The organism is Vibrio sinaloensis (assembly GCF_023195835.1).
GTDB lineage: Bacteria > Pseudomonadota > Gammaproteobacteria > Enterobacterales > Vibrionaceae > Vibrio > Vibrio sinaloensis_C.
The window spans coordinates 980115-1441487 of the sequence record NZ_CP096199.1 but is presented as its reverse complement, the minus strand read 5'-3'; the positions used below and the strand labels follow the sequence as shown (position 1 = coordinate 1441487).

The 461373-nt window shown below is 46.6% G+C and carries 368 protein-coding genes, 1 tRNA gene, 1 other RNA gene, 5 pseudogenes, 1 riboswitch and 1 other annotated feature (2 of these 377 running past the window's edge); of the genes and pseudogenes, 147 read left to right on the top strand and 228 right to left on the bottom strand.

What is annotated here, in order from left to right:
* Both MTO69_RS06585 and iadA read right to left on the bottom strand, forming a co-directional pair.
* Positions 1 to 124, bottom strand: the beginning of a protein-coding gene (locus tag MTO69_RS06585) for a YfcC family protein (protein ID WP_248333867.1). Its footprint begins 1355 nt before the window's first position; only the first 124 of its 1479 coding nucleotides appear in the window; its start codon is at positions 122 to 124; its stop codon lies off the left edge, out of view.
* A 32-nt stretch (positions 125 to 156) separates the two neighbouring features.
* Positions 157 to 1299, bottom strand: a complete 1143-nt coding sequence (gene iadA, locus MTO69_RS06580) for a beta-aspartyl-peptidase (RefSeq protein WP_248333860.1) — start codon at positions 1297 to 1299, stop codon at positions 157 to 159.
* Between the two features lie 1206 nt (positions 1300 to 2505).
* On the opposite strand from iadA, the gene MTO69_RS06575 reads away from it, so the two are divergent.
* On the top strand, positions 2506 to 5193 hold the full coding sequence (locus MTO69_RS06575) for a methyl-accepting chemotaxis protein (RefSeq protein ID WP_248333856.1): 2688 nt from the start codon (positions 2506 to 2508) through the stop codon (positions 5191 to 5193).
* A 464-nt stretch (positions 5194 to 5657) separates the two neighbouring features.
* Here the strand turns inward: MTO69_RS06575 and MTO69_RS06570 are convergent, their stop codons facing one another.
* Together MTO69_RS06570 and MTO69_RS06565 are read right to left on the bottom strand one after the other, a co-directional pair.
* Positions 5658 to 7028 carry a sensor domain-containing diguanylate cyclase gene (locus tag MTO69_RS06570; RefSeq protein WP_248333845.1) on the bottom strand — a complete coding sequence of 457 codons (1371 nt, stop codon included), beginning with the start codon at positions 7026 to 7028 and terminating at the stop codon, positions 5658 to 5660.
* A gap of 315 nt (positions 7029 to 7343) precedes the next feature.
* The gene (locus MTO69_RS06565; RefSeq protein ID WP_248333840.1) at positions 7344 to 9251 is read right to left on the bottom strand and encodes a methyl-accepting chemotaxis protein; all 1908 of its coding nucleotides are present in this window, start codon (positions 9249 to 9251) and stop codon (positions 7344 to 7346) included.
* Between the two features lie 458 nt (positions 9252 to 9709).
* Here MTO69_RS06565 and MTO69_RS06560 point away from each other — a divergent pair, with 458 nt between their 5' ends.
* The gene (locus tag MTO69_RS06560; protein WP_248333837.1) at positions 9710 to 10912 is read left to right on the top strand and encodes a GGDEF domain-containing protein; all 1203 of its coding nucleotides are present in this window, start codon (positions 9710 to 9712) and stop codon (positions 10910 to 10912) included.
* Between the two features lie 866 nt (positions 10913 to 11778).
* Here MTO69_RS06560 and MTO69_RS06555 read toward each other — a convergent pair.
* The 5 genes from MTO69_RS06555 to MTO69_RS06535 all read right to left on the bottom strand — a co-directional run bounded on the left by MTO69_RS06555 (position 11779) and on the right by MTO69_RS06535 (position 18598).
* Positions 11779 to 13440, bottom strand: coding sequence for a methyl-accepting chemotaxis protein (locus MTO69_RS06555; RefSeq protein ID WP_248333828.1), 1662 nt, complete (start codon positions 13438 to 13440; stop codon positions 11779 to 11781).
* A 67-nt stretch (positions 13441 to 13507) separates the two neighbouring features.
* Positions 13508 to 13813 carry a DUF2913 family protein gene (locus MTO69_RS06550; RefSeq protein ID WP_248333824.1) on the bottom strand — a complete coding sequence of 102 codons (306 nt, stop codon included), beginning with the start codon at positions 13811 to 13813 and terminating at the stop codon, positions 13508 to 13510.
* Complete coding sequence (locus MTO69_RS06545; protein WP_248333816.1) at positions 13810 to 15453, bottom strand: EAL domain-containing protein; 1644 nt, start codon at positions 15451 to 15453, stop codon at positions 13810 to 13812. The genes MTO69_RS06550 and MTO69_RS06545 overlap by 4 nt, the downstream gene beginning before the upstream one ends.
* Before the next feature lie 164 nt (positions 15454 to 15617).
* On the bottom strand, positions 15618 to 16535 hold the full coding sequence (locus MTO69_RS06540) for a chemotaxis protein (protein WP_248333801.1): 918 nt from the start codon (positions 16533 to 16535) through the stop codon (positions 15618 to 15620).
* 26 nt (positions 16536 to 16561) lie between these two features.
* Entirely contained in the window at positions 16562 to 18598 is a 2037-nt protein-coding gene (locus tag MTO69_RS06535; RefSeq protein ID WP_248333784.1) for a methyl-accepting chemotaxis protein, read from the bottom strand.
* 436 nt (positions 18599 to 19034) lie between these two features.
* Here MTO69_RS06535 and MTO69_RS06530 point away from each other — a divergent pair, with 436 nt between their 5' ends.
* Both MTO69_RS06530 and MTO69_RS06525 read left to right on the top strand, forming a co-directional pair.
* Positions 19035 to 21032, top strand: coding sequence for a putative bifunctional diguanylate cyclase/phosphodiesterase (locus MTO69_RS06530; protein WP_248333773.1), 1998 nt, complete (start codon positions 19035 to 19037; stop codon positions 21030 to 21032).
* Between the two features lie 15 nt (positions 21033 to 21047).
* Positions 21048 to 21854, top strand: coding sequence for a substrate-binding periplasmic protein (locus tag MTO69_RS06525; protein ID WP_348983340.1), 807 nt, complete (start codon positions 21048 to 21050; stop codon positions 21852 to 21854).
* A 232-nt stretch (positions 21855 to 22086) separates the two neighbouring features.
* On the opposite strand, the gene MTO69_RS06520 is transcribed toward MTO69_RS06525, so the two are convergent.
* The 5 genes from MTO69_RS06520 to MTO69_RS06500 form a co-directional block, all read right to left on the bottom strand.
* A complete protein-coding gene (locus MTO69_RS06520) occupies positions 22087 to 24096 on the bottom strand; it encodes a GGDEF domain-containing phosphodiesterase (RefSeq protein ID WP_248333763.1) in 2010 nt (669 codons plus the stop codon).
* A 59-nt stretch (positions 24097 to 24155) separates the two neighbouring features.
* Positions 24156 to 25649 carry a methyl-accepting chemotaxis protein gene (locus MTO69_RS06515; RefSeq protein ID WP_248333750.1) on the bottom strand — a complete coding sequence of 498 codons (1494 nt, stop codon included), beginning with the start codon at positions 25647 to 25649 and terminating at the stop codon, positions 24156 to 24158.
* 18 nt (positions 25650 to 25667) lie between these two features.
* Positions 25668 to 26522 carry a diguanylate cyclase gene (locus tag MTO69_RS06510; RefSeq protein WP_248333740.1) on the bottom strand — a complete coding sequence of 285 codons (855 nt, stop codon included), beginning with the start codon at positions 26520 to 26522 and terminating at the stop codon, positions 25668 to 25670.
* Between the two features lie 169 nt (positions 26523 to 26691).
* Positions 26692 to 28242 (bottom strand): alpha-glucoside-specific PTS transporter subunit IIBC, encoded by a 1551-nt coding sequence (locus MTO69_RS06505; RefSeq protein ID WP_248333738.1) that lies wholly within the window; start codon positions 28240 to 28242, stop codon positions 26692 to 26694.
* Positions 28243 to 28297: 55 nt separating this feature from the next.
* Positions 28298 to 29626, bottom strand: coding sequence for a 6-phospho-alpha-glucosidase (locus MTO69_RS06500; protein ID WP_248333730.1), 1329 nt, complete (start codon positions 29624 to 29626; stop codon positions 28298 to 28300).
* A gap of 185 nt (positions 29627 to 29811) precedes the next feature.
* Between MTO69_RS06500 and MTO69_RS06495 the strand changes: the two genes are divergently transcribed.
* Positions 29812 to 30522 (top strand): GntR family transcriptional regulator, encoded by a 711-nt coding sequence (locus MTO69_RS06495; RefSeq protein WP_248333725.1) that lies wholly within the window; start codon positions 29812 to 29814, stop codon positions 30520 to 30522.
* Positions 30523 to 30602: 80 nt separating this feature from the next.
* Here the strand turns inward: MTO69_RS06495 and MTO69_RS06490 are convergent, their stop codons facing one another.
* From MTO69_RS06490 to MTO69_RS06470, 4 genes and pseudogenes are all read right to left on the bottom strand, one after another.
* The gene (locus MTO69_RS06490) at positions 30603 to 31115 is read right to left on the bottom strand and encodes a hypothetical protein (RefSeq protein ID WP_248333718.1); all 513 of its coding nucleotides are present in this window, start codon (positions 31113 to 31115) and stop codon (positions 30603 to 30605) included.
* Between the two features lie 12 nt (positions 31116 to 31127).
* A complete protein-coding gene (locus MTO69_RS06485; protein WP_248333714.1) occupies positions 31128 to 32234 on the bottom strand; it encodes an XRE family transcriptional regulator in 1107 nt (368 codons plus the stop codon).
* 516 nt (positions 32235 to 32750) lie between these two features.
* Positions 32751 to 33494 (bottom strand): IS21-like element helper ATPase IstB, encoded by a 744-nt coding sequence (gene istB, locus MTO69_RS06475; RefSeq protein ID WP_248333700.1) that lies wholly within the window; start codon positions 33492 to 33494, stop codon positions 32751 to 32753.
* Positions 33491 to 34402: pseudogene (locus tag MTO69_RS06470) on the bottom strand (IS3 family transposase); the annotation flags it as partial. The pseudogene MTO69_RS06470 and the gene istB, both read right to left, overlap by 4 nt.
* A 73-nt stretch (positions 34403 to 34475) precedes the next feature.
* Between MTO69_RS06470 and MTO69_RS06465 the strand changes: the two are divergent.
* Complete coding sequence (locus tag MTO69_RS06465; protein ID WP_248333697.1) at positions 34476 to 35516, top strand: IS110 family transposase; 1041 nt, start codon at positions 34476 to 34478, stop codon at positions 35514 to 35516.
* Positions 35517 to 35762: 246 nt separating this feature from the next.
* Here MTO69_RS06465 and MTO69_RS06460 read toward each other — a convergent pair.
* The 10 genes and pseudogenes from MTO69_RS06460 to MTO69_RS06415 all read right to left on the bottom strand — a co-directional run.
* Positions 35763 to 36026 (bottom strand): annotated as a pseudogene (locus MTO69_RS06460) (transposase); the annotation flags it as partial.
* Between the two features lie 343 nt (positions 36027 to 36369).
* Positions 36370 to 36966 carry a hypothetical protein gene (locus tag MTO69_RS06455; RefSeq protein WP_248333695.1) on the bottom strand — a complete coding sequence of 199 codons (597 nt, stop codon included), beginning with the start codon at positions 36964 to 36966 and terminating at the stop codon, positions 36370 to 36372.
* A 176-nt stretch (positions 36967 to 37142) separates the two neighbouring features.
* Positions 37143 to 37739, bottom strand: a complete 597-nt coding sequence (locus tag MTO69_RS06450) for a tyrosine-type recombinase/integrase (protein ID WP_248333694.1) — start codon at positions 37737 to 37739, stop codon at positions 37143 to 37145.
* 175 nt (positions 37740 to 37914) lie between these two features.
* Entirely contained in the window at positions 37915 to 40329 is a 2415-nt protein-coding gene (locus MTO69_RS06445; RefSeq protein WP_248333691.1) for an AAA family ATPase, read from the bottom strand.
* Positions 40330 to 40729: 400 nt separating this feature from the next.
* On the bottom strand, positions 40730 to 40927 hold the full coding sequence (locus MTO69_RS06440; RefSeq protein WP_248333688.1) for a phage protease: 198 nt from the start codon (positions 40925 to 40927) through the stop codon (positions 40730 to 40732).
* A 155-nt stretch (positions 40928 to 41082) separates the two neighbouring features.
* Complete coding sequence (locus MTO69_RS06435) at positions 41083 to 42429, bottom strand: hypothetical protein (RefSeq protein WP_248333686.1); 1347 nt, start codon at positions 42427 to 42429, stop codon at positions 41083 to 41085.
* Between the two features lie 167 nt (positions 42430 to 42596).
* Positions 42597 to 42947, bottom strand: a complete 351-nt coding sequence (locus MTO69_RS06430) for a hypothetical protein (RefSeq protein WP_248333684.1) — start codon at positions 42945 to 42947, stop codon at positions 42597 to 42599.
* A 175-nt stretch (positions 42948 to 43122) separates the two neighbouring features.
* Positions 43123 to 43668, bottom strand: a complete 546-nt coding sequence (locus tag MTO69_RS06425; RefSeq protein ID WP_248333681.1) for a GNAT family N-acetyltransferase — start codon at positions 43666 to 43668, stop codon at positions 43123 to 43125.
* Between the two features lie 185 nt (positions 43669 to 43853).
* On the bottom strand, positions 43854 to 44831 hold the full coding sequence (locus MTO69_RS06420) for a DUF2860 family protein (protein ID WP_248333679.1): 978 nt from the start codon (positions 44829 to 44831) through the stop codon (positions 43854 to 43856).
* 208 nt (positions 44832 to 45039) lie between these two features.
* On the bottom strand, positions 45040 to 45699 hold the full coding sequence (locus MTO69_RS06415) for a CatB-related O-acetyltransferase (RefSeq protein ID WP_248333677.1): 660 nt from the start codon (positions 45697 to 45699) through the stop codon (positions 45040 to 45042).
* A 474-nt stretch (positions 45700 to 46173) separates the two neighbouring features.
* Here MTO69_RS06415 and MTO69_RS06410 point away from each other — a divergent pair, with 474 nt between their 5' ends.
* Positions 46174 to 47142: a GlxA family transcriptional regulator gene (locus MTO69_RS06410; RefSeq protein ID WP_248333673.1), complete on the top strand. Its 969-nt coding sequence runs from the start codon at positions 46174 to 46176 to the stop codon at positions 47140 to 47142.
* A gap of 288 nt (positions 47143 to 47430) precedes the next feature.
* Here the strand turns inward: MTO69_RS06410 and MTO69_RS06405 are convergent, their stop codons facing one another.
* The 7 genes from MTO69_RS06405 to MTO69_RS06375 form a co-directional block, all read right to left on the bottom strand.
* Positions 47431 to 48576: a serine hydrolase domain-containing protein gene (locus tag MTO69_RS06405; protein WP_248333672.1), complete on the bottom strand. Its 1146-nt coding sequence runs from the start codon at positions 48574 to 48576 to the stop codon at positions 47431 to 47433.
* A 184-nt stretch (positions 48577 to 48760) separates the two neighbouring features.
* A complete protein-coding gene (locus MTO69_RS06400) occupies positions 48761 to 49765 on the bottom strand; it encodes an alpha/beta fold hydrolase (RefSeq protein ID WP_248333670.1) in 1005 nt (334 codons plus the stop codon).
* Between the two features lie 411 nt (positions 49766 to 50176).
* Positions 50177 to 50533 carry a hypothetical protein gene (locus tag MTO69_RS06395; protein WP_248333668.1) on the bottom strand — a complete coding sequence of 119 codons (357 nt, stop codon included), beginning with the start codon at positions 50531 to 50533 and terminating at the stop codon, positions 50177 to 50179.
* A gap of 18 nt (positions 50534 to 50551) precedes the next feature.
* The gene (locus tag MTO69_RS06390) at positions 50552 to 52192 is read right to left on the bottom strand and encodes a GGDEF domain-containing phosphodiesterase (RefSeq protein ID WP_248333667.1); all 1641 of its coding nucleotides are present in this window, start codon (positions 52190 to 52192) and stop codon (positions 50552 to 50554) included.
* A 48-nt stretch (positions 52193 to 52240) separates the two neighbouring features.
* The gene (locus MTO69_RS06385; RefSeq protein ID WP_248333664.1) at positions 52241 to 53515 is read right to left on the bottom strand and encodes a hypothetical protein; all 1275 of its coding nucleotides are present in this window, start codon (positions 53513 to 53515) and stop codon (positions 52241 to 52243) included.
* A gap of 22 nt (positions 53516 to 53537) precedes the next feature.
* Positions 53538 to 54461 carry a chemotaxis protein gene (locus MTO69_RS06380; protein ID WP_248333662.1) on the bottom strand — a complete coding sequence of 308 codons (924 nt, stop codon included), beginning with the start codon at positions 54459 to 54461 and terminating at the stop codon, positions 53538 to 53540.
* Positions 54462 to 54576: 115 nt separating this feature from the next.
* Positions 54577 to 56322, bottom strand: a complete 1746-nt coding sequence (locus tag MTO69_RS06375; protein WP_248333660.1) for a methyl-accepting chemotaxis protein — start codon at positions 56320 to 56322, stop codon at positions 54577 to 54579.
* 947 nt (positions 56323 to 57269) lie between these two features.
* Between MTO69_RS06375 and MTO69_RS06370 the strand changes: the two genes are divergently transcribed.
* Both MTO69_RS06370 and MTO69_RS06365 read left to right on the top strand, forming a co-directional pair.
* Positions 57270 to 58109, top strand: a complete 840-nt coding sequence (locus MTO69_RS06370) for a helix-turn-helix domain-containing protein (protein ID WP_248333658.1) — start codon at positions 57270 to 57272, stop codon at positions 58107 to 58109.
* A 217-nt stretch (positions 58110 to 58326) separates the two neighbouring features.
* Entirely contained in the window at positions 58327 to 59784 is a 1458-nt protein-coding gene (locus tag MTO69_RS06365; RefSeq protein WP_248333656.1) for a methyl-accepting chemotaxis protein, read from the top strand.
* A gap of 1370 nt (positions 59785 to 61154) precedes the next feature.
* On the opposite strand, the gene MTO69_RS06355 is transcribed toward MTO69_RS06365, so the two are convergent.
* From MTO69_RS06355 to MTO69_RS06345, 3 genes are all read right to left on the bottom strand, one after another.
* The gene (locus tag MTO69_RS06355; protein ID WP_248333655.1) at positions 61155 to 61724 is read right to left on the bottom strand and encodes an outer membrane protein; all 570 of its coding nucleotides are present in this window, start codon (positions 61722 to 61724) and stop codon (positions 61155 to 61157) included.
* A gap of 101 nt (positions 61725 to 61825) precedes the next feature.
* Entirely contained in the window at positions 61826 to 64387 is a 2562-nt protein-coding gene (locus tag MTO69_RS06350; RefSeq protein ID WP_248333653.1) for a LuxR C-terminal-related transcriptional regulator, read from the bottom strand.
* An 18-nt stretch (positions 64388 to 64405) separates the two neighbouring features.
* A complete protein-coding gene (locus MTO69_RS06345) occupies positions 64406 to 65071 on the bottom strand; it encodes a hypothetical protein (RefSeq protein ID WP_248333651.1) in 666 nt (221 codons plus the stop codon).
* A gap of 1040 nt (positions 65072 to 66111) precedes the next feature.
* Here MTO69_RS06345 and MTO69_RS06335 point away from each other — a divergent pair.
* The 3 genes and pseudogenes from MTO69_RS06335 to MTO69_RS06325 all read left to right on the top strand — a co-directional run.
* The gene (locus tag MTO69_RS06335) at positions 66112 to 66897 is read left to right on the top strand and encodes a class I SAM-dependent methyltransferase (protein WP_248333649.1); all 786 of its coding nucleotides are present in this window, start codon (positions 66112 to 66114) and stop codon (positions 66895 to 66897) included.
* 845 nt (positions 66898 to 67742) lie between these two features.
* Positions 67743 to 69524 (top strand): putative bifunctional diguanylate cyclase/phosphodiesterase, encoded by a 1782-nt coding sequence (locus tag MTO69_RS06330; protein WP_432715654.1) that lies wholly within the window; start codon positions 67743 to 67745, stop codon positions 69522 to 69524.
* A 156-nt stretch (positions 69525 to 69680) separates the two neighbouring features.
* Positions 69681 to 69878 (top strand): annotated as a pseudogene (locus MTO69_RS06325) (helix-turn-helix domain-containing protein); the annotation flags it as partial.
* A 60-nt stretch (positions 69879 to 69938) separates the two neighbouring features.
* Here MTO69_RS06325 and MTO69_RS06320 read toward each other — a convergent pair.
* The 4 genes from MTO69_RS06320 to MTO69_RS06305 form a co-directional block, all read right to left on the bottom strand.
* Positions 69939 to 70346: a GFA family protein gene (locus MTO69_RS06320; protein WP_248333644.1), complete on the bottom strand. Its 408-nt coding sequence runs from the start codon at positions 70344 to 70346 to the stop codon at positions 69939 to 69941.
* Between the two features lie 342 nt (positions 70347 to 70688).
* Positions 70689 to 72350, bottom strand: a complete 1662-nt coding sequence (locus MTO69_RS06315; protein WP_248333643.1) for an EAL domain-containing protein — start codon at positions 72348 to 72350, stop codon at positions 70689 to 70691.
* A gap of 128 nt (positions 72351 to 72478) precedes the next feature.
* Positions 72479 to 73561 (bottom strand): AarF/UbiB family protein, encoded by a 1083-nt coding sequence (locus MTO69_RS06310; protein WP_248333639.1) that lies wholly within the window; start codon positions 73559 to 73561, stop codon positions 72479 to 72481.
* A 108-nt stretch (positions 73562 to 73669) separates the two neighbouring features.
* On the bottom strand, positions 73670 to 74125 hold the full coding sequence (locus tag MTO69_RS06305; protein ID WP_248333637.1) for a GNAT family N-acetyltransferase: 456 nt from the start codon (positions 74123 to 74125) through the stop codon (positions 73670 to 73672).
* 465 nt (positions 74126 to 74590) lie between these two features.
* Here MTO69_RS06305 and MTO69_RS06300 point away from each other — a divergent pair, with 465 nt between their 5' ends.
* Positions 74591 to 75418 (top strand): NmrA family NAD(P)-binding protein, encoded by an 828-nt coding sequence (locus MTO69_RS06300; protein ID WP_248333633.1) that lies wholly within the window; start codon positions 74591 to 74593, stop codon positions 75416 to 75418.
* Between the two features lie 93 nt (positions 75419 to 75511).
* On the opposite strand, the gene MTO69_RS06295 is transcribed toward MTO69_RS06300, so the two are convergent.
* Entirely contained in the window at positions 75512 to 76480 is a 969-nt protein-coding gene (locus tag MTO69_RS06295) for an AraC family transcriptional regulator (protein WP_248333632.1), read from the bottom strand.
* Positions 76481 to 76632: 152 nt separating this feature from the next.
* Here MTO69_RS06295 and MTO69_RS06290 point away from each other — a divergent pair, with 152 nt between their 5' ends.
* Entirely contained in the window at positions 76633 to 77028 is a 396-nt protein-coding gene (locus MTO69_RS06290; RefSeq protein WP_248333629.1) for a DUF4345 domain-containing protein, read from the top strand.
* Between the two features lie 66 nt (positions 77029 to 77094).
* A complete protein-coding gene (locus tag MTO69_RS06285) occupies positions 77095 to 77625 on the top strand; it encodes a flavodoxin domain-containing protein (RefSeq protein WP_248333627.1) in 531 nt (176 codons plus the stop codon).
* 150 nt (positions 77626 to 77775) lie between these two features.
* Here MTO69_RS06285 and MTO69_RS06280 read toward each other — a convergent pair whose 3' ends face one another.
* On the bottom strand, positions 77776 to 78240 hold the full coding sequence (locus tag MTO69_RS06280; RefSeq protein ID WP_248333626.1) for a methyl-accepting chemotaxis protein: 465 nt from the start codon (positions 78238 to 78240) through the stop codon (positions 77776 to 77778).
* Positions 78241 to 78862: 622 nt separating this feature from the next.
* Positions 78863 to 80071: an Arm DNA-binding domain-containing protein gene (locus MTO69_RS06275; RefSeq protein ID WP_248333623.1), complete on the bottom strand. Its 1209-nt coding sequence runs from the start codon at positions 80069 to 80071 to the stop codon at positions 78863 to 78865.
* Between the two features lie 315 nt (positions 80072 to 80386).
* Here MTO69_RS06275 and MTO69_RS06270 point away from each other — a divergent pair, with 315 nt between their 5' ends.
* On the top strand, positions 80387 to 80611 hold the full coding sequence (locus MTO69_RS06270; RefSeq protein ID WP_248333620.1) for a helix-turn-helix domain-containing protein: 225 nt from the start codon (positions 80387 to 80389) through the stop codon (positions 80609 to 80611).
* Positions 80612 to 81156: 545 nt separating this feature from the next.
* Here MTO69_RS06270 and MTO69_RS06265 read toward each other — a convergent pair.
* From MTO69_RS06265 to MTO69_RS06245, 5 genes and pseudogenes are all read right to left on the bottom strand, one after another.
* On the bottom strand, positions 81157 to 81714 hold the full coding sequence (locus MTO69_RS06265) for a hypothetical protein (protein ID WP_248333619.1): 558 nt from the start codon (positions 81712 to 81714) through the stop codon (positions 81157 to 81159).
* Between the two features lie 122 nt (positions 81715 to 81836).
* Positions 81837 to 82220, bottom strand: a pseudogene (locus MTO69_RS06260) (transposase).
* Positions 82213 to 85401, bottom strand: coding sequence for a tyrosine-type recombinase/integrase (locus tag MTO69_RS06255; RefSeq protein ID WP_248333618.1), 3189 nt, complete (start codon positions 85399 to 85401; stop codon positions 82213 to 82215). The pseudogene MTO69_RS06260 and the gene MTO69_RS06255 overlap by 8 nt, the downstream one beginning before the upstream one ends.
* A complete protein-coding gene (locus tag MTO69_RS06250; protein ID WP_248333617.1) occupies positions 85398 to 87887 on the bottom strand; it encodes a hypothetical protein in 2490 nt (829 codons plus the stop codon). The genes MTO69_RS06255 and MTO69_RS06250 overlap by 4 nt, the downstream gene beginning before the upstream one ends.
* Positions 87888 to 87897: 10 nt before the next feature.
* The gene (locus MTO69_RS06245; protein WP_248333615.1) at positions 87898 to 88464 is read right to left on the bottom strand and encodes a hypothetical protein; all 567 of its coding nucleotides are present in this window, start codon (positions 88462 to 88464) and stop codon (positions 87898 to 87900) included.
* Positions 88465 to 88735: 271 nt separating this feature from the next.
* On the opposite strand from MTO69_RS06245, the gene MTO69_RS06240 reads away from it, so the two are divergent.
* Positions 88736 to 88812, top strand: a tRNA-Val gene (locus MTO69_RS06240).
* Between the two features lie 101 nt (positions 88813 to 88913).
* Here the strand turns inward: MTO69_RS06240 and MTO69_RS06235 are convergent.
* Positions 88914 to 90023 carry a Fic family protein gene (locus MTO69_RS06235; protein WP_248333612.1) on the bottom strand — a complete coding sequence of 370 codons (1110 nt, stop codon included), beginning with the start codon at positions 90021 to 90023 and terminating at the stop codon, positions 88914 to 88916.
* A gap of 362 nt (positions 90024 to 90385) precedes the next feature.
* Here MTO69_RS06235 and MTO69_RS06230 point away from each other — a divergent pair, with 362 nt between their 5' ends.
* Complete coding sequence (locus MTO69_RS06230) at positions 90386 to 92152, top strand: Na/Pi cotransporter family protein (RefSeq protein WP_248333611.1); 1767 nt, start codon at positions 90386 to 90388, stop codon at positions 92150 to 92152.
* Here the strand turns inward: MTO69_RS06230 and MTO69_RS06225 are convergent.
* From MTO69_RS06225 to MTO69_RS06210, 4 genes are all read right to left on the bottom strand, one after another.
* Positions 92149 to 92343 carry a hypothetical protein gene (locus tag MTO69_RS06225; protein WP_248333608.1) on the bottom strand — a complete coding sequence of 65 codons (195 nt, stop codon included), beginning with the start codon at positions 92341 to 92343 and terminating at the stop codon, positions 92149 to 92151. The two genes, MTO69_RS06230 and MTO69_RS06225, sit on opposite strands and share 4 nt — an antisense overlap.
* Before the next feature lie 172 nt (positions 92344 to 92515).
* Entirely contained in the window at positions 92516 to 93298 is a 783-nt protein-coding gene (ompV, locus tag MTO69_RS06220) for an outer membrane protein OmpV (protein WP_248333607.1), read from the bottom strand.
* A gap of 73 nt (positions 93299 to 93371) precedes the next feature.
* Positions 93372 to 94664, bottom strand: a complete 1293-nt coding sequence (locus tag MTO69_RS06215; protein ID WP_248333605.1) for a sensor histidine kinase — start codon at positions 94662 to 94664, stop codon at positions 93372 to 93374.
* A 20-nt stretch (positions 94665 to 94684) separates the two neighbouring features.
* Positions 94685 to 95410 (bottom strand): response regulator, encoded by a 726-nt coding sequence (locus MTO69_RS06210; RefSeq protein WP_248333604.1) that lies wholly within the window; start codon positions 95408 to 95410, stop codon positions 94685 to 94687.
* Positions 95411 to 95559: 149 nt separating this feature from the next.
* Here MTO69_RS06210 and MTO69_RS06205 point away from each other — a divergent pair, with 149 nt between their 5' ends.
* On the top strand, positions 95560 to 95754 hold the full coding sequence (locus MTO69_RS06205; protein ID WP_248333602.1) for a DUF2986 domain-containing protein: 195 nt from the start codon (positions 95560 to 95562) through the stop codon (positions 95752 to 95754).
* Here the strand turns inward: MTO69_RS06205 and MTO69_RS06200 are convergent.
* From MTO69_RS06200 to nirB, 5 genes are all read right to left on the bottom strand, one after another.
* Complete coding sequence (locus tag MTO69_RS06200; protein WP_248333599.1) at positions 95737 to 96216, bottom strand: NYN domain-containing protein; 480 nt, start codon at positions 96214 to 96216, stop codon at positions 95737 to 95739. The genes MTO69_RS06205 and MTO69_RS06200 overlap by 18 nt on opposite strands.
* A 303-nt stretch (positions 96217 to 96519) precedes the next feature.
* The gene (cobA, locus tag MTO69_RS06195; RefSeq protein WP_248333597.1) at positions 96520 to 97293 is read right to left on the bottom strand and encodes a uroporphyrinogen-III C-methyltransferase; all 774 of its coding nucleotides are present in this window, start codon (positions 97291 to 97293) and stop codon (positions 96520 to 96522) included.
* Positions 97294 to 97422: 129 nt separating this feature from the next.
* Complete coding sequence (locus MTO69_RS06190) at positions 97423 to 98271, bottom strand: formate/nitrite transporter family protein (RefSeq protein WP_248333595.1); 849 nt, start codon at positions 98269 to 98271, stop codon at positions 97423 to 97425.
* A gap of 127 nt (positions 98272 to 98398) precedes the next feature.
* Positions 98399 to 98722, bottom strand: a complete 324-nt coding sequence (gene nirD, locus MTO69_RS06185) for a nitrite reductase small subunit NirD (protein ID WP_248333594.1) — start codon at positions 98720 to 98722, stop codon at positions 98399 to 98401.
* 14 nt (positions 98723 to 98736) lie between these two features.
* The gene (gene nirB / locus MTO69_RS06180; protein WP_248333590.1) at positions 98737 to 101292 is read right to left on the bottom strand and encodes a nitrite reductase large subunit NirB; all 2556 of its coding nucleotides are present in this window, start codon (positions 101290 to 101292) and stop codon (positions 98737 to 98739) included.
* A gap of 433 nt (positions 101293 to 101725) precedes the next feature.
* Between nirB and MTO69_RS06175 the strand changes: the two genes are divergently transcribed.
* Entirely contained in the window at positions 101726 to 102760 is a 1035-nt protein-coding gene (locus MTO69_RS06175) for a GGDEF domain-containing protein (RefSeq protein WP_248333588.1), read from the top strand.
* 1 nt (position 102761) lies between these two features.
* Here the strand turns inward: MTO69_RS06175 and MTO69_RS06170 are convergent, their stop codons facing one another.
* The 4 genes from MTO69_RS06170 to MTO69_RS06155 form a co-directional block, all read right to left on the bottom strand.
* The gene (locus tag MTO69_RS06170) at positions 102762 to 103418 is read right to left on the bottom strand and encodes a DUF2726 domain-containing protein (protein WP_248333585.1); all 657 of its coding nucleotides are present in this window, start codon (positions 103416 to 103418) and stop codon (positions 102762 to 102764) included.
* Positions 103419 to 103490: 72 nt separating this feature from the next.
* Complete coding sequence (locus MTO69_RS06165; RefSeq protein WP_432715653.1) at positions 103491 to 104300, bottom strand: hypothetical protein; 810 nt, start codon at positions 104298 to 104300, stop codon at positions 103491 to 103493.
* A 150-nt stretch (positions 104301 to 104450) separates the two neighbouring features.
* On the bottom strand, positions 104451 to 105134 hold the full coding sequence (locus MTO69_RS06160) for a response regulator (RefSeq protein WP_248333584.1): 684 nt from the start codon (positions 105132 to 105134) through the stop codon (positions 104451 to 104453).
* Positions 105131 to 106750 carry an ATP-binding protein gene (locus MTO69_RS06155; protein WP_248333583.1) on the bottom strand — a complete coding sequence of 540 codons (1620 nt, stop codon included), beginning with the start codon at positions 106748 to 106750 and terminating at the stop codon, positions 105131 to 105133. The genes MTO69_RS06160 and MTO69_RS06155 overlap by 4 nt, the downstream gene beginning before the upstream one ends.
* Positions 106751 to 107096: 346 nt before the next feature.
* Here MTO69_RS06155 and MTO69_RS06150 point away from each other — a divergent pair, with 346 nt between their 5' ends.
* A complete protein-coding gene (locus tag MTO69_RS06150; protein WP_248333558.1) occupies positions 107097 to 107321 on the top strand; it encodes a hypothetical protein in 225 nt (74 codons plus the stop codon).
* 2 nt (positions 107322 to 107323) lie between these two features.
* Here MTO69_RS06150 and MTO69_RS06145 read toward each other — a convergent pair whose 3' ends face one another.
* The 8 genes from MTO69_RS06145 to MTO69_RS06110 all read right to left on the bottom strand — a co-directional run bounded on the left by MTO69_RS06145 (position 107324) and on the right by MTO69_RS06110 (position 114233).
* Entirely contained in the window at positions 107324 to 108502 is a 1179-nt protein-coding gene (locus MTO69_RS06145; RefSeq protein ID WP_248333538.1) for a tetratricopeptide repeat protein, read from the bottom strand.
* On the bottom strand, positions 108499 to 109116 hold the full coding sequence (locus MTO69_RS06140) for an energy transducer TonB (RefSeq protein ID WP_248333524.1): 618 nt from the start codon (positions 109114 to 109116) through the stop codon (positions 108499 to 108501). Before MTO69_RS06140 ends, MTO69_RS06145 begins: the two co-directional genes overlap by 4 nt.
* Positions 109116 to 109520, bottom strand: a complete 405-nt coding sequence (locus MTO69_RS06135; RefSeq protein WP_248333466.1) for an ExbD/TolR family protein — start codon at positions 109518 to 109520, stop codon at positions 109116 to 109118. The genes MTO69_RS06140 and MTO69_RS06135 overlap by 1 nt, the downstream gene beginning before the upstream one ends.
* Positions 109517 to 110074 carry a MotA/TolQ/ExbB proton channel family protein gene (locus tag MTO69_RS06130; protein ID WP_248333450.1) on the bottom strand — a complete coding sequence of 186 codons (558 nt, stop codon included), beginning with the start codon at positions 110072 to 110074 and terminating at the stop codon, positions 109517 to 109519. The genes MTO69_RS06135 and MTO69_RS06130 overlap by 4 nt, the downstream gene beginning before the upstream one ends.
* On the bottom strand, positions 110074 to 111432 hold the full coding sequence (locus MTO69_RS06125; RefSeq protein WP_248333423.1) for a MotA/TolQ/ExbB proton channel family protein: 1359 nt from the start codon (positions 111430 to 111432) through the stop codon (positions 110074 to 110076). The genes MTO69_RS06130 and MTO69_RS06125 overlap by 1 nt, the downstream gene beginning before the upstream one ends.
* Positions 111429 to 112196: a DUF3450 domain-containing protein gene (locus MTO69_RS06120; RefSeq protein WP_248333407.1), complete on the bottom strand. Its 768-nt coding sequence runs from the start codon at positions 112194 to 112196 to the stop codon at positions 111429 to 111431. The genes MTO69_RS06125 and MTO69_RS06120 overlap by 4 nt, the downstream gene beginning before the upstream one ends.
* Before the next feature lie 123 nt (positions 112197 to 112319).
* Positions 112320 to 113096 (bottom strand): MBL fold metallo-hydrolase, encoded by a 777-nt coding sequence (locus tag MTO69_RS06115; protein ID WP_248333390.1) that lies wholly within the window; start codon positions 113094 to 113096, stop codon positions 112320 to 112322.
* Between the two features lie 174 nt (positions 113097 to 113270).
* Positions 113271 to 114233, bottom strand: coding sequence for a lactate/malate family dehydrogenase (locus MTO69_RS06110; protein WP_248333373.1), 963 nt, complete (start codon positions 114231 to 114233; stop codon positions 113271 to 113273).
* A gap of 325 nt (positions 114234 to 114558) precedes the next feature.
* Here MTO69_RS06110 and MTO69_RS06105 point away from each other — a divergent pair, with 325 nt between their 5' ends.
* From MTO69_RS06105 to MTO69_RS06095, 3 genes are all read left to right on the top strand, one after another.
* Positions 114559 to 115260, top strand: a complete 702-nt coding sequence (locus MTO69_RS06105) for a glycerophosphodiester phosphodiesterase family protein (protein ID WP_248333359.1) — start codon at positions 114559 to 114561, stop codon at positions 115258 to 115260.
* Between the two features lie 269 nt (positions 115261 to 115529).
* Positions 115530 to 115925: a SulA-like leucine-rich domain-containing protein gene (locus tag MTO69_RS06100; RefSeq protein ID WP_248333357.1), complete on the top strand. Its 396-nt coding sequence runs from the start codon at positions 115530 to 115532 to the stop codon at positions 115923 to 115925.
* A gap of 215 nt (positions 115926 to 116140) precedes the next feature.
* Positions 116141 to 117244: a phosphoribosylaminoimidazolesuccinocarboxamide synthase gene (locus tag MTO69_RS06095; protein ID WP_248333329.1), complete on the top strand. Its 1104-nt coding sequence runs from the start codon at positions 116141 to 116143 to the stop codon at positions 117242 to 117244.
* A gap of 39 nt (positions 117245 to 117283) precedes the next feature.
* Here MTO69_RS06095 and MTO69_RS06090 read toward each other — a convergent pair whose 3' ends face one another.
* The gene (locus MTO69_RS06090) at positions 117284 to 117805 is read right to left on the bottom strand and encodes a hypothetical protein (RefSeq protein ID WP_248333287.1); all 522 of its coding nucleotides are present in this window, start codon (positions 117803 to 117805) and stop codon (positions 117284 to 117286) included.
* A gap of 132 nt (positions 117806 to 117937) precedes the next feature.
* On the opposite strand from MTO69_RS06090, the gene MTO69_RS06085 reads away from it, so the two are divergent.
* Complete coding sequence (locus MTO69_RS06085; RefSeq protein ID WP_248333245.1) at positions 117938 to 118849, top strand: LysR family transcriptional regulator; 912 nt, start codon at positions 117938 to 117940, stop codon at positions 118847 to 118849.
* Here MTO69_RS06085 and MTO69_RS06080 read toward each other — a convergent pair.
* The 11 genes from MTO69_RS06080 to gyrA all read right to left on the bottom strand — a co-directional run bounded on the left by MTO69_RS06080 (position 118840) and on the right by gyrA (position 137094).
* The gene (locus MTO69_RS06080; RefSeq protein ID WP_248333224.1) at positions 118840 to 119706 is read right to left on the bottom strand and encodes a YjjW family glycine radical enzyme activase; all 867 of its coding nucleotides are present in this window, start codon (positions 119704 to 119706) and stop codon (positions 118840 to 118842) included. The two genes, MTO69_RS06085 and MTO69_RS06080, sit on opposite strands and share 10 nt — an antisense overlap.
* Positions 119707 to 119714: 8 nt before the next feature.
* On the bottom strand, positions 119715 to 121259 hold the full coding sequence (locus MTO69_RS06075) for a YjjI family glycine radical enzyme (RefSeq protein ID WP_248333170.1): 1545 nt from the start codon (positions 121257 to 121259) through the stop codon (positions 119715 to 119717).
* Positions 121260 to 121405: 146 nt separating this feature from the next.
* Complete coding sequence (locus tag MTO69_RS06070) at positions 121406 to 123289, bottom strand: methyl-accepting chemotaxis protein (RefSeq protein ID WP_248333132.1); 1884 nt, start codon at positions 123287 to 123289, stop codon at positions 121406 to 121408.
* A gap of 205 nt (positions 123290 to 123494) precedes the next feature.
* Complete coding sequence (locus tag MTO69_RS06065; RefSeq protein WP_248333101.1) at positions 123495 to 124043, bottom strand: sugar O-acetyltransferase; 549 nt, start codon at positions 124041 to 124043, stop codon at positions 123495 to 123497.
* A 138-nt stretch (positions 124044 to 124181) separates the two neighbouring features.
* Positions 124182 to 124538 (bottom strand): PilZ domain-containing protein, encoded by a 357-nt coding sequence (locus MTO69_RS06060; protein WP_248333088.1) that lies wholly within the window; start codon positions 124536 to 124538, stop codon positions 124182 to 124184.
* Between the two features lie 199 nt (positions 124539 to 124737).
* Positions 124738 to 125829, bottom strand: a complete 1092-nt coding sequence (locus tag MTO69_RS06055; RefSeq protein WP_248333064.1) for a hypothetical protein — start codon at positions 125827 to 125829, stop codon at positions 124738 to 124740.
* The gene (locus tag MTO69_RS06050; protein WP_248333038.1) at positions 125819 to 129286 is read right to left on the bottom strand and encodes a toxin VasX; all 3468 of its coding nucleotides are present in this window, start codon (positions 129284 to 129286) and stop codon (positions 125819 to 125821) included. Before MTO69_RS06050 ends, MTO69_RS06055 begins: the two co-directional genes overlap by 11 nt.
* A complete protein-coding gene (locus tag MTO69_RS06045; protein ID WP_248333011.1) occupies positions 129283 to 130158 on the bottom strand; it encodes a DUF4123 domain-containing protein in 876 nt (291 codons plus the stop codon). The genes MTO69_RS06050 and MTO69_RS06045 overlap by 4 nt, the downstream gene beginning before the upstream one ends.
* Positions 130151 to 132244 (bottom strand): type VI secretion system Vgr family protein, encoded by a 2094-nt coding sequence (locus MTO69_RS06040; RefSeq protein WP_248332992.1) that lies wholly within the window; start codon positions 132242 to 132244, stop codon positions 130151 to 130153. Before MTO69_RS06040 ends, MTO69_RS06045 begins: the two co-directional genes overlap by 8 nt.
* 196 nt (positions 132245 to 132440) lie before the next feature.
* A complete protein-coding gene (locus MTO69_RS06035) occupies positions 132441 to 133859 on the bottom strand; it encodes a basic amino acid/polyamine antiporter (protein WP_248332963.1) in 1419 nt (472 codons plus the stop codon).
* 613 nt (positions 133860 to 134472) lie between these two features.
* Positions 134473 to 137094, bottom strand: a complete 2622-nt coding sequence (gene gyrA, locus MTO69_RS06030) for a DNA gyrase subunit A (protein WP_248332948.1) — start codon at positions 137092 to 137094, stop codon at positions 134473 to 134475.
* A 284-nt stretch (positions 137095 to 137378) separates the two neighbouring features.
* On the opposite strand from gyrA, the gene ubiG reads away from it, so the two are divergent.
* The 4 genes from ubiG to yfaE all read left to right on the top strand — a co-directional run bounded on the left by ubiG (position 137379) and on the right by yfaE (position 142332).
* Complete coding sequence (gene ubiG / locus MTO69_RS06025; protein ID WP_248332931.1) at positions 137379 to 138086, top strand: bifunctional 2-polyprenyl-6-hydroxyphenol methylase/3-demethylubiquinol 3-O-methyltransferase UbiG; 708 nt, start codon at positions 137379 to 137381, stop codon at positions 138084 to 138086.
* A 469-nt stretch (positions 138087 to 138555) separates the two neighbouring features.
* Complete coding sequence (gene nrdA, locus MTO69_RS06020; protein WP_248332891.1) at positions 138556 to 140838, top strand: class 1a ribonucleoside-diphosphate reductase subunit alpha; 2283 nt, start codon at positions 138556 to 138558, stop codon at positions 140836 to 140838.
* Positions 140839 to 140920: 82 nt separating this feature from the next.
* On the top strand, positions 140921 to 142054 hold the full coding sequence (gene nrdB, locus MTO69_RS06015; protein ID WP_248332864.1) for a class Ia ribonucleoside-diphosphate reductase subunit beta: 1134 nt from the start codon (positions 140921 to 140923) through the stop codon (positions 142052 to 142054).
* Positions 142054 to 142332 carry a class I ribonucleotide reductase maintenance protein YfaE gene (gene yfaE / locus MTO69_RS06010; protein WP_248332848.1) on the top strand — a complete coding sequence of 93 codons (279 nt, stop codon included), beginning with the start codon at positions 142054 to 142056 and terminating at the stop codon, positions 142330 to 142332. Before nrdB ends, yfaE begins: the two co-directional genes overlap by 1 nt.
* A gap of 41 nt (positions 142333 to 142373) precedes the next feature.
* Here yfaE and MTO69_RS06005 read toward each other — a convergent pair whose 3' ends face one another.
* Positions 142374 to 142625, bottom strand: coding sequence for a hypothetical protein (locus tag MTO69_RS06005; protein WP_248332819.1), 252 nt, complete (start codon positions 142623 to 142625; stop codon positions 142374 to 142376).
* Positions 142626 to 142867: 242 nt separating this feature from the next.
* The gene (locus tag MTO69_RS06000) at positions 142868 to 144109 is read right to left on the bottom strand and encodes a CinA family nicotinamide mononucleotide deamidase-related protein (protein WP_248332747.1); all 1242 of its coding nucleotides are present in this window, start codon (positions 144107 to 144109) and stop codon (positions 142868 to 142870) included.
* 441 nt (positions 144110 to 144550) lie between these two features.
* On the opposite strand from MTO69_RS06000, the gene MTO69_RS05995 reads away from it, so the two are divergent.
* Positions 144551 to 145063, top strand: coding sequence for a glycine cleavage system protein R (locus tag MTO69_RS05995; RefSeq protein ID WP_248332707.1), 513 nt, complete (start codon positions 144551 to 144553; stop codon positions 145061 to 145063).
* A 38-nt stretch (positions 145064 to 145101) separates the two neighbouring features.
* On the opposite strand, the gene nspC is transcribed toward MTO69_RS05995, so the two are convergent.
* The 4 genes from nspC to MTO69_RS05975 all read right to left on the bottom strand — a co-directional run bounded on the left by nspC (position 145102) and on the right by MTO69_RS05975 (position 156417).
* The gene (nspC, locus tag MTO69_RS05990; protein ID WP_248332694.1) at positions 145102 to 146241 is read right to left on the bottom strand and encodes a carboxynorspermidine decarboxylase; all 1140 of its coding nucleotides are present in this window, start codon (positions 146239 to 146241) and stop codon (positions 145102 to 145104) included.
* 192 nt (positions 146242 to 146433) lie between these two features.
* Entirely contained in the window at positions 146434 to 147687 is a 1254-nt protein-coding gene (locus MTO69_RS05985) for a carboxynorspermidine synthase (protein WP_248332644.1), read from the bottom strand.
* A gap of 14 nt (positions 147688 to 147701) precedes the next feature.
* Positions 147702 to 150587, bottom strand: a complete 2886-nt coding sequence (locus MTO69_RS05980; protein ID WP_248332630.1) for a pyridoxal phosphate-dependent class III aminotransferase — start codon at positions 150585 to 150587, stop codon at positions 147702 to 147704.
* Positions 150588 to 151101: 514 nt separating this feature from the next.
* Entirely contained in the window at positions 151102 to 156417 is a 5316-nt protein-coding gene (locus MTO69_RS05975) for a VCBS domain-containing protein (protein ID WP_248332618.1), read from the bottom strand.
* 268 nt (positions 156418 to 156685) lie between these two features.
* Here MTO69_RS05975 and MTO69_RS05970 point away from each other — a divergent pair, with 268 nt between their 5' ends.
* Together MTO69_RS05970 and MTO69_RS05965 are read left to right on the top strand one after the other, a co-directional pair.
* Positions 156686 to 158026: a TolC family outer membrane protein gene (locus tag MTO69_RS05970; RefSeq protein ID WP_248332584.1), complete on the top strand. Its 1341-nt coding sequence runs from the start codon at positions 156686 to 156688 to the stop codon at positions 158024 to 158026.
* Between the two features lies 1 nt (position 158027).
* Entirely contained in the window at positions 158028 to 158642 is a 615-nt protein-coding gene (locus tag MTO69_RS05965) for an OmpA family protein (protein WP_432715647.1), read from the top strand.
* Positions 158643 to 158706: 64 nt separating this feature from the next.
* Here the strand turns inward: MTO69_RS05965 and nhaA are convergent, their stop codons facing one another.
* From nhaA to MTO69_RS05940, 5 genes are all read right to left on the bottom strand, one after another.
* Positions 158707 to 159891: a Na+/H+ antiporter NhaA gene (gene nhaA / locus MTO69_RS05960; RefSeq protein ID WP_248332517.1), complete on the bottom strand. Its 1185-nt coding sequence runs from the start codon at positions 159889 to 159891 to the stop codon at positions 158707 to 158709.
* Positions 159892 to 160130: 239 nt separating this feature from the next.
* The gene (locus tag MTO69_RS05955) at positions 160131 to 161243 is read right to left on the bottom strand and encodes a lipocalin-like domain-containing protein (RefSeq protein ID WP_432715646.1); all 1113 of its coding nucleotides are present in this window, start codon (positions 161241 to 161243) and stop codon (positions 160131 to 160133) included.
* Positions 161244 to 161255: 12 nt separating this feature from the next.
* Complete coding sequence (locus MTO69_RS05950; protein WP_248332499.1) at positions 161256 to 163709, bottom strand: ABC transporter permease; 2454 nt, start codon at positions 163707 to 163709, stop codon at positions 161256 to 161258.
* Positions 163690 to 164361 carry an ABC transporter ATP-binding protein gene (locus tag MTO69_RS05945; RefSeq protein ID WP_248332472.1) on the bottom strand — a complete coding sequence of 224 codons (672 nt, stop codon included), beginning with the start codon at positions 164359 to 164361 and terminating at the stop codon, positions 163690 to 163692. Before MTO69_RS05945 ends, MTO69_RS05950 begins: the two co-directional genes overlap by 20 nt.
* Before the next feature lie 122 nt (positions 164362 to 164483).
* On the bottom strand, positions 164484 to 165854 hold the full coding sequence (locus MTO69_RS05940; protein WP_248332442.1) for an MATE family efflux transporter: 1371 nt from the start codon (positions 165852 to 165854) through the stop codon (positions 164484 to 164486).
* Positions 165855 to 165962: 108 nt separating this feature from the next.
* Between MTO69_RS05940 and MTO69_RS05935 the strand changes: the two genes are divergently transcribed.
* Positions 165963 to 167396, top strand: coding sequence for a DUF2867 domain-containing protein (locus MTO69_RS05935; RefSeq protein WP_248332387.1), 1434 nt, complete (start codon positions 165963 to 165965; stop codon positions 167394 to 167396).
* A gap of 21 nt (positions 167397 to 167417) precedes the next feature.
* Here the strand turns inward: MTO69_RS05935 and MTO69_RS05930 are convergent, their stop codons facing one another.
* The 3 genes from MTO69_RS05930 to rsuA form a co-directional block, all read right to left on the bottom strand.
* Positions 167418 to 168077, bottom strand: a complete 660-nt coding sequence (locus MTO69_RS05930) for a DUF2913 family protein (RefSeq protein ID WP_248332371.1) — start codon at positions 168075 to 168077, stop codon at positions 167418 to 167420.
* A complete protein-coding gene (locus MTO69_RS05925; protein ID WP_248332353.1) occupies positions 168077 to 169276 on the bottom strand; it encodes a Bcr/CflA family multidrug efflux MFS transporter in 1200 nt (399 codons plus the stop codon). Before MTO69_RS05925 ends, MTO69_RS05930 begins: the two co-directional genes overlap by 1 nt.
* A 193-nt stretch (positions 169277 to 169469) precedes the next feature.
* Positions 169470 to 170171, bottom strand: a complete 702-nt coding sequence (gene rsuA, locus MTO69_RS05920; RefSeq protein WP_248332335.1) for a 16S rRNA pseudouridine(516) synthase RsuA — start codon at positions 170169 to 170171, stop codon at positions 169470 to 169472.
* Positions 170172 to 170244: 73 nt separating this feature from the next.
* On the opposite strand from rsuA, the gene MTO69_RS05915 reads away from it, so the two are divergent.
* From MTO69_RS05915 to MTO69_RS05900, 4 genes are all read left to right on the top strand, one after another.
* Positions 170245 to 171984: a DEAD/DEAH box helicase gene (locus MTO69_RS05915; protein WP_248332289.1), complete on the top strand. Its 1740-nt coding sequence runs from the start codon at positions 170245 to 170247 to the stop codon at positions 171982 to 171984.
* A 112-nt stretch (positions 171985 to 172096) separates the two neighbouring features.
* A complete protein-coding gene (locus MTO69_RS05910) occupies positions 172097 to 172465 on the top strand; it encodes a PepSY domain-containing protein (protein ID WP_248334425.1) in 369 nt (122 codons plus the stop codon).
* A gap of 5 nt (positions 172466 to 172470) precedes the next feature.
* Positions 172471 to 173130 (top strand): response regulator transcription factor, encoded by a 660-nt coding sequence (locus MTO69_RS05905; protein ID WP_248332264.1) that lies wholly within the window; start codon positions 172471 to 172473, stop codon positions 173128 to 173130.
* On the top strand, positions 173120 to 174460 hold the full coding sequence (locus MTO69_RS05900) for an ATP-binding protein (protein WP_248332232.1): 1341 nt from the start codon (positions 173120 to 173122) through the stop codon (positions 174458 to 174460). The genes MTO69_RS05905 and MTO69_RS05900 overlap by 11 nt, the downstream gene beginning before the upstream one ends.
* Before the next feature lie 127 nt (positions 174461 to 174587).
* Here MTO69_RS05900 and MTO69_RS05895 read toward each other — a convergent pair whose 3' ends face one another.
* Genes MTO69_RS05895 through MTO69_RS05880 form a run of 4 tightly spaced genes read right to left on the bottom strand, consistent with a single transcriptional unit; the run spans position 174588 to position 180283 of the window.
* Positions 174588 to 175340: a DUF2931 family protein gene (locus MTO69_RS05895; protein ID WP_248332213.1), complete on the bottom strand. Its 753-nt coding sequence runs from the start codon at positions 175338 to 175340 to the stop codon at positions 174588 to 174590.
* On the bottom strand, positions 175315 to 177456 hold the full coding sequence (locus MTO69_RS05890; protein ID WP_248332197.1) for a T6SS phospholipase effector Tle1-like catalytic domain-containing protein: 2142 nt from the start codon (positions 177454 to 177456) through the stop codon (positions 175315 to 175317). Before MTO69_RS05890 ends, MTO69_RS05895 begins: the two co-directional genes overlap by 26 nt.
* Positions 177453 to 178229 carry a DUF4123 domain-containing protein gene (locus MTO69_RS05885; protein WP_248332178.1) on the bottom strand — a complete coding sequence of 259 codons (777 nt, stop codon included), beginning with the start codon at positions 178227 to 178229 and terminating at the stop codon, positions 177453 to 177455. Before MTO69_RS05885 ends, MTO69_RS05890 begins: the two co-directional genes overlap by 4 nt.
* Positions 178229 to 180283: a type VI secretion system Vgr family protein gene (locus MTO69_RS05880; RefSeq protein WP_248332149.1), complete on the bottom strand. Its 2055-nt coding sequence runs from the start codon at positions 180281 to 180283 to the stop codon at positions 178229 to 178231. Before MTO69_RS05880 ends, MTO69_RS05885 begins: the two co-directional genes overlap by 1 nt.
* A gap of 397 nt (positions 180284 to 180680) precedes the next feature.
* Between MTO69_RS05880 and rplY the strand changes: the two genes are divergently transcribed.
* The 3 genes from rplY to MTO69_RS05865 all read left to right on the top strand — a co-directional run bounded on the left by rplY (position 180681) and on the right by MTO69_RS05865 (position 181923).
* Entirely contained in the window at positions 180681 to 180959 is a 279-nt protein-coding gene (gene rplY / locus MTO69_RS05875; RefSeq protein WP_176287941.1) for a 50S ribosomal protein L25, read from the top strand.
* 436 nt (positions 180960 to 181395) lie between these two features.
* Positions 181396 to 181533 (top strand): hypothetical protein, encoded by a 138-nt coding sequence (locus MTO69_RS05870; protein WP_248332026.1) that lies wholly within the window; start codon positions 181396 to 181398, stop codon positions 181531 to 181533.
* A gap of 231 nt (positions 181534 to 181764) precedes the next feature.
* The gene (locus tag MTO69_RS05865) at positions 181765 to 181923 is read left to right on the top strand and encodes a hypothetical protein (RefSeq protein WP_248332024.1); all 159 of its coding nucleotides are present in this window, start codon (positions 181765 to 181767) and stop codon (positions 181921 to 181923) included.
* Between the two features lie 34 nt (positions 181924 to 181957).
* Here the strand turns inward: MTO69_RS05865 and MTO69_RS05860 are convergent, their stop codons facing one another.
* Positions 181958 to 183229, bottom strand: coding sequence for a serine hydrolase domain-containing protein (locus MTO69_RS05860; RefSeq protein ID WP_248332014.1), 1272 nt, complete (start codon positions 183227 to 183229; stop codon positions 181958 to 181960).
* Positions 183230 to 183345: 116 nt separating this feature from the next.
* Here MTO69_RS05860 and MTO69_RS05855 point away from each other — a divergent pair, with 116 nt between their 5' ends.
* From MTO69_RS05855 to MTO69_RS05845, 3 genes and pseudogenes are all read left to right on the top strand, one after another.
* A complete protein-coding gene (locus tag MTO69_RS05855; RefSeq protein WP_248332012.1) occupies positions 183346 to 183753 on the top strand; it encodes an XRE family transcriptional regulator in 408 nt (135 codons plus the stop codon).
* A 215-nt stretch (positions 183754 to 183968) separates the two neighbouring features.
* Positions 183969 to 185176: pseudogene (locus tag MTO69_RS05850) on the top strand (IS256 family transposase).
* 158 nt (positions 185177 to 185334) lie between these two features.
* The gene (locus tag MTO69_RS05845; protein WP_248331988.1) at positions 185335 to 185805 is read left to right on the top strand and encodes a hypothetical protein; all 471 of its coding nucleotides are present in this window, start codon (positions 185335 to 185337) and stop codon (positions 185803 to 185805) included.
* 177 nt (positions 185806 to 185982) lie between these two features.
* Here MTO69_RS05845 and MTO69_RS05840 read toward each other — a convergent pair whose 3' ends face one another.
* Positions 185983 to 187368 carry a PLP-dependent aminotransferase family protein gene (locus MTO69_RS05840; RefSeq protein ID WP_248331986.1) on the bottom strand — a complete coding sequence of 462 codons (1386 nt, stop codon included), beginning with the start codon at positions 187366 to 187368 and terminating at the stop codon, positions 185983 to 185985.
* Between the two features lie 96 nt (positions 187369 to 187464).
* Between MTO69_RS05840 and MTO69_RS05835 the strand changes: the two genes are divergently transcribed.
* Positions 187465 to 188358 (top strand): EamA family transporter, encoded by an 894-nt coding sequence (locus MTO69_RS05835; protein ID WP_248331984.1) that lies wholly within the window; start codon positions 187465 to 187467, stop codon positions 188356 to 188358.
* A gap of 137 nt (positions 188359 to 188495) precedes the next feature.
* Here MTO69_RS05835 and MTO69_RS05830 read toward each other — a convergent pair whose 3' ends face one another.
* Positions 188496 to 189215 (bottom strand): helix-turn-helix transcriptional regulator, encoded by a 720-nt coding sequence (locus tag MTO69_RS05830; RefSeq protein ID WP_248331982.1) that lies wholly within the window; start codon positions 189213 to 189215, stop codon positions 188496 to 188498.
* A 157-nt stretch (positions 189216 to 189372) separates the two neighbouring features.
* On the opposite strand from MTO69_RS05830, the gene MTO69_RS05825 reads away from it, so the two are divergent.
* Positions 189373 to 190311, top strand: a complete 939-nt coding sequence (locus tag MTO69_RS05825) for an alpha/beta fold hydrolase (protein ID WP_248331980.1) — start codon at positions 189373 to 189375, stop codon at positions 190309 to 190311.
* Between the two features lie 117 nt (positions 190312 to 190428).
* On the opposite strand, the gene MTO69_RS05820 is transcribed toward MTO69_RS05825, so the two are convergent.
* A complete protein-coding gene (locus tag MTO69_RS05820; RefSeq protein ID WP_248331978.1) occupies positions 190429 to 192321 on the bottom strand; it encodes a methyl-accepting chemotaxis protein in 1893 nt (630 codons plus the stop codon).
* A gap of 401 nt (positions 192322 to 192722) precedes the next feature.
* On the opposite strand from MTO69_RS05820, the gene MTO69_RS05815 reads away from it, so the two are divergent.
* Positions 192723 to 194606, top strand: coding sequence for a pyridoxal-dependent decarboxylase (locus MTO69_RS05815; protein WP_248331976.1), 1884 nt, complete (start codon positions 192723 to 192725; stop codon positions 194604 to 194606).
* Positions 194607 to 194805: 199 nt separating this feature from the next.
* Complete coding sequence (locus tag MTO69_RS05810) at positions 194806 to 196089, top strand: HD-GYP domain-containing protein (protein WP_248331974.1); 1284 nt, start codon at positions 194806 to 194808, stop codon at positions 196087 to 196089.
* 69 nt (positions 196090 to 196158) lie between these two features.
* On the opposite strand, the gene MTO69_RS05805 is transcribed toward MTO69_RS05810, so the two are convergent.
* Complete coding sequence (locus MTO69_RS05805) at positions 196159 to 196380, bottom strand: hypothetical protein (protein ID WP_248331972.1); 222 nt, start codon at positions 196378 to 196380, stop codon at positions 196159 to 196161.
* A 272-nt stretch (positions 196381 to 196652) separates the two neighbouring features.
* Between MTO69_RS05805 and MTO69_RS05800 the strand changes: the two genes are divergently transcribed.
* Positions 196653 to 197519, top strand: coding sequence for a patatin-like phospholipase family protein (locus tag MTO69_RS05800; protein ID WP_248331970.1), 867 nt, complete (start codon positions 196653 to 196655; stop codon positions 197517 to 197519).
* Here MTO69_RS05800 and MTO69_RS05795 read toward each other — a convergent pair.
* The 7 genes from MTO69_RS05795 to MTO69_RS05765 all read right to left on the bottom strand — a co-directional run bounded on the left by MTO69_RS05795 (position 197516) and on the right by MTO69_RS05765 (position 204093).
* Positions 197516 to 198118: a 2OG-Fe(II) oxygenase gene (locus tag MTO69_RS05795; RefSeq protein WP_248331968.1), complete on the bottom strand. Its 603-nt coding sequence runs from the start codon at positions 198116 to 198118 to the stop codon at positions 197516 to 197518. The two genes, MTO69_RS05800 and MTO69_RS05795, sit on opposite strands and share 4 nt — an antisense overlap.
* Positions 198119 to 198221: 103 nt before the next feature.
* The gene (locus tag MTO69_RS05790; protein WP_248331967.1) at positions 198222 to 198860 is read right to left on the bottom strand and encodes a response regulator; all 639 of its coding nucleotides are present in this window, start codon (positions 198858 to 198860) and stop codon (positions 198222 to 198224) included.
* Positions 198853 to 200217, bottom strand: coding sequence for a cache domain-containing protein (locus MTO69_RS05785; RefSeq protein WP_248331965.1), 1365 nt, complete (start codon positions 200215 to 200217; stop codon positions 198853 to 198855). Before MTO69_RS05785 ends, MTO69_RS05790 begins: the two co-directional genes overlap by 8 nt.
* Positions 200218 to 200306: 89 nt before the next feature.
* Positions 200307 to 201590, bottom strand: coding sequence for a TRAP transporter large permease (locus MTO69_RS05780; RefSeq protein ID WP_248331963.1), 1284 nt, complete (start codon positions 201588 to 201590; stop codon positions 200307 to 200309).
* An 11-nt stretch (positions 201591 to 201601) separates the two neighbouring features.
* Positions 201602 to 202135 (bottom strand): TRAP transporter small permease subunit, encoded by a 534-nt coding sequence (locus MTO69_RS05775; RefSeq protein WP_248331961.1) that lies wholly within the window; start codon positions 202133 to 202135, stop codon positions 201602 to 201604.
* Between the two features lie 104 nt (positions 202136 to 202239).
* Positions 202240 to 203331, bottom strand: coding sequence for a TRAP transporter substrate-binding protein (locus tag MTO69_RS05770; protein ID WP_248331959.1), 1092 nt, complete (start codon positions 203329 to 203331; stop codon positions 202240 to 202242).
* Between the two features lie 387 nt (positions 203332 to 203718).
* Positions 203719 to 204093: a MarR family transcriptional regulator gene (locus MTO69_RS05765; protein WP_248331957.1), complete on the bottom strand. Its 375-nt coding sequence runs from the start codon at positions 204091 to 204093 to the stop codon at positions 203719 to 203721.
* Between the two features lie 219 nt (positions 204094 to 204312).
* Between MTO69_RS05765 and MTO69_RS05760 the strand changes: the two genes are divergently transcribed.
* Positions 204313 to 204999: a DUF2982 domain-containing protein gene (locus tag MTO69_RS05760; RefSeq protein ID WP_248331955.1), complete on the top strand. Its 687-nt coding sequence runs from the start codon at positions 204313 to 204315 to the stop codon at positions 204997 to 204999.
* Positions 205000 to 205037: 38 nt separating this feature from the next.
* On the opposite strand, the gene MTO69_RS05755 is transcribed toward MTO69_RS05760, so the two are convergent.
* From MTO69_RS05755 to punC, 8 genes are all read right to left on the bottom strand, one after another.
* On the bottom strand, positions 205038 to 205694 hold the full coding sequence (locus tag MTO69_RS05755) for an MBL fold metallo-hydrolase (RefSeq protein ID WP_248331953.1): 657 nt from the start codon (positions 205692 to 205694) through the stop codon (positions 205038 to 205040).
* A gap of 79 nt (positions 205695 to 205773) precedes the next feature.
* Positions 205774 to 206316, bottom strand: a complete 543-nt coding sequence (locus MTO69_RS05750; RefSeq protein ID WP_248331951.1) for a YcbK family protein — start codon at positions 206314 to 206316, stop codon at positions 205774 to 205776.
* Positions 206317 to 206498: 182 nt separating this feature from the next.
* Positions 206499 to 208049: a L,D-transpeptidase family protein gene (locus tag MTO69_RS05745; protein ID WP_248331949.1), complete on the bottom strand. Its 1551-nt coding sequence runs from the start codon at positions 208047 to 208049 to the stop codon at positions 206499 to 206501.
* A gap of 105 nt (positions 208050 to 208154) precedes the next feature.
* Entirely contained in the window at positions 208155 to 209231 is a 1077-nt protein-coding gene (locus tag MTO69_RS05740; RefSeq protein WP_248331947.1) for a DUF1513 domain-containing protein, read from the bottom strand.
* A complete protein-coding gene (locus MTO69_RS05735) occupies positions 209221 to 210252 on the bottom strand; it encodes an imelysin family protein (RefSeq protein WP_248331945.1) in 1032 nt (343 codons plus the stop codon). Before MTO69_RS05735 ends, MTO69_RS05740 begins: the two co-directional genes overlap by 11 nt.
* An 8-nt stretch (positions 210253 to 210260) precedes the next feature.
* Complete coding sequence (locus tag MTO69_RS05730) at positions 210261 to 211655, bottom strand: di-heme oxidoredictase family protein (protein WP_248331943.1); 1395 nt, start codon at positions 211653 to 211655, stop codon at positions 210261 to 210263.
* Between the two features lie 121 nt (positions 211656 to 211776).
* A complete protein-coding gene (locus MTO69_RS05725) occupies positions 211777 to 213039 on the bottom strand; it encodes an imelysin family protein (protein ID WP_248331941.1) in 1263 nt (420 codons plus the stop codon).
* A 287-nt stretch (positions 213040 to 213326) separates the two neighbouring features.
* Positions 213327 to 214526, bottom strand: a complete 1200-nt coding sequence (gene punC, locus MTO69_RS05720) for a purine nucleoside transporter PunC (RefSeq protein WP_248331939.1) — start codon at positions 214524 to 214526, stop codon at positions 213327 to 213329.
* A gap of 146 nt (positions 214527 to 214672) precedes the next feature.
* Between punC and punR the strand changes: the two genes are divergently transcribed.
* On the top strand, positions 214673 to 215581 hold the full coding sequence (gene punR, locus MTO69_RS05715) for a DNA-binding transcriptional activator PunR (RefSeq protein ID WP_248331937.1): 909 nt from the start codon (positions 214673 to 214675) through the stop codon (positions 215579 to 215581).
* A 79-nt stretch (positions 215582 to 215660) separates the two neighbouring features.
* On the opposite strand, the gene MTO69_RS05710 is transcribed toward punR, so the two are convergent.
* The 10 genes from MTO69_RS05710 to MTO69_RS05665 all read right to left on the bottom strand — a co-directional run bounded on the left by MTO69_RS05710 (position 215661) and on the right by MTO69_RS05665 (position 224573).
* A complete protein-coding gene (locus MTO69_RS05710; protein WP_248331935.1) occupies positions 215661 to 216308 on the bottom strand; it encodes a GTP cyclohydrolase II in 648 nt (215 codons plus the stop codon).
* Positions 216309 to 216462: 154 nt separating this feature from the next.
* On the bottom strand, positions 216463 to 216630 hold the full coding sequence (locus tag MTO69_RS05705) for a hypothetical protein (RefSeq protein WP_248331933.1): 168 nt from the start codon (positions 216628 to 216630) through the stop codon (positions 216463 to 216465).
* A gap of 276 nt (positions 216631 to 216906) precedes the next feature.
* Positions 216907 to 217380: a DUF2947 domain-containing protein gene (locus tag MTO69_RS05700; protein WP_248331931.1), complete on the bottom strand. Its 474-nt coding sequence runs from the start codon at positions 217378 to 217380 to the stop codon at positions 216907 to 216909.
* A gap of 19 nt (positions 217381 to 217399) precedes the next feature.
* On the bottom strand, positions 217400 to 217987 hold the full coding sequence (locus MTO69_RS05695; RefSeq protein ID WP_248331929.1) for an HD domain-containing protein: 588 nt from the start codon (positions 217985 to 217987) through the stop codon (positions 217400 to 217402).
* A 2-nt stretch (positions 217988 to 217989) separates the two neighbouring features.
* The gene (rimJ, locus tag MTO69_RS05690; RefSeq protein ID WP_248331927.1) at positions 217990 to 218568 is read right to left on the bottom strand and encodes a ribosomal protein S5-alanine N-acetyltransferase; all 579 of its coding nucleotides are present in this window, start codon (positions 218566 to 218568) and stop codon (positions 217990 to 217992) included.
* Positions 218568 to 220112, bottom strand: coding sequence for a transcriptional regulator TyrR (gene tyrR, locus MTO69_RS05685; protein ID WP_248331925.1), 1545 nt, complete (start codon positions 220110 to 220112; stop codon positions 218568 to 218570). The genes rimJ and tyrR overlap by 1 nt, the downstream gene beginning before the upstream one ends.
* Before the next feature lie 100 nt (positions 220113 to 220212).
* Entirely contained in the window at positions 220213 to 221262 is a 1050-nt protein-coding gene (locus MTO69_RS05680) for a YcjF family protein (protein ID WP_248331923.1), read from the bottom strand.
* The gene (locus MTO69_RS05675; RefSeq protein ID WP_248331921.1) at positions 221259 to 222635 is read right to left on the bottom strand and encodes a YcjX family protein; all 1377 of its coding nucleotides are present in this window, start codon (positions 222633 to 222635) and stop codon (positions 221259 to 221261) included. The genes MTO69_RS05680 and MTO69_RS05675 overlap by 4 nt, the downstream gene beginning before the upstream one ends.
* 121 nt (positions 222636 to 222756) lie before the next feature.
* Entirely contained in the window at positions 222757 to 222942 is a 186-nt protein-coding gene (locus MTO69_RS05670) for a hypothetical protein (protein WP_248331919.1), read from the bottom strand.
* 107 nt (positions 222943 to 223049) lie between these two features.
* Positions 223050 to 224573 (bottom strand): fumarate hydratase, encoded by a 1524-nt coding sequence (locus MTO69_RS05665; RefSeq protein ID WP_248331917.1) that lies wholly within the window; start codon positions 224571 to 224573, stop codon positions 223050 to 223052.
* Between the two features lie 168 nt (positions 224574 to 224741).
* Here MTO69_RS05665 and pabB point away from each other — a divergent pair, with 168 nt between their 5' ends.
* The gene (pabB, locus tag MTO69_RS05660) at positions 224742 to 226118 is read left to right on the top strand and encodes an aminodeoxychorismate synthase component 1 (protein WP_248331916.1); all 1377 of its coding nucleotides are present in this window, start codon (positions 224742 to 224744) and stop codon (positions 226116 to 226118) included.
* 14 nt (positions 226119 to 226132) lie between these two features.
* On the opposite strand, the gene MTO69_RS05655 is transcribed toward pabB, so the two are convergent.
* Together MTO69_RS05655 and MTO69_RS05650 are read right to left on the bottom strand one after the other, a co-directional pair.
* On the bottom strand, positions 226133 to 227833 hold the full coding sequence (locus tag MTO69_RS05655) for an ATP-binding protein (protein WP_248331915.1): 1701 nt from the start codon (positions 227831 to 227833) through the stop codon (positions 226133 to 226135).
* A 4-nt stretch (positions 227834 to 227837) separates the two neighbouring features.
* A complete protein-coding gene (locus tag MTO69_RS05650; protein WP_248331914.1) occupies positions 227838 to 228380 on the bottom strand; it encodes a heme NO-binding domain-containing protein in 543 nt (180 codons plus the stop codon).
* An 82-nt stretch (positions 228381 to 228462) separates the two neighbouring features.
* Between MTO69_RS05650 and MTO69_RS05645 the strand changes: the two genes are divergently transcribed.
* The 3 genes from MTO69_RS05645 (at position 228463) to MTO69_RS05635 (ending at position 232067) form a co-directional block, all read left to right on the top strand.
* Positions 228463 to 229074, top strand: a complete 612-nt coding sequence (locus MTO69_RS05645) for a CoA pyrophosphatase (protein WP_248334424.1) — start codon at positions 228463 to 228465, stop codon at positions 229072 to 229074.
* 286 nt (positions 229075 to 229360) lie between these two features.
* Entirely contained in the window at positions 229361 to 230614 is a 1254-nt protein-coding gene (locus MTO69_RS05640) for an aromatic amino acid transport family protein (protein ID WP_248331913.1), read from the top strand.
* 91 nt (positions 230615 to 230705) lie between these two features.
* Complete coding sequence (locus MTO69_RS05635; RefSeq protein WP_248331912.1) at positions 230706 to 232067, top strand: L-serine ammonia-lyase; 1362 nt, start codon at positions 230706 to 230708, stop codon at positions 232065 to 232067.
* Positions 232068 to 232140: 73 nt separating this feature from the next.
* On the opposite strand, the gene queD is transcribed toward MTO69_RS05635, so the two are convergent.
* On the bottom strand, positions 232141 to 232503 hold the full coding sequence (queD, locus tag MTO69_RS05630) for a 6-carboxytetrahydropterin synthase QueD (protein ID WP_248331910.1): 363 nt from the start codon (positions 232501 to 232503) through the stop codon (positions 232141 to 232143).
* A 292-nt stretch (positions 232504 to 232795) separates the two neighbouring features.
* On the opposite strand from queD, the gene MTO69_RS05625 reads away from it, so the two are divergent.
* From MTO69_RS05625 to MTO69_RS05615, 3 genes are all read left to right on the top strand, one after another.
* The gene (locus MTO69_RS05625; RefSeq protein WP_248331908.1) at positions 232796 to 234409 is read left to right on the top strand and encodes a methyl-accepting chemotaxis protein; all 1614 of its coding nucleotides are present in this window, start codon (positions 232796 to 232798) and stop codon (positions 234407 to 234409) included.
* Between the two features lie 180 nt (positions 234410 to 234589).
* Positions 234590 to 235990 carry an asparagine--tRNA ligase gene (gene asnS, locus MTO69_RS05620; protein WP_248331906.1) on the top strand — a complete coding sequence of 467 codons (1401 nt, stop codon included), beginning with the start codon at positions 234590 to 234592 and terminating at the stop codon, positions 235988 to 235990.
* Between the two features lie 118 nt (positions 235991 to 236108).
* Positions 236109 to 236342, top strand: a complete 234-nt coding sequence (locus tag MTO69_RS05615) for a hypothetical protein (RefSeq protein WP_248331904.1) — start codon at positions 236109 to 236111, stop codon at positions 236340 to 236342.
* 68 nt (positions 236343 to 236410) lie between these two features.
* On the opposite strand, the gene MTO69_RS05610 is transcribed toward MTO69_RS05615, so the two are convergent.
* Together MTO69_RS05610 and MTO69_RS05605 are read right to left on the bottom strand one after the other, a co-directional pair.
* Positions 236411 to 236620 (bottom strand): hypothetical protein, encoded by a 210-nt coding sequence (locus tag MTO69_RS05610; RefSeq protein WP_248331902.1) that lies wholly within the window; start codon positions 236618 to 236620, stop codon positions 236411 to 236413.
* Between the two features lie 81 nt (positions 236621 to 236701).
* Entirely contained in the window at positions 236702 to 238099 is a 1398-nt protein-coding gene (locus tag MTO69_RS05605; RefSeq protein ID WP_248331900.1) for a PLP-dependent aminotransferase family protein, read from the bottom strand.
* A gap of 190 nt (positions 238100 to 238289) precedes the next feature.
* On the opposite strand from MTO69_RS05605, the gene MTO69_RS05600 reads away from it, so the two are divergent.
* From MTO69_RS05600 to MTO69_RS05590, 3 genes are all read left to right on the top strand, one after another.
* Positions 238290 to 238589 (top strand): hypothetical protein, encoded by a 300-nt coding sequence (locus MTO69_RS05600; protein WP_248331898.1) that lies wholly within the window; start codon positions 238290 to 238292, stop codon positions 238587 to 238589.
* 343 nt (positions 238590 to 238932) lie between these two features.
* A complete protein-coding gene (locus MTO69_RS05595) occupies positions 238933 to 240426 on the top strand; it encodes an HD-GYP domain-containing protein (protein WP_248331897.1) in 1494 nt (497 codons plus the stop codon).
* Between the two features lie 220 nt (positions 240427 to 240646).
* Positions 240647 to 241837: an amino acid aminotransferase gene (locus MTO69_RS05590; RefSeq protein ID WP_248331895.1), complete on the top strand. Its 1191-nt coding sequence runs from the start codon at positions 240647 to 240649 to the stop codon at positions 241835 to 241837.
* A gap of 84 nt (positions 241838 to 241921) precedes the next feature.
* Here the strand turns inward: MTO69_RS05590 and MTO69_RS05585 are convergent, their stop codons facing one another.
* Both MTO69_RS05585 and MTO69_RS05580 read right to left on the bottom strand, forming a co-directional pair.
* Positions 241922 to 242299: a transporter gene (locus tag MTO69_RS05585; protein ID WP_248331893.1), complete on the bottom strand. Its 378-nt coding sequence runs from the start codon at positions 242297 to 242299 to the stop codon at positions 241922 to 241924.
* 209 nt (positions 242300 to 242508) lie between these two features.
* Positions 242509 to 244854: a helicase-related protein gene (locus tag MTO69_RS05580; protein WP_248331891.1), complete on the bottom strand. Its 2346-nt coding sequence runs from the start codon at positions 244852 to 244854 to the stop codon at positions 242509 to 242511.
* 156 nt (positions 244855 to 245010) lie between these two features.
* On the opposite strand from MTO69_RS05580, the gene MTO69_RS05575 reads away from it, so the two are divergent.
* From MTO69_RS05575 to MTO69_RS05565, 3 genes are all read left to right on the top strand, one after another.
* A complete protein-coding gene (locus MTO69_RS05575; protein WP_248331889.1) occupies positions 245011 to 246699 on the top strand; it encodes an NAD-dependent malic enzyme in 1689 nt (562 codons plus the stop codon).
* 110 nt (positions 246700 to 246809) lie between these two features.
* A complete protein-coding gene (locus MTO69_RS05570; RefSeq protein ID WP_248331888.1) occupies positions 246810 to 247130 on the top strand; it encodes a DUF3392 domain-containing protein in 321 nt (106 codons plus the stop codon).
* Complete coding sequence (locus tag MTO69_RS05565) at positions 247103 to 247876, top strand: SanA/YdcF family protein (RefSeq protein ID WP_248331886.1); 774 nt, start codon at positions 247103 to 247105, stop codon at positions 247874 to 247876. The genes MTO69_RS05570 and MTO69_RS05565 overlap by 28 nt, the downstream gene beginning before the upstream one ends.
* On the opposite strand, the gene MTO69_RS05560 is transcribed toward MTO69_RS05565, so the two are convergent.
* Complete coding sequence (locus MTO69_RS05560) at positions 247857 to 249164, bottom strand: GGDEF domain-containing protein (RefSeq protein WP_248331884.1); 1308 nt, start codon at positions 249162 to 249164, stop codon at positions 247857 to 247859. The two genes, MTO69_RS05565 and MTO69_RS05560, sit on opposite strands and share 20 nt — an antisense overlap.
* Positions 249165 to 249452: 288 nt before the next feature.
* On the opposite strand from MTO69_RS05560, the gene MTO69_RS05555 reads away from it, so the two are divergent.
* Positions 249453 to 250277, top strand: a complete 825-nt coding sequence (locus MTO69_RS05555; RefSeq protein WP_248331882.1) for a DUF2797 domain-containing protein — start codon at positions 249453 to 249455, stop codon at positions 250275 to 250277.
* 49 nt (positions 250278 to 250326) lie between these two features.
* On the opposite strand, the gene MTO69_RS05550 is transcribed toward MTO69_RS05555, so the two are convergent.
* Both MTO69_RS05550 and MTO69_RS05545 read right to left on the bottom strand, forming a co-directional pair.
* On the bottom strand, positions 250327 to 251562 hold the full coding sequence (locus tag MTO69_RS05550) for a cysteine desulfurase-like protein (protein WP_248331880.1): 1236 nt from the start codon (positions 251560 to 251562) through the stop codon (positions 250327 to 250329).
* Positions 251546 to 252202, bottom strand: a complete 657-nt coding sequence (locus tag MTO69_RS05545) for a 2OG-Fe dioxygenase family protein (protein WP_248334423.1) — start codon at positions 252200 to 252202, stop codon at positions 251546 to 251548. Before MTO69_RS05545 ends, MTO69_RS05550 begins: the two co-directional genes overlap by 17 nt.
* 402 nt (positions 252203 to 252604) lie before the next feature.
* Between MTO69_RS05545 and trxB the strand changes: the two genes are divergently transcribed.
* From trxB to cydC, 3 genes are all read left to right on the top strand, one after another.
* Positions 252605 to 253567 carry a thioredoxin-disulfide reductase gene (gene trxB, locus MTO69_RS05540; RefSeq protein ID WP_248331878.1) on the top strand — a complete coding sequence of 321 codons (963 nt, stop codon included), beginning with the start codon at positions 252605 to 252607 and terminating at the stop codon, positions 253565 to 253567.
* A 112-nt stretch (positions 253568 to 253679) separates the two neighbouring features.
* A complete protein-coding gene (cydD, locus tag MTO69_RS05535; RefSeq protein WP_248331876.1) occupies positions 253680 to 255467 on the top strand; it encodes a heme ABC transporter permease/ATP-binding protein CydD in 1788 nt (595 codons plus the stop codon).
* Positions 255460 to 257181, top strand: a complete 1722-nt coding sequence (gene cydC, locus MTO69_RS05530; RefSeq protein WP_248331874.1) for a heme ABC transporter ATP-binding protein/permease CydC — start codon at positions 255460 to 255462, stop codon at positions 257179 to 257181. The genes cydD and cydC overlap by 8 nt, the downstream gene beginning before the upstream one ends.
* Positions 257182 to 257229: 48 nt before the next feature.
* Here cydC and MTO69_RS05525 read toward each other — a convergent pair whose 3' ends face one another.
* The 4 genes from MTO69_RS05525 to rnm all read right to left on the bottom strand — a co-directional run bounded on the left by MTO69_RS05525 (position 257230) and on the right by rnm (position 262313).
* Positions 257230 to 259509 carry a bifunctional diguanylate cyclase/phosphodiesterase gene (locus MTO69_RS05525; protein WP_248331872.1) on the bottom strand — a complete coding sequence of 760 codons (2280 nt, stop codon included), beginning with the start codon at positions 259507 to 259509 and terminating at the stop codon, positions 257230 to 257232.
* A gap of 238 nt (positions 259510 to 259747) precedes the next feature.
* Entirely contained in the window at positions 259748 to 260683 is a 936-nt protein-coding gene (rluB, locus tag MTO69_RS05520; protein WP_248331870.1) for a 23S rRNA pseudouridine(2605) synthase RluB, read from the bottom strand.
* A 106-nt stretch (positions 260684 to 260789) separates the two neighbouring features.
* Positions 260790 to 261410 carry an L-threonylcarbamoyladenylate synthase gene (locus MTO69_RS05515; RefSeq protein ID WP_248331868.1) on the bottom strand — a complete coding sequence of 207 codons (621 nt, stop codon included), beginning with the start codon at positions 261408 to 261410 and terminating at the stop codon, positions 260790 to 260792.
* Between the two features lie 36 nt (positions 261411 to 261446).
* Positions 261447 to 262313 (bottom strand): RNase RNM, encoded by an 867-nt coding sequence (gene rnm, locus MTO69_RS05510; protein ID WP_248331866.1) that lies wholly within the window; start codon positions 262311 to 262313, stop codon positions 261447 to 261449.
* 84 nt (positions 262314 to 262397) lie between these two features.
* On the opposite strand from rnm, the gene MTO69_RS05505 reads away from it, so the two are divergent.
* From MTO69_RS05505 to MTO69_RS05455, 11 genes are all read left to right on the top strand, one after another.
* On the top strand, positions 262398 to 262523 hold the full coding sequence (locus MTO69_RS05505) for a Trp operon leader peptide (RefSeq protein WP_248331864.1): 126 nt from the start codon (positions 262398 to 262400) through the stop codon (positions 262521 to 262523).
* Positions 262470 to 262572: a sequence feature (Trp leader region), on the top strand. It overlaps the preceding gene by 54 nt.
* A 129-nt stretch (positions 262573 to 262701) precedes the next feature.
* A complete protein-coding gene (locus MTO69_RS05500; RefSeq protein ID WP_248331862.1) occupies positions 262702 to 264264 on the top strand; it encodes an anthranilate synthase component 1 in 1563 nt (520 codons plus the stop codon).
* A gap of 7 nt (positions 264265 to 264271) precedes the next feature.
* Positions 264272 to 264862: an aminodeoxychorismate/anthranilate synthase component II gene (locus MTO69_RS05495; RefSeq protein WP_248331860.1), complete on the top strand. Its 591-nt coding sequence runs from the start codon at positions 264272 to 264274 to the stop codon at positions 264860 to 264862.
* An 11-nt stretch (positions 264863 to 264873) separates the two neighbouring features.
* Positions 264874 to 265872: an anthranilate phosphoribosyltransferase gene (gene trpD / locus MTO69_RS05490; protein ID WP_248331858.1), complete on the top strand. Its 999-nt coding sequence runs from the start codon at positions 264874 to 264876 to the stop codon at positions 265870 to 265872.
* A gap of 25 nt (positions 265873 to 265897) precedes the next feature.
* Positions 265898 to 267325, top strand: a complete 1428-nt coding sequence (gene trpCF, locus MTO69_RS05485) for a bifunctional indole-3-glycerol-phosphate synthase TrpC/phosphoribosylanthranilate isomerase TrpF (RefSeq protein WP_248331856.1) — start codon at positions 265898 to 265900, stop codon at positions 267323 to 267325.
* A gap of 56 nt (positions 267326 to 267381) precedes the next feature.
* On the top strand, positions 267382 to 268572 hold the full coding sequence (trpB, locus tag MTO69_RS05480; RefSeq protein ID WP_248331854.1) for a tryptophan synthase subunit beta: 1191 nt from the start codon (positions 267382 to 267384) through the stop codon (positions 268570 to 268572).
* Positions 268572 to 269378 (top strand): tryptophan synthase subunit alpha, encoded by an 807-nt coding sequence (gene trpA / locus MTO69_RS05475; protein WP_248331852.1) that lies wholly within the window; start codon positions 268572 to 268574, stop codon positions 269376 to 269378. The genes trpB and trpA overlap by 1 nt, the downstream gene beginning before the upstream one ends.
* A 338-nt stretch (positions 269379 to 269716) precedes the next feature.
* Positions 269717 to 270976: a dicarboxylate/amino acid:cation symporter gene (locus MTO69_RS05470; protein ID WP_248331850.1), complete on the top strand. Its 1260-nt coding sequence runs from the start codon at positions 269717 to 269719 to the stop codon at positions 270974 to 270976.
* Between the two features lie 306 nt (positions 270977 to 271282).
* The gene (locus MTO69_RS05465; RefSeq protein WP_248331848.1) at positions 271283 to 272182 is read left to right on the top strand and encodes a LysR family transcriptional regulator; all 900 of its coding nucleotides are present in this window, start codon (positions 271283 to 271285) and stop codon (positions 272180 to 272182) included.
* Between the two features lie 97 nt (positions 272183 to 272279).
* Positions 272280 to 273656 (top strand): DUF1254 domain-containing protein, encoded by a 1377-nt coding sequence (locus MTO69_RS05460; RefSeq protein WP_248331846.1) that lies wholly within the window; start codon positions 272280 to 272282, stop codon positions 273654 to 273656.
* A 72-nt stretch (positions 273657 to 273728) separates the two neighbouring features.
* The gene (locus MTO69_RS05455; RefSeq protein ID WP_248331844.1) at positions 273729 to 274892 is read left to right on the top strand and encodes an OmpP1/FadL family transporter; all 1164 of its coding nucleotides are present in this window, start codon (positions 273729 to 273731) and stop codon (positions 274890 to 274892) included.
* 104 nt (positions 274893 to 274996) lie between these two features.
* On the opposite strand, the gene MTO69_RS05450 is transcribed toward MTO69_RS05455, so the two are convergent.
* The 9 genes from MTO69_RS05450 to MTO69_RS05410 form a co-directional block, all read right to left on the bottom strand.
* A complete protein-coding gene (locus MTO69_RS05450; protein ID WP_248331842.1) occupies positions 274997 to 276028 on the bottom strand; it encodes an HlyD family secretion protein in 1032 nt (343 codons plus the stop codon).
* Positions 276028 to 276336 (bottom strand): Mg2+ and Co2+ transporter, encoded by a 309-nt coding sequence (locus tag MTO69_RS05445; protein WP_248331840.1) that lies wholly within the window; start codon positions 276334 to 276336, stop codon positions 276028 to 276030. The genes MTO69_RS05450 and MTO69_RS05445 overlap by 1 nt, the downstream gene beginning before the upstream one ends.
* Before the next feature lie 61 nt (positions 276337 to 276397).
* On the bottom strand, positions 276398 to 277177 hold the full coding sequence (locus MTO69_RS05440) for a hypothetical protein (RefSeq protein ID WP_248331838.1): 780 nt from the start codon (positions 277175 to 277177) through the stop codon (positions 276398 to 276400).
* Between the two features lie 57 nt (positions 277178 to 277234).
* Positions 277235 to 278656, bottom strand: coding sequence for a DUF1254 domain-containing protein (locus tag MTO69_RS05435; RefSeq protein ID WP_248331836.1), 1422 nt, complete (start codon positions 278654 to 278656; stop codon positions 277235 to 277237).
* A gap of 385 nt (positions 278657 to 279041) precedes the next feature.
* Entirely contained in the window at positions 279042 to 280835 is a 1794-nt protein-coding gene (locus MTO69_RS05430; RefSeq protein ID WP_432715652.1) for an ABC transporter ATP-binding protein/permease, read from the bottom strand.
* 149 nt (positions 280836 to 280984) lie between these two features.
* Positions 280985 to 283153 (bottom strand): catalase/peroxidase HPI, encoded by a 2169-nt coding sequence (gene katG / locus MTO69_RS05425; RefSeq protein WP_248331832.1) that lies wholly within the window; start codon positions 283151 to 283153, stop codon positions 280985 to 280987.
* 162 nt (positions 283154 to 283315) lie between these two features.
* Positions 283316 to 283807, bottom strand: coding sequence for a porin family protein (locus MTO69_RS05420; protein ID WP_248331830.1), 492 nt, complete (start codon positions 283805 to 283807; stop codon positions 283316 to 283318).
* Positions 283808 to 283910: 103 nt separating this feature from the next.
* On the bottom strand, positions 283911 to 287840 hold the full coding sequence (gene hrpA / locus MTO69_RS05415; protein ID WP_432715645.1) for an ATP-dependent RNA helicase HrpA: 3930 nt from the start codon (positions 287838 to 287840) through the stop codon (positions 283911 to 283913).
* A gap of 108 nt (positions 287841 to 287948) precedes the next feature.
* Positions 287949 to 289268, bottom strand: a complete 1320-nt coding sequence (locus tag MTO69_RS05410; protein WP_248331828.1) for a MipA/OmpV family protein — start codon at positions 289266 to 289268, stop codon at positions 287949 to 287951.
* A 118-nt stretch (positions 289269 to 289386) separates the two neighbouring features.
* Between MTO69_RS05410 and MTO69_RS05405 the strand changes: the two genes are divergently transcribed.
* The 3 genes from MTO69_RS05405 to MTO69_RS05395 all read left to right on the top strand — a co-directional run bounded on the left by MTO69_RS05405 (position 289387) and on the right by MTO69_RS05395 (position 292178).
* Positions 289387 to 289743: a hypothetical protein gene (locus MTO69_RS05405; protein ID WP_248331826.1), complete on the top strand. Its 357-nt coding sequence runs from the start codon at positions 289387 to 289389 to the stop codon at positions 289741 to 289743.
* 3 nt (positions 289744 to 289746) lie between these two features.
* A complete protein-coding gene (locus MTO69_RS05400; protein WP_248331824.1) occupies positions 289747 to 291642 on the top strand; it encodes an alkaline phosphatase D family protein in 1896 nt (631 codons plus the stop codon).
* A 77-nt stretch (positions 291643 to 291719) separates the two neighbouring features.
* A complete protein-coding gene (locus MTO69_RS05395; protein WP_248331822.1) occupies positions 291720 to 292178 on the top strand; it encodes a TerB family tellurite resistance protein in 459 nt (152 codons plus the stop codon).
* Here the strand turns inward: MTO69_RS05395 and MTO69_RS05390 are convergent.
* Positions 292175 to 293566, bottom strand: a complete 1392-nt coding sequence (locus tag MTO69_RS05390; RefSeq protein ID WP_248331820.1) for a sigma-54-dependent transcriptional regulator — start codon at positions 293564 to 293566, stop codon at positions 292175 to 292177. The genes MTO69_RS05395 and MTO69_RS05390 overlap by 4 nt on opposite strands.
* Positions 293556 to 295391 (bottom strand): sensor histidine kinase, encoded by a 1836-nt coding sequence (locus MTO69_RS05385; protein ID WP_248331818.1) that lies wholly within the window; start codon positions 295389 to 295391, stop codon positions 293556 to 293558. The genes MTO69_RS05390 and MTO69_RS05385 overlap by 11 nt, the downstream gene beginning before the upstream one ends.
* 402 nt (positions 295392 to 295793) lie before the next feature.
* Between MTO69_RS05385 and MTO69_RS05380 the strand changes: the two genes are divergently transcribed.
* From MTO69_RS05380 to MTO69_RS05370, 3 genes are all read left to right on the top strand, one after another.
* A complete protein-coding gene (locus tag MTO69_RS05380) occupies positions 295794 to 296798 on the top strand; it encodes a C4-dicarboxylate TRAP transporter substrate-binding protein (RefSeq protein WP_248331816.1) in 1005 nt (334 codons plus the stop codon).
* Positions 296799 to 296867: 69 nt separating this feature from the next.
* Positions 296868 to 297479 (top strand): TRAP transporter small permease subunit, encoded by a 612-nt coding sequence (locus tag MTO69_RS05375; RefSeq protein WP_248331815.1) that lies wholly within the window; start codon positions 296868 to 296870, stop codon positions 297477 to 297479.
* Positions 297480 to 297497: 18 nt separating this feature from the next.
* On the top strand, positions 297498 to 298907 hold the full coding sequence (locus MTO69_RS05370) for a TRAP transporter large permease (RefSeq protein ID WP_248331814.1): 1410 nt from the start codon (positions 297498 to 297500) through the stop codon (positions 298905 to 298907).
* 44 nt (positions 298908 to 298951) lie between these two features.
* On the opposite strand, the gene MTO69_RS05365 is transcribed toward MTO69_RS05370, so the two are convergent.
* Positions 298952 to 299482 (bottom strand): 3'-5' exonuclease, encoded by a 531-nt coding sequence (locus MTO69_RS05365; protein ID WP_248331812.1) that lies wholly within the window; start codon positions 299480 to 299482, stop codon positions 298952 to 298954.
* A gap of 363 nt (positions 299483 to 299845) precedes the next feature.
* On the opposite strand from MTO69_RS05365, the gene MTO69_RS05360 reads away from it, so the two are divergent.
* From MTO69_RS05360 to MTO69_RS05335, 6 genes are all read left to right on the top strand, one after another.
* Positions 299846 to 300478 (top strand): DUF2760 domain-containing protein, encoded by a 633-nt coding sequence (locus MTO69_RS05360; RefSeq protein ID WP_248331810.1) that lies wholly within the window; start codon positions 299846 to 299848, stop codon positions 300476 to 300478.
* Entirely contained in the window at positions 300478 to 302409 is a 1932-nt protein-coding gene (locus MTO69_RS05355; RefSeq protein WP_248331808.1) for an Hsp70 family protein, read from the top strand. Before MTO69_RS05360 ends, MTO69_RS05355 begins: the two co-directional genes overlap by 1 nt.
* A gap of 103 nt (positions 302410 to 302512) precedes the next feature.
* Entirely contained in the window at positions 302513 to 305320 is a 2808-nt protein-coding gene (locus MTO69_RS05350; RefSeq protein ID WP_248331806.1) for an Hsp70 family protein, read from the top strand.
* Between the two features lie 44 nt (positions 305321 to 305364).
* The gene (locus MTO69_RS05345) at positions 305365 to 305877 is read left to right on the top strand and encodes a lipocalin family protein (protein WP_248331804.1); all 513 of its coding nucleotides are present in this window, start codon (positions 305365 to 305367) and stop codon (positions 305875 to 305877) included.
* Positions 305878 to 306193: 316 nt separating this feature from the next.
* The gene (locus MTO69_RS05340) at positions 306194 to 307288 is read left to right on the top strand and encodes a NapC/NirT family cytochrome c (protein ID WP_248331802.1); all 1095 of its coding nucleotides are present in this window, start codon (positions 306194 to 306196) and stop codon (positions 307286 to 307288) included.
* A gap of 19 nt (positions 307289 to 307307) precedes the next feature.
* Positions 307308 to 309755 (top strand): molybdopterin guanine dinucleotide-containing S/N-oxide reductase, encoded by a 2448-nt coding sequence (locus MTO69_RS05335; protein WP_248331800.1) that lies wholly within the window; start codon positions 307308 to 307310, stop codon positions 309753 to 309755.
* 47 nt (positions 309756 to 309802) lie between these two features.
* Here MTO69_RS05335 and MTO69_RS05330 read toward each other — a convergent pair whose 3' ends face one another.
* A complete protein-coding gene (locus MTO69_RS05330; RefSeq protein WP_248331798.1) occupies positions 309803 to 309973 on the bottom strand; it encodes a hypothetical protein in 171 nt (56 codons plus the stop codon).
* A 115-nt stretch (positions 309974 to 310088) separates the two neighbouring features.
* On the opposite strand from MTO69_RS05330, the gene MTO69_RS05325 reads away from it, so the two are divergent.
* Positions 310089 to 310778 (top strand): DNA-3-methyladenine glycosylase I, encoded by a 690-nt coding sequence (locus MTO69_RS05325; protein WP_248331796.1) that lies wholly within the window; start codon positions 310089 to 310091, stop codon positions 310776 to 310778.
* Here the strand turns inward: MTO69_RS05325 and MTO69_RS05320 are convergent.
* Positions 310771 to 311334: a GNAT family N-acetyltransferase gene (locus MTO69_RS05320; protein WP_248331794.1), complete on the bottom strand. Its 564-nt coding sequence runs from the start codon at positions 311332 to 311334 to the stop codon at positions 310771 to 310773. The genes MTO69_RS05325 and MTO69_RS05320 overlap by 8 nt on opposite strands.
* An 88-nt stretch (positions 311335 to 311422) precedes the next feature.
* Between MTO69_RS05320 and MTO69_RS05315 the strand changes: the two genes are divergently transcribed.
* A complete protein-coding gene (locus tag MTO69_RS05315) occupies positions 311423 to 311845 on the top strand; it encodes a BLUF domain-containing protein (RefSeq protein WP_248331792.1) in 423 nt (140 codons plus the stop codon).
* A 12-nt stretch (positions 311846 to 311857) separates the two neighbouring features.
* Here MTO69_RS05315 and MTO69_RS05310 read toward each other — a convergent pair whose 3' ends face one another.
* A complete protein-coding gene (locus MTO69_RS05310; RefSeq protein ID WP_248331790.1) occupies positions 311858 to 312325 on the bottom strand; it encodes a MarR family winged helix-turn-helix transcriptional regulator in 468 nt (155 codons plus the stop codon).
* Between the two features lie 110 nt (positions 312326 to 312435).
* Between MTO69_RS05310 and MTO69_RS05305 the strand changes: the two genes are divergently transcribed.
* Positions 312436 to 312858, top strand: coding sequence for an organic hydroperoxide resistance protein (locus MTO69_RS05305; protein ID WP_248331788.1), 423 nt, complete (start codon positions 312436 to 312438; stop codon positions 312856 to 312858).
* A gap of 81 nt (positions 312859 to 312939) precedes the next feature.
* On the opposite strand, the gene metE is transcribed toward MTO69_RS05305, so the two are convergent.
* Complete coding sequence (metE, locus tag MTO69_RS05300; RefSeq protein ID WP_248331786.1) at positions 312940 to 315225, bottom strand: 5-methyltetrahydropteroyltriglutamate--homocysteine S-methyltransferase; 2286 nt, start codon at positions 315223 to 315225, stop codon at positions 312940 to 312942.
* A gap of 266 nt (positions 315226 to 315491) precedes the next feature.
* On the opposite strand from metE, the gene MTO69_RS05295 reads away from it, so the two are divergent.
* Positions 315492 to 316403, top strand: coding sequence for a LysR substrate-binding domain-containing protein (locus tag MTO69_RS05295; protein ID WP_248331784.1), 912 nt, complete (start codon positions 315492 to 315494; stop codon positions 316401 to 316403).
* Between the two features lie 170 nt (positions 316404 to 316573).
* The gene (locus tag MTO69_RS05290) at positions 316574 to 317374 is read left to right on the top strand and encodes a hypothetical protein (RefSeq protein WP_248331782.1); all 801 of its coding nucleotides are present in this window, start codon (positions 316574 to 316576) and stop codon (positions 317372 to 317374) included.
* A gap of 51 nt (positions 317375 to 317425) precedes the next feature.
* Here the strand turns inward: MTO69_RS05290 and MTO69_RS05285 are convergent, their stop codons facing one another.
* The 4 genes from MTO69_RS05285 to MTO69_RS05270 all read right to left on the bottom strand — a co-directional run bounded on the left by MTO69_RS05285 (position 317426) and on the right by MTO69_RS05270 (position 323440).
* The gene (locus MTO69_RS05285) at positions 317426 to 317626 is read right to left on the bottom strand and encodes a DUF4250 domain-containing protein (protein ID WP_248331780.1); all 201 of its coding nucleotides are present in this window, start codon (positions 317624 to 317626) and stop codon (positions 317426 to 317428) included.
* 83 nt (positions 317627 to 317709) lie between these two features.
* Positions 317710 to 318390 carry a hypothetical protein gene (locus MTO69_RS05280; RefSeq protein ID WP_248331778.1) on the bottom strand — a complete coding sequence of 227 codons (681 nt, stop codon included), beginning with the start codon at positions 318388 to 318390 and terminating at the stop codon, positions 317710 to 317712.
* A gap of 54 nt (positions 318391 to 318444) precedes the next feature.
* Entirely contained in the window at positions 318445 to 320925 is a 2481-nt protein-coding gene (locus MTO69_RS05275; protein WP_248331776.1) for an EAL domain-containing protein, read from the bottom strand.
* A 52-nt stretch (positions 320926 to 320977) separates the two neighbouring features.
* Positions 320978 to 323440, bottom strand: coding sequence for a sensor domain-containing protein (locus MTO69_RS05270; RefSeq protein WP_248331774.1), 2463 nt, complete (start codon positions 323438 to 323440; stop codon positions 320978 to 320980).
* Between the two features lie 203 nt (positions 323441 to 323643).
* On the opposite strand from MTO69_RS05270, the gene MTO69_RS05265 reads away from it, so the two are divergent.
* A complete protein-coding gene (locus tag MTO69_RS05265; RefSeq protein ID WP_248331772.1) occupies positions 323644 to 325935 on the top strand; it encodes a YgiQ family radical SAM protein in 2292 nt (763 codons plus the stop codon).
* 66 nt (positions 325936 to 326001) lie between these two features.
* On the opposite strand, the gene serC is transcribed toward MTO69_RS05265, so the two are convergent.
* On the bottom strand, positions 326002 to 327084 hold the full coding sequence (serC, locus tag MTO69_RS05260) for a 3-phosphoserine/phosphohydroxythreonine transaminase (protein WP_248331770.1): 1083 nt from the start codon (positions 327082 to 327084) through the stop codon (positions 326002 to 326004).
* Between the two features lie 124 nt (positions 327085 to 327208).
* Positions 327209 to 328474: a DUF945 family protein gene (locus tag MTO69_RS05255; RefSeq protein ID WP_248331768.1), complete on the bottom strand. Its 1266-nt coding sequence runs from the start codon at positions 328472 to 328474 to the stop codon at positions 327209 to 327211.
* 174 nt (positions 328475 to 328648) lie between these two features.
* Here MTO69_RS05255 and MTO69_RS05250 point away from each other — a divergent pair, with 174 nt between their 5' ends.
* From MTO69_RS05250 to MTO69_RS05240, 3 genes are all read left to right on the top strand, one after another.
* On the top strand, positions 328649 to 330601 hold the full coding sequence (locus MTO69_RS05250; RefSeq protein WP_248331766.1) for an ATP-binding protein: 1953 nt from the start codon (positions 328649 to 328651) through the stop codon (positions 330599 to 330601).
* A complete protein-coding gene (locus MTO69_RS05245) occupies positions 330598 to 331095 on the top strand; it encodes a response regulator (protein ID WP_248331764.1) in 498 nt (165 codons plus the stop codon). The genes MTO69_RS05250 and MTO69_RS05245 overlap by 4 nt, the downstream gene beginning before the upstream one ends.
* A 166-nt stretch (positions 331096 to 331261) precedes the next feature.
* Positions 331262 to 331828, top strand: a complete 567-nt coding sequence (locus MTO69_RS05240) for a hypothetical protein (protein ID WP_248331762.1) — start codon at positions 331262 to 331264, stop codon at positions 331826 to 331828.
* Between the two features lie 104 nt (positions 331829 to 331932).
* Here MTO69_RS05240 and MTO69_RS05235 read toward each other — a convergent pair whose 3' ends face one another.
* Complete coding sequence (locus tag MTO69_RS05235; protein ID WP_248331760.1) at positions 331933 to 332520, bottom strand: TfoX/Sxy family DNA transformation protein; 588 nt, start codon at positions 332518 to 332520, stop codon at positions 331933 to 331935.
* Between the two features lie 353 nt (positions 332521 to 332873).
* Between MTO69_RS05235 and MTO69_RS05230 the strand changes: the two genes are divergently transcribed.
* The 5 genes from MTO69_RS05230 (at position 332874) to MTO69_RS05210 (ending at position 338274) form a co-directional block, all read left to right on the top strand.
* Positions 332874 to 333794, top strand: a complete 921-nt coding sequence (locus tag MTO69_RS05230; RefSeq protein ID WP_248334412.1) for an HDOD domain-containing protein — start codon at positions 332874 to 332876, stop codon at positions 333792 to 333794.
* Between the two features lie 19 nt (positions 333795 to 333813).
* Positions 333814 to 334719 (top strand): lysine exporter LysO family protein, encoded by a 906-nt coding sequence (locus tag MTO69_RS05225; RefSeq protein WP_248331758.1) that lies wholly within the window; start codon positions 333814 to 333816, stop codon positions 334717 to 334719.
* 108 nt (positions 334720 to 334827) lie between these two features.
* Positions 334828 to 335343 carry a hypothetical protein gene (locus tag MTO69_RS05220; RefSeq protein WP_248331756.1) on the top strand — a complete coding sequence of 172 codons (516 nt, stop codon included), beginning with the start codon at positions 334828 to 334830 and terminating at the stop codon, positions 335341 to 335343.
* Positions 335344 to 335481: 138 nt separating this feature from the next.
* Positions 335482 to 337134: a pyridoxal-dependent aspartate 1-decarboxylase PanP gene (gene panP / locus MTO69_RS05215; RefSeq protein ID WP_248331754.1), complete on the top strand. Its 1653-nt coding sequence runs from the start codon at positions 335482 to 335484 to the stop codon at positions 337132 to 337134.
* 285 nt (positions 337135 to 337419) lie between these two features.
* Positions 337420 to 338274: a MurR/RpiR family transcriptional regulator gene (locus tag MTO69_RS05210; RefSeq protein ID WP_038172669.1), complete on the top strand. Its 855-nt coding sequence runs from the start codon at positions 337420 to 337422 to the stop codon at positions 338272 to 338274.
* Positions 338275 to 338303: 29 nt separating this feature from the next.
* On the opposite strand, the gene MTO69_RS05205 is transcribed toward MTO69_RS05210, so the two are convergent.
* Positions 338304 to 339557 carry an iron-containing alcohol dehydrogenase gene (locus MTO69_RS05205; RefSeq protein WP_248331752.1) on the bottom strand — a complete coding sequence of 418 codons (1254 nt, stop codon included), beginning with the start codon at positions 339555 to 339557 and terminating at the stop codon, positions 338304 to 338306.
* 266 nt (positions 339558 to 339823) lie between these two features.
* Between MTO69_RS05205 and MTO69_RS05200 the strand changes: the two genes are divergently transcribed.
* Both MTO69_RS05200 and MTO69_RS05195 read left to right on the top strand, forming a co-directional pair.
* Positions 339824 to 340090 (top strand): GrxA family glutaredoxin, encoded by a 267-nt coding sequence (locus MTO69_RS05200; RefSeq protein ID WP_006959039.1) that lies wholly within the window; start codon positions 339824 to 339826, stop codon positions 340088 to 340090.
* A 196-nt stretch (positions 340091 to 340286) separates the two neighbouring features.
* Entirely contained in the window at positions 340287 to 341969 is a 1683-nt protein-coding gene (locus MTO69_RS05195) for an aspartate:alanine antiporter (RefSeq protein ID WP_248331750.1), read from the top strand.
* 51 nt (positions 341970 to 342020) lie between these two features.
* Here the strand turns inward: MTO69_RS05195 and MTO69_RS05190 are convergent, their stop codons facing one another.
* The 4 genes from MTO69_RS05190 to MTO69_RS05175 form a co-directional block, all read right to left on the bottom strand.
* On the bottom strand, positions 342021 to 342698 hold the full coding sequence (locus MTO69_RS05190) for an ABC transporter permease (protein WP_248331748.1): 678 nt from the start codon (positions 342696 to 342698) through the stop codon (positions 342021 to 342023).
* A gap of 4 nt (positions 342699 to 342702) precedes the next feature.
* Complete coding sequence (locus MTO69_RS05185; protein WP_248331746.1) at positions 342703 to 343443, bottom strand: ABC transporter permease; 741 nt, start codon at positions 343441 to 343443, stop codon at positions 342703 to 342705.
* An 87-nt stretch (positions 343444 to 343530) separates the two neighbouring features.
* Positions 343531 to 344301 (bottom strand): ABC transporter substrate-binding protein, encoded by a 771-nt coding sequence (locus MTO69_RS05180; RefSeq protein ID WP_348983339.1) that lies wholly within the window; start codon positions 344299 to 344301, stop codon positions 343531 to 343533.
* Positions 344302 to 344370: 69 nt separating this feature from the next.
* The gene (locus MTO69_RS05175) at positions 344371 to 345141 is read right to left on the bottom strand and encodes an ABC transporter ATP-binding protein (RefSeq protein WP_248331743.1); all 771 of its coding nucleotides are present in this window, start codon (positions 345139 to 345141) and stop codon (positions 344371 to 344373) included.
* 681 nt (positions 345142 to 345822) lie between these two features.
* On the opposite strand from MTO69_RS05175, the gene MTO69_RS05170 reads away from it, so the two are divergent.
* The 3 genes from MTO69_RS05170 (at position 345823) to MTO69_RS05160 (ending at position 351159) form a co-directional block, all read left to right on the top strand.
* Positions 345823 to 347370: a DUF3360 family protein gene (locus MTO69_RS05170; protein WP_248331741.1), complete on the top strand. Its 1548-nt coding sequence runs from the start codon at positions 345823 to 345825 to the stop codon at positions 347368 to 347370.
* 328 nt (positions 347371 to 347698) lie between these two features.
* A complete protein-coding gene (gene pflB / locus MTO69_RS05165; protein WP_248331739.1) occupies positions 347699 to 349975 on the top strand; it encodes a formate C-acetyltransferase in 2277 nt (758 codons plus the stop codon).
* 167 nt (positions 349976 to 350142) lie between these two features.
* On the top strand, positions 350143 to 351159 hold the full coding sequence (locus MTO69_RS05160) for a lipid A deacylase LpxR family protein (protein ID WP_248331737.1): 1017 nt from the start codon (positions 350143 to 350145) through the stop codon (positions 351157 to 351159).
* Here the strand turns inward: MTO69_RS05160 and MTO69_RS05155 are convergent.
* Entirely contained in the window at positions 351156 to 353036 is a 1881-nt protein-coding gene (locus MTO69_RS05155; protein ID WP_248331734.1) for a methyl-accepting chemotaxis protein, read from the bottom strand. The two genes, MTO69_RS05160 and MTO69_RS05155, sit on opposite strands and share 4 nt — an antisense overlap.
* Before the next feature lie 226 nt (positions 353037 to 353262).
* Here MTO69_RS05155 and pflA point away from each other — a divergent pair, with 226 nt between their 5' ends.
* The 3 genes from pflA to MTO69_RS05140 all read left to right on the top strand — a co-directional run bounded on the left by pflA (position 353263) and on the right by MTO69_RS05140 (position 355360).
* Complete coding sequence (pflA, locus tag MTO69_RS05150; RefSeq protein ID WP_248331732.1) at positions 353263 to 354003, top strand: pyruvate formate lyase 1-activating protein; 741 nt, start codon at positions 353263 to 353265, stop codon at positions 354001 to 354003.
* Positions 354004 to 354107: 104 nt separating this feature from the next.
* On the top strand, positions 354108 to 354740 hold the full coding sequence (locus tag MTO69_RS05145; protein ID WP_248331730.1) for an energy-coupling factor ABC transporter permease: 633 nt from the start codon (positions 354108 to 354110) through the stop codon (positions 354738 to 354740).
* Positions 354741 to 354859: 119 nt separating this feature from the next.
* Positions 354860 to 355360, top strand: coding sequence for a YfbU family protein (locus MTO69_RS05140; RefSeq protein ID WP_248331728.1), 501 nt, complete (start codon positions 354860 to 354862; stop codon positions 355358 to 355360).
* Positions 355361 to 355455: 95 nt separating this feature from the next.
* On the opposite strand, the gene MTO69_RS05135 is transcribed toward MTO69_RS05140, so the two are convergent.
* The gene (locus MTO69_RS05135; protein WP_248331726.1) at positions 355456 to 357342 is read right to left on the bottom strand and encodes a methyl-accepting chemotaxis protein; all 1887 of its coding nucleotides are present in this window, start codon (positions 357340 to 357342) and stop codon (positions 355456 to 355458) included.
* A 497-nt stretch (positions 357343 to 357839) separates the two neighbouring features.
* Here MTO69_RS05135 and MTO69_RS05130 point away from each other — a divergent pair, with 497 nt between their 5' ends.
* From MTO69_RS05130 to MTO69_RS05120, 3 genes are all read left to right on the top strand, one after another.
* A complete protein-coding gene (locus MTO69_RS05130) occupies positions 357840 to 359774 on the top strand; it encodes a PrkA family serine protein kinase (protein WP_248331724.1) in 1935 nt (644 codons plus the stop codon).
* 106 nt (positions 359775 to 359880) lie between these two features.
* Positions 359881 to 361152 carry a YeaH/YhbH family protein gene (locus MTO69_RS05125; RefSeq protein ID WP_248331722.1) on the top strand — a complete coding sequence of 424 codons (1272 nt, stop codon included), beginning with the start codon at positions 359881 to 359883 and terminating at the stop codon, positions 361150 to 361152.
* Positions 361153 to 361161: 9 nt separating this feature from the next.
* Positions 361162 to 362706 carry a SpoVR family protein gene (locus MTO69_RS05120; RefSeq protein ID WP_248331720.1) on the top strand — a complete coding sequence of 515 codons (1545 nt, stop codon included), beginning with the start codon at positions 361162 to 361164 and terminating at the stop codon, positions 362704 to 362706.
* Between the two features lie 115 nt (positions 362707 to 362821).
* On the opposite strand, the gene kdsB is transcribed toward MTO69_RS05120, so the two are convergent.
* From kdsB to MTO69_RS05095, 5 genes are read right to left on the bottom strand one after another with little or no spacing between them, the layout of a single operon-like run.
* Complete coding sequence (kdsB, locus tag MTO69_RS05115; RefSeq protein ID WP_248331718.1) at positions 362822 to 363574, bottom strand: 3-deoxy-manno-octulosonate cytidylyltransferase; 753 nt, start codon at positions 363572 to 363574, stop codon at positions 362822 to 362824.
* Positions 363574 to 363753 (bottom strand): Trm112 family protein, encoded by a 180-nt coding sequence (locus tag MTO69_RS05110; RefSeq protein ID WP_176288089.1) that lies wholly within the window; start codon positions 363751 to 363753, stop codon positions 363574 to 363576. Before MTO69_RS05110 ends, kdsB begins: the two co-directional genes overlap by 1 nt.
* On the bottom strand, positions 363734 to 364744 hold the full coding sequence (lpxK, locus tag MTO69_RS05105) for a tetraacyldisaccharide 4'-kinase (RefSeq protein ID WP_248331716.1): 1011 nt from the start codon (positions 364742 to 364744) through the stop codon (positions 363734 to 363736). The genes MTO69_RS05110 and lpxK overlap by 20 nt, the downstream gene beginning before the upstream one ends.
* Positions 364745 to 364746: 2 nt before the next feature.
* The gene (msbA, locus tag MTO69_RS05100; RefSeq protein ID WP_248331714.1) at positions 364747 to 366495 is read right to left on the bottom strand and encodes a lipid A ABC transporter ATP-binding protein/permease MsbA; all 1749 of its coding nucleotides are present in this window, start codon (positions 366493 to 366495) and stop codon (positions 364747 to 364749) included.
* A gap of 33 nt (positions 366496 to 366528) precedes the next feature.
* Positions 366529 to 368403, bottom strand: a complete 1875-nt coding sequence (locus MTO69_RS05095; RefSeq protein ID WP_248331712.1) for a DNA internalization-related competence protein ComEC/Rec2 — start codon at positions 368401 to 368403, stop codon at positions 366529 to 366531.
* Positions 368404 to 368777: 374 nt separating this feature from the next.
* Here MTO69_RS05095 and MTO69_RS05090 point away from each other — a divergent pair, with 374 nt between their 5' ends.
* Positions 368778 to 369308, top strand: coding sequence for a DUF2062 domain-containing protein (locus tag MTO69_RS05090; RefSeq protein ID WP_248331710.1), 531 nt, complete (start codon positions 368778 to 368780; stop codon positions 369306 to 369308).
* 105 nt (positions 369309 to 369413) lie between these two features.
* Here MTO69_RS05090 and lolE read toward each other — a convergent pair whose 3' ends face one another.
* Genes lolE through lolC form a run of 3 tightly spaced genes read right to left on the bottom strand, consistent with a single transcriptional unit; the run spans position 369414 to position 372546 of the window.
* Positions 369414 to 370658 (bottom strand): lipoprotein-releasing ABC transporter permease subunit LolE, encoded by a 1245-nt coding sequence (gene lolE / locus MTO69_RS05085; RefSeq protein WP_248331708.1) that lies wholly within the window; start codon positions 370656 to 370658, stop codon positions 369414 to 369416.
* Positions 370659 to 371345, bottom strand: coding sequence for a lipoprotein-releasing ABC transporter ATP-binding protein LolD (gene lolD / locus MTO69_RS05080; RefSeq protein ID WP_248331706.1), 687 nt, complete (start codon positions 371343 to 371345; stop codon positions 370659 to 370661).
* Entirely contained in the window at positions 371338 to 372546 is a 1209-nt protein-coding gene (lolC, locus tag MTO69_RS05075) for a lipoprotein-releasing ABC transporter permease subunit LolC (protein ID WP_248331704.1), read from the bottom strand. Before lolC ends, lolD begins: the two co-directional genes overlap by 8 nt.
* Positions 372547 to 372725: 179 nt before the next feature.
* Between lolC and MTO69_RS05070 the strand changes: the two genes are divergently transcribed.
* From MTO69_RS05070 to MTO69_RS05055, 4 genes are read left to right on the top strand one after another with little or no spacing between them, the layout of a single operon-like run.
* On the top strand, positions 372726 to 373292 hold the full coding sequence (locus MTO69_RS05070; RefSeq protein ID WP_248331702.1) for a PilZ domain-containing protein: 567 nt from the start codon (positions 372726 to 372728) through the stop codon (positions 373290 to 373292).
* Between the two features lie 7 nt (positions 373293 to 373299).
* Entirely contained in the window at positions 373300 to 376761 is a 3462-nt protein-coding gene (gene mfd, locus MTO69_RS05065) for a transcription-repair coupling factor (RefSeq protein WP_248331700.1), read from the top strand.
* A 51-nt stretch (positions 376762 to 376812) separates the two neighbouring features.
* On the top strand, positions 376813 to 377598 hold the full coding sequence (locus tag MTO69_RS05060; protein ID WP_248331698.1) for a peptidoglycan binding protein CsiV: 786 nt from the start codon (positions 376813 to 376815) through the stop codon (positions 377596 to 377598).
* Between the two features lie 33 nt (positions 377599 to 377631).
* On the top strand, positions 377632 to 378168 hold the full coding sequence (locus MTO69_RS05055) for a GNAT family N-acetyltransferase (protein WP_248331696.1): 537 nt from the start codon (positions 377632 to 377634) through the stop codon (positions 378166 to 378168).
* Positions 378169 to 378215: 47 nt separating this feature from the next.
* Here the strand turns inward: MTO69_RS05055 and MTO69_RS05050 are convergent, their stop codons facing one another.
* From MTO69_RS05050 to hinT, 7 genes are all read right to left on the bottom strand, one after another.
* Complete coding sequence (locus MTO69_RS05050; RefSeq protein ID WP_248331695.1) at positions 378216 to 379505, bottom strand: NAD(P)/FAD-dependent oxidoreductase; 1290 nt, start codon at positions 379503 to 379505, stop codon at positions 378216 to 378218.
* 384 nt (positions 379506 to 379889) lie between these two features.
* Positions 379890 to 380429, bottom strand: a complete 540-nt coding sequence (ycfP, locus tag MTO69_RS05045; RefSeq protein ID WP_248331693.1) for an alpha/beta hydrolase YcfP — start codon at positions 380427 to 380429, stop codon at positions 379890 to 379892.
* 100 nt (positions 380430 to 380529) lie between these two features.
* Entirely contained in the window at positions 380530 to 381384 is an 855-nt protein-coding gene (locus MTO69_RS05040) for a phosphotransferase (RefSeq protein ID WP_248331691.1), read from the bottom strand.
* 25 nt (positions 381385 to 381409) lie between these two features.
* Positions 381410 to 382000, bottom strand: a complete 591-nt coding sequence (gene lpoB, locus MTO69_RS05035) for a penicillin-binding protein activator LpoB (protein ID WP_248331689.1) — start codon at positions 381998 to 382000, stop codon at positions 381410 to 381412.
* A gap of 29 nt (positions 382001 to 382029) precedes the next feature.
* Positions 382030 to 382419, bottom strand: coding sequence for a YcfL family protein (locus MTO69_RS05030; RefSeq protein WP_248331687.1), 390 nt, complete (start codon positions 382417 to 382419; stop codon positions 382030 to 382032).
* Entirely contained in the window at positions 382416 to 383810 is a 1395-nt protein-coding gene (locus MTO69_RS05025; RefSeq protein WP_248331685.1) for a COG3014 family protein, read from the bottom strand. Before MTO69_RS05025 ends, MTO69_RS05030 begins: the two co-directional genes overlap by 4 nt.
* A gap of 104 nt (positions 383811 to 383914) precedes the next feature.
* Positions 383915 to 384265 carry a purine nucleoside phosphoramidase gene (hinT, locus tag MTO69_RS05020; protein WP_248331683.1) on the bottom strand — a complete coding sequence of 117 codons (351 nt, stop codon included), beginning with the start codon at positions 384263 to 384265 and terminating at the stop codon, positions 383915 to 383917.
* A 226-nt stretch (positions 384266 to 384491) separates the two neighbouring features.
* Between hinT and MTO69_RS05015 the strand changes: the two genes are divergently transcribed.
* Entirely contained in the window at positions 384492 to 386483 is a 1992-nt protein-coding gene (locus tag MTO69_RS05015) for a methyl-accepting chemotaxis protein (protein ID WP_248331681.1), read from the top strand.
* A gap of 143 nt (positions 386484 to 386626) precedes the next feature.
* The gene (locus MTO69_RS05010; protein WP_248331679.1) at positions 386627 to 387799 is read left to right on the top strand and encodes a DUF1887 family protein; all 1173 of its coding nucleotides are present in this window, start codon (positions 386627 to 386629) and stop codon (positions 387797 to 387799) included.
* 48 nt (positions 387800 to 387847) lie between these two features.
* Here MTO69_RS05010 and fadR read toward each other — a convergent pair whose 3' ends face one another.
* A complete protein-coding gene (gene fadR / locus MTO69_RS05005; RefSeq protein WP_248331677.1) occupies positions 387848 to 388687 on the bottom strand; it encodes a fatty acid metabolism transcriptional regulator FadR in 840 nt (279 codons plus the stop codon).
* A 669-nt stretch (positions 388688 to 389356) separates the two neighbouring features.
* Between fadR and nhaB the strand changes: the two genes are divergently transcribed.
* The 3 genes from nhaB to MTO69_RS04990 all read left to right on the top strand — a co-directional run bounded on the left by nhaB (position 389357) and on the right by MTO69_RS04990 (position 391714).
* Positions 389357 to 390946 (top strand): Na(+)/H(+) antiporter NhaB, encoded by a 1590-nt coding sequence (nhaB, locus tag MTO69_RS05000; RefSeq protein WP_248331675.1) that lies wholly within the window; start codon positions 389357 to 389359, stop codon positions 390944 to 390946.
* A gap of 95 nt (positions 390947 to 391041) precedes the next feature.
* On the top strand, positions 391042 to 391563 hold the full coding sequence (gene dsbB, locus MTO69_RS04995) for a disulfide bond formation protein DsbB (RefSeq protein ID WP_248331672.1): 522 nt from the start codon (positions 391042 to 391044) through the stop codon (positions 391561 to 391563).
* Positions 391544 to 391714 (top strand): hypothetical protein, encoded by a 171-nt coding sequence (locus tag MTO69_RS04990; protein WP_248331671.1) that lies wholly within the window; start codon positions 391544 to 391546, stop codon positions 391712 to 391714. Before dsbB ends, MTO69_RS04990 begins: the two co-directional genes overlap by 20 nt.
* Positions 391715 to 391900: 186 nt before the next feature.
* Here MTO69_RS04990 and MTO69_RS04985 read toward each other — a convergent pair whose 3' ends face one another.
* Complete coding sequence (locus MTO69_RS04985) at positions 391901 to 394729, bottom strand: DNA translocase FtsK (RefSeq protein WP_248331669.1); 2829 nt, start codon at positions 394727 to 394729, stop codon at positions 391901 to 391903.
* Positions 394730 to 394927: 198 nt separating this feature from the next.
* Complete coding sequence (gene lrp / locus MTO69_RS04980) at positions 394928 to 395422, bottom strand: leucine-responsive transcriptional regulator Lrp (RefSeq protein ID WP_004414493.1); 495 nt, start codon at positions 395420 to 395422, stop codon at positions 394928 to 394930.
* Positions 395423 to 395596: 174 nt separating this feature from the next.
* Between lrp and ald the strand changes: the two genes are divergently transcribed.
* Positions 395597 to 396721 carry an alanine dehydrogenase gene (ald, locus tag MTO69_RS04975; RefSeq protein ID WP_248331667.1) on the top strand — a complete coding sequence of 375 codons (1125 nt, stop codon included), beginning with the start codon at positions 395597 to 395599 and terminating at the stop codon, positions 396719 to 396721.
* A 303-nt stretch (positions 396722 to 397024) separates the two neighbouring features.
* Here the strand turns inward: ald and yfbV are convergent, their stop codons facing one another.
* Positions 397025 to 397477, bottom strand: a complete 453-nt coding sequence (yfbV, locus tag MTO69_RS04970) for a terminus macrodomain insulation protein YfbV (protein ID WP_248331665.1) — start codon at positions 397475 to 397477, stop codon at positions 397025 to 397027.
* A gap of 349 nt (positions 397478 to 397826) precedes the next feature.
* Between yfbV and MTO69_RS04965 the strand changes: the two genes are divergently transcribed.
* A complete protein-coding gene (locus MTO69_RS04965) occupies positions 397827 to 399023 on the top strand; it encodes an acetate kinase (protein ID WP_248331663.1) in 1197 nt (398 codons plus the stop codon).
* Between the two features lie 117 nt (positions 399024 to 399140).
* Positions 399141 to 401285, top strand: coding sequence for a phosphate acetyltransferase (pta, locus tag MTO69_RS04960; protein WP_248331661.1), 2145 nt, complete (start codon positions 399141 to 399143; stop codon positions 401283 to 401285).
* Positions 401286 to 401350: 65 nt separating this feature from the next.
* On the opposite strand, the gene MTO69_RS04955 is transcribed toward pta, so the two are convergent.
* The 8 genes from MTO69_RS04955 to MTO69_RS04920 all read right to left on the bottom strand — a co-directional run bounded on the left by MTO69_RS04955 (position 401351) and on the right by MTO69_RS04920 (position 411194).
* Positions 401351 to 402625: an MgtC/SapB family protein gene (locus MTO69_RS04955; protein ID WP_248331659.1), complete on the bottom strand. Its 1275-nt coding sequence runs from the start codon at positions 402623 to 402625 to the stop codon at positions 401351 to 401353.
* 201 nt (positions 402626 to 402826) lie between these two features.
* Positions 402827 to 403771 carry a glutathione S-transferase family protein gene (locus MTO69_RS04950; RefSeq protein ID WP_248331657.1) on the bottom strand — a complete coding sequence of 315 codons (945 nt, stop codon included), beginning with the start codon at positions 403769 to 403771 and terminating at the stop codon, positions 402827 to 402829.
* Positions 403772 to 403965: 194 nt separating this feature from the next.
* The gene (gene oppF, locus MTO69_RS04945; protein ID WP_282567526.1) at positions 403966 to 404958 is read right to left on the bottom strand and encodes a murein tripeptide/oligopeptide ABC transporter ATP binding protein OppF; all 993 of its coding nucleotides are present in this window, start codon (positions 404956 to 404958) and stop codon (positions 403966 to 403968) included.
* The gene (locus MTO69_RS04940; RefSeq protein WP_248331653.1) at positions 404955 to 405926 is read right to left on the bottom strand and encodes an ABC transporter ATP-binding protein; all 972 of its coding nucleotides are present in this window, start codon (positions 405924 to 405926) and stop codon (positions 404955 to 404957) included. The genes oppF and MTO69_RS04940 overlap by 4 nt, the downstream gene beginning before the upstream one ends.
* A gap of 29 nt (positions 405927 to 405955) precedes the next feature.
* Positions 405956 to 406858: an oligopeptide ABC transporter permease OppC gene (gene oppC, locus MTO69_RS04935; RefSeq protein ID WP_248331651.1), complete on the bottom strand. Its 903-nt coding sequence runs from the start codon at positions 406856 to 406858 to the stop codon at positions 405956 to 405958.
* A gap of 15 nt (positions 406859 to 406873) precedes the next feature.
* Positions 406874 to 407794, bottom strand: coding sequence for an oligopeptide ABC transporter permease OppB (oppB, locus tag MTO69_RS04930; RefSeq protein ID WP_248331649.1), 921 nt, complete (start codon positions 407792 to 407794; stop codon positions 406874 to 406876).
* Between the two features lie 74 nt (positions 407795 to 407868).
* A complete protein-coding gene (locus MTO69_RS04925) occupies positions 407869 to 409503 on the bottom strand; it encodes an ABC transporter substrate-binding protein (protein ID WP_248331647.1) in 1635 nt (544 codons plus the stop codon).
* A gap of 590 nt (positions 409504 to 410093) precedes the next feature.
* Complete coding sequence (locus MTO69_RS04920) at positions 410094 to 411194, bottom strand: linear amide C-N hydrolase (protein ID WP_248331645.1); 1101 nt, start codon at positions 411192 to 411194, stop codon at positions 410094 to 410096.
* 135 nt (positions 411195 to 411329) lie between these two features.
* Between MTO69_RS04920 and MTO69_RS04915 the strand changes: the two genes are divergently transcribed.
* Entirely contained in the window at positions 411330 to 412316 is a 987-nt protein-coding gene (locus MTO69_RS04915; RefSeq protein WP_248331643.1) for a GGDEF domain-containing protein, read from the top strand.
* Positions 412317 to 412324: 8 nt separating this feature from the next.
* Here the strand turns inward: MTO69_RS04915 and MTO69_RS04910 are convergent, their stop codons facing one another.
* The gene (locus MTO69_RS04910) at positions 412325 to 413224 is read right to left on the bottom strand and encodes an SDR family oxidoreductase (RefSeq protein ID WP_248331641.1); all 900 of its coding nucleotides are present in this window, start codon (positions 413222 to 413224) and stop codon (positions 412325 to 412327) included.
* Positions 413225 to 413426: 202 nt separating this feature from the next.
* On the opposite strand from MTO69_RS04910, the gene MTO69_RS04905 reads away from it, so the two are divergent.
* The gene (locus MTO69_RS04905) at positions 413427 to 413978 is read left to right on the top strand and encodes a TetR/AcrR family transcriptional regulator (protein ID WP_248331639.1); all 552 of its coding nucleotides are present in this window, start codon (positions 413427 to 413429) and stop codon (positions 413976 to 413978) included.
* A gap of 110 nt (positions 413979 to 414088) precedes the next feature.
* Entirely contained in the window at positions 414089 to 417226 is a 3138-nt protein-coding gene (locus MTO69_RS04900; RefSeq protein WP_248331637.1) for a nitrate- and nitrite sensing domain-containing protein, read from the top strand.
* Between the two features lie 220 nt (positions 417227 to 417446).
* On the opposite strand, the gene MTO69_RS04895 is transcribed toward MTO69_RS04900, so the two are convergent.
* The 5 genes from MTO69_RS04895 to MTO69_RS04875 form a co-directional block, all read right to left on the bottom strand.
* Positions 417447 to 418319, bottom strand: a complete 873-nt coding sequence (locus tag MTO69_RS04895) for a LysR family transcriptional regulator (RefSeq protein WP_248331635.1) — start codon at positions 418317 to 418319, stop codon at positions 417447 to 417449.
* A gap of 175 nt (positions 418320 to 418494) precedes the next feature.
* Entirely contained in the window at positions 418495 to 419412 is a 918-nt protein-coding gene (locus tag MTO69_RS04890) for a cation transporter (RefSeq protein ID WP_248331634.1), read from the bottom strand.
* Between the two features lie 216 nt (positions 419413 to 419628).
* Positions 419629 to 419725: signal recognition particle sRNA small type (gene ffs / locus MTO69_RS04885), an RNA gene on the bottom strand.
* A 127-nt stretch (positions 419726 to 419852) separates the two neighbouring features.
* Positions 419853 to 421865 (bottom strand): GGDEF domain-containing protein, encoded by a 2013-nt coding sequence (locus tag MTO69_RS04880; protein ID WP_248331632.1) that lies wholly within the window; start codon positions 421863 to 421865, stop codon positions 419853 to 419855.
* A gap of 152 nt (positions 421866 to 422017) precedes the next feature.
* Positions 422018 to 422758 (bottom strand): hypothetical protein, encoded by a 741-nt coding sequence (locus MTO69_RS04875; protein WP_248331630.1) that lies wholly within the window; start codon positions 422756 to 422758, stop codon positions 422018 to 422020.
* 49 nt (positions 422759 to 422807) lie between these two features.
* Between MTO69_RS04875 and MTO69_RS04870 the strand changes: the two genes are divergently transcribed.
* Positions 422808 to 423110: an MGMT family protein gene (locus tag MTO69_RS04870; RefSeq protein WP_248331628.1), complete on the top strand. Its 303-nt coding sequence runs from the start codon at positions 422808 to 422810 to the stop codon at positions 423108 to 423110.
* 20 nt (positions 423111 to 423130) lie between these two features.
* On the opposite strand, the gene MTO69_RS04865 is transcribed toward MTO69_RS04870, so the two are convergent.
* On the bottom strand, positions 423131 to 423559 hold the full coding sequence (locus tag MTO69_RS04865; protein WP_248331626.1) for a YbaY family lipoprotein: 429 nt from the start codon (positions 423557 to 423559) through the stop codon (positions 423131 to 423133).
* A 190-nt stretch (positions 423560 to 423749) separates the two neighbouring features.
* Here MTO69_RS04865 and tesB point away from each other — a divergent pair, with 190 nt between their 5' ends.
* Complete coding sequence (tesB, locus tag MTO69_RS04860) at positions 423750 to 424610, top strand: acyl-CoA thioesterase II (protein ID WP_248331624.1); 861 nt, start codon at positions 423750 to 423752, stop codon at positions 424608 to 424610.
* A 34-nt stretch (positions 424611 to 424644) separates the two neighbouring features.
* Here the strand turns inward: tesB and MTO69_RS04855 are convergent, their stop codons facing one another.
* Positions 424645 to 425814: an iron-containing alcohol dehydrogenase gene (locus MTO69_RS04855; protein ID WP_248331622.1), complete on the bottom strand. Its 1170-nt coding sequence runs from the start codon at positions 425812 to 425814 to the stop codon at positions 424645 to 424647.
* A gap of 75 nt (positions 425815 to 425889) precedes the next feature.
* A complete protein-coding gene (locus MTO69_RS04850; RefSeq protein ID WP_248331620.1) occupies positions 425890 to 426375 on the bottom strand; it encodes an Lrp/AsnC family transcriptional regulator in 486 nt (161 codons plus the stop codon).
* A 117-nt stretch (positions 426376 to 426492) separates the two neighbouring features.
* Here MTO69_RS04850 and MTO69_RS04845 point away from each other — a divergent pair, with 117 nt between their 5' ends.
* Positions 426493 to 427560, top strand: a complete 1068-nt coding sequence (locus MTO69_RS04845; protein WP_248331618.1) for a PLP-dependent cysteine synthase family protein — start codon at positions 426493 to 426495, stop codon at positions 427558 to 427560.
* Between the two features lie 59 nt (positions 427561 to 427619).
* On the opposite strand, the gene MTO69_RS04840 is transcribed toward MTO69_RS04845, so the two are convergent.
* Both MTO69_RS04840 and MTO69_RS04835 read right to left on the bottom strand, forming a co-directional pair.
* The gene (locus tag MTO69_RS04840; RefSeq protein WP_248331616.1) at positions 427620 to 427940 is read right to left on the bottom strand and encodes a DUF1244 domain-containing protein; all 321 of its coding nucleotides are present in this window, start codon (positions 427938 to 427940) and stop codon (positions 427620 to 427622) included.
* Between the two features lie 134 nt (positions 427941 to 428074).
* Entirely contained in the window at positions 428075 to 428953 is an 879-nt protein-coding gene (locus tag MTO69_RS04835) for a Tim44 domain-containing protein (RefSeq protein WP_248331614.1), read from the bottom strand.
* 189 nt (positions 428954 to 429142) lie between these two features.
* On the opposite strand from MTO69_RS04835, the gene MTO69_RS04830 reads away from it, so the two are divergent.
* The 3 genes from MTO69_RS04830 to MTO69_RS04820 all read left to right on the top strand — a co-directional run bounded on the left by MTO69_RS04830 (position 429143) and on the right by MTO69_RS04820 (position 432664).
* Positions 429143 to 429733 (top strand): TetR/AcrR family transcriptional regulator, encoded by a 591-nt coding sequence (locus MTO69_RS04830; protein WP_248331612.1) that lies wholly within the window; start codon positions 429143 to 429145, stop codon positions 429731 to 429733.
* Between the two features lie 20 nt (positions 429734 to 429753).
* Positions 429754 to 431625, top strand: coding sequence for an MFS transporter (locus tag MTO69_RS04825; protein WP_248331610.1), 1872 nt, complete (start codon positions 429754 to 429756; stop codon positions 431623 to 431625).
* Positions 431626 to 431740: 115 nt separating this feature from the next.
* Positions 431741 to 432664, top strand: a complete 924-nt coding sequence (locus MTO69_RS04820) for a YeiH family protein (RefSeq protein WP_248334402.1) — start codon at positions 431741 to 431743, stop codon at positions 432662 to 432664.
* Here MTO69_RS04820 and MTO69_RS04815 read toward each other — a convergent pair.
* The 8 genes from MTO69_RS04815 to MTO69_RS04780 form a co-directional block, all read right to left on the bottom strand.
* Entirely contained in the window at positions 432661 to 432837 is a 177-nt protein-coding gene (locus MTO69_RS04815; RefSeq protein ID WP_248331608.1) for a hypothetical protein, read from the bottom strand. The genes MTO69_RS04820 and MTO69_RS04815 overlap by 4 nt on opposite strands.
* A gap of 94 nt (positions 432838 to 432931) precedes the next feature.
* Positions 432932 to 435406 (bottom strand): bifunctional diguanylate cyclase/phosphodiesterase, encoded by a 2475-nt coding sequence (locus MTO69_RS04810; RefSeq protein ID WP_248331607.1) that lies wholly within the window; start codon positions 435404 to 435406, stop codon positions 432932 to 432934.
* Between the two features lie 146 nt (positions 435407 to 435552).
* A complete protein-coding gene (gene menE / locus MTO69_RS04805; protein WP_432715644.1) occupies positions 435553 to 436872 on the bottom strand; it encodes an o-succinylbenzoate--CoA ligase in 1320 nt (439 codons plus the stop codon).
* A 38-nt stretch (positions 436873 to 436910) separates the two neighbouring features.
* Entirely contained in the window at positions 436911 to 437897 is a 987-nt protein-coding gene (menC, locus tag MTO69_RS04800) for an o-succinylbenzoate synthase (protein WP_248331603.1), read from the bottom strand.
* 153 nt (positions 437898 to 438050) lie between these two features.
* Positions 438051 to 438917 carry a 1,4-dihydroxy-2-naphthoyl-CoA synthase gene (gene menB / locus MTO69_RS04795; RefSeq protein WP_248331601.1) on the bottom strand — a complete coding sequence of 289 codons (867 nt, stop codon included), beginning with the start codon at positions 438915 to 438917 and terminating at the stop codon, positions 438051 to 438053.
* Between the two features lie 28 nt (positions 438918 to 438945).
* Positions 438946 to 439734 carry a 2-succinyl-6-hydroxy-2,4-cyclohexadiene-1-carboxylate synthase gene (gene menH, locus MTO69_RS04790; protein WP_248331599.1) on the bottom strand — a complete coding sequence of 263 codons (789 nt, stop codon included), beginning with the start codon at positions 439732 to 439734 and terminating at the stop codon, positions 438946 to 438948.
* On the bottom strand, positions 439724 to 441439 hold the full coding sequence (gene menD / locus MTO69_RS04785; RefSeq protein ID WP_248334391.1) for a 2-succinyl-5-enolpyruvyl-6-hydroxy-3-cyclohexene-1-carboxylic-acid synthase: 1716 nt from the start codon (positions 441437 to 441439) through the stop codon (positions 439724 to 439726). The genes menH and menD overlap by 11 nt, the downstream gene beginning before the upstream one ends.
* A 9-nt stretch (positions 441440 to 441448) precedes the next feature.
* Positions 441449 to 442756, bottom strand: coding sequence for an isochorismate synthase (locus MTO69_RS04780; RefSeq protein WP_248331597.1), 1308 nt, complete (start codon positions 442754 to 442756; stop codon positions 441449 to 441451).
* 219 nt (positions 442757 to 442975) lie between these two features.
* Here MTO69_RS04780 and MTO69_RS04775 point away from each other — a divergent pair, with 219 nt between their 5' ends.
* From MTO69_RS04775 to MTO69_RS04765, 3 genes are all read left to right on the top strand, one after another.
* A complete protein-coding gene (locus MTO69_RS04775) occupies positions 442976 to 444190 on the top strand; it encodes a pyridoxal phosphate-dependent aminotransferase (RefSeq protein WP_248331595.1) in 1215 nt (404 codons plus the stop codon).
* Positions 444191 to 444267: 77 nt separating this feature from the next.
* Positions 444268 to 444867 carry a 5'-deoxynucleotidase gene (yfbR, locus tag MTO69_RS04770; RefSeq protein ID WP_248331593.1) on the top strand — a complete coding sequence of 200 codons (600 nt, stop codon included), beginning with the start codon at positions 444268 to 444270 and terminating at the stop codon, positions 444865 to 444867.
* Between the two features lie 46 nt (positions 444868 to 444913).
* Positions 444914 to 446230 (top strand): anti-phage deoxyguanosine triphosphatase, encoded by a 1317-nt coding sequence (locus MTO69_RS04765; protein WP_248331591.1) that lies wholly within the window; start codon positions 444914 to 444916, stop codon positions 446228 to 446230.
* Here MTO69_RS04765 and MTO69_RS04760 read toward each other — a convergent pair.
* The 3 genes from MTO69_RS04760 to MTO69_RS04750 form a co-directional block, all read right to left on the bottom strand.
* Positions 446227 to 447603, bottom strand: coding sequence for an HD-GYP domain-containing protein (locus MTO69_RS04760; protein ID WP_248331589.1), 1377 nt, complete (start codon positions 447601 to 447603; stop codon positions 446227 to 446229). The genes MTO69_RS04765 and MTO69_RS04760 overlap by 4 nt on opposite strands.
* A gap of 84 nt (positions 447604 to 447687) precedes the next feature.
* A complete protein-coding gene (locus tag MTO69_RS04755) occupies positions 447688 to 448710 on the bottom strand; it encodes an adenosine deaminase (RefSeq protein ID WP_248331587.1) in 1023 nt (340 codons plus the stop codon).
* A 76-nt stretch (positions 448711 to 448786) separates the two neighbouring features.
* Positions 448787 to 448886, bottom strand: a riboswitch (purine riboswitch).
* A gap of 74 nt (positions 448887 to 448960) precedes the next feature.
* Positions 448961 to 449566 (bottom strand): tRNA-uridine aminocarboxypropyltransferase, encoded by a 606-nt coding sequence (locus MTO69_RS04750; RefSeq protein ID WP_248331585.1) that lies wholly within the window; start codon positions 449564 to 449566, stop codon positions 448961 to 448963.
* 3 nt (positions 449567 to 449569) lie between these two features.
* On the opposite strand from MTO69_RS04750, the gene rrtA reads away from it, so the two are divergent.
* Positions 449570 to 450130 (top strand): rhombosortase, encoded by a 561-nt coding sequence (gene rrtA, locus MTO69_RS04745; protein WP_248331583.1) that lies wholly within the window; start codon positions 449570 to 449572, stop codon positions 450128 to 450130.
* Between the two features lie 105 nt (positions 450131 to 450235).
* Positions 450236 to 451654: a DEAD/DEAH box helicase gene (locus MTO69_RS04740; RefSeq protein ID WP_248331581.1), complete on the top strand. Its 1419-nt coding sequence runs from the start codon at positions 450236 to 450238 to the stop codon at positions 451652 to 451654.
* 55 nt (positions 451655 to 451709) lie between these two features.
* On the opposite strand, the gene MTO69_RS04735 is transcribed toward MTO69_RS04740, so the two are convergent.
* Positions 451710 to 452654 (bottom strand): NAD(P)H-dependent oxidoreductase, encoded by a 945-nt coding sequence (locus tag MTO69_RS04735; RefSeq protein WP_248331579.1) that lies wholly within the window; start codon positions 452652 to 452654, stop codon positions 451710 to 451712.
* A 130-nt stretch (positions 452655 to 452784) separates the two neighbouring features.
* Between MTO69_RS04735 and MTO69_RS04730 the strand changes: the two genes are divergently transcribed.
* A complete protein-coding gene (locus tag MTO69_RS04730; protein WP_248331577.1) occupies positions 452785 to 453681 on the top strand; it encodes a LysR family transcriptional regulator in 897 nt (298 codons plus the stop codon).
* 51 nt (positions 453682 to 453732) lie between these two features.
* Here the strand turns inward: MTO69_RS04730 and sohB are convergent, their stop codons facing one another.
* Entirely contained in the window at positions 453733 to 454794 is a 1062-nt protein-coding gene (gene sohB, locus MTO69_RS04725) for a protease SohB (protein ID WP_248331575.1), read from the bottom strand.
* 88 nt (positions 454795 to 454882) lie between these two features.
* On the opposite strand from sohB, the gene MTO69_RS04720 reads away from it, so the two are divergent.
* From MTO69_RS04720 to MTO69_RS04705, 4 genes are all read left to right on the top strand, one after another.
* Positions 454883 to 455626 (top strand): YciK family oxidoreductase, encoded by a 744-nt coding sequence (locus MTO69_RS04720; protein ID WP_248331574.1) that lies wholly within the window; start codon positions 454883 to 454885, stop codon positions 455624 to 455626.
* Positions 455627 to 455767: 141 nt separating this feature from the next.
* Positions 455768 to 456448, top strand: coding sequence for a translesion DNA synthesis-associated protein ImuA (imuA, locus tag MTO69_RS04715; protein ID WP_248331572.1), 681 nt, complete (start codon positions 455768 to 455770; stop codon positions 456446 to 456448).
* 2 nt (positions 456449 to 456450) lie between these two features.
* Entirely contained in the window at positions 456451 to 457851 is a 1401-nt protein-coding gene (locus tag MTO69_RS04710) for a Y-family DNA polymerase (protein ID WP_248331570.1), read from the top strand.
* A gap of 13 nt (positions 457852 to 457864) precedes the next feature.
* On the top strand, positions 457865 to 460936 hold the full coding sequence (locus MTO69_RS04705; RefSeq protein ID WP_248331568.1) for an error-prone DNA polymerase: 3072 nt from the start codon (positions 457865 to 457867) through the stop codon (positions 460934 to 460936).
* A 34-nt stretch (positions 460937 to 460970) separates the two neighbouring features.
* Here MTO69_RS04705 and MTO69_RS04700 read toward each other — a convergent pair whose 3' ends face one another.
* On the bottom strand, positions 460971 to 461373 hold the 3' end of the coding sequence (locus MTO69_RS04700; RefSeq protein ID WP_248331566.1) for a chemotaxis protein CheV. 542 nt of this gene lie beyond the right edge of the window; only the last 403 of its 945 coding nucleotides appear in the window; its start codon lies off the right edge, out of view — the gene reads right to left on this strand; the stop codon is at positions 460971 to 460973.

Sequence of the window (461373 nt, the reverse complement as noted above, 5' to 3'; positions counted from 1 at the left end):
ATTTCCCTGCTGGAATGACCCATGTTAAAGCCGCTATCATTGCGATAATGGCAAATAATATGGTGTATACCGTCGGCATCTTGAACGTCTTTCTAGACGAGCTATCCATTATTTTTGTTTCCATAACTCAACCTCTTTATATACATAATTTGATCTTTAGCGGGTGTAGACTTTATGACCCAGAGCCCAAACTGCTTCTATGTCTAGAGTGTCGCTCGCGAGCATAACCATATCGGCATCAGCCCCAACGCGAATATGACCTTTTTGGACCAACCCTAGTGCTTTAGCCGGGTTTTTGGTGATACAAGCCAGTGCTTTATCGAAAGACACATCAAACTCGAAATGCGCTTGTTTCACTGATTCGAAAAGGCTGGAAATACGACCAACATCAACACCGATGGTATGCCCATTCTCATCAAACCTAGGAAGGCTCGCGTTCGCGTCAGAGCTCAAAGTGATAAGTGATGGATCAACGCCAGCCTCCATTGCAAGCTTTATGGCCTTTGCACTTATGACTTCACCATCCTGAATAAGTCCCTCATTAGTGCTGGTTGTAAAATCGATATACCCGCCTTCTTGGCCGTAGCGTATAGCGTCTTCGAAAAGGTGGGGGTTCCGATTACAATGAGTGGGGATGAAGTGTTCATGTGAGATGTCGGATTGTTCTACAACATTTCGTATCAAAGACAGTTGTTCAGGGCTATCCCCCATATGACAGAAGACCACACCTTTCTTCCCTGCTAGTGACGCGGCGGTTTTCGTTTTTCGGGCGATATCTAGCAAGTCGTTAAAGGTGATTACCGATGCTCTATGATCGGCCAATGCCACTTCACCAACACCGATAATTTCTGGGATATAAAGCAAATCGCTTTCTACTGATGTGGTCAGCGTTTTTAGTGGGATATGATATGAACCAGAATAAAAGTATGCTGAGAGCCCATGCTCTTGCAATTCGCGGGCTTTTCCTAACAAGTTGGAAACGGTCCGCGTGAGCGAGTCGGTACCTAGAGCGCCTACAAGCGTGGTTACACCGCACTCCTTAGCCTCATGTGCGAAGAGCTCTGGTGTTCTATTTTTAAATCCACCTTCCCCACCACCACCACAGTAATGAACTAAGCCATCAACAAAACCTGGAACAATGCACTTTCCCTTTGCGTCGAAGACTTCAACAAATGCTGGGGTTTGAAGACAGTGATCTTGGTCATAGATTGCCTCAATTTGATTGCCGGCGATCAATATGTGTTTAATGCCTACATACTCAGGCGTGTAGAGACTTGCATTCGTGATTAGACGAATCATAAGGATATAACTCCTATATCGTTACTAAAATCTAAATCACCCTAAGATCATTAGAGCGATTAAAAACACGACGCACACACAGCCAACATCAGTTATATCAACTGATTACAGGAGGCCAATACACGAAGAATCACACGAACTAGAAAGCTCGATAAAGTGACATTGAGTACGTCGAAAAGACTTTGAAAACGAAAAAGAGTGTTACTCGTTGCACCATTCACTTAAAGCATGGCGACTGAGTTTGTAGAAACCGATAAAAGTGCAAGCGGTAATAGTAGAAAATACGCAACGCAAAGCATGTTTATAGTCAAATGTAATCTGGACTATCAGACTCATACTATTTTTACTCCGCGTGTTGTATGGGGTTAATATGGAACATACTCCTTTTTTTCTTAATTTCAATCAGTCCTCACTCACTCATCATGGATTAAATAGTGAATTGATATTCATCGAGTTAACAAGAAAGCGAGACTAAAACCTTTCTAGGTCAATAATCATCCATAATTAGTGAAGCCATATTTACTAATGCACATTCATAATGTTTGCATTTGGTCACATTTAGATTGTTCATTATGGCTTCACATGAGCTTTTCACTAATCAAATAGCTCAATAGCGAAATGTGGCTGGGGTGAAAGGCAAGCTTGGTGACTAGGTTAATATCCTCAGAAAAGCAAGTTTAGAACGAAGACGTCATAGAGCTGTCTGTCAGAGATGGTTATGCAGTTGTTTCATTTTTTTGATAAACACAGTCAAGACTAATCCTGTTCAACTTTAGCTTCCAAGGCGGTTCAAAAAAGTGCGTCACGAATTTTCCCGCCCGAAAACAGTAACGCTCGTCAACAATACCTAGTCTGTGTATTTTGAAAGAGTAGATAGCTCGACCACATCAGAGTCGATTAATTATTCTAGGATTTACTACTTAATTGTTACACACAAATGAAATGTGAAATTAGTCACAACTTTTTTGTATATTTTATATAATTATCATTGATAATACTTATATAAAAACCAATTCTGTTCATCTCTTTATACTGTTCACAATAAAAAACATGAAACGCTTACAAGATGTTAAACAATTTCAAAACAATGTGTAAACGTTTACAAGGCTAGGTTTAAGATGGCATTAACACTTCAAAAAAAAAATCCCCCTTTCCCAACTAATTAAAGGCTCATTGTTACTGATTGGTATCGTCCCTTTGGTCTCAATGTCATTATTGCTCACATCTTTGACAAAGTCAGCTCTTGAGGACAGCGCCTATAGCCAGCTGAATGCAACTCGTTCTATTAAATCTAAGCAGGTCGAAACCTACTTTGAAGAAAGGGAAGCTGACCTTACCGTACTATCCAATGCAATCAATGCCTACTACCAACAGTCTCAAGCGCAATTGACACAAGTGGCGACAATAAAGGCAAAATCATTAAGATCGCTCTTTCAACAAATAGAACGTGAACTCACACTTTTCTCAAAAAGCTACGACACATTAGAAGCCTTGAAGGCGTTCAATGGCAGTTTCTCACCAGCTCAGGAGACTGAAAATAATGCTCGTTGGAGAATTCATAGAGATATTTTTGGTCCCCATGTAAACTCATTCAAAGAAGCTTTTGATTGGTATGACGCATACCTCATATCGCCTAATGGCGAAATAATTTACTCAGCCTTGCAAGACAAAGATTTAGGTTTGAGTATTCTAAGTGACAACATGAAGGACACCGCCCTCCAAAAAGCTTTCAAGCAAGTCCAACACACCGACGGCAATGTTTTCAGCGATTTAGAGCAACACCAACCCACAGGGCTGTATGCGGCTTTCATGCTCAGAAAAGTAGTTGACTCAGAGCAAAGGGTTCTAGGATATGTCGCTCTTCAGTTACCCTTGAGCCGAGTCAACCAGATAATGTCTAGAGACACTATGTCTGAAACGAGCACACACAGCTACCTCGTTGGACATGATTCTAGACTTCGTTCTGATACTCCATTCACATCTTTGCTAGAGTCTCCAAACTACCAAGTTTCCTACGATCTGCTCAGCTTAAGCAAAGTCGGACAACCAACAATAGTCCGCAATCAACAAGGAAGTTTATCAGTGATCCTTGCGGAGGTTGTCCCTGTTTCACATTCAGTCAATTGGACCTTAGTAACCGAAATGCCTGTCGATGCAGCCTTAGTCCCGACAATGAGTCAAAATGAGTCATATTACGACCATTATCTCAAAGAGTATGGTTATTACGATTTGTTTCTAATCCACCCTGAGGGCGATATTTTCTATACGGTAGCAAAAGAGTCTGACTACCAGACCAATATTTTATTTGGTCGATACTCAAGCTCAAACCTAGGCAAACTTATACAGAAAGTATCCAGAACATTGCAGTTTGAGATCGTGGACTTCGAACCTTATGCTCCATCCTTTGATGCACCTGCTTCGTTTATTGCAACCCCGGTACTAGACAGCAACAAGGAGCCGATCATCTTTGTTGCACTGCAACTGTCATTAGATTCCATCAATACAATGATGCAATTGCGTGAAGGAATGGGCGAGACAGGAGAGACTTATCTAGTCGGAGAAGATTTCAAAATGCGTTCCGACTCGTTTTTAGACCCTTCAGGTCATTCTGTTTCTGCTTCATTTGCAGGCAACGTTGATCAAAATGGCGTTCAAACAAAAGCTTCTCAATCTGCATTAAACGGTGGAGTAGGAACCGAACAAATAACCGACTACAACGGCAATCAAGTCCTTTCGTCTTATTCCCCCATACAAGTAGGTGACACTCGCTGGGCTGTTATAGCAGAGATTGATGTTGCCGAAGCGTTCCGTGCCATTGATAAAATAAATTACTGGTTGGTCATTGGTGTGTTCTTCACTCTACTTATCACCGTGGCGTTGGCGTTATTTATATCCAGGCTAATTTTCAAACCCTTAGGTGGCGAGCCAAGAGATATGATGGAGTTGGCTAACCGAATTGCATCGGGAGACCTCTCTTACCAGTTCAAACATAGGGGACATGAAGGAAGCGTTTATGCATCCTTGCAGTCAATGTCGACCAACTTATCATCACTTATTGGTCATATCACACAGTCTAGCCAAGAGTTGGCTTCAACAGCAGAACAAGCCTCTGTAGCTTCTGAACAAACAACTACGGCGGTCACCAATCAACAAGCTGATACAGAAATGATCGCGGCTGCCGTGAATCAAATGTCTAGCACCGTCGCTGAGGTGGCGTCTAACACCGAATCTGTCGCTTTGATTACAAAGGAAGCACATCAGAAGAGCCTTGATGGTGTAACACTGCTTGAAAAAAGTGTTCTCGCGAACAAAGGACTGATGAGTGAAATGACAAAAACTTCTTCAAACATGAAGAACTTGTTGGATGAAACTCAGCACATTGATCAAGTACTCAGTGTGATACAAACAATCGCTGAACAAACCAATTTGCTAGCACTGAATGCCGCAATTGAAGCCGCACGTGCCGGTGAAAATGGTCGAGGCTTTGCCGTTGTTGCCGACGAAGTTAGACAATTAGCGTCTAAAACTCAGCAATCAACAACTGACATTCAAAAAATCATTACTTCGGTTAAACAAGCAACCCAAGAATCATCGGACAACATGAATACAAGTGTTTCACAAGCGGAAACTGCAAATCGGCTGTCGCAAGAAACGGTTAGTGCCTTCAAAGCCATCAATGAAGCCGTTGAACGAATTGATGAGATGATGTCTCAAATCTCAACAGCGGCCGAAGAGCAAGCACACGTTAGTGATGATATTAACCGCCGAATTAGTCACATTAGTGCGGTTTCTACCGAAACCTCAGTAAGCGCTCAAGAGCTTTCCGCTGCGAGTCAAGAGGTGGCTCGCGCTGCTGAGGGTTTGCTGGCACAAACAAAACGCTTCTCTCTCTAACAATGTGCCATCTTACGAATGCGCTAAAGACGTAGTACACCGCTACATATTTGTTATTTTTTACTAGGAAAGTACATTACTACATGGTTATGGATGTTCAAAAAACACAACACATTAAGTCGTGCAAACTTTGCACAGAGGCTTTTAATGCCAAATCTATTTCAGCAGACTTGGCCAAGATAGACAACGAGGTGTGCGAGTCTTGCTTCTTTGATATCAACGAATGCATGGAATCAAACTACCCATTGCATAAACATGATCTCGTTTTACGTATAAGCTTAAGAAAGCTAAGGACAAACCTCGTTCATCTAGGACATCAAAATGAGGTTGTAGTAGATCTTGTTAACATAATAAACCGAGAGATCAACTCGATCGAAGAAGAGTTATTTGTGAACAAGCTAGACAACCCTTTATTGAGAAACACAATCTCTGAGTATCGATCGCTTACCAACGTTTACCTGTAGCTAACTTTGAAAGGCCGTCACTACCCTGTTTCGGCCTTGCCTTTTAGCCTGATAAAGAGCCTTATCTGAACGACGGATAAATGTATCATAGTCCTCACCGTTCAGTCTTTGTGCACACCCAATCGATAGAGTGACTTCGATACCTTGCTCCCCAATGCGCTTAGTGCTGACTTTGTGTCGGATTTGCTCTGCCAGGTTCCTGGCGCGTTGCACGTCAGCATAAGGCAAGACAATAAGAAACTCTTCTCCTCCGATTCGACCGATAAGTTCACCATCTTGGCAGTTGCTCGATAGAGCATCAGCGACACTTTTGATCACTCTATCTCCCACATAATGACCATAGATATCATTGACACGCTTGAAATGGTCAATATCGATCATAAGACATGAAACCAACGTACTTTGTGTTTTCATTAAATTCTGACTCAGCTTCTCAATTGTTCTTCTGTTTAATAGACTAGTTAAAGAGTCTTTTTCAGCCAGTTCTTTCAGTTGATTTACCGTAATTTTCAAGGAAACCAGCAAATAAATAACGAGCAGTGAAAAGCTGTATAGACTCATGTAAAGTGCCATTTGTCTCACTACCATCATGATATTGTCCCAGCAGCGCGACATCCGATGTACTAAATAGACCTCCCCAGGTACAATTGGAATCGTATATCTGACATGGTCTTTTTCTTCGTAATAGGCATCGACACCAAACCCAGTGCTCCAGTCAAACACCTTCTCTCCTAATATAAAAGGGGACGTTTTTGCCAAATATTGCCCGTGCTCGTCTACCAACACGCTTTCTCCTGGTACATTGCCCAGACCTAGTGTTTCATTAAGTCGGTTTAGCCCGATGTCGAGAGAGACCACGCCTCGAAATGTGTTGTTCTCGTATACTGGCGAAGAAATGGAGATCATCAAGCCTTGACCAGCAGCATCTTCATATAGCTCCGATATGACTGTTTCTTTGTCAGGATTATTTTGCGGAACGGCGGCAAGCCAAAATGGTTTTTGTAACAAGTCATCGGTGAAATGAAAAGTGTCTAACGAAACAAATGGTGAGATGTGTATAAATTTTTGTGAAGAGGTATAGTATGCCCAAATATATTCCAAGTCTTCCCTAGCAGTTGCAACATCAACCACTAAAGACAAAGCGGCATGCAGCTCGTGTTTGAGTTGCTCCGAGTGCTCTCCAATGGAGCCGAAGCCTGACGTGATGGCTACAGGATTGGCATCGCTAGTTGATTGCAAAGGCGCCCTCTTTGAGCCTTTTTCCAAATACCACACACCGTACTCCACGTGGTCTTTGGCATTGCCGTAATAAGGATGAATAAGTCTTTGAGCGTATGACAGATGAATATTCATTTCCATCTGCTTGCGCATCAGTTCTACCAGATGTATCGTGACCTCAAGGTACTGTTCAACAAGTTCAACTCTCTCGTTCAGCGATCGCTTTACTTCAAGCCTAACGCCTTCCTTCTAGGTACCGTACAACAACATCACGCCAATAAACCAACAAACAGCAAGAAGCCCTGCGATTAGCGGTTTGAATACTTTTGCATCATAAAAAAAACCGTTCGTCATAAGTCAGGACTCCTTTCCAATGTCACTTTTGCATCCAACAGCGCTTCTGTTGAGCGTGCCATCAAGCAAAACTAGGCCCTAACCAAATGACTACCTAGACAAACCGATTCATACTTACTGCTCGACTTTAAAGCGCTCCATTAACACGTTTAAGCGTCGGTTCGCGTCAACTAAATGGTGTGTTTCATCACTCATCTCGGTACCTGACTTTTTCAACTCACCCACGATCTCGTTGATTTGGGAGATGTTACGTCCGATCTCCTGAGTAACACTGCTTTGCTCTTCTGCGGATGTAGCAATCTGCATACTGGCATCATTAATATCAGTGACCAACTCTGACACATTTGAAACACTTACCTCTAAAGCCTGCGCACTCACTTCTGTCTGATCACAACACGACCGTGTTTCATTCATCGCTGTAACCATCGACTGACTACTCGAAAGTAGATGTTTAAGGGCAACTTCGATCTCTTCAGTGCTCGATTTAGTTCGCCCTGCCAAACTCCTGACCTCATCCGCAACCACAGCAAACCCTCGACCTTGCTCCCCCGCCCTGGCGGCCTCTATTGCGGCATTCAAAGCGAGTAAGTTAGTCTGCTCTGCAATTTCACCGATAACAGTCAGGATTGAGGAAATGCCTTGAGACTGTTTGTTCATTGTCACAACTCGCTCGTCAGCAACACTCACTTCATGCTTCAAGGATGCTATCGCTTGCTTTGATTTCTCTATAGTTAGCTGAGATTCTGAACCTAACTCTTCAGCCTTTTGAGTTAACTGAGCTGTCTTGGCTGCACTTTGTGCTACGGTCTCTGCGGTGGCATTCATCTCGTCTATTGCAGCCGCTATTTGCTCCGTCTCTGACGCATGATCGCAGAGTCTCTTAGAGCTTTGTATGGACTGCCTCGAAAGGGACTCTATTCGAGATTCCAACTCGTTAGAAAGTTGTTTTACCTCTAAAATCATTGTTTGCAACTGACTAATAAAGCCATTAACCCCTTCGGCTACACGTCCCAAGTCGTCCCGAGATCGCACTGGTAGACGTTTCGTCAGATCACCATTCCCTTCAGCTAAACCTTCAACAACATCACGAAGTGCTAACACCGGTTCATAAACGCGTCGGAAGACTAGGAACAAAACAAGAAGAGAGAGCACTATACTAAGTATCACACCGAGTGTTAGATCAAACTCCAGTTGCTTTAATTGTGAATAAGCCACGTCTTCATCAACCCCTATCCCCAGATACCATGTTTTGTCAGCAACTTGAAAAGACTGAGAAAAAAACAGTTTTTTGCTACCATTGAGCTCGTAAGACTGTACACCAGACTTCATAGACACTGACTTTCGAGCAGTCTCTTCAAATCCCTCTAAATCAATCGCTTTCTCACCATTTTTTATCGCAGGGGAAGATGATGCTAGTATAGTTGTTTCACTGTCCATCATGATCGCGACAGCGCCAGGTATGTCCGTAACTTGATTTACTATTTCATTGAGAAACTCAAGTGTTAAATCGGATGAAACGCTGCCATCAAAAGTTTTTTCGACGAAACTAATCCATATTACTCCATCTGATGCGACATATGGCTTGGTTACTGCTACACCATTTTTTTGCTGTGCAAGTTGGTACCATTCTCGTGTTGTTACATCACCTTTATACTTATGATCAGGCCAAGTATCTGCGGTTTGATTCCAGTAAGCGTCTCCATTGTCAAGAGAAATGACGACACTTCCAATGTCCATTGCATTGGCAAGAACTTTTGTTTGCTCAACATAGTTTGTTGGGAAAGGTTTTGTCTTGTAATGTGCGGCTACTTTACTAATACTGCTTGTCTTCTGCCCAAAATAGCTTTCCGCCGCGAGAGCTTGCTGGCGAGCGTAGTCTGAAAAATATTGCTCAACCTTACCCGAGACAATGCTCTGAGTTTGTCGATAGCCATACCAAGCACTGGCGACAAGTGCCGCAGTTAAGAGGCCCACCATTGCCCCAAGCAAAGCGCCTTTAAACCCAATACTCTGTTTAATCATCTACTCTCATCCATAATCAAAATGTTTTGCTCCATGGTTCGTTCGCTTTATCAGAACATCCAAGTACTATCTACAAATTTATAGATTTAGGTTATTGTTAGTTCAAGATTTATTTTGTGACACTTTTGTTACATAAACACATGAGCTTATGATCCTTTTCGATGATTACACCGATTTATAAAACACAATGAATAATCATCTTACATCCACGCATCACAAGTTGTTGTGTTTACTGATCAGTAAATAAAAGTATCCAGTATTTTCCAATGTTGGATCCAACTTTTTGCCTCATGCGCAGATTGCTTGCAATTAAGAGCTTTATAAATGCTGCTCGAAACCATCCAGGGCTGTCATTAACCTATGAGTACATTAATAGCCTTGGTTGTTAGTGGTTTTTTGATTGACTCGTTGGTTTATAGCCGATTAAATTAAATATGGACAAACGACCTAGGCAACAAATGAAACACATCCTTTGGCAAAGAATGTTAAAACCCGTACAAGGAGAAATACTAATCATCTGCCTTGTGTTAGGCAGTCTTGTTGTGGTTAATGTGCCTCGCTCAGTTTTTGTTGAGAAGCGACTAGAGTATGAGGCTGCTCAGCTTGAAACCGTAAAAGCGCTTTATCAAAGCCACATGCATTATCTCTATTTGTTGATAAACTCAACTGAGTTCATCAATGCCTCTAACCCTATTCTTGGTCGATTTGAAGCTCACCGCTGTAATTATGCCCCGAAGTCTACGGCTCCTTGTCCTGCGGATATTCGATCTGAAGTCAAGTCTCATCCTAATCAACATTTCTTTGTGTTACCCGAGAAAACATTTCTTGTCTTCAAGCAAGGCCCTTACCCTCGTATTATCTGGTTCAATAGTAACGACTTCTGGAACACGTCAAACTCCAATATCAGCACTGCATTGGTTACGCATACTCGAGTCGTTTTTCTGACAGATAAAGTCCCCCCGCATTCATTAGAAATGAGTGGTCTGGTTATTGACACTGATGAGCGCTTAAGAAACGTGAGTTATAAAGGCTCTGACATGAGTTTCCTTGCATGGCAGTTTGGTCCATACAAGTTTGCAACTTTTTATCACGATGATGACCCTTTAGTTGATTCCTTGTATCAAGCCTTGACTGCTTGCATTGTCCTCATTGCCTTTTTAGCGTTTTTGATCTTAAGGGTTAACTCTAATCGGAAACGAATGAAAGTCCGTTCCTATAAAGATAATCTAACTCAATTGCACAATCGCCATTACCTAGATGTCGTGAAGTCTGATTTTGAAAGCAATACGGATGCTCATTTAGCACTAATTGACATCGACCATTTTAAGGCGATCAATGATAAATATGGTCACAATGCAGGTGACAGAGTACTCAGAGAGGTAGGGTATTTACTTAAGCAAAGCCTACGTGAAAATGATGTCCTAATTCGATATGGCGGTGAAGAGTTCCTTTTGCTCTTCAACTCGAAGTCGACATACGCTGCACATCAAGTACTTGATCGCCTGAGGGATAATATAGTCAACAGGCAGACTAGTATTAGAACCAGCGTTTCCATAGGCTTTACTCGCATTAATAGGAGTTTAGACAACAGCATTGTTCGTGCTGATGAGCTCTTATACTCAGCTAAACGTTCTGGTAGAAATCGAGTTCATGGACCATAACTGGTGTTGTCTATACCCCTTCAAGCAAGCTTCTGCTGTTTGGAGTAATATTGAACCTCTGCGCTTTCTAATACTCACTTCGACCAAAGATAGATTGCAGTTTTCTTAAACCTAAGCTCTATTGAACAAACAACAGATTAAAGCGACTATTTTATCGGTCGTCTAAAGCTTTCGTCTTTCAAAGACTCGCATTAAACCGCCCATGACTTTGACATTTATCTCGAATGAGTTCCAATAGTTCTAACTGCGTTTGTTTAACGTCTGGCATGATGTTCGAAATCACACAATGAAGATAAGTTAAAGACGCTAGGAATGAACTAATCTTCATAGAGTATGCTATTAAGTTCCTCTATCGATGGCATCGTTTCATACTGTTGAGCATTGCTCGATATATCATCCCATGATGCTTTTGAAGACACAAAAATGAGGGTTTGTACTTTACAATTACCGACTAAATCGAGGAGTCCAGCGGGGACCCAGAACTGCTTACCATTATCCATTTCATGAGGGACTGTGCTTCCACACCTGGAGCAAAAGTCTGAACGATAGCCAGAACTAAGGCGATAAGTGGATATGAGTTCAAGTCTTTCTCCCGATAGAACTAGGACTTATCGATAAACTTAGCCGTATCCGATACAGAAGCGGATAATTTTCTGCACAAAGAGTAGTGGCACAGATAGAAAGGAGGCACATGCCCTGTGATAAAAAATTTCACTGACGAACATAGACATTCACCATAGGTGTTATTTTTCGTGCGCTGAACTCCGATTTCAATTTCAATACGGCATGCTGTTGGAACCCAGACCCGAACCCTATCAACAACAGACAGATAAGCACGTCACATTCGGTCCAACAAACCAACTTTCCTACACCTTAAATCGCCCTACCAAATCATACAACTCGTTTGCGCGTCCTGTTAAGGTCTCACTTCCTGAGCGGTTTTCATTGGCCAGCTCCGCTGACTGCAAACTCTGCTCTGAAATCACCACAACGCGTTGTGATATCTCCTGCCCGACCAGGCTTTGTTCTTCTGTTGCCGTGGCGATAAGCGTGTTCATATCCATGATGGTACCAATGAAGCTTTGTATTTCTATCAACGCCTTTGCCGCAGCCTTTGCCTCACTGACCGTCGACTCACCTCTCGCCTGACTCGAAGACATGGCACTGACCGCATCATCGGACGCCGCTTTTAGTCGCTCTATCATTTGATGAATGTCGCCGGTACTCTCTTGTGTGCGACTGGCCAGTTTTCTGACTTCATCTGCCACCACAGCGAACCCTCGACCTTGCTCTCCCGCTCTCGCCGCTTCAATCGCGGCATTTAAAGCAAGTAAGTTGGTTTGCTCAGCAATATCTTGAATGACCCCTAGCGCTGCCGAAATATTCTGCACATCACCTTCCAATCTCGTAATGACGCCACTGGCGTGCGAGACTTCTTTGGCCAACACCTCCACAGACTCCGCCGCCGTATCGACAATAGATTGCGCTTGCTTGGCGTTATCATCCGCCTGCTTTGCCGACTCCGCAGCTTGACTTGCATTGCTCGAGATTTCTGTCGCGGTCGTGGTCATTTCCGTCATGGCAGTCGCCACTTGTTCGGTTTCCTCTCGTTGACCGGCAGCCAATGCGTCCACTTGCGTCGCCCGCTGCGCCATACTTTGTGTTTCGGTGACCACTTGTTGTCCCACCTCACTCACGTTTTTGATGATGGTTTGCAGGTTTGCCACAAATGCATTGAAATGATGACTCAACCTCGCGAACTCTGGCACCGTAAACGCCTCCATACGAGCGGTTAAATCCCCTTCACCATGGGCAAACGCGCGAATGGAATCATCAAATAGGGTTAGAGGCTTCATGATTGAGCGGTTAATCACCACTGCCAAGACAGCGACAAGACCAGAGAGTAGCAAACAGACGACCACAATCGTGGTTAACGTATCAGTGAGCGCCTGCCCTGTTGCCTCTTCTAAGTCCGCAATGACCGCATCGATATCATCGGTATAAAACCCCGTGCCGAGTATCAGGTCCCACTGCGGAATGTATATCGAATAGCTGAGTTTAGGGAGAGCTTGAGTTTGTCCTGGTTTAGGAAAATAGTACGTAGTAAACGTCCCAGACTTCGCGTTGCGTACCAGCGACTGAATAAACAGATTGCCTTGCTTATCTTTTAACGTCCAAAAACTCTCGCCGAGCCCTTTATCACTCTCGCCTAGTAACAACCGAACCCCTTGCGAGTCGTAACCGAAGACATACCCATCATCACCGTACTTGAGTGCTTTAAGGGTTGGCAGCGCCTCGTCCAACGTCGCACCTTCATTCAACAAAGGCGCTACAGCGCTTTGCGCCATTTTGATGTAGTTTTTCAACTCTTCCTTTTTCATCGCCATCATCCGCTCACGGGTCACCTCAACTTGGTGCTCATTGAGTTCCGTGGTTTTGACATACGTGACGACTAACATGCCGAGCATGATGCTCAGCAAAGGAAGAAGCGCCAGCACGTAGAGCCGGCTGCGAATAGAAAGATTCATAGTGGTGTCCTTACCCGGTCGAAGAAAGTCTCTTGTGACAACTACCTATATAACCATCAATAAAAGTCTAGTTCACGGCCGAGGGATTATCGATGGTATCAAGTTTAAAAGCATCATCATTAAGCTGTTTGAGAATGGCGTATACATCCACTCTCTCATCACGACTCGCGGCCAGTAACTTTCGGATGTCTTGACGAACCGATTTATAGTTTGGGTTGGTCAGGGCGCGTTTATAGAACTTGACCAACACTTGACGACGCTGTGATTCGGTCACGCGCCCCTGTGTCAGCGTCGCTGACATAAGCAAAGCCAGTAAACTATGACAAATCAAGTCATACAGCGCTTGTTCACTGGTGAGAGGGGACTGCCTCATGCTGCTACCCCACTGGCTAACCAAACGCTTGGTTCACAAGGACGATACAAGCAGAAACCTTGAAGGTACGGGACGCCTGCTGACATCAACTGGTCAAACATCTCGGTGGTCTCCACGCCTTCAGCGACTATCGTAATACCGTGACTTCTGCCATAGTCGCACAAGTATGACACGAGCTTTAAGCAAGCCGGGAGTTGCATAGCTTCTGTCACCAGTGCCCTATCCAACTTGACCTGATAGAGCGGTAAATTGAACAACCCCGTAATCGCGGTCATACCCGCACCAAAATCATCAATGGATAATTTGAAACCGAGCCGGTTAAGAGTGTTTAAGGTGCTCATCATTGACTGGGTACTCTCAAGTAAGTACGACTCGGTAATTTCCAATACTACCCGAGACGGAGAAAGCGCAGTCTCGGCTACGACCGCCATCACATCATCGACAAAGGAAGGTCTAAGCAGTTGCTGCGCCGACACATTGACATTAATGTTGGGTCTCGACTGATGCACCTTGTCAAACGCTTGCAAAAACTGGCACGCTTTTTCTAGCACAACCAATCCAAGTGCGTGTATGTAACCCAGCTTTTCCGCCATAGGGATAAACTCCCCCGGAGTGATATCCCCTAGGATAGGGTGGGTCCAACGAGCCAGAGCTTCGTAGCTCACCAAATCGCCTGTGGCAGCCGCCACGATGGGTTGCAGCGCAATGTCTATATGCGAATGAGCTATCGCGGTCTCTAACGCATCTTCTATGTCAAAATAGCGCTGTATTGCTGCTTTCGACGGCCCTGCATACGCCACTGGCGACTCAACTAATCGAGCGTACTCTGACACATTGAATACTTGCGACAGCAATCGCTTCGAGTCTTTATCTTCACGGCGCAGTGCACCGATACTGAGTTGTGAAGCCAAAGACACGTCATGGGTTCGCTGTTGTTTGAGAAAGCGAGTTTCAACTTTCGTCATTAAGTTCATCGCCTGTCGAACGCTAAGCGGTGCCTCGACCGTAAAAACTAACGTATCGGCGCCAATGCGATAGAGCCCGTATTGAAGCGACAATACGTCATCCAACACTGCCACCAGCGCAGAGACTAGACGAGAAGTGGCGTCCTGTCCCACTCGGCGTTGAGCTTCATGAAGTTGAGTAAAACAGCAAGTAAACAACCACCCTCTTTCATCAAACCCTACCATGTCTTTAAAAAACTGATGCCGGTTATACAGCCCCGTTTCACTGTCATGATTGGCGATGTGGGAAAGGTATTGGTTGAGAAATACTTCCTCCGACACATTCTTATGTGTTCCAACCATCATCACGTCGCCTTCTTGTTCCACCAAGGTTCCGGTTGCCTCAATCCACAAATAGTGCCCGAATCGGTTTTTAACCCGGTAGCGGGTTTTGACGTGCGTGGATGGTGCTTCATTTTTATGACCATCAACTTTGCCTTGCAAGCTTTCTCGGTCCTTGGGATGCACCAGAGTCAACCAGTCGTCGAAGGTCGAACCCTCGAGGGGCATATCAAACTGCTCGTAAAACGGAGTGTTATAAAATTCCACGACGTTATCACGCGTCATGAACCAAAGACCTTCACTGGTAGTGTCAAAGAGTTGCAATACCGACGTCGGGAAAACATGTTTTTTCATTGCGTTACAAATCAATCCTTGTCGTTCGTCCTATGATGAGTTTGACTCAAAAACTCAAATCGTAACGGCCTACGGAACTTTCGCTCGCGAGGGCTACTTGGGCATGGAGAGCGACACTTGACTGCACTCCATCACTAATTGCTTCAAAGACACAGACGCCCCAATCACCGCCACGCGATTTCGCCAGTATCGGCGAGCGCCACTTCTGCCCCTCGCAACATAGCCTTCATCAAATCTTTCGCATTGAATTTTGACAACGCCTCATTGGCTCCAACCTGAAGTGCTCGATCTTGACTTATGTCACTGGAGAGTGAGGTATGTAAAATGGTGTATGTCGCTCGTGTGCTTGGGTTATCGTTCAGTGCAAAGACCAGCTCATAACCATCCAGTCCTGGCATTTCGATATCACTAATGACCATGTCAAACTTCGTTCCCATATCCTCGCTCTCCAGAAGCAGTGCCAACGCTTCATCCCCACTACGACACAATTGATACCTCAAACCAAAACGGTCCAATAGCTCCGACATCAATCGACGGGCAATAATGGAGTCATCAACAACCAACACATTGAGTTTTTGCAATAACGCCAATTCTTCTTGTGATAACTGTACACCCGCCTCCTCAATGTCTACCGGAAAAATTTCAGTCAACACCCTTTCAACATCCAGCAACTGCACCAATTGCTCATTATAGCGCGTACTCCCCAACACAAACGTGTCTTGCCCCACTGCCTTAGGCAGAGGCGTCACCGATGTCCAATCACACGAGACAATGTGTTCGACCTTGTCTACCATTAACGCCACTTGCATGCGCATACAATCGGCCACGATTAGGGTTTGCGTGTCTCGTTTGGACAAAGGCACGCCGCGACCACCCATGGCCAATGACAAGTCAATCACAGGCAGGCTGATATCACGAATGGTCACAGCCCCAATGACGTAAGCATGACAAGCGGGCAAAGCGGTAGGTCTCTGAAAAGGGACGATTTCCTTAATCTTCATCGTGCCTAATGCGTAGAGTGTTGTTTGTTGGTGCAGACGAAACATCAGGACGCTTTGAGACTGGTCTGAAAAATGAGGCATGTGATTCATTCCTTAACTTAACACTATTACGTTCTAAACAGCGCCAAAGCTTGAGTGAGTTTAGTGATGTCTGCCACCAAAGTGTGCGCATGACGCGTTGAGGCTTTGGCTGCGTGATTAACTTGCTCGCTGAGTTCATCAATGACTCTCGCTTGCTCGGATAAACTGGCCGTTGCTTGCGCTTGCTCTTCGGTGGTCGCCGCAATGCTCTGCGCTTGAGCCGACGAAGCACTCATGTACTCACCAATATGGCTCATATCTTTCTGAGTATTTGACAACTGCGCCATCATGGCCTCACTTTGCTCGGTGACCAAGCGCATCGTACCAGAGGTGTCCGCCACCTCTTGGACCAATGCAGACACGATACCTTCGATATCCGCAATAGAGCCTTGGGTTTTGGCCGCAAGGGAGCGAACTTCATCCGCGACAACAGCAAAACCGCGCCCAGCTTCGCCTGCTCGAGCGGCTTCAATAGCTGCATTCAACGCCAGCAAATTGGTTTGCTCAGCGACCTCACCAATAATGTGAATAACAGAACGAATGTGATCTGCTTGCTGATTGAGCCCCTGTACTTTGTCATTGAGTTTTTGCTGCTCATCTACGACCCGGTGCACCGTCTCGATGCCTTGGCCTAAATGACCGATGCCCGTTTGGGTTAAACTATCGACTTCGATAATACTGCCAGAGAGGTGCTCAATCTGTGTGGCAATTTCCTGTGATGATGTTGACAACTGCGCGACAGCGCTAACCATCTGAGTCAGTTCAGTCTTCACATCCGATACATGACCCGTTACATCGTTTGCGATAATATCAATGTCATTTGCACTTTTGACACCTTGTTGTGCGGTCACTTGTGCGGACGTCACCATACCTCGAACTGACTCAGTCATGGCTTCAGCCGCCTGAGACAGCAAACGCAGTTCGTTGCGTCCAACCTCCGTGTCATTGTTAAAACGCTTTGTCCAGTCTCCTTTCCCGAGTTCTGACAGAGTCGAAGTCAACGTTGATAACGGAGTAAAGGTTTTGTTGATGTACCAAGTCAGCACAACGAACAACACGACGCCACCGATTGAAAACTGCCACGCCAAAGAGGTCAAAAACACCGCACTTTCTTTACCCAACTCCGACTCAAAAGCCCCGCCCATGACCATCCAGTTCCAATTTGGTACGCGAGTAAATGCCATGTGTTTAACATCAACCTCTCCATTGGACATTTCAAATGGGTATGAAATGACACCACTGTCTTTATTAAACATATGGGAAAAGGGCCGACTGCCATCAGGTAGGACTAGCTCTTTAATGTTTTCATCACTGTCAAACTTCGGATGCAATAGATATTGACCTTCATTACCAATAGAGGCGTCAAGAACAATGGTGTACCCTGTTTCCCCCCAGACTACATCCCTAAGGCCCGAAAAGACCTCATTCATTACTTCATCAAGCGGAAGGCCTACAAAGCTCAAGGCAATGACCTGATTGTTTTTGACAATCGGGAAGTAGTAAGTGAGATATCGAGAGCCAAAGAGAGACACCAAGGATTGATAGGGTTGCTTAGACTGCAATGATTGAAATGCTGGATGCTCACGCCCCAACTGCGTTGCAAACGCCCTGTCATTACGTTCGTTTCTCAGAGAAGTCGTAATACGAACAAAGTCGCCATCTCGGGTAGGCGCAAATATGGTGGCAACGGCGCCCGTTACCGCCGTAAATTGGTCAAGCGGCTCAAAAAAAGAGGTGATAGAGCGACCATCTGTCATTAGCTCATGATAATGACTCTGACCTAACTGCTTGCTCATAGCGCTGACAGAGATATTGGGGAGATACCGGTCGAGTAAAACGTCGTTCAATCGCTTTGCTTGGAGTAGATACCCCTGGTACTGATCACCCAGTTGAGTGGATAACATTGACAACTGACGCTGGGCATCAAAGACACTTTGCCCAACTAAGGTGTGCGCAGCTTGTTGGTATATTGCCCCACCCATGGTGAGACTTGTTAATCCCAAGACACAAAACACAACGATTTTCAGTTGTGTTCCCAACGCTTTCTGACGTAGCCATTCCATTTTTGTTTATTCCATTAACAGGTAAGGCAGTGCAATTTAGTGCAATGAAACACAAAAATAATTGACCTTGGTCAACATTACAATTCATTTGGTAAACATAAATGTTCGATAATATTTGCCTAACTTATTATTTCAATGTTGTGCATCCCACACGCACTCAACAGAAAGATATGCCAGACTTGGTCACTTTTTAGGAACAATGTTTTACCTTGGTTTGTATGAATTTTTTATGACAAAACTTCCATATCTCTTTGTTGCAAAACAAGCATTACGCCTTCTGAGAAGAAAATGACAACCTAATCAATAGTGCCACTCTTATATTTGTGCTATACAATTAACCAGAAAGTACGAGCGTTTAAACAATTGAACACAAAATTGGAAACGTTTACATTTGTGGCATGATGTTTATCGCTACTCACTAGTTGGCTATGATACTATGAAGGCAAATAAAGAATCTAACCTGCTCCAAGCTATAGAAAACACGACAACAGTTGGCACATGGAGTTTAGACTTCCATTCGCAAACCCTTCATTGGAGCGCCAATACTAAGCGTATCCATGATGTACCCTCTTACTACGAGCCTAAGCTCGAGAGCGCCATCAACTTTTATCCGCTTGAGTTTAGAGCGGAACTGCATTCTCAAATCAGCTCCGCTGTACATAACCAGACTCCCCTTGTTTTTACCGCAAAAATCGTATCAGCCACAGGGCGAGAAAAATGGGTGAAAGTGTTTGGTCAAACAGAGCCTCATCAAGGCATGCTATACGGGGCGATTCAAGATATCACTGAAGAGCTGGCCTTAAATGAACGACTTACTGATTTAATGGCAAATAGGGATCGGGCACTAAACAATGTGATTGAGGCAATCGTACATTACCAATGTGATGGGCGAATCGTCAGTGTTAATAACGCGGCTACAGACCTCTTTCTTTATAATGAAGGCAAACTCCTCAGCCTGAACATAGCGTCACTTTTTGAACAGGGCCACATTGCTAACCTTACTTGTTGTCAGGGGGATGAACAACAACACGAGATTCTGGGACGTAAGTCCGACGGCTCGACTTTCCCTGCCATGCTCATTACCTCTGCCACGGACAACTCAGATGTCTGCATGGCCATCTTTCGAGACCTTTCTGGAGAACTTGAGACACTCAAGCGCATCGAGCGTTTAACATTCTTTGATGAACTCTCTGGGTTACCCAACCGGCACTATCTAATCGCTCAATTGGAAAACGAACATGCAAGCGAACGTAACCTGATCGCTATCAATATTAACAACTTTAGTAAGATAAACTTAGCCTGTGGGCATGATGAGGGTGATAAGGTACTGCTTGAAGTTGCAAGACAGCTGAATCAACGCGCTGGAAAACATGCTCTTGTAGTAAGGGATCTTGCAGATCGCTTTTTTGTTCTCCAATCCTCTACCGAGTCACTGAAGGATAGAGAGGGTCTTCAGTTGGCTGCAAGGCTACTCGAAATTCAGGATTCACCATTAGCTGGTGGAAAGTTGCATTACCTCTCTCTTTCACTGGGTATTGCGCCGATTAATTCCGACGACCGAGCATCTGAAGCCATTGCCCGCGCGGAGAGTGCCTTGTTAACCTCGCGAGCTTCTCCAATTGAACCTCTGCACATTTACGAGCCTTCAGATATTGACACGCAGAAGCAACAATATTTTATTGAACAAGCACTTCGACATGCAATTGAAAGCGATAGCATTACATTCTACTTGCAACCAAAAGTTGATCACCATACACACGTGACATCTGCTGAGCTACTTATACGTTGGTTTGATTCGGATGGCCATAGTCCATTTACCCCAGATGAGTTCATTCCCGTCGCAGAAGAAAGCGGCCTTATCACTATTTTGGGTCACAAAGCCATCACCTTCGCCGCCCGCTGCCTTTCAGATCTGAAGTTCACTCATCCAGCTCTTACTCTCTCTGTCAATGTCAGTCCCACTCAATTCATGAGTCATCAATTTGTTGACCAACTACAAGATGTTTTCAACAAGTACAATGTCAATTTGAGCAAGCTCGTTATTGAAGTAACAGAGAACCTCCTACTTCATGATGAAGCAGATGTAACTAACACCATCGCCCGTCTGAAATCTTTAGGCGTAAAGATCTCTTTGGACGATTTTGGTACAGGATACTCAAACCTCAAACGTATCTTGGACTTGAACATTGATGAAATCAAAATTGATAAATCTCTAGTAATCGATCTTGAAAGGTCTAGCAGATCTAGAGCTTTAGTAGATTCGATTGTTCTAATGGCGAACAGTTTATCACTCCCTTTGACCGCTGAAGGTGTCGAAACTCAGGATGTTGTTGAGTATTGTCAGACTGCAGGAATCCAGCAAATGCAAGGTTATTATTTTGCTAAGCCAATGTCATTTGAAGTTTTCCTGACGTGGTTGAGAAGGACACACTAGGGGAAGGGTAATCGCATGTCCGTAAGATTTCAAACTTGTTCAGTTTTTTTCCTAATGCTCGCTAGCTTTAATTGTGTTGCTCAATCGATAAAGCTCAATCTATACACCCAAGATTTCCCGCCGCTCCAGTTTACCCTAGAAGGCGAACCACGTGGGTATGTGGTTGACTATGTGAAAAAGGCGATTGAACGTGCTAATGAGTCGGTCCCGATGAAGGTTGAAGGTGTACATTTTGCTCCTTGGAAACGCGCATTGAAAACCGTCAGAGAAAAAGAGAATACGCTACTTTTTTCCATTTCAAGAACACAAGCACGCGAGAACGACTACCTATGGGTCGCTAAAGTTTCCCCTTATAAAGTAGGACTTTTTAAGCTTAATGGAAGGAATAAAATAGCAATCACCGACATTAAGCATCTCTCCCATTCTCGAGTTAGTGCGCCTCCAGGCAGCTCTTTCCAGCAGCTGTTTCAACGCTACAACTTCATCAGTGTCATTCCCGTAAGTGAAAGCAAAGAAGCAATCAGACTGCTTCATAGTCAACGGATAGATTATGCTCCCATGGTTGAAGCTAGCGCCTACTATCGACTCAAAGAGTATGGTTACAATCCCGAGGAGTTTGTAAAAGTCACCGATATTGCAGAACTGTGCGACGATTTATGGTTGGTAACGAGCAAATCAACTGCACCTGAAGTGGTAAAAGCTCTACAGCGTAGTTTTGACGACCTAGAGCAAATGAGCTATCTCGAGCACCTCATCCAAACATATCCGAAAAACAGTGAAATAATGAACCGCTATTTGCATCAAAAACTGTCAAGCGAATAAGTTTTAGGATACAGCTCTTAACTCTTCAAAAAAAAAAAGGCAGGCTCCTTTGAGGGGTAGAACTGCCTTACCTCAACAGAGGTGGAAAACTAGCTTAGGCTAGTGTAGTGACTAAACCGTCGTTTATGTGACTATCGAAATGGATATAAGCTTTTTTGGTTAAGTTTATCTAGGTTAATCATACTGAATTTGAGTAAGTACTCGCTCACAATGTCACTACTGACAAAAGACTCTATTTTCCTCTATTACTCTCAATGAGCATATAGAATTCTGGATAGGGGACTGCTGGGGAAAAGTGGAAACCTTGCAACACATCTAATCCCATAGTCTTGCATAGTTCTGCATGTTCATTTGATTCGACCCCCTCTGCTACCGTCTTAAATCCTAGCTTATGTGACATCTCAACGATAGAAGAGACGACTGCCTTGCACTGTTTGGATATCGGTAGAGGTATAATTAATGATTTGTCAATCTTGAGTTCAGTGACATCCAAATCCACAAGCCTTCTTATATTGGAATACCCTGTTCCATAGTCATCAATCGATACCGAAACACCTCGCGCGCGTAAAGCTCTAATTGATTTTTCTACTTGATTAACATCGCTCACAAGTAGTTCTTCTGTGACTTCAACATTTAAGTTAGCTAGACTCGCTCCATACGCAGAAAAGATGTCCTCAATACTTGGAACGAATGACGACGAGAGCATCTGCGAAGGGCTAACATTAATAGACAGTGAAAAGTCTGGATAACTCTCGTTGATTTCATTTAAAAATATCGCTGCGTACTCAATCGCAAGCAGCCCGATGCCATGTACTAATCCCGTTTCTTCGGCTATGTCCATATAAACTGCCGGACTGTGCTTTATCATACCATCTTTGCCGACCCAACGAGACAATAGCTCACCTCCAATAACCGTTTTAGTGGGAGAGTATTGTGGCTGAATCCAAAAAACAATCTGGTTGTTTTCCAGCGCTTCCCGCAACTCATACTCCAAATTGTAATTCGCTTTGACGTTTTCTAACTGACTATTTTTAAATACAGAGTAGTGTTTCCCTACTCTTGATTTCGCATTCATTAAAGCACTTTGAGCATTAGCTAGTACTTCTAATGGAGAACAATCATCAACTATCGCAATCCCAACATAAGCGGTGACATAATGGTCAGCATGGTACCCGTTAATTTTCTTCTCGAATCGCTCTAAAAAAGATTTTACTTGACACTTTACATCTTCTAAGTGGTCGTAGCCAAAACCGTTCATAACGACAAAGAAGCGGTCTGCGTAGTCTCTTACCACAACACCACAGTGCCCAAAGTGCTCTACTAGTATCTTAGAAACTTCAATAAGAACCAAGTCACCTTCATGGTCACCAAAGACGAAGTTTACCTTGGCAAATTCCTTCAAGTTGATTGCCAAAACCGTTCGGTTGTCGACAGTATCGGTGCTCAGTTGCTCAACAAGAGCATGCCGACTCTTAAGTCCCGTCAAAACATCATCATGAAGATTGGTATTCGAGCGGACTTTTGGTCTGATTATCGCGATCCTTGGGGCGGACTTATCAATAGAAAAACGGGTAAGTAGAACCTCGACAGGTGTATCTTCACCATTCAAAAATGTAATACTGGTATCAAAATATATCTGGTTGTCTATAGGTGGCTGCCGCCAATTCTTATCAAAAATCAGTGACGGTAACATAGCTTCAAGTGTAACGGCGTGGCTGCCCGAAAATGCGAAATTCGATCTAGCGGACTCATTCATGCTGACAACCACTCCGTCCTTATCATAGAGAATGACAGACTCTTCAATCAGATGGAGTAGTTGAGAAGAAAGCGTCGACATCGAACTATCTAACCCAAGCAATGTTGGTAACCTGTCATTACTTTCTGATGCTTTCACCTCCTTTATCAAGCCGACATACTCATTACTTTGCTCTATATATGCGACGTAGAGTCTCACTCGGCATAGTTTGCCCGTCTGAGTTTTCACTTCAGCATCAAATTGAAACCGACCGCCGAAGCGACTTATGTTGCGCAGTCTATAGACCAAGTCAGCTTGATAGCGAGGCAAAAATAACTCTAAGACCTCAACAAGGCTAGGTGTAGCGTCCGCGCGAATACCGAATATTTGCTTCGTGACTTTACTCCACGTGAAAAGCTCATGATCTATACTCAGACTCCAAGTTCCTATAAATAGATCACGTTCCAACAGATCTAGTATCAGAGATGTTGTATCTACGGTTCCCATTAAAATGCACCACATATTCCATATGAAGCTTACTGATACTTCACAGAGTTCCTAAGTTCTCAGTCTGTTTTGAATTTCTTAAGACCCGACCTAATATCCCCACTGAGTCTATCTAGCATCTCAGTCTGCTCACCTACATGAAGCGCATTCTGCGTAACTTCTTGAGTAGTCGTATTGATGTTCTCTACTTTTTCACTTACATCAGATGCTACCGCGTTTTGCTCCTCGGTTGCCGTTGCGACTTGCGCATTCATATCAGCAATAATCGAAATGTTTTCCAAAATATCAGATAACGCTTCGAGCGCTTTGTCTGACTCCTCCAACGTACCTGACAAACGATCACTCGTTTTGTTCATCTGCTCGCCAGCTTGCATGGATGCTGTTTGTAACTCTCGAATAATTTCTTCAATTTCCTCTGTTGAATTTTGAGTGCGTTGAGCAAGTCCTCGAACCTCATCAGCAACAACAGCAAAGCCTCGACCTTGCTCACCGGCTCTCGCAGCCTCAATCGCTGCGTTCAGCGCCAAAAGATTGGTTTGTTCAGCTATTTCTTTAATCACTTCTAGTACAGTATTAATGTGAGCACTTTTTTCTCTCAGCTCACCAATCGTCAATGACGTTTGCTCTATCTGAACACCAAGTTCCTTAACATCAGACACTGTTTTGCTCACAACGTCACTTCCTGACTTCGCTAAGTCGCTACATTGGGCCGTTTTTTCAGACGTTTGCACTGCGTTGCCAGAGACTTCTTCTGTCGCACTGCTCATTTCGCTGAGCGCCGTTGCTACTTGCTCCACATCAGCAGACTGACGCTGCATCGATTGGGCGTTGACATGTGCACTCTGCTTGATATCGCTTGAACATACCACTAGAGCTTCTGTAGATGTCGCAATATTTTGAACAAGTGATTGCAAATTAGCGACAAAACTATCGAAGCTTGCTGCCAGTCGACCGATTTCATCATTTGTTGTGATATTTAATCGCTTAGTCAAATCACCACCACCTTGAGCGATCTCATGAAGTGCCAGCGCGACCTTTTCGACGGGTTTCACAACAATCTGTGATAAAACGATCCAACTCGTTGCAAGAATTGAAACGAGTAACGCGCCACCCAATAGCAGCAATACCATCCTCAATGCCTGCAACAATGTATCATTCGCATCTAGGCGATACTCTATCTCCAACGAACCGACCTTTTTATCCCCTCCCCAGAAAACATCGACCGTTTGGGTTTCAAGTACAGACTTCGAAGCTGACTCTTCAGCGCTTGCCTCTGCCAATGCTTTACTACGATGATCAGAGACTTGGATACTTTGGACATGTGGGAATGCCACAAAAGAATCGATAATGTTGGTGATGAGCGCTTGATCATATGCAAAAACTGGCTCTTGCAGTACGATACTCAACGTCTGGTTAGTGTCTGTTATGTCGCTTTGTAAAGACTTATCAAGATAACCCTTCGCGACATAGTATGTAGCTATAAAAGCGACTATCATGACGACGAGTGTTACCAGTGACAAAAATGTCATCGACTTTTGTTTAATAGAGTTCATTATTCTTCCCTGTGATGATTACAATTTGGAAACGTCAAGCCAGAATTCTTTTCGGTCAAAAGGGGTCTCCTCATGCATATATGGGTTAGGAATACGAAATACCATTCTTTCTTTTAAGTTCGCTTTTGCTAACACTTCCTTAATCATTGGATGGTTGAAGAAGAGATCATCAAAGCTACCATCTTGAATTGCCATCTCGAATCCATTGTAAATATCGTCATGCAGCGTTTGATTGTTCGGGCTGACGAAAAAGTACATAGCGAACGGATAAACCAACATGACATTTTTGTCTATGGTAAGGTTCAACTCTGGACGAGAGTCAACTTCACTCCAAGGCTCATGGACTGCTCTCGGGAAATAGTCAAAGCGTCCACCTTCCAACATGGGGAATAGATTGGCGTACTTAATGGTAGTAATCGTTGGTATCTGTGCAGCTTTTAATACTTTTGTATCACCCCAAAAAGTGCCTTGTCCTGCATCAAAAGCTTTAAGTTGATTCAACGTTTGAATAGAAGCAAACCTTGCTTGGTCTTCCTTACGAATGATAAAGATACGGTGCCCCAGCAGCCCTTTTAAGATAGGAATTCTAACGGTGAGCATTTTTTCTTCCTTATCAGGCGCGGCACCAGCCCACATAACATCTATATTCCCGGAAATTACCTCCTCCATTAAGCGCGCTTCATTATACTCTTCAGTAGCGGTGGAGAACTGAACATTCGGACGTGTTTTACTGAGTGCCAACTTGAGTATATCGAAGACAATCTCCTCTTTAAGGCCTTCTACTTTTCGGACAGTTACTGTATCGGCGTGCGCCAAAGGATTCAGTGATACACTGATCACCAATATGAATAGAAACGATAATTTCTTAATCATGATGACATTCCATTGTCTAGCTAGGTTTATAAAACTGTAACATACTACTAAGGTAGTACATATTGACATTTTTGTTACAAAGACGTTTATGTGATATGGCAGATTAAAATAGGTGAGGCAGTTTCTGCCTCACCTATGAGTCAAACTTCAGGAGCAAATTGGGGGGATGTTATGCCTTTATAAGTTGACTCATATCTTCACGAACTTGGGGAACCGTTAGGCCCACAATAATTTGGAGGCTTTCTTTATTACGCACCACATTTACTGCTCCGTGCGAAGTAAAGAAGGCGTTATCTTTGACCAAGCTTACGTCTTTAACCTTAACTCGCAGTCGAGTAGCACAGTTAGTCAAAAGCTCGATGTTCTCTTTGCCACCAAGACCTTCGATAAACGCACTCGCCTTTGACGTCTCCGTACCTAGTGAATCTGATTGTTTACCTTCTTTGTAGTCCGCTTTTGAATACAACTTGGTCTCAGCGCCTTCACGACCAGGCGTTAGAATGTTGTACTTCAAAATAAGCGTTCGGAAGGTAACAAAGTAGATCGCAGTGAACAGCAAACCGACTAAAATTTGCAGCGCATAAGTTCCAGCATGATTACCCGCCAGTGGCAGCCAATTTTGAAACACAAAATCAATCAGACCTGTCTGAAAGTTTCCAGATACCCCAAGCATAAAGGCAATGGTCGCCATGGTTGCAGATAGAACAGCATGCAATGCAAATAGTGCAGGAGCAATAAACAAAAAAGTAAACTCAATTGGTTCGGTGATCCCTGTGAGAATAGCGGTAATTGCAGCGCCTAACACCAAGCCCATAACCATCTTTTTGTTTTCTTGTTTGGCTACTGAATACAATGCTAAAGCAATCCCAGTACAACCAAATACCTTGCCCATACCTGTGAGCATCAGCCCACCTTGTGGGAACTGAGTGGTCAGGCTTTCCGAGCTCTGAGCAAAGCTTTGCATGTTCTCAATCCAATAGGCGACCGTACCACCATCAACAGCGACTGGACCATAAAACACCGGGCCATACACAAAATGATGTAAACCTGTTGGAATCATGATGCGTTCGAGGAACGTAAACAACCATACCCCCAATGAGCCCGCATCGACCAAGAATGTCTGTAAGTTATTAATACCATGTTGAATACTTGGCCAAGTAAAACAGGTGATAACAGCCATGGCAATCATCATTGGAAAACTGATAATAACCACTAGTGGTGTACCCGCAAACACAGCAGCCCAATCGGGAAGTTTCTTGTCAAAGAATCGGTTGTGTACCCAAACAGAGATACTCGCGATTAAAATTGCACCGAGTAAATTGGTATCTAACGTGAGAATGCCGCCCACTTCAGTAAGACCACGTTCTCCAGCTGCGTAAGTCACCCCTAGTTCTGGCCCCCAGAACTGGAGAATACCGCCAATCACGTAATTAAAAGTGATATAGGAAACGAGCGTAGCTAATACTGCTCGACCTGAAGCTTTTTTTGCTAGGGCTATAGGTAAGCCGACAGCAAATATCAGCGCCATGTTCTTAAATACAGCCAGTGATGCCTGTAGGATAATGGTCGATACTTTTACCCAGGCACTACCTTCTTGCGCCCAGGGAAACACGTCCTGATTGAGTAATACTACAGATAGCCCAAGTAACATACCTGCGGCAGGAAATAAGAGTACGGGGACAAACATCGCTGCCCCAAAACGTTGGATAATATCTTTCATGTCAACCTCTTGTTGCGACTAGGAGCCCACTTACTGAGCTCCAGTCATCCATGTGTTATTGAAAAAATTGTGGAAGGTAGGCTTTATTTTCTTCTAGTAATTGTTCTGTGATAGCTTTGGCTTTCGGTACATTGACCACGGTACGATTAAGGGTCAACGCGTTAATCAGCTTTTGCTTGCTTCCTTCGTACCAGGCATCAACGACTAACTTTTCATAGCCGAGCTGACTCTCAATCATCGCTTTTTGGAAAGTAGGTATTGTTCCGACACTAAACGATTTTGGGCCTTCATTCGTCAATGCTGCGGGTACCTCAACCATGGCGTCGTTTTGTAAGTTAGAAATAGCGCCATTATTGGGAACAATGACCAAGTAAACATCATTGAGGTTGTAAGCAAGTGACGAGGCCACTCGGACCATGTAACGACCATGAATGTCTGCATGCAGAGTTTCATGTGCAGTTGTCCCTGCATCGATGATACGTTGATTCAACTCAAAAACTCGTTTTTCTCGTCCGTTGATCACCTGACGCGCGCGTGTATTATTGATGTCTTCTTTCGCGACCATTTTTTCAGGATAGAGATAATATTGAAGGTAAGTGTTGGGTAGATACTCTGGATTATCCTCAAGCATCACCTGCATATTTTTAAAGGTCGCCTGCCAAGATGGATCATCAGCAATCTCTGAATCGACCGCACTAATCCCCTGCTCTAAAATGATTTTTTTGATTCGTCCAGTTAAGTCTTCGCCTTGTTTATTGCGAATTTTGGTAAACCATCCATAGTGATTGAGACCAAAATACTCAGGAACAAAGTCCCATATCTCACAGCCAAGCAATTGCGCATAGCTGACCATGATCGCCGCAGGCATGTCACAAATATTGAGGATTTTCTTATCGTGGGGAAACTCGCGATTTAGGGCTTCAGCTACGATTGCAGCAGGGTTCGTATAGTTTAGAATCCAAGCTTCAGGGCAATACTGACGAATGTCGTTAACCAGTTCAATCATGTCGCCTATTGAGCGTAATCCGTAAGCCATGCCACCCGCTCCGCAGGTTTCTTGACCAACGCAAGAGTTTGAGAGTGGAATTTGCTCATCGCGTTCACGCATGGCCAACCCGCCAGTTCGAATCTGTATAAAGAAGAAATCAGAATCAGCAAAGGCGACTGATTTATCAGTGGTGTAAACAAACTCTTCGACTTCTGGATACTGTTCACGCAACAAGATTTCAGTCGCCAGTGCATTTGACTGTTGACGCTCTGCGTCGATGTCGTAGAACACCACCTTCCTAAGAGGAAAGTTTTCCTTCTCGGCAATCAAGCTGTTTATCATTCCAAGTGTGTAAGTACTACCGGCACCGACAATAGTAAGATTTTGGCGTTTCATTGAAAGACCTCTGGTAAATGACTCTAGTTATTAAGTTTGACTTAAGTATTAATACTTTTAAGATACTTTTAAAGAAAAAAGTCACACAAAAAGATCATCGGTCACAAAATCAATCTCATAAAAGACTTAAATTTGTGCTGCGATCACAGAACCCTGATAAGATACACGGGTAATTGAGAGGAACTATGAAACCAAAATACATTGAAATCGCCGAGTATCTTGAGAATCAGATTAAACAAGGTGTTTTAGCACCTAAGTCAATGCTTCCTAAAGAGAGTGTTCTGCAAGAGCAGTTCTCGGTCAGCCGTGTAACGATAAGAAAAAGTTTACAAATCTTGGTCGACAATGGACTTATTTCTCGCTCGCGTGGGAGTGGCACTTATATCAATGACCTCAAAGCGCAGCATGACGCGCTGCACCTATTAGGCTTTATCGAAGAGGTGAGTCGACAAGGAAAAACACCGAGTTCTAGAGTGGTAAAGTTTGAACTGAAAAAGCCGACGTCAATCGTAGCAGACAGGCTGGAGCTTGAATTCGAGGATGATACTTTTGAGATACATAGGCTTCGGTTAATTAATGACGAACCAGAAATATATGAAATCACTCATATGCCTGCCAGCCTTTTCCCGGACCTAAGTATAGCCGTTATGTGTGGCTCTAAATATGACTATATCGAAGCTGAGAAGGGACTGACTATTTCCAAAAGCAGGCAATCAGTCAAACCCTACTTACTTGACAAAGATATGGCAAATCATCTTAACGAGAAGGTCAATTCAGCCATTTTGAAAGTCGAGTCAACAGGCTACCTCAAGTGCGGAACGCCTTTTGAGTACACTATCAACTATTTTAGACTAAACCAGTATAGTTTTGACTTTACATCGACACGCGATAAATAAGTAAACCGTACCAACGTTGACAATTAAACAGAATTCGGGAGACTCTCTATGTAGACTTCCTATTGGAAATCTATATAACGTCAGAGAGCACCCAGCTTTATCGAAGTTTTGGTTCTTGAATTCCAGCTCTCAGTGTAATTCTCCTTTAACTTCGATTTAAGCTGCAACGAAGTAACGCTTAGCATTGTTTCAAGAGAAACCACAGAATCTAAATAGCCAAGAGCGTGAGTCGTCCTCATTGCAGCTTTATCTGGGCTACACAATAACCAACACTCTTTATCTAATGAGGTTGCATACGTGATTAGGTCCCTTTCTCCAGGATCCAAATCCATAATTTTCGCCTTAGGGTACTTCATACTACATAAAAGCACATCTTGTTTTGTTACATCGTGTACATTATGAAAACTACCTTTTAAAGGTCCGTAAGCAATTGTTGATCCGTAACGATTACAGTAACCATTTTGCGTCTCTTCTAAAACTTTGGTTACAGTATGAAGCTCAAATTCTTGCGTTAAGTGTCTCCAACACGCCAATCTATGGGATTCTAAAATTACGTTAGTATCTATCAGAACAATATCGCTAGACTTAATCATCACCAACACCCCTCATAGATCAAATGGGGAATCTTTCCCATAATCTCTAAAGAGCGAACTTAAATCATCAATAGACACTTTCAAGGTTGATGAAACTTTGCGCACCGATAGGTATCCGGTATCTATGGCTTTGTATAGATAGTCCACAAATTGAGAATTATAAAGCTTCGGAGTCTCTAAACTGACAAGATCTCCGTTATTAGTTAGTAAGCTATCATCCAACCTACCGACTTCTTTGTTCGTTAGCTTTTTAAGGCTTTTCAGACGCCATTTCATCGCTTGAGATGAAACGCCAAACTTTGTAGCAAGTACATTTATAGAATCTTCATTAATAGATTCTAATGAGTTAGAGAAATGCTTTTCTATATTGTTTTTAGGCATCAATAATGCGCTTGCAAATGTATCTGCCAACTTTTCTTCATGGGGCTTACTTGTAGAAGAGTATGCTTTTTCAATATACGCTGGAGGTATAGCATCCCATGTCAAGCAGTGAAATGTTTCATGAGCGATATCAAAATTTCTACGGCCAATAACTTCATTTCTGTTGGCTAAAATTACAAACATATCATTCAGCTTAGTCGCAGCACCTGACACAGAGCTTGGCATATCCAAGTAAAGTGTAGCAATATTAAACTTATCGAATAACTGACTTTCAAGTCTCTCAGCAGGGTAATCACCAAGTTCTAGTTCATCAGCTAACGATTGGCCAATGTTTTCTGCATCTACAAAGCTGCTAGTTTTTTTGATTCCAATCTTAGGTAGTAGAACACTTGATTTCTTTGTTGAAAACTCTTTGTGTAAATCTCGATATAAAGCTACGACCCGGTTGGTGTCTACTTCGAAAGACTCTAAAGTATCTAGCGAAGAATCAGTCTGTCGCCAAGAGTATACAGCCTCACCAACTAATGAATAAGGGTCAACAAACTCCTCAAAGTCGACATTTAAGTAGTCTAACGCCTTTAATAACTCTTCAGGCTTTAAGGCTCTTTCATACTTCTCAATCGAAGAGAGCGTTTGACGAGCGTTAAAGCCCATAGCTTTTGCTAGCTCTTCTTGATTTACGTCCTTGAGAACTCTATACGCTACAAGTCTTTCGACCATTGAATCTACACTAAACATGATACTGACCTATGTTGATTAGGTTGCACACTTTAATCTTGCATTACTAAGAATGCAAGATTTAATTAAGTTTATATGACTTCCTTTAAAAATCAATTTAGCTAAATTGCTTTCTTATAACATACGCATTGCTGAGAAACACTTAAGCATACGTTGTTTTGACGGTTCATATACACAATACAGAAAGCCTGAATTTTGGTGGGTAAAGAACGCTCAGAATCTATGTTGCGACGCTGATGCCCAGCTAAATACCAACCAATAATTCATGATTACGCACACACTAAATCGTATTGAGAGAACGTGAACAAGCAAAGAACATCTCTACGGCTACACATTAACCAAAGAATCCCTTTGTAGCCCTATCCCGCACCTGAACGCGCCACTCCAACCACTCGTTGATATCGCTTTCGAGCCAAGCGACTGTCCTTAAACCAATGGGAACACGTGTCAACGCCAGTTTAAAACTGACCCACTTATCGACGTTATCGCCGAAGTAAAATTGACCCACCCATGTAATTAACCTTTACCTTTAGATAGACTTTCTAGAACCGCTGGTATGGTTCCAGCCGCCTTCTTTCCTTTTAATCGATAGCTTTCACCGCTGATCTGTACGATGTGTGAGTGATGAAGAAGCCTATCGAGTAATGCGGCCATTAATGTCGTATCGTCAGCGAACGCATTTGACCATTGAGAGAACGGCAAGTTACTGGTCACGATAATACTGCCTTGCTCATAACGTTTGGCGATGACGTTGAAGAACAAGTTGGCCTCTTCTCTGCCGAACGGTAGATACCCGATTTCATCGACGATAAGCAGTCTGGGAGCAAGTACACTGCGCCTCAAGTAACTGTCTAGTTTACCTTGAGCTTTCGCAGTAGAGAGTTGGAGCATCAAGTCTGCTGCCGTGATGAACCGCGTTTTTAGCCCTTTTTGGACAGCGAGTTGACCAAGACTCACAGCAAGGTGACTCTTGCCGACGCCACTAGGTCCAAGTAACACCACGTTTTCCTTTTGCTCTATGAACGCCAGCCCTGTTAGTTCCTTGAGCTGTTTTCTCGGGGCTCCCGTTGCGAACTTGAAGTCATAATCATCGAACGTTTTATCCATCGGGAAGCTGGCGAACTTAGTCAGTGTGACTCTCGTGCGTTCTGCTCTTACTTCCAGCTCTGCGTTCAGAAGTGACTCTAAGTAATCGGCTAGGCTCAGTTCACGACTGTTGGCGACTTCTGCCAGTCTCGGCCATTCCTGTGTAGTGGTCAACTAAAATTGGCCACGGTTTTAGAGTTTTCCCAATACAGTCGTTCAGACTCATTGGGTGTTAGGCCACCATTATATTGATGTGGCCTGAGTTGGCTGTAATAACCTGTGATGTATCGAGTTATATGTTCTCTCGCTTCGCTAAAACTCCGATAACCCGACACTGGTATCCATTCTGTCTTTAGGCTTCTGAAGAATCGCTCCATAGGACTATTATCCCAGCAATTTCCTCGCCGAGATAAGCTTTGCTTGATTTGGTAGCGCCACAACAGTTGCCGATAAGAACGACTGGTGTAATGACTTCCTTGGTCGCTGTGGAACATCACGCCTTTGGGCTTACCTCGTGATTCAAACGCCATAGAGAGGGCTTTTCCCGTCAACTTGCTATCGGGTGATACTGACATCGCCCAACCAACTGGCTTTCTCGCGAACAGGTCGATGACAACAGCAAGATACATCCAGCGCTGTCCCGTCCAGACATATGTCACATCACCGACCCAGACTTGGTTGGGAGCGGTAACGGCAAATTGTCGAGACAAATGGTTAGGGATCTCTACGTGCTCTTGTGATGCCTTTCGATAACGGTGCTTCGGTGTTTGGCAACTTACCAACCCTAATAATTTCATCATCTTAGATGCTCGATAACGTGTCAGTCTTATACCTTGAGCCGTTACCATATCGGCAATGCTTCTCGCACCCGCAGAGCCGTTGCTTGCCGTATGAACTTCTTTAATAAGACTTTTTAGCTTCACCAACTCTGGAGAAACACGCTTAGGGCGACGACGCCAGTATTTGTAACTGCTGCGGTGGACACTGAACACATGACACAGGGTGGTTACGCTAAAGCTCTGCCTGAGTTTCTCGATTATCGAGAGTTGTTCAGTGAGTCCGACATCAAGAGAGCTGTAGCCTAATGGGATGGTCTGCTCCTCCCTTAGATATCTATACTCAGCAAGGGAGAGCGCAAAAACAAGGAGACCGACCATGTCTAGTTCAAATGTGCATATCTACGGTATCGACCTAGGAAAAAACTGGTTTCACATCGTAGCAATGGATCGTCAAGGGCATATTCTTTGGCGAAAAAAGCTTAATCGAAATCAGCTTAAAACCTTTGTGATTAACACTCCACCTGCCATTGTAGCGGTTGAAGCTTGTCCGGGTTCCCAATACTGGGGAAGATTGTTTAATGATGCAGGGTTCTCAGTAAAAATTATTCCCGCTCAGTTTGTTAAGCCGTACTTAAAATCAAACAAGAATGACTTCAATGATGCTGCCGCAATCGCTGAAGCAGGCAGTCGTGGCACTATGCGCTGTGTTTCTCTAAAGACGCACGAACAACTTGCCTTACAAGCGACTCATCGAGTAAGGCAGCGTTTTATTGTTGAGCGCACAGCTACTGTGAACCAAATGCGGGCTCTACTACTTGAATACGGCATTACCGTTCCTGTAGGGCGTAAAGTTTTTGAACGTAACTTACCTAACATCTTAGAGGATGCGGAAAATGGACTTCCCGACTTTATTCGTGCTTTAGTGTTTCGCTTGCGAGAGCGTTGGCAACATCTAGATGTTCAAATTGATGAGATGAGTGTGCAATTACAACAGGCCTCAATTGCGTCAGAGAAGTGCCAACTTATATCCAGCGTTCCAGGTATTGGCCCAATTGTCGCCACTGGGTTAATTGCAGCGGTTGGTTCAGGCACTCAATTTAAGCGAGGCCGAGATATGTCGGCATGGTTGGGCTTGGTTCCCCGACAGTATTCCACAGGCGGCAAAAGCAACCTTGGTGGTATAAGTAAAAGAGGTAACGTTTATCTACGCCGTCAGGTGATACAAGGGGCTAAAGCCTTAAAGATACACATGAAGCGAGACAAATCCGCACTCGGGCAGTGGATAGCCAAGTTAGAGGCGACACACCATCACCATGTTGTTTTAATTGCCTTGGCTAACAAGATAATGAGAATTTGTTGGAAGGTATTGACCTCAGGTCAGGAGTATCAACCTTATCCAGCTTCGGCTGCGAATTAGTATATAACGAATTATATTTGCCATAGATTTTGCGAGATACAAGCTGATGACAGAAGCGTTAAACCCACGATGTTGAAGCCTGGCTAAAAAAGCAGTCTTTTATGACTGAGCGCTTTATTAGGACAACGACGTGCGGATCCCATCAAGGCCAGAACACTAGATGGTTCACAAACAGGCCGGATACATTGACGCAAACGTATTCTGACAGCGAGCTTATACTTGCAAAAACGGAGCAGACCATACATTTTTTAATATTTCATTGTGCTCTTCAAGGCGAGCAAGTTTCTTCTTCAGCTCCCGTATCTCAATTTGCTCTGGCGTCATTGGTGAGGCTTGAGGAGTTACCCCCTTTCTTTCTTGCTTAAGCTGCCTCACCCACTTATCCATTGTCGATTTACCCACCCCCATGGCTTTGGCGGCTTCAACAACGGTGTAGTTTTGGTCGAGAACAAGTTGAGCTGCTTCGAGTTTGAATTCTGCACTGAAAGTACGTCTGGTACGCTTGGTCATAGTTTCACCCATCATGCTATGAGGTGTATCTTAACACCTCTAATCAGGTGGCCAAATTCACTATGCCACTACATAACGAGGCTTCGGCATGAAATCAAAGTCTAGAAACCTTGGTTCAAACCTCTTACGTGCGAGAGAAATAATCTCAATTCCTGCATCTAAAAACGCCCCCCACAACAAAATAAAGGGCGTTTTGCTGTCTATTTTGAGCAACAGGAATCAGATCTTGTATTTTGCCTCTTTCATTAATTTATGTATTGAAAAGCTCTCTGATTGTCTAGCTAACAATACTAGATGGTAACTCATTTGGGGGCACAATCGTCTTACGTTTCAGCCGCTATCTTCAGCCGCAATCAATTGTGTTCTCAGTAACAATCCACCGCCTTTTGGGGCTAATAATGTTAATTACCCCTAAAGCAGCATCGATATTAACTTCCCTAAAATGAACATTCTCAGGCGCATTTTTAAAGAATGATCTAACGTCAGATTCTGCTTGAATGAACCCCAAAATAACAGGAGTCGGAATACTAAGATTCCGCAACTTTGCCGTATCTCTCAAACACGATTGTAGTCCAATGTTATCCCCCAATTTTCGGAACTTAATTTCTATTCCAACAAATACAGGGCAGTCGTATAGATGGACATCAAAGCCTTTGTGATTACGCACAGGATGAAACGGAGCCTTTTCAACATCAAGGAGAGCAATATCTAGCCGACTTAGGTACTCAGAATTAACGATAGAAATATCATATTCATTCAGAGGGTTACCGCCTCCAGCGATCCTTAAGACGTCTGGAATAGCATGACGAAGTCGAGTAAAAAGCTCGCCTTGTATGTCTGATTCAAACAAATATCGAAAAGGATTACTTTGAAACTGCCGCAGGAAGCTCAAAACCTCGGAGTTCAGTGTTTGTAGGTTATTAGCATTTGAATGAAACATATGCGACCCTGTATGAAAATAGGTAGTTTTGGCTAATTCAATGACTATCTAGCTACTCTACTGGCATAAGAAAAAATAAGTCAATTAACACGAGGATGAAGTGTGGTGTTAGCTTGATATAACACGAAAAGGGGTACAGGCTTTTCAGAAGAAAAGCCTGTGGCAGCTCCTGTCTGTCAGTAGTCTGTTTTCTCAGACAACCTCAGAGCGTCTTCTAGCTCAACGTCAAGGTATCGAATAGTGTTATCTAGCTTCGAATGACCAAGTAAGATCTGTACGGCCCTGATGTTTTTCGTTCTGGCATAGATTAAAGTGGCTTTGGTGCGGCGCATGGAATGAGTGCCGTAATAGTCAGCATTCAGTCCCAGTTTTGCAGCCCAATTCCTGATAATTGAACGATAGAATGAGTAGCTGATAGGTTGCCCAGTGCGTCGGCTACTCGGGAATAGAAAACTGCTTGCCTCTAGAGATGCTGCAAAAATCCATCGGCTAATACTTTGCTGTGTTCTCGGAGTAATCTCATAGTGGACATCGGTGCCAGTTTTTTGCTGGATGCACTGAACCCTTTCATAGATAACTCCTTGCGAAGAAACATCGTAAACGTGTAGTTTTAGCAAATCACTCGCTCTTAACTTGCTATCTATAGCTAGGTTCAGTAGTGCGAGCTGCATCAGATCATTTTCAATCTCTAGCCTAGTTCTGATCCGCCAGCTCTCTTCAAGCTTAAATGGCCTTTTGATGCCACTGCATTTTCCAGATGATAACTTTCTCATGATGACCTCCTCTCAGTGTTTTTGGTCAACATGAAGTTTGGCAGTAACATTTAGTAGGGTTCAGGAAGATCTGAAACGTCGGTGGACATAAATGAGTTATGGGAGCGGGGAGTAATGCCCGCATTTGCGGCTGGTTTAGAGCGAAGCGGAAAACCCGTCAGACAATATGAGCTTGTTAGGCATCTTCTACCCCAACACTTTGAAGTAGCGCCGAATACTGGTCTGGATCTTTTTCTTCAATTTTCCGCAATATAAAACTTGCCGTTGTCTTCATCTCAGGCACATCAATAGGCGAAACACTTCTCTCAAATACCCCCTCTAAATGGGAATACTCATTGTTTATGCGATCCGTTAGTGATGATGCCAATACATCATCTCCGAAAAAACGCGACAACTTATCATCTTTTCCTGAGGCATTGGGGTATTTGTAGTACAAGAATGCTTCAAGAAACTTGCGGGCATTGTTTCCAAAGTTGTAGTAGCAATCATGATTTTCATCACACTCGACCTCGGCATGAGCGCATTTATAAATTTGATGAAACAGAAAGTTGAATTCTGTGACGTAGTCTTTGAGGTAGCGGGGCATCAATGTAATGTTGCTGACTTGATTCGTTCGGGTAATGATAAAATATTGAGACTTTTTTTTATTCAAAGCGCCGGGTAGCCGCTTCAGATACTTCAAAAAATCCAAATTGTGAGTCGAAATAAATAGCTGCTTAAAACGGTCACGTTCCTTGGTCTCTCCTCCATCTTCATATTTCTCTGGCGTTACAATCTCTGCATTAATAAGGCTGTAAACAAAAAAGATATGGTTTGCATCCAAGCTGGAAATGGGATCATCGATCCAAATGATTGGCTGGTTACCTTTAGTCTCTATGTCTTCAAGCTTGGCCATGAAGTAACAGAAAGCTATCAGGCTGCATTCACCTTCGCTGAGATGGAATGCTTTTTTGTCGTTTCGAGTTACCTCAAATCGATATCCAGATGACGCGTCCCCTGGATTTTCTTCAATGGCTTTTAGTGAGAGAGACTGGTGGCCGAAAAAATTGTTCAGATAATCGTTTACCCTATCAGCACCCTTGCTTTCATCTTTTAACTGAGCCTTCAGTTGAGCGATCTTTTCTCGTTTTACATCAACTTTCTCTTTTACAGTGTTTTTTGCTTCCTTCGCTTCACCCTTAGCCATATCCAATGCCTGAATGGCCGTACACTCGTCTTCATACTTAATGTCGTTTATGAATGTATAGACCTCATGGAGGCGAAGAGCCGCACGAGCTTCAGATTGGTCAGCGCTTAGTGAAGCTGTAAGCTGGTTAGATTCGTTTCTGAGCTCCTCATACGAATCCCTGACCGCATTCAAAGCATCTTCAATAGTCTCAGATGTTTTAAACTCAAGAGGCGTAAAAATGTCATCTCTTCGTTTTTCGACCTGTTCTTTTATCGAGTCCAGACTCTTACTGTAAGACTCTGATAAGGTCGACAACTGTTCTGCCAATGAATCCAAGTCTGCTGTAAAGCTAGAGTAGAAATCCGAGTTTTTGATTTTCAGTAGATTAGGAACTCGGGAGCGCTCACGTTCAATCGATCCAAGCAGGGTTTCCAATGCTTGACGAAGCTCTTCAGACTCCTGATTAAAATGCTTGTCCAGTTTCTCCCACAAATCTTCAGGAAGGTCGCTGCCACAAAATGCGCACTTATCTCTTTTCTCTTGATGGTGACCCCGACCACTCCTCACCCACGAGGCCAAAGCCGCATCGTTTAGTAATTCCTGAATTGGGTCAGAAGCCTGAATCTTTTTTTCAATGAGCTCTTTAGCCTTTGAAGAGATAGCAGAGTATTGAAGATTGAAAGTTGATGATTCAAGGATTTCCGATTTGGGCTCTTCTCTTAGGAGGTCGTGAAACTTGCCCACCTGCTCATCAGTAAGCGGAGAGTAAGTGTCTTTAGTAACAGTCGAGATGTCTGCCTTTATTTTAGGAACATTGTAGTTGGCGTCACCAAACGTTTTATTGTGCTTGATTCCAGTGCCTGCCTTGTTGGCTTTATCACGTAACTTGCCCTCCAATTCTGACGACTTTTCGCCATAGTCTTTTTGGGCTCCGTTGAATTTTTCTTCAGCCCCAAGGAGTTCTCCCAGCAGTCCAGACTTGTCCTCTTCGCTCCCAAGTTCGGCTTCATGGTTCTCGATTTCTTCCTCAAGCTTTGTGTTGTCTTCCCCCAAGATGGCGAATGAATTGATCGTCTGCTCGTCATCAACAATGAACCGAAGGTTGTCCCGAACAAAGTCCTCATTGAAAACCCGTACGATTTGACCATGATTACTTAATGAGCTTTGCGTGGCAGTGCTGCCGCCATCAAAAGACAACTGAAACTCAGGTGAACTATATTTGTCTGATATCGTGCCGGTTTCGAGAGCTCTGAATATCCGCGAGAGTGTTGTTTTGCCAGAGTAGTTGCGGCCATATAGTATATTTAAGTTCTTAAATTCTTCGATGTTATTACCAGCATCACGCACAGATGATGACCACTGAAAATCATCATAGACCGCCATATTTTTAATTGAGTCTATTTTTTTTATATGTCCGCTCATGTATGTCCTTTTTGATGATGCCTAACATCTTATTCCATATATTCCCTAATGACTCTAAAGCTAACATCTCCAATAGTGGGGTTCAATCAGATAGTTAACAGATCCAGAGCCTCACATACTGGCGCGAAAGATGGAACACACTTGCGGATACATAGAAACGGCAAAGGCTGGGTTTGTAACCAGTAGTTTTTGCTTGCTCCCTAACTAGGAATGGGGCATTTCTGAGTTACGAAGTGCCAACTGTAACGGTTCTGGACAAAACCGCGTCAGTTATATTATTAAATTAGTAATTAATGGATGACTTCAAGTATAGGAAACTTTGCCAAGCAAAAGGCAAGACTTGCCCTGATAGTAAATGGTAAGGCCGACACTACTAATGCCTATGATCTGTCCGTGCTTGTTAATGCAGGAACGCAGGGCTGATGTATTTGTAGTTTTCGCTGCACCAGTCTTGTTCCGGCGCAGGCTCGCCTTTCGGGCCTTTGAGTTCAGTGGCGTGTTCGATATCGAGAGGGATTTGGCGCTTTTTGTTTTTGAAGTGCTCTAGAACGGCAGTGGGGTTGTCGTTGTTAAATTGGCGGCCATCGTTCCCCGTCATTGGGCCAGCTGGCAAAGCTTGAGTTTTTCAGACAGTTTTCCTGCAGGCAGTTCAAACCAAAGTGATAGGTAAGTTTTGATGGTCATATCTGGCATCCAAGTGGTGGTTTGAATGCCAGATTACGGTTTTGAGAGTTGAGGTGAGATTAACGTTGGTTATTGGATTGCTTTAGTTTCTTCGTTGTTACGCGCTAAATCTTTTTGCATATGCAGTCTGAGGAGTTTCATCTTTGTTTCTAGTCGGGTTTTTACTAACTCGTCTCGACTAACTTCAACACTCTCGTACGACACATCTGTAATATCTCGTGCAGCTATCGAGATTCTATAAAAGGAAAGCCGTTGGTCGTGGATATCAATAAGTCTGTTTACACACCTCCTTAAACCTTCACCACACAGGGTTAAAATCGCCAGAACAGCCAAGGTAAAGGGGATGCGACTCAATATTACATCTATGACACTTTCAATTTTTCCTTTGTCGAATAAACTAATCAACTCCGTTGAACGGCTGAGTACAGAGACAGTAACAACTACGATAATACAGATCATTGAAAATGCTAAGCCACCATAAAAGAAAGTTTGCAATCGCGTCTCTTTGGTATAGTCCTTCAGATCCTCACTAAAAACATCAATGTCTTTTTCTAACTCTCTTAGAGTCGCTTTTTGATCAGCATATTGCATTTTCAAGTTCTTTATCTCATTCTCATAATCGGCTTTGCTTTGGGATAAAGTGTCAGTCTCTTCTCTGGCAGCAAGTAGTGCCGCCTTTGAGTCTTTTAGCTCCTCAGTAATCGATTGTGTTTCTGCTTCAGCTTTTTCATATGCGATTTCCTCAGCACGACAGTCTTTTTCAAGCTGTTTAATCCTTTCTTTAAGGATTTTTTCATCTTCGGTTAAATCGGCCAGAGTTGTTTTCCAATCTTCTTGCGCCTGATCTAAATCGGTCGATTTTTGTTCCAACTGGGTCAAATTGCGTGAGATGGCTGAACCTAAATTCTTAATTCGAGCACTAGCGACTTGTAGTGATTTAATTTGATTAGTTAACTTGTATCTATGCTTTTGTGGGAGGTTCAAATCTTTGAAGGAATATATCTGTATTCCTTTAATGATGAGTTCGCCATCTGGCGATGAAAAGCTGATAGATTTAATGAAGTTGTTGACAACAATCGTTGTTGAACCAGCATCGGTGCTAACTTTTTGTTCAACAGACTTAACTTCTCCTGACACCGTTTCATACGTTACAACCAGCTTCTTACTCAAGAAAACTTTTAGCTGTATCTCGACCGTAGATACGAAACTAGAGTGTTCAAGTCTTAAAGGGATTGGTTTTGCTTTTAGTTGATAAGAGTTTTCAAGAGAAGAGCTGGAGTTTGAACTAATTAAGTTAAGTAATTTTGAGTTCCCCAAAAAATTGGCCTTACTTAAGCTCGTTGTCCAAGATAACCCATACTGAATCCTATTTGTAGTTTTCAGTAAAGCTTCATACTCATCAAAAATTTCGTTCATCGTGCGTTTCCACCATATAGGTTTGCCTATTTTGCATATCCAACCATACACTTAGGATATGTATTCTAGTGACGTTTATAACTGTATGAAAACGTTTAAGTTCAAAAGAAAGCCCTAGCTCACGACATGAGCTAGGGCCGTATATAATTATCCATACATAAAGTCGATTACGCTGCGCTTTCTTTAGACTTATCTGATTGGGTGTTTCGTTTTTTACTGAACCAACTGAACAAGCCCGAGTTAGCGGCGGTACTTAAACCCTCATGTACAGGACTATTGTGTTCAGCACCATCAATCAATCGTAGAGGCGGAGCACCAAAAGCTAATATGGTGCGCTCAAAAACAGCTTGACTCACTTCATCTTCATAGAGTTTAGATTCTTCTTGAAAGCCTGTGTATGCACGGGCGACTGAAGCTTTATACGAGTAATCTTCAGATAATTTAAAGCATTTATTGATTTGGGAGGTTGCTACCCATGCAAACCACAACGGGCCACCCAGCGAAAGTGCTGATAGCATGGTTTTTATAAACCTCCAAGAACATAACACTTGTTAGACAACAAACTGACGTCTTTGATCCTCCAATGCTCTCGCATTTTCATACTTGCTCAACTGATAACCAATCAGCCAAGCCACATGAGGATGAACTAAGCAACAAGATTTTGCCGAATAGCGGGAATACTCTGTTATAAACTCACTCGGATGATTTTTGATGGGACCAACCCTCGTTACAGCCTGGGCTTTGCCACTCACGACGAACTAGCGAAAATAGTTTTAAATCAGTAAGTTTTCCACTGATGTAACGAGCTTCTTTCATCGTGCCCTCGTATCTAAAACACTGTTTCTTTATCAAATATTCAGACACTTCATTGCCGTCAACAATAACGGCTTGAAGACGATTCATAGAACTTGATTCAAAAAACAGTCTAATAAAAAGCCTAAGAGCTTCAGATGCATAACCCTTGTTTCTATAACCACTAAAAATTCGATAATAGACTTCTCTTCCATCTACATAGTGTGTGGTTTTAAAACAACCTATTTCGCCAACAACTTCCCCTGAGCTATCCTCGATAATCAACTTACCACAATTGTCTTTCCAAAAACCTGTTTGTCTAAATTCTTTTATATAATCCGTTTCAGAAATAAAATTAAGCGGTAGAAAATCACCAGGATCTTCATAATCAAACGACAAGCTGTAAAGCTTATCTAGATCTCTTTCCTTAACAATTCTGATACTCACCAAACTTCCTCTAATCAACATAACCACCTTCATTGTTCGCTAATATGCATGTGTTCGAATTTCGCCAAATCAATTGGATAGCCCAAAGGTCGCATATAAAAAAGCCTCTAGTGAAGACTTACTCAGAGGCTTGCAGGAACAAAAAACTAACCAGAGGAACCTATGGGATAGCAGTACTAGCAAAATTAAAACCTTAAGCTAACTCCACCTGACACTAAAAGCTGCGCGCTATCGTAAAACTGAATATTCGAGTCAGTCTCTCCATAACCTGCGAAAGAAACAAAGGATAGATTATTCCATCCCATAAACCGCTGATACTCGTGAGCAACAAAAAACCTAAGGTCAGTATCATTACGCACCAAACTGTAAACCGGATGTACCGCATCATAACTTCTATCCGTGTAGCCCATTGTTAGGGCAAGCTTATGACGACCATACAATTGGAATAAAGAAAGCTCGCCTGCTACAGAGCTATTGCTATTTGCCACTCCTTGAGCATCCGAGTCGGTGTAAATTACAGACGGACTCAAATACGCCCCTCGATTAAAATATATGCGGAAGCTGCTTTTTATGTATAAGCTATCAGAGTTGCGGTTTAGGAGAGCAGGGTCATACCCAGAATCTATACCGGAACGCTCATCATCGAGCTCTTGTTCCGAAATTGCTGTATCTATGGAAAAGCTGGATCCAGCAATATTAGATATCTTGAGTCTATATGCTACTCCTTTTTGTTCGGTAACCGTACGTGACGAATGCAGCAAAAAAGGATCCGCCCAGGTTTCACTAGGCACCGTAGTTGGGAGATAAGAAATGTCAATTACAGTAGAGTTGCTAAGTTGCTTTTTAAAGCCAAATTCCATGGCCAAGTTCCCTACAGCTACATCATCACGAGATGTCCCGAGGTAGACTTGTTTATCCAATCCCGCTCCAAAAGTAACGGCTACCAGCCCTAAAGGAAAAGCTTGAAAACTACTTTCACTTTTAGCCTTTTGATTAATATTGCTTAGAGTAGCATCATTATCAGTGTGCAGATTGGAGCTTGAAGAGATATAAGCGCTACTTATCGACAGCTCACCACTTAGCCCCCCAGAACCTGACAAACCGGCGTGAGTAAATGAGCTAGATAGCACAGCAAGTGCCACCCCTATGTTTCTTTTTGACATGTCAGAGTTCTCCTCGATTCCACTTTCCTCGTATCTGTCAACACGCTCAAGAAGCCTTTTAAAACATACGCGTGGACCTGATAACGAACTAATTAAACACTGCTTGCCAAATTAAATCATGACAGAAAGTACGCAAATCCAGCCAACTACAACTTTCAGGATCATTTTTAAGTATGTTTAATAGATAAGAATCACTCTGAAGCTTAAGCTATTTTAATAAGCCTTTTTGCTTTGCAAAGGCTAGAAGTCCAGAGATATCGCCTTCGACTAGAGTTGGAATTGCTTGTTCAATTATACTCACTTCCCAGTCCCACCACGAAAGTTTAAGAAGTGCATCTCGTTCTTTTTCGTCAAACCTTCTTTTGACCACTTTTGCAGGATTGCCGACAGCGACACTATATGGCGGAATGTCTATTGCTACTACAGACTTTGAGCCAACAATAGAACCATCCCCGATAGTTACGCCTGGCATAACTGTGACGTCATAACCCAACCACACATCATTCCCGATCACTGTGTCTTTGTATTGCTTAAAAGGGTAACATGACAAAGGAAGAGCATTTCGCCACTTTTGTCCGAAGATTGCAAAAGGAAAAGTAGTAACTCCTGAAATCGAATGATTTGCGTCAGGCATGATGAAACGAACTCCACTGGCTAACGCACAAAATTTGCCAATAAATAAAGAACTACCAGAAAGCCCAAAATTATATAGCACATTCTTGTTTAGAAAATCTGTCGGGTCTTCAAAGTCACTGAAATAACTATAATCACCAGCATGTACATTCTTCACATTGCTTCTTGCTATGAGAGGCTTGAGAAAAACTGTATTTTTAATGCCATCTATTGGAAAAATAACTTGTGATTCCATAAAAGTAGCCCTAAGTTTATTTATATCAATATTATTAATGGTTCTATTTCATTCAGCATGAGAAGTACACGCTGCGATGAAAAGTCATTTATTCGTCTAAACAAATGTATAACTAAACGCAGTTATATATTCACAACGTAGTTTCTCTGTATAGTCCCTTTCGCGCTGCAGATTCATAATCTGCTAGTCACAAATGACTCGAAGTTCAAGAAAAGTCTGCTTAAAACACAGGCAAGCCCTGAAAGTAAGATTGGTCAATTAGCTAAAGTACGGCCTAATAATTTCATGCGTTTGATAATTGAACATGCTTCGAATTAACACACTATCTTCGCCGCTGAACGTTAAAAGCTCAATGTGAAACATTTATGTTGTCCTTTTTAGCTGCAAAACTGTCTAAACTAGAATTTTCGTGCAAAGTCATAATGATAAAGTTATTATTAATGTTAATCAAAAAGTTCAAACGTGTGACCGACTATGAGATTAATTTTCTATTGCTCATATAACTTTCAGTTAATGGACTTATCCGGACCGGCGGATGTTTTTTCGATCGCAAATATTATTGAAGACAAAGCCTTGTTCGAACTAGTGTACGTTAGTGAACACGGAGGCTTAGTAAAATCGAACTCAGGTGTATATGTTCAATCTACTGCCATTAGTGAAATCAAACTTGAACCTGACGATTTTGTCTTTTTAATCAATAGCTTAGACATCAGAAAACCTAATAGCTCACGAGTTTCCAAGTTCATTCAACAAGCTTACCATCAGGTAGAAAGTATCTGTACTGTTTGTACTGGGTTGTTCACTCTCGGAAATGCACTACCCCGTGAGAGCTTTTCAGCAACAACACACTGGTTCTATCTTGATGACATACGTCGTATGTATCCAAACATTACCCTCAATCAGAAAGCACCGTATGTTCAAGACAACAAAATTTGGTCCTCTGCCGGCATAAGTACAGCTATCGATATGGCGCTAGACATTCTAGAAATAAAAACCTGTAGAGAACTCACGCAACACGTAGCAATGGCGATGGTGTTACCCAATAGGCGTAAACAATCCGATTCTCAACTCTCATTCTATCTAAAGATGCAGTTTGAATGCAGCAACTCAAAGTGGGAAGATCTGCTACAGTGGATACAGGAAAATATTGACAAAGAACTGAGTACAGACCACCTGTCTTCGTTCATGGCTATGAGTTCTCGCAATTTCACTAGACGATGTAAAGCTGAGTTTTCACTCACGCCTAAAAAACTTGTAGATAAAGTTCGTATAGAGACCGCCGCCGCGCTCATTCGTGATTCCAAACAAACTATTTCATATATCGCTTACCGTTGCGGGTATAAGCGAGAAGAAAACATGCAAAGAGCCTTTGTTCGTTATTTTGGCCAGTCTCCGAGTGAGTTTCGAAAAAAAAATATTAACCGCTCCCTCACAGGTGAATAAACACTACTAGCCTCTCAACGTATTTTTCGTGAGTTAGAATTATACTAAATGGTCAATTGTACTTTTACGCTTGTAAGCCATTTGACTGAGCCATATATGATAGTTAAAAAGTCCAAGCTCACTTGCTTAAAGAGATTAAACTAAATCAAGAAGCTATGGATTGCACCTAGTGACATCAGCCCATCACCGGAAGCCGTCGCAATTTAGTGGAACGTTACCAGAAACAAACCAGAAATGGAAAAACTGCTGCTCGATGTCTGAGAACATAGTAAATCCAATGAGACTTAATCAATGCGGCACAGCTTTGATATCTAAGTCTGAAAATAGATCATGAATAATTTGCTTTTCAATATTGGAGAAACTGCCTTCTGGACCAATCATGTCGACATCCGTATTCACCTGTATTGCTAACGTTAGGTCAATATCAGGGAAGTAGCGTAGGGATGATACATAACCTGGAATCCAGCCTAAATGGTGTAGGCTCTTTCCATAACGCGAAGATGCCTCTATATTAACTCCTAAACCATACAGAGTATCCATACCCTCAGAAACTCTAACGCCCATAAGCATTTCTTTCATACAACTCTTCGAGAGCAATCTACCAGACCATAGATCACGCCCCCAACGTACAAGATCTGTCGGTGTTGTAACCCAACCTCCGCCAGCCCCTTCGATTGCAGGATTCCAGACCAAATAACCTGAAAGGTCCATAGTTCTATCAGGTAAGCCAAAAGAATTAGCTGACGAAGTATAACCAACAGCCAAGCCGGACAGAAATCGCTTGTTTGAAGGTTCGGTCATGTGCAGTTTTTGAGGAAAGATAAAAAAGTCTTGGATAGTTTCTGTCCAAGGTTTGTTAAACTCCATTTCTAGTATCAGACCAGCAAGTAAATATCCTGTATCAGAGTAGGACCACCCCTCACCAGGTGAAAAAACTGGCTCCTTGTTAAGCACAAAAGCAACAAGCTCTTCTGTATTCATGGATGAACCCGTTTTCGACAGTTCGGTAAAACGCTGTCTAAATTCAGGCAAGTGAACATGATCAGCTAAACCAGATGTGTGATTAAGAATATTTCTTAACGTAATCATTGCACCGTTTGGTAGTTGAGAAAACCATTTTAAATGGCCCAACCATTGACTAACAGGTGTATCTAGCGAGATATCATTTTCACAAAACGCTTTCAATAAGGCAGCTGAAATAAAAGTTTTCCCAATACTAGCTGATAACATTCGGCTATCAGCCTTTATTGTAATATTCCGTTCAATATCTGCCATTCCTGAAACACGAGTTTCAATGTGGTGACCGTATTGAGCCCATGCCACAGAGACCCCCGGAACCAACTGCTCATTGTAAAAAGAGTCAATAGTTTCCTGTATAGAATCAGACAGCACAGTAAATGGAACAAAAAGCAGAAAAGTAGCTAGAGTACGCACATCAATTATCTCGAGATAATATTTATTTAGAGACCAAACTCATCTTTACAGACTAAGTACTATATATTTCTACATAGCACCATCATCAAAGAACATTGAAAGCTTGACTAAGTAATTGTTCCCATTGCTAATTGGTTCCAGCAATAGAAATGAGTTGCCTCACTAAATACCTAAAACACTAGTTCTACTGAACTTTGTGTAAGATCCATGAACCAATGACATCTGCAGATCTGAGAATTATAGAAAAATGCGTTTCCCCATCAAGAACATTAATTTCCGCATCTGCATGCTTTTGTCTATTGTTTTCAGCAAATTCCATGACTTTTTCAGAGTCAAAGGCTTCGTCTTTGGAGCCAATCCAAAGCCCAAATCGTTTCAACTGATGCAGTTGGAGGCTAGGTGAACTTGGAGTTATGGCGTTGGACATAGTCACTGTATTAAAAGTTACTATTTCTGGGTTTTTCTCGAGTATGTCTTTTGGGAAGTTAAACTCCACAGCCTTTGAATGGCTAAAGAATAGACCTTTAGTTATTGAGTTAACTACAAATTTTGCTACATTCACCTCTGAAAAACGATAGTCTTCATCGTCAGGTTCTAGGCTTGTTTTTGAGCGAAAGCCTAAATATGGTGCGACAAGAACATAACCAGCGACGGTGTGCCGCTGCTCCCAGTTCGAGTAGTTCAATATCAGTCCCGCACCGGCTGAATGACCACCTAAGAAAATAGGTGTAGTCGGATGAAAAGTCCTAATATAATCAATCATCATTGTAATATCATGCCAAACTTGGTTTTCACTGGGTGCATCCCCTCTCGCGCCACCAGAGCTGCCATGCCCCCTAATATCGGGCATGTATACCGTCATTTGAAACTCGTCTCTCAACCCTACCCCTAGATGATTATATAGAAGCCCACTATGTGCACCTGCGCCGTGATAGAAAATCAGGATAGCTTTAGGATTTACCGAGTGGTAATTTCGAAAAGCCAGTGGCACTCCATCGCTTGAAGATATAAAACCCAACGGAGCCAATTCCTTGCTCCTAGAAAGCTGAACCTCTTTGAGGGAGAAAAAGCGGCTTTCAGAATCGTTTAATTGAGTAGCAAACGCATTATTAGTAAATGTAACACTATGTACCAGCAGCAAAGTAAAAACAAATGCCTGTAATCTGGTAGCTACTATTTTAGCAAACATGTACTCTCTCCAAACAAGATTTATTGCTAAAGATGGACCTCACTATTGTTGGTGTTCACTTTTAAGGTAACATCTATAGAATTGCAGATCGATTTGTGTAGTAAGAATTATTTACCGAGAATTAGACTATTCGCAGTTTCAAACCATTACTTAGCATGACTGAACAGTCACCCAGCTCATAACGCTCTTTCAATTCCATCAAAGTAGCGTCAACCTTTTCACTCACACTTCTATACGCAAACTCTCCGAGTAAAAGCACAACCAACAACAAAAACAGCTCTTGGCGTCTCCCCTGGTTTATATGCTCTTGTATTCTTCTGATTAAATTTTGGTCGCTCACACTCAATGAGCCTGAATAGCCACAATGAATAAAATTAAACTCCGCAATGACCATGTGTTGCTACCTGCTCTCTATTTATACACGCATAATAAACTTCGATATTCCGATAACACTTCAGCTATCGAAGGATAGTCTGACATCAACTCTCCCAACTCATGCTCAATGGCGCTCACCTCTGATTGAACGATATCAAGCACCGAACTCACTTCTTTGTCATAGCGTGTCACTCGCTGTAAGTTGTACCTGAGCTTACGCAAATTGATTCTCAAATGAAGCTCAACTTTGTTGAACTGATGACTCGCTTTTAACGTGTGATGGACATCATCCACACAAAACTCGCATACTCCATGCTCAATCTGAAACGGAACCGTTTCTTGTACATCAACCGTTGATTCAAAAGTACATAACTTGCAGGTGTAATTTAACATTCGTATTCTCCCTAAATCTTAAACCAGCGCGCGCTTTTCCAACCACACTTCAGGCGAGCAAGGTTTGTAAAGACAATACCCCTGAAGGTACGGTACACCTACCCCGGTTAATGTCTTGAACATCGCCGAGGTCTCTACGCCTTCCGCAACCAGACTGATATTGTGTGTACGACCAAACTCACACAAGTGAGTGATGAGCTTTAGGCAGGCATCACGTCGCATCGCTTCGTGAATCAATGCTCTATCCAATTTAACCTGATACAACGGAAGCCTAAACAAGCTTGTAATCGCACTCATTCCTGCCCCAAAATCATCGATGGACAACTTGAAGTCGTGGATATGCAGCTCATTAAGTGTTGTTGTGATGGTAGGGTCTTCATCAAGTAGGTAAGACTCGGTCACTTCCAGCACAATACGACTAGGGGAAACACCAAATCGAGCGACAATCTCACACACATCATCAACAAAACTCGCCTTCAATAATTGATGCGCCGACACATTTACATTGACTAAAGGTCTCGCATTGTGTGTGGAGTCAAACATCACCAAATATTGGCAGGCATACTCTAGAACTAACAAACCCAATGCATGTATATGTCCTAACCGCTCGGCGATGGGAATGAACTCTGCGGGTGAAATCGAACCCAACTCAGGGTGCTCCCACCGAGCTAACGCCTCAAAACTTATCAGATTTCCTGTCGACGCTTCGACTATTGGCTGCAACGCAATCATGATTTGGTGTGTATCAATGGCCGCTTCTAAGGCGTCTTGTATGGCAAAGTGTCGGTCAATGTCACGTTGTGACTCCCCCGTATAGGTGACCGGGGAGCAGACTAATCGCGTGTACTCAGAAAGATTAAAGATTTGCTCTAAAGGGTGGGTGGTATCCAAATCACTGACGGGGAGCGCCCCAAGACCGAGTCGACTGGTGAGTGTTGCACTACACATTCGACCCTGCTGAAACACCGCTTCGATTTGACTCATCAATGAACACGCCATCTCATCATCCAACTCTTGCTCCATCGTCACCACAAAGACATCTGCACTGATTCGATACAGCCCGTATCTTAAGTTCAAGACATCATCTAGGGTCGACACCAACGTTGAGGAGAGCTGGCCTGTAGCGTCATACCCTACGCGTCGTTGAAACTGCTGCAATTGAGTTAGGCAGCACACAAGAATCCAACCATTTTTGTTCAGCTTTGACGCATTTTGTAAAAACTGATGCCGATTCAGTAGTCCCGTCTCACTGTCATGGTTAGCCATATGCGTGAGATACTGATTCAGGAACACTTCTTCTGACACATTTTTGTGAGAGCCGACCATGGCAAAGCCACCTTGATACTCCACTCTCACCCCCGTGGCTTCAATCCATAGATAACGGCCTGAGGTGTTTTTTACCCGGTAGCGGGTTTTGACACGTGTCGAGCTTTGCTCTTTTTGGTGGCCATCCACTTCTTGCGCTAATCGCTCTCGGTCTTCAGGGTGAACAAGTGCGAGCCAATCATCCAACGTTGAATATTCTGCTGAAAGCGCAAACTGGCGGTAAAACGAACGGTTGTAAAACTGAACGACATTGTCATCACTCATAAACCACAAGCCTTCACTTGATGTATCGAAAAGGCTGAGCAAGACTTCGGGCAAAACCTGTTTGTCCATGTTATTTCCCTTTAATAAGAAGGGGCTACCCTTCATTTCTCCATGTCGTCATGACAACAATTCAAGTCGCCCAAGATGGGCATTGGTCAATGTTGATAGGTCATTGGCTGACAACTGCACATTGGCAAACCAAAAGGGTTTATGTTTTTCAATAAACACGCCACTACTTTCTAATGCTTCATAGATAGAAAACGCATGACCTTGCGCCAGAGCGGCACCTAATAAGCTGCGTTCGAGCACTGGCACCTGATTTAACTCTTCTTCCAAAGCGACTTTGAGAGGTTTCGTGGCCATCGTCCAGTGCAGCGTTTTGACAATATGTTTTGTCAATGGGATGGCTAAGGACGCCAATACATGAGGGAGCCGGCTGACATCGAGAGCGACATCCGCACACGCGTAATACTTATCTCGCGCATTCGACTCACGGTATTGTTGCATTTTGGTCATCAGTGCTTCTTCAAAAAAACGAGGGTATTGGTTGACCACCGAAAATGCGCCCAGTGATAACAAGACGCCCAGAAAAAGGCCTTGCTCAGGGGTACGCCACCCCGCGGCTCGAAGCCGCTGACAGGTGGCGTTGGCAGTAACCATCATATATTGCCAAAGCTTTGGAGCGATATTTTTTGTCACGGGCTCTTGCCACTTTAAAAGAGGCTTACTCATCAATATGGGGAAAAGACGAATACAGTTATCCAGCCCTAAGGCGCCGATAGCGACTTTTGCATCTTGCAGGGGCATCGGACGACGCTTAATCCGCTCAAGAAACTTTGCATTCTCCATCAGAGACAATACTTCACTATTTAATGAGGCATCATTCGTCGTCAGCACAGACAGCTTACTCACACTTAAAGAAGGGGAGTATGCCGTAGATGCGAAATAGGCAAAGTCGGGAAAGCGACCAAATAGCTGAACAGGCGACATGCCTAACAGCTGCGTACTCATCAAGCTTTCGGTTTCGGCTAGTATGTCATCCACTACACCGGCATGAATACGTTGCCTAGCCTCTTGCTGGCGTAACTTGTCTTTCACTCTATCGCGCTCACATTGAAGTAGCAGACGTTGATTGCGCGTCACCCTCTCACGCTCATCGTTTATGACACTCTCGCAATACCGTGCTTGCTCACTCAGTGAGGCATCGACTTTACTCTGGTCTAGTACAAACTGACGATTCACTAGCCACTTGGCGTGTCTCATCCTGGTCGCTTGTGCCACCTTTTCTGCTATTGTGTTTGCTTCGTCACTATAACGACGCCCGGCCACTATGGCCGCTGGGCCTTTAAGTGAGCAAGGCCCGTTATATGGCGATTTATTGATTGTCTGCATTGTCAAGCGTCCACATCTCGCATCACTTTAAAGGGTCTTTTAGTGTTGATAATAAGCCAGCGCTTTCTTTCGCTCCTCGTAGCAAAGCGTTCATCAAATCTCTCGCATTGAACTTTGACAACGCTTCGTTAGCACCGACTTGCTTCGCACGCTCTTGGCTCATCTCACTGGACAAAGACGTGTGTAAAATGGTGTACAGTGCCCGAGTGTTGGGGTCATCGTTGACCGCAAACACCAACTCATACCCATCCATTTTCGGCATTTCTATGTCACTCACTAACACATGGAATGCAGAACGAGAGGTAGAGCTCTCCCTCAGCACAGACAAAGCTTCATCGGCACTTTCAAAGGTTTGATAAGAGATACCAAAACGGTCTAACAATTCGGAAATAAGCTTGCGAGCAATACTGGAGTCATCAACCACCATGACCGACACTTGTTGCAGGAGAGCGATTTCTTCTTGAGAAAGTCTTACCCCTGCTTCGTCGATCTGTGCCGGAAAAATGTCCACCAACACCTGCTCGATATCAAGCAACTGCACCAGTTGCTCCTCATAACGCGTCGTGCCCAATATAAAAGTTTCTTTTCCTAGCGTGTCTGGCAATGGTGTGACAGATTTCCAATCGCATGACACGATATGCTCAACCTGATGGACCATGAGCGCCACTAACATACGCATGCAATCGGCCACAATCAGTGTCTGAGAGTCTCTCTCCTCCTCCGGAACCGCCTGCCCTCCCATGACGGCGGACAAATCAATGATGGGCATACTCGTATCTCGAATCGTGACCGCACCCACTACGTGCTGGTGGCAGGCTGGAAGTACCGTGGGTCTTTGATAAGGCACGATTTCTTTGATTTTAATCGTACCAAGCGCAAACCGTGTAGAGCGCGCGTGCAAGCGAAACATCAGCGCGCCTTGGGGCTGTTCTGATAAGATGTCCAAGATAACTTCATCCTTGACTATAGTGATTGAGAGTTGACTCACCACAGCGCAGAGCGCAGAGCGCAAAAAGATAATCCCTTAGCTCTGCGTGGCGCCTCCAAAGGTCCAGCCTTAATTAGAACTTAAATTGATTGACTTGCTGCTCCAAACGCTCAGCATTACCTTTCAGTTGACTTGCTAACTCTCTATTTTCAGAAGAGCCTTTCTGCGTTTGTCCAGCTAACACATTGAGGTCTGATACAGATTTATTAATTTGGGAAGCCACGACCGATTGCTCTTCTGCTGCTGTCGCAATTTGGCTGTTCATATCTTGTATCTCTGACACTGAGGACTGTATCGTTTCAAGTGACGATGTCGCTTGCTTAGAAAAAGCTAAGATATCGTTCGACTCTTTCTCGTTCTTTTGCATCACTTCAACCGAGCGAGCGGCTTCCTCTTGCAACTTGCTAATCAATTCCTGAATCTGAGCGGTACTGGTTTGAGTTCGACTGGCTAAATTACGCACCTCATCCGCCACAACAGCGAAACCTCGACCTTGCTCTCCCGCTCTCGCGGCTTCAATCGCGGCATTTAAAGCGAGTAAGTTGGTTTGCTCAGCAATATCTTCTATCACGTCCACTATTTGACCGACACTTTGAGATTCACTATTAACCGCCGAAATTGCTTGTTGTGCGGATGCAATCCCGCGGGTTAAAGCATCAATACCTTTATCGACTTCTAACACCAAATTCATACCTTCACTTGCGTTCAAGTAAGCTTGCTCTGCCGCTTGAGAGGCGTTGCCGGCACTTCTCGCCACTTCATCAACGGTAGAAGACATTTCGTTCATTGCTGTGGCTGTCTGCTCAAGGTTTTGCATTTGGTCATTTGCATTCAAACTGACACCTGAAGCCGTAGCGTCAACTTGCCCGGAGATATTACCCACTTGCTGCGACACATCTTTTACCTCTTGAAGCATCACTTTTAACTTATTGGCCATTCCAATTGCCGAGGCATAAATACCCGTCTCACCGCCGGTGAGCTGTCCTACATTCAAATGACCGCTCGCTACCTGCCCCATCAGTGCAGTGATGTTCTGTGGTTCACCGCCTAAGGGTTCATACACAAACTTTTTCAGGCAGTGATAAAGTATGACGAGGGCCGTGAGGATAAGCACTAGGGAAATCATTAGGCTGCTCATCAAGTTACCTTCAGAAGCGTCGGTAATGTTTTCCCACGGCTCCCATCCCCATACTGTCCAACCATTGCTGCTCAATTTCTGTGATGCCACGTAATACTCACGGTTGTTAAACTGGTAAGAGTGGGAGCTTGATGATTCATTACGAAATGCAGCATAACTCGGACGCTCTTGATACAGGTCTTTCCCTAACAACTCCGGATATTTTGCAGCCAAAATGTAGCCATCTTCGCGCGCCACCCAAACTTGGTTCTCTGGAGTTAAACGCGAGATAAAGGACGTCAGTGTGTTCACTTTTATGTTGGTGACTAACGCTGCCACCACTCGGCCGTCTCTATTGACGGGGACGGCGACCGCCATCACCGCATCTCCTTCTGCGCTTTGGTACGGCGCTGTCACAACGCGCCCTTCACCGGAAAAGACTCGGACAAACCACTCACGTCGCTTTTCTTTTGCGTTAAAGTTGGGAACCAATCCTTTGGTCGATGTGGAGAATGTTGAACCATCCGAAAGGGCCACATAAGCATTGATTACATTATTGTGCTCTACGATTGAGTTCAGTTGTGCCATTAGAGAGTCTAAGTCTAAAATCCCATCACTCGAAATTGAGATAACACTCGACACCGTCTTCAGCACATCAAAGTTCCGTTCAATTCGCTGCTCAAGAGCACGACCTATTAGCATGCTTTCTCTTTCTAAACGTTCTTGATAGTTCTTCGTGGATTCAGCTTTAAAAGAATGGTATCCCCAACCACTAATCGCAGTTACAACCGCCAAAAACATCACCCCAAAAATCAACAATAGCTTTCTGTCTAGCCCCACAGTTACTCTCCTTTATAAACACTAATTGTCAACCAGAGTGCTAAAAAGCCACGGTACGTAGCAATAACAAGAAGATTATGTATTTCCTTGTAGCTATCAATGCTTCACAGAAATATTGACGTTTTTAGCGACCAAGTTGTCCTTAATCACCTCTATGCGTCTATAAATGGCATATGCAACAATTTTTCGAAAGCTCACTTGTTCGTAATAGCTTGGCCGGGTGTCCGGGGGGGAGAAGTGATTAGAGCGATGCTTTTCATTGCAAAGCCGGATTAAGAGTTTTGATGTTTGATATCAGAAAGTAACATTTATCCATCTGTGCCCAAAATAACAACTATTTACAGACATATAGTAGTCAAATAAATCATGTAGATTTTTACTTGACTATCATTGAACTGATTAAGCTGCCCTACCTTAATTTTGGTTTATACTACGTTAATGCAACAAATAGGACCATCGTCGTCGATAGTTACTCTAATTTCTTATGTGATTCGTGCTCATGAACACAAAAACCAATTTCACTAAGCTGTTTTGTTCTCAAACGGTTTACTGCAACTTTCAAGTGAGTTTATCCAAATCCGGTATAAAAAACTTATCTATAGATATGTAACTTTGTCATGTTTACATCATGATTCTTGTGCCAGGATTGAAAAATCACATCATTTGGTGATTATCTAACTATCAAGGTTAGATATGGTTTACGCACCTAATGACATTACTATTAATAAACCATGAAAATTGTTGTTTTCTATTGCGAACATGGATTCAATTTCTCGGAGCTTTCAACCTACCTCGACGTGTTTTCCAGAATGAATGACATTACTAACAGCTACCGATTAATTATTTGCAGCGACAGTTCTGGCCAGGTTCAGTCAGACTTGGGAATTTCAGTATACGCAAAGGCTATATCAAAGATTAATTTACATACTGTAGATATATTCAGTATCGTGAGCTTTCATCCGAAAGAGAAAACCACTGAGTTTGGGCTATCAATTACTTCTCTACAACGAGCTTTAAATACGGGATGCACAATAGTGGTAACGGATAAGGGACTATCTCAAGTAACCAGCACATTTTCAGAGATGAGATTTGAAGCATCAAAGAGCATCAGACGTTCATTAACAATTGAGAACGATTCATTTTCCACAGGCGTACAAATTTTGTCTGCCAAAGGACCATTGGCAGCCCTTACACTTAGCTTTCAGTTAATACAAAAATACGAGGGCACAAACACTCTCAAAGAGGTACTACGCTTGCTGTGTGCATCAAATACCTACATCAACAACAAGTACCAAATTGTAAGCACATACTTTGATTTAACTCCACAAGAAAGAAAATGGGAAGAGTTGGAGCACTGGATTCAACGAAACATCACTAGCAAATTAACAGTTGAAGTGTTGGCAGATCACATGGCGATGAGTTCGCGCACTTTTACACGCCACTGTAAAGATCGCTTTAAAATGTCTCCTAAAAAACTTGTTGAAAAGATTCGCTTGGAAATGGCTTTGGATATGGTCGTAAATACACAACTGGCTTTAGGTTCAATAGCTGTTTCATGCGGATACTTAAGAGCTGAAAACATGCAACGCTCATTTGTGCGAGAACTTGGTAATCCTCCCAATGAATATAGACGAAGAAACGTCGCTTAGATGTAGATGTTTGATCCTCCTAAATATATACCATCTTCTCTCTTAGAATCCCGAGTTCTAACAAGACTTCGGAAGCGAGCGAACTTTAAAAAGAGCTCTAATTCCAACTTGTCCGAAATTGCGTGCAAATTGACAACTCACCGGCAACAAAATTTGATATTAGTAGACTAAGGTACTTTAGTCCCAAGCATCATACCTAATTACAGGAGCAGACTAAATGAAGTCTCTAAATTTCACTAAGACAACCTACATACTAGTAGGTCTTTTTTCTTCCTTAACCTTCGTCTATATGTTTCGTTACGGATTTTCTTACACTGATTTCGTAATCAATATCGTGTTAGTTATAATGACACTACTATTTAATCGTGAATCACTGAAGACCGTGGTTCCATATTTGCTATATAGTTTCGTTGCCTTACATATACATCAAGCATACGGTGACGTAATGCTGCACTTTGAAGTGTTTATATTGCTTGCATGTACAACAATTTATAATGATTGGAAGATGGTTTTCCACTGTTTGGTTGCAGCCGCAGTCCATCATTTACTTTTTTATTACCTTCAGTTTAGCACTACTTCAGGTTTATTTATTTTTCCTCCAGGAAGTCCGTTCACAATGGTGATAGAACATTGTCTATACGCTATTTTCCAAGCGAGTATATGTATTTATGGCAGCCTTTCACTCAGCCAAAGCTTACAAAAACTCGAGTATGTGGAAAACACGGTAGACAGTATGGTTCAAAACGACCGACTACTTCTTGATGTAGGGCTAAGTAATGAGAGCGATTTCGAGAAAAAATTCAATCAAATAGTTTTACGTTTAAGAGAACTGTCTGACACACAATCAACTACAATGCATTCTTTGTCCGAAGTCTCCAGTGCCTTGATGAAAGATATTGATAGTATTAACCACGAGCTTTCCTCGCATGCGGTTAATACAGAACTAGTTGCTACTGCTGTTGAAGAGCTAGGAACGTCGTTTGATACTGTTACGTCTTCAACTTCAGAGTGCAGTATTAACGCAGAAAAAGCTAATCAAGTCAGTCAAAATAGTCTTGCAGAAGTAGAAAAGTGTCACGCAGGTTTAGATCAGCTAACGCACCTCGCTAGAGATACGCAATCTATTATTAATAGAGTAACAGAAGATACTCGACAGATATCGAGTGTTCTAGAGACCATCTCTAACCTATCTGAACAAACCAACCTTTTAGCACTTAATGCTTCTATTGAATCAGCACGAGCAGGTGAAGCAGGGCGTGGTTTTGCTGTAGTTGCAGATGAAGTCCGCCAACTTGCCCAAAGGACAGACGCAAGCTTGGATCACATTAAAGGTTCACTTAGCAAATTATCCACAAGTGTTGACACATCAACAACACAGGTGACAGAAATGCTTAAGTCAGCATCGCAAGTTACCGAGCTTCTAGACACACTACTCGATGGCTATAAACACATATCAACTAGTGTCACTAGTGTTAACGATGAAATGTATCATGTTTCTTCTGCAGTCACTCAACAAAACACCGCGTTAAACCAAATAAGTAGTAACATGGCTGATCTCAACACTAGTTCACAAAGTGTTACTGCTAGAATGGAATCACAACGACAGTCTATCAACCTTTTACTCAGTGAAATGAAAATATTGGAGGAAGTAAGCAGCAAACTCGTATGGAAATGAGAACTTGGCTAAAAGTCGTAGTAATATCGTCGGTTATTACAGCCGGCTATATTCTACCTTTTATAACTCCAACTAAGGTAACATTTACGCAGTACCCGTTACCAAAAGTGATAGAAAGTTGTACCTGGAACAAGAAAATCTGCTCCTCTAATCATCTACAAATTACTATTTATTCCGGAGACTTCTCCCCTCTTCGTGAGACAGTATTTGGCTTGTATAAAAGCAATGTAGCAATCAAAGACGATAGGGTATTCGTAACATCAGATGATCATCGTTTTGGAGTAATTGAGGCAAATAGGATCAGCGATAATAAGTTCAGTGTATCAATTCCTTTTTGTTCGAATGAGCAAATGCGAATAATCATATTTTCTGAAGATACGCCAGCTGTGCTACTGCCAATCAAATACGCACTGTACTAGTTCAGATCACGTCTGCCAGTTCTCCATTTTGCGACTCAGTAACTGAGAGACTATATCTGGGCTAAATTCTTTCGGCCCAGATTAATCTCCCATCTTCAATCGTTTCTATTGGTGCTCTAGCGCTGCACATTTTTCCTTGATTAGTACGTTTTATTGATCGCTAAGTAGAGCTAATAATCGTGCTGATCGACTCGAACGTAGTATATAGAACCTCGATAAGTTAAGGTTCTAAGCATTGTTAACTCATAAGCCTTGAAGGGGGTAGAATTTCTTCAGCTCTCGTATCTCTACTTACTCTGGCGTCGTTTGTGAGGCTTGATTCGCTATTACACTTTTCGGTTTGGATTTCTGCACAGCTTGCTCCTTTGGTAGTGAGTCACTGTGACAAGACCACCTGAATTTAACGTTCCTGTCATGAATCGTCGATATTGACTTGCATAGAAAGTGTAAAGACTCAGCCAGTAAAGACAACATAAAACAAGTTGTAATAACAAGCTGAGTTCAAAAATTGAGCATTATTTGTGCGAGGGGGGCGGAGGGTCACTCTTTCTTTTTCCGGACGGTGGGTCACTTAGCCATAAGATCAAACTATCTTTCGATGAGAAATTTGATCTTATGACTGCCTCTACATCATATGGATGTTGCGATTATCATGTGGCATCTTAGTTAAATGTTACAAAATACACATACTCGAGCCTAATTGTCTATTGAAAAACCTTGATTGATAATTGCTTGTAAGTTTAACCCCATATTAAATATCAAATGTATTACGCCGTGAAGCTCGGACATATCCTTACAATAAACTTCTATGCACGTACCACTTTTAACACTTTTAACGGATATGTTCGAAAAAGTCTGTTGCCAATTTTCTGATAGCTCTTCTGCCACATATATTTTGAATAGTTCTAAGTCGTTGTGTAAGCTGCACATATGCTTCCCCTATTCAAGTGACTAAAACCGATATCCTATGGTTGCAGCCCAACTAACCCCTCCAGCGTCTCGCTTTTCTCCATTTAGCTCAACATCAACATTTGAGTAATGTATATCGGCTCCTATGGACCAATGTTCCGTAAATAAGTACTCTATGCCCCCACCAATCCAGTACCCTACTCCCTTATCTTCGTATTTTGTTTTTGCACCATTTCTCATCTGCTCCAACTCTGCTGAGGCATAACTTAAACCACCACCTAGGTATGGAGAGACAACGCCACCTATAGTGGTTGGGCTATATCTTAAGCCGAGGTTAAGCTCCCCAACAGTTGTTTCAATTTTAACACCGTTGATCTTATCTTCATTACCACTACCGTAAAAATCCAATGCAATACCAAGAGGTAGCGAGGCAGGATAGTACGTGGATTGAAGTCCTATCGTTTCCATCGAATCATCTTTATTCCAATCACTATCTAATGACTTACTACCAAGCAATACTTTTACAGACGTGTATCCCCCGGCAGCATTTACGACAGAATTAGGAATAAATAATAAACCAGAAATGGTTAGCAAAGTGAGTTTCATATTCATAGTAGGCCCTTTCAGCACTGTAGTTAAGCTTAATTGCTTTCTACTAAATTACATATAGAGCTCTTCATACTCATCACCCGATGATGTGATTTATCACTTACTCAAGGGATCAATTTGAGTGAGCGCGATTTATTTACCGCAGCCCTGCGGTTATTGACTCCAAGTTTTGAGTAAATATTCTTTGTATGAGTTCTTAGTGTATTTAGGCTAACGAATAGTTTCGAGGCGATCTGTGGCCCACTTAGCTCAGTATCAAGCCAAAGCAACACTTGTTCTTCTTTGGGACTTAAAGACTCGATTAGGGCTTCTGATGAGGCTACGGCAGGTGTTTGTTTTTGATTTATAATTTTATACTTGATGAAGAGATCAGATACAACTTTTATCTCTCTCAACCACATCAAGCTATTATTTTCCGTAACTAACAGGGCAACTTGCTTTAAGATATCTTCGACCAACTTTTTGTCTCCGCTGGATTCTGCCTTAATTGCCGAAACGAGTTTTGACGCAAACTGTATTACTGGGGGTGTATGGTGTGTACTCACTTTACCTATGCTGTCCAATACTCTATCCGTTTCGTTAGGCTGCACAAGAGCATAGACTAGATAGTTGAAAGGGTTTGAGTAAAACGAGTTCGAAAAATGTACTTGCTGCCTTACCAACTCATCATTACCTTGACTAAGCAGAACAATAGCTTTCCAGAACAGGGGAGGCTTGTGACATGGATTTGGTGGCTCAGCATATAGAGTATCTGCATCGCTTAAACTCTTTAATGCATCTTTGATACGATTCTCTGCTAACGCAATCCTACCCTCGATTAATGGATAACGGTATTTTGTCTCTGGCATCGAACCTAGCGTGCCGAACTGCCGCGCAGTATCAAGTAGATTTAGAGCTTCCTCTATATTGCCTTGCTCAAACTCTATCTCTGAACACAGGAGGTATAAATCAGCACTTCCCTCGATAGTGTAGCTTCTGCTTTGATCGATTATTTCTAGCGCAGACTTTACAACAGTTTTTGATCGGTTCAGCCAACCGAATTGATAGTAAAAATCACCCAGCAAAAAGCGACTCGTAATTTTAGCGCTGATATCTTGTGAACGATCCATATCAGCTAATGCCGCTTTAAGACTATACTCTGCTCCCGAAGTATCTCCATCCCTCCATAATGCTATACCTTCCAAAGCTCTTGACGAACCACGCCAAACATGTTCCTGCATCGGCAACACATTCAAAGCACTCCGGACACAGCCCAAAACTTCTTTTGTATTATTCTGAGCAGCATGAACATAAGCTTGACCAATATTGACTACGCCAAGAGTAGTGTTTTCATTCTCAGATAATGGTTTGTCACTTTGTTCAAAAAACAGTCTCGTAGCGTTAATTAAGTAAAGCCCTTGTTCAGGGTTCCGAGGTAACAACGCTAAGCCGTAATAACCTGCCAAAACACGAAATCTTTTGATACTTTCAATATCAAATGAAGCCAACCATTCCAACAGCAGTGAATCATGAGAGGTTGCTCGTGCTGTTGGCCAGTGGTGTTCAATCAACCCTAACAGTTTATTCGCACCGCAGTCGCGCGCATATTGTACTGCATCAGCGAGACGCCCGCGGTCAGCCAACCATACCGCAGCACGCCATTTTAGTTGTTGTAATCTGTTCTCGGTCAGTGGGGTATGGATACGTAAAACATCTGAAAAAAGATGGTGGTAGCGAAACCACCCTCTCTCATTATCTAAGGGGATTAGAAAAACATTATTAGAATCCAAGTAAGCGATGCACTCCTCACTGCTTTCAGTGTCAAGTATAAAATCACAAAGATCTACAGAGAACTCTTTTAAGAAATAAGTCTCACGTAGAAAATGTCGGATGCTCTTGTTTACACCCGTAAGTACTTGTTCTGTCAAGTAATCGATAACGTAGCTATGGGCACCGGAGAGAGCAGAAATAACCTTATTGGGATGCTTATTATTATTGAGCGCAAGAGAAAAAAGCTGTAAACCGACTGCCCAACCTTCAGTTTTGCTATTTACTGTAGTTACTTCCTTCTCCGTAATTTTCGTAGAACATGTCTTCTTCAGAAGTTCCATCGCTTCTTCATCGGTAAATCTCAAATCTGCCGCACGAAATTCAGTTAAATCTCCATTCGCTCTTAGGCGTGCCAGTGAAATTGAAGGATCTGAACGAGTAATAAGAACTGTGTGAACATTGGGAGGTGTCAGACAAATAAAGTTGTCTATGATTTTATCTATTTCAGGTGAACTTGCCAGATGGTAATCGTCTAATATCAAAGTGACATCATTTTCATAGTAGGTTAACTCATTTAGTAAACTCCTAATTACACTTTCTTTACTTACCCCCTGACTGAGTTGGACCAAGTCCCAAGCCTCTTGAGCAAGAGTGCAATCAACCTCTCTAAACGCAGCAACTAAGTAATAGAAAAAGGTATCCGTATTTTTATCGTTTACATCCAATGACAACCAAGTGAATTTACCTTTGTAGATAGAGCACCAGCCTGCGATTAAGTGTGATTTTCCAAAACCAGCGGGTGCTGATACAAGAGTTAGTTTAGTATGATTTATCTGCTCAAGCTTGTTGCCTAGCCCTTCCCTGAAAACAAAGTTCAGTTTGGGCTTAGGTGCGTATAGTTTCGTTTTTATAATCATCAACTTAACTCGGGGTCATCATTTCTTGTCTTCCCATGAGGTAAACGTCTTAGGAAGTGCGGCAAATAGCGATAGAAACCAGAATATCAAGAGTGCCCCAAACAGGCTAGCAAAGGTTTCAGAAGAGTCAAACAAGGTACTTAAACCCAACGCGCTAGCTACATATCCTGTAATTTTAGTACTAGTAGTCATCCATTTACGAGCAGGCATAGCGTAAGAAATTAGCCCAACCCAAATCGCACCAATGAACTCATTCCCTCCTCCAACGCTTTCAAGCAAAAGACTTCCTAACACCCAAACGTTTACTGCAAGATCTGGATTTTGTGTGTAAACGTCCACAACATTATTGATCAGCTCAATGGAAAGTCCACCACTAAGCAACATAAATCCGGACCAAATCCCCCCGATAGTCAAAATACCGTTGGCCAACTGTGGTCTATGTTTATTAATATAAAAAAAGATAGCAACCGTTAAGTAGAGCAAAGACACTCCAAATACAGCGTATACAAACAAGTTCCAAATTATAAAATGATATCTATCTAACAGCAGCATTTCTATAACTTGTTCAGGGAAGAGGCTTTTGTCATGTAAGTAATGAAACTTACTGACTAGTAGCCAAAACCCAAACATAAAACATAAGATATTGATAAGTAGTGCAGCTCTTGCTTTGTTCAATGAAGTCATACTATAGCTTCCAGTGAAAACAATAATGGCCCAACAAATTACCATTAGTTATTAGCTGCTCAATCACCACATATGGTGATTAATAAATTGAATATTTGGTGTAGGTTTTTATCGTTATTCTTAAGAAATGAGGTGTAATCTGGACAATGTTAAGACGATTCTTGTAGCTGGAGCTGGTGGTTACCTTATTCGACATCTCATCGATGTTTTAAAAACCTCTAATACAGAGTTTTTTGCTTTAGCACGGCACACCGAGTAACTCAACAGATGTGGAGTTACTGACACACAAATCAGAGTTGCGGCGGTTACTAACCCTAGTAGCCTATTTGGATGCTGTGATGATATAGATATTGTTGTTTCCTGTGTTTGTATTAGAAGACAGAAAGATGGTCTGAAATATATGGATGTAGACTTTCAGGCTAACTGCAATTTATTAGAGGAAGCTATAAGAGCAGGTGTCAAGAAGTTTAGATACATCTCTGCTTTTAATGCCCCGAAATATAACCATGTCCGACTGCTTAATGCTAAAGAAAATTTTGTTGGCAGATTAATCAAAACCGAGCAACTAACTCAGTGTGTAATCAGGCCAAGTAGGTTTTTCTCGGCTCTAGATGAGTACTACAAAATGGCACAATCCGGACGAGCAAATGTATTCGGAGATGGAAGAAAAGTTAAACCCTATTCACGATACAGATTTGGCCCATTTTTGCTTAGAAGCTATCCATATGAGCGAGCGTAAACTTAGTGTCGGAGGACCAGAAGAGCGATGTTTATCTCAAATAGCTATGCTTGCATTCGAAGCTCAAGGACGAGCCGATTGAGCTAAGATAATCAACTTACTAAACTGGGTGAGAAGAACTGCGTTATCTATCGCAAAATCTATACCTAAGCGTTTTAGAGGCCCCGCTGAGTTTTTCCTTACCGTTAACGCAGGGGATATGGTCGCTCTGTTGCATGGGGAAAGGGCCTTATCAGAATACTTTCGAAATCTTTACCACACGAATAAATGATATCAGTAATTCAACAAAGCAGGTATGAAAATGAACTATCTAGAAGTAAACAAAGATGCGTGGGATTCCAGAACAGACACCCATATCAAGTCAGAGTTTTATGATGTCGAATCGTTTAAGAAAGGCAGATCCTCTCTAAATCCTCCCGAACTTAAATTGCTGGGAGATGTGAAAGGTAAATCTATTTTACACCTTCAGTGTCACTTTGGACAGGACACTCTATCACTAGCGCGCATGGGTGCAAATGTAACGGGGGTTGATCTATCAAGCAAAGCCATCGAACAAGCTAACTTACTAAAAGAATCGCTAGGAATAGATGCAACATTTGTAGAAAGCGATGTTTGTCAGTTTGATCAGATTAACCAAAAGCAGTTCGATATCGTATTTACTTCATATGGCGTACTTTGCTGGCTATCGGACTTGTCTGCATGGGCAAATACCGTCGCAAACTCACTAAAATGTGGTGGTAAGTTTCATCTTGTAGAGTTTCATTCGGTCAACGATTTGTTAAGCGGTTATTCCTATTTCCCAAAAAGTGAACCTGATATTGATGAAGAAGGTACATATACCGAGAACTGCGATGGTACAACTTCGACGATGGCAACGTGGTCTCATTCAATTAGTGAAGTTATCAGTGCCTTACTAGCAGCTGGCTTAAAAATTGAAGTATTCTCTGAGTCGCCCTACAGTCCATACAACTGTTTTGATGGATTGGAATACATACCTGGTTATGGGTATCAAATGTTGCACAAAAACCAACAGGTACCTCTTATTTATTCTATATCAGCTAGAAAGATCACCGATAAACTTAAGTAATGAATATCCTTATAACCAGACCTCCTCATATTTACATGAAGAGGTCTGATAATAATCCTCGTAGACGTTCAAAGTAATATAGATCATCATGTGTAAATTAAATAATATGACAGCATATCATCAAATTATTATCTTCGTTTAGTTCTTTCCTGTATCTTTCCCATACATTTGGTTCAAGAAACACCTACTACTAATAAAGTGAAGATATCAATTATTATTAATAATCATAAATAATCTGTTAGAAGGCCAAAAGTAACTCAACTCGTAATCATCTTGATAGATCGATATTTCAATGAACCAAAATAACGTAAATATAAACATTCTTAAATATGAAATCAAAAATAACATGGAACAAAAGCAACATCTGGGCAATTTTTAATGTTGTTTTAGCTTCTTCTATACTACTCTTTGGTTACTATGCTTATTATAACTGGTCATCTTTGGTGTCCGCTGCGAAAAAGGATCAGGAAACCCATGTAAGACTACTCAATAATTCCGTCATGTCTTTTCTGAAGACGCAAGAGTCCCTTTTAGAAGTGTTAGGAAAGCAGCTTATTTATAGAAATGGTTTTCCTATCAACCCAATACATGACTCTTTGCTCGACAACACCATGGAAACCTACCCGGCTTTCATTGGTTTAGGTCTAGCGGATTATGATGGCAAAGCGTTAGTGGTCAGCTCTAATTTCGATCTTAACCATTTACCCAACTTAATGGATCTAGTACAAACCAGAGCGTCTTACATGGAAGCGAGAGTTAGTAGTAAGCTGCATACCGGCCCAACGTATATAATCAACACGTTGGACAGTCAAACATTAGCATTTCCCGTTCGTAAAGCTGTTTATATGAACGACTCAGACCAAGCCGTGGCGGTTATGACAGCGGGAATTAGATTAGATAGGTCCTCTCTTTTTAAAGAATACAAACAAACCGATCGAACTCAAATCATCGAGATAATACGTAAAGATCGCTACCCTTTATTTACCACAGATAAAAGCACTCTGTATACTCAACCTATCGAACAACAATACTACAGTGAGTTAATGAAAAGCCTACCCGACAAGGAAATCATCTCTTTTGACTTCATTGACCCCAGCACAGGGACGTCACGTCAAGTAGTTGCACTATACAACAGTTACCTAGATTTTTGGTTCGTCTCGAAACTTGGTAAACAGATAATCCATAAGACTTTTTACCACAGAATTATGCTTAGCATCGCGCCTTTTTCTCTTTACTTGCTCTGGATTTTTAAACTCACCCAATCAGTTGCCAACGCTGAAAAGAAAAAGGAAGATGAGCTGATGACACTAGCCCAACTTGATTCTTTGACGGGGCTAGGCAACCGTTCTTTAGCGGTAAAAAAGATCGATCAAGCGATTACAAGTAGTGGTCAAAGCGGTCATTACTACAGCATTTTGTTTCTTGATATAGATAACTTTAAAACAATAAATGACACCTACGGACATGAGCATGGTGACACTCTGCTCAAGGAGACCACAAAACGTATCCTCCATCATTTACGAAAACGTGATTTTCTCGCTCGATTTGGAGGCGATGAATTTGTGATTTTGCTACCAACCTTTGAGTTGGATTTACTTGCTGCTCAAGATCAAATCGCATTCACTGCTTCAAATGTGCTCGAGGGCCTGTCTCAGGTTTATAAATTTGATCATTATGAGTACATTAGCAGTGTCAGTGTTGGGGTTGTACTGTTTAATAACGCATCTCAAACAAGCTCCGAGTTACTCAAACAAGCCGACATTGCGATGTACAATGCAAAGCGCTCAGGTAAAAATAGGATCAGCTTTTTTAAGCCAGAGATGCAAAAGACGATTTCTTCTAACTTTGAGCTAGAAAGAGACTTACGAGCGGCATTAAAAAAGGAGCAATTTGAACTCTACTATCAACCGCAAGTGAATGAAGATGGGACCGTTATTGGTGTTGAAGCACTCATTCGCTGGAGACACCCCTTAAAAGGATCAGTAAGTCCTTATCATTTCATTTCTTTGGCCGAGAACATAGGTTTAATAATACCTATAGGCGAATGGGTACTCAAAACGGCTTGTAAGCAGTTGGCTAAGTGGCAAGGTGACTCGACCAAATCCCATTTGTCGATTTCAGTCAACATCAGCTACCAACAGTTTCGCTCAAAAAGTTTTTCCAAAGTCATTCAAAAGCTAATAGAGAAACATAGCATCCCTTCAGGGAGATTAAAGCTAGAGTTAACCGAAACTATGTTAATTGATGACATTGAGCAAGCAATACAATGCATGAACAAGCTCCAAACGTTAGGCGTTGAGTTCGCTTTGGATGATTTTGGTACAGGATACTCATCATTGAGCTACCTAAAAAAGCTTCCTATTAGTCAGTTAAAGATTGACAAGTCTTTCATTTGCGAACTTGAGTCGACGCCAAACGCCAGATCAATTATTGAGACGATCATTTCTCTATCCAATATTCTTGGGTTATGTACTGTCGCTGAAGGCGTCGAAACGAAATACCAACGCGATTACCTCGAATCATTAGGATGTATCGTGTATCAAGGTTACTACTACTGTAAGCCTCTACCAATTGAAGAAGCAGAGAGTTTCATAGAAAATGCTCACCGCCCTAACTTGTCAGCATAATTAGTCGCGACTGTTAGATTTAATTGGAGATAGAAATGGTCGACACTGTTCCTTGATAAATAAATTATCCCCGTGAAAATCAAGCTACTTCAAGGGGATAATCCAGTGGTTCAGGTGTGCGATTCATAGACATCCTTTCAACTATACTGGGTGTTTATGGGCAGAGAAATCCAACAAAGACTACAGTGGGTAAAAATCTATGAGGAATGTGGTGATGCAGGCCTCGTATGTCGACGCTGTGGTATTTCCAGACCAACATTACGCAAGTGGTCTAAGCGGTATAAGCAGTGTGGAATCGCTGGTCTAGATAGCCACAGCAGACGCTCTCATTCATCTCCAGATACCAAACTCACTATGCCACTACATCCATATTTTCTCCATTTAGCACCTTGTTCTACAACTTTTCTCCATCGACTATCTCCTCGATGGTTCGTGCTCTTCATACATTGGCAACTTGGCTTCAAGTTCTTCCCAATTTCCTTTTGAGGTGACAAAGTTATGCGAAATTGGTCTTTCGATTATATCACTGTCGATCGCGCCTAGACGGATTCTAACTTTGGACAGTTTAGCTGAATTTGAACCATAGATTGGTGCACCACATGCAGTACAAAAGTACTTTCGTTTTTCAACATTCCTCTCGTAATAAGTAAGAGTGGCTTTTTCATCAGTCAGTTTGAGATCTGTTTTATTCACATACCCATTTGTGGCAAATGCACTGCCACTCGATTTATCACAAAGCGAGCAGTGACAATAAATAGGATCTGTAATTCCCCCATGTAGCTCGAACTGGATTGAGCCACACAAACAACTGCCTATGTACATATTTCCCCCGTTATACATAAACCTCAGCCCAATGTTCAATCAAACTTACTAGTTGTCTTAGGCTTTGTTGCGTGAAAGAATTATTCACTATTCTTCATCTCTCTATCAGGCCTTAGTCTACTCTTCCTTTATCTGACAGTTTGGGAAATGGGTAAGTAAAGATGATTGCTCTGTTTAGTAGCGCCAAAACAGAGCACATTCACTATTCCGCAACAAGACCTCAAAACACCTCTTCTGGGTGTTCCCTATTAAATAGAAAGGCTCATAAAACTTGAAAAAAGCAAAAACTTTAAATAAAGCCTTACTCTCACTCAGTTGGAGACAAACCTAGAAAATAGATAATTAATCTCTCGGGCTTTCTGCTTTTCTGTATTCCAACCATACCTGAGGCTCAGAAGGTCGGTATAGGCAGTATCCTTGGAGATACGGAACGCCAATCTTAATTAACTTATCTAGCATGTCTGTTGTTTCCACACCTTCAGCAACCAGTGCAATATTATGCCCCCGACCAAAATCACACAGATAAGTAATTAACTTCATGCATGCATCCAATCGCATCGCCTCATTAATCAGAGACCTATCCAATTTGACTTGATAGAGTGGAAGACGAAATAAACTAGTAACGGCACTCATTCCTGATCCAAAATCGTCTATCGACAACTTAAAGCCATGAGTATGAAGAATATTAAGCGTTCTATTTATCGTGGGATTTTCGTCGAGCAAATATGACTCTGTCACTTCCAACACAATACGACTAGGGGAAACACCAGCTTGCGTTGCAACATCAAACACATCATCCACAAAGCTATCTTTAAGAAGCTGATGTGCTGAGACATTTACATTGATTAGGGGCCTTGCTGCATGAGTCTCATCAAATGTTGTAAGGTATTGACAAGCATGCGTTAAGACCAACATTCCTAGCGCATGAATATACCCTTGCTTTTCTGCTATAGGGATAAACTCTATAGGTGAAATATGGCCCAACACAGGGTGATTCCAACGAGCTAGCGCTTCAAAACTGATAATATTCCCTGTTAGGCCTTCAATAATAGGTTGAAGTGCAATAGTAATTTGATGTGATTCAATCGCTTCCTCTAATGCGTCATGTATTTCAAAATACCTATCGATATCATGTTGAGAATCATCGGTATAAGTCACTGGCGAACTGACCAAACGGGCGTATTCTGAAAGATTAAATATTTGTTCTAGCGGATTTTCTGGGTTGATAATATTAACAGGTAAAGCCCCTATCCCCACTCGACTGGTTAGGATTGAACTGCATCCTTTGAGCTGACTTTGACCTTGGAATTCCGATTCTATTTGCTTCATCAGCTCTAGCACTAACGCTGCATCCAGTTCCTCATCTATTTGAACAACAAATACATCAGCGCTAATACGATAAAGCCCGTATTTCAACGAAAAGACATGATCTAATGTGGAAACTAAAGTAGAGGACAATGCTCCAGATGCATCGTTGCCAACCCTACGTTGAAACTGTTGTAATTGAGTCAAACAACATACAAAAAGCCATCCTTTTTCTTTAAAGCGAGGAAAGTTTTGTAAGAAGTAATGGCGGTTAAATAATCCTGTTTCACTATCATGATTGGCCATATGAGTCAGATACTGATTAAGGAACACCTCATCAGAGACATCCTTGTGAGAGCCAACCATGGCGAATCCACCATTAAACTCTGCACGTACCCCTGTTACTTCAATCCAAAGGTAGCGACCTGACAAATTTTTCACACGATAACGCGTTTTTACGCGAGAAGTCGTATGATACTTTTGATATAACTCGACTTCCTTCACTAGTTGAGTTCGATCTTGTGGGTGAACCAACTCCAACCAATCTTCTAATGATGGACTCCCAGAAGGGAGATTAAACTGCTGATAGAAAGTACTGTTGTAGAACTGAACAACATTATCATCTCCCATAAACCACAAACCTTCACTCGCGGTATCTAAAAGACTGAGCAATAATTGCGGTAAGGTCTGTTTGTCCATTTTCATTTACCTATTCAAGAACCAACTATTCCATGTTGCTAGGATGAGCGCCTAGTCAATAGAAGAGTTGCTTTAAGCAACTCTTGCAATAAATACTAAATATTCGCTTAATAGCTCCAACTTCTGTTTTACAACTGGTAGCTTTCCGCTAGCTTCCACTTCTGTTCATATTGAAGGCGCAACGCTTCCTGCGAAGCACCTTCATTCTGATAAAATAAAGCACCGCAACTTTCAAGGAGTGGAAAATGATGATTGAGAATCTCTTGAACGACGTCAATACGTTTGAGTGTTAAGGCTGTGCAACTTTTGCCTTCCAGATCGTCCTCAATATCAAGCACATGAGAGCGGAACATGGTTGTTAAGAAACACCGCTCAAGTACTGATTGGTTAGAAATGGCCTCGCTGAACTCTCTCTGGATACCACGATAGTATTCGATGATATAAGACTCGCCACCATTCCCCTCAAGCCAAGTTATTTTATCCTCTATGGCTTTTAGTGCGGTCATTTTGACCTCTCTAAACAAAGTGAGGGCCTTATCCTGGGTATACCCCTTCTCGAGTAACCATCCAGATAAGAAACGCGTCTCAAACCTTTCACAGAAGTTAAATAGCGGATCGTTCGTTCCGTTACTATTAAATGCCCGTCTAGGGTCAAACTCATACATGTAACCAAAGTCGAACAATTTAAGTTGTTGATGATGGTCAACTAACAAATTGCCAGAGCATAAGTCCCACTCGAACAATCCGTTTTGTTCACACATCATCAAAGTCGAAAACAGTTGCTGGAGTATTTCAGTCGTTAGGTTTTGGATTGGCGCACCTTCTATCCATTCAGATAAGATGATCCCTAATCGATAGTCGGCATAAACGGTATTCACAATTCCATCAAGAGACCGACCAGTACGACGCTCTGCTTTTAACTTCTGAAAGTCCTGACGCCGCTGAACCTCATTAAGAAAAGAAAATTGACCATCTAAGTTTTGCACCTTTGCACTTTGACGTTTCTTCTTAAGAGTAAAGTCCTTATTGTCAAAACGAACTCTGTAGACTTCCGCTGTCAAACCGCTGTCAAAAGCCTCGATAACATAAGGGGAATCAGCTGTTGTTTGTGCTAACCGCTCAGGCTCAATAGGACAGTCAATGACTCTTCCCACAATAAGGTTCTGACCACTTTCTTCAAATAACTGTTGCTTTACGTGACGAGCATTCATTTTCGTTTCCTTCCTGTCCTAGAGTGTTGAAGCCTACCAAATAGAATTCATTCGTCTTCATCTGTGCGACAGAAAATTGAGGTGTAGGAAACCGGAGTAGACGATAGACTATCCGATGAGTAGTTTGAAACCTTCGTGGCTGTCTCTAAACCCTAATCGTTGATAAAAGGCGATAGCGTCAGGGCGAGATTTATCACTGGTCAACTGGACCATAATGCAGTTTGATGCCTTCGCAAGATCGAGCGCATAGTGAATCAGTGCGGTTCCAACTCCCAGCCCTCTTACTGTCGCTTTCACTCTGACGCCTTCAATCAAGCATCGCCATCCTCCCTTATGAGTCAAATAAGGAATGAACGTCAATTGGCACATTCCAACAACCTCATTGTCACGTTCCGCGACAATCAGTTGATTTTGCGCATTACTCAATATAGCTTGAAACGCTTGCTGATATCGTTCATCTAAAGGTTGGGTCGTATCCTCTCTATCACGACCCAATGGATCGTCAGCGAGCAAGTGCACTAAACACGTCAGATCTTCTTGCTGAGCGTTACGAAATCGAACCATAGCTCTCTCCCTATTGCGCTTACTTATCACTAAACATTATTTTCCCTAACATCCAATGGTCTTGGACATCCTCAAGTCCGTCACACTTCCTTGCCTGGGACCGAGTATTTATGATAAATCCGTTCATTACGCATCGACTTCTAGCGTAACCGTGATACATCATACTCAACCGCTCCATCTCCACTTGACTGAAAGTCCGTTTTTTATAACGTTTCGTTCAGGAATAGCGACATTGTCGTTGGAACGAGTCATCTCCATGAGGTCACAAGGCTTGTCATCAAGACGACATATGTACAAAGGTTCATTTCGAGTGATTAAAACCTCAACCCCATGTATCGTCCCCTTTCTCCAATTTTGAACTTTATGCAAACAAATCCGAACTTAATGTCATTCCGCTAAAGGCACTCTCAGGACATGATGAACACTACGTCAACAACACGTCATAATCCCACGAGGAGATCCATCATGAACAATCCATCTACCCCCATTGTCATCATCGGAAAAAATGCAAAAACCGGTGTTCGTGTCAACAAAAGACTCATTGAACTTGGCTTTGAGACTCGCCCAGTCTCCCGCAGCACCTCGACTTGCTTTGACTGGGAAAATAGAGCAACTTGGCCTGGCGCCTTAAAAGGCGCAAAGTCAGCGTACGTGACTTATCAGCCCGACCTTGCCGTACCCAATGCAGAAAGTGATATCCGCGCATTTATCGAAGTGGCGAAAGCCGAGGGCGTAGAGCATGTTGTCTTGCTTTCAGGGCGGGGTGAAGACGGGGCTGAAAGAGCGGAGCAAGTTCTTATCAACAGTGGCCTTGAATGGAATGTGGTTCGCGCTTCTTGGTTTGCACAAAACTTTAGCGAAAGCTTTATGGCTGATGGCATCTTGAACGGCCACTTAATATTACCTGCTGGAAACACACCAGAGCCCTTCATTGACACGGATGACATTGCAGAAGTAGCGGTGGCCACTCTGGTTGACCCAAGCAAGCGCAACCGCCTGTATGAGGTAACTGGTCCTGAGTTACTGACCTTTCAGGACTGCGTTGATGAGATTTCCAAACAGCTCAACAAAGAAATTAAATTTACCTCGGTCAGTATCGATGACTACCTAAACATTCTCAAGGAGCAAAATGTACCGGAAGATTACCAGTGGCTCCTTAATGAGCTCTTTACCGTTGTCTTTGACGGGCGTAACTCAAACCTTGCGCATGGTGTCGAGGAAGCGACTGGCACCAAACCGACAAAGTTCTCAGACTATGTCACCAAAACCATTGAAGGAGGTTACTGGGGATAGCGCATTCAGGACGGGAGATTCAACCATCACCATTGGGCAGCCCGAGTTTACATCGGGCTGCCCGCCGTTCCCTAGATAAAACGGTAAACAGTGTTATCCGGTTTTCTTAGAATAAGATGGTGACACTCCATACTTACTCTTATATGCACGGCTGAACGCGGCTTCAGATTGATAGCCAACATCGAGTGCAATATTGAGAATATGCTCATTGCCATGCAACAAGCGCTCTCGCGCTAACGATAAGCGCCAATGTGTAATGTACTTCTTAGGCGTCTGACCCACGATTTTCTTAAAATAATCAATGAAGCTGGTACGAGACATACCAGATAACTCAGCTAAAGACTCAATATCGATATGCGCAGAGGGGTCTCCATGTATTTTTTTCATCGCACGAGAAAGACGCTTATCTGTATGTGCCAGTAGCCAAGTCTGATGCTCATCAGAGAGTTCATTCACCCAAGCACGAATACATTGAAGGATTAATACATCCGCCAACTTAGAGACAATAAGTCCTGCGCCATAATCCTCATTTTCAGTTTCTCTGTGTATCGATTGGACCACACTTTCGATGGTTTGGTGCGCTGGGGATTGTGACGGCACCAAAATATAATCCGGCATTGATTGAATGATGGATGTCGTCACCTCGTTATCAAACAATACCGTGCCGCACAGAGTCGTCGTCAACGCACCTTCACCAGCCGTAGTTAAACGCTCATAGTGTTCGGTGATTTTTTCGATATCATTGTCAAACAGGTCATTGGCTGGTGTGTTATTGACGTCAACGATATCATGACCGGTACCTCGTGGTAGTAAAATAAAGTCACCAGGCCCCAGTTTTACGCGTGTCCCATACGCTGAAACTAACGCTTCGCCCTCTAGCACCAAGTGAAACATTGTACTAGAGGGAATAGCAGGGATCTTCACCCCCCAAGGTTGCTTCAACGTCGAGTAAGTATAAAAAACGCTACTCATTTTCAGTTGACTGAGCGGAGAGCTGACTTCCTCATCCTGGCGCCTGTTTTGCTCAAACTTCGCCATGGCTTGTGTTCTTCTATCGTCCATCAATATGTACTTCCTGCAAACGTTCAGCGACTTTCTGTCAATTAAATCATCGCCCAATTTGGTCTAATAAACAACGTTCACTGCCTGCCGCAGTTTTGTGGCTCTAGTCAGTAAATCCAATGATGTCATAAAATCTAGAAGGAGATTGCACCATGATTGCATCTATGTTTGAACGTATTGTTTTAGGGATAGCTGGGGTGACCGCCTTTACTATCGGCGGGTTTATTGCATTAGAGCCACATACTTTTTACTTAAGCTATGGTATTGCGCTCGCGGATGACCCAAACCTACTCAGTGAACTACGAGGACCGGGGACAAATCTCGCTGTATTGGGCGCAGTAATGCTAGCTGGCCTCTTCTATCATCCCTTAACTAAGACCTCCATCATTGCTGCAAAAATCGTTTTCTTCGCTTTTCCTGTGGGTAGAGTAATAGGAATACTTACCGATGGTATGCCGTCTGAGGCGATTTTGGCCGCGCTAGCGGTAGAAATTGCGATTGCGGTTTTACTCTTCGTCGCTTTTAGAAAAACGAAAGCGTTCACATAACGTGTTTTGCTCGCTCAATATCAACCCTGTTCAAATTTTTAGTGACTCATCGAAAGGACCCATATCATGAACTTTAATAAAGTGCTCATCGTGTACGACTCGGGATTTGGCTCAACCGAAGACATTGCGCGCGCAATGGCAACTGAGCTTTCTCGATTAGGTCTGCAGGTTGAGTGCCAAAATGCTGAAAATGCGCGTGCACCTCTAGATGGTGAAGCGGTGATAGTGGGAAGTCCCATCCGTTATGACAAGTGGTTGCCCACCGTTAGACAGTACGTGACTCGCCATCAAACGATACTCTCACAGATTCCTGTTGCGTATTTTTATACTTGTCTTTCTCTTGTGCAAGGCACATCAAATCCAATAGATGACAAACAAGTCTACGATGACGCACTTCTTAGTGTGAACACCCAAGTTAAACCGATTATGGTTGCAGGTTTTCCTGGTACATTAAAGCTAAAGGTAATGCCTTGGTACTTTCGTTTTCCCCTCAAGTGGATCGCGAAAAGCAACGGCGTGAGTGAAGGGGACTACAGAGATTGGGCAATGATAAAACGCTGGACTCACCACTTTGTCCATACGTTAGCCGCTCCGTAACATGACATACTCTAGGTGCTGTAGGTATATGTTATCGACAATAACACCAATAGCATCAACCGCGGCTTGCTGAGGGCAGTACACAAACCGTGATTGATGCATTGTTTCTATGTCTTCAAGCTGGTGTTTTAACTGACAAAGATAACCCGATTAAACTTGAAACTTTTTAGAGTGGTTACTGAGTTCCTCTGCCGACTGAGCGACACTAGAACTGGTCTGCATTAGTTGATTTGTACTTGCTGCCGTTTCAATAGAGCTCTCGCTAATCTCTTCGATTCGTTTAGCGATATCACCGGTTACCTGAGACTGTTCTTCCGTTGCGGTGGCAATCTGATCCATCATTTCATCGATTTGCGTCACTGCGTCATTAATTTGTTCAAATGTTTTGCTGGTGTTCAATGAGCGCTGACTCACTTCCTCAACTTGCAATACATTTTTCTCCATTCCTGAGATAGACTTGTTCGCAGCTTGCTGGAGCGTCATAACCATTGTTTGAATATCCGTTGCAGAGTCCTGGGCTTTTTGAGCCAAAACACGGACTTCATCAGCGACGACTGCAAACCCCCGCCCTTGCTCTCCAGCTCTCGCCGCTTCAATCGCAGCGTTAAGAGCCAATAGGTTTGTCTGTTCACTGATGCTATGGATGACGGGGATTGAAGGGACTAGTCTATCAAAACTCTCCTCTCGCAGGTAATCGAATAAGTTTTGTTTATAGATCTTACAAGGCACTGAAACTTGGATTGGGGCATTTCCGATTCAGGAATGGCAGCGGACCAATGATTCCGCTGCCGCTCTAGTGTGATTCCTCAATCAAATATTGTTCGGCATAAGACTTTATCAATCTTCGACACATCAGCCAGCGACTTCGTGCGGTTTAGCTAACAAAGCTTGTGTATTCCCAAAATATCTTCTTCGAACCTTAGTGTTCTTGTACAAACGTTTAAAGGTCGCGGATATTCTTGATTGCATCGCTTCGAGTAACCAAGTTGGATTTCTTGCTGCAGAGCTATCAAGGCAGTAATGAAGTGCCTTCAGCACACCAAGTGTCACTGAGTGAATAAACTCGTGTTCCTTTGGATACCGTTCGGGCCAGAGCTCAGTTCTTTCCCGAAGTAAGCAATACACATCCTCGTACAGCAAGTTGATATCATCGTGTGACAATGAGATAAAGTTTTCATTTTGCATAAGGTCGCAGCAAAGACTTGTGCAATGAACAGCAAGTGATGAATAGCCCATACTATCTTTCCCCCATAGAACGCTTTAGTAACTGCTCAAATGCACTGCCATCCTGGCGCGTCAGATTTGGCACATAACGGCTATAGACTTCAAACAGCATCTTGGTGGTCGTATGGCCCATCTGACGTGCTATCCATTCTGGCGCCTCCCCCGCTGCGAGCCATAATGTTGCTGCGGTATGACGCGTCTCGTATGGGCGACGGTACTCAATACCCATCGCGTTCAACGCTGGTTTCCAGATCCTCTCTCGTACATTGCGTTTATCTAATTGGTTACCCGCTGAGTTAGTGAAAACAAATTCTCGATGCCCAGTTACGTTACGTTGTGACGTCAGCGCGTCGAATACAATCGACGACATTTGAATATCACGATGCGAACCGGTGGTTTTAGTGGTGTCCATCCTCCCATGGACGTAGGTTTCTCTAACTGAGATGGTTCTGCGCTCAAAATCGACGTATTGCCATTTAAGACCATCTATCTCCGAGGTTCTTAACCCGGTAAAAAATCGCACTTTAAAATAGTTAGCAAACTCGGGTTTCACCACGGATAGGAATTGATTGACCTCGTCGAGGCTGAACGGATTGACGTCACGTTTCTCGACCCTAAGCTGCTTAATATTTTCAAATGGTGCTTTAAACTCGTAGCGGTCGGCGGCCTCGTTCAAGATCATGCGAAGCGGGGTCATGATGTGATTGATAAAATCCGAAGATAGTCTTTTGCCATTGGCCTTGGGTTTAACCAAAGAAGCCCGAAATTTTAGAATGTCGGGCCGTGTGATTTGATCAACGCCCTGCTCTCCGAATTGCGGAATGAGGTAAGACCCGAGATATATTCGCATACTGTCTTTGTAGCTCTCCTTCCAACGCACTTCGTTTTCTTCAAACCATTCGGCGGCAAAGTCATCGAAGCGGATGGTTGAAATACCTTGAAGCTCATTCACTGCCACATCATACTTACCGAGCATTTCCGTCTTTTGACGCTTTGCGACAACATCTTGTTTCGCAAATTGCGCCGCTTTGGGTGAGCCGGGAAAACATTCTGAATAGACAAAGCACCCCAAGCGAATATCAGCTTCAATTTGCTTCAGTAATTTTTGTAACTTGCGGCGATTAGCTTGTGTATCGGAAAGTGTTGTCTGCTCTCGGCAACGTACTTTCTGATAGCGAAAATCGACAAATAACTTACCTCTGCGTACATTAATACTACCCATTACACACTCTCCCACCCGCCATTGGGATATAGGCAACATTTCTGCATGCTGAACGATACAAATCGACTTCAATCTCTTCCCAAATGTATAAAATTTTTCTACCATTGAACGGTCGGATGTAGTGCTTACCTTCGATGAAAACAGAGTCTCGCAATGTCGAATTGATATAGTTGGCGCTAAATTTGATGCGACTTGCGAGTTCTCTACTTGTTAATAGTGTTTGGTCCATATGACCACCTCCTTGTTTCTTATCAAGATACATTATTCAATATAACGCATTGACGTCCCCTGTCAAGATACAAACGGTGTGCAGTTGTGACCATTCGCTACAAGTTAAAAGAACTCATTGAAATCAAAGAAAAAAGAGAAGGCAAAAAAATTTCTCAAGCATCTATCGCGAGAGAAATAGGCGTTCAAAGATCGGCGATAAATAAAATAGTCAACGATAGTGAGTATGTCACTACTACCAACACACTCGATCTACTTTGCAAATACTTTGATTGCAAGATTCAAGATCTTATTGAGTACGTGCCTGACTAATCGATTTGTTTATGGCTTTTACTGAATTAGATAGAGGCACCTAGTATTTCGTAATACTAGGTGCCTAACTTCGTTTTCTCAGTAGCTAATGAAAAGCATGTACCTTGCTTCAATCTACCAAAAAATACCGCTAACTTTTAATTTGGAAAGTCACATCGGTCGACCAAGGCTCACTATTGTTCACAACTAAGTTTGACTCTTTACTTCTCAAGTCTTGCTGTTGAGGGCTTAAGTCTGAATGAAAACTGTATTTCACTGTATCAAATCTCGAAGTCGTATCTGATATACGCCAGTAACCTACCCCCTGATCAAACTTGAAGACGAGTTCTCTACCAGACTCTAGTTTAAGTGTTAGCAATCTTCGATGGGCAATAGAACTGCGTTTTTCGTGACATTTCACACTAGGTTTCAGACCTAACTTCAATTCACCCCAAATTTCATAAGCCTCGATAAACTCTCCCTTATCTTGCCAATCATGATGAAGATAGTGGCCTACTGTTTGTTTTTCGTGATAGAGCGTATTAATCGTGACTGTTCTGATACTATCACTCTGCTGATAAGTTCGGGTAAGCCAACTCATATGCCTGAATGATATCGGGGTTGTATACACCTGAAGTCAAGAACTGGGTTAAAGACTCACCCATAATTACCATCGTATCAAAGGCTGGTTTAGTTCGAATGAGTTTTTCTATATAAGAACCTTGGTAGAAGCGAGCTCGCTCGTAGAACGCATATTGTTCGTTTGAAATAAACGCGCCTTTGATGCCACCAGAAAGGTCTGAAGCCGTTTTACTCAAGCCTTCCACCACATCATCTTTTACTTGCTCTGTTGACTCGACCAACTTATCCCAAGACTCGAGTGGTTCACGAATTGAGCTCTCAGCTTTTTCACATAAGGTACCCACCGTTTGCTTACCCACATAGGAATATTCCTTTATGGCTTCCTTTGTGTGGTCAAGTGCTTCTTCTGGGTTGTCATATATTTCTTTGGCTTCTTGGGACAGTTTTCGACCCAAGGACTCAGCTTCTTCTGCGAGAGGCCGTACACGGCCTTTTGCTGCCGCTTTGACCTTATTAAACTTTCCTGACCATTTGTCAAACATTTAGGCGCGCCTGTTCGGCTGGGATAAAAGGCAATGATAACTCGCCAGAGACATGTGGGAATCAATTTAAATGTTACAAACGTCTTTTTTGCGTAACCGTTCAGCCTCAACTGAGAGTATGTTCATGGCTGCAACCGCCAAATGTTTTTTACCCGTTCCGGTGTTACCGGCCATGACAAGTCGTTGAGTCCGTCAACGCAAGCGATAAGGATATCTTTTACCCCACGATTTTGAAGCTCAGTCAGCACATTAAGCCAGAACTGGCTCCTACCGTTTCAGAGAGCCACATACCGAGCAGCTCTTTGCCCTTCCATGTTTACGCCTTACGCAAGGTGGACCGCTTTGTTGATGACTTGCTTGTCTTGACGCATCTTAACCACGATAGAATCGAGATAGTCGATAAGGTAAAGCTCGTCGAGAGGTCGAGACTGCCATTCAATCACTTGCTCAAGCACCGTGTCGATGACTGTTGATATAAGTGTTGGCGAAACATCAACATCATACATTTCCTTGCACGTTGCGATCTTCGTTATTCTCCCTCGCCATGAGATAAACCACCAGCAACCTCAAAAAACTCACAAACGCACGTGTTCTTCTTGGCATGCTCGGCAGCATCTCTTTTTCTTTGAACCTGTCACTGTAGAATCGTGTTTGCTTGACATGGATCGACACATAGCCAGGGGCGATATAAGCCAAAAATTTTCCCTCATCCGATACCCTTGTTTCTGCTCTTTGTTCAAAGTCACGCCGAAACTCTTCTAGATTAGCCGGTAAGACGACAGACAATGAATTTGGCGGCAACATCACTTTCTCGGTCACTGCATTTATCCAAAAGTCTAGGTGACTGAGATAAGGCTTTAGTTGATCTCGGTTGGCAAGTGGTACATTGGCCATATACCATTTGACCTTGATTTCAAATGGCTCAAAATCCATCACTTTCATAAAACGAAGCAACGTCAGCGCGGAATTTTTATCGTAAGTACGAATTAACGAATCTTTCGCGCCAATGAAGTTTTCGATGCAAGGACGTAAAAGCGACAGTTTAATCTGTTGTTCTAACTGCGCTTCTCTAGTCATAAAGCGTTTTATTAAGCCCCTAACAATACTGAGGTTGGGTTTGTTTAAGCGCACATAGTTAAGATAGGGTTGAGGTTTATGCTTCGAATTACGCAGTACCCACCTAGTTACCGATGCTTCTACGTCTAACACTGAATTAACAGCATCGATGTCGATATGAAGGTCGTTTGCTATGTTTAGTGGCTGATGCCGCTCCGCTGTTCGGCTCAAGATTCGCCAATACATGTCTAGGCCCAATCCTCCCAGTGATTGTTTACTTACCCTCTTGTCCAACGTGTTAACATCAAATGATTCGCTTGCAAGTTTTACGTCGATTTCCATCGGCATAGTTGCCGAAACCCTCTGAGCAATCGATGGCTTGCTGTTAATCCGTCCAAGGTTGTCGGTGGCGATGCGCTGCCCCCACACGAGCCTGAGCGCTGATAATTCTGCTTTGTGGTTAGCAAATAAATTGCGACGCAAAAAGTCCGCCAGATGAAAATATGAAGAGGTTGTCGTTGCTGGTGAGGAATGCCCTAACATCGCCCCTACCGCCCAAAACCCCTTTCTACTGAACGAAGTAATTCCGAGTCGCTTCATTAACAAATTTCGACGTGCTTCGTTAAAGTACTCGTGGTTCAAAAAAGGATACGCTACAGTATCAGTTAGCTTTGGAGCATAAAAATGCATCAAATTCCAATTGCAAAAAGAGTGACGACAGTGGTGAAAACGAAGTGTCTGGTCGCCAGTGACACCCTGTATTACTTGGGTCAGTAAACTAAAAGCTTCATTTAGTTCGCTGCCATCGATATAGTGAAAAACTGATGTGCTTTTACTAATATATTTGCTCTTTGCCGTATCAATAAATTGATACAATTCCTCGAGCAGATGTTTGGGCACTAGAGCATCCAGGGGTAAGTTTCTTGAGCTGTCTGTTGATTTCAGCTCACGATACTTGTTTGGCCTAACATGCAATGTATCAAAGGCATCGTGATAGCGATGGAAGTCTTTAAACTGTAGCCCCTTTATCTCGTTACGTCTTAGGCCCACATAGAAACCAAATAGAAAGAATAGTTTAGCCAACACTGCTTTAGGATGAGTCGTTTTCCTCAGAGCGTCGAGTACCTTATCGGCTTCGCTATGCGTGATCACGTTGGCATCCACGTTATGTTGCGCCGCAGGCACATCAATATCGGATAGGCACAAGTTTGGTACTAGCCCGCTTTCAATCAAAAACTCAGCAAAATACACAACGTAAGCTTTCTTATTAACCGATGCGATTCGTTCAACCACGAGATTCAACTTTTCAGCCCAATCAATATCGTTCATCGCACTGGGGTCACAACCATTGAACTCTGCGATAAATGGCTCTGAAACGTAAGTGATATAAGATTTAATCGTATCTAACCGCAAGGCTTGCTTGTGCTTCCCTCCATGCCGCAACAACTGATAGAGCCAAGATACAATTAACCAAGCCCATGGCATTTTTTTTGCCGATTGTGGTTCTTCTAACTTTGGACGAATTTCTTCTAACAGTTGATGCCGAATCTTAGAGCTCACTTTGCGGTTCTCTTTTATTAGTCGCTTAGTATAACGATTCACTCTAGTGAGCTGTTTTTTAGTCGTCTGCTCTAAAATTTCTACATTGTCAGTGTTACGTCGCAGCGAATAGCAAGTGTTACTAAACGCACTCTCCCAACTGCGAGTTTGCCGTACTGTGGTTGAAGGCATCGATGTATGGAGAGCCTTATGGGAAATCCGCTGATCGTTAAGCATCCTAAATAACACATGTTCGGGTAGTAATGTGGAATCGACTTTCCTTGACGACAAGCCATATTCAATCGCACTTCTACTCAACACATATTCGAGCTTAAGCATCTGTCGAAGCTCAATGAAACTAATGCTCAACGAGGGTGAAATGATTTCCTTACTATAAAGGTATTGGTTTATCGCTGTGGCAATGTTGATTTTGACGTTTTGTTGGCATTCATACCAGCGATGCAACAGCAGCTCCGACTTAGTAGAGAGCCAGTAACGTTTTTTACCGTAGGGAAAGAACCAATGTCTATTGATCGCTAGCAGTACGTCTTGTGAAGCAAGTAACGTTTGAACTGCTTTTTGGTGGTCTACCGCCTCTTTCAAACACATCCACAATGCAACAAAACCCGCATTCTGAGAAGGTTCGTGCAAATATTCCTGTAGCGCACGAGGTGATTCTATTAGTTGGTAAATTTGCGACGCCAAACGTGAGTTTAAAAAGGTGTCTGGAGTTAACTGGGGGACTTCCTGTTGGAGGTAGGTACTGCTTCCAAGTTCGGGCGAGCGTATACCAGTTTCCTTCTCAATAATTACTAATAACAAGTTCAGTAATTTCTGGTATACCGGCTCTAACTCAACACTTTTGACGAATAATTCTTGTATGGTGTTAATTGATGCGCCCGTGATTTGATTACCCACTTGGAGAGCTAACTTAATAGTAAAATTATAAACTTTCTTAATGGCTTTGTTCTGCTTAGCCTCTGACAAATCGCAGATTGAGTGAGCTTGAAGGTAATGAGTGATTTCTTGTTTCGCTTGCGGTTCGAACAACAGCCAAAGGCCGTCACTTGGAATACTATGTCCTTTCGTCATCGCCGTTTCCTCGTTAAAACTGATGGAAACTCAATCCATCCATGATCGTTTAACATGTCATCAAGGATTGGCTGTAACGTCACAATAGCCTCGGACATGGCAAATGAAGAGAACAGCTCCAAAGGATTCTCTCCCGCGACCCAATGGCCAAGCTGAAATTTAATAAGCTCTTGATGAAGCCCCAAATGTTGTAAATGAAGACGAAGATAATGCCGACCAAAATTCATTGGCAAATCAGGAAGGTGGTTGCTAAGTAACTGAACTGATTTTGGAAAGGCATTGGTGGCCTTGAGTTGCTGCTCGTCATTAAGCTCAAAAAACAAAAACAGCCCGTCATTGCCCTTCGAGTTCTTCGCGTTAATAAACCAATCCAGTTTATGATTCTTTGACTTTAGGTTTAGGAATTGACTGTTATCGACTTGCCATTTGTACTGACTAGAGTGGTTAGGAGACGCCATAGTCAATAACCTAGCCATATATTGGACATGACTTTGGTAATGTTCCAGTTGTTTGCCCAGTATTTGAGCACACGCAATGACTCGCATGTGCGCAAATGTCGTTACACTGTCCTTGTCGGATATGCACAGAGCACCGTAACGAGCCAAATGTAAGCTGAATGTCGGTAAGGGGTTTCCCACTGCTCGGTAGCCAGTGGCTGACAACAACATATAGAGGGTATAGAGCGTATAATCGTTGTGATATTTGATGGTGGAATAGAGATCGCTGGCGGCATCAAACGCGTTTACCGTTTGCAGTGGCTTTTTTAAAACACTAGCTAGTTTAACTAAGGCGGTTCGCTTTGGGGTGAATTGAGAGCCTATCCCGATTTCATCTTCATCGATAATGCTCTCATTCAGGTCCAACTCTATTTGTGAATCGACAGCATCGTAAGAGGCGAAAATTTCCCGATATAGCTGACTTATCTTACGGTTGACCATTTCGTTGGGGTACCAAGCATAATGTCTGGGTGCTCGAGTGTAATAACTTGGCTTTCCGGTAAGGCACTCCAACAATACAGGATCGGTTTCTTCTTTCGCAACAACATAGTTAATAAGATGATGGCTGATCCTTTTTAAACTGATTTGGCAGTGGTGCTTTTTGTTTAAGTTATGAAGAAGCTGCTCAGACGCTTTGATAATAAGCGGTTTTCGAAAGCCCGCCAATGTTTCAATTCCGTGTTTTGCGCCAATTTGTCCAATAAATTTACTTAACCATTCTGGCAAGTGAATATGAAGCACCGATCCTGCAGACAATAAGTGTTCATTTGACCTTTGCGCACCTAGTGTACTTGTCAATCCGTGGTGAGCCTTAAAATACCACCGCCCTTTGCTTTCATAAAAACCTTCACCATCAGCGTTTGACGACTCGAGAACTCTTAGCACATTGATATCTTCAACGGAGCGACCTAGTGCCAAGCTTAAAAGAATTACTAACCTTACATGTCTTTTGCTGATGCCATTCAACTTTCCTTGTCTTTGTGACATGAGTTCATCGAGTAAGTAGTTTAGTTCGTACTGTTGAAGCACATTTCTGCTAGTTAACGTCAAGTTATGTGACTTTTTGGTTTCTCGTTGAACAATCCGCTGTTGTAGTCTTTCTTTATTGCTGTCTCGAATGACTGCTTTATTTGGCATCTCATGCTCAGGCTTGAGCTTCTCGGAGGACTGAGTTTTTATGAATGAGATCGGTGGAAAGTCTTCATCTAAACTAATACCACTGAGTCTATCTCGTTCGGATAACGATGGCTTTACCAGCTTAACCGTGTATAAACTATCTGTACCGTACACTCGTTCATAGTTACTACGCTGATAAGCCGCGCGCATACTTGATTGTGTTTTTCTACGTCGGCGAGTTCGACTGGTCCAATCTAGTCGATAAAAGTGGATTAGCTCACGAACATAACCAAGCATTCGTCGCGCCTTAGCGTGCTTCTCTGACTGCAACAAATCCTTTTTAAAACTCACGAGTTGTTCTGCAACGACCGATACATTTGCACCAACGAGTCGGTGATGTTCAAACAATTGATCCGTATAGACGAGGCGAAATGCACGAAATACATTTTCTTCTTTACCAAGGTTTTTTATCGCTACCTCATGGGAAAAATAATGGTCTAGAAACATCAACAATGAATGTGTTGCTTTTGCATTTATAAGCTCAGAAAAGGTGTACAGTAGTGCAAATACAGGACGTTGGCCCATTGAACCGTATGGTGCTTTGTCTGCTATGAAGTCTGGAAAAACTTCCGTATTTACCTCCATAAAATCCGCAAACAACTGCGTGTCTTCATCACCTTTTACATCAAAAGTTTTTCTAAAGAGTGAGGGATAACTTTGGTTTGCAAAGTCGAGCGTGTGCAACACCTGTTGTAAACCATGAAAATTTTCAGGGCACTCAATAATATTTAAAATTCCCACCCAAGAATCGAGTGATTCTTTCGCCATTCCGGGACAAAGCCGAGCCAAAATCTCACTGGTTATGTCATCCATTTATCAGTCCTCAAATATCATTTTTTGACGCTGATAAATAGGCCGCAAGAGACTCTGTCGAAGTGATTTGAGGATACAAAGAACGCCACTCTTTTGACTGCAAAATACTGCGTTTCCCTTCGTCTTTGTTGAACCATTTTTTGAGCAGGAACATGATTTTTTTTGTATCACTGACGAAGCATTTGTCTAGTAAATTATCGGTCAGATCAAACTGAATAACACGAAGGCGAATTGTTTCGCTTGGCTTCTTTTTTAGAATCAAAACGGGCAATTTATAATCAGGAGAAATGAGTTTTTGAGCGACCGCTGTACGCAAATTATCGACTGTAAAACTGCCAACCAAGAACCGAAAATGGCGTCGATATGGATACGCAATCACCGGTGATTGAAGTGTCGAAAAATTGAATAAATACTCACCATTGAAATTCACCTTAGGCTGAGTTCTTAGCAGTGCCATCGGATTCGCTTCGCCGTAAAGTCGCTCTAGAATGTCGTCAGGAACCAGATCCTTCAGCGCGATTTTCTTGAACTCTACATTGTCAAAAAGTGTCGACTCAAAGCTCTTCAATTCCTTCATTTGGACTTTTCCTGTATAATTTAACAGCAATATAGATACTGTATAATTTACAGACGGTGGTGACCATCTGGTGACCAAATTTTGTGATAACGGCGTTCTTTTTGTTTTATCTAAAATCTTAAATCATTGTTATTATGAGTTTTTATTGAAAACAAAAATTATCAAATCCATTTTTAATGTCTTGACATGGTAGGGGTCGGCGATTCGAGTTCGCCCGGACCCACCACTCCTTAAAGTCTCACTACAACCAAAGTGAGCAGAACGAAAATTTGGGTCCGTAGCTCAGTTGGTTAGAGTACTACCTTGACATGGTAGGGGTCGGCGATTCGAGTTCGCCCGGACCCACCAAATTTTACAAAAACGCCCGCTTAATGCGGGCGTTTTTGTATCTGAATATTCTATTAATTATCAAATCTTTCCCTGGCCTAAATATAGCCACGAAGTTTATTCTATACGTTCCATCGCTTAGTTAACACATATCGCGTACTTCGCCCTCCCCCCGATTTTTCTAAACACCCAAGCTCAACTAGTGCAGCTAGGTGACGAGTCGCGGTAGGCTTACTAACTTTGGCAACGTTGTGATATTGAGATGTATTAATCCCTTCCGCAAAGTCACCATCAAGCATTCTATTCAATACTTTAACTTGCTCTGTTGTTAATTGTGTTTGCTCGACACGACGCCAAAAGTTGGTTTTAAATACCGTTTGTTCAATCTCTTTTAAAGCTTCATCAAAGGTTTGATTTAGGGTGTTAAAAAACCATACAAGCCAAGCCGTAATATCAACATCACCCTTTTGAGTTTCTTCTAAGATCTCATAGTAACTTTTGCGCTTTGCCAAAATACCTACCGACATCGCATAGAAACGAACCGATTGTTGCTCAGCTTGTGCTAACGCCAAGTCCGTGAGCAAACGAGTGATTCGGCCATTGCCATCATCTAACGGATGTAAAGTCACGAACCATAGATGTGTGATTGCTGCTCGAAGTAATGGGTCAATCGTTGCGTCTTGCTTTGATGCATTAAACCACTCTACGAACTGTGCGAGCTCAGTCTCTAGTATCTCACGTCCGGGCGCTTCAAAGTGAACAACAGGTCGATCAATTCGCCCAGATACCACCTGCATAGATGCAGATCCCCTTAATTGTCCGCCAACCACCGGGTTAAACATAGTGTAACCTTCAGGAAAAAGTCGTTCGTGCCAGTGTAAGATTCGTTTTAATGTAAGCGGGGCATCAAGGTTGTTAACAGCATCAAGCATGATCTCCGCCAAACCATCGGTTTGCTCTGTCGTAGGGAAAGGATGCTTTTCCGTCAGACCGAGTTTATTGGCCAACGAAGAACGAACAGAAAACGCGTTAAGCTTTTCACCTTCAATCGCGCTGGAGTGAATAATGTTTGCTAGCAAGGTATCAAGCATATTCTCTTTCTGATCTTGAGACTGCGTCGTCATTGTGCCAAGTAATATGCCTTGATTTAGGCGCGTCTGCCTAAGTAACGGCTCTACGACTGCTCTATCCCAGTTAAATTGAGGCCAGTTAGGTTGCTGCCAGATCCACATATCTATACCTTGATTCGAAAGTTAGCATTAATCAAATCAAATTATGATTCGAATAAACAAATCATTCAAATCATATTTCGATTTGAATAATCGTAATAATCGAATCATTAGATAGTAATACTAAGTCCTACTACTTAAGGCCACTGCTGTTGAGGTTATTACTTCTGGCGAGCTTGGTTAGACATCATGGCGGATAGACAACAACGTCCAAAATACTCACAAACGCCCTAGTATTTCGTGGCATGCTGGGCAACATCGTCTTTGCGCTTTGGCGTCAAAATAGGGTTTACTGAATACGGTCCGAGACATAGCAACGACTTCACCTATACTTGTAATAATAAATAAAATAATAAGTCGCGCCTATGAACCGAATACTGATCGCTTTGATCCTTGTCTGCTCGTCATTTCCTGCATTTAGTAATAACACCGCCTTGGTTGAGCTAGATTACACCTCAATGTCGATGGGACTGTTTGGTGGTTTAGCCATGTTTCTCTACGGGATGGAGAAAATGGCTGATGCACTGAAACGGGCGGCAGGCAGCCGTATGAAGCAAGTGCTCGGCACTTTAACCACCAATAGGGTTAGCTCTGTGATAACGGGCGCTGGCCTGACCGCGGTTATTCAGTCTTCTTCAGTCACTACTGTACTGCTAGTTGGTTTCGTCAGCGCTGGCTTAATGTCGTTAAATCAAGCAGTTGGCGTTATCATGGGAGCGAACATAGGCACAACCATCACCGCTCAAATCATCGCCTTCAAAGTGACAAAAGCGGCCATGGCCATGATAGCGATCGGCTTTGTGATCGAAATGACATCAAAACAGCAGCAGAACAAGAACTACGGTAACATCATCTTTGGTTTGGGATTGCTTTTCTTGGGCATGAACTTGATGAGTGAAGCCATGTCTCCACTGCGGGTTTTCCAGCCTTTTATCGACTTTATGGCTAAAATGGACAATCCGGTTTTTGCTATCTTACTTGCCGCTTCATTTACTGCTTTGGTCCAGTCTTCATCGGCAACAACGGGGATTGTGATTATGCTCGCTAGCCAAGGCTTTATCAGCTTAGAATCTGGGATTGCGATGTCGATGGGAGCCAACATTGGCACCTGTGTCACCGCATTGCTAGCGGCGATTGGCAAAAGCACTGAAGCCAAACAAACCTCGGCGATTCATCTGTTGTTCAACCTTGTAGGCGTGATCATTTGGCTGCCGTTGATTGCTGTGTTGGCCAATGTTTCTGCCTCTATTTCACCAAGTTATCCAGATTTAGTCGGTATGGAGCGCTTAGCTGTGGAGTCTCCCCGCCAAATCGCTAATGCGAACACCCTGTTTAATGTCGCCAACACTCTTATCATGCTGCCTTTCAGTACGTTTTTTGTGCTCTCGGTCAAGCGTCTAATCCCACACAAAACCAGCAATAAAGAAAAACAAAAAATTGCGCCCAAATATATAAAAAGCGAATACCTAGCAACGCCAGATATTGCGTTAGAGCAGGCACATTTGGAGATTGCACGTGTCGGTCGGCGCGTTTCTAATATGGTCAACCAACTACCTCCACTGGCAGCCAATTATACTAACGACCGCGACAAGCAGAGTGCCAGGCAAACACTACGTGAAATAGAAAAGGTGGAAGACGAAGTGGATATGCTTCATGGGCAGATTCTTTCTTACCTAGGACGGCTGCGCCAATCGCCCCTCTCTTCAAATGAGAGCAGACAACAAATCAAGCTTGTGAGCATAACCGACCAACTGGAGAGTATCGCTGATTTAGTGGTCAATGCTATGTTGCCACTCTGCTACAAAACCTTAGACGGGAGTATTAGTGCAAGTCCGGAGATGCGAAAAACGTTAGACCTTACCCAATCTCGCGTCAACCGTGCGTTGCTTGATAGTGTCAATGCCATTCGCCGAGGCGATAATCAACTGGCTGAAAATGTCCTCAATGCCAAACGAGAGATCAATGCCCTGCTCGACTCAATTTTGCAGCTTCAAGCCGAGCGGTTAGCTCAAGCGACGGAGAAACGATTAGATATCTTTCGAATTCAAATGGAGTGGGTAGAATCGTTGAAGCGGATTTACACCTTGAGTAAACGCATCGCCAAATTACAACTGCGTAATTCGGCTGATTAGCGTTTCGCCAGTAACTCGTTTATTTGCCAATGAGCAAGACCAAATACTGAGCTTAGTGTTTTAATAGTTACGCCTGCTCGGATGACTTGCTCAATAGACTCTTTGCGTGCTTTAGTCCAAGGTATTGATTTGCTTGGGTTAGCTCTTAAACGATGCGCCAAATCCTGATCGCCCGAAATATAACGTTTCATAGCACACTCTCGATAACTATTAGGAGGGGGTGCAATCCCTTGCTGGATGAACGAGGTGATTATGGCGTCTTCGCTCTTCATGTACAAAATATGATCTATCGAAATTTCGGATAGGTGTTCGCAGTGTGAGGGCCTAAACGAGTAAGCCCAGCAAGTCGCTGGGCTTAGTTTGTTAGAAATGATAGGCAACTGTCGCGCCTAGCATCCATTGATTGGCGTCATCAACGATGGGTGAATCGGCAATTTTCTTACCCAATCGTTGGAAGGAAGTCGTTTGGGTTAGTTCCCACTGCTCGCTCAGTGGAAGAATTAACTTGTACCCAACATGGTATGAAAAATCACCGCTGCCTTTGTAAGCTTTCCGTTTTGCTGTCGCTTCTTTTTTCTTAACTCCAAAGTAATAGTCAACGTAGTCTTCGTTTAGATAACTTAAACCTGTAAACGGAACAAAGTCCATTGTCCCTAGTGACATCGGATGGAAGTAACGAATGGAAGCGTTGTAACCTTTGTAAGCGCCAGAAACATCGTGTTGGAAATAGGTTGATAGCGTGCCCTGAGCGGTTTTGAAGTCAGCATTGAGGCCCAAGTCAACGCTCATCTTACGCTTACTCATCCCTTTTAGATAATCTGAACTGTCTTTATCAAACGCCAAACCCGAGCTCGAAAGATATGCACTCATGTTGACCCTGTCGCTGTCGTTGCCAAGGAAACGGTAGTTGATACCACTTACCGCGACGTTAAAGTCCTCACCTTGGTAGCCAACATTAAGCAGCGGGCCGACATTGTCTTTTTGATCCTTAACAAGATCACTGCTCCCCGCCACTCCAGCTTCAACAATCCAACTGTTTTGTTTGGTATAGATGTTACCGTTGAGGATATATGTGTCACTGGCTGAAGACGCGGCAGATGCGGTTGCCAATGCTAGCGAACATAATGTGAATGTAAGTTTTTTCATGTTTTGTCTCTCTGTTCATTTGTTGTGAACAGTGTACAAAACAGCAATCAGTGACAATATCGAGCTTATGTCTCTACTTTGTCTTACTTTCGTCAAGTGGTATCACTAAAGTAAATTTGGCGCCGCCAAGTTCGCTGTTGCCAACCGACACTTCACCTTTATGGCGCGCGACTATCATCTTGACAATCGCTAAGCCTAAACCAAAACCACTACTCTGCTTATTACGGGCACTATCTGCGCTATAGAAAGGATCAAAAATTGTTGGCCAATGCTTTGGATCAACACCGATTCCATCATCGTCAAAGCTAATAACCACCTGTTGCTGGTTCTGATAAGCTGAGACAACAACATGCGTACTTGCGTAACGGACAGCATTGCTCAGTAGATTGGCTAACGCTCGCTTAAGCAGTGCTTTATCGGCACTAAAAGCCAAATCGGGCGTACAATTTAACTCGATGTTTTTTTCTGACTCTGGGCAACGCTCGATTAGGTGTTGGCAAAGTGGCTCAAAGTAGATGATTTCCGCTTCAATTTGGGTTGTTGGCCGTTCTACCTTGGCAAAATAGAGCAGGTCTTCAACCATCTGCTCCATCTCTTCAGTATCCTCGATGATACTTGCCAATTTGTCCTGCTGCGCATCAGTCAATGGCTCATCACGCAACATTTCTGCTTGCCATTGAATACGGAATATCGGTGTACGCAAATCGTGGGCGACTGCATTGGTTAAAAATCGGTTGCTGGTAACAAGATTCGAGATCTTGTCAGCCATATAGTTGAAACTTTGATTGAGGGAGCCTACTCGATGTCGACTCGCAGTAGATGCGCGTACTGTAAAATCGCCTTGGGCGAACCTGAGTGTTGCATCTTCAAGTTTACGCGCGCGGCGACTGAGGAACCATATGAGTCCGAGCGAATAGATAGAAAAGCCGCCAAGCAGAAATAGCCAGAAAATATTGTCATCAAACGTAATCGCTTTGCGTAACGAAGACGACTCATCCGGTGAGATCCGATAGTAAACATCCCTGTTTTCTAGTCGAAACCAAAATGCCCTGTCGCTGTCAAAAAAGGTCTGTTTATCTGGACTGCTAAACGCAGCGAGCACCGGCGGGGGAAGTTGGTCGATAGAAAATGGTTCCATTGTGCTGGCAGTTCGATCGACATAATCTTGAATAACTTTTAATGTTTCTTGCTCACCGTGAGTGGCATGGATCGTCAGCCATAAACGGTTTAGCGCCTCACCCTCTCGGTCTTCTAGGACAAAATCATAGTCGGTACTTAACCTGTAGATCACGACCTCGTAAGCAGAGAGCGTCAAGATAAACAGTAACAATAGTCCAAGGAAGGATTCAATATAGATGCGGCGCATGTTACTTTAGCCTTGTAGATTTAATGCCAACTATCGGGTACAAACAAATACCCTTTTCCTCTTACAGTCAGGATTCGCTTCGGTGTCGCTGAGGTGTCGCCAAGTTTCTTACGTAAACTGACAATCTTGTTGTCAACAGTTCTATCAAGCCCGTCGTACTCTATTCCGCGCAGTGTTTTGGTCAACACATCGCGAGACAACACTTCATCTGGCGCATTGGCTAAAGCCCAAAGTAGATCAAATTCACTGTCAGACATAGTCACCTCTTGGCCATGTAAGCGGCAAACTTTCCGCGCGCCATTCAACTCAAGTGCATCAAATTTGCGCAGATTCCCACTTTGCTGCTCGACTTCGCAATGTCCACTTACCCGACGCAGTAACATCCGCATCCGAGCCAACAGTACCCTCGGTTTGATAGGCTTATTGACGAAGTCATCTGCTCCGATCTCTAACGCGGCAACATGGTCGAAATCGTCATCACTTGCTGTAAGCATCAATACCTTACCTGAGTAATCTGGCCTGATCTGTCTACAAATTGTCAGGCCGTCGATGTCTGGAAGCATTAAGTCCAAAATAACAATGTCTGGTTGGTACACGGTGATATAGGGAATCGCTTGTTGGCCGGAAGGAAATGTCGTGACGGTAAATTCTAACGAGGTAAAGTAATCGGCCAACATCTGGCTCAGTTTTAGATCATCTTCAACGATGACAAGCGAAAAGTGGTTTGGTTGTTGTGAATGTTGCATTGTGTTGTTCACTTATTGTTGTTTTTACAGCGGTAAAACAGAGTGCTCACCAGCATGAATTGCAAGCTTAACGATTGCTGCCTGATCATATCTGTACTTGGCTCTCAATTCTGATACCATTCGCGCTCAAAATCATTAGTGAGTATGTCATGAACCGCAAAAAAAAGATCAACAGCATCTTAAAAGCTAAACTCAAGAAGAAGAACGCCAAGCTCAATAAAAGCAACAAGCCGCGTTACATCTCTAAAGCTGAACGCGCCAAAATGGAACAAGAGACCGCCGCTGAGCAAACAAATGAGCAACCGGCCGAAGAGCAAGCGCCAACGTCAGCGTCTGAGCAATAAGTTTTCGTCTATCGCGACAAAACGGTCACAGGCATCAATCAGTGTTTGCGCGGTGAGTCCAGGGACCGCGTAAACATCGACTTTGGTTGCAAATCGTTGTTGAACTCTCTCGACCAGCAACTCAAAGTCTCCATCACCTGAAAGCAAGATTACACGGTCAACGTTGGCCGCAGCCTCAAACACATCCAATGTGATACCTACATCCCAATCCCCTTTGGCACTACCATCTTGTCTTTGAATAAACGGTTTGAGCTTGACGTCAAAGCCGATCCCTCGAAGGATGTGGTGAAACTGCCGCTGTTTTGCATCATGAGATGCTATCGCATAGGCGTTTGCCTCTACTACCTCTACGCCCGTCGTCGCCACATACCAAAATTGGTTGTAGTCAAAGTGAGCCTGGTATTTATCTCGAGTGGTGTAATAGATGTTTTGAACATCAACGAATATGGCGACTTTTTCCATTATTGATTACCTAATACCAAACAGCATAAATATCTGGTCATTCTTGCTGGTTAAAATCGCTGATAGCGTCGTTATAGCTATGTTTTCAAGGAATGGTGTAGGTAGGTCAACTAGCTAGCTGCAATCTATGCCTTGCTCTCAGCAATTTTTCCTGCGCAATTATCCGATCACCTATTTATCCCGTTTGGTATAAATAGCGATGGCGAAACTTTAACAGAACGTTGTCGAAATTACAGTAAAACAAAGGCCTGAACTCACTATTCGTGGGTTCAGACCTTAACGCTGTTGACAGAAATAAGCGTTTTAACATTCAGTGTTTGACTGATTAAACCATTTCAGTTTGTCATGCAATTTGGTCACCTCACCAACAACAATCAAAGCGGGACTGATTGCTTGCTCGGCCATCGAGGGTAAATCTTTTAGCAAGCCGGTAAACACACGTTGTTCAGACCGGGTCCCATTTTCGATGATCGCACAGGAGACCGTTGCAGCAAGCCCCGCAGCTAACAACTTTTGGCTAATATAGGCGCTTTGCTTCAACCCCATATAGAAAACCAAAGTATTGTTTGATTGCGCTAACGAGTGCCATTCAATTTCACGTCCATCTTTTTGTACGTGGCCCGTAATGAACTGAACGCTTTGAGCGTGATCTCGGTGGGTCAATGGAATACCGGCATAAGCAGTTGCACCGGCGGCCGCGGTAATACCTGGAATCACCTCATACTTAATACCGAAACTTGCCAGCTCTTCGAGCTCTTCCCCACCCCGACCGAAGATAAACGAATCTCCGCCTTTTAGCCGCACCACTCGTTTCCCTTGTTGAGCTTTTTCGAGCAAGATTCTATTGATTTGATCTTGTGGTACGCAGTGAAAATCGAGTTGCTTACCGACATAAATCATTTCTACATTGGCATCGGCCAACGCCAGTATCTCTTCAGACACCAAGCGGTCATAGACCACCACTTGCGCTGCTTGAATAGCTTTCAAGCCTTTTATCGTAAGTAAATCAGGATCGCCCGGCCCGGCACCAACAAGGGATACAAAACCATTGTTGCTAAATTCGTCATGCGTAGTCATATCAATGCCTATCGAACAATTGAAAGATAAAAAGTCTCACTTTATACCAGCCGTCAGTATTACTTTTGAACGTTAAACCATTGCCAATGAGACCAAACCCCACCTTGTCCAAAGTGGGGCCATACTCGGTTATTTTGCTACAGCAGACTGAGCGTTGATCTCTTGTTCAACGTTGATAGAAGGCGCTGTTTTCGCATGGGTCAGATAAAGTGGAATGCACGTCATAACTAAACCACCAACGATGTTACCTAGGATGGTCGGGATCAGATTAAAGTTGAGCCAAGTTGCGATACCAAAATCGGCGCCCAGTAACATGCCTAATGGGAACAGGAACATATTGACGACCGTATGCTCAAACACAAGCGCGAAGAAGATAAAGATTGGGAACCACATCATCATCACACGACCAGCCACCGTGCGAGCCGTCATATTGCCGATAACACCAAGACACACCATTAAGTTACAGAAAATACCGCGTACAAAACAGGTTATCCAACCATCCATACCCATTGCCTCAAAACCTGCGCTACGAGCTGTTGATGCACCAATAAAGGTTTTCGCGACACCATTAAGTTCTTGGGTAAAGTTACCTGTTAATGAAATTGCAACTAAGTAAGCAACCAACAAGGAACCAATCAGGTTGCCCAAACCAACTAAGCCCCAGCAGCGAAAAATGCGGTTCCAAGTGATTCCCGGACGACCTTCAAACTTGGCTAAAGGTGCTAGACCAAACACCCCTGTGACTAGGTCATAGCCCATTACAGATAAGATGACAAAACCCACAGGGAAGACAAGCGCGCCAACCAACCCAATGCCTGTTTGGGTAATTGCAGTAATGGCCACCACAACCGCCAGCGAAAGAATAACACCCGCCATAGTACCGCGTAGGAGTAGATCGCGACTGCTGGTGTTGGTTTTCGCTTCACCAATGTTAATCATGGTTTGCACGAATTCTGCGGGTTTAAAATCATTAGACATGAATGTGTCCTTATTCAAAAAGTGAAAGTTAAAAGTTGAAACTGAATAGTGAAAGGCTCGCGATTTGTCGCTATGGTTCGAACAACGCAATGGCAAGCCTTTAAGCTATTAAATCTCTAACGCACAACTAAGCCGCAACTTCTACTTTGCCTTTGATTACTCGTGCTTGGTATGACTTCACGCTTTTTGTTGCGTTTTCCATACAAGCGCCAGTGACAAGATTAAAGCGTTGCTTTTTGAGCGGGCTCGCCACCCATAACTGCTCGTCGTGCTCAACAATCAAACCACGTGATAAAACGTTCGACTGAAAGAACGGGTCCATGTTATCGATCGCAAACACTTCTTCTGTTGCGCGTGGGCGAAAAATCGCCACTTGTTGACCGTTAAGCAGTGCGACGACACCAGTACCAGGGATAATGTCTTCGATGTTACAAACTTTTGTATATGCCATGATGATGCCCTTACTTAAACAAGTTCGACATGAAGGATATCGCCCTTCACTTCTGGGTGTTTTTCAGTGAATGTTGCGGGGCGGTGCTGTGCACGCTCAGAAACGAATACCAGGTTTTCATCACGCTCATCTGAGTTGATGAAGTGGGCAAATCGTTTTAACTGCGTTTCATCACTGATCGTGTCAGCCCACTCACAGCGGTATTCGGCAACCAGTTTAGCCACGTCGGCTTCAAGCTGATGGTTAATGCCAAGCTTGTCTTCAATGATCACTTCGCGCAGATAATCTATGCCCCCGTCTAGGTTCTCGAACCATACTGAGGTACGTTGCAGAGGCGCAGCGGTGCGAATGTAAAACATCATAAATCGGTCGATATACTTAATCAGTGTTTGCGGATCTAGATCGCTCGCCATCAGCGTCGCATGACGTGGCTTCATACCACCGTTGCCACACACATACATGTTCCACCCTGCATCGGTTGCGATAATGCCCAGGTCTTTCCCTTGCGCCTCGGCACATTCGCGCGTACAACCAGAGACACCAAACTTCATCTTGTGTGGCGTTCGAATCCCTTTATAGCGGTTCTCGATCATGACACCGAGGCCGACTGAATCTTGCACACCATAGCGACACCAAGTTGAGCCGACACATGTTTTCGCCATGCGCAGTGCTTTGGCATACGCTTGGCCGGTTTCGTAACCCGCTTCAATCAGCTTGTGCCAGATGGCTGGAAGATCATCTTTCTGCGCGCCAAATAGACCAATACGTTGTGCACCGGTAATCTTGGTGTACAGATTGTACTCCGCCGCGACTTGCGCCAACGCTGCGAGCGCTTGTGGCGTCACCTCACCACCCGCCATGCGTGGAATGACCGAGTAAGTACCGTCTTTTTGCATATTGCCGAGGAAGTTATCGTTGGTGTCATGCAGTTTAACCAACGACGGTTTGAGGATGTGGTCACCCCAACAAGAGGCCAGAATAGAACCGGCTAGTGGCTTACACACTTCACAGCCATAGCCACTACCATGCTTCTCTAGTAGTTCTTCAAATGATTTGATTTCGCCAATACGTACTAAGTGGAACAGCTCTTGACGAGAATAGGCAAAATGTTCACAAACGTCGGCTTTGACTTCAACCCCAGCTTTGGCAAGCTCAGCATTGAGTACCGACGTAACCAGTGGAATACAGCCGCCACAACCCGTTCCAGCGCCAGTGGCCGCTTTAATATCACCAATGGTGTGACTGCCCTCGGCTACCGCTTGGGCAATTTTGCCTTTTGTCACATCAAAACATGAACAAATCACCGCAGTATCTGGTAACGAATCTGCACCCAAGTCAGGCTTTTCAGCGCCGGCGTGTGCTGGCAGAATGAGTGCGTCTGGATGCTCTGGTAAGTCGATTTCATTGAGCATCAGTTGCAGCAAATCACCATAATCGGAAGTGTCGCCGACCATAACCGCGCCAAGGAGCTTTTTGTTGTCTTCAGAAACAATCAGGCGCTTGTACACTTCTTGTTCTTCGTTGTGGTAAACGTAGCTTTTACACCCTGGTGTGCGACCATTGGCATCACCGATTGACCCCACCTTGACACCTAGTAGCTTTAGTTTTGCCGACATATCCGCGCCTTCAAACTTACTCTCGTTACCGACTAGGTGGTCAACGGCAACCGTCGCCATCTTGTAGCCAGGTGCGACCAAGCCATAGAAGGTTTCATTCCAAGAAGCGCATTCACCAATCGCGTAGATATTGTCATCGGAAGTCTGACAAAAGTCGTTTATCGCGATCCCGCCACGTGGCGCTATCTCAAGCTTCATCTCACGCGCTAGCTTGTCTTGAGGGCGGATACCTGCTGAGAAAACGATAAAATCGGTTTCGAGTTCAGTACCATCTGCAAAACGCATCACGTTTCGCGCTGTTTTACCTTCAGGTGCAATTTCAAGGGTGTTCTTGTCAGTATGGACTTTTACCCCCATGCTCTCGATTTTTTTGCGTAGCTGGTTACCACCGGCCTGATCAAGTTGCTCTGCCATTAATTTTGGTGCGAACTCAATTACGTGTGTCTCTACACCCAACGCTTTCAGAGCGCCCGCAGCTTCAAGACCAAGCAAGCCACCACCAATCACTACCCCGATTTTGCTTTTCTTGGCGCACGCTTCGATCGCTTTTAGATCTTCGATGGTGCGATAAACAAAACAGTCTTTACTTTCACGCCCCTTAATTGGTGGGACAAATGGGAATGAGCCAGTCGCCATGATCAATTTGTCGTACTGGATTTCACGGCCTGCGCTTGAATGAACAATACGTTTTTCTCGATTGACGTTGATGGCACGCTCGCCAATCAAGATGTTAACGCCATGCTTGTCATAGAAGCCAGCTTTGACCAGCGATAGCTCATCTGCGGTGTGGTGAGAAAAGTAAGAAGAGAGGTGAACGCGGTCATAGGCGACGCGTGGTTCTTCACAGAAAACCGTGATTTCATATTGAGAAGAGTCCATCTTCTCAACGAGGTCTTCGATAAAACGGTGTCCAACCATACCGTTTCCGACAACGACCAGCTTCAGCTTGCTCATAATACTTCCTAAGAGTTAGGTTCTTTATCTGAGCGCATTGTTGTTTGTGAAAGAAAATTTATACATGATGTAAATCAATTACAGTTTTAAACTACTCTAAAGGGGTAGGGCCAAGCAATTGATTAAAATGAATGTTTTTTTCCTACAAATAGAAATAACTTCCGTCAATTTGTTACATATGACGAAATAAGAATGTAAACGACTAAAGTCGAAGGTTTAATCAGCAACAATTTCTTGTTTTTAATACACATTTGGACATATTTTCATTCACATTATCGACACAAGGCACGAAGTAGAAGAGATTTACAACTATTTTGCTCATCAATATGTGAGGTTGATTCAATTATCTCCTTGATTCCGCGTAAAAAAAGCATAATATGAATCAATATTCAAGTTTGCACATATATGCTTTAATCTAATAAAGGCGACACGGATGGAGCTCGACATTTTCAATCCTTCACGTCAGTTGCGCCGAGCCGTACTTTTTTGGCTGAGCGCGCTTTTAGGTTGCCTGTCAGTTGCGTTAACTCTTTACAATCTCGTGTTTAACCAACTCGACAACATTAATTTGCTTATCGCCCTCTTCGGTTTGTTCTCTGCATATATTGCTCACACTGCTTTTCGCGGCAGCACACCTAAACTCACCGTTACCCTCTATGTTTACAGTTTGATCACCGCTACCTGTCTTACCACAGCGATTCTTCCTATCGAATTTGGGGTGATGATCTGGACTTGCCTATTTCCTGTGGTCTTTTATCTTTTGTTGGGACGTCGTTTTGGTTTTCTTGCCACCTTGTTTGGTTTTTGCCTACAAGTGGTGATCATCACCAACAAGGTTTCCGCCACAGAGCTTTTTCACTACTCGCCATTGGTAAGCAACTTTACTCTAACTTTTATCGCCGTTTGGATTACCGCGCACGTTATCGAAGTCAAACGTCGTATCTCTGAGTCTTCGCTCGGTCAGTTGGCCTCTCGAGATGCACTAACTGGGGTCTATAACCGTCACGCCTTGATGCACAATTTCGAAAGCTATCGCTCTGAAAGCCGTAAGCTGCCGCTCTCTTTGTTAGTGCTTGACCTTGATTACTTCAAGGCAGTAAATGATCAGCACGGCCACGATGTGGGTGATAAAGTGCTGGTTCAAGCGGCCGCCTTAATTGATGCGCTCAGCGATGAGCATTTGGTGTATCGCATCGGCGGGGAAGAGTTTTGTGTCGCGCTGCATAACTGTACGGTTGAGCGCGCAAAAGAAAAAGCCGAACAGATTCGCTACGCGATTGAACACAATAACTTCAATGACAGTGACGAGCCGATCTCGTTGACCACCAGCATCGGCGTCTACCAATGTGACCACTATGCCAACTTAGAGTCAGTGCTAAAAGAAGCGGATAAAGAGCTCTATCGCGCTAAACAAAATGGCCGCAACCAAGTGATGGTATGCAGCCCTTCATCGGTTGGTGTTTCCTAATCTACGCGTCGTCTTCAAAAACAACGTTGTAGTTTTCAGTGTAAGTACAGTGAGGCTGGCGACTACAAGTAAAGAAACGTCGACCTTTATGCTCCCCTTGCGATGCAATCTTAATCGTCATTGGACTGCCGCATCGCTTACAAAAACGCACTTCTTTGTCTGGCTCAATTAAATCAATATGAGCCGCCAGTAAGCGGCGCAAGCGCCCTACCTGATAGCTATGTTTAATGTTAGTGCCGATAAGAGGAATGCCAGCCGATTTGCACACATGCATTAGTAGCTTCTGACGCTCGATTTTGCCTTTGTCCAACTCTTTGCCATTGTCCAACTCAATCGCCACTCGCACCTCTAAGCTGCGCGGATCACAGACAACAAAATCGAAATAGCTTTTGGCAATGCGGCTATTCGCGACAAACCACTGCTTCTTATCCGTTGCAACGGGCGCAAGCACATTAGACATATTCACTTTACTCATAACCACGCCATGCTGGCCAACTGCGGTGATCAATGCGTTGTAAAATGCAGACTCATGGGCGTTCAGCAATGGCCCTTTGCGCTTGTAGTGGTTGTCTTTCAACTCATCTTGTTTCAGAAAGCGCTTTTGCACAATGACAAAAAAGATGACAAGAATCGCGACAACAATGAATACACTTTCCATCAGGATAAAACTGCCCTTAAATGAATCACATAGGTTAATTATTCGAGTTTATACCCAGACGGCAAGTTTGCGTTAATGTTTTTGAGAGACTGAAGGGGGTAAGTCGAGAGTGATAACTGTGCGCAGTTCAGGTTGCAGCTGTTTGAAGCTTTCTCCCCAATACTTATCCACGAGTTCATCGATGAGGCCATCTTGTTTGGCCCGAAGTAATGCTTGCTCTAGTTGTGGTTGATATTTTGCGGTCTGAGGAGATAGGTAAAATTTCAAGTCTCGGTTATAGACCAGCATCAGGCGTTTTTCTATCGATAAATGAGGGTTTTGCGCCGCTTCTAAGCCGATTTCGTTCAACCCTCGAGGAAAATAGTTGATAGGTCCTGTCTGGGTCAACTTCCAGTAGAGAGAGCGCCATTCACCGTCAGCTTGATAGACTGGCAGTGAGTTAAACTGCCAAACATCCACATCAAACCAGCTAATTCCAAGCCCCGCAACCAGCTTAGAGGCTCTTAACTCTTCCAATGTGTTGATGTTATCAAACTTTTGTTGCAAACCAGGGGGAATGAGCAGCAACCGCTTGCCAATCAGGCCATTGGTCAGAGGGACATCAACAGAAGTAAAGTGGGCGTCTCGCTCTGGGGTCGCTAACAGCCAGGTTAGGCTCAGCATATCCGCTTCAACCATCCTAACCACCCGCTTTTGCGGAATATGGTCGCTGGGCACAACGATGTTCACCTGGTGACCATCACGTGTCAGCGCTTGATATATCAACTCGTGGAAAAATTGATGGCCGTTGTCGACTTGAGAGGCGAGCGTGAGTGTTAATGACTCTTTGGCAAAGCTGGTGGCCGCAACAAAGCTATTGACCGTCGCAAACAAAAACATCAAAGCCCAACACTTCATTCGCTGCCCTTAAACTCACTATGGATGTCTGACTGTTAACACACCTTTTCCAGCGCCCAACATTAATGACTAATTAGTTAATAATGTAGGAGAGCTTTACCCAAACGTCCAGTTTCATCGACTAACGCTTTGTCTCTAAACTGATTTTCGATAGGTTCGCTCCGGGCGGCCTACACTGCCGTAGTTGAGATCCGCTTCCAGTTCACCACTACTGATCAAGTGCTCTAGGTAGCGCCTTGCTGTGGTTCGGCTGGCACCAATTTTCTCTCCAGCTTCGTCAGCGGTTAAGCTCTCATTGTCGACAAACAGCGCCCGAATTTTTTCAAGTGTGACACCATCAATGCCTTTTGGTAATCGGTTTTTGGTGCTCTCTGCGTCATTATGGCTTCTGAGCATTTTGTCGACCAAAGATTGGTCCAAATCGAGAGTTTGACCCAATTGCTGCTTTTGCGCACTGTACTTTTTGAGCGCAGCTTCTAGGCGCGGGAAAACCACAGGTTTTAGCAGATAATCGACCACCCCACCGCGCATCGCCTGTTGTAGAGTATCAACATCACGTGCCGCTGTGATTAAGATAACGTCACAACTTAAGCTCTTCGCTCGCAGGGCGTTGAGTAACTCCAATCCGGTACCGTCGGGAAGATACACATCCAATAACAGCAAATCTGGTTCAAACACATCTAACTGCATTTCAGCTTCTAACTTGCTGGTGGCAATGCCAATAACCTCAAAGCCGCCAATTTGGTCTAGATAGCGCTGGTGTAGCTGCGCAATGGCCAAATCGTCCTCAATGATCATCACACGAGTTAGCTGGTTCATGCTTGCTCTTCCTTTGGTAAATACACTGTCATCCTCGCTCCATAAGGCTTATTGTTGACCATTTCGAGTTCTCCATGATAGCGAAGTGCTAACTCATTGGTCAGATACAGCCCAACCCCACGTGTGGTCGAGCCCTTACTTGAAACACCACGTCGAACTAACGCCTCAATGCTCAGTTCTTCCGGCAGTCCACAGCCTTGATCGCTCACCTCCAGAATGACCTCGTTGCCAAAATCACTGATCGACACTTCAACAACACGTCTTTCAGGAGCAATCACGCGATTTTGAGTAATGGCATCGCGCACTGCATCAAAGGCGTTGTCGATCAAATTACCCAAAATGGTCACTAGGTCTTCTGGGTTGATCTGTTTTGGTAGCGGAAGCAAACGCGATCCTTGCTCTACGACTAGCTCAATCCCAAGCTCACGAGCTCGCTCTGTTTTTCCGAGCAGCATGCCCGCGATCAAAGGTTCTTTGATGGTCTCTCGCAGAAACTCTATCAGGGCCTGATAATGCGCAGTTTCCTGGCCTATCAAGTGCTGAACCGCTTCTAACTCGCCCATTTGTACCATTCCGCTTATAGTATTGAGCTTATTGCGATGCTCATGGGTTTGAGAACGAAGCATTTCCGCATACTCTTTAGTTTTGGCTAGCTGCTCATTGAGCTCGGTTAAGTCATCCCGCAACCGAAAACTGGACACAGCGCCCACCACTTTGCCCTCAACGATGATAGGGCTGCGATTAGCGATAAGGCGTTTTCCGTTGAGATATAAGTTGATATCGTGGTCGGTGCGAGCCGTTTGTAACACCGTATGCAGATCACTGTCTGGTAGGACTTCGCTCAGCGGCTTGTCGATGCATTGCTCTTTGACTAAACCCAAAATCCTGCAGGCACTCTTATTGAGAGAGCGTAACCTACCTTGATCGTCAATGGTTAAAATACCCTCTTTCAAGGTTTCTAGGGTGACATCCAACTCAACGTACAACCGCCCTATTTGCTCAGGTTCAAAGCCCAAAATAGCACGCTGAAAACGACGTGACGCATAGCTGGAAATCACCGCGTTGGCGATAACCACAAGCAGCGCCATCAATAATAGATAAATAAGAAAAGGCTCGATTCTGTCTTGTAGGCGGTCAATCAAATACCCAACCGACACTACCCCGATAATCTCACCTTGCTGATTGAATACCGCTGATTTTCCGCGAACGGAATAACCCAGTGAACCTTTGGCAAAAGAGATGTACGCTTCACCATCAACCAGTGCGCGTTCGTTGTCGCCGCCTTTCATCGGGTGGCCAAGTCGTTCATCGAGCGGGTGTACAAGCCGGATGCCTTGCTGATCACCCACAACGATAAATGCTGCACCAATCAAGGTGGTCAAGTCTCGAAAACGTTGTTGGCCTTGTTGATCGACGCCATTTTCTATCATCTGTACCACATACGGCGACTTTGCTAGAAATGAGGCGACGCCCAAGGCTTTATGACCCATCTCATCCTCTTGGGCATGCTTAATATAGATAAAGCCGGCTGCGACCAAAATCAACAGTTCGATCAGCCCAGATAAGGTCATAATAATCAGCATTCTTTTGCGAAAGCTGATGTGGCTCCACGTCATAACATCTCCTTATGTATGGCGAGAGGATAACATTCAGATAACATCACTCCGAGCAGTGACACAGTGAAGTGTGAAGCCCACAAACAATAAACTTTGTCTTTGGTTATTAAAACAACAACCCACAATAAGCAAACGTTTTCCTTTCGAGCTATTTACAAAAACAACGCTAATTAACCCAACCAATCTTGACTTAGATCAAAGGATTTCGTGTTTGTTTATTACGCTGAACATTCATTTTGATTGTATAATTATTGAGCACAAACAGCCCGGGTTACGATACGCCAATCGCAGGCTTCACAACACAATAACATCATGGTCTGCCTACACACTGTCAGAGGGAACGACAATGAAACGCGACGTTTTTGGCATTTGCTTGTCTAGGAATATGCTGTCAAACAACTTATCCAGTACTTTTACCCACGTCAGGGCTTATGAGAAGTCGGAACAAGGCGAAGACGTGACTGTAATGCACGCCTTTCCTCAGATGTCAGGGCAAGAAGTATTGCGCAACATGCACGATACCGGACGCTTACTTTGGCGAGCTGAATTTGTCTGTATGGACAACAAATAGTTTTACCGGCTTTGTTCTAATCTACTCTTGATTAGAGCTTGCCGATGACGCAAAAAATCCAACCATTGCTGAGTCTCTCTCGAAGACTCCAATTCCACTGCGCTTTGCGCGCTCTTAACCGCTTGCGGCAATTGGCCTAGTTTGTAATGGATGTTCGCTTTTGCCAGCATCACCTTGGCAGAGGCGTCTGGAATCTTTTCGAGAGATTCTAATGCCTGTGGATATTGTTTACTCTGTATCTGCAATTGGGCTACCTGCCAATAGTATTTTGGGTCTTGGCTCGCGATCTTTAACCACACCTGCTCTGCCTTCTGCCACTCTTTCGCCCACTGCCAATAGTTCGCTTGTTGAATCAAACTGTGCACCGATGTGTCCGATTGTTCGAGCTCAGCCATCTGCTTGGCGGCAAGCTCAGGTAGCCCCCGCTTTGCATACAGCTGTGCGAGCAATCGTAAGTCACTTGGATCCAACTTAACATGATTGAGTTTTGCCAAAGACAGTGTATTTAGAGCGCTGCCGATATTCCCCTGTTTCAAATACACCGAGCTAAGTTGTCGCCACCACATTGGCTGATGTGGCTGCAACTCAATCAGTTGGCTCAAAGAGGTGATCGCCGATTGCCAGTGCTGCAAAGCAACCTCTGCACCCAGTTTTAACTGCAGCGCGCTCGCAGGATTCTCTGGCTGCTCTCTAAGCGCATGTTGCGCGGCTTTTATTGCGGCTTGCCACTGCTGCTGGTGATAATGAGCCTGAGCGATGCGTTGCCAAAGCTGCTGCTTGTACTTTGGATTCACCTCGCTCTCTACCAGCGGGTAATAGTAATCAAGGCTGGTTGGATATTGCGCTTCGAGCAGATAGAGGTCTGCAAGCATCCGCTGAACCTCTCGTGTTTGGCTTTGTGGTAACGCTTGAGTAGCGAGTGACTGCTCCAACGAGGCGATTGCCTGTTGATTGCGACCTTGTTGCCAATACAAAACCCCAAGCCATCTCGCCAACTGCGCCTGATCGCTACTGCGTGACACCGTCACTGACTCAAGATATGCCAGGGCTTGCTCATGCTGTTGGCGTTGGTTCATACGCTCGACTTGGTTAAGCGCGTTGGCTAGGTAAGCGCTGATCCCCTCGGCACTTGCTCCAGCGCTAAATAGAAGACAGATAATCGCAATGTAGAATGGTTTCATTGATTGAGTTCAAACGCCAGCTTAACCGTCTGCCCCCTTTGAATCATGGCTTTACCATCGACGATGGTCTGCGGATAGCGCCAACGCTTAAGTGCTCTTATCGCGCTGCGATCAAAAATACGCGTTGGTTTGGCTTGTAGCACTTCTATGTCAATCGGATGTCCTTGCTCATCGATGTTAAAACGCAGCGTCACATAACCTTCGATACCTCGCTGCACCGCCTTGGCGGGATAATCAGGATCAACTCGATAGACGGGCTGCAAATCCACTTCTTCTAGCTCAAAATCAAGTGATGGCGCCATCACTTGAATCGTATCGATGCCAACATTGAGCAAGGGACTGATTTCAACCTGCATTGACGGCGAGTCAAACTCAGGAAAATCGACGGCGCTGCTAAGCGTTAACTGAGGCTCTGGTTGGTGGAGTGGCGGTTTAGGTACGCTTCGCTGTTGGCGCAGGGGTTGTGGTTCTTGCTCCTCGACAAGAATGTTCAATACGACACCTTGTTGCTCTGGCGGCGTTATTGAACGACTGCCGGTCACTTTGGCCATCAGTGCGAAAATCATCAATGTCAGCACAAAAGCCATTGGCGTAAACCACAGCAAACGGACCATTATTGCCTCTCTGCTCCCAATGCGATCTTTTCAACTCCAGCGGTTTTGGCGGCGTTCATCACCCTCACCACAGTGCCGTTAAAGGCGAACTCATCGGCTTGGATCATCAGTCCCGCATCTGGTTTATCTAACCGCAATACCTTAAGTGCAGACTCAACCGCTTCTATATCGATAAGACGATTATCGATGTAGATGTCATTGTCGGCGGTCACTGCAATAAAAATACTGGCTTGTTTCTGCTGCTGTGCTTGACTGGCTTGAGGCTGATTCACTTCTACCCCAGACTGTGCAACAAATGCGCTGGTGACAATAAAGAAGATCAGCATGATAAACACGATATCAAGCATAGGCGTAAGATCGATATGCGCTTCTTCCTGTGACTCAAGGCGTCGTCCTAGTCTCATACTTCACTCCTAAACTGGGTCGCCAGTACTCTCACCCGTGTCCGTGCATGTTTTGCCAGACGAGCATGGATAAACAAGCCTATCAATGCCGCCACCATACCAACCATGGTCGGAATGGTGGCCATTGAAATACCCTCAGCCATGAGTTTGGGATCGCTGGTACTGTATTTGGCCATTGCATCAAACACATTGATCATACCGGTTACGGTGCCTAATAAGCCAAGCATTGGGCACAAGGTCACCAATGCTTTGATAAGGCGCAGATTGCTGCTGGCACTAAGCTGTAACTGTGCCAACCAGCCATCTAGAATACGCTGCGCATACCATGAGGTTTTGTCGCTGCGCTGGTGCCAAATGGTTTGCCAATTCGCTGATGTTTTGGGCAGCTCAACATGCAAACAATAGAGACGCTCTAACGCCAATGCCAGTAACAGCATCACCACCACAAACAGGCCCCATAACACCACACCACCTCGATGCATGAAAGCAAGCAAGTGAGCACTCCAATCGAAGCTCTGCGCCATCTGGTTTAATAGTGTGATGATATCGTCCATTACGCCACCGACGCCATGCCACTTGCAGGTGTGGCTAACTCGCTTTCCGCCTGCTTGGCGACTAACGCGACCCCTTGTTTTTCCAATATCGACTTAATGGCTTCAACTTGGCTGCTCAACAAATTGTGCGCCAGCAACAGCGGCATAGCCGCCACCAGTCCGAGTACCGTGGTCACCAATGCCATCGAAATACCGCCAGCCATCACTTTAGGGTCGCCATTTCCGTACTGGGTGATGATCTGGAACGTCTCAATCATACCGATAACGGTACCCAATAAACCGAGCATGGGTGCCAGCGCTGCAAGTAGCTTTAGCATAGAGAGCCCTTTGTCGAGATGCGCTTGCTCGTCTAATACGGTTTCCAATAATCGTAGCTCCAGTGCTTCAACGCTCCGATTGTGATTGTTTTGGTACACGGCCAACACCCGACCTAATGGGTTGTTGTGAATAGCCGAAGGTGACTTCAACTGCTGGTTGATTTTTCGGCGTATTGCAACTAAATGAATCCCGCGTACCACCGCAATGATAAGCCCCACCAACAATAGTGCGATGATCACCTGAGCGACGGGGCCGCCTTGTTGAATTCTGTCGAGCAGCGTTAAAGACGTTGCTCTCTGTTGAAGCAGCTCACCACGTGTAGGATCAATCAGTAGTGGCAACGAGCTTCCTAGTAAAAGAGGCTCGACACTCGCCAAGGTCGGAGCCGTAGGCGGCTGGTTGGTGTAGTAACGCGCGGTTTTCGGCTTCGCTTGCCATTGAAGAAAGCCCTGCTCGCCAATAAGCGCAAACGCTCCAAGCTTAACTGCTCTGTTCTCATGTGCTAGACCTTGAGCGTCAATTTCGGTCACCACAGTCGCACGGATTTCGCCGCTGGCTTTAATATGGGCCAAATAAGCACGCCAAAGTTTATCGACTTGCTCTATGGAAGGAAGCTGGCGTGATTCAGCAATGATAGAAATTGCCGTGGCGTTTGGCTGTGGGACACTCGACTGTTGCTGGGCTGACTGCAACGTGTTCGCATGCTGGCGCACCAAGGCAAATACCTCACTGAGAGTGCCAGTTTCTGTTTTGAGCGCCAACTCAAGGTCGGCTAAGGTTTGTTCATTGCCGCGAAATCTCTCACTCAATGATTGAATCTGCGTTTCCAGCTCTGCTTTCTGCTGCTGAAGCTCGCTGTTTAGTGCTTTTAGCTCTTCTACCGTGTGGGTAAAGCGCTGCTCTCGCTGCTGATTGTGGTGCTGCTGTTTTATCGCCTCGCTGTTAGCCGCAGAGACAAGATCATCGGCACGCAAACTACCAGTAAGTACTAAGCTCGACAAACAAAACAACATTGACCATGCCATTGCTCCGAATCTCATTGTGTCGCCTCCCTCTGTTTCAGCGACACAGGCAAGGTGAGCAATTGCGGCGTTGCCTGCTGCGCCGCCACTTGGTATGCCTTATCAATTTCTTGATATAAGCGCGGCTCTACCGCTACCCAAGCTTTCTTGCTTCTATCCCAAGACCAATAATCACTCTGGCTGTTGGTTCGCGCTAATAGGGATAACCTGCCGACTTGAAGCACCTCGACCTGACGACGGACACCATCGACATCAATACTCTGCTCAAATTGACCAAGCTTAAGCCCATATTCCAGCTCAATCTGATACGCTTCAAAAATACGACGAAACTTTTCAGCATCGCTAATATCAGCACGAGTCATCATGGCTTCGAGCTTGTCGATACGCGCCTCACGCACCGCTGAGTTAAACGGGATATCGCTCTCGACCCATAGCTTTAGCGCTTGTAGCATGTGATACATCAAAGGAACCAAACCTTGCTTAGTCTGGCTTACTTGTCGCCGCTGCTGATTCAAGCTCTCTTGCTCAACTTGTTGATTTGCTATCAACGCAGACAGATGGTCACGATATAACGCTAAGTCGTTGATTTGCTGGCGTAGACTCTCTATTTCCGCTTGTAGCTCAAGCGCTTGCTCTGCTTTGCTATCAATACGCTGCTGACTCGCAGCGCCGGCGCTGTGGGTCCGCTGTTGAATTTTCTGCGCACTCTCTAAGCCATCTGCTGTCACTAGGCTGCTCCAGACAGCCAGTGAGGCAATCAAACTTAAGTTAATCAATTTCATAACGTTAGGTTACCGACGCGATGTCAGCCATGAGATAAAGTCATTATTAGTGACGACATAGTATCGCGTCTTGCTAAAACTTCAATTGCTTGTCAGAGATTGATAGGCCAACAGCATGGCAAATCAATTGTGTTTATGGGTACCAAACGCCCAAATTGCGCCAAACAAGCTTTTGAGTTTGACTTTAAATGCGCGCCAGTGAGTGGCAGGCGTTCTTGGCGCGGTATCGACCAAATGTTGATAAGCCTTGGCACAGAGAACGACCTCACCGCCGTGAGCAATCAATAATACTTTTGGTGCCAACTCGTATACTCGCTGCACGGAAGCTCGATATTGATTCGGGTAAAACACCGGGAAAGGTGCGATCAGCTTTTGCTTTACTTGCACCATCAGGTCGGCCACATAAAGTAAGTCTTGCTCGCGGTGATAAAGGGATAAATCCCTATCGGTGTGACCTGGGGTTTCCAATACCGTCCAATCCGAAAAGCCAGGAATGGTCTCGCCATCACATAAGGTCACATCTGGGGCTAACTTACGCGGATACCACAAGTTGCGTTTGGGTTTACCTTTGCGCCTTGCCACCCAACGCGCTAGAGCAATATCAGTCAGATGCATGAGCACACCATCAGCGCCATGGTACCAAGGATTGTCACGCTGCGCCGAGACCAAGTGGCAGCCAGTAAGTTGACGCAGCTTGTGTGCAGCACCTGCATGATCTGGATGCATGTGCGTAACCACAACACAACTGAGGCTAGAAAAAGGACGACCTAACTCATGAGTAACATAGTGTCTCAGCAGTGGAATATCGGCTCGTGAAGCGCCATCGAGCAACAGCAGCTTATCAGGATAAACCGCTAAATAGAGGGTTTGAATGTAACCATCAAGGGTATGGATTTTCATGACGCCGACCAATTTAACAACATTGCAACATCACACCATAGCAACAATGGCAATTTACGAAAGAGCATTCACTCTAATTCATGACATCGGCAGCAAAGTCGTGGTAATCAGAAAGCAAAAACGCACGACCTGTGGCCGTGCGTTCGCTGACAATAACACTTCTGACACCAACGATTAGGCTTTGACACTCGCAAGACCGGTTTTCAGTGCAACCTGTTCAACGACTTTGTTCACTTCAGTCGCGATACTTTCTAATGTCGTGATCTCTTCTTCGGTAAACGGGTGCTGCAAGATCGACTCTGCGCCATTTTTCCCTACGACAGTGGGTAGACTCAACACCACATTGTCTAACCCGTATTCGCCATTCAACAAGGTAGCGACTGGAAGTACCGAACGTTCATTGATCATGATCGCTTGGATAATGCGGAAAACGCTAGCAGATATGCCATGAGTCGTGTTTTGTTTGCGCTTAAAGATTTCATACCCGGCTTGCTTCACCGATTCCAACAATTGGTCGGCACAAATCCGCTCTATATGGTGCGTATCGCAATAGTAGTCGGCGGATTGACCCGCGATCGAAATAAGACTTTTCGGAGTGAAACAGTGGCTACCGTGCTCGCCAAGAACGTAACCAAACACGTTTTTAGGGTCCAGGTTGACTCGGTTGGCAACAATACTCATCAAGCGTGCTGTATCAATAACACAGCCACTGCTGATCACTCGAGAACGCGGAAAGTTTGTGTTAATCGCAATAAAGTGGGCAACCAGATCACAAGGGTTACTGACGATGATTAAGGTTGCATTGGGTGCGACACGCTCCACTTGTTTCGCAATATCAACACCAATGCGGCTGTTGATTTCGGCCAAATCAATGCGCGTTTGTCCCTGTTTGATTTGGGCACCGGCAGTAATAACAACAATATCCGCACCAATGAGAGAGAAGTAATCGTCGGTTGGGACAATATGAGTGTTTTTCGAAAACGTCAGCGCAGCGGTATGTCTAAAGTCAAACACTTCGCCTTCTGCGCGCTCTAGATTATTATCCAACAGCACTAATTCGCTGACACTGCCAAGTGTTAATAGGTAATTACATACACCAACGCCAACGGAACCTGCTCCAATTACACCGATCTTCATTATTCATCCCTGTAAAACTGAGTATCTAGCCACGGATTGTACTAACAATCGTGTCACTAGTTCCAATTTAATTTCACCCTAGAAATAAATAATAGTCGATTTCTCTACTCAGCATTGGTCATTCAGTGCTTAACGTTAAACAAACACCCATCCGTGCGATGCAACTAAAATCCAAGCGGCTCTGCGTTAATTGTTCAATTTATTCAACGCCTATGATTGTTATTATAGATATCAGTTGATAGTGTCAGATCTCATGGTCGCTGGCGACGAAATTTTCAGCGCAAAATCAGCGGCCTACTCGTAAGAATCTGAAAGGTAGAGAAGCATGATTATCGTTGGACATCGCGGGGTTGCAGGAGAATATCCAGAAAACACGCGAGCGAGTATATTAGCCGCTATTGACCTTGGCCTAGAGTGGGTGGAGGTCGATATTCAACCAACCCGAGATCATCAGTTAGTGGTTTGTCACGATCACACCATCGACAGATGCAGTACTGGTCGTGGGCGCATTGATGAGATGACGCTAGAAGCGCTGAAACAGCATGACTTCGGTAGTTGGTTTAGTTCTCGCTTTGCCGATGAAAAAATTCTTTGCCTAAACGAGCTGCTTGCTATCGCCAAGCAACATAACATCAAGCTCAATTTAGAGATCAAAGTTGACCGTCACGATCCCCATTATGTATGCCAACTATTAGCCCAGGCGCTGGAACAAGCGGACTACCCAAAGCAACAACTCGTTCTGTCGAGCTTTAGCCATGAGGTGATGCGCGAACTGTTTACATATCTCCCCGACTATTCGCGTGCTGTATTGTGCGAGCGCGTCTCACAGCGGGTGATCGCACTATTGGCTGAAGTGGAGGCATCGCACTGCAATGTTAATTACCGCTGGGTAAGCAAGCGTAAAGTGGATCAACTCAAGCGCTTGGGTTATCAAGTTTGGGCCTACACAGTCAACAATCCACGCTCGCTTAAGCACCTTCAAAACTTAGACGGGATTTTTAGTGATCACCCACAACGCTTTCTATAACTAAACCCTCACTACTCTGCACAGTGTTATACATGACCACTGTATAACACTGTATAAAGCCAAGTGACTTATCTCACAAAATCTCATCTTTCTAATCATACTCCCTAATATACACAGTCAAAATAAAAAACTTATTAAACAGTAACTTAAATTACCTCCCATCTATTCTGCCTCTTCATGCTCGCACAAAAATTATTCAAAACTGCTTGAATAATTTTCGCCCACAAACTACTGTATACACATACAGCATGTACAAAGGAACAGTGATCATGATTCAGGCTCAGACTCCCATTAGTACTTTCTCAAAATACAATGTCCTAGCCCAACCTACTCAGCCAATGAATATCAACCAGGATGTTCTGAGTCGATTAGCGGGTCTATCGAGTCAAAAGCAGTGGATCCTATTTACCGCTCAGTGCCCGCGCCCTGATTATCAGCAGTTTGCGGCTTGTCATATTAGCTGTACTAAAATCATCCAAATGAAATCATCTCAGACCCAGTCAGAGTTTGAGATTGTCAGTAAAGCCATTCGTTCAGGCAATGCCAGTGCTGTGATTGCCTCTACGCAAATTCCATTGGTTGAACAAGGCTTATTGCAAGATTTGGCGACTCAATGTCAATGTGAAGTGTTCTTTGTTGAGGGCGGAGTTAACCAGTATCATTAATAAGCTCAACATTTATACGCTGTCTTTGTCCCCTCTTATGAGGGGCTTTTTGTCTTTAACTTTCAAAACAGCGCGCCCTTAGCATCTGAATAGCAAAAATAAAGCAAACGTTTGCTTTTTCACTAGCGACGAAAAATAGTTCTGGTATTATGCGGGGCAAATGGATTGTCGAATCGTGACGATCCCTCATGTTGCTTAAAGATAGGAATGTCTAAATGAGTCTCGCAGATCAAGTACTCGCCGTAAACGACGATCTTCCCATTCGTACAGATAAACCCGTTCATAGCGGAAAAGTTCGCTCTGTCTATTGGCTAACCGAACAAGACAGTAAGCGCCTTATCAAAGAAAAAGGCTATGATGTGGCGGAAGACGCACCTCTCGCTATCATGGTCATCAGCGATCGTATCTCTGCTTTTGATTGCATCTGGCACGCAGAAGGCGGGCTTAAAGGCGTCCCTGGCAAAGGGGCTGCGCTCAACGCCATTTCTAATCATTGGTTTAGCTTATTTAAACAACAGGGGTTAGCCGATAGTCATATTTTAGACATCCCTCACCCATTCGTTTGGATTGTACAAAAAGCAAAGCCAATCATGATTGAAGCGATCTGTCGTCAATACATTACTGGTTCAATGTGGCGTGCGTATGCCAGTGGAGAACGTGATTTCTGTGGAATCCAGCTTCCTGAAGGACTTGAAAAAGATAAGCCTCTCCCTGAACTGCTTATGACGCCATCAACTAAGGGCATTCTTCGCGGTATTCCAGGTGTACCGGAGGCGGACGACGTTAACATTACTCGCAAAAACATTGAAGATAACTTCGCCGCGTTCAATTTCTCTAAGGCAGAAGATATTGCTCAATATGAGAAGCTATTGCGCGAAGGTTTTGTTGTCATTAGCAATGCGTTGGCAGAAATTGAGCAGATTTTCGTCGACACTAAATTTGAATTTGGTTACGTAACTGATTCAAAAGGCAATGAAAAGCTGATTTACATGGATGAAGTGGGCACACCTGATTCTTCTCGAATTTGGGATGAAAACGAATACAATGCTGGCAATATTGTTGAGAACTCAAAGGAAGGCTTCCGCCAATTCTTGCTTAACTACTTCCCAGATCCAGGCATCTTACTTAACAAGGAACGCATGGATGAGCGCGAAGCGCTGGCGCGAGACAACGCCCTACCTGTCGATGCTTTAATGGATATCTCTCGCACCTACCTCGGTATCGCTGAAAAAATTACCGGACGTAAAATCACATTGAGTGCCAACCCCAAGCAAGAAATCATTGATATTCTTGCTCAGGATTACGGTTTGATCGATTAAAGCCGCCAAAAAGCCTCAACTCAGTTGAGGCTTTTTAGTTTACTTATCTTTACCTTTACCGCCTTTATCACCACCACCTTTGTTACCGCCACCTCGGTTACTACTGCCGCTGCCTTTGTTGCTATTGCCACCTTTATTGTTTGACTTAGATTGACTGCCGACTTCGCTGTTCGAACGCATTTGTTGTTTTTGCGTTTTTAGCTCTCCAGTTCCGTTACCAGGGTTAGAGTATTTCGCGTGAGCATTAAGCTCCTCTTGAGTCACGAATCCATCTTTGTCTTTGTCAAATGAGGCAAATGCACTCAAGCCGCTTCGATTCCCATCCTCGTCGTTCTCTGTTCCCTCTTGTCCCTCTTCCTGTTCTGAATCTGGCTCAGAAGAGCCAAGGCGAAACTGATTGAACTCCTCCTGCGATACCAACCCATCACCATCGCTGTCCATTTCCTCTACCGTCGGGGCAACCTTAGTGCGATTGTTGACATCCTCTTCTTCCTCTGCTGCCACTAGATTAAAAGAGACCGTTGCCAGCATTGCGATTAATACGCTCGTTAACTTGTCCATAATTTACTCCACATCAACCATCACCTCTAAGTTTAGGCGAACACAGATAAACTGGGTAGCTCGAGGGTTTATGACTACCATTTCACCTTGCTACACGTTATAAATAACTCTTGTATCTAGAGTTCTGTTGTTATGGATTATATCGCCCTTTCTCGCATTAGCTTAAAGCACTTAACCGTACTCCACGTATTGCTCAGCACTCACAGCGTCACTGCTGCCTCAGAAATACTGTGCGTGACCCCATCGAGCGTGAGCAAAACCCTCGCGCAGCTCCGCAGTCAACTCGACGATGAGCTGTTTTATCGCGATGCCAATGGATTGCTGCCCACACAATTTGCACTCAATATTGGCCCAGAAGTGCATCAGATTTTATCCAGTATGAATGGCATTCTTCACCAGGGCGCCTTTCGACCAGAATTGTTCAAAGGATCTATTTCGCTGTCGATGCGAGAAAGCACCTTCGAGTTGTTTGCAAACAAAGTGGCTGAGATCACCCAACAATTAACCCAAGCGCGTTCAATTACTGTGCACGCCAAAGACGCGCTCAGTTTCGATGCACTGCATCGTGGACAAGTGGATTTTATGTTATTGCCTCATGACATAAGCCAACCACCGACTCGAAGCCAGCAATTGATGTGGCAGCAGATTCTGGCAGACGAAATGGTCTGTTTAATGAAACCAGATCACCCTCTAGTAGGCAATGAAATGACCATTGATGCCTATTTGGCGTGCAACCATATCGGGATTCTGGATAAGGATCTCGCTGAGCCTTACTTCGAACAAAATCTCACGCAGCGCCATGGTTCCAGAAATATAGCGTTATCTGTTTCCGATTTTGGCAGCGCTGCTACACTCTGCCATCACACCGAATTACTGTTGACCTGCTCAAAGATGTGGGCACAACAAGCCAAGCAAGCACAAGGGTTGGTGAGTCAACCTCTACCGTTCGAGTACGGCCAAGTTGCTTACAGTTTGGTCTGGAACCCTGCTAGCTTAAACGATCCTGCTTTGCGTTGGGTTCATCAGCAGCTCACTCAGGTATAAACCGTTGGCAGTAAAATGGGGTTCCCAATTCGATGGATGAGCCTTTGGTGAAATTGCTCGATTTGTTGTTGACTGCATGCTGGCCAGTTTAGTGCCTCTCCCACGACGCCGTGGTGTTGAAACGCATTTAAACGTACGCTGACCGACTCGGGAAGCTGTTTTATCAAACCAATCACAGCCTCCACTTCCAGTTCGAGATCACTAACTCCAGGAATGTGTAACAATCTAAGCTCATGCAACTTGCCCATCTTAGCCAATAGATGCACTGACTGAAGCACACGATGGTTACTTCGGCCCACTAGCCATTGATGGGTATCTTGCTGCCACGATTTCAAATCTACCATTGCGCCGTCTAATACAGGCGCTAGTTTTCGCCACCCCTGCTCACTAAGTTCGCCATTGCTATCGATAAAACAGGTCAAATGGCTGAGTTTGGGCTCTGCTTTTATTTGGCTAAACAACTCAAGCACAAATGGCAGCTGCAGCGTTGCCTCGCCGCCCGATATGGTCACGCCACTAATGAAAGGGCTTTGTTTGGCAACCAAGCTCAGCATTTCAGTGACGGTGTAACTCGATACTTTGGGACTAGATTGATGCTGACAGACTTCGATACACAGATCGCAATCGGTACAAGCAGACGCATCCCAATGCACTCGCTGCTGACTATCGACACTCAGTGCTTGGCTTGGGCATCTAGTGACACAATCTCCACAATGATTGCAATGGTTGATGGTATGTGGATTGTGACAATTGAGGCAGCGAAAGTTACAGCCTTGCAGAAAAATGACCAAACGGTTTCCAGGGCCATCGACACAGGAAAAGTTTAGGATTCGACTGACTTTCGCTACTTTGGTCATCCTACACCCTATTGCTCGAATCTCGGGGTCGTTTCCAAGCTAACGACTCGAGGCCGACGTTGCAAAATCTCGGTATTGTTCGCCGCTTCCGCACCAAGAAACGTGGTGTTGGTTCTTGACCCTTGCTGTTCAAACTTAGCGATATCAGACAGCTTAACCATGTACCCTGTGACGCGCATCAGGTCATTAGAACTCACGTTTGCCGTGAACTCTCGATAACCCATACTCAGTGCCCCTTTACACAGATTAAACATGGCCTCTGGATTAGCTTTAACGGTTTCATCTATGGTCAAAATATCACTGATACCCGAGGTGTAGTATTGGTGATGTGCCGCCGTTGCTTGAATATAACTCACGGGATCTGGCTCATGGCCGTAAGGAATACGAACGCCTGGTGTCACCCCCTTATCCAAACTGATCCCGCCTTGTGCGTGCAGTAGCGCCTTGCTGTTCAGTCCATATTTAACTGGCAGTGCCTCGACCAATGCTGCGAGTTTGCGCGAAATGTCATGAGCCAGCGTATTCGCTTGCTGATCATACCCATAACGTTTATCAATCCCAGCTTGCTCTAGCAGAATATCAACCGCCTCTGCCATTCCATAAATACCAAACATGGGTGCGAAGCGTTTCTCGTTGATCAACCCTTCGGCGGCCAGGAAACCTTGGAAAAAGTTGGATTGCTCGTGTAAATAGCTTGCGCGTGCATCCATCAATTCGGTCATCAATCGGCTATATTGAGGCAACAAGTGATCAATGAAATGGTCACTATCGTGAGCCTGCAGCGCCACTTGTTTTAGATTCATTCTCACTAAGGTATTGGATCCACCAGCAAGGGGAAGTGAGTTATAGCAACTCACGATACCAAACTGCTTGTCACCATACGCCGCAGCATGCATCGGATAATTTGCGATGTGCGGTTTACTGCAGTGACAAATATTGGTGGTTGCTTGGCGCAGCAGATCATCGGGCGACACACTTGGGTCATACATAAAGGTCAAGTTAGGCGCAATTTGTTTGAGTTCAGCGTCTATGGTGAGAATGGTTCGGCAAATCACATTGTCACTTGGGCCAATATTGACGTGCATAAACGCATCAGGCAGTGTTCTATCTAACATCACCCAAAAGCGTTTTAGTTTCTGGTAGATCTCCTGCTCACTGAGCGAACCGATAAAAGGGAGCAGTACGTCATCTAACTGTCCAAGATAGACAGGAATATTGGTGACTGAGGGTACGTGATGGTAAAGAATGGTGAGATGATTTAGCGCATCATCAAGGTCTTGCGCCGGCTGCAACTCAAGATATTTAGAACCTTGGTTAAGGAACTTAGCGTAGTCAGGTAATACATAACGCGGCTTAAATGGCGCGTGCCCTTCAAACATATCGCACAATATGCCCTGTTCCATCGCCTTTTTCAGCGGTGTCGATACAGGGACATAGTCCAAACTTGCTTCGGCTTCGAGTGCAAGAAACTGATTCTTTTGCTTGGGTGACAGTGTCGCATCATTAATGATATTGCGTACACGGGCTTGAAATGCGTTGTGGGATACAGTCATAGATTAATCCTTATTATTTTTATGGATTTTATCTAGTGCAGCACCCGCCCACCATTGAAATATGGTTGGCATTCGATTTCCAAAATGGAAATCAACTTGTCAAAGAAAAGCCTCGGCATGCCGAGGCTTTCTAATCCTATTTCAAGCTAGAGCTTGAAGCGCTGAATTTCTTGTTCTAGCTCATGAGAGAGTTCAGATAGCTGAGCCGCTTGAGAGGCTGCATCATGGGCTTCGTCAGCGAGTTCATTTGAAACATCACGAATACCGACTGTGTTGCGGGTTATCTCAGAGGTCACTGACGCTTGTTCCTCGGCGGCTGAGGCAATCTGTGTTGCCATATCACTGATACGCTCCACCGCAGTTTGAATTTGCGTTAGGCTTACCGCTGCTGAGTCTGCATCTGACACGCTGGTTTCTGCCAGCTGACGGCTGTCGTCCATAATACTGACTGCTTTGCCAGTCGTGGACTGCAGCGTCTCAATCATTTGTTGAATCTCTTGCGTCGACGCGTGAGTCCGCTGACTAAGCACGCGAACCTCGTCCGCAACAACAGCAAACCCACGGCCTTGCTCACCGGCACGCGCAGCCTCTATGGCGGCGTTGAGCGCAAGTAGATTGGTTTGCTCAGCAATATCTTGAATCGTCGACAAGATAGTACTGATGCTGTGACCGTGTGCTTCAAGCTCTTTAATAACTTCAGTTGCAACTTGAACTTCGGTCGCTAGATTCTTAATCGAGCCCTGAGTTTGAACAACCTGATCGCCCCCGTGTACACACGCACTCACCGCTTCTGATGAGTTTTGCGCGGTGTGGTCCGCATTACCCGCAATTTCTTGTGTTGCAGCAGCCATTTCATTGATTGCAGTCGCGACCATGTTGATCTCGTCTTGTTGCAAACGAATACGCGCACTGCGCTCCTCCGCCTGCTGCGCGGTCTGTTTAGACTGCTCAGATAGAGAGGCTGAAACTAAGCTCAACTTAGAGACCATCGCATGCATGTTGCCGACGAAGGTGTTGAAGTTTGTCGCTAACTGGCCTACTTCATCGTCACTACGAGGCTCCAAACGCTGCGTTAAATCCCCCTCGCCTGACGCTATTTCTTCTAACGCTTTAGACACTCGACCAAGATCGCGGAAAAGGAAGCTCACCAACCAAGACACAAGTGCAATGACTACTAGAGTGATAACCACCGCGGTAAAGATCAGACTTTGCAGCAGTTCACTGTGCGCGGCTTCTTCGGTGGCTCTATCCATCTCAATCGCAAAGATCCACGGTGTGTTGTCGACCTGACGGAAGAAGTACAATTTCTGTTGTCCATTGCGTTCAATCAGTTCGATTTTTCCGGTCTTGGCCGCGTCTTCGATGGCGCGCAACGTAAACTGTTTAGACAAGGTATTAACTGGCTTGAGTGACAGCGCTTTATCTGGATGTGCAAGGAAGGTTCCATCTTGCGTATCAATCAGCATTGCATAAGCATTAGTACCCGCATCCAGGTTGATCACATCGTTAATCAGTTGATCAATCAACACATCTGCACCTACTACACCAACAAATTGACCGTTGCGGCGGATCGGCTCAGCAATTGTCACCAATAATGCATTGGTGATTGCATCCTTGTACGCTGTGGTGATGATTTGTTTACCCGCATTGTTAGCGTCGATATACCAAGGGCGTACACGAGGGTCATAGTCGGCGCGATTGCGCTCAGGGTGCGAGCGATACATGCCGCCTTCTGGTGTACCTAAGAAGATATCATCAAAGCCGCCCGCTTTACGCGCTTGTTGCAAGAACGGCACAACATCCGCTTGTTGGCTATAGTCATTGAACGCTGAGGCGATGTCTTCTCGAATCGAAATCCAATCGGAAATCCCAGCCGATGCTGCATTCGCCAAGCTTTCTGCACGAGCATAAACGCCGTTTTGGGTTTGTTCTTCAAGTTGGTCGGCGGCCAGCCAGGTTAAGGCGCTCGCCATGAGTACAACGGCCAATAAGCTTGAGCCTATTAGCTTTTGTTTTAGAGTGAGTTTCATAGAATTTTATATTGATATTGGAACAGACAGGCGGTGGATTTTATAGTCAAACTGCTGAATATGCACGCAATAATCCTAAAATTTTGGCACAGCTTAACTTGTTGTAATATCGTCACTTTTTAACGGCGCACCCACAGGCTAATAGTACGCCATTCTCGAACAGGCGAACCGCTTTTTCGTTCGCCTTTAACTGCATTTCATTGAATTACACATCGAGTCGTTTGATTAACTTGGCTGGCGTGCCCCCGTACAAACAATCTGGCGGAACATCATGATTGACCACAGAATTCGCAGCAATGACAGCGCGTGCACCGATTGTGACCCCTTGGTTGATCACACAGTTGCCACCTATCCAAACATCGTCTTCAACCACAATCGGTTTACAGATAGTTTCCCATTGACGCCGACGGCGATAGTCGAGCGGGTGGCTCGCAGTGTAAAACTGAGTGCTCGGACCGACAAGAACGTGGTTGCCGATAGTAATGCTCGCACCATCTAACATCACCACATTCATATTGATGAAGGTGCTGTCGCCGATTGAAATGGTTTTTCCGAACTCACAATGAAATGGCGCTTGAACCATAGACTCACCAACACGAGCAAATAGCGCTTCCATTAGTGCTAGCTTTTGCGTGCTATCAAGGCATTGGTTGAGTTGTTGTAGAGTTTTCGCCGCGTGATTTCTAATCTGCTCAACTTCTTCTGAAGCGCCGTCAAAGGCTTCGCCTGCCATCATTTTCTCTAGCTCTGACATGTCGAATTCCTGTACTGCATATCGATAGCGCTAGCTTAACCTATTGCCGATAAAGAAAAAGAGTAAACAGCCGTGCAAGATTTTCCGGTTTTTAGGTATCAGTAGAAATGAGATGTCTAGGCTGACACTAACTCAGCCTTAAGCCGCACTGCCTCGCAGACGAGCAAAGAATGAAGGGTATTTTTGTCGGATATGGCGCTGTTCATCGACCATGATTTTAAACGTCGGCCCTTTGCGCAGTTGGATAATTACTTCATCATTGTCAAAGCGCAGCACTGCCCCTTCAATAGCGATTGGGTTGTCGCCATGAAGATTAAGCACGCCTTTAATTGTGAGCCCTTTATACATAGAGGTAAAATTATTCAAGACCATTCTTATCCCACCTTCGGATACCTCGGTCACTTGAAACATCTCATCACCAAACTTGACGTACGGACGCGCCCGCTTCGGATATTTCAGTCGATAGTATTTCCGTTTTTGTTCAAAGTCGCTCATGGTCGTACTCCTCATAACACATGGCTGCCGCATATTCATAAAGTATAGTCTGTGACTTCGACAGCGAAATGTCGACCAAATCAATCTATCATACAATGAGTTATATCGACAGCGAGATAAAAGTCTTTAGTGAAGTGAGCTATTGCGGGTGGCGAATAGTTAAAAACCGCTTGGGGAGCGGTTTTTTAAGTTGTGATTGCTAGGCTGTTTTAGCTTCTTTATGGTGCATATAATGACTACATGCATCGCCGATAGAGAAAATGGTATGCCCTTGAGCGTATTCATTACGTGCCAACATATCATTGACATAATTAAGTTGTGCACTTGGCTTTTGCCACTCACTCTCTGGTAGTGCTTCACTCCAAGCTTCAATATCCTTATAGTTTTCAGCTCTTTGCCTCACTTTACTCATTTCATAGTTAGTCCGCCAAATGCCCAACATGGTGCCATTGATATACCACCAAAAGCGCGTCGCTCCACTAAACTGTTCTTTGTCGATATTGTTGGCCTGGCAGTGCTCTTCAATTAAACCTTCCAGAGTCAATGGTGAAGGTTCGCAAATATGGTCAGCGCCTTCATCCATAAAAGTACGAATCATTTCCCAAATGGAGGCTGCGTGAAACTTATCAACTGCTCCAATTTGTAGTGCAGACCAAAAGTTCCCGTAGTTTTCCTCGTCGTTCGCAGCAATAATCAACGAAGCTGAAGAAATCACACCGCCTGTAGTAACCCCGCTACTTTGACCAACCATCGCGCATACTTTTTCCCACGGAACTATTCGTGTTTCTATTTGCTTCAACTCATCATTCCAACGAGAGAATAACACTTCACGACGCTGGCGGTGAAAGCGACATGGTAAGGATTGAGATAGAGTATTTCGGGCTGATTGAAATATTTTGTAGTTTATAAGTATACCTACTGATAGTGGCATGAGCGTAACGAAAAGCCCCGAATAAAAGTCAAACAAACTCAGTTTCTTGACCCATATTCCATCCAACAACTCTTCTCTAAACGACAGCTCATAAATGCCACTAAAACCACCGAAAGTGACATACGAAAAGATGAAGATAAATAAACAGATCAAAAAAGAAGACCACATTAGTTGTGTCTGGAATACCAGACCACCAGCCCCACCAAGATCTATATACTCTTTGGTTTTGTTTACTAACTGATCACATTGTCCGGGTTTAGCAAGTAAGGTTTTGACCGGTAAAGGACTCAGTACTCGACTCGAACCGCACACTTTGTCAGTACGCTGACCTGCAATAAAAGGCAATTGACTATTGTTCATTTTCACTCTCAAACATGGGTGCAATTAGTTTCAAAGATGAGATCAAGTTATTTCGGCTGGCAAACTGTTCTTGATCCTCCTCAAGTAACTCTACCGAATACCACGCTTTGACTTCATCGAATGCAGGATTCACAAGGTCAACAGTAAACCTGGCTCCTCCCTGTTCAGCAAAGAGCCTGCTACCATAATGTGACGTTACTTCAACCATTAAGTCGAGATAGAGAAGTTTTTCTTGTCGTTTAACATCTGTTGGCCAATCAAACTCATAAAGTGTATTCACACCGTCGTAGGTGATCCGACTTTTTTGCACCAAAGTATCTGTTATATCGAGCGGACTTACACTTGACGCTGTTTTGATATACCCAGATAGTCTCAGTTGGTTAGGAGACGCCATTGGGACTGTGATGCGTAAGGTTTTTACTCGATGTTTTGTTACTTGAGTGGTCCAGTTACCGCTTGCAGACATCTGTGTGTGTTTATACGTGTCGGTGTTAACTTGTAAAACGGGGGCATGTGTTGCTTCCAACCACTTTACATACTGAGTCTTATAGTCCCAATTCTGATTAACATGGGTGAGCCAAAAGCCCTTCTTACCCCAAGAAGACTGACTTATCCAGTTCATTAGAGGTTTCGACTGTAAATAGTTATAACCGATTTCGCCAAGTAATATTAGTACTGACGAAACAAGTAAGAAGGGATTCGCTCTCGCAACAATTCCCAAAGTTTGTTCAGCCGCCATAGTCCAAGTTATTTGTCTTTGAGCGGCAGCTATCGCTAATCGTCCTCCGTGAAAACTCACGTACCCTGCGCCCCCAGTTTGTATACCATCGCCAATTAACGCACTTGAGGCAGCAATAGTCGAAGAAAAATCACCTATCCTCCAACTAAGAGAAATGCGCCTGGATTGCTTTGGTATATCGGAGCTGCTGGACAAGACCGTAAGTACTGAAATCGTGTGAACACCAAGAGTAATTACTTTTCCCAGTGCTACACTACTACCTTGTGTTGCGGAAGATATCCAACTTATTTGGTACTTAACTTTTGTCGCTTCGACAGCTAATGACATTGCTGAAGACAACAAACTTGTGTAGCCAGAAATATATTCAGCTAAATCTCCAACGCTTGTCGTCGACTTTCTCGAAAGTACATCCTGCGTTTTGTTCCAATTCCACGCGTTTAGCGCAAAAACAACTAACGCTGCACTCCCGGAGCCCATAGCGCCTTTAAAGCTTTTCCCTTCGGGGACGCCATATAGAAGCTCATTGGTTAATATCTTCTTCCTTGTGGCCAACAGTTGACTGATTTCGTCAGCCGTTGCACCTGATGCTTTAACCGTGATATGCGAAGGTAAGTGTGCTCGACCAGCTTTCGCGACTGGTTCCGAATTTGCGGCCAGCAACATCAGAGCTTTCTGTGAGTCTTCTCCTAGTATTTTCAGTTGACGATTGTAGTCTGCACGCAGAGCATCTTTCTCGGCTGTGGTTAATCCTTTTGAGCCGCTCTCTACTTGGTTACGTTTAGTGATAAGCGTTTCAGCCTTTATTCTAATCTCTTCTATCTTGGTAAATTGTTTATCGAAGTTTTCGATTCCAGAGATATCACCCACATCAAGTTGAATATTAGCGTTTTTTTTGTGTCCCAAAAGAGTCGCAATAATACCCGGTCTTGCATGGTAGATTAAAGAGTTTGCTCTTTCTTGTGACTTCGCTAGAAATTGAGAAAGTTCGTCTAGCTCTTCTAAAACTATTCCTGATAGTTTAGAGCCGAGTTGATTGAATTGCGCCCGAACTTGCTCCGGCATTTCATTAACATCAACAAGGTGTTGACCTTTAAGGAAAGCCTTAAAATCCTCTAAGCCAGATAACCCATTAATAGTATTTTGCGCGTTGTCCTTTACACCTTTAATTGGCGCTAAGTACTGTACCCATTCCTTTATGTCTCTATATTTACTGTCGATGGTTCCAAGCTCACTATAGTTACTCACAAATGCATGCAAGTTCTGCTCGCCTAAACCACCGAAGTAAACGTCTCGCATTTTACTTCGATTGTCTGGGTCTTCAGGCAAAATCTCTAACCAATGGTTTTCATGTATTAAGCGCTCGACAAAGGAATCTCTGTTTTCCTTGTCATAGACTGGAATCACATCGTAAGCCAGCGGTAGTACAGCGACTCTATCATTCTCTATAACATCGCCGTGGTCACGCCATATCGCGATTTGAGACTGCGCTGTTTTAAACCACTCTTCCATTTCATCATACTCAATACGAGCTAAGATCCCCCTATCACCTAACCAGCCACCAAATTCTCCTTTAACCACCTTATCGTTATGACTCTTCACATCGCGGAAGAAAGACTCTAACTCTTCCTGAGATATACCGATGTTCATTGCCATTTTTTGGTTTTCCAGCCTCTCCTGCTGGTAATTAATAAATTGTGCAGAGCTAGTTAACTCATCTGCGGATAGGGCATAGTGAGGTTGTACGGAAGTGCCTTCGCTAACAAAGTCCCAGTACGATTGCTTAGCTTGCTGGTATGCCAGGAATCTTTGTTTTAGTTCTTTTTCATTTGAAGCAATGAAATCTTTCAACTTTTTATTGTTCGTACTGGCATTGAAATATTTTTCACCAACTTCGATTAACAACTTAATCTGAGAAGCTGCGAAATACTTAGCTTGATTATTATCTTGCTTAAACCATTCCGCCTCTATGTTATATAGACTAATTCCACAACTTGATAACTCAGTCATGACACCAATAGGGTCTTCTAGCAATAAAATTGCAGAGTCTTCAATATATTCACTGTCGATTTGAGAAAGTAAATTTTGTGAGTCATACTTAGCAGGCGTTTCCTTGAGCCAACACCATTGGTATTCAGTTTCGTTTTCACTCTCGCTAGGATCACAGTCAGCCAAATTATCTTCCAATGCCCCCGTGGGCAAAAGGTGCTGGGCCCCTTGTGTGCAATCAAAAGAATTTAGGTTGCAACTTTGCATCATCTGTTTGCGCAAAGCTCTAGAGTTGAGCAACTGAGATTGAAGTTTGGGAGATATTTTTGTCGGACTATACAACACTTCAATCTTGCCTTGTCGACTAACAAATAGTCCATTGTCTGATTCAAGGTAGATGTACTCTTGTCCAAAATCATTTGACTCCAAGCCTTGTTGCTCTAACTTCGTTACTTGACCATTTTCTGAGATTTTATAGACATAGATTATATCTTTGCGTTTACTATGAATAATGTATAAATAGCCGCTATCGATTGGGCGAATACCAATAGGACGGAACGAAACCTTCGGCGTCAATTTGCTTGATATGGCTTTGTGCAGTGGCTTTGATTCAACCAAAGCATAACGTGTTGGAACTAGCTGTATTTTACTTTTTTTCAGAGGACAAGTACCCGCAGGGTCTTGAGCATCTTTTGTCTGACCAGTTCTAGCGTCATCATTTGGGGTGCTCATACTTGTTTCTCCTGATTATTATTCTGCTTTGAATAGGATTGGGCTAGATTTGCGGCTTTCTCTACTCGTTGAGACGGGGTTTGCTGTGAGGTGTTAAAAATCAAATTATGTATATCCGGATATACCCTTTCATCCAAAAACTTATCTTCTCCTAGGAATCCTATAATGTTCATGTACATCATGAGATCGCGCTCCGAGGTAAAGCCTTGTTTGTATCCACTCAACGCATACTTCTCTACCCACGCCGAGCTATCTGGATTTCCATCCAGCAACATTGGGAACCATTTTTTAACGTGCTCTTGTAACTTCTGAACAGTGGTATCCCAAGAGATCTTGCCTAATAATGACCACTGCTCATCAGAAATCTTTAGCTTTCCTCTATTAGTGGCTTGAACAGAGCGAGTCGCCGCCTGCCAACCTTTGCGAGTTGGAATCCAAACCTGTGAAATGACGTTCCAAAACTGGGGAGTATGAGTCGAAAAAAAGACCCATGCACACTCAGCATTGGCCATTTTTATATAGACTCGGCTGCTGTAGGGGGACTCAGCGATGATTAGGTTTCTGTAACTATCACTGATACTTTCAATATCGTGGCGTGACGAAAAAAAATAGCCCGCCATCGGTTGATTCAATGAGAAAAACCAATCTATTACCTTCTTCGATGCTTGAACAACATAAGGCGCCACTTCGATGAGCTGGTCGTAAGGCTCGTTCATATAGATGGGCTCCAGGTTGACACCACCCTCTAATGAGTAAAGCTGCACAGCAAGATTCTCAATTTGAGCCCCATCAACGATCAGAAACAATTTTTCATCTTTTGCTAAGTCGAACCCTAGACCAGCATCAACAAATGCTTTGTGTAGGTTATCCATCTTTATTTAACTCTTCACACACTTCACATACTGGCTCCGCACTCTTGAGTGCTTCTATCTGTCGGCTCTTCAATAAGGGACTCATAGACTCTTTTGTTGAAGCGACACGACGCTGCTCCATTTCCTCCGGCGCTACTGCATCTTCTAGCCCCATCGGCAGCACTGGAGCCTTGCCACTGTAACCACTGCCGCTACCTGGGCTGCCGCCTGAGTTAAGGTTAATAGCCGAACCAACGACATGAACTCCGCCCGCGTCGACTTTGACGAAGCTGCCGCCGGCTTTAATGGTGATGGCGCTACCGGCATCGACAACAATTTTGTGCCCCGCCTTTAGGTGAACTTCGTCACCACTGTCGATAGCTGTTTTTTGGCCGACCTTTTGCTGTAGCGAGTCACCGATATTCACTGATTTATCGGCAGAAACCTGCTCACGTCTTTCACCGCCAATAGTGAGATGACTGTTGTTGTTCACCAGACTGAAATGATCGTTATCGACCACGTGGTGTTTGTCGTGGTGAATCTCGCTGCTTTCATCGTTGTTTATCACAATGTCGATGTCTTTTTGGGCATGGAGATAGACTCGTTCTTTATCGGCTTGATCTTCAAAGCTGAGCTCATTGAACCCTTGCCCTTGATAGGTTTCACTGCGTATCACGGTTTTGGTTTTGTGCTCAGGCAACGCGTACGGCGCAACGTTGGTGGCATGGTAGGTTCGGCCAGTGATGATAGGCTGGTCTGGGTCTCCATTTAAAAAGGTAACGATCACTTCATGGCCAATTCGTGGCAGCGCCACCATTCCATATTGGTGCCCTGCCCAGCCTTGCGATACTCTAACCCAACAAGAGCTGTGCTCGTCTGCATTCGAGTAGCGGTCCCAGTGGAAGTGAACTTTAACCCGACCATGCTCATCGCAATAAATCTCTTCGCCCTCTGGGCCAACAACCGTAGCGATCATCGGCCCATCGACGCGTGGCTTTGTTGTCGGCTCTGCTTGCCAAACCACATCACTTGGAACAACCGTAAACTGATTGTGATAAGTCGTTGCGCCAACGCCCCCTTCCTCTTCTAGCGATTGAGGCTGGCTTCCAGTATGGCTCGCCGCCACCACCACCCACTCTCGATTCAAGCTTTGGTCGTTATGCTCTTGCAGCTCAAACTTCGCTCCCGCGATTAGGCCGGGATGATTGCTGTGCCCCTGAGCTGTCTTAGCTTCTCTTCTTAAGTAAGCCAACCGGGCTGAAGTCAGCACCTTGCCTGATTGATCGTCTTTAAAACGGCCGGGGGCATCAAAATGCTCATAACGGTCTTCAATCTGATAGGCCATGTCAGTGCCCGTTCGATTTTGAGTAAAACGATAAGCGGGTTTCTTAAAGCTGTAATCTTGCGTCTGGACATGGCTAACTTGCGAACAAAACCGACTGAGGAATGCATTGATATAAGGAATTTCAATATTGCCGCCGCTCATGGCGTTATAAGGGACAGGCTGTTCTAACTTGATCAAGCTATCGTTCGAGTCAGTAAAGACCACAGTATGCTTATCTTGGTCGTGGAGATGATGGTAAACAATCCCCTCTTCTGCCAAGAGTCGCTGAACGAAGTCTAGGTCTGATTCTCGATATTGAACACAGAACTCGCGTTGAGCATGATCGTTCTTAAGGACAAACGCATAGTGCTGGATGTTCATCTCTTGCAGTAAAATAGAGACAATCTCTGGAACGCTCTGATATTGGAAAATACGGCAGTTATGGCGCAAAGAGAGTCTTTCTAGCTCAGGGACGACGGTGACTTGATAAAAAGTATGATGGTGTCCGGTATCACCTTTGGAAAATCGATAGACAATCCCATTCAACCGCTGGACAACTTGACCATCGCGGACCATCTCAAACTGTATCGATTTATCAACGATCTGCTCAGCAGAGAGAGAGCTCAGACGGCTCGCAAGTTGGAACTGGTAACGAAAGCCGCGACAAGGTTGGCTATTTTCAGTGTCAGTATTAGAAAGAGAGTCCCAACCCGAATATTCCACCACTCGAACAGTGTCTGGTTCTAATCCTTCGATTTGGATATTGAAGTTGAGCGTTGGCATTAAGGTTTCCTTATGTCTTTGACCGGAGATAGAAACTATCGAACGGCAAAGGAAGCAATCTTAATACCAACTTAAAAACACATTATTTCAATAACTTAAATGGACAGATTGTACCATTTAAGCAGCTTATTACCCTATTTGAGCAAAGTTTTGCCCAAGCGACTTAAAAGCTCGTCAGCAAGCTTAGAGTCAACCACTAAAAAGCTAAGCTCAAACTGCCATTCCAGATCATAGTGACCGCCAACATTGCAGTAATGCCCAGTGCACTCGCGCCTAGTCGTTCACGGCCTCTAAACGGATGGATACCTTGCTCGCGTTTTGCTTGAACGTAAAAGTAGAGACCAGGTAGATACAACAGTGCAGACAACAGCAAGTAATTCAAACCTGATGCGTACAGTAGCCAAATCCCATAAATACTCGCTCCTAAGCCGACCAACAACAGGCTTCCACGGTTTTTCTCGGTGATGGCAATCTTCAGCACAAACGCACCAACTAAGAAATAAGGGACCAAAATCATTTCTGAGGCAATGATGAGCAAGGTGTCATAAGTACTGCCGGCGAACATTACGAAAATCAAAGATATTTGGATCCATACGTTAGTTAAGGTCAGCGGTTTCACCGGGCTGCCCGCTTGGTTTAACTCGGCATACTTTTGGGGAAACATTTTCTCTTTAGCACACAAGTATGGCGCTTCCGACGCTAGTACCGTCCAGCTGAGAAAGGCACCACACACGGAGATAAGTAAGCCAATACTGATGATGTACTGACCCCAAGGCCCGAGAATTTCTGTTAATACTTTCGCCATGGACGGATTTTGATAGGTTGCCAGTTCAGCTGGTTTGACTACCCCCATCGATAGTAAGGTAACAAACACGTAGATCGCTAAAGCAGTGAGCAAACCAAGAATGGTGGCTCGGCCAATGTCTTTGCGGTTTCGCGCACGACTAGACACCACGACCGCGCCTTCAATACCGATAAACACCCACACTGTCACCAGCATAGTGCTCTTCACTTGCGACAATAAATCAGCCTGCTCACCTAGATGCAAGCCGGTAAAATCAACAGTAAATGTTTGCCAATTGAACGCCAGCAAAGCGCAGAGAATAAAGATGATTAAGGGGACGAGCTTGGCATAGGTTGTCACCATATTGATTAACGCCGCCGTTTGCACACCGCGAAGCACCAACGCATGGACTAACCACAGTAAGCAAGACGCACCGATGATCGAGACTAGGGTGTTCCCTTGGCCAAATATGACTTGGTCAGGAGTATCAAACAACATACCTAAGGTGCTAAATACAATCACCAAATATGAAACGTTGGCTAACATTGCACTTAGCCAGTAACCCCATGCAGAGCAAAACCCAACAAAGTCGCCAAACCCCTCTTTGGCGTAACCAAAGACACCGCTATCGACATGCGGACGATGAAACGCGAGCTTTTGAAAAGAGAGCGCCAGAAAGATCATGCCCACGCCAGTGATGGTCCAGCCAATCATCACGGCTGCTGGGCTGGCCACCGAGGCCATATTCTGTGGCAAGCTAAACACGCCTGCGCCAATCATTGAGCCAATAACAATGGCGGTTAACGAGCTTAATCCAAGTTTGTTATCCATTTTAAGTTCCGGAAGCGGGATTTCGACGCGATGATTCTACGCGGGTTTGCTGGCAATAGGCAGACCAGATGTGAGCCATATCGCGCACTTTAGTGACGAATCAACACTTTCATTGCTACCGATCAATCGACGGCCCAAATTAAAAGTCAATTACATCAATTAGGACAACCTATGCAGATGTTAATTTTACCTTTAGCGCATAAATCCAAGATTAAAAACCAACATAACTCTACACAGTAGATTTATCACCAATAAAATGTCTTAGTAATCGTTGCGAACAATTATCCCCATCACTAAAGAAATATGCATATTTATCGCAAAACGCGAATGGTGGGCTACAATAAAGTTACACGTTTAAAGGCTACTCCTCTGGCCTTTGCGATATCCATTACTTCCTGTTATCTGGTCGCAATCGCGACCTTTTTTTTGTGCTCTCTAAACGGTTACATTCGTTTAGAGAGCAAGCATAGAAACTAGAGATCTAGTCAGACAGGGATTATACCTTTGCACTGTAATTCGCGCGAAAAGATCTAGGGTTGTAGTTATATACTTACGGGCATAAAAAATGCCAGGCTAAAGCCTGGCATTTTGATTTCAAAACGGTGGTCAAACATTACTCTTGCGAGTCGCCTGTCTCTTGGTCAGATTCAGGTGAAGCCTCTGTAGCCGCTTGCGCGCCCTCTTCTTCTCCTTCGACCATTTCCGCTTCTTCAATCTCGTCGATACGTTGCAAACCAACAACGTTCTCGTCTTCTGCAGTACGAATCAAGGTGACACCTTGAGTGTTACGACCAACTTGGCTGACCTCTGCAACACGAGTACGAACCAGCGTACCTGCGTCAGTGATCATCATCATCTCGTCGCCTTCTTCGACTTGAACCGCACCTACAACAGGTCCGTTACGCTCGGAAACTTTAATCGATACCACACCCTGAGTTGCACGACCTTTGATTGGGTACTCTGCAAGCTCGGTACGCTTACCGTAACCGTTTTGCGTGACGGTTAGAATGTCACCCTCATTTGAAGGCACAATCAGCGACACAACTTGATCGTCGTCTGCTAGCTTCATACCGCGAACACCTGCCGCTGTACGGCCCATCGCACGAACTTTGTCTTCACTAAAGCGAACCACTTTACCCGCTTGAGAGAACAACATAATGTCACTGTCACCATTGGTGATATCCACACCAATCAGTGAATCATCGTCACGCAGGTTAACCGCGATAAGACCATTTGAGCGTACGTTAGCGAACTGAGTCAGTGGCGTTTTCTTAACTGTACCGTCACCCGTTGCCATGAAGATAAACTTATCTTCAGAGAACTCATCAACACGAAGGATCGCTGTGATGCGCTCACCTTCTTCCAATGGAAGAAGGTTCACAATTGGCTTACCGCGTGCGGTGCGACTTGCGAGAGGCAATTGATAAACTTTCAGACGGTAAGTCTTACCGCGAGTAGAGAAACACAAGATATTGTCGTGAGTATTGGCAACCAGAAGACGCTCTATGTAATCTTCGTCTTTCATTTTGGTCGCACTCTTACCTTTACCACCACGGCGCTGTGCTTCGTAATCGCTTAGGATTTGGTACTTAACGTAACCCGCATTTGAAAGGGTGACGACAACATCTTCACGAGCGATCAGCTCTTCCATGTCGATGTCATGGCTTGCAGCGGTGATTTCTGTGCGTCGAGCATCACCGAAGCTTTCGCGGACAAGCTCTAACTCTTCAGTGATCACTTCCATCAAGCGCTCAGTGCTTGCTAGGATGTGCATTAGTTCAGCGATTTGATCAAGTAGCGCTTTGTACTCATCCAGGATTTTTTCATGTTCTAGGCCAGTCAACTTATGTAGACGTAGATCTAGAATCGCTTGTGCTTGTTGCTCAGTCAGGTAGTACTGACCATCGCGAATACCGTATTGCTCTTCGAGCCACTCTGGGCGAGCTGCGTCGGTACCAGCACGCTCAAGCATCGCGGCAACATTACCAAGATCCCAACCACGAGCAATAAGACCCGCTTTCGCTTCTGCCGGTGTTGGCGCTCGGCGAATCAGTTCGATGATCTCATCAATGTTCGCTAGAGCAAGCGCTAGGCCCTCTAGGATATGAGCACGTTCGCGTGCTTTGCGTAGTTCAAAAATAGTACGACGTGTGACCACTTCTCGGCGGTGATCAACGAAGCACTTAAGCATATCTTTAAGATTAAATAGCTGCGGCTGACCATTGTTCAGTGCAACCATGTTGATGCCGAACGTCGTCTGCAACTGCGTGTTGGCGTAAAGGTTGTTCAACACCACTTCGCCGACTGCATCGCGCTTACATTCGATAACAATGCGCATACCGTCTTTGTCAGACTCGTCACGCAGTGCGCTGATGCCTTCTACTTTCTTATCTTTAACCAGCTCGGCGATTTTCTCGATCAAGCGAGCTTTGTTGACTTGGTAAGGGATCTCAGTGACGACGATAGTCTCACGACCATTTTTGTCGGTTTCGATATCCGCTTTAGAGCGCATGTAAATCTTACCGCGGCCCGTCTTGTAAGCATCGACGATGCCTTTGCGGCCACTAATTAGCGCTGCTGTCGGAAAGTCAGGACCAGGAATGTAGTCCATGAGCTCATCAATAGTGATCTCTTCATTATTGATGTATGCCAAGCAACCATCGATCACTTCCGTCAAATTGTGCGGTGGAATGTTGGTTGCCATACCTACTGCGATACCAGAAGCACCGTTGACCAATAGGTTAGGAATTTTGGTTGGAAGAACGGCTGGGATCTGCTCTGTACCATCATAGTTAGGTACATAATCAACCGTTTCTTTGTCTAAGTCAGCCAAAAGTTCGTGGGCGATCTTCGCCATGCGAACTTCGGTGTAACGCATTGCCGCCGCTGAGTCACCATCGATCGAACCGAAGTTACCTTGACCGTCGACCAGCATGTAACGAAGTGAAAACGGCTGAGCCATACGTACGATAGTATCGTACACTGCGCTATCACCATGTGGGTGATATTTACCGATTACGTCGCCAACAACACGGGCAGATTTTTTATATGGTTTGTTCCAATCATTACCGAGTACATTCATCGCAAATAATACGCGGCGATGCACTGGCTTTAGGCCATCACGCACATCTGGAAGAGCTCGACCTACGATAACTGACATCGCATAGTCTAGGTACGAACCTCGCAGCTCATCTTCAATGTTTACGGGCGTGATCTCTTTCGCTAGATCGCTCATAGAGCCATTATCCCTCTATTTATAGATCGTATGTACAATACGCTTAAGGTGCAAAAATATAACATAGATTTCAGTCGTTCGGCATCACTTTCCCTCTCCTTTTACAAGGTTGTGAGGTTGGTTGTGAATCAAACGCCGACAATTTGCACACTTGGATGCTAGGCTGCTGATAAATGGTTATATTTTATCCAATTTTGGATAAAAGTGACTCTGTCTATGGAGTGTTCAACGTTAGCGAGTATAATGCCCAACTCAAGCAAGCAGGTTTATTAGTAAGAGTTGTTATGACCCAATCACAAAACGTCGACCCGAAAGAAATCAAAAAGTTTGAAGATATGGCTTCTCGCTGGTGGGATTTGGAAGGCGAGTTCAAGCCTTTGCACCAAATCAATCCGCTGCGTTTAAACTATGTGTTGGACAACTGTGATGGTCTGTTTGGCAAGGAAGTCCTCGACGTGGGTTGTGGCGGCGGCATCCTCGCTGAGAGCATGGCAAAACAAGGTGCAGTAGTAACGGGTTTAGATATGGGTAAAGAGCCGCTTGAAGTCGCTCGCCTGCATGCATTAGAAACCGGAACAGAGCTGACTTATATCCAAAGCACCATTGAAGACCACGCACAGCACAATGCGGGCAAATACGACGTGGTGACATGTATGGAAATGCTCGAGCATGTTCCTGACCCACTCTCGGTGATTCGCTCTTGCGCTGCATTAGTCAAACCTGGCGGACATGTGTTTTTCTCGACCCTCAATCGTAATTTCAAGTCTTATCTGTTTGCCATTGTTGGTGCCGAGAAACTGCTAAAAATCGTGCCAGAGGGCACCCATGATCACGACAAGTTCATCAGACCCGCAGAACTTATAAAGATGATCGATCAAACCGATCTCACTGAAACCGGAATTACGGGTCTACACTACAACCCGCTTACTGACACCTATAAATTGGGCCAAAATGTCGACGTCAATTACATTGTCCATACAGTGAAATTTTAGAGTCTATTCTCTCAAAAACCATAAGGGTTTTGCAGAAGGCGGTAGCACAAGCTCACCGCCTTTTTTAGTGCAAATTTGCTCGAATTTTGTCGGTTTGATTCCAAAATAGTCAACACAAAAATCGCACCCAATTTTGTGTAAAGATCAAGGTATTTTTTTTTGTTTGTGGTTAGTTCTAAACCGATCCCAAAACGGTAATTTTACGCAATCTTACCAGCTCTAATCTCATCGGTTAGTATCCACTTACTGATTTTTTCAATTTTGTTAGTTATCCACAAGTCTTCCAAGATCTGTAACTTGAAAACCACCCTCGATAGCACTATCTTGTAATCCGCACCTCAGTGCACCCCTATATATTGTGTTTGTACTACAATATATAGATAGACTTTGATCACAAAGCCGGAACGAATTTTACAAGAATTACACAAAAAAACGGCTTTAATCAGTTTTGTTAGGGAAATGAAGCAGAATGAACCAACAACTTACCGTTACTAAGCGTAACGGACGCAAAGAAAGTATTGATCTCGACAAGATCCATCGCGTGATTACATGGGCTGCCGAAGGCCTAGAAAACGTCTCTGTCTCTCAAGTAGAACTGCGCGCTCACATTCAGTTTTACGACGGCATCACGACGACCGATATTCACGAGACCATCATCAAGTCAGCAGCCGACTTAATCTCAGAAGAGACGCCAGATTACCAATATCTTGCGGCTCGTCTCGCCGTGTTCCATCTACGTAAAAAAGCGTATGGCCAATACGAGCCACCAGCGTTGTACGAGCATGTTTCACGCTTAGTAGATAAAGGCAAGTACGACAAACACATTCTGGAAGACTACAGCAAAGCTGAGCTCGATGAATTGGACGCGTACATTGATCACCGTCGTGACCTCAACTTCTCTTATGCAGCCGTGAAACAGCTTGAAGGTAAGTACTTTGTTCAAAACCGCGTTAGCGGCGAAATTTATGAAAGTGCTCAGTTCCTATACATTCTTGTTGCAGCCTGTTTGTTCGCAAAATATCCGAAAGAAACGCGCCTTGATTACATCAAGCGTTTCTACGATGCGACGTCTACATTTAAGATTTCTCTACCAACGCCTATTATGTCGGGCGTACGTACACCTACCCGTCAGTTCAGCTCGTGTGTTCTGATTGAGTGTGGCGATAGCTTAGATTCCATCAACGCAACGGCGAGCTCTATTGTTCGTTATGTTTCGCAACGAGCAGGTATTGGTATCAACGCGGGGCGTATTCGTGCACTAGGCTCTGAGATCCGTGGCGGTGAAGCTTTCCATACTGGCTGTATTCCGTTCTACAAATACTTCCAAACGGCAGTAAAATGTTGTTCTCAAGGCGGTGTGCGTGGTGGTGCTGCGACTGTATTTTACCCTCTATGGCACGGAGAATCTCAGGCACTGATGGTGCTTAAGAACAACCGTGGTGTAGAAGAGAACCGTGTGCGTCACATGGACTACGGCGTGCAATTAAACCGCTTGATGTACCAACGCTTGGTTGAAGGTGGCAATATCACCCTATTCTCACCTTCAGACGTCCCTGGCTTGTACGACGCATTCTTTGAAGATCAAGATGAGTTTGAACGCCTATACGTTAAGTACGAAAATGATCCTTCGATCAAGAAAGAGACGGTGAAAGCCATCGAGATGTTCTCTATCTTGATGCAAGAACGTGCTTCTACGGGTCGAATCTACATTCAAAACGTCGACCACTGTAATACTCACAGTCCATTCGATTCAAAAGTGGCACCGGTTCGTCAATCAAACCTGTGTTTGGAAATCGCACTACCAACTAAGCCTCTGACTAATGTTGAAGACGACTCAGGCGAAATCGCGCTCTGTACGCTATCAGCGTTCAACTTAGGTGCGATCAAGTCCCTAGATGACTTCGAAGAACTGTCTGATCTGGTTGTTCGTGCACTAGACGCGCTACTCGATTACCAAGATTACCCGCTTCCAGCTGCATACAAGTCGACGATGAACCGTCGTACCCTAGGTGTTGGTGTCATCAACTTCGCCTACTACCTAGCGAAGAATGGCGTGAAGTACTCAGATGGCAGCGCTAATGGTCTGACTCACCGTACGTTCGAAGCGATGCAATACTACCTATTGAAAGCGTCTGTTGCCTTGGCAAAAGAGCAAGGTAAGTGTCCGTCATTCGATGAAACCAACTATGCGAAAGGCCTACTGCCTATCGATACTTACAAAAAAGATATCGACCTCGTTTGTGATGAGCCTCTGCACTACGATTGGGACGGTCTGCGTGACGAAATCATGACTCATGGTTTGCGTAACTCTACCCTGACCGCGCTTATGCCATCAGAGACGTCTTCGCAAATCTCGAACGCAACCAACGGTATCGAGCCACCACGTGGTTATGTGTCAGTTAAGGCATCAAAAGACGGTATCTTGAAGCAAGTTGTGCCTGAGTTTACTGAGTACAAAGATAACTACGAGCTATTGTGGAACATTGGTTCGAATGACGGTTACTTGCACCTTGTGGGTATCATGCAGAAGTTCGTCGACCAAGCCATTTCGGCTAACACCAACTACGACCCATCGCGTTTTGAAAGTGGTAAAGTGCCGATGAAGAAACTGCTCCAAGACCTTCTAACGGCGTACAAGTTTGGTGTGAAGACTCTTTACTACCACAACACTCGTGACGGCGCGAGCGATGATCAAAAAGACGCAGTACAACCTCAAGACGATGATTGTGCAGGCGGCGGTTGTAAGATTTAATCCCACTGTATTTGGGCTTATCTAGACTAAACAAATTACTCGCCCCTCATTAATTGAGGGGCTTAAAAGGAATTGAGGCAACATGGCTTACAGTACTTTTAACCGAAACAAAAACGACCAGTTGAAAGAACCAATGTTCTTAGGTCAATCAGTGAACGTTGCTCGTTACGACCAACAAAAGTTTGAAATTTTTGAAAAGCTGATCGAAAAGCAGCTTTCTTTCTTCTGGCGACCAGAAGAAGTCGACGTATCTAGTGACCGTATCGACTACAACAAATTGCCAGATCATGAGAAGCACATCTTCATCTCAAACTTGAAGTACCAAACTCTGCTTGACTCTATCCAAGGCCGCAGTCCAAACGTTGCACTACTGCCGTTAGTGTCACTACCAGAAGTGGAGACTTGGATTGAAACTTGGTCTTTCTCCGAAACCATTCACTCGCGCTCATACACCCATATTATTCGTAACATCGTCAATGATCCGGGTGTGGTATTTGACGACATCGTAGAGAATGAGCACATTCTCAAACGTGCTGATGACATTTCTCGTTACTATGATGAGTTGATTCAGCTCACCAACGATTACCACCGCTATGGCGAGGGAACTCATCAAGTCAATGGCGAGCAGATCACCGTTTCACTTCATGATCTGAAGAAAAAACTGTACCTGTGTTTAATGTCAGTCAACGCGCTTGAAGCGATTCGTTTCTATGTAAGTTTCGCTTGTTCATTCGCCTTTGCTGAGCGTGAGTTGATGGAAGGTAACGCCAAAATCATCAAGCTGATTGCTCGCGATGAAGCGCTGCATCTAACAGGCACCCAACACATGATCAACTTGCTACGCAATGGTCAAGATGATTTCTCGTTTATGCAGATCGCAGAAGAGTGTAAACAAGAGTGTTTTGAGCTGTTTAAAGCCGCCGCTGAGCAAGAGAAAGAGTGGGCAGAATACCTGTTTAAAGATGGCTCAATGATTGGTCTGAACAAGGATATTCTCAGCCAGTATGTTGAGTACATCACTAACATCCGTATGCAAGCCGTTGGTCTAGACGCGGCATATCCTGGTGCGACGTCTAACCCAATCCCATGGATTAACGCCTGGTTGTCGTCTGATAACGTGCAAGTCGCTCCTCAGGAAGCTGAGATTTCATCTTACCTAGTAGGTCAGATCGATAGTGACGTACGTGCGGATGACTTTAAGGATTTTGAACTGTAATGCCCAGCATCAAAATTAACGGCATCACAACGATCCAATCTCACCCTTCCAATACCATTCTAGAAACGCTAGAAAAGGCGGGGTTGGAGCCAGAGTACAACTGTCGCGATGGGCACTGTGGAGCCTGTCGTTGCAAGTTAACTTCAGGTGAAGTTGAATACGTTGGTTTTGCTATGGCTTACACTCAAGAGCAAGAGATTTTGCCGTGCATCTGCCGGGCTAAATCAGACATTGAAGTCGAAGATGTCACCTATACGCTCAAAGAAAAACGTGCATAGAAATGCAAACACCAAAAAGGCCAGCAACACGCTGGCCTTTTTTACGCTTGGACATTGGGTCCGGATAGAAACTCATCGGCGGTTAACATTGAGACAGATTTATCTGCGATCTCTCTTCCACCATCATCGAACAGTGATAAGCGATAGCCCAAACAATCCGTTGTCAGCCGCTCTTCAGGCGCGTTCAGCCACATCGATATGAGATCTTGGTGTTGATGATTAAGTGCTTCACCTAAAATAACTTTTTGGCTAGCTACTTGATACCAAACCAAAATTTTGGACTGATTTAACATGCTAACCTCCTTGTTCAGTGACAGACGAATCATTATTCTATCGCTTATTACTCGGAATGCACGTAGCAAATTTAAGACAAATCTGTCTTCTATGAAAAATCATTCAGTTAAGCTTTATATGAAATTCGAATAAAAATTAAATAAGCTTAAAGATATGTAATAAGATGTGGTTTCATTTACTTATTACAGAACGGCAAACTGTGTTGGTTTGACAAAGCTCACCGCCTCTTCTAGTTGAATAGTTATGCACTTATTGCAGCTCTTGGGACAAACATCTCTTTCTCTCTGGTCAGCGAGCTGTATTTAACAAACATCGTTTTACCGCTCAAGTACCGACGCAGCATGTCAGCCGCAACGGTAGTGATAACCAATGCTTGATCTTCTCGACTGTACTGGCGATTAAACGTGAGTATTTGCCCCCACTCTCCTTCAGGTGTCGCCAGTGACACCGCAAAACTATTGTCGATGATCTTACCTGTGACCATCGCAACATCGGTAGCGCATTTATCTCGAGTGGCCCCAGCTAATGCAAAGGCCGAAGCAAGTTGGTCGTCTGACTGTTCGCCCAATGCGACCCGCTCTCCTAATACCCACCCATGACCACAATACTCCGCTGCACGTGAATGTGATTGAAGCCACTGTGAAAATCCACCGAATGTTGACTGTTCAGCGGTAGAGATCGACATCTTCTTATCTTGAATTAGGTAGGCGACGTGATCTTTCATCGACTCATCGACACTCACCACATGTTCTTCAATCAAGTTAAAGATGATCTTCAACAGCTTAACGCGGTTATCCAAATCCTCTTTAGGTCCAAATAGCTTCACTTCGATGTAAGGCAGGTAGGAACGATAACCCAAGGTGTAACCAGCGGGGAGTTGAACCTTGTCGAGCTTATCAGACAACGCCGACTCCGATGTTCCAAAGGTATACAGTTTGCTGCAATCTAAACCGCTCACCTGTGGAAAACACGTTTTCAGATCGGGGAGAACTTGCTGTTCAACCATTAGTTTGAACTCACTTGGCACCCCAGGAGTAAAGTAAAAGTGACAATCATTGAACACGATCTTAAAGCCACAAGCGGTACCGATAGGATTGTCGAGTAATTTGGCGCCTTTAGGCAGCATCGCCTGTTTACGATTGCTCTCTGGCATCGCAACACCTCGAGCGGCAAAGAATTGTTCAAGTCGCTCTAGCCACTGTGGAAACAAGGTTAACTCTTGCTCCGCTGCACTTGCGGCTGCTTGCGCACTCAAGTCATCGGTCGTCGGCCCTAGCCCGCCGTTCACGACCACGATATCGCTGTTAAAGCTCAACATGAGTAGCTCCTCAGTCAACGCTGCCATTTCATCGCCAACCGTCGAGCGCTTAGTCACGCTGTAGCCATTTTCAAAAAAACGTTGTGATAACCAAGCCGCGTTGGTATCCACAATATCGCCATGCAGTACTTCTTCCCCAGTGCTGAGCATTGCTATTTTTAACATCGTTGTATCCTTTGTGGGAAAATGTCACCGTTATATGAGTTTATTGGGTGGTGGATGCAAAACTTAAGTGCATTTGGTCATTAGGACAGCTTTAAACCACTTTTCCTACTAATGTGTTTGGATAAGTGTGAAGCTGATCATCAAAAATGTGCGATAGCCAGCCCTTAGTATTCCAGACAAGTAGCTATACCCTTGCCCAGATCTTTATCGAACGGATAAGTGCGCATTTCAAGTTGAAACACGACTCTTAGATACGTTCTTTTTTGTGCTCACAGTATAATATTGATAATGCTACCAAGGCATTAGGTTCAAAAGTTGATTTACATCAAACCTAGAAGTACCCGCTCTTCTACACTGAACTTAGGCACCAATCAGTTTTCCAGTTTGCGCCGCTGAAAAGATTGGTATGCAGTCTCTACTTCAGCGCTAGGAGGCCCCACTATGAACAGTACATTCATCGCAACCTTTGTCGGACGTGCGACACCCGCAACCATAAAACAATTGGCTGCCATCACCCATGAAAATGGCGGTAAATGGCTTATCAGTAAAGTTAACTTCATTGAAGATCAAGTCGCAGCTGTCATTAAGATTGAACTGCCTGCATCCAACACGGACATAGTTAAAGAGGCGTTCAGCTCTCATCCAGATCTCACGGTCCAGTTTACCGATTCAGACACAGGTGCGCACAATGCCGAGACCATCTATCAACTCAGACTCGACGCTAACGATCGCGCCGGTATTGTCAACGAAATCACCCATGTACTCGACGGGCAAGGGATCAATATCCTTGATATGGACTGCCAACGCGTGTTCATCGCCGGCGGCGGTGGGGTCAGCTCTAGCCTGTTTACCGCAAACCTGGCTATTCGAATTCCAGAGCAAGTCGATATCAATGATGTCGCCAACGAACTCGAATCACTGAGTGAAGACACCCGAGTTCTGGTTGAAAGTTGATAGCAAAAGAGAGCGAACATCGCTCTCTTTTCTTTTAATTACTTAACACTCCACTGCGACAGTGAGCGTTTGAAATCTGTATAGTCAAACTCGTTGAGTTTTTGAATTTCTCCACTGGTTCGCTCACAGTAAACTGACGGCATACGTAAACCGTTAAACCAATTTAACTTGACCATAGTGTATCCTGCGCTGTCCATGATATGGAGGCGTTGACCGATTTCTAACGGCTTATCGAAATTCGCCACACAGAATTGGTCCCCTGCCAAACAAGAACATGAACCGATCACATACTCATGTTCACCACTCTCGTTCGCTTCTGCAATCGACGCTGGCTCGTTGTAGATCAAAGTATCTAGTCGGTGCGCTTCCGTGGCAGAGTCGACAATCGCCGTCTTCTTAACGTTTTCGACAATATCGACAACAGTTACCACCAAATCCGTCGTTTTGGTGATGATCGCTTCACCAGGTTCTAGGTACATTTGCACACCATGCTTTTCAGCAAAGGCTTTCAGTGCTATACCCAGTTTGTCGATGTCATAACCCGGCCATGTAAAGAACACACCGCCACCCATGCTGACCCAATCCAGTTTGTCCAAGTACTGTCCAAACTGCTCTGAGATGGAGTCCAACAGACCAATAAATGCATCGACATCTTTGTTCTCACAGTTCATGTGGAACATCACGCCATCAATGCCATCGAAAATTTCTGGTTTGATGTGGTCGGCTTGAACGCCAAGACGTGAAAATTGACGCGCTGGGTTAGCCAAATCTTGACCAGCATAGCTCACACCTGGGTTTAAGCGTAAACCAAGAGACGCCTTGCCTTCCACAATATGGCGGTAAGCAGCGAGTTGTGATTGTGAATTAAAGATCATCTTGTCACAGATATCGGCAACTTCACGCACGTCATCTTCACTGTAACCAACGCTGTAAGCGTGCGTTTCACCACCAAACGTTTCATGGCCAAGCTTCACCTCAAATGGACCAGAGCTGGTTGTACCATCTAAGTAGGGCTTGATGATGTCAAAGACACCCCATGTGGAAAAGCACTTCAGCGCCAATACGAGCTTCACGCCCGAAATCTCTTTCAACTGTTTCGCTTTCTCAAGGTTCTCAATCAACTTATCTTCGCTGATCATGAAGTACGGGGTTTTAAGTTCTTCTTTGTGAAATGTCATTTTATGTACTCAAACAGTCTCTAGAGATGAAAAAGGATAAATAGAAGGTTGGTGTCATTTACTTTGATTTTGTCCTGTCTGAACGAAGTGAGTTACAAAAACAAAGTAAATGATACCTTTCCATAAAGGTATTAATAAGTAAGAAGGGAACAGTCATTGTCCCCTTCAATCCACTGTTGAACAGTTCAATGCTTATTTCTTAAGCTCATGAATTACTGGTAGACCTTGACCCGCTTCAAGCTCTTGAACATGCCAATCGAGACCAATGCTTGGCATCGTTTCTAGGAACGGATCTGGGTCCAGTTGCTCCATGTTGAATACGCCTTTATCTGCCCACTTACCACGGAAGAACTGAAGTGCCGCCGTAATAGCCGGAACACCTGTGGTGTAAGAGATCGCTTGGTGCTCAACGTCTTGATACGCCACTTCATGGTCAGCGTTGTTGTAGATAAACACACTACGCTCTTTACCATCTTTCTTACCTTGCACCCAAGTACCGATACAGGTTAACCCTGTGTAACCCGGAGCCAAAGATGTTGGATCTGGCAATAGCGCTTTAAGAACGTGCAGAGGCTGTACCACAGTACCGTCATGCAAGGTTAATGGATCTGGGCTTAGTAAGCCGATATCACGCATCACATTGAAGTAGTTTAGGTAGCGGTCGCCAAAGCCCATCCAAAATTCAATACGCTTGGCTGGAATAAACTCCTGCATTGAACGCACTTCATCGTGTGCCATCGAGTACACCTTGTGCGTACCACAGTTCGGGAAATCAAACTCAAGCATGCGTGAATGACAAGGTACTTGCTTCCACTCGCCATTCTCCCAATAGAAAGAGTCACCTTGGATCTCTAACATGTTGGTTTCAGGGTCAAAGTTAGTCGCAAACTTCTTGCCATGATCGCCAGCGTTCACATCCATGACATCGATGCTGTCGATCTCATCAAATAGATGCTTAACCGCATACGCAGCAAACACCGAAACAACACCCGGATCAAAACCCGCGCCAAGAATACCTGTAATGCCTGCTTCAGCAAACTTTTCACGGTAACCCCATTGCCAATCGTAAGCTTGCGGAACCTGCTGACCTTCACTACACAAATCAACGGCAACGGACGTGTCTAGGTACGACACCTTGGTTTGGTAACACGCTTCCATAATCGACATGTTGACCCATGGAGGACCCGCATTGATCACTAAATCAGGCTGAACTTCTTTAATAAGAGCAACGAGTGACTCTACGTCGTCAGCATTGACCGCACGAGCTTCTAGCTTGTTAGAGGTATCTTTCAGATTATTTTTTTTCTGAATAGATTCAATGATTTTTTCACACTTGCCCACGGTACGTGAAGCGATGGTGATATCACCCAGAACGTCGTTGTTTTGCGCTGCTTTATGTGCCACTACCCAGCCAACGCCGCCTGCACCAATTTGTAGAATTGCCATAGTATTCGTTACCTTTATTTCGCTAGCTCAACCGCTAGAGCATTGATTTTATTTAGCAAAGATTCGAAGTCCGAAATCTTCAAGCAAGGGTTTAAAATTGTGAATTTCAGTGCTGCCTGACCATCCACAACGGTCTCTCCAAGCACAGCCACGCCTCGCGTGAGTGCTTCGAGCCTTAGAGTTTTGTTTAGTTGGTCGAGGTCACAGTCCTTTTGCACTGCGCGGAATAGCACCGTCGACAATGCTGGTTCAGCCAACAATTCAAAACTGTCGTTGTTGCGAACCAGATTAGCCACTTGTTGGGTTTGTGCCAGCAAGTGATCGTACATTTCCCCTAACACCGCAGGCCCAACGCTTTGCATTGTCATAAACACTTTCAGAGCATCAAAACGTTTGGTGGTCGCGATAGACTTGTCGACCAAGTTCGGCAACTCATCGTGTTCGCGGTTTAGGTAGTCGGCATGGTGCAGCAAAAACTTAAAGTTCGCTTTATCATTCACCAACAGCGCACCACAGCTTATTGTTTGGTAGAACAACTTGTGGAAATCAACGCTCACCGATGATGCGCGTTCGACACCTTTAAGGCGCGGCTTATGGCTGCTAAGAATTAAAGCACCGCCGTAAGCGCCATCAACATGCATCCACATCTGGTGCTTGTTGGCCATATCCGCAATAAAGTCGAGATCATCAATCGCGCCATGATCGGTGGTGCCTGCGGTACCAACAATCGCAAACGGGATTAAACCTTCAGCTTTTGCTTGCTCAATCACAGCATCGAGCTGGCTCACATCCATAGTGCCATCAGCGTTAGCATCAACCGCTAAAATCGCCTTTTCGCCCAATCCCATCCATGACGCCGACTTTTGCACGGTAAAGTGCGACTTCTTCGAACAGACTATGCGCAGCTTATCGGCGTAATCCGGCAGGCCGAGCTTTTGAATCGAGTGGCCGCTTAGCCTATCGGCAATCCAATCCCGGGCTAACATCAGCCCCATTTGGTTGCTCTGGGTGCCGCCACTGGTGAAAATACCATCTGATTTTTCACCCAATTCGTACTTATCACACAGCCAATCCACCACCTTTTGCTCTACGTAAGTGGCAGAAGACGCTTGATCCCATGAATCCATCGATTGATTCAATGCAGCAATCATGGCTTCTGCAGCAACAGCAGGCATCAGCGGCGGAGTATGCAAGTGAGCAATACAATCCGGATGCTGGGTAAATATCGCATTCTTGGCCACTAAGTCGGCGGTACTCCCAATCACATCAACCAGAGATGCTTGATTGTTATCGAGGTCAACGGCTTTGATCGCCTGTTCAAGTTGCTTCGGCTCAAGACCGGAGTATGGCGCGTCAACTTGTTCAAAAACGGATTTCATCGCCGCGGTGGTGTGGTTCATCACCTTAGCAAACTCATCACTGCCCATCTCACCGGTATGGATAAAGTGCTGCTTCCAACTCTGATTTACCTGCTCTGCGCTTAGTTTATTGGCACCAGCGACTAACATGGCTTCTTCTAGCACACGCAAAGCAAAGTCAATCTGCTCAAAAGAGATGATCAGTGGTGGCAGAAAACGGATCACCGAACCATCGCGGCCGCCCTTCTCTACCATCAAGCCGCGCTCAAGCGCAGCACGTTGAATTTTCAGCGTGAGCTCACCATCTGAAACTGGCTCACCAAACTGGTTGAGTTCACTACCCGGTTTACGAATTTCGACACCCAGCATCAAGCCTTTGCCACGCACTTCAGCAATACAGTCAAGGCGCCTTTGCATCGCCTCTAAACCATGACGAAGATACTGGCCAGCGATATTCGCATGCTCAACCAAGTTGTCACGTTGAATGATCTCCAGCGCTTTCGCGCCCGATACCATGGCCAGTTGGTTACCACGGAAGGTGCCAGTATGTTCACCTGGTTTCCAGGTGTCGTGCTGCTTGTTGATCACTAGCAGTGACATTGGCATTCCGCCGCCAATCGCTTTCGACAAACAAAGGATATCAGGCACGATTTCCGCTTCTTCAAAAGCGAAGTTGTAACCCGTTTTGCCTACACCACATTGGATCTCGTCAAAGATAAGTAGGATGCCATGCTCATCACAGATACGGCGCAACTCACGCAACCAGAATGCAGGGGCCGGAATCACACCGCCCTCACCTTGTACTGGCTCAACGACAATCGCAGCTGGCTTCATAATGCCCGCTTCATCGTCATGCAGTAAACGCTCGATGTAACGAATGCTGGCTTTGGCGCCTTCGTCTCCACCTAAACCAAATGGACAGCGAAGGTTGTATGGGAATGGCATAAAGTGTACATCTGACATCAAGCCTGTGCGACGCGCTTTGGTGCCTAAGTTGCCCATCATTCCCATGGTACCGTTGGTCATACCATGGTAAGCCCCGCGAAACGCAAACATGGTGTTGCGACCCGTTGTCTGCTTAGCAAGTTTAATCGCGGCTTCTACTGCATCTGCGCCCGATGGGCCACAAAATTGAATAACGCAATTGTTACCAAGCTGATCGGGTAAGAAGGCTTTAACTGCTTGAATAAAGTCAGTTTTCGCTTTGGTCGCGATGTCTAACGTTTGATACGGCAGTCCGCTGTCTAGCTGATCTTTTAAGGCTTGGCTGATCTCTGGGTGGTTGTAGCCCAAAGCCAGTGTCCCCGCGCCAGCAAGACAGTCGAGAAAGAGTTGTCCGCGTGTGTCTTCGACCAAGGCGCCATAAGCTTGCTTAATGGCAATCGGTAAGCGACGCGGATAAGAACGCACCGCAGATTCATGTTGCTCTTGGTCGATAAGAACTTCATCTGGAGTAAGGTCGTAAGTGCCTTCCAGAACTGGAACCTGAGTAGAAAAAGGGGTTGCGACAACAGTGTTATCGACTTCAAAGGCTGTGCTCATGATTAATCCCTTGAAATATAAATCACTCCCCTAATCAGAAACCAAATCTGGAAAGAGGGTAAAGCAAAAGGTCACGCTAATCGAAACTAGCGAGTACGACAGATCGCTCCATCAAAAAGATGGACTATATAACGAGTAATAGAATCAAGGTTCAGTAATGCAACTGTCTTGTAAAACAGGGCATTGAGGAAGAACTAAGCTGATTAATGGTTGTTTGTTAAGTGAGTTCAATGTTGGGTTTCCCATTCATATGCCGCAAAGCGACAACAGTATCCCGTCTATCGACAAAAGGACTTGCCGATACCTACCCTACGTGACAACACTCAGCCCGAATGTCATCTCGCGTATCCCCCAGAATGTCTTCGTGACTCCTCTCCGAGATTGCGGCGAAAATTATCATAGAAAGCGGCGCAGTGGCAATAATAATTTGTCGTCTCAAAGCAAATTATTTATCTATCTATCAAAACAAAAGCTGGCCAATGAATGGCCAGCTTTTACTCTCGGCTTTTGCTACTTAAACAGTATCGGTTTTGAGTATTTGAGTTAACATCTCCAACTCATTCGTAATACTGTTGTTTTCAATCAGTCCCGCGTCTTCAAACGCACCAGTGACCCCTTCTAAGATGATGGTTTGTGTGCGGCCTTCATCCGAGACACTCATCACCACATCATCACCAGAGACTTGTGCGGATATCGAATCAATCAGATCACCGACCACTACGTTATCGTCCTGCTCTAAGATACCGGTTAGGTCAAGGAAATCGCTACCCAAAGTGAAGTTATCCACGACGTCAGTGCCGTTATCGAGTGTGTCGTCCAGCCAAGTAAACACATTGGCGTTTTCATCGCCCAACATCACTTGATTGCCCAAATCGGCATCAAGACTATCGCCTTGTTCCGCAGACAGAACTTGATACTCAGGTGACTCCGAAACATCGATAGTGACCGTCGATTCATTACTGACCGCTAAATCTGAGTCAACCGCTACATAATCAAAGGTCACATCTTCCGTAATTTCTTGTGTACCTGATAGATAGCGCAACTCCCAGTTTCCTCCCGTTGATGACATCTCCATATTGACGATAGGATTGTCAGGTGATGAGTAGCTAAACTCGTACAAGATCTGGTCATTGCCCACATCGCCCTCGTCTTTCTGATACTGCTCGACGTGCTTGGTGCCATCCGCCAAAGTATAAGTCACTTCAACATAAACATTACTGTTGGTATTGAACGAGCCACCCATACCATCAAGGCCGAACGTGACCACATCCAAGGGGTTATCACTGAGATCGACAATTAATGTCTCTTGTTTGTTGAGACCATTACCGTCGCTATCCCCAATACCCCACCCTACATGAGGCTGTTTACCTGTGTACTGTTTGAATGCTTTGTCGTTATTGTCATCGAGTGAAATGGTAATTGTGTTGCCGTTTTCTAGGGTGATCAGGCGTTCAGTGTCGCTCACCGCAACACCCCAGTTGTAGAATCCATCATCACCCAGAACGATCTCACTTGGATCGCCGCTAAAGCCCATTTCAAACGGGTCACCTTGCCCTGGGACATAACTAAAGTTATTAGGGTCAAAGAGTTTCGCAGGGTCAATGGCTTCGCCTAGGGTATGAAGGTCAGCTTGTGTGATCACACGAGTGTCACCAAAATCATCGGTGTAAAGCAAAGTGCCGTATTTCGGCAACGAGGTCAGCATGATGTTCAACTCGACATTGTTAAAGTCATCGTCCTCATCTGAAATATGGTCGAGGGTTGGATCACTCGAATCGAACACCAATGGGACATATATCGCACTGCCCGCATCAACATTAAAGTCTTCCGTCACCGGCAACTCATTGACATTAAGCTCCGACAACTCAACCGTAATGTCGGTAGATTGTTGATCGCCAAACCCATCAACTTCAGTCGCTGTGACAACTAAGGTGTGGGTGTTTGCCAGCGCCTCGTAATTGTTGGTGAACGCCAAGACCCCTGCAGCCGTCAAGCTGATGTTACCGTTACTTGAGTCTATGGCAAACAGTGGCTGATTGGCATCATTAAACACGTTAGTTTTGATGCTGTAGGTGACGGCTTCGCCATCAGCATCGGTCGCGGAGACGCTACCAATCACATAGTCGGCATTGTTGTTTTCAAAGTAAGAAAATGCGTACTTATCACCATCATTCGGATCAAACTCTGGCGCATTGTCATCCAGATTGACCTCATCGAGATTGACGGTGACGTCAGTGGTTTTCACTCCGCCCAAACCATCGACTTCGGTGGCGGTGACCACGATGTCGTGCATATTGCCCAGTACTTCATAGTCGTTGGTAAACGCGGTCACACCGGCCGCAGTTAAACTGATTTCGCCGCTTTGGGCGTCGATTTCAAACAGGGGCTGGTTAGCATCATTGAGCACGTTAGTTTTGATGCTATAGGTGACCGCTTCGCCATCGGCGTCAGCCGCAGACACGCTGCCAATCACATACGACTCAAGCGAGTTTTCATCATAAGTGAAGCTGTATTCCCCATTATCATCGGTGCCGGTGAAGATGGGCGCGTTGTCATCCAGGTTGACCTCGTCAAGGTTGACGGTGACGTCAGTGGTTTTCACTCCGCCCAAACCATCCACTTCAGTGGCAGTGACCACGATGTCGTGCATATTGCCCAGCACTTCATAGTCATTGGTAAACGCCTCAACACCAGCCGCGGTCAAACTGATCTGCCCGCTTTGCGCGTCGATTTCAAACAGGGGCTGGTTAGCATCATTGAGCACGTTAGTTTTGATGCTATAGGTGACCGCTTCGCCGTCAGCGTCAGCCGCAGACACAGTACCAATCACATACGATTCGAGCGAGTTTTCATCATAAGTGAAGCTGTATTCACCATTATCATCGGTGCCTGTGAAGATGGGCGCGTTATCATCGAGGTTGACCTCATCAAGATTGACGGTAACGTCGGTGGTTTTCACTCCGCCCAAACCATCCACTTCAGTGGCAGTGACCACGATGTCGTGCATATTGCCCAGCACTTCATAGTCGTTGGTAAACGCGGTCACACCGGCCGCGGTTAAACTTATCTCCCCGCTTTGGGCGTCGATTTCAAATAACGGCTCGTTGGCATCATTGAGCACGTTGGTTGTAATGCTGTAGGTGACCGCTTCGCCATCGGCGTCAGCCGCAGACACAGAACCAATCACATACGATTCGAGCGAGTTTTCATCATAAGTGAAGCTGTATTCCCCATTATCATCGGTGCCGGTGAAGATGGGCGCGTTGTCATCGAGGTTGACCTCATCGAGATTGACGGTCACGTCAGTGGTTTTCACTCCGCCCAAACCATCCACTTCGGTGGCGGTGACCACAATGTCGTGCATATTGCCCAGCACTTCATAATCGTTGGTAAACGCCTCAACACCAGCCGCGGTCAAACTGATCTGCCCGCTTTGGGCGTCGATTTCAAACAGGGGCTGGTTAGCATCATTAAGCACGTTAGTTTTGATGCTGTAGGTGACCGCTTCGCCGTCAGCGTCAGCGGCAGACACAGTACCAATCACATACGATTCGAGCGAGTTTTCATCATAAGTAAAGCTGTATTCCCCATTATCATCGGTACCGGTGAAGATGGGCGCGTTGTCATCCAGGTTGACCTCATCGAGATTGACGGTGACGTCGGTGGTTTTCACCCCGCCCAAGCCATCGACTTCGGTGGCGGTGACCACGATGTCGTGCATATTGCCCAGCACTTCATAGTCGTTGGTAAACGCGGTCACACCGGCCGCAGTTAAACTGATCTCCCCGCTTTGGGCGTCGATTTCAAACAGGGGCTGGTTAGCATCATTAAGCACGTTAGTTTTGATGCTATAGGTGACCGCTTCGCCGTCGGCGTCAGCCGCAGACACAGTACCAATCACATACGATTCGAGCGAGTTTTCATCATAAGTGAAGCTGTATTCCCCATTATCATCGGTACCGGTGAAGATGGGCGCGTTGTCATCCAGGTTGACCTCATCGAGATTGACGGTGACGTCGGTGGTTTTCACCCCGCCCAAGCCATCGACTTCGGTGGCGGTGACCACGATGTCGTGCATATTGCCCAACACTTCATAATCGTTGGTAAACGCCTCAACACCAGCCGCGGTTAAACTGATTTCGCCACTTTGGGCGTCGATTTCAAACAGGGGCTGGTTAGCATCATTAAGCACGTTAGTTTTGATGCTATAGGTGATCGCTTCGCCGTCAGCGTCAGCGGCAGACACGGTACCAATCACATACGATTCGAGTGAGTTTTCATCATAAGTGAAGCTGTATTCCCCATTATCATCGGTGCCGGTGAAGATGGGCGCATTGTCATCCAGGTTGACCTCATCAAGATTGACGGTGACGTTGGTGGTTTTCACCCCGCCCAAGCCATCGACTTCGGTGGCGGTGACCACGATGTCGTGCATATTGCCCAGCACTTCATAGTCGTTGGTAAACGCCTCAACACCAGCCGCAGTTAAACTGATTTCGCCGCTTTGGGCGTCGATTTCAAACAGGGGCTGGTTATCATCATTGAGCACGTTAGTTTTGATGCTGTAGGTGACCGCTTCGCCGTCCGCGTCTGCGGCAGACACGCTACCAATCACATACGACTCGAGTGAGTTTTCATCATAAGTGAAGCTGTACTCGCCATTATCATCGGTACCGGTGAAGATTGGCGTATTGTCATCAAGGTTGACTTCGTTTAAGAACACATCGACATCAACAGATTGCGGCTCGCCAATACCATCACCTTCGGTTACCGTTACCACCAGTTGGTGCGCGTTAGACAGCAGCTCAAAATCGTTCACGTAGGAAGCAGCGCCCGCTTCAGTTAAACTAATTTCCCCGCTTTCAGCATCGATTTGAAATAAATCTTCGCCCTGTTCATTTTGAATATTGGTCGAAATGCTGAAAATCAATACTTGGTTATCTGGGTCAATGGCAGCAACCTGACCGATTGGCGCTCCCGCGGCAGTATTCTCTGGAATATCGAAGGTGTAGGCGCCATTTTCAAAACTTGATGGCACAGCGACTTCCGCACCTTCACCACCAAAACTGTCCGTTGAGACGAATTGTGGTAAGTCGTTAGTACCATTGATCGTCACCGTCACACTACCCACAGTGCCATCTGCAGACTGGATTGGAAAAACATCCGAAACAGAATCGCCAACGTTGAGTTCATCGAAAGCACTATTGGCGACGTAGGTCCAATTACCATCGACGTCAATCGAGAACACACCATTGTCACCCGCGACGTTCTCTTGAACAATAAATGCTGGCAGATCAGTTTCGGTCGCCTCAATCGAGCCATTAATTGTCCACGCTACATCGGTTTCAAACACAGACACCGAGTCTTGTCCGACAAACACGGCTTGCGCGACGAGATCAAGCAGAGCCAAGCTTTGCGTCTCAGACAGCCCTTGCGACTCCAGACCAGTGGTATCAAATTGTGTTTCAGCAAGCGACTCAGCACCGGTTCGCTCAATCGCTCCAGTAGTCGTGAGACTGGACCCATTTTGCCCCCCCGCCGCAGTGGCGAAATCATCATTCAGCGTCGGATCGACCCCTTGCTCAATCTGCTCAACAATCGCTGCGATTTCGTTGTCAAGATCAAGTCCAAGCCCCTGATTATCCTCTCCAAATAGTTGTGCTTCAATAATACCGGCATCAGCCTCAGCCGTTGTATCTTGACCGACTGTCACCACAACCTCTCCTGGTGCTGGCACCTCTCCAGGAAGCAATGCACGGATTTCCCCGTTGACATCGATGACCACACTTGTTTTCGCGAGCATCAATGTTGCAAGACTGTTCGCATTCATAACCCAGTTCCCCTGCTGCGTCTATGCGAATAACTCTGCCCACCCAGCCAAGAGTAAAAAATTCGCATACCCCTACAACCTAAAAACTAGACCCACCACTACTGACAATCTAGTAAATAGCAAAAAAGTCCTAACGAAATATGCAATACGATTAAAACTTTTGGGTGATTTTATTGATGAGAAACTCACAAAAACGCTAGGTGTCGACTAAGCTTTTGATACCTAGCTTAGGGGCTATGTGCTGCCTACGATCTAAGCTACCCACGTCATGGCACATCACAAGGAGGTCACCTTGAACAGAAACACGCCACTCATAGCAAGCTGCATTGCCATGGCAATATCAATGCCATCCTATGCACAAACTCTCGAACAAGCCGTCGCCACGGCTCTCGCGACCAATCCAGAAATAAAAAGCGCTTACAACCAATTTAGAAGTGCAGTAAAAGAAGCGGATGCGTCAGGTGGCGCTTATCTGCCGAGTTTGGATTTAGATGCGGGTATCGGGTATGAAGGTATCAATCCGGCCAGTTCAACAGGACGGAGAGATACGGACTTAACACGTAAAGAAGCCACAATAAGTCTGACCCAACTATTGTGGGACGGAAATGCAACGCTCAACGATATGGATCGAACGGCGGCTGAAGCAGAATCTGTTCGCTACCAACTGCTCTCTGATGCGTCAGATTTAGCACTCAAAGTGACCGATGTCTATTTAGAGGCAGTAAAAGCAACCGAGGTTTTGGCACTTTCTGAAAGTAACCTCGCCGTTCACAAAGAAATCTACCGCGATATTAAGCGACGAGCCAACTCAGGAATCGGCTCAACAGCAGACGTCACTCAAGTAGAGGCACGTATCGCCAAAGCGCACGGTAATTTACTTGCCGCGCAAAACAATTTGATCGATACCCATACTCAGTTCACTCGCTTGGTCGGTCAAGCGCCGCTTGGACTTATCTACCCAAGAGCCGATGAATCAAAGTTGCCACTTTCGCTTTCTGATGCATTAGTTGACGCGTTTGATAAGCACCCGGTCATCCGCGTATCTCTGGTTGACGTTGACTCTGCACGCTTTCAATACGAACAGTCGAAAGGCAACTTCTATCCGACTTTCTCAATCGAGGCAAGCCATGGTTGGCGCGACGATGCGGGCGGTGACCGCGGTCAACGCGATGAAACATTAGCGATGCTGCGCATGCGCTACAACTTATACAACGGTGGCTCGGACGGCGATCTTTCTGAACGTGCGGCATACCAACTCAATCAGGCCAAGGATCTTAGAGATAACGCCTACCGACAAGTCGAAGAAAGCTTACGCTTATCTTGGAGCGCTTTAGACCTTACCTTACAACAGAAAAACTTTCTCGCCGACCATGTTGACTCAGCATCGGAAACCGTTATCGCGTACCAAAAGCAATATCGAATCGGCCAACGTACCCTGTTGGACCTACTCAACACCGAGAACGAGCTGTTTGAAGCACGTAAAGACTATCTCGACGCGCACTACGCAGAGCAATACGCTAAATATCGAGTCATGAATGCGACAGGTAATTTACTTGATGCGCTGTTAGTTGATACACCAAAAGAGTGGGCACAGCCAGTGGAGTATTGATATGAAGATGAAACAACTGATCCCATACGCTTTGGTGACTGTGATTCCATGCGCAGCAGTCTATGCCGAAGATGAGTATGATTACATAGCAACACCAACTGCAGAACAAATTTCAGATCTGACTGATGATGATAGAGATGGTGTGGTCAACGCTCGAGATCTATGCCCAGGAACGCCAGTAGGTGCACAGGTGGATAATGATGGCTGTGGTGTTGCCATCACTGAGCAAGAAGAACGCGAACTGCGCATTCTCTTTGCTAATAATTCTTATGAAATCAACCCGATCTTTGCCAATCAAATCCAAACTATGGCTGAGTTTCTCAAGCGATATCAATCCGCTTCGATTCAGATCCAAGGCTATGCAAGTAAAGTCGGTGACCCTGAGTACAACCTTGAGCTGTCGAAGAAACGAGCGAATGCAGTACAAGATCAGCTCCTCTCTTACGAGATCGATCCCGACCGTGTCGCGATTGTGGGCTACGGCGAGGACAGGCTAGAAGCAGAAGGTGATGATGAAACCTCTCACGCTCTAAACCGACGCGTAACCGCCAAGGTAGTTGGCCTAAAAGAGGAAGTCGTAGAAGAATGGACAATCTTTAGCGTCATTGAAAAATAATACTAATCAGGAATAAAAAAGCGCTGCCAAATGTGGAGCGCTTTTTTGTTGCCATCAAACTGTATTAGTGATGGTTTACCTGTGTTTCACTGGTTTCTGCGTTGGCGACTTTTTTCGGTAGCGATGCTCTCAATAAACCATAGCCCAGCACTGCTGCGGTGGTAGAACCCATTAGGATTCCAAGTCTCGCGTAGGTATCGAACTCAGCAGCTACTGAACCGAACGCAAGTGAAGAGATGAAGATCGACATGGTAAAGCCGATACCACATAACACAGACACGGCGAAGATGTGCTTAAAGTTAATGCCCTCTGGCAATCTAGCGATACCCGCTTTCACCGCTAGCCAACTGAATGAGAAGATGCCAAGAGGCTTACCAATTAGAAGGCCAAGAGCAATGCCTAATGGCAGCATCGAGGTCAATCCGCTGATTGAGACACCCTCTAATGAGATTCCAGCGTTAGCGAATGCGAATAGAGGTAAGATACCAAACGCAACATACGGGTGCAGCGCATGTTCCATGTGTTTTAGCGGTGAGTGCTCTCCCTCTTTGCCTTTCAACGGAATAGCGAAACCGATCACAACACCCGCCAAAGTAGCGTGGACACCTGACTTAAGCACCGCAAACCACAAGATGGCACCAACGATCATGTACGGCGTTAATTTGGTGACTTGCTTGGCGTTCAAAGCAAACAGGGCAGCAGTCATAGCAAAGCCTACCGCCAGCGCAAGTGTAGACAACTCTCCGGTGTAGAACAGAGCAATAATGACAACCACGCCTAGGTCATCAATGATTGCTAACGCAAGCAAGAATACCTTTAAGCTAACAGGGACACGGTTTCCTAGCAGTGCCATGATCCCCAATGCAAACGCAATGTCTGTAGCAGCAGGAATCGCCCAACCTTGCAGGGCTTGCGAGTCATTGTAGTTGAACAATACGTATACTAATGCGGGCGCTAACATCCCCCCCACTGCTGCAATGGCAGGGAAAATAGCGGTTTCTTTTGATTTAAGTGCGCCTTCAAGTAGTTCACGTTTGACTTCCAAACCGATGATCAGGAAGAAAACAGCCATTAAGCCGTCGTTAATCCAGTGCGAGACCGACATGCCAAACACATAAGTGTGTAAAAAACCTTGGTATGCTGCATTGAGATCCGTATTTGCGATAGTCATTGCAATAGCCGCTGCTATTACAAGAAGAATGCCTCCGGCAGACTCCATTTTAAAGAAATCGCGAATAGCGTCAGTCATGGTAATGCCCTTATATTTATTATGTAAATAAGCGAATAGCAAAGAATAAATAAGAGTGTATAGAGTAAGATAACCTAAGAATAATCGCTTGTTTAGAGCATTAACCTCGGAAATCCCGATAGAAACAACTTCAAACCGCTTATTTTCTTTCATTAATTATAGGCAATGATGGACAATTGCAATAGACAAATAAAAAGGCCACTTCCCATTTGCCGAGAAGTGGCCTTGGTATGATAGGACTAGTAGCCTGTCATCTGCATAAAGCCTTGCGCTTTATGGCTACCCAAAGCATTGACTGGCCCTTCCCAATAAGGAATAACAAACGGTAGCCACAACTCATGATTGACTGCGCGTACGGTAACGTTGATATCTTGCTCTGGTATCAGAACCTGCCACTCGACTGGAATATCTTTACCATTTTTTAGTACTTGGGTCCTGAGTGGCTCAACAGTCAGTTGTTCGTCACTTAGTTTAACGACCTTTCCATCACTCGTCGCAAGAGTCCCAAATAAGTACGGCATCTGCTTATCATGTCGATAACGATTCAACGACAAGGTGGTTTCATTATCTAAGTGCAGAACTAACCAGTCCCAACCTTGCTGACCTTCGGCCAACAAACCGCTGCCCCACTCTTTGCTCATCCATGCTTGCCCCTCAACGCGAATCGGCGTTTGACCATCGAGCTGAATCTCACCGCGTACAGCCAAAAATGGTGCAGTGATGGCGTGCGAAGCGACCGGAAGCAAATCGTGCTTTTTAACGTAGCCATAGTCACCAGGAACCACTAAAGGCCCACGAGTCACAATTTGTAAGTCGAGCTGCAATTGCTCAGTCGCTACTTTAAGTGCACCGGGAAACGGCGTAGTACCCAAAGAGCGCCAAGACCAGTTGTCTATCCATAGCTTGAACGGTTTTTCGGTCATCCCTGCTTGGCCGATGCCACCTCTAGCAATTCGCTGATCTCGCCACACCCTATCTCCATTTGAAATCACAACATTAGCGATATACAACTGTGGATTTAGCCACCCCTGTAAGTTGACATCATGGTGAGCAATGCGGAAGTAGCTCCATTGAATCGCATAGCGCTCACCTTGCTGGTCAACTACATTGGCGAAAAAGTGCCACCACCCGTGTTGGAATTCATAGTGAAACGCAAAATCTCGCGGCACGACAACGGGATTGTCTGGTAAAACGGGCTCAAATATCCGGTCAGAAGCCGAGAGCATAACGTCACTCAGACCATCGGACGGTTTATCGCTCTCCGTCTGAGTTAACACTCCAGAAAAATAGAGGCCTAAAGGCAGAACAATGGTGGCAACGAGTATACTAACAATGGCGTTTCGCTTACTCACATTAACCTCCCGCTATAACGAGTCACGTAGTGACTTCATTGGCGTATTTCTGACCATACGCAGAACAGGTAAGGCACCAGCAAGCATCAAAGAGCACATCGCCAATGCCACCGTATAGAGGTACTCATACGGAATAAATTGCAGTTCTATTGTCCAGCCAAAAGAGTGCTTAATGATGATCTCGACGACTAAGCTGGCCAATGCGAGCCCTAGAGGCATAGCGATCAATATAGAGATCGCGCCAAACACAAACAGCTGCAACCCCCCCATCATGATCAACTCTCTCCCCGACATACCCACACAACGCAGCAACGAGATATGGCGTTGTCTCGACATCTCACCTGCGACGGTGGAGAAAAATATCCCAAACACCGCAATAACTAAGGTTATATTGCCTAGCGAATCTGCAATCGAGAACGTCCGGTCAAACACACGCATTGCTTGTTGGTGTAAATAGCTGGTATCGAATATGCGCTGAGAATCAATGCGGAACATGTTTTCGAGTCTGCGCTGCAACACGTCAGGTTTGGTCTGTGGATCTAACACTACGCCCAAGGCAACGTTGCCGCTGCCTGCAAAAGCATAAAGCCAGTTGCGATGCGAGAGAAGAACTTGGTTGTAGCGGTTACCGTAGTCATAATAAACCCCACTTACGAGCCAACCATCACCGAGCTCTCCGGCCAATTCGATGATATCGCCCGGGCGAATACCGAACTTGAGCGCCATCGATTCACTCACCATTACTGCTTTAGACTGGTGCAAATAGTACCAGTAGTTGGGTATGCCTAGCTTGACCGTCAATGAGTTTAGCTCACCTTCCGATGGGCCTGTACTGGCGACTTGGAGCAAACCTTTATCGGTTTGAATCTCTTTTTCCCAGCGCCACCAAACCGCTTTCACACCAGGTTGTTCACCTAGCCATGAGCTAATTCGAGCGGCTGAATTGCTATTCGGATAGACATACATATCAGCGGCCAATCGTTGATTTAGCCACTTGTCGGTGGTATCACGAAAACTGCCTACCATAGTTTCAATGCCTATGTTCGCCGCCATCGCCAGCATTAGCGCCATAGTGGCAACACCACGATAACTCATGCTGGCTGCCGCATCGGCAAAGAACCAACGTGCTTTAACCCAACGCAGCGAATAGGACAGGCCTTCGAATACGCGCCAAACAATGTACGGTGTGAATAGAGCGACACTGAGCATCATTAATGCAATGATGGCAAAGCCGGATTCTTGGCTTTTAGGCGCTTGATAGATGGCAATCGCCGCCACACAAAACGCACCACTCAGCAAGGCTTGAAAAGTAAACTCTTTACCCGTGAATCGAGTTAAAGATAAGCGTGTGGTTAAACGTGAGGGTTGAGAACGCAACAGTCGTACCAAAGGCCAAGCGCAAGCCGTCACCGCACCCAATATCGACATGGCCAAGCTATACAGACTCGCGTGCCAGCTCCAGTTGACAGACAAGCCCACATTGGCATCGTATAGATCAGCCAAGCTAGCCGATACTGACGGTATTAGCTGCTTCGCCAGTAACATGCCAAACAAGTTGCTGCACAGCCAACTGATGGCTACCAGAACTAATAGCTCTAGCAGTAAGGCTTGGGTCAATTGCCATCCAGAAACGCCGGTTTGACGCAATAACCCGACCAAGCGTTGGCGCTGGATCAACGAGAGTGACATCGCTTGATAGAAGATAAAAAGCCCAACGACAAAGGCTAGCATTCCCATAGCGCTTAGGTTGATATGAAATGCCTGAGTCAGTGATTCTAGTTCGATTTTAGAACTATGACTCAACTCCATCCCATTGGGCAATTTGGAGCGCAAAGCCGCCAAATGTTGGGCAGACATGTCGCTACAGGCGATGATAGAGATTCCTGCACTGCGCTCAATCATTCGCAGCAACGCAATATCAGCGACTACACGGGTGCCGGTAACCAATCCGTCGTCATCTATCAGAATTGGACCTAGAGTCCTGCCATCTTGTAGCTGAATTCTGTCGTTTTCCTTCCAGTTCATGTGGGCAGCGAGTTCACTGCTGACCATCAAGGGATATGGCGGACGCATTAGGGCAAGAGAAGAGAACTGGTTGAGCTGCGCGCCCTGTTTAAAGCGCATCATCGCCGCTGGGTCTATGCCCATTAAATTGATGTCGGTACCATCTACGGTGTTGAGGCGAATGCTTTCAAAGGGCACACACTGATGAAAGCCATCGCGGCGCAACTGCACATAAAAACCTTGAGGAATTTTATTCGGCGCATGTTTTGAACGAATACGATAAGGCAGAGGATTATCAAAAAGTTTTTCGCCATGCTCGTAGCTCATTCGAGCATGATCGTTAATCAGCGTAACGCCCACTAACAGTGAACCGCCCAACGTTAGACCAAGCCAAACAAGAACAATTTGCAGAGGATAACGTCGGTAGTGACCCAGTAATGCCTTAATTACGGGCCATAACATGCAATTGCCCTCCTTGAAGCCTGACTCTTCCCTCCATATGCTGGGCAACACGCTCACTGTGGGTAACCAACAACAATGTGCAATCGAGTTGCTTAGTCAAGGTGGTTAGCAAACGCATTACCGCTTCCGCATTACGTTCGTCCAAACTGCCTGTTGGTTCATCAGCCAACAACAATTTGGGCTCCATATATAAGGCTCGTGCAATTGCTGCTCGTTGCTGTTGCCCGCCTGACACTTCTTCTGGGTAGCGCCCAAGTAAAGGCATGAGATCCAGCGAAGAGAGTATCTGACGCCACAATCCTTGATCTTCAGGTAGACCTTTCAATTGACGACAGAAGCGAATGTTATCGGCGACGTTAAGTGTAGGCAGTAAGTTAAACTGCTGGAAAATAAGGCCAATATTATTTCGGCGAAAGGCAGTGCGCTTCGTCTCTGCCACTTCATGCATCGAAAAATTGGGGAACAATACTTGTCCAGAATCGACCGTATCCAATCCAGCTATCAGGTTGAGTAAAGTACTTTTCCCCGAGCCGCTTTCGCCCATCAAGGCAATTTGCTCGCCTTGTTTCAAAGACAACTCAGCACCTTGTAAAACCGGGTGAAACTCCCCCCCGTCTAGATAGCCTTTACATAGGTCTGTCAGCTGTAACATTGAAACTCTCGAAAACGTAAATTTAGGTGTGTGAATCTACACTAAATCTCACTCTCAAGAAAGCATTTTGGATACTGGATCACAACATATGCACTAAAGCGCTATAAAATGACGCTCAACGTCTAATTTTCGATCAAATTTCGAATCCATTTTTTTGAATGCGTGCGATGAAGTGAACCAAACCACTTGATCAACTCTTCGGTCAAAAACAACAGATAAATCCACTCAGGAGACCAACCAAGGCCGATCGCTGCGAAGGCGGCAAGCGGAATACCAATCAGCCACTGAGCGACAATATCTTGGTAGAGACAAAACTTTACATCGCCTCCTGCACGCAATACGCCAACGATTGTCATCATGGGAACCGAGCGTAATACGATGCTCAGACACAGCACAAACATAAACTTTTCGGCTAACTGGCGGGTTTCGGCGGTTAGTGCGCTAAATGCATCTAAAACCTGGCCTTGTACAAAATAGAGAGCTCCGGCGACTACAATCCCGACTGACAAACTCAGCAAGGTGACGCCGATCGCTTGATAGTAAACCGCTTGGTAGTTTTTCGCGCCGATCTGATTACCGATTAATACTGCAGCAGCATTGGACATACCAATCAAAAGCGCCAGAGATATAGACTCAACGGGGGTCATCACCGACAAAGCGGCCAAGCCCTGGACTCCCGATTGTCCCATGATCGCATGGTAAGCAAATAACCCACCAGCCCAAGCGAGAAAGTTAAACGTCGTTGGTAAGGAAAGTCGTAAAAACTTCACCACACGTTCCACTTCGACCACTTGACGAATATCGCTAATACAAAAGGCGAGCAAGTGCTTTTTCGCGTATAAGTAGCCAAACAGCGTGATAACTTCAATGGCTCCACTCAACACAGTCGCAATGGCTGCACCTTTGATGCCCATGGCAGGAAAGCCGAACTTACCAAAAATCAACACCCAGTTAAGAATGATATTTGAACCGATTCCAATGCCGCTGAAAAACGTGCTGATCCCAGGACGGTGGATCGCTCTAAGGCCAACCGACATACTCGCCACACAAGCAACCGCAAACATGGTAACCGAGGTAATCACCAAATAGTCACTGCCGAGACGGTTAACCTCTGGATCATTAGTGGCTAAGCCCATTATCTGGCTAGGAAATAGAATAAATAGGATTGCTGTCAACGCCGCAAATACGGTGCAAACCAACCAAGTCAGCGCGGTACTCTCACGCACACCCTGCCTATCCCCTGCCCCCCAGTATTGTGCGGTTAGCATCGCTCCACCTGTTGTGACACCGACGAGCATAATTGTGGTCACAAAAGTGGCTCTAGCCGCCACGCCTACCGCTGCAATTTCCGCTTCACCCAGTTGCCCCAACATCAGCACGTCGACCAAGCTGCGACTCGAAAACATAATACTTTGCAACGTGATTGGCATTGCAATAGCCATCAAACGCCGAATAAAGTCGCCGCGTGTATGGTGAAGAACTAGTGACAGCATGGTTAAACCCGAACCTTAGAATGCAACAGCATGAAAAACGAGAAAAAATTAGTCGCCTATTATATGATCACTGCTGATATGAAACCATCAAATTAAGCGAGGTTCGCTATGAAGAAAGTGCTGGTATTAGGCGCTTCTGGTTACGTCGGTTCGCAACTTCTCACGCAATTGTGCGACCAAGGTTACAGCGTCACTGCCGCAGCGCGACAGATTGACTACCTGCGAGCCCGCATCACGCCACATGCAAACCTGCAGATTACCTATTTAGACCTTGCTGATCTTAAGGCAACGTTGGCGCTCATAAACGAGTTTGACCTAGTCTATTTCCTAGTGCACGGCATGGCTCACGGACACGACTTCGTCGACTATGAGATTGCGCTTGCCGATAACTTTAAGCAAGCCTTGCAACAAAGCTCGGTAAAGCATGTCATTTATTTGAGCGCGATTCAGCCACAAACCGGCGATTCCAACCACCTCAAAGCCAGAAGAATGACTGGGGATATTATTCGTCAAGCTGGCGTTCCTATTACCGAACTCAGGGCAGGCGTGATTATCGGACCTGGCTCAGCGGCGTTTGAGATAATGCGTGACTTTGTCTATAACATGCCATTGCTGGTAACCCCAAAATGGGTCGATTCCAAAGCCAACCCAATTGCATTGCAAAACCTCAATCACTACTTATTAGCACTAGCGGCTGAATCACCGACCACTCATCAACTGTACGAAGTTGGCGGTCCAGATACTCTGAGCTATCGCGAACAGTTTCAAGTCATTGCCCAAGCCATCAATAAACCGATCAAAATCTGGTCCACAGCGCTGCTCACACCGGAAATGGCGTCACGCTGGCTTGGCGTGGTCACCTCTGTTCCCTCGAGTATAGGCGCTGCACTATTGTCAGGGCTCGAACATGATTTCGTCGCTAATTGCTATCAAATCCATCAAAAGTATCCGCAGCCCCTGATTAGCTTCGAGGAGATGGTGAATCACAGCATCAAACATGAAGGCACTTTTGTCCGCAGTAACGTTTGGGGGTTCGATCCTGCCGCCTTCTCACGCTGGCAGCCCGGTTTTGGTTACTACCCCAAACAGACAGGCGCAACAATCAATACTGACTTGAGTGCTGAACAGTTATGGAAAGTGATTAGCAAAATTGGCAGTCGCAAAGAGGGATACTTTTTCGCCACAATATTATGGCGGATACGTGAATGGCTAGATTTTTTTGTCGGAGGCGGAAAACCGGTGCGGCGTTCACCTCCCGGCCCTGAATTACAAGTGGGTGACTTTATTGACTCATGGAAAGTGATTCGCTGTGAAGAAAATTCCTTCATTTCGCTACTATTTGGCATGAAAGGGCCCGGCTTGGGACGGCTCGAATTTACAATCGACGATCTGGGTTCGCAAAGAACACTTACCGTGATCGCTTGGTGGCACCCTCAAGGATTCAAAGGACTACTGTATTGGTTTGCCATGATGCCAGCGCATTTGTTTATCTTTAAAGGTATGGTCAAAGCCATAGTGCGAAAAGCAAAAGAGCTCCAGTAATCGGAGCTCTTTATGTGCGTATTATGCAGTGAAGCTGAGTGGGATCTCGGCTAACTGACTGCCTCTATTGGCTGGGAAAATCAGATACTCGCCATGATACTTAACGTTAGATTTGTAGTCGGTCACTTTATGCACCATAAAGCCAGCCGCTGACGCTTTTTCAACAAAATCCGCATGATGACCACGAACAAACCAACTCATTGGCTTAACCATTTCCTCTCCGTCAAAGCAGCTATCACACTGTTCAGAACACAAGGCAAGTGAGTTTGGCCCCTCGGTAAAGATCTGCACTTTTCCACAACCAACAAGTGGCTCTGACGTCGACACTTCCCAACCATTCTGCTCCATCATATCGAGAAAGGCATCAATCTCTTTATCTCTGATCACACGCTCCGGCTCGCCTTGAGGAAAGCATTGCTGGTAGTACTTGGAAATGCGCTCAAACGTTGGCATCAGCCCTGCTTTGTCACCTTTAGAGCGGCCCATTTTTTGCCAACGGGTCAGGTCGTCAGCCACCAGACGTGAGAACTGCTGCGACTTTATCGCTTTGGTCACCCAGCGAACTAAGTAAAGGTTATTTGCGACCGATCCGTTGCTAAGCCGACCCGACTCATGCTCTTTCGCCATTTCGGCGAGAGCTTGATTCACCACTTTTTGTATTTCTACCGTATATTGCGACATTACGCTTTTCTTCCAAACATCCAATAACACGCGGCCGACACAACCGAACACGCGCTCATAACTAATATCATCGGCCAAGTGACACCACCAGGCAACCAAGCCACGACAGCGCCAACAATCGAACCTGTACCAAATCTCAATGTGCCCGCAAGCGATGAGGCCGTACCAGCCATAGTCGGATACCCGCTGAGTAACAGCCCCATAGTGTTACTGCCTATGGTGGAGAGTGTACCGATAAACATCACGACAAATATCACGGTACTCCACAGCCCAAGATCCCACACCCAAGTGGCAAATAACCCTAGCCCCGCCAACAGTTGCACGGCTAAGCCAAAACGAAGCATAGCGTGTGAGCCGACCTTTTTCACCAAACGCCCGTTAACACTGGTCATGATAATCATGGCGACGATGTTCATCCCAAACAAATAGCCAAACTGGTCCGGGCGAACACCGTAAATGTCGATATAGACAAACGAGCCTGCAGTTAAAAATGCAAACATGCCCGCAAAAGAAAATGCCCCAGAAAATATCAAACCCAACGCCTGTGGATTTTTAAACAGACGCAGATAGTTTCTTAATGTATTTCTAAGCCGCAGAGGCTGCTTGTTCTCAGCGGTTAGCGTCTCTGGTATTTTCCACAACACAAGTGCAATCACCACCAGCGAAAAGCCTGCGAGAATCCAAAATATGGCTCGCCAGCCAAACCAAACCGCCACATAGCCGCCAATCATCGGGGCGACCAAAGGTGCGATGGTAATGACCAGAGTCACGAACGACATTGCCCGTGCAAAATCTTCACGATCAAACATGTCTCGAACCACAGCTTGAATCACCACAGCCGCCGCTGCACCAGCAAAGCCTTGCGCGGTGCGAACCCAAGTCAAGGCTTCAATACCGTGTGTTGTGGCACTGACCATTGAGGCAAACGCAAAGGCAAGTATACCGAGTATTAATACCGGGCGGCGGCCATAACTGTCTGCCAAAGGGCCGTGAATGAGCTGACCAACAGCAAATCCAGCCGTGTAGGCTGTAAGTGTAATCTGCACTGCGCCCTGGGTAACACCTAAGTCACGGGCAATGGTTGGCATTGCCGGTAGATACATGTCAATCGCAAGCGGTGTCAGTGCGCCTATAGCACCAAGGACGATGAAGAGTAATAAACTGATTTGCGGTGTGTTCGGCTGCGTTTGCTCGGACATAAAGCTCCTACTCGGTTGCGGATTAGATGCAGCGTCCGTGCTGCAACCAAACAGAAAATATTAAGCCCCGGACCTTCTCTTCATGAAAAGACCGATAAGAATCAAGGCTCATGTGTTAACCGATCTATCCTCAACCATTTATAAGTAAAAGACTAGTTCCCATTTGGAAATAAACTATTTCCAAGTAAGCCAATTATTTCCAAATGGAGTCAATTTCTTGCTGAGTTAAGTAGCGGTATTCGCCAGGCTCTAGTGAATCACACAGTTCAATTGCACCAATACGTTCGCGATGAAGATGCTCCACCTTATTGCCAAGCGCGGCAAACATGCGTTTGACTTGATGATATTTGCCTTCGGTTATCGTCAACAAGACCTCATTTTCATCTCGGTCTACGATTTCCAGCTTCGCAGGTAAGGTCAGATCTTTTTCGTTGCGCAGTTGAATACCTTGCTCAAACTGCGCTATGTATTCATCTTTGATCGGATCGGCCAACCAAACTCGGTACGTCTTTTCACATTTATGTTTAGGGGACGTAATTCGATGTGACCATTGACCATCATCAGTAATCAACACCAATCCTGTGGTATCAACATCGAGTCGGCCTGCAAAATGAAGGTCTTCCATTTTTACTTCATCAAGCAACATAAATGCTGTTTGATTGAAACCATCTTCATGCGAGCAAACAAAACCATCCGGTTTGAACAGCATAATGTATCGAGGGCCTGGCTTGATGATCTCTCGACCTTGCCATTCCACACTGCAATCATCTGTTACTTTGAACGAGCCGCTTTTTTGCACGACATCATTCACCGTCACATCACCACTTTTAATGATTTTTGTTGCTTCTTTGCGCGTCGCACCAAGTGCGTCACACAGATATTTATCTAAACGCATGAATACCTCATCTTTGTTTGCTGGGGTATTATAGTGTGACTGAACCAAATAGTTGAGCTATTTCACAGAATTTATGTATACACTTCGCCCCTATCAAGCCGATTCCGTCAAAGCCGTGATCCACTATTTTCGCCAGCATACCTCACCTGCAGTGATCGTACTGCCTACCGGCGCGGGAAAAAGTCTAGTGATTGCAGAGCTTGCGCGGCTCGCCAAAGGTCGTGTCCTTGTGCTCGCACATGTTAAAGAGCTGGTTGAGCAAAACCATGCCAAATATGAAGGCTATGGTTTGAAAGGCGCGATTTTTTCCGCAGGTCTAGGGAGAAAAGAAACCGACCAACAAGTGGTCTTTGCGTCGGTCCAATCGGTCGTGCGCAATCTCGACCAGTTCAAGAATCAGTTCTCATTATTGGTGATAGATGAGTGTCACCGCGTCCCCGATAACAAAGACACCAGCTATCAAAAAGTAATCCGGCACCTCACCGAGCAAAACCCGGGCATCAAAGTTCTTGGCTTAACCGCCACCCCTTATCGATTGGGGATGGGCTGGATATATCAATATCACACCCGTGGTTTGGTGCGCAGTGAGGAACCCCGATTTTTCCGCGACTGTATTTTTGAACTGCCGATTCGTTATTTACTCGATGAAGCGTTTCTCACCCCAGCACGAATGATGGACGCCCCCGTGCTAAGTTATGACTTCTCGCAACTGAAGCCTGCCAGCACCGGACGATATAAAGAGGCGGAACTGGACATGGTGATCGACAAAGCCAAGCGAGCCACGCCGCAAATCGTTGAGCAAATTATAGAGTTTAGTAAGGATAGACACGGCGTTATGGTGTTTGCTGCAACAGTCAGGCATGCGCAAGAAATCCACGGTTTGCTTCCACAAGGTGAGGCCGCTATCGTGATTGGCGACACACCGACGCCAGATCGCGATCGCATCATCGAAGACTTCAAGCACAAGAAGATAAAGTATTTGGTTAATGTGTCAGTATTAACCACAGGGTTTGATGCCCCTCATGTAGACTTAATAGCCATCTTACGCCCAACTGAGTCGATTAGCCTCTACCAGCAGATCATTGGTCGTGGTCTACGTTTATCTCCCGGAAAACAAGAGTGTTTGGTGCTCGATTATGCCGGTAACAGCTACGATCTTTATCAACCTGAGGTCGGCGAACCCAAGCCGGATTCAGACAGTGAGATCATTACCATCCCCTGTCCTGCTTGCGGATTCAACAACAATTTTTGGGGTAAACTAGACGCAAACGGCTTTCTGATTGAGCATTACGGACGAAAATGTCAGGGCTTTTTCGAAGACCAAGAAACCGGCGAGCGAGAACACTGTGACTATCGTTTCCGCGCCAAATACTGCTCGGAATGCGGCGCAGACAATGACATTGCAGCGCGAATATGTCATGAATGCGATGCGACATTAGTAGACCCTGACAAAAAGCTTAAGGAGGCGTTAAACCTGAAAGATGCGTTGGTTTTCGAGTGTATCGAGATGGACCTCTCGGTCCATAAAGACGACAAAGGCAAAAGCAGTCTTAAAGTTTCTTATATCGGTGAAAATCAAGCTCAAGTCAGCGAGTTTTGGTCCCTCAATACTAAAAATCAAAAGCAACGCTTCAAAGATCAGTTTGTTCGCCCTCACTTAGCTGACAAACATCGCCCATTTAATGACGCTTCGCCGAGCAAGGTGGTGAACAATCAACATCGATTTCGTCCTCCTCAATTTGTTATCGCCAGAAAGTCTGGCAGGTTTTGGAAAATGCGCGACAAAATCTTCGCCGACGAACTTAAGGGTTAACTGTCCTCAATTCACTTAGTGTTCATATTTGAGCCGATATACTCAAACTCAGATATGGCAAAAGGGTAATATTATGTCTATGCGTCCGATTGTTCATTGCACTATCTTAGTGATGTGTACTGTGCTGGCTTGGCCTACGCTTGCTAAAAAACACAGTGAGTATGATGGTCACGCCCTGGTTCAAGATGTCCACAAGCCCGGTACTAAAATTGAGTTTGATGAAGACCAAGATGAGGTGTATGCAGCAGTTAAAAGAGGTTACGTCAGACCTTTTTCTGAAATGTATGCCGTGGTCGAGCGTGATTTGCACGGCCGAATCATACAAGTAGAGCTCGAAGAAGACGATGATGAATGGGTGTACGAAATCAAACTTAACTACGAGAACAATATCATTAAAGTTGAGTACAACGCCCAAACTCTAGAAATGCTGCAAATCAAAGGCAGAAATATCAGACAAGCACTAAAAAATACAGAAGATTAAGGCTTATGAAAATTCTTGTGGTTGAAGATGAACCTCGTTTAGGCGAACAGATCGTTGCGTCGCTTGAACAAACCGGCTGGGTGCCTGAACTGTCCCAAGATGGTATTGATGCGCTTTACCGCGCGACCTCAGAACAGTGGGACGCCATAGTGCTTGATTTAGGCCTGCCGAAATTAGATGGTTTGACAGTGCTAAAAGGCATCCGAGATGAAAACATCAACACACCCGTGATTATCCTCAGTGCACGCGATACCCTAACGCAACGCGTAGAAGGACTCAACGCCGGTGCCGACGATTACCTAACCAAACCTTTCGAAATGGTCGAACTAAGCGCACGAATTCGCGCTCAGCTTCGCCGCGCTTCAGGTAATGCCTCGCCTGTGCTTAAGGTTGGCAACTTAAGCCTAGACACACGGACATCAAAAGTGATGTGGCAAGGTCAAGCCGTAAGCCTAACTGCGCTCGAATATAAAGTTGTTGCCTACTTTATGCATAACCCTGAGAAAGTGATCTCTCGAACCGAACTAGTTGAGCATATTTATAAACAAGATTTCGACCGCGATTCTAATACGATTGAAGTGTTCATCGGTCGAATCCGCAAAAAGATTGCACCTAAGGTGATCAAAACGGTACGCGGCTTGGGGTATCAATTGAATGCCGAATAAGCCGCGTCCTAAGCTTAAACGCCTGAGCATTAAAAGCCGCTTAGTGCTGGCGGCCATCGTTTGGCTCACTGCGATGATCTTTGCTGTCGGGGTTAGCGTTCCAAGCCAAGTGCAAAAGTATATGGTCGATGAAACTAAGAAGCAGCTCAATCTTTATATCGACGAAATATCCGCTTCAATCGAAGCCGATGACACGGGTAATGTCACGCTAACGAGCAGCCTCTCCGACCCACGCTTTAGTCGCCCATACAGTGGTCTATATTGGTCAGCACAAACCGAATCAGATTTACTTCGTTCGCGCTCATTATGGGATAAAAACCTCCGCTTTGAGCAAGATGGCAAACACTTAGTGGGAGCTCGCGAAGAGCGGCTGATTTATGTCCAAACCAATCTCTATTACCCTGACTATAACGGCCCTATAAAGGTGCTCATTGGTATTGATGATCAACCTATCAAAGAGACGGTGCATAATATCATGGGCCAGTTGTGGGTGATTCTCGCCCTACTCTACTTTGGTGTATTGGCTGTCATCATACTGCAAGTGCAATGGTCTTTGATTCCTTTGAGCAAAATGCACAAAGAGCTAGCTCAGCTGCGTGCTGGAGAAAAGACGCGCCTTGACCAAGAGTATCCCAAAGAAGTAGCGCCTGTGGTGTCCGACCTTAATGCGTTGGTGTTTCACTACCAAGAGCTACTTCAGCGTGCTCGCCACCACGCGGGGAACTTATCCCATGCACTGAAAACACCGCTTTCTGTTTTGAACAACGAAATCAAAACCCTAGACAACAAAACTCAGCAACAACTTCTTCCATCTATCGAACAAATTCAGACCCAAATTGACTATCATTTAGGGCGAGCTCGGATTGCAGGCTCAGAATACATTCTTTCGGTGCGATGCAATGTGGCGCAGCGAGTTGACGCAATTTCTATGGCATTCGATAAAGTATACGCTCCGCGTCAGATTACTTTAGTCAACGAACTCGACTCGGAGATTGAGGTCGCCGTCGATCAAACTGATTTTGATGAAATGGTCGGCAACTTGCTAGAAAATGCCTACAAATGGTCGTCTACCATTATCCGTGTGCACTCTATCCCTATCGATGACGGGGGAATAGAAATCATCATTGAGGATGATGGCCCAGGCATCCCTCAACAAAGCGTCGCTCACGTTATCGAACGTGGTGTTAGGCTAGATGAAACCACACCAGGTTCTGGATTAGGGCTGAATATCGTCAGTGAAATGGCGCACAGCTACCGAGGTAAGCTTGCATTAGAGCCAAGTAAACTCGGAGGGTTAAAGGCGATTCTAACCCTTAAGCTTTCCTCATAACCTCAACCAGCGGCTATTCATTCCATACAAAGGCAATACCCAATGAGCCCCGCAATATGCGGGGCTCAAATAGCATTTCCTAAGTTCTGTGTCACTGTCTGCACCAAACGTTATAGATTGTCGCGAATCAGTGTAATTCGGTAATTACATAATTAGTGTAGACTTTGTTTAACTTGTCCCATGGGATGGGGTCTAACGTAGCGCCCGCTTGTTCAGCTCGTTGCTCGATTCTTGAAATGTATGAACGTTGTTTGTAATCGTTAGCATCAAAACCTAAAGCATCCTCACTACTGACTTTAGTCGGAGGAACTTCTTTCAAAAACACTAAATTGTTGCAGCCTTTAATCCACACCTTTGCATGTCCATTTGGAAGCAAGCCAAATATAAACTCCGTCTTATAACAAGTGATTGTATCTCCAGAACGTCCCACGTAGCTGCTTTTGCGTAACATCGCTTTTTTTACTTTATCACCTACCGAAAACTTAGTTGTATAAAACTGCGTGTTAGTTATAGATGTCCAAGAGAGAAAAAGGTCGTCTGGTAACACGTTTGAGCCCGATACCTGAGAGCCATTTATCATAGTAAGTGTATGGATGGGTAGCCCATAACCATCATAATCACTAAACCTCTTACTGATATTATCCAGGCGACTTTTGCTCATAAATTGGCTGAAACCATGGATAGTAGACGTCCAACCATTTTCGTAATTAACACCATATGCTTGAGTGACGCTGACAGGATATAAGGAGGGAAAGGTTACACTCACTTTCCATTCCGGCTGTTCATTATGTTCGATTGACGCACACGCAACGTTATGAATACCAAAAAAAATAACCATTAAACCGAATAAGAAATTATTCCACATCTTTAGTACACTCATAACTTGCTCTTTTAAATTTGCCTTCAGTCTCGTTAAAAAGAGGATTCATACCCGTATTATCACTGGATGAATGATGACATAAATTTGCATTCATGAACTCATCCCGCCGCTCAAGAGTGCAAAGAGAGCTAACAATTTCATCATAGTTTCCTTGTTTTGCCAGTTTTAGTATCTTCTCATTCAGTTTAGAGAAATTGCTCTCAGGGCTACCTTTTTCCGACCACAACTTCCTGACCATTAGATAAGGATCATCATTCCACGCAAAGCCGTCATCATCACTTAGAGGTACACCATGAAACTCCGCCAATCCGTACATCAAACGTAAGTAAAGTCGTGATAGATCTCCCTCCACTCTCCTCTTAATATAGAGTTTTCCGACCACCCTGTAACTGTCTCTACCATGCTTTCTAATGCTGATTTCTGGTAGCGCATAGTCACTCTCTCTCCAGCCGCTACGTTGGTCTAGTAGCTGGTAGTCTCTCAACTTATCATATACATACTGAACCGCTCGTTTCTTTTCCCAGCGATCAGAAAAAGACCTAGACACGCTTTTCACTAATTTATTCTCCAATATAGGCAGAATATATCGATCTTGAGGAAAAGTCGCTTGAGAGAAATATCCTCCTCCAATGTCAGAGTGCGCTCCTGGCAAGGTTATTTCAACAAAATTCTTTCCTTCATTAATTCTATTGAGGCTGAAGTTATCTCTGCATTCCACTGTCGGATCTGCTGTTAGGTGCACAACTCTCCTAACTCTATTTGGATCCAACCAAAGTTTGACGTTTCCGTGGTCTTGGTGTGTGTCAAAATCTATATCAAGCAATGTTTTTTTATCAAACGAAATCAAATGCACGATAGACGCCACTGTGTCAAACAAGCCAGCAAACGCAATTTCACAGCTTGATTCTTCCTCATCTTCAACATCCCAATCAAAACTTGCTGGTAGTCCCAGCTTCTTCTTTTGGCACTCTTCAGAAAAGAGCTTTGCAAAACTGCCGCTGCTACCCTCAGTTGCAACATTTATGAAATGCCTCGCTGCCGCTGCACCTCGGCTGAACCCGAACACATCAAATTTCAGTTTTCCAATCCCGTCGACTCTAGCTGGCAGTTCAGTATCAAACACCCTCTTCAAGTGGGCGATGTTCTTAATTATTTTCTCAACACCATTGTTGACCTTTTGCACAACACCGTAGTCACCGATTCCTGTACCCATGCCAAAAACAGATTCATCTGCCGGTTTGATATCAACTTCGTTTCCTGTTCCAATTCCCGTAATATATTCAGAAATGGCATAAGTATTTTGATTTTCAAAATACACATCCTGGGCGTAACGGTCGAAAAGCTTCTGAATGTTGGTAAACTCATTTGCCGCACTTCCTTCTAGCGTTTCCAAGTCATCTTTTTGGCTAGAGAAAACTTTACTAAAAAAACTCTCTTCTTCCGGATAAGCAAAGCAATCTATCGATAGCTCAGTGATCGGTATTTCATCCCTTTTATAACCAGTTCGCCGCGATATTACTTCACAATTCGCATCAAATATTTGACGCCACTTGGTATAATACTTATCTAGCTGCTGTTTGCCCCACTGAGCACTGTAGGTATTGTTTCCTGTGCCATCAAAAAACATCCCCACACGCAGCGTAATAAAGTTGAAACCTCTTACTTTTAGTACATAGCTCTTATCTGCAACGAGCTTTAACGCGTCAGCTTTCCCTTTTTGATGACGCGTCGGCAACGTTTGGTCTTCAGTTAACTCCGTTAAGTCACCTGCTGTTACCTCATAGAAATTAGGAGTTGAATTTTTATTGCCTTGATAATTGTCTGCATAGTCTTTTGTGGGGTTACCTTCAGTGTTCGGCTTGCGATCCTGACCTTGTGATTCTCTCAGCCAAGGCTCACTATCGAGTTTAAGGGTCACTTCGCCAGGACAGATTTGTTCGAGTAAAATTGGGGCTTCACCCAGGGTGATTGGGTACTCATTGCTCGCCCCATCGATGAGAACACCACTTACGTTTTGAAAAGGTTGATTGAATTCATCCCTCACGACTATCTCAATCCAATGTGACTTTTTCTCACACGGTATACAATATGGGCTCGCTCCGGTGGCGCTGCTCATACACCACTCTCCTTGATAGCTTGTAACATTTTTAACTCTTCAAAAGTCAGACGAAACGGGATCGAGAATTCTGAAATGTGTATCCCTGTTTGTTGGGCGACAGCAACCATAACGTAATACTCATCTTGTTGTTGGTACCCTGCATCTATGGCTTTTTGTAACGCCTCAGAAATGGACGCCGTTGGATTGTCCAATTTTTCCATTAACTCGGGAAACAGCTCCCACCACCGACGCTCAATCGCATATGCGTGAGCACCGAGGCTATAAAGCTCAGCGAGGTGATGCGGTTGAATTTTCCACCACACGTCGGCGTTGGGTTGGAATTCTGGTTTTGGTGTATTGGAAAAGACGGCCAACTCATCGTTGGCAAAGGCCATTGCTGTTATGTTACCTAGAAAGCTAGATCTTTCTCCCTCATCCATCGTTTTTAGCATAGGCAGCACAACGTTAGGGTCATAGAAGCGGAACATGACTTCTTCGCCTTCTAAAGAGGCGGTCAGTAAACTGCGCAGATGCGCCAATACCGCTTCAATACTCTCGCAGCTACAAAGACCGATCCCTCGGTTTATTATCTCTTCTTGGAGCGATAACACTGCTTCAGAAACCGGGATAACCCAGGGTGATAGATCTTTCACTTCGGAGAACAATGCACCAGCAAAGAGAGGTACTGAATCCTCAAAACCAAAACCATGTTCTTTGACTGCGTCTAAATGCGTGTTGCTACTGACTAGCCAGTAGCTGTTTTCGCTGGTCATTAACCAATTTTTTAGCATTACGCCTCTCCTGATAACGGACAAGGCTTAACGGCGGGCACACTCGACTGCTCTGCTTTTAGAAGCGCTTGATAGCTGACTGCTTTCGACACATTGGGGGCTTGAGGTGCTTCGACTTGATTCGGTAACGTCGGGGCAACTCCAGCGTAAGCACTGCCCGAACCGGCACTACCGCCCGCATTTAAGTTGATGGCAGGACCAACGATGTGTACGCCTCCGCCATCCACTTTAACGAAACTTCCTCCAGCTTTAAGGGTAATTTCTGCGCCAGCTTCCACCACTACTTTGGCGCCGCTACTCAGTGATATTTCTCTTCCGGCTTGGGCGACCAATACGGTGGCGATTTTCTGCTCTAAGCTTCGCTGCGTAATGTCAGAATAGGTACCCTTAACCGATATTCTAGATTCGGATTGAGTCACACTGTGTTGGTTATTGGTGATTGACTGAAACTGGTCATTATTAATCTGAATATGATCATCTTGCTTAACGTGTGTGATCGCATCATTGAGAACTTTAGTCTCTAGGTCTTTTTGCGCGTGAATATAAACCTGCTCATTGCCTGCTTGATCTTCAAAACTGAGTTCGTTAAATCCGCTACCTTGATGTGACTCGGTTCTAAATACCGTTTTGCTCTTGTGTTCTGGCAGCTCGTAAGGCGGCACATTAGCGGCGTTGTAAGTACGACCAGTAATGATCGGCTGATCAGGGTCACCCTCTAGAAACGACACAATCACTTCTTGCCCCACTCTAGGCAGTGCTAACATCCCATACTGGGAGCCGGCCCAGCCTTGAGACACCCTAACCCAACAAGAACTTTGTTCATCTCCGTTTGAGTAGCGATCCCATGGAAAATGGACTTTCACTCGACCATGTTCATCACAGTAGATCTCTTCAGCTTCTGGCCCGACTACCATAGCCACTGACGCCCCATCTACCTTGGGTTTGGACTTAGGCTCCGCCTGCCAAGTGAGATTGGCAGGAATAAGCACCAAAGCGTTACTGTAAGTTGTGGAACCCTCTCCCCCTTCTTCTTGCAAAGCCTGAGGTTGAGTACCAAACACAGACATGTTGACCACCTGCCAATACCGCGTAGAAAAGTTCTCTATATCGTCTTCTAATTGAAACTTGCTTCCCGCCTGCATTTGCAGATGGTTACTTTTTGCCCAGCCCGTGTGTGACATATTGCGCAGATGCTCCAACCGTGCGCGACTAAACGCCAATCCGATTGAATCTTGTTTGTAGCGCCCGGGAAACTCGAAATGCTCATAAAGTTCGGTATCTTGATAATCAATACCACTGGCCTGGCTTTGCTGCAAAAAACGATAGTCTGGTTTCTTAAAGCTGTAGTCACCCATTGTCACTCGGCTAACTTGAGTCTTTTTGGTTTCAACCAGACTAGAAACATGCTGATACACCTCGCTACCACCAGAAGTCGAGTTGTACAGAATCGGGGATTCAAATTCGAGCAAGGCTTCGGAGGAATCACAAAACACAGCAGTGTGTTTGCCACTTTCGTGCAAGAAGTAGTAACTCATTCCCTCTTCAGCGAGTAAACGATGAATAAACTCGAGGTCACTTTCTCGATACTGGACACAGTACTCTCTCTCGACATAGTCATGCTTCAGTGCGAAAGCGTAATCAGAGATACCCATCTCCTGAAGCAGAATTGACACGATGTCGGGAACGGTCTGAAATTGGAAGATTCGACTGTTGTGACGCAGTGAAAGTCGTTCTAACTCCGGCACTAACACCACAGAATAAAAGGTGTGATGATGGCCAGTGTCCCCTTTAGTAAACTGACGAACAATGCCATGAATCACGCGTTGCAGCGCATTGTCTTTATAGAGTTCTAACTGTACTTTTTTATCAACAATCTCGTCTTGGTGCAGATTGCTTCTTCTACTCGCGAGATCAATCTTGTATCGATAGCCAATGCATTCAGCGTCTGACACTAACTGAGATGAGGAAATAGACTCAGTACCAGTAAATTGCCGAACCACGAGTGAGTTGTCATCTAGTCCATCAATTTTTATCTGGTAATGCAGCGTTGCCATAATGCGTCCTTTACTTACTCACGAAGGAGAGACTGTTCAATCAATCTACGCGACACTGCAAAGATAGCGCCAATCAGAAAACGGCCGATAACCGCGACTTACAGCGTTTCTCAGCCACTTATCAAGCAAGCTTTTGCCTATCCGTAGGCAGCATTTTACTCGCAGGCAAGTTTTTTGGATTGAACAATAGGCTGCTAGCAGGCAAATTAGGCTCAAACCGTTGATTATATTTGACGTCAAAACACGCTATTGCTGGATTTTGAGTTGCGACAAAAGGGATACAATGATAGTATCCGCGCTCGCTTATGGAGTTACTACCAATTTCTTCTAAGCGCTTGATATCCGCAAGGTCGCATTGCGGATGTATAAACTCAATTTCTTTTTAGAGAGTCATACTATGAAATTTGAAGCAGTAGTACGTACTGAACTAGGTAAAGGTGCGAGCCGCCGCCTACGTCACGCTGGTAAATTCCCTGCAGTTGTATACGGCGGTGAAGAAGCAGCAGTTGCAATCGTTCTTAACCACGATGAAGTTATGAACCAAATGGACAAGCCAGAATTCTACGAAGCAATCACTCTAGTGATTGACGGCGCTGAAGTTAAGGTTAAGCCACAAGACGTTCAACGTCACGCGTTCAAGCCAAAAGTTGAGCACATGGACTTCATCCGCATCTAATTCCCTACCAAGGAATTAGTTGGATTAAATCCAGCCTTTTGCATATAAGATAATCGGCCTTACCAACCGAGACATCTAAAAATTCGAAACCCCGATGCTACCAACATCGGGGTTTCACCGTTTTTGAGCCCTCAAAAACGCTCTCAATTCTCTTCAACTTACTGAAACTTAGTCACTTTACTCAACCCCTCTATAACCACATCATTTTTGGGTGGATTAAGTGTGGACGAATAGTGGACTTATACAATAGTTTCTCTCTCAACTATCTTAGACCCATTTTCACCACGACTCAAATCACTGCCCTGCTTCCCCTACTTTATTCTTTACTCTAGAACATATCTGAAAATACCTCAAAGAGCCTCTAAACGGTTTCCGAGTAATTCCCACATCAGTGATATACTTTCTATCAAATCGCTTACTAGTGAGGGCTACAGAAATGGATAAAAAGACTTTTTCCGAGCAAGAGCTACTCGAAGGATTAAATGCTCATACAGCACATGCAGATGAGTTGGCGGAACTGGTTGATACAGAGATAGACTTTGACGAAGCAATGGAAGATTTCAGCCACGACTAGAGAACTTATTCGTAGCTGCTTACTTTTTAAGTTGAAGTTGAGACTCTAAATCATTTCTGGACAGAAATGAGTTTTGGAAAATCAAACATTAGCAAATGACTAATAATTTCAGGTATGACAATTAGCTAAACCTGATAGAAAAACTGCCACCAAAAAGCAAAAGACAAGACCTGACCCTATTGGTTTACATTATTATCAGGTATCGGTTTTGCTTATTTCCCGGAACAGTTATTGGCACTACCAATCGCGAATAAAGAAGTAAAACAACTGCAAGTTGATTTTGAAGATGAACAAACCAGCTGGCCGATAGAGCTCGCTTGGTCACCCTCTTTAGGCCCTGCGGGATTATGGTTTGTAGAGCAGTTTGTAGAGCAGTTTGTAGAGTTATAAAAGGCATCCTAAGGATGCCTAACAGTACAATGGGTTACTTGCTAGCATCTCTGAAATGGTTAGAGATTGCTTCCATAGCCTTGTAACTATCTGTTGCATAACTGTAATCAGGCTTATCCCATGAAGATAAACGAACAATCACTAAGTTAATATCACGATCAATATACACCTGCTGACCACCATAACCTAATGTTGAGGTAATGTTGCGTTCATTATCCGTTACCCAAAACTGTGCTGAATACGCCCCTTTTGGCAACATACCTTTATAGTGCTTGAATTTATCCGCGTCACCATGAGTAATACGATCCACCCAAGCCTTGCTAATAATTTGCTGACCATTAAAGTAACCATTATTGGCAATCATTTGTCCCCAGCGACCTAAATCACGTAAGGTAGTGCCAAAACCTCCCATCACAACACAAGCCCCCTCGCGGTCAACTAAACATTGCGCGTCTTCTTCCGCACCTAACTTTGACCAAATGCGACGGCTAAATAATTCAGCAGTACCAATACCTGATACGTTTTCCATAATTTGTCCAAGCATGTCAGTCTCAGACGAGCGGTAATGGAATAACCCATCAGGGCTGTCCATTTTATTCATAGAGTATAAAAACTCACGATTTGTCGAAGGGCGACCTTCGCCTACATTTCGCCAGCCAACCGCAGACTCATGTGCCCATACTTCAGCATCAGGATTATCAAACTCCTCGCGATACTGAACATCTGAAGTCATATTGAGTAAATCAATAACCTTTACTCCTTCCCAAGCCGTATTCTTGGCATCAGGAACATAAGTTGTGACCATTTCATCCAACTTAACGCTGCCGTCATCAATAAAGGTGCTAAACAAGGTTGAAGTTAATGACTTAGAGCTACTCATTAAATGATGGCGATTATGTGGCTTCATACCATTAAAATAATGCTCAGTGATTATTTTGCCATCTTTAAGAATCAACACCCCGTCACTAAACGTACGCTCTAATAATTCAGCAAAGGTTTCACTTTCCCCTTTCACGTTAGTGTATTGAATTTCACTTAGATCCTGTTTTTGATATTCAAATTGACTCTCTTCAGCATCTCCACGCCAAACCGTTGCCGTAGGAATAAGACGATTCACTTGCTGGTAAACAGAAGTGTTATAGGGAGCATTTTGCCAACTGCTAGCAAAATCGCCATAAGGATTACCGCGAAGCTCATGCGCATGAGCAGGTAAATGACGTAATTCATCAGGAGCTTGTGCAGAAATTGCAGCTACACTTGAGAATGATAAAGCGCATGCCAGTGATAATTTAGTTAACGTGTTCATAATCAATTCCTCTATTCTGGTTAAATTAATTGGACTCTGTGTCAGTGATTGTTAGTATACGAAGCAAAGAATCTAAATTTTGTACAGCAATAACCGTAAAAATCTAAGGTTTAGACATGCCAGAATTGCAGAGTGAAGGATACGAATTTTTCGGCTTTTCAGACAGAGAGCTGCGTGCCATGCTTATTGAGCGAATAGAGTTTTTAATGGCGAATAAAAAGTGGTCAAGAGGGCAATTGGCAAGCCACGCGCATTTACCACGCAGCTCAGTTTACGCAAAACTAGACAGAGAAGCAGACAGTCAATTTACTTTTTCTGATCTTTGTGCTGTTGCCAAAGCCTTTGATATTAGCATCCTGCAATTATTTCCACTTTCTGATTACGATAGAAAATTAGGTGGAAAGCCTGTAGCGAAAGCATCCATGCTTAAAATGTGGGACAGTCTATTAGCTCGCAATGAAAAAGAGCTAACTTTATTAGCGGAAATTGACCAAGTCATACAAAAGCACTTAAATAACAAGTAAATAATCGTTAACTGAAAACAAGAGCTTTACAAACAACAAAAGCCCCAATCAAGGGGCTAATATCAATAGCAAAGGTGATTAATTAGAAAGCATGGCAAGTCACAACTTTGGCTGTTTGTGTCGTTTCACTAAAATAGGTTTTTGCTTTGCTTGAGAGTGTCCCGAATTCTGTGTAACTGTCTAGACTTAAGCCTTAAAGGCTAAGGATGGACAATATGGATAAGAAAGCACTCGAAGCTTTTGCTCGTGAAGCAGCAAAGTCAATTAAGACAGAATCTGATCTTGATGACTTCCGAAAAATGAAAATCAAGGTGACCGTTGAAACGGCGTTAAACGCTGAACTCGATGAGCACCTTGGATATCAAAAACCTCAATCCAGAACCAGCACCAACTCCCGCAATGGCTACTCGGGTAAATCAATCATCACCGATGATGGAGAAGTCGATATCGACGTCCCTCGCGACCGTGAAGCGATCTTTGAACCTCAACTCGTCCGCAAGCACCAAACTCGATTCCAATCCATGGACGACAAGATATTGAGCTTGTACGCGAAAGGCATGACCACACGTGAAATCGTCGCAACGTTCAAGGAAATGTATGACGCAGACGTCTCACCAACGCTGATATCAAAAGTCACCGATTCGGTGCTGGAGCAAGTGATTGAATGGCAATCGCGACCTTCGACGAGGTTTATCCTATCGTCTATCTAGACTGCATTGTGGTTAAGGTGCGTCAAGACAAGCACGTCATCAACAAGGCGGTCTATCTTGCGTTAGGCGTCAACATGGAAGGCCAAAAAGAACTGCTCGGTATGTGGCTCTCTGAAACGGAAGGTGCCAAATTCTGGCTTAACGTGCTGACGGAGCTTCAAAACCGAGGGGTAAAAGATATCCTTATCGCTTGCGTTGACGGGCTAAAAGGCTTTCCTGACGCCATTAACACTGCGTTCCCAGAGACGCAAATACAGCTCTGTATCGTCCACATGGTGCGAAACTCGGTCAAATACGTCCCTTGGAAAGACTACAAAGCGGTGACGACTGACCTGAAGAAAATCTACCAATCAGCCACAGAAGATGAGGCTCTGTTGGCTCTAGAGCAGCTCTCTGACCGATGGGATAGTAAGTATCCTCAAATCAGCCGCTCTTGGACGGCGCATTGGGACAACCTCAACACCCTATTTAACTACCCAGAGGATATTCGCCGAGCCATTTACACGACTAACGCCATTGAATCTCTCAACAGCGTTATTAGAAAAGCGATTAAGAAGCGCAAGCTCTTCCCAACGGATGAGTCAGCTCGAAAGGTTATCTATCTAGCTATCCGAGATGCTTCCAAAAAGTGGACGATGCCGATTAGAAACTGGCGACAAGCTCTAAACCGCTTTATGATTATGTTCGAAGACCGACTCACTGAATACATGTAACCCCGACAGTTACACAGAATTATTTACTGGGTCGCCAACAGCCTTAACACTCGGAGTCTTCGCTGTTAGTGCGTTTATAGTTGGACAGGAAATATCCAGACTAGATGATGAATTTAAGTTCACTGACCCCATGAAAAAGCAAATCGAGAAAACGATTGATGGTTTCTAGTATCGAATTTAATCGAAAGTTAAAGAGAAAACATTGGCTAAAAGTAATGCTTAGTTGGCCTGTAATGGTTTTTATGGTTTGGTTGAGTTACAGCTCAATTAATGAGTTAGTCGGTATTAACAATTTAATTGGTACAGTTCCCAAAGTAAGAATTGCAGGGTTATTGAACAATATCGCTTCTTTTGTCGGCTTTCTAATATTTGGGGTTATAACGATCATTCCCTTAGCTATGCTCCACCCATCAACGGAGCTATTAATAAAAATACCATTTTCAACGAAAGCAGGGCTATATACTGTAGCGATAGTGGTGATGAGCAGTGTTGTTTCTGCTATATGGTTGGATAACAGCATCAGAAAAAAAATAGACCAATATAACTACATCGAATGTATATCTCAGCGAGAACTCACACTAAAATCCTTAAGCCGAACATATGTATTAGACCCAAGCTTGTGTGACTGATTTGTCTTACAAGCTCTTGACGTAACACGTTTATGTTCAAATGTATCCTTGAACGCATTGATACCACTTGAGCAGTTCGAACTAATGCTCATTACTAACCTTAGGTTTCACCGTTTTTGAGCCCTCAAAAACACTCTCAATTCTCTTCAACTTACTGAAACTTAGTTCTTCATTCGGTCAACTCGCTTGCTTGATCGCCTCGACCAACTTTACGAGCTCTGCGTTGACCTCTGGGGTTAGCTCAAAGCCCATATTGATTCTTAGGCAATCATTGTATAGCGATAGCGTGCTGAACAACCTTCCCAAGCGAATATCAATCTGATTCTCTGTCACCAAAGATTCGAACTTTTCTGTGTCTAGATTAGGGACTTGTAACCAAAGTACCATTCCTCCTTGAGGATTACTGATGTTGACCTTCTCAGGCAAACGCTCAGTAAGAAAACCAAGATAAGCCTGCCTCAAATTAAGCAGTTTGGCGCGACGACGTTTTAACTGTTTAGCGTAATGCCCTGACTCAATAAAGTCTGCAATGCCGAGCTGTGTAGGCAGCGACACACCAAAGTTTGACGCGGTATGTTGCTGTCGATAACGCTCGATATAGCAACCAGGCAAACACCAGCCTAAACGGTAGCTGGGCGATAGGCTTTTTGACACTGACCCACACCACAAGATGTAGCCGCCTTGGTCATAATACTTAGCCGGCAAGGGGGTGTGCTCGGAGTAAGAAAGCTCTAAATAAACGTCATCTTCGATAATCGGCACTTGGTAGTGATTAGCGAGCTCAGCCAACGTCTGTTTTTGCTGGGCTGACATGGTGATACCTTGAGGATTCATGTGAGAGGTACAAAAGATCCCTGCTTTGACACTACCTTGTCTGAGGTGCATTTCGAGCTGAGCCAAGTCGATGCCATCTTCCAATGAAGGGATCTCAATAATCTTCCGGCCCATTTTTCCCAGTAAATCCAAAATACCGCTGAAACATGGTGAGCTGATCGCTATCGCATCCCCCACTTGAGTGCACGACTCCAGCGCAGACTTAATTGCCGGCATACAACCAGAAGTGATGACCAACTCTGCTGGGTTAATGTGCAGACCAAGCTTGGCAAAATGGACACTCAGCGCGTCTCGTAATGAAGGCTCACCTTGAGTATTGGGATATTGGTTGAGTCGGCTATTGCCTAAGCGCTTACTTGCTCGGCGAAAGCTGCGCTCGAGCTCTGTTAACGCTTGTTGATCAATATCGGTGCTAGAGACGCCAAGCGGCCCATGGTAATCAGAGAGAACGGCATAGTTCTGGTCAACGCTCGAAACCTTGCTAACAAACTGCACGATTTGCGGTTTTCGATGCTGGCTTTGACGAGCCGACACGTAATACCCAGCTTGAGGACGAGCATGAATCCACCCTTGTGATTCCAACTCTTGATAGCAACTGACGGCCGTCGACATACTCACAGACTGCTGTTTTGAAAGCTGCCTGAGTGAGGGCATACGGCTACCTTGTGGCAGTTTGCCCGACTCGATTTCACGAATAAACTGACTTGCCATCGCTCTGTAAATGCTCATAACAAGAAACTGTACTTCTTTTTAATTGAAAAATTGTATCTGTACCGACAACTGTACTCGGTCAATACTACTTTTCAACAGTAAGGGAGTACAATTATGATACGAAACGATTTATTTTTAGCGGTGTTTGTGATGGCTATTTGGGGGTTCAACTTCTCGATGATCAAAATGGGCATCACCGAAGTTCACCCACTCTTGGCAACGGCAGCAAGGTTCTCACTCGCTGTTTTACCAGCGATCTTCTTTATTCGCAGACCGCTAGTGGCTTGGCGCTACCTCATTAGCTACGGCATCGTGTTTGGCGTAGGCATCTGGGGCATGGCGTCCTGGTCAATTACCGCTGGTCTCTCTTCGGGTATGTCATCGGTTTTGCTTTCATCCAATGCCCTAATCAGCATGGCGGTCGGTGTTTTCATCCACAAAGAGATAGCATCCAAACGTAAGATTACCGGGGCTATGATCGCTATGACGGCGCTACTGATTTTGGTTTTCGCTACCAATGGCAACATTACCGCTAAAGGCCTAGCCTTTATTATGATAGCGGCATCGTGTTGGACGATCATGGGCATGATAGTGAAAGCGTCCAAAACCACACAAGCGTTTGCCTTTAATGTTTGGGGAATGCTGTTTGCGCCAGTTCCACTGGTACTGTTTGCGGTCAGTCTGCATGGCCCGGGCATCGTCACCCATGCATTTGACGTTTGGGATAGCAGTACAACCGTCGCCGTTCTCTTTCAAGCTTACCCAACCACACTATTTGGCTACTGGGTGTGGAACCGACTGTTGATCCGCTACCCGCTAAGCACAACCGCACCACTGACGTTGCTTGTTCCTGTGTTTGCGCTGATCTCGGGCTACCTTATGTATGACGAAGTTCTCAGCGTTGCTCAAGTCGTAGCCTGTGCACTGTTCCTGATTGGTATTGGGCTGATCGTAAAGCCTGCGAAACCACAACACTCAGTAAGCGCTTTGCCTATCACTCAAAGTTAGCACTGTTTCATTCGTAACTTACGCTACCTGTAAGCAAGATCGGGGTAACACTCTCGCTTACCCTATCTTACTTTTTGCGAAAGCTAACCAGCGCCGAGAAATAGAAAGTTACTCAGTTTACAAGTACAAGATCAAGGTCAACGTACCATATTCCTTGCTGGGGAAACGTGGGAGTCGAATGGGATAGGTTTACGCAGAAACGTCTCACTTTCTACGACTTCGGGAACCTTGATTCTATCCATTCTGAAATGACGGAAGTCTCTGCGCGCGGGGTCCCAAGCAACCAAATACCATAGCGGTGGTAGAATCAGCATCGCTTGCGGCTCGACCTGACGCTGAGTGATATTTCCTTTCACATCACAATACTCAAAACGTATACAGTTTTGCTTGAGAAAAGCGTGCTCAAAGACAGGCAGCAAGTCAGGATGCATCTGACCAATATTTGAAACATCTACCTGTTTCGCTAACTCCCCGACATAAAGACATTCGAGTAACCTTCGCAAATCATGTAACTTTTCTTGAGGCAGTGCCTGTTCTATTTTTTCTAATGCTCGGTCTGCTACACCACTAAACGGAAGTCCCCCTGTTGCATACATCGAGGTCACGCTGATAAGCAGAGCAAACACTTCTGCCACCGAGAGCGTGATGGTCGTTTGTAGTGAACGAAGGTCGAGCTGCAAACCACCTCCACGCCCCGGCTCTGACTCAATCACAACGCCTTGGTCGCGTAGTGAACTTAAGTCTCTTAGTATCGTGCGCTTTGATACTCCAAGCTCTTCCGCTAAAGCCGTAGCGGTTGTCGTGCCGCCACGACGTAAGCTACGCATCAGGGCTTCTTGCCTTTGTCGAATATTCATTGTGTCAGGTTAGCCATTAAAGGTGTCATGTTTTGTCACCATTAGACTATATAAATGCCCAAACGTTGTCAGCTTCCTTCTATGCTCTTTTTCAATACCAGGGATGAGCACTGTGCAGCGTCGAAATATTGGTACTTTTAAACTCAGGAGTTGGGCAATGCATCAATCCAATCATTTTCCTCAATCTAAACAGATTGTGGTAAACAAGGTGACACTCGAAGTCTTTGAAGCAGGAGAACAAAACAAAGGGCAGCCGATTGTTCTATGTCATGGCTGGCCGGAGCACGCATATTGCTGGCGCTATCAGATTCCCGCTCTCGTTGAAGAGGGTTACCACGTAATCGTTCCCAACCAACGAGGCTATGGTAACTCTTCTTGCCCAGATAGCATCGAAGACTATGATGTCGAACACTTGTGTGGCGATCTTGTCGGTCTGCTGGACTACTACGGATATGATAAGGCAACTTTCATTGGCCATGACTGGGGCGCGATGTTGATATGGTGGTTGGCTTTAATCCATCCCCAAAGAGTGAGTCACATCGTCAATCTCAATTTGCCCTATCAGGAGCGCGGAGACACACCATGGATTGAATGGATGGAAATGGTGCTTGGCAAAGACTACTACTTCGTTCACTTTAATCGACAACCTGGCGTAGCAGATAGCGTATTAGAAGCGAACACACAGCGTTTTTTGCATAATTTGTATCGCACGAATTTGCCACCAGTCGCTCCAGGAGATGGGATGGAGATGATCAATCTCGCTTTGGCTGAAAACCCACAGGGGCAACCCTTAATGTCAGAGCAGGAGCTGTCAGTATTTACTCGCGCTTTTGAAGCGTCTGGCTTCACAGCAAGCATTAATTGGTATCGTAACCTCGACAGAAATTGGCATTTACTTGCCGATATTGACCCAATAGTGCGCCAACCTGCGTTGATGATTTATGGTGAGTTAGATGTCATTCCTCAATCCCCCACTCTGAAGCAATATGTCCCCAATGTGGAGGTGACCAGCATCAAAGGTGGCCATTGGCTGCAGCAGGAGTGCCCCAAACAAACCAACCAAGCCATCATCACCTGGCTGAACAAGCAGCTTTAGTAAAGGCAATCAAAGTCGAAGCTTGCCCTAAGCTTACAGATGAAGCTATCGAAAACAATTAAGGGCCGACTTAGCGATTGTTTTTGCTGAGCCGGCCCTGATCATTACTGTGTTTCGTTAACTCAGTTTGAAGTTCGCCACTTGGCGTTTAAGGTCGTCATTAGTTTCACTCAGCAGCTCCGTTGCCTGAACAGTTTGCTGACCACTAGTCACAAGTGATTCGACGATATCTCTAATCGACAGCATATTGCGGCTTAGTTCTTCTGCGACGGTGCTTTGCTCCTCCGTGGCGGCCGCGATTTGGGTACTAACGTCATCGATTTCTTTAACCGAACCACTCATCAATGTCAGGCTCTCCGACACTTCAGCGGTTTTTTCTGCGGTTTCTTGGCACTGCCTCTTCGTTGAGTCCATCGCTTTAACTACACCCTCGGTTCCGCCAAGCAACTGGCTGAGCATATCGGATATTTCCATCGTACTATTTTGCGTACGTCCAGCCAAAGCACGCACTTCGTCAGCAACAACCGCAAAACCACGCCCTTGCTCACCAGCGCGCGCTGCCTCTATCGCCGCATTGAGGGCGAGTAGATTGGTTTGCTCTGAAATCTCACCAATGACATTAAGCACATTGCTAATTTTGTTCGCGTCTTGATTCATGCGCAAAATACTATTCGACATATCTTCAACTTCGGTGACCAGCGCGCTGACCGTACTCACTGCATTGTTCACAATCGCCAAAGAAGACTCAGCTTCTTTGCTCGCAGCGTCGGTAATTCGATTGGATTGATTGACGTTCTCAGCGACGGTTCGTGCGCTCTCACTCATCTCAGTAATAGCGGTTACCACCTGCTCTGTCTCGCTAGAGTGTGTCATCAACATATTTTCGTTCTCGCGAGCGTTAGCACCAAGCTGCTTGACGCTGACTGAAATGTTTTGGCTAGCTTGCGAGATCTGTAACATCATCTGTTGAAGATTGGAGACAAATTGGTTGAACCCGCTACTTATCTCAGCGAGATCATCTTGTCCTTCAACCTGTAAACGTTGAGTGAGATCACCATTGCCCTGAGACAGGTCAAGTACCGCAGACTTCAATCTCAGAAGAGGTCGGTACGCATAGTGCAATATCGCAAAAATTGCTGCGCAGCTAACTAAGAGCAAGATGCCTCCCGTCGCAACAGACTCATACATAGCAGAGTAGACATCGGTTAGAGCCGATGCTTGATCGACGAACACCATCAAAGTCCAATACATATCGGGGGTCAGATTGACTCTTTCAAAGTAACCATCAAATTGAATACCCAAGTATGGAAATGTGAGGTGGCCTGATTGCTCTGCAAAAAACAGTCGCTCCATCTCAGCGAAGTTTGAACTAATTTGTGAAGGCGTTTTGCCGATATCGTTAGGATCGTCGCTAGCGAAAAAAACGGCATTGTTATCGGTCAACGTCGCAGCGCCACCAGCAAAACGCATATTACTGACCGAGGTAATCACGTCGCCCAATTGAATATCACCCAATAACACGCCAATGAACTCGCCGTTTTGTCGTACCGGCATGGTCACACTTACCACCTGCTTTTGGGTGACTTGGTCCTGATAGACACCGGTCAACGTTACTGAAGTCGCGTTCTTTGCCTCTTGATACCAGCCGCGAGTACGAAAATCGTACTTAGTCCCGTCCAAAGACATATAGCTCCGGCCATCTTCATAGGTCATGATGACATTAGATATTGAGGCACTGTCGGCCAGTAGTGAGACCATCCTCTGATTATCACTGTCGCTCAGTGACAGGTTGAAACTCTCGGCGCCTTTTTCAATTGCATCCATTTTAAAGGTCATCATCTGCTCAAGTTCCGCTACGTGGAAACTGAGTTTGTCGGCTGTTTTTGAAACCAAACCTTGCACCATCTTATCTCTCATAGCCAAGATGTTCAGGGTTCCCAACACAATCAGTGACACAGCGACGAGCGTACCAACGCCAATATATATCCTCGATTTAAAGCCTAAAGTCATCCTATACCTCACACGTAAGCGAGCCTAAACGTCAAATTAGAATGATGTTTGGTTGTTATCGTTGTTATTTGAACTGATTTCATCATTGCCAACCAAGCAGTCACCCAGCCAAGAGACTCAGAGCGATATGCAACTGAGTTAACTAAAGAAGATTTAGTTGCTATTTGCCGTTTAATCAACATTTTTTGATGACAATTCCACAAAACACATGCTTATTTACCAATCGCTCAATCTAAAGTTGTATATATGCGACTTGGTTTATATTTCAGCCAAATCTGCATCGCTGCCTCGTTTAGGGTGTCTATAGTCTGCTGTACGCGTCTATTTCGCGTTGGCTAGGTGGCGAAAAACTCTCTCGCCGCTTGTTCCTGATACTAGAGATAAAAACCCTGGAGCAAAAAATGAGTAACAACAAAATACCCTTTGGACCGAGTCGAATTCCCTGGGAGAACCAAGTCCCCGAGTTTGCCGTGACTCACATCTCAGCACCCAGCGCCAATCCCATTGAGATATATGCAGAGCGCAACTACGACTTCCACTACACCGAACAAGCCGTCAACGGTTTCGACGTCGAAATTCCACCAATTGGTCAAAACAACACAGAGCAAGAGAGCGTTTATCAGCAGTTGCTCTCCTATGTAGATGCGCAGAAATCCCGGTTTTTGGGTTACCAAACAGAAGAGAATATTGAGTACGAGAAGCAATTATCTCGCTTTCTTGACGTCAGTTTGAACAATGTCGGCGACCCTTTTGTTAATGGTAATTACACCATCAACTCCAAATGTATCGAGCGCTCGGTTTTGGATTATTATGCCTCGCTTTGGAACGCCAAATGGCCCTCGCAAGGCCCATACATCGATGAAAACGGCCAGTTCCAGGAAGGCGATCCTGAGAGCTATTGGGGCTACGTTTTAACAATGGGAAGTACCGAGGGAAACCTCTATGCGATGCTCAATGCTCGAGACTATCTAAGTGGGGTAATGCTTCTCGAAGAGGAGGTTCGCAGCGTAACTAAGGATGGCGAACAGATCAGTAACTGCCAAGTTTACGCTCATCACCCTTGCCCTCCTGAACGCAATCCTAATGCATATACACCCGTCGCTTTTTACTCTGAAGATACTCATTATTCAATTGTCAAAGCGATGGCCGTCGAAAAAATTGATACCTTTGGCGATCTGGGGAACCGACTCTATCCGAACCAAAACCCAGTAGAGCCCGGCCAACCATGGCCGAGTGAAGTAGCTTCTACACCGCCATCGGACGGTCTCTACGTCAGTAGTGGTGCCATAGATGTAGAGCATCTAACTAAATACGTTGAGTTTTTTGCCAAAGAAGGTCATCCCATCCTGTTAGTGCTCAACTGTGGAACGACCTTTAAAGGCGCTTATGATGACGTGGATACCATAACGCAGCGCCTCGAGCCTATTCTAAAGCGCAATGGGTTATGGAAAAGAGAGGTCCTTGTAGACCCAGACGATCCAAACAGCGGCTATGAGACACGTACCGGCTTTTGGCTGCACATTGATGGTGCACTTGGCGCGAGCTACCTACCCTTCATAAAAATGGCCAAGGAGTGTCCAGAATATCAGCCATTTTTTGCAGAAAATGGAGGCTATACCGGACCAGAATTCGATTTTAGAAACCCAATGGTACACTCGATCGTAACCAGCGGACACAAGTGGCCGGGAGCACCTTGGCCAACCGGTGTTTATATGACCAAACAGAAATTTATGGTCTCTCCTCCTGACAACCCTGAGTATATTGGCTCACCCGACACAACTTTTGCTGGCTCAAGAAACGGGCTTTCTCCCTTGGTGCTTTGGGAATACTTCACCCGAAATAGCTATAGCGATCAGATAGAAATGGCCATGAAAGGCCAAGAGGTCGCGCAGTATGCTCAAGAGCAGTTGGGCATCGTTGCTGAGCATTGGCGAGCTAAGGGGTTAGATTTGCGACTGCAACGCACACCGCTTTCGCTGTCACTGATCTTCTTGCAGCCAAATGAAGATATTATTTTCCGCTACTCTTTGGCAAAGGAGACAATTTCAGCACCAAAAGAGTGCGATCAGGATGATGAAAAGCAAATCTTTAACTACGTTCACCTGTTTACTATGTGGGACGTCGAGAAATCGCTGATTGATTCTTTGTGCAAGGAATTGATGGAAGAGGACGCGTTTGACCCGGCAATGTTTAAACCCATCGTCAACACTCAAACCGTCAAACCTAGAGTCAAAAATGCGCTCAAACAGACCAGGCTACCACTTAGGGGGCGGTCTTTTCGTTAGAGAATTAGAAATCTACTGACTGGTTAGCGCCTCAGTGTGATCCAGTGATCGCCGTGGCGCTACCTTTCAACATGCTGCTTACAAATTACCAAATTTAATACTGTAAGTTTGAGCAACGTCACTGGTATTTGCACCATGGTCAACTAGTCTTTGAAAAGATAGAAAAATTATATAGCTATCAGTTCAAGGCAGGACGTCAGTGGAACAAATAAAATCAAAAATTGCTGATTCATTTTCTGTGGATCTCAAGCACGCGTTGATTTGGGTGGCGCGCGCTCTGGATTACGTCGGGATTGATGACATCAACCACAATCATCGGGTCGCATATATCGCGTATGAATGTGCTAAGAGGTTAAATTGGCCAATAAAAAAGCAAGAGTTTACATTCTTGGCAGGGCTAATTCATGACTGTGGTGTTTCACAAACGAATGAACACAAAAATCTAATCAGTGAAATCACACCATCTAATGTACAAACTCACTGCTCTGTTGGTTTTCAAGCTCTGAGCAATTGCAGTTTGCTGGCCAAGTTCGCACCTATTATTCTTCATCACCACACACATTGGGAACAGCTAGAAACTCTCGAACTGCCTCCCTATGAAAAAGATATCGCCGCGCTAGTTTTTATCTCAGATAGACTAGATTTCCTTCGTGCGCAGTATTCATGTGAAGAAAATCCAGACCTCGTTACCTTAAGTAAGCACCCTATTTCAAGTGAGTTGCTCAAACACAGCGGCACACTGTTTCGTCCAGCATACGTAAAAATACTCAATGAGCTCGTTGAAAAAGACGGCTTTTGGTTTGCGATGGAGCCTGAACATATCGAGTCGATACCTCTGCACTTTACTCACTTGGAATGGCTGCAAAGAGACTTATCGATGCACGACCTGATTCAATTGGGCCGCTTTATCGCGGGGATCGTCGATGCTAAAAGTCCGTTCACTTACCTTCATTCTCTAAAAGTTGCAGAGCTCTGTTTTTATTTAGCTCAAGGGCTTAACTTACCCAAGCATACCGCACGTATGCTCTATGTTTCTGGGCTTGTTCATGACATCGGCAAGCTACGAACGCCTGATGACATACTCCACAAGCCGGGCAAATTGACGACCGAAGAATACATCCATATCAAACGCCACACAATTGATACTGAAATTGCCTTGCAGATGGTATTCCCATGTTCAAAGATTGGCGAGTGGGCTGCCAATCACCACGAGAGACTAAATGGAAGTGGGTATCCCTACAATAAAACCGCGCAAGAGTTAGATTTACCTTCTCGAATTATCGCTGTCGCAGATATATTCCAAGCTTTGTCACAAGATAGGCCTTACCGCAAGCGATTAACAACACAAGAAATAGTCGAAATCATTAAACCGATGGTTGACGATCAGCTCCTGGATAACGAAGTATTCCAGCACCTTAATGAACACTTGGACCTCTACTACCAAATAGCGACTTCAACCAATATAGAAGTACCCGGACTTTAGTAGGCAAGAGCTACAGATAGTTCATCTCCTACCTGTAGCTCAACTGCCAAAATTCTATCACCGTTTACCCTAATGCGTGCTGCCATCACTTGGCTGGCCAAACTCCGTTTGTTGATAAATGTCTGCCAAACGTCGCTCTTTACGTGTTTGCGGTTTCGCTCTCGACTGAGAGTAATAATGAGTTTGCGACTGCAACGCCTTCTCGTGCTCTTTTGCAGAGTTAAGAAACTTAGGATCATTGAGCGCTTGTTGGCGTAGGCGGTTTACACGTTCGATGGTTTCTAACAACATACACACCTCCTTTTACCTGTATTTATAAACAGTATAGTAGAGTAAATGATATATGCAATAAGCACTGTATATAAATACAGATTATTTTTTAACTTACTGTTTATCAATGGTATGCCATGCTTGATATGAACAAACTATGAGCATGTCTATTAATCAGATTAGTGTTTTCTATCAATAGAAATGCTCTATCACAGTGATATATATCATCCATTTTCAAAGTCCTTTGCCCATCAATAGACTATAAACTCTGATTGTTAATGCTAGGAGTTAGAATGAAAGCGATTGTTGTTGAAGGGGGTGCAATGCGAGGGATCTTTGCGGCAGGTGTCTTGGATTTTTTTTTAGCCAATGACTATAACCCTTATGATCTTGCCATTGGCGTATCTGCTGGTGCATCAAACTTGGTTAGCTTTCTTGCCAAACAACCTCGCCGCAGTTATCAGGTCATCACACGCCTAGCAACCGATGCACAGTTTTACAGTCCAAAACGCTTTCTCAAAGGAGGTAATCTTGTCGATGTGAAATGGTTGGTGCATCACTCTGAGCAAACATACCCACTCGACAAGAAGGCACTGTTTAGCAACACTCCACTATTTGCGACCACCACCAATGTAGCGACAGGAAAGGCGGACTATTACGCGCTAACGCCGACCAACCTTGAGCAAGTGCTAGAAGCCACCTGCGCACTACCTATCGTTTACAAGGAAACACCCTGTTTCTCAGGACAATGCTACACAGATGGGGGCGTCGCCGACTCGATTCCGGTGATTGAAGCTTACCAACGAGGCGCAAAAGAGATCACGGTTGTCTTGTCTCATCCATTGAGTTACCAAATGCCAGAACGCAGAAGTGCGCTGCTGTTTAAGGGACTGTTAAAAAGATATCCAATGATCGGCCAAGCCATGGCCGAACGTGCTAAACGCTACAATCAATCGCTTGAGTTCATCCGCCAACCGCCTAAAGATGCGATCGTACGTGTGATTGCGCCACCAGAAAGCTATGCGGTTAAGCGCTTAACCATGGATAAAGCCTTGCTTGAGCAAGGCTATAACATGGGTCAAGAAGAAGGGAAAAAGCACCTAGCGAGTCGCCAAGGCTTATACGGTCCTAACCAAGAGAACTGTCACTTCTGCATTTAGTTCGCGATGTCGAGTTGGTTTCCGCTTACACCGTTAACGCGGAACCAACCGGCGATACTGTAACGCTCTTTATTGGTTGGCAATACTTCATGCGGAAACTGCTCTGAGAAGAACACCAGCAACCGGCCCGCTTTCGGTTCTATTGTGGCGAGTTTTCTATCTTGAAGGTCATAGATAACCAACTCTCCAGCATCCTCTGACTGCCATTCATCATTCATATAGAGCACCGTGGTCAGACGGCGGTTTTCATTGCCTTTAAAACTATCGAGATGCTTTTGGTAAAAGTCCCCTTGCTCGTATTTCGCAAAGTGGGCTTCATATTCAAACAGACCAAGGAAGAAGTGTCGATTAGCTGCGAGACGGATTTGTTCCATCTTGTCCAGATAGGCGCTAACAGGCTCCCCCATGCTAGGGCTCAACCACTGAATCTTATCACTGCGAATTGATGCTGCACGCATAACATCGTCGTTGCGACCAATGCGTGCCTTTTTCCACTCTTCAGGGATACAATCACGCAGTTGCCCGACTTCATCGGCTGTGAGAAAGTCGTCCCAAACATAGTAACCATGGGTAAAAAGCGCATCGATAAGTGGGTTCATCTGCTGTTGAGTCCGTATAAGCGAGTTGGGACACGCTTATACACACTAACCGCCAGAAGGAGCAATTCTGATTTGTTGTCGTCACGACAAAATAATCAAAGATTTAAGCCACAATCCCTTGCTCTACTGCATACTTAGCCAACTCGGCAGTACTATGAAGATCCAGCTTGTGTTTGATATTTTGACGATGGGTCTCGACCGTGCGATAACTGATGTTAAGTAGCGACGCAATTTTTTTACTGCTGTTGCCCTCTGCGACCAACTTTAAAATCGCCTCTTCACGCCGACTTAATGGATTAGGCTTCTGCGCTGCCGGTATCACCTCTTGAGAAAACAGAGTTTGAGTCACTGATTCACAAAAATAGGTGGAACCTTGGTAGACGGTTTTAATCGCCTGCACCATACGTTGGGCACAGATTTCTTTGAGCATGTAACCCACAGCGCCGACCTGCATCACTTTCATGATGTACTCGCGATTGTCATGCATAGTCAACATCAGCACTTTAACATCAGGCATCGAGTCTTTGATGACTTGCGTGGCATCAATGCCGTTCATCAAAGGCATACTGACGTCCATCAGCACCACATCGGGCTGAAGTGCTTTAACCACATCAATGGCTTCGACGCCGTTGCTTGCGCAACCTACGACATCAATTTCGGGCTCAGTTTGAAGACGTGCTTTAAAACCGTCTAATACCACTTGATGATCATCAACGATCACGACTTTAATCGGTTTATCCATAAACTAATCCGTCCAACTCTAGCAATACAGTGATTTCAGTGCCCAATCCAGGCTCGCTCTCAATATCAAGTTCACCACCGATAAATTCTACTCGCTCACGCATGTTACGCAGACCAATACCGCTCTTTCTCATCGTCGCATTGACCTCGAAGCCAACGCCATCATCACGAATGATCAATTGCAGCATGCTGCCCATCTGCTGCAGAATCATACTCACCTTACCTGCGTGAGAATGCTTCTCTATGTTGGTTAAAGACTCTTGGGCGACGCGATATAGGGTTGTCGCAACTTCAGATTGTAACTTTGGTGAAGGCTGAGTCTTTAGCGTCGCTTCCACATCGATGCCTGAGTGTGCTTTAAAGTCTAGCAGTAAACTGTTTAATGCCGCTTCCAGTCCAATATCATCCAGAGCACTAGGGCGTAAATTGTGTGAAATATGCCTCACTTCATTAATGGCCGTCATCAACGACTGTTGCGACTGGGCAAGATGCTGCTTAAGCGGCGCATCCTCAATTTTGTTCGCCAATAACTCGAGATGACACTTGCTCGACACCAACAGCTGGTTGATTCCATCATGGAGCTCTCTGGCCAGATGTTTTTTCTCATCCTCCTGAAACATGACGGTTTTGTGCGCTAACTCTTTTAAGCTCTTGTCTGCAAGGCGGTGTTCGTGCAGATTCACGGCCAGTGTAATAACCACTATTACCCCTACGGTCACACTCATGATAACGATCACCGAGAAGAACGTCGTCTCAATGTTGCGGTTGACTTCCGATTTTAGGTTCGCCACTTCGTTGGTGATGTCTTCAATATAGAGCCCCGTTCCAACCATCCAGTTCCACTTATCAAGCCAGGCTGCGTAGCTTAGCTTAGGCACGTTCTCACCTGTCGAAGGTTTTTGCCATAAATAGCGATGAAAGCCCCCACCACTTTGGGCTTGGTGAAGCAGCGCCTCAATCAGATGATCGCCGTTTTCATCTTGGATATGGAGTAGGTTTTGCCCCACCAGCTCCGGCTGTATCGGATGGACTAAATTCACGCCAAACTCATCGTAGGCAAAGAAATAACCATCTTTATCTTTGCCATAGCGAAGCTTGTTCAACACCTCTTTCACTTGTTGTTTGGCTTCGTGCTCAGCTAAGCTGATGTCGTTATAAATATGGTCAATCGCGTCAAAGGCAAGGTCGACGTGGTCTTTCAGCGCGGTCTCTTTGGAGCGGATCAACCCATCTTCAAATATTTGAATTTCCTTTTCACCCAAGGTTTTGGCTTGATGGATAGAAATCCAACTGGTTAGGGCGGTTACCAACACAAGTGGTAACAAACTCAGTAGTATCAGTTTTGCTTGTAGAGGCATTCCTTTCCCCAATAAAAACAAAGGCTGCCTACCTCTAAGGTAAGCAGCCACACTTTAGCAGGAGTTGTTGCTAAATCGTAACTCGGCGATCACATTCCGTAGAATCCAGGGAATGCCAGCAGGGAAGCGAGCACTAAGACCTGAATCGCGATAAACGGCATCACACCTCGATAGATATCTCTCGTTGTCACCCCATTCGGCGCGACCCCTTTAAGATAGAATAGGCTAAAGCCAAATGGCGGTGTTAAGAAAGATGTTTGCAAGTTCATCGCCACCAAGATAGCAAACCATGTCATGTTGATGCCTAGCAACTCAGCCACAGGCGCAAGAATTGGCACTATGATGAAACAAATTTCAACGAAGTCGATGAAAAAGCCCAGTACCAAGATAACCAACATGGTGATGATCAAGAAGCCCCACTTCTCGCCCGGAATTTGCAGCATCCACTCTTCAACTAAGTAGTCACCTCCGGTGTAGGTAAATGCCATAGAGAATGCCGTCGCACCCAGCAGGATAGCAAACACCATCGCGGTTACTTTAACGGTCTCTTTGGCCGCTTCGTACACCATCTTGAAGCTAAACTGGCGATAGAGGAATGCGAGAACAATGGCACCCGCACCGCCAAGCGCTGCAGATTCAGTTGGAGTCGCAACACCGGCAAAAATCGAACCGAGTACCACCACAATCAATGCCAACGGCGGAATAACCGCTTTAAGAGCCACGAAAACTTCTTGCCTGCGATTGAGGTTCTCATCCGCCGGAATGGCCTGCGCCGCTTCTGGATTCATCTTGGCGTAGATGAGGATGTACACCACATACGCGCCAACCAATACTAAGCCAGGCCACAGCGCGGCTTGGAACAAGTCGCCCACTGGCACGCCTAACACGTCACCAAGCAGGATAAGTACAATCGAGGGAGGAATAATTTGGCCCAAAGTACCCGACGCACAAATGGTGCCGCAGGCCAGTCCTTTGTCGTAGTTATATTTGAGCATCACAGGCAGTGAGATTAACCCCATAGCGACCACAGATGCACCAACAACCCCGGTTGAAGCAGCAAGCAGTGCACCAACCAGTACCGTTGAAATGGCAATCCCGCCGCGAACACCACCAAACAATTTACCCATAGATTCTAGCAGCTGCTCTGCAAGTCGAGTCTTTTGCAGTACCAGCCCCATAAACACAAACAGCGGCACCGCCATCAACACGGTGTTTTCCATGATTGATTGGATGCGGTATGGCATGAAAGCAAACATATCCATGCCTTCAGCCCAAACACCAAAGATGAGCGCAATCCCGCCGAAGGTAAACGCCACAGGGAAGCCAAGTAGTAGCGCAAACAAGGCTACAAAAAACATTACAATACCGACCATTTTTTGTCTCCTTATTTTTGCCCGTGAGCGTGTATGAGATGAGGGTTGATAATTTTATTGATTGAGTGGAGCAGCAAACCGACACCACTGACTGCCATAAAGAAAAACGATAGCGGGATCATGGCTTTGATGATCCAGCGGTAAGGAAGACCACCCGGATCGCCTGACGTTTCTCCTAGCTCGTAACTCTCACGCGCAAAGTCGATGCCGTAGTAAGCGACAAGCAAACAGAAAGGAAACAGGAAAAACAGGGTACCAAGAAGGTCGATGATCGCTTGAGCCTTGTTAGAGAGTCGTTCGTAAAACAGGTCAACACGAACATGGCCGCCAGACTTAATCGCGTAAGGAATTCCGAGAAGGAACACCGCAGAAAACAGGTGCCATTCCATTTCTTGGAATGCTATAGACACATCATTGAACGCATAGCGCATGACCACGTCATAAACGACATTGGCAAGCAGCAAGATAAACAAGATGCTCGATAACCATCCGAGGAAGTCACCGAGGCGATTAAACGCTCGCTCGATATATATTAGGCTTCTCATTCCCTACTCCATGGAATTTTGAATTAGCGCCGCTCAACACGGCGCTTTAGTATGAAAAATTTCTTGGGCTTGAACTGGGTGACTGTGTCACCCAGTAATTTCTATTATTGTTGTGCTTGGCTGTTTAAGTACGCGCGGTGCGAAATGTCTGACCATGGGCGAACCTGACTTAGGTAGTTCGCTTGAGACTCTTGGATCTCTTTTGCCACAGCGTCTTTCTCGGCGTGCTCTTTCAGCAAGCGGTCGTTGGCTTCACGAAGTGCAGTCATGACTTCTTCAGGGAAGTCTTTAACCATTACGTTCGGGTATTCTGACTTGATCGAAGCCCAGTTCTTACCACTTTCGTGCTTAGATTGAGTGTACATATCGTACGCTGCTGTCTTCATTGCAACGCGCAGAATCGCTTGCAGATCGGCAGGTAGACGCTCCCAAACACGCTTGTTAACTAGGAACTGAAGCTCGGTTGCAGGCTCATGCCAACCGGTGTAGTAGTAAGGGGCGATTTTGTGGAAACCCATACGCAAGTCTAGCGATGGACCAACCCACTCTAGCGCATCAATCGTGCGACGTTCAAGCGAGGTGTAAAGCTCACCTGGGGCGATGTTGGTTGGTTTAGCGCCAAGCTCTGCAAGGATTTCACCCGCAAAACCAGGGATACGCATTTTCAAACCTTGAAGGTCTTCAACTGAGTTGATCTCTTTCTGGAACCAACCACCCATCTGGGTATCAGTGTTACCGCCAGGGAATGAGAGTAGGTTATGTGGTGCATAGACTTTTTCCATCAACTCCATGCCACCGCCGTAGTAGAACCAAGCGTATTGCTCGGTAGGCAGCATACCAAATGGCATTGAGGTGAAGTACAAAGTGTTTGGCACTTTACCCTTCCAGTAGTAAGAAGCCGAGTGGCCCATATCGTACTGGCCAGATTTAACCATATCAAAAACACCTAGTGGCGCTTTGTGCTTGTTTGCCGAGTCGATACGAATTTGAAGTCGACCATTCGACATCTCTTCCGCCATCTTCGCCATATTTTTAGTCGCATCACCAAAAATAGGGAAATTTGGACCCCACGTTTCAGCCAGCTTTAAGCGATAAACTTTTTCCGCTGCAGAAGCAGAGGTTGCCATTACAGCCAGAGCAGCTGCCATAGCGGTTCCTTTAAAAACTCGTTTTAGCGATTTTTTAATAACACTCATGTTCACGTCCTTTGTTAACGGGTCATACCTTTTCAGATATGTTCTTTAGCGATTAAAGAATGATCCATCATTGATAAAGATGAAATCAGCGTGAACACGGATAAAATTTAACAAGGAATCGAAAAGTTAGACCAAAGGCGTACGTATAAGTACGTAGAATATAAGCCCGCCCTAAAAATCATCTATATATAAAACATCAAGATAACAAACCAAGATACTTTATTCGCTTTTGAAAAAATACGTAGTGACAAACGCGAGAGAGGATCCGAGGTCTTTTGAAGTAAATGTGACAAAGATATTAATAACTGATTGTAAAATTGAAAAAGCCCTGACCAAGTCAGGGCTTTCTAAAGCTATTTGCCGCGATAGCAGGCCAAAAAGCGACGCTTAAACGGCTTTGTAGATCACTTTGTTACCAGCCAGTTGCTCTTTCACTACCAAGTTTTCTTCAAGCAGTTTTTTAAGAGCACCCGTCGCCCAAGAGGCCGCTTTCGCTTCGTCTTGGCCCGCTTCTAGGCCGATACCTTTCGGATTGATACCGTCTGCTTGTTTAGCCACGATATCGAGTACTTGTTGCTGCTTTGGAGTCAAAGCAATGTTGGTTGTTTTTACCGCTGCTACTACTTTTTCAGCGGCTGGCTTCGCCGCCACTTTTTTCTCAACTGCAGGCTTCGCTTTCTGTGTTGCCTCTACGTTTGCAACTGTCGCTTTAATGCGCTTTTGCAGCTTAAGCTGCACTTTACGCTTATGAGCAAGTCTCATCGAGTATTTCTCCATTTCACTGCATACGTAGCAGTGGTGAAAATTTGAAGCGCGATTTATAGCAAATTTCTCGCTGAATTTACAGGGCATCTGCGGCTTTATGCCACAAAAATGCTCGATATGCTGGCATCAGGCTACAATTTAATCAGCATTGAATGTGATCGATTATTCGACTACTGATTATATAAACAGAGGTTTAACCCTATTGAGCCGAGACCTATGCAAACCGTACACCTAACCAATCAACCTTTTGTTTTTTCGTCCATTACCGTGCGATGGATGTCGGGTATTCTTGCCATCGGCAGCCTGTTCCTGATGTTATATGCTCCGGGTTGGCAACAAGCACTGCTCACGATCGTCGCCATTGTCTGCCTACTCGGGTTTGGCTACCTGTTGATTTTAAAAAGCACCGTGAAATTTACCCTGACCGCGACGCACTTTCAGCAACATTTGTTTAAAGGCGGCTGGGTGGTCAAATGGAACAACATTCAAAAGATTGGTATCTGTACTTACAACCAAGACGGCTGGCATCAACCATTGCCGTGGATAGGCATTAAGCTCAAGCACTACTCGCCCTATTTGAATAGCATATGCCCACGTATAGCGACCGAGATTCTGCTCGGCCAGCGAGCCCTACTCTATTTAGGCGCTCGCCAAAATAAACAAGGTGAACAGTTCGAAGATATGGTGCTTGACTCGTCAGTGTACACCAATGCAGAGGGCGAAGAGTTTAAAGGGCTGCAAGCGATGCTGGCCAATCGCATGCGTTATCAACGACGCTACTTTGATTACGATATTTTTATTGCTGCGCAGGATTTAGACCGTGAGCCGGAAGAGTTCGTTGGTTTGGCACGGCGATATTTGGCCGCTGCAGAACCAGAGCTCGACGATATGCTGAAAAACTAACAGGGCCGCGAAATGCGGCCCTGTTAATGACTGATATTTTAGTAGAGCGGCATTTCATCGGCTACAAACGGGTTGCTGGCGCGCTCTCGACCAAAGGTTGATTCTGGACCATGCCCCGGTACAAAACGCACGTCATTCCCCAGCGGCCAAAGCTTGGTCTTAATCGAGGAGATCAGTGTGTCGAAGTCCCCTTTAGGGAAATCCGTTCGACCGACAGAACCATTGAATAGCACATCGCCAACGAAAGCTAACTTCGCTTCTTGGCTAAACAGAACCACGTGACCAGGGGTATGACCAGGAGTATGGATGACATTAAGCACCTGCTGACCAAAATGAACTTGGTCACCCTCGTCTAACCACTGGTTTGGCTCAAAGGCTTGGGTTAAAGGGAAGCCAAACATCTGACTCTGCCCCTCTAAACCCTGCAGCCAAAAGTTGTCTGCTTTGTGTGGGCCAACGATTTCCACACCACCCAACGCTTGTGCCAATGGCTCTGTGCCGCCAACATGGTCAAGATGGCCATGCGTGAGCACCAATTTCACCACTTTCACCCCTAACTCTTGGATAAGGGTCGCCAACTGCTTTACATCACCGCCAGGGTCTACTACAACGCCTTCCATCGTCTCATCACACCAGACGATCGAGCAGTTTTGAGAAAATGACGTCACAGGGACGACTTGGTATTTTAACGACATAGGGAAACCTTGAGATATTTCTAAACTGGCAGAACTATGACATTTGACGGCCCATTTGACAACTCGACGACGCCATCAACTACGCCCAATAGCGAACTGGGCCAGTATCAATATGAATAAAGTTACTGCGCGGATAATAGCCCACCCCACCAAACTTGAGTTCGCGAGCCACATCTCTCACACGTTTAAGGTCAACACCATCTAGGCGAAAATCTATCGCCTGACCCAGCATGTGATAGCTCTTTTTGGCAACGCCACTTGAGCGGCCACGCAGTGCTTCATTGGTGGCAGGCGAACGATAACCAGAAATGATCTGCACTTCTGCATCGACTCCAAGTTCGGTTTGAATCAAGCTGATTTGATCAAACAACCGTTTGTCCATCGGATGGACTTCGTTACGTCTAAAATCGCGACATAAATGGTTAAGACGACGTAACTCGCGCGACACATACTGCGCGCCATCAAAGTAACAGGTTTCTAGTGCTTCTTGGGTATGCAAGTTGGTTAATGCAAGTGAACGCGGTCGTCCTGCGTAAGAAGCCAATGCGATACTCGGCGTACAACTTGCTATGACTATGCCACTTGCGGATAGTTTTAAGAAATCTCGTCGGGATAACGCCACAATCTTTTACCTTCACTGTATTGAGTTGCTACATATTCGGCAGGCGACACTACCGAACTCTCCAGTGAAGTGCAAATGCATAAAGCGTGCTCAAAGTGGTATCAATCGCAGGTATATCTGCTTACTTATTGAACATTCAAGAAAAATAGCCAACCGCAAATAAAGGTAAAGATTTTGTCAATCTAGCCTTTTGTGTAACTGGATCTGTCAAAGCGGTAAATATCTTCCCGGTAATGAACTGCCCCCTCTTCAAACCATGCCGTTTGATAAATGATATGAACGGGTATCCGGCTCTTGAGCGGAATAGATTGGTTGGGAAGTGGCTCCAGTTGTGAAGACTCGACTTGTAAACCTTGCGACTCTAACAGCAAGCTGGCAAACACATCTGCATGTTCAACCCGAATGCAACCGGAGCTAAAGGCGCGTTGATTCTGAGCAAATAAGCTCTTGCTCGGCGTGTCGTGCAAATAGATAGCACGTCGATTGGGCGTATTGAATTTATACAAGCCAAGCGCGTTAGCATTACCTGATAACTGGGTCATGCGATAAGGAAAGGCGGTGGGCCTCAATGTATCCCAGTCGATGTCATTCGGATCGATGACCTCGCTTGAGCCCCATTTAGGGATGATTTTTATATTTTGCTTAGCCAGATACTGCTTATCTTGCTGAACTTTGGGAATAATGTCCTCTACCATGATTTTCCACGGAATATTCCAAGTGGGATTGAGAATTAACGAGTCTAGTTTGGTATTCATTACCGGAGTGGGACGGGCTTTTTTTCCGACCACGACTTTAGAATGAAACACCTCTTGCCCCGACGACCAATATCTCATTTGAAAACTCGGTACGTTGACCACAATTATGGTGTCACGTTGAGTGGGCCAATAGCGAACTCGCTCCGCGTTGATCGCTAACGTCGCTAAACGTTTTTCAATCGGTAGGTTGAGCCATCTAACTGTATCAGGGCCGATAATGCCATCAGCTTCAAGTCCGTGAAGTTGTTGAAACTGCTTAACCGCCGATAACAAGGATTGGTCGTACCAACTCACATCTTTACGCACGTCAAGCAAACTGACGTCCACCATCGCAAGTCGCTGCAGTAAAACATCTCTATCATTGAGTGGATCTCCCACCCGTTTTAGACCTTGTTGTCGGTAGGGCGCGACATCGAGTTTTTGGTACTTAATCAGGTGTAAATAGGTATCAACCAGTTTTTGATAATCTCGATTGTCGGGCGTATAGACTTCAATCAGCTCGCCCAGTTGCTGCTGAGCAATCGCGCGTTGCGTGGCGATCAGTGCACTGTTCGGCGGCAAAGATAAGGACTGGTTCAATTTGGTTTGAAAAAACCACTCTTGACCACGAATTTTCGCTTGTTCTGCATAGCTGAGATACAGCAGTAAGGTGTCGGTCGCTAGAATATCGTACTCGTACCAGCGGTTACTTTTGCGGTAAAACTGGAGATAGCTCAGCTGACGGGAAAAAAGCGGGCTGAAGCCTGCGTGCTGAATCACTTCGAGTTGAAACTCGAGCTTACTGCTCTGCTGCAAATCAAACCAGATCATTTGAGTGTCATTGTTGCGATAGATATCTTCAACGACCGCCGGATACTGCAACAGTGATGTAAGCTGACTGTCTTGATCCAACCAGCCGATTTGATTGAAATACTGCCCTGAAAACGCAGCGGTAGGCATTAAGCATAGTGCTAGCAGCCAGCAAGTCCATTTCTGCATCGATTCATCTCCCCACATCCTAGTTAAGAGTATGGCAGAGATGAATGACGCTGGCGTGACGTTTTTCTAAGACTTTAAGCAGAGTCTAAATTTTATCCATTAATATTAAGTAATTACCGACCAGTGATTGTCCCACTGTATCCCAGATTGTTGAGCTTGCTTATGATGTGGAGCGCGCTGTGATAGAACTTGACCCGATCCAGAGCTCACTTTAAACCCATCACCTTGCACTACCACACCAGACGCATCGGGTAGCGGAGCCAGTTCTACCAGTTTTCGCGTTTGTTTAGACCAAATACCATAGCAGTTACCCCGAGGTGACGTAGCCAAAATCCACTGGTCAGTAGCTGCGATACTTGCGATGTAATGGTTGAAACGCGCCCATTGCTCAGGTTCGCCCAGTAATGGTACCAACTCGGCTCCAGATGTATGCATGGCAAGCAGCGACGGGTACGCATCGGGTTGCCCCCGATATTGCTGACCGCATAGCACCGTTTCATCCCCATCATGCGCAAGATGACGAATGCTAAGTTTTTTATCGCCCAGTCCCACTTGCTCAATCAGTTCGCCATTGCGATTTAAGTAGCTCAAACTCGGAGTCATGGTCTCTAAGTTGAGCGGCTTTCGCCCATCCGTGTGAACACCGCCTACGCCAATCACTAACCTCCCATCCGGCATCACAATGACTTCGTGCGGACCAATACCAAAGCCGGTGAATTCAGCGACTTTGTCGTAGCCTGCCAACACATCGTAGACGCCAATGATGCCGCGACTGGTTCGGCTGTCCCCCTCCGTCGCATAGAGCCACTGCCCGTCGTTAGAATAGACACCATGGCCATAATAGTGTCGATTGCGAGCGGCAATACGTAGCCTAATCGACTCGCCACTATGGTAGTCAAACACTTGAAAGTAGCGACCAGGGCGGCGAGCAAAGGCCACAGCGTGCCCTAGCGCTCGATTGCTTGCCACACCATGACCTCGCTCAGGTAGCGGCACTTTTCTCAGTGGATGGCCATTTTGGTCCGCCACCACCGCGTGAAAATGGTCACGACCAGCAATAGAGCAGCCGATTAAAGCAGGCTTAGCCGTGTCAGTCGACGTAGTCACACACCCTGCTAGCGGATAAGCAGCGCTTAATAGCGCTGCTTTAAGCAGTGAGCGCCGCGTAGTATCAGTCACCATCTGTTGCGTTAAATCCTATAACTACGCCTAATTCAATCGCCACCTCTTCATGAATGAGATAACGAAGCTGTTCTAGTTTGTTAAATTGTGCGTATGCGTTTTGATAGCCCTGTTTAGTTTGCAACAGCTCAAACAGGCTTTCATCTCGCGGCCAAGTCTCTATCGTCATCGCAAATTGATTGGCAATGCGGTCAGCCAGTGTCGTCTTGCCCATTTCACGCAACATGGCATCTAAGCCACCACCTTGAGCGAAATAGAGTTTCTGCATCGCCACCAAATTGGCGTACAGATTGTCCATCGAAGTCCCTGAGCGCCATGACTCGGCAAAATAAGGGCGTGGGTGGCCAAAGTCCGCCAACGGCCGACTCATTTTTTTCATGCTGTATTCCAGCTGGTTTGAGAGCAGCGCGATATACTCGGACTGCCATTGCTTTGCATCCAGCTCGGTCCAAGGGTTCACTAGCCACGCTTGGTGGATTTGTGCACTGTTGGCCAGAATATTGTCACTGATGGCCATCGCGGTCTGACACGTTTTTGCCGAAGTACCAAGATCTGAAGCCGGATCGTAAAGCAACCATTCCACCGAACCCAGTCCTTGAACTGTGACGCTTTGCTGAGCGATCTCCGCTTGAGTCCAGTTCACATCTGAGGCAATCAAGCGCTGCATTTTACGCCCAGTGGTATTCTTCTTGTCGGGCCAGAATTGCATATTCCAACTTTGTGCTAGCGCCGCTTGTGGGCCTCGCTCTTGACCTTGCAGTGCCATCCAACTCAGCATCGTCTGCTGCCATTGCAGTCTCACGGTTTCCATATCCGTGCGCTGATAACAATAATCAGCGAGTACTTGGGAGAGCTGCTGTGCCTGATTATTGAGCTGGTTCGCGAACTCAACCTGTTGTTGATAAACGTTTTGACTAACGTGATTGGTTTGCTCAGCCATCAAGGCTTGATTACTTGAGGTTTGACAACCTAACAAGGCAGCAGCGAAGAGTGTGCTGATCAAGATACGTTGTGGTTTCATCTTATATCCTATAAAGAGTTGAGAAACGCGATTAACGCTTCACGCTCATTTTGATTGAAGGTTAACACTGTCTGCTGAGCAGTTTGCGCCTCACCACCGTGCCAAAGCACCGCCTCCATCAAATTGCGAGCCCGACCGTCATGAAGAAAATGGGTGTGGCCATTGACCTCTTGGGTATAGCCAATTCCCCACAGCGGTGGTGTCCGCCATTCTTGACCATTTGCCAAGTACTCAGGGCGATTATCCGCCAAACCTGGTCCCATATCATGCAGCAACAAATCGGTATAAGGGTGAATCGTCTGCTCGGAAAGCGCAGGCAATGCGTCTCGCTTCGCAGTGATGACTTTGGGCTTGTGACAACTGTCGCACCCAGCTTGAGCAAACAAACGCTGACCAAGTTGAACTTGTGGATCTTCGGTATTTCGACGCATTGGCACTGCCAAGTGCTGCGAATAGAATTCGACAAAGGCCAAAATATTATCGCTCACTTCCGGCTCACCACCATTTGGCAGGTCTTGGCAAATTGACTGTTTCGCGCTGCAGTTTTCGTCAGGAAACAACTGGCTGGTTAACCCTACATCACCATTAAACGCGGCAGCATTTTGCTGCATCAGATTGGGTTGACCTGCTTTCCAACCAAATCGGCCTAGCGCAAAATCATTGGTGCGCACATCCCACACTCGATTCACTTTTCCTGAGATCCCGTCGCCATCGCCGTCATTTTCGTCAGCCCAAGCGATGAGCGTTTCATCAGCGATGCTCTCAAGCAAACCAAGACCGATCATCGGCGGCGCAACACGAGCAGACAACTGGGTTTGCGGATGCATTGGGCCGTAGCCTAAGTCGGTAATCCGAACTTCAGGTTTTCGCAGCGTTACTTGGGTACCATCGTTAAATGTCACCGTGACCGGTGTATAACGGATGTTGATCTTGCCTTCTGGTGTTTGGTCTTGCAGCGCGAAATCTTGCAGTTGTCCACCATAGGTCGGCTCCGGTATGACTCCATCTTTGATATAGGCTTTTTTCTGCTCTGCAGTCATGGCTGGGATGCTCAACCGAACCAACATAGAAACGGCATGTAAGTCCCCCTCTTCTGGTGGGTGACCTCGCCCATCTTTGATGTGACAGTTCTGACAACCGTTGGTGTTAAACAGGGGACCAAGACCATCACGGGCGTCGGTAGATGCCGGAGCTTGAACCCATGGATTACGGAAAAAGCTGTTGCCAACACTAAAGTCGAGACGTTTTGACATAGGCAAGTTTGCCGCAGGCAAAGAGTAAGCATTGGCCCCCTCTTTGCTCACAGAGGTGCCACCACCTGATTTGATTTCATAAGCCAAAACGGCACTACTTGCGCTGAGCGCCAAACAAAGAGTCAGTATAGATTTGGAAAAGGACTGCATGCGATAACTCACTAAACGGCAGAAACCGTATAATTTAAATGGGAATTATTCTCAAAAACAAACACGTATTAAAACAGCAAAAGGGCTCAAATGAGCCCTTCAATCGATAGTAACCTTGCGCTTAAAACTCGTGATCTGCGGTATCTGGGTTGAGGCTATTAATGCCAACGATTTTTGCGGTGCGCTCGATTTGCGCAGTTTGAGCAACCAGAGACATTATAGTGTCGTTGACCAGTGCATTGCCTTGGGTGTTACCTGCTGCGATAAGTTGATCGAAGAACTGGTTGTTCTGTTCCGCCGACGTGACTAACTGGCCCACTTGCGCGCGTGTCAGATCAAATTGCTTCTGGATCTCTCGCGCCGCTTTAGGATCTTCCTGCATCACTAAGTCGTGCAGACTTGGGCCAGAAAGCAGTGTGCCATCTTCACGCTTGTATAGTCCGGTGTAGACGTTGTAGATACCTTGCTCATTGTAGTAGTGAGAGTTATGTGTATTATCCGAGAAGCAGTCGTGCTCATCCTCGGTAGAGTTGGCTTCTAGCGCCACCTTCATGCGCTCACCAGCCAGCTCACCTAACGAAAGTGAGCCCATGCCAAACAGCATCTTACGTAATCCATTATCTACTGAATCAGTGAGTAGTGCTTCACGGTAGTTACCTTGTTGATCCGCAGACCACTGTTTCTCCATCCATTCGAGATCTTGCACTAACAAGTCTGCGGCGGCTCTGAGATATTCACCACGACGGTCACAGTGACCATTGGTACAAGCTTCGCCGACGACAAAATCGGTATAGGCACGTGCACCAGCACCAGCGTTGGTCCCATTTAGGTCTTGGCCCCACAGCAAAAACTCAATCGCGTGATAACCTGAAGCAACATTGGCCTCAGATCCACCGACCTCGTTCAGATCAGCGATGAGTTGTGGCGTAATCTTAGACACATCCAGCGTCGACGATCCGATCTTAAGCTCTTGGTTGGCGATAATGTTTGCACTCGCCCCTTCATTACCCAATTCATACTGGTAATCTGCTGCCACATAATCAATTAGCCCTTCATCGAGTGGCCAAGCGTTGAGCTGCCCTTCCCAGTCGTCGACAATGGCGTTACCAAATCGGAACACTTCAGACTGCTGATAAGGAACGCGAGACGCAAGCCATGACTGCTTTACCTGCTCAAACTTAGCCGCAGTAGGGTTAGCCAAAAACGATTCAATCGAAGCGTCTAGCGCTTTTGCCGTTGTCAGTGAGTCTGCAAACACTGCATGAGCGACGTCAGCGTAGTGCTCGACCACTTGTTGTTTAGTCACGTTTGCTGCAAAAACAGAGCCGCTCGCCAACAATAAAGAAGCAGCGACCGATTGGGCCAGAAGAGATTTTACATTCATGGAAAAGCATCCTTGTTGAGCTTAAGAATCATTTTATATTGTTAGTGCTAATTATTATCATTTGCACTACTAGGCGCAAATAATACAAAGTTACAATTTTTTTGCAAGCATCAAACAAAAATCTCTCAACATTTCACTACTTTGTACTAAGCGAGCAGCGATGCCCCAAAAAATAGTCGTCGAGCCGAATGGAATCTCGCTGGACGCTCCGCATATAACAAAGCCCCACTCAACAGAATGGGGCTTGTCATTATTCGGCTTAATTAGGGCCTAGCGGTATGCAAGGATCAATTCTCGTCTTCGCACACCACCCGGGCATTGTCTGGCGTGGTGAAGTGACGTGATAGCTCACGATTGGAAACAATATACCCCGTCCATAGACCACACATGCAGAGGATGATGGCTACGCCCGTTACTCCCTGTGCTTGGCTTGCCATCGCCGCGACCAGTGCACTGGCGACACTACTCACCGTTACCTGCAAGCTGTTTTGCAATCCAGCCGCAGTGGCGGGACTCTGCTGTGCGCTAGCCAGAGCGCGATTGACCACTATCGGGTAGAGCGCGCCATTCGCCAACGCCATCAAACAGAAAGGAGCAAGAATTGGCCAAATCGAAGTCAACTGCCACTGCGACGCGATAAAAACCAATAAAGCAGCAACACTGAAAAGACCGATCAATTGGCGCAATACTTTTTCATCGCCAAATTTTCTTACCGCTCGTTTGCCCAAGTACCCACCGAGCATGAACGCTATCGTCTGTGGCACAAAGCTTAATCCAATCTCTTTGGCCTCGTAACCAAGCTGAGCCATAATCTCCGGCATGCCGGTAAGGTAGGCAAAAAAAGCGGCTGACGCTGTGGCAAACATCATCACATTACCAAGGTAAATTTTTGAACTCAGCAATGCTTTGATATCACTTGAAACGCTGGTTTGCTTGGGCTGTGGTTGCTCATTGTCCTGAGCCATTGTTGCAGCAACCAACACACCACCCATCAGTGTCAATGCGATGAAAATACTACTCCAGCCAAATTGTTCTGCAAGCAGCACACCCAATTGCGGAGCCAGTGCTGGAGAAAGCGCGACCAATGGCATAATTGTGGCGAAAATCTGTTGGCTACGGCTCGAGTGGCGCTTGATCACCATCGCCTGCCAGATCACAGCCGGCGCACAGACACCGAACGCTTGAACAAAGCGCAGTGTCAGTAGTTGCCATACTTGATCACTGTACGCCAATCCTAGTGAGGCGATAGTAAACACAAACAAACCCAATGCGAGCGTATTACGGTGACCAAACTTGTCAGAAGCAAGGCCCCACATTAGCTGACCTATCGCCATTCCGACCAGAAAGACCGTTAGCGACAAAGCGATCTGTTCTGGGCCCGTAGCAAACGCAACCTCCATTGATTTGAATGCAGGTAAGTACATGTCAGTGGCAATAAAGCCGAGCATAGACAATAGAGCTAAGTAAATAAGTTGTAGTTTTGACATAATGGACACTTTCCGTTCAAAATAATTGATTGTTATTTTTCTATTGGCGCCAACCTTTTTATTAACTTTGGTAGTCTACCCGTCGATTTTGATAAAATGAAACGCTAAAATTTGCAGTTATTAATCAAATATTTTGAAGGGTTATTATGAGTGCTTTTTCCCAGCCTTCGCTGGAACTGGTCGATACGGTGGCACGACTGGAAAGCTTCACTGCGGCGGCGGAGGTACTACACAAAGTCCCTTCTGCGATCAGTTACAGTATTCGCCAAATTGAACAAGAGTTAGATGTCGTTCTGTTTAAACGACTGCCTAGAAAAGTCGAGCTCACACCAGCAGGTGAGCTGTTCCTCACACAAGCTCGAACTATGCTGCGGCAAATCGAAGAAGTTAAAGCGCAAACACGTCGCGTCGCTCAGGGGTGGCAAAAAACATTAAAGTTAACTCTTGATAACGTGGTTAAATTGGAGCGGATAAAGCCGCTCATCGAAGACTTCTATCATGCTTTCCCTAGCGCTGAATTGCAGATCAATATGGAAGTCTTTAATGGCTCATGGGAGGCCATTTCACAAGGGCGTGCTGATATTGTGGTTGGCGCGACATCAGCGATACCCGTTGGCGGTGATTTTGAAGTTAAACCTATGGGTGTTTTAGACTGGGCGTTTGTGATGTCATCGAGTCACCCTTGCGTAAAGCAACAGCATCTAACCGAAGCCTTTGTTAGCCAGTTTCCCGCCATTTGCCTAGATGATACATCCAGTGTGTTGCCCAAACGTCATACTGTTCACTATCCACAGCAACGGCGCTTGCTGCTGCCCAACTGGTACAGTGCCATAGAGTGTTTGAAGCAAGGTGTCGGTGTAGGCTATATGCCGCGCCACATCGCCCAACGCTTGATCACCGAAGGTGTGTTGGTTGAGAAAATTCTCCCTCAAGAGAAGCCACTCAGTCACTGTTGTTTAGTTTGGCGCAAAGATGATAACCATAAGATGATCCAGTGGATGGTCGACTACTTAGGTTCAAGTGAACAGTTGTATAAAGATTGGCTCCAAGCATAGGATTCATAACGTTCTACCTAAAAAACAACCCCACATTGGCAGTGTGGGGTTGTCATCAAAAGTGGAGCACTGGCGCCGATTACAAAGGAAGCTTATGCTTTCCGTGCGACACTTTCGCTTTAAGGTAGCCTTCATTGCCCTCTTTGATGTGGGCTGAAGTGTTGACTACCTCTTCGATTTCGATACCGTGCTCTTGCAGTTCTCTGACTTTTTTTGGATTGTTGGTCACCAAGCGGATCTTGTTAATACCTAACGCCGTTAGCATTTGCGCCGCCTCAGTGAAGTCACGCAAGTCGTCACCAAACCCAAGATGATTGTTGGCTTCGTAGGTATTCATACCTTGGCTTTGTAGCTTGTATGCATCAATCTTGTTGTACAAACCAATACCACGCCCTTCTTGGCGAAGGTATAAAATAATGCCACCAGACTCAGCCATACGGTTGATGGTTTCATCCAATTGCTCACCGCAGTCACATCGAGACGAGTGGAACACGTCGCCAGTCAGGCACTCTGAATGCATGCGCACTAGGGGTGCGGATTGACTCTGGTCTGCATGTTTGAAAATCACTGCCACATGCTCTTTGTCTGTCTTCAAACCATGAAAGGACAGGATTTCCGCATCGATATTGCTTTGCAAACCGACTTTGAAGTCAACTCTGGCTCTTACTTCCGCCATATTCTTACTCACTTGGGTTTCTGTAATTGTTATATCTGTCGCCGCATTCATACGATGCTCCGCTTTGAGGTTAACTATGGGGATTGTTACTCGATAATTCAATAACAAGATCACTTTTGTTATAATATAACAATAAATTTTCCTGACAATAAAAAACCTCGCCAAGCATTTTGACGAGGTTTTTCTAATAATTCAGGTGTTGCGGTCAGTCTTGCTGATGTTTCCAGACTGAAAGCTCAATCCAGCAAGTCTCTAACTCTCTGAGCTCTTCTTCGGTCAAAAATGACAAGGTCGGTTTGGTTTGTGGCAGCGCATAGGCTTGAATAGCACTAAGGTGCGCATAAAAATGTTCGCGTAGTTGAGATACGTTCATGGCCACTGCTTTTCCCTAAGACGATGGTATTGTGTAAAAATCACTCACTCGGTGAATTTGTCTTATAAATGATAACAAACCCTAATTCCCATGCAAAAAATAGGTTCAATTATGGGCTTGAAATCACACTTTAGCGTCTGACATACCCTTTACATTTCTTAGACTTAGTAGATCATAAATGATCTTTTACTAAGCGAATGCGATCATTTATCCCAAAGTAAAGTAATTAGCACTCTTCATCTTAGACATAAAAAAAGCAGCGTATGCTGCTTTCTATCATTTACGTAAACCAAGCTTGACGTTACCTTCACTATCGAACCAAAGTGCTTCACTGCGACGACGGCCGATTAAGATTGGACCATCGTCATAGAACAGGAAGTTTTTCCAGTACTTCTTAAATACTGACCACTTGGTTTCAATCACATTGTACTTTTCGTAACAAAAATAGACAGTGACATCATCTTGCCAATCAATAAAGTCTGTCACCTCTTGTGGTAACGCGAGATCGTCAGATTCCCAAGCCGCCATCCAATCGACAGTGTCTTTCCAGTTTGACGCTTTCATCGGCCAATCACTCGAACTTAGCCGGTCTGCATCGGGGCTTTGTGCGCTAATGTTTTCCTGCCACAACTGGGCTGACCGAGCTTGAGTCATCGGTTTAATCGCCTCGAGCTCTTGCTCAGGCACGGGCATTGATTGGTGGGTAAAAATCCATTTTCTTTGGTATTGGTCCAAAGTTTGGTACGACATTCAGTATCCTCTCAAAGCGTTAAGCTTTCAGCCAACCATTTTCGGTAGCTTGGTTAATCATCTGTAGTGCTTTTTGCCATAAGGCCTGTGAGCCCAGTTCGATTTTGGCATTGACTGTCAGAGCCTGTTCACGGGTCACACCGTGCTCTTGCCAGCTTTGCCCTTGGTTATGAAAATTGAGCATCATCGGAATGATGCGATCGAGTGCTTTAGCAAATTTAGCATCATCACTCGTCGCCTGTTCAAACTCAAGCCAGAGATCAAGTAACTCTTGGCCTTGCTCTGCTGGCAGCATCGCGAACAATCGCTCTGCCGCCTGGCCCTCTTTTTGCTCTTGTTCGGCAGAGGCTACCGCATCATAAACAAAGGTGTCACCGGCATCGATTTCTACAATATCGTGCAACAGCAACATTTTTACCACACGGCTGATATCGACCGGTTGGTTCGCGTGTTCTTCAAGTAATACCGCCATCAAAGCCACATGCCAACTGTGCTCTGCGCTGTTCTCTAATCGACCATCAGCGCTCTTTACCCGCGTTCGACGCAACACTTTTTTGAGTTGATCGAGTTCGATAATCAATGCCAGTTGTTTTTCTAATCTGTTCACTCTCAAACCTCGCGCCAATTAGGATTGACTAAGGAAGTCAGGTTATGATCTTCCCATTGGCCATTAATCAGTAAGTAGTCTTTGGCAAATCCTTCCTCCTTAAAGCCTAGTCGTTGCAACACCGCTTCACTACGCAAGTTACGCGGCATGTAGCTGGCCATAATGCGATGCATATTCTGTACATCAAACATATAGTGGATGGCTAGGCTCAGTGCACGCGTCATCACCCCTCGCCCCTGCGCTTCTTTTGCCAATGAGTAACCCATATTGCACGCATGGAAGGGAAAACGTGACAAGTTACTAAAGGAAATAGTGCCAAGCATTTGCTTAGTTTGCTTATCGATGATCAACAAATAGTAGCCCAAGCCCATTCGGTGCAATTCATTGAGCTTAATCAGCCGTTGAGTCCAGCCTGCCGCCGAGTAAAACGCCTCTTCTCGCTTTGGCTCCCACGGGGTCAAGTGAGCGCGATTGGCAATAAAATAGTTGGCAACTAACTCGCCATCTCCTGCTTCAGCGGTGCGGACCACAAGATCATCGTCGACTTCATACATTTGCGCCGGCGTTGTCATACGTTCCATCAGTTTTTCCGAATTCCGTACTCTCTGAGCTTGTTCGCCACTGAAGTGTGAGAAACATTGAGTCGTTTAGCTAATTTACGGCTCGAGGGGAAGGATTGATACAAGCGATCCAGCACTTGTGACTCATACTCTTTCATGATCTCATCCAGTGAACCATCTAAATTAAGCGTCGGCGCATTGGCGTTGCTCGCCTCTAGTTGCGGCAAATGGAACAGTTCCGCTGTGAGCTGGTCAGATTCTAACTCGGTTAATGCACGCAGAACCATGTTCTCAAGCTGGCGCATGTTGCCCGGCCACTGGTAGCTCACCAGTTGATCGATAAGTTCATCATCCACTTGAGGCTTAGCGATCCCCAACTGCTTGACATATTTGGCGACAAACAGGTCGAGCAGCGGCGCTATGTCGTTTGAGCGATCTCTCAACGGCGGAATGTGCAGCGTTAGCACATTGAGACGATAGAAAAGGTCTTCGCGGAACGTGCCCGACTCCGCCAAATCGGCAAGATGGTGGCGAGTGGAGGCGATGACTCGAACATCGACATGAATCTCGTCCTCTTCACCGACGCGGCGAAACGTCCCATCTTGAAGCAAACGCAACAATTTGATCTGCAGGTGCGAGCTCATCTCACCGATTTCATCAAGAAATACTGTCCCGCCGTTCGCTTGTTCAAAAATGCCTTTGTGACCTTGCTGGTGGTTAAAAGAACCTGGCGCGTGACCAAACAGTTCTGTTTCTGCCACATCGTCGGGCATGGAAGCGCAGCTGAGAACCAAAAAAGGATTGGACGCGCGATGAGAGCGGTTGTGACAGGCGCGAGCAAGCATCTCTTTACCTGTGCCCGTTTCACCTTGAATCAACAAAGGTTGATCCAACATGGCCAGTTTTTTGGCTTGGCTCATCAGCGCTTTGTGTCGATTGGATACACCGACAAAGTGTTCGAAACCCAAATTGTTGTGCACTGGCAAAGAGTCGTCGAATAGACCTTTATCATTGCGAGAACGGATAATCATCACCGTACTGGCAAGCACCGATTCGTTAGTTTCGTCGCTAATGTAAACCGGCATCACTTCCATCATGTAGTCGAGTCCGCCAATGACGATCTCTTCTCTTTGACGAGTGATTTTACCCTCTACCCATTTGGTGAAGTTAAAACTAGGCAGATGCGCGGTGATTTGGTGGCCAATAATGGCTTCTTCATCACAACCGAACAGGGTTAACGCCGCATGGTTGGCCATATCGACATTCCCTTTGAGGTCGATAGCCAGCACAGGCTCCGGAAGGTTATTAAGCAGCGAAATCAGTTCATTATTGTGCCGTTCAATCGGCATAAACTGAATTTTACGCACATCTTTCACCCCGGCGATGCGACGAATCTCGGCCATCAGCTCACTAAAGGTATCGAACTCGATATCGGGGCAATTGAGATAGATAATACCGCTGACATCAATTTCGATACCTCGCAAATCTAAGTTTTTAGATGCGAGGATATCGAGTAATTCACGAGTCAGACCCAGTCTGTCTTCACAGGAAACTTCTAGACGCACGGATGAGTTCCTAACTAAGGTGTCACGAAAAGTTGACAGTAGTTTCCCTTAAGCCTAGATCCCCGTCAAGTAAACTGATAGCGCGAGAGTCACATTCACGTTATTTGAAGCTAATTGCGGCGACTTTTTCTACAATCTGCTTGCGAATCGCCCCCAACTTTACACGGCGATCTTGTTGCCAAGGTATCGGACGGAGCAACGCCATCGCTTTTAGGCCTAAACGAGCAGTTAAGATTCCGACTCCTAGCCCCTGCCCTGCTCTTGCTGAGACACGTCCCGCCAAGTCCATCGACATCAGATCCATGCTGGCATCAATCGCCAGTTCGCTGGCTCCCGCTGCGGCCATGTTGACCAAGGTAGATTTGAATAACTGCAACCGCGACCAATATCCCAGCTCAACACCGTAAATATCGGCTAAGCTATCGATCATTTTGAAATTTCGCCATGCCACCAACAACATATCGGCGATGGCCAGCGGGCTTATCGCGACCAGTGCGGCCGACTCAGTCGCATGCTGAGACACCACTTTTGTTGCCTGCTTATCTTGCTCGGCCACGACCATCGCATCATACATATCAATCACTTCGCCATCGCTATGCGACGACTTAACACTGTGAATCCAACGGTCATAACCAGGGGACTCTGGAGCCACCCCTGACTGCTTGGCAAGCGCTTCACAAAACGCTTTACCTTTGCCAACGCTGTTCGCTGCAAGCATGCGCTCGGTTTGCTCCTGAACAGAGAAATGATCGCGCAGTTTACGCAGCTTCCACAGCTCTTTGCCTATTGCGCCGATGCCCAGACTGGCCAAAAGCGATATAAATCCCGCCCATCCGAGTGATAACCAATCGGCGGTTTGAATCGACGTAATAACGCTATCAACCGCCTGCCAACCCACCAGTCCAGCAAACGCGGCCAACATGCTAGTTGCTAACCACTTCGACCCAGTTTTAGGACGAATGATACGTTCTAATTTTACTTCCGCTTCTGTGTCACTATCGCGCTCTTCTAGCTTGGTAGGCACAAATTTTTCTTGCTCGGTAAACTGCTTTTGCGCTGTCAACTCAGGCTGAGATTGCTCGGCAGCATCCGCTAACGGCTGTTCAAAGACCTGTTTTTGCTTCAAGTGGTTGTCTGCTTGTTGACTCATTTCAATTTGTCTCCGATCAGATATTCGATAGCTTTATCTAGACGAATGTGCGGCAGCGGCTCATCAATGGCCGCTGTTTGTGGGCGAAACGCGGTAAATTCAAAACCTTGTTGTTGCCAATACGCTGGGCTAGGCAACTTCTTAGGCACTTCACCTGGGAAGACGGTCAGCGACTGCTCCTCCAGCGTCACACCTTGAATCGCTGGCACAGCTTGATCGCCTTGACCAATAAATCCAGTTTGCGTTGCCTGGATTGAAGCCATCGTCATACAGCTCATCTCAATATTTTCAAAAGAGGCATTCTGCCAAGCTGGATGAACCATCTGCTGTAGAAGCGAGACCAAGTTAGGGTGCTGCTCTGGCGTAACGTGGTCGGCTTTGGTCGCCGCGAACAACACTTTGTCAATGCGCGGTGAGAAAAGGCGCTTGAGCAAGTTGCTACGACCATATTTAAAGCTATTCATAATTTGCTCAAGCGCATCTCGCATATCATGGAAAGAGTCGTAGCCTGCATTGAGAGGTTGTAAGCAATCGACCAACACGATCTGCCGATCGAAGGTCGAGAAGTGGTGTTTGTAAAACGCCTTCACAACTTTCTGTTGATATTCAAGATAACGCGCTTGAAGCATGGCTAAATTGGACGTTTTCTCAACCTTTTTCCCTTCTTCAAACTTCACTGGAAAAAACTGCAGCACCGGGGCGCCATCAAGTTCACCGGGCAACACAAACCGACCCGGCTGAACCCAATGTAACCCACGCTCTTTGCACGCATAAAGGTAATCGGTGTAACTTTTCGCTATGGCAGTCAAATGCTTTTCATCGAGTTCGGCGAGCACGTCGAACGCAGAAAGCTGATCTAGCCATGGCTGCGCTAATTCTCGGCGAACGCCCTTTAGCGCAGCAAATTGACTGTTTGACCACTGTTCATAGTCCATATCCAACAGTGGTAAGTCGAGCAACCACTCGCCAGGATAGTCAATGATGTCGATATAGAGTGTTGCCGTGCTATTAAACAGCTTTTTGGTTTTCTTGACTGGCTTGTACTTGATCGCTAGGCGTATTTCGCTCACATCGCGCGTTGGTTGGGGCCATTGCGGAGGCTCGCTATGCAAGTGCTCCATTGCCTCATCATAACCAAATCTCGGCACCAGCATATTGCTTTGCGGTACTCGTTTGGCGCCAACCACGCGTTTATCGCGAGCGGCTGACAGCAGCGGTAGGTTGTCGTGAGTGGATGTATGAAGCAGTTGGTTAACCAATGAGCTGATAAACGCCGTTTTGCCCGCTCTGGATAGACCGGTCACCGCAACGCGCACGTGCGAGTCGGTCGTTCTGCTGAGTAGATCATTCATATCTTGAGTGAGTTGCTTCATTCCCAATCTCTTTTACTTCGATTAGCACTAGCTTAAGTCGACTAATCTTAATGATAGATGAACAAAAAAAGCCTCTGTTATTCTTCAGAGGCTTTCGTTAACTTGCTAATAGCGGCAAGACTTAATCGTCTTCAATCAACTTGTAAGTCACAAACAGTGCAATTTCTAACAAGATAACGAGTGCGCAAGTCATGGTCACATACTTTTCATCAAAGATGCTGATCCCATGTAGGATGAGGTCGTAACCGACAAATGCACCGACCACCACCGCGATGATAAGCTGCAATATCTGAATAAAACGTGGCATGTTAGCTCCTGACTGTTGTTATGATTAGAGTATATAGACAAAAGGTGCCGCGTTTGCGCCACCTTTGTCAAATATTTGCCAATTAAATCAGCAATTTTAAGACTTAATTAAGACTGAGACTCCATCTCTTGGATTTTCACTTTCCAAGTATCCGGACCGATTTGGTGAGCATTAGCGCCGTTGGAGTCAACCGCTACCGTCACTGGCATGTCTTCGACTTCAAACTCGTAAATCGCTTCCATGCCTAAATCTTCAAATGCCACCACACGCGCTTTCTTAATGGCTTTAGCAACGAGATAAGCCGCGCCGCCGACCGCCATCAAGTAAACGGCTTTGTGCTTCTTGATAGACTCAACGGTCGCAGGGCCACGCTCTGCTTTACCGATCATGCCCATGATGCCGGTTTCCTCAAGCATCATGTCGGTGAACTTATCCATTCGGGTCGATGTGGTTGGACCCGCAGGACCAACAGCCTCATCACCCACAGCGTCAACTGGCCCAACGTAGTAGATAAACTTGCCTTTAAAGTCGACGCCTTCAGGCAAGCCTTCGCCATTTTGCAGCATGGTTTGAATACGCTTATGAGCCGCATCTCGCCCTGTCAGGATCTTACCAGACAGTAGCACCGTTTCTCCGGTTTTCCATTGCTCAACATCGGCTTGCGTCACTTCATCGAGATTGACACGGCGAGTATTTGCACCTGCTTCCCAAGTAATATCTGGCCACTCTTCAAGCTTAGGTGGAGTGAGATCAGCAGGGCCACTGCCATCTAGTGTAAAGTGCACATGGCGAGTCGCCGCACAGTTAGGGATCAAACAAACTGGCTTAGAAGCAGCATGAGTTGGCGCTGTTTTGATCTTCACATCAACCACAGTGGTTAAACCGCCAAGACCTTGTGCGCCGATACCCAGTTTATTGACACGATTAAAGATGTCTAAACGCAGCTCTTCTTCGGCATTTTGTGGGCCACGCTCAATAAGCTCTTGAATATCGATGTGCTCCATTAGTGACTCTTTCGCCAATACTGCCGCTTTTTCAGCCGTACCACCGATACCTATTCCTAGCATGCCCGGTGGACACCAACCCGCGCCCATTGTCGGCAAGGTTTTTTCGACCCACTCCGCAATGTCGTCTGAAGGGTTGAGCATGACCATCTTGGTTTTGTTCTCAGAGCCGCCACCTTTAGCCGCGATCTGAATCTCTACCTTGTCACCCGGTACCATATTGATATGCACGACCGCAGGCGTGTTGTCTTTGGTGTTGATTCGCTTACCAGCAGGATCCATTAATACCGACGCACGCAGCGGGTTGTCTGGGTTGGTGTAAGCTTGGCGAACCCCTTCGTCGACCATTTGTTGAACCGTCATATCGGTCGAGTCCCATTGCACGGCCATACCGACATTGACGAAACAGGTTACGATTCCGGTGTCCTGACAGATAGGACGATGGCCCTCAGCAGACATACGAGAGTTGATCAAGATCTGAGCAATCGCATCTTTTGCTGCTTGGCTTTCTTCACGATGGTAGGCTTTTTCTAGGGCTTGGACAAAGTCTAATGGATGGTAATAAGAGATGTACTGAAGTGCATCAGCGACACTGCTGATCACATCCTGTTGGCGAATTACGGTCATTGCATGCCTCGTTATAGTTATGCTTCCTTTTTCGATCGCACACCAACGTTTGCTAATTGGCTTTCTAATCGCAGAACACCGGTGTAGCGACTTTTGTGGTCATTATGATACTCTTGCTTTCCTCAACACGCCACGGTAGCAACGATCTCTTTGTCACAAATTAAACAAATGAATAACAACAAATCAAATCGCTTAGAAATCAAGCCGATCCCATACCACAGCCGCCTCGCTATTGAGCTTTTCAGCACCATTGAATCGCATCCATGGGCGATGTTGTTACGCTCACCATCCAACTCCCATATAGATAGTCGATTCGACATTTTGGTGGCCAGCCCCATTGCCACCATCACGACTCAAGGTCAGCAAAGCCGTATCTTTGCCAATGGCCAAAACACCCTTTCTGATCAGGACCCATTTGAGTTACTCAACGACTGGCAACAAACTTTGTTGAGCGATCTCGACTATCAAGGGGAACTGCCCTTTATTGGCGGTGCTTTAGGGTATTTTGCTTATGACCTTGGCCGACGTGTGGAACGACTACCGACTATCGCTGAACATGATCTCTCAACACCCGATATGGCGGTGGGTCTCTATGACTGGGCTTTGGTCGTAGACCATCATACTAAGCAAGCGCAAATTGTCGGCGTCAACACCGAGGCACGCTGGCAATGGTTACAAGCACAAAACGCCCCTAGCACCGAGGCGTTTTCACTCACCAGTGAGTGGCAGTCAAACATGAGTCGCCACAGCTACGGCGACAAGTTTGCCCAAGTGCAGGAGTATCTGCGCTCCGGTGATTGTTATCAGATTAATTTGGCGCAGCGCTTTCAAGCCGCCTATCAAGGCAGCGAATGGCAGGCGTATCTACAGCTAGAGCAGGTCAATCAAGGGCCCTTCTCTGCCTTCATTCGCACCGAGCAAGGGGCCATTTTGAGTGTTTCACCTGAGCGCTTTTTGCAGGTGAAACAAGGGGTAATTGAGACCAAGCCGATAAAAGGCACGCGGCCTAGACACAGCGATCCAATCGATGACAAGAGCGCGGCCAACGAACTGGCTCACGCTGAAAAGGACCAAGCCGAAAACCTAATGATTGTCGATTTGCTGCGCAACGATGTAGGTCGAGTCGCCAAGCCCGGCACTGTTCATGTGCCAAAGCTGTTCGACATCGAGAGTTTTCCTGCGGTGCACCATCTTGTGAGCACAATTCGCGCCGAGCTTGCCGAGCGTTACACCCCAGCCGACCTATTACGAGCATCGTTCCCGGGCGGCTCTATCACCGGCGCCCCAAAAATACGCGCAATGGAGATTATCGAGGAGCTCGAGCCACATCGCCGCAACGCCTACTGTGGCAGCATTGGTTATATCAGTCGTCATGGGGTGATGGATACCAGTATCACGATTCGCACTTTGGTCGCGGAAAATCAGCACCTGTATGTGTGGGCAGGTGGAGGGCTGGTCGCTGACAGCCAATGTGACAGTGAATATCAAGAAACGTTGGATAAGCTCAGCCGCATCTTACCGGTGTTACAAACCGCGAGCCGTTAATAAGTTCACTCAGTTTATCGTGTCCATTTTTCGAGGATAAGCGTTAAGTCTTTTGCGGTGTAAGGTTTGGTCAGGATGTCGTCCATGCCCGATTCAATGCACCGCTCACGCTCACTCAAGGTGGTTCCGGCAGTCAGCGCGATAATCGGCAACTGACAGCCTTGCTTTCGCAGACGCTGCGTCGCTTCAAATCCATCCATTTCAGGCATCCGACAGTCCATAAAAATCAAGTCGTAGTCACCACTCGATACCGCATCGATGGCTTCAAGGCCATTGTTGGCAATATCCGGGACGATCAACAGTTTTTTCAGCATCTGATTAATGATGACTTGATTCATCCGAATATCATCCACCACCAAAATCGCTAACTGATCAAAGGGTTTATCGCGCTTGTGGGACGGGCCAACTGCATCAACGCTGGGCTCTTCGACGGCAATCTCAACCGGAAGTATCACCTCAAAACAACTGCCCTTACCCAACTCACTGCGAAAGCTGATTGACCCCGACATCAACTCAACCAAATTTTTGCAAATGGCTAACCCCAAGCCCGTCCCTTCAAAATTTCGCTTGGCGGTGCGGTCAGCTTGGACAAAAGGATTGAACAACTCGCGTTGCGCCTGCTCACTGATCCCGATACCGGTATCTTTGACCACAAAATGCAGCGTAGTACCCTTATAGCCAACCGTTAACGTCACTTTGCCCTGCAAGGTAAACTTCACCGCATTGCCGACAAGGTTGACCAGTATCTGCCCTATCCGCTCGAAATCGCCAATCATTGCGCCAGGAATATCACCCAATTGGTTAATTTCAAATACAATTCCCTTTTCACGTGCTCGATTATCGAAGATACCTATCAACATCTCGCGCAAATCAGGCCAATGAAACTTGGCAGGAATAAGCTCCATCATGCCTGCATTCATTTTGCTAAAGTCGAGTAAGTCATTGATGATATGTCGTAGTAAATCCCCTGAATGGGTCAAGTTGGATAGCAGCACTTGCTGTTGTTCGTCCAGTTGACTGTCGGCAAGCAGTTCGGCACTACCCAGTAAACCATTGAGCGGGGTGCGCAGCTCATGATTGATCATCGCGACAAACTCTTGAGTGGCCCGCTCAGACTCCTCGGCTCGCGCACGCGCTTGTTGGTTGCTGATCAAGATCAGTTGGCGACTGATCGCACTGCACATCAGCTCCGCCACTAACAACATTTGATTGACCACAAAATCGCGTTCTATCTCGTTGTCTTCAACCGTAATGGTCAGCTGACCAACCACACGGCGCTCGACTTCAATCGGCAACACTAAATGGCCATCCTCCCATACAGGGTACGCTTTAACTAAGCTAAGATCTTGTGGCTCACTTTGCCCGAAGTGATGCGCATCTACGCTAGCAATCAGCCCTGGTTCAAGGGTTAGACTGGCGGCACTGATCGCGGCGAGTGCCTCGAGTCGCTCAAGCAAACTCGCGATCATGCCGTCATCGAAGCTTCTTCTTAGAAAAGCGCGGCCAAAGTGAATCAGTGCCTCATTAACGTGCTGCTCAAATTCGATTTTGTGGAGGTCGTTGCGCGTCTGCAGTTTAAGCTGATTGAGCACCAGCTCTAACTGTTGATTGGCTTGGTAAAGCTCGAGACTTTTACTTTCAAGCAACTGCTCTGCTTGCTGCCTCGCCGCTTTCTCCCTAGCGAGCTTTCTCTCTAACGCTGAAAGCTTGTCCACAATCTTATCCTACCAAGCGCACTTTAAAGCGCACGTGGCTGCCGTCATCGACTCGGTTATCCATGTCGATGTCAACGGTCTGTTGATAATGGTTAGCGCACCCTTCAATCAACCCCAAACAGACATGCGACATGCAGCGCGCACTGAGGTAATCAAACACCAACTCAGTTTCAGATTCAGAAAGAAAATCAAAACTCGGTGGATTGGCGTCGGGGTAGAGTTTTTTGACTTCTAAGTGGATATAGTCTTCAACCAACTTGATGAAATGAAAGGTAGATTTACAGTTTTGTAGGCTACTATTAGTGGGTAAGGAGCGATACAGGTTGTGAAAGACAGATTGTCCGAAAATGCGCTGTAAATCTTGAGCAGAGATACCCGTTCTCTGGCTTAGCTGAACGATGAGTTTAACCAGGCTTTTATGGTCATAGCTTCCTACTGCGGTATAAACCCCATCGTCTCCAGCCAAAGATAACACGGTATCGAGCTCTTCGAGGCCGAACTTTTGTTCGACTAAATCCATAAATTCAGTAAAGATAATTCCTTTCATCGTTGTGCTGTCCTTGCCTGCCTCATTGCTGTTAAAAGCATGAGTCACATTGCGAACAATTTCAAATGAGTCGGGAGCTAAGATATTGTTGGAGCTAAATAAAAGTGATCTGATACAACGTTTTCAGTTGCATCAAACCGTTGACTATCATCAAGAGGCCCTACGACGCGTAGCGCATCTCAACCACAGCTCGCTGCGCAAGGCTTCGGTGTTGATTGGATTTATCGAGCGAGACAATGGCCTTCACGTTTTGTTTACTCGCCGGGCACGCCACCTAAAACACCATCCGGGTCAAGTCAGCTTTCCCGGTGGAAAGTATGAACTCAGTGATACCGATTTAGCCGCCACCGCGCTGCGCGAGACCTATGAAGAGGTGGGCATCAATCACGAAAAAGTTCGCATTTTTGGTCAGTTACCTGAACTCATCACCGTCAGTCGATTTACCGTCACCCCGTTTATGGCGTTCATCGATTCCGACTACCACACCAATATTGATCACAATGAAGTTGACGAAGTGTTTGAAGTCCCAGCGAAGATTGTGCTCGATCCGCGCGAGCTTCACAGTGAGCGTTTTTATATCAACAATCATTCACACCGTGTATTTGGCCTCTCGTACCAAAACCACTTTATCTGGGGAATGACGGCACAAATCATCGACGCGATGCAGAAGCAGATCATGGACCACAGCAAATAGCCGATGCTCGGATTGATAACTTGTCACATTAACCTAGCTATTTGTTAATACGGCAATCGTTTTCCCGCAGCATAGATAACACAATCTCATAACAAGATTAGTTTTTCTAATGTTACGAATTAGCATAAATCACTAGTGGCACATCATTTACGTGAGCAAAAACCTGTTTTTGACATATCCTATTATAAGCCTCATCAATTCATGACTTAGATCTACTTTTCATGAAAGGTTTTTCTGCAAAATTGCACCCGACTTATTTCCTGTTCCCAAAAATGAGTATCACAAAATGAATACTAATACTTCTGCGGTTTCTACCGCACAATCTCCTAGTAAGTTCACTTACAAGGATTTCACCTGGTGTCTGTCACTTTTCGGTACTGCGGTAGGTGCTGGCGTACTTTTCCTTCCAATTAAAGCGGGTGCTGGCGGTTTCTGGCCATTAGTTATCCTTGCTCTAATCGCGGCACCAATGACTTGGTTCGCACACAAATCTCTCGCTCGATTTGTTCTATCGGCGAAAAACCCTGAAGCTGATATCACTGATACAGTAGAAGAGCACTTTGGTAAGACTGGCGCAAACCTTATTACTTTTGCTTACTTTTTCGCCATCTACCCTATCGTTCTTATCTACGGTGTGGGTATCACAAACACGGTTGACTCGTTCCTAGTAAACCAAATGGGCATGGAGTCCATCCCTCGCTGGCTACTGTCTGGTGCACTAATTGCTGCAATGACTGCTGGTGTAGTATTTGGTAAAGAACTAATGCTAAAAGCAACATCAGCACTGGTATACCCACTAGTGTTCATCTTGCTGGCACTTTCTTTCTACCTAATCCCAGACTGGAATGGCTCGATGATGTCTGTTGCACCAGACTGGTCTTCTATGCCATCTGTGGTTTGGCTAGCTATCCCAATCATCGTGTTCTCTTTCAACCACAGCCCGGTTATCTCTCAGTTCTCTAAAGAGCAACGTCGTGTGCACGGTGACAATGCGGTTCAGAAGACAGACGCTATCACGGGCGGTGCAGCGATGATGCTAATGGGCTTTGTTATGTTCTTCGTATTCTCTGTAGTACTTTCTCTATCTCCAGAGCAGCTAGCAATGGCTAAAGAGCAAAACATCTCTGTACTTTCTTACCTAGCGAACGTTCACGAATCTCCACTTATCTCTTACATGGGTCCACTGGTTGCTTTTGCAGCAATCACTTCAAGCTACTTCGGTCACTTCCTAGGTGCGCACGAAGGTCTAGTTGGTCTAGTGAAATCTCGCTCTAACACTTCGGTAAGCAAGATTGAAAAAGCATCTCTAATCTTCATCGTTGTAACAACTTGGATTGTCGCTATCGTTAACCCAAGCATCCTGGGTATGATTGAAACAATGGGCGCGCCAATGATTGCCGCTATCTTGTTCCTAATGCCAGTGTTCGCAATGCAGAAAGTACCAGCCATGGCGAAGTACAAAACTTCAACGCCTGTACAGATTTTCACAGCTCTTTGTGGTATCGCAGCCATTACTTCTGTAATCTACGGCGCTCTTTAATCTAAGGCTTTAAAAGCCTGATTAAACCAAGAATATAATGATAATAAAAAGCCTCCCTCCCCCCGGGAGGCTTACTTCTGAGGTAATCGATATGATTAGTGTTTTTGACATCTATAAGATCGGTGTTGGTCCTTCAAGCTCACACACTGTAGGACCAATGAAAGCGGGTAAAGAATTTATTGATGATCTACGTTCAATGGGAAAATTGCGCGACATCACTAAAATCACCGTTGACGTTTATGGATCACTATCACTGACAGGGAAAGGTCACCACACAGATATCGCAATCATCATGGGTCTTGCTGGCAATACTCCTGAGAAAGTGGATATCGACTCTATTCCGGGCTTTATCGCTCGCGTAGAAGAAACTGAGCGCCTTCCTGTTGGCATGCACTGTCACACAGTATCGTTCCCCAAAGAGGGCGGTATGAACTTCCATACCACGAACCTCGAGTTACACGAAAACGGCATGCAGATCCACGCTTGGATCAATGACGAAAAAGTGTACTCAAAAACCTATTACTCTATCGGCGGTGGTTTCATCGTTGATGAAGAAAACTTCGGCAAAGAAGAAGAAAACCCAGTTAAAGCACCTTACGAATTCACCACCGCTGAAGAACTGGTGAATCAGTGTAAAGAGCACGGTCTTTCTATTAGTACTTTGGTGATGAAAAACCAAGCAGCGATGCACTCGGATGAAGAGTCACGGACATACTTTGCTAATATCTGGAAAACCATGCGTGACTGTATGGACCGTGGCATGAATACCGAAGGTATCCTACCCGGCCCACTTCGCGTTCCTCGTCGAGCGGCCGCGCTTCGTCAGCAACTTCTTACCTCTGAGAAAACAACTAACGATCCTATGTCGGTTGTTGACTGGGTGAATATGTTCGCTTTTGCGGTCAATGAAGAAAACGCAGCAGGTGGCCGCGTTGTGACAGCACCAACAAACGGTGCGTGTGGCATCATTCCTGCGGTACTGGCTTACTACGATAAGTTCATCCAAACCGTGACTGAGAAAGACTACATCCGTTACTTTGCCGCTTCTGGCGCAATCGGTGGTCTGTACAAGCGTAATGCGTCTATCTCTGGTGCTGAAGTTGGCTGTCAGGGTGAAGTTGGCGTTGCATGTTCTATGGCAGCAGCGGGCCTCGCAGAGCTTATGGGTGGTAGCCCAGAGCAAGTATGTATGGCGGCTGAAATCGCGATGGAGCACAACCTAGGTCTGACTTGTGACCCAGTTGCTGGTCAGGTGCAGGTTCCATGTATCGAACGTAACGGTATTGCTGCTGTAAAAGCGATCAACTCCACTCGTATGGCACTGCGCCGTTCATCTGCGCCAACAGTCTCTCTCGATAAGGTTATCGAAACCATGCTAGAAACGGGCAAAGACATGAACGCGAAATACCGTGAAACCTCTCAAGGCGGCCTAGCGGTAAAAGTGATCTGCTAATTTAGTTAAGATGCAAAAAAGCCCGAGCGTTTTGTCTAACGCTCGGGCTTTTTCATGGCTCGACTAGATAAGGTTATTCACCTTTATATATGCATCCAGCGGTACAGGTCTCTTTGATTTCGACTTTACTCAACAATGGCAGTGTTGGCTTTAACTGGTTCCAAATCCACTTAGCGAGAACTTCGCTGGTCGGGTTCTCCAGACCTTCGATGTCATTCAGATAGTAGTGATCGAGCCTGTCGTAGATTGGCTTAAATGCGGCTTTAATTTCGGCGAAGTCCACCACCCAGCCTGTATGCGGGTCAACCTCACCTTCTACATAAAGGCGAACTAAGAAAGAGTGACCATGCAGGCGCCCACATTTATGCCCCTCTGGCACATGCGGTAAGTGGTGGGCCGCTTCAAACATAAACTCTTTGTATAATTCAGTTTTCATCTTAGATCTCAGGCTTGTCAAAACAGACGCAATACTAAGGAATAACCCTTGCAGAGACAAGCACCGACCCGCAGATTCGCTCATTTAACCACTAGGAAAACGTTACCCTCCCACTAGCACGTCAAAATTACGTTACTGCGTCAAAGTTTTGATTACACTAAGCCTACATCACATTTACAATGCCCTTACATAGAGTGAGGTCACAGTATGAAGTCCGATAACTTTTCTTTCACTCAAAGATGAGACACGATCTATGAGGTCTATTCCAATAATAATCAATAATTACTCAACCATGCGCTTAACAATTACAACAAAGTTGCTCATCACCTTATTAACTGTGTTTGGCTTGGTACTGGTCGCCTCTACTACCTATCAATACTTGCAACAAAGAGAGCTTATCAACTCGGTCCTCAGTGAACAGTTGCACGATAAAGCAAGTAACTATTTTGATAGCCTCAATATGATGATGCTGACCGGCACTATGGCTCAGAAAGAGACATTACGCCAAAAAGCCCTCGCCCAAGACGGCATCGAAGAAGTCAAAGTGCTGCGTGCCGAGGCGGTGAGTAAGCTGTACGGTCCTGGTCAAGCCAATCAACAACCCGTCGATGAAATCGATCAGCGCGCTTTAGCTGGCGAGCTGGTCATTGAGCCGATCAAAGCCGATTGGGGTAAAGGCATCGTTGTTGCCCTGCCGATGAAATCAAGCGAAAACTATCGCGGCACAAACTGTGTGTCATGCCATATGGCACCTGAAGGAGAAGTGCTCGGCGCCATTCGTCTTGAGTACAATCTCTCTCATGTCAACCAATTGATTAGCCAGCGTGCTTTTATCGCCCTGGCGATTATGTCTGCTTTCGGCTTCGTCGGCTTTTTGGTCACTATGTGGCTGATTCGAAAGATCATCGTACGTCCGATTCAGAAAACCTCTGGGTTTATGCAAAAGTTAAGCAAAACCAAAGATTTAAGCCAGAGGCTCGCCACCAGCCAAACCGATGAGATAGGCCAATTGTCAGGCGCAATCAACTCGTTTATGGAAACTGTGAACAGCAGCCTTGAGCAAGTGCAAAGCACATCGCACAAAGTCGCGCTCAGTGCCACAGAGCTGACTCAAGTGGCACAGGTGACTGATTCTGCGGCTGATAACCAGCAAAAAGAGACCGCTGAAGTACAAACTCATATGGAAGAGATGCAGGCTCAGCAAGCTCAAGTTGGCCAGGCGACAGAAGATGCCTCGTCACTCATCAAGCACACCACAACCATTGCCAATCAAAGTGCAGAGCAAGCACACAGTGCTAGCCACGACATCAAAGCACTAGTGGATGATATTGAGCACGTTAAAGACAGCATTGTTGACCTAAACAATCAAACTTCAGAGGTGTCTAGCATTCTTGAAGTGATCAAAGGCGTGGCCGAACAAACCAACTTACTTGCCCTCAACGCAGCGATTGAAGCCGCGCGTGCTGGCGAGCAGGGTCGCGGTTTTGCGGTCGTCGCCGATGAAGTACGAAATCTTGCCAGCCGCACAGCAGAAGCAACCGGCAGTATTGAAAACATCATTTCTCAATTCCAGCAAGACAGTCAGTCATCATTAAGCTCAGTAGATTCTGTGTGTAGCACTGCGCATCAGCGCTCTGCTGAAATCGAGCAGCTTTCTCAGGCGATGTCTGATGTGGTCGAAGAGATGAAACAAGCCCTTGCTCATGCCAATAGCATTGAGCAACAAACCAACACAACTTCCGCACTCAGCCAGCAAGTTCAAGGCAAAGTGCGAGTGATCACGCAACATGCCAACCAGACCAGTGAATCCGCGGCGCAAACCCATAATATTAGTATGAATCTTGAGCAGCAGTCGGAGCATTTAGAAGCATTACTCGATCAATTCACGCTCTCCAATAAGAAATAGCCGTTTATCGGCTATTTTTGTTGGCCGAAACAACAATAAAGGTTGAAGCCTAAGATTTGAAAGGTAATATGTCCCATTGACGATATAGAATTTAATCCAACCCAATGTTTGTTCATTATTTATACCGTGAGTAATGCGACATTGGGTTGAATTTTTACCTCAATGGAGAATATTGAAAACATGACTTACGCGCCTGTATCAGACGTATTGAAAGGTCAGCTAGCAGTAGACAGTGAAGTCACTGTTCGTGGCTGGATCCGTTCACGTCGTGATTCCAAAGCTGGAATCTCTTTCCTTGCCATATATGACGGCTCTTGTTTCGACCCGATTCAGGCCGTGGTCCCTAATAATCTTAATAATTACGAAGACGAAGTACTTAAGCTAACTACTGGCTGTTCTGTCGAAGTAACGGGTAAGATTGTTGAATCTCCTGCCAAAGGTCAAGACTTCGAACTCGCAGCAACTGACGTAAAAGTGGTTGGCTGGGTTGAAGATGCAGACACTTACCCAATGGCGAAAACTCGCCACTCTATCGAATACCTTCGCGAAGTGGCGCACCTCCGCCCACGTACCAACGTGATCGGTGCGGTAGCACGTGTACGTAACTGCCTATCTCAAGCGATCCACCGCTTCTACCATGAGCAAGGTTACTTTTGGGTATCGGCGCCACTTATCACTGCATCTGATGCTGAAGGTGCCGGCGAGATGTTCCGCGTCTCTACGCTAGATATGGAAAACCTACCTCGCACAGACAAAGGCGAAGTGGATTACAACGAAGACTTCTTCGGTAAAGAGACGTTTCTGACGGTATCTGGCCAGCTTAACGCTGAAGCCTACGCGTGTGCACTGAGCAAAGTTTACACGTTCGGTCCAACTTTCCGTGCTGAGAACTCAAACACCAGTCGTCACCTTGCAGAATTTTGGATGGTTGAGCCTGAAGTGGCTTTCGCTGATCTTAACGATATCGCGAAATTGTCTGAAGACATGCTTAAGTATGTGTTCAAAGCAGTACTAGCAGAATGTCGTGACGATCTTGAGTTCTTCGCTCAACGCATCGATAAACAAGCCATCACTCGCCTAGAGCAGTTTGTTTCTTCTGACTTTGCTCAAGTTGACTACACCGACGCTATCCAGATCCTGCTTGATTCTGGCCGTGAGTTCGAGTTCCCAGTTGAATGGGGTATCGACATGTCTTCTGAGCACGAGCGCTTCCTAGCAGAAGAGCACTTTAAAGCTCCAGTTATTGTGAAAAACTACCCGAAAGACATCAAAGCCTTCTACATGCGTCTTAACGACGATGGTAAAACCGTAGCGGCGATGGACGTTCTTGCACCAGGCATTGGCGAGATCATCGGTGGTTCTCAGCGTGAAGAGCGTCTTGAAGTGCTTGATGAGCGTATGCGCGAAATCGGCATCGATCCTGAGCACATGAGTTGGTACCGAGACTTACGCAAATACGGCACGGTGCCACACGCAGGCTTTGGTCTAGGCTTTGAGCGTTTGGTCTCTTACGTGACTGGCATGGGCAACGTACGTGACGTGATTCCATTCCCTCGCACACCTCGCTCTGCAAACTTCTAAACGCCATTTCAAGCCAAAAAACCTCCATTCGTGGAGGTTTTTTTATGCCCGTAAGCATTGGAAAACTCATTGTGAATCAGCTAGTTTTATTAGTGTGATAGTAAATGGAGTTAAAGCTATGAAGCTATTTAAAATTGAAGATCTCGCCTATAACGGCGTTGAAGAAGGCGTCCACAGCTGGGATCACCCTCAAGGGGAACAGCCCTACTACTGGCACCCAGACTGGCTGCACATTGCCGAGGACATCACCGGAATGCATGGCAGACGAGCCCTTGAGGTGCCAGAAAGAGAACAAGCCAATCAAGAGCATGCCAAACAAGCGATCATTGATCATCTAAACGATAAGCAGTAAATATGAGTCCCTAGTCAAAACTGGGGACTTCTACCCATCAAAATCAATCTGTGTTCAGATAGCTATTGTTATCCATTGTTTCTATCGTTCGCTGCGTAACGAATAGCAAAGAGACATAAGCCAAACATGACAAAAGGTATCGCTGCCGCGGTGTATTCAATCCAGACCAAGTCGGCGAAGGACTTAGATAAAATAACGTGTCCAAACACCGCCAATGCAGCGCACAGTATCGCAATAATCAGCAGTCTGTATTCACGCTGAACACTTGTTCGTTCCATCAGAGTTCCTCATTAATGACCACCTGGCTATTGGAACACAAGGTTGCGCCTTAGTCGCAGTACAGTTCGGCGAATAAACCTTTAAGCAGTGCCACGCTCGGCCCATTGGCCTATTTTTTTCACCGTCTGTTCCATAGCACTGTCGACCGCGAACGAGACATTAATACGCAGGCAATGGTTAAATTGAGACGACGGTCCAAACAGACCACCATCAGCGACCGATATACCCTCTTTGAGCGCATCAAGATAGATGCGATGACAATTAACCTGTTTAGCAAACTCGATCCAAACGAAGTAGCCACCTTGGCTCACGTGAACCTGACTATGTTTGGGCAAATGTTCGTTTAGAAGCTGGAGCATGGCATCGCGGCGCTGCGCTAACGTTTTTCGCAGCTTCCTTAAATGGTTATCAAAGCTTTCATGCTGAAGATAATGAGCGATACCATGTTGAATCGGCGCGCTAGCCGATAAGGTTGAGAGCATCTGCTGCTTTTGTAACTGGTCGCTCAATGATTGATTGACCACCCAACCAATCCGGTACCCCGGGCAGAGTGATTTGGATAACGAGCCACACAACATGACCCTATCGTGTTGATCATAATACTTAAATGGATGAAGCATAGGGTCGCTCAAGCCAAGCTCGGCATAAACATCGTCTTCAATGATGGTCACATCATATTGATGAGCGAGTTTCACTACTTGCTGCTTGTCCGCTTCGCTCAAGCAGGCGCCGGTCGGGTTTTGGTATCGTGACATCAACCAGCACGCCTTCACGTTATGCTGCTCGAGTACCTGTTTAAAGGTTGCCACACATAGGCCAGTCTGTGGGTCTACCGGAACCATAATCGCCTCTAGGCCCAATCGCTCAACCGCTTGCAATGCACCATAAAAAGTTGGCGATTCCAACACCACCTTATCACCAGGCTTACACAAGGTGGCTAAACTCAGATTCAGCGCTTCCATCGCACCGGAGGTCAGCACAATGTCACGGTGTGACACATTAAGCCCACTCATAATGTAGCGCTGAGCGATACTGCGGCGCAGAGACTCATTGCCTGGAGGAAGATTATGCAACACTTGCTGAGCCGGTAGTTTGCGCCCCGCACTCGCAAGATGACGATTGAGCACAGTCAAAGGAAACAGATCTGGCGCAGGAAACGCAGAGCCGAGCGCGACCTCGGCACAGGAGCTGCGCTTAAGGAATTGATACAATCTGTCGTTATATGCGACCTTTGGCGAGACTGCAGGCGCAGCGCTGTGCTTTCTCATTAGAGTGGGGGTCACAAAATACCCTGACTGAGGCTTGGCCGTTAACCAGCCCTCACTTTCGAGCAACTGATAAGCCTGTAGCACCGTCGATGCGCTCACCAAGTAACTTTTACTTGCGGCACGAATCGACAAGACTTTCTCTCCCGCGCGCCAAGTGTTTTGTTCGATTTGCTGTTTGATCTGCTCTGCAAGCTGTTGATATCGATTCATATTTCCCTCTGGTTTCCACGGCCAACCATATCACAGTCCAACCAATGAATAGATATCACCCTTCTCATTGATGAGGATTGTATTTAGCGAACACTGTTTGTTGAAGCGAGTCACATTAATAACCGCAGAGTTTGTTACATTTACTGAGCATAAGTGACCTTAGCAACCTAATATAAGGAACTAGATAATAATGAAAAAATACGATTCCTCGCATATCGAGTACAAAGGCGAAAGCAACGGTGTGCACAGTTGGACAACACCAAGCGGACAACCCTACTATTGGCACCCAGATTGGCTGCACATCGCAGAAGATGCTACCGGATCTCATCCCAAGCAACAGCTCGATGTATCAGAGGGTGAAACCGCCGACAAAAAGCACGCAGTAACGGCGATTTTATCCCACCTCAACAAATGGGCGGCAGACAAACTGAGCCAAAACCCAGACATTGAAACCAACGCCATCGAATCGCAGATCGATCTGAAGAAATAATCTAATCTAAAGAAATAATCTTAAACGCACACCCCCTGTTGGTGTGCGTTTCTTTCTCCCATGTAGCACTAAGGTTGTAAAACCGTATCCATAGATGTAAGAAATCGATATGATGTGCGGTCATATATTAAACCGTTAACCATGTTACGGTGATACCAAACGGGATAAATAGGTGATCAGATAATTGCGCAGGAAAAATCGTTGAGAGCAAGGCATAGATTGCAGCTAGCTAGTTGACCTACCTACAAAATCTATAACGACGCTATCAGCGATTTTAACTAGCAAGAATGACCAGATATTTATGCTGTTTGGTATTAAGCGCATTCTGACTATGGGCATCGCTATGAAAGATTCACATTACAATGCACCTTTAACAGTAAAACTTTACGCTTTGGCAGGTGTGGTTTTTGGCATTTACGCGGGGCGTGTATGCCCAATGCTAGAAACCTTGACCTTTACTGAGTTGTTTAGCCATATTACCGTGACCTTCGGCATTGTTCTTCTGATTCGTCACTTCCTTCTCAGTAACCACGATCTGGTTGTTCAACAGCAACAGGCACGTCTCGACGCAACCTTAATGTTTTTCGCCAGCATCGTTTTGGCTAGCTTCTACAACCTCCATTATGATTTTCCTATCGACAGTAATCTCAAGGTGCTGTTTGGTATGACATTATTTGGTTTCTTTACCGGGCTGCTGCTGCAATTGGAGTCTAAAATCGCCTCTTTTGAGCAACTCGACGGTCAGCAGCGTTATCAGTTTGAGCTCAGTGGCCAACGTCGTTCGTTAGTGAAACAAATGATTTCGCTGGTCAGTCTGCTATTAATCACCTTAACCACCATGTTAACTATGGTGGCGATCAAAGATATCTTTTGGCTTGAGCATAATCCTCAACGGGTACTGGACGGCACCGGCACTATCAGCGTGATTAAAGAGTTCCTTTATATTGCTTTGGTGTTGGGCGGCTATGTGATTGCCATTATGGTGCTCTGGAGTAAATTGATGCGCCGCGTGCTACTCTCGCACGAAGACTCACTGATGCAGGTTACTCAAGGTAATGTCTCCAAGCGCGTACCTGTATTTGAACACAATGAGTTGGGATCGATGGCCTCTCTCACCAACCAAATGTTAGACAGCCTAGAGTCGTCGCAAGATGAGGTTAAAACTACCCGTGACGTCGCTATCGTCAGTCTCTCTGCACTGGCAGAGTCTAGGGACAATGAAACCGGCGCGCACATTCTGCGTACCCAGGAATATGTGCGTGCCCTCGCTCAGTACCTGGCTCAATTTGAACCCCATCGCGAACTCTTGACCGACAGCTATATCGAACTGCTGTACAAGTCTGCCCCGCTGCATGACGTGGGTAAGGTTGGGATACCCGACAACATCTTGTTGAAACCAGGTAAGCTTACCGATGATGAATTTGAGATCATGAAGCGTCATCCAGAAATTGGCGCCAAAGCGCTATCTATGGCTGAGCAACAACTGGGGAGCAACTCTTTCTTACAGCTCGCCAAAGAGATCTCGCTCACTCACCACGAAAAGTGGGATGGCTCGGGCTACCCTAACCAGCTTAAAGAGCAACAAATTCCCCTTTCAGGTCGATTAATGGCTTTAGCAGATGTTTATGATGCACTTATCTCTGAGCGCGTGTACAAAAAAGCATTCAGTCACGAAAAAGCCAAATCGATTATTTTGCAAGGTAAAGGCAATCATTTTGATCCTCAAGTCGTGGAAGCCTTTCTAGCCATTGAACAGACCTTTGTTGATATTGCCGACAAATATCGCAGCATGGAAGCCAAAGAGAATGCACTGGAACAAGGTGAAATGACCGCGTAACAGGCGAACAAAAAAGCACCATGCGTTTCAATTAAGTCCCTCTAGCTCGCTAAGTTAGAGGGACTTTTTATATGGAAATCCCTGTTACAAGACATTTGGTCAGTAAATCCAGATGTTTTCGAAATTTTCTTTGCTTTGGTTGTTGTTTCATTACCTTTAGAAAGGTATAAATAGCTGAGTTACTAACCTATCCTCCCTTCGATTAACATGGATGACGATTATGTTTGAAAAAGTAGTTGCTGCTCCGGCAGACCCTATCCTCGGCCTGACTGAAGAGTTTAAAAAAGATGCCCGCGCTGAAAAAATTAACCTGGGCGTAGGCATTTACAAAAACGAACAGGGTGAAACCCCAGTTTTAGCCACAGTGAAAAAAGCTGAAGCTGCGTTGGTTGAAACGGAAAAGACCAAGTCATACCTAACTATCGAAGGGACGGCTGAGTACGGTCTTGCGGTACAAAAACTGTTGTTTGGTGCCGATGCAGAGATCGTCACTAGCCAACGAGCGAAGACGGCGCAAGCGCCGGGTGGTACTGGTGCACTTCGCGTTGCAGGTGAGTTCATCAAGCGCCAGCTTGGTGATGTCAAAATCTGGATCAGTAACCCTACTTGGGCAAACCACAACGGTGTGTTTACCGCTGCGGGCATTGAAACGGCGCAATACAGCTACTACAACGCAGAAACCAAAGACAAAGACTTTGCGGCAATGCTTGCCGACCTCGACAAGGCGGCCGAAGGCGATATCGTGCTGCTTCACGGCTGCTGTCACAATCCAACCGGCATCGATCCAACTGAAGAAGAGTGGGAAACGCTCGCTAAACTGGTTGCGGATAAAAAGCTTCTTCCACTGTTCGACTTTGCATACCAAGGCTTTGCCAAGGGTGTAGAAGAGGATGCGGCTGGTCTGCGCATTTTTGCTAAGTACAACAAAGAGATTTTGGTTGCGAGCTCGTTCTCTAAAAACTTTGGCCTCTACAACGAGCGTGTTGGTGCCTTCACCTTAGTTGCAGAGTCTGAGCAAGTTGCAGCGACCGCTTTCTCACAAGTAAAAGCGATCATTCGTTCAATCTACTCTAATCCACCAGCACACGGCAGTGCTGTCGTGACTTACATCCTGAACAACCCGGCTCTACGCGCCGAGTGGGAGCAGGAAGTAAAAGAAATGCGCGACCGCATTCAACAGATGCGCGAACTGTTCGTTGCAACGCTAAAAGAGCAAGGGGTCGATGCTGACTTTAGCTTTATTGAGCGTCAAAATGGTATGTTCTCGTTCTCTGGTCTTAACAAAGATCAAGTGAACCGCTTAAAAGAAGAGTTTGCTATCTACATTGTCGGCTCTGGCCGAATCAGTGTCGCAGGCATGACTCGCTCAAACATGCTTCCGCTATGCAAGGGCATCGCAGCAGTATTGTAATCGAGTGCAGATACCAACAAAAAGAGCCAGCTTATGCTGGCTCTTTTTAGTTTTGCTTAATAATCTTGGCTTACGCTGCTGAGATTAGAAACGAATTATCAGTTCATCTTGAGTCAGTGGCGAGATCATCACTCCCGATTTACTGCGCATTCGTTCAAGTTGCTCGCTGTCGAGCTCATAGGGCATCACCAGTTTGAGTTCTTCAACCCCCTCAAAACGGGCCAGCTCAAGTAGCGTTAGAATATTGGACTCGTCACTTCGATTGGCAGAAAGGCTATTCATCGCCTGCTGCCACAAGCGGTCTTCAACGTTTGTCGACTCTTTGATGGTGTTTTTCCAAGCCAAACTAAAGATTGGCGCAAAGGTGCTCATTGCTTCCAAGAACGTCCATTTCTTACTGCATGAAGCGCCAAGAAAAGAGGTATAGTCGAAAACAACACTTGTCTTGCCTAGATGTTCCATATCATCCCCCGTAATAGCGGCAACACAGTGTACTCAATATCATAGATTCCACTTCTTATGGCAATAGGATATAAAACAATAGTCTTTTATACCCATTTTTTGTTTGAAAAAGCTATATAAAAAGCAACAAAGTAACAAAATCCGTACATCACTGAGATATAAGTAACCGGTTGCTTAATATTTCATTTATCGAATAATATACTTTTACCTTAGCGCACATCGACGATTCTACTGGCTTTCTTGTATTGAACCCGCCAGCCCTGCCATTTCGGTAACTCCCAACGTTTGGGATCCCCCTTACGCAGCCCGTCACGATACACCACATACACCCGCTTTTTATCCAACTGATACTCAACGTCGACATTGAGGTCGCCCAACGCTAGTTCAAATGGATATTGCTCGGCGAACTCCTGATATTGCCACTCAGGAATCCCTGAAAAAGCAAAATCCTCTGCGTCAAACAGCGCTAGCTCTTCAATCTCGTTGACGCCCAACATGCTCAGTTGCTGGGCAAACCATTTTTCAAACGTGAGAGAAGAGATATCACTATCAGCCTGCGCAAAGCCCAGACCGCAATAGAGCTTCCAGTGCTCAATTTCTTGACGGCGGCGCTTGGCAAAGCCCGGTAACCTCTCCTCAGAGACAACAGCTTGCACCATAGGTTCGATGGCCAACTCCCCTGTTGCCGGCTCATAGCGCGTTGCTACCTGACGCCCAGCATAGACCAGATGACGCTCGACCAAGGTTTGCTCTTCTTGATGAATGACTTGGCCTTGCTGCCATTCCCCCAAGTTCATCTCTTCGAGCAATGAGAGTCGCAGTGGCACTGTGACAGTGGCAAGATTGAGCGTTTGTTTGACCCCTCTCCCTGGCACACTGTGGGTATCGAGCACCAGCACGGCCTCCTGATTGGCTTTGATGCGGCTATCTCGTGCCAAAAGCACTTCCATCTCACCATTGGCAAACGCTTCACGTCGTTTCTCACGCCTAACAAACACCAGCTCAGGATGCAGTTTTGCTATCGCTTCGCCTAGCTGCTCGGCCAGATAACGAGACGCGACACTGAGCTCAGGCAGCTCAAAGGCTTGCCTCATTTGTTCAGCCAGAAGCCGCGCTTCTCTGAGTACCTCAGGATCTACGTTGATTGCAGAAAACTCTTTTCCGCGCAGCAAACCAATCGCAAGTTGCGCATCACAACCAAAAGGCTCCTGCTGCGCTAACAGGAGTTGCGCTTGCTCATCACCACTCAGTCGATATAAATTGGCGGGCGTGGCCAGCACCGCAGTCAGATCCAACATCGCCTCTTGTAAAGGGCGCGTGGGCATTCTGGTGACCAAGTCAGCGTACAAGGCATCAATAGGGAGCGGATACAGTCTCTGGCCGTGTTCTGTCGCTAGCCCCTGGCTATCAATCGCATTCATGGCGCGCAGTATTTGCTCTGCTTGTCCTAGAGTCTTGTCTGGCAAGGCATCGAGAAAACTCAGTTGAGTCAGCGCCGTCCCGCAACATGCGGAGGCCAACATAGCTTCGGTCAACGACTCACGATGCATTTCCGGCGGTGTTAGCTCTGAAAGGGCGGCAAATTCGCCGTATAAGCGGACACACTCACCTTGCATGACGCGACCCGCTCGACCCGCTCGTTGTTTCGCGCTCGCTTTGGAAATATGTTTGAGGCTTAACGTCGTGCGTCCGTTGCGCTGCTCAGTTCTGCGCTCGAGGCCCGAATCAATCACTGCGCTGATATTGGGTATGGTCAGCGAGGTTTCCGCAACATTGGTCGCAAGAACCACCTTTTTGTAACTTTGTGGCTTGAGGGCAATTTCTCTTTGTTGATCCGTTACAGAGGCATGCAAAGGCACTGCCACCCTATCGCTTAGATCAGATAGTCGACTTTGGCACTGGCTGATCTCTTTACGACCGGGAAGAAACACCAAAATATCTCCGGGCGTATCGGCCAATGCGACAACTTCACGCATCACACGTTCGTCGAGGAGACGTGAATCCGGCAGTTGCTTGGCGTCTTTAGCACGATAGCGAAGCGTGACAGCAAACTGCCGCCCGCTGGCACTGAGTCGCTGCGCACCCAAATATCGGGCAAGTCGCTCACCTTCCATAGTGGCCGATGTCACGATAAGGCGCTGCGCTGCGCGATCTTTCAGTAAGGCAACCAATAAGTCGGTATCCCAGCGGCGTTCGTGAAACTCATCGACGACAATACAATCGAAGTCGGCCAGTTGGTTATCCGCATACCAGCGCAGCGCCACACCAGGTGTCACAAACACCACGCTGGTATTGTCATCAAAATGACTTTCAAGCTTTATTGCGTAGCCAATAGATTGCCCGACTCGCTCTCCCGCTTGCTGCGCCAAAAATTGCGCCAGTGATGTGCAAGCAATTCTTCTTGGTTCAATCACCAATACCCGACCTTTTTCAGCCGCCCAAAGCGGTAATCGAGTTGATTTTCCTGAGCCGGTTTCGGCTTCTACCACTAAATCATGCTGGGAAATCCATTGGTCAAATTGAGGCTTAAGTGTATCGATGGGAAGAGAGGACATAAGGTTAGAGCGCTTGCTGTCAAAACAGTAAATTATATACCTAATACAATCCATAATGGAGGAATATTCAGTTTACAATGCGACTACGAATCCCTATCATTTTTAGGTCCCTGTTCCCGATGGTCTGTTGACCCAAAACCCTACTATAGGCAAGCAATGAATAACGATAAACGCCCTCTTTATATTCCCTATGCAGGCCCTGCACTGCTCAGTACTCCTCTGCTTAACAAAGGCAGTGCGTTTTCTGCTCAAGAGCGTCGCTCTTTCAATCTAGAAGGCCTACTGCCCGAGAACACGGAAACCATTCAAGAGCAGGTCGAGCGCGCTTACATGCAGTATCGCAACTTTGAAAGCGATATGGACAAACACATCTATCTGCGCAACATCCAAGACACCAACGAAACCTTGTTTTACCGTTTGGTGCAAAACCATATCTCAGAGATGATGCCTATCATCTATACCCCGACGGTTGGCGCAGCGTGTGAAAACTTTTCCAACATCTACCGACGTGGACGCGGCTTATTTGTCTCTTATGCCAATCGTGACCGCATCGATGACATCCTTAACAATGCATCCAACCACAATGTCAAAGTCATCGTTGTTACTGACGGTGAACGTATTCTTGGCCTCGGTGACCAAGGTATCGGTGGTATGGGTATTCCAATTGGTAAACTGGCACTGTACACCGCTTGTGGTGGTATTAGCCCAGCCTACACGCTACCTATCGTTCTGGATGTGGGCACCAACAATCCACAGCGACTTGCCGACCCAATGTACATGGGCTGGCGTCACCCACGCATTACAGGCGCAGAGTACGATGCGTTTGTAGAAGAATTTATGCAAGCGGTGCAGCGTCGCTGGCCAGACGCGCTAATCCAGTTCGAAGATTTTGCACAGAAGAATGCGATGCCGCTGCTTGAGCGCTACAAAGACCGTGTTTGCTGCTTCAACGATGACATTCAGGGTACAGCCGCTGTCACGGTTGGCTCACTGCTTGCTGCATGTCAGGCCGCTGGAAGCAAGCTCTCTGAGCAGCGCGTGACTTTCTTAGGTGCAGGCTCGGCAGGTTGTGGCATCGCAGAAGCCATCATCGCTCAAATGGTGTCCGAGGGGATCAGCGATAGCCAAGCGCGCTCTCAAGTGTTCATGGTCGACCGCTGGGGCTTACTACAGGAAGGCATGCCAAATCTACTCGACTTCCAGCAGCGTCTGGTGCAAAAGCACAAAGACACCGCTGATTGGCAAGCAGAAGGCAACGGCTTCTCACTGCTCGATGTCATGCGTAACGCTAAACCAACAGTATTGGTTGGCGTTTCTGGCGCTCCTGGCCTATTCAGTGAAGAAGTGATCAAAGAGATGCACTCACACTGCCCGCGACCGATTGTGTTCCCACTATCGAACCCAACCAGCCGTGTCGAGGCGACGCCAAATGACATCATTCGTTGGACCAACGGTGAAGCGCTTGTGGCCACCGGTAGCCCGTTTGATCCTGTGATTCACGACGGTAAAACCTACCCTATCGCACAGTGTAACAACAGCTACATCTTCCCTGGTATCGGCCTAGGGGTGCTGGCGGTACAAGCGAAACGTGTCACTGATGAGATGCTGATGGAATCGAGTCGTGCTCTGGCTACCTGTTCACCACTAGCAATCAACGGTCAAGGCCCACTGCTACCGCCATTAGAAGCGATTCACTCAGTATCGAAGAAGATCGCGTTCGCCGTGGCTAAAAAAGCGATTGAGCAAGGCGTAGCACTGGAGATTCCGGATGAAGCTCTCGAGGAAGCCATCGACGCCTCGTTCTGGCAACCGGTCTACCGCCGCTATAAACGCACTGCATTCTAATCGATTAAAAACCCAGCCATGCTGGGTTTTTTGTTATTGTTTAGCGCTAGACAGCGTGCCACCGCTTCATGGTATCCTTGCACAGTTTTCAGATAACTGTTTAATCAATAATGGAATATTTACATACACTGGGCACCTACCTCTACCCTTACTTGAGTGAGATTTCAACAGCACTTATCGCGTGTTTTCTGGTGATGGCAGGCAGTGAGATCAATGCCATGGTGCGAAGATGGCTCAGAAACTACAACTTTGTTCTAAGAACCTTAGCTTTCATCTTGATTAATGCGTTCGGTTACGGCTTGATCATAATTAAAGTAACGCCCTATCTGGCCCGCACGCTACGAGGGTTAGAAACTGGCGTAATGTTCGCTATCGTCTTGTCTTGCTTTATTATTATTGGTCTTTGGGCACAGAGGAACCGTCAAATCTAGTGCGAAAACTATTCCATCGTGAAACACACACTCAATCCTTGTTGAGAAAAGGACTGCGTCGACTCCTGTTTTGGCTGCCCGCGACCGTGTTACTTGTCGCGCTGGGGCTGTTTGCCATCGACCGCTGGGTATCTGTTCAAGCTCGTCAGCAACTCTTCATACAAGCGGAGCAAGTCGAGCCTGTTAATGTCGCCGTAGTGCTGGGAACAAGTAAGTACCTAGGAAAAGTACTCAATGAGTACTATGTCAATCGTATCGATGCGGCTATCTCCCTGTATCAGCAAGGCAAAGTGAGCCATTTTCTCCTTAGTGGTGATAATGCCCATCGCTCATACAATGAGCCGTGGACCATGAAGCGAGATCTGTTAGCCGATGGTGTGCCTGAAGAGCGAATCTTTCTCGATTATGCTGGTTTTCGCACCTTAGATTCGGTGGTTCGCGCCAAAGAGATTTTTGATACCGATAATTTTTTGATCATCTCACAGAAATTTCATTGTGAACGGGCACTGTTTATCGCCAACTCACACCGAATTAACGCCAAGTGTTTCGCCGTCCCTGGTCCATCGCGTCATTCGGGCATGAAAGTGCGACTGCGTGAAGTATTTGCACGAGCTAAAGCGGTATTGGATATCTACATTACCAACGCAAAACCCAAGTTCCTTGGCCCCAAAGAACCGATTGCCATCGAAGCGCCGCAGCAAGAGGGGCCACTAGAGCCGCTCGACATCACTGAGGATCAGCGCTAACCGCTACTTGGTTGCGTCCACGACGCTTGGCCAAATAGAGGGCCTCGTCGGCTCGAGTTATCATTTCATTGACACGTTCATTGCCTTTCACCGCAACACCAATGCTGGTGGTAAGCGGATCGCCATGCACCCAGATGTGCGCTTCTATACGATGGCGAATCTTTTCTGCCAACTGCGTCGCTTGTTCTAAATCGAAGCCTGGACAGAAAACAACGAACTCCTCCCCGCCCCAACGCACTAAACGCTGTGATGTCTCTAAGGTGCTGAGTACCACCATAGTAAACTCTCTTAGAATGTCGTCGCCCATCTTATGCCCATAGACATCATTGACTTGCTTAAAGTGGTCAATATCGAGGTACAGCACCGCAAGAGATTGCTCAGAGGACGAGTGGGTAAAGTGCTCATCCAGCCATTCACGGATTGAGTGGCGATTCATCGCTCCGGTCAGCGCATCTCGATTAGCCAGCTCGGCAAAATGAATATTCTGCTCTTGTAGTTCTCGATTGAGGCGGCGAAGGTGAGTTTGACGAGATTGGGCCAAAGAGACCATCTGATGGCTGCGGCGTATCTCCATCACACTGTACACCAGTGCCAACGACACCCAGAAAATCAGCAATCCCAGCATCAGTGACTCACCTTCTATATAGTTACCGATGAGTTCGATGCTATACACCGTGAGTCGGTAGTCCCCAACGTTTTCTCCCGAACCTGTCGCCAGCTCGAGTAAACTGACATTCGTGAACTCAGGGGCAGAGTGTTCGATAGCAATATCGTTATCTACCAACCACCAAGTCAACACTTGTAAGTTGGCCAACGGAATATCTATCGCTCCTTGAGATACGCCCGGCGTGTACTCTAAGCCATTGTATTTGAGCGTGTATTCGCTTTCTATGTTTGAGTAGACCGGGTTGAAGTTGCGCAAGTATACCCTCAGACCAGGGTCTTTTTGGCTATCTAAGCGCACAAAGTCGAGATTCAATCTTAGGGTATGGAAGTTGTTCAAATTAACGCCGTGAGCCAAGCTTTCACCCAACTGAATAGAAATCCCACAGTAGGGCCATTGATACGCGTCCGTCTTTACCAACTGACACTCCAATTGCAGAGCATCGTTTAACTCCGTTAATTGCGATGAGCTTGAGCCCCCTTGCACTTGGTCATTAGTGGCGAGAAACGCGTAGTGGTCTGGTTCAATCTTTAGTACCTGACCATCATCGCGTACCCAATAGATTTGAACCAGAAACAATGTCAGTAGCACTAGCAGAAAAATAATTTTGTGAATCGTTTTCAATCGCTGCCCCAAAAAATCTCGCCGAGCCTAATAATTAGTTTGAATATAATAATGGACATTTATATGACTTTAGTTCCATTTTAGCTCAAACGAAATCTGAGGATTAGAATAAATATTAGAGGTGACTCATAAAAGCTGTTGTTTACCCGTTACAAGTAACGTCGCAAGCGGATTCCGACTTGTTGTCACTGCGCTATGGTTTGTTTTTCTTAGATGGTTAAACGCAAAGTTGTTACAATCAACCCAACAACAAATCGGCTATCGACCGAACAACATAAGAGCAAAGTCATGTCTGTAATCGCTAAAGGTACGCTAGATAAAATGCGTGCGACATTGGATGCCAACGTCATCTATCAACTTCCAGTCGGAGAGCAATCTGTCGACCTCACATCTTTTATCGGTCAATCACTCACTTTGACCCACACCGGCAACATTTTTTGCAGCTCATGTGGCAAGAAAACCAAGAAGAGTTACTCACAAGGACACTGTTTTGTTTGTATGAAGAAACTCGCCAGTTGCGACATGTGTATTATGAAGCCGGAAACTTGCCACTATGACCAAGGCACCTGTCGCGAGCCGCAGTGGGGCGAAGAGAACTGTATGGTTGACCACTATGTCTATCTATCTAACACATCGAGCTTAAAAGTGGGTATTACTCGTCACTCTCAAATCCCAACACGTTGGATTGACCAAGGGGCCACGCAAGGCTTGCCGATCTTCAAAGTCAAAACTCGCCATATTTCCGGGTTAATTGAAGTCGAGTTGGCGAAACATATTGCCGACAAAACCAATTGGCGCACGTTACTAAAAGGCGATGGCGAACCTATCGACTTAGCAGCGCGTTTTGCTGAATTGCTGCCGCTGGTGAGCGATAAGATTGAGCAAATTAGACAAGAATTTGGCCAAGATGCGATCGAAGTACTCAACGCGGACACAGTTTCGATTCAGTATCCGGTACAGCAGCACCCAACTAAGATCACCTCGCACAACTTTGACAAAAACCCGCAAGTAACCGGCGTATTGCAGGGAATTAAAGGTCAGTACATGATCTTTGATACTGGGGTTATCAACATTCGTAAGTTCACATCTTACGAAGTTGAAGTGAGCGCATAAAATGGAAAGGACCTCAATCGAGGTCCTTTTTCGTTGTTAGGTCAGAGTATTACTGAGCCAAAATGGCCTTCAGTTCATCAAATAAGATATCCACTTCATCCAATGTGTTGTAGTGCATAAAGCCGATTCGAACCACACCACCTGATTGCTCGAGTTTCAGTTGGCGAACTAAACCTAACGCATAGAAGTGGCCATTCCAGACACAGATGTTGCGCTCGCCTAAGCGGCGCGCCACCTCTTCAGGGGAATGATGATCAAACGTCAGTGCAAACGTCGGTGTGCGCTGCGCGACGTCAGCCTCCGTTTTACCCAATAAGCGTACCCCATCGAGCTGCGACAATCGTGATAGGAATCGCTCACTGATGGCTGATTCATGTTGATTGTAACAACGATAGGACTCAACCAGTCGCTCACGCAATGAAGATTGACTTGATCCCCACTGTGCCAAGTATTTAACCGCGGCGACGACACCCGCTAAGCCTTCAAAACTTTGCGTCCCCGTTTCAAAACGACCAGGGCCGTTGTCGGTGGCCGGCTCGACTTTATACGGACGCAGCGTTTGCAACCACTTGGGCGCCACATAGGCGATGCCAACGTGCGGTCCGAAGAACTTGTACGCTGAGCAGGCGAGGAAATCACAGCCCAGTGCTTGTACATCGACCAAGTGATGAGGAGCATAATGCACCGCATCGACATACACCATAGCGCCAACTTGATGCGCAGCTTGAATCACGCGTTTGATGTCAACCACAGAGCCCGTGGTGTTGGAGGCATACGTCAGCGCCACCAGCTTAGTTTTGGCGTTGATCAATGACAGCAAGTGTTCCATGTCGAGACTGCAATCCTGCTCATCGACCCGAGCTTGATGAACAACTGCACCTTTGTCTTCAGCAGCTTGTTGCCAACTGGACACATTGGAATAGTGATCCAGTGCGGTCACAATCACTTCATCGCCCACCTGCCAATCTCGACTGATAGCTCGGCTAAGTTGGAACGTCAAAGAGGTCATGTTTGCGCCAAACACTATGTTGTCGCTCGATTCTGCATTCAACAGAGCGGCAGCGTGTTCGCGCGCTTGAGTCATTAACGCGGTCGTGTGCTGGCTAGAAAAATAGTGACCGCCTAAATTTGAGTTGAAGTAGCCAAGGTAGCCCTGCATCGCATCTAGCACTGATTGCGGTACTTGCGATCCCCCTGGCCCATCAAGAAACACCACCGGCAGATCATTATGGGTTTGGCCGAGCGCGCTAAATTGCGCTCGGGCTAAATTAGGAGTGAAGCTCATTCACAGCATCCTTCGCAGTCAGTACAAATACGTCCATATGGCCTTGCTCACCTTCAATCACTGAGCGGATTGGTTGAGCGTTGTGCCAAAGCTTGTTGTCCGCGAGCATCGCGACTTCGCCACTTTGCAACACCTTTCTAAAAAATGGCGCTTCGTTGAAGCTGTTGTAGAGCATGATATCGCCACCCTCAATGTTGTGACGCCCCATTCCTACTAGGGCGATGTGCTCAAAACCGTCTTGGTGCACGCCTTCTGGCGCCACTTGGGTTTCATCGTAGACAGCGGCAATGCGGATTTGGTGAATTTCGATCTCATGTCCATCGAAGAGATTATTGGAGGCCGCGAACAACTGACACATTTCACGCATCCCTTCGCTGTCTAGCGTCGACTGCTCTATAGGTTCAAACTGACGCACGACATTGCCTTGGAAGCGGTTGATGTCATCGGTCTGCATAAACTCATTCTTATTCAAATCAATGACTTTTCCATCTTTTAATGTCACCACCGAGTAACGACGTAAACGATACTGACCATCGGCATGCTCAGTGTGTGGCAACTTAGAAAAAGTTGGGGCTAGTTGAGCAATGGCATCGTCGCTAAGTTTGGTTAGCTGAAGTGTGGTTTCACGCTGATGTAACATCATCATCTCCTTAATGAATGTACATACCTACAAATAAATTAACATCTTGTTCACAATCATTATCTGCGCACTTATATCGCAAGATCAACTTTTTTTAGCATCTACATCTATCATAATTTACAAATCAACACATATAACTACATTGGGTTGATTTTATAGTTATACAGACCAAATTAAAGGTTGGTGACATAAAAATATCAGACAACTTCACTAGCGCGCTTTTTCTTCGCTATTGAATTCATAATGTTAACCGCGCCACCTTGGCTTCACTCCGTTGAACATCTGTTCTAATCTATAACCAATTATTACAGCTTTCTCCGATGCTAACTCTTTCAAAGCACGACTATATTCCCTACAATCGAGACAAAACACTCAGTAAGCGTCATCGCTAATGGAGCACAAATGAGCGACGTAAAACATAGCAACCTTCTTATTCTTGGCTCGGGCCCTGCGGGTTACACTGCCGCAGTTTATGCAGCTCGCGCCAACCTGAAACCCGTTCTTGTCACAGGAATGCAACAAGGCGGTCAATTGACCACTACCACAGAGGTGGAAAACTGGCCTGGCGATCCTGAAGGCTTAACCGGACCTGCGTTGATGGATCGGATGAAGGAGCATGCTGAACGTTTTGAGACCGAGATTTTGTTTGACCACATAAATCAGGTCGATTTCAGCCAACGTCCATTCCGTTTAAAAGGTGATAACGGCGAATACACTTGTGATGCATTAATCATCTCAACTGGCGCATCAGCCAAGTATCTAGGGTTAGAATCAGAAGAGGCGTTCAAAGGGCGCGGTGTGTCAGCTTGTGCAACCTGTGACGGCTTTTTCTATCGTAACCAGAAAGTCGCTGTCGTCGGTGGCGGTAACACCGCTGTCGAAGAAGCGCTTTATCTTTCCAATATTGCCTCTGAGGTTCACCTCATCCACCGTCGCGATAGCTTCCGCGCAGAGAAGATTTTGGTCAAACGCCTGATGGACAAAGTCGAAAGCGGCAACATCGTTTTGCACACTGATCGCACCCTAGAAGAGGTGGTTGGCGATGACATGGGCGTTACCGGTGTGCGCATTAAAGACACTCAATCAGACGCCATTGAGCAAGTCGATGTTATGGGTGTGTTTATCGCCATCGGTCATCAGCCGAATACTTCCATGTTTGAGGGTCAGTTAGAGATGAAAGATGGCTACATTGTGGTTCAATCTGGCCTCGAAGGTAATGCGACCCAAACCAGTGTACCTGGCATCTTTGCCGCTGGTGATGTGATGGATCATAACTATCGCCAAGCGATCACTTCTGCCGGCACTGGTTGTATGGCCGCATTGGATGCAGAGCGTTACCTAGACGCACTAGCAGACGCTAAATAATATTTTCCATTTTTAGCTCAAATCCTTACAGCCCTGCGGTATGCCCGCGGGGCTTTCTTTTGTATAATGCGCGACTCAAATTCGTAATAATAATTCTCATTAAGCCTTCACGATGGACAAAAAGAAACAACGCAGCTTGAATTTGTGGCTTAAACAGCAAAGTAAGCTCGCTAAACGCTGGCTTATGATTGCGGTAGGCCTTGGCGTACTCTCTAGCCTCTTTCTTCTGGCTCAAGCAGCTTTGCTGGCCACAATTTTGCACCAGTTAATCATTGAACAGGTCGACAAGTCGCAGTTAGTCATGCACTTTGTCGGTTTGGCCGTCGTCATCGCATTGCGCGCTTTGTGCTCTTGGGGCAGAGAAATCGCTGGCTATCGCTGTGGTGAACAAGTCCGTGTCTATATTCGTCAGCTTATCTTCGACAAACTGCGCGAGCTTGGGCCCGCATACATCAAAGGCAAACCCGCTGGCGCTTGGGCAACACTGTTGCTCGAACAAGTGGAAGACATGCAAGACTTTTTCGCTCGCTATTTGCCGCAGATGTCTCTGTCGGTGTTGATCCCGTTCGTGATTCTTATTGTGGTGTTCCCGGTTAACTGGGCTGCTGGCCTAATCTTCTTGCTGACCGCGCCTTTGGTTCCTTTGTTTATGGCTTTGGTTGGCATGAAAGCCGCCGACGCAAACCGCAAAAATTTCAAAGCCCTGCAACGCTTGTCTGGTCACTTTTATGACCGCTTGCAGGCAATGACCACCATTCGGCTTTTTGATCGCACTCAGGCAGAAACAGAAGTGATGCGTGGTGCCTCAGAGGTATTTCGCACGCGTACTATGGACGTGTTGAAAATAGCGTTTCTCTCTTCTGCGGTTCTCGAGTTCTTTACCTCTATTTCGATTGCGCTAACCGCCGTCTATTTTGGCTTCGCTTTTATCGGCGAACTCAATTTTGGTGACTACGGGCTAGGCGTTACGCTGTTTTCCGGCTTGTTCATTCTGGTATTGGCTCCAGAGTTTTATCAGCCGCTGCGCGACCTGGGTACCTTTTATCACGCTAAGCAACAAGCGGTGGGTGCTGCTGAAAGTATCGTTGATTTCCTAGAGACCGACGTTGCCACGGTAGGGAATGGTCAAGAGCCTCTGCCTGGCGAGCCATCGATTCGAATCGAGGCCAATGATCTGATGGTTTTATCTCCACAGGGCAAAACCTTGGTAGGGCCAATCAGCTTTACTCTGCATCCAACTCAAACCACTGCGCTCGTTGGGCCTAGTGGCGCTGGCAAAACCAGCTTAGTGAACGCGTTACTCGGATTTCTTCCCTACCAAGGGTCACTCAAGATTAATGGTGTCGAAAGGCGCGAGCTCGACCTAGATGATTGGCGACGCCATATCAGTTGGGTGGGGCAAAATCCGCTCCTCCTGCATGGGACCATTCGCGACAACGTGACGCTCGGTAAACCAAAGGTCGATGAACAGCAAATCCAACACGCTCTCAAAGAGTCCTTTGCTGCAGAGTTTGTTGACAAGCACGGCCTAGACTACACCATCAGTGACCGCTCTGGAGGCTTATCGGTTGGGCAAGCGCAACGTCTAGCCCTTGCTCGGGCCATGATTCAAGGTGGTCAATTCTGGTTACTGGATGAGCCGACCGCCAGCTTAGATGCTCGTAGCGAACAATTGGTGATGCAAGGGTTAGAACAGCAAATTGCTAACAAAACCGCATTGATGGTGACTCATCAACTCACGCCGCTGCAAAACGTCGACCAAATCTTGGTCATGCAAGATGGTCAGTTGGTACAACAAGGCAGCTTTGACTCACTGGCTCAACAAGAAGGCCTGTTCAAACATATGCTGGCATCCAGTCATGCCATCAATCAAGCTAATAAGGGGAATCTTGATGCGTGACCTTCTTCCCTACCTCAAACTTTACAAAAAACATTGGTTCGGGCTATCGCTCGGTATGTTGCTGGCGTTTCTTACTGTCGCCGCATCGATTGGGCTGCTCACGCTTTCTGGTTGGTTTTTATCAGCGGCTGCGGTGGCAGGTTTAACCATTGCCCGTGAGACCTTTAATTACATGCTGCCAGGCGCATTTGTGCGCGGTTTTGCAATGGGACGTACCGCTGGACGTTGGGGCGAGCGCGTAGTCAGCCACAACGCTACCTTTAAACTGCTCACCGACCTGCGTACCTTCTTTTTTGCCAAACTCGCTCCGCTTATCCCGGGTCGAGTATCCAATTTGCGCGATGCCGACCTACTCAATCGCTTGGTCGCCGACATCGATGCGATGGACCATGTATACCTGCGTCTAGTTAGCCCTATGGTAGTGGGGACACTGGGCATCCTTGGATTGACCGCTTTGGTTAGTTGGTTTGATCTCCAGTTGGGGTTGATACTGGGCGCTGTGTTGTTGGCGTTACTACTGACATGGCCAATCGTGTTTTACAAGCTTGGTAAAAACAACGGCCAAGATCTGACCCACAACCGCGCTCAGCTCAGAATTGCCACTCTGGATTGGTTGCAAGGTTACAGTGAATTGACGCTATTTGGCGCCGAAAAACGCTATCGTTATCTGATCTTCAACGCACAACAGCATCTGCTAAAAAATCAGCTTTTCAATGCGCACTTCTCGGGTCTGGCGCAAGCGCTGTTGCTACTCGCGAATGGCTGGACTCTGGTGCTGATGTTGTGGGTCGCGGCAGACGGTGTTGGTGGTAACCCACCGGATCCTATGGTGGCCCTAGTAGTCTTTGCCACCATGGCGAGTGTGGAACTGCTGATGCCTATCGCGGGTGCATTCCAACACTTAGGGCAGACACTGACCTCTGCCCGTCGACTCAATGAGATCACACTAGCGGAGCCTGAGGTCACTTTCCCAGCGCAAGATGTGGTGCACGATGCAAATTACACCATTGACTACCAGTCCGTATCGTTCAGCTACCCTGAAACAAACGCGCCGGTACTCAAACAAATAGACTTGCACATTCCTGCTCAGCATCGTGTTGCGATTGTTGGTCAAACTGGCTCAGGTAAATCGACCTTGATCCAGCTGCTCAATCGCTATTGGGACGTGGATCAAGGGCAAGTTCAAATAGCCGGTAAACCTTTGCAACAGTGGAGTGAATCTCAACTGCGCCAAGCGATCAGCGTCGTTAGCCAACGGGTCGATATTCTCAATGGTACCTTGCGCGATAATCTGTTGATGGCAAGCCCTCAAGCACAAGACCAAACCTTGGTTGAAATACTCACTAAGGTGGGTTTGGAGAAACTAGCCGATGATGACGGACTGGATGCTTGGCTAGGCGATGGCGGTCGACAGCTTTCTGGAGGCGAAAAACGTCGGATTGGTATTGCCCGCGCTCTGCTGCACAATGCGCCTATCCTGCTGCTGGACGAACCGACAGAAGGTCTGGACAAACAAACTGAGCAGCAAATAATGGCGCTGTTTGAGCAGCATTTTGTCGGAAAGACCGTGATCTTTATAACTCACCGTTTGGTGAACCTCGATCAGATGGACACTATTTGTCTTCTCGAGCAAGGGCAAGTGGTTGAGTGTGGTAGCCATCAGGCGTTGCTTGACAAGCAAGGTCGCTACTTCCAATTAACCCAGACCCTTTAACCCCCTAACCTTTAAACAAAAGACGTCGGTAACTATTGATTGCCGACGTCATACCGTTTGTTGCTGCTCTACAAAATCACACAGCGCATCCAAGCTCATTGGCTTGGCAAAGTGATAGCCTTGAAACATGTCGCAGCCTAGTTGGCGCAATACCGCCACTTCTTCTGCCGACTCTACCCCTTCCGCGACCGTTTTCATGTTTAATCGCTTAGCCAAACTGATCACGCCAGCCAGCATAGAATAAGATTTATCACTACTTAGCATGTCTGAAACAAAGCTTTTGTCTATCTTCACTTCACAGATGGGCAGGTGTTTTAGCAAGCTTAACGAAGAGTACCCGGTACCAAAGTCGTCCAGCGAGATTCGAATGGCGTGCTTTTTCAAATCATTAAGTAGCATTACCAACTTATCGACGTCTTCCGCAAACACACTCTCCGTGACTTCTAAGATCAGATTATGCGGATCAAATTGATGTTTGCTCAGCTCTGATTTTACCGTTTCAACAAAATCGTAATCCTGTAACTGTTTCACAGAGACGTTAATCGCCACATCCAACTGCGCACCGGTTTTCTCCGTTAACTGCGCCATATCTATGAGTGTTTGGCTTAAGATAAAATCGCCTAAAATAGGCATGTAACCACAGTTTTCCGCCACATGGATGAACTTGTCAGGCGGCACAAACCCAAGCTCTGTACTGTGCCAGCGAACCAAGGCTTCCACACCTTTTAACTCGCCTTGAGTATTAATTTGTGGCTGATAAGCCATCGACAGTTCACCACGCTGAATCGCCTGTTTCAGTTCCAGCTCAATGCGATGTTGCTCGATGTATTGCTCAAGGAAACGAGCTTGATAGAAAGTGAGCTTGCTGCGCGTCTGTTTGGCATAGTGCATCGCCAAGCCCACATTGCGTTTGACCGATTCAATGTCCCAATCGCACTCTTCACTGGTTGCAACACTGATGGTGCATTCAAGCGCAATCTCGGCACCACGATAGTAAAACGGCTCGATAAAGGTCTCACTGGCGCCTCGACATAGTTCCGTCAGTGCTTGCGGATCAGTCAGGTGAGTCACTATGGTAAATTCGTCACCGCCCGAGCGAAACAACCGTGCTTCCTCGGTGGCGAACTGGTGCAGGCGTTTGGCAATGCTTTTCAGCACCGCGTCCCCCGCCTGATTACCAAAGTTGTCGTTGACCAACTTAAAGCTGTCGACATTAAGCAGGATCATGCTGAAACTCTTACTGCGACTGAGCTCTGAGAGGTGATGCTCCAAACAGAATCGGTTGGCGATGCCAGTAAGATAGTCGTGGTTGGCTTGATAGCTCAACTCTTGCTGCTTGCGTCGCTCGTTATGTGCAATACTTCGAAACAGTAAGAACATAACGCTATTGGCAACGATGTATAAACCAACGATAACTGGTAACTTAGCAAGAAAACTGTCAATCACCATGCTTTTGTTAATTTCACTCACGACCCACAGTTTATAGCTATCAATATAGGTCGCCGCCCCGATTGTTTTGCGTTTAGGGTTTTCTAACTGATTAACCACTATGTCACTGTTCAACTTAATCTGCTCATAATCGAGGCCAGACTTTTTCTCGAGCCGCGCAACACTCAAATCCACTTCAGATTGACGCAGTTGGTAGCGATAGCTGTTCGCTTGATAGATCTTATCTTTAGGCGCAATCTGATAAAACCTATCTTCTTCGCGGTAAAGATAGATATCAAAGTCACTGCCAAAGCCTTGATCGCGGTAGGCGTAGAAGTATTCGAAACCTTCTTTCAACGAGACCAGAATCGACAACACAAACTTCGGATTACCGTTTTGGTCATACATTTGTTTACGAAACGGAATAATCAGTTCACCGAGAGTACTTTTATAATAGGTACGTCCAATGACGGTTTTATTGGTCTTCAACGTTTGCTGGAAGCTATCCCGTGTTTGTGGGCGATAAAGAGGGTTGTTTATACGACTCGCATTGTTCGACGTAGAGCTGGTGATGGGGCGACCATCAAGATGATACAGCTCCACCGCAAGAATTGACTTGTCCAAACTGACCGTCGAGTCAAGCAGTTGTCGCGTGTGCTCGGTGTCCGCTTCAACATCGAAACGCAGCAGGTCTGTTCCAACCAAGTTTAAGATAGTGCGGTATTGCGTGAGTGACGCGTCAAAAGCGTTGGCGGTCAACTTAGTTAAGTTAACTTGTGCGCTGGTCACATCTTGATAGGAGCTCTGATAAGACAGATAAGCGGCGACTGTAGACGCTAACGTCCAGACGAAAGTGATAAAGTAAAACGCTAGCCAAATATTTTTCTTGATGAAAGCCATTTAATGCGGGTGTCCCTACCTATCGCTGTATGAATCAAATTGTTTCATATCCGTCAATCAGTGCCTCCATTGCATGATTGTAGTGCGAAAACCGTAGCTTACCAATTTGGCCGATGAATGTTTTGCGCTACCTATCAATTTTATATCTTGTTCAACAAAGATGCGCCAACTCGAACAAAAAGCATAAAAAAAGCAGCGAGTTCATCGCTGCTTTTTGAAGCTTGTACCATTAGCAGAATTATCTCTGCTTACTTCTTGAGTTTTGTTGACCCGCGCTCTTGTTAGGCTTGCGGCGCGACGGGTTATTACTACGGCCACCACTGTTTACGCGCTCTTCATGGCGTTTCACCGCCCGGCGGATTTTCTGGCTACGTGAACGTTCACGCTTGCGTGATGAGTTCGCTTTGCTTTCGTCCAATAAGGTTTGTTTTTCAGGGCGCAACTCGACCAACTCGCGCAAGTAGTTGACCTCTTTAAGCGTAAGCTCCATCCAACCACCGCGTGGTAGTTTTTTGTCTAGATAGATATCCCCGTAGCGAACACGCTTCAAACGGCTCACTGTGGTATCTTGAGACTCCCACAAACGACGAACTTCACGGTTACGACCTTCATTGATCGCCACATAGAAGGTGTGGTTCATGCCATCACCACCCGCATAAACGACGTCTTCAAAACGCGCCATGCCGTCTTCTAGCTCTACACCGCGAACCAAGTTCTTCACTTTCTGTTCAGTCACTTCGCCAAACACGCGTACCAGATACTCACGTTCGACTTGACGACTTGGGTGCATCAGTCGGTTCGCTAGCTCACCATCAGTGGTAAACAGCAACAAGCCAGAGGTGTTAGCATCCAGACGGCCGACGGAAATCCAGCGCGAGCCTCGGATCTTAGGCAGACGGTCAAATACAGTGCGACGACCTTCTGGGTCATGACGAGTACACAGTTCGCCTTCCGGCTTGTAGTACGCCAGTACTCGACAGATCACCTCTTCCTGCGCTTTGGCAGAAACCACATGACCATCGATACGTACGACTGCATTTTCATCTTCTAGTCGTTCACCAAGCTTAGCCACAACACCGTTAACACTCACGCGACCCGCTTTAATCAAAGCTTCTAGTTCGCGTCGAGAGCCATGACCAGCTCGAGCCAATACTTTCTGTAGTTTTTCGTTCATTTATCTACCTATGTGTCGTCTTCTCAGACGTCGAATAAACAAGTGCGACCCAAAATCGCGGCCGCACATTATCGCAAAAAGTGTGGAGAAAATCACGAACTTTCGCTTACTCGAAAGGAGTCGGATCGCCTTGACCAATGCGCGCAATCACAGGGTCTCCATCGCTGAAATCGACCACTGTGGTCGGCTGCTCACCCAGATACCCACCGTTGAGAATACAATCCACCGCATGTTCCAGTTTGTCGCGAATATCTTCCGGATCTGACTCCGTTACTTGACTGCCTGGCAAAATGAGCGAGGTCGACATCAACGGCTCACCCAGTGCCTCGAGTAAATCGAGAGCAATTCGATTGTCAGGGACACGAATCCCGATGGTTTTACGCTTGCTGTTCATCAAACGGCGCGGCACCTCTTTAGTGCCTTTAAAAATGAAGGTGTAAGGGCCTGGCGTATTATTTTTCAATAGACGAAACGCCACGTTATCAACGCGCGCGTAAAGAGAAAGCTCCGACAAGTCACGGCATAACAAAGTAAAGTTATGTTTATCGTCAAGTCGGCGAATCTGGCAGATGCGTTCCAACGCTTGCTTGTTTTCAAGCTGGCAACCAAGGGCGTAGCCTGAGTCGGTGGGATAAACGACCACCCCACCGTTACGAATGATTGCCACAGCCTGACTGATCAAGCGAGCCTGGGGGTTTTCTGGATGAACGTAAAAAAACTGGCTCATTGTCATTCCTCATTATCGAGTCTCACGACTCTATAGTTAAATGGTATTGATGGAGTCCGATGTACAAGGCTCAATACCCCAATCTTTCCATACCGGTTCGACACCTGCTGGTAACCACAAATTTCTTCCTAGCTCCATCCAAGGTGACGGATAATGAAAGTCACTGCCTTGAGAGGCTAATAGTTTGTATTGTATAGCATAATCGGCCAAGTTGCGTCTTTCTTGTTGCCCTTGTTGTGGCTGCGCAACTTCCATTGCATCCCCACCCGCTTCGGCAAAAGCACTGAGCAAACGTTTGATCCACTTAGCGGTAAGGTCGTAGCGTCCTGGATGGGCCAATACGGCTTGTCCTCCAGCCGCATGAATCGCATCAATCGCATCGTCAATAGAGCACCAAGTAGGGGGAACATAACCTGGGTTATTGCGAGTTAAGTACTTTTTAAACACCTGCTGCATGGTCTTAGCGTAGCCGTTATCAACTAACCATTTGGCAAAGTGTGCCCGTGTGATGGGTGCCTCTCCAGCAATCTGTTTTACCTCGTCCAGCACCCCTTCACGAGTAGCCTTTTGTAATCGGTGAGCAATGAGCTCAGCCCGAGACACACGATGCTGCTTTTGTTGCTCAATCAATTGTTGCAATGCAGCTGAATCTGGGTCGACGTTAAGTCCAACAATATGGATGTCTTTGTTGTTCCACACCGTCGAGATTTCAATGCCATTAATTAGGGTAATCGGTAGCTGATTGTCGCGAATGTATTGATGCGCTCGGGGTAAGCCATCGACACTATCATGATCGGTGATCGCCAGCACCTCGAGGTTAAAACTCAGCGCACGGTCAATCAGCGCCTCGGGGGAGAGTCGGCCATCAGAAGCTGTGGTATGGCTGTGTAAATCAATTCGCATAATTTTAGTTTTTTTAGTTGACTTTTTACCCCTGCACTAGTTAACTAGTACACAAATACGAAGTACCTGAATGTAAGGCTCACTATGTTACAAGACATTAACCAAGTGCATAAAGTAAAAGTTGTTGCTCATGACGCAAATCATGCAGCAGCAAACCTTGCTTGGTGGCGCACTTGGACAAGTTCTTGGTGGGCTAACGTGTACTTTTAATGACTAGAATTCATGTTTAAAAGCCCGCTGCTCAAGCGGGCTTTTTTGTTTTGCAGGCTTCCTCACACCTCGTTGATTAAACAATGGTCATTTTTGACCAAAACCTGATTGGGAGAATCAACGCTTTGTGCGAGTATGGGGTTACAAGGAAGCACAACGATATTTAGAAGGAGGTCTTGTGAACAAGGCCATTAAAATCAAAACACTAGGCAAGATTGAGTTGCTTAGAACAGACGCTCCCTACGCGCAGGATCCAACCCAGTTATTTCACACCTTATGTGAAAACAAAACGGACAGCTTGTTGCTTGAGTCAGCGGAAATCGATTCAAAGCAAGACTTAAAAAGTTTGCTGATTGTCGACTCTGCGGTGCGCATCGTTTGTCAAAGGCACCAAGTCACAATGACAGCGCTGACGGATAATGGTCGCAAGCTACTTAGCCACATCAGCACCAACATTGACGCATCCGTGGAGCACAGTTTTGATTGCAACGCATTAGAGCTACGCTTCAACCCTCCTTGCGATAGCCTAGACGAAGATTCTCGACTACGCGAAGCCTCAACATTCGATGCGCTGCGCCTGATTCAACATAGCTTTGATCTGAGCAATCTGCACAAGCATGCACTGTTCATCGGCGGTCTGTTTGCTTATGACTTAGTCGCCAACTTTGAACCGCTTGGCGATGCAAAGATAAGCAATCAATGCCCCGACTACGTCTTTTATGTGGCGGAAACCCTGCTTGTTGTGGACCATCAAACCCAATCATGTGAACTGCAAGCCACTTTATTTGGCGACAACGCGCAAAAAGCACATTTGCAGACTCGAATCGAGGATATTCGCCGCCAGTGTGCCAAACTCAAAGCGTTGCCCAATGCGCACTCAGCAGCCGATCTTAAGGTCACGCCGAGCGTCTCAGATCAAGACTTCTGCCAGATTGTTCGCGACTTAAAGCAATACGTGGTTAAAGGCGACGTGTTCCAAGTAGTGCCCTCTCGTCGCTTTACCTTAGCTTGCCCTTCTCCGCTTGCTGCCTACAAAGAGCTCAAGCGCAGCAACCCAAGCCCTTATATGTTTTACATGCAAGACGAGCTGTTCACCCTATTTGGGGCATCACCAGAAAGTGCATTGAAATACGAAACCCAAACCAACCAAGTGGAGATCTATCCGATTGCCGGTACCCGCCGCCGTGGCAAACGCGCCAACGGAGAGATAGATTTCGACTTAGACAGTCGTATTGAACTTGAGCTGCGCAGTGATAAAAAAGAGAACGCCGAGCACATGATGCTGGTCGATCTAGCGCGAAACGATGTCGCACGTATCTCGCAAGCAGGCACTCGTCATGTCGCGGACCTGCTCAAAGTTGACCGCTACAGCCATGTGATGCATTTGGTCTCACGCGTGGTCGGGCAATTGCGTCCAGATTTAGACGCACTACATGCCTATCAAGCCTGTATGAATATGGGGACTTTGACTGGCGCTCCAAAAATCCGTGCGATGCAGCTGATTCGTGATGTCGAAGGTGCTCGCCGCGGCAGCTATGGCGGCGCTGTCGGTTACTTGACCGGTGAAGGCACACTCGATACCTGTATCGTTATTCGCTCTGCGTATGTAGAAAACGGCATTGCCCAAGTTCAAGCTGGCGCCGGGGTGGTATTTGACTCAGATCCTCAAGCAGAAGCCGATGAGACCCGCGGAAAAGCGCAGGCTGTCATCTCTGCGATTCAAACCGCGCACAAGGAGTAACGCAGAGATGGCCAACATTATCTTTATCGACAATTTTGATTCGTTTACCTACAACCTGGTTGACCAATTTCGCTCTTTGGGCCATCAGGTCACGATTTATCGCAACAGCATTGCCGCAGAGAAAATCGAATCCGAGGTCAACCAACTAGACAACCCAGTTGTTTTGTTATCACCTGGCCCAGGCGCACCGTCTGAAGCAGGCTCAATGCCAGAGATCATCGCTCGCCTGCGCGGTAAAGTACCTATGATTGGTATTTGCCTCGGCCACCAAGCCATTGTTGAAGCCTATGGCGGTACAGTCGCTGGCGCTGGCGATATCGTTCACGGCAAAGTATCGATGATGGCGCATCAAAACCATCCAACCTATGCCAACTTACCGTCACCATTAGCGATCGCTCGCTATCACTCATTGGTCGCAACCCAAGTCCCACCAGCGCTTAGTGTCACCGCTGAAGTTGATGGACTGGTGATGTCCGTGGTGCAAGAGCAAGATCGCGTATGCGGTTTTCAGTTTCACCCAGAATCAATTATGACCACCTATGGCGCTACCCTACTCGCAAATGCGATCGATTGGGCGCTTGAAACCCCACCACAATAAGGAGTCGTGTCATGGAACAGATCATCAATAAACTTTACAACCAAGCGTCATTGACTCAGCAAGAGAGTCAGCAACTGTTTGACACCATTATTCGTGGTGAATTAGACCCAATCTTGATGGCGTCGGCACTGACCGCCCTTAAGATCAAAGGGGAAACACCACAAGAAATCGCAGGCGCAGCCAAAGCATTGCTAGCCAATGCCAAGCCGTTTCCTCGTCCAGACTATGACTTTGCTGACATTGTCGGCACCGGTGGCGACGGCCACGATACCATCAACATTTCCACAACGGCCGCCTTCGTCGCTGCCGCTTGTGGACTCAAAGTCGCCAAACACGGCAACCGCAGCGTTTCGAGCAAATCGGGCAGTTCGGATCTGCTTGACTCTTTTGGCATTAACCTCGCGATGAGCGCTGAAGATACCCGCTCGGCGGTCGACAAGCTCGGTGTGGCTTTCCTGTTTGCTCCCCAGTATCACCTCGGAGTGAAACATGCGATGCCAGTGCGTCAAACCATGAAAACACGCACCATTTTTAACATTTTAGGGCCGCTGATTAACCCAGCGAAGCCGAATATTGAACTGATGGGCGTTTACAGCGAAGAATTGGTTCGCCCTATTGCCGAAACCATGTTACAGATGGGAATGAAACGCGCAGCCGTGGTCCACGGTAGTGGACTCGATGAAGTGGCGATTCACGGTGAAACCACGGTTGCGGAGATCAAAGATGGTCAAATTCACGAGTACACGCTTACTCCCGACGATTTTGGCGTTGCCACGCATCCGCTCGAAGCGATTAAGGGCGGCTCTCCAGAAGAGAATAAAGCCATCATTACCAACATTCTGACCGGTAAGGGTACCGACGCACAATTAGGCGCGGTCGCGGTCAACGTTGCACTGCTGATGCGCCTGTTTGGTCATGAGGATCTCAAAGCGAATACCCAGCAAGCCATAGAGGCAATGAACTCAGGCAAAGCGTATCAATTGGTCCAACAGTTAGCCGCTCATGCCTAACGCACAGAAACACAAGGTAGTAAACATGACTCAGTTAAAAGAGAAATTGTCCGAACATATCTCTGTAAAAGAAGCCGAGATGGCCGAGGTTCTGGCGAAAATCGTGCGCGACAAGTATCAATGGGTTGAACAGCGCAAGCAGAGCCAGCCGCTGGAATCATTCCAGGCCTCGCTGGCTGCGGCGGAGCGCAGCTTCTATCAAGCGCTGCAACAGAGCAACACGGTTTTTATCACTGAATGCAAAAAAGCCTCGCCTTCTAAAGGTCTGATTCGTGATGACTTTGACTTAGACTACATCGCCTCAGTCTACAACCAGCACGCTGACGCGATTTCGGTTCTCACCGATGAAAAGTACTTCCAAGGCAGCTTCGATTTTCTGCCCCAAGTTAAGAAGCAAACTCGACAACCTATTTTGTGCAAAGATTTTATGGTTGATACCTATCAGGTCTATCTCGCTCGTCACTACGGCGCAGATGCGATCTTATTGATGTTATCCGTGCTGGACGATGCTCAATATCGAGAGCTTGCGCAGGTTGCTCACTCTTTAGAAATGGGCGTATTGACTGAGGTCAGCAATGAGCAAGAGCTTGACCGAGCGGTGACTCTGGGCGCCAAAGTCATCGGGATCAATAATCGAAACTTGCGCGACCTGTCGACTGACCTCAATCGCACCAAAGCATTAGCACCATTACTACGCGAGCGCGCTCCCGACGCGGTGATCATTTCTGAATCAGGAATTTACACCCACCAGCAAGTGCGCGATTTGGCACAGTTTGCTGATGGCTTCCTCATTGGCAGCTCGTTAATGGCTGAAGACAATCTTGAACTAGCGGTACGCAAAGTCACGCTAGGTGAGAATAAAGTGTGCGGGCTCACCCACCCTGACGATGCCGCCAAGGCCTATCAATCGGGTGCCGTCTTTGGCGGGCTGATTTTTGTTACCCAGTCGCCACGTTATGTGGAACGCGAGACGGCGAGGCTCACTATGAGCGGCGCACCACTTAAGTACGTCGGTGTATTTCAAAATCAATCGGTTGAAACCATTATTGAGACGGTTGAAGAGCTTGGTTTATCTGCGGTGCAACTGCACGGCGCGGAAGACCAAGCCTACGTTGAGGAGCTTCGGGCAAAACTCACGGCAACAGTTGAAATTTGGAAAGCCTATGGGGTTAGCGACCAAGCCCCGACACTACTGACTCAACACATTGACCGTCACTTGCTCGATACCAAAGTCGGCGCGCAAGTGGGTGGAACAGGATTGGTGTTTGATTGGTCTTTGATTGGCGATCCAGCCAAAGTGATGCTGGCCGGTGGTATTACGCCATTTAACGCGCAAAAAGCCGCGCAGCAAGGCTGTCTAGGGCTCGACCTCAACTCCGGAGTCGAGAGCTCTCCTGGCAGAAAAGACGCTGACAAACTAAAGCAAGCGTTCAACGCGATTCGCGACTACTAAACCATTTTCGTCGGTGCGACGTTACCGGACCGACTCAAATTAAAGGGAATCTACTCATGGCAAAACTAGACGCCTACTTTGGCGAATACGGCGGGCAATACGTACCGCAGATCCTCGTCCCTGCGCTCGAACAGTTAGAGCAAGCGTTTATCGATGCGCAGCAAGACCCAGAGTTTCGCAGCGAATTTATGTCGCTACTGCAAGAATATGCTGGCCGTCCAACGGCCCTGACACTCACGCGTAATCTAACCAAGGGCACCAAGACTAAGTTGTACCTTAAGCGCGAAGACTTACTTCACGGCGGCGCGCACAAAACTAACCAAGTACTTGGTCAGGCCCTACTGGCCAAACGTATGGGCAAAGAGGAAATCATTGCCGAAACCGGCGCTGGGCAACACGGCGTCGCAACCGCTCTAGCCTGTGCACTGCTGGGATTAAAATGTCGCGTCTACATGGGTGCCAAAGACGTCGAACGCCAAAGCCCGAACGTGTTCCGCATGAAGCTAATGGGTGCCGAGGTGATTCCAGTTCACTCAGGCTCTGCAACACTCAAAGATGCCTGTAATGAAGCGCTTCGTGACTGGTCTGGAAGCTACGAAGACGCGCACTACCTACTCGGAACTGCGGCAGGCCCTCATCCATTCCCAACTATTGTGCGCGAATTCCAACGTATGATTGGTGAAGAAACCAAAAATCAGATCCTTGCCCGCGAAGGCCGTTTGCCAGATGCGGTTATTGCTTGTGTCGGTGGCGGCTCTAACGCAATTGGTATGTTTGCTGACTTTATTGAAGAAGAGAGCGTACGTCTGATTGGCGTTGAGCCCGCCGGCAAAGGTATCGATACCGATCAACATGGCGCCCCGCTAAAACACGGTAAAACCGGTATTTTCTTTGGTATGAAAGCGCCGCTTATGCAAGATGCCTATGGTCAAGTTGAAGAGTCTTACTCTGTATCGGCGGGATTAGACTTCCCATCGGTTGGGCCACAACATGCTCATTTGAACGCGATTGGCCGCGCAGAGTACGACAACGTGACTGATGATGAAGCTTTGGATGCATTCCAAGAGCTGGCGAGAAGTGAAGGTATCATCCCTGCGCTCGAGTCTTCTCACGCGCTTGCCCACGCACTACGTATGGCACGTGAAAATCCAGAAAAAGAACAATTATTGGTGGTCAACCTGTCAGGTCGTGGGGACAAAGACATCTTCACCGTGCATGCCATCTTAGAAGAAAAAGGAGTGATCTAATGAGTCGTTATCAGAAGATGTTTGCCCACCTTAATCAGGCTAACCAAGGCGCATTTGTCCCCTTTGTGACGGTATGTGACCCGAACCCAGAGCTTTCCTATCAAATCATGGAAACCTTAGTGGAAGCGGGCGCCGATGCGTTGGAACTCGGCATTCCGTTTTCCGACCCTTTGGCCGATGGCCCAACCATTCAGGGGGCCAACATTCGTGCCTTAGACTCAGGCGCGACACCTGACATCTGCTTCGAGCAAATCGCCAAAATTCGCAGCAAATACCCACAGCTGCCGATCGGGCTACTTATGTACGCCAACCTTGTGTATTCACGTGGGGTAGAAGCCTTCTATCAACGCTGCGCGGAAGCGGGAATCGACTCTGTGCTTATTGCCGATGTTCCGACCAATGAAAGTGCCGAGTTCGTTGCGGCTGCCGAGAAGTATGCGATAGAGCCCATTTTTATCGCGCCGCCAACCGCGAGCGACGAGACATTGAAGCAAGTAGCGCAACTTGGCAAAGGCTACACCTATTTACTGTCGCGTTCCGGAGTTACAGGCGCTGAGACTAAAGCCAACATGCCTGTCGGTGATATGCTCGACAAACTGTCTCAGTTTGATGCACCTCCCGCGCTACTTGGCTTTGGTATCTCTCAACCAGAGCAAGTGAAACAGGCTTTGGCATCAGGTGCTGCTGGCGCGATTTCGGGCTCTGCTGTGGTTAAAATCATTGAACAGAACCTAGACAACCCAACACAAATGTTAAATCAACTGGAAAATTTTGTATCTTCGATGAAGGCGGCCACTCACAAGTAAGTTTTTGGCCATCTGCACTTCTATGAGATCAGCTTCTTATTCAACTAAAGAAGCTGATCTTTTTTTTAACATCCGATCGAAAAGCTCACCTCATCGCTAGCACGAAAATAGTTAATTAGACAGCGCTAATTCATTACCTAGCTCAATGGCAAACGTTTGCTAATGGACAAAAAATTAGCACTCGTCAATAAAAGCGCGATTAATAACCCCATTCCTACCGGCTGTATATTGCCAATTGTAAAAATTACGTGTACAAAGCTAGACAGAATTATCATCCATTGCAGATCTTTTTGATGGTTTGTAATTCTAGGAATTTAAATTTAGTTAGCACAGAGGTTATGGAAGTGTTAAAAGAAAAGAATTTACTAAGCAACATTGGCGTTCAAGTCGTCATTGCGATGATCGTCGGTACTGCCGTTGGTGCCATGATGGGCAACGAAGCCACTATGTTCGCTCCACTGGGTGCCATCTTTATTAACCTGATCAAAATGCTGGTGATCCCTTTGGTCGCAGTCGCACTGATCTCCGGTGCTGCGGGCTTAGGCAATAGCCAATCAGCAGGTAAGGTTGGTCTAACAACGCTTGGCTATTTCGGCCTAACCTCTGCCCTTGCGGTTGCACTTGCGCTGTTTATGGGTGAAGTATTTAAACCAGGCATGGGCATCGACGTCTCAGGCGTTGAAGGCATGTTCTCTGCAGAATACGCTTCAAAAGGTGAACTTCCAACTTTCTGGGCAACCATCACTGGTATGATCCCAACCAACGTTTTCCAATCACTGAATGAAGCTAACATCCTACAAATCCTAGTGTTCTGTATGTTCTTCGGTATTGCGATTTCAAAGCAAGCCAAAGAGCGTCGCGAGCCTATCATGAATGGGGTGAACTGCATTGTTGATGCCATGGTTTGGATGATCAACAAGGTTATGATTATTGCGCCAATCGGTGTATTTGGCCTGATGGCAGAAGCAGTCGGCACCTTCGGTTTTGGTGCACTCATGGTGGTGTTCAAACTGTTTGTTGTTTACGTTGCTGCGATCCTTATCTTCGGCTTCGTTGTTTACCCGCTGATGGTTCACGTTTTCACTAAGACCTCTGCGAAGAAGTTCCTAACCGCAATGAAAAAGCCTCAGGCGGTTGCTCTTTCAACCGCGTCATCGATGGCGACTCTACCTGTCACTATGGATACCGTTGAACACGATTTGGGCGTTAAAAACTCAACCGCATCGTTTGTTCTACCTCTGGGCGCAACCATCAACATGTCTGGTAACGCGATCTACTACGGTTTGGTCGCTATCTTCTTTGCCCAGCTATTCAACATCGACCTAGGCATGGGCGCTTACATCGCCATCATCGTTACCTCAACACTGGGTGCGGTAGGTCAAGCCGGTGTTCCTGGCCCGTCTTTCCTAGTAGTTGCAGTACTGCTGGCAGCGGGTATTCCAATCGAAGGTCTACCACTTCTGTTCGCTCTTGACCGTATCTTCGATATGATTCGTACCGCGCTAAACATCACAGGTGACGCCGCATGTGCCGTGATTGTTGATGCTCTGGTTGAAGAAGAAGAGCAACAAGCAGAAATGCAAAAGCAGAACGCTTAAACATACGCTTGAAGCCAAAGAAGCCACTCGATTGAGTGGCTTCTTTGTATTTGGCTCTACGGCGATTGGGCAAACCTAAGTGTCCTAAAGCATATTTGGACATAAATGAGTTAGAGGAACAGCGTTATCGCTTTAATAAAGTATATATCACTAACCTTTAGCATTTAAAATTCCAATACGGAAATTTTTGGGGGTGACATTAACAACGTATATCACGTTATTTACGTTTCTATTGATGGTATAACTCAGTCCCACAGCCAAAAATGATAGATTAACCACTTATACCCAGAGGGACTAAGCTACGATATGACCAAAGATCTCAACCTACTACGTCTACTATTAGTACTTAGCGAAGAACAGCAAACTATTACAGCAGCCAAACGTTTACACGTAAGTCAGCCTTCCATTAGTGTGATGCTCAAGAAACTGCGAGAGCAGTTCAATGACCCACTATTCATCCGCAATAAAAATAAGCTCGAACCCACGTCTAGATGTCTCGATATCTTAGGGACGTTGCCGGCATTATTGGATCAGATGGATGCGCTGTATGTTGATGATAGTACGTGGGATATAACGACACTTAGTGGTGAGTACACCTTTATTTTTTCACCTCAACTAATGACGACTCTTGGTGTACCAGTTATTGAAAAATTAACCTCCTTGGCTCCCAATGTGACAGTAGATTGTTACCAGTGGGGCTTTGACGCATTGCGAGATATTGAACTGAGAACCAACTGTTGGGGTTTCTCTTACTTGCCGATGGAAAGCAACAAAAACATCATGCAAAGAGATATTGGTGTCGATGAGTTTATGGTAATCGTGAGACCTGATCACCCTATACAAGGCGAGTCTTTAAAAGATTTGCTGAGGTACCCACTTTGTATCAACTTAATTCATGGTGAAACTGAGTCTTCTCGAAGTGAAAAAATGATCAAAAAGCTGGGTTTGATGAAGCACATTAATGTGCGCACTAGCGATCTCAGCATGATGATGTCATTGGTTGAGACAACGGATTACGTCGGTATCGTTTCCAAATACAACATGGAAAGATTAAAAGGTCGATTCAGATTTATTTCATTACCGCCAGAGCTTACCGATGAAGCACGTTATCGTGAAGTGGCTCAGTTTACCCACCAAAGAAATCGCGCCAACCCATTAACCAAATGGCTTTTCGACCAGTGCAAAGACATATTTGATGATTATTAAAATTTTTAATAATTGATATAAAAACGCTTCGATTCTTTGGCACGCCAAAGGGCTTTATCCTTGTCTGCATATCTTAACAATGTACGAAGGGTTAGCCATGAAAAAATCGTTACTCACACTATCGTTATTATCTTCTATCTGTTTGCCTACGCAGGCAGAAACCCGCATCTCACCTGAAGAAGAACTCGCCTATAACTTAGGCCTGCAAGCCTTTATATATGGTGCAGGCCCGTTGACTGTGGCAGCAGTGAGAGAAACTTCGACCTCCGTTTCTGTGCCAATGGACAATGCAATGGCTCCACTCAATGAGATGGGGAAAACCCGCCAGTTGTCTGGCCCGCAAGATCGCATTGTCCCTACCGTCAACAACGACACTATGTACTCACAAGCTCATTATGACTTGGACGTAGCGGGTCCAATGGTGATTGAAATTCCACCTACAGTAAACCGCTACTACATTGTTCAACTGTTAGATGCATACTCAGACTCTATCACCGACCTTTATGAAGGCAATACTGGCAGTGAAGGCAGCAAAGTTTTATTGGTGAAGGCAGATTGGCAGGGTGAGATTCCACCAGAGATTGACCACGTTGTACGATCTCGAACGCCAATGGTCTGGTTGATTCATCGAACTGGCGTATTCGGTCCTAAGGATCAAGATGCTGCACTCGACGTTCACGACCGTTTCATCAGTTATCCAATCGACGAACTAGGAAAAGCTCATGGGCCGATGAAACTCACTAAGGCCAAAGGTCGAATTCCTCCGATGACCACTCCTGAAGGTTTGGCTTGGTATGCAATGATTGACCGAGAGTTGCGTAAAAATCCATTGCCAGAAGCGCAATCCATGGTGGAGCAGTTTAAGTATATCGGTATCGGTGGTGAAGCCCCTTTTGATGCCGATGCTCTATCAGAAGACCAAAAACGCGGTTTGATTAGAGCTCTTGAGTCCGCTAAATCCATTATTCACTATGCAGGTCGCAGTGTTGGGACGACAAATAACGGCTGGTCAATGATGTTTGAGGGGGGACTTTACGGCAACGATTACCTCAGTCGTGCAAGCATTAACTTACGTGCCGCGGGTCTCAACGTTCCTGAGCGTGCTCTTTACCCGAATCGCTATACCGATAGCGACGGTGTGCAATTAAGTGGCGAGAACAAATACAAGATGACGATGCCTGCCGATGCTCCAGCCAACGCTTTTTGGTCTCTAACCATGTATGACGCTGAAAACTTGTTTATGGTCGACAATGAGATTGATCGTTACTCGATCTCAACGAATCGTAAAGAAGAACTGAAGTATGCGGCAAATGGAACTTTGCCAATTTGCATCCAATTCGAGAAACCTTCAGACGACACGTGTAACTGGCTTCCTGCACCAAAAGATGACTTTTATTTACACATTCGTCTGTATGAACCAACGCAAGCGGTACTCGATAACGAATACGCCATGCCGCAAGTCTATAAATTGTAATCAGTCATTGCTAGCACGCGCCTCCTACTAAATGGAGGCGTTTTTCTTAGTTTCTATAATACCGGAGTGCAAATGTCACTTATCCAACCCAAATTGAGCGCTTTGACCTTAGCGATATTCAGTTGTCACAGCTATGCTGCTGCGACTTTAGTTTCAGAAATGAGTCAGTTGAATGTAGGCACCGCAGGCGCGGGGTCAGCTGTATTGGCGGAAGACGCGTCAGTGGCCTATTCAAACCCTGCTGCGATGGCGTATTTGGATCAAACGCATATAGCGGTCAATATGGCAACAATGGCGCTTAGTATTGAATATCAAGATGAGCGGGATTCTCGTCTGAGCAGTGCCAATGCCGGCGGGGTTCAGCCTTATGGTTCACTTTATGCTGTATCTCCAATTAATGACCATTACCATGTTGGAGTGTCGCTAGTTGCCACTGGCGGTAGTGGTTTGGACTACGGCACTGATTATGCGGGAAAGCTCGGATTGAATGACCTTCAACTTAGCGTCATGCAGTTTAACCCCTCCTTGAGTTATAAATTGAATGAGCGGTTAACCCTTGGAGCGGGTTTTCAAATTGATCGAGCAACATTTGAGCAACGATTCCTCTCTGAACGAGCCACTTTAGAGTCAACATCTTACGCCTTCGGGTACAATTTCGGTGCGACTTATTTGCATTCAGAGCATCATAGATTTGGCGTAACTTACCGTTCAAAGATGGAACACGATCTAGAGGGGGAGCTTACCCTGTTTAACCGGCAACTGGATACTCGCGTGGATTTGGTTAATGCGGCAAAGTTAGAAGTCTCAGGTTATCATCAACTTAACCACCCCATAGCATTCGTTTGGAGTATTGGTAAAGAGTTTTGGAGTGCGAATGATGTGACGGCCATTTACGTCAAGGATATGGATGTCACTAAGAAACGAGGTTTTGACGACGTGTGGTTTGCCTCGATTGGAAGCAAAATAGCGGTCAATGATAAATTCACGATGGATGTGGGATTTGGGTATGTTGAGTCTCCGTTAGATCAAGCCTCTCTTCAATCACCAGATTTGCCGGTCGACAAGCAAATTAAATACAGCCTTGGAGGTCGCTATCAATGGAACAGGTCAACGAATTTGAGCCTCTACTATAGCTACGCAGATTATGGTTCCCCAGAGATTCAAAACGGGGCAATGCAAGGTCGTTACAATAACAGCAATCACTTTTTAGGCATCACCCTCGATTATAAATACTAAGTGCTTCTCTTCACTTTCTTAACGATGGCCACTTCATGATGCAGTGGCTTTTGAGTGAGCACAAAAAAAGGTCCATAATGGACCTTTTCTTTAGGCAATAATGTTTAGAGCGCTGACAAAAATGACTTCGCAGACGTCAAACGTAATGTTGCCCCGCCAATGATGTCGATGAAACCAAGCAAGGGATGTGGTTTTTTCGCACTGATCCAAGCGGAGCCCGTGGCACCAATCGGAACCATAGCCATGGTATCAGTATCCATCTCCAAGATAACGGTTCGTCCAACCGGAGCCGCTCCTCGCTGTATGTGGTTAGAGACGGCTTGCTCTCTTGGTAGAAGATTCCCTTGTGCTTCACCTGTTGCTTTGACCACGCTGTGTACGCGACTACGAAAGATCTGTCCTGGAAAAGCATCGACATAAAACTCACTAAATTGACCCGGCTCGATATTGCCAAATGCTTGGTCAGGAATCCTCATCTCAACGAATTTTTTGTTGGTATCCCATAGATGTAAAGAGCCAACTCGAGTGCCGTTCGCAACATATATATGAGTCACCATACCATCAAAAGGAGCCTGCACCGTTAAACGGGAGAGGTCAAACTCAAGACTGCCGCGTTTCGCTACTAATCCATCGTACTTTGCTTGAAGCACTTTCATTTCCGCATTGAGGACTTCAACCATATCTTGTGCATTTTCTAAATCCTTAATGCTGACATGATTTCCCATAGACTGGTTTCTATTTAAATCCCGTTTGGCCTGCGACAGTTGGACCTGCTTTGCTTCAATGGTACGAGTGATTTCGTTGAGTCCCGATTCTACTTCGATAATAGCAGCAGATATTTTGTCGTCTTTGAGGCTATAAAGCACTTCCCCTTTTTTCACTTCTTGGTTGTGTTGGACATAAATTTTGTCCATATGCTGACCAAAAGCAGGAGATAAAACCGCATGAGGAGCCTTAACGGTAGTCGAGTTTGTTAAGTCTACGGGGGAGTAAAATCTATGGCCCAAAAATAGTGCTAACGCGAGCAATATGCCAATTGTAGTGGTGATAAAGTAGTTTCTAGGTGTTGGTTTCAACACTTTGAATTTGAACAGTAACCATACAACAAGAAGATAGGGCAACATTATTTCTTTCATTAGCGAGTACCTCTTATCCAGTTTTGAACCTTGTCCCAATCAGTCACGATGGCAATGACGGCAAGGATCCAGAGCGGTTTGTACACTAATCCGAGCAAACAGAGCCAAAAGACTAGCTTTGCTTGGGCCAAGCCGCGTTCTTTTGCTAAGTGCTTGGGAATAGAATGAACATGCCACAGTTTCGCTAGTACCCAGACGGCGATTCCAACGGTAACAATAATGACAAACCACATAAAAATGACGGACTCTAGGAGTGGGTAGACACTTGGATACGCCTGATACTCGAGGGCAGTTGGATGTATTTTCATGGTCAAGACCTCTAAAATGGTGCGTCCTTGCACGTATGCTTAGGTTGTGTCTGCTCAATGATTAGAGCTGATAGTTGAACTCAATACGGTGGTCACCATCTGAGAAACGGGTGTTTTCAGTCCAATTGGCAAAGTACCGCACGTTGAAGCGAGGAATGATCTGGTAAGAAATCGCAAACTCATGAGTTAGGACACTATCGTTTGCTTCTAAACCGTAATGTTTATAAGTGTCTGAACCAGATAATGTCGCCATATACATTGGGTTATAGTTGAGCCAAACATGGTCGGTCAGCTCCAATTTGGTGTACGTTCCGACGAGAGCAAAGGTGCCCGGCACTGAATAGCCACTGACGGCATGACCGTCATCACCGATCACATTATTACCAAATGCAACCCCAGCCCCAGCGAGAGGAAATAATTGAAGCGGTCCTAATTTAGGTAACGCCTGAATGAAACTGTAAGAGGCGGAGCCAAACTCCTTATTGAGGTCGTAGTTCAAGTCTATCTGAGCACCGCGACCATTTTTCAAGTTGGCAGTAAAGTTTCGAATGCGAAATGAGTCGACACTATCATTTGTCAGTTGAGGATCATCATGCCAACCTAAGGTATCACCGGCGATGCCTTTCACTTCCAAGACATTCATACCCGCCACATTCTCTTTCCCTGTGTCGTACGTTTTGCCTACCTTTAGGTTTAGACCTTTGTTGGTTACGCCCCCACCAACTTGTGTATAGATGGCCAATGGGTCAGACATGTCTTGTACTTCATTGTCTGCGGCGTGCACAGTACTTGCGCCGAATACACAGGCTGTACTGGCAATAAATAATAAACGTTTCTTCATGGAAAACCTTATAGAAAGAACCAGCACAGAGCCTGTGCTGGTATGCTAATGGAATGATTATTTCGCTTTTAGACCAGGAACGGTCCAATCCATGTTGAGGATCTCTTTACCTGGTATGTACAGGCGAGTTAGCACATAGAAGCGACCTTCTGGTGTTGGTAACCAGTTATTTATTTGGGTTTTGTTGTGCGGTTCTTTTGTCGATAAGTGCAATGAGAAAGACCCATCGGCATTTTTGGTTAGGTCAGAAAGGTTGCTTATCGCGTATCGGTCAATAGGGTTATCGACTAGCATCTTGCTTTGCGCGTCATAGACAGTGACCGACCAGAACGCTCCGACTGGAGGCTCTTGCTCAAAAGTCATCACGTAGTCATTCGCCCCAGTCAGCGGGTTGCCTTTGACGTCAATAGCAGCCATTGGATAAATTGCTTCCTTAGGACCTTGACCACCTAGATATGGATGTGCAATCAGCGAACGCATTGCGTTGTCATCACCAAACGCATCTAACGCAAAGGTATAAACCCAACCATCTTTCATCTCTAAGTTGGCTGGATTCGCTTGTTGAGCCATGACAATCTTTTCACCTTCTGCAATCGCATCTATCAGTGCTTTTTTGGTTGAATCAGATAGCTTGCTGGCATCGAATCCATTTTCGGTTAGGCCTATTTTCGAGAACTGACCGAGCATCGCTTTTTGTCTTTCGTCGACAGGGTTGTCTGCTAGGTAAGCACCTAACTCGACGTAAAAGCGTAATGGATCATTTTCTTGTCCTGGACGAGGTGATAATACAGCGGTCACTTTACTAGGCTGACCGCCTATATATTCACTTAGGGGGGTTATCTTATATTGGTCTTGCACGGCATGTGCATTGGCGTAGTCTTGTTCGTCCATGACCTGAGTACGTCCCCAAAGCCATACTTTTGAGGTTGGTGCTTCGATTACGTTGAGTTCACGTGGGATCTCCTGAGTTGCTTTCCAACCTGGAGGCACAATTAAGAATTGCTTGTCTAAACTCCCTGTCTCGCGTGTTCCTACGTACTGAAATAAGTTGTGCCACATATCGAACATATTAATGACGTAGTAGCGATCGGTAACTTCAGGCACTTCAAGAACAATAGGCTCTTGGCTAACATCAAGTATCGCACTTGAGTAGAGTGTATCGCGGCTAGCGGTGGGCATATCGGTATCCGCTGGGGTACTCAAACGTCGTGCATGACCAAACTCATTTAATGGACCTCGATAACTCGTATCGGCCTGAGACTCAGACAAATCGGTATATTGGCGGCTGATTTGCTCCATTCTTACTAGAGTTGAGCCCCAAAGATAGGCACTGAGACCTAAATTGTAAGCCTCATCATGGAGAGCTTGTTGTACAGGAGTGAGGGGAGTGGCTTGGCTATTGGCATAGGTAACTGGAGATGCCAAGGCACACGAAAGTGCAACGGCTAGGCTAAGGGCTTTAATAGGATGTTTTATCATAGTGACCTCCGAATGAATGAGGTCAATATACGCAATTAAGCGTTTAGGGTGTTTTATACCTTCTATTAAAAATTTTAATAATGTGGGGAAAGGAAATAGATCACCATATTGGCTTCAGCAAGTCTCTCCACTACAATTTCAAGACACTGATGGGAATTGAGTTACAAAGATGTGTTCACGTAAAAGTAGACCGTAAACACTCGTTAAATATATGTGATTTACTAGGAGTAATGTACTTGGAACAGAGATTATTTATTTTAACAGCGAGCTCAGTGGTTTAATACAAACTTTGGCAAAAAATGATCTCATGGTGGTTTTCTGCTATCTAAATTCAAACTCGTTTTGGGGCAAAAACGAGTCAATGCATCAGCCAGATTAGCGCTTGTCAATCTTCACTGTTCATCTGCTTAAACTGCAACTCAACCAAACGCTGATAGATCTCGCAGCTTTGGAGAAGGCTATTGTGATCGCCGATATCGACCAACCTGCCCCTATCCAGCACGGCTATTTGGTCGGCGTGCTGGATGGTCGATAGCCGATGAGCAATAATGATGGTCGTTCTTCCCTGCATCAACTCCACCAGCGCTTGCTGGACATGATGCTCACTTTCGCTGTCTAATGCGCTGGTCGCTTCATCGAGCAATAAAATGTCTGGGTCTTTCAATATTGCCCGGGCAATCGCAATACGTTGCCTTTGCCCGCCAGACAATCGTACGCCGCGCTCACCTAAGAAACTGTGGTAGCCTTGTGGCAAATTCTCGATAAACTCATGGGCATGGGCCTTTTTCGCCGCTTCGATCACCTCTTGGTCGCTCGCCTCAGGGCGTCCATAACGAATGTTGTAGAAAACGTCGTGACTGAACAGGGCCGGTTGTTGAGGCACCAACGCCATCTTATTGCGCAATTGTTGCGGATCGAGCTGGCGAATGTCTGTGCCACTCAGGGTGATGGCGCCTTGCTGTGGGTCGTAAAAGCGCTGAAGCAGTTCAAAAATGGTACTCTTCCCTGCTCCCGACGGCCCGACTAAGGCGAGTGTATTGCCCTCTTCTAGCGCGAGACTGAGTTGATCCAGCGCGGGTTGTTGCGGTCTTGATGGGTAGCAAAACGACACAGCTGCAAACTCGAGTCGAGCCGAAAGCTCGCTGGCTTCAGTCGCAGATGGGTTTGAGGTGACGATGTCGCTCTCGACTTGTAACAATTCGATCAAACGCTCTGTCGCGCCGGCCGCGCGCTGTAACTCTCCCATCACCTCTGACAGTGTTGCCAATGACGAGGCAACGATAATCGCGTAAAACACAAACGCACCGAGATCGCCACCAGAAATGGTCCCTGAGATCACATCGCTTCCGCCCACCCATAACATGCCGGAAATCGCACTGAAGACTATAATAATCACCCCAGAAATCAGGATCGCCCGCTGCTTCACTCGCTGCAGGCCAACTTGATACGCTTTTTCCACTTGCTGGGCGAACATAGACTGCTCTTGGTGCTCACGACTGTAGCTCTGAACCGTCTTTACCTGCTCTATCGCTTCTCCAGCATACCTGCCGACGTCGGCCATTGAATCTTGACTCTCGCGAGACAAGGCGCGAACTCGACGACCGTAGTAGAGAATAGGCACCAAGATAAACGGCACACTTGCCAGCACAATTAAGGTCAATTTTACATTGGTGGCGAACAACATGATGGTCGCGCCCAAACACATTAGCGCGCTGCGCATCGCCATCGAAAAGGAAGAGCCTATAATACTTTGCAGCAGTGTGGTATCCGTGGTCAGGCGCGACATGATTTCGCCACTGCCATTGGTCTCAAAGTAACTAGGATGCAGGGTGATGACATGGTTAAACACCGCCTGACGAATGTCAGCGCTGACCCTCTCCCCGACCGAAGAGACCAAATAGAAGCGAAAGTATGTGCCGATGGAGATCAACAAGGTGACCAACAAAATAAACTGAATAGCACTGCCAAGCTGTTGATGTGACTGACTGGCGAAACCTTGGTCTATTAGTAACCTCACCCCATGCCCAACTGACAAAGTTAAGGTCGCGGTCACAATCAACGCAGCCAGTGCCGCGGCCACTCGCCAGCGATAGGGGCGCACAAAACGCATCAACTCGGCAAGGATCGTGAGGCTTTTCTGTTGACCGGGCTTCTCATCGGCCTGAGAACATGGCTCCATTTGCTTTACTTTGGACGTGGTCATAGCGCTTCCTTACCTGACGTTGATAACACCAACATACACACACCACCGCGATTAAACAAACGCCAGAAAAGAAAAAGGCCATTACTATGAATGGCCTAGACAGAATCAAGTGGATGTCACTGTGATTAGATATCGAATCGGTCGGCGTTCATCACCTTGCTCCAAGCCGCAACAAAATCAGCGATGAATTTGTCTTGATTGTCATCTTGCGCATACACTTCTGCGTAAGCGCGGAGAATCGAGTTGGAACCAAAAACGAGATCCACGCGCGTCGCCGTCCATTTGGTTTCGCCGCTGATTCGATCGTTAATGTGGTACAGGTTGCGACCTTTCGGCTCCCAGCTGTAGGCCATATCGGTCAAGTTAACAAAAAAGTCGTTGCTCAATACGCCGACTTTATCGGTGAACACACCATGAGCTTCACCGCCGTGGTTGGCCCCTAGCACACGCAAACCACCGACCAGCACCGTCATTTCTGGCGCAGTTAGACCGAGTAACTGAGCGCGATCCAGCAACATCTCTTCTGGTGATACCGCGTAGTGTTGTTTTTGCCAGTTTCTAAAGCCATCAGCGACCGGCTCTAGCACATCAAACGACTCGGCATCTGTCATCTCTGCAGTTGCGTCTCCTCGTCCAGCGACAAAGGGCACCGAGACTTGAGAGCCCGCAGCACCAATGGCTTTTTCTAGGCCGACATTACCTGCTAGCACTATGGTATCGGCAACGCTGATGTCAAACTGGTCAGCAATCGGCTCTAACACCGCCAGCACTCGCTGCAAGCGCTCAGGCTCATTACCTTGCCATTGATTTTGCGGGGCCAGACGAATCCGCGCCCCGTTAGCGCCGCCTCGGTTATCTGAGCCACGGAACGTGCGAGCACTGTCCCAAGCGGTGCTGACTAGTTCACCGACCGATAAATCGGTTGCCGCTATCGCGGCTTTCACTGCATCCACATCATAATCAGCTCGTCCTGCTGGAACCGGATCCTGCCAAATCAAATCTTCTTGAGGGACATCAGGACCAAAGTAACGTGATTTCGGGCCGAGGTCACGGTGGGTCAGCTTGAACCATGCACGGGCAAAAACCTGATCAAAGTAAGCCGGGTCATTTTTAAAGCGTTCAGAAATCTTGCGATACTCTGGGTCCATTTTCAGCGCCATGTCGGCATCGGTCATCATTGGCTTGACGCGAATAGACGCATCTTCGACGTCAACCGGCATATCTTGCTCTGCAATATCGACCGGCTCCCACTGCCACGCGCCCGCGGGACTTTTGGTCAATTGCCACTCGTATTTGAACAACAGATCAAAGTAACCGTCGTCCCACTGCGTTGGGTTAGTGGTCCACGCCCCTTCGATGCCGCTCGTGACAGCGTCACGACCAATGCCGCGAGTTTTGTGGTTGTTCCAGCCCAATCCTTGTTCTTCAATATCCGCGGCCTCAGGCTCAGGGCCCAAGTTTGCCGCGTCACCATTACCATGGGCTTTACCCACTGTGTGGCCGCCGGCGGTCAATGCGACAGTTTCTTCATCGTTCATTGCCATGCGCGCAAAGGTCACACGCATATCTTGCGCGGTTTTTAGCGGATCAGGGTTGCCGTCGACCCCTTCAGGATTCACGTAAATCAGCCCCATCATTACAGCAGCTAACGGGTTTTCTAAATCACGCTCTCCCGAATAACGGCTGTGTTCACCACCACTTGGCGCTAGCCATTCTTGCTCTGAGCCCCAGTAGGTATCTTTTTCAGGATGCCAAATATCTTCTCGGCCAAAAGCAAAGCCAAAGGTTTTAAAGCCCATCGACTCATAAGCCATGTTACCGGCAAGGATCATCAAGTCTGCCCAACTGACTTTGTTGCCGTATTTGCGCTTAACTGGCCACAGCAGACGACGTGCTTTGTCTAAGTTGCCGTTATCTGGCCATGAGTTTAGCGGGGCAAAGCGCAGGTTACCGGTTGCCGCACCACCACGACCGTCCGCAATACGGTAGCTACCGGCGGAGTGCCACGCCATTCGAATCATTAAGCCGCCGTAGTGACCCCAATCTGCCGGCCACCAAGCCTGACTGTCGGTCATTAAATCTTTCAAATCTTGCTTTAGCGCTTCAACATCTAGTTTTTCGAGTTCTTTGCGATAGTTAAAGTCGGCGCCAAGAGGGTTGGTTTTACTGTCGTGTTGATGGAGGATGTCTAGATTCAGTGCATTGGGCCACCAAGCGACATTTGAGTTACTTGATTGTGTCATCGCACCGTGCATCACTGGGCACTGCCCCGCAGAGGATTTATTGTCTGACATTGTCTTATCCTTGTTGATTATTGACCTGATTCACGCAGTTAAGGATAGACAAGGAAGTCAGTAAGCACACGATGATTGCCTCTATTTCATTGATTGGTAAAACCAATGAAAAAGCCAGAGCGTTATGCTCTGGCTTGACATCAATCAGTTTCTAGTGCGCGATTATAGGAAGTGGAATGTCGCGTTAAGAGAGAAGTTTTTCACGTCCTCGTCTTTCAAAGAGAAAACGTTGTAGCTCGCACCGACGGATACTGGTCCCATGAAAAAGTACTCAGCACCGACACCGTACATCATATTGATTTCATCTTCTTTGAAGCTGTTGCCTTTGAGCTCATAAGAGTGAACACCGCCCTTCGCGTAGATATGAAGAGGGCCAAAATCAATACTTGGCTTAGCCGCAAAATAGATGCCTGAACCTTGCAACTTGCCTGTGTATGTACCGTACGTCACATTATCAAAGTCACCGAAGTTCTGATAACCCGCTTCAAGACCGATGAGCGGCAGGATGCCAGTCCCGACATGAACGTTGTATGACGTTGCAGATTCATTGCCTAGATCAGCTTGACCTACACTCGCGCTGCCGTAGATCCATGAGTCTGCAGAAGCAGTAGCGGATGCGCCAATCAGAGCTAGCGCTAGTAGTGTCTTTTTCATAATAAACCTTCTCTAGTTATAAGCTGCAGAGGTGTTGGCTGGCAAACCTCTGCCGTGTTAATCAAAATTCCGAACCGTATAAGTATTTATGCAATTAGCATACCTAGCAAGCATCGATCGCCATTTTTATTCGTTTATCGGAAACGGGGTAAGGCGTACCCAGTTGCTGAGCGAAATAACTGACACGCAGCTCTTCGATCATCCAGCGCACTTCTTTAACCTTGTCCGGTACCTCTACCCCTTTAGGAATCTTGTTCAGCAACTCTTTGTAGTCGTTGCTCACCGCCTCGATTTTTAACATATGCAAGCGGTCCTTGTTGGGGTCAATCGGCAGCTTTTCCATTCGACGCTCAATCGCTTTCATATAGCGTAGGATATCGGGCAAGCGCTTCCAACCACACTCAGTGGCAAAACCTTTAAAAATTAAACCTTCGATTTGGGCCTTGATGTCAGACAAAGCAAACGCCATAGTGAAATCAATTTTGCCCTTAAGCTTTTTATTGATGTTAAATGCGGTGGTCAAAATGGTTTCCACTTGCTTAGCAATCTCAACCACCGTATCGCCTAGCTCAGCGCGAACATACTCTTTAAGCTGTTCAAACTCTTCTGGTTGCCAAACTAACCCGCCTTTTTGCTCAATCAGCTTGTCCACCCCACAGGCAATACAATCATCAATAAGATCAAGCACCTTGCCATACGGGTTGAAATAGAGCCCTAGCTTGGATTTGTTCGGTAAATTCGAATGTAAGTATTTGATTGGTGACGGCACATTGAGCAAAATCAGCCGGCGCTGGCCCGCTTTCATCGCCTGCACTTGCTCTTGCTCAGTCTCGTACAGTTTAATTTCAACGCTGTCTTTACTATCCACAATCGCTGGATACGCCTTGACATCATAGCCACCACGTTTTTGCTGGTAGACTTTAGGCAGCTCGCCAAAGCTCCAGGTGTGCAAGCCTTGTTGTTCGATGTCATCGTCAGCCACCTTAGACAAGGTCTCCTGGACTTTGTCTTTGAGACTCTCTTTTAGCTCGTGTAAATCACGATGCTCTTTCAACTTGCGGTTGCGATGATCGACGGTGCGGAAGGTGACTTTTAGATGGTCAGGAACTTGGTCATAGTTCCAATCTTCACGTAGCACTTCGACCCCTGTCATTCTGCGCAGCTCTTTTTCGAGTGCATCAAGCAGCGGTGACTCCATTGGGGTCACTCGGGCTAAGAAAGCATCAGCGTAGTTGGGTGCAGGGACAAAGTTCTTGCGAATCGTTTTAGGCAGGGACTTAATCAGACTGACTACCAACTCATGACGCAAGCCCGGAATTTGCCAATCAAATCCTGCTGGCTCAACCTGGTTGAGAATAGGCAGCGGTAGATGTACGGTGACACCATCGCTGTCTTCGCCGGGTTCGAACTGGTAACTGAGCTTGAGTTTAAGCCCATTTTGATGCCAGAAGTTAGGGTAATCCAGGTCAGTGACATGACTGGCATCGCCCTTAAACAGCATCTCTTTTTCAAAGTTGAGCAGTTCAGGGTTGGCTTTCGCCGCCGTCTTCCACCAAGTATCAAAGTGACGTCCTGACACCACATCGGTGCCGACGCGCTGGTCATAAAAGTCAAACAGCTCATCATCATCGACCAAAATATCGCGGCGACGAGACTTGTGTTCCAGCTCTTCAACCTCTTGCAGCAGCTTGCGGTTTTGTTTGAAAAATGCGTGTTTGGTTTCCCATTCACCCTCAACCAGTGCGCTGCGAATGAACAGCTCTCGGCTAACAACAGGATCGATGTTGCCATAGTTAACCAGGCGCTTAGGCACAATCGGAATGCCGTACAGCATCACTTTTTCATGCGCCATCACCGCTGCGCGCTTTTTCGACCAATGAGGCTCGCTGTAGCTGCGCTTAATCAGATGTTTGGCCAAAGGCTCAATCCATTCGGGCTGGATTTTGGCAATAATGCGTCCCCAAAGCTTGGACGTTTCGACCAACTCAGCGGACATGATCCACTTGGGTTGCTTCTTAAACAGACCAGAGGCTGGAAAGATGTGGAAACGAGCGTTTCGCGCACCTTGATACTCGTTTTTCTCTTGGTCTTTCATACCGATGTGTGACAGCAAGCCGACCAAAATCGCGCTGTGGACACCTTGGTAGCTAGCTGGCTCATCATTGAGCTTAAAGCTCATTTCGCGCATCGCCTGATGAACTTGGAAGTACACATCTTGCCACTCACGCACACGCAAGTAGTTAAGATAGTCCTGCTTACACTGCTTGCGGAACTGATTCCCCGACAGCTGCTTTTGCTGTTTTTGGATGTAGTCCCACAAGTTTACAAAGGTGAGGAAGTCTGACTCTTCATGGAAGAATCGGCGGTGTTTATCATCAGATGACTGCTGTTTATCACTCGGACGCTCGCGCGGATCTTGAATCGATAGTGCCGAGGCAATGATCATCAGCTCTTTGAGCGCGCCATACTTAGGCGCCTCAAGCACCATGCGCGCAAGACGAGGGTCAATTGGCAGTTTCGCCAATTGACGCCCTGTTGCGGTGAGACGTTTTCTTGGATCTTTGGCTTTCTCGTTGATCGCCCCAAGCTCTTCAAGAAGACGCACACCATCTTGGATGTTGCGCTTATCCGGCGCCTCGACAAACGGAAACGCTTCAATATCACCCAAACCCAGCGCAGTCATCTGCAATATGACTGACGCCAAGTTGGTGCGCAATATTTCAGGGTCGGTGAACTCTGGGCGAGCGTTGAAATCGTCCTCAGAATAGAGTCGAATACAGATCCCCTCTTCTACACGACCACAGCGACCTTTACGCTGGTTAGCGCTAGCTTGAGAGATAGGCTCTATCGGTAGACGCTGCACCTTAGTACGATAACTGTAACGACTGATGCGCGCGGTACCCGGATCGATGACGTATTTGATCCCAGGTACCGTCAACGAGGTTTCCGCCACGTTGGTGGCGAGAACGATGCGCCGCCCTGCATGTGGCTGAAAGATTTTGTTCTGTTCACCCGCCGACAAACGCGCGTAAAGCGGAACGATTTCCGTGCTTTTCAAATTGCGTTTGGCTAGTGCATCAGCGGTATCGCGAATTTCCCTCTCGCCGTTCATAAAGATCAGGATATCGCCCAAGCCTTCATCGCACAGCTCATCAACCGCCTCAAAAATCCCTTCTAGCTGATCGCGATCGCCATCTTCATCACCGCTAAGAGGGCGATAGCGAGTCTCAACCGGGTAGGTTCGACCTGAAACCTCGATAATAGGCGCATCGTTAAAATGTTTAGAGAAGCGCTCAGGGTCTATGGTTGCCGAGGTAATGATGACTTTAAGATCAGGGCGTTTAGGCAGTAGCTCTTTAAGGTAGCCGAGAATAAAATCAATATTCAGACTGCGTTCGTGAGCCTCATCGATAATGATGGTGTCGTATTGATTGAGGAAACGGTCGTGCTGGATTTCGGCCAACAAGATACCGTCTGTCATCAACTTAATCTGAGTGTTTTCCGAGATTTGATCATTGAAACGAACCTTGTAGCCGACAAACTCACCCAGTTTGCTTTCCATCTCTTCGGCAATACGATTAGCCACCGAGCGCGCAGCAAGACGACGCGGTTGAGTATGACCAATTAAGCCAAACTGACCGCGGCCAAGCTCGGCACAGATTTTCGGCAACTGGGTGGTTTTCCCCGAACCCGTTTCGCCCGCCACGATCACCACTTGGTTTTGTTCAATCGCGTCGGCAATATCCTGTTTCTTTTGACTAACAGGCAGAAGCTCGGGGTAATCAATCTTGACCGATACCGCAGCGCGCTGCTCGGCTTCCATCATCGATTTAGCAATGTCGAGGGCAATCTCGTCAAATACGGCGTGTCGCGCGGCTTCTTTTTTGATTTTATTTGCCCCGGAAATACGCTTACTTAAACGGAATCTGTCTTTTAACATGCACTGCTGAAGTGCTTTGCGTAACGATGCCGCCGTGTTTGCCTGAACTTGATTGTCAGGAGCGGCAGCATTTTGTGGCTGTGACGAAGTCAAAGCATTACCTATTCTTTTCTATCGATAAAACTGCGTGGATTGTAACACAGGTGAAAGCAAAAACGCCCACCTAGCAATGCTGGTGGGCGTCTGTATTACGGCAGGCGGTCAAAAATCGATCTGCACATAGAGGGTATTATAATTACTGCCCCCTTTGATTCGGCCAAATTGCGAGGCTTTTTCAAATATTGCGCTACGGTGATGAAGCGAATAGCCAAACCAAACATGGTTATAGTCTGGTTGGTTGAATAGGTCCCCCACATTGACGTCAACGGAAAAATCGAGGTAGTTGAGTAACTTACTCGGTTCATAGCCTTTTCGTTTCATCTCTTCGTACTCAATGTAGGTGAGGCTATCAATGTAGGAGAGCCCTTCAGCGACACCAAACCGCCACTGTATCGGCCATTCAAAGGTGTAATAGGCCTTAATCGCTGCGACATATTCCGTGGAGACTGACTGGACCGATGATGACCAATGATGAACCAGTCCTGGCGTTAAATAGATATCCAGCGGGAGGCCAAACAGCTCATCGGTTAACGGGTGACCATAAAACACCGAAGTCAACTGATTGTTATACGGATCTTTCTCGCGATTAAAACTGAATATCTCACCAATGTTTGACGACGTCGCCCAACCATGCGCCACGCGCAAATAGCGCGGATTACTCAATGCGGTTTTCGGTGCTTTAGTTTTGTCATTGAAAAAACCAAAGCCTAAGAACAACTCGCCTTCAAATCGATCGTTGACGATCGTCGAGCGATAAGCACTGTTGTCTAAACGGGTCACACTGGTGGCACCGAGGAGATACAAATTGGAGTAGACATGATAACGAGCGTTCACTCCCACACTCATATCGACACCCGCATCAATACTCTCACCTGTGTAAGATTTAAACGCGTAATACTCACTGTTAAAGTCTGCGCCCTTAAACCTGATGGTTGCATGGGGCTCAATCTGCCAATCACCCCATTGATAGTCGGCAGAGGCCGTCAAGTTAGCGTGAAAGCGAAACTCATCATCACTCATCAGTTCCCCTGCGAGTGTCCACGTCTCGTCGAGTCGATAGCGAAGTTGAGCGCCAAAGTCGACCGTGTCACCTTGATAAGTGTTTTGCGCAGAAGCGGGAATATCGACAAAACGTAGTCGCATTAAGGCATTCAGTTGCCATCTATCTTGTTGATACAGATAGGCACCACCTTGCATACCATCAATAAACACATGTTCATTGTCAAAGAACATCATCGGCACAAAAGTGCCTACGGTTTGGTCATTATTGTTGGATGTGTATGGAATCGTTGCGGTGCGAAAAGCTGCAGCGATTCCCCAATTCTGCTCGGCGATCACTTCGGTTTGTTGTGCATAAGTGATGGGAGCAAATAAGCCACTGACCACGATCGAAAATATCGATAGTGAAGATTTATGTATCATTTTCTATCCAAAAGTAACGCAACAACTCAAAAACTCACCAACTAATAGTCTTTATACTTAGGTTTCTGCGCCATTGGTCGTTAAAATAAGAAGATATGATCCCTCAAATCGAACGATTGTGAAAGCATCTGAATTAAAAAAAAGACTCGACGCATTGCCAAATGATTGTGATCCGGACATAGTGACCGGAGAGAGCTGGCTACCCGAACGTCTATTGGAGACTAACCTGGACGGTGAACTGCTGTTTTTGAGCTTCGATACTGCTCCTGAAGAGACTCAGGGTGAAGAGGAAGGACGCGGTTTCGTCGAACATGAAGTGGCGATGATTCGTCACCGTTTCGAACAGATTTTGTCCGACAGCTCTGATGACAAGACCAAAGCAGATGCGATGTTAGCGCTATTCCTAATGGGGCATGAACGTTCCAGTTCTGAAGTGGTCGAAATTCTGGAAGATCCTGAGGAGCTGCAAGAGTAACCCATGCCAGACTGCCCGCCTTTTTTGATAGCCGGCCCCATATTACGCAAAGCCGCTAGCGATGAGTTAGTGTTTTGGTTAGTGACCAACGAACCACTTGAGGGGGAGTTTACGCTCACCCGTGAACAGCAAGTTCTATTTCGCCATCCACTGGATAATATTGAGCCAATACGAGTCGGTGCACAATGCTTTGTGACTTTGGCTCAATTTAAAGGCGAGTTTCCACTCGATTGCGTGCTCAGTTATCAGTTCATCACGCAACATGGCCCACTGACTGAGCGCTATCCTCATCTTTTGTACCCCGGCGAGTCGGAGCTTTGTTTTACCATCTCAAGCAAAGCTGACTATGTTATGCATGGCTCCTGTCGTAACCCGCACTACCCCAGCGAAGACGCCTTAGTTCGTACCGATGAAAAGATGGCAACGTTGAGCGTGGAGGAGCGTCCTGATTTACTGATGATGAGCGGCGACCAAATTTACGCCGACCATGTAGCAGGGCCCATGCTGGACGCCATTATTCAAACGGTCGCGTTACTCGGGTTGCCTAACGAGCGTTTTGAACAGGCACCTGTGCCAGATGCACACGCATTGTACGCCCACGCTGATTGCTATTATGGCCGTGACCGCCTGCTTCCTCATGACTATGATGATGGCCATTGGCTGACCAAGCTGTTTCCAAAACGAAATGCACCAATTTTTACCTCGACCGACGCAGACAATCACTTAGTCACCTTTAGCGAGTTCTTTGCCATGTATCTGCTGGTTTGGTCGCCGACACTGTGGTCAAAGCTAAACCCCACGCGATTGCGTGACCAAGATTTTGTGCACGCTGAGCAGCGCTTAATACCCGAAATGCAACAGCGTTGGCACAACGAACAGCAGGTCATCACTCAGTTTGTCGCCGGTCTTGATAAGGTACAGCGACTCTTTGCCCATATTCCGACTTATATGATCTTTGATGACCACGATATTACGGATGACTGGAACCTGACGATTGGCTGGGAGATGGCCGCATATGGCGACCCGTTTGCCAAGCGAATCATCGGCAACGGTTTGGCCGCCTATTGGTTGTGCCAAGGTTGGGGCAACGAGCCTGATAATTTTTCACCACAGTTCATTCAATACGCCAAAGATTTCTTGGCGTCACCCGAAAGTGATGCCCACGACCACTTCATTGATCATCTATACCGTTTCGAGCAGTGGCACTACACCATAGACCGCGCGCCCAAAGTCGTGGTGCTCGATACCCGAACTCGACGCTGGCGCTCTGAGTCACGGATGAACAAACCCTCCGGATTGATGGATTGGGAAGCGATGGTGGAGTTGCAACAAGCGCTGCTGCATCAAGATAAAGTCATTATTGTCTCGGCCGCACCTATGTTCGGCGTCAAGTTTATTGAAACGTTGCAACGAATCGTAACCGCGCTCGGCAAGCCTTTGATGGTGGATGCCGAAAACTGGATGGCACATCGTGGTAGCGCCAACACCTTGCTGAGTATCTTCACCCACACCAAAACACCGACCAACTTCGTGATTCTGTCAGGCGATGTACACTACTCATTCGCCTACGATATTAAGCTGAGGTTTCGACGCAACAGCCCCAACATTTACCAAGTCACTTGCAGCGGATTAAAAAGTCAGTTCCCCGAGCCATTACTCGGCTTCTGTGACCACGCCGACCGACTGCTCTATTCACCGCGCTCGCCGCTCAACTGGTTTACCAAACGAAAGCGGCTAAAAGTTAAAAAGCGCGACCCGAACACACCAGGACGCCGTAGATTAGTCAATAGCAGCGCCATTGGTGAACTCAAACTCGACGATCAAGGTAAACCCGCACGCATTGCTATTTTGACCGGTGATGGACGCGAGTGGGAATTTCTGCCGATAAAAGAAAAGTAAGATTTTTGTCAATTGGGTTGTGATCATTGTCGCTGGCCACTATCTATAAACTATCAATACCGACAAAGGCGCAGGCTATGCTCAATTCGATCACCAAACTGTTTAAACAGCTACTAGAAGGCGAAGATTTAGGCCAGCACACACACGCCGACCCTGACTTGGCCATCGCATGCTTACTGTGTGAGGTTGCGGGCGCAGATCACCAAGTGGAGCAGCAAGAGCGGCAGGCGAAACTGCACTTGCTTGAAACACTACTCAAGTTAGACAGTAGCCAAGCTGAAACGCTGTTAGAGCGAGCGCAACGCGCCACCCAAGAGTCTGCCTCGCTATACGATTTCACCTCGCAATTAAGAACGCTCACTTCAGAAGCGCGCTACCAGTTAATCGAAGCCATGTGGCAAGTGGCCAATGCCGACGGAAATATCGACCCTCTCGAAGATGCGGTAATTCGTAAAAGTGCCGAGCTTCTTTACGTTGATCACAGTGAATTTATCCGCGCCAAGCTTTCGGCGACGGAAAACAAACCCAACCGCTAATCATCCCCCGCGATGAACTCACGGCGAATAATCTGGTACTGGTTCATCTTGTTGTTTAGGGTACGGCGAGGTAGCCCTAACTCCTCCAATACCGCTTGCACATTACCTTTATGACGCTGTAAAGACTGGGTAATCAATTGGCGCTCAAAACGTTGCACCCGTTCATTCAAGGTAGAAGTTTTGTCACTCGCCAACGCCTGCGAATCCTGACCGACAATAGTTCCAAGTACATCCCCAGCACCGATCCCAAGCACGTAGCGCTCAGCGGCATTCTTTAATTGTCGAACATTGCCGGGCCATTCATATTCCAATAACATCGCCAACTCTTGTTCGTTCAGCTCGCGAACGTCACGTTGGTATTGAAGCGCCGCTTTACGAGCAAAAAACTCAAACAGCAGTGGGATATCCTCTCTACGCTCACAAAGCGCCGGCAACGCCAGTTCAATCACATTAAAGCGATAATAAAGATCTTCGCGAAAATCGCCTTGTTGTGATGCTTGCTGTAAGTCTTGTTTTGTCGCCGCAATCACCCATAAATCGAGCTCGATCTCTCGATTCGACCCGACTCGCTCTAAGCGCCGCTCTTGCAACACGCGCAACAGTTTTATTTGAAAGCTGAGTGGCATACTTTCAATTTCATCGAGGAACAGCGTACCTTTATTGGCGTGCTCTATTTTTCCGATTCGCTGTTTATCTGCGCCAGTAAAGGCGCCTTTTTCGTGGCCGAACAGCTCACTTTCGATCAGATTCTCTGGAATGGCACCGCAGTTCACCGCGACAAACGGATGTTGGCTGCGCTGGCTAAAGTCGTGTAGACAGCGTGCCACCAGCTCTTTGCCTGTTCCCGTCGCACCATATATCACGGTATCGACCGGGGTTTGCCCAAGCTGAACTATCTGCTGGCGAAGCTGCTCCATCACCGGGGATTGGCCGATAATTCGGCTCTCAATACTTGACTTCTGGCTCAGCAAACGCTGCAAATTACGATTTTCCAATACCAAACGGCGTTTCTCTGCTGCGCGTTCGATTCTATCGATCAGTAGCTCCGGCTCAACCGGCTTCTCGATGAAGTCATAAACGCCTCGCCTCATCGCCTCGACGGCCATTTTGACATCGCCGTGAGCGGTCACGAGTAATACTGGAATGTCTGCATCAATCCGCTGCACCTCCTGTGCAAACGTCATCCCATCCATTTGTGGCATTCGGATGTCCGACACCACCACACAAGACGAGTTGGCGCGAATTTGGGCCAAAGCACTCGGGCCATCAGAATAGTCTTCGACCTCAAAGCCGGCCAAGCTCAACCATTGTTTGGTTGCTTTGCGAATCGCACTCTCGTCATCAACCAACACCACCTTTAATGGTTCGGCTTTGTGGTTATCCATCATGACTCTCCTTGGTGTTGGCTAGATTGAGGTTGAGGGTAAATGTCACCCCGTGGGTTGAGTTCGGTGTCATGCTCAGTTTGCCGCCGAACTCTTCGACAATCCCCGCCGAAACGGACAGACCTAAGCCGACCCCTTGGCCAGAAGGTTTGGTGGTAAAGAATGAGTCAAACAACTTTGATTCAAATTGTGGGTCGACCCCACAACCGTTGTCTGAGACGGTTATGATCGCTCTTTCCTGCTCGCGGTAGGCGCTCAAGGTAATCACACCTAAGCGGTCGACGCTCGGGGACTCAATCGCATCAATAGCATTACTCAATAAATTGACGAACACTTGCTCAAGCTTTATATCGTTGGCAAGCACCACTAATTCATCGTCACATCGCTCAGTGTTAACGCGGATCTCGCATTTATCGAGCCTTGGGTGGACCACTTGCAGTGCGTGACTGATCGCTTGTGACACATTGACAGGTTTTAGCTCACCGACCGGCTTGCTGGCAAAGGTTTTCAGTCGCGTGATGATGGATGTCACTCGGCGTAGTAAGTCATCAATCTCATCTAGATTGTCGCGCACCAACGGCAGCTCTCCTCTTGCTAGCAGTAATTTACTGCTGGCAAGAAACGTCTGCACAGCTTGCAGAGGTTGACTTATCTCATGCACCAACTCAGCCGATAGCTGGCCCAAAGCCCCCATTTTTTCAGCCTGTACCAACTCTTCATTGGTTTGACGCAAAGCATGAGTGGTTCGGATCCGCTCTTCAATCTCTTGCTTGAGCTTGGAGTTACTTTGACGCAGCGCGTTGGTTCGCTGCGCCACTCGCCACTCTAGTTGTTGCTGATGCTTAAAACGGCTAAAGGCAAAACACAACACCAGAGCCAACAGAGCGGTACTAAGTAGCGAAATAATGATGAGGTTTAATCTGCTCTGATTGAGCCCCTTAAGATCACTTAAGTAAAACAGGGTCCACCCGAGTTGCGGTATCACCCGCTGATGGAGTAGATAGGTTTGCGTCTCCGCAGTAGAAGCTGAATCACTCCGTTGCAGTTCTATAATGCGTGAGCCTTGCTCGGTCGTCGAAAGCTCCCTTAAACCAAGCGAGTCAATCGGGTAATCACTGTACTTCTGCGCGGCCTTTATTTGTTCAACAACGCCCGATGATAAAGGGGAAATACTGCGATAGCGCCATTGTGGGTGACTGGCGAGAAAAATCACGCCATCACCATCGGCCACCCAGACTCGTTCCCCGCCTGAGTTCCAGCTCGCCTCAAGTTCTGACATGTTGATTTTGGCGACGGCCGCACCAACTATCTCGCCCCCGATTTTAACTGGGTAAGAGAGAAATAGCCCAGGCTCCCCCGTTGTCACCCCAATCGCAAAAAATCGACCGCTATTTCCGTCCATCGCTTGACGAAAATAGGGGCGAAAATGGTAGTCATGGCCAACAAAACTGCTCGAGCTCTGCCAGTTACTGCTCGCCACGACCACGCCATGACGATTCATCAAATACAGCGCATTGGCCGCAGATTTGTTTTGCCAACGATTTAACTTATGGTTGACCAACACTAGGCTCTCTAGGTCGCCTGGATCAGTCAGAATCTGCGCGACATGTTGGTCATGAGCGACGATAAAAGGCAAGTAGTGAAACCGCTTATATTCTGCAGCGAGGGTCGAGGCGTAGAGGTTAAGTCTCTCTTCTCCCACCTGATTGAGATCACTTAGCACCTGTTGCTCACTAGTGCGAACCAACCCGGTCGCTATTACAGCACCCAAAGCAATAGCAATCAGCCAAATCCATACATAGATAGGTTTAGTGCCGGATTGTGACATTCCTTGTCTCCATAGTTTGGGTAAGTGGGCTGAATAGGCAAAAATTGCACCACCAGCGGTGTTCAACAAGCGCACTCGCTCTGATGCAAGAATATGGTGACTTGTCAGCCAAATTTGGCTCAAACCTTGCCAACTCGTGTTACACAATCGGCCAAATTTGGCTCATTCAATATTTAGTATAGCCGCAAACTGAACCAGCTCACCTAAAGCGCAATCGATTTATATCTTATTTTTCATAAAGTTAAAACATAACAATTAACATTTTGTTAACTTGGCAAAGGCTTTGCTATAGCTCAACAGCCAACGTGAGACAGCGCCAAACGAGCTATCAACCGGCGCACACAAATAACTCACTCGAATCAAGATAATGTTCGAGTCAATAACCAAAAACAAGGACGAATTATGAAAGCACTTCGCACCTCTTTAATCACGCTCGCTATCGGTGGATTTATGGCCACAGAAGTGGCCGCGGCCACTGAATGGAATGTCTCCCTGTGGGGGAAACGCCGCGCTTTTACCGAAAACGTCGAGAAGCTTGCAGAGCTGGTAGAGGCCAAAACTAATGGTGAGTTTAAGCTCAACATCTCCTATGGCGGCTTATCTAAATCACGTGAAAACCTCGATGGCATCTCCTTTGGTGCCTTCGAAATGGCGCAGTTCTGTGCGTTTTATCATGCCGACAAAAACCCCACTATTACCGTTACCGAGCTGCCATTCGCGAAAGAAGTCTCTCTGGCGCAAATCAGCGACATTTATATGAAGGTGTTTGAACACCCTGAAGTGAAGAAAGATTTGGCACGTTGGAACGCTACCCTGTTAATGCCAACGCCACTGCCTCAGTACAATATTGTCAGCAAAGGCGACCCACTAAAGACCTTAGAAGATTTTGATGGCCTTCGCGTCCGTGGCCCAGGCGGCATCATGGGTGTACTTGGTAAACTTGGCGCAGTTAAAACCGGGGTTCCCTTCTCAGAAGTCCGTCAATCCATGGATTCAGGTGTCATCGATGCGGCCTCTTTCGCCCCTCATGCACATTTATCAACGAACTCTTACAAAGTCGGCCAATGGGCTACGACCAACTTAAACCTAGGCTCGGCGAATTGCCCTGTGGTGGTCAATACCGAAGCGCTTGAGATGCTCAAGCCAGCCCATCGTGAAGCGCTACTCGGTTCTGTCGATGAAGCGCTGGATTTCTATGTTCAAAACTACGAACAAAACACCACGGCAAAATATGAGCAAGCCATTCGTCAACAGGGCTTAACCCTAGTGACCTTTAACGATGAGCAAACCGAGCAGCTAAACCAGCTCGCGCAATCCGTTCGTCAAGAGTGGGTGGAGAAATACCAAGGCAAATTTGATTCACAGGCCGTATTTGAGTATACCGCTCAGCTATTTGCCGAGCAGTAAGCACTGAGTCAGGCAAGCAGATGAGTGCTTGCCTGATTGTTTATCCACTTATTTAGCTAGGAGAGCACGATGTCAGCTGCTGCTTCTGTACTCGAAGATAGCTCGCGGTTTAGTCGCATAGACCGTTGGCTGTTTAAACTTGAATCTTTTCTCAACCTCGCCGGTGGCGTGGTGATCTTCTTGTTGGTGTTCCTCGCCACCGTGAATGTCCTCAGTCGTTGGCTGTTTTCATCGCCGATCAGTGGCTATGTCGACTGGGTCGAGCAAGCCATGGCGTTCATCGCGTTTCTTGGTATCGCCTACACCCAACGCATGGGTGGCCATATTCGCATGGACATAGTGATCGGCCAATTCCATGGTCGAACACTCTGGTTCACCGAACTGCTTTCGACCCTGCTTATGTTAGGGGTCAATTTGGTGTTGATTTACGGCTCCTACTTGCACTTTTGGCGTGCCTATTCGATTGGTGACTCGTCACTTGATATCAATCTGCCGACCTGGCCAGCCAAGCTGGTGGTTACCATCGCCCTGACCATTCTCGCGCTACGGCTAGTGCTGCAAATCTGGGGCTATTTGCGCGCCTTGGTTGCCGGGAGTTCTCGTCCCGTCGGTGTGCCTTTGATTGAGTCGGCAGCCGAAGTCGCCGCAAAAGAAGCGGAAACCGTTAGTGGACACGATTAAATATCTAGGAGAGTGACTTTGTCGGATTTATTACAAACCATGGCCAATATGGACAGTATTGAAATTGGCTTATGGGTGTCAGGCGCGATGTTGGTGTTTGTGTTACTCGGAGTGCGGGTCGCCTTCGCCGCAGCGATTGCCGGTTTTCTTGGTTTAGTGTGGATTTTCAGCGCCAAGCTGGGATTTGAGCGTGGCTTTATGGTTGCGCTTAAAATGGCGGGGACCATTCCTCACTCTAAAGTGTCTTCATTGGCGCTGTCTTTAATTCCAACCTTCATCCTGATCGGCTTTCTCGCCTACCACGCGGGGTTAACCAAAGCGCTGTTTGAAGCGGCCAAACGTTGGGTTGGTTGGTTACCCGGCGGTATGGGAGTGGCAACGGTGTTTTCGACCGCTGGATTTGCGGCTGTCTCAGGCGCATCTGTCGCAACATCGGCGGTTTTTGCTCGTATCGCGGTGCCCGAAATGCTCAAGCTTGGCTACGACAAACGCTTTGCGGCAGGGGTGGTGGCCGCGGGCGGAACCTTGGCCTCATTGATCCCACCTTCAGCAATACTGGTTATCTATGCGATTATCGTCGAACAAGATGTCGGGGCACTATTGATGGCAGGATTTATCCCAGGGTTTGTCTCTGCGTTGATATACGGCGGATTAGTGATCTTGTTAGCGATGACCAAAAAAGACTTTGGTCCACCAGTGCGAGGATACACGTGGAAACAACGCTTTGAATCACTGCCCAGTGCTGCGCCGATCTTCTTTGTTGTTGCCATCATCATGATTTGTATTTACGGCGGGGTCGGAACCCCGACTGAGGCAGGCGCTCTCGGGGCGAGTGTGATTCTGTTGGTCGCCCTTTACCATGGCAGCCGCTGGAAAGAGATCAAGAGCTCGTTAATGGAAACGGCAAAATTATCAGCGATGATTTTTGCCATCATTTGGGGTGTTTTGATTTACGTTCGCTTCCTTGGCTTCGCCGACTTGCCTAGTGCCTTTTCTGATTGGATAGTCAGTCTAGAGCAAAGCCCGATGTTAACTCTATTGTTCATCTTGCTTGCATACGCCGTACTTGGCATGTTTATGGACGCGATTGGAATGTTGCTGCTAACACTGCCTGTGGTGTATCCAGCGATTATTGCCCTCAACGGCGGGGCGGATGTCGCAGCGGTCGACTCTGCCTTTGGCGTTTCAGGGATAGGTTGTGCGATTTGGTTTGGCATCATAGTGGTGAAAATGGCAGAGCTGTGCTTGATCACCCCGCCAATCGGCTTGAACTGTTTTGTGGTCGCTGGCGTTCGTCCTGAGTGTTCAGTGCAAGACGTTTTTCGTGGCTGTACACCTTTCTTTATCGCCGACGTGGTTACGATAGCAGTGTTGATAGCGTTTCCAAGTATCGTGTTGTGGCTGCCCCAACTCATCGGTTACGCCTAATCTGGCTGACCAATCACAGAGGGAGCCGTCGCTCCCTCTTTCGATCACAACATAGTCAACGCAAGTTTGGCTAAGTTGTATGCGTCAACATAACCTGAGTGCTGGCGCCCTTCCCACTCAATGCCTTTGCTCTCTTGCGCCGCTTTGTGTCCGACCCGTTTATCTTTGAGTCGATTTTGGATGCGAAACAGGGTCGCTAGGTTAATGAATTCGTTAAATGGCATCTCGATGCCCTTGTCTTGGCACTCTTTTGCGAGAATACGGTCGTCACGTCCCCAGGCAGCATAAATCTTGTTCGCGCCACCAAAGTTTTTGACCATCGATTTGATAACCTGCTCGAGTGGACGCCCTTGTTTTTCGATTTTGCGTGGCGTAATCCCTGTCAACTGAGAGCAAAACAGCGAAACCTCATCCTGCTCGGGCTTGACGTAATATTGCGCGCGTTTCACGATCTCGCCTTTCACTAGGTCGATTTCGGCTAGTCCAACTTCGATGATCTCCCCAGTAGTACCGACACCGTTTTCATTCCAACAGCACATTTCTAAATCAAAACACACAACACGGTTATGGTTCATGGTTGGCCTTTGTTCAGTTTCCGCAAAGCGCGAAATTCTACATCAGAAAATGGCAAAACTCGAATTCAAGTTAATGTTAGCTTGATGGAAGCCAATTGGAATCATACTCGCTCGTATCTTTCATCATCGCAGCGCCAAGTAAACCTCGGGGTCTGTTAGCGCATTAAACTCAGCGACATTTCGGTTAAAAACAGACCGATTAGGCGCTAAGATCCCTGATTAGACCTGTTTTAGTAGCTGAACAGCGGCTTGATTGTGCTAATATCCGCCCCAATCTAACAGAATAACTGGGCTCTCTTTCCAACCCAGAGCCTTCACAGAGATTTGCCCGTCTCTGCAATCAGAAACTTAAAGAGAATTGTCATGACGTTCGATTTACAAATGATCCCTCAAACGTTCGATATGCTTCACGCAGGCTTAGCTGCGTCCAGTGTCCTACTCTTGCTTGTTGCGGTTTCACGCAAATCAAAAGTGATCGAGAAAGTGGTCGAAAAGCCCGTCGAAAAAATCGTTGAGGTAGAAAAGCCGGTTGAGAAAATTGTCGAAGTCGAAAAAGTCGTCGAAGTCGAAAAAGTCGTTGAGAAAGTGGTCGAAGTAGAATCGAAACTCGCTACTGCCTCAACCGACTCTGCCATGCAGTTGCTGTCTATCATGCAACAAGAAGCGCGCTTGATTGACTTCCTTAAAGAAGACCTCACGGCTTTCTCAGATGAAGAAGTCGGCGCCGCTGCTCGAGTGATCCACACAGGTGGGCAGAAGGTACTGAGCGACTACTTGACGCTTGAAACGATTCGCAGCGAAGACGAAGAAACACGTATTACCGTTGAAGAGGGCTTCAATCCGCAACAGATTCGCCTGACCGGTAACGTGACTGGCAGTGCGCCATTCCACGGAACGCTAGTACACAAAGGTTGGAAAGCAAGTGCCATCAACTTGCCTAAACTGGCAGAGAACTACGACGCCTCTGTGATCGCACCGGCTGAGGTGGAGTTGTAATGGAACACCAAGACAACAGCACACAAAGCGTTGCAACAGCGAATGCCACCTACAGTGTAGGCATCGATTTAGGCACTACCCACTGCGTTCTTTCCTATGTCGATACGCGCGAAGAAGATGCCCGCGTATCCGTGATGCCGATTGCCCAATTGACAGCGCCTGGAACCGTTGAAACTCGTAGCCAGCTTGGCTCATTTTTGTATCAACCCCATGAGCACGAAATGAGCCCTGCTTCACGCGTTCTGCCATGGTCTTCAGAGCCGAAAGCACTTGTTGGCGCAATCGCCCGTAACTTAGGTGCCAAAACCCCTATTCGTCTAGTAGCGAGTGCAAAGTCGTGGCTTTGTCACGGTGGCGTCAATCGTCGTGATGCCTTTCTTCCAGCCGGAAGCCCTGAAGAGGTCGAAAAGGTATCACCACTGCGCGCGACCGAGCTTTACCTAGAACACCTGAAACAAGCATGGGATCACACCCACCCACAACACCCGCTGGCCGAGCAAGATGTGACCATCACTGTCCCGGCTTCGTTCGACCCAGCAGCTCGAGATCTCACCGCCGAAGCGGCTAGAAACGTGGGCTTAACTCAGCTGACCTTGCTTGAAGAACCGCAAGCGGCGCTTTATCACTGGATAGATAACAGCAATGATACCTGGCGCGATCAAGTGACGGTTGGTGATATTGTTTTAGTTGTTGATATCGGTGGCGGCACGACCGACTTATCCTTGGTCGAAGTCACCGAGCATGAAGGTAATCTTAGCCTGAACCGCATTGCAGTCGGTGAGCACATTTTGCTGGGCGGCGACAACATGGATCTGGCACTAGCATACCGACTGAAAATGAAGTTGGCTCAAGAGGGCAAAGAGCTTCAGCCGTGGCAAGTTCAGGCGATGACTCATGCCTGCCGTGACGCCAAAGAAGCCTTGCTTAACGACAGTGAGCTGCAATCTGTGCCCATCGTGGTACCGAGTCGCGGCTCTAAACTGCTTGGAGCGACGCTTAAGACAGAACTGACTCAAGCGGAAGTACAGCAAACTTTAGTTGATGGCTTTTTCCCACAAGTTGCGATTACCGAGCAACCTATGCAGCGCAATCGTGCGGCCTTAACGCAAATGGGCTTGCCTTATGCGCAAGACGCCGGGATCACGCGTCACATCGCCGCGTTCTTAACGAAACAAGCCAATGCCCAAGGGGATGCGCCGCAGCAACAGGCGGAGTTCAACCCTTTTGCCAATATGCCAGGTATGGGTGGAGCGCCAGCTGCGACCGAGTTCATTAAGCCGACCGCAATTTTGTTCAACGGCGGCGTGTTGAAATCCGCGCTACTTGCTGAGCGTCTAGAGCAGACTATCAACCATTGGCTAGTAGAGGCCAATGCTCCAGCGGCCAAACGTCTGACTGGGGTTGATTTAGATCTCGCTGTCGCTAGCGGCGCCAGCTACTACGGCGCAGTGCGCCGCGGCCAAGGCGTACGTATTCGCGGCGGTATTGCCTCGAGCTACTATGTGGGTATCGAGAGTGCCATGCCTGCGATTCCAGGTATGGCGCCTCCTATGGAAGCACTTTGTGTTGCACCATTTGGCATGGAAGAAGGCTCTAGCGTTGAAGTCCCGAGTCAAGAATTCGGTTTGGTCATCGGCCAGCCAGTAAACTTCCAGTTCTTTGGCTCAACCGTGCGCCGCGAAGACAGTGCCGGTACGCATCTCGACCATTGGGGAGACGATGAGCTCGAACAGTTGCCAGAGATCCAAGTGACGTTGCCCGTCTCACAAGGTCGTCGCCAAGGAGACGTGGTACCTGTGACGCTCGCGTCGCGAGTCACTGAGTTAGGAACCCTATATCTGGAAGCTATCGCCAGCGATAATGGTCAGAAATGGCATGTTGAGTTTGACGTGCGTGAAGACTCAAACGCCAACTCAAATCAACAAGCATAATCTTATCACGGCACCCTAGGTGCCGTTTTTATTCGTGCCTTTTGGCTGCGCAATCTGCCTAGTCAGGCGTGGCACTTAAGAGTTTGAACAAAGGTGTGGTTACATGGCATCAGCGCGCTTTTTAGTCGGTATTGACTTGGGCACCACCAATACCGTGGTCGCCTACTGCGAAATTACTCAGCAGCTTCAGCAATCAGAGGTTCATCTGTTTGCAATCGATCAACTGATAGGTCCCGGAGAGGTGGTCCGTAAACCACTCCTCCCCTCATTTCGCTATCACCCAGCCAAGCAACAAATCTCTGCACAAGATCTGACGCTTCCTTGGGAAAACCAACCGGTGCCAGGCGATATTTCCAACGTCATCATCGGAGAGTGGGCGCGTGATCTCGGTGCTAAAGTGGAAGGGCGTCAAGTATCGAGTGCGAAAAGTTGGCTATCTCATCAAGGTGTCGACCGCCGCTCCGACATTCTCCCTTGGGCAGCGGCAGAAGATGTCGATAAAGTCTCTCCTGTGATCGCAAGTGCCAGCTACCTCAATCATATCCGTCAAGCTTGGAACTATCGCAACCCAAGTGATCGACTCGAAGATCAAGACGTGGTGGTTACCGTTCCCGCTTCATTTGATGAGGCGGCTCGCAAGCTCACACTAGAAGCAGCAAAACTTGCCGGACTGGATCGAATTATCTTGCTTGAAGAGCCTCAAGCCGTCTGTTACGACTGGTACGCTCGCCACCAGAAAAATGCAGCCCAGCAGTTACACTCTTTGCCGCTGATCTTAGTCTGTGACGTGGGTGGCGGCACCACCGATTTAAGCCTGATTGAAGCCAAGTTTGATGGCGCTGAGTTAAGTCTCGATCGTATCGGCGTCGGCGAACACTTGATGCTAGGCGGCGACAATCTAGACTTAGCACTCGCCCACCTTGCCGAGCAGCGCTTTAGCCAAAGCAAAAAGCTCAACGCCGCCAGCTTAACCAAGCTAATCCAACAAACGCGTCAGGCCAAAGAGCACTTGCTTTCTAGTGATGCGCCGGAACAGGTCAAAATCACTATGCTCGGTAGCGGTTCTAAACTCCTTGGTGGAACCAAGAGCATCGGCTTAACCAAGCAAGAGGTGCATCAAATCGCACTCGATGGCTTTTTCCCTTTGTCGGACTTTTCACAGCAGCCAGATAAGCGTCGCAGCGCAGTGGTAGAATTTGGTCTGCCTTATGTGTCCGATCCTGCCGTCAGCAAACACATTGCTGAGTTTTTACACCAGCATCAACCCGTTTGTCACGCCGCGCTAAATCAGCAACAGTCAGACCAACCGGCCATCCCAGTGGCGGTGCTGCTTAATGGTGGGGTGTTTAATAGCGAACTGGTCACGCAGCGGGTCACCCAACTGCTCGGTAACTGGCGCGGCGAGCCTGTTACTGTGCTAGATAACCCTCACCCTGACTGGTCAGTGGCTTTAGGGGCTGTCGCCTATGGTAAGGCACGACGTGGTGCCCAGCTTAAAATTGGCGGCGGTGCAGCGCGTTCTTATTTCCTGCACCTACAAGAAAAAAACAAAATGGGCAAAGCGTTATGTTTGCTTGCTAAAGGGACCGACGAGGGCCACGAAATCCGCCTTAGTGGGCGACGCTTTGCACTCACGCTGGGCGAACCTGTGCGTTTCAATCTACTCACCACCACTCATGACTTACTCAACAACCAAGTAGCGATTCAAAATGGGGTGATGGTAGACATCGACCCAGACCAATTTACTCCTCTTCCGCCCTATATCGTGACGCTCGAAGGTCAAGGAGGCAGCTTACATGCCAATCAAAAAGAGCGAGTTGAAGTGCAGCTTGCCTGTCAGTTAACTGAAGTTGGCACCTTGAAGATGGAATGTGTTCACCTTGATGACGAGAGCAAACGCTGGGCGCTCGAGTTTGAAGTTCGCAACCCAAAAGTCGATACCGAACAAGCGCAAGATCTCCACCCTCGCCTCGACGATTGCAAAGCCTTGATAGCACGAATCTACAGCAGCAACAAAAAAAGCGCCGAAGGCAATGAAATCAAAACCTTGGCAAAAGAGCTTGAGCGCAAGCTCGGCAAGCGCGACGAGTGGGACTTCACCACGTTACGCCAATTGTTTGATGCTTGCGCCTTGGGACGTAAACGCCGCCGCCGCTCAGAAGCACACGAAAAAAACTGGTTCCGCCTCGCGGGTTTTTGCTTACGACCGGGGTTTGGCGATGCGACCGACTCATGGCGCATCGAACAGATTTGGGGCTTGTATCAGCAAGGTATCCAGTTTAAGAATCACCAAGGTTGGACCGATTGGTGGGTATTCTGGCGCCGGATTGCAGGCGGACTTAACCAAGAGCACCAAGAAACTATTTTGGCTGAGATCGCTAAATATTTACATCCGAGTGCGATGAAAAATCCTCAATCCGCCAAAACTGCGCACGAGATGGGCTACGAATCTATGGTCCGTCTTGCCGCATCACTTGAACACCTTGAGGTCGAAGACAAAGTCTTGCTCGCTTCTTGGTGTCTGAGTAAAGCACTTAACACCAATCAGTTTGAACAAGCGCATTGGTGGGCGCTAGGGCGACTCGCTTCTCGTACACCGCTTTATGGTAGCCAACACAGCGTTATCGCGCGCGAACAAGTGCAGCAGTGGCTCCCCAAGCTGCTTGAACAAGACTGGCAAAAACAGCCGATGGTGGCGTTCGCTGCGGTCATGATGTGCCGAAGAACCGGTGATCGCCTGTTTGACATTGAAGACGACTATCGTCAGCAAGTCGTCAGTAAGCTGAAGCAAAGTAAAGCTGCCGATTCGTGGATTACACTGGTGGAGCAAGTGACCGAGCTATCGGCCAGTGAATCAAAACGCGTATTTGGTGATGCCTTGCCACATGGACTGGTGTTGGTTCGTAGTTAACAGCAAACAAGCTGGCATCAAGCGCAATCAAAGAGAGAACAACGATGAGAAAACTGATTATAATACTCACCCTAATCACTCTATCGGGTTGTTTAGGCATGCCTAAGGGGATTACCCCAGTCAATAACTTTGAGCTTGAGCGCTACTTAGGTACCTGGTACGAAGTGGCACGTTTAGATCACTCGTTTGAGCGTGGTCTATCGAAAGTCACCGCCACCTACTCACTGCGCGAAGATGGTGGCGTCAAAGTGATTAACCGTGGCTATTCGGAACAAGAAGCCGCCTGGAAAGAAGCCGAAGGCAAAGCTTTTTTTGTTGATAGCCCAGAGCAAGGCTATCTAAAAGTGTCATTCTTCGGCCCCTTCTACGGATCTTACGTGGTATTCGAGCTTGATAAAAACGGCTATCAATACGCTTTTGTTTCTGGACCCAACAACGACTATCTGTGGTTGTTAACCCGCTCACCTGAAGTCGACCCAATGCTGCTCGATAGCTTTATCGCCGCAGCTAAACAGCGTGGATTCGACACCGACTCTCTTATTTTGGTCGAACACTAATTCACCCAGGCATTTAGCCCCTGTACTCCCACTCTGGTTGTACAGGGGCTAAATGAAAATTAATCAATAAGATCAGCCACTTCCTTACTATTGCCTCTACAACTCAAAACCCGCAATAAAACCAGATTTTAATCACAAAAACTTGAATAAATCATTGCAACAGAATGCCAAAATCGCACAAAAAACGATCAGTCACTCAATCTGTACCACTTTAGCCATACGAAGTTTATGGTTATGAGAGAGATCAACTATTAACTACCACTAAAGGAGTAAATTGCGACACAGTAGTTAAAACAATCTGGGGCTAATGCAAATTATGTCAATAAAGAAACGTTATATCGCGCTTATCGCGGTCATCGGAATCGCTATTGGATGGCTAACCCTAGGTGGTACTGCTGCGGTGATGCACTACACCTCAAGTACCGAGTTTTGTCTCTCTTGCCATACAATGCAAATCCCCTACGAAGAATACCAAGGCTCACTGCATTTTAGTAACGCCAAAGGCATACGTGCCGAGTGTTCAGACTGCCATATTCCGAACGATCCTATCGGCTATGTGGTGACTAAAGTTCGCGCCAGCAAAGACATCTACCATGAGTTTATCAGCGGCAAAATAGACACCGAAGAGAAGTATGAGCAGCACCGGATGGCGATGGCTGAAACGGTTTGGGCTCAGCTTAGAGCCAACGACTCCGCAACATGTCGCTCTTGTCATACCTTTGAGGCAATGGATAGCTATGAACAGTCTGAAGATGCGGTAAAAATGCACCAATACGGCCAGGATAACAATCAAACCTGCATCGACTGCCACAAAGGCGTGGCGCATTTCGCGCCAGAGCCAGAAATGGACAGTAAAGCGTTTGACAACTTGATGGCGTTTACGCAGCAGACGGCGGCTAACGCCAAGCGCGTATATTCGGTCGACTATACCGAACTTGAAGACTTAGCGACCATCAGTCCGACCACTGAGCTCACCGTTATAGAAGCAGCTCCCGACTCGCGTACGGTGCGCCTATCCGGTTATCAAATGAAGGGCGCCGAACAGGTACTCTATTTTGGTGAAGGCCAACGCGCAATTATTGCCACTTTAAGCGAACAAGGCCAAAGCCAGTTAGAGGTTGGAGAGTACAAAATGGATGAATACGGCAATGAATGGCGCTCTGCCTCATTGATTGGCGAAATCACCGCCCCTGTGCTCGATCAACAGCAACCACTGTGGGCGTATGCCGAGCAACTCGATACCGTTTACTGCTCTACTTGTCACGCCAAAATCCCTGCCGGTCACTTTACCGTCAATGCTTGGGGACCGGTGGCGAAAGGCATGGGTGAACGCACTGACATATCAGATTATGACCTTGAAGTTTTGACTAAATTCTTCCAATACCATGCCAAAGACGTGGTAGGACACTAAGAAACAAAAGGATACGATTATGACTGAGATTACACGTCGAGGGTTCCTCAAAGGTACGGGGATGGCGGCCGGTGCGGTGGCCATCACTTCTCTCACCCCGTTAAGTGCCGCTGCGTCTAACAAACGAGGTTCTGGTGTGCTCACGGCTGGTCGAATGGGGCCACTGCTTTGTGAGGTAAAGGATGGCAAACTGGTTGCCAGTACCAACGCATTAGCCCAAACGGTAGAAAACAGCCTTCAATCCACCGGCCCAGATCAAGTTTATACCAAAGCGCGTATTAAGTACCCTATGGTGCGCAAAGGTTTCTTATCCAATCCAAGCAAGCCAAGTGGTGTTCGTGGCCGTGATGAGTACGTTCGCGTTTCATGGGATGATGCCTACAAATTGATCCACGAACAGCATATGCGAATTCGTTCTGAGTATGGCGCGGAGTCTGTATTTGCCGGCTCATACGGCTGGCGCTCTAGTGGTGTGCTGCATAAAGCACAAACCTTATTGCAGCGCTATATGAGCATGGCGGGAGGCTACTCTGGCCACTTAGGAGATTACTCCACTGGCGCCGCGCAGGTTATTCTGCCTCACGTCATGGGTTCAATAGAAGTCTATGAGCAGCAAACGACCCATCCGGTTGTGCTTGAGAGCTCAGACGTTGTCGTCCTATGGGGAATGAATCCACTCAACACCCTCAAAATCGCTTGGAGCTCAACCGACTGTTCTGGTCTTGAGTTTTTCCATCAATTGAAAAAATCGGGTAAGACCGTCATTGCCATCGACCCAATGCGCTCAGAAACCATTGATTTTTTTGAAGACAAGATCCAGTGGATAGCCCCTCACCCAATGACTGATGTCGCACTGATGATGGGTATTGCCCACGCATTAGTGAAAAGCGGCAAGCACGATCAAGCCTTCCTAGACAAATACACGACAGGTTACGCTGAGTTTGAAGCCTACTTGCTTGGCAAAAGCGACGGCGTAGAGAAAACCCCACAATGGGCAGAAGCCATTACTGGCGTGCCGGCTAAACAAATGGAGATGCTGGCAGACATCTTCAGTCAGAACCGCACCATGTTGATGGCGGGCTGGGGATTGCAGCGTCAGCAATACGGTGAGCAACGTCACTGGATGCTGGTTACGCTTGCCGCGATGCTAGGCCAAATTGGTTTGCCTGGTGGTGGTTTTGGCTTCTCTTATCACTACTCAAATGGCGGTAACCCAACCCGAGACGCAGGCGTACTGCCGGCGATTTCGGCCTCGATCGGTGGCGGCTCATCTGCTGGCAACGACTGGGCAGTGTCGGGCGCTGTGAATAGCTTCCCTGTTGCACGTATCGTTGAAGCATTAGAAAACCCAGGCAAAACCTACTCACACAACGGTAAACAACTCACCTTCCCAGATATCAAAATGATTTGGTGGGCGGGTGGCGGCAATTTTACCCATCATCAGGACACCAACCGTTTAATCAACGCATGGCAAAAGCCGGAGCTGATTGTTATATCGGAGATCTATTGGACCGCAGCGGCCAAACACGCCGATATCGTTTTGCCTATCACTACCTCTTTTGAGCGAAACGACCTAACCATGACGGGTGATTACAGTAACCAACATCTGGTGCCAATGAAACAGGTCGTCGAGCCTCAAGGCGAAGCGCGCAATGACTTCGATGTCTTTGCGGATATGGCAGAAATGATCAAGCCCGGAGGACGCGAAGTGTTCACCGAGGGCAAACAGGAGATGGATTGGCTCAAAGAGTTCTATGAAGCCGCGCAAAAAGGCGCGCGTGCGGCGAGAATTCGTATGCCACGATTTGGTCAATTCTGGGATGAGAACCAGTTAATCGAAATGAAGTTCAACAAAAAAGCGGCTGAGTTTGTTCGTCATGCCGACTTTAGGAAAGATCCGGTGCTGAATCCTCTTGGTACGCCGAGTGGCAAAATTGAAATCTACTCGCGCACGATTGAGGGCTACAAGCTTGAGGATTGCCCTCCTCACCCAACGTGGATGGCACCAACCGAATATACAGGAACCGCAAAAGACGGCGAACTGCAACTGATGACAGCACACGCAGCGCATCGTCTGCATAGCCAATTTAATTACGCCACATTGCGTGAGCAGTACGCGATTGCCAATCGCGAGCCGATTACTATCAACACCCAAGATGCTGCGGCTCGTGGTATTAAAACCGGTGATCTCGTCAGAGCGTACAACGACCGCGGTCAAGTGTTGGTTGGCGCGTTGGTTACTGATGGGATTAAGCCCGGCTCAGTGTGTATTCACGAAGGTGGCTGGCCTGATCTTGATGCCAACACGGGACTATGTAAAAACGGCGGGGCCAATGTCCTCACCCTAGATATCCCGACCTCTCGACTCGCCAATGGTTGTGCTGCCAACTCCTCGTTAGTACGCATCGAGAAGTACACCGGACCGGCATTAGAGCTGACGGCATTTGTTCCTCCCATGAATGGTTAACTATTAATAATTAAGCCAAAAGCCAGAGCAAGTGCTCTGGCTTTTGATTAACAACGTCCCTTTTTAGCTTGTCCTGGTGGACAAAAGTCGCCATCTTGCCCCGACTCTTTTCCGTGGCGATATTTGACTTCCACGTCGCGATACTCACCCTCAACTCGGGTAATCTGACAGCCAGTTAGCATCAAGTTCAGAATGAGAAAACACCCAACACGTTTCATTGTTATCCTCCGGTTTTTCGCAGACTTTACCGGCGACAGTCGTTAGTATGTGTCATTGATAGGTCAACTTCTGTCTGCCCGAAGTTAACTGAAGAACAAGAATGGAGAGCGTCACGTGACACAAGAAAAGTTTGACAACATTTACCAACGCGCAGCCGAGCGAAAAGGCGGCACAGCGCAGCTTGAATCACTACTATCGACTCCGCTGACACGCGAACAGTTGGCTCAGATTGGCGATGACCGTTGGTTAGCCGCCTTCAGTATGAAAGTGTTTCAAAGTGGTATTTCTTGGAAAGTAGTGCGCAATAAGTGGCCTCAATTTGAAGAGGTTTTCTTTGGCTTCAAGATTGAACCGTTACTCATGCTGTCTGATGAGCAGTGGGACACCAAAGCCTCCGACCCACGGATTATTCGCCACCACAGCAAGGTAAAATCTATTCAAGCCAACGCACAAATGATTCACCAGGCAAGGTTAGAACACGGCTCTTTCGCTACCATGATCAGTCAGTGGCCCAATGAAGATATCACAGGGTTGTGGCTGTATCTGAAAAAACACGGCCAACGCTTGGGCGGCAATACCGGGCCATACAGCCTGCGTCAAATGGGCGTTGATACCTTTATTCTCTCGGGTGATGTCGAGAGTTACCTGCGCCACTGCGGGATCATTGAAGGTGGCCGAGATACCAAGCGCTCATTAAGCGCAGCAACTAAGGCTTTTCTTGACTGGCAGCAGCAAAGTGGTCGCAGCTTTACCCACATCAGCCAAGTGATTGCCTACAGCACCGGAGACAACCGAGTTATCTAGCCGCCGCGGGGGCGGTTTGCCACTGCTGACGAGTAATGCAGTACAAACAATGACGCTGTAACGGATGGCCTTGTGGCAACTTGGGATGGTCAAACACCTCGTCAGTATTCTGCATACCGATTTTGCTCATGACTCGCTGCGAGGGTAAATTACTTAGCGCTGTAAATGAGTAGATTTGCTCAAGCTCAACCTGATTAAACCCGTAGCTCAGTGCAGCTTGAGCCGCTTCAGGCGCATAGCCTTGCCCCCAGTGGTCGGCGTCGATTCGCCAGCCAATCTCAACCATAGGCGCTCTAGGCAGTCCACTCTCTTTCGCTTGCGGCCAAAGACCGACAAAACCGATGAACTCGCCGGTTTGCTTAAGCTCGAGCGCCCAAAAACCCCAACCATGTTGCTCTATGTGAGCGGCGATGGTTTGTGCCTGCTGATTGCTCTCGTGCTGAGACAAACAAGCGGGAAAATAACGCATCACTCTTTTATCTGCATTGATCCGCCCATACGCCTGTAGATCACAGTCGCGCCATTGACGTAAGCGGAGCCGAGCTGTTTCTATCATGATCATTGTCTCCCTACATTGCTAAAACATTTTTATGCGCTAGGTTTTATATTAAGTTCGTTTACCCATCCCCTAAAAGGAGTCCGCCATGTTTCTCACCCGACTAGTCTATGCCAGCACTATCGAGAAAGGGTTTGATCTCTCCACGGTGGAAAACATTGTTTACTCGGCTCGAGAGCACAATCAAGCGCTAGATGTCACAGGTATGCTGTGCTTTGACCGCAATTTCTTTTTGCAATGTTTAGAAGGCTCAAGAACAAATGTTAACCTTGTGTATCAGCGCATCTTAAACGACAAGCGTCACTCAAAAATCATCATGCTTGACTACCGTGAAATCAGCGCTCGTGAGTTCAGCCAGTGGTCGATGGGCTATAGCCCCTCTTCTTCACTCACTGCCCCACTCTATTTGCGATACTCTGGGGCTAAAGAGTTTAATCCTTATGAAATGTCGGGTGAGAGCGCCTACCAACTGCTATTGCAGCTCAAGCACACTTTGCCTTCGGTAAGCTGATTAAAGCGAGTGCTAATCGTCAACATCTATTGACGCCAACACTTTTTCACATAAACGTTTTAGCGTAATCAACTCGTCCAGCTCAAGATGAAACTGACACTGCATCTGCTGCGGTATTTGCAGTGCCTGCTGTTTTAAAGCCGTACCTTGTGGCGTCAATTTAAGAACTCTAACCCGTTCATCTTGTTCGCTGCGCCCTCTTTCTACATAGCCTTTCAATGCCAGACGTTTCAGCAGTGGCGTCAGGGTTCCAGAGTCGAGGTGTAATCGTTGACCGAGTGATTTGACACTGACGCCGTCGCACTCCCAAAGCACCATCATCACCAAGTATTGTGAATAGGTCAGATCCAACTTATCCAACAATGGGCGATAAGTACGAATCACCGCATTAGACGCACTGTACAGCGGAAAACAGACCTGATTTTCAAGCAGCAGTGATTGCTGCTGCTCGGACATTTCTCGACCATCACAATAAGACATGATCCCATCCTCTCAAAATAAATTGTGCACAATATACTTGCATTAAACCTAAAACTCGATCTAATATTGCAAACAATTAGATTGCACACAACCTAAAATAGGAACCAATGATGACTACACTCTACACAACCAAAGCAACCGCACTGGCAGGCCGCAACGGTCAAGTAAAAACAGAAGATGGACTACTGGATGTCGCTCTTGCTTATCCAAAGGAGATGGGCGGTGCTGGCAATGCGACCAACCCTGAGCAGTTATTTGCTGCCGGTTACTCTGCTTGTTTTTCCAATGCTATTTTGCACGTCGCGCGTGAGGCCAAAGTGGCATTACAACAAGCGCCAGTGACGGCGGAAGTAGGGATTGGTCCTAATCAGCAAGGCGGCTTCGCTCTTACCGTAAGCCTAGCAGCCAGCCTTGAACTCGATCAGGCTCAGGCTTTAGAGCTGGTGCGCACCGCACATCAAGTGTGCCCATACTCGAATGCCGTGCGCGGCAATATTGACGTCAATGTGACTGTCAATGGTGAGCGCATCTAACTCGCGCTTCCCCACTGTCTCAACGCCACTGATTCACAATAATGCCGACCAAGAGGTCGGCATTGTTGTATTGGGGTGTCGCTAAGCTTGATAAGCTTTACGCAGCGCTTTGGCGGCCAATACCATGTTGGTTAATGACGCTTCGGTTTCTTGCCAGTTTCGGGTTTTCAACCCACAGTCTGGGTTCACCCACAGGCGCTGTACTGGAATTTTCTCTGCAGCCTTGTTCAGTAGCCCCTCAATCCACTCTTTGCTTGGAATATTGGGCGAGTGGATGTCATACACACCCGGACCAATCTCATTGGGATAGTTAAACGCTTCGAACGCCTTCAGCAGCTCCATATTCGAACGGGACGTTTCAATGGTGATGACATCAGCATCCAGTGCTGCGACCGAATCAATGATCTCATTGAACTCGGAGTAACACATATGGGTGTGAATCTGAGTCTCAGGTTTGGCACTGCCAGCAGCAATCTTAAACGCGTCGACCGCCCACTCTAGATACGCTTTGTGGTCGCGTTTCTTAAGCGGTAATCCCTCGCGGATGGCCGGCTCATCAATCTGAATGATGTTTATTCCTGCTTGCTGCAAATCTGCCACTTCGTCACGCAGCGCTAAAGCCAGCTGATTGGCGATCGCCTTGCGACTGATGTCCTCACGCGGGAACGTCCAACATAAAATAGTCACTGGTCCAGTGAGCATGCCTTTCATCTGTTTTGAGGTCAGTGACTGGGCGTAAGTCGACCACTCAACAGTGATTGGTTTTTCTCGCTCGATATCTGCCACCACAATCGCCGGTTTCACGCAGCGAGAGCCATAGCTTTGCACCCAACCAAATTGGGTTGTTTGGAACCCCGTCAAGTTTTCAGCAAAATACTCCACCATGTCATTACGCTCTGCTTCACCATGGACCAGCACATCAAGATCGAGGGCTTCTTGACGTTTAACCGCATCGGCGATGTGGCCTTGGAGTGCCTGCTGATACTCTGAATAAGAGAGCTTGCCACTGCGATACGCGCTGCGCTGCACGCGAATCTCGCTGGTTTGTGGGAAGGAGCCGATAGTGGTGGTTGGGAATATTGGTAGACCAAGCACTTCGCTCTGGTGCGCGGCTCGCTCTGGGTAAGGGGCACTTCGCTGTGTAAACGCTCGAGTGATAGAGTTGAGACGCGCCTGTACCTGCGGCTTGTTCACATGAGCAGCCCCTTTGCGCGCTTTGATTGGCGCACTGTAGCTTTCACACTCGACGAGTGCGGCTTGGTCACCATCCAAAGCTTGAGCAAGCAAGGTAATCTCACTGACTTTCTGCTTGGCAAACGCAAACCAACTCTGCACCTCATCACTCAGATTGCGCTCCAAATCCAAGTCGACAGGGGTGTGCAGCAGAGAACATGAACTCGCCAACCAGAGCCTCTCTCCCAATGCCTGTTTTGCGCTTTGCAGTTGACTCAGTTGAGCACTCAGGTCAGCTCGCCATACGTTACGGCCATTGATCACCCCCGCAGATAACACCCAATGTGCAGGTAGCTTGGCAATAACGGCATCAAGCTGGCTCGGCGCCGCTGATAAGTCGACATGCAGACCATCGACATCCAGCTCAACGATTTTATCCAACGTCTCTTCTACTGAATCAAAGTAAGTGGTGAGCAGTACTTTGACGTCGGAGCGAATCACTTGGTAAGCCAGTTTGAAAGCATCGCGCCAAGGTTTTTCCAGTTCGAGCGCCAAGATCGGTTCATCTATTTGCACCCATTGCACGCCCTGTTTGGCGAGTTTGGCCAAAATCGCCTGATAAGCGGTGAGTAATCTTGGCAAAAGCGTGAGTCGATCAAAGCCCTCTTCCACCTCTTTCCCTAAATACAGGTAGCTCAGAGGGCCAAGCAGTACAGGTTTCACTTGATGGCCCGCCTGCTGAGCTTCATTGATCTCTTCAAACAGCTGCGGCCAACTCACCTCGAACGTGTCCTGTGAACTAAACTCAGGCACGATATAGTGGTAATTGGTGTTAAACCATTTGGTCATGTCTGATGCAGCGTTGCCATTGCAGCCACACTGAGCTTGAGACTGACCACGACCGACTTTAAATAGAGTATCGAGATCAGGAAATCCATCACGGTGGCGCTTAGGGACATGGCCCAATAGCAAGGTGGTGGTCAATACATGGTCATACCATGCAAAGTCACCCGCGGTCACAAAGCTTAAACCGGCATCCGATTGGGTTTGCCAATGGGTTTGACGCAACTGCGCTCCCACTGATTTCAATTGCGCTTGGTCGATTTCACCGCGCCAATACTTTTCTAGTGCAAATTTTAGTTGTCGCTTATCGCCAATACGCGGATAGCCGAGGATATGGGTAGTCGTTGCCATGTTGAGCGTCCTTATCAATCGATATAAATCATTTCAGTGCCAGTTCATCACTAACCTAAGATGTCTGGATGGCTAAACTATCACTGCAATCGAACGCGGTAACAATCTCCAAATATTCAACATGTTTATTAATATCTTTCATGATCGCGCCAAATCTAGGGGCGAGGCTATGACCAAAACAAATAGACGTCTAGATGTTTACACATCCTTTAAAAAGGAGTAGGTTAGATTTATTCATGCAAAAACAGGTCATCTGAAGGGAATTCATGATTGAGCTCAAACACCTCAAAACCTTGGCAACACTACGCGACACTGGCTCATTGACCGCGACCGCAACCAGTTTGCACCTCACCCAGTCGGCGCTAAGCCACCAGTTAAAAGATCTTGAGACCCGAATAGGCGGACAGCTGTTTTTGCGCAAAACACGCCCAGTGAAGTTCACCGCCGAAGGTGACATCTTACTTAAGCTGGCAGACGAGGTATTACCTAGGGTTGCCATCGCCGAAAACGAAGTGGCCAGCTTGAAAGAGGACGTCAACGGCAGATTGCATATGGCCATCGAATGTCACTCATGTTTTCAATGGTTGATGCCTGCGCTCAAAGAGTACCAGCAGGCTTGGCCTAGCGTCACACTCGACTTTTCCTCTGGGTTTGGTTTTGAGCCTCTCCCCGCTCTGGTCGCTGGCGAGTTAGACTTGGTGATTACTTCGGATATTCAGCCTCGGTCCGAAGTTCACTATGAGCCACTGTTTGATTTTGAAATGCGCTTAGTCACCGCTGTCGGCCACCCATTATCAGCACATACATCGATTCAGCCCAAGGATTTGCAGGGCCAAGTTATGCTCTCCTACCCGGTACAAAAAAACCGTCTGGATGTCGTTAAACATTTCTTGCAGCCCGCGGGCATCGAGCCCAAACAGTGGAAGCAAGCGGATAATACGTTGATGTTGATTCAGATGGTGTCGGCGGGATTAGGCGTCGCAGCGCTACCCAACTGGGCGATCAGTGAATTCTCTCGCCAAGGTCTGATTGCGAGTATTCCATTGGGGAGCGGGCTATGGCGACGATTGTTTGCTGCAACCCGTCACTCAGACAAGGACAAACGCTATCTGCAAGCATTTTTTAATACCGCAAGAATTCAGTCACAGAGTCATCTCGACGGGATCAGAACCGTATAAGCTTACATCAACTGAATTTAGTGACATTGATCGCACTTTTGGTGCGACACTGCACTTGTTCGGCGCACACTTGAAGAGAAAAAAAACTAAACTATTGATTTAAAAGGCTTAAAATTTTGGCACAGAACCTGACTATTAGTAAATCGGATTGCTAATAAAAGGACTGTTGCATGGAAATATTGCTTATCTCCACCTTGGCCATCATTGTGGTTTACTACCTACGACAAAAAGATGACACCGTAGGCACGGAATACGAGAATCTGGTTCAGCTGGGGCTTGTGCTTCAGTTGTGCTTAAAACACCGCAACCTTAGCCACCGAGCGCTTACCAAAGAGATCACCCAAGCTCAGATCAGTGAGCTAAAGCAAGTTTTTACCCAATCCCTCGAGATATCAGAAACGGTGACTGGAAATGCAACGCCAGCCAATCGGCCGACACATCGCACCTTTCAAACTAAGTTGAAAGCGATGCACTACGATTGGCAACAGCGCGAAGTTAGCCGAAATCAAGTGATTCACAGTCAAACCATCCGCCAATGTATGTATTTACTGGATGAAACAACAAATGAATGGTTGAAAAAAACCGAGCAAGAGACTCTGATTGAGCAGTATCACCAACATTGGCAACACGTGTTCGATAGCATGGAAGCATTAAATGAGCTAAGGCTGGCTATTTTTGACGACCGAACAGCGAGCTACGCGCAGAGAGTTCAATCCTCAAGCGACAAAATGAAGCGTAAGATTGAACAGCTAGTCACTATCAGCCCGAGTCGCCTAGCGACACCAAACACTGCGCTATCGATAGAAAAACTGAATGGTATTGCGAGGGAAAAACACCTTAACCTGAGTCAAGACGAACTCTGCGATCTGACCACCGATATCTCATCCACCATCATCCAAAGTTTCCAGCACGTACTGTACGATGTGAGCGATCAACTATGTCGCCCAATACCGAGAATGTGGTTGGTTTAACCGAGAATTAATATTGCCAAGTGCCACTGATCGCACCTGGCAATTTTCGTTTCAGCGCTGATAAGATTTGAATTGGTTGGTCAGTGGGTCATAGCTGTAGCCGAGCATGTCTAACTTACCAACCACTTGTTCAACATCCATTTCGTACATGCTCACCAGCTCCTCAAAGCTGTCGCACTCTAAACGGAGTTTTTCGTTGACGATTCCTAACAATATGATGCTATCAAAACTGCCTGCGTTGCTTAGATCCATCTCCGTCTCCTTATTCCAAGCCAGCTCAACTAAGCTTAGTTGCAAACGTAAGGTAGACGAGTGAGCCAGATCCAAGTTTCGACTTACAACATAAACAGAGCTTGATTGGAGACCAAAGCCAACAATAGGGTTGCAAGCGCAAAGCCCAGCTGTAACTTGTTGACAGGCTTGGAGGTGAAAAGGTGCCAACTCCATACCACAACCGCTGAAATCATCAGCGCAAAACCGACCATTAGCGGCTCAGTCACTTCCGTTAGCGTTTGCGAGTCAAGTCCATAAGCTTGGAGCAAAATCGCAACACTCATCAACATCGCCGACAATACTCCGGCCACGGGTAATATGCGATGAAACGCGTCTAAACGGGTGCGAGCTATGGTCAGCAATAGATGTGCAAACAGCGCCCCAAGCAAAAATATCGCGACAAACACGCTCAAACCTGCTGCCACTGACGCCTGTTCAAATACCATGATCGACACGTATGACAGCGCCAAACCATTGGCTAAATACATCACCCATAGTGGACCTTGTAGTCGCGTTTTTTTGGTTTGAACCTGAGAGTAAAAGTAGCCAATAGCAAACACCACCATCATCGCCTCAATACGCAACGAAGCGACCGCTAGCCATAATATCGCGAGAGTCGGCAACATTTTATGAATGCGCCCACGCTGACCAGGGCAGATATCCCCTTTGACCAAAATGAGAGTAAGAATAAGCTGTGCGCCGAGTAACATCGGTGGAAGAATGGCGAGAAGTTGCTGAATCATAACCTGACTAAGTTGGTGTTGGATTTGCTGCGGATGATAGCAGATTCTTCTCTATTAGCCATCTGTGAAATAGTGCAGCAGGTCTTGATTGGTCACCACTCCCAAGAATTCATCAGCATCATTGACCACCAGCCATGGAGGTTTGATGCCCGATTGAATCAACTCTTTGGCCTGCGATAGCTTGGTATGGTAGGAGGCCGTGAATAGCTGAGTGCGCATCACTTGATTCAATGTTTTCTTCGCCATCACCAGATCGCGAGTGGTTTCCAATTTGGTGCCCAACGTCGGTGAAATGTGATGATTGAGTTGCTCTCGACCCACAACGCCGACACACTTTTTTCCATCGATAATCGGGATCACTTCCAACTGATATTGCTCTGAGTGGAACAGCTCATAGGCACGCATTAATGTATCATTGGGCGCCAAGCTGGGGGTGTGCATTTTACAAAGGGTGAGCAAGCTGTCTCGCCGCGCACAGTTTGAGCCAGACAAAAAACGCTCAAGGCGATCATAATACCCCCACGCTTGCTCAAGATCGTGCAAAGGCAGTGGTTTAGAGAAGAAATAACCTTGAATGTAATCAACGCCCACTGAGCACACCACTTCAAGTTCCTCATAGGTCTCCACCCCTTCAGCGACCACTTTCACCTCTAAGGTATGAGCCAGTTGAGTGATCATCTTAACGATATAGTATTGGCGAGTGTTGGGTTTCAAATCTTTAATAAACTCTCGGTCTATTTTCAGCACATCAAAATTGCAATCACTCAGGTAAGCAAATGAGCTGTAACCGGTACCAAAATCGTCAATCGCAATACTCACTCCTTGGCGGCGGATGTTGCGGATTAACGATGAGCGGCGCGATTCACTGTCAAAATAAGCACTTTCCGTCAGCTCAATGGTGACCGTATTGGGAAGCTGGGCATAAGTTTGGATTAGTGAATGCGCGCTTTGCAGCACTTCATCGACTTCTAGTTTAGTGTTGAGCGAACGATTGATGGTCACGCCTATTTGAGCGCCAAAACGCTGTTGAATGGTGTTAAGATCTTGCAGCGCTCGTTTACCTACACACCAATCTAAGTCAGACACAAGATCCAGGTCTTCGGCGATCATCACCATCTCTTGCGTGTTGAGCAAACGCCCATCAGGTCCTTTGAAACGGCTCAGTGCTTCAAAGCGCACCACATCCCAATTTCTTACATCGACAATCGGTTGGTAATAGACCTCCACCGATTGAGACTTGATCTGTTGTTCCGCCCACTCTTCCATCTCTTTGCGTCGCAACACCTCTTTGTGCAGTGCGCCGTGATAAAAGCTAATTTGCCCACGCTGCTCGACGCTTTGCTCTAACATCGCCTGCACGGCGTGGTTAACCAGCAAGTTCGGCTTGTGAGTATCGTGCCCAAGCACAGAGACCCCGACTCGGCCATGTAAAATCGCTCGATGCACACCGCTACCGCATGACTGATTCAATGCAGAGAAAAAGCGGCGAATGGTCTGATGAATCAAGCGCACTTTGGACGGTCCTGCCAGTACCTGACACTCCAAGCAGGCAACAAAATGATTATTGCCCAAATAACCTACGTACTTGGCCACCGGATTGAGCGTGAGCTGCTCTGACAGTAACGCCTTGATCTCAAAATCATCAACCTGTTCGAAATCGGGGTGAAACGCCACCACCATGCAGATCACAGGCTCGGTTTGCTCCATCCAATCACTGGCCACGGCATGATTAAACTGTTTCTCTGTCGGCAGTTGAGTCAGTAGGTCTACCCCACCCAGCTCTACATCTGCAATGCGATAGAGGTGATCAGAAAGATCAAGGTAAACCGCGCAATAAAAGCTACCCTCGACCAAAGTGACTTTTTGCAACGTCAGGTCCTGAGCGTAGGTCTTGCCCAATGCATTTTGAATCAAAACCACACCCGACCAATGCCCTTCATCTTCAACCTGTTGCCAAATGGCGCGGTAGAAATCTTCACTGTGCTTGTTCGAATTCAACACATCCATAGACTGGCCAGCCAGTTGGCCGTTGTGGTAGTGGCTGTGAGCAAGAAACGCGTCATTGCAAGCGATGATTTCTCGCTGATGGTTGGCTAACACTACACCGTGGTGGCCATTGTTGAATAGTTGGGAAAAGAGCGCACTTAGTGTTGAGGTCGTGGCATGTAAGAAGAGTAGCACCCGTAACGAGCCAACCACGCGATGACGCTCGACCCCTTTAAAACTCAATTCAACGTAACAGCATTGGTCATCGCTCAGTTGTAAGCAACAACTGTAGCTTTGCTGACTTCGGCTCTGACACGCTTCGGTCAAAAGGCCAAGCAACTGTTGTTGATCGTGATACGCCATGCAGGGTAACAGCACATTGCCCGTTAATGTAGGCAGATCAGAGTTGAGGATTTGCTGGCACAAAGACTCATCAATCGACAAATGATGAGAGTCGAGGTCCCACTGCCAATCAATGGCTTGTAGATGACTTAAGTCTTCGTGCCCAGCAGAATGCCCGCGCGATTGAGAACCTGATTGCGGATACACATCTCATCCCTTAGTTGAGGTAGCTCTACTATTAAAGTTAGATCAAACTCAACTAAGTGATAGAAATATTATTAGCCAAATAGTCCATGACCATGCGCTCGCCAACCAAACCTTTGAAATGTCCGTCTTCATCGACTAAGCACCAAGGAAAAGGCGTTTGACTCACCACCAGCTCAGCAATCTGCGCTTTTGGCGTCTGCCAAGCCAACTCGGTCTGAACGTGAGACATAATACGATTGGCCGGCTTGTGCCAATAACTGCTTTCTTTACTCGATTCCCAATCTGTCCCCATTCCGGGTGTAAGGTGCAAATTCATATGCGCTCTATCGATATAACCGACACACTCCTTACCATCCACCACGGGCAAATAATCCGATTTGCCTTGAGAAAAGTATTGAAAGACCAGGGATAGCGGTTCGCCTGGGTCAATGTGATGACCCGGCTGGGCTAACTGCAACATACAATCTGAGGGTAACGGCGCAGAGGGATTCGCCGGCGAGAAATGATCAGCGACATCGGTTAACTGCTCAATGGGCAGCGGTTTGGAAAAGTAGTAACCCTGAATATAGTCGGCGCCTAACTTGCTCAGAATCTCTAACTCCAGTTCGGTTTCTACCCCTTCAGCAATCACGTCTAAACCGAGCCGTTTAGCCAGTTGAATCAGCGCCATAACGATATTGTACTGACGCGACTGATAAGTGATGTTCTGAATAAACGCGCGATCGATTTTCAATATGTCGAAGTAGCGCTCTTTTAAATAGCGAAATGAAGAGCAGCCGGTGCCAAAATCGTCCACCGCAATCGTCACTCCAGCCTCTCGCAACGCCGCAAGCAGCTCAATGTTTTTCTCATCCGCCTCAAAATAGGCGCTCTCCGTAAACTCAAAAGTGATCTGCGCTGGGTTGATACGTTGAGTATCAAGCGTCATCGCTGCTTGTTGCAATATCGTGGTTAAGCTTGTGGTGGTTTTGAGTGAACGATTCACAGATAACTGTACATGCGCTCCGAAACGGCGTTGCAGCTCAGGCAAATATTGTAATGCTTTGAGTAACACCAGATCGTCGAGCTCGACCACTTTGTCTAACTCTTCCACCACTGCGACCAACTCTTGGGTATTGGTTTTGAGCGACGCATGGTCTGGGAAACGACACAGCGCCTCAAACTTATCGATACGCTGTTGTTTTAAATCCACGATCGGCTGAAATACAACATCGATACGCCCTTGGTTCAACGACGACAGCACATGCTCTTCCAACTGTTTTTTTCTGTCGACCTGTTGATGGATATCGCGGTCATAAAAGTTGATGCGTCTTGCATGACCAGAATGCAGTTCGAGTAGCGCTTGATAGGCGTGAGAAACCAGTTGATTGGGCGTCGCCGCGTCAATACTGAGGACAGAAACCCCCGTCACCCCCTCTTTCAGCGCTTTCGCTACCGATGATTGGGCATGTTTGAAGCTGTGAAATAGCTTGGTAATTGCACGTCCAATGTTGGTCACCACCTGACTATCCTGTTGAAAAACAAAATCGACACACACAGCAAAACAGTCGTGACCTAAATATCCGCTGGCCAACACTTTGGTGTTGTCACGTAAGTAGCTGGCAAACTGGCGTTTCTGCTCTTGGAGATTGCCACCTGCAAATTTGGGCTGCAGCGCTAACACCACCAAGCTTTTACCCATTTCAGCTTGCTGGCAAAGCCCGTTTAACTGTTGTAAAAAAGTCTCTTTGTTGGGTAGCTGAGTCAATAAATCTATGCCACCAGAGGCGATATCTTCCAATCGGTCTAACTCGAGTGATAAATCTGATGACAAGCCTAAATAGTAAGTTTCCCCGTTCCCCGGAGTGATACGGTGAATGGTTAAATCTTGGGGGAACACGCTGCCATCCGCTCGGCGTGACAAAATGGTGCCACTCCAATGTCCTTGCTCGGCCACTTGAGTCCACAACTGCTGGTAATAAGCCTGACTGTGACGCTCAGCGTTAAAAATCTGCGTTTTGAGGCCAACAATTTCGTTTCTTAAGTAGCCAGTCAGCGACTCAAAATGATGATTGCAAGCGAGGATACGTGTCTCAGAATCGGTGACCACTATCCCGTGATGGGCATTCTCAAACACCGAATAGAAAATCTCGGCAATTTCGTTTTTGTTTGAGATGTTGAGACAGGGAGAGAGAGTCCCCTTAAGCTCATGGCGACTCACGCGCTCGATGTAGATATCGGTGTAAATGAATAAACTGGTTTTAGCCAACAAACAGCAGTGAATATATTTAGACTTGCCACTATCGAGCACCGACTGAAACGCTTTTTTTATGACCGTTCGTTGCGACTTAGGTAGCAGGTCAAAAAACGCCTTAGCACTAAGTTGCTGCGCCTGCGAATCCAGCAATAACGCCAGTACTTCACTATCACAGTCCAGGGTTTGTGTTTTTAAGTTCAAATACCAATCATAAACTTGGTACTTACGTTGGGGTTCAACAGGCAACTTGTGCCCAGTATTTGATTCAACTACATTCACAATCAAACCCGCTATTTCATATCATCAATATGCATAGTATAGAGGTTCAACTCAGCCGACGTCGTTATTCACTTAACACTTTGAAACTATAGTGATGAAGGAGAATAGCGCACAATTGGCCCTAATCAACCACAGTGAGAATGAGGTAGATAGTCGTCTCTCAAGTCGCTATAATTCGCGCTCCTTGGCACAGAGAGCAAAATATGTACAGCGACATCACCCCTATTCACCAGCATAAAAAATACTGGGCAGAGTGCTATGGCACTGCACCATTCTTACCGACTAGTCGTAAGGAGATGGACGCACTTGGGTGGGACAGCTGTGACATCATTATCGTAACCGGTGACGCCTACGTTGATCACCCAAGTTTCGGTATGGCTATTATTGGTCGACTTCTCGAAGCGCAAGGCTTTCGTGTTGGGATCATCGCTCAACCTGAGTGGAGCAATAAAGATGCCTTTATGGCACTTGGTGAGCCAAACCTCTTTTTTGGCATCACTGCCGGCAACATGGACTCGATGATCAACCGCTATACGGCTGACCGTAAACTGCGTCATGATGATGCTTACACGCCGAATAACGAAGGCGGTAAGAGGCCAGATCGCGCCACGTTAGTCTATTCGCAGCGCTGCCGTGAGGCCTATAAAGGTGTTCCAATCGTCTTGGGTGGCATTGAAGCCAGCCTGCGCCGCCTCGCTCACTACGACTACTGGTCTGACAAAGTTCGCCGCTCTGTGCTTTTTGATGCCAAAGCCGATATTTTGCTCTTTGGTAACGCCGAGCGCGCATTGGTGGAAGTGGCTCATCGTTTAGCCGATGGTGAACCTATCGCATCCATGACCAATATCCGCGGTACCGCTGTCAACTTAGCCGCAGCGCCTGATGGCTATACGATTATCGACTCTTCACGGATTGAAAAGCCGCGCAAAGACGCTTTTATTCCGCCCAACCCTTATGTGGTCGAAGAGCAGTGTGAAACCAAAGCCAATAGCGAAGAGCCTAAAGCGCAGCCGATCACCATTCGTCCGTCTCGTCACGATGCAAAAACCACAGCGGTTCGCTTACCTGGGTTCGAAAAACTCAACAACGACCGCATCCTTTACGCTCACGCGAGCCGCATTATGCACCTTGAGACGAACCCATATTCGGGGCGTGCACTGATTCAGCGCCATGGTGACCGCGAGTTATGGGTAAACCAAGCGCCGATTCCATTGACCACTGAAGAGATGGACTACGTGTTTGGCCTGCCTTACGCGCGTGTTCCGCATCCTATGTATGGCAAAGCCAAGATCCCTGCCTATGACATGATCAAAACCTCGGTCAATATCATGCGCGGCTGTTTTGGCGGTTGTTCGTTCTGTTCGATTACCGAACACGAAGGGCGAATCATTCAAAACCGCTCTAAAGAATCTATTTTGAACGAGCTAGAAGAGATCCGCGACAAAGTGCCTGGCTTTACCGGCACCATTTCAGACTTAGGTGGGCCAACCGCGAACATGTATCGTCTGGGCTGTAGCGATCCAAAAGCCGAAGCCAACTGTCGCCGTCCGTCGTGTGTTTTCCCTGGTATTTGTCACAAACTCAACACCGACCATAAGCATACCATCGACCTTTACCGCGAAGCTCGCAAGGTAGACGGCATCAAGAAAGTGATGATCGCATCTGGAGTACGATACGATTTGGCGATTGAGTCGCCTGAATACGTGAAAGAGCTGGTGACGCATCACGTCGGTGGCTACTTGAAAATTGCACCAGAACATACCGAGAAAGGCCCACTCAACCTGATGATGAAACCAGGCATGGGCACCTATGACCGCTTCAAAGAGATGTTTGAAAAGTACAGTGCTGAAGCGGGTAAAAAGCAGTATTTGATCCCGTACTTCATCTCTGCCCATCCAGGCACAGAAGATGAAGACATGCTGAATTTGGCGTTGTGGCTGAAGAAAAACAACTTCGAGTGCGACCAAGTACAAAACTTCTACCCATCGCCTATGTGTAATGCCACCTCAATGTATTACTCGGAAACTAACCCGTTGAAACGGGTTAAGTACAAACAGCGTGAGGTAGTGCCGGTTGCGAAAGGGGAACGTCAACGTCGCCTACATAAAGCGTTATTGCGTTATCACGATCCAGCGAACTGGCCTATGATTCGCGAAGCCTTGATTAGCATGGGCAAAAAACATCTGATTGGCGACAAGCCAAGCTGCCTTGTGCCCGCGGAGGATCTCGAGACGCAAACACCGGCTCAGCGTCGCAAGTCTGGTCGTCATGGTTCTCAACGCTTCGCAACCAAGCACACTAAGTCGCAACCTGGCTTTGAAAAGATGCATGGAGAAGGTCGTGGAAAAACTGGCGGCAAGCGCAGCGGCAACAATCAAGCAAGTCGCAACGGTCAGTCCACCCGCAATCAGTCGGCAAGTAAAGGTCAGCTCCCTCGCGGTGGCAAGCCTAGCGGAAAAGGCAAAGCTGGCGCCATACAACAAGGGCAACGTTAAGCCAAACCATAAGTGATAAAAAAGCCTAGCGAGCAGTGCTCACTAGGCTTTTTTGTTTTTGAGATATTAAGCGTAATTGGCTTCAAACTCGCGCATAAAATCAACTAAGGCTTGAACGCCTTCAATGGTCATGGCGTTATAGATCGAGGCACGCATACCACCCACCGCTCGATGGCCTTTCAACGCAACTAAACCTTTCGCCTCTGCTTGCTCCAGAAACAGTGCATCGAGCTCAGGTTTCACCAATTGGAAAGGCACATTCATACGCGAACGGTTTTGCGGGTGAACATTATTGATGTAGAAGTCGGAATCATCAATTTGCTGGTAGAGCAGAGCGGCTTTCTCTTGGTTGATTTTTTCCATGGCAGCCACACCACCTTGTTGCTTTAACCACTTGAAGACAAGGCCAGACAAGTACCAAGCAAAGGTCGGAGGCGTGTTAAACATCGACTCTTTTTCAGCCAGCACTTTGTAGCTCATAAAGCTTGGTAGCAAGTCGCTTGCGAGATCAAGCAAGTCATCACGTACAATGGCTATACAAATACCAGCAGGTCCGATATTTTTTTGCGCCCCTGCATAAATCACCCCATATTGCGACACATCGATTTGACGCGAAAGGATATTGGATGACATGTCGGCCACGATCGGTTTATCTGTGTTGGGCAGTTGACTTATTTCAATGCCATCAATAGTCTCATTTGGACAAAAATGGACATATGCCGACTCTGGGTCAATCGCCCACTGGTCTGCATCCACCACCGCGGTTTTACCATCACGCTCGGTTTTCGCATCGAATACGTCTACCTCACAGTACTTGTGCGCTTCTTTAATCGCGCTTTCGGCCCAGTAGCCAGCATCGATATAGGTCGCTTTGCTAGCACTGCCCAATAAGTTCAACGGCACCGCTGCAAACTGAGCTCGCGCCCCACCCTGACAGAAAAGGACTTTGTAATTATCTGGAATATTGAGCAAATCACGCAAATCTTGCTCAGCTTGCTCAGCAACCTCGATAAACTCTTTGCTACGGTGGCTAATTTCCATCACCGATGTGCCCAAGTTATTCCAGTCGACAAACTCACTTTGCGCTTGTTCCATCACCGCTTTAGGCAAACCCGCTGGGCCCGCACTAAAGTTAAATACCTTCTCCATCTTACTTTCCTTGCTCAAGCTTGTAATAACGTTATGAGGATTAATAACATGTTTTTTACCGGATAAAAAGTAACAAAAGAGGTCTTTAGACCTCTTTCCGACTTAAAAGCGATAAAGTTACTAGTTAAGGCTGCATAAGCATGGGCAAAAGTAGTGCCATTAATGGGATTTCCTGACCATTTTCGAACACTAGGTTTCCTTCTAATAACTGCGCTTTCATTCGATAGCCAAGCTCGCTTTGCTGCATTATCTCCATCACCATCGCCTCGTCCACCCCTTGACGCACAAATGGGTAATCGGCGACTAATCCGTTCGAAACAAAAGTGTCGATATCACCGGTAAGCGCAGGTAAGATTTTTGCCATGTTTTGCGTAACATCATCTGTTCCCTTTGGCACTTGAATGGTCCATTGAGTTTGAAAGCGACTCTCCTCAGTGAGCTTCACTACCATCTCATTAATGGCGACATAAAAACCATTGGCGAACAAACGGTCCACATAAGGGATCGCGGTTTGAATATCTTGATTGCTTGGCACTGGATTGTTTTGGTAAATATTCACCAGTTGTTCGAACGCAACACTATCAAGGTCACCGAACGCTAAATCTAGCGATACTTGCTCAACTTCGCCATCGGTCGTCACCACATTATTTAACTCGACGATATGTTGGCTACTGACGGTTTTCGCGACCTCATCTAACGCGCTAATGAAGCGATATTGGCTGTTATCAAGCGAAAATAGCGTCTGCTGGTCGGCGTTCGAGACTGATGCCTGCTCCACTTTAAGCGTCTGTTCGCCAATCCAGAAACTGTCAACTTTCTTACCTTGACCTTCACCGTAGATACCCGAAACCATCATTTTCTCACCTGAGTTGAAATCAAGTTGAATGGATGGAGCATCGAGTTGATAAGTCATCTCTCCTAGTACGGTAACCTCACCACTCAAGGTAGCTGGTGACACCGAGAGCATAAACCCATCCGTACCCTGTGTGGTTTGATTCCAGTTATCGAGTTTTAGGCGGTAATCGGTATTGCCATTCAATTGGGTGACGGTTTCTAAGGTGAGCGGAAAGTCCGGCGCATTTGCCAGTTGTGACACTGCTGATATGCTCATCAACCCATGAGAGACTTGACTGTTGACCACAAACTCAGTCGGTAAGCCGTCCTGCGTCAGTTGCTCTGCCAGTAATGGGTCAGTCACGATATAACGGGTGGTGACTTGTGAGCTGAGATAGCCTCGATCGTACTCCAGCACCTCAGCCTTAAGCGACTCGTTGTTGAGATGGGTTACGCCATCTTGAATTACACTTTGTCCGATTTGACCGACCGCAAGCGGCCAACACAAAGCCAGTGTGATCGCGCCACCAATAGCGCCGAGTTTCTTTAATTCCATGGTCATTCATTCTTAGTCACGATTTAGTTCAGTCTACACCAAAAAACCTTGAGATAAATCAGAGTATTGGACTTAAAGCAAAAACAAATAAGATTCTTCGTACTTAGCTCTCAAACCCGTTCAACCAAGCTTGCTAGAGTGTAGTCTGTGATTTGTTAACATTGTTGCTTAGGCGTGAACCCATTCTCTGTACTCTGTTTAGATAACAACCCGATTAGCGTTGAACAGTTAAGGCGCGAACTCAGTCCGTTTGCCAGCAAGTTCGATCTCCATACCGCCGACAGCATAGAAGATGCCAACGCGGCGCTCGACTTTTGTCTTGAACATCAGCAAACCGTGGCTCTGGTCATCGCCAGCCACCATGAAAACTTTAACGGGGCTGACTTTCTTATCCAGCTCGACAAAAACCAACACACCCAAAGTGCGCATAAAATCCTGATCAGTTGCGGTCAAGACATCCAGGCAATTCTATCTGCGGTCAACGATGGACGACTCGATTACTGTCTGACTAAGCCACTGCAAGACAACGTGGTGCATAAAACCGTACAAAAAGAACTGACTAGCTTCATTCTCAAGCACGATAAAGACAACCTACTCTCTTACAGTCAAATTCTCGACCAGCAAAAACTGTTACGCGCCCACATTGACCAAAAAATGCGTAGCTATCGTGAAGGCTTCATTACCGATCACCATAGTTTGAGTGACCAAGAATTAGCGGAGAAAGTCTCATCTGCACTGCTTGATTTCTTTGCCAAGGAAGACGAAAGCCGCGCCTGTCGCACCTATTCTGCCGACCACTTGTTAACCGTCGAGGGAGAAGAGAACCGTTTCTTATGGTTCATCACCAAAGGTGAAGTGGCGCTGTATAAAAAAGACGAAATTGGCATGCAACGCGAGGTGGTGCGCCATACCCAAGGAAACATCGTTGGGGGCATGTCATTTGTAACCGGAGAGCCTTCTTTCTCGACCGCGATAACTTTATCAAAAACCGAAGTGATTAAACTCGATCGCGAGGTGTTTGCCAAAGTCATGCACTCCAACATGACTTTGTTGCCTCTATTTACTAACCTGTTATTGCGCCATTTCAACCGCAGATTACAACGCAGTATCAATACCAAGCTCGAGCTACAGAAGACATTAGAGTCACTCGAGTCGGCGCATCAGCAACTGATCGAACGCGAGAAAATGGCGATGTTGGGTCAACTGGTTGCAGGTGTTGCTCATGAACTAAACAACCCCATTGCGGCGATCCTTCGTGGTACTGAAACACTGACCGACAAAATCCAACATTTGGTCGACAGCCGCTCTATCGATGAAGTCGGGATTGATGCGATCGACGTGCTAAAAGTGGGACTCACCCAGCGGCCTCGCTCTACTGCTGCGGAAAGAATGTTGACTCGCGACGTTCAGCAACAGGTATCGGACCGGCGAATTGCCAAGCGTTTGGTCAAGCTAGGGCTCGAAAACCACAGCGATTGGCTCAGCAAAGCACAAACCCAGCCGCAACTTTGCCTCGAGCAACTCACACGGCTAGAAGATTATTATTTAGCAGGCAGTACGCTGCGTTCAATCAACGTTTGTGCTGGCCGAATTGCCGATATGGTGCGTAGCCTCAAAGGTTATGCTCGTCCTGACGACGAGAAACGCCACATTGTCGACATTCATGAAGGCATCGAAGATACCCTAGTGATCTTTGAAAACAAGTTGAAGTTTCACGATGTAGAGAAACGCTATCAAGCCTTACCTCCAATTCCGTGTTTACCCATTGCCCTCCAGCAGGTTTGGACTAATTTAGTCTCGAACGCCATTGACGCCTTCCCAGCCAAGGGACATCTGATCATCGAAACCCAATTGGCGGAACAAGATGGCCGGCAATGGGCGGTGATTTCGTTCACTGATAACGGCTGTGGGATCCCTGCCCATGTCCAACAGCAAATGTTTAACCTTAACTTTACCACCAAAAAAGAAGGCAATTTTGGCCTAGGAATCGGCCTATCGGTCTGCCAACAGATCATTCACCACCATGGCGGACGCATTGACGTTGAGTCTGAAATCGACCAATTCAGCCAATTTTCGGTTTGGCTGCCATATGACCAAGCCACCTCAGTTTCAAGGAGCCCCGAATGAACAAATACCTAATCTTATGTGTCGACGACGAACGTGAAGTGTTGGATAGCGTGATTCAAGATCTCGATTGTTTTGAAGAACATTTTGTCCTCGAAGCTGCTGAATCGGTTGCCGAAGCGAAATCTTTGATCCAAGACTCTCTAGCAGAAGACGTAAAATTGGCGCTGATACTGTGTGACCATATTATGCCAGAGCAAACCGGCATTCAGTTTTTGATTGAGCTCAATGAGGATGAACACACCAAAACGGCACGTAAGCTGCTACTTACCGGGCAAGCAGGCCTCGAAGATACCGTCGAAGCGGTCAATCACTCCAGCCTCGATTTCTATATTGCTAAGCCTTGGCGCGGCGACGAACTCAGGGAAATCGTCAAAAATCAATTAACCACTTATATGATTGGTAACGAACCCGAACTGATGCCTTGGGCCCAGGTACTCGATACCGAACAAATTTTCGCAGCTATCGCAAAAAATCGTGTGAGTTACGGTGAATAAACAGCCAATATCGGCATGCTGTTTGCATAAACCAATTAATAACGACAAAACAATGACATTTCTATAGTGACAGTTGTAATGATGCATTATCATGTCAAATTAGTTGTCGTAGCGCACACGTCGCTAAAGGCCAAGGAAATTAACAAGATATAGGTTTATCGTCCATATGCGTAAAACAATCTTAGCTGCAGCCCTAGTGCTTGCAACGGGTCAATCATTTGCTCAAACCGATCCAAACAGCCCAGCAGTAATGAGCAACTTCAGTTATGACTATCTCGAAGCTCGTATCGGTGCCAGCCCTGTCACCTTCGGAGCGGCGATGAGTAAGTCTATCCATCCCAATGCGCACGTTATTGTCCGTGCAGACTCAGAGTTTGAAGGTGACTACGACGCAGCGGCGGGCCTAGGTTTCCACGCCCCAATCAATAACTGGGCCGACTTCACTGGCGAAATGCTAGTGCGTCTAGTGGATACAGGTAACGAGCCACGCAGCGGTTACGGTAAAGGTACCGATACAGGTATGGAGCTTAACCTCGGCATTCGCCAGTGGTTAGGGCCACAACTTGAGGTAGGTGGTAAAGGCGGTTACGTCTCTATCGATGATAACAACAAGTGGATTGGCTCTGCTTACGTTCGTTTCCACTCAACAGAGCTTTTCTCTCTCGGCGGTGAAGCGCGCATCAATGATTTCTATGGTGATCAATTAATGTTCACCACCCGCTTTAAGTTCTAACTTGAGCTGGAAAAAGCAAAAAACCGAGGTCGCCACCTCGGTTTTTTTATGCAAATCCATTTGCTGAGCAATCGGTCCTAATAAAGGATGAGATTGAGAGTGGGTTAGTGACAATTTGCCAGCAGTTGGCGTTTGCGTGGTTCTTGGATCAATTTCCAGTGAATGCCTTCGATAGCACCGGCAAACTTCCACAGCAACTTAACATCAACATCATTGCCATAAGTCTCTTTCACTTTGGAAAACACTTCCGATGCGCCAAGTTGAACGAAGGTCTCAACATCTTCTATGCCAGCTTTTTTGACCATACGCTCTAACGTCAACTGCATATTCGGTAGGTCGCGTAAACGACGATTGGCCGACGAACGTTTAAACTCACGCTCCGAAACAGAATATTCGATAGACTCTTCGACTAAACGGTCCATTCTGCTGTCATTGCTGACAAAAAGTTCGGTCACATCATAGTAATTTACAGTCGCAGTGGTTTGCTTTTTAACATGACGATACTTCTCACAACCAAGTTGAGAGAGTTCATTATCGAGTTTGTCACCACCACGAATAAACACGCGAGTATTGCTCAATAAGGCAAACATCGCCTCTTCTTTGAACAGACCGGTACCACCAAACATCGAACGTTTCTGAAAATCACCAAATTTCTTAACGTATTGAATAAAATTTTGCTCTGTCATATCCATTGATCCTTAATCAAATTCCCCGATTAGTAGAGATCACCAGATAGCAGCAGTGTTAAGCGAATAAATTGAAATACCTCAAGCACTATTATTTTGTTTTGCGACGCTTAAGGAGATTACGTACCAAGAATGATAGTTAACGAAACGAATTAAGTCTGTGCATTTATCACATCAATGACACCCGAGCGACTCAGCATTGAGACAACAATCACACAATCAAACTTTTGATTCTTTTCTTGTTAAGTTGAGAGCAGAAATAAATCGCTACGCAAAATATCACTTTGGTGAATCTAGTGATTGCTAATATACAACCTGAAACGGTACACTGTATGCAGTATTATTATCTTATAAAGCCTATGAACCACCTATCATTCTACTGGCTACCAGAAAACGGTGAGCTGCTGATTAAAGGGATAGAATCCGAGTTTTCGGGTTTGATAGAGAATGCCATCAAGAACCGCAAGATCTCTCTCCCTCCTATTCCTGAAGTTGTATTAAAGATTCAACGACTTTGTACCCAAGACACCACCACCATCTCTGAAGTTGCAGATTGCTTGCTTGAAGACCCAGGTTTGGCCGCTATCGTTATTCGGGTGGCAAACTCAGTGATCTTTAATCGTCGCAATATCACCTGTACCGACCTACTCACTGCCGTTTCCCGACTTGGTATCTTGCGCGTGCGAGATATTGTTACCGCACAGGCGATTGAGCAGTTGAAGCACTCGGTCAACCTCACCCATTCGTGCAACAAGATTTTGAGTCAAAGCGCCGCCAACTCACGTGAATTGGCCGCGACTATGGTACTGGTCACCCGAGGCTTCAAAGACTCGGCATCGCCCGCTTACAATAACTTAGAGACAGACAAAGCATTGCTGACCGGTTTGTTGGCAGACATTGGCCTATTCTGTATCGTCAACGAGTACCATAACTACTTGGAACAAGGTAACTATCTAGCCGAAGATATCGCGTTTCAAATTTTTGATCGTCAATGCTCGAATGCCAGTAAGTTAGTGCTGGAAACTTGGGGATTTGATAACGATTTCCTAGAGGTGGCCTCCAACCAAACGCTCGCAGTATCCGACGTCAGCGTCTCTTATTTAGACGTGGCACGTATCGCCAACCACATTCTGATGTTCCGCCGCCAAGACGAAAAAATTGATGAGCATACCGTTGAATTTGACGTGACCGGCGCCGATATACTGTACAATCTCAGTAATTTAAGTGATATTGAGTTCAACAAACAGATAGACGAACTTATTAGCGCAAGTGGCCTATAACCACTAAACAGGATGTACCATGTTCTCAGGGATGTTATTTATTTTTGCCCCACTCGTGGTGGGGTATTTTATTGCCATTTCAAACGCTGCCACACTTGAGCGAATCAATACTGCCACGTCCAACCTTATCTATGTGATTCTGGCATTAATGGGACTGAGTCTGGCCGCTTTAGACAACCTGGGCCAAAACCTGCAACTGATTTTAAAAACCACTGCGGTGTTTTTTACCTGTTTGAGCTTATCAAATTTAGCGGTGCTGCCGCTGGTCGATAAATTGCTTCCCATTCAAACCGATGCCAGCCATACCAAGCTACCGCTTTCATCAATGGCGCTCGAGTCAGCCAAATTGATCTTGGTGGTTGGTAGCGGCTTAGTAATAGGTCTAATGCTGCCGTTTGACCTGAGTTGGGTCGATACCGCCAGCGAATGGATCTTGTTCCTACTGCTGTTTTTTATTGGTATCCAATTACGTAATAGTGGATTGACGTTGCGACAAATCCTGCTCAATAAGCATGGCATGGTCATCGCAGTCGTTATCATAGGCAGTTCAATGATCGGGGGAGTGATCTCCGCAACCATATTGCAAATCAACTTGTTTCAAGGGCTGGCGATGGCCTCTGGATTCGGCTGGTACTCTCTGGCAGGGATTTTGATGGGTGACGCATTTGGCCCCGTTTATGGTGGTGCCTCCTTTATGATTGAGTTACTGCGCGAATTGATTGCCCTAGTCCTGATCCCGCTATTTATCCGAACCAAACCCTGCACCTCTATCGGTTATGCTGGTGCGACGGCGATGGACTTTACCCTACCTGTGATTCAAACCACCGGCGGTGTCCGATGCGTTCCAATTGCGATTGTCAGTGGCTTTATTTTGAGCCTGCTCGTCCCTGTTATGATGTTATTCTTTGTTTCTCTTGCAGGCTAGATCGCAGAATCAAGGGGCCAACTTTTTATATCATGCCCCTTAAGCCCAATTACTTTAGCAAACGCTAAATAAAATCACTTATAATAATTATCTTCAAAAGGAATCACTATGAAACGCACTCTTGTTGCACTGCTGCTAGGCGCTGCCTCCTCAATGGCCAGTGCGGCTGATAACACCTGTTTATCACAAAAGTACGACGCATATATTGACGCTTCACTGCATTGGTACGAAGACTTGTCGCAACTCACGACTGAGCAGTATCCAGATCTAGCAGAAGTCAGTGCTTGGTTCCTGAAAGGCCGCCAACATCACTTTGAATTAAACCGCGCTGCCGTTCATTACTACTTAGAGCAAGATCCAAGCAAGATTGCCACTGGCCAGCCCGTTGAAGCTTGGCTGCAACTCGAACAAAAAGAGATCAAGGTTCTCGCGTCCCGCGGTGATGAGCTAGGTGAACTGGCGAAAGTGACGTTCGATGACCGTCAATCTAAACCACACCCAAAGAACTATGAGTTACGCTCAGCGTTTGCAGACCTACTCAGCCATCCGACCAAAATCGATGCGGCGTTAAAACGCTACAACCAGTCGATTCAACAACTTGAGACGATCGAGTGTCAAAAGTAGACACTGATTTTCATCCAGATTCAGTCTACTAATGTGGCGTGGATAAAACTTAGATTCGAGAATTAAGACGGGACATTGTTCCCGTTTTCGTTTAGATTGTCCCGCTTGCAAGAAAAACGATTAGAGCAAAGTCGCTGTATGATAACGGAACATAAAACGGCTGATGTGAATTTTGAGAGCTTATTGCGCATATTCACAGTACCTGAAGGGCCGGACTCAACGTTAACCCAAATTGAAGAAGAACTCTCTCGCAACTTAAATAAGTTTCTGCGCGAGCACATCGTTGCTGAAGAAAAACCACTGCGCGATATTGAAAAAGACTTCTCGAATGCTTCGATTCCTGAACAGCCTGAGTTTGTCTCGGATCATACCCAGCACCTGTTAGACACGCTAGTGTCACAGTCTGTGCATACTTCTGCTCCTAGCTTTATTGGTCATATGACGTCGGCTCTGCCCTACTTTCTGATGCCGTTGTCTAAGATCATGATTGCCTTGAACCAAAACCTGGTCAAAATCGAGACATCCAAAGCGTTTACCCCACTTGAGCGCCAAGTGCTCGGGATGCTGCACCGACTCATCTACAACCAAAACGATGACTTTTATGCTCAATGGATGCATAGCGCCAATCACTCTTTAGGCGCTTTCTGCTCCGGTGGCACTATCGCCAACATTACCGCATTGTGGGTAGCGCGAAATAATGCGCTTAGAGCGCAAGGCAGCTTCACAGGCGTCGAAAAAGAAGGCTTGTTCAAAGCCATGAAACACTATGGCTATGAAGGGTTAGCGGTACTGGTCTCCGAACGTGGCCATTACTCGTTGAAAAAAGCCGCGGATGTGCTGGGCATTGGTCAAGAGAGTTTGGTGGCGGTCAAAACAGATTCAAACAATCGCATTTGCCCACAAGCGCTGGAACAGCGTATTGCAGAGCTAAAAGCCAATAATATTAAACCGTTCGCCGTTGTGGGTGTCGCGGGCACGACAGAAACGGGTAGCATCGATCCACTTCAAGCGATCGCCGACATTTGCCAGCGAGAGCATTGCCATTTCCACGTCGACGCTGCGTGGGGCGGTGCCACTTTGATGTCCAACAACTATCGGCATTTATTGCAAGGCATCGAAATGGCTGACTCAGTCACTATCGATGCGCACAAGCAGCTCTACATACCGATGGGCGCAGGAATGGTGCTGTTTAAGCAGCCTGACGCAATGAAGTCTATTGAGCACCATGCCCAGTATATTCTGCGCAAAGGTTCGAAAGATTTAGGTAGCCATACACTAGAGGGCTCTCGTTCTGGTATGGCGATGCTGGTCTACGCGGCCATGCATATTATTAGTCGACCTGGCTATGAGCTACTTATCGACCAAAGCATTGAAAAAGCGCAGTATTTTGCGCAGTTGATAGAGCAGCAAGCGGATTTTGAGCTCGTTTCTCACCCTGAACTATGTCTGCTCACCTATCGCTATATTCCTAGCCATGTTCAACAAGCACTCAGCCAAGCAAGTGTTGAACAACGCGCGCAATTGAATGAGCTTCTGAACGAATTAACCAAATTTATTCAAAAACGGCAGCGTGAAACCGGCAAGTCGTTTGTCTCTCGGACTCGCCTCAACCCAGAGAAATGGGATCGGTTAAACACCATTGTTTTTCGTGTCGTATTGGCCAACCCGCTAACCGGCCGCGATATATTGAGCAGCGTGTTGGCCGAGCAGCGCGAGATCGCTAAACAAGCGCCAAACCTGATGGCGCAAATCAACCAAACCGTCGAAACGATTTTGGCCCCACAGGGTTGAATCTGAAATTTTCTTTCTTAAAAAGTGTAATTTCTTTATCAGCAGCCGGCGAGTTCCGCAACGAACTCGCCGATTGCGCGCCCATTTCTGTAGTTTAAACAAAATTTTGTTGAGGCTTGTCATATATTGACTAATTGTATGACAGAAAAGTTGTAGTAAACCTTTTGCTTAGGTTTATACTGATGCAATGGCGCTGGACAGCACTTACCCTTTTGGGAAACAGCTTGTTACCCTTTTTTTGTCGGGTATGTCCAGTGAGTTGTTCTCTATACCCTCGTGAACACTATGAACACATTAGAAAAAATTCAAAAAAATCTAGAAAATTTTAGTAAGTCCGAGCGTAAGGTTGCCGAAGTTATTATGGCATCACCGCAAACTGCTATCCACTCTAGTATCGCAACGTTGGCGAAAATGGCCGACGTCAGTGAGCCAACTGTCAATCGTTTTTGCCGTCGCCTGGATACCAAAGGTTTCCCTGATTTTAAACTGCATCTCGCCCAAAGTTTGGCCAATGGCACACCTTATGTGAACCGTAACGTCGAAGAAGACGACGGGCCAGACGCCTACACCCATAAGATTTTCGAATCGACCATGGCTTGCTTAGATGTGGCGAAAAATAGCCTTGACCCGATGCAAGTGAATCGTGCGGTCGATCTGCTTACTCAGGCAAAACGCATCTCATTCTTCGGCTTAGGCGCCTCTTCAGCCGTAGCCAAAGATGCACAAAACAAGTTTATTCGTTTTAATATTCCGATTACTTGTTTTGAAGACATCGTGATGCAACGTATGAGCTGTATCAACTGTACTGATAACGATGTTATTGTGCTGATCTCGCATACGGGTCGCACTAAGAGTCAGGTCGAGATTGCTAACCTCGCCCGCGAAAATGGCGCGACTGTGATTGCTATCACTGCCAAAGATTCTCCGCTCGATAAAGCTAGCTCGCTGTCTATCTCTCTGGATGTGCCAGAGGATACAGACGTTTACATGCCAATGGCTAGCCGAGTCGTGCAAATGACTGTCATTGATGTGCTGGCAACTGGCTTTACATTGCGCCGTGGCTCTGGTTTTAGAGAAAACCTAAAGCGCGTTAAGGACGTGCTGAAAGACTCGCGCTACGACAAGTTATCTCAACTTTAATTACCAGGGAGCACTCAGTGCTCCCTTGTTCATTCACTGCTTTGTAAACGCCCTTCCCCTTCGCGGTATCCCTTACGAACAATCGTTACCCTAGCCGTAGCGTGTTCACTTTGCTCACTGCCGCATTCACCATCGCAACGACACACTTGCGACAAGATATACATTAAACGTGGTTTAGTTAGAGGTATGGGATTGCCTTTGATTGCCACCGACTTCAGCGCGTCTTCAGCGACCTGCTCAAACGACGTTGAGCAAACACCAAAGCGTTCAATCTCAGGTAAAGGTAACGTGTCGAGCATCATATTGACCCACAACACACTGTCATTATGGTGGGCGTTAATTCGCCCAGTTAGGATTTGAGCGAGCTTCTCATAACGGGCCAAAATGTCGATGCGCCCCGCCTTTGCCGCTGCGCTGATGTTTTCTTGCATCACATAAGGTGCGAGACGCGCGGTAATCACGCTATGCGGCGCATTCAACTTGCCGCCAAGTGCCGAGGCGAGGCCATGAGCCGCGCCCAATTTCGCGTTGGTGATCGCCATACCGCCCAACATTGCGGCAAACGAGAGATCACTTCGCGCTTGCGGCTTATCTTCCTGGCAAGCAGGTAAAATCGAGTGGCTCAGTTTTCGCAGCCCCTCTTCACAAATCATGTCGGTGAGTGGATTTGGCTCACCGCAAACATACGCTTCCATAAGGTGGGTAAATGCATCCATCGCGCCGCGGGCAGATGTCTCGGCATCGGTGCCGTAAGTTAAGGTCGGGTCGACGATAGCGACGTCAGCTAACATATCAGGGCTACGCAGGCTCACCTTGACTTGGTCTTGCCCAGAGCGAAGAACTGCATTTCGGGTGACCTCAGATCCAGTGCTGGCTGTTGTCGGAATGGCGATAAAAGGCAGCGGCTTGGTTTTGAGCGGCACATTTCGCCCGACCACTTCAACGTAATCGTACACATCGCCTTGATTGGGAATAATCGCGGCCAGCGCTTTGCCCATATCTAGCGCACTACCGCCACCAATAGCGACCACCATATCAGGTTTAAACTTGCGGCCCGCTAAGGCTATTTCCTCAACCATGGTGATATTAGGTTCCCCATGAATCGCCACATGCTGATAACGCATCGATTGGCTGTTAAGGTATTCCACTATCGGCTCAGCTCGGGCTAAGTTTTTACCGCTCACCAAAAGGACGCTGTAACCATATTGATTTAACAGTGATAAAGAAGCCGACAGTGCCCCTTCCCCAAATACAATCCGGTTAGATGTCATAAACTGGAACATGCTAAAAACACTCCCTGTAGCCACGCTCTGTTAGCTTGCCTTTTCTGCCGTAGAATAAACTTGACCCAGTGCAACTTGTGGTCATTACCCGCTCTAAAATTATGGTTTTATCGACCTAATCCACACTAGCAATACGTCTAATCCGAGTGCTAGGTTCATTTTTTGTCCGATAGCTTTCACCTATTGAACTAACAGGCATTTGCCACTTTATTTCCGTTTTTGGATCGGGCATAGTTGCAGGTAACAAAATACAGGAGAATTTGAATATGTTCGTAGTTATCTTTGGTCGCCCAGCTTGTCCTTACTGTGTTCGTGCAAAAGAGCACGCGGAAACACTGAAAGCAAAACGCGATGATTTCAACTACCGTTATGTTGATATCCACGCTGAAGGGATTTCAAAAGCCGATCTTGAGAAAACCGTGGGCAAACCTGTAGAAACCGTACCGCAAATCTTTGTCGACCAAGAGCACATTGGCGGCTGTGATGACTTTGAAGCGTACGCTAAAGAGCATCTTGGTCTGTTTGACGAGTAATTACCCCCCTTTCTTTTAAAGCCGCGTCTATCGCGGCTTTTTAGTATCTGCGACTCAATCTATCGCCGTCGCGTCTAGCTGAGCTACTTGTCGGTAAACTAATGGTAAAATATAAAATATTTCACTTAATTTTTAGCCTCATTCAGCTACAATTCGCGCAACCATACTCCGCTCGGCAGCCACACAAGAATCGCCCGTGAACATTGACGTCGTACTATTGCTAGAACAAAACCCTATCCTACTTATATTTGTTGTCCTCGCTATCGGACTAGCGATTGGCAAAATCCGCTTCGGTAGCCTGCAACTCGGTAATTCAATCGGTGTATTAATTACCTCGTTAATCATGGGCCATCTCGGCTTCACCTTTAACGCCGACGCACTCACCATTGGATTTATGCTGTTTATTTACTGTGTCGGTATAGAGGCAGGCCCAAACTTCTTTGGTATCTTCTTCCGAGATGGTAAGCACTACTTCATTTTGAGCATGGTGGTGCTCATCACAGCACTCTCCATCACCTATGTTGCCTCCCATCACTTAGGTCTGGGCTTTGGTTTATCCGCGGGTATGATGGCGGGAGCATTGACCTCAACGCCGGTGTTAGTTGGTGCTCAAGATGCTTTGAACTCAGGGCTCGCAACCATTCCACGTAATATGGAATTTAGCCAGGTGATTGAAAACCTGTCGGTTGGCTATGCGATGGCCTACCTTATCGGTCTTATCAGCATGATCATGTTTGCTAAGCTACTGCCAAAACTGCAAAAGCAAAATCTATCGGACTCAGCGCAGCAAATCGCCCAAGAGCGCGGGATCGGTAGCTCGGGGCAGCGTAAGGTGTATTTGCCTATTATCCGCGCTTATCGAGTCGGCCAAGAACTGATCAACTGGACCGATGGCAAAAACCTTCGTGAACTAGGCATCTATCGTCAAACCGGTTGTTATATTGAACGCATTCGACGCAATGGGATCTTAGCGCATCCTGACGGCGACGCCATTTTGCAAGAAGGCGACGAGATTGCGTTGGTGGGATTTCCAGATAGCCATGCTCGACTCGATCCAAGCTTTCGCAACGGGAAAGAAGTGTTTGACCGTAACCTACTCGATTTGCGGATCGCAGAGGAAGAAATCGTAGTAAAAAATGACTCGATTGCCGGTAAACGCCTGTCCGAGCTGAATCTGTCGGAGTATGGCTGTTTTCTTAACCGAGTCGTCCGTGCTCAAATCGAGATGCCGATGGATCTCGATATTGTTCTGGCTAAGGGTGATGTGCTGCAGGTGAGCGGAGAGAAAAGCCGCGTCCATGGTTTAGCTGAGAAAATCGGCTTTATTTCGATTCATAGCCAAATGGCTGATTTACTGGCATTTTGCAGCTTTTTTATTCTTGGCATTCTGTTTGGTTTAATCACCATGACCTTTGGTCAGGTATCGTTTGGACTGGGTAATGCGGTTGGTTTGCTGCTGTCTGGTATCACGCTAGGCTTTTTGCGAGCCAACCATCCGACCTTTGGTTACGTACCGCAAGGCGCATTAAACATGGTGAAAGATCTGGGCTTGATGTTCTTCATGGTCGGGATTGGCCTCAGTGCCGGCGGGAAAATGTTTGAGCATCTGTCGCAAGTCGGCCCGCAGGTGATTGGTTTAGCGTTTTTAGTCAGTGTCGTCCCCGTGGTCATCGCTTACCTGGTGGGCGCTTACTTGCTAAAAATGAACCGTGCGCTGCTGTTTGGCGCCATCATTGGGGCCCGTACCTGCGCCCCTGCAATGGACATCGTCAATGACTACGCGAAATCAACGATTCCCGCTCTTGGCTATGCGGGTACCTATGCGATAGCCAACATACTGATGACCTTAGCGGGCACCATACTCATCATTCTGAGTTAACCACACAAAAAAGGCTTCCACATGGAAGCCTTTTGATTGTTTGCTCGTTTGTTAGCTAAGTGGTCTTAGGTAAGCGAGGAAGCGCTTCTCTGCCGCTTTAAAGCACATCAGTATGACGAAAGTCAGTGCCATGTAGAATAAGCCTGCGGTTAAGAAGGATTCAAACGGTGCATAGTAACGCGAGTTAACCAAGCGGGCGGCACCCGTTAAGTCGACAATAGTCACAATACCCGCCACCGCGCTGCCGTGAAGCATAAAGATCACTTCGTTACTGTAGGCAGGCAATGCACGGCGCAAAGCACTTGGTAAAATCACACGTCGATAAGTCTTGAAAGTACTCATTCCATACGCTTTGGCTGCTTCCACTTCACCTTTTGGCAAACCGTTGATCGCACCGCGAATGATTTCTGCAGTGTACGCCGCCGTATTGAGTACAAAGGCTACCAGCGCACAAAACCACGCGTGCTCCCACAATGTATCTTTAACCGGAAAAAACTGGTCCATGCCGTAGTAAATCAGGTAAAGCTGCACCAGAAGTGGCGTACCACGGAAAAAGTAAATAAATGCCCAGCTTGGCCCATTGATTAGGTAGTTGTGGCTATTGCGAGCAATCCCCAGCGGAATGGCAACAAACAGGCCGATAACCAACGCCAGTGATACCAACCAAACTGTGGTCCATAAGCCGTCTAGATAGATAGGGAAGCTTTCAATAATTAACGAAAAGTCCATTCTATTACCTCGCGTGAATACTGAATTTGCGCTCGACCATCTTCAAAAACCCGGTGGAAACGCTGGTAAAGAATAGGAAAATAATCGCGACAGCCATGTAGAAGGTGAACGGCATTTTTGTTGAGCCAGCCGCTAGAGAGCTCATACGCACCATGTCTTCTAAACCAATAATAGAGACCAGCGCGGTGGTTTTAAGCAAAACTAACCAGTTGTTACCAAACCCTGGCAATGCATGTCGAATCATTTGTGGCAACAGAATGCGTCGAAACGCCAGCACAGAACTCATACCATACGCTTTCGCGGCCTCTAGCTCCCCTTTGTCCACTGCCATAATGGCACCGCGGAACGTTTCAGCCATGTAGGCACCGAAAATAAAGCCAATCGTCAACACGCCAGCGATAAATGGACTGACATCAATGTAGTCAGGTAGGTACGATGTCCACTCGTGATTAGGATCGCTTGAAGCGAACCACTCATTTAGACTCTCATTGATCGCATATAAACTGTTGTTGAGAAGAATTTGTCCGCCGAAGAAAATCAGCATCATAAGGACTAGGTCGGGAATACCACGAATTACCGTGGTGTAAAGTGTCGCAATCGCGCGAGCCCAGCGATAAGGGGCCATTTTTGCAAGTGCGCCCAGCATGCCCAGAATCATTGCCAGAATTAACGACAACAGGGCAACTTCAATGGTCACTACTGCCCCTTTTAATATCGAGGCTTCATATCCTTGTAGATCCAGCATAGGTAAGTTCCTGATCCCTAAACTTTATAAAACTCGGCCGTTGGCTTCTACTCCAAGGAACAAGAACCAACGGCCGCTTAACAGCGTTTACTGACCGTAAACGTCGTATTTAAAGTATTTCGCAGCGATTTCTTGGTAGATACCTTTCTCACGTAGAGAAACGATAGCTGCATCTAGCTTTTGAGTTAGGTCTTTGTCTTGCTTACGTACAGCAATACCCATACCTTCGCCAAACCATTTAGGATCCATCAGTGCAGGACCAACAAACTCATAAGCGTCACCGCCTGCTTTGTTTAGCACACCTTCTTCAAGCGCTGATGCATCACCAAGTACCGCAACGACACGGCCGTTTGCAAGATCTAGGTAAGCTTCATCGAAAGAGCCGTAACGAACGATTTCTACTTTATCGCCGTAGTTATCAGTCAGGTATTTGTCGTGTGTTGTTGCACGTTGAACCGCAATTTTTTGACCGTCTAGGTTGTCAAAATCAAGGCCAGCGCCTTTTTTAGCGATGAATTTGTTAGGGATTTGCGCGTACTTACCAGTGAAGTCGACTTTTTTCTTGCGCTCTTCAGTGATAGACATTGCTGCGATGATTGCATCGTACTTACGTGCAAGTAGTGAAGGAATGATGCCGTCCCAATCTTGAGGAACAATCTTACATTCAACTTTCATTTCCTGACACAAAGCGTTAGCCATGTCCACATCAAAGCCTTTTAGAGAGCCATCTGCTTCAGTCCAGCTAAACGGAGGGTAGGCACCCTCAATACCGAAGCGAACCGTTTTCCATTCTTTCGCTTGGGCCATACCCGATACAGCTGTCGCTGCTAGAGTTGCTGCTAATAACCACTTTTTCATTTCCATACTCCTGTGATTGAGATTATTTTTGTGATTGCTTTGTTTGTTGTGTTTGCCGCGCAGCGGCGATTAGTAAATTGAAGAGATAAACTGCTGTAAACGCTCAGAGTCAGGGTTAGTGAACAGTTTAGCTGGGTTTCCTTGCTCTTCCACCAATCCTTGATGCAAGAACATAACGTGATTCGATACGTCGCGGGCAAACGCCATTTCATGCGTCACCACAAGCATGGTTCGGCCCTCTTCGGCCAAATCACGCATAACCCCCAGAACTTCACCAACAAGCTCAGGGTCAAGTGCGGATGTTGGTTCATCAAATAGCATGACTTCTGGGTCAACCGCTAACGCTCGAGCAATGGCGGCGCGTTGCTGCTGACCACCCGAAAGGTGACCAGGGTAGTAGTCTTTGCGCTCGTAAAGGCCGACTTTTTTAAGCAGCATTTCTGCATTTTCTAAGGCTTGAGCTTTGGGTACACCCAACACGTGGACAGGCGCTTCTATGACGTTTTCCAACACGGTCATGTGCGACCAGAGATTGAAGCCCTGGAAAACCATTGCAAGGCGTGAGCGAATGCGTTGCACCTGTTTTTCATTGGCAGGAACGGCCTCGCCCTGGCGGTTGTTTTTCATTTGAATCAATTCGCCATTGACCCAAATTTCCCCGGCGGTAGGCGTTTCAAGTAGGTTGATGCATCGAAGAAAAGTACTTTTACCAGAACCGGAAGAACCGATAATCGATATTACGTCCCCTTTGTGGGCTTCCAACGAGATGCCCTTTAAAACTTCATTTTGTCCAAATGTTTTGTGCAGTTCTTTTATGTCCAGCGCTGGTACATCTTTCATGCGCTATTACTCCCTGTCTTTATTATTCCCAGTGATTTGCCAAAAGCGAACAACTGGTTTTTGGGTTCCACCCATATTTCGATACAAACTAGCACTCCCCCGCCCAACATGCAACAAATTATTAACCTATAAATCAGCAATATATAGCCACTTTATATGAGTAATAATGCACCAAATAGTTAAAAAAGCTTTGTTTGACGCATAAAACCATTTACAAGGCAAATTATCAACAACAAGCAATAGTTAACAAATTTATAAAAACAAGATCTAACGCAACTTCAGTGCAACCTGTCAGTTTAACTCACAGCACAAAGTCAACGTGGCTCTGTAGGTATCTGTTATTTTAATGAACATTGTGAAATTTAGTTTCACCGAATACCAACTTGTTAATCTTCATGACGCAATGTTGTGTAGTTTTCTTTCACAACATTTCATAAAGTGATCTAAATCAATCATTGATAAGGGTTAGCACGTTAAACTCGGCGAAAAGATAAAAGCCTCAATTAACATCACTTTTTGTCTTTCAATCTTCTATGCTTTAGCACATAGTTAGCGCGCTACATGAAGAGAGCGAGAGTCAACTACAGCAAGCTGTATCAGGTTTTTAGTGGATGACCGACACAAAACAATAATCGGGTCGTTCTTTGAAGAATTATTAACAATTTTGAATATGAGGAATCTATGTCAGACGCAGTCAAACAACCGCACTCTGATTCGGATATCGAAAACAAGAGCTATAAAGAGCTTCATCGCCCAGCTTCTGAGTTTGCAAACCGTTCAGACTACCTAGACCACGAACTCCAAATCATGAAGCCACGTCGCTTCGGATTGAACTTGCCAGGTCGTGATTTCCGTTTTGAGCTTGAAGACTTAGTTCCAGCACTCGCCGGTACTATCGGCATCATCGCGATGTATTCTGCGGTCATGATGTCTTGGGCTGAAGGCCTAACTGCTGCTTGGGACCACGTCAATCTAGGCAAAGAGTTTGCTATTGAAGTAGCTCGAGTGGAAATGCTAATTCCTGCTCTCCTTTTCTGTGTTTTAGCATCGGGCTTCATTAACCCTAAAGCCAACCTCGCCGGTAACCACGGCCCAATGATCCCTCTTATCGGTACCATTGCTCTTGCTGGTGCCCACCCTCTTGCATTGGCCATCCTCATCGGTGTGTTCGGTCTACTACTGAGTTTCCTTAAAGGTGGCTCTAAGTTGGTCAACTTAACCTCGCAAGGTACTGCGGGCGGCTTGTTAATCTTCCTCGGTTTGACCGGCACCATGAGCCAAATCAACTCAATCCAGTCTTGGGCTGTGGGTCTACAGTCTGACACGGTAGCCGCAGGCAGCATGGGTTATGTCGGTTTGATTGTTCTTGCTGTGACGATCGCACTTTACGCTTTCTTAGCTAAGGTAAACAAACGTTGGTTGGCCATTCCAGTCTGTGCTTTCACAGGTTTGGTTATTGCACTAGTCCTAGGTGCAGGTTTCGACATCAAATTCGTTACTGAAACTGGTCTTCCTAACCTAAACCCTGTTTACTGGTGGGGCAGCACAGAGCAAGGTTGGATGCTCGGTCTTCCAAACGCTGAGCACTTTATTGCATCTCTACCCTTTGCCATCCTAGCAGTAGCAATGTGGTCGCCTGACTTCTTGGGTCACCGTATCTTCCAAGAACTGAACTACCCTAAGAAGACTGAAAAAGTACTTATGGACGTCGATGATACGATGACCATGTGTTCAGTTCGCCAAATGGTGGGTACTGCGGTTGGTGGTGGTAACATCACTTCATCTTGGGGTACGTACATGATCCCAGCAGCAATCGCGAAGCGTCCTATTCCTGGTGGTGCTATCCTCCTAGGTCTTCTAGTGATGATCATCGCTGTTCTTGGCTTCCCGATGGATATCGCAGTATGGCCACCAGTTATGCGCGTTGCACTGCTCGTTGGTGTATCTCTACCACTACTCGAAGCCGGCATGCAGATGGTGAAAGACTCAAAAGATTCTCAAGCGGCAGGTATCTGTATCTTTGGCTCTGCGGTTGTTAACCCTGTACTTGCGTGGGCGCTAACCATGCTATTGGACAACAATGGCCTAATCGGCGACAAAGAGCGCGCTGCACGTCTATCGTTCGTCGACAAAATTGTTATCCCTGTTGGCGTTCTAGCAATCTGTTTGATCGCTATGCTTGCAGTCGGTATGTTAGAAGGCCAATACGGAATCCCAGCATTCCTATAACGCTTTTCTGAAGTTGAGAGCCAATTTTGGCTCTCAACTTTTTTTTAGTATTGGGCAGTTACCTTAAAAAAATTTTAGTAAACGTGTCATTTATTGATTTAGTTTAAGGTTTGCAAAAAAATTTTAGATTACTCTGGCTACCAAGTTAGTCATCCCAATGACACAAAATGACAATATTTATAGTTTGTTCTCACTATCGATAATCGAAATTAAAGACTATACATATTGTTATTCATAAGAGTGTACCGCCTCACGGTTTGTTGAGGGTCTTACTGGCTCAACGGTTTGACTAGGTACGTGTTTTTTCTACTAAAAAGGTAGGTATGTCATGGCAGAGCAATTTGCTAAAGCTTGGGAAGGTTTTGCTGCAGGTGATTGGCAAAACGAAGTAAACGTTCGCGACTTCATCCAGAAGAACTACACTCCGTACGAAGGCGACGAGTCTTTCCTAGTTTCTGAAGGTACTGAAGCGACTAACAAGCTTTGGGCTAAGGTAATGGAAGGTATCAAGCAGGAAAACGCGACTCACGCACCTGTTGATTTTGATACTTCAGTGATTTCTACCATCACTGCTCACGACGCGGGTTACATCGAGAAAGACCTAGAAACTATCGTTGGTCTACAAACTGATGCTCCTCTTAAGCGTGCAATCATCCCTAACGGTGGTATCCGTATGGTTGAAGGTTCATGCAAAGTTTACGGCCGCGAGTTAGACCCAGCAATCTCAAAAATCTACTCTGAGTATCGCAAAACGCACAACGCTGGCGTTTTCGATATCTACACACCAGACATCCTAAAATGTCGTAAATCTGGCGTACTGACTGGTCTTCCAGATGCTTACGGTCGTGGTCGTATCATCGGTGACTACCGCCGCGTAGCACTATACGGCATTGACTTCCTAATGAAGGACAAGCTGGCTCAATTCGCCTCTCTTCAAGAGAAGTTTGAGAACGGTGAAGACCTGCAAATGACAATGCAGCTTCGCGAAGAGATCGCTGAGCAGCACCGTGCGCTTGGCCAAATGAAAGTAATGGCCGAAAAATACGGTTGTGACATCTCTCGTCCAGCAGAAACCGCTCAAGAAGCGATTCAGTGGACTTACTTCGGTTACCTAGCTGCTGTTAAATCTCAAAACGGCGCGGCAATGTCTCTAGGCCGTACTTCTACGTTCCTAGATGTCTTCATCGAGCGTGATATCGCTGCAGGTAAGATCACTGAAGAACAAGCTCAGGAAATGATTGACCACTTCGTTATGAAGCTGCGTATGGTTCGTTTCCTACGTACTCCAGAATACGATGACCTATTCTCTGGCGACCCTATCTGGGCAACAGAATCTATGGGTGGTATGGGTCTTGACGGCCGTACGCTAGTTACTCGTACGAACTTCCGTTTCCTAAACTCTCTATACACTATGGGTCCTTCTCCAGAGCCAAACATCACTGTTCTTTGGTCTGAGCAGCTCCCTGAAGGTTTCAAGAAGTTCTGTGCGAAAGTATCTATCGATACTTCTTCTATCCAGTACGAAAACGACGACCTAATGCGTCCAGACATGGACTCTGACGACTACGCAATCGCATGTTGTGTATCTCCAATGGTTGTTGGTAAGCAAATGCAGTTCTTCGGTGCTCGCGCTAACCTTGCGAAAACTATGCTTTACGCAATCAACGGTGGTGTTGACGAGAAGCTGAAAATGCAAGTTGGTCCAGTAATGCCTAAGATCACTTCAGAAGTTCTAGACTTCGACGAAGTGTGGAACAGCCTAGACCACTTCATGGATTGGCTAGCTAAGCAGTACGTTGCTGCACTAAACGCAATCCACTTCATGCACGACAAGTACAGCTACGAGTCTGCACTAATGGCACTGCACGATCGTGACGTTTACCGCACAATGGCTTGTGGTATTGCTGGTCTATCTATCGCAGCTGACTCTCTATCTGCAATCAAGCACGCGAAAGTTAAACCAATCCGTGACGAAGATGGCGTAGCTATCGACTTCGAAATCGAAGGCGACTACCCTAAATTCGGTAACAATGACGCTCGTGTTGATGACATCGCTTGTGAGCTTGTTGAAGTATTCATGAACAAGATCCGTAAGCTTAAGACTTACCGTGATGCTGTTCCTACTCAGTCTATCCTGACTATCACTTCAAACGTGGTATACGGTAAGAAGACAGGTAATACGCCAGACGGTCGTCGCGCAGGTGCGCCATTTGCACCAGGTGCTAACCCAATGCACGGTCGTGATGAAAAAGGTGCGGTAGCATCTCTAACGTCTGTCGGTAAACTGCCGTTTGCTCACGCGAAAGATGGTATCTCTTACACCTTCTCTATCGTGCCTAACGCGCTAGGTAAAGATGAAGGTTCACAACGTGCTAACCTTGCTGGCCTAATGGATGGTTACTTCCACCACGAAGCAGGTATCGAAGGTGGTCAGCACCTAAACGTGAACGTTCTTAACCGCGATACTCTAGAAGACGCAGTTAAGCACCCTGAGAAATACCCTCAGCTAACCATCCGCGTTTCTGGTTATGCAGTACGCTTTAACTCGCTAACTGCAGAGCAGCAAGCAGACGTTATCGCCCGTACCTTCACTGAGTCTCTATAATTCTCAGCTGATGAATAGACAAGCCCTGCTTTTTAGTAGGGCTTTTTTTGTATCAATAACCACCGAACCCTTTCGCCGCTCACCCTTTAACCTCTCACGACTTGCGTTTTTCCTGCCTAAGGCTAATCCTTTTATTATCAGGCACCTAATTGAGAGAGCGCTATTTCATGAGGTTATATAGTCGCCACTTGTTAACCACAGCCGTTGCCTTATTGGCGTCGACAGCCTGTATTGCCTCAGATAGAACCACTATTAGCTTTGCTGTCGATAACGATGGCATATTCGGCGTCGACCAGGATTATACTAATGGTCTGTTTTTGAGTTATTCCACCAGCGTTATTAAACCCTATACACTATTTCGCCCTCTCAGTTTCTCTTACTGGGGAGTGCAATCCCTAGATAAATTTGAGTTGGTCCTGGGGCATAAAACCTATACTCCAGCAGAACTCGAAGCGACGATTCCCATTGCCAATGATCGCCCCTACGCAGGACTCCTTTATGCTGAGCTCAATTACCTCAGCCTGACTATAAATCACGCCCATCGAGCAACCTTGACCTTAGGCACTACTGGTGAGAACTCGTTGGCCGAACGAGGACAAAATTTCGTTCATGATATTACCGACTCGGTTAAGCCACGCGGTTGGGCATATCAGGTCGATGATAAATGGGTCGCCAACCTAGGTTACCTCCATCACTTTAATTTGTGGCGCAATAGCCAAGGTGCGGAAGAAAATTGGGAGCTATCCAATCTGTCAGAGGCAAATGCAGGAAATTTTCGCAGTGATGTGTCGACCGGTTTCATGCTTCGTTGGGGCACCGATCTGGCGAATAATATGGGCGCGGCGAACATTGATAGCGAACAACCTTTTCGCCCTAGCATGATCGCAAACTCAAGCCAAGCATGGTTCGTGTTTGCCGGTGTCAAAGCGCGGTATCGTTTCAACGATATAACCATTGAGGGCAAACGTTCCGAAGTCATTCGCTATGCGCGCAATCAGGGGCAAGATCCGAGTCAGTATGACGTAAGGCTAGAGCAAACCCAAGCTAGTGCGGTCGCAGGATTTGCTTGGTACAATCAAGATTTTGGTATCGCTGTGACCACCTCAGTTAAGACCCCCGACTACAAAAACGCGCCAGATACCGTTTACGGCACTGGCGCGTTCACTCTGTACGCATTTTTTTAGATCGTGAACTTCTGACACTCTTGGTTAAGGCTCTCTGAGCGTTTTTCAACCACACCACTGACATTGCGTAACTGCTCGTTGTTCTCTTCTAGCTCTTTCATCGCCGACGAAATCTGGGTCATATTGTCCGCCATCGACTGACTGGTCGTCGCCAATTCTTTGATAGAAGTGAAGATGACCTCGGTTTGGTGCGACGCTTCATCGGCTTTTTCAGTGATAAGCTTGAGCGCATCCATTGCTTCCTGACCACGCTCTCGCCCTGCCGCCATCGATGACTCAGACTGGCCAATATACTGAATCACTTCTGCGCTCTCTTTCTTCATCGTATCAATGGTTCCTGAGATCTCTGAGACTGCATCGACGGTTCTCACTGCTAAGCTGCGCACCTCATCAGCGACCACGGCAAAGCCTCGACCTTGTTCGCCTGCCCTTGCCGCTTCAATGGCGGCGTTTAATGCGAGTAAGTTGGTCTGTTCGGCGATACCATTAATAATTTCCATCACCGAATCGACTTTCGACGAGGCCTCTTCGAGCTGCTTAATATGACCAGCAGCTGAGGTTAATATCGCCCCAACTTCATCAAGTGAACCAATGGCGGCGGAGATCACTTTGCCGCCTTCTTCTGCTGACTGAGTTGAAGAACGACTGATTTCGGCAACGAACTCAAGCGAATTTGACACCTCTTGCGTGGTCACACTGACCTCCTCTGTCGCCGAGGCAAGCAATTGAGTTTGGCCCAACACTTCAGATTGATGGTGTGCAAGTCTGTCTAGCCCCTGATTGAGCTCTACCGCATTGCTAGTCAGTGCCATACTGCTACTTTGAACCCCAGAAACTAGCTCGCCTAAATTATTACAGCTCTGATTAATACTGGTGGCAAGCTGATTGAACTCATCGTTAGGGTTTTTGCTTTGCTCCATTCGCTGTGACAGATCCCCTTTCGACAAACTGCTCAAGATCTCTTTAGTCCGATTGAGTGAGCGCGATAGAGAGGCACTCTGCATGGCTGAAATAGCGATAGTAAACACAGCAAGCACCACACACGCGACCAGAATCGACCACAACGTCTGCTTTGAGGCTCTTTCTGCAACATGTTGATAGTCGGCGCTGATACCGCCAAGCTCTGAGGTAATTGACCCAATTAATTGCGTCATATTCACTTTGGTCACTGCGACCTTGCTCTCAATGCTCGCAAGCTGCTTGGAAATGTCACTGACGCTGGCAAAGGTTTGTTTGTACTGTTCGATTTCCTTTTCATACAGCTCTAACATAGCGTAAACATTCGACATACTTTCAAAAGCAGCCATAGCGCGGTTGAACAACTTGAGGTTGTCTTCGGTAGGCTGCAGCAAGTAATTTTGCTGCGCTTTCACCATCGCCTGAAAGTCAGAGTTTAAGGTAACCATTCCGGTTTCAGCAATTTTTTGCTCTATTGTCAGGGCCAACTGTTTTAACTGACCTAACTTACCTTCATCAATATTAAAGCCGAGTTCCTGTTTCATCGACAGCCAGGGCGATACCGCGTCTTTGAAGTCAACCACACTCTGAGTGAGTTGCTCGCCTTGACTGACCAAGCCAACCTGTCTGAGGAACTGGGCATCTTGATCAATCGCCGTCACAATATCCTCAATGCGAGTTATCGTGGCTGAAACCTTGGCCCCGGTCATAGTGTCCAAGTCGCCGCCGAGGGTGAGAATTTGGCTTTGTGTCTGGTAAATTGACAGCGACCCCGATGCAATATCGGCGCTGCTTTGGTATTGGCTGGTCATTTGCGACAAGCGTTCAGAGGTAAAAAAGGCGAGTGAAGCAAATCCTATTGTTAATACGAGCAAAAACAGTGTGACCTTCTGTTTCTGCGAGAGCGCAAGCATATCCATATTTAAAGTCCTTCAGCAACAATCAGATGTTTAACACCTTGCCTGACGGTGAGTGTAGTTTGTTATTGTTATTTATATTGTTTGTACATTTTTATAACATAAATTTTAGCAAATAAATCCAATTTTTCTTAATTCCTGTTTTCTGCCTGTCAAAGCCGAGAAAACCTATTTTATCCCTACCATTTGTAATAAAATAACGGATAAATAACTAAGACGAGATGAGCACATGTCAACAACTGGTCGTATTCATTCTTTCGAGTCATGTGGAACGGTAGACGGTCCTGGAATTCGCTTTATTGTGTTTATGCAAGGCTGCTTAATGCGCTGTATGTATTGCCACAACAGAGATACATGGGATACTCATGGCGGTAAAGAAGTGACCGTTGAAGAGATCATTAACGAAGCGAAATCTTATCGACACTTTATGAATGCTTCCGGTGGCGGTGTCACCTGCTCAGGGGGAGAAGCAATGTTGCAACCTGAGTTTGTACGCGACTTTTTCCGTGCTGCGCAAGCAGAGGGTATCCATACTTGCCTCGATACCAACGGCTACATTCGCAAACATACCGACGTTATCGACCAAGTGCTCGAAGCGACCGACCTGGTTATGCTCGACTTAAAACACATGAAAGATGAGATTCACCATGATTTCATCGGTGTTTCAAATAAACGCACCTTAGACTTTGCCCGCTACCTGCACAAAATTGGCCAGAAAACCTGGATCCGCTATGTGGTTGTGCCTGGTTATACCGACGATGAAGAAGCGGCACATATGCTGGGCGATTTTATTAAGGATATGGATAACATCGAAAAAGTGGAGCTGTTGCCATACCACAAACTCGGTGCCCACAAGTGGGAGGCGCTTGGTGTCGAATACCCACTTGAAGGGATCAGTCCTCCATCCAAAGAGACCATGGACAAGGTCGTCTCAATCCTTGAGCAGTATCACTCTAACGTAAAATACTGATACCAAATGCCAACAAAGTCGTAAAAAATACCAACAAGTCTGTTGGTATTTTTTTTGGGGTAACTTTGAGTCTAAGTGCATTAGTCTGCTTACTGTTGGTTTTAATGACAATCGCTCTAGTTTGGCGCGACGCTACCCGGGTTATGCTCAACAAACTAAAGACAGAGCGAGCTTTCCAACACATTACCTTCGCCGTTATCGTTATCTACTGGGCACTGTGGTCGGCAGAAGCCGGGGTAAAAGCAGGCCTGGCCATTCACTTTCTCGGGCTCACAAGTTTAACCTTAATGTATGGCTGGCGCAGCGCTTTTGCCCTATCACTGCCTATCACGCTTCTGATGACCATGTTAGGGCCGCTTAACTGGCATGAAATACCGGAGTTTTTGGTTTTCTCCGCACTGATACCCATATTGATCAGTTACAGCGTGTTTCTGCTCAGCTATCACTACCTTCCGCGCAACATCTTTGTGTTTATTTTTGTCGCAGGTTTTATCAATGGCGCACTCACCGGCACGCTTCACCTGCTGATAAATTCTATCTACTACCTGTTTGTTACTGACTACGATTGGCAAACCATCTACAGCAATTACTTGATGTTCACTCCACTGCTGGCATTTCCTGAAGGTCTGATTAACGGCATGGCCGCAGCGATGCTGACAGTATTTAAACCCGAACTGCTACGCGTGTTTTCTGATAGAGACTATATCTACAATCATTACCACAATAATGATGAATAAATCTTGCTGAATGAGTGTGCTTTTCCTATTAAATATGTGTTGAGATCATGTTTCAGCGTAACGGGAAACGTTAACCTAAGCACATTAAAAATGTATTAGATTGTACTAGTGAGGCCACTATGGAAATGACTAACGCTCAACGTCTGATTTTGTCAAATCAGTACTACTTAATGTCACAAATGGATCCTGCAAACGCTGCCAAGTATCAACGTCTACAGACCATTGTCGAACGTGGCTATGAGCTGCAGATGAGCGAGTTTAACAAAGATTTTGGCTGCTTAGTGGAAGCAGAGTGTCGCGAAGTCATCGACATCATGGAGATGTACCATGCGATGCAAGAATCGAACAAGATGCTAACAGAGCAGGAGCAAAAAGAGGTGGATCAGCGTCGACTCACCTTCTTGGGCTTTGATATCGCCTCAGAAGCGCAACTGGTGAATTACGTCCGTTTCTTGGTGGACTCTGAAGGCCTTTACCCTCAGTTTGATAAAGGTGAACATCACTTTAACGCGCAAATGCCAATGCTAGAAAAATATCGTCGTATGCTTACAACATGGCGCAAGTGCCCAAGGCAGTACCATTTGTGTGCCAATGAACTTAAACAGATCTTTAACGCTTAAGCACTCTACTGATAAAACAATGGGGCCAAACGGCCCCATTTTTCTTTGTTGAATACTAATCTGAATCACTCACTGATCAACTCAATATTCCTACCTTACGACAGTTTAAACGTCGCCACTTTCGCGCTTAAGGCCTCAGCCTGACTCTTAACCTCGTAAGCGCCTTGAGAGCTATCATTAGCACCGTGTACCAATTGATCCGCTACATCCTTAATTGAGGTAATGTTTTGTGTGATCTCGCTAGTGACGTGGGTTTGCTCTTCGGCAGCGGTAGCGATTTGTGTCGCCATATCACTGATTAGTGTCACTGCTGTATTGATCTCAGCCAACGCATTCGCCGCTCGATCAGCATCCGAGACCGAGTGACCCGCCAAATCGGCACTACTGCTCATAATCGATACAGCACGCGCGGTAGTCTCTTGCAATACAGTAATGGTTTTATTGATCTCCTCGGTAGAAGAGTGAGTGCGCTGCGAGAGCACCCGTACTTCGTCTGCAACCACCGCAAAGCCTCGACCTTGTTCACCCGCTCGGGCAGCTTCAATCGCGGCATTAAGCGCCAACAAATTGGTTTGTTCAGCAATATCTTGAATCGTCGACAGTACGGTTGAGATCTCTTGACCATGTCGCTCTAATTCACCCACAACGTCACTGGCGCTTTGCAGTTCACTGGCCAACTTGTTGATTGAGCCTTTGGTTTGTTCGACCAACTGATGCCCATTGTCAGTGCTCGATGTAGAGTCTTGCGCCGCTTGTGCTGTGCGCTCGGCGTGGGAGGCAATCTCCTGCGTCGCACTGGCCAATTCAGTCACTGCAGTCGCGACCATAGTGATCTCTTGCTGCTGATGGTTGATTTCATCCACCGCGCTTTGTGCTCGGCTGGTGCTCAAATCGGACTGTTGGTTGAGTTGGTGCGATTGTTCACGAATGTGGCCAATCAACTGTTGTAAACTGCCGACAAAGGTATTGAAGTTATGCGCCAGCTTACCCACTTCGTCATTGGATTCAACGTCAATACGTTGAGTGAGGTCACCACTACCATTAGCAATTTGCTCTAGGGCAGACGATACATTATTCAGAGGTCTGAACAAGATGTTACACAGAATGTTGAACAGTACAATACACACCACCACGACGATGCCGGTGACCAAAAGTTGACCCCAAACAGCACTAAACAGCGGTGAAACCAACGATTGGCGATCAACAACAACAACAGTTGTTAGGTCGGTATTTTCGATCTTTTGTGCGTAAACCACCGACTCTCGGCCTTTGATATCAACATAGATATCCTGACCACTGTTCGAAGCTTGCTGGATCATTGCGCTCGATAAACCAAGCTCAGTGACGGGCTGATTGAGTAGCTTAGTATTTTGATGGACAAACACGTTGCCTTGCTTGTTGGCAATGAACATGTATCCCTCTCCAGGCAAGATAACCTTTTCGATTCCGCCAACAATGTCTGTGATTTCAACGTCAGCACCCAGCACCACTTGTTGTCCATGTAGATTAAGCGCTTTACCCAGTGAGACCACGTTCGCCCCAGTAGCCGCGGCTACAGTCGGGTTATCCATGAATACTTTGCTTGGCTGCTTAACCGCATTGGTATACCAGCCCCACTTTCTTGGATCGTCATTGCCCGGTGGCAACACGACGCCATTGGCGTTGTCTTGCGTACCGTCAGGATAAGCGAGAAACACGTTGTCAAAACCCGCTGAGTTTTTGACCTGTTGTAAGTGGGTCACAATCGATTCGCGCTGAGACTCTTGCGACAGCGAAGTCAGTGCCCGCTCCTTGGAGAGAATCCAGTCCGACACATATTGGTTGTAAGAAGAGGTGGTGCTTTGCAAGCGTTGCTCTACTTCCACATCGAGCCGCTCTAATGCTGCGCGAAAAGACAACCCCTCAACCAACAGTCCCCCGATGACTATGGCAAGGCTCGCAGAAATCGCGAGCTTATTTTTTAACGATAGGTTTTTTAACATTCTTAGTTCACTTTAATTTTAATTATGCAATCAATTATTTGATCTCTAGCATTATATTTTTAGGTCAAAAATAAATCATGATCTGCATCGAAAGTTAACAAATAAACTCTGCAAGAATAGAAGTTCGATGCTCGCTACGACAGCGTATTACGAGTCGATTTTCATATCTAAATATAATTTTCAACCTAGGACACATAATCTCACTGTCATTATTGAGCGTACTAATAATAGTGGTGGGTCAAATCATTCGTCGCGACAATCATTGTTTAACTAGCTCGATAGCGCTGATGATTTTGATGGGAATAATCAGTGGGATAAATGACTAACGCCGCGTGGCGAAAATTGTAGGTCTCGGGCAGCGGGCTCTAGTCACAGATTGCAATTAAACACATATTTTTTAAGCAAAATTCTAAAAGCCAACTAGGATTATATAAGAAAGGATTTGCTTTTCTATGCGGGTTTATTGTCAGTTCGACAAGTTCAGAGGGGAATTCATTATGAGTATTTTCGACCATTTCCAAGCGCGCTACGAAGCCTCCAAGGACGAGGAGTTATCGCTACAAGATTTTCTTGCTCTTTGTAAAGATGACAAGAGTGCTTATGCTAACGCCGCAGAGCGGCTGCTGATGGCCATTGGGGAACCAGAGCTCATCGATACCGCGCAAGATCCTCGCCTAAGTCGTATTTTCTCTAACCGCGTCATCTCGCGTTACGAAACATTTAAAGATTTCTACGGCATGGAAGAAGCGATTGAGCAAATTGTCTCTTACCTAAAACATGCCGCTCAAGGGCTGGAAGAGCGCAAGCAAATCCTATATCTACTCGGTCCTGTTGGCGGTGGTAAATCTTCCTTGGCGGAAAAACTAAAAGCACTGATGCAACAAGTTCCGATCTACGTACTCTCCGCCAACGGCGAACGTAGTCCGGTCAATGACCATCCGTTCTGCTTATTCGATGTCAACGAGGATGGTGAGTTGCTCAAGCAAGAATACGGCATCGACAAGCGCTATCTGCGCTCGATCATGTCTCCTTGGGCAGCGAAGCGTCTGCATGAGTTTGGCGGCGATATATCCAAGTTCAAAGTGGTCAAAGTGCGTCCTTCCATTCTTGACCAACTCGCCATCGCTAAAACTGAGCCGGGGGATGAAAACAACCAAGACATCTCTTCTTTGGTCGGTAAAGTCGACATTCGCCAACTCGAGCATTTCTCGCAGAACGATCCAGACGCCTACAGTTACTCCGGCGCCTTGTGTCGAGCCAACCAAGGTCTGATGGAATTTGTCGAGATGTTTAAAGCCCCAATCAAGGTGCTGCACCCTCTCTTGACCGCTACACAGGAAGGGAACTACAACGGTACCGAAGGTCTTTCAGCATTACCATTCGACGGTATGATTCTGGCTCACTCTAACGAATCGGAATGGCAGACTTTCCGTAACAACAAAAACAACGAAGCTTTCCTTGACCGGGTATACATAGTAAAAGTGCCATACTGCTTGCGCGTATCTGAAGAGGTTAAGATTTATCAGAAACTACTCGATCACTCCGAGCTGTCCAAAGCGCCATGTTCTCCGAGCACCTTAGAGCTATTGTCGCAGTTCAGTATTTTGTCTCGCCTCAAAGATCCAGAGAACTCGTCTATCTTCTCGAAAATGCGGGTCTACGATGGCGAAACGCTAAAAGATACCGATCCAAAAGCCAAAAGCTATCAAGAATATCGCGACTTTGCTGGAGTCGACGAAGGTATGTCGGGCCTGTCTACCCGTTTTGCGTTCAAAATACTGTCCCGTGTATTCAACTTTGACCAAACGGAAGTGGCCGCCAACCCAGTGCATCTGTTCTACGTTATCGAACAGCAAATTGAGCGTGAGCAGTTCCCTCAAGAAACCGCAGAGCGATACCTTGAGTTCCTTAAAGGCTACCTAGTGCCACGCTATGTTGAGTTTATCGGTAAAGAGATTCAAACCGCTTACTTGGAGTCTTACTCCGAATATGGTCAAAACATCTTTGACCGCTACGTCACCTACGCCGACTTCTGGATTCAAGATCAAGAGTACCGTGATCCTGAAACTGGCCAGTTGTTCGACCGCTCTGCGCTCAACAACGAGTTAGAGAAAATTGAAAAAACCGCAGGAATCAGCAACCCGAAAGACTTCCGTAATGAGATCGTTAACTTTGTGCTTCGTGCACGCGCTAACAATAACGGTACCAACCCAGTTTGGACCAGTTACGAGAAGCTACGTACCGTGATCGAGAAGAAAATGTTCTCGAACACCGAAGAGTTGCTCCCTGTTATCTCGTTCAACACCAAAACCTCTTCTGAAGATCAGAAGAAACACGATGACTTTGTCGCCCGCATGATGGAGAAAGGCTACACAGAGAAACAAGTTCGCTTGTTGTCTGAGTGGTACTTACGCGTACGCAAGTCTTCTTAATAGCAGTGTTTAGCCCACATCCCTCCGACCTCCAAACCTGAGGTCGGACGGGTAGCAGTAACGATGGCAGCCTGAAACAAGGTATGTGCGAGATAAGGGGTACCTCATGGCGCAATTTATTGACCGACGACTGAACGGCAAAAATAAGAGCGCGGTTAACCGCCAGCGCTTTTTACGCCGCCACAAAGAGAAGATTAAAGAGTCTGTGGCTGATGCAGTAAATCGCCGTTCAATTACGAACACAGAGACGGGAGAAGACGTCTCTATTCCACACAAAGACATCAATGAGCCCGTATTTCATCAAGGTAAAGGCGGGCTGAAAGAACGGGTCCATCCTGGTAACGATCAATTCTCGACCGGAGATAAAATTGAACGCCCCAAAGGTGGAGGGCAAGGTGGAGGTTCTGGTGAAGGCGATGCCAGCCCCGACGGTGAGGGCCAAGATGAGTTCGTGTTCCAAATTTCCAAGGATGAGTACCTCGATATCTTGTTTGAAGATCTAGAGCTACCCAACTTAGAAAAGAACCAAATCAACAAAATCACAGAATGGAAAACGCACCGTGCCGGTTATCAAACCGCAGGGGTGCCCGCCAATATTTCTGTGGTCAAATCTCTACAGCAATCCCTTGCACGTCGAACCGCAATGACCGCGGGTAAAAAGCGTATGTTGCGTGAACTCGAGCAAGAGCTGGATCGGGTCAAAATGTCGGAGCCTGCACAGCTTCTTGAAGAGCAAAGACTGCAAGAGGAAATCAAAGCGTTACGACACAAGATTCAAACTGTGCCCTTTATCGATACGTTTGATTTACGCTTCAAAAACTACGAACGCCGCCCTATTCCATCGAGTCAGGCCGTGATGTTTTGTCTTATGGATGTGTCAGGGTCGATGGACCAAGCGACCAAAGATATCGCTAAACGTTTTTATGTGCTGCTGTACTTGTTCCTAACTCGCACCTACGAAAACGTGGATGTGGTCTTTATTCGCCATCATACACAAGCCAAAGAAGTCGATGAGCATGAGTTCTTTTACTCACAGGAAACCGGAGGAACCATAGTCTCTAGCGCGCTCAAATTGATGCATGAAATCGTCGCAGAGCGCTACCCAACTGGCGAATGGAACATCTATGCTGCTCAAGCTTCAGATGGGGATAACTGGGCCGATGACTCGCCTCGATGCCGAGATCTTCTGACCAAACACTTGCTACCTAATTGCCAATACTACTCGTACATCGAGATTACCCGACGTTCGCATCAAACTTTATGGCACGAATACGAAAAGCTGGAAGGCGAGTTCGCCAACTTTGCCATGAAAAACATTCGCACGGTTGAAGATATCTTCCCTGTGTTCAGAGAGCTTTTCAAAAAAGAGCATGCTTAGGGAGGCCATATGACAACAACTAAAGCCAAGAAGAAGCCGACAAAAAGCAAGGCACTTCCCGATGGTCCAGATTGGACATTTGATTTGTTGGAGCGCTATCACACAGAAATCAAGCGCGTCGCCGAGCACTACCGCTTAGACAGTTACCCAAATCAAATCGAGGTGATCACCTCTGAGCAGATGATGGACGCTTACTCCAGTATCGGTATGCCCATCAATTACAATCACTGGTCATTTGGTAAAAAGTTTATTCAAACCGAGCAAGGTTATAAGCATGGCCAGATGGGGCTGGCCTACGAAATCGTGATCAACTCCGATCCTTGTATTGCCTATCTGATGGAAGAAAACACCGTAACCATGCAAGCTTTAGTGATGGCGCACGCTTGCTACGGCCATAACTCCTTTTTTAAAGGCAACTACTTATTCCAAACTTGGACCGACGCGAGCTCGATCATCGACTACCTGCTGTTTGCTAAGAAATACATTGCTGACTGCGAACAAAAGTATGGTGTCAAAGAGGTCGAAGAGCTCCTCGACTCTTGTCATGCTCTCATGAACTATGGTGTCGACCGCTACAAGCGTCCAGAAAAGATCTCCATAGCCGAAGAAAAATTGCGTCAAGAGGAGCGTGAAAGCTACCTGCAATCTCAAGTTAATGACTTATGGCGCACGGTTCCAAAATCGAAAGTGGAAACAGAGAGCCAAAAGACTCGATTCCCTTCCGAGCCACAGGAAAACATTCTCTATTTCATTGAAAAGCACGCGCCACTACTCGAGTCTTGGCAAAGAGAAATAGTGCGAATTGTTCGTAAGATCAGCCAGTACTTTTACCCACAAAAACAGACTCAGGTCATGAACGAAGGTTGGGCTACGTTCTGGCACTACACCATCCTCAATCACCTTTACGACGAAGGGCTGGTGACCGATAGGTTCATACTGGAGTTTCTTCATAGTCACACCAGTGTCGTCGCTCAGCCACCCTACAACAGCCCCTACTTTAGCGGGATTAATCCCTACGCGTTAGGGTTTGCCATGTTCCAAGATATTCGTCGCATCTGCGAAAACCCAACCGATGAGGACAAAGAATGGTTCCCTGAACTTGCAGGGTCAGACTGGCTGGACGCAGTGCACTTCGCGATGCAAAACTTCAAAGATGAAAGTTTTATCAGTCAGTACTTGTCGCCCAAACTCATCCGTGACTTTAAGCTGTTTGCCGTTGTTGACGACGATCGTAAAAACTTCATTGAAGTCAGTGCGATTCATGATGATATGGGCTATCGAGCGATACGCGAAAAGCTGGCCGCTCAATACAACTTAAGTAACCTTGAGCCCAATATTCAAGTCTACAATGTCGATGTGAGGGGAGACCGTTCACTCACTTTACAATACGTTCCCCATGATCGTATCCCACTCGATGGCAGCTACGAAGAGGTATTGAAACATCTCTACCGCCTGTGGGGCTTCGATGTGGTACTTGAGGAGGTGAAAGAGAGTGGACGACGGGAGATCATAGGTGCTTGCCCAAAGCGTAATGACTATGACGCGAAAATATAGTCACTAAACAATACTGTTTAATCGCTAAACACAAAAGGCCCGAGAAGGGCCTTTTCTATTAATACCAACCAGCATAAGTATCTATTCACCTATTTATCCTGTTTGGTATAACTGATTATCGATTGGCGATGATTTGTCTGACCAGTTCGAGATCTTCAGGTGTATCAACCCCGGCTGCAGGCGCTTGCTTAGCAACCGCGACATGAATATTTTCGCCATGCCACAACACACGCAGTTGCTCCAAACATTCAATCTTCTCGAGTGCGGTTGGCTGCCAGTTAATGTAAGTGTTAATGAAACCCGCACGATAAGCGTAAATGCCAATATGACGCATGAGAGGTTGGGCAATCGACTTGGGCTCAAGCGCAAAATTATCCCGATCCCAAGGAATGGTCGCGCGGCTAAAATAGAGCGCGTAGCCATCTTTATCAATGACCACTTTGACCGCATTTGGATTAAAAACCTCTGCTTGGTCTTCAATCTCAACCGCAAGTGTGGCCATCGGTGCGGCACTATCAGCGAGGTTTTCTGCTACCTGCTTAATGATAGAAGGCGGAATTAACGGCTCGTCACCTTGCACATTCACGATGATATGATCGTCGGCAATAGACATTTTCTCGACCACTTCAGCCAATCGCTCAGTGCCCGATTCATGATCCGCTGATGTCATGCAGACTTGACCGCCAAAACCTTTCACCGCTTGCTCAACACGCTTATCATCAGTGGCGATGATCACTTGATCAGCGCCAGCTTGTATCGCTTGCTCATAGACCCACTGAATCATAGGTTTACCTGCAATATCCGCCAACGGCTTACCCGGCAAGCGGGTCGACTGGTAACGAGCAGGAATCACTACGGTAAATGACATTATCTGCCCTCGTCCATGTTCATTTTGCGCGCTTCAGGCTCCAACAATACTGGGATGCCCTCTTTGATTGGGTAGGCAAGGCGGTCAAACTTACACACAAGTTCTTGTTTCTCTTTATCAAATGCAAGTTTGCCTTTACATACAGGACAGGCAACAATCTCAAGCAGACGGTGATCCATACTTTTCCTTAACCTCTTTAATTGTATTTAGAATATGCGTTTGGTCTTGCTGGCCAAAAGAAGCGCTAACCGGTAAAAACCACCAATTGGCTTTGGCGTACTCCGCACATTTTACTGCATCTTTCTCTGTCATGATTAGATGTTGGCCTTTACTGGCCAACTCATCTAATCGCGATGGTTGAATCTCTTCATGGTCAGCATAGCTTTGTGCGTGCAACAAATTCGCACCAAGCTGCTGCAAAGTGTTAAAAAATCTCGGTGGATGGCCAATTCCTGCCATCGCTACTAAGCCATCATTAAGCTCAGTAACGTCGGCTCGCTCACCGGTGAGCAAGTTTACCGCTTGCTGCGGCTGCAACGTCATCGCCAACTCACCAGGTAGAGCCTCACCCCCATTGGTAATAATCAGATCGACTTCACTTAAGCGCTGAATAGGTTCCCGGAGGGGCCCCAATGGCAATAATGCTTGGTTACCAAAACGGCGCATGCCGTCCACAACCACAATTTCAATATCTCGCTGCAGCGCATAGTGCTGTAAGCCGTCATCGGTGATGATGATATCAACACCAAGCGGTAGCAACGCTTTAACCGCGTCACTTCTTACTGGCGATACGGCAACAGGCGCTCCAGTTCGTTTATGAATAAGCTTAGGCTCATCGCCACAATGCTTAGTTGATGTTGTGCTTTCAACGAGCAACGGGTAGTGAGGAGCTTTGGCGCCATAACCGCGCGACACAACCCCCGGTTTATAGCCCATCTGCTGCAACTGCTCGACCAACCATACTACCACTGGCGTTTTACCGTTGCCCCCGGCGGTGATATTCCCGACCACAACTACTGGCACAGGCGCTCGATAGCTGGTTTTGCTGCCGCTTTGAAATTGACGCCGCCGGCGAGTACTTATCAGTGCAAACAGTTTACTCAGTGGCCACAGTAGTGGCCACAAAAGGTGGGCTAGCGGGTGCTTCTCAAACCAGATTTTCTCAATCAAGGTTAAGCCCCAAACTGGATGCGGTGTAACTGCGCATATGCGCCATCTTTTTCGATAAGCGTTGCATGGTTGCCGCGCTCTACGATTTCACCTTCATCAACCACCAAGATCTCATCAGCATTTTCAATGGTAGAGAGACGGTGAGCGATCACCAGCACGGTTTTATTCTTCTGCAGTTCATCCAATGCAGACTGAATCGCTTTCTCAGACTCTGTATCAAGCGCGGATGTCGCCTCATCGAGAATAAGCACCGGCGCATCGCGTAATAACGCCCGGGCGATGGCAATACGTTGACGTTGTCCACCAGACAAACTGGCGCCATTCTCACCAATCACAGTATCTAAACCATCATCCATCGACTCAATAAAGTCCATGGCATATGCCAAGCGCGCAGCCTGTTCTATTTGCTCTCGGCTGTACTTCTCAGTAGCAGCATAAGCGATATTGTTGGAAATCGTATCGTTAAATAGGTGCACATTTTGAGACACCAACGCAAAATGAGAGCGAAGATTGCTTAACTTGTAGTCACGGATGTCGTGTCCATCCAGATAAATCGTCCCAGCATCGACATCATAAAAACGGGTAAATAAGTTGGCGATCGTACTCTTGCCCGAGCCTGAGCGCCCAACTAAGGCGACTGTTTTTCCTCGAGGAATCGTAAAGCTAACGTCACTCAACGCGGGTTTCTCTTTACCTGCGTAAGTAAAGGTCACCTCTTTCACTTCGATGTCACCACGAGCCTTTTCGACTTCATACTGGCCACTATCACGTTCAGTTTCTAAGTCCATTAAAGCGAACAAGGTTTGGCTGGCCGCCATACCACGCTGAAACTCTGAGGTTACATTCGTCAGCGCTTTGAGTGGTCGCATTAAGCCAAACATAGCTGAAAAGACCACGGTAAAAGTCCCAGGCGTTAGCTCTGAACGAATGGAATCGACACTGGCGAGAAACAGCACCACAATCAACGCAATTGAAGCAATTAATTGAATCACTGGGTTCGCGATTGCCTGCGCGGCGACCAGCTTCATTGATTGTTGGCGCATCGTGTTACTCACAGAATCAAAGCGCTCCTTCTCGACACGCTGACCACCATAACTCAATACCACTTTATGGCCTTTAAGCATCTGCTCCGCCGATGAGGTGACATGTCCCATCGCGTCTTGCATATTCTTTGAGATTTTTCGGAAACGTTTTGACACCACACCGATGCCCCAAGCAACGAGCGGCGCGACAACAAACAGTACTAGCGAGAGCTCCCAGCTGTTCCAAAACATCAGAACAAGCAAGCCGACAATACTCGCGCCCTCGCGCACGATGCTCACCAACGCGCGACTGGTTGCCCCGGCGACCTGCTCAGAATCATAAGTGATTCGAGACAGTAGACCACCGGCCGACTCTTTGTCGAAGTAAGCAACCGGCATGTGCATAAACTGATTAAAGATCGAGCGACGCATCTCCATAACCACATTACCCGACACCCAGCTCAAACAGTAAGTGGATACAAAACCGCTCAAGCCGCGCACCACCATCATGCCAAAGATGATAATTGGTAAAATCCGCAAAAAATTGGATTCAGTATTACCAAACCCTTCATCAAGTAACGGTTTAAGTAGAGAGACCATGTAAGTATCGGCCATCGCATTGATGATCAATGCAACGACAGCAACTGCAAGACCTGCTTTGTACAAGCGAATGTAGGTCCACAAGCGTTTGAAGGTTTGCCAAGTTGTTTCGTCTTGATTCAGAGACATAGAAGTGCTTAATTTTCTTTTGCAATAATCTTCCTATTCTACTCCCTTACGCAGCATCTGCCTATACCAACTCCCCCCTTTCCTTTGCCTTAGCGTGGAGTAGTTATAGCGATCAGAATAAAATTTGACCGTTACCTGACCTTCACTGCCACTATCGAGCCACTCGGCACCAAGTTGTTGATATCTTGCGACCACAAGTGGGTGAGGCAGTCGCCAGCGGCCATTTTTTTCGGTCGATGCTAATGCCAACGCAGGCTGGATACGTTCGATAAATGGAGCAAGTGATGAGGTTCGACTGCCGTGATGCGGAACGGTCATGATTTCGGCATGCAATGCACCACCTTTCCTGATCAGTAGCCACTCAGCAATGGTCTCAATGTCACCGGTCAACAGAACGCTCAAATCCAGTTGCGGATCATGGATTCGAATCACGCACGAGTGCGGGTTAAAGGCGCGCGTCGCAAGCTTAGTCGGCCATAGCACCTCCAAAGTGAGATGTCCCCAAGCCCATTGTTCACCCGCAATACAACGACGCTTTCCAACACCATGCTGACTACTCATTGTGTTGCGCGGTTGCCAGCGTCGGTTTAAATAATCCCACCCTCCGGCGTGGTCATTGTCCATATGGCTAGCAATCAACCAGTCTACGTGTTCGATACCATGCTTGATGAGATAAGGAGTAATGATTTGCTCTGCAATGCTACCGCTTCCCCAAGCCGCTCCCGTATCATAGACAAGCGCCCGAGAGTCTTGACGAATAACTACGGCAAGCCCATGGCCCACATCCAGCATATCCATGACCCAGTTTGGTTTTGTGCGCGACGAGAAGAGTAGTGACAGCGCAAGAAAGAGTGCCAACATGATCGCCAATCGCGAAAACAGCAGTAGCATCACCACAAGCGTGATGGCTAGCACCAACATAGCGAACTGGTGATGCGACATAGTCCACCAGCCCCATGAGGCGTTTTTTAGTGCCCAGTCGAGGGGCGTTAGCAATGCGTCCATCAATGGCCACCACTCTCCGACGTTACCAAGTAACAAAGTCATCAACGTAGCGAAAAACAAATACGGGATCACAATCCAGCTAAACCAAGGCACTAATAGCAAGTTATTAAGGAAAGCGGCCAGACTCATCCCTTGAAAAAGCCAAGATACCAAAGGAGCCATGGCAACCACGATGACTAGTTGAGCACATACTGCTTTGGTAACCCAATGCCAATGGCGCGGGATCAGTACAACACAAACCATCACGCAGGCGACGGCGTACATAGACATCCACAAACTGGAGCTGATGACAGAAAATGGGTCTATCAGCAACAGCAGAGATAATACCAGTAACCACTTAAACGGATAAGGCAGATGTCCGCCGCGCAGTTGCATTGCACACAGCATTACACACATAAGCAGTGCGCGCTGAGTGGGAATCAAGAACCCAGCCAACCAAGCGTAAACCGTCGCGAGTGCGAGCCCAAACACTAGCGGAGCCCACGATAACCGTGGCGAGAAAGTAATCAAAGTGAGGCCAAGTGCCCAACCAACAGAGAAAGCGATACCAATGTGTAGCCCCGAAATCGCCACTAAATGACTGAGCCCACTCTGTTGCAACTGCAACCAGGTGTCTGAAGATATCTCATCCCTGAGACCAAACAACAAGGCTCGAATCTCCGCTGTGTGCTGGCTATCGCCCGTGGCTTGCGCAATCGTCTGTATCCACTGGTTTCGAATGCCCGAAGTACTTAGAAGATAGTAACTATCCTTGGGTTTTATCGATGCGCGGCCCACCACTCGGGTACTCAACGCGTATTGTTCACCGTCAAATCCCACTTCATTTAGCTTGGCGACTATCGGCCGCAAGTGCACCGCTGCGGATACAATCTCGCCCGGTTGAAGCTTCAGTGGGGCCGACAATTTGATTTTTGGCTGCTCAAGACTGGTTAAAGCTTGTCCGTTAATTGATCTAACTAAAACTATGCCCTGAAAGCCGAATTTTATTGGCGTAAAAAAGCTGTCAACCTCAGCAATTATGCTAATATCGCTCCCTGCTTGGAAAAGTGTTTCGCTTTGCAGGCGCATCACATTACCGTGCGCCAAAACTACAACACACGCTAGAGCTAAACCAACAAATACTCTTACTCTCCTATACTTAACAGTTATCACTAACAGTACGGTGGCAATAAATAAGTAATCCCAGCTAGGCATAATCGGCCAAAGCGGGCTGGATAACACCAGAAGCGAGAACGAGATTAGCGTCCAATAATGTAAGTAGAGAGTCATATTCCCCTATGCCAAGAAAATTCATTAAGCGCTTTATGCCTGACCACGAAGTTATTAAGCGTCAAAAGGCACTAAAGATTTTTGGCAATGTGCTTTACAACCCAAACCTATGGTGTTTGAACCGTCGTTCTGCGGCCGGTGCTTTCGCTGTGGGCCTGTTTATGGCTTTTGTACCGCTGCCTAGTCAGATGATCATGTCTGCGGGTCTGGCTATTGCGTGTGGTGTTAATCTGCCCTTATCGGTGGCTCTGGTTTGGGTGAGCAACCCTGTCACTATGCCGGTGCTGTTCTACTTTGCCTACAAAGTAGGCGCTTGGACAATGCAAGTTCCGCCGCAACACTTTCATTTCGAGCTGTCGTGGGAGTTCCTACTGCATCAAATGAGCACGATGGGCCCGCCGTTCCTTTTGGGCTGTTTAATTTGTGGCCTTGCCTCTGCCATGCTGGGTTACTTTGGAATTACGGCGCTGTGGCGCTATTCGGTGGTCAGGAGCTGGCAACAGCGTCAGAGCAGAATAAGAAGCCTACTGAAGAAGTAAATATCGACTGGGCCAAGATATGATGGGCTCGTGGATTAAATGAATACTTGATGTACCCCAAGAATGAAAAAAGGACCGCTCTGGTCCTTTTTTACTTTTCGCGGGTTATTTGGCGCTTAACACTGACGCGGGGTTAAGTTTGCTTGCCCTTGATGCCGGATACCAGGTCGCCAGCAAACTTAAAACAATGGCTGTGCCGGACACTAACACCACGTCTAGCCCATTGACTTGAGACGGCAAAAAGTCGACAAAGTAGATGTCTCCCGATAAAAATTGATGGCCCAGCAACTGCTCAAGTGCGGCAATCATAGGCGTAAGATTCAGTGCGACCAACACACCAATCACGCTACCAGCAACACTACCTAGCACGCCGGAAAACACGCCTTGCCAAACAAAAATACGTTTAACCAAGCCATCATTAGCGCCCATGGTCCTCAAGATAGCGATCTCGGCCGCTCGGTCTTTAACGGCCATCATCAGTGTCGAGACAATATTAAAGCTGGCCACACCAATCACCAATACCATCACCAAGTACATGATGGTGCGTACTAACTGAATATCGCGATAGAGAAAACCGTACTTTTGCTGCCAACTGCGCAAGTAAACGTAAACATTAAGTGTGTTACCCACTTCACGCACGATCTGCGTGGCCGAGAGCACATCAGTCACCTTCACAGCCACGCCGGTTACACCCTTGCCCATTTTGGCGTACGCTTGTGCATCAGCAAGGGGGACCAACGCCAAGTTATGGTCAATCTGACCATTCAACGTAAGCAAGCCAGCCACTTTGACTCGCACCCGCTTTGGCGCTTGAACCTTAGTCGTCGCGCCGCTGGTTGGGATCATTAAGGTTAAATAATCGCCCTGCTTCACGTCGAGCAAAGCGGCAATGCCACTACCCAAGATCACTTGTTGCTGGCCCGCTTGGAACTCGGCCCAGACTTGCGGGTCAATAAATTCGCTTAAGCTAGAAACGCGACTTTCTGACTCAGGAGCTATCCCCCTGACTTCCAGTGCTTTGAGCTTCACCCCTTTTTCTGCCAGGGCGGTAAACTTAACAAAGGGTGCCGCCGCTGCGATTTTGGGGTGCTTTTCTACCTGGCTAACCACGGAAGGCCACTCGGTCAAAGGGCCTCGAACGCCTTCAAACTCCCCATGTGCAATCACCGAGAGTACGCGATGATTCAACTCACGCTCAAAGCCATTCATCGCAGAAAGACCAATAATGATCACAGCTACGCCAACAGCAATACCTATGGTCGACGAAAGTGAGATAAACGACACCATCTTATTGCGCTGTTTGGCTCGACTAAAGCGGCCTCCAATCAGTAGCGATAACGAGGACAACATTTATTGCCCCTCTACATTGATGAGTAAACCATCTTGCATGTGCAGCTGACGGTCCATCTTCGCTGCAAGCTCACCGTCGTGGGTCACCACCAAAAACGCCGTTTGCGATTCTTGATTAAGCTCACGCATCAAATCATAAATAGATAGCGCTGTCGCATGGTCTAGGTTACCTGTTGGCTCATCGGCGAGCACGAGATCGGGGCTATTGACCAAAGCACGCGCGATGGCCACTCGCTGACGCTCTCCTCCCGATAACTCCGAAGGTCGATGCTCTAATCGGTGACTTAGGCCAACTTTTTCCAGCAGTTCACTTGCAGCCGCTTTGGCTGCTTTTACTTTCGCTCCGCCAATAAGAAGTGGCATGGCCACATTCTCGAGCGCACTAAAGTCAGCCAGCAGATGATGGAACTGATAAACGAAACCCAAGTGTTGGTTGCGCAGCTTAGCTTGATGATTCGAGCTGAGTTTAGATAAATCATGACCTAAAAAAGTCACGTGGCCTTCACTGGCATCATCGAGCGCGCCTAAGATGTGTAGCAAAGTACTCTTACCCGAGCCAGATGTTCCAATAATGGAGGCCAACTCACCACGTTGCAGGTCAAAACTCACGCCTTTAAGTACTTGAGTATCATGGGCACCTTCATGGTAAGTTTTACAAACATTGCGGCACTGGAGAAGGTTACTCATATCTTAAAGCCTCAGCTGGTTTAACGGTGGATGCGCGGTAAGAAGGAAACAAGGTGGCGGCTAGGCTTAGCGCTATCGCTAGCACCACAACGATGATGATTTGCACTGGGTTTATCAGGATAGGTAGCTCGCCACCCACCGAAAATAGCACGACGCCAGCGCTCTCAAGCAAGGCATTAAGGTTGTTGGCCAACAACACGCCTAGGCTGCCGCCGATTAATGCCCCTATCACGCCACTGCTGGCACCCTGTACCATAAAGATTGCGAGAACTTGTCTGTCGCTCATACCCTGGGTTTTAAGAATCGCCACCTCAGACTGTTTCTCCATCACCACCATAATAAGCGCGGATATAATGTTAAACGCCGCGACTCCGATGATCAGGCCCAACATCAACCCCATCATGTTCTTTTCCATCCGTACCGCCTGGAACAGCTCACCGCGCTGATCGCGCCAATCTAGCCACTGCCAGCCTTGAGGTAAAGGTTGGTTGCTCAGCTCACTGACAACAAATGGGTCTTCGAAAAACAGCCGCCAGCCGCTGATCTGGCCCGATTTCATGCGCATCAGTTTTCCCGCATCGTCAATATGAGTGAGCATCAACTGGCCATCCACATCTGAGCCGGTATTGTAAATGCCCGCTACAGTAAACAAGCGTTGACTCGGGATTCTGCCCAGCGGCGTAAACTGGCTCGCGCTGGTCACCATCAAACGAACTTTGTCACCTAGCGACACATCCATTGCGCGGGCGAGTGTATGTCCGATAAATAGTTGATATTGACCCGGCTGCAGGCTAGATAAACGTCCGGCAATCAAATGTGCTTCGATAGGATCATTGTCAGAGGGCTCGATACCGAGCAGTAAACCTGCACTCAACTGAGTTGGGCTTTGAATAATCGCCTCACTTTGAACCACAGGCTCAGGCGCGCCAGCTGTTGAAAGCTGAGTAATAAAGTCGGGCGCTTGAGGCTGCCTCTCAGTATGGCCAGATTGCTCAGAGATCAACGCTTGCGGCAGCACACCGAGAATCCGTCCTTTGAGCTGAGCTTCAAAACCATTCATCACCGATAAAACCGTGACCAACGACATCACGCCGATGGTGATCCCGGCAGTGGACATATAAGAGACAAAACGACTGAATCTATCACCGGATCGCCCACGCAAATAGCGTAAGCCGATAAAGGTGGAGACAGGATGAAACATAGTGGAAACCCAATACCCAGTCATAACACGTAATAATGGGCTTTACTGTACCGATTAATTCCAGACACTTGTAGTGTTTAATTGCCAATTAGTCGTTAAAATATGGCATAAACAAAGGGATAGCTTGATTACTTGACAGCTATAACGATAATCAATGCTATAAGCAGAAGGAATCAAGCATGTCTGACCAAGAGTTTTTTACTGTCAATCACACCATGACTGTCAACGTCGAGCCCTTGCCTCAGGCGAGCGTACTGCCCGGCATCGAAAAGTTTGAAAGCGAGATTCCGGCACCTTTTATTGTTGCCAGCGAGTTCAGCCACCTTGATCTGGTCAACGATAGCGCACGTAATGAGTTGAAAAACAGCGAGTTTAAGCACGTGATCCAATTGCTTGATACGCAAAACTCTAAGCTCAACTTACTGCTGACATTTATGCTCTCGCAACAAGACGATGAACAGTTACGCTTTAAAACCCACGCGTTCGGAGCGAGTCAGTTTACATACATGTCACCAAATGTGCTGGCACTCGACACTAAGGTGCGAGTAAAAATGTTCCTCGACCACCCCGCAGCCGCAATCTACTGCTATGGTCACGTGGTCAAAGTCGAAGAGAATGAAGATACGCAACTCATCACAATCAAATACGACCTGCTGCGAGACGTCGACCAAGACTTACTGATTAAAGCGGCCTTATTTCAACAACAAAAATTGCTTCGTCAGCGCTCTCTGGAGCGAGACAGATAAATACGTTATGCCCAATACTTCACTACTCAATCTCACTGCCGCCAGCGGCGCTGGAGACAAAAAACAATTTGGCAACCTTCGTGGGGCGGGGCTGGCTTTGGCCATTGCTGAGCTTGCCAACAAACACAGTGCACATACTCTGTTAGCGGTGCCCGACCCGCAAACTGCACTCAAGTTGCAACAAGAAATCGAACAATTCACCCAGCAAGAAGTGGCGCTGTTTCCTGATTGGGAAACATTACCCTACGACAACTTCTCGCCGCATCAAGAGATTATCTCTGACCGCATCGCCCGTTTGTACCAATTACCCACGCTAACGGACGGCATCACCATTGTTCCCATTAGTACTTTGCTGCAACGTCAATCGCCGCGTGAGTTTTTGCTCCAACACACCTTAATGGTCAAAGTGGGCGATTTGTTCTCGCTAGAAAAGCTGCGCATCCAGCTTGAAAAATCTGGCTATCGTCATGTCGATCAAGTGTTTGGCCCTGGTGAATACGCCAGCCGTGGCTCCATTCTCGATCTCTACCCAATGGGGGCAAGCAGCCCATATCGTATCGACTTTTTTGATGACGAAATTGATACGATTCGTACCTTCGATCCCGAGAATCAACGTTCAATCGAGGATACCCAAGAGATACGCTTACTGCCTGCTCATGAGTTTCCCACCAGTGAATCGGCCATCGAAGACTTTCGCATTCGTTGGCGTCAGCGCTTTGAGGCGCGTCGCGAGCCTGAGTCTGTCTACATGCAAGTCTCTAAAGGGACTTGGCCATCAGGTATTGAGTATTGGCAGCCGCTGTTTTTTGAGCGTACAGAAACCCTGTTTGACTACATCCCAGAGCAGACTCAGTTAATCACGGTTGGAGAAATCGAATCAGCGATTGATACTTTTCTCGCTGATGTCGAGTATCGTTACGATCAGCGTAAAGTGGATCCACTGCGTCCTCTGCTGCCCCCTGAAGAGCTGTGGCTAAAAAAGGATGAGCTGTTTAGCCACTTCAAGCAATTGCCGCAGAATGCGCTGTTTACCGAGTCAATTGGTGAAAAGCAAGGCCGCAGCAACGCCGCGCTTAACGCTCTTCCTGAGCTTGCGGTTCAGCACCAAAACAAAGAACCGATGGCGGCTTTACGTCAGTTTAGTGAAAGTTTTGCCGGCAAAATCGTTTTTTCGGTCGAGTCTGAAGGTCGCCGCGAAGCGCTGTTAGAACTGTTACAGCGAATCAAGCTAAGACCCGAATCAGCCGCTACGTTTGCTGATGCGCTCGCAAGCCAGCAAAAGTTCAGTTTGGTATTGGGCGCGGCGGAACACGGCTTTATCTTCGCCGACAACCAGGTTGCACTGATTTGTGAAAGTGACTTGCTTGGCGATCGCGTTATTCAGCGCCGCCGCAAAGACCGTAAGAGCACCAACAGTGACGCAGTTATCCGTAACCTTGCCGAGCTAAAACCAGGTCAACCCGTGGTTCATATCGACCACGGTATCGGTCGATACGTCGGTTTACAAACCCTTGAAGCGGGCGGAATGACCACAGAGTATGTGACGCTCGAATATCAAAACGACGCCAAACTTTACGTACCAGTGGCATCGTTAAATCTAATCAGTCGCTACTCAGGCGGCGCAGAGGATGGCGCACCGCTGCACAAATTAGGCGGAGAAGCCTGGGCAAAAGCACGACGTAAAGCCGCGGAAAAAGTGCGCGATGTCGCCGCCGAACTGCTCGATGTTTACGCGAAACGTGAGCTCAAGCCTGGATACAAGTTTGCACTCGATCGCGATCAATACGCCACATTTAAGGCTGGTTTCCCGTTTGAAGAGACCGATGACCAGTCAATGGCCATCAACGCTGTGATGTCTGACATGTGCCAAGCTAAGGCGATGGATAGACTGGTTTGTGGTGATGTTGGCTTTGGCAAAACTGAGGTCGCGATGCGTGCAGCCTTCGTGGCCACCGACAATGGAAAACAAGTCGCCGTATTGGTACCGACTACCTTGCTCGCTCAGCAGCATTTTGAAAACTTCCGTGATCGCTTCGCCAATCTACCTATCCGTGTCGAGGTACTATCACGCTTTAAAACGGCTAAAGAGCAAAAACAGATACTGCAAGACATCGAAGACGGCAAAGTCGACTTGGTGGTTGGGACACATAAACTGCTATCCAACGACATCAAATTCCACGACCTTGGGCTGTTGATCGTCGATGAGGAACATCGATTTGGCGTACGTCAAAAAGAAAAAATGAAAGCGATGCGCGCTGATGTGGATATTCTGACTCTCACCGCCACCCCTATCCCGCGAACGCTAAACATGGCCATGAGTGGTATGCGCGATTTGTCGATCATCGCGACGCCACCAGCACGTCGTTTGGCGATCAAAACCTTTGTTCGTCAACGTGATGATGCCGTGGTTCGCGAGGCTGTGCTTCGAGAAATCATGCGCGGCGGTCAGGTGTACTTCTTACATAACCAAGTAGAAACCATAGAAAAAGTCGCCGCTGACCTTGAAAAACTGATCCCAGAGGCAAGGATTACCGTCGCTCACGGTCAAATGCGCGAGCGTGAGTTGGAGCGGATCATGAACGATTTCTATCATCAACGTTTCAACTTGCTCGTCTGTACCACCATCATCGAAACCGGTATTGATGTCCCTACCGCCAACACCATTATTATGGACCGAGCAGATAACTTAGGTTTGGCGCAATTGCATCAGTTGCGCGGCCGCGTGGGTCGCTCGCACCACCAAGCGTATGCCTATTTGCTGACCCCACACCCTAAAGCGATGACCAAAGACGCGATTAAGCGCCTTGATGCGATTGCCTCGCTTGAAGACTTGGGTGCAGGCTTTACCCTAGCAACGCACGATCTCGAGATTCGCGGAGCCGGTGAACTGCTGGGAGATGAACAGAGCGGACAGATTCAATCGGTAGGCTTTACGCTTTACATGGAAATGCTCGAGCAAGCCGTTGAAGCGCTCAAAGAAGGCAAAGAGCCTTCTTTGGATGAGCTGCTACGCGAGCAAACCGAAGTCGAGATGCGCCTCCCCGCGCTACTCCCAGATGACTACATTCCTGACATTAACACCCGATTGTCGATGTACAAACAAATCGCCAGCGTAAGCAGTAGCGAAGAGTTGAGCGAACTCAAAATCGAGTTGATTGACCGTTTCGGATTGCTGCCAGATGCAGCGAAAAACCTACTGTCTGTCGCTGAATTGAAGCTGACTGCGGCAAGGTTGAAAGTGAAGAAGGTGGAAGCGCACGACAAAGGCGGCTACATCGAATTCTATCCAGATGCTGACATTAACCCGATGTATTTGGTTAAACTATTGCAGTCTCAGCCACAAAAATTCGCTATGGATGGCCCCACTAAGTTCAAGTTTACGATACCATTAGTCGATAGACGCAAAAGAATTCAGTTTGTGAATGACATGTTGGCCGAGTTCCAGCAAAATCTATTGCCTAAGGCTTAAACGTCTCTTAATTAAACCAAAGGTGGCTATCACCTTTATCATGGAGTTGTAATGAAGAAACTGATCCCGCTGTTGCTACTGTTTATTGCAATGCCTTCAATGGCGCAGCGTCAATTCGATATCGAAGTGATCATTTTTAAGCGAGCGGTCGAGGCCGAGCAAACCTCTGAGTCTTGGCCAAACCGTTTACCAGCGATTGATATTGAGCGTGCGGGCTCTTTTGCTGATGCCAGTTTCCGTACCAGCAAAGGGGTGCAAATGTTGCCCTATTCTGAGTACCAATTGAACGGCGAAGTGCAAAAGCTCAATCAACACGCCGGCTTTCAAGTCTTGATGCACAAAGCGTGGCGTCAAGGCGATCAAGGTCGCTTCGGCGCGCCGACGTTCCATGTTCAAGCAGGAAAAGACTACTCAAGTCAGTTTAATGCTGACGGCTCAATGCGAGGCAGTAACGCCAGTCAGGTCATTGATGGGGTCACTGAAGAGAGCATCCCTAAACCGCTTTATGAACTGGACGGTAAGTTGCAGATCTACGTTGAGCACTATCTGTATGCGGATGTTGAGATTGATTTAAAACACCCGAGTGTTCGCAACGTAACCTTACAAGAGCGTGAACCAGAGTTGTCTGAAGCGGCAGCGTCAGAGAGCACAACCTTGGCCACAGATTCAGTGACACAAGTCGGCTTGATGGAAGAAATTTCACCCACCATCGTTAAGCAAGAGTTTTTGAAGAGCTACCGATTAGACCAAAAACGCCGAATGCGCAGTACCGAAACTCATTACCTCGATCACCCTCTAATGGGGATGATCATCCAAGTCCGTCGAGTTAATCAATAATCGATAGCCCTCTCTGTGAGGGCTTTTTATCTTATGAGCCCAGACTATCAAATCATTACTCCTGAGCTAGTTTTGCGCTTGATTGACAGCGAAGAGAGCGCTGAGCTGCAACAGTGTGTTACTCAATCTCCCAGTTTGCATCAATGGGTTGATTGGTGCCACGACCAGTTTTCCAGCGATGACGCCGAGCGATTTATACTCGCCACTCGGCTCAACTGGGTCAAAGGCGAAGCTTATGGGTTTGGCATATTCTGCCGCTCATCCAGACAACTAGTCGGAATGGTGGCTATTAATGAGCTCTATCATACTTTCAACATGGCGAGTATTGGGTATTGGATTAGCGACCGGGCGCAACGCAAAGGGTATGCCAAAAAAGCGGTGCTAGCGCTGAGCGAGTTCTGTTTTGCTCAGCTCAAACTGACTCGAATCGAGATTGTCTGCGATCCAGAAAATGTCGCGAGCCAAAAATTGATCGAAGCGTGTGGTGCTCAATTTGAGTGCCGGGCGAAAAATCGGTTTCTATTTGCAGGCAAACCCAAGACAGGCATGGTTTACTCCATCACGCCATAATTGAAAAGAGCGCCGAAGCGCTCTTTTTGTTGTGTGGTATAGCATGATTAGTGAAGTTTTAGGTTAGGACGCAACACGCGGTTAATCCGCCCCATCAGAATAATCAATGCAGTCTTAAACACACCGTGCAACGCCATTTGGTGTAAGCGATACAACGAGATGTACACCACTCGAGCAATGCGGCCTTCAACCATCATCGAGCCTTTAGTCAGGTTGCCCATCAAGCTACCCACTGTCGAGAAGCGGCTTAGTGACACTAACGACCCCTTGTCTTTATAGACATAAGGTTTGAGTTCACGGCCGTTTAGTTTGGCAACGATGTTAGCAAAGGCTCGACTCGCCATTTGATGTGCCGCTTGCGCACGCGGTGGCACAAAGCTTCCGTCTGCTTGGGTGCACTGCGCCAGATCGCCGATAACAAAAATATCGTCATCGCGCGTGGTTTGTAATGTCTCTTTCACCACCAACTGGTTGATACGGTTAGTTTCAAGCCCTGCTAAATCTTTAATAAAATCAGGCGCTTTAATGCCCGCAGCCCAAACCATAATTTGCGCTGGAATCTTATCCCCATCTTTGGTTACTAGGCCATCGGCTTCCGCTTTGGTCACCATGGTCGCGGTGCGTACATTCACACCTAACTTAGTGAGCTCTTGGTGCGCGGCACCGGAAATACGCGGAGGTAATGCAGGGAGAATGCGCTCACCCGCTTCCACTAAGTTTACATTCAGTTTACTCGAGTCTAGGTCGCCAAAGCCGTAAGTGCGCAGCTCTTTGACTGCATTGTGCAGCTCAGCGGAAAGCTCAACGCCTGTCGCACCTGCGCCAACGATCGCAATGTCAACCGCGCCATTACCATTCTTAGCGTGTAGCTTAAGGAACTGGTTGTTCATTTCAGTGCGGAAACGGTGCGCTTGCTCTGGGCTATCAAGGAAAATGCAGTGCTCTCGCACACCTGGAGTATTAAAATCGTTGGATGTTGAGCCAATTGCCATCACGAGAATGTCGTATTCAAGCTCTCGGCTTGGCATCAGTAATTCGCCGTGATCGTCTTTCAGCTCATGCAGCTTAATGACTTTACGCTCACGGTCGATATCTTGGAGGCTGCCCATTTGAAAATCAAAGTGGTGGTTTTTCGCATGTGCTCGATAACTCAGTGCATCAACCCCTTCATCCAGTGAACCAGTCGCCACTTCGTGCAGCAGTGGCTTCCATAAGTGGCTTGCCTTGCGATCCACTAAGGTGACTTTCGCGCGCCCCTTGCGGCCCAATGTACGTCCCAGTTTGGTGACAAGCTCAAGACCGCCTGCACCGCCGCCTACTACGATAATTCGTGTCACAGCATTTTCCTCAAAACTAATTTTAAATTGACTCAAAACGACAGGTCGCTTTGATGGAATTCTTAATTTTTGGGGTCACCTGAGGAGCGTTTCCGTGCCAGGTGTCAGCCTAGAGATTCGATGATCGATACGCGTCTTGGATAAAAGAGTGAGTCACTCAAAACTAACATTTGTGTTAGTAAACTGTATGGGCAAGTTTTTCTTGCTCTCAATTTTTTTTGATATTTATCAAAAAATTTGTAGTGAAGACATTATATAGGTCAAACCAGCGTACGCAACCAAAGATTACGTTTATCACTGAACTATTTAATGGTTGGAATCACTAACAACAAAAAAAACGACATTTGGTAAAATGTCGCTTTTCGGTTGTCATTGAGTATCGACTTAGCTGTTTTTGAACGCTTTCATCGTTTGCAGATGTTGCGATATCTTTTTGAATTTATGGGTTTGAGTCTCATCCCAAATGATATCGTAGTAGTCTTCAAGCTCTGCTGCGGTTTTGTGATTGTCATGGATCTCATCCTCTCTAGACAATACCACTAAACAGCGCCCTTTATTTTTTGTTCTGAACTCCGACACACACTTAGTCGCAATGTCTTCATACTCTTCAGGCCGATCAATTCGACCTTGCATCGTCAATTCAGGGTGTAGATTGGGATTGAATATCACCTGTTTGATGCCGCATAGAAAGCCGATACGCTCTGACCAGTATCCGCCTAACCCCACACCACAGATCAGTGCCTGTTTGTCACCTGATTGTTCAATCACCTTGTGTACTTCTTTCAACAGATGCTGCATATCGTGCTTAGGATGCAAGGTACTGTAGTTGATGAAACGTACGTCATCGTCGATGAACTGCAATTGCAGCACTTTCTCGTGGTTCCCTGGGCTGGTTGAATCAAAACCATGCAAATAAATAATCATTATAAATCCCCCGCTCCTTGTGCTTTAAATCTACCACGAAAACTAAGGTTTAAAAGCCAGTGGTTTGATATATCTCGGCGTTAGCGCCGAAACAGTGATCTTAACTGCAAAATGTTTGCTCTAGCTGACGGGCTTGGACTAAGTATTGCTCATCCCCCCAAAGCTGATAAGCCAATAGATACCAAAGCATCGCCATCATAGTTGCCCGAGGCTTCCAAGCCATGACGCCTTCCACCCAATCATCAACCCCTTCGATTTCACGCAACTGACAATATCGATACACCGCTTCCAGAGGCTTTTGTTCCATCACATCGATGCTTAAAGTCAAATCCAATCTTGGATCGGCAATAGCGGCATACTCCCAATCAATAACCTTATTGCCGCTCTCGGTCTTGACCATGTTGTATCCCGCCAAGTCGAAGTGACATAAGGTATGGCCCACATCGGCTAAGCTAGGTGCGCTGCGCCAACGTTGATAGATAGACAGGTAAGGTTCACATTGATGTTGTGGATTGAGCTGCATCCAGTAGTGATCAACTCGAGCGGTATAATTAAACGGAGCAACGGGGACGCGGCTGGTGTCCAATGAGTGAATTTTGATCATGGCTTTGAGCAGGGAATCAAACGAGAGTTCATTGGTCAAGGATTGCCCTTCAACCCAATCCACCAGCAGACCCTGGTCGTTAATCAAGCGGGCTTTGGGCGCGATATGGCTGGGCTCAATCGCCGCTAAAATTTGGTACTCTTGGAAGCGCGAGATTGAAAACGCTTTGGTAATTGGTGTGTTTGGTCGCCAAACATAGGCCACGCCTTCTGCCGTAACCACTTTCCAGCATCGGTTGGTCAACCCACCGGTCAGCGTTTGCGCATAAGAAGGCGTCGCAGAGAAGAAATGCTCAAGTGACAATAACGAACGGTCAAGCTGTGTAGCTTCATCCCAAGACATTCTTGCCATCGTGCACCTCTTCCTTGTTATGAGTTTACATGCCTAGAAAACTTTTCGACTCTTGCTTGCGGATTTCTGTCTCGTCCGCCCACTCGATCAAGCCTGTTTCTAGATCCATCAAACGCATGGTCATTTTGTAGTAAACGTCTTTGTCACTGCCAGCGTTTTTAGCGATGCTCGACAGATTGCCGTACAGCATATATTGAGCGCCAACCATTTTGCCGAACTGAATCGCTGTGCTTTGATTAACTAACTCATCGTTGTTTTGGAAGTTCAGTTGATCGCGTACCGACTCAACTCTGTCCATGTCAACAAAGCGGAACTTTCCAGAATTCAACATCTTAGTGCTAATTGTATCAGTGATAGATTCCGTATCGATATGTTCACTGGTTTTATTTTTGATACGTTCAACAAAAACAATAGGCCGCGAGTCACGAGTAATCACGGCAACTGACCCTGACATCATCATGCTGTCGACCATCTCACCGGCAATTTTTTGTAGGTCAGTCGAACCAAAATCAATGGTGGTCGTTTCTACCGCTTGAGCATCACCATAGCTGACTTGATTTGAACAGCCGCCCAAAAGTACCGCCAAACTCAGCAGTGCAATCACACCTTTATTCATTGTTGTTTCCTCAAACTAGTTACTATTAATTATTGATCCAATTGACGAATCTGCACTCGGAACTGGCTACCATTCGGGTTAACCGACACTTCAGAAATGGAAATCTCTTCCGTTCCTCGAATCACCGCCTGACGCCATGGTCCCTGCTTGGTGTTAACCTCTAAGCCCTGTTCGTCATACCAGTAAAAACGATATTGAACGTATTGGTCACCCGAGTAATTACTGACTAAACGAACGACACCACGCGCTCGTCCATCCGCTTCACTGGTCGTGATATCGGCTATCGTTAAGCGCCCAGCCAACACGTTGTCACCAAAAATCACAGTTTGAGAGGCACCATCAATACGCAAGCCTGCGGTGTTCTGAGTACAACCTAGCAGGGTTAATGCCACAACTGCTGAAACTAGCCATTTTTTCATCGTATGTTTCCTAACTGTTTATGCCAAATGATCGAGCTATTACCCTGTCGAGAGAGCCAAACCAACACGGTATGCCCCTGCTCAACGTTAAATGTATAAGTTTGGTCAGCGACTTGCAGTGTCTGCTCTCCGGGCTCAGTTTCTAGACTGGCACTGTAGACCTCTGCGGGTAATGACAACCAACTACGTGTATCGGGCTGCTCTGTCAGGGTGTTCCACACGTTAAACAGCAAATTACCGACATCATCCTCTTTTGCCGCTTGACGTCGCAACTGATCTTTTGCCCACACTCGCAATGCTTGACGAATCACCAACGAAGGCATGCGTTCAGACAAATCTCGCTGGGCCATTAAGTTGATATCGACCAACTCACTTCCAACCAGCGGCGCACCATTTAATTCCAATGCAGCAAATTTCGCCGTCTGCCGCTTGGGATAGTAAGGCAGGGCCATAGTGTACAATGCACCATTGCCGCGACTGTCATACAAAGGTAAAGCTTGCTTCCAGCCTTGCAGCGCCTCAACAACGCCCTGCTCGTCGATAATGATCACTCGACTGCGATCTTGACTTAAATAACCGGCTTTCCCATAGCGCTTTTCTAGTTTACTGAGGTCTTCTTTCATCGCCAGTCGTTTGGCCACTCTTTTGGTGCCATCAATAACTTGAGCATTATCCGGCAACACGGCGAGCGCGCGGCGGTAATCAACATAGGCGCTATTTAAGTCACCATCGGCTTCGTACAACAGCGCAGAAAGATAAAGCAAGTAACCGTTTTGCACTGCTTGCAGCGTCTTGCCTGCATCAGGATAGTTGGACAGTACGCTGCCTAAATTAGGCGTCAAACCTTGTTGCTGCATTTGGCTCTGCGCCGCTTGAAGCTCTTTTTCTCGCTCTTTACGCGCATTTTCTTGGACTTGGTTGGCGCGACGCATCTCGACTAATGCCGCCTCTAGGTCGTTGTTGTAAACGTAGTTTAATCCGAGATACAAGTGAAGAAAGCCGAGCTCATAGTCCGCCGGTTGGTATGATTTGAGATTGTCGTTAACCGCCAAAGCCGACACGCTTTGTGCGCTCTCAGAAAAGGAAATCGTGGCGAGGTCTTGCTGAACGCGAACAGCACTATCACTGGCAGCAAACGCCTGTTGACTGAGAGGATACTGCTGATTGAGCAGGTAAACACGACCTCTCTCAAAGTTATCTAAAACCTCACCAGCAACACTTTCATTTAACGCCTGCTCGGCTGCAGAGTAATCGCCACTGGTTAATGCAAGATGCATTTCACTGTTCTGCTCACTGTAGTGGCTAAAGAGATTGCCGGCGGATAAATTTGCGCAAGCAGAGAGGACGAGTGTGCTCCCTAAAGCCAGAGCGAGTCGAATGTGTTTGTGCACTTCGTACTCCAAGTTGATGGTCAAAAAGCATGGCCAACTGACGCCATGCTCTACATAAAGTGGTTGTAAGACAATCCGTGGTGAACTTGGTTCACAGCCATTTGTCAGCTCATCAGCATTGGGCCTAATGGGCGCCCTCCAACCAAATGCATATGAATGTGGTACACTTCCTGACCACCATGAGGATTACAATTAACAATCAAACGATAGCCGTCTTCAGCAATCCCTTCTTCCTTCGCCAACTTACGCGCAACTACAAACATACGACCCATCACAACCTCGTCTTCCTCTTCAATATCGTTGACTGTGGGAATCAACTTATTCGGAATAATCAAAATATGGCTCGGCGCACGAGGATTAATGTCGCGAAAAGCAGTCACCAAGTCATCTTGATAGACGACATCTGCGGGGATTTCCTTGCGAATAATTTTGCTGAAAATGGTTTCTTCGGCCATGAAGCTCTCCATTAAGAATGAATAAGAGGGAAATTTGACGTTTCGAGTATGCGTCAAGCTTCGCAAGATCACAATAAAAAACAGTGTTCATGTCACTGAAACACAAAAGAGCGTTCTATCAATAATAAAAATTGTCTTGTGCGTCATAAAACGTGTGTCTCGATATCAATACAATGGTTTTCTTTTTGTTACTTTTTTTAGACATTATAATTATAGGGAGAGATCTATGAAGGGCTCAGTGATTAGGCGTATGTACGCGGGCTTTGCATTGATCATCATTATGTTCATCGTCACGACACTGATGATGATGCGAGGAATGCAACAGATCCACACCAACTTCGAGGATGTATCCAACACCTCACTGCCACTTGTCAATCAATCTAATCAAACCAGCGTTGCGCTACTGTCTGCTGACAAATTGTTTAAAGACTTTCTGACCACACAGAGCTTTGAGCGTATGGAACAGCTAGCCGCTGAGTTTGGGAAAACCAAAGAAGCGTATCGCAGCCAACTGCTCGCACTAGAACAAGTTAGTGCTGGGCAACCAGAATTAGAGCAGTCGATTGCAGAACTCAAGCTGATGGAAACCAGCTACTTTGCTGAAGCAGAGCAAGCTATGGGTAACTACCGCGATATGTTTGAAGCGCAAGCACAAGTTCAAAAATCAACGCGTCAGTTTCAACGCCTGCATTCAGACCTCAGTGTCGGCATGAAAGAGTATGTTGATGATCAGAGTAGTATTTCCGTCAAGGTGATGGCGAAAAGCTATTTTATTAAACTCAAAGACGCTGAAGTCACCACATCAGATGCACTTGCGAGCAGTGATACAGAATTTGTTACTCAAGCGGTTGCCAAAAACAAAAAGGCCGTGACTCACCTCAACTACGCCTACCGTGGCCTAAGTACACAAATGCCTGAAATCAAAAACGCGTTTGACGAATCTGTCCAACAGTTTACTCGTGATATTGGCCAAAAAGGCGGCGTACTTGACCAACATAGCGCCTACTTGCTGGCGAAAGACGCCCTGTATGAAAACATTGCTAACCTAACTCAGCAAGTTGACGCGACGATGGCGCTGCTAAAATCATTCAGTCAATATGCAGAGCAAGGACTAGCAGATTCGCTCAATGAAGCTGGTACTGTGTACGAGCAAGGCGTTGTCCGTTCTATTGCAATAGGCGCTGTGGTTATTTTGATGGCCCTAGCGATTGGCTACCACATTGCACACAGTGTGCGCGAGCCGCTAACTCGTATCCTAAGTACGCTTGAGTCATTGACCCAAGGCGATATGACCAAGCGAATTGAGATTCGCTACAACAACGAGTTTAGCCGCGTGAGCAATCACATTAATTCGTTGGCCGACAATCTGCACGGTATTCTGGTCAAGCTCAACGATGCGTCAGACAACTTGACACAAACAGCCGCAACTAACCAACAAACATCTTCGCAAGCACAGAGTCAGCTCAGTCAGCAACGTGAGCAAACCGCTAACGTCGCCACAGCAATGACAGAGATGGCGCATTCAGTGCAAGAAGTCGCTCAAAGTGCGCAAAACTCGCAACAGATGGTTGAACGAGTTGAGCAGGCTTCAGAGTCTGGTCGTCAAATCATGGGCACTAACATCACCACCATTAACCAGTTAGAGACGCGTCTCAACGAATCAGTGGACGCGGTGAAAGACTTGCAAGCGATGAGCAGCCAAATTGGTACTATTCTCGATGTGATTCGAAATATCGCCGAACAAACCAATCTATTGGCACTCAATGCGGCTATCGAAGCGGCTCGTGCCGGAGAGCAAGGTCGAGGCTTTGCCGTAGTGGCAGATGAAGTGCGAGTTCTTGCTCAACGAACCACTGAATCGACCAGTGAAATTGAAAGCATGATCAGCAACTTGCAATCAAGCTCTGCATCAGCGAATAAGGTGATTCAAAGTTGTATGGATGACATGGAACTCTCTGTTGAGCAAGCGTCGAGTGCCAACAGTGCGATGGAAGAGATCCAAGGTTTGATTCTAGAAATCAGTCAGATGAGTGGCCACATCTCCCAAGCCGCTGCTGAGCAGAGTGAAACCACTGGTGATATTGCTCGCAACATCGAAGAGATTAACCTTATCGCCGATAGCAGCTATCAAGCGATGGCTCAGATTGCCCAAACCAGCAATAATCTCTCTTCGCTGGCGAATCAGCAAGGTGAGCTGGTGCATCGATTTAAGCTTTGATAAGTCAAAGGATTGTCATTTATTGACCAAGGGCGACTATTTTCTATAGTCGCCCTTGTTTTTTATTCCCTGTGTCATTATATGGTTAATAGGCTTGCCGACTTTTCTGTAACCTTTTCGCAAGCCAACCATGAGGAATTTATATGGCAGTTCATGTTGGCATTATCGACCAAGATCCTATTCGCTTGGTGACGCCACTGCTTGATAACCGCACGATCAGCAACCACATTGTTTTTGTCGGCGTCCAAGCTCAACAAGATATGTATCAGCGCCTTAACAGCGTATTAGCGAAAAGAAACATCACCTCCGAATTTTTCGAAATTCCAAACGTTGCCACTACATCCAAGATTAAGCAGGCAATTTATCGGCTAGCGGAAGATCTTAAAACCCGTGGTCAAGAAGTTAAACTCAACGCCAGCTGTGGTCTGCGTCATCGTTTACTCTCTGTGTACGAAATTTTCCGCAGTTATCACTGGCCGATTTTTGTCGTAGAGCCAAGCAGCGACCGTCTTTGTTGGCTCTACCCTGATGGTCATGAAGACACTCAGGTTCAAGACCGAATCACCATAGACGAATATCTCACCATCTTTGGTGCTCGCGGCGAATTCAGTGACCACCAACTACCTCCACTACTCGATCAAAAACTGTACGAGCTGGGTGAGCGCTGGGCGAGCAATGCATTAGAGCTCGGGCCAGGACTGGCCACACTGAACTACCTTGCAACCACTTGCCGTAAAGAGCAACGTCTTGATGTGGCACTATCCGAGAAGCAGCAAGGTTACCGAGAGCTGAACATGCTATTAAACGATTTGGTCGAAACAGACATCGCGACCTATCATGATGGCGTGCTCACCTTTGCCAATGAAGATGCCCGTCGCTTCTCAAATGGCGAATGGCTAGAAACGCTAGTACACAGCACGGTCCGGCAGATACAACAAGACATGCCAACCATTCAGGATCGTTCACTCAATGTTCAAGTGTATCGTCAACTTGGTGATCGCGAAGTTCGAAATGAATTGGATGTTGCGTCGGTGGTCAACAATAAGCTGCACATCATCGAATGCAAAACCAAAGGCATGCGCGACGATGGTGACGACACTCTTTATAAACTTGAGTCGCTGCGCGATCTGTTGGGCGGTCTGCAAGCTCGCGCGATGCTGGTCAGTTTCCGTCCACTGCGCCACAACGACATTACCCGTGCAGAAGACCTCGGTTTAGCCTTGATTGGTCCAGACGAGCTTAAAGACCTTAAGCGCCATCTTAGCCAGTGGTTTACAGAAGCAGGTGGCAGTGAAGAAGAGTGTGCCGATTGCTAGTCGAGATATCACAGCCAATAAAAAACCGCCATCCGGCGGTTTTTTATGTTAGCTATCATCTTCGGTGAAGTTGGTTGGTAGCGTCGTCTTCATCTGATTCCAGATTTGCGCGCTTTCGATACCATAGTGACGTACCACAACCAAAATTTGCTCTCGGTTACCCGTTTGACACACTTCCAATAGGTCTCGATAGAAAGTCAACGCCAACTGGCGTGCTTCTGGGTTAGAAAAGTAGTAACTGCCGACGCGATCGTAAAGCTTTTTCAAACCATTAAAGATCAAACCGTAAATCTGATTCCCAGAGTGGAAAGCTAGGCGCTGAAACAACATGTAATCATAGAAATTGAACGTCTTAGCCACCAGCGCGGCTTGTCGCTTGATCTCATCTTTTTCACCATCATCCTTAACATGCTGACGAATCTTATCAGCGTAAGGGGAGGTTTCCATAAACTGGTCCCACGAGTCAGCACTGATGAGCGCTTCACACGACGAAATCACGTTAGTGATGGTTTTCTCCGCTGCTTCTTTATTCGCTTTGAACGCATAGCGCATAAAGATAGGACTGATGTTGGTACGTGCTGCCAGTAGATCTTCAACGATAGAGGTGGCGTTTTCTGCGTCTAACGTCATTAACGTATCAAGAATGTGCAGACCTGACGTCTCCATGAACTGGTTGACTCGGGTGGGTTTTCCATGTTGGATCGTCAACCAACCATCTCGAGCGAGTCGTTGCAACACTTCACGCAAGGTAGTGCGAGTTACGCCAATTAATTCAGAGAGCTCACGTTCTGCTGGTAAGATAGAACCAGGAGGGAAGCGCCCTTTCCAAATACTTTCAATAATGTATTTCTCAGCGAATCCTGCAGGGCTCTTTGCCTTGATGACCATTTATATTTAATCCAAACTTATCTTTATGGGTCCAATGCAACTCATCATACCACTAGTTATTCGATATCGAAAACCATCACGCAGTAAACGTGGCGTAAAACCACAATAGAGTTAATACTCTAAGTCTATGCAGATTTATTAGCTTGATATTCGATGCTTAGATCTATCTATTTCTCATTTTAACAAGTTAAAAACATCGCTTAGCCCCCATGAAGATTACTATCATGCTTGAAATGTTAGATTGAAAAAATGCAAAATACCTACTCATTTCCATTCAGAACTATCACATATTCTTTCTTATTCACTAGTTTCACGGCTTTGCTTGCACTAACACCCGCTTTTAACAACTCTTAGTCTCGCTTAACGCAACTTTGATCGCGTTTTTAAACAAAAGTTAGCGTTCAGAATCGCTAATCCAATTTTCTAATTGACTAAATTTCGTTGGAGAGTAGAGTGGCGACCGAAGTAAGGAGTGCTTGTCTTTCTCAGGGAGTGACTTGGCAAGACCACATGATTGTGAACAGAATGTTGTTTTTCTAAGTCACTGTTGCATCGGGTTCATTTTCGACGCAGAAACGTTTCTCGTTTTTCTATTTGTCTCTCAACGCCCGACAATGGATACAAGCATGCGCAGTGTCTATTCATAACAACATTAAGAGTATCTAAATCATGCCGATGTCACTCGGAAATGCATTTATTAAGAACTTTCTTGGTAAAGCCCCAGATTGGTACAAAGTTGCCATCATTTCATTTCTTGTTATTAACCCGATTGTTTTCTTTCTGATTGACCCGTTCGTCGCTGGTTGGTTGCTGGTCGCTGAGTTCATTTTTACTCTGGCGATGGCACTGAAGTGTTACCCACTGCAACCGGGCGGCCTATTAGCGATACAAGCCATTGCGATTGGCATGACCAGCGCAGACCAAGTTAAACACGAACTAGTGGCCAACATCGAAGTGCTGCTGCTACTGGTGTTCATGGTGGCAGGCATCTACTTTATGAAACAGCTGTTGCTGTTTATCTTCACTAAGATCCTGCTCGGTATTCGTTCAAAAAGTATGCTTTCGCTTGCGTTCTGTTTCGCAGCTGCGTTCCTTTCTGCATTCTTAGATGCACTAACGGTTATCGCCGTGGTGATCAGCGTCGCGATTGGCTTTTACGCGATTTACCACAAGGTGGCATCGGGTCAAGGACCGCACTCTGCTCATGACCATACGCAAGATGACCACCTTTCTGAACTTACCCGTGACGACTTAGAGAACTATCGTGCGTTTCTACGCTCACTGCTGATGCATGCGGGTGTGGGTACGGCTCTAGGTGGCGTAATGACCATGGTCGGTGAACCACAAAACCTTATCATCGCTGATCAAGCGGGCTGGGAATTCGGTGAGTTTATCGTGCGCATGTTGCCAGTCACCGCGCCGGTGTTTGTTTTTGGCCTTTTGACCTGTGTCCTAGTTGAGAAACTGAAGGTATTTGGCTACGGCGCTCGCCTACCAGATAACGTACGCCAAATCCTAATCGACTTTGACAATGAAGAACGTAAGAACCGCACTAATCAAGACGTGGCCAAACTTTGGGTTCAAGGCATTATCGCGGTATGGCTGATCATTGGTCTGGCGCTACACCTAGCAGCCGTTGGTCTGATTGGTCTGTCTGTGATTATTCTAGCTACCTCATTTACCGGCATCATCGAAGAGCACTCATTAGGCAAAGCGTTTGAAGAAGCGCTGCCCTTTACTGCCCTACTCGCAGTGTTCTTCTCTATCGTCGCCGTGATCATCGACCAAGAACTATTTAAACCGGTCATCGACTTGGTACTCAACGTCGAAGACAAAGGCACTCAGTTGGCCCTGTTCTATGTCGCCAACGGTCTGCTGTCGATGGTGTCAGATAACGTGTTTGTCGGTACTGTATACATTAACGAAGTCAAAGCGGCCCTTATCGAAGGACAGATCACACGCGACCAGTTCGACCTACTGGCAGTGGCGATCAACACCGGTACCAACTTACCATCAGTTGCCACTCCAAACGGTCAAGCCGCCTTCCTGTTCTTGCTCACTTCAGCATTGGCACCACTGATTAGACTCTCGTACGGTCGTATGGTGGTAATGGCACTACCGTACACGGTCGTATTGGCCCTGGTCGGTATGTTCGGCATCGTATTTTTCGTCGAGCCGATGACCGCTTGGTTCTACGACGCTGGCTGGATTTCACACCACATTGGTGAAGCGACGCCAGTTCTGTCTAGCGGCCATTAATTGAAACAAGTCGAAAGTTTTTGTTGCTCAAGAAACTTTTCCACGCTAAAAAGCTCTGATTAGTCAGAGCTTTTTTATTACTACAGGATATCAGTGTGAACATTCTTGCCACTCTCAATACTTTTTCCAAGGGGCGTCTATCCTGGGCGTTGCTGCTTTTATTCGTGGTCTTCTTTGAAGCGTGTGCGCTCTTCTTTCAACACGTGATGATGCTATCACCTTGTGTGATGTGTATTTATGAGCGCGTAGCGATGCTGGGAATCGGCGGCGCAGCAATTGTCGGCCTTATTGCGCCACACAACCCAATCATTCGCTGGTTAGGTTTGGGGCTCTGGGGTGCCAGTGCCTATAAAGGGCTTGCGCTATCGATGCAGCACGTCGACTATCAATTTAATCCATCCCCCTTTGCCACGTGCGACCTATTTGTCACCTTCCCTGATTGGGCCCCTTTGAACCAATGGGCGCCTTGGATGTTCGAAGCCTACGGTGACTGTAGCAAGATCGTTTGGCAGTTCTTGACTCTGTCGATGCCACAGTGGCTGGTCGTCATTTTTGCCGGTAACCTAGCGGCACTGGCGGTGATTGTTGTCGCGCAATTTGTCAAAGGTAGAAAATAGAAGCGAGAAGCGAGAAGCGAGAAGCGAGAAGCGAGAAGCGAGAAGCGAGAAGCGAGAAGCGAGAAGCGAGAAGCGAGAAGCGAGAAGCGAGAAGCGAGAAGCGAGAAGCGAGAAGCGAGAAGCGAGAAGCGAGAAAATCTTGGAAGGTTGACGTGAAGGCGTCAACCTTTTTTTCTGTCTTTTAGACATAACTCCCTAACAAAAAATTCAGTGCCAGAGACTTACTCATTAGCTATAACGCGCCCTCTCGAAGGGCGAAGCCCGATCTCGGAGCGAAGCACTCTAGCCCCTCGCAGGACGAAGTCCGCTCTCAAACGGCGAAGCCCGTTCTTTAGCACTAGTTCATCTCTCGCCCGGGCGCAGGCGCTAACACCTCTCGGTTGCCGTTGTGACCTGGCGCACTGACAATGCCCTGAGCTTCCAATTGCTCAACAATACGCGCCGCACGGTTATAACCGATCTTAAAACGACGTTGCACACCAGACACCGACCCGCGGCGCGATTGCACAACGTGCTCTACCACTTGGTCAAACAGTGGGTCCATCTCCTCGTCGGCCTCTGACTTTTCACCAGGCAGTAGCGCTTCTGGGCCTTGGTCACCGTTGGTGATTTCTTCGATATAGTTTGGCTTACCGCGCGCTTTCCAGTTATTCACCACCGCATGAACATCATCATCTGAGGCAAAGGCACCATGTACACGGACCGTATGACTTGAGCCTGGTGGCAAGTACAGCATGTCACCCATGCCCAGCAGTGATTCTGCGCCACCTTGATCAAGAATGGTGCGTGAGTCGGTTTTGGTCGAAACAGTAAACGCCACGCGAGTTGGGATGTTAGCTTTAATCAAGCCAGTGATCACATCTACTGATGGACGCTGAGTGGCCAAAATCAGGTGAATACCCGCCGCACGGGCCTTCTGTGCCAAACGGGCAATTAACTCTTCAACCTTTTTACCCACGACCATCATCAGGTCAGCGAATTCATCAACGATGACGACAATGTAAGGGAGCTTCTCAAGCAGTGGCGCTTGTTCGTCCATGCTATCGCCAGGTTGCCATAACGGATCATGAATCGGGTGTCCGGCCTCAGCGGCCATTTTAAGCTTATCGTTGAAGCCTTTGATATTGCGCACGCCGAGTGCAGACATCAGCTTGTAGCGACGCTCCATCTCGCCAACACACCAACGTAGTGCATTGGATGCATCTTTCATATCTGTGACCACTTCAGAAAGCAGATGAGGAATCCCCTCGTACACCGACAATTCCAGCATTTTCGGATCGATCATGATAAATCGGACGTCTTCAGGTGTCGCCTTATACAGCATACTCAGAATCATCACATTGACCCCAACCGACTTACCCGAGCCAGTGGTACCTGCCACCAAAACATGAGGCATTTTAGAGAGATCCGCCACGACCGCTTCACCCGCTATATCTTGGCCCAGCACTACCGTAGTCGGTGATTTGGCCTCGATAAATTGTTGACTGCCCACTACATCAGAGAAGAAAACGGTTTGACGACTCATATTCGGCAATTCAAGGCCCACGTAAGGTTTACCCGGGATGACTTCAACAACACGCACCGCCATGGCTGATAGTGAGCGTGCTAAGTCCATCGACAGGCTCGAGATACGGCTGACTTTTACCCCAGGAGCCAGGTCTAATTCAAATCTGGTAATGACCGGGCCTGGAAAAATATCAACCACGGTGGCTTGAATTTTGTAGTCCGCCAGCTTGGCTTCGACTAGGCGTGCGATGTGTTCTAGTGCGTCGCGATCAATGAAGTTCTCGCGCTTCTCTGGATGATACAACAGCTCTAGGGTCGGCATTGGCTCAGCCGGCTTAGGTAAGTTCGGTTCTTGCTGTACCAAGAATGGGTTTTGCTGCGCCGCGACTTTCGCTTGCGCTTCTTCAACAAGGCTATGTAACGCCGCTGCATCTTGATCCTGTTCTGGATGACTGAGAGGTGTTTCGTCATCTTCAACATCCTCAGCAACGTCAAACGAAGAGATAGTCGGCTGCTGACTCTCCTGATCAGGTTCAATTTCAGTAGAAATCTGATCGAGCTCTTGTTCACTGATGGTTGGTTGGAGAATGCTCTCTTCCACCGTATCTTGCTGCCAAGGTAACGATTCTGGCTCAGGCTCAACGTCCAATTGGGAGGCCGTTTCAGATTGTTGAACGGACTGCGGTGTCTCTGCTTCGAATGACGCCATATCGCCTTGGCTAAGCGCCGCTTGCTCTAACTCTTCAATAGTGGCATTCAAATTTTGTGGGCACTCAGCCTCGACGTCCACTTGTGAAGAAAGCTGGGGCTCACTGTGCGCGCTTGTATCAACCTTACTCGCAGCAACCGCTGCCTCTGGCATATGGATATTGAAACGACGCGGCGAATCAGGCTCTGTGTCTGGCGCTAGCGCCACCTGCTCAGTAATAGGCTGCTCTGGCTCGGATGGTTGGTGCTGCGATGGGTCGAACTCTTGTTGATGATTTAGCTCAGCTTGGATCACTTCATTGTCACGACCGCAGAGTTTGTTGACCGCTGCTGTGACGAAAGCGATGGTTTTCTCGCCCAACCAGTCAACGATGGTTAGCCAAGATATACCCGTTAATAAGGTAAATCCTGCGCCCCACAGAAACAGGAAAACTAACGTGGTGCCAAGCAGATTGAGCGTAGGTAACGCCAGACTGGTTAGTACATCACCAATCACACCACCTGATGAGAAATACCAAATATCGTCAAAGTTGATGTCCGCTAGGCCACAACTGGTCAAAATAAGGATGGTTAACCCCAGCAAACGGGTGCCCCACAACATCAAATCAAGCGGATCGTCCGCATCACGTTTACGTAATAGTGCCCAGGCAGTCACGCTGATCACAAAAGGCAGCACATAGGCTAGCGAGCCAAAAGTAAAAAACAGGGTGTCGGCAAGCCAAGCGCCCACGATACCACCGGCATTGTTAATCTCTCCGCCCCACGAGGTCTGCGACCATGAAGGGTCAGCCGCGCTAAAGCTAAACAACGCCACCGCAAGCAGGATTGACGCAAGCACAACCACAATCAAGCTACACTCTTGAAGGCGCTGCGGGCCAGTAAGACGAACAGTCTGCGCGTCTTCCCCGGTTTTAATGATGGTTTCCACTTTATTTTTGGTCTCTTTGAACATAACCAACTGTATCTTTAAATGACGCCAAACTGTCCGAGTTTGGAATTAATACCAAACAGCATAAAAAACAAGAAAAAAATAGTCCGAGCAGCCATGCTGCTCGGACTATCGATTTAACCATATCAAGGGCAAAAACCCAATTGCTTAACGTCAGAATATGGAAAGCTATTCAGACTTATCGCCAATGCTGCTGCATCGTTAACGGGTTTTGATCACCAACTGATTCGTTTGCTTCACTTCTTCCATTACCACGTAGGTGCGAGTGTCGTTTACGCCCGGAAGACGTAGCAGGGTATCACCTAGCAATTTGCGGTAAGCGCTCATGTCAGATACACGAGTTTTCAATAAGTAGTCGAAGTCACCGGAAACAAGATGACATTCTTGGATGTCATCCAGTTTCTGTACCGCAGTATTGAACTGCTCAAATACATCTGGCGCACCACGATTTAACGTAATTTCAACAAATACCAGCAGCGATGCGTCTAGGTATTGAGGGTTTAGCAACGCAGTATAGCCCGTGATATATCCCTGACGTTCTAATCGACGGACACGTTCCAAACACGGCGTGGGAGAAAGCCCGACGCGCTTCGATAACTCTACATTCGAAATACGACCATCTTTTTGCAACTCATTAAGAATGTTGCGGTCGATACGGTCTAGATCCTTGGACGGCTTTTTATTGTTGTCTGCCATTTTTTATTCCACCTTATTACTTCCTTGCAAAAAAATATACTACAACTTTTTAATATTCAGTATCAAATTTTATTTAAACCTATCTATACTAGATATTAATTCGACAGAATTACCCTACACACAGTTAATGCAACTAACATAGTTTATACAACCAATATAAAATGAGGATTCAGGATGATTATTGGCGTACCTAAGGAAATCAAAAACCACGAATACCGTGTCGGCATGATCCCAGCTAGCGTTCGCGAGCTAGTGTCTCAAGGTCACCAAGTTTTTGTTGAAACTAATGCCGGTTCCGGCATCGGTTTTTCAGACGATGATTACATCGCTGTAGGCGCATCCATTCTTCCTACTGCTGCTGACGTTTTCGCGAAAGCAGAAATGATTGTAAAGGTTAAAGAACCTCAAGCTGTCGAGCGCGCTATGCTTCGAGAAGGGCAAATTTTATTTACTTATTTGCACCTAGCACCAGATTTTCCACAAACTGAAGAGCTAATCAAGAGCAAAGCTGTCTGTATAGCATATGAGACTGTAACAGATAATATGGGTCGCTTGCCACTACTTGCGCCAATGTCTGAGGTCGCAGGTCGCATGTCTATTCAAGCGGGTGCACAAACTTTGGAGAAATCTCACGGCGGTCGTGGTCTTCTACTTGGTGGTGTACCAGGTGTTGAACCAGCGAAAGTCGTTGTGATCGGCGGTGGTGTTGTCGGCGCCAACGCAGCTCGCATGGCAGTCGGCCTACGTGCAGACGTGACTATCTTGGATCGCAACGTTGATACCCTACGTCGTCTAGACGAAGAATTCCAAGGTCGTGCAAAAGTGGTTTACTCTACAGAAGACGCGATTGAGAAGCATGTTCTAGAAGCTGACCTAGTGATCGGTGCTGTGCTAATCCCAGGTGCCGCTGCGCCTAAACTGGTGACCAAAGAACACATCGCTAAGATGAAACCTGGTGCAGCCGTGGTCGACGTTGCTATTGACCAAGGCGGTTGTTTCCAAACTTCACACGCGACAACGCATGCGGACCCAACTTACATCGTTGATGACGTGGTTCACTACTGTGTGGCGAACATGCCAGGTGCGGTAGCACGTACCTCTACCTTCGCACTGAACAACGCGACCTTGCCTTACATCGTAAAACTGGCGAACAAAGGCTACCGTGAAGCGCTACTTGAAGACAAAGGCTTCCTAGAAGGTCTGAACGTGATCCACGGTAAAGTGACCTGCCAAGAAGTGGCAGAGAGCTTCGATATTGAGTACGTCGACCCTGCTGAAGCAATTGCGATGTTCAACTAAGATTGAGTCTTAATAAATAATCATGAGAAAACGCTCACTTCGGTGGGCGTTTTGTGTATGAGATGCGAGTTGCGAGTTGCGAGTTGCGAGTTGCGAGTTGCGAGTTGCGAGAAAACCTTGGAAAATTGACATTACAGCGTCAACCTTTTTCTGTATTTCAGACGTAAGTCCCTAACAAAGAGCTCGGTATCAGATACCTACTCAGCAGCTATAACGTGTGCACCTCTCGGAGGGCGCAGCCCGTTCTTAATTCTCACAGGACGAAGTCCAGTCTCGATTCTCTAGGTTCTCGAAACTGTGCTTTTAGAACCAACGCTCCAAAGCGCTTTTATCCAGTTGGCGAAACGCTCGATTGAGGATTTGAGCCAACTCTTTATAACGTGGTCGAGATTTCATTGGCTCGAGTGCAAAACCGCTTTCTACTATTTTTTGGTGAATTTCTCGATACCAGCCTGCTAGTGAAGGAGGCAGTTGCGTATTAGCACGGTTGCCGAGCCACCACATCCCTTGAATAGGCATACTGATTGCGAACAGAGCGATGATCACCGCTTGAGGCATAGACTGATAGTTATTGAACGCCATTTGAGTAAGAACGCTGATAGCAGCTATCGCAGGCATGACCTTAACGCCGAAGCGGGTCGCTTTGATAATGCGTTGTTCGGGAAACAACATGTTCAGCTCTTTGCGCATTGGCCAAGTATCCATGTACTTTTGTCCGTCGCGTAGACTATGAACGATACCGACTTTATTACTCATAGGGCTCTCTCACTTCACTTAGCAATAGGTCCGAATTAAAAATAAGTTGAAAGTTTCAACTATTGGCACAAAAAATTGATGAAAGTTAATATTCTTTCAAATTTTTTTGTTATTATCGCCTATTATCGTTATCCTTTGCGGACCCACAATCTCATTGTTGCCGTTATTTACAATTTAAGCAACTCTAGAGACCTTTCTGCAGCGGATGCATGGGTGGTGGTCAGGATCACCACTGTCTTTATATACGGAATTCGAAGTTTTTTTGACCAAGATTAGTGCGCAGCTTTTTCTGCATCGTCTATTCTTGTGGTTAATTTTCATCCTAACTGATTGTTACAGGTAGTCACACATGTCTAAGCTAGTTTTAGTTTTAAACTGCGGTAGTTCTTCTCTTAAATTTGCTGTTGTTGATGCAGAAACAGGTGCAGAGCACTTATCGGGTCTCGCTGAATGTCTTCATCTTCCTGAAGCGCGTATCAAATGGAAGCTTGATGGTAAACACGAAGCTCAACTAGGCGAAGGTGCTGCGCACGAAGAAGCCCTAGCGTTTATGGTTGAGACTATCCTTGCTTCTAAGCCAGAGCTTAAAGCAAACCTTGGCGCTATCGGCCACCGTATTGTTCACGGCGGCGAGCAGTTTACTCAGTCAGCACTTATTACTGACGAAGTACTAAAAGGTATTCAAGACGCTGCAACATTCGCACCTTTGCACAACCCAGCACACATCATCGGTATCGAAGCAGCGAAGAAAAACTTCCCTGAGCTGCAGAACGTTGCCGTATTCGACACTGCGTTCCACCAAACTATGCCTGAAGAGTCGTTCCTATACGCGTTGCCATACAAGCTATATAAAGAGCATGGCATCCGTCGCTACGGCATGCACGGTACTTCACACCTATTCATCACTCGTGAAGTAGCAGGCCTACTTAACAAGCCAGTTGAAGAAGTCAACATCATCAACTGTCACCTAGGTAACGGCGCTTCAGTTTGTGCAATCAAGAACGGTAAGTCTGTTGATACTTCTATGGGTCTCACTCCTCTTGAAGGTCTAGTGATGGGTACGCGTTGTGGCGACATCGACCCTGCAATCATCTTCCACCTACATGACGCGCTAGGTTACTCAGTTGAGCAAATCAACAACATGCTAACGAAAGAGTCTGGTCTTGCGGGTCTAACAGAAGTGACGTCTGACTGCCGTTTCGTTGAAGACAACTACGGTGAGAAAGAAGAAGCTACACGTGCAATGGACGTGTTCTGTCACCGTCTAGCTAAGTACGTAGCAGGTTACACAGCTTCTATGGAAGGTCGTCTAGACGCAATCACTTTCACTGGCGGTATCGGCGAGAACTCTGGCCCTATCCGTGAAATGGTTCTTAACCGTCTTGCTATCTTCGGTATCGAACTCGACAACGAAGCGAACCTAAAAGCACGTTTCGGCGGCGAAGGCACTATCACAACAGCAAACAGCCGCATTCCAGCTATGGTTATCTCGACTAACGAAGAGCTAGTTATCGCTGAAGACACTGCTCGTCTAGCAGGTCTTTAATTGACTTAACCGGCTGACACAACGTCAGCCGGTTTTCTTACCAAGGGGCTTAATTGAGATATCGTCCCCAAGATGCTCAACTAAGCTTTTATCCCAATAGCTAAAGGTACTCTACGAATGTCTCGTACTATTATGCTTATCCCTGCCAGTGCTGGTGTTGGTCTTACTAGTGTTAGCATGGGTGTTCTTCGCGCTATGGAGCGCAAAGGCGTTAAAGTTTCTTTCTACAAGCCTATCTGCCAACCTCGTAGTGGCGGCGATCAACCAGACCTAACCTCAACCATCGTTGGTCACAACAGCGATATGAAAATCGGTCAACCTATGGCGATGTCTGTTGCTGAAAGCTTGATCGGTAACGACAACATGGATGAGCTGCTCGAAACCGTGGTTGAACGTTACAACCAGATCAATAAAGATGCAGACGTTACGCTTATCGAAGGTTTGGTTCCAACTCGCAAGCATCCATTCGCAAACCAAGTGAATGCAGAGATCGCGGCGACGTTAGGTGCAGAGATCGTATTGGTTGCCACGCCAGGCACAGATAACCCAGCGCAGCTGAAAGAGCGTATCGAAGTCGCCTGCTCTAATTTCGGCGGCACTAAGAACAAAAACATCTCTGGCGTTATCATCAACAAGTTGAACGCGCCGGTTGATGAAGCAGGTCGTACTCGCCCTGACCTATCTGAAATCTTTGATGATGCAGACAGCGCTAAGCAAAACGAAATGAAAGTGATGGAGATCTTCAACACTTCTCCTATTCGCGTTTTGGGCTGTGTGCCTTGGAGCATCGACCTTATCGCCACTCGTGCTATCGATATGGCGAAACATCTTAACGCAGACATCATCAACCCTGGTGACATCAACACGCGTCGTATTAAGAGCATTACTTTCTGTGCGCGCTCACTACCAAACATGATCGAGCACTTTAAACCGGGCTCACTATTGGTCACCTCGGCTGACCGCCCAGACGTTATCGTTGCTGCGGCTTTGGCTGCTATGAATGGTGTTGATATTGGTGCTGTGCTACTTACAGGTGGATACGACATCCCACAAGAGATTGTCGGCCTATGTAAACCAGCCTTTGATACCGGCCTGCCTATCTTTAAGGCTCAAGGTAACACTTGGCAAACCTCTTTGAATCTACAAAGCTTCTCAATTGAAGTGCCTGCCGATGACAAAGAGCGTATCGAGTTTATCAATGAGCACGTCGCTGGCCACATTGATGGCAACTGGATTGAGTCAATGACTGAAGGCACACAGAAGTCTCGTCGCCTAAGTCCACCTGCATTCCGTTACCAGTTAACTGAGCTAGCACGTAAAGCCGGTAAGCGTATCGTTCTACCGGAAGGTGATGAACCTCGCACGGTTAAAGCCGCGGCTATCTGTGCCGAGCGCGGTATCGCTGAGTGTGTGCTTTTAGGTAATCCTGATGAAATTCGCCGTGTTGCAGCGCAGCAAGGTGTTGAACTGGGTGCTGGCGTGCAAATCATCGACGCTGATGCAGTACGCAACAACTACGTTGCTCGTTTGGTTGAGCTTCGCGGTGCGAAGGGCATGACGGAAGTGGTGGCTCGCGAGAAACTGCAAGATTCTGTTTTCCTTGGCACTATGATGCTTGAGAATGATGAAGTTGATGGCCTAGTTTCAGGCGCGGTTCATACCACGGCGAACACTATCGTACCGCCATTCCAAATCATCAAGACCGCACCAAATGCATCTATCGTTTCGTCAGTCTTCTTCATGCTATTGCCTGATCAAGTGCTGGTCTACGGTGACTGTGCGATCAACCCAGATCCAACCGCTGAGCAGCTTGCAGAAATCGCGATTCAATCGGCAGACTCTGCCGCAGCCTTTGGCATTGAACCACGCGTAGCGATGATCTCTTACTCGACTGGTGAATCAGGTAAGGGTGCAGACGTTGATAAAGTACGTGAAGCGACTAAGCTTGCTCAAGCGAAACGTCCAGACCTAGTCATCGATGGTCCTCTGCAATACGACGCAGCCATCATGGAAAACGTAGCGGCTTCTAAAGCGCCAAACTCTCCTGTAGCGGGTAAAGCGACAGTATTCGTATTCCCAGACCTAAACACTGGTAACACGACATACAAAGCGGTACAGCGTAGTGCCGACCTAGTGTCGATTGGTCCAATGCTACAAGGTATGCGCAAGCCAGTGAACGACTTGTCTCGTGGCGCCTTGGTTGACGATATCGTCTACACCATTGCTCTAACAGCAATCCAAGCTGACCAAGAGCAAAAGTAATCGCCTTTCAACGCGATATATAACTTCAAAAGCCCTCCTCGCGAGGGCTTTTTTGTATCATGGCCTCAATGCGTGAGCGCAAGTGCCACCGCTCCAGTGATAACACTTGCGATCATCACTGGGGCGACCCTTATCCATAGCTTGCGATGACCAATCGCCACCACCATTGCCATCTTTACTAAGGTATTCACTGACGCTGCGAGAATAATGCCCAGTGCCGCTGTGGATACGGCAAGGCTTTGGGTGCTCTGTCGGCCTAGCGCAAGTGAGATAGCATCGACATCCGTGATGCCTGATAGCGCTGCCAAGATCAACACACCGGTACTCCCCAGCCAATCCGACAAGGCGTGGGATAACAGCATGATTATCGCGAGCACCACACCAAAAAACAGCGCAGATTGCAGCGCAAGTGGATTGGTTTGTTTATTACTCTGCTCGACTTTTTCTATCTGGCACGCACGCCAAATCCACCAAGCTGGCACATAGATGGCCACCATCATAGTCACGATAACCGGCCATATTAAGCTCACTAGCTGCGGGTTGATCACCGATAGTACGATTAAAAGGCGGGGAAACATGGTACCGCAGCTAAGTAGAATTCCGCTCGCTAACAGTGGGCTAATCCCCTCTTGCTCTCTTGAAAGCTGAGAAAACTGCAGTGTCAGTGCGGTAGACGAACTGAGGCCAGCAAAAACCGAGGTAAAAAGGATCCCGCGTTTCGCACCACCAATCTTAATCGCGAAGTAGCCGACAAACGAAATACTGGCAATCAGCACCACCATCCACCAGATCTCATATGGGTTAAGCGCATTCCACGGACCAAACGTCTGGTTGGGAAGTAGCGGCAATAGCACCACAGAGATCAGCATCAGGCGCAGCGCTGCATCGAGTTCGTACTCCTGTAAACGCTGCAACGCTTGATGAAGCTCTCTCTTGTTGTCCAACACCACAGCCGTAATGACCGCCGCTGCCGCCGCAACCACCACTTGCCCTGACACCGCCAAGGTGCCATTAACAAAAGTGATCAATAAGCTGACCACACCAGTAATACTGATGTCTTTACTCTTTTGTTGTTGAACGACAAACGCAATGCAGGCCAGAGTCACTAAAGCGATGAGGCCAAAGCCAATCAGGTAAGGGGAATAGATCTCTGCCGCAGCACCAATCAAACCGCCGAGCAGTCCCACCAATGAAAAGGTCCGTATCCCCGCAACACGACTGCCCTCTTGATTGTTACGCATCACCCAACCGCGTTGAGTGCCAACAATCGCGCCAAGCATTAACGCAATAAACAGGTTCCAGACAAGATGTTCGCCACTGACCAACTGATCAATATCCATTAACCCCTCGCTAAAAATTCGTTCGCGATATCATTAGTTTATGTGAACAGGCAATTTAAGTTGTGACCGCTCAACAAGTTTGAGCAAACAAAGTCAGACGGGGCATATTGTTAGCGAAATCGTGATAGGACATCGGTCGAGGATGACAAGATGAATCAAAAAAGCGCCATGGACACGGCGCTTTTGGTTGAATAGTTGGAGCTAGAGAGCCTCTCTTCCATGCGGCGAATCGAGATCGAGATCTGGCCCTTTGGGTACCACTTGTGTCGGGTTGATTCCAGTGTGGCTGAAGTAGTAGTGGCGTTTAATATGATAGAAATCCGTGGTTTCTTTCACACCGGGCACTTGATACAGCTCCTTCATGTAACCATTGAGATTTGGGTAATCGACAATGCGTTTTTTGTTGCACTTAAAGTGGCCAACGTAAACCGCATCAAAACGGATTAAGGTAGTAAACAAACGCCAATCCGCTTCTGTGATCTGCTTGCCTGCCAAGTATCGCTGCGTCGCCAGGTGCGATTCCAACTTGTCGAGCGCGGCAAACAATTGTTCGTAGGCCTGCTCATAAGCCTCTTGGGTGGTGGCAAATCCACAGCGGTATACACCATTGTTCACATTCGGATAAATAAAATCGTTCCACTGGTCGATGGTTTCAGCCAGATGCTGAGGATAGAAATCGAGATCGTTGCCAGTTAAACCGTTAAATGCTGAGTTAAACATGCGGATGATTTCTGACGACTCATTGCTCACGATAGTGTTGTGTTTTTTATCCCACAATACTGGCACCGTCACTCTACCTGAGTAATCGGGTTTGGATTGAGTGTAAATCTGGTGCAAACGCGTGTGCCCGAATAAGGGCTCAGGCAATCCCATTTGCCAACCTTCACTGAGCATATCAGGGCACACCACCGTGACGTCGATATGAGGCTCTAGTCCTTTAAGTTTTCTGAATATCAAGGTTCGGTGCGCCCACGGGCAGGCCAATGAGACATAGAGATGGTAACGGCCAGATTCAGGTTGGAACTGGGCGCTTGCATCGTCCTCTATCCAATCTCTAAAGCCGGCATCTTCACGAACGAACTTACCGTTGCTCGACTTGGTATCGTACCAGACATCATGCCATACACCGTCTACTAGCTTTCCCATTCTCCACTCCTACGCGAATCAATTTTCGTTGCAAACAGTATAGGGATAATTCGACTTGGGTTGGTTAGAGACAGTTGGTTTAGATGTTCGAATATTTTGAAGCCATAACAACCCAGCATGACTTCTGGCATAAAAAACGCGACGTCCTCTCGGAGTCGCGCTTTTTAAGTATCAGCAAGTTGTTAGCAATAAACTTAAACGCTCACATGTAAACAAGATACTGCGTGTAAGTCAGTGCCTTGGATGGTCGGCTTGGTTTGCGCACAGGCATCAGTGGCTTGCGGACAACGGGTACGGAACACACAGCCAGACGGCGGATTGATAGGTGAAGGCAGATCGCCCTCGAGCATTTCAATCTGCTTATTGCGTTCAAGCTTAGGATCCGGAATAGGCACTGCAGACATCAAAGCGCGAGTGTATGGGTGCTTTGGATCAGCGAACAAGGCTTCGGCCTCACCCAACTCAACCGCGTTACCTAAGTACATCACCAGTACGCGGTCAGAGATGTGTTTGACCACTGACAAATCATGCGCGATGAAGACCAGTGAAAGGCCTAACTCTTTTTGCAGCTCTTTGAGTAGGTTAACAACCTGCGCCTGAATCGAAACGTCCAGAGCAGATACCGGCTCATCACAGATGATCATTTTAGGCTTAAGAATCAGAGCGCGGGCAATACCGATACGCTGACACTGACCACCAGAAAACTCATGTGGGTAACGGTTGATAACGTTCGGCAGTAGACCAACCTTAGCCATCATCTCTTTAACGCGATCTTTCACTTCGGTCTTAGACAGTTCCGGATAGAAAGTTTCTAGCGGCTCAGCGATGATGTCCCCCACCGTCATGCGTGGGTTAAGTGATGCAAGCGGGTCTTGGAAGATCATCTGAATCTCTTTGCGAGTTTCGCGACGTTGTACTTCTTGCATCTTGGTTAAGTCTTGGCCTAACCACATCACATCACCATCAGTAGCCTCTACCAGACCGATAATGGCACGCGCAAAAGTCGACTTACCACAGCCAGACTCACCCACAACACCGAGTGTTTCACCTTCGTAAAGTCGCACGTTAACACCGTCAACGGCTTTAAGCTTGGCCGGTTTTGCCCATGGCCAAGCTGACTTGGCGGCAATATTAAAATGAACTTTAAGGTTCTTTACGTCCAATAATAGCGATTTATCTACACTCATTTGCTCCAAGCCTCCCAATCAGAAAAACATGCACGCTGACGGCCATCGGCAAATGGAGTCAGAATTGGCGTATCTTGCTTACAACGGTCCATCACACGGTGACAGCGTTCCTGATAAGGACAGCCTGGTGGCAGGCGCAGCAAGTTTGGCGGGTTACCCGGGATGGTCGGTAGAATTTCACCTTCCGTATCAAGGCGAGGAATCGCTTTCAGTAGACCTTCGGCATATGGATGGCTTGGATTGTAGAAGATTTCATCAACCGTACCGTATTCCATGGTACGGCCTGCATACATCACCAACACCTTGTCACATGAACCAGCAACCACACCTAGGTCGTGGGTAATCATGATAATTGCTGTGTTGAACTCTTGTTTCAGCTCATTCAACAGATCCATGATCTGGGCTTGAACCGTTACGTCCAACGCCGTAGTTGGCTCATCGGCGATCAGCAACTTAGGACGACATAGCAGTGCCATTGCAATCATTACACGCTGACGCATGCCGCCTGAGAACTCGTGTGGGTACATGGTAATACGTTTGCGAGCTTCTGGGATTTTAACCGCTTCGAGCATACGTACTGACTCTTCGAATGCTTCGGCTTTGCCCATGCCTTTGTGCAGCATCAGCACTTCCATTAGCTGATCACTCACCTTCATATATGGGTTGAGTGAGGTCATTGGGTCTTGGAAAATCATCGCAATCTGCTCTGCGCGCACCTTGTTCAATGCCGCTTCTGGTAGATTGAGGATTTCATTCCCTTCAAACTTTGCGCTACCAGAGATGATACCGTTTTTGGCTAACAGGCCCATAATCGCAAATACTGTCTGAGACTTACCTGACCCAGACTCACCTACAATACCCAGTGTCTCGCCTTGGTTTAGCGAGAAGTTTAAATCGTTAACTGCGGTGACAATACCATCTTGGGTAGTAAACTCTACGCGCAGATCTTTGACATCTAATAAGCTCATCATTGCTTCCTTAATCTTTCTCTAATGCATTATCTGTCTTTAGGATCGAGCGCATCGCGCAGACCATCACCAACGTAGTTGAAGCAGAACAGCGTCACCACCATAAATGCGGCTGGGAAAGTCAGCTGCCAAATGGCGATTTCCATTGTTTGCGACCCTTCTTGAAGAAGCGCGCCCCAACTTGTCATCGGCTCTTGAACACCAAGACCAAGGAATGAAAGGAAAGATTCGGTCAGAATCATGCTTGGGATAAGTAGCGTTGAGTAAACCGCAACAATACCCAATACGTTTGGCACGATATGGCGAGTAATGATTTTCCATTTGCTCACACCACAAACATGTGCCGCTTCGATGAACTCTTTGCTGCGTAGGCTAAGTGTTTGACCACGTACGATACGCGCCATATCCAGCCAAGCAATCGCACCAATCGCAACGAAGATCAGAATGATATTACGCCCAAAGAAGGTAACCAACACGATAACCAAGAACATAAATGGCACCGCGTACAAGATCTCTAGAATACGCATCATGATACGGTCGACTTTTCCGCCGACAAAACCTGATGTCGCACCATATAAAGTACCGATAACCACGGCCACTAACGCGCCCAGTACGCCAACCATCAATGAAATACGACCACCAATCAGGGTTCGAACATACAGGTCACGACCCAGACTGTCGGTACCAAACCAGTGTTCAGCGCTTGGACCAACGTGCATCGCGTACCAATCAGTGTCATCAAATGTGTACGGCGCAATCATTGGTAGGAAGATAACCGCTAAGGTCATCAAAAATAGAATAAACAGGCTGACCATCGCCGCCTTGTTGCGCATAAAACGAATACGCGCGTCTTGCCACAAACTGCGGCCTTCGACTTCTAAATTCTCTGCAAACTTCTCGACCGCTTCGAGATTTTCTTTTTTCGTTAACATAACCAATCTTCCCTGTTAGTAGCGAATTTTCGGGTCAATCATTGCAAGGAGAATATCTACCACTGCGTTGAATAGAATGAAGAGGAAACCGATCAGAATGGTAATCCCCATCACCAGCGAGTAATCGCGGTTAAAGGCTGCGTTGACGAACAACTTACCGATACCTGGCAAACCAAAAATGGTCTCGATAACGACTGAGCCAGTAATGATGCCGACGAACGCTGGTCCCATGTAAGAGACAACAGGTAAAAGGGCAGGTTTAAGTGCGTGTTTCAAAATAATGTAACGGTAGCTCAACCCTTTCGCGCGCGCGGTACGGATAAAGTTACTGTTTAACGTTTCGATCATCGAACCACGGGTAATACGCGCGAATGTTGCGATATATAAGAAAGACATGCCGAGTACTGGTAACACCATGTACTCAATGGCACCGCCATTCCAGCCGCCCGCTGGGAACCAACCCAGACCAATAGAGAAAATATAGATAAGAACGGGGGCGAATACGAACGACGGCAGCACCACCCCTATCATGGAGGTGGACATCACCGTGTAGTCGAGCCAGGTGTTTTGCTTTAACGCGGCGAGCGTCCCGACCGCAACACCGACAATCACAGTGAAGATAAAGGCATAAAAACCGACTTTTGCCGATACAGGTAGCGCCTCAGACACCAGCTCGTTTACCGTATAATCTTTGTACTTAAACGAAGGGCCAAAGTCGCCTTGAAGGATATTGCCTAAATAGGTAGTGTATTGCTCAAATAGAGGCTTATCCAAGCCGTATTTCTCGTTGATATTTTGCATCACTTCAGGAGGCAGGGTTTTCTCTGAAGAAAAAGGGTTCCCCGGAGCAAAGCGCATCAAGAAGAACGACACGGTGATCAACACCAATAGGGTCGGAATCGCTTCCAAAATTCGAGAGAAAATTAGCTTTAACATAAAACATCTCACATCTAAAAAAACAGTGCGCTAATAACGCAGGTTATCAGCGCACTGGATATCTTACTCAAGGGTTACTTTTTGATAATGTACATGTCTTTTGAGTAGATATTGTCTTGCGGGTTTTGATCAGGGTAGCCACCAAGTTGGGTGCTAACTAGACGCGGTTGAACGTACTGATAGATAGGAGCGATTGGCATATCTTTCGCCAATTGCGCTTCTGCGATCGCGTAGTATTTATTGCGCTCTTCTTCAGTTTTCGCCACTTTCACAGCGTCATTCATTGCCTTATCAAAGATCTCGCTAGAGTACTTCTGGTCGTTTGAACCATTCTCAGTCATCGCGATCGCTAGGAAGGTAGAAGCTTCGTTGTAGTCTGCACACCAACCAGCACGGCGAACGTCAAAGTTACCTTGCTTAGAGCTGTCTAGGTAAGTTTTCCACTCTTGGTTCTCAAGCTTGACGTTAACAAAGCCACCCAATGATTTTTTCCACATAGATTGAACCGCAACGGCGATCTTCTTGTGGTTTTCACTGGTGTTGTAAAGCAACGTGAAATCAAGTGGGTTTCCTTGACCGAAGCCAGCTTCAGCAAGTAGCTCTTTTGCTTTCGCAACGCGCTCTTGTTGAGTCATTGTTGCGTACTCAGGCGCTTCAGGTGCGAAACCTGTGATACCACTGTGCGTCAATGCGTAAGCCGGTTTTTGGCCCTGACCTAGAATCGCTTTAGTGATGATGTCACGGTCGATAGAGTAAGACAGTGCCTTACGTACGCGAACATCGTTGAATGGAGGACGTTGGTTGTTGAAACCGTAGTAGTAAGTACATAGGTTTGGAGAAACAACCACGTTATCTGGGTAATCTTTCACTAGACGACGGAACTGCTCATTTGGCACTTCGTAAGTCATGTGGATTTCACCCGATAGGAAACGGTTCATTTCCGCATTCTGGTTTTCGATAGGCAGGTAAGTCACTTTATCAATGACAGTGTCTGCGTTATCCCAGTAGTTGCTGTTACGCTCAAGAACGATCTTTTCGTTCACAACCCAATCAGACAATACGTATGCACCGTTACCGACAAAGTTACCAGGCTTGGTCCAGTCGTTGCCGAACTTCTCAACCGTCGCTTTGTGTACTGGGTACATGGTTGTGTGTGCCATCATCTTCACGAAGTATGGAAGAGGCACGTCTGTTTCAACCACAAGCGTGTGCTCATCCACAGCTTTTACGCCCAGCTCGCTCACGTCTTTCTTCCCTGCGATGATGTCTTTCGCATTTTTCATCTTGGTGTATTCGATGTACCAAGCGTAAGGAGACGCGGTCATTGGGTCAGCGGCACGTTTGAAGCTGTATTCAAAATCGTAAGCGGTAACAGGATCGCCGTTCGACCATTTCGCGTCTTTGCGGATTTTAAAGGTGAACGTTTGATTGTCTTCTGTAGACCAAGATTCTGCGGCGCCAGGAATGGTATTACCTGGGCCATCTTGGATCACAAGACCTTCCATCAAGTCACGTAGAACGTGAGACTCTGGCACACCTTCAACTTTATGCGGATCTAGCGACGCAACTTCGGTACCGTTACCACGGACGAATTCCTGTTTTGCTGCTAGTTCAACACCCGCTGGGACATCAGCGGCAAAAGTTGCGGTAGAGGCCACTGCTAGACCTGCACCTAGAAGAAGGGCTTGTGTGATTTTGTTCTTATACATGTGTAAAACTCCAAGTTTTTCATTTGCATCCATGACTTCTTTGTATAGCACCAGAACGGATAGTGATTTAGATCTGTTTAGCTCAAAATTTAAGCACAATAACCTAAAACTACACAAAGATTGCGGCACACATTAGCAATCATTGAAGTAATTTGCCATAAAAATGTAGCAAAAAATCGTATAATACTGCGATTACGTCAATAAATTGGTAAAAAATACTGCGATCTGCGTATATCTTGGTTATTTGAAATAAGAATACGCTACGCAGTAGATTGAAGTGCCATATTATCTACAAAGATGATTTTTTTTAGCATCTTGTGCTAGATACTGTGCCGGAAAATTAACAAAAGTAATGCAAACTAGCTAACAGTTAGCTACATTTAACTTTGATTATGAAAGGTTCTGTGAAGCTAATCACCCAGTTGCACTATTTAGTGCGCTCACTTCACCAAAATGAGTCATTAATCCAAGAAAAATTTCGCGACCAGTGGTAGGCCATCGTCTATCTCACCGAACAAGATGTTCACCCCCAGTTGGCTCCAGAACCAAAGACAAACCTATCATTCGATGAGTAAACCAAAATGCTTAGGTTACTTAGCGAACGGTAACTTGCTAGGCTTCAGCTTAGACCTAACATCACCATTATCGCTGACCAACACATCATTGAGATCTGGGTCTGATCTAGTCATCAATACTCGGCTACATGCTCTGTTGCTTGAATCCAGATCTAGCCAACTATGAGTGAGCTTTTCCAAACAAAAATAGTGATATCGCACAAGATTGTGTTCGCTGATGCTGCACCAGTAGGTGTTGGCCGAAGCCTCTGAGCCGTTTAACTTAAAATTTGAGCCAATAGGCGTCGCACACGTACTCATCAAAGAACGAGTTTGAGCAAGGACTTGTTGGTCAGATACTTGAGAATGAGAAAATTGATAGTAATAGCTCGCGCGCGCGAAACGCTGATGAGTCGCCGTTCCACCTGGGACCTGATAGGCATAGGCATTTCCAATTTTGGTCGGGGCTTGCCATTTTTTCTGCCAAAAATCCAGCAATGCCATTTGAACTTCATACCTTGGAGCGACCGTCGCGACGTTGTATGAACGACTAACGTTGATACTAAACCCTTTACCACGCAACTCGATAATGGCCGAATCGCCATTACTGTCAGACAAAGTCAAATGTAATTTTGTTTTGGTCTTATCTGGACGACCATCAGGCACATCTTCACTAAATATGTATAAGCTATCTTCATTGGCTTTGAAGTACCTAACTGCTGATTGCACGCTATCAAAACAATCTAATACGAACTGCACCCAGCGCAATACGCTGAGGCGTTTAGATTTTTCATCATCTAAGCGAGGCTGTTGCGATTCAAGTCCATCGTTGGCGATCTGCTGAAGCAGCTCAGTCGGTAGAGCATCCTCTGAACTCAAAATATCCGCAGGGTTTATAAAATGGGCGAGTACATCTTCCAATCCATTAACCACTAAGCCTTTTTCATTCATTCCATCGATAGCTGCCAAACCGAAGTTATCACTGCCCAAATATGTACAAACACTCGAGAACTCTGCCGTCCAACGCAGCACTCTCTTATCACTAAGGTCAGGGCCACCGTACTTCTCTTCGCCTTTAGGAAGGTGATATAAATAACTGTTTAGTGGATAGTGCCAATCAAAGTTCCTACCGGTCATGGGGGCTAGTTGATTTAAACTATTGAAAATGCGGGTACACACAACAAAATCTCCATTATTTTTTAATGATGATTCTATTTATTAACATTTTTCTAATACAATAGTATGAGATTTCGACGTTCTAAGAGAAGAAGTGTGAATAGCATTGAATACACAGAGCAAATCCGCAGTCGGGTGCTTCGCATGCTTAGCTTTAGCTTCATGTTTATTGTCACCTTACTTGCGATGTTCAATATTTTTTTTCATGGCCAGTATCTGTTTGCGGCCTTAGAGCTGATTTTTTCGGCCTTTTCTCTGTATGTTTTTGTCAGTACTAAAAACAAACCCTGCCACAAAAACATTATCCTTGCTTACATCAGTTATATCGCGTTGTTGATCTTCTTAGGTACCTATCTACTCCCCATTACTGACGTGCTGTTCTTATGGGGCTTTTTCTTCCCTACTGTTTCCTACTTACTGCTTGGCTCAAGAATAGGGTTTCGCGTGACTCTCGCAGCGCTGGTTATTTTGGGTGCCATCATTGTGTTACGTTTAACGAGCGACAGTCCTCTCTCACCAGAGCCAGTACTGATTAACTTCTTCACTTGTTATTTGGCCATCTGGTGTATGTCTCACTATTTCGAGCTCAGCCGTTCACAGGCAAACAACTCCCTATCGAGACTGGCATCGACCGATGCTTTGACCGGAACACTCAATAGACTGGCATTCTCTAGTCAGTTTGAAACTCACCAAGGCAAATACCTACTCTTGATCGATATTGATAACTTCAAGCAGATCAATGACAACTTCGGCCACCCTGTTGGAGATCAAGTACTCAAAAAAGTCGCAGACGCTTTGATTGCTAGTGTGGGCGGACAAAATGTATATAGAATTGGCGGCGAAGAATTTTGTTTATGGTTGCCGTGTGTCGACGCCGAAAGCGCTCAACAACAAGCTGACCAAATAAGAGAGCACATCGCCGCGCTTAGCTACCAAGCCAAAGGACACGAACTTACGCTCACCTTTAGCGCTGGCATTGTCGAATACCGCTCAGATCTCACAGAGCAAGCGTTACTCAGTCAGGCGGATAAGCTGTTGTATAAAGCGAAATCTGGTGGGCGAAATCAAGTCATCGCCGCCTAAGTAGGTCGCTAGCTTGTGCGAGGATTGGTGGTGTCCGCTCCGTCCTCCGCTTGAGCCGTGAGCTGACGGAAATGGTCGCCGATACGGTGCTTGCCATACAGAGGGGCGCAACTGTCTTGACCTAGCATGGTAAGAAAGAACTCGGCAGGCCCTCCCCACTTTTCAGGTAATCGACGCGTCAAAGCCAAAGCGAATCGTCGCAGTCCGTCAGGCAGATGCGTTACGCGCTCAGGTTTATCGAGCGCTGCAAAGGCCAACTGGCTAATTTCATTCAGTGACAATATCTGCGGACCGCCCACATCCAATTCCGTTTCTTCTCTGTCTATCGCCGCTAAACAAAATTCTGCCAGGTCGCGCCCATCAATGGGATTGAGACGAGACTCCCCTCGCCCAAAGGTAAACACTCGACCAGATTTCGCCATATTGAGCACCTCAGTGAGGTCTGAGAAAAAGCCATTGGGGCGAATGACACACGGCGTCACGCTGTTTGATTGCAGAAGTCTCCTTGCAAAGCGCTCTTTGGCATTGAGCAATCGCACTTGAGGATACTTTTGAGCATTGAATGCTGATATGTAAATGAATTTTCGGACCCCTGCTCGCTCTGCCTCTTGCAACAGATTGAGATTGGCTTGGTAATCGACATCTTGATAGCTCAGACCGTCTTGTTGGCGAGTAATCCCCAAGCAAGAAATCACCACATCCACGTCGTCACAAACACCTTTTATCTCATCGGGTTGGGTAACTTGCGCTTCGGTGATTTGTGTCTCTGATAATTCCATTGCCAGGAGTTTGCGTTTGTTTCTCGCCAACGCTTTAAACACCCTATCTTGGGCGATCATAAGTTCAACAATGTGACTGCCCAAGTAACCGGTCGCACCCGCTATCAGAATCGTTATCGGCCTTTTCATTCGCTTCCCCTTATTGCAACTCAGATTGCCCGTGGATACGCCTGTAACATCCACTCATCATCCAGTGGGCTTTTTTGGTCCACATGGTCTTTTTAAACTAACGCAACCCAATTCTTAGGTAAAGATCTTTTTTAGACCAACCGGTCTTTATAAAATTATCATGATATACTCGCTAAAATTGGTAACCAGTGCAGAGAGATGTATGCCGAAGATTGTCGACCACGAAAGTAAACGTCTACAGATTGCGATCAGCGCGATCGAGGTGTTCTTAGAGTTGGGCTATAAGAATGTTGGAATGAGACAGCTTTGCCAGCAACTGGGTATGAGCAAAAGTGCGGTCTACCATTATTACCCAAGCAAAGACCAACTGTTTATTGCTGCCACCGAAGCCATGGTAAGCATGGACATTGAACTGATGGCAGGCAGGCCAAAAGCCAGTGAAGCCAATATAGACGAGCGAGTTGAAAACTTTCTCTTAATCTTCGAGCAAATTGCGCCACGCTTTTTCCAAGAGATGAAACTGGTTTCCGACTATATTGAAGTCATTGGCCAACAAAACGTCGCATCCGACCCTTGCATGTTGCTCGCCAATAACAAATACCTGTCTATGATCGAAACCTACATATCGCCGCAGGAGAAAGAGTCGCTCTATACCTTAATCCTTGGATTACTCAACCAACAAGTTCTAATCGGCTGTTCATTAGACAAGGCTTTTATAGTTAAGCAAGTTGAGCGGGTTATAAAAGAGGGTTAAAACTCAAGTCGCTCATCAGTTTGTGTAAGGTGAGCGCCTATAGTGACACAGGTAAAGTGCTGAACTTGCCCTATACTTTCAAAGTTAATCGATTTTCCAATGGCTTATGAATGTATAAAACGATCCGCTCTAAACTGTCTCTAATTGTGCTAAACGTCATTATCGTGGTGGCATTGTTCGCATATAGTATTTCTAGAGGCGCTCTCCAATCGATTGACAACGCAACCACCGTCGCCTCTTTGGTGGAACTAACCGCCTCTAGCAGTGAGCTTATCCATGAAATTCAAAAAGAGCGCGGTCTGTCGTCAGGTTTTCTCGGTTCCAGCAATGGCCAATATCAACCTCGACTCACCTCTCAGTATCAATTGACCGATGAAAAACTCAGCGCATTAAGGGAGTTTGTCAGTCGTCGCGGCGACGATTTTAGCCAATACCCTGAAATCGGCGCATCATTGCGAACTTTCGAACTCGCCACTTTAGCGATCGAAAACATACGCAAGCAGTTGCTAAATAGAGAACTGACTTTATCGCAAACACTCGACTTTTATACCGATGTTAATCGCCTACTGTTAACGGTGCCCACGATTGCTTCAAAACAGTCAAACGACGCGCAAATCAACCGAATGTTGGCGGCTCTGCTGTACTTGATGAAAGGCAAGGAGCAGGCAGGCATAGAACGGGCTGTACTGAGCAATACTTTCGCTCAAGGGGCGTTTTCTGAAGGGAAGTACCAACATTTTCTGACCTTACTGAGCCAACAAAACACTCACTTCGCCACATTCCAGAACTACGCCAACGCAGACTCCCAGCGACGTTTTGATGTCATTTTGATTTCGGATGCGTCGCAGTTGGTTGAGCAGTATCGGCAAAGCGCACTATCAGGGCAATTAGATCAGAACTCGAGAGATTGGTTTGACGCTGCAACGGTTAGAATCGATCTGCTCCACCAAGAAGAGCAGCTTAGCATTAATCATTTACTCAGCTTGTCAAAAAATATGATTGCTGATGCTCAGCGACGTTTGTGGATGCTGGTTATTGCGGTGATACTGGTTATCTCCATCACCTTCTTTGTTAGTGTTCGTTTACTCAGTACTATCAACAAACAAGTGGCATCGGTTCATAAAACCATCACTACAGCCGCAGCCAACGACCTCTCAGTGCGCTGTGACGTGGTAAGCTCCGATGAGCTAGGCAGTATCGCCACCCAGCTCAATCACCTATTGCAACAGCTACAAACTTCACAGCAGCAGTTATTAGATAAACAACAAGAAAACCGGCTACTCGCCAGAGTGGCCAAGCACATCCGAGATTCGGTGTTATTTACCGACCAACAGTTGAATATCACCTGGGCCAACCGAGCGTTCGAGACATGTTTGGATCGCACGCAAAACGAGTTGGTTAACTACAACTACCTCGACACTATTGACCCGCAGCAGCAACAAACCATCGAACAATTGCGCGCAGCCGTCGATACAGAGCAATATCAACGCATTGAGCTGCTCAGAGACGAACAGTCCGACCCTCCCAGTTGGAGTGAAATCTCGATTGTCCCCATTTACGATCAGGCGCATACCCTTGAAGGGTTTATCATCGTAGAGCGAGATATCTCAGAAAGTATCGAGTTAACTAATCGATTGACCTTAAATGTAGAAAAAGCCGAAGCAGCGGCGCGAGCCAAAGCTAACTTTCTCTCTACCATGAGCCATGAAATTCGTACCCCAATGAATGGCGTACTCGGTTTGGCGAAAATCATTCATGAGGAAAGCTCAGAGCCCGCGGTTCAAGAGCACGCCGACATAATTTTAGAATCGGGCCAGCATCTGCTCTCGTTGTTGAACGACGTGCTCGATTACTCGAAAATCGAAGAAAACAAACTCGACATCTCGCCCGAGTGGCTAAAAATAGAACAGTTACTGCAACCTGTGATTGTACCGCTATCGCAATTAGCGGCAGACAAACAAATCGACCTAGAGACCATTAATAATGTCCCGTCAGATGTCAGAGTGTGGGCCGACAAGTCAAGGCTAATCCAAATCTTGTATAACTTAACTGGCAACGCAGTCAAATTTACCGAACACGGCAGCGTCAAGGTATATGTGCAACTCAACTTCGCTATGAACCACCTTGTGCTTTCCGTGATCGACACCGGGATCGGGATTCCTGAAGACAAACAAGCCTTTATCTTTAACTCATTTGAGCAAGCCGACTCCTCCACTACTAGACGATTCGGAGGAACGGGCTTAGGCTTAGCCATCGTCAGCAGATTGGTGAGCTTAATGGATGGCCAAGTCTTTCTCAAAAGCAGTGAAGAGCATGGTTCCACGTTTACTGTCACTCTCCCCGTTAAATGGGAGTCCGTCGGTGATAGCCTGGAGGTCAGTACCACTCAACATGAAAGTTTTGAGTGTCTGACCGATCTGGATGTGTTGGTGGTCGACGACAATCGGGTGAATGGGATCGTGGCCAAGAGCTTTTGTGAAAAATTTGGTTTCCACGTAGCGCTTGCCGAGAACGGCAAAGTTGCACTCGATATGCTAGAGAAAAAGCCATACGATCTGGTGTTGATGGACAACCATATGCCCGAGTTAAGTGGTATTGAAGCGACGCGTTTGATCCGAGAACAGCTCAACAGCGATGTGGTCATTTTCGCGTATACCGCCGATGTCTTTGATCAACCACACCGAGATTTTCTAAACGCCGGGGCCAATGCAGTTTTAACCAAGCCGCTGCAAGAGCAAAGTTTTAAGGATGCACTGCTGGATAACTTCAAGCATTTCTTTCGTGCAATCAACGGCTCGTTGCCGCAGGATTCTTCCTCACTTTCAGGCATGAATGATCGAGATTCAAAGCTGACCGAAGAGGAGTTAAGCCACTCTGAGATATTGAAGAGTTTTGATGACGATACCCAAGGCAAGCTCGGATTCGTTCAAACCATCATAAAAGAGTTCGACCAAGGAGTGGCGACTCTGCTTGATAGCCATAGTAACAACAACTTACATCAGTTGCACATGACGCTGCATAGCCTGAAAGGCAGTGCGCAAAATCTGCAAATGCCCAATTTGGCCGAGATCGCTTTACGCTTAGAGACAAAGGCCAAGAGCGGGATAAAAATCGAGATTAGCGAGCTGCAACAGTTGGTGAACTTACTCGAACTCAATATTGGTGCCGCGCAAAATTTGCTCATCCAGCTTCATAACTCGAAGGGACAACAGGCTCAAGCAGACGCTGCCGCTTACAAGCGTCCCTAGTCAGAAAAACCATCAGCTATCGACTTAGCGCAAGGTTTGCCAATATACAAAGTGTGCGATCAAATAGTCATAGCTCGCTTAACCACACAGCACAAAGTAAGTCATGGTGTGGCCGCTACGAGTTGTCATCGACACACCTCAGCGCAGATAGAAATAGAGTAACCCCAGACAACCACTATCCAAGTCCATAACAACTGGCAGTATCGGTTTATGCGCCCACTCACTGTTTCACAGAGTGTTTAACCAAGTCCATCAGTTGGGTAATATGGGGTAAAGCCTGCTCTGAAGCACGGCATAGCACATCCGCAGACCAGGTATTGACGTTTTCACCCAAATCCAACTCGACTACCGAGCCATCTTCTAAGTAGGGTCGACAGTGCCACTCCGACAAGTTAGCAAAGCCAAGCCCCGCTCGCACAAATGCCAGCATACTCTCTGGGCTATTTGCGAGCATCACCTGGCTGCCAATCACATCACGACTACGCAATCCTGAATCGGCAATAAATGAGTAAGCAATTTGCGGGAGCTGCTTTAGATGTTCACGGCGAGAAACGCCGGTGATATCAACCTGGGCACCGATCACGGTTTTGACCACAAATTCAAATATATCCTGAGAAAAAATTTCTAGCGGGTAGTGAAAAGTGGAATAACCAAACCCGACATCTGCCGCCCCCGTCATCAACCAACCGCGAATCTGCAACGTATCGCCAATCAACACTTTTATCCGCATTCCGGAAAATGTCTCTGCCATTTGCTTGGTCAGCTCAGGGGTAACGAAGTTACGCAGAGATTCATCGACCGCTAGGGTAATACGAGATGGCGAGTCATTGAGCAAACTATCCACTGACTGATCAAACTGCCTGTATTCAGTTAATAGGGCTTTCGCGTGATTGTATAACTCACGCCCTTGCGGGGTGAGCGACAGGGAACGAGCTTTGCGCTCGAACAAAATCAAACCTGTTTCGTTCTCAAGATTAGTGATCAGATCGCGCACGGTCGAAACGTGCTTGTGCAGCGCTCGCGCGGCCTGAGCCATTCCTCCATACTCCACCACAGCGGCAAAAGCTCGCACCTGTTCAAACGTGTACGCCATTTCCCCTCCAACTAGACTAAACTTGAAAACCATTAAGGCCTGATTAGAAACAAGGCAACTATCGAGTGCAAGGGCAACTGCTGTGCTTGACAGTCACCACCAATCAAACACATCCATTTTACCTTACCCTGCAATCGTCTGTTATTTGGCTTAAGCGAATAACTACTACTGGTTGTTATATAACAGTTACTTCCATATCGACAAAAGGATAACGGCTCGATAACTCATTGAGGCATTTTTGCTTATTGACCTGCCAGTTAGCAATATTCTGTGATTGTAAATCAGCCAATGACAAGCCAATAACAACCAAGTAGTTAGAACCAGTTTTACTGATGTTTAGCCGCATGAGCTTTTGCTCATCGCCGACAAAATATCGTTTAACCGTAGTCTCGATATCTTGATACTGACCCTTATCACGCAATTTACCGCCAACCAACTCGACAAATGCATTCTTAATGATGGCAATAGGTTGACCGATAATCATCACCGCCAATATCAGGACCAACAGCGCATCACCGATATAACGCAGAAAATCAAAGCGGCTGTTGGGCTCTACATAACCGATCACAATCAAAATCGCGCCCGTGGCAGCCGAGAGAATCCCATCAATGAAAGAAGATTTCTGATCAACACTAAGCAGGCTACTTTTATTACCAATACGCTTGTTTTGCCAATAGTAAAAGGCCGACAAGCCCCAGCAGATGGTAACCATGGCAGGCGCATAGTAGACGATAATGTCAGTTTTGATGGTGGCGATCGCAACACCATTAAAATAATCCAACACCTTAGAACTGTTACTGACGATGGCTGAGATCACTACCCCCAACAACAGTAACCCCTTAGTCAGCGTGTACATCGCCTCTGTCACATAGAGTCCAAAAGGGTACTGCTCCGTGCGCAGTGACTTCACTTGGTTGATTTTAAGTGCGACTAAAGTTGTCAAGAAGAGGATAAATGACATATTGCCATCGAGCAGTAAGGCTTGTGAGCCAGAGAGGTTAAATGCCGCCCAGCCAGAAAAGGCCATGACGAGGTTGGCGACGACGCCTAGTTTTATCGCTCGCGCTTCAATTTTGGAAATGGTTTGTTGCATTAAACAGTTCACCGAAAAAACCGAATGTTCATTGTCGCTCGGCTCGGCAAAGATTACCAGTGATCGGTCTAAACAAGCTTAGTAAAAATCCACCCAATAGAGTCATCTGCCTTATAAGCGCTCACGCAGAAACCACTCCAAGATAGAGTCAAGTATTGGTGTAAGGGGTCTAGATAGCAAAACGCCGCTAATCAAAGCGGCGTTTTTAATGGGTGGAAGCCCCAGCCACATCCCGGCACACAAGTCACACGCTGCGGCTGCTTCCTTCCGGACCTGACCGAGTTCACGAGCTATTGTTGCGGGAGGACCAGGGCCTCCATAGATTTTGTGTTCTTAGCTTGGCTAAGAAGTGGGGGGATTATCAGTCATCCTATTGGCTATTTCAAGCCCTGGCGGCAATAAAGTCGCCCTTTTCTATTCAACTGCTTAGTCAGTAACCACTATCGCAAATAATGCACCACTTTCTTTTGGCTTCGCTGATGGCTTGGCGCCGCATTAGGGCCATGTTTATGACGATACATGGCTTCGTCTGCTTCGCTGAGTACTTCTTGTAAACTCTTAAACGTCGCTCGTGGGGGCGAGATGCCGATCGCGGTTGAAATATCAAATGACAACTGGCCATCGACAGACACAAAGGCAATGGTAGTCAACTTGTCGCGAAGCTCATCAAGTCGATCAGTGTCCATTTTACCAATCAAGATAAATTCATCTCCTCCGACTCGAAAGCTTTGACCGTGCCAGACTTTATCAATGTATGCCGCGACGCTCTTGAGCACTTGGTCACCAACTTCGTGACCATAACTGTCATTGATCGGTTTAAAGCGATTCACGTCGATGTAAATCACCGTTTCATCAGCATTCACCCCGCTGCGATACTTTTGATGCATGGCGCGACGGTTCTTGAGTCGGGTTAATGGGTCTGTATTAGACTGGCTATGTAAGTACATCGCGACCACCATCAAGAAACCGAGTACCAGCAAAAACATTATTTGACTGTAGCGCGAGAAGGTTTGCTGTGCTTGCAGTGTTGCTTTCCAGTTTGGATGAAAATCATAACGATCAATAATCGCATTGGTATCAATGATTTTAATCGCTCGACTAAACAGTGGTGCCAAAGATTGCCCGATGCGGTTTTTCGCAAAACCGATCGCAATATTCGATTGATAAAATTGACCGATCGAAGCATCTTCTTCCAGAGGAATGATATCGCCTGATTCGCGCATCATCTTGTTAAAGTTGGCGCGGCTTATCGCCATGTAGCTGATATCGCCATTGAGTAACGCATGATATAACTCATCGGTGTTGGAGAAGGATTTCAACTGCTTATTGGGCAGTAGCTGCGACAGCAAACTCTCAAAAAAGTCGTCTTTCATCACGCCAATATCTTCAACAATCAATTCAGAAACATTACTGTAGACCCCATCTTTGTAGCCTTCGCGCTTGATCATTATCGCCTCAGGAAAATAGTAGGGTTCACTGAACTCGATTAGCGCTTTGCGCTGCTCAGAGATAACAATCGGTGCCAAGATATCAATTCGCTTCTCTATCAAGTCTTGGTACATGCTCTCCCAGCTTTCATTGGCATCACTGACAATGTCACACTTAAGCAATAAAATCTCACACGCTTGTTGGACAACATCAGCACTGATCCCTTTGATGTCACCGTTACTTCGATACTCGGCATACTGACCAACATTGTGCAATTTGACCTTGTAGTGACGGTTGATATTCACACCACTGTCAATCACCGCTTGGCGAAGCGCTTGCTGGCGGATTTCAAACTGATACGTATCGACCGACTCACGCAACATTTTTTGTATCTCTGCCTGATGTAGGTAATCAACAATTCGACCCAGCAAAGCTTGATGACGGCCTTTGGGGGTGATGATAGAGACAGGCTTAATAGGAATTTGATGATTGAGCAGCTGAGCATCAAATCCTGCCAGCAACATAGGTTTGAGCTGATTGATCGCATCAATAACACCATCAACCACATGCGCTTGTATTAGATTTCGTGCTTGATGATGACCGCTGTACTCAATTTGCTTGATGTGTGGATAGTGGGTCGCGACGAGATCAGCGTAGATAGTGCCCTTAGGGACGCCAATCACCTCGGCGCTGTCCAAAGTGGCGTTGGTCATGCTGTAGAGATAGGTATATTCGATATTGGTTGGACTTGAAAAGTCAAACCGTGCCGCGCGCTGAGCGGTATAAGTGACGTTGGCGGCAAAGTCACTCTCACCTTGCTCAACCGCCTCTAAGATGGCGTCAAAGCTTGGGTAGTAGACGTATTCAATATCGAGATTAAAATGCTGGCCCGCTGCGTCAAACAAAGTTCGGGTGACGATATCATCCGCTTCTATGCCAACTTTGTAAGTGGTACTCGCGTGCGTCGCTGGGATCGCCAGTAGAAAGATTATCCATGCCCTAACTGCACGCCAAAAAAGAGCCATCGCGTTGTCGTCCTGTTTGAATTGTTATCTAGCCCTAATATTGCGCGGCAAAATAGTGTTCCTTCACTCAATAACGCGCAAAATCTGGTCAAGTTTGACACAACAACGCGCATATGCCAAGTAGTGATAACCATTCAAAAAACATTGATCACTTATATATCTTGCTGCTCCTCTGCGCTGCGTAAAATATAGTCCGTCATCCACGCGGTACCGAGTAAACACAGCCAAACCACAAACACCGGATTAGGTACTTCGATGTTTGGCCAAACCACTAAAGCGGCGAACCCGACGGTCGGCAATGTCCAGCACAGTAACTTACTCCAGCGAAATGTACTCAGGCGCGACAAGCTTTCAGTCGATGCGATAATCGCGGTCACACACAGCGCCAATAACGCCGCATACGGTAGATCGGCTATCCATAATGGAATCACTAATCCTAGTGCCCACCAGCTGTGCTGATGACTTGGTTGCCAGTGCGACGCGGCCCACCACACCACGCCAATTGCCAGGGTTTGCACCACAGTGACAATCGGCTCTCCAGGCAGTTTGCCCGCCGACTGAGTGACCATGATGCCAACCAGCAAGGTCGTCACGATGAGTAAGCTGGTTAGAATCACATTGACACTACTGCGTTTAGAAAAGGCAACCATCAGCAATGGGAACAGAATCCACAAACTCACTGATAATGTGAAAGGTTGATATGGTAGGGTCAGTCCGTAGCCCATCATGGCTGCGAGAAGCACAAGACCGCGAAATCCACCTTGTGGTAGGATCCACAACGCTGGGATAATGAGCGCCAACACCGGGATATCGCCCTCGCTTAAGCTCATCGCTCGCACGCAGACAATGGCTAACAAGGTCGTGATTACAAATTGGAAGGTTGAAAATATCATGCCCTCTCCTTATCCATTCCTTGGAAAACTGAACTAGGACAGAGTCATTATGGACCAGTTTTTGATGCAAATCTTTGCTGTGATTCACCAAATTCCGCACGGTAAAGTCACAACCTACGGGCAAGTCGCAAAAATGGCGGGTTACCCTGGTTATGCGCGTCATGTTGGTAAAGCGCTAGGTAACTTACCGACAGGGAGCAAACTTCCTTGGTATCGGGTGATCAATAGTCAGGGAAAAATTTCCCTCAAAGGGCAAGATTTGCAGCGCCAGCGCAAGGCGCTGTTAGAGGAAGGTGTCGAGGTTTCGACGTTAGGGAAAGTTCGTCTTAAACACTACCAATGGCAGCCGTAACGGCTGCCATTGGTTAGGCATTAGTTACCTATGCCGACGAGACGAAGATCGACGCTCTCAGTGTGTGCATCATCGGTAATTACTGGGTAAACCGTATCCGTAATAAAGCGCAACTGACCGTCAACCTCAATGCGCGCGCTCACACTGTAGCAATGGCGAGCCTCTATCTTTTGCGTATCGTAGCCAAGGTCGAACTCGAAAGGCACTTGAGCACCATTACTTTCAAAGCGATGCTTAGCAATCACTTTGGCCGGCGCATCTGCCAGGGAAATGTCTTGTAAGGTTACCGTGATAACGGCGTCATCGGGCAAAGCAATACGTTCACGATACATAAGCGTACCGGTAATATTGTCTATCTTAGACTGAGGTTGTTTCTGCTCAGATGTCTGACAGCCAACCAACACGCCGCCGACAACGACAGCCAATACCAAACCCCATAATTTTTTCATAACGCCTCGCGTAACTTATTAAAATCTCGTCGATTATAGGCAGTCGCTATACCAATGTCATTGCCAGTGACGTCCAATTAACAAGACTCTGACCCAATTAACAGCGTGATGACAATCACAACTATCGGCTATTTTAATTGTCACTAATATGCGTAAAATAATCGCATAAGATCAAATTAAGGGTTAGACAATGAGTAAACCACTCAATGAGTTACTAGATTTGCTGCAACTGGAAAAACTGGAAGAAGGTTTGTTTCGAGGCCAAAGTGAGAACTTGGGGTTACCTCAAGTCTATGGTGGTCAAGTCATCGGACAGGCATTGTCGGCAGCGCGCTATACGGTTGATGCCGACCGCACCGTACACTCATTTCACAGTTACTTTCTCTACCCAGGCGACCCTGAAAAGCCGATTATTTATGATGTAGAAAATCTACGTGATGGCCGTAGCTTCAGCACTCGACGCGTGAAAGCGATTCAAAATGGCCGTCCAATCTTCTATCTCACCGCGTCCTATCATGGCGAAGCGCCGGGGTTTGAGCATCAAAATACCATGCCCAAGATCCCAGGTCCTGAGAATTTCGCTTCCGAATCCGAGCTCGCGGCACAGATCGAATCGTTTTTGCCCGACAGACTGAAGAAAACCTTTTGCGGTGAAAAGCCGATTGAGATGCGTCCGGTGACCGTTGTTAATCCATTGAAGCCGGAAAAAGTAGAGCCCAAACAGTACTTGTGGATCAAAGCTAACGGTGAGGTGCCAGACAACCAGTTGATTCACCAATATCTGCTTGGCTACGCGTCAGACTGGGGCTTCTTAGTCACGGCGCTCCATCCCCATGGCGTCTCATTGATGACACCTAAGTTTCAAGTGGCGACGATTGATCACTCGATCTGGTTCCACCGCCCTTTCAAGATGGATGAATGGCTACTTTACGCCATCGAAAGCCCGACGGCGTCAAACACTCGCGGGCTGGTACGTGGCGAGATTTACAATCGCGCAGGAGACCTCGTCGCAACCGCAGTGCAAGAAGGCGTAATGCGTTTTGCACAATAGTGAGGAACCGCTCTGGTCACCAGCCAGAGCGTTATTACTCCTGCGGCAGTAATTTAGCCACCAAGCTTTCGCACTCTTGCTGACTCATAACTTCAGGAACGGGATACTCGCCAAACGCTTCATCCAGCGCCTGTGTCGCTATGGTCTTGACGTCTTGTAGCTTCAATCGTTCAAGACGGCGAACAATTCCCAACTCACTCTGCAAAGTCTCAATACGTGCAATAAACTCTTCACTACCACTAAACCCGAGCTCAATAGCAAGTTGATTCAATATCGGACTGTTGCGTTGCGCGATAAAGCGCAGTACATGTGCCAATATTAATGCGTTGGCGAGGCCATGAGGCGTGTGATAGAGAGCGCCAAGTTGATGGGCAATGGCATGAACATAGCCAATGTAAGTGCGGGTAAACGCGAGTCCAGCTTCGTAACTTGCCAACGCCATTTGTTCACGGGCCTCGCAATCTTCGCCATGGTGATACGCTTTGGGTAGCGAGCGGAAAATGCGTTCGATTGCAGTGATTGAAAGTGCGCGCGTAGTTCGATTTGCATAACGGCTCAAATACGACTCTATAGCGTGAGTCAACGCATCAAAACCCGTTTCGGCTGTGATCTGCGGCGGCAACCCAAGCATGAGCGTAGGATCGATAATCGCCACTTTAGGCACTAAAAAAGGGTCGGTAATCGAGTATTTGCGCTGGGCACTGCGATCACTGACCACTGCAGCGACTGTTGCCTCTGAACCTGTTCCCGCCGTCGTTGGAATTGCAATGATCGGTAGAACTTTGCGGTGCACTTTAAGTAGCCCCGTCAATCGAGCAACATCTTTACCAGTGCTAATACTGGCAGCTATCGCTTTGGCGCAATCCATCGCAGAACCACCACCTACAGCGATGATGCCATCACATTCACTGGCATTAAAAAAGCCCACACCTTCGCGAACCAATTCAAAGCTCGGGTCCGGTGTCACTCGATCAAAAAGGTCAGAATCTAGATTGGCATGCTTGAGCGAGGAATACACATTGTCAATCAGCCCCAACTCAACCAATATCTTATCGGTAACAATTAGCGGTCTGTGTATTTCTAGCTGTTGGCAGAATCGAGCAACATCCAAGCTTTTGTTCGCCCCACATTCAAGGTGAGGTTTCGCCACCGGTACCATTTTAATAAACGGTTTCTTGAGCGTCACAAGCAACTGATGCAACATTTTTGCTTCCTGCAGAGAGTGGATAACCTTCGACTCTATATAGAGTTTAAGTTCTAATCTGGCAAGTTTGATGCCCTACAATTGAGATACCTCGCCAGCAATGGGTAAGGCGGTAGTGTATTTAAGCGGCTCCATGGCAAAAGTGGAGGTAACGTTAGACAACCCCGCCACTGAGTTAACCAACTTCTTATAAAACCGGTCGAAACTCGGCATATCTTTGACCAACACTTTCATCATGTAATCATACTCCCCTGCCATGCGATAAAACTCCATCACTTCAGGAAACTGCGTCGCGGTCGAGACAAACTGTTGGTACCATTCGTGGGAGTGATCACTGGTTTTGACTAGCACAAACGCAGTAAATGACAGGTCAAGTTTCTCTGGATTGAGCAGTGCGACCCTTTTTTGAATCACCCCCGCTTCCTCAAGCTTTTTTAACCGCTTCCAACACGGTGTGGTCGTAAGGTTAACCGCGTCAGCAAGTTCGTTAAGCGAGAGAGTCGCATCATTTTGCAAAAGATCGAGTATTTTTCGGTCAATTTTATCCAGCTCAGTATCCATAGACATTCATTTGGAGAAATATTTTCTCCAAATAAAGCAAATCAAAGCAAAAATAGCAAAGTATTTCTCCCTGCATATCGATAGATTATCTCTATAACAATGACAAGGAGAAAACCTATGTGTACCGACCATCAATGGATCAATAGCGCCGTTCGCAAAATCGAAGCCGATTATCAACGCAGTGCCGACACTCATTTGATAAAGCTCGATTTACCTAGCGTGGCGGGGATTGATATTTATCTAAAAGATGAAAGTACACATCCGACAGGCTCTCTTAAACATCGTCTCGCACGTTCACTGTTTCTTTACGCGATTTGTAATGGCTGGGTTGGCCCGGACACCACCATCATCGAGTCATCATCTGGGAGCACCGCGGTGTCTGAAGCGTATTTCGCACGTTTGCTTGGCCTGCCTTTTATTGCCGTTATGCCCAAATGTACCGCGAGAAAAAAAATTGAACAGATTGAGTTTTATGGTGGCCAAGCCCACTTGGTGGATCGTTCAGATCAAATCTATGCTGAGTCACACCGTTTAGCGCAAGAGCTGAATGGGCACTATATGGACCAGTTCACGTATGCTGAGCGCGCTACCGACTGGCGCGGAAACAACAACATCGCCAATTCGATTTTCAATCAGATGGAGATGGAAGTTCACCCGATCCCCACTTGGATTGTGATGAGTCCTGGAACTGGGGGAACATCGGCAACCATAGGCCGCTTTATCCGCTATCAACAGCACGATACTAAGTTATGTGTCGTCGACCCAGAAAACTCGGTGTTTCACGATTACTATCGCACCGGTAACAAACACTTGACCGGTGAATGTGGAAGTAAAATTGAAGGCATTGGCCGCCCTAGAGTAGAACCGAGTTTTATTCCTGGTGTGGTTGATGAGATGCGCACTATCGCTGATGCGGCATCGGTCGCCACAGCGCATTGGCTTGAAAAGGTTCTCGGGCGTAAGGTAGGCGCTTCAACAGGAACCAACTTATACGGGGTATTGCAGCTCGCTGGAGAAATGAAGGTGCGGGGTGAAACGGGATCGATTGTTACTTTGCTGTGTGACAGTGGTGAACGATACCTAGACACCTACTACAACAGTGAATGGGTCAAACAGAACATTGGTGACCTGCAACCCTACCTCGCCCAGCTTGAACATTTTGAAGCAACAGGTGAGCTCGGTTAAGTCAGATCGAATCATACAAGATAACAAAACCGCCACTGTCTCTATGGCGGTTTGTTGTTTTATTGTTTATTTTGGCGAGCAGCAAACGCGGCTAGTTGCTCGGGGGTGGCTTCGACTTGATGATTTTGTTTCCACTCTTCATAAGTCATGCCGTAGACTCGCTCGCGAGCATCATCAATATCAAGCGCTAAGCCCTGGTTGTCTGCTTCCGCTTTGTACCACTTACTGAAGCAGTTACGGCAAAAGCCCGCTAAAATCATCAAGTCGATATTCTGTACATCTTTGTTGTTATCTAGATGGGTCAGCAAACGACGAAAAACCGCCGCATCGAGTTTATCTTGCTCCGCTTGAGATAGGTTTTTGTATTTAAATTCAGCCACTTTACTTACCTTTTGTTGTAGTTATACCAAACAGCATAAATGCCTGCTCAGTGTATCAGTGTGCACCTCGTTTTCTCAATACAAAAACGCCCAAGCGTGTTGCTTGGGCGTTTAGCACTAATCCATGGGTTAGATTAGCCTTGAATGCCGACGATTAGCCATGGCGCGTTTGGTACCGTTAAATCGCGCTCTAAGTGCCAAACATCTTCGATATTCTCTTCGATGCCCTCTACTGCATCGCGGTAGCGACCACTAAACTGCAAACTCAATTGCGCTTTGTTTGCATCATAATCGGCACGTACGATTTCCGCATCCACATACATCACATCGGTATGCTGCTCACCATCGAGTTTGGCGCGCTCAGACTTAAGATCTTCAAACAGGCTTGGTGACACGTACTCTTCGATCGTTTCAAGCTGATTGTGGTTCCATGCACCTTGTAAAATTCGGTAGTGTTCACGTGAGCCATTGATGAAGGCGACTTGGTCAAAACCTGGTGGATAGTTATGTGGCACGTCCGTTTGGGTACCGAAACCAAAACCACCGTTTTGAGCCCCAGGCTGAGACTGTTCGAAGTTGTGCACGTTTGGTTGCTCAAATTTAGGCGCGTTACCACCAAAAGCAGGCTGCTGACGGTGCTGATTCATGCTGCCTTGTTTTGAACCCAGCATGCCACGCATCAGCTTAAAGATAACAAATGCAATCAAACCGATGATCAGGATATCCATAAACTGGATGCCTTCAAACGCGCCGCCAAAGAATGCCGCCAACAAACCACCAGCGAGCAAACCGCCTAATAAGCCACCCATCAAGCCTTTTTTGCTCGACTGAGTTTTGGTCGTCGTTTGATCTTTACCAATGGTGTTGGTGTTTTGTTGCTGCTGTTTCGGTGCTGGCGCAGTTTTGAAGCTCTTGCCAAATGATTTACCACCACCAAACTTTTTGGCCTCAGCAATCGGGGTGATTGCCACAGAGACCATCAGTAAAGCAACAAGGGAAAAAAGTCGTTTCATGTTCTTCCTTTCAAGTTCCGAATGGACTAATTCTTTTACTTATGACCCCATATTAACGCTCGCGGCACCAGTTTCAACCAAAAGGTTTCAGGATGATGTATCAGAATATTGCAAATAGTGGTCGGTTGAGTTGACGCTCTAACGAGTGCCCCATAGAATATTGAACATTGTTCATTACAGATGTTTATCATGGCTAGACGAAACGATCACACCCGAGAAGAGTTGGTAACGCTGACGTTAGAGACCGTCAAACAGTTTCTGACCAACAGCTCCTATCATGAGCTCAGTTTACGCAAAGTAGCCACCATGATCGGCTATGTACCTAGCACCTTGGTTAATGTCTTCGGTAGCTACAACTTACTGCTGCTTCACGCCGTAGCTCAAACACTCGATGAGCTGTCGGCCGAAGCCAATCAAGTGGTAGCACAAAGTAAAGACGCCGAAACTGCACTGTATGAACTCGCATACTGTTACCATGACTTTGCCCAACGTCACCCATACCGCTGGCAACTTATTTTCGAGCACAATATGAATGGCGAGCCACTTCCTGAGTGGCAAGCGCAGCGTATCGACAGCATGACCAGCATGTTGGAACACCTTCTGCAAGCACTCGCTCCACATCGCAGTAATGACGATGTGCTAAAAGCAAGCCGAGTGTTGTGGTCGGGGGTACATGGAATTACGTTATTGAGTGTCGATGATAAGTTTTTTGCCTCAGAGCCTATCGATGGCAAAGAATTGATTAAAAACCTACTCTCTAACTATCTGAGTAACTGGTAGCTATCAACTAAGGACACGCCATGCCACCTAGTCAGGCCTCTTTGATGAAGCAAAGACGTTTTTTGCCCTACTTCATCACCCAGTTTTTTGGCGCATTTAACGACAATATCTTCAAAAATGTTTTACTGCTGTTTGTAGCCTTTGCTGGCGCGGGCGTCCTACCCGTATCGAGTAATTTATTTATCAACCTCGCCGCTGGGCTATTTATCCTGCCTTTTTTCCTATTCTCCGCCACCGCAGGTGTACTTGCCGACAAGTATGAGAAGGCCTGGTTTATACGCAAAGTAAAGCTCACTGAAATTGGCATCATGTGCTTAGGCGCAATTGGGTTCATTACCGAAAGTTACGTCATCTTATTGATTTTACTTTTTTTAATGGGAACACAGTCGGCCTTTTTCGGCCCAGTTAAGTACGCGCTACTGCCCCAGCAGTTGAAGCCAAGCGAACTTGTACAGGGTAACGCGCTGGTCGAAACCGGAACTTTTTTAGCCATTTTATTGGGGACGCTAGGGGCAGGAGTCATTGCTTCCGCTGACTACGCAAAATACGTGGCTGCCACCTCTGTAGTGCTATTTGCGATACTGGGATACCTGTCGAGCCGATCAATACCCATGGCACCCGCTAGCAACCCTGACATCACTTTTCGCTGGCAACCTATCAAACAAACCAAGAACACCATTGCGATAGCCAAAGCCGATCCCACCATTTTCAAAGCCCTGATGGCCATCAGTTGGTTTTGGTTTCTGGGCGCGGCTTATTTAACCCAATTCCCTAACTTTACCAAACTCCATCTCAACGGTAATGAAAGCGCTGTGTCGTTTCTATTGGCTTTATTCTCGGTTGGTATTGCCATCGGCTCACTTGCCTGTGACAAGTTGTCGAACCATCGTATTGAAGTAGGCATCGTGCCACTGGGCAGTTTCGGGATCACCGTATTCGGCGCTTTGATGGCAATATCGGTTCCTGAGACTCTACCGACATTTAACGACTTTTCAGAGTTCATCGCGCATCGAGCGCTGTGGCCACTATTTGCTTATTTACTCCTTTTAGGTGCATCGGGTGGTATCTTCATCGTCCCGCTCTATGCGTTAATGCAGCAGCGAGCCAAAGTCACAGAGCGTGCTCAAGTGATTGCGGCACTCAATATCTATAATTCACTGTTTATGGTGGGTAGCGCGCTATTGGGTATTGTCTGCTTAACACTGATCGGACTATCGATACCTCAGCTGTTTCTCCTTCTGGCTATCGGCAACTTGTTGGTAGCCGGCTACTTGTTTTTCCAGGTGCCGATCTTCGTCGTGCGTTTTTTGGTGTGGATGCTAACCCACACCATGTATCGAGTGTCACACAAGAACCTTCACCACTTGCCACAAAAACAAGGCGCACTTTTGGTTTGCAATCACGTCAGCTATATGGATGCGCTGCTACTTAGTGCGGTTTGCCCGCGCCTCATCCGCTTTGTGATGGAGGAGGAATACGCCAATGCGCCGCCACTGCGAAAGTTTCTTAGTCGAGCGGGAGTGATCCCCATATCAGCAACCAATCGCCGCTCGATAATCCGCGCATTCAACCAGGTCGAACAGGCATTGGAGCAAGGACATATTGTGTGTATTTTCCCTGAAGGACGATTAACCCCTGACGGCGAAATTCATCCGTTTATGCGCGGTATGGATGTAATTTTAAAACGCAGCCCGGTTCCGGTCATCCCCATCGCCCTCAAAGGAATGTGGGGCAGCTATTTCAGTCGACATAAGGGCTCAGCGTGTAAAGGCTTGCCATCTCGCGTCTGGTCGAAAATCGAAATCGAAGTGGGTGAGCCTGTTCAGCCTGAGGTCGCGACCACAGAAACGATGCAGCAGCGCGTCGCACAATTGCGAGGCGACTGGCGCTAGTTTAGCCAAAACCAACAGGCGTTCAGTTTTTCTGAACGCCTGTTCAAAACATTCGCATCTCTTTCTTTCACCCTATTCGCTAAACTAGCGACTTTATTTGATCAATCCACTGAATATGACTCGTCTTTTGCCATCTGCGCCATTTGGGCTTGCCTTGCTGGTTTGCCTCACGCCTTACGTTTCGTCACCGACCGCGTTAGTTATCGGCTTTCTGCTCGCATCGCTTGGCTTAGTCCCTGCGCAGATTAATCCCGCTAAAATCACCAAAAAATTACTGGCTTACTCAATCGTTGGCCTCGGCTTTGGCATTCAGTTTCAGCAAGCACTCGCGGTGACCAGTGACGGGATTGGATTGATCATTAGCACAATTGTCGGCACTTTAGCGTTAGGTTGGTGGTTGGCAAGAGCCGTCGGGTTGCAGCGCGAAACCGGGTATTTGATCTCTTCTGGCACCGCTATCTGCGGTGGCAGTGCCATTGCCGCGATTGCCCCTGCCATTAACGCGAAAGACGATCAGATTGGTTTAGCTCTGGCGACAGTGTTCGTACTTAACTCGGTCGCTCTTTTTGTTTTTCCGGTGATTGGTCACGCACTCAATATAGACCAAGTGACGTTTGGCACTTGGGCCGCCATCGCCATCCATGATACCTCATCAGTGGTTGGCGCCGCTTCAGCATATGGCGAACAAGCCCTTACTACAGCAACCACGCTCAAACTAGCCAGAGCCTTGTGGATCGTGCCGGTCGCGCTGGTTAGCAGCCTACTGTTTCGTAGCGACAGTAAAACCATCACCATCCCCTATTTCATTGGGTTTTATTGTTTGGCGATTGGGATAAGCGATGCGTTACCGCAGTTTGAGTGGTTATATCAGACGATATTTGAAGTCGCAAAACGAGCATTGGTGGTGTGTCTATTTTTGGTAGGGTGTGGCATTTCGGTGACGAAACTTAAAGCCGCTGGCCCGAAACCACTACTGTTCGGCGTAGGACTGTGGGTGGTCATCTCCACCACCTCACTGGCATGGCTCACCTTGGCTTAATCTTGTTTTGCTTTGAGCAGCGGCTTTGATCTCAAACTCGGTTTTAGCTTGAGCACCAACGCCAGGGTGAAGATAAACGCGCCTAGTTCTGCCAATGAGCGAATCAGCCCTTGGCTTTGAGTCGCTACGATAATCTGAACGACGATGATTCCAACCAGTGCGATCCTTAGCATTTATATACCCTAACTCCTAAAAAACAGCCTTTATTATGAGTTAGAGTTATATAATTGCTAAATTCAGATTGGCACTATCAAATTCCGAAATTAACTAAGTCAGCTTTGTCGGTTCGCCAAGGTAGAAGCCTTGCAGGTAATCGACCCCCAGTTCTGTCGCAATATCACACACAGCTTGGTTATGAACGAACTCTGCCACGGTTTGAGCACCAAACACGTTACACAAACGTACTAGCTGAGAAGCGACTTTACGTTGCTTAGTATCGACATCGATATGGCGTATCAGGCTACCGTCGAGTTTGATGATGTCGGGTTCTATCTTAATGATTTCATCAAGATTCGAGTATCCAGACCCAAAGTCATCAACAATAATCGTCACTCCCATGCGACGAAAATGATTACACACCTCACTCATCCGCTCAAAATCATGGATCTGCTCAGACTCGACGATCTCAATCCCCACTCGGGTTGGGTCTTGCAAGGCGAGAATGTTCTCTTCCAACAGCTCTAATGTGCTGTCATTGACGATATCTTGATGAGATAAGTTGAGAGAAAACTTTTCGCTGCGCGGACGCATCAACTCAAAACTACGGTTGATCATCAGCTGACTCAGTTTGTTGTACAAACGCGTGCCCTGTACCAGAGGCAGAAAATAACCAGGAGACAACACCTGTGACCCATGGGTCAAACGTACGAGACACTCATAATTGCTCAGCATCCGGGTGGTGGCGTCAAAGATGGGTTGCACATAGGGCTGAATGTTGCGCTGGGCAATGGCGTGGTTAGTGATCGAAAGTTTCTCTAATCGCTCGCGGCGCTGAGTCTCTTGCTGGATCAGGTCGTCAGCATCAACAAATGACTGGTTGGTTTTGTTGGCGTGGCGACGCGCTTCAATCGATTTGAACAACAAGGCGTCTGCCGAGCACATCAAAAATGACTTCTTCTGCGCGATACCAGCACTTATTGAAACAGCAAGGTGGGTGCTGTCTAAAAAAGAGAGATGTTTAAAGTCGACTGACTCGACTTGTTCTAGTAACACGTCAAAACGGCGACGTACTTCGCTCATCGGCAGCGGGTTGGTAAAAATCGTCGCCCATTCACCCACGCCAATGCTATATAGCTTAGCGCCCTCTGGCAGATGATCTTTGACCAACTGAGCAAAAAATGAAGTCAGCATCACCAATAGATTGTCACCTACTGAATAACCATATTTCTCGTTGATATCCGTTAGGTTATTGATTTTGACATTGAGTAAACAGTCGTCCAGCCCCATTTCGGCGATGTTTTCCAATAGCACCGCCCGATTTGGCAATCCTGTGCGACGGTCTGTGCGGTAACTGGAGACTAGCGCATTGGCTTGACTCTCAATTTTATCTTGCATCACCTGATTGTAAGTTTCGAGGTCAGCAAAGGAGTTGCGGATCATCGAAAACAGCGGTGAAATGGTCGAAGAATCGTCGACACTCGGCAGCACAATATCTTGTTTGATTTCACCCTCACGCATCGCAAGCAAGGTCATACTATGGTGCAGTATCATCTGCTGCTGGTCATCTTTATACAGCTCGCCCATGCAATAAAAGCCATAACAATCGGTGACAGACTGTAGAGGCTCAAGTTCTGCATTCCCTTCAATGAAATCTAGGCGGGAAGTACAGTTGTATATCCAAATCGTCTCAGGCTGCAGGTGAGCAAGATGGAATGCCCCTTGTTTAACTTGTTGAATAGTCAGCTCAGGATGGTCGTAGCAAAAGCGTACCTTATCCCCTTTGCGCAGCGGCTGATCAAATTCAATACTCAGATCGTCTAGCATTCTAACAGGGGTGGAAATGGCTTGATCTTGAGGGTCTCCTTTCATCATCGGAAACCCAATCAACATTTCGCGCGGGAACTGCTCACCATCGGCAAGATAGCGACGATAGATCTGACCAATCGGTTGATGGTTGAGCTCAAACACAGTGTTTCCGCGCGCCTTTGTGACGACGAAAGTTTGTCCGATTGGGTTCCATTCACTGTATGACTTAGGCCATACATGCAAATATTCTGAGTGTAGCGCCACCGCAACCAACGAACTTTGGTAAAACTCACCATTGAGCATCGCCCAACGACCATGGTCTGTGGTTACCGTCGCACCGCCTGCAACCGGGATAGTGTCGTGACAAAACGCCGCAAACAGATCCTCATCGGCCGATGAGAGTCGATCGCCAAAGCAGATGATGGCTTTGGTGTTTTTGGTAATCGCGAGTTGTTGAGGTAAGCGTTGCTTTGCTTGGCGCTCCGTTGCAGAAAAAGGCGCGACCGCGGTAGAAAATTGAACCGTATCAAACTGGCTGATCACCGCCATAGTCTGCTCGCAAACAATATTTCCATGGTCGATTTTATGTTTAGCACTACTGCCTATCACCACTGCATCAGGCCACTTGGCGACGATTGCTCGATAGTACAGTTCAACCTGTTGTTCGCTCTGGTCAGAAAACAGTTGAACCAGTACCTTGCCCTGACCTTGGTGACGAGCTTCAAGCAAACATTCCAGTTGATGCTGATTTGAAAAGGTAAGAGACGTGCTATCCATACTACTAAAACAACCCTGACTAACGACACGCGACGATTATCTCGCTGAACCATTATTGATTGCAAAGTCAGTCAGTCAGCATGTGACTTTCAACCATAATTATGCAGCAAAATCACATTTTCGATCACAATTTGTACTGGACGAATTTAGGATTGACTTGCCAACCACTTCTGCAACGCATAACGAGAAATTTTAATTCCCGTTGATTCAAGCCCGGTTGGCATTGAGTAGTAACGCACCGGCCACTTAAATCGACTCAAGCGCGGGGTGAGATAATCATTCAAAGCGCTGACATTAAACACCTCTGCGTGTTGAATAATCGCCACAGGGCGCTGGCCATATTCACTATCATCAATTGGCAGCACAATAGCTTGCTCAATCAGAGGGTGCTGACTGAGCACTCGCTCTATCTCTTCACAATGAATATTCTCACCGCCGGAAATAAACTGATTGTCTGCTCGGCCAATAATCACCAGTTCATCGCCCTGCCATTGGCCAAGGTCTTTGCTGTCAAACCATCCGTCTTGCACGATGGGCTTTATCTCACCCCGCTGAAAATAACCAGCGGCGAGCGTTTCGCCAGCCACGTAGATTCGACCATTGACCAGTTTTAGTTGACGTTTCGCCAGCAAGTGACCCGCGGTCGGGCTATCGTCGACCCGCTTGGCAGTGACCGTCGATGCGGCCTCTGTCATCCCGTAACCCAGCCAAGCGTCTATCCCTTGGCTCGCAGCGCGCTGCGCTAGTCGCGGTTCGATATGACTGCCTCCTAGCAGCACCTGCCTAAGTTTGAGTGGTCGGCCAGATTGCAACAGCCGATGCAGTTGAGTCGCCACCAGCGAGGCGTGTGTCACGCCCTGAATGTCTTGTTGTAAATCGCCGAGGCCGAGTTTGATGCAAGCACCACTGAATAACCAACGATATACAATGGCTAACCCTGACACATGATAAAGAGGCAAACTCACCAGCCAACAATCACCCCGACCAAAAGTAAATTCGGCCAATAGCCCCTGCGCTGAAGCGAGATGTTGTTGCGAGCTGTGTGCGACCGCCTTGGGATTACCGGTTGAACCCGAGGTAAACACAATCGTCGCCAGCGCGTCGCCGCAATAGCGGCTAAATGGTGTGCCCGGCTGAGTCGTGAACTCTAGCGTGGATTGATGCCCGTGCTCACTATGAGCAAACCACAGATGTCGGGTGTCGCTGTCGGCATAGAGTGTCGCGAGCTTTTGCTCCAGTTCATCTTGCGCCTGCGGCATTAATAGTGCGTTGATGGCACCCAACTCTAAACAGGCAAGCAAAATAAACAGTTGCTCTGCACAAGGTTTGCCAACGCTGGTCACCACACTGCCTGAAGTAACGCCTTGAGCACTTAACCCCGCCGCGACACTGTCGATGAGTTGGCTTAGCTGCGACCAGTTGTAGTTGGCCTCGGGGGTAGTTAGCGCCAACGCATTTGGGCTCATGTTAGCCCATTGCTTTAGCGGCGAAAGCGCACTTTTGCTCATGACTGCCAAATAAGCGATTGCTGATTAAGCGCAACCAACGGCAGCTCACACCCAGGCCAAGGCACTTCAAGCTGCTGGGCAAATAAACCTATGGTATCGAGCCCTGGCACCTCTTGCGTCAACTGCCATGCGGACAGGCGCGCTAACTGAGTTAAGCCCAAACTCGACTCAATGCTGGAGCTTATCACTGCCTTGATTCCCAGCGCCTTAGCCGTTGCAATCAACTCCGCGCAGCGTTCAACCGAGCCAATCAGTGTCGGTTTGATGATGATGGCTTTGGCACCATTAAAGTCTTGCAGCTTAAAGTCTTCCTTGCGTACGGCGTGTTGCAAGGTCTCATCCCAAGCAATCGCAATACCCGTGTTGATAGCAAATGAAAAACTGTCACCGGGCGACTGACATGGCTCTTCAATAAAATCGATACGTTGGCGCAGAGAAGGTGCGACCTTTTTGGCAAATTGCTGCGCTTTCTCGGATGTCCAAGCGCGGTTGGCATCTAAGCGTAAGGTCAAATCAGGAATCGACTCTAGAAACAGGCTGACGAGCATACCGTCTCGAATTGGCTCATACAGACCCACTTTGATTTTTGCCACCTTAGCGCCAGACATGGCCTCTAGCTTAGGCAACAGTTCATCTGGGTCGCCTGAGCAAAGCGGCGCTGCTTGAAAGCTTCCCGGCTCTGGCAAGATGGCGTCTAACTCAAGTTGGGCCATCGACAGGCCAAATCCCACCGAAGGATAAAGAGGCTCATGATCCAGCTCAATGCCTTGCGACCACAAAGCAAGCTGTTCAACTAGCTGACTGTAGGCTTCTTCTAACGTTTCAACGCTGAAGCCAGGCAAAGGCGCGACTTCACCGCGCCCAATTCGCTCACCATCACTTAACTCGATGATAAACCCTTCTCGTACTGTTAATCGTTGTTCGCGCAGAATCACCCCACTGTCCATCGGCAATTCGTAGCGATAGAGTTTGGCTGACCTCATAGCTTAATCCTTTAGTAATAGTTTTATGATTTGCATCATCATCTAAATGTAGCAGTGGAACAGACGATGATTTGACTGTTTTTGCAGTCAATACCCAGACGGGTTTGTGGAGCCTCTTAGCAAGAGGCCCACCGTTCAAACCGCTAGCTGAGATTAAGGGTTACGAGGAAACTTATTGAAGTCTGGACGACGTTTTTCATTGAACGCGTTGCGCCCCTCCTGACCTTCTTCGGTCATGTAGAACATCATGGTCGCGTTACCCGCCAACTCTTGCAGCCCCGCCTGACCATCACAGTCTGCGTTGAGTGCCGCTTTCAAGCAGCGCAGCGCCATCGGGCTATGTTGCAACGTCTCACGACACCAACGCACGGTCTCTTTCTCAAGATCTTCAAGCGGTACCACGGTATTGACCAATCCCATATCGAGCGCTTCTTGCGCATCATAGAAACGGCACAAGAACCAGATTTCGCGTGCTTTCTTCTGACCAACAATCCGTGCCATGTAAGAAGCGCCCCAGCCGCCATCAAACGAGCCAACTTTTGGTCCGGTTTGGCCAAACTGCGCGTTCTCTGCAGCGATCGTTAGATCGCACATCATATGCAATACATGGCCGCCGCCAACCGCCCAGCCCGCAACCGATGCGATCACAGGTTTAGGACAGGTGCGAATCTGACGTTGGAAATCAAGCACGTTGAGATGGTGTGTGCCCGACTCGTCACGATAACCGCCGTAATCTCCACGAATTTTCTGGTCACCACCCGAACAAAAGGCTTTCTCTCCCAAACCGGTTAAGATAATGACCCCCACCCCTTCGTCATAACGCGCATCAGCTAACGCCTGAATCATCTCTTTGACAGTTTGAGGGCGAAACGCATTGCGAACTTGTGGGCGTGCGATGGTGATTTTGGCGATGCCATCAGCAGACTTGTGGTACTGAATATCTTCGTATTCACCGCTGCAGTCATTCCAGTTTACTGGAGCGTAAAGTTCTTCTTCTGAGATACCGACTGTTTTTGCCATGGTGATTCCTGTTCTATTTCTCTTCGACTCAATTGAGACCGTGCAGCCGCAACTGAGTGGTGATGATGGTTGCCAACGCCTGTGGCTGTTCAAGGTGAACATTATGTCCGGCGTTGGCGACTTGGCTAAAAGACAAACCGCTTCGTTCGGCCAACTGACTAAACTTATTGTCTTTTTCGCCGCAAATATAATGGGTTTTCGTTGGAGAGCTGTTGAGTGTCTCCAACAAATAATCTTGTTTGGCGAGTGACGTCGCCTCGAGCATATTCGCCACCGCGCAGCCAAGGTTAGCACTGCGCTTAGTCACTAGGTTTTGTCTTTGCTCATGATTTAACGAACTAAATACTGGCTGTCGATACCAATCGGCCAACACTTGCTCAATCGGCTCACGACGAAATCTCTCTGCCCACTGGTGATCACTTTGCCACCTTGCCTCGCGCTCTTGCGCTGTAGGCAAACCAAAATTGCCGCCTTCAGCCAACACAAGCGAAACATTCAGTGCTGGAAATCCCGTGTTCGCTACGCCGTACATGGCTATCCGAGCACCCAGTGAATAACCCAGCAGCACTATAGGCCGATGTGGCTCGATATGGGTAAGAAGTGTGTCAGAAATTTGATTGCAACAGTCGCGAAAATTGCAACAAGCGGTAAGAGCGCTCATTCCGTGACCAGGTAGGTCGATGGTAATGCTAGGGAGGTTGTCGAGTTGTTGTCTAACTGAGTGCCAATCTTCACCACTCCCGAGCAAGCCGTGTAAGTAAACTAAAACGGCTTGGCCTGTCGTGTGAAGGTTGGCGCTGGCTTGACTATAGAGCATGCACTTGTCGCACAAATTCTTTCACTTGGCTTACTGCCTGACCCGGCGGTGTTTGCAGTTCCACCAATAAGCAGCCCTGCCCTGAGGTTAAGTGCTCACTCACCTGCTGCTGATAATGAGACAAGGTTTGCGCTTGCACATAAGTTAACTTGAACTGCGCAGCGGCTGAGGCAAAGTCATAGCCATGCGGCATCTGATACAGCGCCTGTTTTTGCGCCTGTGGCACCGGCAACATATCAAAAATCGCGCCGCCGTCATTATTGGTCACAACGACAACAACCGGCGTGGACAGATGAGTAAACAGCGCCAAAGAGTTGAGATCGTAAAGCAGTGACGTGTCACCGATAAACACTGCGGTTGGCGTGCTGGTAGCTCGCACCACCCCTGCGGCGGTGGCTATCAAACCATCGATACCGGAAGCGCCGCGATTGGTATACACCTCGCGCTGATCTAGCGAAGCAAACATATCGACCAAACGCACAAACAGACTATTCCCGAAAAACAGTTGAGTCTGTGTCGGTAATGCGTCAACCGTCAATGCTAGAGAGACCTCATCCATCGGCGTATTGCGGTTGAGGTGTGATGCCGCCAGCATGCCGACCTGATGAGATAACTCAATCAACTCATCTGCCCAGCCAAACGTATCGTGACCCAAGGGCTGCTCAGCCATTAACAAGGGTTCGATAAAGTCTCCAATATCGCATAAGTGATGAACTTGCCTTACATGGCTTGGGTTATTGCGCGCGGCACTTGGATCCACATAATGATAACTGGCACCGCGCGCCGTAACTTGGTCCGCAAGCCAATGGTTGAGACGTTTTGAGATAAGCCGAGAGCCAAACTGCAACACCAGCTGACACTGATTGAGAACCGCTCTTTTTGCCTCATTTTGCAGCCATAAGTCATAATGTTTCCAGTTCGAGCTGACACCTGATTGCGGATCGGCCAACAGCGGCCAACCCAGCTTTTTCGACAGCTTCAGCGCTTGACTGGCCTGTTGCTTGCTCACGCTACCGAGTACGATCACCCCTTTTTTCTCAGCCAGTTCGGCAATCGACACAGTGGCCAAAGCACTCGAATGGCTTTGCTGACAATAGGTATGCTGCCCTTGCCACCAATCATTGACACTCTCTATGTAGTCTCGATAGAGCGCCTTGGTCTGCTGACTGTAAAGCGGCTCTGGAAATGGGCAGTTGATATGAACCGCGCCACCTTGCTGTTGCTGGGTAAACATCACTTGATCCAACGAGGTCAACAGCCAGTTCAGTGGTGTCGCTAGGTTAGGACTTGGCAGCTCTAGCGCCGCATTCACATGCGACGAGTAGATGCCTGATTGAACAATCGCCTGGTTGGCACCACAATCGATAAGCTCTGCTGGGCGGTCGGCGCTGAGTACCACCAGCTTTTCTCCGGTCAGCTTTGCTTCGGCGATGGCTGGCAACAGGTTAGCCACAGCGGTCCCTGAGGTGACTACAATCGCAACGGGTCTATGGCTTGCCTTAGCCAAGCCCAATGCCAAGAACCCCAAACCACGCTCGTCAAAGTGGGTATGCAAGGTCAAGTTGCTATTCTCATCCGCTTCCAATGTCAGCGGAGTAGAGCGCGAGCCCGGTGCAACACACACTTCGCTGACCCCAAATCGGCTCAGCTCTTCAAATAAGGCTTGGCACCAAATGCGGTTAACGACCGCTTGATCAATGTTCATCTGATGCATTTATGAGGCGACTCCAAGCGGGGGGTGGTCAGAAATCAGCGACAGTAAGGTCGACATCTTCTTATCCAGCTCTTGCCACTCATGTTGGGCAATCGAGCCAGGGACTATCCCGGCACCGGCGAACAGTTGCACTTGATTGTTCAATACCAAGGCACTGCGTATCGCCACACAAAACTCCGCACGCTGGTGACTAATAAAGCCCATAGAGCCTGCGTACCAGCCTCGAGCAAAAGGTTCATGCTGCTGAATAAATGCCATAGACTCACGGCGAGGCAGTCCGGCGACGGCGGCCGTTGGCTGCAATGCGGCCAATAGTTGCACACCGTTGGTCCCCTTGTGCAAATGCGCATGAATACTGCGTTTAAGATGCTGAACTTTACGTAGTCGCACCAATCTGGCGTCTTGCTCAACCGTCACTTGTTCAGAGTGAGGGGCAAGGCGATCCACGATATCGTCGACCACATATTGGTTTTCATTGAGGTTTTTGCTGTCACTGGCAAGCCAGTTTGCCAGCTCCATATCTTGGCTCGCGTTATGACCACGGCCTATGGTGCCAGCCAGCGCTTCAGTATGAAGCTCTTGTCCCTGACGCGCGTAGAGCCTCTCTGGGGTAGAGCCGATAAAACAGTGTTGCTTGTCGAGTGCAAGCAGAAAATGAAAGCTGTGGTGGTTTTGCAGATAACTGGATTTAAGCAATTGGGCGGCACACAACGGCTTATCTAAGTGCAGAGTTGTCTTTCTTGCCAGCACGACTTTTTTAAACTGCTGTTGCTTAATCCCATCGAGCACTTGGTCAACCAACTGTGACCACTGATCTTGCCCAGGGAGATGTTCAATCGACTCAATATGCGAAGTAATCGGCCGCAGCGGCGTTACGTCACTTTGGAGTTTGTACAGAGACGCCAAAGTACGTTGCTTGTCGTTATTAAGATTGACCGCCAACGACCAAGCTTGGTCAAAACGGATTAACTCAATCTGCGGGAGAAAGAAGAAAGACGACATGCAACGACGATTTTTGTCAGTTTGACCATCAAACGAACGGCCGCCCCAGACGCGTTGATCATCGGCTAATATGGCATAGGCTGGTGCTGGGTCAACAAAGGTATGGAGTTGGCCTAACGCCACCACCTCTTCACGAGTATCACGAGACTGCCAGTAAAACTTAGGGAATATCGGCTGCGCATCGAGCCAGTCGATAAAGGCAAAATCGGGTTTATTCTCAATATCTTGAACTAAACGGTTCACACCTTGCTGTGCTTGCTTAACGCGTTCAATCAGTTGAGAAACGGCTTGATGAAAATAAGACAAATCAGCCTCGTGTGCATTGGAATTATTAATAATTTTACCTCGCTACTCTATTTATAGACCTTACTCAAATCAAGGATGTAAGCAATGTTTTAATGATTCCTGTGATAAAGGGCGTGCTACAAAGAGGGAATTCTGAGCAATCATTCAGATTTTTATTCTAAAGAAGCTGTTTTTAAGTTACTTTAATAAATAAATGTAAATATATTTAGGTTTTATTCAATGCAAAATATCGGGATGTCGTCAAAACTCGACAATGTCTGCTATGACATTAGGGGGCCTGTACTTAAACATGCTAAGCGCATGGAAGAAGAGGGGCATAAAATACTGAAATTAAACATCGGTAACCCCGCCCCATTTGGTTTCGACGCCCCTGACGAAATTCTGGTCGATGTGATTCGTAATCTGCCAACTTCTCAAGGTTACTGCGACTCCAAAGGTATTTATTCTGCACGCAAGGCGGTAGTACAACACTATCAACGCAAAGGCATTCGCTCACTCGATGTTGAAGACGTTTATGTGGGTAATGGTGCGTCTGAGCTGATCGTGATGGCGATGCAAGCGCTGCTCAACAACGGTGATGAAATGCTAGTGCCAGCGCCCGACTACCCTTTGTGGACAGCCTCGGTGGCACTATCTGGGGGTAAAGCCGTTCACTACCTATGTGATGAGCAAGCGGACTGGTATCCTGATCTTGACGATATAAAAAGCAAAATTACCCCGAAAACTCGCGGCATTGTGCTGATCAACCCTAACAACCCAACCGGAGCGGTGTACAGTCGCGACTTCTTACTCGAAGTGATCGAAATTGCCCGTCAGCACAAGCTGATTATCTTTGCCGACGAAATTTACGACAAAGTACTTTATGACGGTGCGACACATACCTCTGTCGCCACCTTGACCGAAGATGTGCTAGTCGTCACTTTCAATGGCTTATCTAAAGCGTACCGCGTGTGTGGTTTTCGCGGCGGGTGGATGTTCCTAACAGGGCCGAAACATCAAGCGCAAGGCTATATCAATGGCCTCGACATGCTGTCATCAATGCGCCTGTGTGCCAATGTGCCTATGCAGCATGCCATTCAAACCGCATTGGGTGGCTATCAAAGTATCAACGAGTTGATTCTACCTGGTGGTCGCCTGCTTGAGCAGCGCGACCGCGCGTTTGAGTTAATCAACCAAATCCCAGGGGTATCTTGCGTTAAACCGAAGGGCGCCATGTATTTGTTCCCTAAAATTGACACCAAGATGTACAACATCAAAGATGACCAAAAAATGGTGCTCGATTTCTTGATTCAAGAGAAGGTGCTGTTAGTCCAAGGGACTGGCTTTAACTGGCCAAAACCGGATCACTTCCGTATTGTGACTCTGCCACACGTCGAAGATCTTGAAATGGCGATTGGTCGCTTTGAGCGTTTCTTATCGACCTACAGTCAGTAGTAATTAGACGCTATTTTTCATATGCTTAAAGGGTACTCGTTGAGTACCCTTTTGTTTTAACGCTAAGGAGTAACAGCATGCCTAATACCCACCCAAAGGAAAGCCACTTTTTCGCTCACCTTGCTCGCATGAAACTCATCCAGCGTTGGCCTTTAATGCGTTCTATTTCCACAGAGAACATTTCCGAACATAGCCTGCAGGTTGCTTTTGTTGCCCACGCGCTGGCCGTGATCAAAAACAAAAAGTTTGCCGGCAACCTTAACCCTGAACGAATTGCCATTTTAGGTATGTACCACGATACCAGCGAAGTATTAACTGGTGACTTACCCACGCCTGTTAAATACTACAATCCGGATATCGCTAAAGAATACAAAAAGATAGAAGCGGCGGCAGAGCAAAAGCTGCTGTCGATGTTACCTGAAGAGTTTCGCGACGATTTTGCCCCCTACTTGGTGTCTCAATCTGCGCACCCAGAAGACGCGGCCATCGTTAAACAGGCCGACACTATCTGCGCCTATCTGAAATGTCTCGAAGAGCTTAGTGCCGGCAATCACGAATACGCATTGGCAAAGAAACGCCTTGATGTCACGCTCAATCAGCGCCGCACCGAAGAGATGGATTACTTCCTAAATACCTTTGCTCCAAGCTTTGAACTCTCGCTTGATGAGATTAGCTAACCACCGAACCACTTTGGCCGACCATAACTTCAGTAGGATATGAGCTATGAGTTTTGAAATCAGTGATTTATGGCACCAACGCCACGATGATGAGCATAAGATTCGTCGCGATGATCACCGCAGCCCCTATCAGCGAGACCGAGCACGTATTTTGCACTCTGCTGCTTTCCGTCGTTTGCAGGCCAAAACCCAAGTGCATGGCAACAGCTTTGACGACTTTCATCGCACCCGGCTCACCCACTCGCTCGAGGCCGCTCAATTGGGCACAGGGATTGTGGCGCAGATAAAAAAGAAACAGCCTGAGTTTAAACAGCTACTACCTAGCGATAGTTTGATCGACTCATTGTGTCTGGCCCATGATATCGGCCACCCACCCTATGGTCATGGTGGGGAAGTGGCCCTCAACTATATGATGCGCGAGCATGGCGGCTTTGAAGGCAACGCACAAACCTTTCGTATTGTCACTAAGCTCGAGCCCTACACCGAGCAGTTCGGCATGAACTTGGCGCGGCGCACTCTGCTTGGTTTGATAAAATACCCAGCTCTGCTTAGCCAAACTCGAGCCGCGGTTATTCCTGAGAGTGTCTCCCATCAACGCCAACTGCGTGCCCGCGATTGGGCGCCCGCTAAAGGATTGTATGACTGCGATGAAGCGCTCTTCGACTGGGTGTTAGCGCCGCTCTCTGCCGCCGATAAAGCGCTGTTTAGTCAAATGCGTGAAGAACGACTAAGCGACCACCAGCACAACAAAACCCGCTATAAGTCTATTGACTGCTCGATTATGGAACTGGCCGATGATATCGCCTACGGCGTTCATGACTTAGAAGATGCACTGGTGCTCGGTATGGTTAATAAACACCAATGGATTGAAGGTGCGGCGAGCCTGTTGGCCGACTGCGGTGATGCTTGGTTTGAGAAGCATATCGATTCCATCAGTGAGATGCTGTTTGCGGGGACCCATTATCAACGCAAAGACGCGATTGGCGGCATGGTCAACGCGCTACTCACCAGTATTTCGATTAAACCCGTCGATGCGCCATTCGAGTGTGAATTGCTCGCGTTCAATGCTGTGCTCGAGCCAAGCATGGCCAAAGCCTTAGATATTTTGAAGCACTTTGTCAGTGACTACGTCATTCAGGTGCCGCACGTGCAAGTGGTCGAGTACAAAGGCCAACAGATCATTATGGACATCTTTGAAGCACTCAGTGCAGATCCAGAGAGATTATTGCCAATCAACGTAAGGCAAAAATGGTTGGATCGCACCGATGAGAGCGCCGGATATCGCGTGATCGCCGATTATATATCCTCAATGACCGACGGCCATGCCCAGCGCCTTCACCAGCAGCTGTTTTCATCACATTAACCCTCAGCCTGCTCAGCAAAATAGTGACTGGGCAGCTTAGTGATGGCTTTTTTCAGCGCGTCAAAGCAGCGCTCGTCGATCGCGGTATGTAAGTTCTCTGCCATGATCTCTAGCGTCTTAGGGACTGGCACGGCACCGCGATAAGGGCGTTCAGCGGTAATCGCATCAAAAATATCCGCGGTGGTAATAATTCGTGTTGAGAGTGGAATCTGATCCGCACTTAACTGTTTCGGATAACCGGTGCCGTCGAGCTTTTCATGATGCGCACCTGCCATCCAAGCCATCTCTTTGAATGGTTTTAAATGGTTGAGGATCTGCTCAGTCAATGCAGCGTGCGATTTCACCGCCTCCCACTCCTCGTCATCGAGCTTACCTGGTTTATCCAATATGGTATTGCTCACCCCAAGCTTACCTAAGTCATGCAATAGTGCAGCACGTTTTAACCATTGCCTCTCTTGATGCTCGATACCCAGCTCTTGCGCGATTAGGTCAGTATACACCGCGACGCGCTCGCTGTGCCCTGCGGTATACGGGCTTTTTGAGTCAACTATTTTGCCAAACGCACTGACGATGCAGTCAAGGTACTCTTCATCAACCATCACCCCTGCTTGCGCTGGTGCAAGGCGCATCACGCGCTGTGCCACATCCGTTGCCGTGAGCCCTTCAACAAAACTTGGCTGCTCAGCAATAACTTGGAATGCGTCCACCAACTCGGGTTCAAACCAAGTACCACTGCGCGCTTGGACTTCACTCAACGCTGTGGCTAGGTCATGCTCAAACTGAAACACATCCACTACTTGTGAGAGCAGCGCAATGCGCGAAAACAGTGGAATTTGCTGCTGTTTCAGTTGCTCAGGGCGCCCTGTGCCATCCCAGTGCTCATCTAAACTGTGCACTCCCTCGGCCACGGCTTCACTAAACCTGAGCTCACGAGCCACTTCTGCACCGCGAGTACATCGGGTTTCAATCAGCTCTTGGGCATAGTCTGAGCCATTCTTTAGGATATCGATTGTGGTTGAAATACGAGTCACCCAGCTTTGCCCGATACCGGTATTCTTGACCACAAAGTTAATCGCACTCGACAAGCTGGTGCCCACGGTTTTGTAGTTGCGCTTAAATGCCCGATCGTCGGTCATGTACAGTTCACAAATACGTGCGGCATTACTGCTGCAACCGGCATCTTTGAGCAACAGAGTAAAAAACAGATCATACAGTGACGCTTTACTCAGGCCGATGTGCTGACCGAGATTCATCCCAATCCAGCAACAGCGAATACAATGTTCTGGCGGCTGGCCTTCCGTCATATCCAGCGCGGTGGTCAAGGAGAGCATCAACTCTGAAAGTGGAATGGTTTGATCAATGTGAGGCTGCATAGAGCTCCTTAGCAACTGTGGAATAAGATGACCTTCCTTGTCATCGTTTTGCGCGGTTCAAAAATGGGCAGTTATCTAGCCATGCTAGACAAATCCGTTGTCACCCGCAACAAAGCTCTGCAATTGACTGTGCAAGCGGCTCTTATCGCTATCACTGACAAAACTGGCGTTAATCGCGTTGCGAGTAAATTGCGCCAATTCTTGTTCAGTCACACTCAGGTGCTCAGCCACCGCATTAAAGTTGTCGCTCATGTAACCACCAAAGTAGGCAGGATCATCAGAGTTGATCGTCACACAGACTCCGCGACGTAGTAGTTCAACAATGTTGTGCTCCTGCATCGAAGCAAATACCTTCAGTTTAATATTCGACAGTGGGCACACCGTTAACGACATCTGACTTTTGGCTAACTGCTCAACCAGCGCTGGGTCATCAACGCAGCGCACACCGTGGTCGACACGGCTCACTTTCAGTAGCTCTAAGCTGTCATAAATATTACTGACCGGCCCCTCTTCTCCTGCATGAGCGACGGTCAAAAAACCCTCTTCCAGCGCACGAGCAAAAACCCTGGCAAACTTTTGTGGCGGATGACCGAGCTCGGAAGAGTCGAGTCCAACCCCGATGATTTTGTCTTTGTGCTCCAACGCTTGCTCTAAGGTTGCAAAGGCGCTCTCTTCATCTAAGTGGCGCAAAAAGCACAGGATGATTTGACTAGAGATACCAAGCTGCTCACGGCCATCTTGTAAGGCGCGGTGAATACCGTGAATCACAGTGTCAAATGCGACGCCTCGCTCAGTATGAGTTTGAGGATCAAAAAAGATTTCCGTATGGATGACGTTATCCTGTGCACATCGACGCAGATACGCCCAGGTTAAATCGTAAAAATCTTGCTCATGAACCAGCACATTGGCGCCTTGGTAGTAAATATCGAGAAATGACTGTAAGTTTTCAAACTGGTAAGCCTGCTTAACTTGTTCAGGCGTACTATAGGGCAAAGCAATGTTATTTCGCTGCGCCAATTGAAACATCATTTCAGGCTCTAGGGTGCCTTCGATGTGCAGATGCAATTCAACTTTGGGTAGGTGCTTGATAAAGGTGGTTTGATTCACGCTTGCGTCTCCATTTATAGGGTTGGTTCGACAAGCACTTTTCTCTGAAAAGTTTCCGGCATACAAAGAGAAAAGCGCTGTGCACTTTACTCTTCGTAATCTGAAATTATCGGTTTCAGGTAGAGACTCCCGCACCTTATCAACGGGATTATACGAAGCATCGCAGCGCGCCCGTGAGCGAGCTAAACGATTGCGCAAAATTATACAGAGTCTAAGCCCACAGACAACCTAAAGTGTAGACGCTTTTTCTTCAGCCTTGATAGTTGTTTTCAAACACTCCGGGCGGCATTTGCTTGATCTGAAACTCGATCATCTGATTGAACGCCTCAAGCAATGGTGAGAAATCTCGGTTGGGCTCGAGTAAAGATAAGATGTGGTAGCCCGCTTCCACGGTCGCCAAGCTATTGTCACTGGGCGCTTTGCGAATGCGATAGTTGCCGCGCAAATCACTGGGCAAACGCACTAAGGGTAACGTGTGTAGATTGGTCGACAACTGCCACATCTTATACGCCTTCTTCCATGTTCCATCGAGCAGAATGACGCGTACTTTTTTGTCTTGGCTAGCGGAGATAACCTGCTGATGTGTCAGTGCCTCTTCTCCCGGATAGAGAATAAAGTGGCGATAGTTGTCGTTGCTCAGCATGCGATTGAGCTGCGAATGTTGACTAAAGTCCTCACCGACAAAACAACAGCTGTTGGCCAATGATAAAGTCAGAATACGCGCCGTCCCCATCGGGCGTTGGGTTTCGCTGTGATGTTGGAGGATGACCAGCTCAACATTCGATGTTAGGCTTTGAATCCACTCACAGATACACGCTTTGCGTGATTTTCCACATTGAGAACAGTATCGGGACATAATGTGCGTTTATTTGCTTTGTTAATCGCTATCAGCTTAGTTTGTATCGGGCTCCAATTCGAGCCACTGGCGTCACAAGTCAACTGGCATCGTTTGCTCATTATTGACGGCCAGTGGTGGCGAATCCTAACAGGAAATTTCACCCACACCAACTTTCCCCACTTGGCGATGAATCTCGCCGGGTTATGGGTGATCAGTTTTATTTTTAAGCCCAGTGCCACATCACTATTGTTGCTACTACTGATAGTGAGCCTGTGTGTCGGCGCCTTAAACTTCCTTTCCAGTATGACAAGCTACGTTGGCTTATCCGGCGCCCTGCATGGGCTATTTGCTTATTTAGCACTGCAAGAGACCTTACAAGGACGAAAAAGCAGCGCCTGGCTGGTGGCTGGGGTCATCGCTAAAGTGTCGTGGGAGCTAGCAATGGGCGCTTCGGCTTCCACCAGCCAACTGATCGCAGCCCCCGTTGCCATAGAGTCACATCTGTATGGCGCATTGAGTGGCTTAGTGATCGCTTTGGTCTGGCATCGATGGCAAACCAAGCTGCCCGTTTCTCAACTCTAGCGATAATTCAGTTGATGTTCGCAGCTAAAGGGCGCAGAATGGCGCCCTTTTCGTGTTCGAGCGATTTGTACACGATGTATCCGACTGACCATTTGAGAACATAATATGGGTTTTACCTCTTTAGGCCTTTCTGCACCAATTCTTAAAGCCATTGAAGAACAAGGCTATGACACTCCCTCTCCGATTCAGGAGCAAGCCATACCAGCGGTATTAGCTGGTAAAGATGTCATGGCGGCCGCGCAGACAGGTACAGGTAAAACTGCAGGATTTACCCTACCAATCCTTGAGCGATTGGATAACGGCCAACGCGTTCGTGGCAACCATGTCCGCGCGCTTATCTTAACGCCAACACGCGAGCTGGCGGCTCAAGTTCAAGAGAATGTGTTCAAGTACAGTCGTTACCAACGTCTGACCTCGCTGGTGGTATTTGGCGGCGTTAAAATTAACCCACAAATGCAAAAGTTGCGTAAAGGCTGCGATGTATTGGTGGCTACGCCAGGTCGTTTACTCGATCTCTATCAGCAAAATGCGGTGAAATTTGACCAGCTAGAAGTGTTGGTTCTTGATGAAGCCGATCGCATGCTGGATATGGGCTTCATTCGTGATATCCGCAAGATCCTCGAGTTATTGCCGAAGCAACGTCAGAACTTGCTGTTCTCTGCCACCTTCTCTGCTGAAATTCGCCACTTAGCCAAAGGCTTAGTGAACGATCCGGTAGAGGTGTCGGTAAACCCAGAAAACTCCACTGCCGTCACTATTGAACAGAGCATCTACCCAGCGGATAAGCGTAAAAAAGCACCAATGCTGGTCAAGCTCATACAAGATGGCGATTGGAAACAGGTACTGGTTTTTTGTCGAACCAAACATGGCGCCAACCGTCTCGCTCTGTTCCTCAATAAAGAAGGCATTACCGCCGCACCTATTCATGGTAACAAGAGCCAAGGCGCTCGAACTCGTGCTCTCGCCGATTTTAAATCCGGCGATGTGCGCGTGTTAGTCGCGACCGATATCGCCGCGCGTGGTATCGATATTCCACAGTTACCGCAAGTGGTCAATTTTGAGCTTCCGCACGTTGCAGAAGACTATGTACACCGTATTGGTCGTACTGGCCGTGCGGGTGAAGTGGGTAAAGCGTATTCTTTGGTTGAAGCCGATGAAGCGAGCGAGCTGTTTGGTATTGAGCGATTAATCCAAAAAGTTCTGCCTCGATTCGAGTTGGAAGGCTTTAAACCTGTCAATGCGCTACCAGAGTCGAAGCTAGATACCCGACCAATCAAGCCGAAAAAACCAAAGAAGCCTAAGAAGCCAAAAACCGATCATGCCGATGGACAGCGCTCCGGCGACAATGCGCGCGGTAACAAACCTGCAGGAAAGAATAAGCGTCACTTTGGTCACAACAAGTCAAAAGGTGACAACGCTCAGCGCGGAGAAGGTAAAGCCAAAGGTCGATCAGGCAATAGCACAAACAAGCCTCGCCGCCCATCAAATCGCAAGCCGACCAACGCGAAGCCAAAAGCACAGTAGAGCCTGACCGTAATATTAACAACCCCGCTAGCTCTAGCGGGGTTGTTATTGGTCATTATGACACCACAGGTTCCACTTTGTAGGTAACAATGCGTGGTTCGCCACTGGCTAAATCGACTTTCCATTCTTCATTCACCAGAACATTGATGTGCTCACCTTGAGTGGTTTCAGCAGTCAGCCTAACGCGAATCTCTGCATAGTATTCATCGGCTTTCGGGTTCACTACCACTTGCTCTAGTCGATGCGCGCTGTTCGGTTTGAACGTCTCTCTCAGCATCTTGTACCAATCGTTAAATCCAGCAATCCCGTTAAACTCACCTTCCGGTACCGTAATAACCACATCATTGCGCAACATCGGGTGGAAAGCACCGCAGTCTCCTTCAAGCTTGTCCATCTGCTCAAACCAAGTTTTAACCAAGGCGGTGATTTTCGCTTCTGGCGATTCCAACAGACGCGCCACCTGCTGCGAGATACGCTTTGCATGATCGCGAGCTTTCTCTTCGACCCCTTGTTGTGTGTTGTAAACACCGGGAATATAAACCATTCCATTGGTGTAAACGGGCTGGTGATAGTTCATACCCGCTAGATATGCCAGCTGCTGAAGCGGGTGCAGCATTTGCTCGACCGTAAAGTGGTTATAACCCAAAGGATTGTAAGATTCCGCCGGACCACCGATAGTCGTTGAGATGATAAAGTCTTTCCCCTTTAGCTTGTCACCCTCAGGGCCGTAAGCAAAGTTGAAGCTAAATACATCATCAATCCATTTTTTCAGCAGCGCGGGTACTGAATACCAGTAAAACGGAAACTGAAAGATCACCACTTGTGCTTCAAGTAGCGCTTTTTGTTCTACTTCGACATCGATTTGATAGTCGGGGTATAGCGTATCCAAGCGGCGAACATCCACGCTTTCAAGCTGCTGTTCAAGCTGATCTAAAATCACTTTATTGGTATAAGATGCCTCTAAATTTGGGTGACCAGAAATGACGACAATTTTGCTCATAATTCGCTCCTAAGAAGATTAAGCACTACTTGTATTGGATAAAGTCACTTTACTCCGACTTATTAATTGCTTGTAGAGTGGTAAATTTTATTTTTTAATTAGGCAAAACCTAACAATTGAGTTTAACCCTATGAAGGGCACTACCTATAACCAACTACAAGTGTTCCAAGCGATAGTGCTAGAGGGAAGTATTCGCGGTGCGGCGAGGAAATTAGAGATGGCGGCTCCGTCAGTTAGCCAGTCCTTGAAACTGCTCGAAGAGAATATTGGTCTCACCCTGTTCAATCGTACAACACGAAAAATAGAGCTCACTGATGCTGGGCGTCAGCTCCATGAACGAACTCAGGCCGCAATGGAGTCGCTCACCTACGCCGTTGAAAGTGTTCAGGAGCTTACCGAGGAGCCAAGTGGTCACCTCCGTATCACGGTGCCCAAATTCGTCTACAACACCTATCTGAAAGCCATATTTGCCGACTTTTGCCGTCAATATCCACAAATAGAATTGGAACTCTCCATCTCCGACGCGACACTCGACATTGTCAAAGAAGGTATTGATTTAGGCATTCGTTTTGGCAACATTCTCGAACAAGGTATGGTCGCCAAGAAACTCACTGAACCGATGAAAGAAGCGCTATTTGCTTCGCCTGACTACTTACAGAAATTCGGTACTCCGCAATCACTGCAAGACTTAAGCAGACATAAGCTGATCCAGTATCGGTTCATCACATCAAATAAGTATGCTCAACTTAACCTAACTGAGAATGGCCAACAAGTTCGTGTCGAAATCCCCTACGCTCTGGTCGTCAATGACACTGATTTGATGATTGATGCCGCCAAAGAAGGATTAGGTATTGGCAGACTGGTCGCTCCCGCGCTTAACACTGAGTTTAAAAGTGGACAGCTGTTACCCGTGCTTGAAGACAAGTGGACCACCTATCCCGGCCTATACCTCTACTTCACGCAAAATAGCCAAAGAGTGAAGCGGGTTCGTGTTTTCATTGATTACTTGACTGAACGGTTTACGTAGCACTCAATCTAAAAAAACGCTCATCAAAGGATGAGCGTTTTTTATTATTGATTAGACAATCGGCCGTTGGCCTCGATCAATCAACTTCATCAGCACATTATCGGCGGCTTCGCCCGCTAGGCCTGCCAGCTTTGATGTCAGTTTCTTCTTCTCAACATAGTGGATCGCCAGCACGGTTTTGTCTTTGCACGCTGCCACTACGATATCGTCTGAAGTTTTGATCTCGTCGACCAAACCTAGCTCGTGAGCGGTAGTACCAAACCAGTGCTCACCCGTGGCAACTTTATCAAGATCCAATGCTGGTCGACGCTCGCGGATAAAGTCTTTGAACAAGCCGTGCGTCTCTTCTAGTTCTTGCTTGAACTTTTCACGTGCTTTGTCGGTGTTTTCGCCAAACATAGTCAGAGTACGTTTGTACTCCCCTGCCGTGAGTTGCTCATATTCAATATCATACTTTTTCAGTACCTTATTAAAGTTAGGCAGTTGGGCAATCACACCAATTGAGCCGACAATCGCGAACGGCGCCGAGACAATTTTGTCGGCAATGCAGGCCATCATATAGCCACCGCTGGCCGCTACTTTATCGACGGCAATCGTCAAGGTCAGGCCTGCGGCTTTAATACGGTCGAGTTGCGACGATGCCAAGCCATAACCGTGTACCATGCCGCCGCCAGACTCCAAGCGCAGTAGCACTTCGTCCCCTTCTCGGGCAACCGCAAGAATCGCGGTCACTTCTTCGCGTAGCGACGCGACTTCTTTCGCATCAATGCTACCCTTAAAGTCGAGCACAAAAAGGTGCGGCTCGCGTTTGCTTTCTAAATCGCCCTGTTTCGCCGCTTGCTTAATCTCTTTTTCGCGAGTTTTGTTTTTCTCTTTTTCGAGTTTTTTCTCAGCTTTGTCGCGCGCTTTCATAAACGCACTGTCGTGCAGGTGGTGTTCTAGCTGCTCTACTGTCTGCTTGTGTTGTTCAGTCAGGTTGGTGATTTCTAGTTCACCTTTCGCCGCACCACTCTTGCTGCCTACTGCTTTCGCTATCACTAAAATCGCGATAATCGCGACTACGACAGTCACAATCTTGGCTAAAAACAGCCCATAGTCTAATAAAAATTCCAATGTGATTATCCTCTCATGTGCGAATTAGTGTATTGTAACCACCAACTTATGGATTCATAAAGCAGATCATTACAAAAGGATACACATCGTGGAATATGCTGTTTCTTCAGATGCCCTAAAAGGTAAAGTCATTCTCGTCACAGGTGCAGGAGCAGGCATCGGCAAGCAGGCGGCGCTCTCTTACGCCGAGCATGGTGCGACGGTCATTCTCCTTGGCCGCACAGTGAAAAAACTGGAACAGACTTATGATGAAATTGAAGCGGCGGGTTACCCGCAACCTGCGATCATTCCGCTCGATATGAAAGGCGCCACTAAACAAAATTACCTTGATATGGCTGATACTATTGAAGGCCAATTTGGTCGTTTAGACGGCGTGCTACACAATGCGAGCTTACTCGGTGTGATCAGCCCATTTGATCAAATCGGTGAAGATACTTACGACGATATTATGCAGGTAAACGTTAAAGCGCAGTTTCTGATGACTCAAGCACTGCTACCGTTATTGCATAAGTCGGACGATGCTCGAATCATCTTTACCTCGTCGACTGTCGGTCATAGTGGTCGTGCTTTTTGGGGCACCTACGCGATGTCTAAATTTGCCACTGAGGGGATGATGCAAGTCCTGGCAGATGAGCTCAGCGACACCACGATTCGCGTGAATGCGATTAACCCAGGCGCCACTCGTACCGCAATGCGTGCTAAAGCGTATCCTGCCGAAGATACTGATTTACTTAAAACGCCACAGCAAATCATGCCACTGTATCTCTACTTGATGGCACCGGAAGGTAAAGCGGTTAATGGTCAGTGTATTGATGCACAACCGAAAAAATAGTCGCTAACGCTTTTTTAGAAATAACAGCGCCTTGTGTTGGCTTTTGCTCAACACAAGGCGTTTTTGTATCCGCTCGATCCTTTCTTCTCTTGCTGATCATAGATAATTAATTATACTGTACATATATACAGGTGTTTTGTTATGTATGAATTAATAGAAAATCTTAAGCAAAAACAATGGCTTTGGTCTGGAAATCAGGCACCTAAGCAACAGGATTATCACCCTACTGGTTACGATCTTCTCGATCAAAAACTATCGGGTGGTTTTCCCACTCATGGTGTGGTGGAACTGCAAGGTGCAACAGGTATTGGTGAACTGCGCTTACTGCTGCCGCATCTAAAAAACACCAGTCAACGGCGTTTATCGGTCTTTATTCAACCGCCTGGTCATCTCTGTGCTGAACAATTCATCAATGAAGGATTGGATTGCAACCAACTACTGATTATCTATCCGAAAAGCGATAAAGAAGCACTATGGGCAGCAGAACAATGTTTACGCTCGGGAGCATGTAGCAACGTACTGCTGTGGCATCCCGAACTTGAAGTGCACCAAGCTCGACGACTACAAGTCGCCAGCGAACATGGTCACTGCTTACATTTCTTATTCAAAACCGCAAACAAAAGCCTATTTTCGCTGCCTGTTAGCTTAAGTATGACCTTGCTACCGCACGCGTTAGGCATTGAAGTGACCATTACCAAACGTAAAGGGGGTTGGCCACAAGGCAGCTTCGTGCTCGACTGGCGCTCACAATGGCCAAGTTTGACCTTAAGACCACAAGAAGACCCTGTTGTCATCCCCTTTCCTCTGCGTCAACAAGGTTAGTTATGCACAGTTGGATCTATCTGCACTTTGCCACCTTGCAGCTCGACGCCCTTTTTACCGATCAGCACCACTTACCGATCGCGATTGTCGACAACCACAGGTTTACCATTGTGCAATGTAATCCATCAGCACAGCAGCAAGGCATCCAAGTCGGCATGGGGTTAGGCAGCGCCAGTGCACTGTGTCATAACTTACAGGTTCACCCCTATGATGCCGAGGCAGAGCAGCAAACGTTGCTCAATATCGCTCAGTGGTTATACATGGTCACCTCTGATATCAGCTTATTCCCTCCTCAGGGGGTACTGCTTAAGGTGACCAATATGCTATCGCTCTACGGCGGTCTGCTTCCCTATTGGCAAAAGGTGTCGTCCCATCTTCAGTCTCTTGGGCTCAACTACCATTATGCCAGCGGCTTCTCTCCACTTTCGGCGATGCTGCTGGCTAAGTCAGCAACCGACCAGATCACGCTAGATAAAGAGCAAATCATGAAGCAGCTCGGCGGCTTCCCACTCCAAGCGACCGAATTGAATCACAAGTTGATCGATAAACTGCAGCGGGTTGGAATCCAAACATTAAGCGATCTTTTAGCGATGCCGATGCCAGAACTTGCACGCCGTTTTGATATTGAACTGGTTAACTATGCTGGGCGGTTAATGGGTCAATTTAAACATCCCATCGACTTCTACCACCCACCCGAACGCTTTGAGCGCTACCGAGAGTTGCTGTTTGATATCGAAAATATTCAATGGCTTCAAAAACCACTGGGGACTTTATTAAATCAATTGGAGGTGTTTCTTACCCTGCGTAATCAAGTGGCCTACGAGCTGGAATTGATACTGGAGCAGCGCGATCATCCCAAGGCCTCTTTGCGTTTCTACTCCGCCAGTGGCGACTACCTAGCAACGCGCTGGATGACTTTGTGTCAGTTAACGATGGAATCGCTGCAACTTGATGCGCCGGTTCAAGGGTTAACGCTGCGTTTAATACGCAGTGGTGAGCTCGAGTCGACCAGTGCCGATTTATTTAATCGCCAGCAAGGGGCACAAAGTGAGCTTGAGCTGATAGGCTTACTGCAAGCCAAACTGGGTAAAGAGCAAGTGTGTAAAGTGGCTTCCCATTCTGATCCGCGACCAGAAAGAGCCACTTTGCTATCCGACCCCACTCAACGCATATCTGCCCCTTCAGCCACAAAGCGGCTACGGCCTAATTTTCTCCTCACCGAGCCACAGCCGTTGACCGAACAGGTCAAATTAATTCTAGGGCCAGAGCGAATTGTCAGCGGGTGGTGGGATGGTGACGATATCACCCGCGATTACTTCATTGCACGCAGCGAGCATGGGCGCTGGTTATGGGTATTTCGCAACCAAAACCAGCATTGGTTTGTGCACGGCTTGTTCAGTTAATAAGGAGAGATGGATGGCTTACGCAGAACTGTTCTGCCAGAGTAATTTTTCATTTTTGACTGGCGCTTCGCATGCTCAAGAGCTGATCTTACAGGCCGACTTTTTGCGTTATCAGGCACTGGCAATCACCGATGAATGCTCCGTTGCAGGTGTGGTCCGAGCCTACAGCACCATCAAACAGCACCAACTTAATATCGAACTGATCATCGGCAGCATGTTTTGGCTTAACCAAGAGTGCCAAGTGGTACTGCTGTGTCCGAATCGCGCTGCTTATGCCGAGCTGTGTCGCATTATTACCAATGCGCGCCGTCGTTGTGATAAAGGCGATTACCAGTTGTCTGAGTGGGATTTAATGTCGATTAAACATTGCTTGCTGCTCTGGTTGCCCAACCATAGTGGCAGTGATAAGCAGTGGGGACAATGGCTAGCGCAGCATCACAACTATCGTTTATGGCTGGGATTACAGCGTCATTTGGCGGCTGATGACCACGCCTATATCACTCATTGCCAAGGTTTAGCTCGCGAGTTGGATCTACCCATTACTGCCTGTGGTGGCGTCTTAATGCACACCGCCACTCGTCTGCCTCTTCAACACACCTTAAGCGCCATCAAGCATGGTTGTACGGTTGATGCACTCGCTGATAAAAGGCTGACCAATGGCGAACGCTGCCTGCGTAGCCAAGAGAAACTGGCCAAGCTGTTCAAGCCTGAATGGCTGCAAGAGAGCGTGAACATCGCCAAACGCTGTCGATTTGATTTGAGTGAGCTGCGATATGAGTACCCAAGTGAGCTTGTGCCTGACGGTCATACCCCGATCAGTTACCTCAAAGCGCTGGTAGAACATGGCAAACGAACTCGGTTTAAACAAGGTGTACCTGAAGAGATTCAAGCCACCATAGATAAAGAGCTGGCGTTAATTGAAGAGCTCAATTACCCATTTTATTTTTTAACTATTCACGACATAGTGATGTTTGCTAAACAGCAAGGTATTCTCTATCAGGGCCGAGGCTCCGCCGCCAACTCTGTGGTGTGCTACTGCCTAGAAATTACTTCTGTTGACCCTAGGCAAATTTCAGTGCTGTTTGAGCGCTTTATTAGCAAAGAGCGGGATGAGCCGCCCGATATTGATGTCGACTTTGAACATGAGCGCCGAGAAGAGGTCATTCAATATATCTACCAAAAATATGGCCGTGAGAGAGCAGCGCTGGCCGCCACCGTCATTTCGTATCGTTTTAAAAGCGCAGTACGCGATGTTGGTAAGGCCCTCGGCATAGAAGAGAGTCAACTCGACTATTTTATTAAAAACGTTAACCGTCGAGATCGCACCCAAGGTTGGCAGTCGCAAATCGTGCAACTTGGCCTTGAGCCAAATTCACTGAAAGGCGAGCAATTTATACATTTAGTCGATGAGCTGATCGGCTTCCCTCGTCACCTATCTCAGCATGTCGGGGGCTTTGTCATTGCCGCAGGGCCACTCTATGAGCTGGTGCCAATCGAGAACGCAGCGATGGCTGAGCGAACTGTGATCCAATGGGACAAAGATGACTTAGAGTCGCTCAAACTACTCAAAGTCGATGTGTTAGCGCTGGGTATGCTCACGGCGATTCGCAAATGCTTCGACTTAATCGAGCAGCACCACCAGCGCACACTCACTATTGCCGACATTACGCGTCTACAAGATGATCCGCGGGTTTATCGCATGATTCAACAGGCCGATACCGTGGGTGTGTTTCAGATTGAGTCGCGCGCTCAGATGAGCATGCTACCGAGACTCAAGCCCAAAACCTACTATGACTTAGTAGTGCAAATTGCCATTGTTCGCCCAGGTCCGATTCAAGGGGATATGGTCCACCCTTATCTCAAACGGCGTAACGGTGAGGAAGAGGTCGATTACCCTTCAGAAGAAGTGAAAGGTGTGTTGGCGCGCACCCTAGGCGTTCCGATTTTTCAAGAGCAAGTGATCAAAATCGCGATGGTCGCTGCTGGCTTTAGCGGCGGTGAAGCCGATCAATTGCGCCGAGCAATGGCCGCATGGAAAAAGAACGGCGATCTGGTTAAGTTCAAAACCAAACTCATCGACGGTATGCTCAGTCGCGGCTATCAGTTGGACTTTGCCGAACGTATTTTTGAGCAAATTCTCGGTTTTGGTGAGTATGGGTTTCCCGAAAGTCATTCGGCCTCCTTTGCAGTGCTTGCCTATTGCTCAGCGTGGTTGAAGTTTTACTATCCGCATATCTTCTATACCTCGCTACTGAATAGCCTGCCGATGGGGTTTTACAGTGCATCACAATTAATTCAGGATGCTCAGCGCCATAAGGTCTCTATCCTACCTATTTGCGTCAACGCGTCAGATTACCATCATCACGTGGTGATTGAACAAGGTCGATGGGCGATTCGACTTGGCCTTCGGCAAGTAAAAGGGTTAAGCGAGCAAAGCGCGCAGCAACTGTTACGAGCCCGTCAAGGAGGGCCGTTTCAACATATCAATCAACTCAAGCACTGCGGCTTAACACGCCGAGATATTGAACTGTTGGCTTCGGCGAATGCTATGCATAGCTTTAGCGACAATCGTTACCAAACTCGCTGGGCGATGATGGACTCCCTCTCAGACTTGCCACTCTTTCAACAACTCGAAGAGAGACCACAACCACCGCTACGCCCACCAAGCGAAAGCCAGACCCTACTCGAAGACTACGCGTCAACCGGTCTTTCACTGGCAAAACATCCCATCACACTACTCGATGAAGCAGGTGAGTTAGGTCGATTTACCCGTTTGCGAGATTTAGCCAAACTTGGTGATAAAGCGCTGGTGACAGTAACAGGCGTTGTCACAGGCAAACAATCACCGGGAACTGCAGCCGGAGTGACCTTTTTTACTCTCGAAGATGATACTGGCAACATTAACGTTGTGGTTTGGAAAGCGACAGCGCGCGCGCAAAAAGAGGCGTATCTCACTGCCAAGATCTTGCAAGTCAAAGGGATATTAGAAAAAGAAGGCGAGGTACAGCACGTGATTGCCGGAAGACTTATCGACATCAGCGATAAGCTGCACGGACTGACAAGCAAGTCGAGAGATTTCCATTAACGAAAAAGAGAGCCGAGGCTCTCTTTAGGGTCGGTTAACTTAACACGTCTCTTAACCTATCTTGTGCCACCTCGACTAACAAATCTGGTTGAAACTTGGAAATAAATCGGTCACAACCAACTTTTTTTACCATGGCTTCGTTAAAACTGCCACTGAGCGAGGTATTGAGGGTCACAAACAGATCTTTCATCCTCGGATCACTGCGCACTTCATGGGTCAGCTTATAGCCGTCCATTTCCGGCATTTCAGCATCAGTAATCATCAGTAACAGATCTTCCACCACATTTTTGCCTTCGTCACACCACGACTTAAGTAACTTGAGTGCCTCAAGACCATCTTCACATTCAATGATATTCAACCCAAGCTGGGAGAGCGTACCGCGTACTTGCGCACGCGCGGTCGACGAGTCATCGACAATCAGAACATTGCGACCAACC

Coding starts and splice junctions, on each gene's coding strand:
- MTO69_RS05380 (WP_248331816.1), top strand. CDS start 295,794: ATGAAAGCACTTCGCACCTCTTTAATCACGCTCGCTATCGGTGGATTT.
- iadA (WP_248333860.1), bottom strand. CDS start 1,299: ATGATTCGTCTAATCACGAATGCAAGTCTCTACACGCCTGAGTATGTA.
- MTO69_RS06080 (WP_248333224.1), bottom strand. CDS start 119,706: ATGACCAAAGTAGCGAAAGTCAGTCGAATCCTAAACTTTTCCTGTGTC.
- MTO69_RS05670 (WP_248331919.1), bottom strand. CDS start 222,942: ATGCCACGTTTTATTCAGATATTGCAGCTTATCATCGCGGTGGTGGTC.
- MTO69_RS05635 (WP_248331912.1), top strand. CDS start 230,706: ATGATTAGTGTTTTTGACATCTATAAGATCGGTGTTGGTCCTTCAAGC.
- MTO69_RS06565 (WP_248333840.1), bottom strand. CDS start 9,251: ATGATTAAACAGAGTATTGGGTTTAAAGGCGCTTTGCTTGGGGCAATG.
- MTO69_RS06550 (WP_248333824.1), bottom strand. CDS start 13,813: ATGAGGCAGTCCCCTCTCACCAGTGAACAAGCGCTGTATGACTTGATT.
- MTO69_RS06385 (WP_248333664.1), bottom strand. CDS start 53,515: ATGCAGACAATCAATAAATCGCCATATAACGGGCCTTGCTCACTTAAA.
- MTO69_RS05340 (WP_248331802.1), top strand. CDS start 306,194: ATGTCAATAAAGAAACGTTATATCGCGCTTATCGCGGTCATCGGAATC.
- MTO69_RS06300 (WP_248333633.1), top strand. CDS start 74,591: ATGAACAATCCATCTACCCCCATTGTCATCATCGGAAAAAATGCAAAA.
- MTO69_RS04875 (WP_248331630.1), bottom strand. CDS start 422,758: ATGATATTTTCAACCTTCCAATTTGTAATCACGACCTTGTTAGCCATT.
- MTO69_RS05290 (WP_248331782.1), top strand. CDS start 316,574: ATGGAAATATTGCTTATCTCCACCTTGGCCATCATTGTGGTTTACTAC.
- MTO69_RS05640 (WP_248331913.1), top strand. CDS start 229,361: ATGAATACTAATACTTCTGCGGTTTCTACCGCACAATCTCCTAGTAAG.
- MTO69_RS04810 (WP_248331607.1), bottom strand. CDS start 435,406: ATGGATAGCACGTCTCTTACCTTTTCAAATCAGCATCAACTGGAATGT.
- katG (WP_248331832.1), bottom strand. CDS start 283,153: ATGTCAGACAATAAATCCTCTGCGGGGCAGTGCCCAGTGATGCACGGT.
- ompV (WP_248333607.1), bottom strand. CDS start 93,298: ATGAAAAAACTTACATTCACATTATGTTCGCTAGCATTGGCAACCGCA.
- fadR (WP_248331677.1), bottom strand. CDS start 388,687: ATGGTCATCAAGGCAAAGAGCCCTGCAGGATTCGCTGAGAAATACATT.
- MTO69_RS05835 (WP_248331984.1), top strand. CDS start 187,465: ATGATACGAAACGATTTATTTTTAGCGGTGTTTGTGATGGCTATTTGG.
- MTO69_RS04985 (WP_248331669.1), bottom strand. CDS start 394,729: ATGTTCAAAGAGACCAAAAATAAAGTGGAAACCATCATTAAAACCGGG.
- MTO69_RS05545 (WP_248334423.1), bottom strand. CDS start 252,202: ATGTTACATCAGCGTGAAACCACACTTCAGCTAACCAAACTTAGCGAC.
- MTO69_RS05525 (WP_248331872.1), bottom strand. CDS start 259,509: ATGGCTTTCATCAAGAAAAATATTTGGCTAGCGTTTTACTTTATCACT.
- MTO69_RS06100 (WP_248333357.1), top strand. CDS start 115,530: ATGATTCAGGCTCAGACTCCCATTAGTACTTTCTCAAAATACAATGTC.
- MTO69_RS06155 (WP_248333583.1), bottom strand. CDS start 106,750: ATGACGTGGAGCCACATCAGCTTTCGCAAAAGAATGCTGATTATTATG.
- MTO69_RS06355 (WP_248333655.1), bottom strand. CDS start 61,724: ATGAATATGAAACTCACTTTGCTAACCATTTCTGGTTTATTATTTATT.
- MTO69_RS05580 (WP_248331891.1), bottom strand. CDS start 244,854: ATGTCCTCTCTTCCCATCGATACACTTAAGCCTCAATTTGACCAATGG.
- MTO69_RS06290 (WP_248333629.1), top strand. CDS start 76,633: ATGATTGCATCTATGTTTGAACGTATTGTTTTAGGGATAGCTGGGGTG.
- MTO69_RS06090 (WP_248333287.1), bottom strand. CDS start 117,805: ATGGACAAGTTAACGAGCGTATTAATCGCAATGCTGGCAACGGTCTCT.
- MTO69_RS05760 (WP_248331955.1), top strand. CDS start 204,313: ATGCAAACCGTACACCTAACCAATCAACCTTTTGTTTTTTCGTCCATT.
- MTO69_RS06445 (WP_248333691.1), bottom strand. CDS start 40,329: ATGAGCGGACATATAAAAAAAATAGACTCAATTAAAAATATGGCGGTC.
- MTO69_RS06390 (WP_248333667.1), bottom strand. CDS start 52,192: ATGGACAAACAGGTTTTGCCCGAAGTCTTGCTCAGCCTTTTCGATACA.
- MTO69_RS05825 (WP_248331980.1), top strand. CDS start 189,373: ATGCATCAATCCAATCATTTTCCTCAATCTAAACAGATTGTGGTAAAC.
- lolD (WP_248331706.1), bottom strand. CDS start 371,345: ATGAGTAACCTTCTCCAGTGCCGCAATGTTTGTAAAACTTACCATGAA.
- yfbV (WP_248331665.1), bottom strand. CDS start 397,477: ATGAGTAATAAAGTCGGTATCGTTCATAGTCTACGCGACGGACAAAAG.
- nspC (WP_248332694.1), bottom strand. CDS start 146,241: ATGACATTTCACAAAGAAGAACTTAAAACCCCGTACTTCATGATCAGC.
- lpoB (WP_248331689.1), bottom strand. CDS start 382,000: ATGAATAAAGGTGTGATTGCACTGCTGAGTTTGGCGGTACTTTTGGGC.
- tesB (WP_248331624.1), top strand. CDS start 423,750: ATGAGTAAACCACTCAATGAGTTACTAGATTTGCTGCAACTGGAAAAA.
- MTO69_RS05315 (WP_248331792.1), top strand. CDS start 311,423: ATGTTTCTCACCCGACTAGTCTATGCCAGCACTATCGAGAAAGGGTTT.
- MTO69_RS06395 (WP_248333668.1), bottom strand. CDS start 50,533: ATGTTAAATTACACCTGCAAGTTATGTACTTTTGAATCAACGGTTGAT.
- MTO69_RS06120 (WP_248333407.1), bottom strand. CDS start 112,196: ATGAAATTGATTAACTTAAGTTTGATTGCCTCACTGGCTGTCTGGAGC.
- MTO69_RS04815 (WP_248331608.1), bottom strand. CDS start 432,837: ATGCTAAGGATCGCACTGGTTGGAATCATCGTCGTTCAGATTATCGTA.
- panP (WP_248331754.1), top strand. CDS start 335,482: ATGATAACGGAACATAAAACGGCTGATGTGAATTTTGAGAGCTTATTG.
- MTO69_RS06575 (WP_248333856.1), top strand. CDS start 2,506: ATGTCATTATTGCTCACATCTTTGACAAAGTCAGCTCTTGAGGACAGC.
- MTO69_RS06495 (WP_248333725.1), top strand. CDS start 29,812: ATGAAACCAAAATACATTGAAATCGCCGAGTATCTTGAGAATCAGATT.
- MTO69_RS04735 (WP_248331579.1), bottom strand. CDS start 452,654: ATGAGCAAAATTGTCGTCATTTCTGGTCACCCAAATTTAGAGGCATCT.
- MTO69_RS06305 (WP_248333637.1), bottom strand. CDS start 74,125: ATGGTTCGATTTCGTAACGCTCAGCAAGAAGATCTGACGTGTTTAGTG.
- MTO69_RS04890 (WP_248331634.1), bottom strand. CDS start 419,412: ATGCAACAAACCATTTCCAAAATTGAAGCGCGAGCGATAAAACTAGGC.
- rsuA (WP_248332335.1), bottom strand. CDS start 170,171: ATGCGTTTAGATAAATATCTGTGTGACGCACTTGGTGCGACGCGCAAA.
- MTO69_RS05430 (WP_432715652.1), bottom strand. CDS start 280,835: ATGGAGCCATGTTCTCAGGCCGATGAGAAGCCCGGTCAACAGAAAAGC.
- MTO69_RS05830 (WP_248331982.1), bottom strand. CDS start 189,215: ATGAATATTCGACAAAGGCAAGAAGCCCTGATGCGTAGCTTACGTCGT.
- MTO69_RS05710 (WP_248331935.1), bottom strand. CDS start 216,308: ATGAATGCGGCGACAGATATAACAATTACAGAAACCCAAGTGAGTAAG.
- MTO69_RS05970 (WP_248332584.1), top strand. CDS start 156,686: ATGGCACATCACAAGGAGGTCACCTTGAACAGAAACACGCCACTCATA.
- MTO69_RS05465 (WP_248331848.1), top strand. CDS start 271,283: ATGACCAAAGATCTCAACCTACTACGTCTACTATTAGTACTTAGCGAA.
- MTO69_RS06525 (WP_348983340.1), top strand. CDS start 21,048: ATGTCCGTAAGATTTCAAACTTGTTCAGTTTTTTTCCTAATGCTCGCT.
- MTO69_RS05015 (WP_248331681.1), top strand. CDS start 384,492: ATGAAGGGCTCAGTGATTAGGCGTATGTACGCGGGCTTTGCATTGATC.
- MTO69_RS06170 (WP_248333585.1), bottom strand. CDS start 103,418: ATGGAAAGTGTATTCATTGTTGTCGCGATTCTTGTCATCTTTTTTGTC.
- ubiG (WP_248332931.1), top strand. CDS start 137,379: ATGACCCAATCACAAAACGTCGACCCGAAAGAAATCAAAAAGTTTGAA.
- MTO69_RS06345 (WP_248333651.1), bottom strand. CDS start 65,071: ATGACTTCATTGAACAAAGCAAGAGCTGCACTACTTATCAATATCTTA.
- cydC (WP_248331874.1), top strand. CDS start 255,460: ATGCGTGACCTTCTTCCCTACCTCAAACTTTACAAAAAACATTGGTTC.
- MTO69_RS05940 (WP_248332442.1), bottom strand. CDS start 165,854: ATGCTGTCACTAGTTCTTCACCATACACGCGGCGACTTTATTCGGCGT.
- MTO69_RS05730 (WP_248331943.1), bottom strand. CDS start 211,655: ATGCAGTCCTTTTCCAAATCTATACTGACTCTTTGTTTGGCGCTCAGC.
- MTO69_RS05455 (WP_248331844.1), top strand. CDS start 273,729: ATGTCACTTATCCAACCCAAATTGAGCGCTTTGACCTTAGCGATATTC.
- MTO69_RS06150 (WP_248333558.1), top strand. CDS start 107,097: ATGAAACGCGACGTTTTTGGCATTTGCTTGTCTAGGAATATGCTGTCA.
- MTO69_RS04910 (WP_248331641.1), bottom strand. CDS start 413,224: ATGAAAAGGCCGATAACGATTCTGATAGCGGGTGCGACCGGTTACTTG.
- MTO69_RS04740 (WP_248331581.1), top strand. CDS start 450,236: ATGGGTTTTACCTCTTTAGGCCTTTCTGCACCAATTCTTAAAGCCATT.
- nhaB (WP_248331675.1), top strand. CDS start 389,357: ATGCCGATGTCACTCGGAAATGCATTTATTAAGAACTTTCTTGGTAAA.
- trpA (WP_248331852.1), top strand. CDS start 268,572: ATGAGTCGTTATCAGAAGATGTTTGCCCACCTTAATCAGGCTAACCAA.
- MTO69_RS05385 (WP_248331818.1), bottom strand. CDS start 295,391: ATGTCACAATCCGGCACTAAACCTATCTATGTATGGATTTGGCTGATT.
- lrp (WP_004414493.1), bottom strand. CDS start 395,422: ATGGCAGACAACAATAAAAAGCCGTCCAAGGATCTAGACCGTATCGAC.
- MTO69_RS05345 (WP_248331804.1), top strand. CDS start 305,365: ATGAGAAAACTGATTATAATACTCACCCTAATCACTCTATCGGGTTGT.
- MTO69_RS06435 (WP_248333686.1), bottom strand. CDS start 42,429: ATGAACGAAATTTTTGATGAGTATGAAGCTTTACTGAAAACTACAAAT.
- MTO69_RS06050 (WP_248333038.1), bottom strand. CDS start 129,286: ATGAGCACCCCAAATGATGACGCTAGAACTGGTCAGACAAAAGATGCT.
- MTO69_RS05375 (WP_248331815.1), top strand. CDS start 296,868: ATGTCAGCTGCTGCTTCTGTACTCGAAGATAGCTCGCGGTTTAGTCGC.
- MTO69_RS04730 (WP_248331577.1), top strand. CDS start 452,785: ATGAAGGGCACTACCTATAACCAACTACAAGTGTTCCAAGCGATAGTG.
- MTO69_RS05110 (WP_176288089.1), bottom strand. CDS start 363,753: ATGGATCACCGTCTGCTTGAGATTGTTGCCTGTCCTGTATGTAAAGGC.
- MTO69_RS05595 (WP_248331897.1), top strand. CDS start 238,933: ATGAAAGATTCACATTACAATGCACCTTTAACAGTAAAACTTTACGCT.
- MTO69_RS06060 (WP_248333088.1), bottom strand. CDS start 124,538: ATGAGCGACTTTGAACAAAAACGGAAATACTATCGACTGAAATATCCG.
- rnm (WP_248331866.1), bottom strand. CDS start 262,313: ATGCGAATTGATTTACACAGCCATACCACAGCTTCTGATGGCCGACTC.
- MTO69_RS05910 (WP_248334425.1), top strand. CDS start 172,097: ATGTGTACTGTGCTGGCTTGGCCTACGCTTGCTAAAAAACACAGTGAG.
- MTO69_RS05980 (WP_248332630.1), bottom strand. CDS start 150,587: ATGAGCACAGCCTTTGAAGTCGATAACACTGTTGTCGCAACCCCTTTT.
- MTO69_RS05200 (WP_006959039.1), top strand. CDS start 339,824: ATGTTCGTAGTTATCTTTGGTCGCCCAGCTTGTCCTTACTGTGTTCGT.
- nirB (WP_248333590.1), bottom strand. CDS start 101,292: ATGAGCAAGCTGAAGCTGGTCGTTGTCGGAAACGGTATGGTTGGACAC.
- MTO69_RS04880 (WP_248331632.1), bottom strand. CDS start 421,865: ATGGCTCTTTTTTGGCGTGCAGTTAGGGCATGGATAATCTTTCTACTG.
- oppF (WP_282567526.1), bottom strand. CDS start 404,958: ATGAGTGTAGATAAATCGCTATTATTGGACGTAAAGAACCTTAAAGTT.
- MTO69_RS05795 (WP_248331968.1), bottom strand. CDS start 198,118: ATGAACCCACTTATCGATGCGCTTTTTACCCATGGTTACTATGTTTGG.
- MTO69_RS05330 (WP_248331798.1), bottom strand. CDS start 309,973: ATGAAACGTGTTGGGTGTTTTCTCATTCTGAACTTGATGCTAACTGGC.
- MTO69_RS06530 (WP_248333773.1), top strand. CDS start 19,035: ATGAAGGCAAATAAAGAATCTAACCTGCTCCAAGCTATAGAAAACACG.
- MTO69_RS04825 (WP_248331610.1), top strand. CDS start 429,754: ATGCCACCTAGTCAGGCCTCTTTGATGAAGCAAAGACGTTTTTTGCCC.
- MTO69_RS05995 (WP_248332707.1), top strand. CDS start 144,551: ATGAACAGTACATTCATCGCAACCTTTGTCGGACGTGCGACACCCGCA.
- trpB (WP_248331854.1), top strand. CDS start 267,382: ATGGCAAAACTAGACGCCTACTTTGGCGAATACGGCGGGCAATACGTA.
- MTO69_RS05740 (WP_248331947.1), bottom strand. CDS start 209,231: ATGGTGACTGATACTACGCGGCGCTCACTGCTTAAAGCAGCGCTATTA.
- MTO69_RS05765 (WP_248331957.1), bottom strand. CDS start 204,093: ATGAGACTTGCTCATAAGCGTAAAGTGCAGCTTAAGCTGCAAAAGCGC.
- MTO69_RS05140 (WP_248331728.1), top strand. CDS start 354,860: ATGGAAATGACTAACGCTCAACGTCTGATTTTGTCAAATCAGTACTAC.
- MTO69_RS05895 (WP_248332213.1), bottom strand. CDS start 175,340: ATGAGTGTACTAAAGATGTGGAATAATTTCTTATTCGGTTTAATGGTT.
- MTO69_RS06310 (WP_248333639.1), bottom strand. CDS start 73,561: ATGAATGCTCGTCACGTAAAGCAACAGTTATTTGAAGAAAGTGGTCAG.
- MTO69_RS05780 (WP_248331963.1), bottom strand. CDS start 201,590: ATGGTCGGTATTGTAATGTTTTTTGTAGCCTTGTTTGCGCTACTACTT.
- MTO69_RS05915 (WP_248332289.1), top strand. CDS start 170,245: ATGTATACACTTCGCCCCTATCAAGCCGATTCCGTCAAAGCCGTGATC.
- MTO69_RS05985 (WP_248332644.1), bottom strand. CDS start 147,687: ATGGCAATTCTACAAATTGGTGCAGGCGGCGTTGGCTGGGTAGTGGCA.
- MTO69_RS05390 (WP_248331820.1), bottom strand. CDS start 293,566: ATGATGGATAACCACAAAGCCGAACCATTAAAGGTGGTGTTGGTTGAT.
- MTO69_RS05090 (WP_248331710.1), top strand. CDS start 368,778: ATGCCAAGAAAATTCATTAAGCGCTTTATGCCTGACCACGAAGTTATT.
- rplY (WP_176287941.1), top strand. CDS start 180,681: ATGAAATTTGAAGCAGTAGTACGTACTGAACTAGGTAAAGGTGCGAGC.
- MTO69_RS04710 (WP_248331570.1), top strand. CDS start 456,451: ATGCACAGTTGGATCTATCTGCACTTTGCCACCTTGCAGCTCGACGCC.
- serC (WP_248331770.1), bottom strand. CDS start 327,084: ATGGAGAAGGTATTTAACTTTAGTGCGGGCCCAGCGGGTTTGCCTAAA.
- MTO69_RS05945 (WP_248332472.1), bottom strand. CDS start 164,361: ATGTTACAGCTGACAGACCTATGTAAAGGCTATCTAGACGGGGGGGAG.
- MTO69_RS04760 (WP_248331589.1), bottom strand. CDS start 447,603: ATGCAGCCTCACATTGATCAAACCATTCCACTTTCAGAGTTGATGCTC.
- lolE (WP_248331708.1), bottom strand. CDS start 370,658: ATGTTGTCCTCGTTATCGCTACTGATTGGAGGCCGCTTTAGTCGAGCC.
- MTO69_RS05205 (WP_248331752.1), bottom strand. CDS start 339,557: ATGTTCCAGTTTATGACATCTAACCGGATTGTATTTGGGGAAGGGGCA.
- MTO69_RS05355 (WP_248331808.1), top strand. CDS start 300,478: ATGGAACACCAAGACAACAGCACACAAAGCGTTGCAACAGCGAATGCC.
- MTO69_RS06200 (WP_248333599.1), bottom strand. CDS start 96,216: ATGGAAAAAGTCGCCATATTCGTTGATGTTCAAAACATCTATTACACC.
- MTO69_RS06175 (WP_248333588.1), top strand. CDS start 101,726: ATGGAGCTCGACATTTTCAATCCTTCACGTCAGTTGCGCCGAGCCGTA.
- MTO69_RS06410 (WP_248333673.1), top strand. CDS start 46,174: ATGAGATTAATTTTCTATTGCTCATATAACTTTCAGTTAATGGACTTA.
- MTO69_RS06540 (WP_248333801.1), bottom strand. CDS start 16,535: ATGCCTCATTTTTCAGACCAGTCTCAAAGCGTCCTGATGTTTCGTCTG.
- MTO69_RS05860 (WP_248332014.1), bottom strand. CDS start 183,229: ATGAACACGTTAACTAAATTATCACTGGCATGCGCTTTATCATTCTCA.
- MTO69_RS05320 (WP_248331794.1), bottom strand. CDS start 311,334: ATGATAGAAACAGCTCGGCTCCGCTTACGTCAATGGCGCGACTGTGAT.
- yfaE (WP_248332848.1), top strand. CDS start 142,054: ATGCCCAGCATCAAAATTAACGGCATCACAACGATCCAATCTCACCCT.
- MTO69_RS05890 (WP_248332197.1), bottom strand. CDS start 177,456: ATGAGCAGCGCCACCGGAGCGAGCCCATATTGTATACCGTGTGAGAAA.
- MTO69_RS04870 (WP_248331628.1), top strand. CDS start 422,808: ATGGACCAGTTTTTGATGCAAATCTTTGCTGTGATTCACCAAATTCCG.
- MTO69_RS06105 (WP_248333359.1), top strand. CDS start 114,559: ATGATTATCGTTGGACATCGCGGGGTTGCAGGAGAATATCCAGAAAAC.
- MTO69_RS05450 (WP_248331842.1), bottom strand. CDS start 276,028: ATGAAAGAAATAATGTTGCCCTATCTTCTTGTTGTATGGTTACTGTTC.
- MTO69_RS05190 (WP_248331748.1), bottom strand. CDS start 342,698: ATGGACTTTTCGTTAATTATTGAAAGCTTCCCTATCTATCTAGACGGC.
- MTO69_RS05010 (WP_248331679.1), top strand. CDS start 386,627: ATGGCAGTTCATGTTGGCATTATCGACCAAGATCCTATTCGCTTGGTG.
- MTO69_RS05885 (WP_248332178.1), bottom strand. CDS start 178,229: ATGCTAAAAAATTGGTTAATGACCAGCGAAAACAGCTACTGGCTAGTC.
- MTO69_RS05350 (WP_248331806.1), top strand. CDS start 302,513: ATGGCATCAGCGCGCTTTTTAGTCGGTATTGACTTGGGCACCACCAAT.
- MTO69_RS05855 (WP_248332012.1), top strand. CDS start 183,346: ATGCCAGAATTGCAGAGTGAAGGATACGAATTTTTCGGCTTTTCAGAC.
- pta (WP_248331661.1), top strand. CDS start 399,141: ATGTCTCGTACTATTATGCTTATCCCTGCCAGTGCTGGTGTTGGTCTT.
- MTO69_RS05590 (WP_248331895.1), top strand. CDS start 240,647: ATGTTTGAAAAAGTAGTTGCTGCTCCGGCAGACCCTATCCTCGGCCTG.
- MTO69_RS06265 (WP_248333619.1), bottom strand. CDS start 81,714: ATGTTTGACAAATGGTCAGGAAAGTTTAATAAGGTCAAAGCGGCAGCA.
- MTO69_RS05460 (WP_248331846.1), top strand. CDS start 272,280: ATGAAAAAATCGTTACTCACACTATCGTTATTATCTTCTATCTGTTTG.
- MTO69_RS04775 (WP_248331595.1), top strand. CDS start 442,976: ATGCAAAATATCGGGATGTCGTCAAAACTCGACAATGTCTGCTATGAC.
- MTO69_RS05665 (WP_248331917.1), bottom strand. CDS start 224,573: ATGACCGTAATTCGCCAACAGGATGTGATCAGCAGTGTCGCTGATGCA.
- MTO69_RS04820 (WP_248334402.1), top strand. CDS start 431,741: ATGACTCGTCTTTTGCCATCTGCGCCATTTGGGCTTGCCTTGCTGGTT.
- MTO69_RS06160 (WP_248333584.1), bottom strand. CDS start 105,134: ATGAACCAGCTAACTCGTGTGATGATCATTGAGGACGATTTGGCCATT.
- MTO69_RS04900 (WP_248331637.1), top strand. CDS start 414,089: ATGTATAAAACGATCCGCTCTAAACTGTCTCTAATTGTGCTAAACGTC.
- MTO69_RS05515 (WP_248331868.1), bottom strand. CDS start 261,410: ATGAGCCAGTTTTTTTACGTTCATCCAGAAAACCCCCAGGCTCGCTTG.
- pflA (WP_248331732.1), top strand. CDS start 353,263: ATGTCAACAACTGGTCGTATTCATTCTTTCGAGTCATGTGGAACGGTA.
- MTO69_RS05785 (WP_248331965.1), bottom strand. CDS start 200,217: ATGCCTCTACAAGCAAAACTGATACTACTGAGTTTGTTACCACTTGTG.
- MTO69_RS05900 (WP_248332232.1), top strand. CDS start 173,120: ATGCCGAATAAGCCGCGTCCTAAGCTTAAACGCCTGAGCATTAAAAGC.
- MTO69_RS06505 (WP_248333738.1), bottom strand. CDS start 28,242: ATGAAAGATATTATCCAACGTTTTGGGGCAGCGATGTTTGTCCCCGTA.
- oppB (WP_248331649.1), bottom strand. CDS start 407,794: ATGTTAAAGCTAATTTTCTCTCGAATTTTGGAAGCGATTCCGACCCTA.
- MTO69_RS05365 (WP_248331812.1), bottom strand. CDS start 299,482: ATGAACCATAACCGTGTTGTGTGTTTTGATTTAGAAATGTGCTGTTGG.
- punR (WP_248331937.1), top strand. CDS start 214,673: ATGAGTGCTTTTTCCCAGCCTTCGCTGGAACTGGTCGATACGGTGGCA.
- MTO69_RS05470 (WP_248331850.1), top strand. CDS start 269,717: ATGGAAGTGTTAAAAGAAAAGAATTTACTAAGCAACATTGGCGTTCAA.
- MTO69_RS05285 (WP_248331780.1), bottom strand. CDS start 317,626: ATGGATCTAAGCAACGCAGGCAGTTTTGATAGCATCATATTGTTAGGA.
- MTO69_RS05420 (WP_248331830.1), bottom strand. CDS start 283,807: ATGAAAAAGACACTACTAGCGCTAGCTCTGATTGGCGCATCCGCTACT.
- MTO69_RS06065 (WP_248333101.1), bottom strand. CDS start 124,043: ATGTCAGAGCTAGAGAAAATGATGGCAGGCGAAGCCTTTGACGGCGCT.
- MTO69_RS06125 (WP_248333423.1), bottom strand. CDS start 111,432: ATGAGATTCGGAGCAATGGCATGGTCAATGTTGTTTTGTTTGTCGAGC.
- MTO69_RS06370 (WP_248333658.1), top strand. CDS start 57,270: ATGAATGACATTACTAACAGCTACCGATTAATTATTTGCAGCGACAGT.
- MTO69_RS06255 (WP_248333618.1), bottom strand. CDS start 85,401: ATGACGAAAGGACATAGTATTCCAAGTGACGGCCTTTGGCTGTTGTTC.
- MTO69_RS05555 (WP_248331882.1), top strand. CDS start 249,453: ATGTCTGTAATCGCTAAAGGTACGCTAGATAAAATGCGTGCGACATTG.
- ycfP (WP_248331693.1), bottom strand. CDS start 380,429: ATGATTATTTATTTGCATGGTTTTGATTCAACCAGCCCAGGGAACCAC.
- lolC (WP_248331704.1), bottom strand. CDS start 372,546: ATGTTTCATCCTGTCTCCACCTTTATCGGCTTACGCTATTTGCGTGGG.
- MTO69_RS06225 (WP_248333608.1), bottom strand. CDS start 92,343: ATGAAACGTTATATTTCGGGCGATCAGGATTTGGCGCATCGTTTAAGA.
- MTO69_RS06440 (WP_248333688.1), bottom strand. CDS start 40,927: ATGACGGGGAACGATGGCCGCCAATTTAACAACGACAACCCCACTGCC.
- MTO69_RS05975 (WP_248332618.1), bottom strand. CDS start 156,417: ATGAATGCGAACAGTCTTGCAACATTGATGCTCGCGAAAACAAGTGTG.
- MTO69_RS06040 (WP_248332992.1), bottom strand. CDS start 132,244: ATGCCAACGCTCAACTTCAATATCCAAATCGAAGGATTAGAACCAGAC.
- MTO69_RS04850 (WP_248331620.1), bottom strand. CDS start 426,375: ATGGATACTGAGCTGGATAAAATTGACCGAAAAATACTCGATCTTTTG.
- MTO69_RS05220 (WP_248331756.1), top strand. CDS start 334,828: ATGAAACGCACTCTTGTTGCACTGCTGCTAGGCGCTGCCTCCTCAATG.
- MTO69_RS06145 (WP_248333538.1), bottom strand. CDS start 108,502: ATGAAACCATTCTACATTGCGATTATCTGTCTTCTATTTAGCGCTGGA.
- MTO69_RS06295 (WP_248333632.1), bottom strand. CDS start 76,480: ATGGACGATAGAAGAACACAAGCCATGGCGAAGTTTGAGCAAAACAGG.
- MTO69_RS05305 (WP_248331788.1), top strand. CDS start 312,436: ATGACTACACTCTACACAACCAAAGCAACCGCACTGGCAGGCCGCAAC.
- MTO69_RS05925 (WP_248332353.1), bottom strand. CDS start 169,276: ATGTCCGAGCAAACGCAGCCGAACACACCGCAAATCAGTTTATTACTC.
- MTO69_RS05410 (WP_248331828.1), bottom strand. CDS start 289,268: ATGATACATAAATCTTCACTATCGATATTTTCGATCGTGGTCAGTGGC.
- MTO69_RS05965 (WP_432715647.1), top strand. CDS start 158,028: ATGAAGATGAAACAACTGATCCCATACGCTTTGGTGACTGTGATTCCA.
- nrdB (WP_248332864.1), top strand. CDS start 140,921: ATGGCTTACAGTACTTTTAACCGAAACAAAAACGACCAGTTGAAAGAA.
- MTO69_RS06500 (WP_248333730.1), bottom strand. CDS start 29,626: ATGAAACGCCAAAATCTTACTATTGTCGGTGCCGGTAGTACTTACACA.
- MTO69_RS06375 (WP_248333660.1), bottom strand. CDS start 56,322: ATGCTAATAGGTCGTGCTCTTGAGCAGCGAATTGAACGGAACTTTGAT.
- rluB (WP_248331870.1), bottom strand. CDS start 260,683: ATGAACGAAAAACTACAGAAAGTATTGGCTCGAGCTGGTCATGGCTCT.
- MTO69_RS05135 (WP_248331726.1), bottom strand. CDS start 357,342: ATGTTAAAAAACCTATCGTTAAAAAATAAGCTCGCGATTTCTGCGAGC.
- MTO69_RS05145 (WP_248331730.1), top strand. CDS start 354,108: ATGACAATCGCTCTAGTTTGGCGCGACGCTACCCGGGTTATGCTCAAC.
- gyrA (WP_248332948.1), bottom strand. CDS start 137,094: ATGAGCGATCTAGCGAAAGAGATCACGCCCGTAAACATTGAAGATGAG.
- MTO69_RS05040 (WP_248331691.1), bottom strand. CDS start 381,384: ATGGCAAGAATGTCTTGGGATGAAGCTACACAGCTTGACCGTTCGTTA.
- MTO69_RS06400 (WP_248333670.1), bottom strand. CDS start 49,765: ATGTTTGCTAAAATAGTAGCTACCAGATTACAGGCATTTGTTTTTACT.
- MTO69_RS04855 (WP_248331622.1), bottom strand. CDS start 425,814: ATGTTGCATCAGTTGCTTGTGACGCTCAAGAAACCGTTTATTAAAATG.
- pflB (WP_248331739.1), top strand. CDS start 347,699: ATGGCAGAGCAATTTGCTAAAGCTTGGGAAGGTTTTGCTGCAGGTGAT.
- MTO69_RS05235 (WP_248331760.1), bottom strand. CDS start 332,520: ATGGATATGACAGAGCAAAATTTTATTCAATACGTTAAGAAATTTGGT.
- MTO69_RS05705 (WP_248331933.1), bottom strand. CDS start 216,630: ATGAACGTATCTCAACTACGCGAACATTTTTATGCGCACCTTAGTGCT.
- MTO69_RS05880 (WP_248332149.1), bottom strand. CDS start 180,283: ATGGCAACGCTGCATTACCAGATAAAAATTGATGGACTAGATGACAAC.
- MTO69_RS05600 (WP_248331898.1), top strand. CDS start 238,290: ATGAAAAAATACGATTCCTCGCATATCGAGTACAAAGGCGAAAGCAAC.
- MTO69_RS05840 (WP_248331986.1), bottom strand. CDS start 187,368: ATGAGCATTTACAGAGCGATGGCAAGTCAGTTTATTCGTGAAATCGAG.
- MTO69_RS05800 (WP_248331970.1), top strand. CDS start 196,653: ATGAAAGCGATTGTTGTTGAAGGGGGTGCAATGCGAGGGATCTTTGCG.
- MTO69_RS04830 (WP_248331612.1), top strand. CDS start 429,143: ATGGCTAGACGAAACGATCACACCCGAGAAGAGTTGGTAACGCTGACG.
- mfd (WP_248331700.1), top strand. CDS start 373,300: ATGCCCAATACTTCACTACTCAATCTCACTGCCGCCAGCGGCGCTGGA.
- MTO69_RS06055 (WP_248333064.1), bottom strand. CDS start 125,829: ATGAACAATAGTCAATTGCCTTTTATTGCAGGTCAGCGTACTGACAAA.
- MTO69_RS05160 (WP_248331737.1), top strand. CDS start 350,143: ATGAGGTTATATAGTCGCCACTTGTTAACCACAGCCGTTGCCTTATTG.
- MTO69_RS04895 (WP_248331635.1), bottom strand. CDS start 418,319: ATGGCGTACACGTTTGAACAGGTGCGAGCTTTTGCCGCTGTGGTGGAG.
- MTO69_RS05265 (WP_248331772.1), top strand. CDS start 323,644: ATGTACAGCGACATCACCCCTATTCACCAGCATAAAAAATACTGGGCA.
- MTO69_RS05755 (WP_248331953.1), bottom strand. CDS start 205,694: ATGTCGTTAAAATACCAAGTCGTCCCTGTGACGTCATTTTCTCAAAAC.
- MTO69_RS06490 (WP_248333718.1), bottom strand. CDS start 31,115: ATGATTAAGTCTAGCGATATTGTTCTGATAGATACTAACGTAATTTTA.
- MTO69_RS05245 (WP_248331764.1), top strand. CDS start 330,598: ATGAACAAATACCTAATCTTATGTGTCGACGACGAACGTGAAGTGTTG.
- MTO69_RS06555 (WP_248333828.1), bottom strand. CDS start 13,440: ATGAATCTTTCTATTCGCAGCCGGCTCTACGTGCTGGCGCTTCTTCCT.
- MTO69_RS05625 (WP_248331908.1), top strand. CDS start 232,796: ATGCGCTTAACAATTACAACAAAGTTGCTCATCACCTTATTAACTGTG.
- MTO69_RS06335 (WP_248333649.1), top strand. CDS start 66,112: ATGAACTATCTAGAAGTAAACAAAGATGCGTGGGATTCCAGAACAGAC.
- MTO69_RS05445 (WP_248331840.1), bottom strand. CDS start 276,336: ATGAAAATACATCCAACTGCCCTCGAGTATCAGGCGTATCCAAGTGTC.
- MTO69_RS06535 (WP_248333784.1), bottom strand. CDS start 18,598: ATGGAATGGCTACGTCAGAAAGCGTTGGGAACACAACTGAAAATCGTT.
- MTO69_RS06420 (WP_248333679.1), bottom strand. CDS start 44,831: ATGTCAAAAAGAAACATAGGGGTGGCACTTGCTGTGCTATCTAGCTCA.
- MTO69_RS05905 (WP_248332264.1), top strand. CDS start 172,471: ATGAAAATTCTTGTGGTTGAAGATGAACCTCGTTTAGGCGAACAGATC.
- MTO69_RS06130 (WP_248333450.1), bottom strand. CDS start 110,074: ATGGACGATATCATCACACTATTAAACCAGATGGCGCAGAGCTTCGAT.
- MTO69_RS06320 (WP_248333644.1), bottom strand. CDS start 70,346: ATGTACATAGGCAGTTGTTTGTGTGGCTCAATCCAGTTCGAGCTACAT.
- rimJ (WP_248331927.1), bottom strand. CDS start 218,568: ATGGAACGTATGACAACGCCGGCGCAAATGTATGAAGTCGACGATGAT.
- MTO69_RS04750 (WP_248331585.1), bottom strand. CDS start 449,566: ATGTCCCGATACTGTTCTCAATGTGGAAAATCACGCAAAGCGTGTATC.
- MTO69_RS05170 (WP_248331741.1), top strand. CDS start 345,823: ATGTCAGACGCAGTCAAACAACCGCACTCTGATTCGGATATCGAAAAC.
- MTO69_RS05060 (WP_248331698.1), top strand. CDS start 376,813: ATGAAGAAACTGATCCCGCTGTTGCTACTGTTTATTGCAATGCCTTCA.
- ald (WP_248331667.1), top strand. CDS start 395,597: ATGATTATTGGCGTACCTAAGGAAATCAAAAACCACGAATACCGTGTC.
- MTO69_RS05845 (WP_248331988.1), top strand. CDS start 185,335: ATGGTTTCTAGTATCGAATTTAATCGAAAGTTAAAGAGAAAACATTGG.
- MTO69_RS05680 (WP_248331923.1), bottom strand. CDS start 221,262: ATGAGTCAACAAGCAGACAACCACTTGAAGCAAAAACAGGTCTTTGAA.
- yfbR (WP_248331593.1), top strand. CDS start 444,268: ATGCCTAATACCCACCCAAAGGAAAGCCACTTTTTCGCTCACCTTGCT.
- MTO69_RS05030 (WP_248331687.1), bottom strand. CDS start 382,419: ATGAAAAAATGGCTAGTTTCAGCAGTTGTGGCATTAACCCTGCTAGGT.
- MTO69_RS05505 (WP_248331864.1), top strand. CDS start 262,398: ATGTTACAAGACATTAACCAAGTGCATAAAGTAAAAGTTGTTGCTCAT.
- MTO69_RS06110 (WP_248333373.1), bottom strand. CDS start 114,233: ATGAAGATCGGTGTAATTGGAGCAGGTTCCGTTGGCGTTGGTGTATGT.
- MTO69_RS04965 (WP_248331663.1), top strand. CDS start 397,827: ATGTCTAAGCTAGTTTTAGTTTTAAACTGCGGTAGTTCTTCTCTTAAA.
- MTO69_RS05240 (WP_248331762.1), top strand. CDS start 331,262: ATGCGTAAAACAATCTTAGCTGCAGCCCTAGTGCTTGCAACGGGTCAA.
- MTO69_RS06230 (WP_248333611.1), top strand. CDS start 90,386: ATGAACCGAATACTGATCGCTTTGATCCTTGTCTGCTCGTCATTTCCT.
- MTO69_RS05605 (WP_248331900.1), bottom strand. CDS start 238,099: ATGAATCGATATCAACAGCTTGCAGAGCAGATCAAACAGCAAATCGAA.
- MTO69_RS06450 (WP_248333694.1), bottom strand. CDS start 37,739: ATGAGAAAGTTATCATCTGGAAAATGCAGTGGCATCAAAAGGCCATTT.
- MTO69_RS06085 (WP_248333245.1), top strand. CDS start 117,938: ATGGATTATATCGCCCTTTCTCGCATTAGCTTAAAGCACTTAACCGTA.
- queD (WP_248331910.1), bottom strand. CDS start 232,503: ATGAAAACTGAATTATACAAAGAGTTTATGTTTGAAGCGGCCCACCAC.
- MTO69_RS05820 (WP_248331978.1), bottom strand. CDS start 192,321: ATGACTTTAGGCTTTAAATCGAGGATATATATTGGCGTTGGTACGCTC.
- MTO69_RS05185 (WP_248331746.1), bottom strand. CDS start 343,443: ATGCTGGATCTACAAGGATATGAAGCCTCGATATTAAAAGGGGCAGTA.
- MTO69_RS05585 (WP_248331893.1), bottom strand. CDS start 242,299: ATGGAACATCTAGGCAAGACAAGTGTTGTTTTCGACTATACCTCTTTT.
- trxB (WP_248331878.1), top strand. CDS start 252,605: ATGAGCGACGTAAAACATAGCAACCTTCTTATTCTTGGCTCGGGCCCT.
- MTO69_RS05280 (WP_248331778.1), bottom strand. CDS start 318,390: ATGATTCAGCAACTTCTCGCCATTCTTCCACCGATGTTACTCGGCGCA.
- MTO69_RS04920 (WP_248331645.1), bottom strand. CDS start 411,194: ATGACCGGTAGGAACTTTGATTGGCACTATCCACTAAACAGTTATTTA.
- MTO69_RS05650 (WP_248331914.1), bottom strand. CDS start 228,380: ATGAAAGGAATTATCTTTACTGAATTTATGGATTTAGTCGAACAAAAG.
- trpD (WP_248331858.1), top strand. CDS start 264,874: ATGGAACAGATCATCAATAAACTTTACAACCAAGCGTCATTGACTCAG.
- oppC (WP_248331651.1), bottom strand. CDS start 406,858: ATGTTAACGAAAAAAGAAAATCTCGAAGCGGTCGAGAAGTTTGCAGAG.
- MTO69_RS06205 (WP_248333602.1), top strand. CDS start 95,560: ATGAACCGCAAAAAAAAGATCAACAGCATCTTAAAAGCTAAACTCAAG.
- MTO69_RS05225 (WP_248331758.1), top strand. CDS start 333,814: ATGTTCTCAGGGATGTTATTTATTTTTGCCCCACTCGTGGTGGGGTAT.
- MTO69_RS06465 (WP_248333697.1), top strand. CDS start 34,476: ATGTCTAGTTCAAATGTGCATATCTACGGTATCGACCTAGGAAAAAAC.
- MTO69_RS04925 (WP_248331647.1), bottom strand. CDS start 409,503: ATGTATAAGAACAAAATCACACAAGCCCTTCTTCTAGGTGCAGGTCTA.
- MTO69_RS04940 (WP_248331653.1), bottom strand. CDS start 405,926: ATGAGCTTATTAGATGTCAAAGATCTGCGCGTAGAGTTTACTACCCAA.
- msbA (WP_248331714.1), bottom strand. CDS start 366,495: ATGTCTCTGAATCAAGACGAAACAACTTGGCAAACCTTCAAACGCTTG.
- MTO69_RS06330 (WP_432715654.1), top strand. CDS start 67,743: ATGAACGACTCAGACCAAGCCGTGGCGGTTATGACAGCGGGAATTAGA.
- MTO69_RS06000 (WP_248332747.1), bottom strand. CDS start 144,109: ATGTTAAAAATAGCAATGCTCAGCACTGGGGAAGAAGTACTGCATGGC.
- menD (WP_248334391.1), bottom strand. CDS start 441,439: ATGAACATTGATCAAGCGGTCGTTAACCGCATTTGGTGCCAAGCCTTA.
- MTO69_RS05570 (WP_248331888.1), top strand. CDS start 246,810: ATGGAATATTTACATACACTGGGCACCTACCTCTACCCTTACTTGAGT.
- MTO69_RS05295 (WP_248331784.1), top strand. CDS start 315,492: ATGATTGAGCTCAAACACCTCAAAACCTTGGCAACACTACGCGACACT.
- MTO69_RS05360 (WP_248331810.1), top strand. CDS start 299,846: ATGACGTTCGATTTACAAATGATCCCTCAAACGTTCGATATGCTTCAC.
- MTO69_RS05395 (WP_248331822.1), top strand. CDS start 291,720: ATGCTCAATTCGATCACCAAACTGTTTAAACAGCTACTAGAAGGCGAA.
- MTO69_RS06215 (WP_248333605.1), bottom strand. CDS start 94,664: ATGCGCCGCATCTATATTGAATCCTTCCTTGGACTATTGTTACTGTTT.
- asnS (WP_248331906.1), top strand. CDS start 234,590: ATGACTTACGCGCCTGTATCAGACGTATTGAAAGGTCAGCTAGCAGTA.
- MTO69_RS05930 (WP_248332371.1), bottom strand. CDS start 168,077: ATGTCGCAATATACGGTAGAAATACAAAAAGTGGTGAATCAAGCTCTC.
- MTO69_RS05950 (WP_248332499.1), bottom strand. CDS start 163,709: ATGTTATGGCCCGTAATTAAGGCATTACTGGGTCACTACCGACGTTAT.
- MTO69_RS06245 (WP_248333615.1), bottom strand. CDS start 88,464: ATGAAGGAATTGAAGAGCTTTGAGTCGACACTTTTTGACAATGTAGAG.
- MTO69_RS05440 (WP_248331838.1), bottom strand. CDS start 277,177: ATGAAGAAACGTTTATTATTTATTGCCAGTACAGCCTGTGTATTCGGC.
- MTO69_RS05130 (WP_248331724.1), top strand. CDS start 357,840: ATGAGTATTTTCGACCATTTCCAAGCGCGCTACGAAGCCTCCAAGGAC.
- nrdA (WP_248332891.1), top strand. CDS start 138,556: ATGAACCAACAACTTACCGTTACTAAGCGTAACGGACGCAAAGAAAGT.
- punC (WP_248331939.1), bottom strand. CDS start 214,526: ATGTCAAAACTACAACTTATTTACTTAGCTCTATTGTCTATGCTCGGC.
- kdsB (WP_248331718.1), bottom strand. CDS start 363,574: ATGTCATTTACCGTAGTGATTCCTGCTCGTTACCAGTCGACCCGCTTG.
- MTO69_RS04845 (WP_248331618.1), top strand. CDS start 426,493: ATGTGTACCGACCATCAATGGATCAATAGCGCCGTTCGCAAAATCGAA.
- MTO69_RS06365 (WP_248333656.1), top strand. CDS start 58,327: ATGAAGTCTCTAAATTTCACTAAGACAACCTACATACTAGTAGGTCTT.
- MTO69_RS05745 (WP_248331949.1), bottom strand. CDS start 208,049: ATGCAGAAATGGACTTGCTGGCTGCTAGCACTATGCTTAATGCCTACC.
- metE (WP_248331786.1), bottom strand. CDS start 315,225: ATGGCAACGACTACCCATATCCTCGGCTATCCGCGTATTGGCGATAAG.
- MTO69_RS05770 (WP_248331959.1), bottom strand. CDS start 203,331: ATGAGTGTTATTAAAAAATCGCTAAAACGAGTTTTTAAAGGAACCGCT.
- menE (WP_432715644.1), bottom strand. CDS start 436,872: ATGAGCCCAAATGCGTTGGCGCTAACTACCCCCGAGGCCAACTACAAC.
- MTO69_RS05735 (WP_248331945.1), bottom strand. CDS start 210,252: ATGAAACCACAACGTATCTTGATCAGCACACTCTTCGCTGCTGCCTTG.
- MTO69_RS06190 (WP_248333595.1), bottom strand. CDS start 98,271: ATGTCTAATGATTTTAAACCCGCAGAATTCGTGCAAACCATGATTAAC.
- MTO69_RS05210 (WP_038172669.1), top strand. CDS start 337,420: ATGAACACATTAGAAAAAATTCAAAAAAATCTAGAAAATTTTAGTAAG.
- MTO69_RS06350 (WP_248333653.1), bottom strand. CDS start 64,387: ATGATTATAAAAACGAAACTATACGCACCTAAGCCCAAACTGAACTTT.
- imuA (WP_248331572.1), top strand. CDS start 455,768: ATGTATGAATTAATAGAAAATCTTAAGCAAAAACAATGGCTTTGGTCT.
- MTO69_RS05575 (WP_248331889.1), top strand. CDS start 245,011: ATGAATAACGATAAACGCCCTCTTTATATTCCCTATGCAGGCCCTGCA.
- MTO69_RS05495 (WP_248331860.1), top strand. CDS start 264,272: ATGGCCAACATTATCTTTATCGACAATTTTGATTCGTTTACCTACAAC.
- MTO69_RS06070 (WP_248333132.1), bottom strand. CDS start 123,289: ATGAAACTCACTCTAAAACAAAAGCTAATAGGCTCAAGCTTATTGGCC.
- MTO69_RS05255 (WP_248331768.1), bottom strand. CDS start 328,474: ATGGAATTAAAGAAACTCGGCGCTATTGGTGGCGCGATCACACTGGCT.
- menH (WP_248331599.1), bottom strand. CDS start 439,734: ATGCTCTATAGTCAAGCCAGCGCCAACCTTCACACGACAGGCCAAGCC.
- MTO69_RS04865 (WP_248331626.1), bottom strand. CDS start 423,559: ATGAAAAAATTATGGGGTTTGGTATTGGCTGTCGTTGTCGGCGGCGTG.
- MTO69_RS05120 (WP_248331720.1), top strand. CDS start 361,162: ATGACAACAACTAAAGCCAAGAAGAAGCCGACAAAAAGCAAGGCACTT.
- MTO69_RS05870 (WP_248332026.1), top strand. CDS start 181,396: ATGGATAAAAAGACTTTTTCCGAGCAAGAGCTACTCGAAGGATTAAAT.
- MTO69_RS06285 (WP_248333627.1), top strand. CDS start 77,095: ATGAACTTTAATAAAGTGCTCATCGTGTACGACTCGGGATTTGGCTCA.
- cobA (WP_248333597.1), bottom strand. CDS start 97,293: ATGACTACGCATGACGAATTTAGCAACAATGGTTTTGTATCCCTTGTT.
- cydD (WP_248331876.1), top strand. CDS start 253,680: ATGGACAAAAAGAAACAACGCAGCTTGAATTTGTGGCTTAAACAGCAA.
- MTO69_RS05180 (WP_348983339.1), bottom strand. CDS start 344,301: ATGAAAAAGTGGTTATTAGCAGCAACTCTAGCAGCGACAGCTGTATCG.
- MTO69_RS05335 (WP_248331800.1), top strand. CDS start 307,308: ATGACTGAGATTACACGTCGAGGGTTCCTCAAAGGTACGGGGATGGCG.
- MTO69_RS06275 (WP_248333623.1), bottom strand. CDS start 80,071: ATGGGTAGTATTAATGTACGCAGAGGTAAGTTATTTGTCGATTTTCGC.
- MTO69_RS06455 (WP_248333695.1), bottom strand. CDS start 36,966: ATGTTTCATTCAAATGCTAATAACCTACAAACACTGAACTCCGAGGTT.
- MTO69_RS05775 (WP_248331961.1), bottom strand. CDS start 202,135: ATGAGAAGCCTAATATATATCGAGCGAGCGTTTAATCGCCTCGGTGAC.
- MTO69_RS06560 (WP_248333837.1), top strand. CDS start 9,710: ATGAAACACATCCTTTGGCAAAGAATGTTAAAACCCGTACAAGGAGAA.
- MTO69_RS06140 (WP_248333524.1), bottom strand. CDS start 109,116: ATGGTCCGTTTGCTGTGGTTTACGCCAATGGCTTTTGTGCTGACATTG.
- MTO69_RS05615 (WP_248331904.1), top strand. CDS start 236,109: ATGAAGCTATTTAAAATTGAAGATCTCGCCTATAACGGCGTTGAAGAA.
- MTO69_RS05125 (WP_248331722.1), top strand. CDS start 359,881: ATGGCGCAATTTATTGACCGACGACTGAACGGCAAAAATAAGAGCGCG.
- MTO69_RS06210 (WP_248333604.1), bottom strand. CDS start 95,410: ATGCAACATTCACAACAACCAAACCACTTTTCGCTTGTCATCGTTGAA.
- MTO69_RS06545 (WP_248333816.1), bottom strand. CDS start 15,453: ATGAAAAAACATGTTTTCCCGACGTCGGTATTGCAACTCTTTGACACT.
- MTO69_RS05700 (WP_248331931.1), bottom strand. CDS start 217,380: ATGTCGTACCAAACTTTGGACCAATACCAAAGAAAATGGATTTTTACC.
- MTO69_RS05310 (WP_248331790.1), bottom strand. CDS start 312,325: ATGTCTTATTGTGATGGTCGAGAAATGTCCGAGCAGCAGCAATCACTG.
- MTO69_RS05435 (WP_248331836.1), bottom strand. CDS start 278,656: ATGATAAAACATCCTATTAAAGCCCTTAGCCTAGCCGTTGCACTTTCG.
- MTO69_RS05055 (WP_248331696.1), top strand. CDS start 377,632: ATGAGCCCAGACTATCAAATCATTACTCCTGAGCTAGTTTTGCGCTTG.
- MTO69_RS04705 (WP_248331568.1), top strand. CDS start 457,865: ATGGCTTACGCAGAACTGTTCTGCCAGAGTAATTTTTCATTTTTGACT.
- MTO69_RS06035 (WP_248332963.1), bottom strand. CDS start 133,859: ATGGATAACAAACTTGGATTAAGCTCGTTAACCGCCATTGTTATTGGC.
- MTO69_RS06095 (WP_248333329.1), top strand. CDS start 116,141: ATGAGTCTCGCAGATCAAGTACTCGCCGTAAACGACGATCTTCCCATT.
- MTO69_RS06430 (WP_248333684.1), bottom strand. CDS start 42,947: ATGCTATCAGCACTTTCGCTGGGTGGCCCGTTGTGGTTTGCATGGGTA.
- menB (WP_248331601.1), bottom strand. CDS start 438,917: ATGGCAAAAACAGTCGGTATCTCAGAAGAAGAACTTTACGCTCCAGTA.
- MTO69_RS06570 (WP_248333845.1), bottom strand. CDS start 7,028: ATGCGCAAGCAGATGGAAATGAATATTCATCTGTCATACGCTCAAAGA.
- pabB (WP_248331916.1), top strand. CDS start 224,742: ATGAATAACAACAAATCAAATCGCTTAGAAATCAAGCCGATCCCATAC.
- MTO69_RS06515 (WP_248333750.1), bottom strand. CDS start 25,649: ATGAACTCTATTAAACAAAAGTCGATGACATTTTTGTCACTGGTAACA.
- MTO69_RS04950 (WP_248331657.1), bottom strand. CDS start 403,771: ATGGGAAAGCTAGTAGACGGTGTATGGCATGATGTCTGGTACGATACC.
- trpCF (WP_248331856.1), top strand. CDS start 265,898: ATGACTCAGTTAAAAGAGAAATTGTCCGAACATATCTCTGTAAAAGAA.
- MTO69_RS05725 (WP_248331941.1), bottom strand. CDS start 213,039: ATGAATGTAAAATCTCTTCTGGCCCAATCGGTCGCTGCTTCTTTATTG.
- MTO69_RS05610 (WP_248331902.1), bottom strand. CDS start 236,620: ATGGAACGAACAAGTGTTCAGCGTGAATACAGACTGCTGATTATTGCG.
- MTO69_RS04905 (WP_248331639.1), top strand. CDS start 413,427: ATGCCGAAGATTGTCGACCACGAAAGTAAACGTCTACAGATTGCGATC.
- MTO69_RS05790 (WP_248331967.1), bottom strand. CDS start 198,860: ATGGATAAACCGATTAAAGTCGTGATCGTTGATGATCATCAAGTGGTA.
- menC (WP_248331603.1), bottom strand. CDS start 437,897: ATGAGGTCAGCCAAACTCTATCGCTACGAATTGCCGATGGACAGTGGG.
- MTO69_RS06075 (WP_248333170.1), bottom strand. CDS start 121,259: ATGACTGTATCCCACAACGCATTTCAAGCCCGTGTACGCAATATCATT.
- MTO69_RS06115 (WP_248333390.1), bottom strand. CDS start 113,096: ATGAAAATCCATACCCTTGATGGTTACATTCAAACCCTCTATTTAGCG.
- MTO69_RS05675 (WP_248331921.1), bottom strand. CDS start 222,635: ATGAAGCAACTCACTCAAGATATGAATGATCTACTCAGCAGAACGACC.
- MTO69_RS06415 (WP_248333677.1), bottom strand. CDS start 45,699: ATGGAATCACAAGTTATTTTTCCAATAGATGGCATTAAAAATACAGTT.
- MTO69_RS06520 (WP_248333763.1), bottom strand. CDS start 24,096: ATGGGAACCGTAGATACAACATCTCTGATACTAGATCTGTTGGAACGT.
- MTO69_RS04955 (WP_248331659.1), bottom strand. CDS start 402,625: ATGGATATTGATCAGTTGGTCAGTGGCGAACATCTTGTCTGGAACCTG.
- MTO69_RS06485 (WP_248333714.1), bottom strand. CDS start 32,234: ATGTTTAGTGTAGATTCAATGGTCGAAAGACTTGTAGCGTATAGAGTT.
- hinT (WP_248331683.1), bottom strand. CDS start 384,265: ATGGCCGAAGAAACCATTTTCAGCAAAATTATTCGCAAGGAAATCCCC.
- MTO69_RS05155 (WP_248331734.1), bottom strand. CDS start 353,036: ATGGATATGCTTGCGCTCTCGCAGAAACAGAAGGTCACACTGTTTTTG.
- MTO69_RS05815 (WP_248331976.1), top strand. CDS start 192,723: ATGAGTAACAACAAAATACCCTTTGGACCGAGTCGAATTCCCTGGGAG.
- MTO69_RS06045 (WP_248333011.1), bottom strand. CDS start 130,158: ATGGATAACCTACACAAAGCATTTGTTGATGCTGGTCTAGGGTTCGAC.
- MTO69_RS06235 (WP_248333612.1), bottom strand. CDS start 90,023: ATGTGGATCTGGCAGCAACCTAACTGGCCTCAATTTAACTGGGATAGA.
- MTO69_RS05175 (WP_248331743.1), bottom strand. CDS start 345,141: ATGAAAGATGTACCAGCGCTGGACATAAAAGAACTGCACAAAACATTT.
- MTO69_RS06135 (WP_248333466.1), bottom strand. CDS start 109,520: ATGAGACTAGGACGACGCCTTGAGTCACAGGAAGAAGCGCATATCGAT.
- MTO69_RS05400 (WP_248331824.1), top strand. CDS start 289,747: ATGCCAGACTGCCCGCCTTTTTTGATAGCCGGCCCCATATTACGCAAA.
- MTO69_RS04835 (WP_248331614.1), bottom strand. CDS start 428,953: ATGAAACGACTTTTTTCCCTTGTTGCTTTACTGATGGTCTCTGTGGCA.
- MTO69_RS06315 (WP_248333643.1), bottom strand. CDS start 72,350: ATGGACAAACAGACCTTACCGCAATTATTGCTCAGTCTTTTAGATACC.
- MTO69_RS06510 (WP_248333740.1), bottom strand. CDS start 26,522: ATGATTAAGAAATTATCGTTTCTATTCATATTGGTGATCAGTGTATCA.
- MTO69_RS05550 (WP_248331880.1), bottom strand. CDS start 251,562: ATGAGCTTCACTCCTAATTTAGCCCGAGCGCAATTTAGCGCGCTCGGC.
- MTO69_RS05070 (WP_248331702.1), top strand. CDS start 372,726: ATGTCTGACCAAGAGTTTTTTACTGTCAATCACACCATGACTGTCAAC.
- MTO69_RS04765 (WP_248331591.1), top strand. CDS start 444,914: ATGAGTTTTGAAATCAGTGATTTATGGCACCAACGCCACGATGATGAG.
- MTO69_RS06250 (WP_248333617.1), bottom strand. CDS start 87,887: ATGGATGACATAACCAGTGAGATTTTGGCTCGGCTTTGTCCCGGAATG.
- nirD (WP_248333594.1), bottom strand. CDS start 98,722: ATGGCATATACAAAAGTTTGTAACATCGAAGACATTATCCCTGGTACT.
- MTO69_RS06005 (WP_248332819.1), bottom strand. CDS start 142,625: ATGTTAAATCAGTCCAAAATTTTGGTTTGGTATCAAGTAGCTAGCCAA.
- nhaA (WP_248332517.1), bottom strand. CDS start 159,891: ATGACTGACGCTATTCGCGATTTCTTTAAAATGGAGTCTGCCGGAGGC.
- MTO69_RS05805 (WP_248331972.1), bottom strand. CDS start 196,380: ATGTTGTTAGAAACCATCGAACGTGTAAACCGCCTACGCCAACAAGCG.
- MTO69_RS05935 (WP_248332387.1), top strand. CDS start 165,963: ATGAAGAAAGTGCTGGTATTAGGCGCTTCTGGTTACGTCGGTTCGCAA.
- MTO69_RS05230 (WP_248334412.1), top strand. CDS start 332,874: ATGAACCACCTATCATTCTACTGGCTACCAGAAAACGGTGAGCTGCTG.